The 458934-nt window shown below is 73.6% G+C and carries 410 protein-coding genes, 1 tRNA gene, 3 rRNA genes, 3 pseudogenes and 2 riboswitches (2 of these 419 running past the window's edge); of the genes and pseudogenes, 252 read left to right on the forward strand and 165 right to left on the reverse strand.

Features of this window, described 5'->3' with window-relative positions:
* A protein-coding gene (locus CP968_RS24010; protein WP_150519965.1) for a 2-hydroxyacid dehydrogenase crosses the window boundary here: on the forward strand, positions 1–128 show its final stretch. The gene continues 868 nt to the left of window position 1, outside the view; the window shows 128 of its 996 coding nt (coding positions 869–996); its start codon lies off the left edge, out of view; the stop codon is at positions 126–128.
* Between the two features lie 27 nt (positions 129–155).
* Here CP968_RS24010 and CP968_RS24015 read toward each other — a convergent pair whose 3' ends face one another.
* Positions 156–2030: an anthranilate synthase family protein gene (locus tag CP968_RS24015; protein ID WP_150519966.1), complete on the reverse strand. Its 1875-nt coding sequence runs from the start codon at positions 2028–2030 to the stop codon at positions 156–158.
* A gap of 276 nt (positions 2031–2306) precedes the next feature.
* On the opposite strand from CP968_RS24015, the gene CP968_RS24020 reads away from it, so the two are divergent.
* Complete coding sequence (locus CP968_RS24020; RefSeq protein ID WP_373304062.1) at positions 2307–3671, forward strand: class II 3-deoxy-7-phosphoheptulonate synthase; 1365 nt, start codon at positions 2307–2309, stop codon at positions 3669–3671.
* 163 nt (positions 3672–3834) lie between these two features.
* Positions 3835–4101, forward strand: a complete 267-nt coding sequence (locus tag CP968_RS24025; protein WP_167536841.1) for a (2Fe-2S)-binding protein — start codon at positions 3835–3837, stop codon at positions 4099–4101.
* Positions 4102–4128: 27 nt separating this feature from the next.
* On the opposite strand, the gene bfr is transcribed toward CP968_RS24025, so the two are convergent.
* Positions 4129–4605 carry a bacterioferritin gene (gene bfr, locus CP968_RS24030; protein ID WP_150519969.1) on the reverse strand — a complete coding sequence of 159 codons (477 nt, stop codon included), beginning with the start codon at positions 4603–4605 and terminating at the stop codon, positions 4129–4131.
* Between the two features lie 174 nt (positions 4606–4779).
* Between bfr and CP968_RS24035 the strand changes: the two genes are divergently transcribed.
* A complete protein-coding gene (locus tag CP968_RS24035) occupies positions 4780–5412 on the forward strand; it encodes a sulfite oxidase-like oxidoreductase (RefSeq protein WP_150519970.1) in 633 nt (210 codons plus the stop codon).
* Positions 5413–5453: 41 nt separating this feature from the next.
* On the opposite strand, the gene CP968_RS24040 is transcribed toward CP968_RS24035, so the two are convergent.
* The 5 genes from CP968_RS24040 to thiO all read right to left on the reverse strand — a co-directional run bounded on the left by CP968_RS24040 (position 5454) and on the right by thiO (position 10591).
* Entirely contained in the window at positions 5454–6341 is an 888-nt protein-coding gene (locus CP968_RS24040; protein ID WP_150519971.1) for a deoxyribonuclease IV, read from the reverse strand.
* 15 nt (positions 6342–6356) lie between these two features.
* Positions 6357–8273 carry a Stk1 family PASTA domain-containing Ser/Thr kinase gene (pknB, locus tag CP968_RS24045; protein ID WP_150519972.1) on the reverse strand — a complete coding sequence of 639 codons (1917 nt, stop codon included), beginning with the start codon at positions 8271–8273 and terminating at the stop codon, positions 6357–6359.
* A gap of 125 nt (positions 8274–8398) precedes the next feature.
* Positions 8399–9193 carry a thiazole synthase gene (locus tag CP968_RS24050; protein ID WP_150519973.1) on the reverse strand — a complete coding sequence of 265 codons (795 nt, stop codon included), beginning with the start codon at positions 9191–9193 and terminating at the stop codon, positions 8399–8401.
* 4 nt (positions 9194–9197) lie between these two features.
* A complete protein-coding gene (gene thiS / locus CP968_RS24055) occupies positions 9198–9398 on the reverse strand; it encodes a sulfur carrier protein ThiS (RefSeq protein WP_150519974.1) in 201 nt (66 codons plus the stop codon).
* Positions 9395–10591, reverse strand: coding sequence for a glycine oxidase ThiO (gene thiO, locus CP968_RS24060; protein WP_150519975.1), 1197 nt, complete (start codon positions 10589–10591; stop codon positions 9395–9397). The genes thiS and thiO overlap by 4 nt, the downstream gene beginning before the upstream one ends.
* Positions 10589–10701, reverse strand: a riboswitch (TPP riboswitch). (Overlaps the previous gene by 3 nt.)
* An 81-nt stretch (positions 10702–10782) precedes the next feature.
* Here thiO and CP968_RS24065 point away from each other — a divergent pair.
* The 5 genes from CP968_RS24065 (at position 10783) to CP968_RS24085 (ending at position 15217) form a co-directional block, all read left to right on the forward strand.
* Complete coding sequence (locus tag CP968_RS24065) at positions 10783–12030, forward strand: NAD(P)/FAD-dependent oxidoreductase (RefSeq protein WP_150519976.1); 1248 nt, start codon at positions 10783–10785, stop codon at positions 12028–12030.
* Positions 12031–12151: 121 nt separating this feature from the next.
* Positions 12152–12517 (forward strand): Rv2175c family DNA-binding protein, encoded by a 366-nt coding sequence (locus CP968_RS24070; protein ID WP_150519977.1) that lies wholly within the window; start codon positions 12152–12154, stop codon positions 12515–12517.
* A 78-nt stretch (positions 12518–12595) separates the two neighbouring features.
* Positions 12596–13231, forward strand: coding sequence for a thiamine phosphate synthase (gene thiE / locus CP968_RS24075; RefSeq protein ID WP_150519978.1), 636 nt, complete (start codon positions 12596–12598; stop codon positions 13229–13231).
* 91 nt (positions 13232–13322) lie between these two features.
* Positions 13323–14237, forward strand: a complete 915-nt coding sequence (gene metF / locus CP968_RS24080) for a methylenetetrahydrofolate reductase [NAD(P)H] (protein WP_150519979.1) — start codon at positions 13323–13325, stop codon at positions 14235–14237.
* A gap of 50 nt (positions 14238–14287) precedes the next feature.
* Entirely contained in the window at positions 14288–15217 is a 930-nt protein-coding gene (locus CP968_RS24085; protein ID WP_150519980.1) for a hypothetical protein, read from the forward strand.
* A 29-nt stretch (positions 15218–15246) separates the two neighbouring features.
* On the opposite strand, the gene CP968_RS24090 is transcribed toward CP968_RS24085, so the two are convergent.
* The 5 genes from CP968_RS24090 to CP968_RS24110 form a co-directional block, all read right to left on the reverse strand.
* The gene (locus CP968_RS24090) at positions 15247–16683 is read right to left on the reverse strand and encodes a phytoene desaturase family protein (protein WP_150519981.1); all 1437 of its coding nucleotides are present in this window, start codon (positions 16681–16683) and stop codon (positions 15247–15249) included.
* A gap of 31 nt (positions 16684–16714) precedes the next feature.
* A complete protein-coding gene (locus CP968_RS24095) occupies positions 16715–17341 on the reverse strand; it encodes a DUF4126 domain-containing protein (protein WP_150519982.1) in 627 nt (208 codons plus the stop codon).
* A gap of 115 nt (positions 17342–17456) precedes the next feature.
* Positions 17457–17858 (reverse strand): DUF3040 domain-containing protein, encoded by a 402-nt coding sequence (locus CP968_RS24100; RefSeq protein ID WP_150519983.1) that lies wholly within the window; start codon positions 17856–17858, stop codon positions 17457–17459.
* 275 nt (positions 17859–18133) lie between these two features.
* Entirely contained in the window at positions 18134–18892 is a 759-nt protein-coding gene (locus CP968_RS24105) for a methyltransferase (protein WP_150519984.1), read from the reverse strand.
* A gap of 75 nt (positions 18893–18967) precedes the next feature.
* Positions 18968–19450, reverse strand: coding sequence for an SAV_6107 family HEPN domain-containing protein (locus CP968_RS24110; RefSeq protein WP_150519985.1), 483 nt, complete (start codon positions 19448–19450; stop codon positions 18968–18970).
* Positions 19451–19621: 171 nt separating this feature from the next.
* On the opposite strand from CP968_RS24110, the gene CP968_RS24115 reads away from it, so the two are divergent.
* The 3 genes from CP968_RS24115 to CP968_RS24125 are packed head-to-tail and all read left to right on the forward strand — an operon-like array spanning position 19622 to position 23335.
* Positions 19622–20620 carry an ATP-binding cassette domain-containing protein gene (locus CP968_RS24115; protein ID WP_150519986.1) on the forward strand — a complete coding sequence of 333 codons (999 nt, stop codon included), beginning with the start codon at positions 19622–19624 and terminating at the stop codon, positions 20618–20620.
* Positions 20592–22679 (forward strand): YhgE/Pip family protein, encoded by a 2088-nt coding sequence (locus CP968_RS24120; protein ID WP_150519987.1) that lies wholly within the window; start codon positions 20592–20594, stop codon positions 22677–22679. The genes CP968_RS24115 and CP968_RS24120 overlap by 29 nt, the downstream gene beginning before the upstream one ends.
* A 29-nt stretch (positions 22680–22708) precedes the next feature.
* Positions 22709–23335: a TetR/AcrR family transcriptional regulator gene (locus tag CP968_RS24125; protein WP_150519988.1), complete on the forward strand. Its 627-nt coding sequence runs from the start codon at positions 22709–22711 to the stop codon at positions 23333–23335.
* A gap of 388 nt (positions 23336–23723) precedes the next feature.
* On the opposite strand, the gene CP968_RS35395 is transcribed toward CP968_RS24125, so the two are convergent.
* The 4 genes from CP968_RS35395 to CP968_RS24145 form a co-directional block, all read right to left on the reverse strand.
* A complete protein-coding gene (locus tag CP968_RS35395) occupies positions 23724–26156 on the reverse strand; it encodes a transglutaminase TgpA family protein (RefSeq protein ID WP_150519989.1) in 2433 nt (810 codons plus the stop codon).
* Entirely contained in the window at positions 26153–27529 is a 1377-nt protein-coding gene (locus CP968_RS24135) for a DUF58 domain-containing protein (protein ID WP_150519990.1), read from the reverse strand. The genes CP968_RS35395 and CP968_RS24135 overlap by 4 nt, the downstream gene beginning before the upstream one ends.
* A complete protein-coding gene (locus CP968_RS24140) occupies positions 27529–28539 on the reverse strand; it encodes an AAA family ATPase (protein ID WP_150519991.1) in 1011 nt (336 codons plus the stop codon). The genes CP968_RS24135 and CP968_RS24140 overlap by 1 nt, the downstream gene beginning before the upstream one ends.
* Before the next feature lie 135 nt (positions 28540–28674).
* On the reverse strand, positions 28675–29226 hold the full coding sequence (locus CP968_RS24145; RefSeq protein ID WP_150519992.1) for a beta-class carbonic anhydrase: 552 nt from the start codon (positions 29224–29226) through the stop codon (positions 28675–28677).
* 415 nt (positions 29227–29641) lie between these two features.
* Here CP968_RS24145 and rsmH point away from each other — a divergent pair, with 415 nt between their 5' ends.
* From rsmH to CP968_RS24230, 16 genes are all read left to right on the forward strand, one after another.
* Positions 29642–30601: a 16S rRNA (cytosine(1402)-N(4))-methyltransferase RsmH gene (gene rsmH, locus CP968_RS24150; protein ID WP_150519993.1), complete on the forward strand. Its 960-nt coding sequence runs from the start codon at positions 29642–29644 to the stop codon at positions 30599–30601.
* Positions 30602–30660: 59 nt separating this feature from the next.
* Positions 30661–31236: a cell division protein FtsL gene (gene ftsL, locus CP968_RS35015; protein WP_373304061.1), complete on the forward strand. Its 576-nt coding sequence runs from the start codon at positions 30661–30663 to the stop codon at positions 31234–31236.
* 117 nt (positions 31237–31353) lie between these two features.
* Positions 31354–33372 carry a peptidoglycan D,D-transpeptidase FtsI family protein gene (locus CP968_RS24160; protein WP_189828894.1) on the forward strand — a complete coding sequence of 673 codons (2019 nt, stop codon included), beginning with the start codon at positions 31354–31356 and terminating at the stop codon, positions 33370–33372.
* Positions 33373–33416: 44 nt separating this feature from the next.
* Positions 33417–35126 carry a UDP-N-acetylmuramoyl-L-alanyl-D-glutamate--2,6-diaminopimelate ligase gene (locus CP968_RS24165; RefSeq protein ID WP_150519994.1) on the forward strand — a complete coding sequence of 570 codons (1710 nt, stop codon included), beginning with the start codon at positions 33417–33419 and terminating at the stop codon, positions 35124–35126.
* Entirely contained in the window at positions 35123–36547 is a 1425-nt protein-coding gene (locus CP968_RS24170) for a UDP-N-acetylmuramoyl-tripeptide--D-alanyl-D-alanine ligase (RefSeq protein ID WP_150519995.1), read from the forward strand. The genes CP968_RS24165 and CP968_RS24170 overlap by 4 nt, the downstream gene beginning before the upstream one ends.
* Positions 36544–37614: a phospho-N-acetylmuramoyl-pentapeptide-transferase gene (mraY, locus tag CP968_RS24175; protein ID WP_150519996.1), complete on the forward strand. Its 1071-nt coding sequence runs from the start codon at positions 36544–36546 to the stop codon at positions 37612–37614. The genes CP968_RS24170 and mraY overlap by 4 nt, the downstream gene beginning before the upstream one ends.
* A complete protein-coding gene (gene murD, locus CP968_RS24180; protein WP_150519997.1) occupies positions 37596–39023 on the forward strand; it encodes a UDP-N-acetylmuramoyl-L-alanine--D-glutamate ligase in 1428 nt (475 codons plus the stop codon). Before mraY ends, murD begins: the two co-directional genes overlap by 19 nt.
* A gap of 70 nt (positions 39024–39093) precedes the next feature.
* The gene (gene ftsW / locus CP968_RS24185; protein WP_150519998.1) at positions 39094–40455 is read left to right on the forward strand and encodes a putative lipid II flippase FtsW; all 1362 of its coding nucleotides are present in this window, start codon (positions 39094–39096) and stop codon (positions 40453–40455) included.
* Between the two features lie 6 nt (positions 40456–40461).
* Positions 40462–41556 carry an undecaprenyldiphospho-muramoylpentapeptide beta-N-acetylglucosaminyltransferase gene (gene murG / locus CP968_RS24190; protein WP_150519999.1) on the forward strand — a complete coding sequence of 365 codons (1095 nt, stop codon included), beginning with the start codon at positions 40462–40464 and terminating at the stop codon, positions 41554–41556.
* Positions 41557–41572: 16 nt separating this feature from the next.
* Positions 41573–42418 (forward strand): cell division protein FtsQ/DivIB, encoded by an 846-nt coding sequence (locus CP968_RS24195; RefSeq protein ID WP_150520000.1) that lies wholly within the window; start codon positions 41573–41575, stop codon positions 42416–42418.
* Between the two features lie 279 nt (positions 42419–42697).
* Positions 42698–43903 (forward strand): cell division protein FtsZ, encoded by a 1206-nt coding sequence (gene ftsZ / locus CP968_RS24205; protein WP_150520001.1) that lies wholly within the window; start codon positions 42698–42700, stop codon positions 43901–43903.
* Positions 43900–44634 (forward strand): peptidoglycan editing factor PgeF, encoded by a 735-nt coding sequence (gene pgeF / locus CP968_RS24210; protein WP_150520002.1) that lies wholly within the window; start codon positions 43900–43902, stop codon positions 44632–44634. The genes ftsZ and pgeF overlap by 4 nt, the downstream gene beginning before the upstream one ends.
* Positions 44635–45354, forward strand: a complete 720-nt coding sequence (locus CP968_RS24215; RefSeq protein ID WP_150520003.1) for a YggS family pyridoxal phosphate-dependent enzyme — start codon at positions 44635–44637, stop codon at positions 45352–45354.
* Positions 45355–45503: 149 nt separating this feature from the next.
* Positions 45504–46121: a cell division protein SepF gene (locus CP968_RS24220; RefSeq protein WP_150520004.1), complete on the forward strand. Its 618-nt coding sequence runs from the start codon at positions 45504–45506 to the stop codon at positions 46119–46121.
* 60 nt (positions 46122–46181) lie between these two features.
* A complete protein-coding gene (locus tag CP968_RS24225) occupies positions 46182–46478 on the forward strand; it encodes a YggT family protein (protein WP_030155988.1) in 297 nt (98 codons plus the stop codon).
* An 82-nt stretch (positions 46479–46560) separates the two neighbouring features.
* Positions 46561–47787 carry a DivIVA domain-containing protein gene (locus CP968_RS24230; protein ID WP_150520005.1) on the forward strand — a complete coding sequence of 409 codons (1227 nt, stop codon included), beginning with the start codon at positions 46561–46563 and terminating at the stop codon, positions 47785–47787.
* Positions 47788–47995: 208 nt separating this feature from the next.
* Here the strand turns inward: CP968_RS24230 and ileS are convergent, their stop codons facing one another.
* Positions 47996–51142, reverse strand: coding sequence for an isoleucine--tRNA ligase (ileS, locus tag CP968_RS24235; protein WP_150520006.1), 3147 nt, complete (start codon positions 51140–51142; stop codon positions 47996–47998).
* Positions 51143–51706: 564 nt separating this feature from the next.
* Between ileS and CP968_RS24245 the strand changes: the two genes are divergently transcribed.
* From CP968_RS24245 to CP968_RS24265, 5 genes are all read left to right on the forward strand, one after another.
* Entirely contained in the window at positions 51707–52483 is a 777-nt protein-coding gene (locus tag CP968_RS24245; protein WP_150520007.1) for a TraR/DksA family transcriptional regulator, read from the forward strand.
* A 179-nt stretch (positions 52484–52662) separates the two neighbouring features.
* A complete protein-coding gene (lspA, locus tag CP968_RS24250) occupies positions 52663–53205 on the forward strand; it encodes a signal peptidase II (RefSeq protein ID WP_229886362.1) in 543 nt (180 codons plus the stop codon).
* Positions 53206–53315: 110 nt separating this feature from the next.
* A complete protein-coding gene (locus tag CP968_RS24255; protein ID WP_150520009.1) occupies positions 53316–54257 on the forward strand; it encodes an RluA family pseudouridine synthase in 942 nt (313 codons plus the stop codon).
* Positions 54254–54748: a GNAT family N-acetyltransferase gene (locus tag CP968_RS24260; protein WP_150520010.1), complete on the forward strand. Its 495-nt coding sequence runs from the start codon at positions 54254–54256 to the stop codon at positions 54746–54748. Before CP968_RS24255 ends, CP968_RS24260 begins: the two co-directional genes overlap by 4 nt.
* Positions 54749–54976: 228 nt before the next feature.
* Positions 54977–56566 carry a Na+/H+ antiporter gene (locus CP968_RS24265; protein ID WP_150520011.1) on the forward strand — a complete coding sequence of 530 codons (1590 nt, stop codon included), beginning with the start codon at positions 54977–54979 and terminating at the stop codon, positions 56564–56566.
* 54 nt (positions 56567–56620) lie between these two features.
* On the opposite strand, the gene CP968_RS24270 is transcribed toward CP968_RS24265, so the two are convergent.
* Together CP968_RS24270 and CP968_RS24275 are read right to left on the reverse strand one after the other, a co-directional pair.
* Positions 56621–57631, reverse strand: a complete 1011-nt coding sequence (locus CP968_RS24270) for an SDR family NAD(P)-dependent oxidoreductase (protein ID WP_150520012.1) — start codon at positions 57629–57631, stop codon at positions 56621–56623.
* Positions 57628–58809: a UDP-N-acetylglucosamine--N-acetylmuramyl-(pentapeptide) pyrophosphoryl-undecaprenol N-acetylglucosamine transferase gene (locus CP968_RS24275; protein WP_150520013.1), complete on the reverse strand. Its 1182-nt coding sequence runs from the start codon at positions 58807–58809 to the stop codon at positions 57628–57630. Before CP968_RS24275 ends, CP968_RS24270 begins: the two co-directional genes overlap by 4 nt.
* Before the next feature lie 73 nt (positions 58810–58882).
* Here CP968_RS24275 and CP968_RS24280 point away from each other — a divergent pair, with 73 nt between their 5' ends.
* The gene (locus tag CP968_RS24280) at positions 58883–59587 is read left to right on the forward strand and encodes a response regulator transcription factor (protein ID WP_373304060.1); all 705 of its coding nucleotides are present in this window, start codon (positions 58883–58885) and stop codon (positions 59585–59587) included.
* Entirely contained in the window at positions 59584–60990 is a 1407-nt protein-coding gene (locus CP968_RS24285; RefSeq protein WP_229886352.1) for a sensor histidine kinase, read from the forward strand. Before CP968_RS24280 ends, CP968_RS24285 begins: the two co-directional genes overlap by 4 nt.
* Before the next feature lie 12 nt (positions 60991–61002).
* On the opposite strand, the gene CP968_RS24290 is transcribed toward CP968_RS24285, so the two are convergent.
* Positions 61003–62091 carry a mechanosensitive ion channel family protein gene (locus CP968_RS24290; RefSeq protein ID WP_150522095.1) on the reverse strand — a complete coding sequence of 363 codons (1089 nt, stop codon included), beginning with the start codon at positions 62089–62091 and terminating at the stop codon, positions 61003–61005.
* Between the two features lie 56 nt (positions 62092–62147).
* On the opposite strand from CP968_RS24290, the gene CP968_RS24295 reads away from it, so the two are divergent.
* Positions 62148–62717 (forward strand): dienelactone hydrolase family protein, encoded by a 570-nt coding sequence (locus CP968_RS24295; protein ID WP_150520014.1) that lies wholly within the window; start codon positions 62148–62150, stop codon positions 62715–62717.
* A 67-nt stretch (positions 62718–62784) separates the two neighbouring features.
* Here CP968_RS24295 and CP968_RS24300 read toward each other — a convergent pair whose 3' ends face one another.
* The 5 genes from CP968_RS24300 to CP968_RS24320 form a co-directional block, all read right to left on the reverse strand.
* Positions 62785–63741, reverse strand: a complete 957-nt coding sequence (locus CP968_RS24300) for a zinc metalloprotease (RefSeq protein WP_150522096.1) — start codon at positions 63739–63741, stop codon at positions 62785–62787.
* 261 nt (positions 63742–64002) lie between these two features.
* Positions 64003–65721: an alkaline phosphatase D family protein gene (locus CP968_RS24305; RefSeq protein ID WP_150520015.1), complete on the reverse strand. Its 1719-nt coding sequence runs from the start codon at positions 65719–65721 to the stop codon at positions 64003–64005.
* Positions 65722–65780: 59 nt separating this feature from the next.
* Positions 65781–66575 (reverse strand): DsbA family protein, encoded by a 795-nt coding sequence (locus CP968_RS24310; RefSeq protein ID WP_150520016.1) that lies wholly within the window; start codon positions 66573–66575, stop codon positions 65781–65783.
* A gap of 45 nt (positions 66576–66620) precedes the next feature.
* Positions 66621–67313 (reverse strand): hypothetical protein, encoded by a 693-nt coding sequence (locus CP968_RS24315; protein ID WP_150520017.1) that lies wholly within the window; start codon positions 67311–67313, stop codon positions 66621–66623.
* Positions 67314–67435: 122 nt separating this feature from the next.
* Positions 67436–68761, reverse strand: coding sequence for a DUF2252 domain-containing protein (locus tag CP968_RS24320; RefSeq protein WP_150520018.1), 1326 nt, complete (start codon positions 68759–68761; stop codon positions 67436–67438).
* Between the two features lie 157 nt (positions 68762–68918).
* Here CP968_RS24320 and dnaE point away from each other — a divergent pair, with 157 nt between their 5' ends.
* Positions 68919–72461, forward strand: a complete 3543-nt coding sequence (dnaE, locus tag CP968_RS24325; RefSeq protein ID WP_150520019.1) for a DNA polymerase III subunit alpha — start codon at positions 68919–68921, stop codon at positions 72459–72461.
* A 73-nt stretch (positions 72462–72534) separates the two neighbouring features.
* On the opposite strand, the gene CP968_RS34185 is transcribed toward dnaE, so the two are convergent.
* Positions 72535–72708, reverse strand: coding sequence for a hypothetical protein (locus CP968_RS34185; RefSeq protein ID WP_167536842.1), 174 nt, complete (start codon positions 72706–72708; stop codon positions 72535–72537).
* Positions 72709–72918: 210 nt separating this feature from the next.
* On the opposite strand from CP968_RS34185, the gene CP968_RS24330 reads away from it, so the two are divergent.
* Genes CP968_RS24330 through CP968_RS24345 form a run of 4 tightly spaced genes read left to right on the forward strand, consistent with a single transcriptional unit; the run spans position 72919 to position 76897 of the window.
* Entirely contained in the window at positions 72919–74223 is a 1305-nt protein-coding gene (locus tag CP968_RS24330; protein ID WP_229886350.1) for an NYN domain-containing protein, read from the forward strand.
* A 28-nt stretch (positions 74224–74251) separates the two neighbouring features.
* On the forward strand, positions 74252–75301 hold the full coding sequence (locus CP968_RS24335) for an ABC transporter ATP-binding protein (protein ID WP_373304058.1): 1050 nt from the start codon (positions 74252–74254) through the stop codon (positions 75299–75301).
* Between the two features lie 20 nt (positions 75302–75321).
* The gene (locus tag CP968_RS24340; protein WP_229886361.1) at positions 75322–76125 is read left to right on the forward strand and encodes an ABC transporter permease; all 804 of its coding nucleotides are present in this window, start codon (positions 75322–75324) and stop codon (positions 76123–76125) included.
* Positions 76126–76159: 34 nt separating this feature from the next.
* Complete coding sequence (locus tag CP968_RS24345) at positions 76160–76897, forward strand: hypothetical protein (RefSeq protein ID WP_306419885.1); 738 nt, start codon at positions 76160–76162, stop codon at positions 76895–76897.
* A gap of 57 nt (positions 76898–76954) precedes the next feature.
* Here CP968_RS24345 and ybaK read toward each other — a convergent pair whose 3' ends face one another.
* Together ybaK and CP968_RS24355 are read right to left on the reverse strand one after the other, a co-directional pair.
* Positions 76955–77449, reverse strand: a complete 495-nt coding sequence (gene ybaK / locus CP968_RS24350; protein WP_150520022.1) for a Cys-tRNA(Pro) deacylase — start codon at positions 77447–77449, stop codon at positions 76955–76957.
* 25 nt (positions 77450–77474) lie between these two features.
* Positions 77475–78212, reverse strand: a complete 738-nt coding sequence (locus tag CP968_RS24355) for an LON peptidase substrate-binding domain-containing protein (RefSeq protein ID WP_150520023.1) — start codon at positions 78210–78212, stop codon at positions 77475–77477.
* Positions 78213–78435: 223 nt separating this feature from the next.
* On the opposite strand from CP968_RS24355, the gene hisD reads away from it, so the two are divergent.
* From hisD to hisF, 8 genes are read left to right on the forward strand one after another with little or no spacing between them, the layout of a single operon-like run.
* The gene (gene hisD / locus CP968_RS24360) at positions 78436–79767 is read left to right on the forward strand and encodes a histidinol dehydrogenase (protein ID WP_150520024.1); all 1332 of its coding nucleotides are present in this window, start codon (positions 78436–78438) and stop codon (positions 79765–79767) included.
* A complete protein-coding gene (locus tag CP968_RS24365) occupies positions 79764–80879 on the forward strand; it encodes a histidinol-phosphate transaminase (protein ID WP_150520025.1) in 1116 nt (371 codons plus the stop codon). Before hisD ends, CP968_RS24365 begins: the two co-directional genes overlap by 4 nt.
* A complete protein-coding gene (hisB, locus tag CP968_RS24370) occupies positions 80876–81469 on the forward strand; it encodes an imidazoleglycerol-phosphate dehydratase HisB (protein ID WP_150520026.1) in 594 nt (197 codons plus the stop codon). The genes CP968_RS24365 and hisB overlap by 4 nt, the downstream gene beginning before the upstream one ends.
* A gap of 2 nt (positions 81470–81471) precedes the next feature.
* A complete protein-coding gene (locus CP968_RS34190; protein WP_167536843.1) occupies positions 81472–81639 on the forward strand; it encodes a hypothetical protein in 168 nt (55 codons plus the stop codon).
* On the forward strand, positions 81636–82286 hold the full coding sequence (gene hisH / locus CP968_RS24375) for an imidazole glycerol phosphate synthase subunit HisH (protein ID WP_150520027.1): 651 nt from the start codon (positions 81636–81638) through the stop codon (positions 82284–82286). Before CP968_RS34190 ends, hisH begins: the two co-directional genes overlap by 4 nt.
* The gene (gene priA, locus CP968_RS24380; protein WP_150520028.1) at positions 82286–83014 is read left to right on the forward strand and encodes a bifunctional 1-(5-phosphoribosyl)-5-((5-phosphoribosylamino)methylideneamino)imidazole-4-carboxamide isomerase/phosphoribosylanthranilate isomerase PriA; all 729 of its coding nucleotides are present in this window, start codon (positions 82286–82288) and stop codon (positions 83012–83014) included. The genes hisH and priA overlap by 1 nt, the downstream gene beginning before the upstream one ends.
* Positions 83011–83406 (forward strand): RidA family protein, encoded by a 396-nt coding sequence (locus CP968_RS24385; RefSeq protein ID WP_150520029.1) that lies wholly within the window; start codon positions 83011–83013, stop codon positions 83404–83406. The genes priA and CP968_RS24385 overlap by 4 nt, the downstream gene beginning before the upstream one ends.
* Positions 83403–84158: an imidazole glycerol phosphate synthase subunit HisF gene (hisF, locus tag CP968_RS24390; protein ID WP_150520030.1), complete on the forward strand. Its 756-nt coding sequence runs from the start codon at positions 83403–83405 to the stop codon at positions 84156–84158. The genes CP968_RS24385 and hisF overlap by 4 nt, the downstream gene beginning before the upstream one ends.
* A 238-nt stretch (positions 84159–84396) precedes the next feature.
* On the opposite strand, the gene CP968_RS24395 is transcribed toward hisF, so the two are convergent.
* Complete coding sequence (locus CP968_RS24395) at positions 84397–85029, reverse strand: TIGR03085 family metal-binding protein (RefSeq protein WP_150520031.1); 633 nt, start codon at positions 85027–85029, stop codon at positions 84397–84399.
* Positions 85030–85121: 92 nt separating this feature from the next.
* Between CP968_RS24395 and hisI the strand changes: the two genes are divergently transcribed.
* From hisI to lgt, 11 genes are all read left to right on the forward strand, one after another.
* Positions 85122–85499 carry a phosphoribosyl-AMP cyclohydrolase gene (hisI, locus tag CP968_RS24400; RefSeq protein WP_150520032.1) on the forward strand — a complete coding sequence of 126 codons (378 nt, stop codon included), beginning with the start codon at positions 85122–85124 and terminating at the stop codon, positions 85497–85499.
* A 12-nt stretch (positions 85500–85511) separates the two neighbouring features.
* Positions 85512–87002: an anthranilate synthase component I gene (locus CP968_RS24405; RefSeq protein ID WP_150520033.1), complete on the forward strand. Its 1491-nt coding sequence runs from the start codon at positions 85512–85514 to the stop codon at positions 87000–87002.
* A gap of 14 nt (positions 87003–87016) precedes the next feature.
* Positions 87017–87736 carry a TIGR02234 family membrane protein gene (locus CP968_RS24410; protein WP_150520034.1) on the forward strand — a complete coding sequence of 240 codons (720 nt, stop codon included), beginning with the start codon at positions 87017–87019 and terminating at the stop codon, positions 87734–87736.
* 81 nt (positions 87737–87817) lie between these two features.
* The gene (locus CP968_RS24415) at positions 87818–88069 is read left to right on the forward strand and encodes an HGxxPAAW family protein (protein WP_150520035.1); all 252 of its coding nucleotides are present in this window, start codon (positions 87818–87820) and stop codon (positions 88067–88069) included.
* A 70-nt stretch (positions 88070–88139) separates the two neighbouring features.
* Positions 88140–88613, forward strand: coding sequence for a DUF2752 domain-containing protein (locus tag CP968_RS24420; protein WP_150520036.1), 474 nt, complete (start codon positions 88140–88142; stop codon positions 88611–88613).
* Positions 88614–88785: 172 nt separating this feature from the next.
* Positions 88786–89595: an indole-3-glycerol phosphate synthase TrpC gene (gene trpC, locus CP968_RS24425; RefSeq protein ID WP_150520037.1), complete on the forward strand. Its 810-nt coding sequence runs from the start codon at positions 88786–88788 to the stop codon at positions 89593–89595.
* A gap of 65 nt (positions 89596–89660) precedes the next feature.
* Positions 89661–89816, forward strand: a complete 156-nt coding sequence (trpM, locus tag CP968_RS35020; RefSeq protein WP_373304068.1) for a tryptophan biosynthesis modulator TrpM — start codon at positions 89661–89663, stop codon at positions 89814–89816.
* Between the two features lie 187 nt (positions 89817–90003).
* A complete protein-coding gene (gene trpB / locus CP968_RS24435; protein ID WP_150520039.1) occupies positions 90004–91245 on the forward strand; it encodes a tryptophan synthase subunit beta in 1242 nt (413 codons plus the stop codon).
* Entirely contained in the window at positions 91242–92057 is an 816-nt protein-coding gene (gene trpA, locus CP968_RS24440; protein ID WP_150520040.1) for a tryptophan synthase subunit alpha, read from the forward strand. The genes trpB and trpA overlap by 4 nt, the downstream gene beginning before the upstream one ends.
* A 94-nt stretch (positions 92058–92151) precedes the next feature.
* Complete coding sequence (locus tag CP968_RS24445) at positions 92152–93120, forward strand: DsbA family protein (RefSeq protein ID WP_150520041.1); 969 nt, start codon at positions 92152–92154, stop codon at positions 93118–93120.
* Between the two features lie 87 nt (positions 93121–93207).
* Positions 93208–94344, forward strand: a complete 1137-nt coding sequence (gene lgt, locus CP968_RS24450) for a prolipoprotein diacylglyceryl transferase (RefSeq protein ID WP_167536844.1) — start codon at positions 93208–93210, stop codon at positions 94342–94344.
* A 76-nt stretch (positions 94345–94420) separates the two neighbouring features.
* On the opposite strand, the gene CP968_RS24455 is transcribed toward lgt, so the two are convergent.
* From CP968_RS24455 to CP968_RS24485, 7 genes are all read right to left on the reverse strand, one after another.
* The gene (locus CP968_RS24455) at positions 94421–95242 is read right to left on the reverse strand and encodes an HpcH/HpaI aldolase/citrate lyase family protein (protein ID WP_150520042.1); all 822 of its coding nucleotides are present in this window, start codon (positions 95240–95242) and stop codon (positions 94421–94423) included.
* Positions 95239–96462 carry a CaiB/BaiF CoA transferase family protein gene (locus CP968_RS24460; protein ID WP_150520043.1) on the reverse strand — a complete coding sequence of 408 codons (1224 nt, stop codon included), beginning with the start codon at positions 96460–96462 and terminating at the stop codon, positions 95239–95241. Before CP968_RS24460 ends, CP968_RS24455 begins: the two co-directional genes overlap by 4 nt.
* Positions 96459–97364 carry a ribokinase gene (rbsK, locus tag CP968_RS24465; protein ID WP_150520044.1) on the reverse strand — a complete coding sequence of 302 codons (906 nt, stop codon included), beginning with the start codon at positions 97362–97364 and terminating at the stop codon, positions 96459–96461. The genes CP968_RS24460 and rbsK overlap by 4 nt, the downstream gene beginning before the upstream one ends.
* On the reverse strand, positions 97361–98743 hold the full coding sequence (locus CP968_RS24470; RefSeq protein ID WP_150522099.1) for an ADP-ribosylglycohydrolase family protein: 1383 nt from the start codon (positions 98741–98743) through the stop codon (positions 97361–97363). The genes rbsK and CP968_RS24470 overlap by 4 nt, the downstream gene beginning before the upstream one ends.
* Positions 98744–98808: 65 nt before the next feature.
* Entirely contained in the window at positions 98809–99954 is a 1146-nt protein-coding gene (locus CP968_RS24475) for an ADP-ribosylglycohydrolase family protein (protein WP_150520045.1), read from the reverse strand.
* A gap of 7 nt (positions 99955–99961) precedes the next feature.
* Positions 99962–101386, reverse strand: a complete 1425-nt coding sequence (locus CP968_RS24480) for an ADP-ribosylglycohydrolase family protein (RefSeq protein WP_229886347.1) — start codon at positions 101384–101386, stop codon at positions 99962–99964.
* Positions 101383–102369, reverse strand: coding sequence for an ADP-ribosylglycohydrolase family protein (locus CP968_RS24485; RefSeq protein ID WP_150520046.1), 987 nt, complete (start codon positions 102367–102369; stop codon positions 101383–101385). The genes CP968_RS24480 and CP968_RS24485 overlap by 4 nt, the downstream gene beginning before the upstream one ends.
* A gap of 267 nt (positions 102370–102636) precedes the next feature.
* Here CP968_RS24485 and CP968_RS24490 point away from each other — a divergent pair, with 267 nt between their 5' ends.
* The 3 genes from CP968_RS24490 to CP968_RS24500 all read left to right on the forward strand — a co-directional run bounded on the left by CP968_RS24490 (position 102637) and on the right by CP968_RS24500 (position 109764).
* Positions 102637–103368, forward strand: coding sequence for a VIT1/CCC1 transporter family protein (locus CP968_RS24490; RefSeq protein ID WP_150520047.1), 732 nt, complete (start codon positions 102637–102639; stop codon positions 103366–103368).
* A gap of 374 nt (positions 103369–103742) precedes the next feature.
* The gene (gltB, locus tag CP968_RS24495) at positions 103743–108311 is read left to right on the forward strand and encodes a glutamate synthase large subunit (RefSeq protein ID WP_189828893.1); all 4569 of its coding nucleotides are present in this window, start codon (positions 103743–103745) and stop codon (positions 108309–108311) included.
* The gene (locus CP968_RS24500; protein WP_150520049.1) at positions 108304–109764 is read left to right on the forward strand and encodes a glutamate synthase subunit beta; all 1461 of its coding nucleotides are present in this window, start codon (positions 108304–108306) and stop codon (positions 109762–109764) included. The genes gltB and CP968_RS24500 overlap by 8 nt, the downstream gene beginning before the upstream one ends.
* 180 nt (positions 109765–109944) lie before the next feature.
* Here CP968_RS24500 and CP968_RS24505 read toward each other — a convergent pair whose 3' ends face one another.
* Positions 109945–113016, reverse strand: a complete 3072-nt coding sequence (locus CP968_RS24505) for an AAA family ATPase (RefSeq protein ID WP_150520050.1) — start codon at positions 113014–113016, stop codon at positions 109945–109947.
* Positions 113017–113147: 131 nt separating this feature from the next.
* On the opposite strand from CP968_RS24505, the gene CP968_RS24510 reads away from it, so the two are divergent.
* The 3 genes from CP968_RS24510 to CP968_RS24520 all read left to right on the forward strand — a co-directional run bounded on the left by CP968_RS24510 (position 113148) and on the right by CP968_RS24520 (position 116027).
* Complete coding sequence (locus tag CP968_RS24510) at positions 113148–113867, forward strand: hypothetical protein (RefSeq protein WP_150520051.1); 720 nt, start codon at positions 113148–113150, stop codon at positions 113865–113867.
* 248 nt (positions 113868–114115) lie between these two features.
* Positions 114116–114481: a TetR family transcriptional regulator C-terminal domain-containing protein gene (locus tag CP968_RS24515; protein ID WP_150520052.1), complete on the forward strand. Its 366-nt coding sequence runs from the start codon at positions 114116–114118 to the stop codon at positions 114479–114481.
* A 157-nt stretch (positions 114482–114638) separates the two neighbouring features.
* The gene (locus CP968_RS24520; protein WP_150520053.1) at positions 114639–116027 is read left to right on the forward strand and encodes a DUF1906 domain-containing protein; all 1389 of its coding nucleotides are present in this window, start codon (positions 114639–114641) and stop codon (positions 116025–116027) included.
* Here the strand turns inward: CP968_RS24520 and CP968_RS24525 are convergent.
* Positions 116020–116538 (reverse strand): pyridoxamine 5'-phosphate oxidase family protein, encoded by a 519-nt coding sequence (locus CP968_RS24525; RefSeq protein WP_150520054.1) that lies wholly within the window; start codon positions 116536–116538, stop codon positions 116020–116022. The two genes, CP968_RS24520 and CP968_RS24525, sit on opposite strands and share 8 nt — an antisense overlap.
* Before the next feature lie 64 nt (positions 116539–116602).
* Positions 116603–117190: a PadR family transcriptional regulator gene (locus CP968_RS24530; protein WP_150520055.1), complete on the reverse strand. Its 588-nt coding sequence runs from the start codon at positions 117188–117190 to the stop codon at positions 116603–116605.
* A gap of 88 nt (positions 117191–117278) precedes the next feature.
* Here CP968_RS24530 and CP968_RS24535 point away from each other — a divergent pair, with 88 nt between their 5' ends.
* On the forward strand, positions 117279–118007 hold the full coding sequence (locus CP968_RS24535) for an SDR family NAD(P)-dependent oxidoreductase (protein WP_150520056.1): 729 nt from the start codon (positions 117279–117281) through the stop codon (positions 118005–118007).
* A gap of 64 nt (positions 118008–118071) precedes the next feature.
* The gene (locus tag CP968_RS24540) at positions 118072–118794 is read left to right on the forward strand and encodes a class I SAM-dependent methyltransferase (RefSeq protein WP_150520057.1); all 723 of its coding nucleotides are present in this window, start codon (positions 118072–118074) and stop codon (positions 118792–118794) included.
* Between the two features lie 65 nt (positions 118795–118859).
* On the opposite strand, the gene CP968_RS24545 is transcribed toward CP968_RS24540, so the two are convergent.
* Together CP968_RS24545 and CP968_RS24550 are read right to left on the reverse strand one after the other, a co-directional pair.
* A complete protein-coding gene (locus tag CP968_RS24545; protein WP_150520058.1) occupies positions 118860–119858 on the reverse strand; it encodes an acyl-CoA dehydrogenase family protein in 999 nt (332 codons plus the stop codon).
* On the reverse strand, positions 119858–121003 hold the full coding sequence (locus tag CP968_RS24550; RefSeq protein WP_150520059.1) for an acyl-CoA dehydrogenase family protein: 1146 nt from the start codon (positions 121001–121003) through the stop codon (positions 119858–119860). Before CP968_RS24550 ends, CP968_RS24545 begins: the two co-directional genes overlap by 1 nt.
* 83 nt (positions 121004–121086) lie before the next feature.
* Between CP968_RS24550 and CP968_RS24555 the strand changes: the two genes are divergently transcribed.
* From CP968_RS24555 to CP968_RS24575, 5 genes are all read left to right on the forward strand, one after another.
* A complete protein-coding gene (locus CP968_RS24555) occupies positions 121087–121872 on the forward strand; it encodes an SDR family oxidoreductase (RefSeq protein ID WP_150520060.1) in 786 nt (261 codons plus the stop codon).
* 15 nt (positions 121873–121887) lie between these two features.
* The gene (locus tag CP968_RS24560; RefSeq protein ID WP_150520061.1) at positions 121888–122499 is read left to right on the forward strand and encodes a TetR/AcrR family transcriptional regulator; all 612 of its coding nucleotides are present in this window, start codon (positions 121888–121890) and stop codon (positions 122497–122499) included.
* Between the two features lie 26 nt (positions 122500–122525).
* On the forward strand, positions 122526–123683 hold the full coding sequence (locus CP968_RS24565) for an acetyl-CoA C-acetyltransferase (protein ID WP_150520062.1): 1158 nt from the start codon (positions 122526–122528) through the stop codon (positions 123681–123683).
* 234 nt (positions 123684–123917) lie between these two features.
* Positions 123918–124121 (forward strand): cold-shock protein, encoded by a 204-nt coding sequence (locus CP968_RS24570; protein ID WP_150520063.1) that lies wholly within the window; start codon positions 123918–123920, stop codon positions 124119–124121.
* 103 nt (positions 124122–124224) lie between these two features.
* Positions 124225–125919, forward strand: coding sequence for a DEAD/DEAH box helicase (locus CP968_RS24575; RefSeq protein WP_150520064.1), 1695 nt, complete (start codon positions 124225–124227; stop codon positions 125917–125919).
* Between the two features lie 118 nt (positions 125920–126037).
* Here CP968_RS24575 and CP968_RS24580 read toward each other — a convergent pair whose 3' ends face one another.
* Genes CP968_RS24580 through CP968_RS24600 form a run of 5 tightly spaced genes read right to left on the reverse strand, consistent with a single transcriptional unit; the run spans position 126038 to position 130421 of the window.
* Entirely contained in the window at positions 126038–126967 is a 930-nt protein-coding gene (locus CP968_RS24580; protein ID WP_167536845.1) for a tyrosine-protein phosphatase, read from the reverse strand.
* Positions 126968–126999: 32 nt separating this feature from the next.
* Positions 127000–128082, reverse strand: a complete 1083-nt coding sequence (locus CP968_RS24585; protein WP_150520065.1) for an NAD(P)H-dependent flavin oxidoreductase — start codon at positions 128080–128082, stop codon at positions 127000–127002.
* 4 nt (positions 128083–128086) lie between these two features.
* Positions 128087–128827, reverse strand: coding sequence for a CoA-transferase subunit beta (locus CP968_RS24590; RefSeq protein WP_150520066.1), 741 nt, complete (start codon positions 128825–128827; stop codon positions 128087–128089).
* Positions 128824–129675: a CoA transferase subunit A gene (locus CP968_RS24595; RefSeq protein ID WP_150520067.1), complete on the reverse strand. Its 852-nt coding sequence runs from the start codon at positions 129673–129675 to the stop codon at positions 128824–128826. Before CP968_RS24595 ends, CP968_RS24590 begins: the two co-directional genes overlap by 4 nt.
* Entirely contained in the window at positions 129672–130421 is a 750-nt protein-coding gene (locus CP968_RS24600) for an enoyl-CoA hydratase family protein (protein ID WP_150520068.1), read from the reverse strand. Before CP968_RS24600 ends, CP968_RS24595 begins: the two co-directional genes overlap by 4 nt.
* Positions 130422–130477: 56 nt before the next feature.
* Between CP968_RS24600 and CP968_RS24605 the strand changes: the two genes are divergently transcribed.
* From CP968_RS24605 to CP968_RS24615, 4 genes are all read left to right on the forward strand, one after another.
* Positions 130478–131242: an SDR family oxidoreductase gene (locus tag CP968_RS24605; RefSeq protein ID WP_150520069.1), complete on the forward strand. Its 765-nt coding sequence runs from the start codon at positions 130478–130480 to the stop codon at positions 131240–131242.
* Position 131243: 1 nt separating this feature from the next.
* A complete protein-coding gene (locus tag CP968_RS24610) occupies positions 131244–132164 on the forward strand; it encodes an SDR family oxidoreductase (protein WP_150520070.1) in 921 nt (306 codons plus the stop codon).
* Between the two features lie 292 nt (positions 132165–132456).
* Positions 132457–132624: a hypothetical protein gene (locus CP968_RS34195; RefSeq protein WP_167536846.1), complete on the forward strand. Its 168-nt coding sequence runs from the start codon at positions 132457–132459 to the stop codon at positions 132622–132624.
* Between the two features lie 45 nt (positions 132625–132669).
* The gene (locus tag CP968_RS24615; RefSeq protein WP_150520071.1) at positions 132670–132972 is read left to right on the forward strand and encodes a hypothetical protein; all 303 of its coding nucleotides are present in this window, start codon (positions 132670–132672) and stop codon (positions 132970–132972) included.
* A 55-nt stretch (positions 132973–133027) separates the two neighbouring features.
* Here CP968_RS24615 and CP968_RS24620 read toward each other — a convergent pair whose 3' ends face one another.
* Positions 133028–133723, reverse strand: a complete 696-nt coding sequence (locus CP968_RS24620; protein WP_150520072.1) for an HAD family acid phosphatase — start codon at positions 133721–133723, stop codon at positions 133028–133030.
* A gap of 110 nt (positions 133724–133833) precedes the next feature.
* On the reverse strand, positions 133834–134724 hold the full coding sequence (locus CP968_RS24625) for a hypothetical protein (RefSeq protein WP_150520073.1): 891 nt from the start codon (positions 134722–134724) through the stop codon (positions 133834–133836).
* 152 nt (positions 134725–134876) lie between these two features.
* Between CP968_RS24625 and CP968_RS24630 the strand changes: the two genes are divergently transcribed.
* The 7 genes from CP968_RS24630 to CP968_RS24660 all read left to right on the forward strand — a co-directional run bounded on the left by CP968_RS24630 (position 134877) and on the right by CP968_RS24660 (position 144255).
* Positions 134877–135650, forward strand: a complete 774-nt coding sequence (locus tag CP968_RS24630; RefSeq protein ID WP_150520074.1) for a serine protease — start codon at positions 134877–134879, stop codon at positions 135648–135650.
* A gap of 235 nt (positions 135651–135885) precedes the next feature.
* Positions 135886–136542, forward strand: a complete 657-nt coding sequence (locus tag CP968_RS24635) for a response regulator (RefSeq protein ID WP_150520075.1) — start codon at positions 135886–135888, stop codon at positions 136540–136542.
* Between the two features lie 94 nt (positions 136543–136636).
* Entirely contained in the window at positions 136637–137803 is a 1167-nt protein-coding gene (locus CP968_RS24640; RefSeq protein WP_150520076.1) for a sensor histidine kinase, read from the forward strand.
* 101 nt (positions 137804–137904) lie between these two features.
* Positions 137905–138261 (forward strand): chorismate mutase, encoded by a 357-nt coding sequence (locus CP968_RS24645; protein WP_150520077.1) that lies wholly within the window; start codon positions 137905–137907, stop codon positions 138259–138261.
* A 40-nt stretch (positions 138262–138301) separates the two neighbouring features.
* On the forward strand, positions 138302–140830 hold the full coding sequence (gene pepN / locus CP968_RS24650; protein WP_150520078.1) for an aminopeptidase N: 2529 nt from the start codon (positions 138302–138304) through the stop codon (positions 140828–140830).
* Positions 140831–141454: 624 nt separating this feature from the next.
* Complete coding sequence (locus CP968_RS24655) at positions 141455–142849, forward strand: pyridoxal phosphate-dependent decarboxylase family protein (protein ID WP_150520079.1); 1395 nt, start codon at positions 141455–141457, stop codon at positions 142847–142849.
* Positions 142846–144255 (forward strand): lysine N(6)-hydroxylase/L-ornithine N(5)-oxygenase family protein, encoded by a 1410-nt coding sequence (locus CP968_RS24660; RefSeq protein WP_150520080.1) that lies wholly within the window; start codon positions 142846–142848, stop codon positions 144253–144255. The genes CP968_RS24655 and CP968_RS24660 overlap by 4 nt, the downstream gene beginning before the upstream one ends.
* Positions 144256–144331: 76 nt before the next feature.
* Here the strand turns inward: CP968_RS24660 and CP968_RS24665 are convergent, their stop codons facing one another.
* On the reverse strand, positions 144332–146140 hold the full coding sequence (locus CP968_RS24665; protein WP_150520081.1) for a bifunctional metallophosphatase/5'-nucleotidase: 1809 nt from the start codon (positions 146138–146140) through the stop codon (positions 144332–144334).
* 202 nt (positions 146141–146342) lie between these two features.
* Between CP968_RS24665 and CP968_RS24670 the strand changes: the two genes are divergently transcribed.
* Together CP968_RS24670 and pyk are read left to right on the forward strand one after the other, a co-directional pair.
* A complete protein-coding gene (locus CP968_RS24670; protein ID WP_150520082.1) occupies positions 146343–147044 on the forward strand; it encodes an SIMPL domain-containing protein in 702 nt (233 codons plus the stop codon).
* 145 nt (positions 147045–147189) lie between these two features.
* The gene (pyk, locus tag CP968_RS24675) at positions 147190–148617 is read left to right on the forward strand and encodes a pyruvate kinase (RefSeq protein WP_150520083.1); all 1428 of its coding nucleotides are present in this window, start codon (positions 147190–147192) and stop codon (positions 148615–148617) included.
* 63 nt (positions 148618–148680) lie between these two features.
* Here pyk and CP968_RS24680 read toward each other — a convergent pair whose 3' ends face one another.
* From CP968_RS24680 to CP968_RS24695, 4 genes are all read right to left on the reverse strand, one after another.
* Positions 148681–148932: an EF-hand domain-containing protein gene (locus CP968_RS24680; protein ID WP_150520084.1), complete on the reverse strand. Its 252-nt coding sequence runs from the start codon at positions 148930–148932 to the stop codon at positions 148681–148683.
* Between the two features lie 123 nt (positions 148933–149055).
* The gene (locus CP968_RS24685) at positions 149056–149559 is read right to left on the reverse strand and encodes an FBP domain-containing protein (protein ID WP_150520085.1); all 504 of its coding nucleotides are present in this window, start codon (positions 149557–149559) and stop codon (positions 149056–149058) included.
* Positions 149560–149615: 56 nt separating this feature from the next.
* Positions 149616–150362, reverse strand: coding sequence for a transcriptional regulator (locus CP968_RS24690; protein ID WP_150520086.1), 747 nt, complete (start codon positions 150360–150362; stop codon positions 149616–149618).
* A 110-nt stretch (positions 150363–150472) separates the two neighbouring features.
* Positions 150473–150547 (reverse strand) — tRNA-Leu (locus CP968_RS24695).
* Between the two features lie 98 nt (positions 150548–150645).
* Between CP968_RS24695 and CP968_RS24700 the strand changes: the two genes are divergently transcribed.
* Positions 150646–151299, forward strand: coding sequence for an ANTAR domain-containing response regulator (locus CP968_RS24700; RefSeq protein WP_150520087.1), 654 nt, complete (start codon positions 150646–150648; stop codon positions 151297–151299).
* A 112-nt stretch (positions 151300–151411) separates the two neighbouring features.
* Here the strand turns inward: CP968_RS24700 and CP968_RS24705 are convergent, their stop codons facing one another.
* The 8 genes from CP968_RS24705 to CP968_RS24740 all read right to left on the reverse strand — a co-directional run bounded on the left by CP968_RS24705 (position 151412) and on the right by CP968_RS24740 (position 161128).
* On the reverse strand, positions 151412–152128 hold the full coding sequence (locus CP968_RS24705) for an ABC transporter ATP-binding protein (protein WP_150520088.1): 717 nt from the start codon (positions 152126–152128) through the stop codon (positions 151412–151414).
* Entirely contained in the window at positions 152125–153177 is a 1053-nt protein-coding gene (locus CP968_RS24710) for an ABC transporter ATP-binding protein (RefSeq protein ID WP_150520089.1), read from the reverse strand. The genes CP968_RS24705 and CP968_RS24710 overlap by 4 nt, the downstream gene beginning before the upstream one ends.
* 5 nt (positions 153178–153182) lie before the next feature.
* Entirely contained in the window at positions 153183–154910 is a 1728-nt protein-coding gene (locus CP968_RS24715; protein ID WP_150522102.1) for a branched-chain amino acid ABC transporter permease, read from the reverse strand.
* A gap of 5 nt (positions 154911–154915) precedes the next feature.
* On the reverse strand, positions 154916–155848 hold the full coding sequence (locus CP968_RS24720) for a branched-chain amino acid ABC transporter permease (RefSeq protein ID WP_150520090.1): 933 nt from the start codon (positions 155846–155848) through the stop codon (positions 154916–154918).
* A 125-nt stretch (positions 155849–155973) separates the two neighbouring features.
* Complete coding sequence (locus CP968_RS24725; protein WP_150520091.1) at positions 155974–157206, reverse strand: branched-chain amino acid ABC transporter substrate-binding protein; 1233 nt, start codon at positions 157204–157206, stop codon at positions 155974–155976.
* Between the two features lie 572 nt (positions 157207–157778).
* Entirely contained in the window at positions 157779–158159 is a 381-nt protein-coding gene (locus CP968_RS24730) for a hypothetical protein (RefSeq protein ID WP_229886345.1), read from the reverse strand.
* Positions 158160–158305: 146 nt separating this feature from the next.
* Positions 158306–158788 carry a hotdog fold thioesterase gene (locus tag CP968_RS24735; RefSeq protein WP_150520093.1) on the reverse strand — a complete coding sequence of 161 codons (483 nt, stop codon included), beginning with the start codon at positions 158786–158788 and terminating at the stop codon, positions 158306–158308.
* Between the two features lie 54 nt (positions 158789–158842).
* A complete protein-coding gene (locus tag CP968_RS24740) occupies positions 158843–161128 on the reverse strand; it encodes an FdhF/YdeP family oxidoreductase (protein ID WP_150520094.1) in 2286 nt (761 codons plus the stop codon).
* A gap of 134 nt (positions 161129–161262) precedes the next feature.
* Between CP968_RS24740 and polA the strand changes: the two genes are divergently transcribed.
* Entirely contained in the window at positions 161263–163983 is a 2721-nt protein-coding gene (polA, locus tag CP968_RS24745; RefSeq protein ID WP_150520095.1) for a DNA polymerase I, read from the forward strand.
* A 6-nt stretch (positions 163984–163989) separates the two neighbouring features.
* On the opposite strand, the gene CP968_RS24750 is transcribed toward polA, so the two are convergent.
* Entirely contained in the window at positions 163990–164907 is a 918-nt protein-coding gene (locus CP968_RS24750) for a DUF4184 family protein (RefSeq protein WP_150520096.1), read from the reverse strand.
* Positions 164908–165179: 272 nt separating this feature from the next.
* Between CP968_RS24750 and CP968_RS24755 the strand changes: the two genes are divergently transcribed.
* A complete protein-coding gene (locus CP968_RS24755) occupies positions 165180–166463 on the forward strand; it encodes a lytic transglycosylase domain-containing protein (RefSeq protein WP_150520097.1) in 1284 nt (427 codons plus the stop codon).
* On the opposite strand, the gene CP968_RS24760 is transcribed toward CP968_RS24755, so the two are convergent.
* Entirely contained in the window at positions 166460–166945 is a 486-nt protein-coding gene (locus tag CP968_RS24760) for a CAP domain-containing protein (RefSeq protein WP_150520098.1), read from the reverse strand. The genes CP968_RS24755 and CP968_RS24760 overlap by 4 nt on opposite strands.
* Before the next feature lie 198 nt (positions 166946–167143).
* On the opposite strand from CP968_RS24760, the gene CP968_RS24765 reads away from it, so the two are divergent.
* From CP968_RS24765 to pgfA, 3 genes are all read left to right on the forward strand, one after another.
* On the forward strand, positions 167144–167341 hold the full coding sequence (locus CP968_RS24765) for a hypothetical protein (RefSeq protein ID WP_150520099.1): 198 nt from the start codon (positions 167144–167146) through the stop codon (positions 167339–167341).
* Between the two features lie 184 nt (positions 167342–167525).
* The gene (locus tag CP968_RS24770) at positions 167526–167666 is read left to right on the forward strand and encodes an SPW_0924 family protein (protein WP_150520100.1); all 141 of its coding nucleotides are present in this window, start codon (positions 167526–167528) and stop codon (positions 167664–167666) included.
* A 14-nt stretch (positions 167667–167680) separates the two neighbouring features.
* Positions 167681–168679: a cell envelope lipid trafficking protein PgfA gene (pgfA, locus tag CP968_RS24775; RefSeq protein ID WP_150520101.1), complete on the forward strand. Its 999-nt coding sequence runs from the start codon at positions 167681–167683 to the stop codon at positions 168677–168679.
* Here the strand turns inward: pgfA and hrpB are convergent.
* A complete protein-coding gene (gene hrpB, locus CP968_RS24780; protein ID WP_150520102.1) occupies positions 168669–171212 on the reverse strand; it encodes an ATP-dependent helicase HrpB in 2544 nt (847 codons plus the stop codon). The two genes, pgfA and hrpB, sit on opposite strands and share 11 nt — an antisense overlap.
* Before the next feature lie 2 nt (positions 171213–171214).
* On the reverse strand, positions 171215–172063 hold the full coding sequence (locus CP968_RS24785; protein WP_150520103.1) for a class I SAM-dependent methyltransferase: 849 nt from the start codon (positions 172061–172063) through the stop codon (positions 171215–171217).
* Positions 172064–172441: 378 nt separating this feature from the next.
* Between CP968_RS24785 and rpsA the strand changes: the two genes are divergently transcribed.
* The 4 genes from rpsA to CP968_RS24805 all read left to right on the forward strand — a co-directional run bounded on the left by rpsA (position 172442) and on the right by CP968_RS24805 (position 176314).
* The gene (gene rpsA, locus CP968_RS24790) at positions 172442–173950 is read left to right on the forward strand and encodes a 30S ribosomal protein S1 (protein ID WP_150520104.1); all 1509 of its coding nucleotides are present in this window, start codon (positions 172442–172444) and stop codon (positions 173948–173950) included.
* A gap of 207 nt (positions 173951–174157) precedes the next feature.
* Positions 174158–175096 (forward strand): PAC2 family protein, encoded by a 939-nt coding sequence (locus CP968_RS24795; RefSeq protein ID WP_150520105.1) that lies wholly within the window; start codon positions 174158–174160, stop codon positions 175094–175096.
* Between the two features lie 130 nt (positions 175097–175226).
* Complete coding sequence (gene coaE, locus CP968_RS24800; protein ID WP_150520106.1) at positions 175227–175838, forward strand: dephospho-CoA kinase; 612 nt, start codon at positions 175227–175229, stop codon at positions 175836–175838.
* 143 nt (positions 175839–175981) lie between these two features.
* Positions 175982–176314 (forward strand): tetratricopeptide repeat protein, encoded by a 333-nt coding sequence (locus CP968_RS24805; RefSeq protein WP_150522103.1) that lies wholly within the window; start codon positions 175982–175984, stop codon positions 176312–176314.
* A gap of 52 nt (positions 176315–176366) precedes the next feature.
* Here the strand turns inward: CP968_RS24805 and CP968_RS24810 are convergent, their stop codons facing one another.
* Both CP968_RS24810 and CP968_RS24815 read right to left on the reverse strand, forming a co-directional pair.
* Positions 176367–176636: a DUF6343 family protein gene (locus CP968_RS24810; RefSeq protein ID WP_150520107.1), complete on the reverse strand. Its 270-nt coding sequence runs from the start codon at positions 176634–176636 to the stop codon at positions 176367–176369.
* 100 nt (positions 176637–176736) lie between these two features.
* On the reverse strand, positions 176737–177354 hold the full coding sequence (locus CP968_RS24815) for a hypothetical protein (RefSeq protein ID WP_150520108.1): 618 nt from the start codon (positions 177352–177354) through the stop codon (positions 176737–176739).
* Positions 177355–177509: 155 nt separating this feature from the next.
* Here CP968_RS24815 and CP968_RS35400 point away from each other — a divergent pair, with 155 nt between their 5' ends.
* From CP968_RS35400 to CP968_RS24830, 3 genes are all read left to right on the forward strand, one after another.
* On the forward strand, positions 177510–178997 hold the full coding sequence (locus tag CP968_RS35400) for a helix-turn-helix domain-containing protein (RefSeq protein ID WP_150520109.1): 1488 nt from the start codon (positions 177510–177512) through the stop codon (positions 178995–178997).
* A gap of 148 nt (positions 178998–179145) precedes the next feature.
* On the forward strand, positions 179146–181998 hold the full coding sequence (locus tag CP968_RS24825) for a DEAD/DEAH box helicase (protein WP_425282250.1): 2853 nt from the start codon (positions 179146–179148) through the stop codon (positions 181996–181998).
* Positions 181995–183200: an SWIM zinc finger family protein gene (locus CP968_RS24830; RefSeq protein ID WP_150520110.1), complete on the forward strand. Its 1206-nt coding sequence runs from the start codon at positions 181995–181997 to the stop codon at positions 183198–183200. Before CP968_RS24825 ends, CP968_RS24830 begins: the two co-directional genes overlap by 4 nt.
* Here CP968_RS24830 and CP968_RS24835 read toward each other — a convergent pair.
* Positions 183181–183729, reverse strand: a complete 549-nt coding sequence (locus CP968_RS24835) for an HAD domain-containing protein (RefSeq protein ID WP_150520111.1) — start codon at positions 183727–183729, stop codon at positions 183181–183183. The two genes, CP968_RS24830 and CP968_RS24835, sit on opposite strands and share 20 nt — an antisense overlap.
* 163 nt (positions 183730–183892) lie before the next feature.
* Between CP968_RS24835 and CP968_RS24840 the strand changes: the two genes are divergently transcribed.
* A complete protein-coding gene (locus CP968_RS24840; protein WP_306419922.1) occupies positions 183893–184564 on the forward strand; it encodes a chaplin in 672 nt (223 codons plus the stop codon).
* Here CP968_RS24840 and CP968_RS24845 read toward each other — a convergent pair.
* Positions 184557–185216: a DUF2293 domain-containing protein gene (locus tag CP968_RS24845; RefSeq protein ID WP_150520113.1), complete on the reverse strand. Its 660-nt coding sequence runs from the start codon at positions 185214–185216 to the stop codon at positions 184557–184559. The genes CP968_RS24840 and CP968_RS24845 overlap by 8 nt on opposite strands.
* A 65-nt stretch (positions 185217–185281) precedes the next feature.
* Complete coding sequence (locus CP968_RS24850; RefSeq protein ID WP_150520114.1) at positions 185282–186727, reverse strand: WGR domain-containing protein; 1446 nt, start codon at positions 186725–186727, stop codon at positions 185282–185284.
* Positions 186728–186818: 91 nt separating this feature from the next.
* Here CP968_RS24850 and CP968_RS24855 point away from each other — a divergent pair, with 91 nt between their 5' ends.
* Positions 186819–187478 (forward strand): nucleoside/nucleotide kinase family protein, encoded by a 660-nt coding sequence (locus CP968_RS24855; RefSeq protein ID WP_150520115.1) that lies wholly within the window; start codon positions 186819–186821, stop codon positions 187476–187478.
* Positions 187479–187627: 149 nt separating this feature from the next.
* Here CP968_RS24855 and CP968_RS24860 read toward each other — a convergent pair whose 3' ends face one another.
* Both CP968_RS24860 and CP968_RS24865 read right to left on the reverse strand, forming a co-directional pair.
* Positions 187628–188542, reverse strand: a complete 915-nt coding sequence (locus CP968_RS24860) for a carbohydrate kinase family protein (RefSeq protein ID WP_150520116.1) — start codon at positions 188540–188542, stop codon at positions 187628–187630.
* Positions 188539–189552 (reverse strand): pseudouridine-5'-phosphate glycosidase, encoded by a 1014-nt coding sequence (locus CP968_RS24865; protein WP_150520117.1) that lies wholly within the window; start codon positions 189550–189552, stop codon positions 188539–188541. Before CP968_RS24865 ends, CP968_RS24860 begins: the two co-directional genes overlap by 4 nt.
* A gap of 211 nt (positions 189553–189763) precedes the next feature.
* On the opposite strand from CP968_RS24865, the gene CP968_RS24870 reads away from it, so the two are divergent.
* A complete protein-coding gene (locus CP968_RS24870; protein WP_150520118.1) occupies positions 189764–190159 on the forward strand; it encodes a cupin domain-containing protein in 396 nt (131 codons plus the stop codon).
* Here the strand turns inward: CP968_RS24870 and CP968_RS24875 are convergent.
* From CP968_RS24875 to CP968_RS24885, 3 genes are all read right to left on the reverse strand, one after another.
* Entirely contained in the window at positions 190153–191436 is a 1284-nt protein-coding gene (locus CP968_RS24875) for an MFS transporter (RefSeq protein ID WP_150522105.1), read from the reverse strand. The genes CP968_RS24870 and CP968_RS24875 overlap by 7 nt on opposite strands.
* 229 nt (positions 191437–191665) lie before the next feature.
* Positions 191666–192229, reverse strand: coding sequence for a methylated-DNA--[protein]-cysteine S-methyltransferase (locus CP968_RS24880; protein ID WP_150520119.1), 564 nt, complete (start codon positions 192227–192229; stop codon positions 191666–191668).
* A 46-nt stretch (positions 192230–192275) separates the two neighbouring features.
* Positions 192276–193199: a glycerophosphodiester phosphodiesterase gene (locus CP968_RS24885; protein WP_150520120.1), complete on the reverse strand. Its 924-nt coding sequence runs from the start codon at positions 193197–193199 to the stop codon at positions 192276–192278.
* Positions 193200–193445: 246 nt separating this feature from the next.
* Between CP968_RS24885 and uvrB the strand changes: the two genes are divergently transcribed.
* From uvrB to CP968_RS24905, 4 genes are all read left to right on the forward strand, one after another.
* Complete coding sequence (gene uvrB / locus CP968_RS24890; protein ID WP_150520121.1) at positions 193446–195590, forward strand: excinuclease ABC subunit UvrB; 2145 nt, start codon at positions 193446–193448, stop codon at positions 195588–195590.
* 88 nt (positions 195591–195678) lie between these two features.
* On the forward strand, positions 195679–196257 hold the full coding sequence (locus tag CP968_RS24895; protein ID WP_150520122.1) for a TerD family protein: 579 nt from the start codon (positions 195679–195681) through the stop codon (positions 196255–196257).
* 44 nt (positions 196258–196301) lie between these two features.
* Entirely contained in the window at positions 196302–198263 is a 1962-nt protein-coding gene (locus CP968_RS24900; RefSeq protein WP_150520123.1) for a TerD family protein, read from the forward strand.
* 264 nt (positions 198264–198527) lie between these two features.
* Entirely contained in the window at positions 198528–199517 is a 990-nt protein-coding gene (locus CP968_RS24905) for a TerC family protein (protein WP_150520124.1), read from the forward strand.
* Positions 199518–199538: 21 nt separating this feature from the next.
* Here the strand turns inward: CP968_RS24905 and CP968_RS24910 are convergent, their stop codons facing one another.
* The 3 genes from CP968_RS24910 to CP968_RS24920 form a co-directional block, all read right to left on the reverse strand.
* Positions 199539–200831 carry an MFS transporter gene (locus CP968_RS24910; RefSeq protein WP_150522106.1) on the reverse strand — a complete coding sequence of 431 codons (1293 nt, stop codon included), beginning with the start codon at positions 200829–200831 and terminating at the stop codon, positions 199539–199541.
* Positions 200832–201064: 233 nt separating this feature from the next.
* On the reverse strand, positions 201065–201721 hold the full coding sequence (locus tag CP968_RS24915; RefSeq protein ID WP_150520125.1) for an MBL fold metallo-hydrolase: 657 nt from the start codon (positions 201719–201721) through the stop codon (positions 201065–201067).
* 10 nt (positions 201722–201731) lie between these two features.
* Positions 201732–202421, reverse strand: coding sequence for a maleylpyruvate isomerase family mycothiol-dependent enzyme (locus tag CP968_RS24920; RefSeq protein ID WP_150520126.1), 690 nt, complete (start codon positions 202419–202421; stop codon positions 201732–201734).
* 229 nt (positions 202422–202650) lie between these two features.
* Here CP968_RS24920 and uvrA point away from each other — a divergent pair, with 229 nt between their 5' ends.
* Entirely contained in the window at positions 202651–205665 is a 3015-nt protein-coding gene (uvrA, locus tag CP968_RS24925) for an excinuclease ABC subunit UvrA (RefSeq protein ID WP_150520127.1), read from the forward strand.
* Positions 205666–205786: 121 nt separating this feature from the next.
* Here the strand turns inward: uvrA and CP968_RS24930 are convergent, their stop codons facing one another.
* Positions 205787–206665: a carbohydrate kinase family protein gene (locus CP968_RS24930; RefSeq protein ID WP_150520128.1), complete on the reverse strand. Its 879-nt coding sequence runs from the start codon at positions 206663–206665 to the stop codon at positions 205787–205789.
* 102 nt (positions 206666–206767) lie between these two features.
* Here CP968_RS24930 and CP968_RS24935 point away from each other — a divergent pair, with 102 nt between their 5' ends.
* Positions 206768–207199 (forward strand): Rieske (2Fe-2S) protein, encoded by a 432-nt coding sequence (locus CP968_RS24935; RefSeq protein ID WP_150520129.1) that lies wholly within the window; start codon positions 206768–206770, stop codon positions 207197–207199.
* A 31-nt stretch (positions 207200–207230) separates the two neighbouring features.
* Here the strand turns inward: CP968_RS24935 and CP968_RS24940 are convergent, their stop codons facing one another.
* Positions 207231–208145, reverse strand: a complete 915-nt coding sequence (locus CP968_RS24940; protein WP_150522107.1) for a hypothetical protein — start codon at positions 208143–208145, stop codon at positions 207231–207233.
* A 489-nt stretch (positions 208146–208634) separates the two neighbouring features.
* Between CP968_RS24940 and CP968_RS24945 the strand changes: the two genes are divergently transcribed.
* The 13 genes from CP968_RS24945 to pgi all read left to right on the forward strand — a co-directional run bounded on the left by CP968_RS24945 (position 208635) and on the right by pgi (position 224457).
* Entirely contained in the window at positions 208635–209267 is a 633-nt protein-coding gene (locus tag CP968_RS24945) for a papain-like cysteine protease family protein (protein ID WP_150520130.1), read from the forward strand.
* A gap of 5 nt (positions 209268–209272) precedes the next feature.
* On the forward strand, positions 209273–210070 hold the full coding sequence (locus CP968_RS24950) for a hypothetical protein (RefSeq protein ID WP_150522108.1): 798 nt from the start codon (positions 209273–209275) through the stop codon (positions 210068–210070).
* 134 nt (positions 210071–210204) lie between these two features.
* On the forward strand, positions 210205–212211 hold the full coding sequence (uvrC, locus tag CP968_RS24955) for an excinuclease ABC subunit UvrC (RefSeq protein ID WP_150520131.1): 2007 nt from the start codon (positions 210205–210207) through the stop codon (positions 212209–212211).
* Positions 212208–213155: an RNase adapter RapZ gene (gene rapZ / locus CP968_RS24960; protein WP_030720410.1), complete on the forward strand. Its 948-nt coding sequence runs from the start codon at positions 212208–212210 to the stop codon at positions 213153–213155. The genes uvrC and rapZ overlap by 4 nt, the downstream gene beginning before the upstream one ends.
* The gene (locus tag CP968_RS24965) at positions 213152–214210 is read left to right on the forward strand and encodes a gluconeogenesis factor YvcK family protein (protein ID WP_150520132.1); all 1059 of its coding nucleotides are present in this window, start codon (positions 213152–213154) and stop codon (positions 214208–214210) included. Before rapZ ends, CP968_RS24965 begins: the two co-directional genes overlap by 4 nt.
* Positions 214201–215196: a DNA-binding protein WhiA gene (gene whiA, locus CP968_RS24970; protein ID WP_030009075.1), complete on the forward strand. Its 996-nt coding sequence runs from the start codon at positions 214201–214203 to the stop codon at positions 215194–215196. Before CP968_RS24965 ends, whiA begins: the two co-directional genes overlap by 10 nt.
* Positions 215197–215343: 147 nt before the next feature.
* A complete protein-coding gene (locus tag CP968_RS24975) occupies positions 215344–218313 on the forward strand; it encodes a M14 family metallopeptidase (protein ID WP_150520133.1) in 2970 nt (989 codons plus the stop codon).
* A 210-nt stretch (positions 218314–218523) separates the two neighbouring features.
* Positions 218524–219528, forward strand: a complete 1005-nt coding sequence (gap, locus tag CP968_RS24980; protein ID WP_150520134.1) for a type I glyceraldehyde-3-phosphate dehydrogenase — start codon at positions 218524–218526, stop codon at positions 219526–219528.
* 149 nt (positions 219529–219677) lie between these two features.
* Positions 219678–220889 (forward strand): phosphoglycerate kinase, encoded by a 1212-nt coding sequence (locus tag CP968_RS24985; protein WP_150520135.1) that lies wholly within the window; start codon positions 219678–219680, stop codon positions 220887–220889.
* A 6-nt stretch (positions 220890–220895) separates the two neighbouring features.
* Positions 220896–221672 (forward strand): triose-phosphate isomerase, encoded by a 777-nt coding sequence (gene tpiA, locus CP968_RS24990; RefSeq protein WP_150520136.1) that lies wholly within the window; start codon positions 220896–220898, stop codon positions 221670–221672.
* Between the two features lie 165 nt (positions 221673–221837).
* Positions 221838–222068, forward strand: a complete 231-nt coding sequence (gene secG / locus CP968_RS24995; protein ID WP_150522109.1) for a preprotein translocase subunit SecG — start codon at positions 221838–221840, stop codon at positions 222066–222068.
* Positions 222069–222295: 227 nt separating this feature from the next.
* Entirely contained in the window at positions 222296–222583 is a 288-nt protein-coding gene (locus tag CP968_RS25000; protein ID WP_037792871.1) for an RNA polymerase-binding protein RbpA, read from the forward strand.
* A gap of 197 nt (positions 222584–222780) precedes the next feature.
* Positions 222781–224457 (forward strand): glucose-6-phosphate isomerase, encoded by a 1677-nt coding sequence (pgi, locus tag CP968_RS25005; protein WP_150522110.1) that lies wholly within the window; start codon positions 222781–222783, stop codon positions 224455–224457.
* 70 nt (positions 224458–224527) lie between these two features.
* On the opposite strand, the gene pgl is transcribed toward pgi, so the two are convergent.
* From pgl to tkt, 5 genes are all read right to left on the reverse strand, one after another.
* Positions 224528–225304 (reverse strand): 6-phosphogluconolactonase, encoded by a 777-nt coding sequence (pgl, locus tag CP968_RS25010; RefSeq protein ID WP_150520137.1) that lies wholly within the window; start codon positions 225302–225304, stop codon positions 224528–224530.
* Between the two features lie 120 nt (positions 225305–225424).
* On the reverse strand, positions 225425–226498 hold the full coding sequence (gene opcA / locus CP968_RS25015) for a glucose-6-phosphate dehydrogenase assembly protein OpcA (protein ID WP_150520138.1): 1074 nt from the start codon (positions 226496–226498) through the stop codon (positions 225425–225427).
* Positions 226495–228027, reverse strand: coding sequence for a glucose-6-phosphate dehydrogenase (gene zwf / locus CP968_RS25020; RefSeq protein WP_150522111.1), 1533 nt, complete (start codon positions 228025–228027; stop codon positions 226495–226497). Before zwf ends, opcA begins: the two co-directional genes overlap by 4 nt.
* A 2-nt stretch (positions 228028–228029) precedes the next feature.
* Positions 228030–229148, reverse strand: coding sequence for a transaldolase (tal, locus tag CP968_RS25025; RefSeq protein ID WP_150520139.1), 1119 nt, complete (start codon positions 229146–229148; stop codon positions 228030–228032).
* Positions 229149–229183: 35 nt separating this feature from the next.
* Complete coding sequence (gene tkt, locus CP968_RS25030) at positions 229184–231271, reverse strand: transketolase (protein ID WP_150520140.1); 2088 nt, start codon at positions 231269–231271, stop codon at positions 229184–229186.
* A gap of 331 nt (positions 231272–231602) precedes the next feature.
* Here tkt and CP968_RS25035 point away from each other — a divergent pair, with 331 nt between their 5' ends.
* From CP968_RS25035 to CP968_RS25045, 3 genes are all read left to right on the forward strand, one after another.
* On the forward strand, positions 231603–232544 hold the full coding sequence (locus CP968_RS25035) for a heme o synthase (protein ID WP_150520141.1): 942 nt from the start codon (positions 231603–231605) through the stop codon (positions 232542–232544).
* Positions 232545–232568: 24 nt separating this feature from the next.
* Entirely contained in the window at positions 232569–232910 is a 342-nt protein-coding gene (locus CP968_RS25040) for a hypothetical protein (RefSeq protein ID WP_150520142.1), read from the forward strand.
* Between the two features lie 105 nt (positions 232911–233015).
* The gene (locus CP968_RS25045; protein ID WP_150520143.1) at positions 233016–234158 is read left to right on the forward strand and encodes an amidohydrolase family protein; all 1143 of its coding nucleotides are present in this window, start codon (positions 233016–233018) and stop codon (positions 234156–234158) included.
* A 69-nt stretch (positions 234159–234227) separates the two neighbouring features.
* On the opposite strand, the gene CP968_RS25050 is transcribed toward CP968_RS25045, so the two are convergent.
* The 4 genes from CP968_RS25050 to CP968_RS25065 form a co-directional block, all read right to left on the reverse strand.
* Positions 234228–235217, reverse strand: coding sequence for a COX15/CtaA family protein (locus CP968_RS25050; RefSeq protein ID WP_189828967.1), 990 nt, complete (start codon positions 235215–235217; stop codon positions 234228–234230).
* Positions 235218–235221: 4 nt separating this feature from the next.
* The gene (locus CP968_RS25055; RefSeq protein WP_150520144.1) at positions 235222–236355 is read right to left on the reverse strand and encodes a hypothetical protein; all 1134 of its coding nucleotides are present in this window, start codon (positions 236353–236355) and stop codon (positions 235222–235224) included.
* Between the two features lie 85 nt (positions 236356–236440).
* Entirely contained in the window at positions 236441–237208 is a 768-nt protein-coding gene (locus CP968_RS25060; protein WP_150520145.1) for an ABC transporter permease, read from the reverse strand.
* On the reverse strand, positions 237205–238131 hold the full coding sequence (locus CP968_RS25065) for an ABC transporter ATP-binding protein (protein ID WP_150520146.1): 927 nt from the start codon (positions 238129–238131) through the stop codon (positions 237205–237207). The genes CP968_RS25060 and CP968_RS25065 overlap by 4 nt, the downstream gene beginning before the upstream one ends.
* A gap of 121 nt (positions 238132–238252) precedes the next feature.
* Between CP968_RS25065 and CP968_RS25070 the strand changes: the two genes are divergently transcribed.
* From CP968_RS25070 to CP968_RS25130, 13 genes are all read left to right on the forward strand, one after another.
* Entirely contained in the window at positions 238253–239062 is an 810-nt protein-coding gene (locus tag CP968_RS25070) for a formate/nitrite transporter family protein (protein WP_150520147.1), read from the forward strand.
* A gap of 82 nt (positions 239063–239144) precedes the next feature.
* Positions 239145–239906, forward strand: a complete 762-nt coding sequence (locus tag CP968_RS25075; protein WP_150520148.1) for a helix-turn-helix transcriptional regulator — start codon at positions 239145–239147, stop codon at positions 239904–239906.
* Entirely contained in the window at positions 239903–241318 is a 1416-nt protein-coding gene (gene sufB / locus CP968_RS25080; RefSeq protein ID WP_150520149.1) for a Fe-S cluster assembly protein SufB, read from the forward strand. Before CP968_RS25075 ends, sufB begins: the two co-directional genes overlap by 4 nt.
* A 79-nt stretch (positions 241319–241397) precedes the next feature.
* Complete coding sequence (gene sufD / locus CP968_RS25085; protein WP_150520150.1) at positions 241398–242576, forward strand: Fe-S cluster assembly protein SufD; 1179 nt, start codon at positions 241398–241400, stop codon at positions 242574–242576.
* On the forward strand, positions 242576–242893 hold the full coding sequence (locus tag CP968_RS25090) for a non-heme iron oxygenase ferredoxin subunit (protein ID WP_150520151.1): 318 nt from the start codon (positions 242576–242578) through the stop codon (positions 242891–242893). The genes sufD and CP968_RS25090 overlap by 1 nt, the downstream gene beginning before the upstream one ends.
* A 7-nt stretch (positions 242894–242900) precedes the next feature.
* Positions 242901–243665 carry a Fe-S cluster assembly ATPase SufC gene (sufC, locus tag CP968_RS25095; protein ID WP_150520152.1) on the forward strand — a complete coding sequence of 255 codons (765 nt, stop codon included), beginning with the start codon at positions 242901–242903 and terminating at the stop codon, positions 243663–243665.
* Positions 243662–244918 carry a cysteine desulfurase gene (locus CP968_RS25100; protein ID WP_150520153.1) on the forward strand — a complete coding sequence of 419 codons (1257 nt, stop codon included), beginning with the start codon at positions 243662–243664 and terminating at the stop codon, positions 244916–244918. Before sufC ends, CP968_RS25100 begins: the two co-directional genes overlap by 4 nt.
* A 31-nt stretch (positions 244919–244949) precedes the next feature.
* Positions 244950–245411 (forward strand): Fe-S cluster assembly sulfur transfer protein SufU, encoded by a 462-nt coding sequence (gene sufU, locus CP968_RS25105; RefSeq protein ID WP_150520154.1) that lies wholly within the window; start codon positions 244950–244952, stop codon positions 245409–245411.
* Positions 245408–245752 carry a metal-sulfur cluster assembly factor gene (locus CP968_RS25110; protein ID WP_008741046.1) on the forward strand — a complete coding sequence of 115 codons (345 nt, stop codon included), beginning with the start codon at positions 245408–245410 and terminating at the stop codon, positions 245750–245752. Before sufU ends, CP968_RS25110 begins: the two co-directional genes overlap by 4 nt.
* 195 nt (positions 245753–245947) lie before the next feature.
* Positions 245948–247363, forward strand: coding sequence for a hypothetical protein (locus CP968_RS25115; protein ID WP_373304093.1), 1416 nt, complete (start codon positions 245948–245950; stop codon positions 247361–247363).
* Positions 247360–248772: a hypothetical protein gene (locus tag CP968_RS25120; protein ID WP_229886666.1), complete on the forward strand. Its 1413-nt coding sequence runs from the start codon at positions 247360–247362 to the stop codon at positions 248770–248772. Before CP968_RS25115 ends, CP968_RS25120 begins: the two co-directional genes overlap by 4 nt.
* Before the next feature lie 121 nt (positions 248773–248893).
* A complete protein-coding gene (locus CP968_RS25125) occupies positions 248894–249217 on the forward strand; it encodes a DMT family transporter (protein ID WP_150520155.1) in 324 nt (107 codons plus the stop codon).
* Entirely contained in the window at positions 249217–249783 is a 567-nt protein-coding gene (locus CP968_RS25130) for a TetR/AcrR family transcriptional regulator (protein WP_150520156.1), read from the forward strand. Before CP968_RS25125 ends, CP968_RS25130 begins: the two co-directional genes overlap by 1 nt.
* A 45-nt stretch (positions 249784–249828) precedes the next feature.
* Here the strand turns inward: CP968_RS25130 and CP968_RS25135 are convergent, their stop codons facing one another.
* On the reverse strand, positions 249829–250713 hold the full coding sequence (locus CP968_RS25135; protein ID WP_150520157.1) for a winged helix-turn-helix transcriptional regulator: 885 nt from the start codon (positions 250711–250713) through the stop codon (positions 249829–249831).
* A gap of 163 nt (positions 250714–250876) precedes the next feature.
* Between CP968_RS25135 and dapD the strand changes: the two genes are divergently transcribed.
* Positions 250877–251857, forward strand: a complete 981-nt coding sequence (dapD, locus tag CP968_RS25140) for a 2,3,4,5-tetrahydropyridine-2,6-dicarboxylate N-succinyltransferase (RefSeq protein ID WP_150520158.1) — start codon at positions 250877–250879, stop codon at positions 251855–251857.
* A gap of 105 nt (positions 251858–251962) precedes the next feature.
* Here the strand turns inward: dapD and CP968_RS25145 are convergent, their stop codons facing one another.
* Both CP968_RS25145 and CP968_RS25150 read right to left on the reverse strand, forming a co-directional pair.
* Positions 251963–252217: a hypothetical protein gene (locus CP968_RS25145; RefSeq protein WP_150520159.1), complete on the reverse strand. Its 255-nt coding sequence runs from the start codon at positions 252215–252217 to the stop codon at positions 251963–251965.
* Between the two features lie 222 nt (positions 252218–252439).
* Positions 252440–254281: an endonuclease/exonuclease/phosphatase family protein gene (locus CP968_RS25150; RefSeq protein ID WP_150520160.1), complete on the reverse strand. Its 1842-nt coding sequence runs from the start codon at positions 254279–254281 to the stop codon at positions 252440–252442.
* 408 nt (positions 254282–254689) lie between these two features.
* Between CP968_RS25150 and CP968_RS25155 the strand changes: the two genes are divergently transcribed.
* On the forward strand, positions 254690–256222 hold the full coding sequence (locus tag CP968_RS25155; RefSeq protein ID WP_150520161.1) for a hypothetical protein: 1533 nt from the start codon (positions 254690–254692) through the stop codon (positions 256220–256222).
* A gap of 230 nt (positions 256223–256452) precedes the next feature.
* Entirely contained in the window at positions 256453–257892 is a 1440-nt protein-coding gene (locus CP968_RS25160) for an alkaline phosphatase PhoX (protein ID WP_150520162.1), read from the forward strand.
* Positions 257893–257916: 24 nt separating this feature from the next.
* On the opposite strand, the gene CP968_RS34200 is transcribed toward CP968_RS25160, so the two are convergent.
* The 4 genes from CP968_RS34200 to CP968_RS25175 form a co-directional block, all read right to left on the reverse strand.
* Entirely contained in the window at positions 257917–258093 is a 177-nt protein-coding gene (locus tag CP968_RS34200) for a hypothetical protein (RefSeq protein WP_167536847.1), read from the reverse strand.
* Between the two features lie 101 nt (positions 258094–258194).
* Entirely contained in the window at positions 258195–259445 is a 1251-nt protein-coding gene (locus CP968_RS25165; protein ID WP_189828966.1) for a TerD family protein, read from the reverse strand.
* A 35-nt stretch (positions 259446–259480) separates the two neighbouring features.
* A complete protein-coding gene (locus tag CP968_RS25170) occupies positions 259481–259720 on the reverse strand; it encodes a hypothetical protein (protein ID WP_150520163.1) in 240 nt (79 codons plus the stop codon).
* Positions 259721–259827: 107 nt separating this feature from the next.
* On the reverse strand, positions 259828–261351 hold the full coding sequence (locus CP968_RS25175) for an aldehyde dehydrogenase (NADP(+)) (protein WP_150520164.1): 1524 nt from the start codon (positions 261349–261351) through the stop codon (positions 259828–259830).
* A 126-nt stretch (positions 261352–261477) separates the two neighbouring features.
* Between CP968_RS25175 and CP968_RS25180 the strand changes: the two genes are divergently transcribed.
* From CP968_RS25180 to CP968_RS25205, 6 genes are all read left to right on the forward strand, one after another.
* Positions 261478–262260: an IclR family transcriptional regulator gene (locus CP968_RS25180; protein ID WP_150520165.1), complete on the forward strand. Its 783-nt coding sequence runs from the start codon at positions 261478–261480 to the stop codon at positions 262258–262260.
* A 132-nt stretch (positions 262261–262392) separates the two neighbouring features.
* Positions 262393–263841 carry a penicillin-binding transpeptidase domain-containing protein gene (locus tag CP968_RS25185; protein WP_150520166.1) on the forward strand — a complete coding sequence of 483 codons (1449 nt, stop codon included), beginning with the start codon at positions 262393–262395 and terminating at the stop codon, positions 263839–263841.
* A 64-nt stretch (positions 263842–263905) separates the two neighbouring features.
* Positions 263906–264397, forward strand: a complete 492-nt coding sequence (locus tag CP968_RS25190) for a GNAT family N-acetyltransferase (RefSeq protein ID WP_150520167.1) — start codon at positions 263906–263908, stop codon at positions 264395–264397.
* Positions 264398–264482: 85 nt separating this feature from the next.
* The gene (locus tag CP968_RS25195) at positions 264483–264686 is read left to right on the forward strand and encodes an antitoxin (RefSeq protein ID WP_150520168.1); all 204 of its coding nucleotides are present in this window, start codon (positions 264483–264485) and stop codon (positions 264684–264686) included.
* A 116-nt stretch (positions 264687–264802) separates the two neighbouring features.
* The gene (locus tag CP968_RS25200; protein ID WP_150520169.1) at positions 264803–265510 is read left to right on the forward strand and encodes a DsbA family oxidoreductase; all 708 of its coding nucleotides are present in this window, start codon (positions 264803–264805) and stop codon (positions 265508–265510) included.
* A gap of 115 nt (positions 265511–265625) precedes the next feature.
* The gene (locus CP968_RS25205) at positions 265626–266681 is read left to right on the forward strand and encodes an aminotransferase class V-fold PLP-dependent enzyme (protein WP_150520170.1); all 1056 of its coding nucleotides are present in this window, start codon (positions 265626–265628) and stop codon (positions 266679–266681) included.
* A 47-nt stretch (positions 266682–266728) separates the two neighbouring features.
* On the opposite strand, the gene CP968_RS25210 is transcribed toward CP968_RS25205, so the two are convergent.
* Positions 266729–267811 carry an aminotransferase class V-fold PLP-dependent enzyme gene (locus tag CP968_RS25210; RefSeq protein ID WP_150520171.1) on the reverse strand — a complete coding sequence of 361 codons (1083 nt, stop codon included), beginning with the start codon at positions 267809–267811 and terminating at the stop codon, positions 266729–266731.
* 84 nt (positions 267812–267895) lie between these two features.
* Here CP968_RS25210 and CP968_RS25215 point away from each other — a divergent pair, with 84 nt between their 5' ends.
* Both CP968_RS25215 and CP968_RS25220 read left to right on the forward strand, forming a co-directional pair.
* Positions 267896–269032: an amidohydrolase family protein gene (locus CP968_RS25215; RefSeq protein WP_150520172.1), complete on the forward strand. Its 1137-nt coding sequence runs from the start codon at positions 267896–267898 to the stop codon at positions 269030–269032.
* 344 nt (positions 269033–269376) lie between these two features.
* Positions 269377–270303, forward strand: coding sequence for an SCO1860 family LAETG-anchored protein (locus tag CP968_RS25220; protein ID WP_150520173.1), 927 nt, complete (start codon positions 269377–269379; stop codon positions 270301–270303).
* A gap of 121 nt (positions 270304–270424) precedes the next feature.
* Here CP968_RS25220 and cobC read toward each other — a convergent pair whose 3' ends face one another.
* Complete coding sequence (gene cobC, locus CP968_RS25225; protein ID WP_229886665.1) at positions 270425–271855, reverse strand: Rv2231c family histidinol phosphate aminotransferase CobC; 1431 nt, start codon at positions 271853–271855, stop codon at positions 270425–270427.
* A 124-nt stretch (positions 271856–271979) separates the two neighbouring features.
* Between cobC and CP968_RS25230 the strand changes: the two genes are divergently transcribed.
* The gene (locus tag CP968_RS25230) at positions 271980–272723 is read left to right on the forward strand and encodes a ZIP family metal transporter (RefSeq protein ID WP_150520174.1); all 744 of its coding nucleotides are present in this window, start codon (positions 271980–271982) and stop codon (positions 272721–272723) included.
* 2 nt (positions 272724–272725) lie between these two features.
* On the opposite strand, the gene CP968_RS25235 is transcribed toward CP968_RS25230, so the two are convergent.
* The 7 genes from CP968_RS25235 to CP968_RS25265 form a co-directional block, all read right to left on the reverse strand.
* Positions 272726–274135, reverse strand: coding sequence for a cobyrinic acid a,c-diamide synthase CobB (locus CP968_RS25235; protein WP_373304092.1), 1410 nt, complete (start codon positions 274133–274135; stop codon positions 272726–272728).
* Complete coding sequence (gene cobO / locus CP968_RS25240) at positions 274132–274731, reverse strand: cob(I)yrinic acid a,c-diamide adenosyltransferase (protein WP_150520176.1); 600 nt, start codon at positions 274729–274731, stop codon at positions 274132–274134. Before cobO ends, CP968_RS25235 begins: the two co-directional genes overlap by 4 nt.
* Entirely contained in the window at positions 274731–276878 is a 2148-nt protein-coding gene (locus tag CP968_RS25245) for a putative cobaltochelatase (RefSeq protein WP_150520177.1), read from the reverse strand. Before CP968_RS25245 ends, cobO begins: the two co-directional genes overlap by 1 nt.
* An 85-nt stretch (positions 276879–276963) precedes the next feature.
* Complete coding sequence (locus tag CP968_RS25250) at positions 276964–278550, reverse strand: cobyric acid synthase (protein ID WP_150520178.1); 1587 nt, start codon at positions 278548–278550, stop codon at positions 276964–276966.
* On the reverse strand, positions 278547–279509 hold the full coding sequence (locus tag CP968_RS25255; RefSeq protein ID WP_150520179.1) for a cobalamin biosynthesis protein: 963 nt from the start codon (positions 279507–279509) through the stop codon (positions 278547–278549). Before CP968_RS25255 ends, CP968_RS25250 begins: the two co-directional genes overlap by 4 nt.
* 58 nt (positions 279510–279567) lie before the next feature.
* Positions 279568–279650: riboswitch (cobalamin riboswitch) on the reverse strand.
* Positions 279651–279820: 170 nt separating this feature from the next.
* Entirely contained in the window at positions 279821–280042 is a 222-nt protein-coding gene (locus CP968_RS25260) for a hypothetical protein (protein ID WP_150520180.1), read from the reverse strand.
* 25 nt (positions 280043–280067) lie between these two features.
* The gene (locus CP968_RS25265; RefSeq protein ID WP_150520181.1) at positions 280068–281339 is read right to left on the reverse strand and encodes an inorganic phosphate transporter; all 1272 of its coding nucleotides are present in this window, start codon (positions 281337–281339) and stop codon (positions 280068–280070) included.
* A 354-nt stretch (positions 281340–281693) separates the two neighbouring features.
* Between CP968_RS25265 and CP968_RS25270 the strand changes: the two genes are divergently transcribed.
* Positions 281694–282824 carry an alpha/beta hydrolase family protein gene (locus tag CP968_RS25270; protein ID WP_150520182.1) on the forward strand — a complete coding sequence of 377 codons (1131 nt, stop codon included), beginning with the start codon at positions 281694–281696 and terminating at the stop codon, positions 282822–282824.
* Between the two features lie 129 nt (positions 282825–282953).
* A complete protein-coding gene (locus CP968_RS25275; protein WP_373304091.1) occupies positions 282954–284429 on the forward strand; it encodes a hypothetical protein in 1476 nt (491 codons plus the stop codon).
* Positions 284430–284456: 27 nt separating this feature from the next.
* On the opposite strand, the gene CP968_RS25280 is transcribed toward CP968_RS25275, so the two are convergent.
* On the reverse strand, positions 284457–284852 hold the full coding sequence (locus CP968_RS25280) for a VOC family protein (protein WP_150520183.1): 396 nt from the start codon (positions 284850–284852) through the stop codon (positions 284457–284459).
* A gap of 79 nt (positions 284853–284931) precedes the next feature.
* Entirely contained in the window at positions 284932–285822 is an 891-nt protein-coding gene (ypfJ, locus tag CP968_RS25285) for a KPN_02809 family neutral zinc metallopeptidase (RefSeq protein WP_150520184.1), read from the reverse strand.
* 260 nt (positions 285823–286082) lie between these two features.
* Between ypfJ and CP968_RS25290 the strand changes: the two genes are divergently transcribed.
* From CP968_RS25290 to amaP, 8 genes are all read left to right on the forward strand, one after another.
* Complete coding sequence (locus CP968_RS25290) at positions 286083–287681, forward strand: ABC-F family ATP-binding cassette domain-containing protein (RefSeq protein ID WP_150520185.1); 1599 nt, start codon at positions 286083–286085, stop codon at positions 287679–287681.
* Between the two features lie 364 nt (positions 287682–288045).
* The gene (locus CP968_RS25295; protein WP_189828965.1) at positions 288046–288267 is read left to right on the forward strand and encodes a helix-turn-helix domain-containing protein; all 222 of its coding nucleotides are present in this window, start codon (positions 288046–288048) and stop codon (positions 288265–288267) included.
* Positions 288268–288428: 161 nt separating this feature from the next.
* Complete coding sequence (locus CP968_RS25300) at positions 288429–289208, forward strand: enoyl-CoA hydratase/isomerase family protein (protein WP_150520187.1); 780 nt, start codon at positions 288429–288431, stop codon at positions 289206–289208.
* Positions 289209–289476: 268 nt separating this feature from the next.
* Complete coding sequence (locus CP968_RS25305; RefSeq protein WP_150520188.1) at positions 289477–289908, forward strand: Asp23/Gls24 family envelope stress response protein; 432 nt, start codon at positions 289477–289479, stop codon at positions 289906–289908.
* Between the two features lie 129 nt (positions 289909–290037).
* On the forward strand, positions 290038–290235 hold the full coding sequence (locus CP968_RS25310) for a hypothetical protein (RefSeq protein WP_150520189.1): 198 nt from the start codon (positions 290038–290040) through the stop codon (positions 290233–290235).
* A gap of 7 nt (positions 290236–290242) precedes the next feature.
* Positions 290243–290641, forward strand: coding sequence for an Asp23/Gls24 family envelope stress response protein (locus tag CP968_RS25315; protein ID WP_150520190.1), 399 nt, complete (start codon positions 290243–290245; stop codon positions 290639–290641).
* Positions 290638–291186: a DUF6286 domain-containing protein gene (locus CP968_RS25320; RefSeq protein WP_150520191.1), complete on the forward strand. Its 549-nt coding sequence runs from the start codon at positions 290638–290640 to the stop codon at positions 291184–291186. Before CP968_RS25315 ends, CP968_RS25320 begins: the two co-directional genes overlap by 4 nt.
* A gap of 7 nt (positions 291187–291193) precedes the next feature.
* Positions 291194–291751 carry an alkaline shock response membrane anchor protein AmaP gene (gene amaP / locus CP968_RS25325; protein WP_150520192.1) on the forward strand — a complete coding sequence of 186 codons (558 nt, stop codon included), beginning with the start codon at positions 291194–291196 and terminating at the stop codon, positions 291749–291751.
* A gap of 135 nt (positions 291752–291886) precedes the next feature.
* Here the strand turns inward: amaP and CP968_RS25330 are convergent, their stop codons facing one another.
* The 5 genes from CP968_RS25330 to CP968_RS25350 form a co-directional block, all read right to left on the reverse strand.
* The gene (locus tag CP968_RS25330) at positions 291887–292642 is read right to left on the reverse strand and encodes an SDR family oxidoreductase (RefSeq protein WP_150520193.1); all 756 of its coding nucleotides are present in this window, start codon (positions 292640–292642) and stop codon (positions 291887–291889) included.
* 9 nt (positions 292643–292651) lie between these two features.
* A complete protein-coding gene (locus tag CP968_RS25335; protein ID WP_150520194.1) occupies positions 292652–293437 on the reverse strand; it encodes an SURF1 family cytochrome oxidase biogenesis protein in 786 nt (261 codons plus the stop codon).
* Positions 293438–293538: 101 nt separating this feature from the next.
* A complete protein-coding gene (locus CP968_RS25340) occupies positions 293539–293772 on the reverse strand; it encodes a hypothetical protein (protein ID WP_150520195.1) in 234 nt (77 codons plus the stop codon).
* 182 nt (positions 293773–293954) lie between these two features.
* On the reverse strand, positions 293955–294932 hold the full coding sequence (locus CP968_RS25345; protein WP_150520196.1) for a DEDDh family exonuclease: 978 nt from the start codon (positions 294930–294932) through the stop codon (positions 293955–293957).
* Positions 294933–295036: 104 nt separating this feature from the next.
* Positions 295037–295660, reverse strand: coding sequence for a TetR/AcrR family transcriptional regulator (locus CP968_RS25350; RefSeq protein ID WP_150520197.1), 624 nt, complete (start codon positions 295658–295660; stop codon positions 295037–295039).
* A gap of 112 nt (positions 295661–295772) precedes the next feature.
* Here CP968_RS25350 and CP968_RS25355 point away from each other — a divergent pair, with 112 nt between their 5' ends.
* The 7 genes from CP968_RS25355 to CP968_RS25385 all read left to right on the forward strand — a co-directional run bounded on the left by CP968_RS25355 (position 295773) and on the right by CP968_RS25385 (position 303081).
* A complete protein-coding gene (locus tag CP968_RS25355; RefSeq protein ID WP_150520198.1) occupies positions 295773–296570 on the forward strand; it encodes an acetoacetate decarboxylase family protein in 798 nt (265 codons plus the stop codon).
* Position 296571: 1 nt separating this feature from the next.
* Positions 296572–297456: an SDR family NAD(P)-dependent oxidoreductase gene (locus tag CP968_RS25360; RefSeq protein WP_150520199.1), complete on the forward strand. Its 885-nt coding sequence runs from the start codon at positions 296572–296574 to the stop codon at positions 297454–297456.
* 94 nt (positions 297457–297550) lie between these two features.
* Positions 297551–298813, forward strand: coding sequence for an amidohydrolase family protein (locus CP968_RS25365; protein ID WP_150522118.1), 1263 nt, complete (start codon positions 297551–297553; stop codon positions 298811–298813).
* Positions 298810–300144 carry an amidohydrolase family protein gene (locus CP968_RS25370; RefSeq protein ID WP_229886663.1) on the forward strand — a complete coding sequence of 445 codons (1335 nt, stop codon included), beginning with the start codon at positions 298810–298812 and terminating at the stop codon, positions 300142–300144. The genes CP968_RS25365 and CP968_RS25370 overlap by 4 nt, the downstream gene beginning before the upstream one ends.
* 139 nt (positions 300145–300283) lie before the next feature.
* Positions 300284–301306, forward strand: a complete 1023-nt coding sequence (locus CP968_RS25375; RefSeq protein ID WP_150520200.1) for a sterol desaturase family protein — start codon at positions 300284–300286, stop codon at positions 301304–301306.
* Positions 301303–302019 (forward strand): lysoplasmalogenase, encoded by a 717-nt coding sequence (locus CP968_RS25380; RefSeq protein WP_150520201.1) that lies wholly within the window; start codon positions 301303–301305, stop codon positions 302017–302019. The genes CP968_RS25375 and CP968_RS25380 overlap by 4 nt, the downstream gene beginning before the upstream one ends.
* Positions 302020–302037: 18 nt before the next feature.
* Positions 302038–303081 (forward strand): zinc-dependent alcohol dehydrogenase family protein, encoded by a 1044-nt coding sequence (locus tag CP968_RS25385; protein WP_150520202.1) that lies wholly within the window; start codon positions 302038–302040, stop codon positions 303079–303081.
* A 55-nt stretch (positions 303082–303136) separates the two neighbouring features.
* On the opposite strand, the gene CP968_RS25390 is transcribed toward CP968_RS25385, so the two are convergent.
* Positions 303137–304690 (reverse strand): S8 family serine peptidase, encoded by a 1554-nt coding sequence (locus CP968_RS25390; RefSeq protein ID WP_150520203.1) that lies wholly within the window; start codon positions 304688–304690, stop codon positions 303137–303139.
* A 258-nt stretch (positions 304691–304948) separates the two neighbouring features.
* Between CP968_RS25390 and CP968_RS25395 the strand changes: the two genes are divergently transcribed.
* From CP968_RS25395 to moaA, 3 genes are all read left to right on the forward strand, one after another.
* Positions 304949–305320 (forward strand): DUF485 domain-containing protein, encoded by a 372-nt coding sequence (locus tag CP968_RS25395; RefSeq protein ID WP_150520204.1) that lies wholly within the window; start codon positions 304949–304951, stop codon positions 305318–305320.
* Positions 305317–306945, forward strand: coding sequence for a solute symporter family protein (locus CP968_RS25400; RefSeq protein ID WP_150520205.1), 1629 nt, complete (start codon positions 305317–305319; stop codon positions 306943–306945). The genes CP968_RS25395 and CP968_RS25400 overlap by 4 nt, the downstream gene beginning before the upstream one ends.
* 177 nt (positions 306946–307122) lie before the next feature.
* Entirely contained in the window at positions 307123–308112 is a 990-nt protein-coding gene (moaA, locus tag CP968_RS25405; RefSeq protein ID WP_150520206.1) for a GTP 3',8-cyclase MoaA, read from the forward strand.
* Positions 308113–308192: 80 nt separating this feature from the next.
* On the opposite strand, the gene CP968_RS25410 is transcribed toward moaA, so the two are convergent.
* Positions 308193–308438: a hypothetical protein gene (locus tag CP968_RS25410; protein WP_150520207.1), complete on the reverse strand. Its 246-nt coding sequence runs from the start codon at positions 308436–308438 to the stop codon at positions 308193–308195.
* Positions 308439–308574: 136 nt separating this feature from the next.
* On the reverse strand, positions 308575–308853 hold the full coding sequence (locus tag CP968_RS25415) for a DUF3099 domain-containing protein (RefSeq protein ID WP_150522120.1): 279 nt from the start codon (positions 308851–308853) through the stop codon (positions 308575–308577).
* A gap of 243 nt (positions 308854–309096) precedes the next feature.
* Here CP968_RS25415 and CP968_RS25420 point away from each other — a divergent pair, with 243 nt between their 5' ends.
* On the forward strand, positions 309097–309375 hold the full coding sequence (locus CP968_RS25420) for a GlsB/YeaQ/YmgE family stress response membrane protein (protein WP_150520208.1): 279 nt from the start codon (positions 309097–309099) through the stop codon (positions 309373–309375).
* A 90-nt stretch (positions 309376–309465) separates the two neighbouring features.
* On the opposite strand, the gene tyrS is transcribed toward CP968_RS25420, so the two are convergent.
* Genes tyrS through CP968_RS25435 form a run of 3 tightly spaced genes read right to left on the reverse strand, consistent with a single transcriptional unit; the run spans position 309466 to position 313693 of the window.
* Positions 309466–310734 carry a tyrosine--tRNA ligase gene (tyrS, locus tag CP968_RS25425; protein WP_150520209.1) on the reverse strand — a complete coding sequence of 423 codons (1269 nt, stop codon included), beginning with the start codon at positions 310732–310734 and terminating at the stop codon, positions 309466–309468.
* A 50-nt stretch (positions 310735–310784) separates the two neighbouring features.
* Complete coding sequence (locus CP968_RS25430; RefSeq protein WP_150520210.1) at positions 310785–312173, reverse strand: metallopeptidase TldD-related protein; 1389 nt, start codon at positions 312171–312173, stop codon at positions 310785–310787.
* The gene (locus CP968_RS25435; RefSeq protein WP_150520211.1) at positions 312170–313693 is read right to left on the reverse strand and encodes a TldD/PmbA family protein; all 1524 of its coding nucleotides are present in this window, start codon (positions 313691–313693) and stop codon (positions 312170–312172) included. Before CP968_RS25435 ends, CP968_RS25430 begins: the two co-directional genes overlap by 4 nt.
* Positions 313694–313877: 184 nt before the next feature.
* Here CP968_RS25435 and fabG point away from each other — a divergent pair, with 184 nt between their 5' ends.
* The 3 genes from fabG to CP968_RS25450 all read left to right on the forward strand — a co-directional run bounded on the left by fabG (position 313878) and on the right by CP968_RS25450 (position 316041).
* Positions 313878–314597, forward strand: coding sequence for a 3-oxoacyl-[acyl-carrier-protein] reductase (fabG, locus tag CP968_RS25440; RefSeq protein WP_150520212.1), 720 nt, complete (start codon positions 313878–313880; stop codon positions 314595–314597).
* A 5-nt stretch (positions 314598–314602) separates the two neighbouring features.
* Entirely contained in the window at positions 314603–315376 is a 774-nt protein-coding gene (gene fabI / locus CP968_RS25445) for an enoyl-ACP reductase FabI (RefSeq protein WP_150520213.1), read from the forward strand.
* Between the two features lie 212 nt (positions 315377–315588).
* Positions 315589–316041 carry a hypothetical protein gene (locus CP968_RS25450; protein WP_150520214.1) on the forward strand — a complete coding sequence of 151 codons (453 nt, stop codon included), beginning with the start codon at positions 315589–315591 and terminating at the stop codon, positions 316039–316041.
* A gap of 47 nt (positions 316042–316088) precedes the next feature.
* Here the strand turns inward: CP968_RS25450 and CP968_RS25455 are convergent, their stop codons facing one another.
* Complete coding sequence (locus tag CP968_RS25455) at positions 316089–316778, reverse strand: FadR/GntR family transcriptional regulator (RefSeq protein WP_150520215.1); 690 nt, start codon at positions 316776–316778, stop codon at positions 316089–316091.
* 66 nt (positions 316779–316844) lie between these two features.
* Between CP968_RS25455 and CP968_RS25460 the strand changes: the two genes are divergently transcribed.
* From CP968_RS25460 to CP968_RS25470, 4 genes are all read left to right on the forward strand, one after another.
* Complete coding sequence (locus tag CP968_RS25460; RefSeq protein WP_150520216.1) at positions 316845–318149, forward strand: CynX/NimT family MFS transporter; 1305 nt, start codon at positions 316845–316847, stop codon at positions 318147–318149.
* 5 nt (positions 318150–318154) lie between these two features.
* Complete coding sequence (locus CP968_RS35405) at positions 318155–318274, forward strand: SGM_5486 family transporter-associated protein (protein ID WP_268253292.1); 120 nt, start codon at positions 318155–318157, stop codon at positions 318272–318274.
* A gap of 149 nt (positions 318275–318423) precedes the next feature.
* Positions 318424–318690: a hypothetical protein gene (locus tag CP968_RS25465; protein WP_229886661.1), complete on the forward strand. Its 267-nt coding sequence runs from the start codon at positions 318424–318426 to the stop codon at positions 318688–318690.
* A gap of 98 nt (positions 318691–318788) precedes the next feature.
* Positions 318789–319310 carry a SixA phosphatase family protein gene (locus tag CP968_RS25470; RefSeq protein WP_150520217.1) on the forward strand — a complete coding sequence of 174 codons (522 nt, stop codon included), beginning with the start codon at positions 318789–318791 and terminating at the stop codon, positions 319308–319310.
* 131 nt (positions 319311–319441) lie between these two features.
* Here the strand turns inward: CP968_RS25470 and serB are convergent, their stop codons facing one another.
* Positions 319442–320641, reverse strand: coding sequence for a phosphoserine phosphatase SerB (serB, locus tag CP968_RS25475; RefSeq protein ID WP_150520218.1), 1200 nt, complete (start codon positions 320639–320641; stop codon positions 319442–319444).
* A 353-nt stretch (positions 320642–320994) separates the two neighbouring features.
* Here serB and CP968_RS25480 point away from each other — a divergent pair, with 353 nt between their 5' ends.
* On the forward strand, positions 320995–323577 hold the full coding sequence (locus tag CP968_RS25480; RefSeq protein WP_150520219.1) for an ABC transporter ATP-binding protein/permease: 2583 nt from the start codon (positions 320995–320997) through the stop codon (positions 323575–323577).
* A gap of 123 nt (positions 323578–323700) precedes the next feature.
* Here the strand turns inward: CP968_RS25480 and CP968_RS25485 are convergent, their stop codons facing one another.
* A complete protein-coding gene (locus tag CP968_RS25485) occupies positions 323701–324390 on the reverse strand; it encodes a transglycosylase SLT domain-containing protein (RefSeq protein WP_150520220.1) in 690 nt (229 codons plus the stop codon).
* Positions 324391–324870: 480 nt separating this feature from the next.
* Between CP968_RS25485 and CP968_RS25490 the strand changes: the two genes are divergently transcribed.
* The 3 genes from CP968_RS25490 (at position 324871) to CP968_RS25500 (ending at position 327107) form a co-directional block, all read left to right on the forward strand.
* The gene (locus tag CP968_RS25490; RefSeq protein WP_150520221.1) at positions 324871–326046 is read left to right on the forward strand and encodes a GAF domain-containing sensor histidine kinase; all 1176 of its coding nucleotides are present in this window, start codon (positions 324871–324873) and stop codon (positions 326044–326046) included.
* Positions 326039–326689, forward strand: a complete 651-nt coding sequence (locus CP968_RS25495; protein ID WP_150520222.1) for a response regulator — start codon at positions 326039–326041, stop codon at positions 326687–326689. Before CP968_RS25490 ends, CP968_RS25495 begins: the two co-directional genes overlap by 8 nt.
* Before the next feature lie 172 nt (positions 326690–326861).
* Positions 326862–327107, forward strand: coding sequence for a chaplin (locus tag CP968_RS25500; protein WP_150520223.1), 246 nt, complete (start codon positions 326862–326864; stop codon positions 327105–327107).
* Between the two features lie 174 nt (positions 327108–327281).
* Here CP968_RS25500 and CP968_RS25505 read toward each other — a convergent pair whose 3' ends face one another.
* Entirely contained in the window at positions 327282–328067 is a 786-nt protein-coding gene (locus tag CP968_RS25505) for a hypothetical protein (RefSeq protein WP_150520224.1), read from the reverse strand.
* A 133-nt stretch (positions 328068–328200) separates the two neighbouring features.
* Between CP968_RS25505 and CP968_RS25510 the strand changes: the two genes are divergently transcribed.
* From CP968_RS25510 to CP968_RS25525, 4 genes are all read left to right on the forward strand, one after another.
* Complete coding sequence (locus CP968_RS25510; protein WP_150520225.1) at positions 328201–328995, forward strand: ABC transporter ATP-binding protein; 795 nt, start codon at positions 328201–328203, stop codon at positions 328993–328995.
* An 80-nt stretch (positions 328996–329075) separates the two neighbouring features.
* Positions 329076–329504: an NfeD family protein gene (locus CP968_RS25515; RefSeq protein ID WP_150520226.1), complete on the forward strand. Its 429-nt coding sequence runs from the start codon at positions 329076–329078 to the stop codon at positions 329502–329504.
* 162 nt (positions 329505–329666) lie between these two features.
* The gene (locus CP968_RS25520; protein WP_150520227.1) at positions 329667–330662 is read left to right on the forward strand and encodes an SPFH domain-containing protein; all 996 of its coding nucleotides are present in this window, start codon (positions 329667–329669) and stop codon (positions 330660–330662) included.
* A gap of 90 nt (positions 330663–330752) precedes the next feature.
* Positions 330753–331523: a sulfite exporter TauE/SafE family protein gene (locus tag CP968_RS25525; RefSeq protein WP_150520228.1), complete on the forward strand. Its 771-nt coding sequence runs from the start codon at positions 330753–330755 to the stop codon at positions 331521–331523.
* Positions 331524–331619: 96 nt separating this feature from the next.
* Here CP968_RS25525 and CP968_RS25530 read toward each other — a convergent pair whose 3' ends face one another.
* From CP968_RS25530 to CP968_RS25540, 3 genes are all read right to left on the reverse strand, one after another.
* Complete coding sequence (locus CP968_RS25530) at positions 331620–332123, reverse strand: HNH endonuclease (RefSeq protein ID WP_150520229.1); 504 nt, start codon at positions 332121–332123, stop codon at positions 331620–331622.
* Positions 332124–332344: 221 nt separating this feature from the next.
* The gene (locus CP968_RS25535; RefSeq protein ID WP_150520230.1) at positions 332345–332878 is read right to left on the reverse strand and encodes a YbhB/YbcL family Raf kinase inhibitor-like protein; all 534 of its coding nucleotides are present in this window, start codon (positions 332876–332878) and stop codon (positions 332345–332347) included.
* A 60-nt stretch (positions 332879–332938) separates the two neighbouring features.
* A complete protein-coding gene (locus CP968_RS25540; protein WP_150520231.1) occupies positions 332939–333721 on the reverse strand; it encodes a sporulation protein in 783 nt (260 codons plus the stop codon).
* A 160-nt stretch (positions 333722–333881) separates the two neighbouring features.
* On the opposite strand from CP968_RS25540, the gene CP968_RS25545 reads away from it, so the two are divergent.
* The 6 genes and pseudogenes from CP968_RS25545 (at position 333882) to CP968_RS25575 (ending at position 342836) form a co-directional block, all read left to right on the forward strand.
* Positions 333882–334523 (forward strand): DNA-3-methyladenine glycosylase, encoded by a 642-nt coding sequence (locus CP968_RS25545; RefSeq protein WP_150520232.1) that lies wholly within the window; start codon positions 333882–333884, stop codon positions 334521–334523.
* A 631-nt stretch (positions 334524–335154) separates the two neighbouring features.
* Positions 335155–336679 (forward strand): 16S ribosomal RNA (locus CP968_RS25555).
* A 282-nt stretch (positions 336680–336961) separates the two neighbouring features.
* Positions 336962–340086, forward strand: a 23S ribosomal RNA gene (locus tag CP968_RS25560).
* A gap of 106 nt (positions 340087–340192) precedes the next feature.
* Positions 340193–340308 (forward strand): 5S ribosomal RNA (rrf, locus tag CP968_RS25565).
* Together the 16S, 23S and 5S rRNA genes form the textbook arrangement of a ribosomal RNA operon.
* Before the next feature lie 158 nt (positions 340309–340466).
* A pseudogene (locus CP968_RS25570) lies at positions 340467–341846 on the forward strand (hypothetical protein); the annotation flags it as partial.
* A 66-nt stretch (positions 341847–341912) separates the two neighbouring features.
* Positions 341913–342836 (forward strand): tetratricopeptide repeat protein, encoded by a 924-nt coding sequence (locus CP968_RS25575; RefSeq protein WP_189829243.1) that lies wholly within the window; start codon positions 341913–341915, stop codon positions 342834–342836.
* A gap of 74 nt (positions 342837–342910) precedes the next feature.
* Here CP968_RS25575 and CP968_RS25580 read toward each other — a convergent pair whose 3' ends face one another.
* On the reverse strand, positions 342911–344182 hold the full coding sequence (locus CP968_RS25580; RefSeq protein WP_150520235.1) for a DUF1015 domain-containing protein: 1272 nt from the start codon (positions 344180–344182) through the stop codon (positions 342911–342913).
* A gap of 89 nt (positions 344183–344271) precedes the next feature.
* On the opposite strand from CP968_RS25580, the gene CP968_RS25585 reads away from it, so the two are divergent.
* From CP968_RS25585 to CP968_RS25600, 4 genes are all read left to right on the forward strand, one after another.
* The gene (locus CP968_RS25585; RefSeq protein WP_150520236.1) at positions 344272–345321 is read left to right on the forward strand and encodes an HAD hydrolase-like protein; all 1050 of its coding nucleotides are present in this window, start codon (positions 344272–344274) and stop codon (positions 345319–345321) included.
* 73 nt (positions 345322–345394) lie between these two features.
* The gene (locus tag CP968_RS25590; protein WP_373304152.1) at positions 345395–346459 is read left to right on the forward strand and encodes a FecCD family ABC transporter permease; all 1065 of its coding nucleotides are present in this window, start codon (positions 345395–345397) and stop codon (positions 346457–346459) included.
* Complete coding sequence (locus tag CP968_RS25595) at positions 346456–347586, forward strand: FecCD family ABC transporter permease (RefSeq protein ID WP_373304151.1); 1131 nt, start codon at positions 346456–346458, stop codon at positions 347584–347586. The genes CP968_RS25590 and CP968_RS25595 overlap by 4 nt, the downstream gene beginning before the upstream one ends.
* On the forward strand, positions 347583–348413 hold the full coding sequence (locus CP968_RS25600; protein ID WP_189829241.1) for an ABC transporter ATP-binding protein: 831 nt from the start codon (positions 347583–347585) through the stop codon (positions 348411–348413). Before CP968_RS25595 ends, CP968_RS25600 begins: the two co-directional genes overlap by 4 nt.
* A 120-nt stretch (positions 348414–348533) precedes the next feature.
* Here the strand turns inward: CP968_RS25600 and CP968_RS25605 are convergent, their stop codons facing one another.
* Complete coding sequence (locus tag CP968_RS25605; RefSeq protein ID WP_150522124.1) at positions 348534–348881, reverse strand: SCP2 sterol-binding domain-containing protein; 348 nt, start codon at positions 348879–348881, stop codon at positions 348534–348536.
* A 64-nt stretch (positions 348882–348945) separates the two neighbouring features.
* Between CP968_RS25605 and CP968_RS25610 the strand changes: the two genes are divergently transcribed.
* From CP968_RS25610 to CP968_RS25635, 6 genes are all read left to right on the forward strand, one after another.
* Entirely contained in the window at positions 348946–349248 is a 303-nt protein-coding gene (locus tag CP968_RS25610; RefSeq protein WP_150520238.1) for a hypothetical protein, read from the forward strand.
* A 7-nt stretch (positions 349249–349255) separates the two neighbouring features.
* A complete protein-coding gene (locus CP968_RS25615; RefSeq protein ID WP_150520239.1) occupies positions 349256–350071 on the forward strand; it encodes a TlyA family RNA methyltransferase in 816 nt (271 codons plus the stop codon).
* Between the two features lie 29 nt (positions 350072–350100).
* Positions 350101–351003: an NAD kinase gene (locus CP968_RS25620; RefSeq protein ID WP_150520240.1), complete on the forward strand. Its 903-nt coding sequence runs from the start codon at positions 350101–350103 to the stop codon at positions 351001–351003.
* Between the two features lie 115 nt (positions 351004–351118).
* The gene (gene recN / locus CP968_RS25625; RefSeq protein WP_189829242.1) at positions 351119–352846 is read left to right on the forward strand and encodes a DNA repair protein RecN; all 1728 of its coding nucleotides are present in this window, start codon (positions 351119–351121) and stop codon (positions 352844–352846) included.
* A gap of 350 nt (positions 352847–353196) precedes the next feature.
* Positions 353197–354309: a glycosyltransferase family 4 protein gene (locus CP968_RS25630; RefSeq protein ID WP_229886965.1), complete on the forward strand. Its 1113-nt coding sequence runs from the start codon at positions 353197–353199 to the stop codon at positions 354307–354309.
* Positions 354310–354342: 33 nt separating this feature from the next.
* Positions 354343–355434, forward strand: coding sequence for an IS630 family transposase (locus CP968_RS25635; protein WP_150517909.1), 1092 nt, complete (start codon positions 354343–354345; stop codon positions 355432–355434).
* A 106-nt stretch (positions 355435–355540) separates the two neighbouring features.
* Here the strand turns inward: CP968_RS25635 and CP968_RS25640 are convergent, their stop codons facing one another.
* Both CP968_RS25640 and CP968_RS25645 read right to left on the reverse strand, forming a co-directional pair.
* A complete protein-coding gene (locus CP968_RS25640) occupies positions 355541–357160 on the reverse strand; it encodes a PucR family transcriptional regulator (protein WP_150520243.1) in 1620 nt (539 codons plus the stop codon).
* Between the two features lie 185 nt (positions 357161–357345).
* Complete coding sequence (locus CP968_RS25645; RefSeq protein ID WP_167536946.1) at positions 357346–359157, reverse strand: glycoside hydrolase family 15 protein; 1812 nt, start codon at positions 359155–359157, stop codon at positions 357346–357348.
* Between the two features lie 454 nt (positions 359158–359611).
* Here CP968_RS25645 and CP968_RS25650 point away from each other — a divergent pair, with 454 nt between their 5' ends.
* The 13 genes from CP968_RS25650 to CP968_RS25710 all read left to right on the forward strand — a co-directional run bounded on the left by CP968_RS25650 (position 359612) and on the right by CP968_RS25710 (position 374255).
* Positions 359612–361264 carry a CTP synthase gene (locus CP968_RS25650; protein WP_150520245.1) on the forward strand — a complete coding sequence of 551 codons (1653 nt, stop codon included), beginning with the start codon at positions 359612–359614 and terminating at the stop codon, positions 361262–361264.
* Positions 361265–361341: 77 nt separating this feature from the next.
* Entirely contained in the window at positions 361342–361980 is a 639-nt protein-coding gene (locus CP968_RS25655) for an NUDIX domain-containing protein (protein ID WP_373304108.1), read from the forward strand.
* 142 nt (positions 361981–362122) lie between these two features.
* The gene (locus CP968_RS25660; protein ID WP_306419934.1) at positions 362123–364096 is read left to right on the forward strand and encodes a tetratricopeptide repeat protein; all 1974 of its coding nucleotides are present in this window, start codon (positions 362123–362125) and stop codon (positions 364094–364096) included.
* A 152-nt stretch (positions 364097–364248) separates the two neighbouring features.
* Entirely contained in the window at positions 364249–365364 is a 1116-nt protein-coding gene (gene ald / locus CP968_RS25665) for an alanine dehydrogenase (RefSeq protein WP_150520247.1), read from the forward strand.
* A 326-nt stretch (positions 365365–365690) separates the two neighbouring features.
* Positions 365691–366851: a ParA family protein gene (locus tag CP968_RS25670; protein WP_150520248.1), complete on the forward strand. Its 1161-nt coding sequence runs from the start codon at positions 365691–365693 to the stop codon at positions 366849–366851.
* Positions 366836–367345: a hypothetical protein gene (locus CP968_RS25675; protein ID WP_150520249.1), complete on the forward strand. Its 510-nt coding sequence runs from the start codon at positions 366836–366838 to the stop codon at positions 367343–367345. Before CP968_RS25670 ends, CP968_RS25675 begins: the two co-directional genes overlap by 16 nt.
* A 128-nt stretch (positions 367346–367473) precedes the next feature.
* Complete coding sequence (locus CP968_RS25680) at positions 367474–368478, forward strand: segregation and condensation protein A (protein WP_150520250.1); 1005 nt, start codon at positions 367474–367476, stop codon at positions 368476–368478.
* 62 nt (positions 368479–368540) lie between these two features.
* Positions 368541–369155 (forward strand): SMC-Scp complex subunit ScpB, encoded by a 615-nt coding sequence (scpB, locus tag CP968_RS25685; RefSeq protein ID WP_150522126.1) that lies wholly within the window; start codon positions 368541–368543, stop codon positions 369153–369155.
* Positions 369155–370666 carry a pseudouridine synthase gene (locus CP968_RS25690; protein ID WP_150520251.1) on the forward strand — a complete coding sequence of 504 codons (1512 nt, stop codon included), beginning with the start codon at positions 369155–369157 and terminating at the stop codon, positions 370664–370666. The genes scpB and CP968_RS25690 overlap by 1 nt, the downstream gene beginning before the upstream one ends.
* A 142-nt stretch (positions 370667–370808) precedes the next feature.
* Complete coding sequence (pnuC, locus tag CP968_RS25695; protein WP_150520252.1) at positions 370809–371426, forward strand: nicotinamide riboside transporter PnuC; 618 nt, start codon at positions 370809–370811, stop codon at positions 371424–371426.
* The gene (locus CP968_RS25700) at positions 371423–372502 is read left to right on the forward strand and encodes an AAA family ATPase (protein ID WP_150520253.1); all 1080 of its coding nucleotides are present in this window, start codon (positions 371423–371425) and stop codon (positions 372500–372502) included. The genes pnuC and CP968_RS25700 overlap by 4 nt, the downstream gene beginning before the upstream one ends.
* On the forward strand, positions 372499–373239 hold the full coding sequence (locus tag CP968_RS25705) for an NUDIX hydrolase (protein WP_150520254.1): 741 nt from the start codon (positions 372499–372501) through the stop codon (positions 373237–373239). Before CP968_RS25700 ends, CP968_RS25705 begins: the two co-directional genes overlap by 4 nt.
* A complete protein-coding gene (locus CP968_RS25710) occupies positions 373236–374255 on the forward strand; it encodes an ADP-ribosylglycohydrolase family protein (RefSeq protein WP_150520255.1) in 1020 nt (339 codons plus the stop codon). The genes CP968_RS25705 and CP968_RS25710 overlap by 4 nt, the downstream gene beginning before the upstream one ends.
* Before the next feature lie 15 nt (positions 374256–374270).
* Here CP968_RS25710 and CP968_RS25715 read toward each other — a convergent pair whose 3' ends face one another.
* The 3 genes from CP968_RS25715 to CP968_RS25725 all read right to left on the reverse strand — a co-directional run bounded on the left by CP968_RS25715 (position 374271) and on the right by CP968_RS25725 (position 375909).
* Positions 374271–374987 (reverse strand): nucleotidyltransferase domain-containing protein, encoded by a 717-nt coding sequence (locus CP968_RS25715; protein WP_150520256.1) that lies wholly within the window; start codon positions 374985–374987, stop codon positions 374271–374273.
* Between the two features lie 28 nt (positions 374988–375015).
* Positions 375016–375486, reverse strand: coding sequence for a Rieske (2Fe-2S) protein (locus tag CP968_RS25720; protein ID WP_150520257.1), 471 nt, complete (start codon positions 375484–375486; stop codon positions 375016–375018).
* Positions 375487–375567: 81 nt separating this feature from the next.
* Positions 375568–375909 (reverse strand): DUF952 domain-containing protein, encoded by a 342-nt coding sequence (locus tag CP968_RS25725; RefSeq protein WP_150520258.1) that lies wholly within the window; start codon positions 375907–375909, stop codon positions 375568–375570.
* A 138-nt stretch (positions 375910–376047) separates the two neighbouring features.
* Here CP968_RS25725 and CP968_RS25730 point away from each other — a divergent pair, with 138 nt between their 5' ends.
* From CP968_RS25730 to der, 5 genes are all read left to right on the forward strand, one after another.
* Entirely contained in the window at positions 376048–376512 is a 465-nt protein-coding gene (locus tag CP968_RS25730; protein ID WP_150520259.1) for a YidB family protein, read from the forward strand.
* 149 nt (positions 376513–376661) lie between these two features.
* On the forward strand, positions 376662–377750 hold the full coding sequence (locus tag CP968_RS25735; RefSeq protein WP_150520260.1) for a prephenate dehydrogenase: 1089 nt from the start codon (positions 376662–376664) through the stop codon (positions 377748–377750).
* 118 nt (positions 377751–377868) lie between these two features.
* Positions 377869–378567: a (d)CMP kinase gene (cmk, locus tag CP968_RS25740; RefSeq protein ID WP_150520261.1), complete on the forward strand. Its 699-nt coding sequence runs from the start codon at positions 377869–377871 to the stop codon at positions 378565–378567.
* A 56-nt stretch (positions 378568–378623) separates the two neighbouring features.
* Complete coding sequence (locus CP968_RS25745; RefSeq protein ID WP_150522127.1) at positions 378624–379211, forward strand: lysophospholipid acyltransferase family protein; 588 nt, start codon at positions 378624–378626, stop codon at positions 379209–379211.
* A gap of 76 nt (positions 379212–379287) precedes the next feature.
* A complete protein-coding gene (gene der / locus CP968_RS25750) occupies positions 379288–380751 on the forward strand; it encodes a ribosome biogenesis GTPase Der (protein WP_150520262.1) in 1464 nt (487 codons plus the stop codon).
* Between the two features lie 46 nt (positions 380752–380797).
* On the opposite strand, the gene CP968_RS25755 is transcribed toward der, so the two are convergent.
* Positions 380798–381223 (reverse strand): hypothetical protein, encoded by a 426-nt coding sequence (locus tag CP968_RS25755; RefSeq protein WP_167536850.1) that lies wholly within the window; start codon positions 381221–381223, stop codon positions 380798–380800.
* Positions 381224–381375: 152 nt separating this feature from the next.
* Positions 381376–382188: a hypothetical protein gene (locus CP968_RS25760; protein WP_150520263.1), complete on the reverse strand. Its 813-nt coding sequence runs from the start codon at positions 382186–382188 to the stop codon at positions 381376–381378.
* A gap of 295 nt (positions 382189–382483) precedes the next feature.
* On the opposite strand from CP968_RS25760, the gene CP968_RS25765 reads away from it, so the two are divergent.
* Positions 382484–383182: a LysM peptidoglycan-binding domain-containing protein gene (locus tag CP968_RS25765; RefSeq protein ID WP_150520264.1), complete on the forward strand. Its 699-nt coding sequence runs from the start codon at positions 382484–382486 to the stop codon at positions 383180–383182.
* Positions 383183–383709: 527 nt separating this feature from the next.
* On the opposite strand, the gene CP968_RS25770 is transcribed toward CP968_RS25765, so the two are convergent.
* Positions 383710–384816, reverse strand: coding sequence for a phosphatase PAP2 family protein (locus CP968_RS25770; RefSeq protein WP_150520265.1), 1107 nt, complete (start codon positions 384814–384816; stop codon positions 383710–383712).
* 230 nt (positions 384817–385046) lie between these two features.
* The gene (locus CP968_RS25775) at positions 385047–386162 is read right to left on the reverse strand and encodes a glycosyltransferase family 39 protein (protein ID WP_150520266.1); all 1116 of its coding nucleotides are present in this window, start codon (positions 386160–386162) and stop codon (positions 385047–385049) included.
* Between the two features lie 279 nt (positions 386163–386441).
* Here CP968_RS25775 and CP968_RS25780 point away from each other — a divergent pair, with 279 nt between their 5' ends.
* Together CP968_RS25780 and CP968_RS25785 are read left to right on the forward strand one after the other, a co-directional pair.
* Positions 386442–388127 carry an MFS transporter gene (locus CP968_RS25780; protein WP_150520267.1) on the forward strand — a complete coding sequence of 562 codons (1686 nt, stop codon included), beginning with the start codon at positions 386442–386444 and terminating at the stop codon, positions 388125–388127.
* A gap of 242 nt (positions 388128–388369) precedes the next feature.
* Complete coding sequence (locus CP968_RS25785) at positions 388370–389542, forward strand: acyl-CoA dehydrogenase family protein (RefSeq protein ID WP_150520268.1); 1173 nt, start codon at positions 388370–388372, stop codon at positions 389540–389542.
* A gap of 9 nt (positions 389543–389551) precedes the next feature.
* Here CP968_RS25785 and CP968_RS25790 read toward each other — a convergent pair whose 3' ends face one another.
* Positions 389552–390004 carry a cell division protein SepF gene (locus tag CP968_RS25790; RefSeq protein ID WP_150520269.1) on the reverse strand — a complete coding sequence of 151 codons (453 nt, stop codon included), beginning with the start codon at positions 390002–390004 and terminating at the stop codon, positions 389552–389554.
* A gap of 283 nt (positions 390005–390287) precedes the next feature.
* Between CP968_RS25790 and CP968_RS25795 the strand changes: the two genes are divergently transcribed.
* The 4 genes from CP968_RS25795 to CP968_RS25810 all read left to right on the forward strand — a co-directional run bounded on the left by CP968_RS25795 (position 390288) and on the right by CP968_RS25810 (position 394075).
* Positions 390288–391592: a DUF5685 family protein gene (locus tag CP968_RS25795; RefSeq protein WP_150520270.1), complete on the forward strand. Its 1305-nt coding sequence runs from the start codon at positions 390288–390290 to the stop codon at positions 391590–391592.
* A 79-nt stretch (positions 391593–391671) separates the two neighbouring features.
* Positions 391672–392490, forward strand: a complete 819-nt coding sequence (locus CP968_RS25800; RefSeq protein ID WP_150520271.1) for a DUF1684 domain-containing protein — start codon at positions 391672–391674, stop codon at positions 392488–392490.
* Positions 392491–392623: 133 nt separating this feature from the next.
* Positions 392624–393508, forward strand: a complete 885-nt coding sequence (locus tag CP968_RS25805; protein ID WP_150520272.1) for a S1 family peptidase — start codon at positions 392624–392626, stop codon at positions 393506–393508.
* A gap of 87 nt (positions 393509–393595) precedes the next feature.
* Positions 393596–394075 (forward strand): hypothetical protein, encoded by a 480-nt coding sequence (locus tag CP968_RS25810; RefSeq protein ID WP_150520273.1) that lies wholly within the window; start codon positions 393596–393598, stop codon positions 394073–394075.
* Between the two features lie 45 nt (positions 394076–394120).
* Here CP968_RS25810 and CP968_RS25815 read toward each other — a convergent pair whose 3' ends face one another.
* The 7 genes from CP968_RS25815 to CP968_RS25845 form a co-directional block, all read right to left on the reverse strand.
* Positions 394121–395029: a DUF4231 domain-containing protein gene (locus tag CP968_RS25815; RefSeq protein ID WP_150520274.1), complete on the reverse strand. Its 909-nt coding sequence runs from the start codon at positions 395027–395029 to the stop codon at positions 394121–394123.
* A gap of 61 nt (positions 395030–395090) precedes the next feature.
* The gene (fxsT, locus tag CP968_RS25820; RefSeq protein ID WP_150520275.1) at positions 395091–399104 is read right to left on the reverse strand and encodes an FxSxx-COOH system tetratricopeptide repeat protein; all 4014 of its coding nucleotides are present in this window, start codon (positions 399102–399104) and stop codon (positions 395091–395093) included.
* The gene (locus CP968_RS25825; RefSeq protein WP_229886790.1) at positions 399091–400464 is read right to left on the reverse strand and encodes a TIR-like protein FxsC; all 1374 of its coding nucleotides are present in this window, start codon (positions 400462–400464) and stop codon (positions 399091–399093) included. Before CP968_RS25825 ends, fxsT begins: the two co-directional genes overlap by 14 nt.
* Before the next feature lie 43 nt (positions 400465–400507).
* Entirely contained in the window at positions 400508–401293 is a 786-nt protein-coding gene (locus tag CP968_RS25830) for an AAC(3) family N-acetyltransferase (RefSeq protein ID WP_150520276.1), read from the reverse strand.
* Entirely contained in the window at positions 401290–403557 is a 2268-nt protein-coding gene (gene fxsBH, locus CP968_RS25835) for a radical SAM/SPASM protein FxsBH, inactivated beta-hydroxylase extension form (protein ID WP_189828989.1), read from the reverse strand. Before fxsBH ends, CP968_RS25830 begins: the two co-directional genes overlap by 4 nt.
* 29 nt (positions 403558–403586) lie before the next feature.
* Positions 403587–403751: an FxSxx-COOH cyclophane-containing RiPP peptide gene (fxsA, locus tag CP968_RS25840; RefSeq protein WP_229886787.1), complete on the reverse strand. Its 165-nt coding sequence runs from the start codon at positions 403749–403751 to the stop codon at positions 403587–403589.
* Positions 403752–403992: 241 nt separating this feature from the next.
* A complete protein-coding gene (locus tag CP968_RS25845) occupies positions 403993–404895 on the reverse strand; it encodes an alpha/beta fold hydrolase (RefSeq protein WP_150520278.1) in 903 nt (300 codons plus the stop codon).
* A 306-nt stretch (positions 404896–405201) separates the two neighbouring features.
* Here CP968_RS25845 and adhE point away from each other — a divergent pair, with 306 nt between their 5' ends.
* Positions 405202–407874: a bifunctional acetaldehyde-CoA/alcohol dehydrogenase gene (gene adhE, locus CP968_RS25850; RefSeq protein ID WP_150520279.1), complete on the forward strand. Its 2673-nt coding sequence runs from the start codon at positions 405202–405204 to the stop codon at positions 407872–407874.
* A gap of 273 nt (positions 407875–408147) precedes the next feature.
* On the opposite strand, the gene CP968_RS25855 is transcribed toward adhE, so the two are convergent.
* On the reverse strand, positions 408148–408750 hold the full coding sequence (locus tag CP968_RS25855; protein WP_150520280.1) for a TetR/AcrR family transcriptional regulator: 603 nt from the start codon (positions 408748–408750) through the stop codon (positions 408148–408150).
* Between the two features lie 144 nt (positions 408751–408894).
* Here CP968_RS25855 and CP968_RS25860 point away from each other — a divergent pair, with 144 nt between their 5' ends.
* Together CP968_RS25860 and CP968_RS25865 are read left to right on the forward strand one after the other, a co-directional pair.
* Positions 408895–410289 (forward strand): purine-cytosine permease family protein, encoded by a 1395-nt coding sequence (locus tag CP968_RS25860; protein WP_150520281.1) that lies wholly within the window; start codon positions 408895–408897, stop codon positions 410287–410289.
* A 113-nt stretch (positions 410290–410402) separates the two neighbouring features.
* Positions 410403–412058 (forward strand): amidohydrolase, encoded by a 1656-nt coding sequence (locus tag CP968_RS25865; RefSeq protein ID WP_150520282.1) that lies wholly within the window; start codon positions 410403–410405, stop codon positions 412056–412058.
* A 118-nt stretch (positions 412059–412176) separates the two neighbouring features.
* Here CP968_RS25865 and CP968_RS25870 read toward each other — a convergent pair whose 3' ends face one another.
* Positions 412177–412836, reverse strand: a complete 660-nt coding sequence (locus tag CP968_RS25870) for an acetate uptake transporter (RefSeq protein ID WP_150520283.1) — start codon at positions 412834–412836, stop codon at positions 412177–412179.
* Complete coding sequence (locus CP968_RS25875; protein WP_150520284.1) at positions 412833–413951, reverse strand: YhgE/Pip domain-containing protein; 1119 nt, start codon at positions 413949–413951, stop codon at positions 412833–412835. The genes CP968_RS25870 and CP968_RS25875 overlap by 4 nt, the downstream gene beginning before the upstream one ends.
* Positions 413952–414094: 143 nt before the next feature.
* On the opposite strand from CP968_RS25875, the gene CP968_RS25880 reads away from it, so the two are divergent.
* From CP968_RS25880 to CP968_RS25890, 3 genes are all read left to right on the forward strand, one after another.
* Positions 414095–417802: a DNA polymerase III subunit alpha gene (locus CP968_RS25880; protein WP_229886786.1), complete on the forward strand. Its 3708-nt coding sequence runs from the start codon at positions 414095–414097 to the stop codon at positions 417800–417802.
* 104 nt (positions 417803–417906) lie between these two features.
* Complete coding sequence (locus tag CP968_RS25885; protein ID WP_167536947.1) at positions 417907–418896, forward strand: DNA polymerase Y family protein; 990 nt, start codon at positions 417907–417909, stop codon at positions 418894–418896.
* Between the two features lie 143 nt (positions 418897–419039).
* Positions 419040–419900, forward strand: a complete 861-nt coding sequence (locus CP968_RS25890; protein WP_150520286.1) for an esterase/lipase family protein — start codon at positions 419040–419042, stop codon at positions 419898–419900.
* A gap of 83 nt (positions 419901–419983) precedes the next feature.
* On the opposite strand, the gene CP968_RS25895 is transcribed toward CP968_RS25890, so the two are convergent.
* From CP968_RS25895 to CP968_RS25905, 3 genes are all read right to left on the reverse strand, one after another.
* A complete protein-coding gene (locus CP968_RS25895; protein ID WP_150520287.1) occupies positions 419984–421051 on the reverse strand; it encodes a lytic polysaccharide monooxygenase in 1068 nt (355 codons plus the stop codon).
* A 218-nt stretch (positions 421052–421269) separates the two neighbouring features.
* On the reverse strand, positions 421270–422055 hold the full coding sequence (locus CP968_RS25900; RefSeq protein WP_150520288.1) for a tRNA(His) guanylyltransferase Thg1 family protein: 786 nt from the start codon (positions 422053–422055) through the stop codon (positions 421270–421272).
* A 62-nt stretch (positions 422056–422117) separates the two neighbouring features.
* Positions 422118–422627, reverse strand: coding sequence for a ribonuclease FAU-1 family protein (locus CP968_RS25905; protein ID WP_150520289.1), 510 nt, complete (start codon positions 422625–422627; stop codon positions 422118–422120).
* Between the two features lie 146 nt (positions 422628–422773).
* Between CP968_RS25905 and CP968_RS25910 the strand changes: the two genes are divergently transcribed.
* Complete coding sequence (locus CP968_RS25910) at positions 422774–423160, forward strand: GntR family transcriptional regulator (protein WP_189828988.1); 387 nt, start codon at positions 422774–422776, stop codon at positions 423158–423160.
* Between the two features lie 24 nt (positions 423161–423184).
* On the opposite strand, the gene CP968_RS25915 is transcribed toward CP968_RS25910, so the two are convergent.
* Positions 423185–424282 carry a DUF5925 domain-containing protein gene (locus CP968_RS25915; RefSeq protein WP_150520291.1) on the reverse strand — a complete coding sequence of 366 codons (1098 nt, stop codon included), beginning with the start codon at positions 424280–424282 and terminating at the stop codon, positions 423185–423187.
* Positions 424283–424483: 201 nt separating this feature from the next.
* Between CP968_RS25915 and CP968_RS25920 the strand changes: the two genes are divergently transcribed.
* Entirely contained in the window at positions 424484–425290 is an 807-nt protein-coding gene (locus tag CP968_RS25920; protein WP_150520292.1) for an SGNH/GDSL hydrolase family protein, read from the forward strand.
* Positions 425291–425408: 118 nt separating this feature from the next.
* Here the strand turns inward: CP968_RS25920 and CP968_RS25925 are convergent, their stop codons facing one another.
* The gene (locus tag CP968_RS25925; RefSeq protein WP_373304106.1) at positions 425409–426563 is read right to left on the reverse strand and encodes a serine/threonine-protein kinase; all 1155 of its coding nucleotides are present in this window, start codon (positions 426561–426563) and stop codon (positions 425409–425411) included.
* 295 nt (positions 426564–426858) lie between these two features.
* On the opposite strand from CP968_RS25925, the gene CP968_RS25930 reads away from it, so the two are divergent.
* Entirely contained in the window at positions 426859–427128 is a 270-nt protein-coding gene (locus CP968_RS25930) for a hypothetical protein (RefSeq protein ID WP_150520293.1), read from the forward strand.
* Between the two features lie 50 nt (positions 427129–427178).
* Here the strand turns inward: CP968_RS25930 and CP968_RS25935 are convergent, their stop codons facing one another.
* From CP968_RS25935 to CP968_RS25945, 3 genes are read right to left on the reverse strand one after another with little or no spacing between them, the layout of a single operon-like run.
* A complete protein-coding gene (locus tag CP968_RS25935; protein ID WP_150520294.1) occupies positions 427179–428438 on the reverse strand; it encodes a CaiB/BaiF CoA transferase family protein in 1260 nt (419 codons plus the stop codon).
* A gap of 51 nt (positions 428439–428489) precedes the next feature.
* Positions 428490–429293: an ABC transporter permease gene (locus CP968_RS25940; protein WP_150520295.1), complete on the reverse strand. Its 804-nt coding sequence runs from the start codon at positions 429291–429293 to the stop codon at positions 428490–428492.
* Positions 429290–430282, reverse strand: a complete 993-nt coding sequence (locus tag CP968_RS25945; protein ID WP_150520296.1) for an ATP-binding cassette domain-containing protein — start codon at positions 430280–430282, stop codon at positions 429290–429292. The genes CP968_RS25940 and CP968_RS25945 overlap by 4 nt, the downstream gene beginning before the upstream one ends.
* A 73-nt stretch (positions 430283–430355) precedes the next feature.
* Here CP968_RS25945 and CP968_RS25950 point away from each other — a divergent pair, with 73 nt between their 5' ends.
* Complete coding sequence (locus CP968_RS25950; protein ID WP_150520297.1) at positions 430356–431105, forward strand: TetR/AcrR family transcriptional regulator; 750 nt, start codon at positions 430356–430358, stop codon at positions 431103–431105.
* Between the two features lie 10 nt (positions 431106–431115).
* Here CP968_RS25950 and CP968_RS25955 read toward each other — a convergent pair whose 3' ends face one another.
* On the reverse strand, positions 431116–432240 hold the full coding sequence (locus CP968_RS25955) for a type ISP restriction/modification enzyme (RefSeq protein ID WP_167536948.1): 1125 nt from the start codon (positions 432238–432240) through the stop codon (positions 431116–431118).
* A 136-nt stretch (positions 432241–432376) separates the two neighbouring features.
* Here CP968_RS25955 and CP968_RS34205 point away from each other — a divergent pair, with 136 nt between their 5' ends.
* Positions 432377–432538 carry a hypothetical protein gene (locus CP968_RS34205; RefSeq protein WP_167536851.1) on the forward strand — a complete coding sequence of 54 codons (162 nt, stop codon included), beginning with the start codon at positions 432377–432379 and terminating at the stop codon, positions 432536–432538.
* Positions 432539–432645: 107 nt separating this feature from the next.
* Here the strand turns inward: CP968_RS34205 and CP968_RS25960 are convergent, their stop codons facing one another.
* The gene (locus CP968_RS25960; protein WP_150520299.1) at positions 432646–433395 is read right to left on the reverse strand and encodes a GntR family transcriptional regulator; all 750 of its coding nucleotides are present in this window, start codon (positions 433393–433395) and stop codon (positions 432646–432648) included.
* A 64-nt stretch (positions 433396–433459) separates the two neighbouring features.
* The gene (gene hmgA, locus CP968_RS25965; protein WP_150520300.1) at positions 433460–434797 is read right to left on the reverse strand and encodes a homogentisate 1,2-dioxygenase; all 1338 of its coding nucleotides are present in this window, start codon (positions 434795–434797) and stop codon (positions 433460–433462) included.
* A 179-nt stretch (positions 434798–434976) separates the two neighbouring features.
* Between hmgA and CP968_RS25970 the strand changes: the two genes are divergently transcribed.
* The 8 genes and pseudogenes from CP968_RS25970 (at position 434977) to CP968_RS26005 (ending at position 447002) form a co-directional block, all read left to right on the forward strand.
* Positions 434977–437091, forward strand: coding sequence for a right-handed parallel beta-helix repeat-containing protein (locus CP968_RS25970; RefSeq protein WP_150520301.1), 2115 nt, complete (start codon positions 434977–434979; stop codon positions 437089–437091).
* Complete coding sequence (locus CP968_RS25975) at positions 437088–438026, forward strand: cupredoxin domain-containing protein (RefSeq protein ID WP_229886785.1); 939 nt, start codon at positions 437088–437090, stop codon at positions 438024–438026. The genes CP968_RS25970 and CP968_RS25975 overlap by 4 nt, the downstream gene beginning before the upstream one ends.
* A gap of 208 nt (positions 438027–438234) precedes the next feature.
* Positions 438235–439533, forward strand: a complete 1299-nt coding sequence (locus CP968_RS25980; protein WP_150520302.1) for a hypothetical protein — start codon at positions 438235–438237, stop codon at positions 439531–439533.
* A gap of 36 nt (positions 439534–439569) precedes the next feature.
* A pseudogene (locus CP968_RS25985) lies at positions 439570–440187 on the forward strand (TetR/AcrR family transcriptional regulator); the annotation flags it as partial.
* 429 nt (positions 440188–440616) lie between these two features.
* Positions 440617–442815: a molybdopterin oxidoreductase family protein gene (locus CP968_RS25990; protein ID WP_150520303.1), complete on the forward strand. Its 2199-nt coding sequence runs from the start codon at positions 440617–440619 to the stop codon at positions 442813–442815.
* Between the two features lie 72 nt (positions 442816–442887).
* The gene (locus CP968_RS25995; protein ID WP_150520304.1) at positions 442888–444393 is read left to right on the forward strand and encodes a CitMHS family transporter; all 1506 of its coding nucleotides are present in this window, start codon (positions 442888–442890) and stop codon (positions 444391–444393) included.
* Between the two features lie 99 nt (positions 444394–444492).
* Positions 444493–445905: an aldehyde dehydrogenase family protein gene (locus CP968_RS26000; RefSeq protein WP_150520305.1), complete on the forward strand. Its 1413-nt coding sequence runs from the start codon at positions 444493–444495 to the stop codon at positions 445903–445905.
* A gap of 17 nt (positions 445906–445922) precedes the next feature.
* On the forward strand, positions 445923–447002 hold the full coding sequence (locus CP968_RS26005; protein WP_150520306.1) for a Zn-dependent alcohol dehydrogenase: 1080 nt from the start codon (positions 445923–445925) through the stop codon (positions 447000–447002).
* Between the two features lie 148 nt (positions 447003–447150).
* On the opposite strand, the gene CP968_RS26010 is transcribed toward CP968_RS26005, so the two are convergent.
* Complete coding sequence (locus CP968_RS26010) at positions 447151–447861, reverse strand: TetR/AcrR family transcriptional regulator (RefSeq protein WP_150520307.1); 711 nt, start codon at positions 447859–447861, stop codon at positions 447151–447153.
* Between the two features lie 66 nt (positions 447862–447927).
* Here CP968_RS26010 and CP968_RS26015 point away from each other — a divergent pair, with 66 nt between their 5' ends.
* From CP968_RS26015 to CP968_RS26025, 3 genes are all read left to right on the forward strand, one after another.
* On the forward strand, positions 447928–449079 hold the full coding sequence (locus CP968_RS26015; protein WP_150520308.1) for an acyl-CoA dehydrogenase family protein: 1152 nt from the start codon (positions 447928–447930) through the stop codon (positions 449077–449079).
* A gap of 95 nt (positions 449080–449174) precedes the next feature.
* Entirely contained in the window at positions 449175–449462 is a 288-nt protein-coding gene (locus tag CP968_RS26020) for a YiaA/YiaB family inner membrane protein (RefSeq protein ID WP_150520309.1), read from the forward strand.
* A 138-nt stretch (positions 449463–449600) separates the two neighbouring features.
* Positions 449601–450254 carry a TetR/AcrR family transcriptional regulator gene (locus CP968_RS26025; protein WP_150520310.1) on the forward strand — a complete coding sequence of 218 codons (654 nt, stop codon included), beginning with the start codon at positions 449601–449603 and terminating at the stop codon, positions 450252–450254.
* 71 nt (positions 450255–450325) lie between these two features.
* Here the strand turns inward: CP968_RS26025 and CP968_RS26030 are convergent, their stop codons facing one another.
* The gene (locus CP968_RS26030; RefSeq protein WP_150520311.1) at positions 450326–450787 is read right to left on the reverse strand and encodes a MaoC family dehydratase; all 462 of its coding nucleotides are present in this window, start codon (positions 450785–450787) and stop codon (positions 450326–450328) included.
* A 129-nt stretch (positions 450788–450916) separates the two neighbouring features.
* Between CP968_RS26030 and soxR the strand changes: the two genes are divergently transcribed.
* The gene (gene soxR / locus CP968_RS26035) at positions 450917–451360 is read left to right on the forward strand and encodes a redox-sensitive transcriptional activator SoxR (RefSeq protein ID WP_150520312.1); all 444 of its coding nucleotides are present in this window, start codon (positions 450917–450919) and stop codon (positions 451358–451360) included.
* Here soxR and CP968_RS26040 read toward each other — a convergent pair.
* The 4 genes from CP968_RS26040 to CP968_RS26055 all read right to left on the reverse strand — a co-directional run bounded on the left by CP968_RS26040 (position 451341) and on the right by CP968_RS26055 (position 455711).
* The gene (locus tag CP968_RS26040; protein ID WP_268253299.1) at positions 451341–452123 is read right to left on the reverse strand and encodes a 3-keto-5-aminohexanoate cleavage protein; all 783 of its coding nucleotides are present in this window, start codon (positions 452121–452123) and stop codon (positions 451341–451343) included. The two genes, soxR and CP968_RS26040, sit on opposite strands and share 20 nt — an antisense overlap.
* A complete protein-coding gene (locus CP968_RS26045; RefSeq protein ID WP_150520313.1) occupies positions 452120–452758 on the reverse strand; it encodes a hypothetical protein in 639 nt (212 codons plus the stop codon). The genes CP968_RS26040 and CP968_RS26045 overlap by 4 nt, the downstream gene beginning before the upstream one ends.
* Before the next feature lie 95 nt (positions 452759–452853).
* A complete protein-coding gene (locus CP968_RS26050) occupies positions 452854–454269 on the reverse strand; it encodes a serine-threonine protein kinase (protein WP_229886784.1) in 1416 nt (471 codons plus the stop codon).
* A 104-nt stretch (positions 454270–454373) separates the two neighbouring features.
* Entirely contained in the window at positions 454374–455711 is a 1338-nt protein-coding gene (locus CP968_RS26055) for an exo-beta-N-acetylmuramidase NamZ family protein (protein WP_150520314.1), read from the reverse strand.
* 209 nt (positions 455712–455920) lie between these two features.
* On the opposite strand from CP968_RS26055, the gene CP968_RS26060 reads away from it, so the two are divergent.
* From CP968_RS26060 to CP968_RS26070, 3 genes and pseudogenes are all read left to right on the forward strand, one after another.
* Complete coding sequence (locus CP968_RS26060) at positions 455921–456685, forward strand: SDR family oxidoreductase (RefSeq protein ID WP_150520315.1); 765 nt, start codon at positions 455921–455923, stop codon at positions 456683–456685.
* Positions 456686–456809: 124 nt separating this feature from the next.
* Positions 456810–457758: pseudogene (locus CP968_RS26065) on the forward strand (class I adenylate-forming enzyme family protein); the annotation flags it as partial.
* An 84-nt stretch (positions 457759–457842) separates the two neighbouring features.
* A complete protein-coding gene (locus CP968_RS26070) occupies positions 457843–458502 on the forward strand; it encodes a TetR/AcrR family transcriptional regulator (protein WP_229886783.1) in 660 nt (219 codons plus the stop codon).
* Between the two features lie 57 nt (positions 458503–458559).
* Here CP968_RS26070 and CP968_RS26075 read toward each other — a convergent pair whose 3' ends face one another.
* Positions 458560–458934, reverse strand: the 3' portion of a protein-coding gene (locus tag CP968_RS26075; RefSeq protein WP_150520316.1) for an acetate uptake transporter. Its footprint extends 273 nt past the window's final position; 375 of the gene's 648 nt are visible here — the last part of the coding sequence; its start codon lies beyond the right edge, outside the window; it ends in the stop codon at positions 458560–458562.

Raw genomic sequence — 458934 nt, forward strand, 5'->3', positions numbered from 1 at the left:
TGGTGACCTCGCACCAGGCCTATTACACGACGGACGCGGTGGGCCAGATCATCGACACCACCGTCGCCAACGTCGCCGACTACCTGGCCGGCCGCCGCTCCGAGAACACCCTCGTCGCCCCCTCCTGACCCCGGCCGGGACCGCCGCCCGGCCCCTCACGCCGGGGCGGTCACCCCCGTCAGCAGCTCCCGCAGCAGGTCCGCGCCCCGCAGCGTCAGCACCGACTCCGGGTGGAACTGGACCCCGGCGAAACCGCCGGCCGCCGACCGCAGGGCGTGCACCTCGCCCGTGGACCGGTCCCGCGCGACCTCCACCCCGCGCTCCGCGAGCCGCGCGGCCAGCGGTTCGCCGCACCGCGCCGTGTACGTGTTGTAGAACCCCACCACCTCCTCGGCCCCGAACAGGTCGATCCGGCTCTGCGCGCCCTGCGCCGGCTCCTCCTTGCGGACCAGCGGCAGGCCCAGCTCGGCCGCCAGCAGCTCGTGCCCCAGGCACACCCCGAGCAGCCCGTGCCGGTGCCCGGCCAGCAGCCCGGCCGTCAGCGACCGCAGCATCCGCATCTTCGGGTCGGCCGGGTCGGCCGGGTTCCCCGGCCCGGGACCCAGGACGACCGGTCCCTCCCAGGCCAGGGCCGCCGCCCGCAGCCCCGGCGCGTCGTAGCGCCGTACGGTCACCTCCAGCCCGGCCACCCGCAGGACGTGCGCCAGCATCGCCGTGAACGTGTCCTCCGCGTCCACCACCAGCGCGTGGCCGGCCGGCGGGGCGGCCCGCTCCCGCATGCGGAGCCAGAACGGCGCCAGGTCCGCCCGCCGCGCCTCCAGCGCCGCACGCACCCGGGGATCGTCCGCCAGCCGGGCCCCCGCGAAGCCGGGCCGGGGGGCCGCGGGCCGCACGCCGAGCGCCGCCAGCACCCCCGCCGCCTTCGCATGGGTCTCCGCCACCTCGCCCGCCGGGTCCGAGTGGCGCACCAGCGTGGCCCCCACCGGCACCCGCAGGGTCCCGTCGGCCGCGATGTCGGCGGTGCGGATCAGGATGGGGGAGTCCAGGCGCTGCGCGCCGCCCTCGTCCAGGCCGAGCAGGGCCAGCGCGCCGGCGTAGTAGCCGCGGCCCCCGCTCTCGTGGCGCTCGATCACCCGGCAGGCGTTCTGCACCGGCGAGCCGGTCACCGTCGCGGCGAACATCGTCTCGCGCAGCACCTCGCGCACGTCCAGCGAGGAGCGCCCGCGCAGCTCGTACTCGGTGTGCGCCAGGTGGGACATCTCCTTGAGCCGCGGCCCGACCACCACGCCGCCCCGGTCGCCGACCGTGCACATCATCTTCAGCTCCTCGTCGACCACCATCGACAGCTCCTCGGTCTCCTTGCGGTCCCCGAGGAACGCGAGGAGGGAGTCGGTGGTCGGGCCGCCGGCCGGGTAGCGGTAGGTTCCGCTGATCGGGTTCATCACCACCGTCCCGCCGGACATCCGCACGTGCACCTCCGGGCTGGCGCCGACCAGGGTCCGGGCGCCGGTGTGCACGACGTACGTCCAGTAAGCGCCCCGCTCGCCCTCCAGCAGCCGCCGGAACAGCGCGAGCGCGTCGGCCCGGCCGAAGCCGTCGATCCGGCCGCCGTAGGTGCGCCGGATCACGAAGTTGGCGCCCTCGCCGCGGCCGATCTCGTCCTCGACGACCCGCGCCACGGTGGCCGCGTACTCCTCGTCGGGCACGTCGAAGCCGCCGTCCTCGACCCGCACCCGGTGCGCGGGCAGCTCCTCCAGCACCCGGGCGAGGGGGAGCTCGTACGCCTCCTCGGCGACCAGCACGCTCAGCGGCGTGCCGTCGTCGCGCACGTCGAAGCCGCGCTCGCGGATCTGCCGGAAGGGCACCAGCGCGAGCGAGGGCAGCTCGCGCACGGGCAGGTCGGCGAGGCGCTCGACCTCGCGGACGGGCCCGAGCAGCACCTCCACGGTGTCGTGGTCGCGGCCGGGGGTCCGTCGGCGCAGCAGGGCGAACGGCGGGCAGGAGTCGTCGAGCAGTCGGCTGAGGTCCATGGGTCGGGCGTCCTTCCGGGGGGAGGGACGGCCCGCGCGCCGCAGAACGCGGAAGGCCGCCCCTCGGGGCGGCCTTCGCGTCATCGCGTGTGGTGTGTCCTAGGTACGCGCGAGGAGTGGGCCGCCGGGAGCGGGCCACCACCAGTTCATCTGCGACATCTGCGCGTGCGCGTACATGGCGAGCACTCTAACCCAGGGCCCGCCCGGTCGAGAGGCGCTCGACATCCCGTCTCACGTTGTGGGCGCGGGGCTGGACGGCCCCGGTGACGCCGTAATGTGTACGGGGTGACCGTGAACGCTGAAACCCAAGCCCCCGCCGCCAAGGCGACCTGGCGAGACCTTCCCGCGGCGCAGCAGCCTTCGTACCCCGATGCCGAGGCTCTGCGCGCTGTCGTCGCGGACCTCGAGTCGTATCCTCCCCTCGTCTTCGCGGGTGAGTGCGACCAGCTGCGCGCCCGTCTGGGAGCCGTCGCCAAGGGCGAGGCGTTCCTGCTGCAGGGCGGCGACTGCGCCGAGGCCTTCGACGCCGTGTCCGCCGAACACATCCGCGCCAAGCTGAAGACGCTGCTCCAGATGAGCGCCGTCCTGACCTACGCGGCCTCCGTGCCCGTGGTCAAGGTCGGCCGCATCGCGGGCCAGTACTCCAAGCCGCGCTCCAAGGACACCGAGACCCGCGACGGCATCACCCTGCCGACCTACCGGGGCGACTCCGTCAACGGCTTCGCCTTCACCGAAGAGGCCCGGATCCCGGACCCCGAGCGGCTCAAGCGCATGTACCACGCCTCGGCCTCGACGCTGAACCTGGTGCGCGCCTTCACCACCGGCGGCTACGCGGACCTGCGGCAGGTGCACGCCTGGAACCAGGACTTCGTGAAGTCCTCCCCGTCCGGGCAGCGCTACGAGCAGCTCGCGCGGGAGATCGACAACGCGCTGAACTTCATGAAGGCGTGCGGCACCGACCCGGCCGAGTTCAAGGCCGTCGAGTTCTACGCCTCCCACGAGGCGCTGCTGCTCGACTACGAGGGCGCGCTGACCCGCACCGACTCGCGCACCGGCAGGCTGTACGACACCTCCGGCCACATGGTCTGGGTCGGCGAGCGGACCCGGCAGCTGGACCACGCGCACATCGAGTTCTGCGCGCAGATCGCCAACCCGCTCGGCATCAAGCTCGGCCCCACGACCACCGTGGACGAGGCGCTGACGTACATCGACCGCCTCGACCCCGAGCGCGAGCCGGGCCGGCTGACCTTCGTCGTCCGCATGGGCGCCGACAAGGTCCGCGACAAGCTCCCCGAGCTGGTCGAGAAGGTCACCGCGTCCGGTGCGACCGTCGCCTGGGTCACCGACCCGATGCACGGCAACACCTTCGAGGCGGCCTCGGGCCACAAGACGCGCCGTTTCGACGACGTGCTCGACGAGGTCAAGGGCTTCTTCGAGGTCCACAAGGCGCTGGGCACCCACCCGGGCGGCATCCACGTCGAGCTCACCGGTGACGACGTCACCGAGTGCGTGGGCGGCGGCGACGAGATCTTCGTCGACGACCTGCACCAGCGCTACGAGACGGCCTGCGACCCGCGGCTCAACCGCAGCCAGTCCCTGGACCTCGCGTTCCTGGTGGCGGAGATGTACCGGGACCAGTAGCCGCGACCTCCGCGCGGTGGCTTCCCACGACGACGGGGCACGGATCCATGTGATCCGTGCCCCATCGTCGATTCCAGGGCTTTTAGGGTTGCCTAACTTTGGGTACGGTTAGGTAAGCCTCACCGAATCGGGGATGGCTCGCCGAACCATTCCGCCCAGGGAGGTGAACCGCGTGTACGTCTGCTCTTGCTTCGGGATCACCGACAGGCAGGTGAAGGACCACGCGGCAGCCGGGGCCTGCACCCCGCGCCAGATCGCCTCCGCCACCAAGGCCGGCACCGACTGCGGCTCCTGCGTGCGCACCATCCAGGGCATCCTCGGACGGGGCGCCTGCCCGCGCCGCGAGCTGATGGAGACCGGAGCCGGCACGGGCGTGCCCGCCGCCGACACGGCCCTCGCGGCGCCGCCGGCGCTGGCGGAAGCGGCCTAGCCGACGGTCCGCCGCGGCATCCGCGTACTAGCTCGGCTGTTCGATGAGCTGGGCGATGTAGAGCGGCTCGCCGAGGGACTCGATCAGCTCCAGCTGGGTGTCGAGGTAGTCGATGTGGTGCTCCTCGTCCTCCAGGATCTCCTCGAAGAGGCGGGCGGAGGTGATGTCGCCCTTGCCGCGCATGACCTCGATGCCGCGCTTGAGCCGGTCGATCGCCTCGACCTCGACCTGCCGGTCCGCCTGGAACATCTCCGTGACGGTCTGGCCGACGCGCACGTGGAAGAGCCGCTGGTAGTTCGGCAGGCCGTCGAGCATCAGGATGCGCTCGGTGATCTTGTCCGCGTGCTTCATCTCGTCGATGGATTCTTCACGCGTGTACTTGGCGAGCTTCGTCCAGCCCTTGTTGTCCTGGATGCGGTAGTGCAGCCAGTACTGGTTGATGGCCGTCAGCTCACCGGTCAGCTGCTCGTTCAGAAACTCAAGGACCTCGGGGTCGCCCTGCATCGCAGAGGCTCCTTCCAGGCAATGTCAGCCATGTGACGGGGGTGGGTGCGCGCATCCTTGCACCGCCGCCGGAGGCCGTCCAGTAAGTGCCTCCTTAGTGGGAGTTACCGCGACTTGCCCGAATCGGCTCAGACCTGGTCATGACCACCCTGCCCAATCTGTCACCATGGACGCATGGGTCAGCCGGAAAGCCGGGAATCTCCGGGAGCAGCGCAGTCCGAGCTCCCCCCGGGGCAGCGGTTGCAGCGGGGCTGGCCGGTCACCCACTACGGTCCCGTGCCCAAGTTCAAGCCGGACCGCTGGGAGTTCCGCGTCTTCGGCGCGACGGCCGACGGCGACAAGCACTGCTGGAACCACGAGGAGTTCGCGGGCCTGCCCTTCGACTCGGTCGTGGCGGACCTGCACTGCGTGACGAAATTCAGCATGACGGGCGCCGAATGGGGCGGGGTGCTCACGCGCACCGTCCTCGACCTGGCGCCGCCGGCGCCGCAGGCCACGCACGTGATGGTGTGGGCCGAGTACGGCTTCAGCTCCAACATGCGGCTGGCCGACTTCGCCTCCGAGCGGGCCGTCTTGGCCACCCACGAGGGCGGCGAGCTGCTCACCGCCGAACACGGCTTCCCGCTGCGGCTGGTGGTTCCGCACCTGTACGCCTGGAAGGGCCCGAAGTGGGTCCGCGGCATCGAGTACATGACGGCCGACCGCCGGGGCTTCTGGGAGGAGCGGGGCTACCACAACGTGGGCGACCCCTGGCGCGAACAGCGCTACTCGTACCAGGAGGAGCCGGGGGACGGGCCCGAGCTGTAGCGGCCCGTCCGCCGGGTGCGCGTCCACGGCGCCCGGGGCGGTCAGCCCGCGCCGCGCAGCTCCTTCAGCAGGGCCACGTCCGCCGCGTGCCCCTCCTTGCCGCCGGGGGTCTCGATGACCAGCGGTACGCCCGCCATGGCCGGATGGGTGAGCAGCTCCGCGAAGGCGTCCCGGCCGATGTGGCCGCTGCCGATGTTGGCGTGCCGGTCCTTGTGTGCGCCGACGCCCTCCTTGGAGTCGTTCGCGTGGACCAGCTTCAGCCGGCCCTCGCCCACGGTGTCCACGAGCAGGTCCAGCATCAGCTTGGTGCCGCCCGGTTCCGCCAGGTCGTGGCCGGCCGCGAAGGCGTGGCAGGTGTCCAGGCAGACCCCGAGCATCGGGTGCCGGTCGAGCGCCTCGAAGTACGGGCCGAAGTCCTCGGCCAGCGAGCACAGCGAAGACCCCTGCCCGGCCGTGGACTCCAGCAGCAGCAAGGGGTCGTCCTCGTGCGTCAGCTCGTCCAGCAGCGGGAGCAGGTGCTGCCGGAGCTGCGCGTACGCCGCCGCGCGGGGGCGGCCGCCGGTGGCCGAGCCGGTGTGCACGACCACCCCGAGCGCGCCGATCTCCCGGCCCCGTCGCAGCGAGTGCCGCAGGGACTCCACGGAGCGCTCCACGGTCGCTTCGGTGTGCGAACCGAAGTTGATCAGGTACGGGGCGTGCACGTAGGCCGGGACCGCGCGCCGGGCGCACTCGGCGCGGAACAGCTCGTCCTGCGCCGGGTTGCCGACCGGGGTGGCCCAGCCGCGCGGATTGGCGACGAAGACCTGCACGACCTCGGCGTCCAGCTCACGGGCGTACGCCAGCCCCACCTTGGCGAGCCCGCCCGCGACCGGGACGTGCCCGCCCACCGGGTTGCGCGGGGCGCTGCCCGGTCCATCCGCCTGCTCCACGTGCTCCACGTACCCCTACAGTCCCTTGGTCTTGACGGTGATGGTGCCGCCCTCGGGCGCGTTCTGCCCGCCGGGGACGGACTGGCTCTCCACGGTGTTGCCGAACGACAGGAACGGCCGCTCCACCTTCACCTTGAAGCCGGCGCCCTCCAGCGCCCTGCGGGCCGCTTCCACGTCCTGGCCGGTGACGTCCGGCACCGGGAGCTGGCGGGGGCCCTTGGACAGGGTCAGGGTGACCGTGTCCCCGGCCGCGGCCTGGGTGCCGGCGCCGATCGACTGGTTGGCGACCGTACCGGCCGGAGTGGGCGCGTTGACCTGCTCGGGGGCGGTCGCGACCTTCAGCCCGAGCCCCTCCAGCGTCGCCGTCGCCTGCTCGGAGGGGAGCCCGGCCACGCTCGGCACCGGGACCGGGCGGCCCTTGCTGACCACGAGCGAGACCGCGGTGTCCGGCGCCCGCTTCTGGCCGCCGGCCGGGTCGGAGGAGATCACCGAGCCCTGGGCGACGTCCTGGCTGAAGGCCTGGGAGACCACGCCCGGGGCCAGCCCGGCCTTGGTCAGCTCGGACTCGGCCTCCTCCAGCGGGCGGCCCTTGAGGTCCGGCACCGACACGACCTCCGGGCCGCGCGAGACGGTGAGGGCCACCGCGCCGTTGCCCCGGATGCGCCGGCCGGCCGCGGGGTCGGTGTTCATGACCGTCCCGCGCTCGAAGGCGTCGCTGAACTTGCGCTCGACGCGCTTGACACCGAGGCCGGAGGCGGACAGCTGGGCCTTCGCCTGCTCCTCGCTCTTGCCCAGGACGTTGGGGACCTTGGTGAACTGGCCGGAGTTGATGTACCAGACACCGGTGCCGAGCCCCAGCGCCAGCAGCACCCCCGCGACCACCAGCAGCGTGCCGCGGCGCGGGCGCGGCCGCTGCCGGGCGGACCGGTGCGGGGACGGCGGGGGCGGCAGGGGCGGGCTCTCCAGGCGGGAGGTGTGGTGCACCGGCCGGTGCGCGGTGACCGGGCGGGGCAGCACCCCGGTGCGGTCCTCGGCGGCCGACCGCTCCCCGGCGCGGGCCTGCGGGGGCAGGGCGTCCAGCTCGGCGTCGCTCAGCCCCGCCCGGGCCTCGCGGGCCAGACCGAGCAGGGAGGCCGCGTCGGCGGGGCGCAGGGCGGCGTCGCGGGCGGTGGCGTGCGCGACGAGCTCGTCGAGGCCCACCGGCAGCCCGGGCACGGTCGCCGAGGGCGGCGGCACGTCCTCGTGGAGGTGCCGGTAGAGGATCCGGGCGGCGCTGCCGCCGGTGTGCGGCTTGCCGCCGGTGAGCATCTCGTACAGCACGACGCCGCAGGCGTAGACGTCCACCCGGGTGTCGGTGGCGCTGTTCTCGATCTGCTCGGGGGCCAGGTAGGAGACGGTGCCGAGGACGGAGCCGGTGGTGTGGGTCACCGAGTCGACCGACCGGACCAGGCCGAAGTCGGCCACCTTGACCCGGCCGTCGTCGCCGATCAGGACGTTCTCGGGCTTCATGTCGCGGTGCACGAAGCCGGCCCGGTGGGCGGCGCCGAGCGCGGCGAGGACCGGCTCCAGGATGTCCAGGGCCGCCCGCGGCTGGAGCGCGCCGCGCTCGCGCAGCACGTCGCGCAGGGTGCAGCCGGAGACGTACTCCATGGCCAGGTAGACGTACGGGCCGTCCGTGCCCTGGTCGAAGACGGCGACGACGTTCGGGTGCGACAGCCGAGCCACGGACTTCGCCTCCCGGATGAACCGGTCGACGAAGCCCGCGTCGGCGGCGAGCGCCGGGTGCATCACCTTCAGCGCGAGGACGCGGTCGAGGCGGGTGTCGAGGGCCCGGTAGACCGTGGCCATGCCGCCGGCCGCGATGCGGGCGTCGACGCGGTAGCGGCCGTCGAGCACGCGCCCGACGAGGGGGTCATCCAGGGTCGTATCCACCTGCCGATTCTACGAGGGGCCCCCGCGCCCCCGGTCCCGCTCCCCCGGCTTGCAGCGCAGCTGTGACGTGCCCGGACACGGACCGTCGCCGGTCGCGGACCCCCGGCGGGACGGCGGGGCCGGGGTCAGAACGCCGGGCGCTCCGGGTCCAGGGCTGCGCGGCCCGTCACCGGGGAGGAGGCCTCGGCGAAGCGGCGCTGCGGGATGCGGCCCGCGCGGAAGGCCAGCCGGCCCGCGGACACGGCGTCGCGCATGGCGCCGGCCATCAGCACCGGCTCCCGGGCCCGCGTCACGGCGGACGCCAGCATCACCGCCGCGCAGCCCAGCTCCATGGCCAGCGCCGCGTCGGAGGCCGTGCCGGCCCCGGCGTCCAGGATGACCGGCACCCCGGCCCGCCCGGTGATCAGCTCGAAGTTGTGCGGGTTGCGGATGCCCATCCCGGAGCCGATCGGGGAGCCCAGCGGCATGATCGCCGCGCAGCCCGCGTCCTCCAGCCTCCGGGCCAGCACCGGGTCGTCGTTGGTGTACGGCAGGACGGTGAAGCCCTCGTCGACCAGGATCTCGGCGGCGTCCAGCAGCTCGACGCCGTCGGGCAGCAGGGTCCGCTCGTCCGCGACCACCTCCAGCTTGATCCAGTCCGTGCCCAGCGCCTCGCGGGCCAGCCGGGCGGTGAGCACGGCCTCGCCCGCGGTGTAGCAGCCGGCGGTGTTCGGCAGGACCGCGATGCCCAGCCGCTCCAGCACGGACAGGACGGAGCCCTGGACGGTGGGGTCCAGGCGGCGCATGGCCACCGTGGTGAGCTCGGTGCCCGAGGCGACCAGGGCGCGTTCGAGCACGTCCAGGCTGGGGGCGCCGCCGGTGCCCATGATCAGGCGGGAGGAGAAGGTCCGGCCGCCCAGGGCGAACAGGTCGTCGGCCACGGCCTCAGCCCCCCTGGACGGCGGTGAGGACCTCGACCCGGTCGCCGTCGCCCACGGCCGTGGCGGGCCACTGCCGGCGCGGGACCACGGTCTCGTTGAGCGCGGCGGCCACCCCGGAGGGGGCGGCGGTCAGGGTGGCGACGACCGCGTCGAGGGTGGTGCCCGCCGCGACCTCGCGCGGCTCGCCGTTGACGGAGATGGTCATGCGTACGACTCCTGACGTGCGGCGGAGAACCGGCGGGGGGTGAAGGGGCGGGCGATCCGCGGCAGTTCGCCGGTGGACAGCAGCTCCGCCATCACCTCGCCGGTGAGCGGGGTCAGCAGCACCCCGTTGCGGTAGTGCCCGGTGGCCAGGTGCAGGCCCGGCAGGTCGGTGGGGCCGAGCAGCGGCGCGTTGTCGGGGGAGCCGGGGCGCAGGCCGGCCCGGGTCTCGGTGAGCGGCAGCTCCGTGATGCCGGGGACCAGCTCGTGGGCGTCGCGCAGGAGCTCGTACACCCCGCCCGCGGTGACCGTGGTGTCCCAGCCGAGCTCCTCGCTGGTGGCGCCGACGACGAGCTCGCCGTTCTCGCGCGGCACCAGGTAGACGTGGCTGCCGCGGACCACCGCCCGTACGGTCCGGGACAGGAACGGCGCGTACGCCGGGGGCACCGCCAGTCGCAGCACCTGCCCCTTGACGGGCCGCACCGGGGCCGTGACCCGCGGCGGCACCCCCGCCAGCCGGCCGCTCAGCGAGCCCGCCGCCAGGACCACCTGGTCGGCGCGCAGCTCCGTACCGTCGTCGAGCCGTACGCCCGTCGCCCGGTCGGCGGTGACCAGCAGCCGCTCCACCGACGCCCGGTGGAGCTCCACGCCGGCCCGCTCGCAGGCGGCCAGCAGGGCGGCCGCGAGGCGGCGCGGGTCGACCTGGTGGTCGCCGTCCACGCGCAGCCCGCCCCGCACCCCGGGCGCGAGCATCGGCTCCAGGCGGCGGCACTCGCGGCCGGTGAGCCACTCGGAGTCCAGGCCGCAGCGCCGCTGCAGGGCGTGCAGCTCGCGCAGGTGCAGCCGGTCGTCGGAGTCGAGGGCGACGGCGAGGGTGCCGCAGGCCCGGTAGCCGATGTCCAGGCCGCCGCTCGCGTCGGCGAGTTCGGCCGCGAACTGCGGGTAGCGGGCGGCGGAGGCGAGGCCGAGCTCCAGCAGCGCCTCCTCGCCGTAGTGCAGTTCGGTGACCGGGGCGAGCATGCCCGCCGCGACCTGCGCGGCGCCGCCGCCGGGTGCCGGGTCGACGAGCGCGGTGCGCAGGCCGCGCCGGGCCGCCTGCCAGGCGGTGACGAGCCCGATGATGCCGCCCCCGATGACGAGGGCGTCCGCTCCGCGCGGAGCGCCGCGGCCCCGTGGAGACGTCCGAGATGCGTGCATGGGCGTCCAGCCCCTCCCTTCGCCGGCATGACCCGGATCAGGTTCGTACGGTCGGAGGCCGTCCAGCCTCCCTCTCAGCCCGGTGCGCCCGGACTCCCGCGATAGGTACGGTGGCCAGCGTAACCCCGGTGCGGACGGCCGGTAAGGCGACACCTATTCCTGACGGAGCGTCAGCTGATTAGGGTGGTCGCGTGAGCGAGCAGACGGAACAGACTCAGAGCGGCGTCGTCATCGCCGGCGCCGGAATGGCCGGGGTGCAGACCGCGGTCGCCCTCCGGGAGCAGGGCTTCACCGGCCCCGTCACCCTGCTGGGCGCCGAACCGCACCAGCCCTACGACCGCCCCCCGCTGTCCAAGGCGATCCTCCTCGGCAAGGCCGAGGACTCCGCCTTCGACGTGGACTTCGACGGGCTCGGCATCGAGCTCAGGCTCGGCACCGAGGTCACCGGCCTGCGGGGCGCCGACCGCGAACTGGACACCGAGGCCGGCCCCGTCCCGTACGGGCGGCTCGTCCTGGCCACCGGCGCCGTGCCGCTGACCCTGCCCGCCACCGCCGGGGTCCGCGGCGTGCACCTGCTGCGCACCCTCGACGACGCGGCGCGGCTGCGCCCGGTGCTGGCGGCGGCCGACCGGGTGGTGGTCGTCGGGGCCGGCTGGATCGGAGCCGAGTTCGCGACCGCGGCCCGCACGGCGGGCTGCGCGGTCACCGTCGTCGAGGCGGCCGACCGGGTCCTGTCGGGCGCGCTGCCCGCGGAGGTCGCCGCGCCCATGGCCCGCTGGTACGAGGAGGCCGGCGCCGAACTGATCACCGGGGCCCGGGTGGCCGGCGTCGAGGACGGCCGGGTACGGCTCGCGGACGGCCGTACCCTGCCGGCCGGCGCGGTCGTGGTGGGCATCGGCGCCCGCCCCGCCACCGGGTGGCTGGCCGGCAGCGGCGTGGAGCTGGGCCCGGACGGCTCGGTCACCGCCGACGCCCACCTGCGCACCTCCCTGCCCGGGGTGTACGCGGTCGGCGACTGCTCCTCCTTCCCCTCCGCCCGCTACGGCGAGCGGCTGCTCGTGCACCACTGGGACAACGCCCTCCAGGGCCCGCGGGTCGTCGCCGCGAACATCCTGGCGGCCGAGGGCGCCGCGACGGCCCTGGCGGAGGCGGTCGACGAGGTCTACGACCCGGTCCCGTACTTCTGGTCGGAGCAGTTCGGCCGCTTCGTGCAGTACGCGGGCCACCACGGCGGGGCCGACACCCTGGTCTGGCGCGGCGACCCGGCCGAGCCCTCCTGGTCGGTGTGCTGGCTGCGGGACGGCGCCCTGGCCGCAGTGCTGGCCGTGGGCCGCCCGCGCGACCTCGCGCAGGGACGCCGGCTCATCGAGTCCGCGGCCGCCCTCGACCCCGACCGTCTCGCCGACCCGGCCGTCGCCCTCAAGGCGGCCACGACCTAAGGAGAACGCCCGCGCGGGGCGCCGGCCGGGCCCCGCGCGGGCACCCCTGCGGCGCCCGGGGGCCACCCGTCCGGGGCCGCTCGGGTACCGGCCGCCAGTCCGAGATGGCAGGCTTGTGCCCGTGACCGAGATTGACGCAAAGATCGATGCCCTTGTCCCCGCCTGGCTGTACCTCCCCGACATCGCGGAGATGCTCGACGTCGAGGTGACCCGGGTCCGCCAGATGGTGAAGGAAGGGCAGCTCATCGCCGTGCGCCGCGGCGAGAACCGCGCCCTGCAGGTGCCCGCCCCCTTCATCGACGGCGACAAGGTGGTCAAGGGCCTCGTCGGCCTGCTGACGGTGCTGCGCGACGACCGCTTCTCCGAGGAGGAGATCCTGGAGTGGCTCTTCACCGAGGACCCGACCCTGCCCGGCACCCCCGTGCAGGCGCTGAGCGAGAATCGCGGCACGGAGGTGAAGCGCCGCGCTCAGGCGCTCGCCCTCTGACCTGATCCGCATCCGCTCCACCGCGGCGTACGGGCCCCCACGGTCCCGTACGCCGCTTCCATCACGGGGGGAACACCCATGCAGCTGTCCGACGCCCGGCTCTACCTGTGCACGGACGCCCGCAAGCGGCAGGGGGACCTCCCCGAGTTCCTCGACGCCGTCCTGGCCGGCGGAGTGGACGTCGTCCAGCTGCGCGACAAGGGCATGGAGGCCGGGGAGGAGCTCGACCACCTGCGGGTCTTCGCCGAGGCCGCCCGCCGCCACGGCCGGCTCCTCGCCGTCAACGACCGCGCCGACGTCGCGCACGCCATCGGCTCCGACGTGCTGCACCTCGGCCAGGGCGACATCCCCGTCCCCGCCGCCCGCGCCGTCCTCGGCGACCGGGTGCTGATCGGCCGCTCCTGCCACGCCGAGTCCGAGGTGGACGCCGCCGCGGCCGAACCCGGCGTGGACTACTTCTGCACCGGCCCCTGCTGGCCCACGCCCACCAAGCCCGGCCGCTCCGCACCCGGACTCGGCCTCGTCCGCTACGCGGCCTCCCTCCCGCAGGACCGGCCCTGGTTCGCCATCGGCGGCATCGACGGTACGAATCTGGACGAGGTGCTGGACGCCGGCGCCACCCGGATCGTGGTCGTCCGCGCCCTCACCGAGGCCTCCGACCCCGGCGCGGCCGCCGCCGACCTCGCCCGGCGGGTCCGGGCCCGGCTCGGCTGACACCGGCCGCACACCGCGCCGCGTGTCCAAAAACGTGTCCAAAAGGCGGACGTGGCTTCGAACTGCGCCGGAGCCCGTCTAACCTGCCGCTATGGCCTCTGGTACCGCTTCCACCTGGTCGGATCGCGCACACACGGTCCGCGACCTCATCGCCTCCGGGCGCTCGTACTCCTTCGAGTTCTGGGCCCCGAAGACGGAGAAGGGCGAGCGCAACCTCTGGAACGCGCTGCGCCGGGTCGAGGCGGTGTCCCCGAGCTTCGTCTCCGTGACCTACGGAGCCGGCGGCTCCACCCGCGGCGGCACCGTCCGCGCCACCCAGCAGATCGCCGCGGACACCACCCTGACCCCCGTCGCGCACCTCACCGCCGTCGACCACTCCGTCGCCGAGCTGCGCCACGTCATCGGCCAGTTCGCCGACGCGGGCATCCGCAACATGCTCGTCGTGCGCGGAGACCCGCCGGGCGACCCGATGGGCGAGTGGATCGCGCACCCCGAGGGCGTGCGCTACGCCGCCGACCTCGTCCGGCTGGTCAAGGAGTCCGGCGACTTCTGCGTGGGTGTCGCCGCCTTCCCCGAGATGCACCCCCGGTCGACCGACTGGGACACGGACATCCGGCACTTCGTGGACAAGTGCCGCGCGGGCGCCGACTATGCGATCACCCAGATGTTCTTCGATCCGGAGAACTACCTCCGGCTCCGCGACAGCGTCGAGAAGGCGGGCTGCGACACCCCGATCATCCCTGAAGTCATGCCCGTTGTGGGCATCAAGCAGCTCGACCGGCTGCCCCGGCTCAGCACCGCGCTCTTCCCCGTGACCGTGAAAGAGCGCATGCTCGCGGTCAAGGACGACCCGGCCGCTGTACGCTCCATTGGCATCGAGTTCGCCACGGAGTTCTGCGCGCGGCTGCTGTCCGAGGGTGTCCCGGGGCTGCACTTCATCACGCTGAACAATTCCACGGCGACCCTCGAAATCTACGAGAACCTGGGCCTGCACCAGCGGGCCTGAGCGGCCGTCCTCCGTTCCCGCGCCGGCGGCCGCACCGAGAGGGGCCACGCATGGGAATGACGGTCCTCTACATCGCGTTCGGCATCGTCGCGCTGTGGCTGCTTGCCGAGGTCCTGATGCAGTACAAGGCCCGGCTGCGCTGGCGCCTGCTCGCGTTCACCGGGTTCCTGGGCGTGGTCGCCGGCGTGGTGCTGCCGTCGGTGCTGGTCATCGCCGTCGGCGCCGCCGCGTTCGCCACCGGCCAGATCCTGGTGACGCTCTCCTTCCGCAAGGGCTTCGTCGCCGGCTGGGCGCTGCGCCGCCGCGGGGGACCCGCCCGGCAGCCGGCCGGCCGGGCCACCGGCCGCCGCCGCTCCGGCGGCCCGCGCCCCGAACCCGCCCTCCAGGTCACCGCGCTGGAGTACGGCCCCGAGGACCGGTCCGCCGCCGACGACCCCGACGCCCACGGGGCAGGACGCGGGTTCCAGGCCGGCCCCGACGAGGTCCACGGTCCCGGACCGGCGCCCGAGGACACCGGGTCGTACGGGGTCCGCGGCCACGCGCCCGCCGCCGACGCGGGCGAAACGGCCGCCTTCGCCTCGCCGTTCACCACCGGCGAGCAGGACGCCCACCAGTACGCCGCCCACCAGGGTCCGTACGGGCAGGACGGCGGCCACGGCTTCCCCGCCGACTACTCCGGCGGCTACGACGGCGGCTACCCCGCGGGCGGCCAACAGGCCTACCCCGCCTACTCGGACCCGTACATCGGCCCCGGCGGGGGCGCCGCCCCGGCGCCGTCCTACGACTACGGCTACGACCCCTACGCCGACCCCGGCCAGCAGTACTCGACGGACACGCCTCCCGGCGGGGTCTGGGTCCCGCAGCAGCGCTCCACCGGCCAGGAGGGCCCGGCGCCCTACCCGCCGCAGGACCCGGCCGCGCCGCAGGAGTACCCGTACCCGCAGCAGGGCACGGGCGAGTACGAGCAGTACCGCTACTGAGCCCCCGGCGCGGGGCTCCGCGGCACCCGTCAGCGGGAGCCGCGGAACTCCGCCCCCTCCACGATCAGCCCCGCCACCAGGGCCCCGGTCATCCCCGCGTGCGGCAGCCCGCCGCCCGGGTGCGCCCAGCCGCCCGCCCGGTACAGCCCGGGCAGCTCCGTGGCGTTCGCCGGGTACAGCAGCCGCCCCCCGGCCCCCGCCAGGGCCGGGGCCGGGACCGCGCCGCCCGGTGCGCCGGTGGCCGCCTCCACGTCGGCCGGGGTGCGCACCTCCTGCCACAGCAGTCGCTCCCGCAGCCCCGGAACGGCCCTCTCGGCCAGTTCCAGCAACTCCCCGGGCCCCGGAGCCCCGGGCGCGCCCCCGGCCGCTCCCGGGCCGCACACGGCGCTCACGGTGACGGCTTCGTGCTCCGCGTCCGGCCGGGTGGCCGGATCGTCCGGCCGCAGTACGGTGACCCGCAGCCCGGGCGAGTGCACCAGGGTGCGGTGGACGGCGTCGGCGGGCCGGGCGCCGCGCAGCGCCAGCAGCAGCGTGAGCCGGCTGGGCGCACCGGCGCCGCCCGCGGGCTCCTGCGCGCGCGGGCGTACGGGCGAGTGCGCCGGCAGCAGCCTCGGGTCGACGGCGCAGACCACGGCGTCGGCGTCCGCCTCGGTGCCGTCGGCCAGCAGCAGCCCCGCCGCCCGGCCCGCGCGCACCGACACCTCGCGGACCTCCGCCCCGAAGACGAACTCCACCTTCCGCTCGCGGCACCGCTCGTACACGGCGGTCGCCAGGGCCCGCATCCCGCCGCGCACGTACCAGGTGCCGAAGGTCTGCTCCATGTACGGCAGCACCGCCGCCGACCCGGGAGCCCGCTCCGGGTCGATCCCGTACGCCGCCACCACCCCGGTCAGCAGCTCCCCGAGCGGGCCGCCGAGCTCACGGCCGGCGACCTCGGCGAGCGTCGGCGGCCGGCGGCGCAGCAGGCCGCTGCGGCGCGGCGCCGGATAGGGGTCGCCGGCCAGCGCCGTCCGGTCCGCGCGCAGCGGCTCCTCCAGCAGCGGGCGCCGGGTGGCGTCCCAGGCGTCCCGGGCCCGGCCCAGCACCCCGTTCCACCGCTCGCCCGCACCGGCCCCGAAGGCCCCGTCGAGGGCGGCGGCGACACCGCCGTGCGAGGCGCCCGGGAGGGTGACGCCGATCGTGTGGTGGGGGAGCAGGTGCCGTACGCCCGGGTCGACCTGGACCAGGTCCACGCAGCTCTCCAGCGGCCGCTTGCCGGTCTTCACGAACAGGTCGCGGTAGACGGCCGGCAGGTGCAGCAGGCCGGGTCCGGTGTCGAAGGAGAAACCGTCGCGCTCGTGGCGCCCCAGGGCTCCGCCGTACCCGGCGGTCCGTTCGTACACCGTCACCCGGTGCCCCGCCACGGCCAGCCGGGCCGCCGTCGCCATCGCGCCCATCCCGGCGCCGATCACCGCAATTCGTGCCATGCGGCCGAGCCTACCGAGGCGGCCGGCGAGGTCAGCCGGGTGGTCCGGTGGTCCGCGCGGAGGTCTCGGCGGCGAGCCGGCGCTCCTCGCGGCGCTGGGCACGGCGGCGCAGGAAGCGGCGGATGCGGGTCCAGAGGTAGACCACCACCGCCAGCCCGGCCAGCAGCAGGACGGCCGCGATCACCGCGGCGGCCTGCGGGTTGAACATGGCGAAGGTGACGATGCCGGCGACCCCGAGGTCCTCGGCGGTGCTCAGCACGATGTTGCTGACGGGCTCGGGCGAGGTGTTGACCGCCATCCGGGTCCCCGCCTTGACGAAATGGCTGGCCAGGGCGGTGGAACCGCCGACCGCGGCCGCGGCGAGGTCGGACAGCGAGCCGCTCTGCCCGGCCAGCAGCGCCCCGACCACGGCTCCGGCCACCGGCCGGATCACGGTGTGGACCGCGTCCCAGACCGAGTCCACGTACGGGATCTTGTCGGCGACGGCCTCGCACAGGAAGAGCACCGCCGCGACGACGAGCACGTCGGTGCGCTGGAGGGAGGCCGGGACCTCGTCGGTCAGGCCGGTCGCGCCGAAGACGCCGAGCAGCAGGACCACGGCATAGGCGTTGATCCCGCTGGCCCAGCCGCTGGTGAAGACCAGAGGGAGCACACTCACCGGATCATCATGCCGCAGAACGGGTGATCCGGCGGGCAGAGCGCCGCACCGCGCGCGGACCAAGGAGGGGACGGTCGCCCGGCGGCGGCCATCCCCTCACCCACGCGTCCGGGGGCTACTGCCCCTGTTCGTCACGGCGGCGCTGCCACCGTTCCTCGATGCGGGTCATCATCGACCGACGCTGCCGGTTCTGGCCCTGGGCCGAACCGCCGATACTTCCGGAGACGGGCTGCTCGCCAGGCTTGGGTGCCTTGCGCCAACCGGTGACCACGAGGACCGTACAGGCCAGCATGACGAGGAATCCCACCACGCTGATCCAGAGCACGTCCTGCCAGATCACACCGGTCATGAGGAGCGCGATACCCACCACAATGCCCACGACTGCCTGGTAGACCCGTCGCCGGGTGTACGTACGCAGTCCGCTTCCCTCAAGCGCTGTCGCGAACTTGGGATCTTCGGCGTACAGCGCTCGCTCCATCTGCTCGAGCATTCGCTGCTCGTGCTCCGAGAGCGGCACGGGAGTCCTCCTCATCCGTCGGTCGCGGGGGGTAGCGACCAGGGGTCCCCTTCAGGATAGGCGGGGAATCGCCCCCGTGATACCCGCCCTCTACGCCACGTTCTGAAATACCGCAGCCACCGAACCACTGCGCAAAGCCGGACCGCCTGTGTGCGGTCATCGAGGCGCTTATTCCCCGATGGAACGTCCACCATGCCGGTCACTGTCCCGATCATACGGGGCCGACCGCCGGATCGGAGGGTGTGTGGCCCACTCCGCCCCGGGAAGATCGCAGATCAGGTGCGCTTCTCGCCCAAGACGTGCAGTTGCGTGGCGACCGCGTGGAAGGCGGGCAGCTCGGCGGCGGCCTCCTCCAGACGCAGCAGCGCCTCCACGGCGCCGGGCTCGGTGTCCACCAGGACGCCCGGGACCAGGTCCGCGAAGATCCGTACGCCGTGCACCGCGCCGACCGCGAGGCCGGCCCCGGAGACGAGCTCCGAGAGCTGCTCGGCGGTGAAGCGGCGCGGCACCGGGTCACCGGCGCCCCACCGGCCGGCCGGGTCGGTGAGGGCGGTGCGGGCCTCGGTGAAGTGGCCGGCCAGGGCGCGGGCCAGGACGGCCCCGCCGAGGCCGGCGGCCAGCAGGCTGAGCGTGCCGCCGGGGCGCAGGGCCGCGACGGCGTTGGCCACGCCCTCGGCCGCGTCGTCCACGTACTCCAGCACGCCGTGGCAGAGCACCACGTCGTACGCGTCCCGGTCGACGACGTCCAGCAGGCCCTGGGCGTCGCCCTGGACCCCGCGCACCAGATCGGCGACCCCGGCCTCGCCCACCCGGCGCTCCAGCCCGAACAGCGCGTTCGGGCTGGGGTCGACCACGGTGACGCGGTGGCCCAGCCGGGCCACCGGGACGGCGAACTTGCCGGTGCCGCCGCCGGTGTCCAGCACGTCCAGCACGTCCCGGCCGGTCGCCTTGACCCGGCGGTCGAGCGCCTCCTTGAGGACCTCCCACACCACGGCGGTGCGGAGGGAGGCACGGGGGCGGGAAGTGTCCGACACGGCTGATGGCTCCTCGGCGCGGTAAGGGTGAGAGCGGTGCGTGTCCCACCCTATGGCCTTCCGCAACCGGGCAGCTCATCCCGCGTCCGGACGCTCCGGGCGCGGCTGCGGGAGGGTCTGCGGGGGTGGCTGGACGGCGAGTATCCGCTCCACCAGCCGAAGGAACATCGAGGCCGCGCGCACCAGGTCGTCCGCGTCCCGGTCGCTCGCCGCACCCGCGATCCCCGCCTCGGCCCGGGCCCGGCGGGCCGCGCCCGAGGCGAAGAGGGCGCTCCACTCGGCCAGTTCCGGTGCCATCTCGGGAAGCACCTCCCACGCGCTGCGGATCCGGGGCCGCCGCCGCGGGTGCGCGGGCTCGGGCCGCACGCGCACCGCCAGCACGGCCGCGGCCGTGCGCAGGGCGGCGAGGTGGGCGGTGGCGTACCGCTCGTTGGCCCGGGGCAGGCGGGCGGCCTCGGCCAGGCCGCTGTGGGCCTTGGCGAGCAGGTCCAGGGCGGCGGGCGGAGCCGACGACCTGCGCAGGACGGGGTGGACAGGGGACGGGGACGGTGTGGCCATGACGAACCTCCTGTCGATGCGTTGCCCCCATCGTGACGGGCCCCACTGACAATCGCGTTGACCTGCGGACATGCCGTGACCTGTCCGACAACTGCCCCCCGCCGCGCCCTTGGTGCACCGGAGGGTGCTACTTTTTGAACTGACCGGTCAGTTCAAAAGAAGGGGGACGGTGTGGACAGCCCGCACGGCGCGGCCGTCAGGGCCGAGGGTTTCGGACTCAAGGGGCCGCGCGGCTGGGCCTTCCGGGGCATCGGCGTGGACGCGGAGCCCGGCTCGCTCATCGCGGTCGAAGGCCCCTCCGGCAGCGGACGGACCTGCCTGCTCCTCGCGCTCACCGGACGCATGAAGGCGACCGAGGGCCGCGCCGACGTCGGCCGCCACCGGCTGCCCGGCGCGATGGCCGCGGTCCGCCGGATCGCCGCCCTCGGCCCGGTCCCCGGGGTCAACGACCTCGACCAGGCCCTCACCGTCGCCGAGCAGTTGCGCGAGGGCGCCCTGCTCCAGCGCCGCTACGGCGTCCCGCTGCGCGGCCTGCTGCGCCCGCCGTCCGAGCGCCGGGCCGCCGCCCGGGCCCGCACCGACGCGGCCCTGGCCGCCGCCGGTCTGGACCCGGCCGCGCTGCCGAAGGGCCCGCGCACCTCCGTACGGGACCTGGACCGGCTGGAGGCCGTACGGCTGTCCGTGGCCCTCGCCCTGCTGGGCTCGCCGCGGCTGCTGGCCCTCGACGACCTCGACCTCAAGCTCTCCGACGGCGAACGCGCCGAGGCCTGGGACCTGCTCCGCTCGATCGCCGCCCGCGGCACCACCGTCCTCGCCGTGTGCAGCGAGGCCCCGCAGGACGCGCTGGTCCTGCGTACCGGAGTCCGGGAGCCCGCCGGACCCGCGGCGGACGGGCCCGCGAGGACGGCCGCGCCCGCGGCCGCCGCCCCGCCGAAGGCCCGGACCGCCGACGCCGCCAAGGTCACGTGGGGGGTGCCCGCCGCGAGCGGGCCGGCCCCCGGCGAAGACAGCGGCGCCGGACCCGCGGCGGACACCGCCACCGGCACCGAGGACGCGCGGGACGACGCGCACGAGGACGCCCCGGGCGACGGTCAGGGCGACCCGCACGACGACACGAAGGACCACACGAAGGGGGCGGACGATGCGATCGCCGAAGCTGGCCGCGCTTGAGCTGAAGAGGTTCGGCCGGGGCAGGCTGCCCCGCGCCGCCCTCGCCGCGCTGCTCCTGCTGCCGCTGCTGTACGGAGCGCTGTACCTCTGGTCCTTCTGGGACCCGTACAGCCGCCTCGACAAGGTCCCGGTCGCCGTCGTCAACGCCGACCGGGGCGCCACCGTCGACGGCAAGCGCCTCGACGCCGGCGCCGAGATCACCCGGAAGCTGCACGACAGCAACACCTTCGACTGGCGCGAGGTCAGCGCCGAGCAGGCGGCCTCGGGGCTGGAGGACGGGACCTACTACCTGTCCCTCACCATGCCCGCCGACTTCAGCGCGAAGATCGCCTCCAGCTCCGGTGACGACCCCACCACCGGGGCCCTCCAGGTGCGCACCAACGACGCCAACAACTACATCGTCGGCTCGATCTCCCGCACCGTCTTCGCCGAGGTCCGCTCGGCGGCGTCCACCAACGCCTCCCGCGGCTTCCTCGACAAGATCTTCGTCAGCTTCTCCGACCTCCACGACAAGACCGCCGAGGCGGCCGACGGGGCCGACAGGCTCAAGGACGGCGCCGGCAAGGCCCAGGAGGGCGCCAAGGAGCTCGCCGACGGCCTCGCCACGGCCAAGGAGAAGACCGGGGAGCTGACCGGGGGCCTGCAGAAGCTCGACGAGGCCTCGGCCAAGCTGCAGAAGGGCAGCAAGGACGTCGCCGACGGCACCCAGTCCCTCGCCGACAAGGTCAACGGCGCCGCCGACAAGGCCAGGCCGTTCCTGAAGGACCCCCGGCAGCTCGCCGCCAGCGCCGAACTGGTCGCCGACACGGCCAAGGTGGTGGGCGGCCACCTCGACAAGATCGTCGAGAAGGCCCCGGCCGCCGCCGCCCGGACCAAGGCGGTCTCCGACGACGCGAACGCCTACTACGCCGAGCGCTGCCTCACCCCCGGCGCCGACCCGCTGCTCGCCTCCTGCGCCGACCTGAAGAAGATCAAGGACGGCGCGGCCGAGGCCGCCGAGCTCACCGGCGACGTCAACAGCCTGGTCAAGGGCGCGGGCGGGGATCTCGGTACGCTGCGCACCCAGGTGACGGACCTGGAGAAGCAGGCCCGCGACGTCGTCGCGAAGGCCCCCGCGCTCTCCTCCGACCTCGACGCCGCCGTCGCCAAGGTCAACGCCCTCAACAGCGGCGCCCGCCAGGTCTCCGACGGCATGGCCCGGCTGCACACCGGCCTCGGCACCGCCCGGAGCGGCTCCGGCGCCCTCGGCGACGGCGTCGGGAAGCTCGGCGACGGCGCCCGCTCCCTCGACGGCGGCATGTTCAAGCTGGTCGACGGCAGCGGCGAGCTCGCCGGCGGCCTGCACGACGGCGTCGGCAGGATCCCGGACTACGACCAGGGCCAGCGCGACGCCCGCACCCAGGTGATGGCCGACCCGGTCCAACTCGCCAACCAGTCCCTGCACAAGGCCCCCAACTACGGCACCGGCTTCGCGCCCTACTTCATCCCGCTGTCCCTGTGGGTCGGCGCGATGGTCGCCTACATGCTCATCGCCCCGCTCAACAAGCGGGCCCTGTCCACGGGCGCCTCGCCCTGGCGGGTCGCCCTCGCCGGATGGCTGCCGGTGGCGGGCCTGGGCGCCGCGCAGGTGGGCCTGCTGATGTCCGTACTGCACTGGGGCCTCGGCCTGGAGATGGCGCGGCCGGCGCTCACCATCGGCTTCCTGTTCCTGGTCACCGCCTGCTTCGCGGCGATCGTCCAGTGGCTGAACGCCAAGTTCGGCGCCGCCGGGCGCATCCTGGTCCTCGCGGTCCTGATGCTCCAGCTGACCTCGGCCGGCGGTACCTACCCCGTCCAGACCAGCCCCGGCTTCTTCAACGCGATCCACCCGTACCTGCCGATGTCCTACGTGGTCGAGAGCCTGCGCCGGCTCATCACGGGCGGGGACCTCACCCCCGTCTGGCAGGGCTGCGCGGTCCTGACGGCCTTCACCCTGGGCGCCCTCGCCCTCACCGCGCTCGCCGCCCGCGGCAAGCAGGTGTGGACCATGGACCGGCTGCACCCGGAACTGACCCTGTAGAGAGCGGTTGACCTGTGAGAATCAGCGCCATGGAAAGCAGCAGCACCGGTACCGGCGGCGCACGGCGCCAGGCGACCCGCCAGAAGCTGTACGAGGCCGCGGTCACCCTCATCGCCGAAAAGGGCTTCTCCGCGACCACGGTCGAGGAGATCGCCGAGCGGGCGGGGGTGGCCAAGGGCACCGTCTACTACAACTTCGCCAGCAAGAACGACCTCTTCGAGGAGCTGCTGCGGCACGGCGTCGGACTCCTGACGGCCTCGCTGCGGACGGCGGCGGAGGAGACCGAGGCGCGCGGCGGCAGCCGGGTCGAGGCGCTCGACGCCATGATCCGGGCGGGGCTCGTCTTCATCGACCGGTACCCGGCCTTCACCCAGCTGTACGTCGCCGAGCTGTGGCGCACCAACCGGACCTGGCAGTCCACCCTCATGGTGGTCCGTCGCGAGGCGGTCGCCGTCGTGGAGACCGTGCTGCGCGAGGGAGTCGAGCGCGGTGAGCTGAGCACCGAGATCGACGTTCCGCTGACCGCGGCCGCGATGGTCGGCATGGTGCTGGTGGCCGCCCTGGACTGGCAGTCCTTCCAGAGCGAGCGCTCGCTGGACGACGTCCACTCGGCGCTGTCGCTGCTCCTGCGGGGCCGGGTCAGCGGCAACCGCTGACCCGCCCGCCGCCGACCCCCCGGTCGGCGGTGCCGCACGGCCGCCGCAGCCCGTAGAACTGGTGGGGCCCGCCGCGCCGGGCACCGGCTGGGTATCCGTACCCAGACGCCGGATGAGTACGTGCGCGGATGGGCCCCCGCCTGCGCGGACGCCAGACTGGGGGCAGCGGACAGGAGACCCGGCCCGCACCGCGGACACGGGGCCGCGGAGCGGACCGGGTACCTCCTCCGCGACCGGGCCGGGGGAGCCCGGTGACGCAGGACGCCGACGCGGCGGGGCCCGGGGGGATCGGGCCCCGCCGCGTCGGCGCGTCCGCACCGGCCCGCAGGCCCCCGGCCCGCCCAGCCCGCGGCCCGTGGGCCGCGCCGCCCGTCCGCGGGCCCGGGGATCAGCCGCGGTCCCGCAGCGTCAGCCGCGGCCGCAGCGCCGTCAGCCGGGCCCGGACCGCCGCCGTGCGGGCGGAGGCCGCCGAGGCCAGCGCCGCCCGCCGGGCCGAGACCGCCCGCCCCACCCGGGCCGCCGACCGGGGCAGCAGCAGCGCCCGCAGCCGCGTCCCGCGTCCCGCCGCCGCCAGCAGTCCGGCCCGCGCCAGCAGCACGTCGGCCGCGAGCTCCGGGTACGGGGCCCCCGCACCCGGCGGCGCGTACAGCTCCCGCTCCACCGCGCCCGCGATCCGGTGGACCGCCGCGGCGGCCTCCGCGCCCGGGCGGCCCCGCTCCACGATCCGCTCCGCCGCCCGGCGCGGGGACAGCGCCCCGTCCGGGAGCACGCCCACGTCCCAGGCCGCGTCGCCCAGTTCCCGCCAGGCGGCCCGGACCCGCCCGGACCGCAGCCGGCGCGACCGCAGCCGGGTCCGCCACAGCAGCGGCAGCAGCGGCAGCCCCACCGCCGCCGCCCCGGCCGCCGCCCAGCCGAGCACCGCCGGCGCAGAGGGGCCGCCGCCGCCCGCGGAGCCCTGTCCGGCCACCGGGCCGCCGCACTCGCCGAGCTTCTTCATCTCCGGCGGGCAGGCCTCGCTCTGCGACGGGGCCGCCGAGGGCTGCGCGGCGCTCTGCGAGGGCAGCGGCGCCGGCGCCGACGGCTGCGCGGCCGGGGCCTGCGGCCGGGAGTAGTCCGGCACCGAGATGCCCGACCGGGGCGTCGGCTCGAAGCGGGTCCAGCCGACGCCCTCGAAGTACAGCTCCGGCCAGGCGTGGGCGTCGCGCATCGACACGTTGACGCTGCCGTCCGACTGCCGCTCGCCCGGGGTGAAGCCGACCGCGACCCGCGCCGGGATGCCCAGCGCGCGGGACATCGCGGCCATCGAGAACGCGAAGTGGACGCAGAAGCCCTCCTTGTCGGCGAGGAACCGGGCGACCGCCTGAGGACCCGTGCCCGAGGCGATCTTCGTGTTGTAGCGGAACCCGCCGCTGACGGCGAAGTAGTCCTGCAGCCGCACGGCCCGCGTGTAGTCGTCCGGCGCCCCCTGCGTGACCCGGCGGGCCGTGTCGACGACCACCGGCGGCAGGTTGTCCGGCAGCTTCGTGTACTCGGCCAGCACGTCCGGGCGGGGGGCGGGGGCCGACTGGAGCTGCTGGGCCGTCGGCCTCAGCAGCAGGCTCCGCACGGTGTACTGCGCCCCCTGGACGTTCTGGAACCGGTCCTTGCCCAGCTGGTCGCCGACCAGGGTCCGGCCGGCCGGCTCGAAGCGCCACTTCCCGCCGATGTCCACCCCGGTCGCCGGGTACGGCATGGGCAGGTAGCGCTGGCTGTAGCCCTCGGCCGCCGAGACGCTGGTGCGCACCTCCACGGCGCCCCGGCGCACCGGCTCGGCGAGGCCGGGGGGATCGGGCAGCGTCGCGGGCACGTCGGTGAGCGTGCGGCCCGAGGCCTCCCACTTGACGCCGTTGAACTCGTCCAGCGCCAGGATGCGCAGGTACTGCTCGGACTGCTGCGGACTGTCCGTCCGGTACTTCAGCACCACCCGGTTGTCCGGCGCGTTCAGGCTGTTCTGCAGCGAGACCAGCGGGTTGACCGCCGAGATCGTCCCGCCCGCCCCGCCGCCCTCGCCGCTCCCCGAGCCCTGCCCGCCCAGCAGCCCGCCGTCCAGGGAGGGCAGCACCGCGGGCACCAGCAGGGCCACGCCGAGCGCCACCGCGCCGATCCGCCGACCGGTGCGCACCGGGGCCGTCGCGCGGCCGCCCGGGCCCAGCCCCGACGCCGTACGGGCCTGGCCGCGCGGGGCGCCGCCGAAGACCCGGCCCCACTGGGCGAGCCGGTCGCGGCCCTCGGACAGCAGCATCATCAGGTAGCCGCAGCCGGCCAGCAGGAACGAGGGCCACGCGGCGCCGGCGCCGCCCGACAGCCCCGCGGCGACCGAGTACAGCGCCAGCAGCGGCAGCCCCGCGGCCGCGGCCGCCCGCACGGTCACCGCCAGCAGGTCCACGAGCAGCCCGATCAGCAGCACCCCGGAGACCAGCAGCAGCCGGATGCCGTCCGTCATCGGGGCCGGTATCGCGTACAGGCCGACGTCCCGCACGCCCTGCTCGAACAGGGCGCCGAAGTCCGTCACCAGGTACGCCACCGGGCCGGTCCCGCCCGACCCGGCCCTGCCGCCGAAGAGCAGGGCCAGCAGCACCAGCGACACCAGCAGCTGGCCGGCCGCGGTCAGCGACCGCGCCACCGGCACCCGCCGGGCCCCGGCCCCCACCGCGCTCTGCACCGCCAGCAGCGCCGCCGCCTGGAACAGCCAGCCGAACGAGTCCACCAGCGGGGTCAGCGACCAGGAGGTGAGCAGCGTCGCCAGTGCCGCGAACAGCGTCAGTCTCGCGCGCCCGCTCATCCCCGACCTCCGGTGGTGCCGATGCCGGACCGCGCGGTCCCGGCCTGTTTCCACAGCTCGCCGAAGGCCGTGCCGGGCGGGGCGGCCAGCGCGGTCCAGCCCGCGTCGCGCAGCCGTCCCAGCCGCTCCTCCACGGAGGGAAGGGCGTGCGGCCGGGCCGCCTGGCCGGCCCAGGCGGCGGAGTCCAGGACGAAGGCCACCGCGCCGCCGGAGCGCTGGCGCAGCTTGGCGGCCAGCTCCGTCTGGGCGTCGTCCAGGTCGCCGAGGAAGGCGATGAGCAGCCCGTCCCCGGGACCCCCGCCGAAGCCGCCGCCGCGCAGCGCGTCGTAGGCCCGGGAGAGCCCGGCGCCGTCGGAGTGCCCGACCACCGCGAGGGTGTCCATCATCAGTCCGGCGGCCTCGGCGGAGTCCTGCCCGCCGGAGGCGGAGAACCCGCTGCCGCCCTCGCCCGGCACCGCGTCCCCGGTGTCCGTGAGCAGCCGTACGGAGAAGCCCTGCTCCAACAGGTGCACCAGGGCGGACGCGGCCCCCGAGACGGCCCATTCGAACGCCGAATCGGGCCCGGCGCCCTCGTAGGCCAGGCGCCGGGTGTCCAGCAGGACGGTCGCCCGGCTGCGCTGCGGCTGCTCCTCGCGGCGCACCATCAGCTCCCCGTAGCGGGCGGTGGAGCGCCAGTGGACCCGGCGCAGGTCGTCGCCGCGCCGGTAGCCGCGCGGGATCACGTCGTCCTCGCCGGCCAGGGCCAGCGAGCGCCGGCTGCCGTCGCCGTAGCCCGAGGCCTCCCCGGCGATGCGGACGGGCGGCAGCGGTTCGGTGCGCGGGACGACGGTCAGCGTGTCGTGGGCGGAGAACGAGCGGGTCAGCTCGACCAGCCCGAACGGGTCGGTCAGCCGCAGCTGGAGCGGGCCCAGCGGATAGCGGCCGCGCAGGTCGGAGCGGACCCGGTAGGAGACCTCGCGGCGGCCGCCCGGTTCGACCCGGTCCAGCACGAAGCGGGGGCGCGGGCCCAGCACGTAGGGCACCCGGTCCTGGAGCATGAGCAGGCCCGTGGGCAGCCGGGAGACGTTGTCCATGCGCAGCTGCACGCGGGCCTCGGCGCCCGCGGAGACCCGGCCGGGGGTCAGCCGGCGGCTGCCGGAGACCCGGTAACGGGTGCGGTGCAGGGCCAGGACGCAGATCAGCGGGAGGGCGGCGAGCAGCAGCCCGACCCGCAGCAGCTCGCCCTGGCCCAGGACGTACGCGCAGGCGGCGGCGGCGATCCCGGCGGCCAGGAAGGAGCGGCCGCGCGTGGTCAGCCCGGACAGCGACGCGCGCAGCCCGCCGTGGCCGTGCTCGCCCGGGCCGCCGGCGCCGTCCGGGGCACCGGCGCTCATCAGAAGCCCCGGATGCCCGAGCCGGGCGGCATCTCGCCGCGGGCGTGCGCGGCCGGGACGGGCGTGCGCTGGAGGATGTCCTGGACGACCTGCTCGGCGGTGCGGCGGGCCAGCTGGGCCTGCGCGGTGGGCAGCAGCCGGTGCGCGAGGACCGGCGCGGCCAGCTCCTGGACGTCGTCGGGCAGCACGTAGTCGCGGCCGGAGAGCGCGGCGGAGGCCTTCACGGCGCGCAGCAGGTGCAGGGTGGCGCGGGGTGAGGCGCCGAGCCGCAGGTCGGGGTGGCCGCGGGTGGCGGAGACCAGGTCGACGACGTAGCGCCGCACGGCCTCGGCGACGTACACCTCGCGGACGGCCTCGACGAGCTTGACGATGTCGTGGGCGTGCGCCACGGCCGCCAGGTCGTCGAGCGGGGAGAGGCCGCCGTGCACGTCGAGCATCTGGAGCTCGGCCTCGGGGCTGGGGTAGCCGACGGAGACGCGGGCCATGAAGCGGTCGCGCTGCGCCTCGGGGAGCGGGTAGGTGCCCTCCATCTCCACCGGGTTCTGGGTGGCGACGACCATGAAGGGGCTGGGCAGCGTGTAGGTGGTGCCGTCGATGGTGACCTGGCGTTCCTCCATCGACTCCAGCAGCGCGGACTGGGTCTTGGGGGAGGCGCGGTTGATCTCGTCGCCGATGACGATCTGGGCGAAGATCGCGCCCGGCTTGAACTCGAACTCGCGGCGCTGCTGGTCGTAGATGCTGACGCCGGTGATGTCGGAGGGCAGCAGGTCCGGGGTGAACTGGATGCGCTGGACCGAGCAGTCGATGGACTTGGCCAGGGCCTTGGCGAGCATCGTCTTGCCGACGCCGGGGACGTCCTCGATCAGCAGGTGCCCCTCGGCGAGCAGGACCGTGAGCGCGAGGCGGACGACCTCGGGCTTGCCTTCGATCACGCTTTCGACGGAGTGGCGCACGCGCTCCGCCGTGCTGGTCAGATCCGCGAGGCTCGCTCTGTCGTCATACGTCGTCACCTGGTTCTCCTCGGCCCTTTCCCAGGGCCGACGCCCTTGGCGCATGACCGGCCCACCCCGAAACACGGACGCCGGCCCGGGGGTTCCCGGGAGGCGCCTCCCCGCATTCTTGACGGCGTCACGGCCTGGTGTCACTCAAGAGCTCGGATCGATCTCCCGCAGGAGCCCGGTGTGCACGTCGAAGACGAAGCCTCGCACATCGTCCTTGTGCGGCAGGAAGGGGTTGGTCCGGACCCGCTGCATGGACTGGCGCACGTCCTGGTCGACGTCCCGGAAGGCCTCGACGGCCCAGGCCGGGCGCTGGCCGACCTCGTCCTCCAGCTCGTGCCGGAAGTCCTCGGTCAGGCTTTCGAGGCCGCATCCGGTGTGGTGGATGAGTATCACCGTGCGCGTGCCCAGGGCCCGCTGGCTGATGGTGAGGGAGCGGATGGTGTCGTCGGTGACCACGCCGCCGGCGTTGCGGATCGTGTGGCAGTCGCCGAGCTCCAGGCCCAGGGCGGCGTGCAGGTCGAGGCGGGCGTCCATACAGGCCACGACGGCGACCCGGAGGACGGGCCGGGCGTCCATGCCCGGATCGGTGAACTGGGCGGCGTACTGACGGTTCGCGCCGACCAGACGGTCCGTGACGGAGGGGTCGCCGGAGGCCTCGGGCGCGGAGTCGGCGGGCAGGGATGCGGATGTCGTCATGAGTACGACGTTAAGGGGCGCCGCAGGTAAAGGCAGTGGGCGAGGGGGGACAAAGAAGGTCAACGAACCTTGTTGTGAGCTAACCCACAGGGGTGAGACGGAGGCGGCCGTTCGGGTGATTCACGGGCATCCGAGGGTGGTGCGCGCTCCCGGCCCACGGCGCGCGGGGCGGTTCGTTGACCGTGGCGACCGTTGCACTAAAGTGACGCGAACCGGCCGGAGCCCGGCCCTCACCGGCCGCCCGGCCCCCGTTGAACACTCCGCGTGCGCGGGCGCGTACGTACGGCCCGGCCCTCCTCCGCTCACCGGCCGGCCCGGCGCCGGCCTCCCCGGCGCCGCCGGCCGGGCCCCCTTCCCGAGCGGCTGGGGACCCGGTGGTGCGTGCGCGCCGCGCGCCGTTATCTGAGAGGGCGCTTTGACTAGCGAGTCCCGACACGTCCCGGTGATGCTCCAGCGGTGCCTGGACCTGTTGGCCCCGGCGCTGGAGAGGCCCGGGGCCGTCGTCGTCGACTGCACCCTCGGCCTCGGCGGCCACAGCGAGGCCCTGCTCACCCGGTTCCCCGAGGCGCACCTGATCGGCCTCGACCGCGACAAGGAGGCCCTGCGGCTGTCCGGCGAGCGCCTCGCGCCCTTCGGCGACCGGGCCATCCTCGTCCACGCGATCTACGCCGACCTCGCCGAGGTGCTGGACGGGCTGCGCATCCCCGCCGTCCAGGGCATCCTCTTCGACCTCGGCGTCTCCTCCATGCAGCTCGACGAGGCCGACCGCGGGTTCGCGTACGCCCAGGACGCGCCGCTGGACATGCGCATGGACCAGTCCACGGGCATCAGCGCGGCCGAGGTCCTCAACACGTACGCGCCCGGCGAGCTCGTGCGCATCCTGCGCCAGTACGGCGAGGAGAAGCAGGCCAAGCGGATCGTGTCCGCGATCGTCCGGGAGCGGGAGAAGGAGCCCTTCACCGACAGCGCCCGGCTGGTCGAGCTGATCCGCGACTCCCTGCCGCAGGCGGCCAAGCGCACCGGCGGCAACCCGGCCAAGCGGACCTTCCAGGCCCTGCGCATCGAGGTCAACGGCGAGCTGTCGGGCCTGGAGCGGGCCGTCCCGGCGGCGGTGGACCGGATCGCGGTCGGCGGCCGGATCGCGGTGCTCTCCTACCACTCGCTGGAGGACCGGCTGGTCAAGCAGGTCTTCGCGGCGGGCGCCACGTCCACCGCGCCGCCCGGCCTCCCCGTCGTCCCGGAGAAGTACCAGCCGAAGCTGAAGCTGCTGACCCGCGGCGCGGAACTGCCCACCGAGGAGGAGATCGCCGAGAACCGGCGGGCCGCCCCGGCGCGCTTCCGCGGCGTCGAACGGATCCGGGCGGCGCGGCTGTGACGGCCGGGGGCGGCAGGGCCGGGAGGTTCGCCACGCTGACGCGCGGGCAGGCGGCCCGCGTGGGCCGCGCACTCGGCGGCCGCCCCGGCCGTCCCACCGGCGGGGCGGGTTCCACCGGGCAGGCGGCGCGGATGCCGTTCGTGCTGCTGGTCGTGGCCCTGCTCGGCGGCGGCCTGATCAGCCTGCTGCTGCTGAACTCGGCGCTGAACGAGGGCTCCTTCCAGCTGAGCAGGCTCAAGAAGGAGACCACCGCCCTCACCGACGAGGAGCAGGCCCTCCAGCGCGACGTGGACGGCTACTCGGCCCCCGACGCCCTCCAGCGCCGGGCGCAGGAACTCGGCCTGGTGCCCGGCGGCAGCCCGGTCTTCATCGGCCCCGACGGCAAGGTCACCGGCACCGCCGCGGCGGCCGAGGCCCCGCCGCCCCCGTCCCCCGCACCCACCCCCTCCGGCCCCGCCGCGCCGCCCGCGACCGCGGCCGGCACCCCGGGAGCGCCCTCCGGCACCCCGGCCGCTCCGGCGCCCGGGCAGGCCCCGGCCCCGGCGGCCGGCGCGACGAACCCGCCGGGCCAGGCCCCGACCGGCCCGGCCGCCCCGGGCGCGAGCCCCCAGCCCAACCAGCCACCCGGAAGGTGACGTCGTGACGCGGATTCCCGCGGGGCCGTCCCCCGCCCCGCCCTCCCTCCGGTCCGCGGGCGCCGCCCGGACCCCCGCCCGGCCCGACACGGACCCGCGGTGCGGGGCGGTGGGCGCGTGAGTCCGCAGGAACCGCCGCGCAAGCGGGTGCCCGGACCGGCCGGACCGGGCGGCCCGCGGCCCGGCGCACGCGACCGGGCGCGGGCCGGAGCCCGCCCCGCCTCCCGGCCCGCGCCCCGCCCCGCGACCCGGCGCCCCGCCGGCCGCCGGCCGCACACCATCCGGCTGGGCAGCCCCCGGCCGCGGCTGCGGCTGGTCGGCGTCGGCCTGACCCTCGTGATGCTCGTCTTCGTCGTCCGCCTGCTCCAGGTGCAGGCCGTCGACGCGCGGGCGTTCTCCGCCGAGGCCTCCAAGAACCGGTACACCAGCGTCCGGCTCGCCGCCGAGCGCGGCGAGATCACCGACCGCAAGGGCGTGGCCCTGGCCACCAGCGTGGACGCGTACGACATCACCGCCGACCCGAAGATGTTCACCCCGCAGGAGAGCAAGGCCCCGGACGCACCCGAACAGGCCGCCGCCCTCCTCGCGCCCATCCTCGGCAAGGACGCCAAGGAGATCGCGGCCCGGCTCGCCACCAAGAACAGCCGCTACGTCGTCCTCGCGAACCGCCAGACCCCCCAGGTCTGGAACCAGATCAAGGACCTCAAGCGGGTCTTCGCGGACCGGGCCGCGGCCGACAAGCGGGGCAACGGCCCCGGCGCCAACGTCCTGGCGGGGGTCTTCAACGCGGACAGCAGCAAGCGGGTGTACCCGGGCGGCGACCTGGCCGCCGGGATACTGGGCTACGTCAACGCCGAGGGCAAGGGCGCCGGCGGCCTGGAGTCCTCCCTCGACAAGAAGCTGTCCGGCAAGGACGGCGAGGTCACCTACGCCCAGTCCGGCGGCCGCCGCGTCCCCACCGCCGGCTCCAGCGAGAAGCCCGCCGTGCCCGGCGAGGACATCGAGCTGACCATCGACCGCGACATCCAGTGGGCGGCCCAGAGCGCCATCGCCGAACAGGTCCAGAAGTCCGAGGCCGACCGCGGCTACGTCGTCGTCCAGGACACCCGCACCGGCGAGATCCTCGCCATGGCCAACGCCCCCGGCTTCGACCCCAACGACCTCACCCGGGCCCGCTCCGCCGCCATGGGCAACGCCGCCCTCCAGGACGTCTACGAGCCCGGCTCCACCGCCAAGGTCATGTCGATGGCCGCCGTACTGGAGGAGAAGAAGGCCACCCCCGCCACGCACGTGGAGGTCCCCAACCGGCTCCACCGGGGCGACCGGCTCTTCAAGGACGACGTCGACCACCCGACCTGGTACCTGACCCTCAACGGGGTCCTCGCCAAGTCCTCCAACATCGGCACCATCCTGGCCACCGGCCAGCTCGGCCCCACCCAGCCCGAGGCCAACAAGGTGCTGTACTCCTACCTCACCAAGTTCGGCATGGGCCGGCCCACCGGCCTGAACTACCCCGGCGAGTCCCGCGGCCTCCTCGCCAAGCCCGAGGACTGGTCGACCTCCCAGCAGTACACGATCCCCTTCGGCCAGGGCATGTCCCTCAACGCCGTGCAGGCCGCCTCCGTCTACTCGACCATCGCCAACGGCGGGGTCCGCACCACCCCCACCCTGGTCCGCGGCACCAAGGGCCCCGACGGCCGCTTCACCCCGGCCCCGGCCCCCGAACAGACCACCGTGGTCAGCCCGGAGACCGCCAGGACCCTCGCCGAGATGCTCGAATCCGTGGTCGACGACCAGGAGGGCACCGGCACCAAGGCCCGCATCCCCGGCTACCGGGTCGGCGGCAAGACCGGCACCTCCAACCGCGTGGATCCGGCCACCGGCCGCTACAAGGGCTACACCGCCTCCTTCGCCGGTTTCGCCCCCGCCGACAAGCCGCGCATCACCGTCTACTGCGCCATCCAGAACCCGACGAAGGGCAGTTACTTCGGCGGTCAGATCTGCGGACCCATCTACAAGAAGGTCATGGAGTTCGCCCTCAAGACCCTCCAGGTCGCCCCCACCGGAACCGCTCCCGCCGGACTTCCGGTCACCTTCGAGCCCGGCCCTCAGCCCAGCCCGCAGCCCGGTCAGTGACGCACCGACCGGCCGGCCCGCCAGAAAAGCGTGAGGCACCATCAGTGACAACGATCACCCCGAAACCAGGGAACCAGTCGACCGGCGGCGCCGAGCCCGCGCCCTCGCTTCGCGAGCGGCCCGCCGAGCCCGGTACGCTCACCGCCGTGTCCCACGCTGATCAGCCCAGAACCACCCGGAAGGACGCCCCGGCAGTGCCGCCGGGAGCGCCCCGGCCCCTGTCCGCCCGCCCGGTCCCGCTGGACGAGCTGGCCGCGCTGCTGGGCCTGCCCGCACCGGCGGCCACCCGGATCACCGGCATCACGCACGACTCCCGTGCGGTGCGCCCCGGAGACCTGTACGCGGCCCTGCCCGGAGCCCGCACCCACGGAGCCGACTTCGCGGCCCAGGCGGCCGGCCTCGGCGCCGCCGCCGTGCTGACCGACCCCGCCGGGTCGCAGCGCGCCGCCGCGACCGGACTGCCCGTCCTCGTGCTGGAGGACCCGCGCGGCCGGATGGGTGAGCTCGCCGCCGCGATCTACGGACGGCCCGGCGAGGGCCTGCTCCAGATCGGCATCACCGGAACCTCCGGCAAGACCACCACGGCGTACCTGGTGGAAGGCGGCCTGCGCGCCGCCTGCCGCAGCACCGGGCTCGTCGGCACGGTCGAGATGCGCATCGGCGACGAGCGCATCAAGTCCGAGCGGACCACCCCCGAGGCCACCGACCTCCAGGCCCTCTTCGCCGTCATGCGCGAACGCGGCGTCCAGGCCGTGGCCATGGAGGTCTCCAGCCACGCCCTGGTGCTCGGCCGGGTGGACGGCTGCGTCTTCGACGTCGCCGTCTTCAACAACCTGAGCCCGGAGCACATGGAGTTCCACTCCGACATGGAGGACTACTTCCAGGCCAAGGCCTCCCTCTTCACCGCGCGCCGCGCCCGCCTGGGGGTGGTCAACCTGGACGACGAGTACGGCCGCCGCCTGGCCAAGGAGGCGGAGATCCCGGTGGTCACCTTCTCCGCCGCCGGCGACCCGGCCGCCGACTGGCGCGCCGAGGACGTGGTGTCCGGACCGGCGAGCTCCACCCTGACCCTGACCGGCCCGGCCGGCCGGCGCGTCCGGGCCGTCGCCCCGCTGCCCGGCCCCTTCAACGTCGCCAACACCGTCGCCGCCGTCGTGACCCTCGCCGCCGCCGGGCTCGACCCGCAGACCGCCGCCGACGGCATCGCCGCGGTCCCCGGGGTGCCGGGCCGGCTGGAACGGGTCGACGCGGGACAGCCGTACCTCGCCGTCGTCGACTACGCGCACAAGACGGACGCCGTCGAATCGGTCCTGCGCGCCCTGCGCGAGGTCACCACCGGCAGGCTCCACATCGTGCTCGGCTGCGGCGGCGACCGCGACACCACCAAGCGCGCCCCGATGGGCGCCGCGGCCGCGCGCCACGCCGACGTGGCCGTCCTGACCTCCGACAACCCGCGCTCCGAGGACCCCCTCGCGATCCTCGCCGCGATGCTCGAAGGCGCCGTGTCCGTACCGCCCGCCGAGCGCGGCACCGTCCTCGTCGACGCCGACCGGGCCGCGGCCATCGCCGCCGCCGTCGCCCGCGCCGAGCCGGGGGACACCGTCCTGGTGGCCGGAAAGGGCCACGAGCAGGGCCAGGACACCGGGGGAGTCGTCCGGCCCTTCGACGACCGCACCGTGCTCCGCGCCGCGATCGAGAACCAGGCTGCGCACAGCAGAGAAACCGCCGTCCGACAGGCCGAGGTGAACCAGTGATCGCCCTCTCCCTCGCCGAGATCGCCGACATCACCGGCGGCCGGCCCCACGACATACCGGATCACTCGGTACGGATCGTCGGGCCCGTCGTCATCGACTCCCGCCAGGTGGAGGCCGGCAGCCTCTTCGCCGCCTTCGACGGCGAGCACGTCGACGGCCACGACTACGCCGGGCGCGCGGTGGCCGCCGGCGCCGCGGCCGTCCTCGCGGCCCGGCCCGTCGGCGTGCCCGCGATCGTCGTGCCCGACGTGGAGAGGGCGCTCGGCGCCCTCGCACGGGCCGTCGTCGAGCGGCTCGGCACCGACGTGGTGGCCCTCACCGGCTCCGCCGGGAAGACCTCCACCAAGGACCTCATCGCGCAGGTGCTCCAGGCCCACGCGCCCACGGTGTGGACGCCCGGATCCCTCAACAACGAGATCGGCCTGCCGCTCACCGCGCTCAAGGCCACCGAGGAGACCCGCCACCTCGTCCTGGAGATGGGCGCCCGCGGGATCGGCCACATCCGCTACCTCACCGGCCTGACCCCGCCGCGCATCGGACTCGTCCTGAACGTCGGCACCGCCCACATCGGGGAGTTCGGCGGCCGCGAGCAGATCGCCCAGGCCAAGGGGGAACTGGTCGAGGCCCTGCCGTCCGAGGCCGAGGGCGGGATCGCCGTCCTCAACGCCGACGACCCGCTCGTGCGCGCCATGTCCGCCCGTACGAAGGCCCGTACGGTCCTGTTCGGAGAGGCCGGGGACGCCGACGTCCGGGCCACCGGCGTACGGATGGGCCCCGGGGGGCAGCCCGCCTTCACACTCCACACCCCTACCGGGTGCGGCGAAGTGACCTTGCGGCTGTACGGTGAGCACCACGTGTCGAACGCGCTCGCCGCGGCCGCCGTCGCCCATGTACTGGGCATGTCCGTCGAGGAGATCGCCACCGCGCTCTCCGGGGCGGGCACCTTGTCCCGGTGGCGGATGGAGGTCACCGAGCGGGCGGACGGCGTGACGATCGTCAACGACGCCTACAACGCGAACCCGGAGTCCATGCGGGCCGCCCTGCGCGCGCTTGCCGCGATGGGCGGCGCCGCCAGGGCGAACGGGGGACGCACGTGGGCGGTGCTCGGCCCCATGGCCGAACTCGGTGACGCATCGCTGGCGGAGCACGACGCGGTGGGACGGCTTGCCGTCCGGCTCAACGTGAGCAAGCTCGTCGCAGTCGGGGGCAGGGAAGCGTCCTGGCTGCAACTGGGCGCATATAACGAGGGTTCGTGGGGTGAGGAGTCGGTGGTCGTGTCCGACGCGCAAGCGGCGGTCGACCTGTTGCGCAGTGAACTGCGCCCGGGTGACGTCGTGCTGGTGAAGGCTTCGAGGTCGATCGGTCTGGAGCGGGTCGCGCTGGCGTTGCTGGAGCGCGAGGGCGAGGTCGCCGAGCGATGAGGCAGATCCTGTTCGCCGGAGTCATCGGACTCTTCCTCACGCTGGTCGGCACCCCGCTGCTGATCAAGGGTCTGGCCCGCAAGGGCTACGGCCAGTTCATCCGCGACGACGGCCCCCGCGGCCACGCCGGGAAGAAGGGCACGCCCACCATGGGTGGCATCTCCTTCATCCTGGCCACGCTCGTCGCGTACGCCCTCACCAAGGTGATCACGTCCAGCCAGCCCACCTTCTCGGGCCTGCTCGTGCTCTTCCTGATGGCGGGCATGGGCCTGGTCGGCTTCCTCGACGACTACATCAAGATCGTCAAGCAGCGCTCGCTCGGTCTGCGCGCCAAGGCCAAGATGGCCGGCCAGCTGATCGTCGGCATCGCCTTCGCGGTCCTCGCGCTCCAGTTCTCCGACAAGCGCGGGCTGACCCCGGCCTCCACCCGGCTCTCGTTCGTCACCGACTTCGGCTGGTCCATCGGCCCGGTGCTGTTCGTCGTCTGGGCGCTGTTCATGATCCTGGCCATGTCCAACGGCGTGAACCTGACGGACGGTCTGGACGGCCTGGCCACCGGCGCGGCCGTGATGGTCTTCGGCGCCTACACCTTCATCGGCGTCTGGCAGTACCAGGAGTCGTGCGCCAACGCGCAGACCCTGACCAACCCCAACGCCTGTTTCGAGGTCCGAGATCCGCTGGACCTCGCGGTCGTCGCCTCCGCCCTGATGGGCGCCTGCTTCGGCTTCCTGTGGTGGAACACCTCGCCCGCCAAGATCTTCATGGGCGACACCGGCTCGCTCGCCCTGGGCGGCGCCCTCGCCGGCCTCGCGATCTGCTCCCGCACGGAGTTCCTGATCGCCCTGCTCGGCGGCCTCTTCGTCCTCATCACCATGTCGGTCGTCATCCAGGTCGGTTCCTTCAAGCTGACCGGGAAGCGCGTCTTCCGGATGGCCCCGCTCCAACACCACTTCGAACTCAAGGGGTGGTCCGAAGTCCTTGTGGTGGTCCGCTTCTGGATCATCCAGGGCATGTGCGTGATCGTGGGCCTCGGACTCTTCTACGCGGGATGGGCAGCCGACAAGTGACCTCCTGGCACGGCAGGAACATCACCGTCGCCGGCCTCGGCGTGAGCGGCGTCAGCGCCGCCCGCGCCCTGGCCGGCCTCGGCGCGTCGGTGACCGTCGTCGACGGCGGCGACGGCGAGGGCCACCGGGCCCGCGCGGCCGAGCTGCGGGACGCGGGCATCGACGTGCGCCTCGGCGACGCCGAGCACCTCCCGGAGGGGACCGACCTGGTCGTCACCTCGCCCGGCTGGAAGCCCGACAGCCCCCTCTTCGCGGCCGCCGCGAAGGCCGGCGTCGAGGTCGTCGGGGACGTGGAGATCGCCTGGCGGCTGCGCGGCGAGAACGCCGCCCCCTGGCTGGCCGTCACCGGCACCAACGGCAAGACCACCACCACCCAGATGCTGGCCTCGATCCTGCGGGCCGCGGGGCTGCGCACCGCCGCCGTGGGCAACATCGGCACCCCCATCGTCGACGTGGTGCTCGACGAGGGCGCGTACGACGTCCTCGCCGTCGAACTCTCCAGCTACCAGCTGCACTGGGCGCCCTCACTGCGCGTCCACTCCGCGGCCGTGCTCAACCTGGCCCCGGACCACCTCGACTGGCACGGCTCCATGGAGGCGTACGCCGCCGACAAGGGCCGCATCTACGAGGGCAACACGGTCGCCTGCGTCTACAACGCCGCCGACGCGGCCACCGAGGCCCTGGTGGTCGAGGCGGACGTGGAGGAGGGCTGCCGGGCGATCGGCTTCACCCTCGGCGCCCCCGGCCCCTCCATGCTCGGCGTGGTCGACGGCATCCTCGTCGACCGGGCCTTCGTGGAGAACCGGCAGAAGAACGCCCAGGAGCTGGCGCACGTCGAGGACGTCAACCCGCCCGCCCCGCACAACATCGCCAACGCGCTCGCCGCCGCGGCCCTGGCCCGCGCCTTCGGCGTGGAGCCCCGCGCGGTCCGCGACGGCCTGCGCGACTTCCGGCCGGACGCCCACCGGGTCGCCCACGTGGCCGAGGTGGCCGGGATCGCGTACGTCGACGACTCCAAGGCCACCAACACGCACGCCGCCGAGGCCTCCCTGGCAGCCTTCGAGCCGGTGGTCTGGATCGCCGGCGGCCTCGCCAAGGGCGCGACCTTCGACGAGCTCGTGCGGAAGTCGGCGAAGCGGCTGCGCGCCGTGGTGCTGATCGGCGCCGACCGGGCGCTGATCGCCGAGGCGCTGGCGCGACACGCCCCCGAGGTCCCGGTCACCGACCTCGACCGGACCGACACTGGGGCGATGTCCGCGGCGGTGCGGGAAGCGGCCCGGCTCGCCGAGCCCGGCGACACGGTCCTGCTGGCGCCGGCCTGCGCATCGATGGACATGTTCGCGAACTACAACAAGCGTGGGGACGCGTTCGCCGACGCGGTGCGCGAACTGGCCGAAGAGACGGCCTAGGTCGAAGGCTCCGGGACAGGTTCCCTCCGGCCGGCTGCTCGCCTCGTACGAGTGGAGGGGAAGATCACAGATGCCGGCCAAGCAGATGCTGCCGGGGCGGCGGCCGTCCGCCCTCAGGGCGCAGGGCCGCAAGCGTCCGGCGGCGGGCCCGAAGCGGCCCGCCGGACGCGGGCCGCTGGGCCGGTTCCGGGGCGCGCAGCAGCAGGTGCGCAGGGCCTGGGACCGTCCGCTCACGGCGTACTACCTGATTTTCGGCAGTTCGCTGCTGATCACCGTGCTGGGCCTGGTGATGGTCTACTCGGCCTCCATGATCAAGGCCCTGCAGCTCGGCCTCGGTGACGCCTACTTCTTCAAGAAGCAGTTCCTGGCCGCGCTGATCGGCACCGTGCTGATGCTCGTCGCCTCCCGGATGCCGGTCTCGCTGCACCGGGCGCTGTCCTACCCGGTGCTCGCGGGAACCCTCTTCCTGATGGCCCTGGTCCAGGTCCCCGGGATAGGGGTGTCGATCAACGGCAACCAGAATTGGATCTCCCTTGGCGGTCCGTTCATGCTCCAGCCCAGTGAGTTCGGCAAGCTGGCCCTGATCCTGTGGGGCGCCGACCTGCTGGCGCGCAAGGGCGACAAGGGGCTGCTCAGCCAGTGGAAGCACCTGCTGGTGCCGCTGGTCCCGGTGGCCTTCCTGCTGCTCGGACTGATCATGCTGGGCGGGGACATGGGCACCGCGATGATCCTCGGTGCCATCCTGTTCGGCCTGCTCTGGCTCGCGGGCGCGCCCACCCGGCTGTTCGTGGGCGTACTGGCCTTCGCGGGTGTGATCGTCGCACTATTGATCAAGACCAGTCCGCACCGCATGGACCGGCTGGAGTGCATCGGCGCGACGGATCCGGGCAGGAACGACCTGTGCTGGCAGGCCGTGCACGGGATCTACGCCCTGGCCTCCGGCGGATGGTTCGGTTCCGGCCTGGGCGCCAGTGTGGAAAAATGGGGACAACTACCCGAAGCCCACACCGACTTCATCTTCGCCATCACCGGGGAGGAACTGGGTCTGGCGGGGACGCTGTCGGTCCTCGCCCTGTTCGCGGCTCTAGGCTATGCGGGTATCCGCGTGGCCGGACGCACGGAGGACTCCTTCGTACGGTTTGCCGCGGGAGGCGTGACCACCTGGATCACGGCGCAGGCCGTGATCAACATCGGTGCGGTGCTCGGCCTGCTGCCGATCGCCGGAGTCCCGCTCCCGCTGTTCTCCTACGGGGGGTCGGCCCTGCTGCCGACGATGTTCGCGGTCGGACTGCTCATCGCGTTCGCGCGGGAGGAGCCGGCGGCACGCGCGGCCCTCGCGATGCGGCAGCCGAAGAGCGGCTGGCGGCGGAGCGGGGTGAGATGGAAATCGATGAGACGGCGCGTCAAGAAGCGTCCGTCCGGAGAGCGGTGAATTTCGGTGCATGTCGTACTCGCCGGTGGGGGGACCGCCGGCCACATCGAGCCGGCGCTCGCCCTCGCGGACGCCCTGCGCAGGCAGGACCCTTCAGTGGGCATCACCGCCCTCGGCACGGAGCGCGGACTGGAGACCCGCCTGGTGCCGGAACGCGGTTACGAGCTGGGCCTGATCCCCGCCGTACCGCTGCCCCGCAAGCCCACCCCGGAGCTGATCACCGTCCCCGGGCGGCTGCGAGGCACGATCAAGGCCGCCGAGCAGATCCTCGAACGCACCAAGGCCGACTGCGTCGTCGGCTTCGGCGGCTACGTGGCGCTGCCCGGCTACCTCGCGGCCAAGCGGCTCGGGGTGCCGATCATCGTCCACGAGGCCAACGCCCGGCCGGGACTGGCCAACAAGATCGGCTCGCGCTACGCCCACGCCGTCGCGGTCTCCACCCCCGACAGCAAGCTGCGCGGCGCCCGCTACGTGGGCATCCCGCTGCGCCGCACGATCTCCACCCTCGACCGGGCCGCCGTCCGACCCGAGGCGCGCGCCGCGTTCGGCCTGGATCCCAACCTGCCGACCCTGCTGGTCTCCGGCGGCTCGCAGGGCGCCCGCCGCCTCAACGAGGTCATCCAGCAGGTCGCTCCGACCCTCCAGCGCTCCGGGATCCAGATCCTGCACGCGGTCGGGCCGAAGAACGAACTGCCGCGTGTCGACAACATGCCCGGGATGCCGCCTTATGTGCCGGTACCGTACGTGGACCGGATGGACCTCGCGTACGCCGCCGCGGACATGATGCTGTGCCGCGCGGGGGCGATGACCGTCGCCGAACTGTCCGCCGTCGGGCTGCCCGCCGCCTACGTACCGTTGCCGATCGGCAACGGCGAACAGCGGCTCAACGCCCAGCCGGTGGTCAAGGCCGGCGGCGGCCTGCTCGTGGACGACGCGGAGCTGACCCCCGAGTGGGTGCTCAGCCAGGTCCTCCCGGTGCTGTCCGACCCGCACCGCCTGTACGAGATGTCCCGCGCCGCCGGAGAGTTCGGCCGCCGGGACGCCGACGAGCTGCTGGTCGGCATGGTGTACGAGGCGATCGCAGCGCACAGGAACCGCTAACGCAGGAGGCACAGGAGTGGCCGGAGCGACGACCGCACCACGCGGCACCCCGGGTTCCGGCGGCTCGCCCCGCAAGGGCCCGGACTCGCCCGGGCGCCCCGGCGCCCCCAAGCCGCCCGCGCCGTCACGGCGCTCCGGCCCGCGGGGCCCCGGCGGACGCGTCCGCCGGGGCCCCGTCCTGGCCGCACTCGTGGCCGCGGCACTGCTCGCCGGGGGCGGCACCTGGGTGCTCTACGGCTCCTCGTGGCTCCGCGTCGAGAAGGTCACGGCCGCCGGGACCGAGGTGCTCACTGCCGAACAGGTGCTCGCCGCGGCGGCCGTACCGGTCGGCGCGCCCCTGGTGAGCGTGGACACCGACGAGATCGAAAGCCGCGTCAGGGGCCGGCTGCCCCGCATCGATTCGGTCGATGTGGTGCGGGCCTGGCCGCACGGAATCGGGCTGAAAGTGACGGAACGCAAACCCGTCCTGCTCATCAAAAAGGGCAGCGACTTCGTGGAAGTGGACGCATCCGGTGTGCGATTCGACACGGTGGTGAAAGCACCCGCGGGCGTGCCCGTGCTCGAATTGAACGCGGGACGGTCCCCGAGCGCCCGCCGCTTCGACGAGGAGCGGCTGCTGCACGAGGCCGTGCTCGTCGCGGGCTCGCTCCAGCCGGCCGTCGCCAAGGAGACCGTGCAGGTCAAGGTGGGTTCCTACGACTCGGTCGTGCTGGAGCTGACGCGCGGCCGCACGGTGGCGTGGGGGAGCGGCGAACAGAGTGACGCGAAGGGGCGGGCACTGACCGCTTTGCTGAAAGCCGCGCCCAAGGCCGGTCACTTCGACGTGAGCGTCCCCACCGCCCCTGCGGTGTCCGGGAGTTGACGTCGGGTCGAACAGCGGCGCACCCTGGTTGGCCAGCGATACGGGTGATCACATAGGGTGAAAAGAAAAACGGGAGGTTCGGCGTGTTCGTTGAACACGCGCTACTTGTCGACTTAGTGTCCTGTTCGGAAGAGTCCAAGGAACAGACACACCCCTCACCCTAAACTTCAGGGTGAGGGTTCGGGTCGGCGCGTTGGAACCGTCCCTATTTCGGCATCAGTCGTCGCAACGCAGGCCCGCGAGGCGGCGACACGTAACTCGAGGCGAGAGGCCTTCGACGTGGCAGCACCGCAGAACTACCTCGCAGTCATCAAGGTCATCGGTGTCGGCGGCGGTGGTGTCAATGCCATCAACCGAATGATCGAGGTCGGTCTCAAGGGCGTCGAGTTCATCGCCATCAACACGGACGCCCAGGCGCTGTTGATGAGCGACGCCGACGTCAAGCTCGACGTCGGCCGCGAACTCACCCGGGGCCTCGGCGCCGGCGCGAACCCGGCCGTCGGCCGCAAGGCGGCAGAGGACCACCGCGAGGAGATCGAGGAGGTCCTCAAGGGGGCCGACATGGTCTTCGTGACCGCCGGTGAGGGCGGTGGCACCGGTACCGGCGGCGCACCCGTCGTCGCCAACATCGCACGCTCGCTGGGCGCCCTGACGATCGGTGTGGTCACCCGGCCGTTCACCTTCGAGGGCCGGCGCCGCGCGAACCAGGCGGAGGACGGCATCGCCGAGCTCCGCGAAGAGGTCGACACCCTCATCGTCATCCCCAACGACCGCCTGCTGTCCATCTCCGACCGCCAGGTCAGCGTGCTGGACGCCTTCAAGTCGGCCGACCAGGTCCTGCTGTCCGGCGTCCAGGGCATCACCGATCTGATCACCACACCGGGTCTGATCAACCTCGACTTCGCGGACGTCAAGTCCGTGATGTCCGAGGCGGGCTCGGCCCTCATGGGCATCGGCTCGGCCCGCGGCGACGACCGCGCGGTGGCCGCGGCCGAGATGGCGATCTCCTCGCCGCTGCTGGAGGCGTCCATCGACGGCGCCCGCGGCGTGCTGCTCTCCATCTCGGGCGGCTCGGACCTCGGTCTCTTCGAGATCAACGAGGCCGCGCAGCTCGTGAGCGAGGCGGCGCACCCCGAGGCGAACATCATCTTCGGCGCCGTCATCGACGACGCGCTCGGCGACGAGGTACGGGTCACCGTCATCGCGGCCGGGTTCGACGGCGGACAGCCCCCGGCCCGCCGGGACAACGTCATCGGCGCCGTGTCCACGAAGCGCGAGGAGCCGGCCCCCGCGCCGGTCCGCGCGGCCGAGCCGGTCCGGCCGGCCTTCGGCGGACTCGGTTCGGTCACCCCGCGCGAGGAGCCGCCGGCCCCGGTCGAGTCGGCGCCGGTCGAGACCCAGGCCCCCGCGCCGCAGGTCCCGACGGCCCGTCCGTACCAGGACAGCCCGGCCGAGGAACTGGATGTCCCGGACTTCTTGAAGTGACACCGGAGCAGCACCACGTGGGCGGCGCCCACTTCGCCTTCACCGACCGGTGGGGCGGAGTGAGCGCCGTTCCGTACTCGGAGCTCAACCTCGGCGGCGCGGTCGGAGACGACCCGGCCGCCGTTCTCGCGAACCGGGCCGGGGCGGCGCGGTCGCTGGGCCTCGGTCCGGACCGGGTGGTCTGGATGAACCAGGTGCACGGGCGGGACGTCGCGGTGGTCGACGGGCCGTGGGACTCCGAGGCCGAGATCCCCGCCGTGGACGCGGTGGTGACCGCGCGTCGGGGCCTCGCCCTCGCCGTGCTGACCGCCGACTGCACCCCGGTCCTGCTGGCCGACCCCGTCGCCGGGGTGGTGGGCGCCGCCCACGCCGGACGGCCCGGGCTGGTCGCGGGGGTGGTGCCCGCGGCCGTGGCGGCGATGGTCTCCCTCGGGGCGGAGCCCGGCCGGATCGTGGCCCACACCGGGCCCGCGGTCTGCGGACGCTGTTACGAGGTGCCGGCCGCGATGCGCGACGAGGTCGCCGAAGTGGTCCCGGCCGCACGGGCCGAGACGAGCTGGGGCACCCCGGCCGTCGACGTGGTCGCGGGAGTGCACGCGCAGCTCGCCGGGGCGGGGGTGGTGGACGGCGGCCGTTCCGCGGTCTGCACACTGGAGTCGCGGGACCACTTCTCGTACCGCCGCGACCGGGTGACCGGGCGGCTTGCCGGATATGTCTGGTTGGACCAATAGATGACGGACCGTAAGTCGGAGCTCGCGGAGAACCTCGCGCGAGTGGAGGGGCGCATAGCGTCGGCCTGCGCGGCGGCGGGGCGCGAGCGGGGGGAGGTGACCCTCATCGTGGTCACCAAGACCTACCCGGCGAGTGACGTACGACTGCTGGCGGACCTGGGGGTCCGTCATGTGGCGGAGAATCGGGACCAGGACGCCGCCCCCAAGGCCGCGGCCTGTGCGGACCTGCCGCTCACCTGGCACTTCGTCGGTCAGTTGCAGACGAACAAGGCCCGTTCCGTGGCGGGATACGCGCACCTGGTGCAATCGGTCGACCGGCCCCGGCTGGTGACCGCCCTCTCGGCGGCCGCGGTGGCCGGCGGCCGCGAGCTCGGCTGCCTCGTGCAGATCGCGCTCGACGCGGAGTCGGGGGAGCGCGGGGCCCGCGGTGGCGCGGCGCCCGAGCAGTTGGCCGGACTCGCGGACCTCGTGGCGGATTCGCCCGGACTGCGGATCGACGGCCTGATGACCGTCGCACCTCTGTCCGGTCCGTACGCGGGCCGCGAACAGGCCGCTTTCGAGCGGCTGGTGGAATTGTCATCCCGGCTGCGCGCGGACCATCCGGCTGCCACGATGGTCTCGGCCGGAATGAGCTCGGACCTCGAACAGGCCGTGGCGGCCGGTGCGACACATGTACGCGTCGGCACTGCGGTACTCGGCGCGAGACCCAGGCTCGGGTAACGTCGCGAAGAAAGTCGGACCACAGCAGAAAATATGGTCATTCCCGCTGATGGGCGGGCAGACCACGTGGATCGCGGGCAGTTGGTGACATTCGTGACACGGCGGCACCTGCGACAGGGCGATCCACCACAGAGCGGAGGACTCAGAGAATGGCCGGCGCGATGCGCAAGATGGCGGTCTACCTCGGCCTCGTGGAGGACGACCGGTACGACAACCCGGGGTACGACCCCGACGACGAGTTCGAGCCCGAGCCGGAACCCGAACGGGCCCGCGACCGGGACCGTCGGCAGCAGCCCGTCCACCAACCGCCCGTAACGGACGAACCGGTACGAGTCGTTCAGCCTCCGGCGCAGCGGGAGCCCATCCCAATTCCGGTTGAAAACGGACGTCCTGCACGAATCGCCCCCGTGGCATCCATCACACCTGACCGCTCGAACCTGGAGAAGAACGCCCCCGTGATCATGCCCAAGGTCGTCTCCGAGCGGGAGCCGTACCGCATCACGACGCTGCACCCCCGGACCTACAACGAGGCCCGTACCATCGGGGAACACTTCCGTGAGGGCACTCCGGTGATCATGAATCTCACGGAGATGGACGACACCGATGCGAAGCGCCTCGTGGACTTCGCGGCCGGTCTCGTCTTCGGCCTGCACGGCAGCATTGAACGGGTGACACAGAAGGTGTTCCTGCTGTCGCCTGCTAACGTCGATGTCACGGCGGAGGACAAGGCCCGCATCGCGGAGGGCGGGTTCTTCAACCAAAGCTAGACCGATCCGTCAGATACGGGACCGGGAACAGAGCGGGAGCAGGGGAGAGGGAAGCGCGGGATGGGTGTCGCACTACAGGTGGTCTACATCGCGCTGATGTGCTTCCTCATCGTGCTGATCTTCCGACTGGTCATGGACTACGTGTTCCAGTTCGCACGTTCATGGACGCCCGGCAAGGCGATGGTGGTCGTTCTGGAGGCCACCTACACTGTCACCGATCCACCGCTCAAGCTTCTTCGGCGTTTCATCCCGCCGTTGCGTCTCGGGGGCGTGGCACTCGACCTGTCCTTCTTCGTTCTGATGATCATCGTTTACATCCTCATCAGTTTCGTGAGCACCGCTGCGAGAAGCGTGTGAACGATGTGCTTCCCCGCGGGCGCGGGGACAGTCCCGATACGGTCTTGCCGACTGCCGACGACTACGTAGAGGTGAAGAAGACATGCCGCTGACCCCTGAGGACGTGCGGAACAAGCAGTTCACGACCGTCCGCCTCCGAGAAGGCTATGACGAGGACGAGGTCGATGCCTTCCTCGACGAGGTCGAGTCCGAACTGACGCGCCTGCTGCGCGAGAACGAGGACCTGCGCGCCAAGCTGGCGGCCGCGACGCGCGCCGCCGCGCAGAACCAGCAGCAGCAGGGGATGCGCAAGCCGGAACCCCAGGACCAGCGAGGCCCCGGCGCCCCCGTGCCCGCGGCCATATCCGGCCCGCCGCAGCAGCAGCAGCCCCAGATGGGCCCGCCCCAACTGCCGGGCGGACAGCCGCAGCTCCCGGCCGGCCCCGGCGGACACGGTCCCCAGGGTCCGGGTCCGATGGGCGGCCCCATGCAGCAGCACCCCATGGGCGGCCCCCAGGGCATGAACCCGCAACAGCAGCAGCAGATGCAGCAGCAGCAGCAGTCGATGGGCGGCCAGAACCCGCTCGGCCAGCCGATGGGCCAGCAGATGCAGCCGATGGGGCAGCAGATGCAGCCCATGGGCCAGCAGATGCACCAGCACCAGCAGCAGCAGCCGCAGCAGCTCCCGCAGCAGGGCCCCGGTGGCGACAGCGCCGCCCGCGTCCTGTCGCTGGCACAGCAGACAGCGGACCAGGCGATCGCCGAGGCCCGCTCCGAAGCCAACAAGATCGTCGGCGAGGCCCGTTCGCGCGCCGAGGGCCTGGAGCGGGACGCCCGCGCCAAGGCCGACGCGCTGGAGCGGGACGCGCAGGAGAAGCACCGCGTCGCGATGGGCTCCCTGGAGTCCGCCCGCGCCACGCTGGAGCGCAAGGTCGAGGACCTGCGGGGCTTCGAGCGCGAGTACCGCACGCGTCTGAAGTCCTACCTGGAGTCCCAGCTGCGTCAGCTGGAGACCCAGGCCGACGACTCCCTGGCCCCGCCGCGCAACCCGGGCGCCCCCTCGCTGCCGCCGTCGCCGTCGCCCTCGATGGCCCCGGCCGGTGCGATGGGCCACTCCATGGGCGGTCCCTCGATGGGTGGCCCGTCGATGGGCGGCCCGTCCCCCATGGGCGGTCCCTCCCCGATGGGAGCCCCGTCCTACGGCGGCGGCCAGCAGCAGATGTCCCCGGCGATGACCCAGCCGATGGCTCCGGTGCGGCCGGCCGCGCCGCAGCCGATGCAGGCGCCGTCGCCGATGCGGGGCTTCCTGATCGACGAGGACGACAACTAGGCGCCGCCGTCGCCTCTGTCGGCAGTCCGTGCGGGCCGGGCCCGGTTCCCCTTCGGGGGCACCGGGCCCGGCCCGTTTCCGTGGGCGGGTCCCGTTCGTGGGAGGGGGGCGGGTGCGGCGCCGGTCCCGTGGGCGGGGGCCGCGGTCGCCGGGGAACGGGAGCGGCCCGCGACCCCCGGTGGGGGCGCGGGCCGCGGGGCGGGGAGGGTCAGGCCTTGCGGAGGCGGAAGGTCAGGGACAGGGACTCGTCCGTGAACGGCTCGCCGTACCCGGCGTCGGCCTCGCCGGGGGCGAAGTCCGTCGCCAGGACCTCGTCGGCGATGAGGGCCGCGTGGTCGGTCAGCGCCGTCACGACCTCGGTGTCCGCCGAGGACCACCGCAGGGCGATCCGGTCCGCGACGTCCAGGCCGGAGTTCTTCCGGGCCTCCTGGATCAGCCGGATCGCGTCACGGGCCAGGCCCGCCAGCCGCAGCTCCGGGGTGATCTCCAGGTCCAGGGCGACCGTCGCGCCGGAGTCCGAGGCGACCGACCAGCCCTCGCGCGGGGTCTCGGTGATGATGACCTCCTCCGGGGAGAGGGTCACCTGCTCGCCGTCGACGACGACCGTGGCCCCGCCGGAGCGCAGGGCCAGGGAGAGCGCCGCCGCGTCGGCCGCGGCCACCGCCTTCGCCACGTCCTGCACGCCCTTGCCGAACCGCTTGCCCAGCGCCCGGAAGTTGGCCTTCGCGGTGGTGTCGACCAGGGAACCGCCGACCTCCGACAGGGAGGCCAGGGAGGCGACGTTCAGCTCCTCCGTGATCTGCGAGTGCAGCTCGGGGGAGAGGGACTCGAAGCCCGAGACCGCGACCAGCGCGCGCGACAGCGGCTGGCGGGTCTTGACGCCCGACTCCGCGCGGGTCGCACGGCCCAGCTCCACGAGCCGGCGCACCAGCAGCATCTGCCGGGACAGCTCAGGGTCGATCGCCGCCCGGTCCGCCTCCGGCCAGGACGACAGGTGCACCGACTCGGGGGCGTCCGGCGCCACCGGGACGACCATGTCCTGCCAGACCCGCTCCGTGATGAACGGGGTGAGCGGGGCCAGCAGCCGGGTCACCGTCTCCACGACCTCGTGCAGGGTGCGCAGCGCGGCCGCGTCGCCCTGCCAGAAGCGGCGGCGCGAGCGGCGGACGTACCAGTTGGAGAGGTCGTCGACGAACGCGGACAGGAGCTTGCCGGCGCGCTGGGTGTCGTAGGCCTCCATCGCGTCCGTGACCTCGGCGGTCAGGGCGTGCAGCTCGGAGAGCAGCCAGCGGTCCAGGACCGGGCGGTCGGCCGGCGCCGGGTCGGACGCCGAGGGGGCCCAGTTCGACGTACGGGCGTACAGGGCCTGGAAGGCCACCGTGTTCCAGTACGTGAGGAGGGTCTTGCGGACGACCTCCTGGATGGTGCCGTGGCCCACGCGCCGCGCCGCCCACGGGGAGCCGCCCGCCGCCATGAACCAGCGCACCGCGTCCGCGCCGTGCTGGTCCATCAGCGGGATCGGCTGGAGGATGTTGCCCAGGTGCTTGGACATCTTGCGGCCGTCCTCGGCGAGGATGTGGCCGAGGCAGACCACGTTCTCGTAGGCCGACTTGTCGAAGACCAGGGTGCCGACCGCCATCAGGGTGTAGAACCACCCGCGCGTCTGGTCGATGGCCTCCGAGATGAACTGCGCCGGGTAGCGCTTCTCGAAGAGGTCCTTGTTCTTGTACGGGTAGCCCCACTGCGCGAACGGCATCGAACCCGAGTCGTACCAGGCGTCGATGACCTCCGGCACGCGCACGGCGGTCAGCGGGCAGCCCTCGGCCGTGCAGGGGAAGGTGACCGCGTCGATGTACGGGCGGTGCGGGTCCAGGTCGGACTGGTCCGTGCCGGACAGCTCGCTCAGCTCGGCGCGCGAGCCGACGCAGGTGAGGTGGTCCTCCTCGCAGCGCCAGATCGGCAGCGGGGTGCCCCAGTAGCGGTTGCGCGAGAGCGCCCAGTCGATGTTGTTGTTCAGCCAGTCGCCGAAGCGGCCCTGCTTGACCGAGTCCGGGAACCAGTTGGTCTTCTCGTTCTCCCGCAGCATCGCGTCCTTGACGGCGGTGGTGCGGACGTACCAGGACGGCTGGGCGTAGTAGAGCAGCGCCGTGTGGCAGCGCCAGCAGTGCGGGTAGCTGTGCTCGTACGCGATGTGCTTGAAGAGCAGGCCGCGCGCGTCGAGGTCGGCGGTCAGCTTCTCGTCCGCCTTCTTGAAGAAGACGCCGCCCACCAGCGGGACCTCCTCCTCGAAGGTGCCGTCGGGGCGGACCGGGTTCACGACGGGCAGGCCGTACGCGCGGCAGACCGCGAGGTCGTCGGCGCCGAAGGCCGGGGACTGGTGGACCAGACCCGTACCGTCCTCGGTCGTGACGTACTCGGCGTTCACCACGTAGTGGGCGGGGGCCGGGAACTCGATCAGCGAGAAGGGGCGCTCGTACGCCCAGCGCTCCATCTCCTTGCCGGTGAAGGACTCGCCGGTGGCCTCCCAGCCCTCGCCGAGGGCCTTCTCCAGCAGCGGCGCGGCGACGACGAGCTTCTCCTCGCCGTTCGTCGCGACCACGTACGCCACCTCGGGGTGGACGGCGACGGCGGTGTTGGACACCAGGGTCCACGGGGTCGTCGTCCAGACCAGCAGCGCGGCCTCGCCCGCGAGGGGGCCGGAGGTCAGCGGGAAGCGGACGTAGACCGAGGGGTCGACGACCGTCTCGTAGCCCTGGGCCAGCTCGTGGTCGGAGAGGCCGGTGCCGCAGCGCGGACACCAGGGGGCGACGCGGTGGTCCTGGGTGAGCAGCCCCTTGTTGAAGATCTCCTTCAGCGACCACCACACGGACTCGACGTACTCGGGGTCCATGGTGCGGTAGGCGTCGTCCAGGTCGACCCAGTAGCCCATCCGGCTCGTGAGCTCGGCGAACGCGTCGGTGTGGCGCGTCACGGACTCGCGGCACCTGGCGTTGAACTCGGCGATGCCGTACGCCTCGATGTCCTGCTTGCCGTTGAAGCCCAGCTCCTTCTCGACGGCGAGCTCGACGGGCAGGCCGTGGCAGTCCCAGCCGGCCTTGCGGGCCACGTGGTAGCCGCGCATGGTGCGGAAGCGGGGGAAGACGTCCTTGAAGACGCGGGCCTCGATGTGGTGCGCGCCGGGCATGCCGTTCGCGGTGGGCGGGCCCTCGTAGAAGACCCACTCGGGGCGGCCCTCGGACTGCTCCAGGGTCTTGGCGAAGGTCTTGCTCTCGCGCCAGAAGTCGAGAACGGCGTGTTCGAGGGCGGGCAGGTCGACCTGGGCGGGTACCGGGCGGTACTGCGGCGGTGTGGTCATGAGGCTGAACTCTTCCTCCGGCGGGATGTCACGTCCGTCCGGAGGGACGAGAGCCGCACTGCTGCTCCCGCGGTACCACCCTCCTTGGCCTCCGGACGGGTCCGGCGGCCCCCTCATTGGGGTGCGAAGCCGGTTCTACTCGCCTCCGGGACCCCTGCGGGCCCCGTACGGCTTTCCTCCGGCGGCTCCGGGGTGATCCTTCACGTCGCGCTCGCCCCCGGGCTCTCACCGTCCCCGGGTCGCTCCTGGCTGCGTCCGACGCTACTCGTCCCCATCCATGCCTTTCGCTGGGCCCAGTGTACGGGGCCGGAGGGCACCCGGCCTACCGGTTTGCGGGGGGCCCGGCGGGGGCCGGGGAGGGGCGTCGGCGTGACCCGTACGGGCCGACGGGCCCCCACGGGATCCGGTGGGGGCCGCAGGGCGGATATTCGGGCTTCCGGATGGGCACAACGGATGCAGGTTGGCCGCGCGGGGCGCGTGCCCCGTTGCCGCGGGGCCGGAGCCGATTTATCGTTCCGGCACGATTCGCGAGCAATGATCACAGTATGTGAAGGGGCCGCGGCCATGGTGGCGAAGAAGACCGCCGGGAGTACTGCCAAGAAGGCCGTCGCGAAGCCCGCGGCCGCCGAGGACGAGGCTCCGGCCGAGCAGGTGACCGCGGCCCGCAAGACCGCGGCCCGCAAGACCGCGGCCCGCAAGACCGCCGCCGCGAAGAAGGCGGACGGCGGTACGGGCTCCGCCGGGAAGCGCAAGGCCGCGGCCGGGAAGACCGCGGCAGGGAAGGCACCGGCCGAGAAGGCCGCGGCCGAGGGGGCGGCGCACGCCGCGAAGACGACGGGAGCGCGCACAGTGGTTGCCAAGAAGAGCACCGGTACGGCGAGGAAGACGGCCACGGCCGCCACCAGCGGGCTGCCCAAGGCGAAGGCGGCCGCGGTCAGCGTCCCCGGCGAGCTCGCCGTACGGCCCGGGGAGGAGCCGTGGACGCGGGAGGAGGTCGAGGAGGCCCGCAGCGGGCTGATGGCCGAGGCGCTGCGGCTGCGCGCCGAGCTCGACGCGTCCGAGGCGGCCATCTCCGGCCTGATGCGCGACTCCGGGGACGGCGCGGGCGACGACCAGGCCGACACCGGCACCAAGAACATCACCCGGGAGTCCGAGCTGGCGCTCGCGGCGAACGCCAGCTCCATGCTGGAGCAGACCGAGCGGGCCCTGGAACGGCTGGAGGCGGGCACGTACGGCCTCTGCGAGAACTGCGGCAAGCCCATCGGCAAGGCCAGGATGCAGGCCTTCCCGCGGGCCACGCTGTGCGTGGACTGCAAGCAGAAGCAGGAGCGGCGGCACTAGCCGCCGGTACCGGCTTCCCGTGCGGGCGCGTCGGGTGCGGGCGGTTCGGGTGCGGGCGGGCGGTCCGGGGGCGCCCTGACGTACTCTCGTGTTCCGTCAGGGTCCAGGAACCTGGCGGGGCTGTGCCGGCAACCTGGTTCGAGCTAGTTCGAGGGACTCACGTGGCAGAGGCGGAGCGCATCATCGGTACGCCGGAGGTCGGGGACGACGCCCAGCCGGAGTCCGCCGAGCCCAAGGGGCGCCGGCGGATCACGGCCCTGCTCGTCGTGGCGCTGCTCGCCTACCTGCTGGACCTCGGCAGCAAGATGCTGGTCGTGGCGAAGCTGGAGCACCAGCCGCCGATCGACGTCATCGGGGACCTGCTGAAGTTCACGGCCATCCGCAACCCGGGCGCCGCCTTCGGCTTCGGCGAGGCCTTCACCGTGATCTTCACCTGCATCGCGGCCGGTGTGATCGTGGTGATCGTCCGGCTGGCCCGCAAGCTGTACAGCCTGCCCTGGGCCATCGCGCTGGGCCTGCTGCTCGGCGGTGCGCTGGGGAACCTGACCGACCGGCTCTTCCGCTCGCCGGGCGTCTTCCGGGGCGCGGTCGTCGACTTCATCGCCCCGGCCCACTTCGCGGTCTTCAACCTCGCGGACTCGGCGATCGTCTGCGGCGGCATCCTGATCGTGCTGCTGTCCTTCAAGGGCCTGGACCCGGACGGCACCGTCCACAAGGACTGACCGACCGGTGCCCGCCGGCCGCCCCGCGCGGGCCGGCCGGGGGCCCGCGCGGGGCGGCCGGCGGGTCTCCGGCGGGAATGCCCGTCTGCCGAGTCCTGCATACTCGACAGGTGAGTACGATTCCCGAGGTCCGCACCCTGCCCGTTCCCGATGGCCTGGAGGGCGAGCGCGTCGACGCCGCCATCGCCCGTATGTTCGGATTTTCCCGGACGAAGGCGGCCGAACTCGCGGCCGCGGGGAAGGTGTCGGTCGACGGCAGTGTCGTCGGGAAGTCCGAGCGCGTGCACGGTGGCGCCTGGCTCGAAGTCGAGATGCCCGCCCCGGCCCGCCCGGTCGAGCTCGTCGCCGAGCCCGTTCCGGGCATGGAGATCGTCCATGACGACGACGACATCGTCGTCATCATGAAGCCGGTGGGCGTCGCCGCCCACCCGAGCCCCGGCTGGACCGGCACCACCGTCATCGGCGGCCTCGCCGCGGCCGGGTACCGCATCTCCACCTCCGGCGCCGCCGAGCGCCAGGGCATCGTGCACCGCCTCGACGTCGGCACCTCCGGCCTGATGGCGGTCGCCAAGTCGGAGCGCGCCTACACCTCGCTGAAGAACCAGTTCCGCGAGCGGGTCGTGGACAAGCGCTACCACGCGCTGGTCCAGGGCCACCCGGACCCGATGAGCGGCACGATCGACGCGCCGATCGGCCGCCACCCCAACGCCGACTACAAGTGGGCGGTGACGCAGGAGGGCAAGCCCTCCGTCACCCACTACGACCTGATCGAGGCCTTCCGGGCCGCGTCGCTGCTGGACATCAAGCTGGAGACCGGCCGGACGCACCAGATCCGCGTGCACATGTCCGCCCACCGCCACCCCTGCGTCGGCGACCTCACCTACGGCGCCGACCCGACCGTCGCGAAGCGGCTCGGCCTGACCCGGCAGTGGCTGCACGCGGTGCGGCTGGGCTTCGAGCACCCGTCGGACGGCCAGTGGGTCGAGTTCGAGAGCACCTACCCGGCCGACCTCCAGCACGCGCTGGACGTGATCCGGGCCGAGAGCGAGTGACGGCCCCGGCGGGCTCCGCTCCCGCGGCCTTCGCCGTCCGGGTGGCGGTCTCCGAGGCGGACCTGAAGGCCTGCTTCGCGGTCCGGACCGAGGTGTTCGTGGTCGAGCAGTCGGTTCCGGAATCCATCGAGTACGACGCGTACGACGCCGTGGCGCTGCACGTCCTGGCCGAGAGCGCGGACGGGGCGCCGCTGGGCACCGGCCGGCTGCTCCACGGGCCCGCCGCGCTGGCCAAGACCGGCTCCCCCGAGGGCGGCTCCCTGGGCCGCCTCGCGGTGACCGCCGGGGCGCGGGGGCTGGGCGTGGGGGTGGCGCTGGTCCGGGCGATCGAGGCGCAGGCGGCGGCCCTGGGGCTGTCGTACGTCGACCTCGGTGCGCAGACGCATGCGCTGGGCTTCTACGAGCGGCTCGGGTACGTGGCGTACGGGGCGGAGTTCCTGGACGCGGGGATCGCGCACCGCTCCATGCGGCGTCCCCTCGCGGGGGGCTGAGCGGGGGTCCGGGGCTGCGCCCCGGGCCCGGGGCCGGTGGCCGGCCGGTGCCGGCGATCGGGGCTCCGCCCCGGGCCCCCGCGTCTCGCGCGTCGGACGGGGCCGGATGTGTGCGGCGCCCGCGTTTCGCGGGTCGGTGGTGCTGGGTTCGCGCGCTGCCGGTGGGGTGTGGTCGTCGACACGCTTCGGCGGGCGGCGTCGGGCGGGGTGGCCTGGCAGGGTGGGGGAGTGGATCAGCTTGCCCTGCTCTTCGTGCTGCTGCTCGGAGCCGTCGTCACCGTCCCGCTCGGGGACCGGCTCGGTCTGCCCGCGCCCGTCCTCATGACCATCGGCGGGGTGGTGCTCGCGCTGGTTCCGGCCGTGCCGAACGTCGACATCCCGCCCGACTACATCCTGCCGCTGGTGCTGCCGCCGCTGCTGTACGCCTCCGTGCAGCGCACCTCGTGGCGCCAGTTCGCCGCCAACGTACGGCCCATCCTGCTGCTCGCCGTGGCCCTGGTGTTCGTCACCACCGCGGCCGTGGCCGCGGTCGCGCACTCCGTGGTGCCCGGGCTGCCGATCGCCGCCGCCGTCGCCCTCGGCGCGCTCGTCGCCCCGCCCGACCCGGTGGCCGCGACCGCCGTGGCCGGTTCGCTCGGGCTGCCCCGCCGCATGGTGTCGATCCTGGAGGGCGAGGGGCTCTTCAACGACGTCACCGCCATCGTGCTCTATCACGTGGCGATCGCCGCCGCCGTCAGCGGGAGCTTCTCGTGGCCGGACGCGCTGGGCGAGTTCTTCCTGTCGGCCGTCGTCGCCGTCGCCGTCGGGCTCGCCCTCGGCTGGGCCGCCAACCGGCTGATGGGCCGCCTCGGGGACGCCACCCTGCAGATCGGGCTGACGCTGCTGGTGCCGTTCGTCGCGTACGTGCTGGCGGAGGAGTTCAAGGGGTCGGGGGTGCTGGCCGTGCTGACGACGGCCCTGTTCCTCGCCGAGTACGCCACCGACGCCGACGACGTGCTCGGGCGGCTCGCCGGGCACACCTTCTGGGAAGTCGTCGACATGCTGGTCACCGGTGTCGCGTTCGGGCTGATCGGGTTGGAGCTGCACAACGTCTTCGGCACGGCCAAGGGCCGCGAGTGGGAGATGGCCGGATGGGCGGCGGTCGTGATCGCGGTGGTCGTCGGGGTCCGGCTGATGTGGCTGCTGCCGGCCGGCTGGCTGGCCCAGAAACTGCACGACCGGCGCGACTACGACGAGGAGATCCCGGTCAGCTGGCGCGAGAGCGTGGTCATGTGGTGGGCCGGGATGCGCGGGGTGGCCTCGGTGGCGCTGGCCCTCGCCATCCCGCTGCACACGGACGCCGGTGAACCCTTCCCGGGCCGCGACGAGATCGTCTTCATCGCCTTCGCCGTGATCATGGCGACGCTGGTGCTCCAGGGGCTGACCCTGCCGTGGCTGGTGCGGCGGCTGGGCGTGGAGGCCGACACGGACGCCGACCGCGAGACCGAACGGCAGCTGGCGATCCGCGCGGCGAAGGCCGCGAAGCGGCGGCTGAAGGAGATCCAGGAGGTCGAGGACCTGCCGGAGGACCTGATCGAGACGCTGCACCGGCGGGCGTACGACGTGGGGGCCCGCATCAGCCCCGACATGGTCGACGAGGAGCGGCGCGAGGCCTACGCGCAGCGGGTGGAGCGCATCCGGGACGTCCAGCGCATCCAGCGGGAGATGATGTCGGCCGCCCGCCACGAGGTGCTGTCCGCGCGCAGCGAGCCCGGCTCCGACCCGGAGATCGTGGACCGGGTGCTGCGGCACCTGGACGTACGGAGCCTGCGCAGCTGAGGCCCCCGGTCCCCGGTCCCCGGTCCCCGGTCGGGGGTCGGGGACCGGGGTGCGTCAGACGGTGTAGCGGTCCGGGGCGAAGAGGCCCGGGTGCGCCTCGATCCAGGCCGAGGTGCGGCGCAGCCCCTCTTCCAGGGAGACCCGCGGGCGCCAGCCGGCCCACTCGCGGGCCCGGGAGTTGTCCGACAGCAGCCGCTGGACCTCGCTGCCCGACGGGCGCAGCCGGGACGGGTCCACGACCACCTTCGCGTCCCGCCCCGACGCCGCGATCAGGGCCCCGGCCAGGTCGCCGACGGAGATCTCCCGGCCGGTGCCCAGGTTCACCACCTGGCCCAGGGCCCGGTCGCACTCGGCCACCGCGAGGAATCCCTCGGCGGTGTCCGTCACGTACGTGAAGTCGCGGGTCGGGGTGAGCGAGCCCAGCCGGACCTCCCGGGAGCCCGCGTGCAGCTGCGCCAGGATCGTCGGGATGACGGCGCGCGCCGACTGGCGGGGGCCGTAGGTGTTGAACGGCCGCACCACGGCGACCGGCAGCTCGAAGGCGTGGTGGAAGGAGAGCGCCATCATGTCCGAGCCGATCTTCGACGCCGAGTACGGGGACTGCGGCTGGAGCGGGTGCTCCTCGGAGATCGGAGCGGTCAGGGCGGTCCCGTAGACCTCGCTGGTGGAGGTGTGCACGAGGCGGCGCACGCCGTGCCGGCGGCAGGCCTCGGCCACGTTCTGCGTCCCGGTCACGTTGGTCTGCACGTAGGCGCCCGGCGAGGCGTAGCTGTACGGGATGCCGATGAGCGCCGCCAGGTGGAAGACCGTGTCGCAGCCGGCCACCGCGTCGCTGACCCGGCCCGCGTCGCGGACGTCGCCCGCCCACATCTCCACCCGGCCGTCCGGGTCGGCGAGGTGGTGGGCCAGGTGGCCCTTCTCCGCGTACGGCTTGTAGTGCACGAAGGCCCGCACCCGGGCGCCGCGCGCCACCAGCAGGTCCACCAGCGTCGAGCCGATGAACCCTTCGGCGCCGGTGACCAGGACGGTGCGGTCGGCCCAGGGGGTGGACTGGTTCGGGGTCATGCGTACTCCAGGGTGGTGGTGGGGTGGCCGGCCGCGCGCAGGACCTCCGCGGCCAGCAGTTCGGCGGCCCGCGCGTGCGGGCCGGGGTCGGCGGCGCCGGCCATCGCGGCCAGCCGGGCCGGGTCGGCGAGCAGCGGGCCGAGCAGCGCGGCGAGCCGCTCGGCGGTGGTCTCGGCGTCCGGCAGCAGCAGTCCGGCGCCCGCGTCGGACAGCACCCGGGCGTTGTGGGTCTGGTGGTCGCCGGGGGCGTACGGGTAGGGCACGAGGACCGCGGGCACCCCGGTCGCGGCGAGTTCCGCCACCGTCGCCGAACCGGCCCGGCACACCACCAGGTCGGCGGCCGCGTACGCCAGGTCCATCCGGTCCAGGTACGGCAGCGCCCGCGCGACGCGCTGCCCGCCCGAGGCCGCGAGGTCGGCGACGGTGTCCGGCAGCGCCGCCGGGCCCGTCTTCACCAGCAGCTGCACGTCCTCGCGCCCCTGCCAGAGCCCGGCCAGCCCGGCCGCCGCCCGGGTGAGCCGGACGGCGCCCAGGCTGCCGCCGTTGAAGACCACGAGCCGGCGTCCGGCGGGGACCCGCAGCGCCCGCCGGGCCTCGGCGCGCAGGGCCGCCCGGTCCGGTCCGGGCAGCCGGGCGAGCCCGGAGAGGGCCGCGGAGATCGGCATCCCGGTGGTCACCGCCCGCGCCCCGCCCGACAGGTGCGGGCGGCTGCGGTCGAAGGCCACCGCGACGTGCGGGGTGAGCCGGGCGGCGAACTGGTTGGCGCGGCCGGGCACCGCGTTGGACTCGTGGATGACGGCGGGCACCCCCGCGAGGCGCGCCCCGAGCACGGCGGGCGCGCTCGGGTAGCCGCCCATGCCGACGACGGCGTGCGCGCCCTGCGCCCGGATCACCGCGCGGGCCTGGTGCGCGGAGCGCAGCAGCGCCGCCGGCAGCAGGTACCGCCTGGCGCCCAGCGCCGGGTCGAAGGGGATCATGTCGACGGTGTGCAGGCGGTGGCCGGCCGCCGGGATCAGCTCGGTCTCCAGGCCCCGCTCGGTCCCGATGAACGAGACCACGGCGTCGGGGACGGCCGCGCGCAGCGCCTCGGCGAGGGCGAGGCCGGGATAGATGTGCCCGCCGGTGCCGCCCGCACCGATCACGACGGAAAGGGCCGCGGAGGTGTGTGGTGTGGTCATGGCCGCACACTCCCGGTGCGCCCTAAGAGGGTTCTAAGAGGTTCTCTCAGACGGCTTTGGCAGGCTTTGCCCCATGAGCTCCATGGGCAGCGCGCGCAGGCAGCGGATTCTGGTGGTGGACGACGAGCCCGAGGTGCGGGCAGCCGTCCAGGACGGGCTGGCCGTCGAGGGGTACGAGGTGAGGGGCGCGGCGGACGGGCTGGGCGCCCTGTCCGAGGTGGCGCTCTGGGAGCCCGACGCCCTCGTCCTGGACGTGATGATGCCGGTGCTCGACGGGCTGGGCGTGTGCCGGCGGCTGCGCGCGATGGGCGACCGCACCCCCGTCCTGGTGCTGACGGCGCTGGACTCGGTGAGCGAGCGGGTGGACGGGCTGGACGCGGGGGCCGACGACTACCTCGGCAAGCCGTTCGCGCTGGACGAGCTGGTCGCGCGGGTACGGGCGCTGCTCCGGCGGGCGGCGCCCGTACCCGCCGACGGCGCTGCCCTGGCCTTCGCCGACCTGTCGCTGGACCTCGCCACGCGCACCGGGCGGCGCGGCGGACGGCCGCTGGAGTTCAGCCGCACCGAGGCCGCCCTGCTCGAACTGCTGCTGCGCCACCCCGGCCAGGTCCTCCCGCGCGAGCTGGTCCTGGAGCTGGTGTGGGGGCGGGACTTCGGGCCGGACTCCAACTCCCTCGCGGTGTACGTCGGCTACCTGCGCCGGAAGCTGGAGGCCGGGGGCGAGCCGCGGCTGGTCCACACCGTGCACGGGGTCGGCTACCGGCTGGACACCGCGTGAGCGCCGGGGGCCGGGGGCCGGGGCGGCGCCGGCCGGGGGCGCGCTGGCGCCGCCGGCGGCCGCTGCGGACCCGGCTGGCCCTGGCGGTCACGGCCGCCGTGGCCTTCGTGGCCGTGGTGGTGTGCGCGGCCGCGTTCCTCGTCGTACGGTCGGCCCTGTACGAGCAGCTCGACCTCACCCTGACCCAGTCGGCCCGGCTGGCGGCCCAGCGCGAACCGGGGGCGGGGCCGGGCACGCTGGCCGGCGAGTGCCGGTTCCTGGCGGCCCCCGCCTGCGCGCAGGTGGTGCCCGCGGACCGGGCCGAAGACCCCCGGACGCCGGGACTGCTGCCGGTGGACCCGGCGGCCCGGGAGGTCGCGGCCGGCCGGCGGGCCCCGTACTACACGGACATCACCCTGGCCGGGCACCCGGCCCGGATGCTCACCACCGACTACGCGAAGGGGCGCGCGCTCCAGGTCGCCCTGCGGGCGGACACCGTGCAGGACGGCATCGCGGAGGCCGCGGGGTGGCTGCTGCTGACGGCGGCGGCCGGGGTGCTGCTCGCGGCCGTGCTCGGCCACTGGGTCTCGCGGACCGGCCTGGCCCCGGTCACCCGGCTCACCGCGACCGCCGAGCGGATCGCCGCCACCCGCGACCCGCGGCACCGGATCGAACTGCCGCCGCCCGGACGGGAGGACGAGATCACCCGGCTGGCCGGGAGTTTCAACACCATGCTCGGGGAGCTTGAGCAGTCCGTCACGGCGCAGCGGCGGCTGGTCGCGGACGCCTCGCACGAGCTGCGGACCCCGCTGACGGCCCTGCGCACCAACGCGGAGCTGCTGGCCCGGGCCGACCGGCTGACCGTGCCGCAGCGGGAGCGGGCGTCGGCCGCGCTGGGGCGGCAGCTGCGCGAGGTCACGGGCCTGGTGAACGACCTGATCGAACTGGCCCGCGACGAGGAGCCGCAGCCGCTGGTGGAGCAGGTCCGGCTGGGGCCGCTGGTGGAGCACTGCGTTCAGGCGGCGCGGGAGCACTGGCCGCAGGTGCCGTTCCGGGTGCGCGTGCCGGACGCGGCCGGCGGCGCCGGGGCGGTGGTCCCGGGGGTGCCGGCGCGGCTGACCCGGCTGCTGGGGAACCTGCTGGACAACGCGGCGAAGTTCAGCCCGGCCGGGCTGCCGGTGGAGGTGGAGCTGGCCGTGCTCGCCGGGGGGCCGGAACTGACGGTGCGCGACCACGGGCCGGGGATCGCGGCGCAGGACCTGCGCTTTGTCTTCGACCGGTTCTACCGCGCGGACTCGGCCCGGGCGCTGCCGGGGTCGGGGCTGGGCCTGGCCATGGCGCGGCAGATCGCGCGCGCGCACGGCGCGGAGCTGGCGGCGCAGCAGGCGCCGGGCGGCGGCGCGCTGTTCCGCCTGACGTTCTGACGGGCGGGCGCGCTACCCCGCGGACCCGTGCCGGTCCCCCGCCCCGCAGGGGCCCCCGGGGGCCGTGGGCGGGGGGTCCGCCGGGGTGGTCGCGACGCGGGGCAGGGCGTACGGGTGGTGGGCCACCAGCCAGGTGATCATGCGCTCGCGCACGGCGCAGCGGACCGTCCACACGTCGTCCGCGTCCTTCGCCGTGACCACCGCGCGGACCTGGATCGTGGTCGGGGTGGTGTCCGTCACGGCCAGGCCGCCGCCGCGCCCGTCCCACTCGGGGATCTCTTCGAGGAGGTGCCGCAGCCGCTCCCGCATCAGGTCCACCGGCGCCGCGTGGTCCAGGTGCCAGAAGACGCTCCCGGTCATCTCCGCGCCGCCGCGCGACCAGTTCTCGTACGGCTTGCCCGTGAAGTAGGAGACCGGCATGGTGATGCGCCGCTCGTCCCAGGTGCGGACGGTCAGGAAGGTCAGGGTGATCTCCTCCACCGTGCCCCACTCCTTGTCGACGACCACGGTGTCGCCGATGCGGACGGTGTCGCCGAAGGCGATCTGCAGGCCGGCGAAGAGGTTGCCCAGCGCGGACTGGGCGGCGATGCCCGCCACGATGCCGAGCACGCCCGCCGAAGCCAGCACCGAGGCGCCGACCGCGCGCATCGGCGGGAACGTCAGCAGCATCGCGGCCACGGCCACCACGACCACCACGGCCGTGACCACCCGCTGGATCAGCGTGACCTGGGTGCGGACCCGGCGGACCCGGGCGTCGTCCCGCGCCACCGAGGCGTAGCGCGCGTACGTCGAGTCGACGACGGCCGTCGCCATCCGCACCGCCAGCCAGGCCGTGGAGGCGATCAGCACCAGGGTGAGGACCCGGCCGAGGGCGAAGGCGTGGTCGGGCAGCAGGCCCGCCTGCCGGTAGGACCCCCGGAGCAGCGCGGTGCACAGGGCCACCCGGAAGGGCGGGCGGCACCGGCGCAGCAGGTCCCACAGGGGGGTCTCGGGGTGCCGGGCGTCGGCGCGGCGCAGCAGCAGGTCCAGCAGCCACCCCGCGATCAGGGTGACGACCAGCGAGCCGCCGATGACGATCAGCGGGCGCAGCACGGGCTCCATCTCCATGACGTGCAACCTAACCGGAAGCGGAACGGGGAAACTGGCACGATGGAGCCATGAACATCATGCTCTTCCACTCGACGTACGGGCTGCGGCCCGCGGTGCACGCGGCGGCCGACCGGCTGCGCGCGGCCGGGCACCGGGTCCAGGTGCCGGACCTCTTCGAGGGCCGTACGTTCGACACCGTCGAGGCGGGCATGGCGCACCGGGACGAGATCGGCCGTGACGAGCTGCTCAGGCGCGCGGTGCTGGCCTCGGCCCCCCACTCCGACCAGGGCCTGGTCTACGCGGGCCTCTCCTTCGGCGGTTCCCTCGCACAGCACCTGGCGCTGGCCGACGACAAGGCGCGCGGGCTGCTGCTCCTGCACGGGACGGCGGATCTGGAGGACGACGCGGCGGTGGACGAGCTGCCCGTCCAGCTGCACATCGCCGACCCGGACCCCTTCGAGCCGCACGACTGGCTGACGGCCTGGTACCTGCGGATGCGGCGGGCCGGGGCCGACGTGGAGGTCCACACCTACCCGGGGGCCGGGCACCTGTTCACCGATCCGGACCTGGACGACTTCGACGCAGAGGCGGCCGAGCAGGCCTGGAAGGTCGCGGTCGGCTTCCTCGACGGCCTGTAGGACGGGGACGGCCCCCGGCGAGGGGCGCCGGGGGCCGCGGGGCCGGGGGGAGGCCCCGGGGTGGGGGTCAGCCCGCCCGGTAGGCGGTCCAGCTGCTCGACATGCGGGCGACCTGGCCGGCCGTGAACTGGTACATGCAGGAGTCGTACGTGTAGTCCATGAAGTTGTGGATCGGGTCGGCGCCGGCCTTCGCGGTGCAGCTGTCGCGGCCGGTCGGGCACTCGTACGCGGCGGTCTTCTCGGCCGGGGTGTCGGCGACGGAGTCGCCGGTTCCGTTGCAGCCGCCCTGGAAGGTGTGGTAGAGGCCCAGCCAGTGGCCGACCTCGTGCGTGGCGGTGTCGCCCTCGTTGTAGTCGGCCGAGGAGCCGCCGGGCAGGGAGCCGTTCAGGACGACCACGCCGTCCATCGTGGGGCTGGAGGCGTAGGAGGTCGGGAAGGTGGCCCAGCCGAGCAGCCCGCCGGAGAGGTTGGCGGTGTAGAGGTTGAGCGCGCCCGGGCCGCCCTTGCGCAGGGCCTTCTTCATGTTCTTCTCGGCCTGGGAGTCGGAGGCCAGGTTGTACCAGGCCGTGTTGTCCGTGTAGTCGGTCGAGGCGAGGGTGAACCGGAAGTTGGTGTTCACGTTGCCGGCGCCCTGGCCGCCGTAGGCCGCGTTGAGGACCGCCAGCTGCTTGGAGATGTCGGTGGCGGTCAGCTTCCCGGTGGCGCCGGAGTGCACGACGTGGACGTACACCGGGATGTTCACGGCCGCCTCGGCCGCCCGCAGGCTGCGCTGCGGCTGGTTCTTGAGGGCCTTGTCCAGCCTGCTCCGGAGGTCGGCGTCCATGGCCGCGGCCTGGGCGTCGCCGACCTCGTTGGGCTCGGCGGCCTGCTGGCCTTCCGGCCGTCCGACGCGGGCGTTGGCGGCCGCTGCGGCCGGTGCCTCCTGTGCGCACGCCCCGGTGGGGGTGGAGGCGGCGGCGAGCGTGGTGGCGGGGGCGGCGAGCGGAGTGAGGGCCAGGGTTCCGGCCAGGACCGCCGTGCCCATCAGGCGGCGGCGGAGAAGGGGGGATATGCGGGCGGACGCGCGCACGGGTGCTCCTCGCGGTGGGGGGATTTCGGCCGGATGATCATCCGGCTGGCGCGAAGCTTATGTGTGCATGACATATGCGGGTCAAGATCCGTACGTAAAAGATTTGTTGCTTCTGATGACCGAGGGGCACCTGGTCTGAACCAAGTGCCCCGTGTGGCCGCAAGATTGACGGTCTGTCCTTGCCTCCGCGACGCTGGGTCAGCGCGGCCGGCCGGGTCAGCGGGCGGGCTGGTGGGCCCGTTCCACCGTCTGCGTGCCGTTCGCGGTCCGGTACGAACGCGCCCAGGCGGCCGTGGCGTCCTGCCGCCGCTTGTCGGAGACCACGTAGTAGTCCATCTGCGCGCGCTCGGCCGTCACGTCCAGCACGCCGTAGCCGTGCGCGTCCATGTCGAGCCACTTCACGTGCCAGTTGGCGGCGCGGACGGCGGCCTCGGCGGCCAGGGAGGCGGTGTCGGCCGGGACGTGCAGGATGTCGTCGAGGTTGTCGGAGGTCACCGAGGTGACCACGAACTCGGTGGCCGCCGTCCCCGACCCCGGATAGGTCGCCATGTTCACCGGGACCTCGTTCGCCCAGGCCATGTGGATGTCGCCGGTGAGGAACACGGTGTTGCGGACGGACCGGTCGCGCAGGTGGCCCAGCAGCTCCTTGCGGTCGTCGGTGTAGCCGTCCCACTGGTCCACGTTGACCGCGATGCCGCCCTCGGGCAGGCCGAGCAGCTTGGCCAGCGGCCTGAGCAGGTGGGCCGGGAGCGAGCCGAAGGCCACCGGCGAGATCATCACCGAGGTGCCGACCAGCTTCCAGGTCGCGTCCGAGGCGGCGAGCCCCGATTTCAGCCAGTCCAGCTGGGCCCGCCCGGTGATGGTGCGCTCCGGGTCGTCCACCCGGCCGCTGCCGACCTCGGCCTGCTCGGAGCGGAACGAGCGCAGGTCGAGCAGGTGCAGGTCGGCCAGGGTGCCGAAGCGCAGCCGCCGGTAGACGGTGCCGGCGACGGAGGCGCGGACCGGCATCCACTCGAAGTAGGCCTGCTTGGCGGCGGCCGCGCGGGCCGACCACGCGCCCTCGGCGCCCGGGGTGTGGTTCTCCGCGCCGCCCGCCCAGGCGTCGTTGGCGAACTCGTGGTCGTCCCAGATGGCGACGACGGGGTGCGCGAGGTGCAGTGCCTGGAGGTCCGGGTCCGTCTTGTACCGGCCGTGCCGGGTGCGGTAGTCGGCCAGCGAGACGATCTCGTGCCGCGGCTCGTGCGGGCGGACCACGTACTTCGCCTCCGGGTAGCCGCCGGAGGCGTACTCGTAGACGTAGTCGCCCAGGTGCAGGACCGCGTCCAGGTCGCCGCGGGCGGCCAGGTGGCGGTAGGCGGAGAAGTAGCCCGACTCCCAGTTGGCGCAGGAGACCACGCCGAAGCGGACCCCGGCGGCGGCCTCGTCGTGGCCCGGGGTGGTCAGGGTGCGCCCGGTGGGGGAGGTGGCGGCGCCGGCGGTGAACCGGTACCAGTACGGGGTGCGCGGCCGCAGCCCGCGCACGTCCACCTTGACCGTGTGGTCGCGGGCCGCGTCCGCGGTGACCGTGCCCGAGGCGACGACCCGGGAGAAGGCCCGGTCCGAGGCCACCTGCCAGCCCACCGCGACGGCCGGGCCGAGTCCCGAGCCGGGCACCGCCTCGGCGGACGGGGTGACGCGGGTCCACAGCAGGACCCCGTCGGGCAGCGGGTCGCCGGAGGCGACGCCGTGCAGGAACGCGGGCTCGGCGGCCCGGTCCGCGGCGCGGGCGGCGGAGGCGCCGGGACCGGCGACGGGCGCGAGCGCGGCCGTGGCGGCCGCGGCCAGCACGACCGTGCGCCGGCGCGGCGCCGGGGGCCCCTCTAACGGGGGCGCGGAGGAAGGGAGATGACTGGTCACGACCGAGGATGTTACTGAGTGGTATCGCCGTGCGTACATCCCCGGGAAGACGAAGGGCGGGCGAACTCCCGGAGTCCGCCCGCCCCGTGCGGCCCGGATCAGCCGGCGATGGCCTTGTCGAGCGCCGCGGTGAACGCCTCGGGCGTCGCCGGGGTCTCGATCTTCTTGCCGTCCATCTTCAGCGTCGGGGTGCCCGTCACGCCCGACGTGCCGAACGCCTTGGACATCTCCATCGCCCACCGGTCGTAGGTGCCGTCCTCGACGGCCTTCTTGAACTCGGCGTTGCCCTTCAGGGCCGGCACCGTGTCCGCGACCTTCAGCAGGTAGTCGTCCTTGGCGAAGCTGTCGGCCGTCTCCTCGGGGTGCAGCTCCTTGGAGTACAGGGCGCCCTTGTACTCCAGGAAGGCCTCCGGGCTGACGTTGAGGGCCGCACCCAGCGCGCTCAGCGCGTTCTTCGAGCCCTCGCCCTTCATGGCGTTGTCGATGAAGGTGGCACCGAAGTACTGGAGCTTGTACTTGCCGTCCGCGACGTCCTTCTTCACCTGCTCGCCGACCGACTGCTCGAAGGAGGCGCAGGCCGGGCAGCGGGAGTCCTCGTAGAGCTCCAGCGTCTTCTTCGCGTCGGCCTTGCCGACGACGACCGTGGTGCCGTTCTCGCCCGAGGTGTTCTTGGGCTTGACCAGCTCGGCCTTGGCGGCCTTCTCCCAGTACCCGGGCTGGTTGGCCTGGACGACGCCGTAGCCGATGAGGCCGGCCACGGCGAGGATGCCGACGACCCCGGCGCCGACGAACACCTGGCGGCGTGCCCTGGCCTTCTTCGCCTGGGCCTCGCGCTCGGCGCGCAGCCGCTCGCGGGCCGCCGCCTTGTTGGCCTGGCTGTTGCGTGAACTCATCGTGATCTCCGTGGGGTGTGACGTGTCAGGGGTGCCGTACGTGCGTCAGGCGCGCGCGAACGCGCCGACCGCCACGGGAGGCCCCCGCCGACCCACGGAGTGCGCGGGGAAGCGCGTACGGGGCCGCGCGCCCCGCAGGACCGACCGCAGCACCCGCCGCGCCGGACCGGCGGCCACCGCCGCCGACGCCACCGCCAGCAGCAGCGGCCGGAACGCGCAGGCGGCCACCGCCCGCAGCAGCTGGGCCAGCGCCCGCTCGCCGCAGTGCAGCCACCCGGCGGCGACCAGACCGACCGCCACGTGCGCCCCGAGCAGCAGCCAGGGCGTCCACGGGCCGGGCGCGGCCAGCAGCGCGGCCGGATCGCCGGCCGGCCCGGCCACCTCGGTCAGCGGCCCCCCGACCGGGGCGCCGCCGCAGAGGGCGTCCAGGCCCATGGCGCGCAGCGGGCCGGCCACCGGGCCCCCCGCCGGGCCGTAGCAGAGGTGCTGTCCGGCGGTGAAGACGGTGTCGGCGGCCAGCTCCAGCGGTACGAGCAGCCCGGCGATCGGGCCGAAGGCCCGCTCCCGCCCGGCCAGCGCGTACGCGATCACGAAGACGGCGCCGAAGGCCCCGGCCGCGAGCGCGGGAGGCAGCGGCACCCGGGACATCAGGACGTGCGAGCCGGCCGAGAGCAGCACGACGAGCGCGCTGAACAGCGCCGCCCGCAGCCCTCTGAGTCCTGCCCCTGATATGTCCATCGCCGCGAGTGTGCCACGCGACCCTGTGAGAGCGGGCCGGGGGGTGCCGGGCCCGGACCGGAACCGGCCGCGGCGGCGCCCCCCGGGGCCGCGGGCGGCCGCGGCCCCGGGGAACGGGCCGTTCACGCCGTGAGGCGGCCGTTGCGGAAGAGGTCCACGAAGATCTGGTGGTCGGCGCGGGCCCGGGCGCCGTACGCGTGGGCGAACTCCACCAGCAGCTCCGCGAAGCCCTCCTCGTCCGCCGCGATGGCCGCGTCGATGGCCCGTTCCGTGGAGAACGGCACCAGGGAGTGGCCGCTCTGCGCCTCGTCGGCCGCGCCGTGCATGGTCGCGGTGGCCCGGCCCAGGTCCGCGACGACCGCGGCGATCTCCTCCGGGTCGTCCAGGTCCGACCAGTCCAGGTCCACCGCGTACGGCGAGACCTCCGCCACCAGCTGCCCGGAGCCGTCCAGCTCCGTCCAGCCCAGCCACGGGTCGGCATGGGCCTGGAGGGCCCGCTGCGAGATCACCGTGCGGTGGCCCTCGTGCCGGAAGTAGTCCCGCACGGCCCGGTCGGTCACGTGCCGGGAGACGGCCGGGGTCTGGGCCTGCTTGAGGTAGATCACGACGTCGTTCTCCAAGGCGTCGCTGTGCCCCTCCAGCAGGATGTTGTACGAGGGCAGCCCGGCCGAGCCGATGCCCACGCCGCGCCGCCCGACCACGTCCTTGACCCGGTAGGAGTCGGGCCGCACCAGCGATTCGTCGGGCAGGGTCTCCAGGTAGCCGTCGAAGGCGGCCAGCACCTTGTAGCGGGTGGCCGCGTCCAGCTCGATGGTGCCCGGGCCCGGAGCGAACCGGCGTTCGAACTCGCGGATCTCGGTCATCGAGTCCAGCAGCGAGAAGCGGGTGCGCGCGCGGGCCGAGCGCAGCGCGCCCAGCAGCGGGCCCTCGGCGGTGTCCAGGCTGAACGAGGGCACCTCCTCGTGCCCGGCCCCGGCGGCCAGCCGGTGGATGCGCTCCCGGTAGGCGGCCGCGTAGGTCCGCACCAGGCCGGTGATCTGCTCGTCGCTGAGGGCCTTGGTGTAGCCGATCAGGGCGACGGAGGCGGCGAACCGCTTCAGGTCCCAGGTGAACGGGCCCACGTAGGCCTCGTCGAAGTCGTTCACGTTGAAGATCAGCCGGCCGTTGGAGTCCATGTACGTGCCGAAGTTCTCCGCGTGCAGGTCGCCGTGGATCCACACCCGGCCCGTCCGCTCGTCCAGGTACGGGCCGCCGTGGCGCTCCCGCTCCAGGTCCGCGTAGAAGAGGCAGGCGGTGCCCCGGTAGAAGGCGAAGGCCGAGGCGGCCATCTTCCGGAATTTGACCTGGAAGGCGGCGGGATCGGCGGCGAGGAGCTCGCCGAACGCGGTGTCGAACACATCGAGTATCTGCTCGGCGCGCTGCTCGTCGGTCGTCTCGGGAACCGCCATGGCGGATGCCTCCTGGTGGTGCTGGGTCCATCACGTTTCGGACAGGTGTCCTTGGCTCTGCAACGGATGACCGTACCCGTCGGTGCCCGTGATCTGTCACCCGGCCGACGTAGACTTCGAGGCTGCCCCCCTCTCTCCACGCCGGAGGTCTGCCACCGTGACCAAGCAGCCGTTCACGCACCTGCACGTCCACACCCAGTACTCGCTGCTGGACGGTGCCGCGCGGCTGAAGGACATGTTCAACGCGTGCAACGAGATGGGCATGAGCCACATCGCCATGTCCGACCACGGCAACCTGCACGGGGCGTACGACTTCTTCCACACCGCGAAGAAGGCCGGGATCACGCCGATCATCGGCATCGAGGCGTACGTCGCCCCCGAGTCCCGGCGCAACAAGCGACGCATCCAGTGGGGCCAGCCCCACCAGAAGCGCGACGACGTCTCCGGCTCCGGCGGCTACACGCACAAGACGATCTGGGCGGCGAACGCCAAAGGCCTGAACAACCTCTTCCGGCTGTCCTCCGACGCCTACGCCGAGGGCTGGCTCACCAAGTGGCCCCGCATGGACAAGGAGACCATCAGCCAGTGGTCCGAGGGGCTCATCGCCTCCACCGGCTGCCCCTCCGGCGAGCTCCAGACCCGACTGCGCCTCGGCCAGTTCGACGAGGCCCTCAAGGCCGCCTCCGAGTACCAGGACATCTTCGGCAAGGAGCGGTACTTCCTGGAGCTGATGGACCACGGCATCGAGATCGAGCGCCGGGTCCGCGACGGACTCCTGGAGATCGGCAGGAAGCTCGGCATCCCGCCGCTGGTGACGAACGACTCGCACTACACGTACGCCAGCGAGGCCACCGCCCACGACGCCCTGCTCTGCATCCAGACGGGCAAGAACCTCTCCGACCCGGACCGCTTCCGCTTCGACGGCACCGGCTACTACCTGAAGTCCGCGGAGGAGATGTACGCCATCGACTCCTCGGACGCCTGGCAGGAGGGCTGCGCCAACACCCGGCTCGTCGCCGAGCAGGTCGACACCGAGGGCATGTTCCAGTTCCGGAACCTGATGCCCAAGTTCGACATCCCGGCCGGCTACACCGAGGTCACCTGGTTCCGCGAGGAGACCATGCGCGGCATGGACCGCCGCTACCCCGGGGGCATCCCCGAGGACCGGATGAAGCAGGCCGAGTACGAGATGGACACGATCATCTCGATGGGCTTCCCCGGCTACTTCCTCGTCGTCGCCGACTTCATCATGTGGGCCAAGAACCAGGGCATCGCGGTGGGCCCGGGCCGAGGCTCCGCGGCCGGCTCGATCGTCGCGTACGCCATGGGCATCACCGACCTCGACCCGCTCACCCACGGCCTGATCTTCGAGCGCTTCCTCAACCCCGAGCGCGTCTCCATGCCCGACGTCGACATCGACTTCGACGAGCGCAGGCGCGTCGAGGTGATCCGGTACGTGACCGAGAAGTACGGCGCCGACAAGGTCGCCATGATCGGCACCTACGGCACCATCAAGGCCAAGAACGCGATCAAGGACTCCGCGCGCGTCCTGGGCTACCCCTACGCCATGGGCGACCGGCTCACCAAGGCCATGCCCGCCGACGTCCTGGGCAAGGGCATCCCGCTCTCCGGCATCCTCGACCCCACCCACCCCCGCTACGGCGAGGCCGGCGAGATCCGCGGGATGTACGAGAACGAGCCGGACGTCAAGAAGGTCATCGACACCGCCCGCGGCGTCGAGGGGCTCGTCCGGCAGATGGGCGTGCACGCCGCCGGCGTCATCATGTCCAGCGAGACGATCACCGACCACGTGCCCGTCTGGGTCCGGCACACCGACGGCGTCACCATCACGCAGTGGGACTACCCGAGCTGCGAGTCGCTCGGCCTGCTGAAGATGGACTTCCTCGGCCTGCGCAACCTCACGATCATGGACGACGCCGTCAAGATGGTGAAGGCCAACAAGGGGATCGACATCGACCTCCTGGCCCTCCCGCTCGACGACCCCAAGACCTTCGAACTGCTCGGGCGCGGCGACACCCTCGGCGTCTTCCAGTTCGACGGCGGCCCCATGCGCTCCCTGCTGCGCCTGATGAAGCCCGACAACTTCGAGGACATCTCCGCCGTCTCGGCCCTGTACCGGCCGGGCCCGATGGGCATGAACTCGCACACGAACTACGCGCTGCGCAAGAACAAGCAGCAGGAGATCACCCCGATCCACCCGGAGCTGGAGGGGCCCCTCGAAGAGGTGCTCGCGGTCACCTACGGCCTGATCGTCTACCAGGAGCAGGTCCAGAAGGCCGCCCAGATCATCGCCGGGTACTCGCTCGGCGAAGCCGACATCCTGCGCCGCGTGATGGGCAAGAAGAAGCCCGAGGAGCTGGCGAAGAACTTCGTCATCTTCGAGGGCGGCGCCAAGAAGAAGGGGTTCAGCGACCAGGCGATCAAGGCGCTCTGGGACGTCCTGGTCCCCTTCGCCGGCTACGCCTTCAACAAGGCCCACTCGGCCGCGTACGGGCTGGTGTCCTACTGGACCGCCTACCTCAAGGCGAACTTCCCGGCCGAGTACATGGCCGGCCTGCTCACCTCGGTCAAGGACGACAAGGACAAGTCCGCGATCTACCTGAACGAGTGCCGGCGCATGGGCATCAAGGTGCTGCCCCCGAACGTGAACGAGTCGGAGCCGAACTTCGCCGCCCAGGGCGACGACGTGATCCTCTTCGGCCTCACCGCCGTCCGCAACGTCGGCCAGAACGTCGTGGAATCGATCATCAAGAGCCGGAAGGCGAAGGGCAAGTACGCCTCCTTCCCCGACTTCCTGGACAAGGTCGAGGCCGTCGTCTGCAACAAGCGGACCGTCGAATCGCTGATCAAGGCCGGGGCCTTCGACGAGATGGGCCACACCCGCAAGGGCCTGGTCGCCCACCACGAACCGATGATCGACAACGTGGTCGCGGTCAAGCGCAAGGAGGCCGAGGGACAGTTCGACCTCTTCGGCGCCATGGGCGACGAGAGCGCGAGCGACGAGCCGGGCTTCGGCCTCGACGTCGTCTTCTCCGACGTCGAGTGGGAGAAGTCCTACCTGCTCGCCCAGGAGCGCGAGATGCTCGGCCTCTACGTCTCCGACCACCCGCTCTTCGGGCTGGAACACGTCCTGTCCGACAAGACCGACGCCGGCATCTCCCAGCTGACCGGCGGCGAGCACTCCGACGGCGCCGTCGTCACCATCGGCGGCATCATCTCCGGCCTCCAGCGCAAGATGACCAAGCAGGGCAACGCCTGGGCCATCGCCACCGTCGAGGACCTCGCCGGCTCCATCGAGTGCATGTTCTTCCCCGCGACCTACCAGCTCGTCTCCACCCAGCTGGTCGAGGACACCGTCGTCTTCGTCAAGGGCCGCCTCGACAAGCGCGAGGACGTCCCGCGGCTGGTCGCCATGGAGATGATGGTCCCCGACCTCTCCTCGGCCGGCACCAACGCACCCGTCGTCCTGACCATCCCCACCGTCAAGGTCACCCCGCCCATGGTCACCCGGCTCGGCGAGATCCTCCGCCACCACCAGGGCAACAGCGAGGTCCGGATCAAGCTCCAGGGCCCGCGCACCACCACGGTCCTGCGGCTCGACAAGCACCGGGTCAAGCCCGACCCCGCCCTCTTCGGCGACCTGAAGGTGCTGCTCGGACCGTCCTGTCTGGCCGGATAACGCCGGTCCCGTCCCCTGCGCGAGGGCCCGCCCGGCTGTGCCGGGCGGGCCCTCGCGTCATCACACCGGAGCGTCAGTTGTGGCCGAAGCGCTTCTCCCGGCCCTTGCGGGCCATGTCGGAGGGCGAGGCCTGCGCCATCCGCTGCTCGGCCTGGTCCGTCGCGGACGAGCTCTTGGCCTGCTCGGCGCCGCGCTCGGGGGCCGAGGACTTCTGCTGGTCGCGGTTCTGCTTCTTGTTCTTGGCCATGGTGGAGCCTCCGTGAGGGTCTAGGGGCCAGGACCGCCTTCACACTCACACAACGCCGTAAACGACGCATTTTGGATCATTACTACGCGTAGCCGACCGTCCTCGCGGGCGCCCCGTGAGATCCGCCACGCCGATGATCGAGTTCCGGCCGTCAACACCCTTGCGGTCGGGCAGACTCGGGGAATATCCAGAGGACCCCCACGGAAGAGGGTGGAACGCGTGGACCGCTGCGTCGTCCTGGTGGACGCCGGCTACCTGCTGGGCGCCGCCGCGAGCCTTCTCGCAGGGGAGCCCTCGCGCTCCCGCATCACCGTCGACCATGCCGCCCTCATCCAGAACCTGCGCGAGCGGGCCGAGGCGGACACCCAGCAGCCCCTGCTGCGCATCTACTGGTTCGACGGCGCCCCCGACCGGGTGCCCCAGCCCGAACACCGGCGGCTGCGCGTGATGCCCCGCGTCACCGTCCGCCTGGGCGCCCTGACCCGCAGCGACGGCCGCTGGGCACAGAAGGGCGTGGACGCCGCCATGCACGCCGAGCTCACCGAACTCGCCCGCAACCGCGCCTGCTCCGACGTGGTGCTGGTGACCGGCGACGGCGACCTGCTGCCCGGCCTGATGTCCGCCAAGGAACACGGCGTCGCCGTCCACCTGTGGGCCGTGCAGGCCGCCGACGGCGACTACAACCAGTCCGAGGACCTCGTCGCCGAAGCCGACGAACGCCGCGTCCTCGACCGCGCCTGGATCACCCGAGCCGTCCGCGCCAAGGACCTCGCCGGACTCTGCGCCCCGCCGCCCGTCCCCCGCCCCGACATCGCCGCCATCCTCTCCGCCCCGCTGCCCGAGGCCGCCCTCGCCGAGGCCGCCCGCAACGGCTCCGCCCCCGCGGGCCCGCAGGCGCAGGACGGCCCGCCGCTGCCGGCGCCCGCCGCCTCCGCCGGCAAGGCCGTCCCCACCCCGAAGGACCTCGCCGGCTCCCTGCGCGCCCCCGGCCCGCAGAACGGGCCCGGCGGCCAGGGCGGTCAGCCCCCCGCCGGCAGCGCCCTGCGCTGGTCCTCCGACAAGGGCTGGATCGACCGCGCCGGACCCCTCGGCGAACCCGCCGAGACCGCCTCCCTGCCCACCCTCGCCCAGCTCACCTCCGCCGAGCAGCGCTGGGCGGACCGCGAGGAGGACATCACCACCGTCGGCGGCGACCCGTTCGAGGTGGGACAGGTGTTCGCCCGCCGCTGGATGGAACGGCTCCCCGAGACCGTCCACCTCCAGAAGCTGGCCACCATGTACCCGCGCGTGCCGCACCGGATCGACGGCGAGCTGCTGCGCTACGCCGCCCGCTTCGGACTGCTCGCGCACAAGGACGACCAGATCGACGAGCACGACCGGTACGCCATCCGGGCCGGCTTCTGGCGCGAGATCGACGTCCGCGCCGCCGCCGAACACGTCGTCGCCGTACCGGCCTCACCGCCCGGAGCCGGCCCCTCCGACGGCGGCGCCCCGGCGACCCCGGCGGCCGGGTAGGGCCGGGAACCCCGTAGGCTGCTCCCTCGTGAGTACGGGCACAGCACAGGCGGAACCCCGCGGGAAGCGCGGCGCGGCAGCGGCCGCGGAAGGCGCGTCCGACGTGGTCTGCGCGGTGCGTGACCTGGTCAAGACCTATCCCGCGGTCCGCGGCCGGCGCGGGGCCCCCGCCCTGCCCGAGACCCGCGCCACCGACGGGATCACCCTCGACGTGCGGCGCGGCGAGATCTTCGGGCTGCTCGGCCCCAACGGCGCCGGCAAGTCCACCCTCGTGCGCCAGCTCACCGGGCTGATGCGGCCCGACGCGGGCTCCGTCACCCTGCTGGGCCACGACCTGGTCCGCCACCCCGAACGGGCCGCCCGGCTCCTCGCCTACCTCGGCCAGGAGTCCACCGCCCTGGACGAGCTCACCGTCTCCCTCGCCGCCGAGACCACCGGACGGCTGCGCGGCCTCGACCTCCGCGCGGCCCGGACCGCGCGCGACGCCGTACTGGACGAACTCGGGCTGACCGAGATCGCCGGCCGGCCGCTGAAGAAGCTCTCCGGCGGACAGCGCCGCCTCGCCTGCTTCGCCGCCGCCCTGGTGGGGGAGCGGCCCGTACTGGTCCTCGACGAACCCACCACCGGCATGGACCCGATCGCCCGGCGGGCGGTCTGGTCGGCCGTGGACCGGCGGCGCGCCCGGCACGGCGCCACCGTCCTGCTCGTCACCCACAACGTCATCGAGGCCGAGACCGTCCTCGACCGGGTCGCCGTCATCGACCAGGGCCGGGTCATCGCCTGCGACACGCCGTCCGGGCTGAAGGCCAGGGTCTCCGGAGAGGTCCGCCTGGAACTGGTGTGGCGCTCCGCGCCCCCGCTGGACGTGCCCGAGGTCGCCGCCCTCGCCCCGCGGGCCGCCGAGTCCGGGCGCCGCTGGGTGCTGCGGCTGGCGCCCGACGAGGCACGGGCCGCGGTGGCCGCGGTCACCGGAGGGCCGGCCTTCGCCGCCCTCGACGATTTCACGTTGGCGACGCCGAGCCTGGAGGACGTCTACCTGGCGCTGGGCGGGCGGATGAAGGGTCTGGTCAAGTCGTGACTACCGCTGCCGAGGGCGCCGTGCGCGCCGTCGCCGCCACCCCCGCCGCGCCGCCCGCGGCCGGCGCCCCCGCCGAGCTGGCCCCCCGGGCCCGGTTCCTCCCCGCGCTGGCCGCCGTCTACCGGGCGCAGCTCTCCCGGGCCCGGGTGGCCCGCATCCCGCTGCTGTTCGTGGCCACCTTCCAGTCCGTCGGCATCATGGTCCTCATGCGGGGCGTCGTGGACGGGGGCTCGGAGGCCCGGGCCGTCGTCGCCGGCTCGTCGGTGCTCGTCGTCGCCTTCGTCGCGCTGAACCTCCTCGCCCAGTACTTCGGCCAGCTGCGGGCCGGCGGCGGCCTCGACCACTACGCCACCCTGCCGGTCCCGCCGGCCTCCGTCGTGCTGGGCGCGGCCGCCGCCTACGCCTCCTTCACCCTGCCCGGCACCCTGGTCACCGCCGTCTTCGGCTGCGTGCTCTTCGGGCTGCCGCTCAGCGGGCTGTGGATCCTGGCCGCCGTGGTCCCGCTGGCCGGGGCCGCGCTGGCCGGGCTCGGCGCCGCGCTCGGGCTGCTCGCACCGCGGCAGGAGCTGGCCACCCTCGCCGGACAGCTCGGCATGTCCGCCGCGCTGCTGCTCGGCGTGCTGCCGCCGGAGCGGATGCCCGGACCGATCGTGTGGGCGCGCGACCTGCTGCCGTCCACGTACGGGGTCGAGGCCTTCGCCCGCACCTTCGAGGCCGAGCCCGACTGGGCCGCGGTCCTCCTCGACCTCGGCGTCTGCGCCGCGGTGGGAGTCCTCTCGCTGGCCGTCGCCACCTGGGCGTACCGGCGCGCGGCGGTCCGCTGACGCCGGTGCCGGGTGCACCTGGCACGATGTGGGGGTGACCGAAGCCGTGACCCCGCCGTCTCCTTTCGACCCGCCGCCGCTCCCGCCCGCCGAGCCGGGTGACGGGCCCGGGGCCGTCACCCCGGCGGACGTCCGGGACGGGGCCGCCGTCGCCCTCGCGGTCGGCGTCGCCGGTGTCCTCCTGGGCCTGCTGTGGGCCTGGCTGGCCCCCAGGGTGCAGTACGTCTCCAACGGCCAGGCCGTCTTCCTGCGCGACTCGGAGAGCGAGGCGCGGATCGGCTCCGACGGCACGTTCTTCCTGCTGGCGGCCGGTTTCGGCGTGCTCAGCGCCGTCGCCGCGTTCCTGTGGCGCCGGGCCGGCGGGGTGGCGCTGGTGATCGGGCTCGCGGTCGGCTCGGTGTTCGCCTCGCTGGTCGGCTGGCGGCTCGGGCTGTGGCTCGGCCCGTCCTCGGACCTGCGGGCCGCCGCGCTCAGGGCGGGCAAGGGGGTCCCCTTCGACGCGCCGCTACAGCTGCTGGCGCACGGGGTGCTGCTCGCGTGGCCGATGGCTGCCGTCCTCGTCCACCTGGGGCTGACGGCCCTGTGGTCCCCGCGGGAGCCGGTCGCGCACGACGAGTGGCCGGGCGTCTACCCGCCGCCGCACGTCCACGCCGAGCAGGCCGGACCCGCGTCGGAGGGCCGCCCGGCGGACGGCGCTCCGGCGGCCGGCCCCGCCACGGCCGGCCCGGACGCGGACGGCGGCCCGGCCGCGCCGGAGCCCCCGCGCGGCTGACCCGCGGCCTCGCACCCGCCCGTGCCCCGCGCCCCCGCCGGACGGGGGCCGCGGGCGTCAGGCGCGGCCGATGGGGGCCAGGACCGCCCCGGTCAGGCCGGCCAGGTCGGCCGGGGACAGTTCGACCTCCAGGCCCCGGCGGCCCGCCGACACGCAGATCGTGGCGTGGCCGGACGCCGAGGCGTCGAGGACCGTGCGCAGCCGCTTGCGCTGCCCGAGGGGCGAGATGCCGCCCCGGACGTAGCCCGTCGCGCGCTCGGCCAGCGCCGGGTCGGCCAGCGCCGCCCGCTTGCCGCCGACCGCCGTCGCCAGCGCCTTCAGGTCCAGCGAGCCCGAGACCGGGACCACCGCCACCGTCAGGACCCCGTCGACGTCCGCCACGAGCGTCTTGAAGACCCGCTCGGGCGGGACGCCGAGGGCCTGCGCCGCCTCCTCGCCGTACGAGGGGTGCGCCGGGTCGTGCTCGTAGGCGCGGGTGGTGAACCCCACCCCCGCGGCCGTCAGCGCCACGACCGCCGGCGTGCCCGCCGTCTGCTGCCTCCGCTTCGCCATCCGCCCCTCCCTCCGTCCCGCGCCGTCAGTTCGGGCTGGTGGGGCTGCGGGTCAGCTCCACCGCCGGCAGCGACGGGAGGTGGCGGATCACCGCGGTCTCCGCGCGCAGCAGCTTCAGCTCCTCCGCCAGCCGCGTCGCGGTGTCCGGGGCCTGGAGCAGCCGCTGCTTGGCCGGGATGTCCAGCACCGCCGCCGCGGCCACCAGGTACGACACCACCGAGGGCTCGTCGGGCAGCTCCGCGCCGGTCAGGGACCGCTCGCGGGCGCCGGCCAACCGCTTCTGGTAGGCGCGGAAGGCCCGCAGCACCCCTTCGGCCAGCGTGCCCGCGCCGTCGCCCGCGTCCTCCGGGAGCTCCTCCAGCTCCGCCGTCAGGTACGGGCCCGAGGAGTCCACCGACACCAGCCGGACCCGCGAGGTGCCGGTCGCCAGGACCTCGAAGCTGCCGTCCTCCCGCTCCCGGATCGTCGCCGCGTCCGCGATGCAGCCCACCCGGTGGAAGGCCTGGATCGGGTCCGCGCCGAAGCCGGCGGCCGGGCCGCGCTCGGGCAGCGCCGTCAGGTCCGGGAGGCCGGGCGCGGTGGGCGCCACCTCCCGGCCGTCGCGGATCGCGACGACCGCGAAACGGCGCGGCTCGTCGTCGCCCGTCTTCAGCAGCTCGCGCATCATGGCGCGATAGCGCTCCTCGAAGATGTTCAGCGGGAGGACGAGTCCCGGGAACAGCACCGAGTTCAAGGGGAAGAGGGGCAGGCGAACGGTGGTCACGAGGCACAGGGTAATGGCCGCGGGGCCGGGAGGGGTCCCGGAGCCGGTGGCCGGCGACGGCCCGCCCCGGCCCGCCGCGGCCCGCGCGCGCCGTCCCGCACGCGCCACCCCGGCGCCCCGTCCGCCGGGCGGGCACGCCGTGCGACGCCCGTGACGCACGGGACATGTATCAGCCAGTGATACGGGCGAACGGTGGCGGGAAGCGGTCTGAGAGAATTGCGGTGTGATCTCTCGTATCGACCTGCGCGGTGACACCCTCCCCGAGGGTGGCGCCCTGCGCGACCTGCTGCCCCGTGCCGAGTTCGACGTGGAAGCCGCCCTGGAGAAGGTGCGGCCCATCTGCGAGGACGTCCACCATCGCGGTACGGCGGCGCTGATCGAGTACGCGCGCACGTTCGACGGCGTCGAACTCGCGCAGGTCCGGGTACCCGCACAGGCCCTCGCGGACGCCCTGGAACAGCTCGACCCCGCCGTCCGCGCCGCCCTGGAGGAGTCGATCCGGCGCGCCCGGATCGTGCACCGCGCGCAGCGCCGCACCGAGCACACCACCCAGGTGGTCCCCGGCGGCACCGTCACCGAGAAGTGGATCCCGGTCGAGCGCGTGGGCCTCTACGCCCCGGGCGGCCGCTCGGTCTACCCGTCCTCCGTCGTGATGAACGTCGTACCGGCCCAGGAGGCGGGCGTCGAGTCGATCGCGCTCGCGTCCCCGCCGCAGAAGGAGTTCGGCGGACTGCCGCACCCGACGATCCTCGCCGCCTGCGCGCTGCTCGGCGTGGACGAGGTGTACGCGGCCGGCGGCGCCGTCGCCGTCGCGATGTTCGCGTACGGGACCACCGGCCCCGACGGCTGCCCGCCCGTGAACATGGTGACCGGCCCCGGCAACATCTGGGTCGCCGCCGCCAAGCGCTACTTCACCGGCCGCATCGGCATCGACACCGAGGCCGGCCCCACCGAGATCGCCGTCCTCGCCGACGCCACGGCCGACCCCGTGCACGTCGCCGCCGACCTCATCAGCCAGGCCGAGCACGACCCGCTCGCCGCGGCCGTCCTCGTCACCGATTCCGCCGAGCTCGCCGCCGCCGTCGAGAAGGAACTGGAGCCGCAGGTCGCGGCCTCCAAGCACGTCGAGGACCGGATCAGGCCCGCGCTCGCCGGCCGCCAGTCCGCGATCGTCCTCGTCGACAGCCTGGAGGACGGCCTCAAGGTCGTCGACGCCTACGGCGCCGAGCACCTGGAGGTGCAGACCGCCGACGCCGCCGCCTGGGCCGCCCGCGTGCGCAACGCCGGCGCGATCTTCGTCGGCGCCTGGTCCCCGGTCTCCCTCGGCGACTACTGCGCCGGCTCCAACCACGTGCTGCCCACCGCCGGCTGCGCCTGCCACTCCTCCGGCCTGTCCGTGCAGTCCTTCCTGCGCGGCGTGCACATCGTCGACTACACCCGCGACGCCCTCGCCGAGGTCACCCACCACGTGGTGGCGCTCGCCGAGGCCGAGGACCTGCCCGCACACGGCGCCGCCCTGAAGGCGCGCTTCGGCTGGAAGGTGCCCGGCCAGTGACCCGCGACCTCGGCATCGACGACCTCCCCATCCGGGACGAACTGCGCGGCAAGAGCCCGTACGGCGCCCCGCAGCTCGACGTGCCCGTCCAGCTCAACACCAACGAGAACCCCTACGAGCTCCCCCCGGAGCTCGTCGCCCGCATCGCCGAACGCGTGGCCGCAGCCGCCCGCACCCTCAACCGCTACCCCGACCGGGACGCCGTCGAGCTGCGCACCGAGCTCGCCGCCTACCTCACCCGGACCGGCAGGCACCCCGTCGCCCGGGAGAACGTCTGGGCCGCCAACGGCTCAAACGAGGTCATCCAGCAGCTGCTGCAGACCTTCGGCGGACCCGGCCGCACCGCGATCGGCTTCGAGCCCTCCTACTCGATGCACGCGCTGATCGCCCGCGGCACCGGCACCGGCTGGATCTCCGGCCCCCGCCGCGCGGACTTCACCATCGACACCGCCGCCGCCGAACGGGCCGTCGCCGAGCACCGGCCGGACGTCGTCTTCATCACCTCGCCCAACAACCCCACGGGCACCGCGGTCGCGGCCGAGACGGTCCTCGCGCTGTACGAGGCCGCCCAGGCGGCCAAGCCGTCCCTCGTCGTCGTCGACGAGGCCTACGTGGAGTTCAGCCACCGCGACTCCCTGCTGCCCCTCATCGAGGGCCGGCCGAACCTCGTGGTCTCCCGGACCATGTCCAAGGCCTTCGGCGCCGCCGGACTGCGCCTGGGCTACCTCGCGGCGCACCCCGCCGTGGTCGACGCCGTCCAGCTGGTGCGCCTGCCGTACCACCTGTCCGCCGTCACCCAGGCCACCGCGCTGGCCGCCCTGGAGCACACCGACACCCTCCTGGGCTACGTGGAGCAGCTCAAGGCCGAGCGCGACCGCCTCGTCACCGAACTGCGGGCCGCCGGGTTCGACGTCACCGAATCCGACGCGAACTTCATCCAGTTCGGGACGTTCGACGACTCCCACACCGCATGGCAGAAGATCCTCGACCGGGGCGTCCTGGTCCGGGACAACGGCGTGCCGGGATGGCTGCGGGTCACCGCCGGCACCCCGGCCGAGAACGACGCGTTCCTGGAAGCGGTTCGCGCACTGAAGAAGGAGCAGCACGCATGAGCCGCATCGGACGGGTCGAACGGACCACGAAGGAGACCTCCGTCGTCGTCGAGATAAACCTCGACGGCACCGGCAAGGTCGACGTCTCGACGGGCGTGGGCTTCTACGACCACATGCTCGACCAGCTCGGCCGCCACGGCCTCTTCGACCTCACCGTCAAGACCGAGGGCGACCTGCACATCGACAGCCACCACACCATCGAGGACAGCGCCCTCGCGCTGGGCGCCGCCTTCAGGCAGGCCCTCGGCGACAAGGTCGGCATCTACCGCTTCGGCAACTGCACCGTGCCGCTCGACGAGTCCCTCGCCCAGGTGACCGTCGACCTCTCCGGCCGCCCCTACCTCGTGCACACCGAGCCCGAGAACATGGCGCCGATGATCGGCGCGTACGACACCACGATGACCCGGCACATCTTCGAGTCCTTCGTCGCCCAGGCCCAGATCGCCCTGCACATCCACGTCCCCTACGGCCGCAACGCGCACCACATCGTGGAGTGCCAGTTCAAGGCCCTGGCCCGGGCCCTGCGCTACGCCGCCGAGTTCGACCCGCGCGCCGCGGGCATCCTTCCCTCCACGAAGGGCGCCCTCTAACCGTGACCGGCCTCAACACCATCCTCATCGTCGTCGGCCTCTTCCTGGCCGGCGGCGTGTACTCCTTCCAGAAGCAGAAGATGCCCCTCTCGGTCGTCATCCTGCTCGCCTTCGGCTCCGTGATGTGCCTCGCCGCCGGAGTCCTGCGCATCCAAGGAATCTGGGAATGAGCACCACCCGACCCACCAAGAAGGTCGTCGTCTTCGACTACGGCTTCGGCAACGTCCGCTCCGCCGAACGCGCCCTCGCGCGCGTCGGCGCGGACGTCGAGATCACCCGCGACTACGACCGGGCCATGGACGCCGACGGACTCCTCGTCCCCGGCGTCGGCGCCTTCTCCGCCTGCATGCGGGGGCTCAAGGACGCCCGCGGCGACTGGATCATCGGCCGCAGGCTCTCCGGCGGCCGCCCCGTCATGGGCATCTGCGTCGGCATGCAGATCCTCTTCGAGCGGGGCATCGAGCACGGCGTCGAGACCGAGGGCCTCGACGAGTGGCCCGGCACCGTCGGCCCGCTGAAGGCCCCGATCGTCCCCCACATGGGCTGGAACACCGTCGAGGCCCCCGCCGACAGCCAGGCCTTCGCCGGCCTCGACGCCGACGCCCGGTTCTACTTCGTGCACTCGTACGCGGCCCGCGACTGGAGCCTGGAGGTCACCAACCCGGCCATCCGCGCCCCCCGCGTCACCTGGGCCACCCACGGCGAACCCTTTGTCGCGGCGGTGGAGAACGGCGCCCTGTGGGCCACCCAGTTCCACCCCGAGAAGTCCGGCGACGCCGGGGCCCAGCTCCTCACCAACTGGATCGAGACCCTCTGATGCCGAAGACCCTTGAGCTGCTGCCCGCGGTCGACGTCCGCGACGGACAGGCCGTCCGCCTCGTCCACGGGGTGTCCGGCAGCGAGACCTCCTACGGCTCCCCGCTCGACGCGGCCCTCGCCTGGCAGGCCTCCGGCGCCGAATGGCTCCACCTCGTCGACCTCGACGCCGCCTTCGGCACCGGCGACAACCGGGCCCTGGTCGCCGAGATCACCGGCGCCATGGACATCAAGGTCGAACTCTCCGGAGGCATCCGCGACGACGCCTCGCTCGCCGCGGCCCTCGCCACCGGCTGCACCCGCGTCAACCTCGGCACCGCCGCCCTGGAGACCCCCGAGTGGGCCGCCCGGGCCATCGCCGAGCACGGCGACCGCATCGCGGTCGGCCTCGACGTCCGCGGCACCACCCTCAAGGGCCGCGGCTGGACCAGCGAGGGCGGCGACCTCTACGAGACCCTCGCCCGCCTCGACGCCGAGGGCTGCGCCCGCTACGTCGTCACCGACATCGGCAAGGACGGCACACTCACCGGCCCCAACCTGGAGCTGCTGAAGAACGTCTGCGCCGCCACCGACCGCCCCGTCGTCGCCTCCGGCGGCATCTCCTCCCTCGACGACCTGCGCGCCCTGTCCGCGCTCGTCCCGCAGGGCGTGGAGGGCGCCATCGTCGGCAAGGCCCTGTACGCCAAGGCCTTCACCCTGGAAGAAGCCCTGAAGGTGGTCTCCGCATGAGTTCGGACGCCGTACGCCGCATCTCCTCCGGCGGCCCCTACGAGGACGCCATCGGCTACTCCCGGGCCGTCCGCCTCCCCAACGGCCTGGTCCTCGTCTCCGGCTGCACCGCGGCCGACGGAGGCGGCCCGTACGACCAGGCCGTCGCCGCCTTCGGCGTGGCCTTCGACGCGCTCGCCCAGGCCGGACTCGGCCCCGAGCACGTGGTGCGCACCCGGATGTACATCACCCACGCCCGCGACGTGGACGACGTCGGCCGCGCCCACAAGGAGCTCTTCGACGCCGTCCGCCCCGCCGCCTCCATGATCATCGTCTCCGGCTTCGTCGACCCGGGCATGGTCGTCGAGGTGGAGGTCGAGGCCTTCGGCCCGGTGGGGGAGGAGTCCGCATGACCCTCGCGGTACGCGTGATCCCCTGCCTGGACGTGGACAACGGCCGGGTCGTCAAGGGCGTCAACTTCCAGAACCTGCGCGATGCCGGAGACCCGGTGGAGATGGCCAAGCTGTACGACGCCGAGGGCGCCGACGAGCTGACCTTCCTCGACATCACCGCCTCCTCCGGCAACCGCGAGACCACCTACGACGTGGTGCGCCGCACCGCCGAGCAGGTCTTCATCCCGCTCACCGTGGGCGGCGGGGTCCGCACCGCGGACGACGTGGACAGGCTGCTGCGCGCCGGAGCGGACAAGGTCGGTGTGAACACCGCCGCCATCGCCCGCCCCGAACTCATCCAGGAGATCGCGGAACGCTTCGGCCGCCAGGTGCTCGTCCTGTCCGTGGACGCGCGGCGCACCGCCGCCGGCACCTTCGAGGTCACCACGCACGGCGGCCGCCGGGGCACGGGCCTCGACGCGGTCGAGTGGGCCCACCGGGCGGCCGAGCTGGGCGCCGGGGAGATCCTGCTGAACTCGATGGACGCGGACGGCACGAAGGACGGCTACGACACCGAGATGATCGCGGCCGTCCGCAAGCACGTCACCGTCCCGGTGATCGCCTCGGGCGGCGCCGGCGAGCTGGCCCACTTCCCGCCGGCCATCGCGGCGGGTGCCGACGCGGTGCTGGCGGCGTCCGTGTTCCACTTCGGCGACCTCCGCATCTCCCAGGTCAAGGCCGCCCTCCAGGAGGCCGGCCACCCGATCCGCTGACCGGGTGACTCCGTCGGGGGCGGGGCCGGCGGCCTACCCGTACCGTCCCCGTCAGAGCCCCGCCCCACGGCCCCCGGACGGACCCGGGCTGGTGGGGGTGCGGGGACGGTGGCGGGTGTCCCCGCAGGCGAAGCGGACGAAGCGCCGAGGCGCGTACCGGTACCGCCCGGGCCCGAGCCGAGGCCGCCCGGGCCCGGGCCCCGCCCAGGCCCGCGCCCGCGCACCCGGCGCCCCGGCGTCAGAGGCCCAGTTCCGCCGTCGCCAGTTTCGCCACCGCCTCCGGCTCGCCGTCCAGCGACACCGCCGCCGCGGCCTGCCGCCCGAAGCAGAACAGCGTCAGTTCACCGGGCTCGCCCGTGACCGTCACCACCGGCACCCCCTTGCGCGCCACCGCCGTCCGGCCGTCCGGCCGCCGCAGGACCAGGCCCACCGGCGAGCGCCGCCCCGTCAGCCGGGCCAGCTTCTCCAGCCGGGACCACAGGGAGTCCGCGAACACCGGGTCCACGTCCCGCGGCGACCAGTCCGGCTGCGCCCGCCGGACGTCCTCCGCGTGCACGTAGAACTCCACCGCGTTCGCCGCCTCGTCGACCTGCTTCAGCGCGTACACCGACAGCTTCGGCGGGCCCGTCCGGATCAGCTGGACGAGCTCCTCGTACGGCTTGGCCGTGTACTCCGCCATCGTCCGTTCCAGCCGCGCCTTCAGCGCGCCCAGCAACAGGCCGCCCGCGGCGTCCGGCCGCCGCTCGCGGATCACGACGTGTGCCGCGAGGTCCCGGCAGGTCCAGCCGGCGCACAGCGTCGGCGCCTCCGGTCCGGCCGACTCCAACAGGTCCGCCAGCAGCAGGCGTTCACGCTTCGCATGGGTAGACATGCGGGCCAGCCTACGGCCGGAACCGGCCCGGTGCCCGTTCATCAGGCGGACGGCGATCCTCGGCGGAGCCGCCCGCCCGGCACAATGGCCGCATGAGTACGTCCTCCCGCCCCGGCAACCTCGACCCCGCCATCGCCGCGCGCCTCAAGCGTTCCGCCGACGGCCTGGTACCGGCCATCGCCCAGCAGTACGACACCGGTGAGGTGCTCATGCTCGGGTGGATGGACGACGAGGCCCTGCACCGCACGCTGACCACCGGCCGCTGCACCTACTGGTCCCGCAGCCGGCGGGAGTACTGGGTGAAGGGGGATACTTCCGGCCACTTCCAGCACGTGAAGTCCGTCGCCCTCGACTGCGACGCGGACACCGTACTCGTCAAGGTCGACCAGGTCGGAGCCGCCTGCCACACCGGCACCCGGACCTGTTTCGACACCGACGTCCTCCCGATCGCCGCTGCCGAGAACAGGTAGGTTTCGCACGCCATGGATCTTGAGACGTTCCGCAAGCTCGCGGCCGACCGCCGCGTCATCCCCGTGAGCCGCAAGCTGCTGGCCGACGGGGACACGCCCGTCGGGCTCTACCGCAAGCTCGCCGCCGAACGCCCGGGGACCTTCCTGCTGGAGTCGGCCGAGAACGGCCGCTCCTGGTCCCGCTACTCCTTCGTCGGCGTGCGCAGCGACGCGACCCTCACGGTGCGCGACGGCCAGGCGCACTGGATCGGCACCCCGCCCGTGGGCGTCCCCACCGGCGGCGATCCGCTGGACGCGCTGCGGGCGACCGTGGAGGCCCTGCACACCCCCCGCGACGCCGCGGGCGGGGCGCCGCCGTTCACCGGCGGCATGGTGGGCTACCTCGGCTACGACATCGTCCGCCGCCTGGAGCGGATCGGCGAGCACACCACGGACGACCTCGAACTGCCCGAGCTGACCATGCTGCTCACCTCGGACCTGGCGGTCCTGGACCACTGGGACGGCACCGTCCGGCTCATCGCGAACGCGATCAACCACAACGACCTGGAATCAGGGGTCGACGAGGCGTACGCGGACGCCGTCGCGCGCCTCGACACCATGGAGGCCGACCTGGCGCGGCCCGCCCCCTACACCCCGACCCCGCTGCCCGTCTCCGAGCTGCCGGAGTTCTCCGCGCTGTGGGGCGGTGAGAAGTACCGGGCGGCGGTCGAGGACGTCAAGGAGCGGATCCGGGCCGGCGAGGCCTTCCAGGTGGTGCCCTCGCAGCGGTTCGAGACCCCGTGCCGGGCCTCGGCGCTGGACGTCTACCGGGTGCTGCGGGCCACCAACCCGTCCCCGTACATGTACCTGTTCCGCTTCGAGAACGGCTTCGACGTCGTCGGCTCCAGCCCCGAGGCGCTGGTGAAGGTCGAGGACGGCCGGGCCATGGTCCACCCCATCGCCGGCACCCGGCACCGCGGGGCGACCCCGCAGGAGGACCACGAGCTGGCCGAGGAACTGCTGGCCGACCCCAAGGAGCGCGCCGAGCACCTCATGCTCGTCGACCTCGGCCGCAACGACCTCGGCCGGGTCTGCGAGCCGGGCTCCGTCGAGGTCGTCGACTTCATGTCCGTGGAGCGGTACTCGCACGTCATGCACATCGTGTCCACGGTCACCGGCCGGGTCGCGCAGGGCCGCACCGCCTTCGACGTGCTCACCGCGTGCTTCCCGGCCGGCACCCTCTCCGGCGCGCCGAAGCCCCGGGCCATGCAGATCATCGAGGAGCTGGAGCCCTCCCGCCGCGGCCTGTACGGCGGCTGCGTCGGCTACCTGGACTTCGCCGGGGACTCCGACACGGCCATCGCCATCCGCACCGCGCTGCTGCGCGACGGAACGGCGTACGTCCAGGCGGGGGCCGGGGTGGTGGCCGACTCGGTGCCGGAGCTGGAGGACCAGGAGTGCCGCAACAAGGCGGCGGCCGTGCTCCGCGCGGTCGGAGCGGCCAACCGCCTCCACGGCGCCTGAGGGCGTAGGGGATAGTGGGGTACGTGAGTGCCGTACCCCCGCCCCGAACCGATGCCGCCGCCGACGCCGCGCACGACCCCGACGCCGCGCACACCGCAGGCGCCGCACCGAACGCCGACGCCGCGCCGGACGCCGCACCGGACGCGGGCCGCCGCGGCGGCCGCCGCAGCGTGGCCGCCGCCCTGCTGCTCGGCGCGCTCGGCGCCACCGTCGTCCTGCTGGCCTCCGGCCGGACCTGGGCCCGCGGCACCGCGGCCCTGGGCTCCGACGCGCTGCCGCTGACCGCCGACGGGCGGGCCGTCACCGGGCTGCCCGCCTCCCTGGCCATCGTGGGCCTCGCCGCGCTGGTCGCGGTGTTCGCGGTACGGGGCAGGAGCCGGCTCCTGGTGTCCGGGCTGCTGGCGCTCAGCGGGCTCGGCGCCGTGCTGGCCGCGCTCTTCGCCGCCGACGGCCGGCAGGCCCTGGACGCCGAGGCGGCCCGGACGACGGCGGACGCGGCCGCGCACGTGGCCGGGCTGACGCAGACCGCGTGGCCGCACGTCACGGCGGCCGGCGGCGCCCTGATCCTGCTCGCCGGGCTGCTGGCGCTGCGGTTCGGGAAGGCGTGGCCCTCGATGGGCGGACGCTACGAGCGCGACGGCAGTCCTCGTACCCGTACGGTCGCGCCGGTCGACCCCGACCGGCCGGAGGATCTGTGGAAGGCTCTGGACCGCGGCGAGGACCCGACCCGCTGACCGACCCCCCTGCCCGGTGCGGGACAATGACACCGAGCGTTCGACACAGCACGTGCGACAGATCAACGAGGAGAGCAACTCATGGCGGGCACTAGCCACGGACACACCCCGGCCGCCTGGACCGGTGTAATGATCGCCTTCATCGGTTTCTGCATCTCCGGCGCCTTCATGGTGCTGGCGAACCCGCTCGGTTTCTGGGCCGGCCTCGTCGTCGTCGTCCTCGGCGGTGTCGTCGGCATGGCGATGAAGGCGGCGGGCATGGGCGCGCCGAAGACCACGCACCGCGACCTGGCCGAGGTCATCGCCGCCTCCAAGACCACGGTCAAGGTCTGAGCGGGCGGTCCTGAGGAAGGCGCGGCCCCGCCGGGCTGCGCCTTTCGGCACGACCGGGGAGAATCGCCGGGTGGACGCCTCCCGCACTCCCGAAGCCGTACCGCCGCCCCCGCCTCCCGGGGCCCCGGGACCCCCCGTACGGCCCTCCCGGGCGCGCCGGCTGGCCGCTCCGGCGCTGACCCTGGCGGGGGCCGTCGCGGCCTTCGCGTACGTCGGCGCCGTGGACCCGAACGAACCGGGCCACTACCCGGTCTGCCCGCTCTTCCGGCTGACGGGCGTGCTCTGTCCCGGCTGCGGGGGCCTGCGCAGCGCGCACGCGTTCGCCCACGGCGATCTGGCCACCGCTGTGGGGGCGAACGCCCTCGCGGTCGCCGGTTATCTCGTCTTCGCCGCGTTCACCGCCCTGTGGCTGGTCCGCGCCGTCCGCGGCGGTCCGGTTCCGCGGCTCGCCGTGAAGCCGCCGTACTGGTGGGTCCTGGGCGCCGCGGCCCTGGTCTTCGCGGTCGTCCGGAACTTTCCCTTCGGCTCCGCGCTGGCGCCCTGAGGTCCGCGCGCAGCGGCTGTGAAGCCCCGATTCCGAATGTCCAATTGCTGGGACGCGGTCAACCGGGTGCGGAGGGCGGCGCGGGCTGCGGATACCATTTGAGTGCCGACCTTGCGGTGGAACGTGTCTGCAAGGCGGCCGACCGTCATCGACCCGGAAGGGGGCCGCTCGCGTGAGTGTGCTCGACGAGATCATCGAAGGGGTCCGCGAAGACCTTGCCGAACGGCAGTCCCGCGTCAGCCTCGACGAGCTCAAGGAGCGTGCCGCCAAGGCGCCCCAGGCCAAGGACGGCGTCGCCGCACTGCGCGGTGACAGCGTCAAGGTGATCTGCGAGGTCAAGCGCTCCAGCCCGTCCAAGGGCGCGCTGGCCGCCATCGCCGATCCGGCCGGGCTCGCCGCCGACTACGAGGCGGGCGGTGCGGCGGTCATCTCCGTCCTCACCGAGCAGCGCCGTTTCGGCGGCTCCCTGGCCGACCTGGAGGCCGTCCGCGCCCGCGTGGACATCCCGATCCTGCGCAAGGACTTCATCGTCACGGCGTACCAGCTGTGGGAGGCGCGCGCCTACGGCGCCGACCTCGCGCTGCTGATCGTCGCGGCCCTGGAGCAGGAGGCCCTCGTCTCCCTCATCGAGCGGGCCGAGTCCATCGGCCTGACCCCGCTCGTCGAGGTCCACGACGAGGAGGAAGTGGAGCGCGCGGTCGCCGCCGGAGCGAAGATCATCGGCGTCAACGCCCGCAACCTCAAGGACCTGAAGGTCGACCGCTCCACCTTCGAGCGCGTCGTCCAGGAGATCCCGGCCCACATCGTCAAGATCGCCGAATCCGGCATCCGCGGGCCGCACGACCTGATCGCCTACGCCAACGAGGGCGCCGACGCCGTCCTCGTCGGGGAGTCCCTGGTGACCGGACGCGACCCGAAGGCGGCCGTGGCCGACCTCGTCGCCGCCGGCGCCCACCCCGCCCTGCGCCACGGGCGGAGCTGACCCGTCCCGTGAACCACGACCGCCCCTCCGTCCGCACCCGACCCGGCCGCCGCGGCCCGGTCGGCGTGCCGACGGCGCACGCGCCGCTGGCGCGCGGCTGCCGCCCCCGCGGCTGCCGCGCCCCGGCCCGGCGGGTGCACGGGCGGCGGGTCCGGTACGTGATCGGCTCCGAGCCCGGTCAGGTCAACGGCATGCGATGGCGGCGCGGCAGCGCGCCGTAACGAGGAGCGCCGCGCGGTGGACGCCGCACGGCCCCCGTACGGCCCGTCGACCCCGAGCCGCCGGCTCCGGGCACGGGCCGCTCCGCACCGTATTCAGGCACGCCGAAAGGTGTGTGGGCCACGGGCGGGCGGCGCACTACGGTGAAGACCACTTCCGCCGCACCACGCACCCGTAGGAGCACTGGACATGTCCAGCGAGTTCTTCATCCCGGACCCGGAGGGTCACACTCCCGACACCGAGGGTTACTTCGGTGACTTCGGCGGCAAGTTCATCCCGGAGGCGCTCGTCGCCGCCGTGGACGAGGTCGCCGTCGAGTACGAGAAGGCCAAGGGCGACCCGACCTTCACGGCCGAGCTCAACGAGCTGATGGTCAACTACACCGGCCGCCCCAGCGCCCTCACCGAGGTGCCCCGGTTCGCCGAGCACGCGGGCAACGCGCGGATCTTCCTCAAGCGCGAGGACCTGAACCACACCGGCTCGCACAAGATCAACAACGTGCTGGGCCAGGCCCTGCTCACCCGGCGCATGGGCAAGACCCGGGTCATCGCCGAGACCGGCGCCGGCCAGCACGGCGTGGCCACCGCCACCGCCTGCGCGCTCTTCGGCCTCGACTGCACCATCTACATGGGCGAGATCGACACCGAGCGCCAGGCCCTGAACGTGGCCCGCATGCGCATGCTGGGCGCCGAGGTCATCGCGGTGAAGTCCGGCTCCCGGACCCTGAAGGACGCCATCAACGAGGCGTTCCGCGACTGGGTCGCCAACGTGGACCGGACCCACTACCTCTTCGGCACGGTCGCCGGACCCCACCCCTTCCCCGCCATGGTCCGCGACTTCCACCGGGTGATCGGCGTCGAGGCCCGCCGCCAGATCCTGGAGCGCGCCGGCCGGCTCCCCGACGCCGTCGCGGCCTGCGTCGGCGGCGGTTCCAACGCCATCGGCCTCTTCCACGCCTTCATCCCCGACGCGGACGTCCGCCTCGTCGGCTTCGAGCCCGCCGGGCACGGCGTCGAGACCGGCGAGCACGCGGCCACGCTGACCGCGGGCGAGCCCGGCATCCTGCACGGCTCCCGGTCGTACGTCCTCCAGGACGAGGAGGGCCAGATCACCGAGCCCTACTCCATCTCGGCCGGCCTGGACTACCCGGGCATCGGCCCGGAGCACTCCTACCTCAAGGACTCCGGCCGCGCCGAGTACCGCGCGGTCACCGACGACGCCGCGATGCAGGCCCTGCGCCTGCTCTCCCGCACGGAGGGCATCATCCCGGCCATCGAGTCGGCGCACGCCCTCGCCGGCGCGCTCGACCTGGGCAAGGAGCTGGGCAGGGACGGCCTCGTCGTCGTCAACCTGTCCGGCCGCGGCGACAAGGACATGGACACGGCCGCCCGCTACTTCGGGCTGTACGACGTCGACGGGGAGACGAAGTGAGCACCGGCACCATCCAGCTGCTGAGCGACACGCTCGCCCGCGCCAAGGCCGAGGACCGGGCCGCCCTCGTCGCCTACCTCCCGGCCGGCTTCCCGACCGTCGACGGCGCCGTCGAGGCGGCCAAGGCCGTCATCGCGGGCGGCGCGGACGTGGTCGAGATCGGCCTCCCGCACAGCGACCCGGTCCTGGACGGCGCGATCATCCAGACCGCCGACGACATCGCCCTGCGCGGCGGCGTCAAGATCGCCGACGTGCTGCGCACCGTGCGCGAGGTGCACGAGGCGACCGGCGCGCCGATCCTGGTCATGACGTACTGGAACCCCATCGACCGCTACGGCGTCGAGCGGTTCACCGCGGAGCTCGCCGAGGCGGGCGGCGCCGGCTGCATCCTGCCCGACCTGCCGGTCCAGGAGTCCGGGCTGTGGCGCGAGCACGCGGAGAAGCACGGTCTGGCGACCGTCTTCGTGGTGGCTCCCAGCAGCAAGGACGCCCGTCTGGCCACCATCACCGCGGCCGGCTCCGGCTTCGTCTACGCGGCCTCCCTGATGGGCGTCACCGGCACCCGCGCCTCGGTCGGCGACCAGGCCCAGGAGCTGGTCCGGCGCACCCGCGCCACGACCGACCTGCCCGTCTGCGTCGGCCTGGGCGTCTCCAACGCCGTCCAGGCGAAGGAGGTCGCCGGGTTCGCCGACGGGGTGATCGTCGGCTCGGCCTTCGTGAAGCTGCTGCTGGACGCGCCGGACCTGCCGGCCGGGCTGGCCGCGGTGCGGGCGCTTGCGGGCGAGCTTGCGGAAGGCGTACGCAGGAGCTGACGGGGAGCGGTTCCCGGGCGGGTTCCGTAGCCCGATCGGGTGGAAGTGGGAGCGGGGAGGCACGCGAGTGCCTCCCCGCTTCGTTTGGCGGAACGTGAGCGAGAAGAACGACGGTGCGAACCGCGATGCGACGAAACGATCGGCCCGGGAGCGGCTCCAAGCGGAGCGCGAGCGGGAGAAGACCCGGGACAAGCGGCGGCGGACCCTCGTCGTGTCGGCGGCGGTGGTCGGCGTACTGGGCCTGGCCGCCGTCGTCGGCCTGATCGCGGCCAACACGGGCAAGAGCGGCGGCGGCGAGAAGGCGGGCCCGGTGGTCGCCCCCTCCGGCGCGAGCGGCAAGGACGCGCTCGCCATCCGCACGGGCAAGGACGGCGCCCCGTCCACGCTCACCGTCTGGGAGGACTTCCGCTGCCCGGCCTGCAAGTCCTTCGAGGACAACTACCGCGCCACCGTCCACGACCTGGAGGCCCGGGGCCTGCTCAACGTGGACTACCACATCGTCACCCTCATCGACGGGAACATGACGGGCAGCGGCTCCCTCAAGGCGGCCAACGCGGCGGCCTGCGCCCAGGACGCCGGCAAGTTCCCCGCGTACCACGACGTGCTCTTCCAGAACCAGCCGGAAGAGGTGAACGACGCCTACGGCAAGAACGCCCGGCTGCTGGAGCTCGCGAAGAAGGTGGACGGGCTCGACACCCCGGCCTTCCGCAGCTGCGTGGAGGACGGCACCCACAACAGCTGGGTGGCCAAGTCGCACGAGGCGTTCCGGACCGGCAAATTCCGCGGCACCCCCACCGTGCTCCTCGACGGCAAGGACATCTTCTCCGACCAGGCCAACCCGCTGACCCCGCAGAAGCTCAAGGAGCAGGTGGAGGCCGCGGCCAAGGGCGCGGGCCAAGCCCCGCCGTCGGCGGGCACCCCGTCGGCGACGGCCTCCGCCCCGGGCTCCGGCTCCGGATCCCGGAACCGGGCCACCCCGTCGGCGACGGCCTCCGGCAGCGCCGCGCGGACGGCACCGAAGGGCTCCGCGACCGCGAGCCCGGCCGACGCGCCGCAGGACTGACCGGCCCGCGGGCCATGTGTGGATTTGGTTGCGGCTTGCCGGGCGGTTGCCGTACGCACCGCCCGGCAGGGTAGCGTCAGCTCTGCCATGGACATTGCTTACATCCCCAGCCCGTCGACCGGCGTGATCCATCTCGGACCGATCCCGCTGCGCGGCTACGCGTTCTGCATCATCATCGGCGTCTTCGTCGCCGTCTGGCTCGGCAACCGGCGGTGGGTCGCGCGAGGCGGCAGGCCGGGCACGGTGGCGGACATCGCCGTGTGGGCGGTGCCGTTCGGCCTGGTCGGCGGCCGCCTCTACCACGTGATCACCGACTACCAGCTCTACTTCGGCGAGGGCCGCAACTGGGTCGACGCCTTCAAGATCTGGGAGGGCGGCCTCGGCATCTGGGGTGCCATCGCGCTCGGCGCGGTGGGTGCCTGGATCGGCTGCCGGCTGCGCGGCATCCCGCTGCCGGCCTGGGCCGACGCCCTGGCCCCCGGCATCGCCCTGGCCCAGGCCTGCGGCCGCTGGGGCAACTGGTTCAACCAGGAGCTGTACGGCAGGGCCACCGACCTGCCGTGGGCGGTGGAGATCAGCGCTGGCCCGAACCGCGACGCCGGCACCTACCACCCGACGTTCCTGTACGAGTCGCTGTGGTGCATCGGCGTCGCCCTGCTGGTGATCTGGGCCGACCGCCGCTTCAGGCTCGGCCACGGGCGGGCCTTCGCCCTGTACGTCGCCGCCTACTGCGTGGGCCGCGGCTGGATCGAGTACATGCGCGTCGACGAGGCCCACCACATCCTGGGCCTGCGCCTGAACGTGTGGACCTCGATCGTGGTCTTCGTCCTGGCCGTGGTCTACCTGGTGCTGTCGGCCAGGCTGCGCCCGGGCCGCGAGGAGGTCGTGGAACCGAACGCCGAGCCGGACCCGTCCGCGAAGGACGCCGAGCCCGTCGCCGCCACGGAGGGTGCCGCGGCCGGGGACGGCGCCGCGAAGGACACGGGGTCCGGGAAGGCCGAGCCGAAGGACGCCGCGTCCGAGGACGCCGGCTCCCGGGGCGCCGAGCCGGAGGACGCGCCCGAGGGCGGCGCCGGGTCCGGGGACGCCGGTCCGCAGGACGCCCCCGCGAAGGCCGACGGCGCCGCCGCCGAGCCGAAGTCGACGGTCCTGACCAAGAACGGCTCCGCCGCCGACCCGGCCGCACCGGCCGGGGACCAGGCCCCGGGTACCGGGAAGCACTGACCGCAGGAGCCGCAGGGGGCGCCGCGCACACCGCGCGGCGCCCCCTGCGGCGTACGCGGCCGGGGCCGGCCCGCGGCTACGGCCTGCGGGCCGCGGCCCGGCGGGAGAGCGCCAGCGTGCGGTGGGCGGCGGCCACCACGGCCGGGTCCACGAAGCGGCCGTCCGGCAGGGCCAGCGCGCCCGGCGTGGCCCGGGCCGCGCTCAGCACCTGTGCGGCCGCGGCGACCTCCTCGGGCGCCGGGAGGTAGGCCCGTTCGATCACCGGGAGCTGGCGGGGGTGGATCGCGGCCCGGCCCAGGAAGCCGAGGGCCCGGCCTCGGGCGCAGGAGACGGCCAGGGCCTCCAGGTCCCGGATGTCGGGGAACACCGACTGGGCGGGCGGGGCCAGCCCGGCGGCCCGCGCCGCGACCACCACCCGCGAGCGGCACCAGTCCAGGCCCGTCTCCGCGCACACGGCGAGATCGGCGCACAGGTCCGCTTCACCGAGGGAGAGCCCGTGCAGGGCGGGGTGCGCGCGGGCGATGTCGTAGGCGCGCTCCACGGCCACCGCGGATTCCAGCAGGGCGTGCAGGGCGACCCCGCCGGTGCGGTGCGCGGCGGCGGCGACCTGCTCCGGGGCGCTGATCTTGGGCAGCCGGAGCCCCGCGAGGCCGTGCAGGCCGGCCAGGGCGGTGAGGTCGGCGCCGCCCCAGGGGGAGTCGAGGGCGTTGACCCGGACGTGGACGGGGAGCGGTGGCCGGTCGGCGAGCAGCTCGGCGGTGGCGGCGCGCGCGTACTCCTTGCGGGAGACGGGGACGGCGTCCTCCAGGTCGACGATGACGGCGTCCGCCCCGCAGGCCAGGGCCTTGGCGACCACCTCCGGGCGGTCGCCCGGGGCGTAGAGCCAGGTGAGGATCACAGCGCCCCCTCGGTGCGCAGGGCGGAGATCTCGGCCCCGGTCAGGCCGAGTTCGGTGAGGACGGCGTCGGTGTCCGCGCCGTGCGGGCGGCCCGCCCAGCGGATGCCGCCGGGGGTTTCGGACAGCCGGAAGAGGATGTTCTGCATGCGGATCGGGCCGAGTTCGGGGTCCTCGACCTCGGTGACCGTGTCGAGGGCCGCGTACTGCGGGTCCTCCATCACGTCCCGTACGTCGTGGACCGGCGCCACCGCCGCCTGGGCGTCCTCGAAGGCGGCCACGACCTCGTCCGCCTTGTGCCGTGCGATCCAGCCGCCGACCGCCTCGTCCAGCAGGTGGGCGTGGGCGGCCCGGCCGGAACCGGTCGCGAACCACGGCTCGGCGACCAGTTCGGGCCGTCCGACCAGGCGCACGACCCGTTCGGCGACGGACTGGGCGGAGGTGGAGACGGCGAGCCAGCGTCCGTCGAGGCTGCGGTAGGTGTTGCGCGGGGCGTTGTTCGTGGAGCGGTTGCCGGTGCGGGGCTGGACGTAGCCGAGCTGGTCGTACCAGAGGGGGTGCGGGCCCAGCACGGTGAGGATCGGCTCGATGATGGCCAGGTCCACCACCTGGCCGCGTCCGGTGCGGTCGCGTCCGGCGAGCGCGGTCATCACGGCGTACGCGGTGGTCAGCGCGGCGATCGAGTCCGCGAGGCCGAAGGGGGGCAGGGTCGGCGGCCCGTCCGGCTCCCCGGTGATCGCGGCGAAGCCGCTCATCGCCTCGGCGAGGGTGCCGAACCCGGGGCGGTGGGCGTACGGGCCCTGCTGGCCGAAGGCGGTGACCCGGGTCAGGACCAGCCGCGGGTTGGCGGCTGAGAGCTCGGGCCAGCCCAGGCCCCAGCGCTCCAGGGTGCCGGGACGGAAGTTCTCGATGATCACGTCGGCGGTGGCGGCGAGGCGCAGCAGGGTGTCGCGGCCACCGGGGGCGGACAGGTCGAGGGTCATCGTCCGCTTGTTCCGGCCCAGCAGCTTCCACCACAGGCCGACGCCGTCCTTGGCGGGGCCGTGGCCGCGGGAGGGGTCGGGCCGGGTCGGGTGCTCGACCTTGACGACCTCGGCGCCGAAGTCGCCGAGGAGGGTGGCGGCGAGGGGCCCGGCGAAGAGGGTGGCCAGGTCCAGGACGCGCAGCCCCCCGAGCGGGCCGCCGCCCGCGGGGTGCGGGGCGGGGGTGTCGGCGGAGGTCACGAGGCGGCTCCGGACGCGGCGAAGGCGTCGGTCTCGGCGCGGGTGGGCATCGAGTCCTGGGCGCCGGGCCGCTGCACGGACAGCGCGGCCGCGGCCGACGCCCAGCGCAGCGCGTCCGGCACGGGCCGTCCCTGCCCGAGCGCCACGGCCAGGGCGCCCACGAAGGTGTCGCCGGCGGCCGTGGTGTCCACGGCCCGCACCCGGGGCGCGGGCACGCTCAGCGGATCGCGGCCGCGGGCCGCGTACAGCACCCCGGCCGCGCCGAGGGTGATCACCACCTCGGGCACGTCCCGCAGCAGGGCCGAGGCCGCCCGGTGCGGTTCGGTGAGGCCGGTGAGGGCGGCGGCCTCGTGCTCGTTGGGGACCAGCAGGTCGGTGGCGGCGAGCAGTCCGGCGGGCAGCGGCTGGGCGGGGGCCGGGGTGAGGATCGTGCGCACGCGGTGCGCGCGGGCCGCGCGGGCCCCCGCGAGGACGGCCTCCAGGGGGAGTTCGAGCTGGAGGAGCAGGGCGCCCGCGGCGGCGATCCGGCGGTCGTCGCCCGGTTCCAGACCGGTGACGCGGGCATTGGCGCCGGGGACGACGATGATGCTGTTGCCGCCCTCGTCGTCCACCGTGATGTGGGCGGTGCCGCTGGGGCCCTCGACGGTGCGCAGGGCGGCCGTCTCCACCCCGGCCGCGGCGAGCGCGGAGCGCAGCCGTACGCCGAACCCGTCGGCCCCGACCGCCCCGATCATCACCACCTCCCCGCCGAGACGGGCCGCGGCGACCGCCTGGTTGGCGCCCTTGCCGCCGGGGACCGTGCGGAAGGCGCGGCCGGTGACGGTCTCCCCGAGCCGGGGGGCCTTGGGGACGTAGGCGACGAGGTCCATGTTCGTACTGCCGAGCACGGCGATGGCCGTCATGAGCGTGCTGCCTCCTGTGCGGTGAGGTGGGCGAGGGCGTCGAAGCCGGTGCCGTCGAAGCCGGGGACGGTGGTCGAGAGGCGGTTGCCCAGCGGGGCGGTCCAGCGGTCCGGGAGGGCCCGCGGCGAACCGGCGAGCAGGCCGGCGAGCGCGCCGGCGGTGGCCCCGTTGGAGTCGGTGTCCCAGCCGCCCGACACGGCGCGGCAGACGGAGCCGGTGAAGTCGCCGTCGGCGTGGGTGAGGGCGGCGGCCAGCAGGGCCGTGTTCGGGACCGCGTGGACCCAGTGGTAGTGCCCGTAGCGGGCGTGCAGGGCGTCGACGACGGGTTCGAAGCCGGCGGCGGTCGGGGCGGCGGCCCGGGCCGCGGCGACGGCGAACCGGACGGCCTCGGCGAGGCGGGAGCCGGGCGGTACGGCGGCCAGCCCGGCCCGCAGCGCCCCGTGCACGTCGGCCCGGCCGGTGGCGGCCTCGGCGGTGGCGGCGGCGACGAGGAGGGCGGCGTAGACCCCGTTGCCGGTGTGGGTGAGGGTGGCGTCCCGGTGGGCCTGGGCCGCGGCGGCGGCCGGGTCGCCGGGGTTGGTCCAGCCGTGCACGTCGGCACGGATGAGGGCGCCGATCCACTCCCGGAAGGGGTTGTGGTGGGTGGCCGTGGCGGGGGGCTCCAACCCGAGGAGGAGGTTGCGGTAGGCGATGCGCTCGGCGGTGAAGGTACGGCCGGCGGGCAGTTCGTCGAGCCAGAGCGAGGCCACGTCGGCGGTGGTGAAGGACCTGCCGTGGCGCTGGAGCAGGAGCAGGTTGAGCAGGGGGTAGTTGAGGTCGTCGTCCTCGGGCATGCCGTCGATGTTCTCGGCGAGGGAGGTGGGGGCGGAGCGGCGGTTCCAGGGGTGGGCTGCGAGCAGGTCGGGCGGGACCCCGCGGGCGGTGAACCAGTCGTCCAGCGGCCAGTTCCCGGCGGCGCGGGCCAGGGCCCGGACGGCGGCCAGCGGCAGCTTCTCCACCGGCTTCCCGAGCAGGCACCCGACGGCGCGCCCCAGCCAGGCGGCCTCCAGCCGGGTCCGCAGGCCGGGGTCGACCGCCGGCGGGGCGGCCTCGGGCGGTCCGGGTGGCGGGCGCAGGGAGGCGGTGACGGCCTCCCAGGCCGTGGGTTCGGCCCGGGCCGAGGGGTTCGGCAGGGCCGCCAGGTCGTCCAGGAGCCGGGCGGCCAGGGCGCGCAGCTCCGGGGGCGCCGGGGCGTCGGAGGCCCCGGCCCGTTCGGGGGCCGGCCGCCCGCCGGCCGCCAGCCAGGCCCGCCGGATCGCCGCGGCGTCCCGGCCGTCCTCGGCGGCCTGCCGCAGCTCGTGCCCGACGAGGTCCTCGGGCTGGGCCCAGGTGAGCCGCACGAGCCGCCGGCCGGCCGGTCCCGTGGCGGCGCCGGGGGGCCGGGTGGCCGTGGGCGGGGCGGGGGTCACCGGGACGGGGTGAGTGCGCCGAAGGCCGTCTCGTGGGCGCGGCGGCGGTCGCGGTCCCGTGCGAAGACCTCCCGGCTCACGGCCGCCAGCGCCGCCGCCGGGGCGTGCAGGTCGAGCCGACTGGCCTCGGCGACCTGCTTGGCCCACGCCTCCGGGACCACCGCCGCGCCGCCCAGGGCGCCCGCGACCGCGCCCGCCATGGTGGCGATGGAGTCGCAGTCGCGGCCGTAGTTGACCGCGCCGAGCACGGACGGCCCGTACGCCCCGTCCGCGACCAGCAGCATGCCCAGGGCGATGGGGAGTTCCTCGATGGAGTGCAGCCGGGACGGGCGCCGGGCGCCCAGGGACGGGTTGCGGTAGTCGGGGCCGACCGAGTCGTACGGGGCGACCGCCGCGCGCAGCGGCGCCAGCGCCGACTCGAAGTCCCGGTGCCCGAGGGCCGCTTCGCGGACCGCCGCGATGGCGTCGCGGGTGCCGTCCTTGGCGAGCGACAGGGCGGTGTCCACCACCGACGCGGCCGTCGCCCCCGGCAGGCAGGCGGCCGCGACCGCCGCCGCGAAGACGCCCGCCGCCTCCCGCCCGTACGAGGACTGGTGCGCGCCCGCGACGTCCAGGGCCTCCGCGTACGCGCCCGCCGGGTTGCCCGCGTTGACGATGCCGACCGGCGCCATGTACATCGCCGCACCGCAGTTGACGATGTTGCCGCTGCCGGCCTCGCGCGGGTCCACGTGCCCGTAGTGCAGCCGGGCCACGATCCACTTCTCCGCGAGGAAGATCCGTTGCAGGGGCAGGGCCTGCGCTTCGAGTTCGGGGATCCAGCGCGGGGTGCCCATCAGGTCGGGGACGAGGTGGTCGGCGACCGCGTACGCGTCGAGGTGGTCCCGTACGGTCTCGTAGACCCGGACCAGCGCGTGCGTCATCAGGGTGTCGTCCGTGACGTGGCCGTCGCCCTTGTGGTACGGGGCGATGGGGCGGGCCGTGCGCCACTGCTCGTGCCAGGGGCCGACGATGCCGTGCACGCGGCCGCCGTGCCGCTCCACGATCCGGTCCGGGGTCCAGCCCTCCACCGGGCCGCCGAGCGCGTCGCCCACGGCGGCTCCGACGAGGGCGCCGTGGGCCCGGTCCTCCAACGTGAGAGTCATGTCCGAATCATCCCTTGGGTGAGGTGAGTTCCGTGCCCGCGAGGAGCGCGGCGAGTTCGACGAGGTCGGTCCCGGCCAGCCGCGGGAGGGCGCAGCCGGACAGGGTCCGGCAGGCCCCGCGCCAGGCGGCGGGGATCGAACCGCCGCCGCCGAGCGCGCCGGTGAGGGCGCCGGCGAGGGCGGGTGCGGAGTCCGCGACGCGGGACAGGCAGGCGGCGGCGGGGACGGCCTCGGACACCGCGCCGCGCGACGCGGTGGCGAGGGCGAGGGCCACGGGGACGGTCTCGGCGGCGGCGATCCCGTAGCTGTAGACGTGGTCCACGATCTCGTGTTCGAGGGTGGGGACGATGGCGAAGGCGCCCCCGCCGCCGGTGTGGGTGCGGGCGAGGCGGACGGCGTGGCGGGCGTTGCGGCCGATCTCGGTGGACGCGGGGAGCTGGGCGAGGGCGGCCTCGACGGCCGCGTCGACGTCCGCGCCGGCCAGGGCGGTGGCGATGGCGGCGGCCATCGCGCGGGCGCCGTGGACGCCGTCGCCGTCCTGGGTGTAGCGGGCGTCGAACTCGGCGAGGTCCGCCGCCGGGCCGGGGTCGCCCGGGTGCACGACGGCGAGGACGCAGGCGCGGACGCAGGCGGCGTCGTCGAAGTAGTGCGGGTTGTCGTGCCCGGTGGCGGGCGGGCGCAGGCCGGCGGCGAGGTTGCCCAGGCCGGCCCGGACGGAGATCCGGGCCCGCAGCGGGAGGACGGCGGACTCGACCTCGGGGGCGCGTTCGGCGGCGGCGGCGACCTCGGAGGCGAGGGCGTTCCAGGCGAGGTCGATGGCGGCGCGCATGCGGCGGGACCGGGAGAGGTCGCTGAGCAGCACGCCGGCCGCGGTGAGCACGGACTCGGCGGCGAACGCGGCCCATTCGGCGTCGTCGCTCGGGCCCAGGCGCAGGGGCTCGGGGGGCTGGTTCAGGGCGATGGGGACGGGGAGGGTGGTGGTGGCGTTCCGCTCGGCGAAGGTGTCGAGCTCGCGGGTGAGGCGGCGGGTCCACTCGGGCATGCGGCTGGCGCGGTGGCGGGCCGCGGGCCAGCCGGCCGCGTCGCCCGCGGCGAGCCCGAGCAGCAGTCCCTCGATGCGGCGGGCGCCGCCGGCGGCCGGGTCCCCCGCGGGGAGCACGGCGGTACGGACCGCGCCGGCCCGGGCCCGGTCCCCCGCGCAGCGGGATGCTCCGCCCCCGCCGTCGGCCGCGGCGGGGGCGGGCGGCGCGGGCCGCTCCCGTACGTCGGGCGGCCGGCCCCCGGACGACGCCCCCGCGGGGCCCGGACCGGTGACCACCCCGGCGCGCGGAGCTGCCGGGAGGGCGGGGGCGGCGGGGGCGGGTGTCAGGGAGGCCGGGGCCGGGTCCCGTGGGGTGGGCGGGGGGTCGGGGGCGTAGGGGGGCGGGGTCATCGGGGGCCCTCGTATTCGGGGGTCAGGAGGTCCGCGATGTCCAGCACGTGGTAGCCCCGCATCGAGGGCAGGCAGCTGCCGCGGACCGGGCCGATGGCCGCGGCCCAGTCGGCCGGGATCGCCCCGGCGCCCGACAGCGCGCCGGCCAGGGCGCCGGCGACCGCCGCGGTGGTGTCCGCGTCGCGGCCCATGTTCACGGCGGTCAGGACGGACGGGGCGAAGTCGCCCCGGCAGGCCGCGAACGCGCCGAAGGCCAGTCCGACCGCCTCCGGGGCCAGGTCCGTCCACGGGTAGCCGCCGATCACCACCGCGGAGCGCACGGCCCGTTCGCCGCGCGGGGCCGCGGTCACCGCGCGGCGCAGGGAGCGGGCCGTCCAGGAGTCGGAGGGGATGACCGAGAGGGCCGCCGAGACCACCGAGGCCGGGGAGCCGCCCGCCATGGCGGCCGCGACGCCCGCCGCCACCGCCTGGCCGCCGTAGATGCCCTCGCCGTCGTGGCTCACGCAGCCGTCGATGGCGACGAGCCGGGCCGCCTCCGCCGGCCGCCCGGCCGCGAAGACCCCGAAGGGGGCCGCGCGCATGGCGAGCCCGTCCGACCAGGCGTGCCGGTGCTGGGCCGAGATCGGTGCGGCGAGACCGCGGCGGAGGTTCTCCAGGGTGCCGCGCTCGGAGAAGCCCGCCCCGCGGAACGGCCCCTCGTCCAGGTCCGCGATCCAGTGGTGCCAGGCCCGTTCCACGTGGGAGACGGCGAGCGCCGAGCCGTGGCGGGCCAGCAGCAGCCCGGAGAAGATCGCGTACTCGGTGTCGTCCGTGCCCGCCGGGTCGTCCGACACGAAGCCCTCGATGCGGCCCCACTTCGCCCGGATCTCCGACGGCTTCATGTTCTCCGCGGGGGCGCCCAGCGCGTCGCCGACCGCGAGCCCCAGAAGAGCGCCCCGCGCCCGTTCGAGGAGGACCTGCGGATCGCATGCAGTCAGCTCCATGGCGCGCCTCTCCACTTGGTGGGACCCATGATGAGCCCTTGGGGGATTTGTGCCATGGCATGTGGTTTGTCGCTCGTCGCGAAACGCCCCGCGTCTGCTCCCGTCACCCGGTCGCCGATCCGTAAAACCGCAGGTAAGTACGGCCTTCCTTGCTGGCGGGCGGCAAAAATCGTGCGTAGTTTCGAGGTGTTCAGGCGGAGTGGGTGCCCGCGCGTCGACCGCGTGACGGCTTCGCGTACCCACTCGTACAAAAGGGGAGATACCGCCGTGTCCATCATCGATGTCGAAGCACCGCTGCACACCGCCCACCGCGACAACCACACCCACCGCGACGTCAACGGCGGATGGCTGCGCCCGGCGGTCTTCGGCGCGATGGACGGGCTCGTCTCCAACCTCGCCCTGATGACGGGCGTGGCCGGCGGCGCCGTCGCCCCGCACGTCGTGGTCGTCACCGGCCTGGCGGGCCTGGCGGCCGGCGCCTTCTCGATGGCGGCCGGCGAGTACACCTCCGTCGCCTCGCAGCGCGAGCTGGTCCTCGCCGAGCTCGACGTGGAGCGCCAGCAGCTGCGCAAGCACCCCGTCGACGAGATGGAGGAGCTGGCCGAGCTGTACGTCTCGCGCGGCGTCGAGCCCCCGCTGGCCCGCGAGGTCGCCATGCAGCTGTCGCGCGACCCGGAGCAGGCGCTGGAGATACACGCCCGCGAGGAGCTCGGGATCGACCCCGACGACCTGCCCTCGCCGCTCGTCGCCGCGGTCTCCTCGTTCGGCTCCTTCGCGCTGGGCGCGCTGCTCCCGCTGCTGCCGTACCTGCTCGGCGCCGTCTCGCTGTGGCCGGCCGTGCTGCTCGCGCTGGCGGGGCTCTTCGCCTGCGGCGCCGTCGTCTCGCGGATCACCGCCCGGTCGTGGTGGTACGGCGGTCTGCGGCAGCTCGCGCTGGGTGGCGCGGCCGCGGGTGTGACGTACATCCTGGGCACCTGGATCGGTGGGGCCGTAGGCTGACCGCGCAGGGAGTGGGACACTATGCAGTACGCAACATAAGTAGTCAGTTACTCGGCGGTTTCGATTCTGTGTCCGCCGGGCATCACACCAGGGCGCCGGGCAACGATGCCCCCTCGCGTCGGGACCTTCGACCCGCCGTTGCGTCGTCCAAGATCTGCGAAGGTCCCCTCTTTTCCGCCTCGTGACATGTCCGCATGTTGGAACGGCGTATCCGCTTCTCGGGATCGCCGTCATCATGTAACCTGCACGAAATTTCGCAGAGGGCCAACGTCGTCCCTCGGCTATGCACATATGCCACGACGACGACGGGAGAGCCGATGCGTTCCGCATCCACGCACTCCGCGACCGGCCCCAGCACCACAGCCTGGTCGCCCATGGACGGTCGCCCCGCCCAGCAGGGCATGTACGACCCGCGCAACGAGCACGACGCCTGCGGCGTCGGCTTTGTGGCCAACCTCAGCGGCGAGGCCAGCCACACGCTGGTCGAACAGGCGCTGACCGTATTGCGGAACCTCGAACACCGCGGCGCGACCGGGTCCGAGCCGGACTCGGGCGACGGCGCCGGAATCCTGTCCCAGGTGCCGGACGCGTTCCTGCGCGAGGTGGCCGGATTCGAGCTCCCCGAGGCCGGCGCGTACGCCGTCGGCATCGCCTTCCTCCCCGCCGACGGCCCCGCACAGGCCGCCGCCGCGGAGCAGATCGAGGCCATCGCCGCCGAGGAGGACCTCACGGTCCTCGGCTGGCGCGAGGTGCCCGTCACCCCCGACCTGCTCGGCAACGGCGCCCGCGCCACCATGCCGGCCTTCTCGCAGCTCTTCGTGAGCGGCGCCTCCCCGACGCGGTCCGGCGCGGGCCCCCGCGGCATCGAGCTCGACCGCAGGGCCTTCGTGCTGCGCAAGCGCGCCGAGCGCGAGGCCGGGGTGTACTTCCCCTCGCTCTCCGCGCGCACCCTCGTCTACAAGGGCATGCTGACCACCGGCCAGCTGGAGCCGTTCTTCCCGGACCTCTCCGACCGCCGCTTCGCCTCCACGCTCGCCCTGGTCCACTCCCGGTTCTCGACGAACACCTTCCCGTCGTGGCCGCTGGCCCACCCGTACCGCTTCGTCGCGCACAACGGCGAGATCAACACGGTCAAGGGCAACCGCAACTGGATGAAGGCCCGCGAGTCCCAGCTCGCCTCCGAGGCCTTCGGCGAGGGCGCGCTCGACCGCATCTTCCCGATCTGCACCCCGGACGCCTCCGACTCGGCCTCCTTCGACGAGGTCCTGGAGCTGCTCCACCTCGGCGGGCGCTCCCTCCCGCACAGCGTGCTGATGATGATCCCGGAGGCGTGGGAGAACCACACCTCGATGGACCCGGCCCGCCGCGCGTTCTACAAGTACCACTCGACCCAGATGGAGCCGTGGGACGGCCCCGCCTGCGTCACCTTCACCGACGGCACCCAGGTCGGCGCGGTCCTCGACCGCAACGGCCTGCGCCCCGGCCGCTACTGGGTCACCGACGACGGCCTCGTCGTCCTCGGCTCCGAGGTCGGCGTGCTCGACATCGACCCGGCCAAGGTCGTCCGCAAGGGCCGCCTGCAGCCCGGCCGGATGTTCCTCGTCGACACCGCCCAGAAGCGGATCATCGAGGACGACGAGATCAAGGCCGAGCTCGCCGGCGCCGCCCCGTACGCCGAATGGCTGGAAACCGGCGAGATCGAGCTGACGGACCTGCCCGAGCGCGAGCACATCGTGCACACCCACGCCTCGGTCACCCGCCGCCAGCAGACCTTCGGCTACACCGAGGAAGAGCTGCGGATCATCCTCGCGCCGATGGCCCGCACCGCCGGCGAGCCGCTCGGCTCCATGGGCACGGACTCCCCGATCGCGGCCCTGTCCGAGCGCCCCCGGCTGCTCTTCGACTACTTCACCCAGCTCTTCGCGCAGGTCACCAACCCGCCGCTGGACGCCATCCGCGAGGAGCTCGTCACCTCGCTGCTGTCCTCGCTCGGCCCGCAGGGCAACCTGCTGGAGCCGACCGCCGCGTCCTGTCGCAGCGTCACCCTGCCCTTCCCGGTGATCGACAACGACGAGCTGGCCAAGCTGATACACGTCAACGCCGACGGCGACATGCCGGGGATGAAGGCCGCCACCCTGTCGGGCCTCTACCGGGTCTCCGGCGGCGGCGACGCCCTCGCCGCACGCCTGGAGGAGATCCGCGGCGAGGTCGACGCGGCCATCGCACACGGCGCCCACCTGATCGTCCTGTCGGACCGCCACTCGGACGCCGAGCACGCGCCGATCCCGTCGCTGCTGCTCACCTCGGCCGTGCACCACCACCTCATCGCCACCAAGCAGCGCACCCAGGTCGGGCTGCTGGTCGAGGCCGGTGACGTCCGCGAGGTCCACCACGTCGCGCTGCTCATCGGCTACGGCGCGGCCGCGGTCAACCCGTACCTCGCCATGGAGTCCGTCGAGGACCTGCTGCGCGCCGGCACCTTCCTGTCCGGCCTGGAGCCGGAGCAGGCCATCCGCAACCTGATCTACGCGCTCGGCAAGGGCGTCCTGAAGGTCATGTCCAAGATGGGCATCTCCACCGTCGCCTCCTACCGCGGCGCCCAGGTCTTCGAGGCCGTCGGCCTCGACCAGGCCTTCGTCGACACGTACTTCAACGGCACCGCCACCAAGATCGGCGGCGCCGGCCTGGAGGTCGTCGCCAAGGAGGTGGCCGCGCGCCACGCCAAGGCCTACCCGGCCTCCGGCATCGCGGCCACGCACCGCGCGCTGGAGATCGGCGGCGAGTACCAGTGGCGCCGCGAGGGCGAGCCGCACCTGTTCGACCCGGAGACGGTCTTCCGCCTCCAGCACGCCACCCGCAACCGCCGCTACGACATCTTCAAGCAGTACACGGACCGGGTGAACGAGCAGTCCGAGCGGCTGATGACGCTCCGCGGCCTCTTCGGCTTCAAGACCCAGGACCGGCCGTCGATCCCCCTCGACGAGGTCGAGTCGGTCGCCGACATCGTCACGCGCTTCTCCACCGGCGCCATGTCGTACGGCTCCATCTCGCGCGAGGCCCACGAGACCCTCGCCATCGCCATGAACCAGCTGGGCGGCAAGTCCAACACCGGCGAGGGCGGCGAGGACCCGGACCGCCTGTACGACCCGGCGCGCCGCTCCTCCATCAAGCAGGTCGCCTCCGGCCGCTTCGGCGTCACCTCCGAGTACCTGGTCAACGCGGACGACATCCAGATCAAGATGGCGCAGGGCGCCAAGCCCGGCGAGGGCGGCCAGCTGCCCGGCCACAAGGTCTACCCGTGGGTCGCCAAGACCCGGCACTCCACCCCGGGCGTCGGCCTGATCTCCCCGCCGCCGCACCACGACATCTACTCCATCGAAGACCTCGCCCAGCTGATCCACGACCTGAAGAACGCCAACCCCGCGGCCCGCATCCACGTGAAGCTGGTCTCCGAGGTCGGCGTCGGCACGGTCGCCGCGGGCGTCTCCAAGGCCCACGCGGACGTCGTCCTCATCTCCGGCCACGACGGCGGTACGGGCGCCTCCCCGCTCACCTCGCTGAAGCACGCGGGCGGCCCCTGGGAGCTCGGCCTCGCCGAGACCCAGCAGACCCTGCTGCTCAACGGGTTGCGCGACCGCATCGTGGTCCAGACGGACGGCCAGCTCAAGACCGGCCGCGACGTGGTCATCGCCGCGCTGCTCGGCGCCGAGGAGTTCGGTTTCGCGACCGCGCCGCTCGTCGTCTCCGGCTGCGTCATGATGCGCGTCTGCCACCTCGACACCTGCCCGGTCGGCATCGCCACGCAGAACCCGGTGCTCCGCGAGCGCTTCTCCGGCAAGCCCGAGTTCGTCGTCAACTTCTTCGAGTTCATCGCCGAGGAGGTCCGCGAGCTCCTCGCCGAGCTGGGCTTCCGCACGATCGAAGAGGCCGTCGGCCACGCCGAGCTGCTGGACACCACCCAGGCCGTCACGCACTGGAAGGCCCAGGGCCTCGACCTGGAGCCCCTCTTCTACGTGCCCGAGCTGCCCGAGGGCGCGGTCCGCCACGCCCTGATCGAGCAGGACCACGGCCTGGCGAAGGCCCTCGACAACGAGCTGATCAAGCTCGCGGCCGACGCGCTGAACGCGGCCACCGCCGAGCAGGCCCAGCCGGTCCGCGCGCAGGTCGCGATCCGCAACATCAACCGGACCGTCGGCACCATGCTCGGCCACGAGGTCACCAAGCGGTTCGGCGGCGCGGGCCTGCCCGACGACACCATCGACCTGACCTTCACCGGTTCGGCCGGCCAGTCCTTCGGCGCCTTCGTCCCCAAGGGCGTCACCCTGCGCCTGGAGGGCGACGCCAACGACTACGTCGGCAAGGGCCTCTCCGGCGGCCGGATCGTGGTCCGCCCGGACCGCGGCGCCGACCACCTCGCCGAGTACTCGACCATCGCCGGCAACACCATCGGCTACGGCGCGACCGGCGGCGAGATGTTCCTGCGCGGCCGCACCGGCGAGCGCTTCTGCGTCCGCAACTCCGGCGCCCTGGTGGTCTCGGAGGGCGTGGGCGACCACGGCTGCGAGTACATGACCGGCGGCCAGGCCGTCGTCCTGGGCGAGACCGGCCGCAACTTCGCGGCGGGCATGTCGGGCGGCGTCGCGTACGTCGTCGACCTCGACCCGGACAACGTCAACGCCGGCAACACGGGCGCCGTCGAGACGGTCCTGTCCGAGCAGGACAGGCAGTGGCTGCACGACGTGGTGCGCCGCCACGAGGAGGAGACCGGCTCGACCGTCGCCGCGAAGCTCCTCGCCGACTGGTCCGCCGCCGCGGACCGGTTCAGCAAGATCATCCCCACCACCTACAAGGCAGTGCTCGCCGCCAAGGACGCCGCCGAGCTGGCCGGACTCTCCGAGTCCGAGACCACGGAGAAGATGATGGAGGCGGCGACCCATGGCTGACCCGAAGGGCTTCCTCACCACCCCGCGCGAGACCGCCCGCACCCGCCCCGTGGCCGACCGGGTGAAGGACTGGAACGAGGTCTACGTCCCGGGCTCGCTCCTCCCGATCATCAGCAAGCAGGCCGGCCGCTGCATGGACTGCGGCATCCCGTTCTGCCACAACGGCTGTCCGCTCGGGAACCTGATCCCGGAGTGGAACGACTTCGCCTACCGCGAGGACTGGACCGCGGCCTCCGAGCGGCTGCACGCGACGAACAACTTCCCGGAGTTCACCGGCCGCCTGTGCCCGGCACCGTGCGAGTCGGCCTGCGTGCTCGGCATCAACCAGCCCGCCGTCACCATCAAGAACGTCGAAGTCTCGATCATCGACAAGGCCTGGGACAACGGCGGCGTCACCCCGCAGCCCCCGGAGCGCCTCTCCGGCAAGACCGTCGCCGTCATCGGCTCCGGCCCGGCCGGCCTGGCCGCCGCCCAGCAGCTGACCCGGGCCGGCCACACCGTGGCCGTGTACGAGCGCGCGGACCGCATCGGCGGCCTGCTGCGCTACGGCATCCCCGAGTTCAAGATGGAGAAGGTGCACATCAACCGCCGCATCGAGCAGATGCGCGCGGAGGGCACCAAGTTCCGCACGGGCGTGGAGATCGGCCGCGACCTGGACGCCGCGCAGCTGCGCAAGCGGTACGACGCGGTGGTCATCGCGGCCGGCGCCACGGTCTCCCGCGACCTGCCGGCCCCGGGCCGCGAGCTCAAGGGCATCCACTTCGCGATGGAGTACCTGCCGCTCGCCAACAAGGTGCAGGAGGGCGACTTCGTCGCCCCTCCGATCACCGCCGCGGGCAAGCACGTGGTCGTCATCGGCGGCGGCGACACGGGCGCGGACTGCGTGGGCACCGCCCACCGCCAGGGCGCGGCCTCGGTCACCCAGCTGGAGATCATGCCGCGGCCCTCGGAGGAGCGGGCGGCCGGCCAGCCGTGGCCGACCTTCCCCATGCTGTACAAGGTCACCTCGGCCCACGAGGAGGGCGGCGAGCGGATCTACTCCGTCTCCACCACCCACTTCGAGGGCGACGAGGACGGCAACGTCCGGTCCCTGCACCTGATCGAGGTCGCCTTCGAGGACGGCAAGCTGGTCCAGAAGCCCGGCAGCGAGCGCGTCCTCCCCGCGCAGCTGGTCACCCTGGCGATGGGCTTCACCGGCACCGACCAGGCGAACGGCCTGGTCCAGCAGTTCGGCCTGGCCCTGGACGCGCGCGGCAACATCGAGCGCGACGCCTCCTACGCGACCAACGTCGACGGCGTCTTCGTGGCCGGCGACGCGGGCCGCGGCCAGTCGCTCATCGTCTGGGCCATCGCGGAGGGCCGTTCGGCCGCCCGCGGCGTGGACCGCTTCCTGACCGGCGCGAGCGCGCTGCCGTACCCGGTCAAGCCGACGGACCGCTCCATCACCGTCTGACCCCGGCGCCGGGCCCGCACCCCTTCGGGTGCGGGCCCGCACCACCCGCAAGGCCCCCGCCCGCGAGGGCGGGACCCCTCATACGGCCCGTACAACGGAGTACGGAACCCCGACACCGCGCCCGCCATGTCCCCGACCAGGGATGGCGGGCGCGGTGGCGTCCGGGGCCGCCCGCGGGCGCTACCCGGAGCGCGGGGCGCGGTCCTCCCGGGCGGGGCCGACGCGGGCCGTCAGGGCCGCCAGGGCCGCCCGGGTCGTGACGCCCGTCTTGCGGTAGATGTGGGACAGGTGGGTGTCGACCGTGCGCGGGCTCAGGTACAGGCGGCCCGCGATGGCCGGGGTCGTCAGGCCCTCGGCGACCAGGGCCGCGATCTGCCGCTCGCGCGGGGTCAGGCCGGGCAGCGCGGACCGCGGGGGCGCGGGCGGCGGGCCGGCGGGCGGCGGGGCCGGGGGGAGGAGGTCGGCCAGGCCCGTCAGCAGGCCCGCCCCGCCCGCCCGGGCCAGGCGCCGGCCGCGGTGCCACATCCGCGGGCCCGTGCCGTCCGTCGCCAGCGCGGCGCCCAGCAGCAGCGACTGGGCCTCCCACAGGGTGGCTCCGCACAGCGCCGCCTCCTCGGCCGCCCGTGCGCAGAGCCGGGCGGCGGCTCCGGGGTCGCCGTCCGCTGCCAGCAGGTGGGCGGCGCTGCGCAGGGCCGAGGCCCGCTGGGTGGGCAGCCCGAGCCGGCCGGCCTCCTCCCGCGCCCGCCGGGCCCACTCACGGGCCGGGTCCAGGTCGCCGGTGGCGACGGCCGAGGCCACCAGGGCCTCCAGGAACAGCGGCCGCATCGACGGCTGCAGCCCGGCCAGGTCGTCGCGGCCCGCGTGCAGCATCGCCGCCCGGGCCCGGTCCGCGTCCCCGCCGTACAGGGCCGCGTACCCGAGCACGCACCAGGCGAGCGAGGCCCACCAGCTGCGCCGGCCGCCCGCCACCGCCACCGCCTCCTCGGCGACCGCGAGCGCGGTCCGGTCCCCGGGCGGCAGCGCCGCGAGGAGCACCTGGGCCCGGTTGGCGAGGACCACGGTGAGCAGTTCGCCGCTGCCGGTCGCGCGGGCGATCCCCTCGGCCTCGTCGGCCAGCTCCCGCGCCGAGTCCAGCCGGCAGGTGTTCATCCGCACCGCGGCCTTGCACAGCAGCAGGTGGGTCAGGATGTACAGCTCCCCGCCGCGCCGGGCGGCGGCCAGGCCCCGGTCGGCGTACCGCTCCGCCGCCTCGAAGCGCTCCAGGTGGAACTCCGCCCAGCCCAGCCGGGCCAGCGCCTCGCACCGGCCCGCGAGGTCCCGGTCGGTCAGCGTCTCCAGCCGGGCTCCGGCGCGGGCGGAGAACTCCCGGGCCGCGTCGAGGTTCCCCTCGTACGTCTCCCCGAGCGCGCACAGCGCGAGCGCCTCGGCGGCGGCCGGCCCGTCGCCGAGGCGCTCGGCCAGCTCGAAGGCGGCCAGGACGTCGGCGCGCACCCGCGGGAACGGGGTGGAGTGCGGGGCGGACGCGCCCAGTTCGAGGCCGAGGGCGAGGGCGTCGCAGGGGCGCGGGGCGGGCCGGCGGGCCAGTTCGCGACGGAGCAGGGAGAGGGCGGCGTCGTAGTCGCCGAGGTGGCGTTCCATCGAAGCGCACAGGGTGACGGCCGCGGCCCGCAGCCCGGTGGCGTCGTCCGGGGCGACCGCGTCGGCCACCGCGTACGACAGGTCCCGGCTCTCGCGCAGTTCGCCGCAGACGCTCAGGGCGCGGGCCCGCGCCAGCATCAGCTCCAGCCGGCGCCGTCCGTGCGCCGGGTCGTGGGGCAGGACGCGCAGGACGGCCCCCAGCCAGTGCGCGCAGCTCGCGGGGGCGGTCGCCGCGGCCTTGTCGGCGGCCTCCAGCAGTACGGCGACCCGCTCCGGCTCCCAGGAGGTCAGCGAGCGCTCGACGTGGTGCGCCCGGACGGTGGCTCCCGCCCCGGCGCGGGCCAGGGCGCGGGCCGCGGCCCGGTGCATGCGGATGCGGCGCTGCGGGTCGGTGTCCTCGTGGACGGCCGTGCGCAGCACCGGGTGGCGCAGCGCCCAGCTCCCGCCGGGGCCCGGCCGCACCAGGTCGCGGGCGGCCAGGGCGCGCAGATCGGCGTCGAGGCCGTCGGAATCGTGGCCGTCGGAGTCGAGGCCGTCGGCGCCGGGGCCGTCCCGTCCGGCTCCGGTGACGGCGGCCAGCAGGGCGGGGGTGGCGTGGTCGCCGAGCAGGGCGACGGCCTGGGCGGTACGGCGCTGCGCCCCGGTCAGCGGGGTCAGTTCGTCGAGCAGCAGCGCGGCCAGGCCGGGGCCGCCGGCCGGGCCCGGGGCGGCGCCCCGGCCCCGGCCCTGTCCCTGGAGGAGGGCGAGGAAGTAGAGGGGGTTGCCGCCGCTGGCGGCGTACAGGCGGGCGGCGCGGGCGGGCGGCAGTCCCGGTGCGAGGTGTTCGACGCAGGCCCGTTCGGCCAGCGGGCCGAGGTCCAGGCGCAGCACGGCGCCGGTGTCGATGCCCCGGGTCAGCGCGGCGCCCAACGGGGCCGCCGTCTGGCGCTCGCGCCGGGCCACGGCGAGGAGGACGGGGGCGTGCGGGGGGTGGCGCAGGAGGTGGTCGAGGAGCTCCAGCGAGGCCGGGTCGGCCCAGTGGAGGTCGTCGAGGGCGATGAGCAGGCCGGGCCCGGTGCGGCGGGCCAGCGCGGTGAACAGCCGGGCGGCGGCCCGGTGCACCGCGAACCGCCCCTCGGACCGGCGGGACGGATCAGGGGCCCCGGGCGGCAGGGGTTCGGCGGCTGCCGGGACTCCGGTTGGCGCGGTGCCGGGGGCGGTGCCGGGCGCGGTGCCGGGGGGTGCGCCGGTTCGGGCGGCCGCGGGCTCCGGCGGCGGGGGCGGGGGTGGTTCCACGCCGTACAGGACCGGGGCCGCCGCCGGCTCGGGGGCGCCCAGGGCGTGCAGCAGGTCCGGGTCCAGGTCGGCGAGGGCGTCGGTGAACAGGCCGAACGGGACGTGCCGTTCGTACTCGGTGGCCCGGCCGCGCAGCACCGTCAGCCCGCGCGCCGCGGCCCGGGCGCACAGCTCGGCCAGCAGCCGGCTCTTGCCGATGCCCGCGGCGCCGGTGAGGTCGACGACCCCCGGCCCGCCGCCCGGGCCGCCGCGCGCGCCGCGTCCGGCGAGCCCTTCGACCACCGCGTCCAGCCGGTCCAGCTCGGCCGCCCGGCCCACCGGCGGAGTCCTGCGTTCCATCACGCCTCCCCGGGGGTCCGGTATACCCGCGAACGGGGCCCGGGATACGTAGGCGGTTCTACGGATGCCGCCGCCGCGGCCGGACTGCGAGCATCGGGGGAGAGTTCGCGCCGTGCCCGAGGGAAGGCCGCATGCACCGATTACGTCTGTTCGCCGCACCCCTGCTCGTCCTCCCCGTGCTCGCGCTCCAGGGCTGTTCCGGCACGGGCCCGGCCGGCTCCGCGCGGCCGGGGGGCTCCGCGTCCGCCGCGTCCTCCTCCACCGGCGCGCCCGGCTCGTCGGCCACCCCGAGCGCCACGGCCACGTACGCCTGCGTCCCGATCGCCGGCATGGGCAACGGGGACCGGCTGGCCTACCTGCTGAACCTCAGGACCAGCAAGCCCGATTCGGGGAGCGGCTTCTTCCTGTCGGAGAGCGGGCCCTTCCTCGACGCGCACCCGTCGCGCCGCCCCTGCGAGGCCGTCCCCGTGCGGGTGACGCACTTCCGGGTCGACCTGGTCGGCGTCCCGCGGGGCGGGCCGGCCCCGACGGCCGCACCGACCCTGCCGACCCGGCGCGCCACGCCGCGGGGGCTCGACTTCAGCTACACGTACGTACCGCTCGCCGCCGTCACCGTGAACGTCGGGCCGGACAACGGCACGGCCGCGGGCGGGGCGTCGCCGAAGCCCACCGGGTGCTCGGGGACGCTGTCGGTCGCCTCCATCGGGGAGGAGATCACCGTGCAGGACCTGCCGGACGAGCTGGACTTCACCACCGGCGGGCGCCTCTCCGGCTACGCCAAGGTGCACCTCGCCGCCGCCCGCGCCCTGGACGCGATCTTCATACCGCCGCCCGACGTGGCCACCTGCTGACCCGGCGTACCGGGCGGCGGGGGAAGGGGAGAGCGGGGGACGGGGAGGGCGGGCCGGCGCACCGTGGGGGAGCGCGCCGTCCCGCCCGCGCGCCCGTTCACCCGGGACCGCCCGCGCGCCCACCGCCCGGCGCCCCCGGAGCAGCACCCCGGTGGCCGGTGCGGACACGGCGAAGAGCGCGACCGCCGCGTCGAACGCGACGGCGGGCCCTGGCCGAGGAGCCGACGGCCCGCGCCGCGGTCGAGGCGATGCTGCGCGACAACGCCACGGCGTACGCGGACCCCGCCACCCCCACCGGCTGCATGATCGTGCTCGCCGCGCCCGTCTGCGTACCGGAGGCCTCCCCGGTCGCCGAGGCCCTCGCCCGGATGCGGGCCGGGGTGCGCGAGACGATCCGCGCCCGCGTGGTGCGGGGCTTCGAGGAGGGCGGCGTACGGGCCGACGCCGACGCCGCGGCCATCGCCGCCTTCTACGGCACCGTCCTCAACGGCCTGTCCGTCCAGTCCCGGGACGGTGCTCCGGCCGCGGAGCTGCACAGCGCCGTCGACGGCGCACTGGCCTCCTGGGGCACACTCGCCACACCCCGCACACCCGTCCCGACCCCGCCCGCATGACGCGGCCGGGGCCGGATCGCTCGTGCGGGTGACGCCCGGAGCGCGGCGCCCGGCCCGGCGCGGGCGGGCCGCGGGGCGGGAGGGGAGGAGCCGTACGGGCCATCCGGACGGCCGTCGGGCGCGGGCACCGGACCGATCTCTGGTAACTATCCGCAGCATGGCCCCCACCCGAACGCTGCTGAGCGGCCTCCTCGGCGCCGCCCTGCTGCTGCCCCTGCCGCTCACGACCGCCGCCTCCGCCACACCCCCCGCCCCGCTCCCCGCCCCCGCTCCCGCCGTGGTCCCGGCCGCCGTCCCGGCCGCCGTCCCGGCCGGCACCGGGGAGCGGACCGTCGACTACCGCGGGCTGCGGCTCACCGTCCCCGCCGACTGGCGGGTCGTCGACCTCGACCGCAACCCCGCCGCCTGCCTGCGCCTCGACCTGGCCACCCTCTACCTCGGACCCGCCGGCACCCAGGAGGAGTGCGCCGGACGGGCCGCCGTGCAGCGCGCCGACACCCTGCACCTCGAACCGCTCGACGGGGCGCCGCCGCGCGCCGACGTGCCCACCGTCGCCGTGGACTCCGGCGCGGCCCTGCCCGCCACCCCGCCCCGCTCCGACAGCAACGAACTGCGCTACGCCCTGCGCGGCCCCGGCGTCATGGCCACCGTCTCCTACGGCGCCGCCCCCGACGCCGTCCGCGCGGTGCTCGCCCGCGCCCGCGCGCTCGGGGCCGGCGACCCCGCGCCCGTCCGCCGCCCCGCCCCCGTCCTCGTACCCGCCGCCCTGGCCGCGGCCCCCGCCGCGCTCCGCGGCGCCCAGGACGCCTTCAGCGGCCAGGGGTTCGACGCCTGCACCGCCCCGACCCCGCGGACCATGGAGGCCTGGCGGACCGGCTCGCCCTTCGGCGCGGTCGGCATCTACATCGGCGGCCGTGCCCGGGCCTGCGCCCAGCCGCAGCTCACCGCCGCCTGGGTGCGCGGGCAGGCCGGGGCGGGCTGGCACCTGATGCCGATCTGGGTGGGCCCGCAGCCCTGGCACAGCTCCAGCACCGGCCTGTCCACCGACCCCGCAACGGCCGACGGCCAGGGCCGCGCCGCCGCCGACGGCGCGGTGGACGCGGCCCGCTCCCTCGGCCTGCCCGAGGGCACCATCCTCTACAACGACCTGGAGAACTACACCGACCGCGCCACCTGGGACGCCCCCGTCGTCGCCTACCTGACCGCCTGGACGGACCGGCTGCACGCCCTGGGCTACCGCTCCGCCGCCTACGTGTCGGCCTCCTCCGGCGCCCAGGCGCTGAGCGCCCACTACCGCCAGGAGCCCCGCTCGATGCCCGACGTGCTCTGGGTCGCCCGCTGGAACGGCTCGGCCACCGTCACCGACGCCGACATGGGCCTGCCCGCCGGCACCTCGCAGTGGTCCGGCCGGCGCCGCGCGCACCAGTTCCAGGGCGACCACGACGCCGCGTACGGCGGGGTCACCCTCAACATCGACCGGAACCGGGTGGACGTCGACCCCGCCGCCCTCGCCACCGCCGGGCTCCTCCCGCTCCGGCTCAGCTAGCCGGCCCCGCGGGCTCCTCCCGGGCCGGCTCGTCGTCGTTGCCCCGGCGCAGGGTGCGCAGTCCCCGCTCCGGGGTCCACGACCGCACCACCAGCTCCTCGCCGTCCACGCCGACGTGCACGACCTCCGCCAGGTCGGCGTGGAAGAGGTGGAAGGGGTGCGGGGACAGCCTCTCCTCCGCGTACCGGTGCAGCTCCGGCGGGTCCACGACCTCCACCGCCCGGCCGGAGATCCACGCGTCCCCGTCCGGCATCGTCTCGTCCGGGCCGGGATTGGCGTGCAGGGCGAAGCGCGGGTCGCGCCGCAGGTCCCCGGCCTTCATCGAGCCGGCCATCATCCCCAGCCACAGCTCGCCGCCCCGCATGCCGACGTTCAGCCCGGCGACCCGCGGGGACCCGTCCTTGCGGAGGGTGGCGAGGACGTGGTGCGGGTACCGCGCGAAGCGCTCCGCGACCGTCCGCGCGAACTCCGGCTCCGCCGTCTCGAAAGCTGCCCAGTTGTTCGTCGTCATACGGACATGAAACCGCCCGGCCCCGGCCCGGCCCAGCCGCCGGGCCGTGGACCGGGGCGCCGGGCTACGCGCGGTCGGACGTCCGCCCGGCCGCCGCCTCGACGTCCGCCAGCATCGCGGCCGTCAGGTCGCGCTCGGAGGCGTAGTACCGCTCGGCCCACTTGAGGGTCAGCGCCGGGTACGCCCACGCGGGCTCGTCGCGCGCGAGTTCCGCGTCGGCGACGGCCCGGTCGTGCATGTCCTGGGCGAACTCCCGGTGCCGCAGCAGCACTTCGCGCATCTGCTCCGGCTCCAGCAGGTGCCCCAGCCACAGGCGCAGCATCGGCCCGTGCTTGAGGACGGGCGGGTCGACCGGTGCCTCGCGGGCCCAGGCCCGTACGGCCTCCAGGCCCTCGGCGGTGATCCGGTAGACCCGCTTGTCGCGGGTGCCGGTCTCCTGGGCGACGGTCCGCGAGGACGCGTAGCCCGCCCGCTCCAGCCGCTTCAGCTCGCTGTAGATCTGGCTGAAGGACGGGCTCCAGTAGAAGAAGCGCAGGGACCGGTCCGACCACTTCTTCAGGTCGTAGCCGGAGAGCTCCTCACCGAAGGAGAGCAGCCCGAGCACCGCCCAGCCGGTCGCGGGGAGCGGGCGCCTGTCCGTGTCGTCTGCCACGCCGGGCAGTCTACGACCGGGCGGCGCGCGGGCCCTTCCGAGGTGGCGGCGCGACTGCTAGAAGTGGTCCGGTCGGAAGGGGCGGGCCGTGATCACGCTGGACGGGAAGGTCGTCGTCGTCACCGGGGCCGGGCGCGGCCAGGGGGCGGCGGAGGCACGGCTGTGCGCGGAGGCGGGGGCGCGGGTCGTCGTCACCGACGTACGGGAGGACGAGGGCCGGGAGGTCGCCGCCGCACTGGGCGACCGGGCCCTGTTCGTCCGCCACGACGTGGCCGACGCCGCGTCCTGGGCCGAGGTGGTGCGGGCCGCGCTGGCCGCCTTCGGCACGGTGTCGGCGCTGGTCAACAACGCGGCCCTGTGGCGCACCGCCCACGTGGAACGGCAGACGGCCGAGGATTTCGAGGCGCTGCTGCGGGTCAACCTGCTGGGCCCGTTCCTCGGCATCCAGGCCGTGGCCCCGGTGCTGCGGGCGGCCGGCGGCGGCTCCGTCGTCAACATCTCCTCCACGGCCGGACTGGTCGGCATCCCGGGCCACGCGGCCTACGGATCGACCAAGTTCGCACTGCGCGGCCTGACCCGCTCGGCCGCCCTGGACCTGGCCGGGGACCACATCCGGGTCAACTCCGTGCACCCGGGCGCGATCGACACCCCGATGGTCGCCCACGCCGTCGAGGGCCGCGACTGGTCGCACGTCCCCCTGGGGCGGATGGGGCGGCCGGAGGAGGTCGCGGAACTCGTCGTCTTCCTCTGCTCCGACGCCTCCTCCTACGTGACCGGCACCGAGTTCGCCGTCGACGGCGGCACGACCACCCGCTGACCCCCGCGGGCCCGTCGGCGCGCCCGCCCTGGCCCTCGGACGGGAGATCGAAAACAATGGGCGGATGACGACACGCGCCCGGTCCTTCGACGCCGCAGCCGCCCTCTACAACGCCCACCGGCCCGGCTACCCGGCCGAGCTGTTCGACGCCGTCGAGGAACTCGCCGGCCGGCCCCTCGCCGGGGCGCTGGTGGCCGACGCCGGCGCCGGGACCGGGATCGCCAGCGCCCTGCTGCACGCCCGCGGGGCCCGGGTCGTCGCCGTCGAGCCCGGCGACGGAATGGCCGCCGAGCTGCGCCGGGCCAACCCCGGCATCCCGCTCGTGCGCGGCGACGGGGACCGGCTGCCCCTCGCGAGCGGCCGCTTCGACCTCCTCACCTACGCCCAGGCCTGGCACTGGACCGACCCGGCCCGTTCCGTGCCCGAGGCCCGCCGCGTGCTGCGCCCCGGCGGCGCGCTCGCGCTGTGGTGGAACGACATGGACGCCGCCGTGCCCTGGATCGCCGCCCAGGACGCCCGCGTCCGCGCCCTGTTCGGCGCCGACGGGGTCAGCTTCCGCGGGCTGCCTCCCGGCCCGTCCTTCACCACCCGCGAGATCCGCTGGTCGCGCCGGGTCCCGTTGGAGGCCCACCTGGCCAACCACGCCAGCCACTCCGCCTTCCTGCTCCTCGGCGAACCGGGCACCCGCGCCTTCCTGGACGCCGAGCGGGACCGCCTGCTGCGGCTGTTCCCCGACGGGACCGTCGAGGAGCGCTACGTGGTCACCCTCGGCGTCGCCGTCCTGTGACCCGCCCCCGGCGCGGCCCGCGCGCACGGCCCGCCCCCGGCGCGGCCCGCGCGCGCGGCCCGCCCTCAGCGCGACCGGGCGGCCCGCGCCCGCACCGCCGCCGCGACGACCTCCTCCCGGCAGGCCGACGGGGTCCCCCAGGCGTCCCGCAGCGGGCGGGCCTTGCGCAGCCACAGCGACAGGTCCAGCTCCTCCGTGTAGCCGACCGCGCCGTGCACCTGGAGCGCCGTCAGCGCCGCCGCGTACGCCGCCTCGCCGGCCGTGAGCTTCGCCGCCGCCACCTCGCCCGGTCCCGGCGACAGCGCCGCCGCCCACACCAGCGGCCGGGCGAACTCCAGGCCCAGCAGCGTGTCCGCCAGCCGGTGCTTGACCGCCTGGAAGGCGCCGATCGGCCCGCCGAACTGGGTGCGCTGCTTCGCGTACTGCACCGCCCGGGCCAGCAGCGCCTCGCCCACCCCCAGGCACTGCGCCGCCGTCAGCAGTCGCGCCCACCGCCCGGCCACCGCGGCCGCCCGCTCCACCCCCGGCCCCGCCGCCAGCAGCTCGCCCCCGGCCGCCGGGACCGACAGGCGCCGGGCCGGGTCCGTCGAGGCCAGCGGGCGGCCGGCCCCGGCCAGCCGCAGCTCGCCCGCCGGGGACACCGCGAAGCAGTGCGCGGCCGCCTCCGCGTCCAGCGCGTACGGACTCCCGCCGGGCAGCGTCAGCGTCGCCGCCGCGCCCGCCGCCAGCTCCGGCAGGAACCGCCCGGCCAGGGCCGCGTCGCCCAGCTCCGCCAGCAGCACGGCTGCCGCCGCCGTCTCCACCACCGGGCCGGGGACGCCAGCCCGGCCCAGCTCCACGAAGCCCAGCGCCAGCTCCACCGGCAGCGGGCCCAGGCCCTCGTACGCCTCCGGCACGGCCAGGGCGAACAGCCCGGTGTCCGAGAGCCGGGACCACAGCGCCCGCCCCGGCCCGTACCCGCCGCCCGCCCAGGCCCGTACCGCGGCCGGGACGTCGGACGCGGCCAGCAGGGCGCGCAGCGTACGGGCGAAGTCCGCCTGCTCGTCGGTCGGCAGGAAGCGCATCAGCGGCGGCCCTTCGGCAGGCCGAGCAGCCGCTCGGCGATGATGTCGCGCTGGATCTCGTTGGTCCCCGCGTAGATCGGTCCGGCCAGCGAGAAGAGCCACGGCTCGGCCCACTCGCCCGCGGCCAGCTCCCCGTCCGCACCCAGCAGGTCGAGCGCCGTCTCGTGCAGGGCGATGTCGTAGCGCGACCAGAACACCTTGTTCAGGCTGGACTCGGCGCCGGCCGCCGCGCCCGCCGCGAACCGGGCTGCGCCCGCCCAGGTGAACAGCTCGTACGCGCGCGCCCCGACCACCGCGTCCGCCACCCGGTCGCGCAGCGCGGTGCCGTCCGGAGCGCCGGCCGCCTCCCACAGCCCGACGAGCCGGTCCGCCGCGGCCAGGAAGCGGCCCGGGGCGCGCAGGGTCAGGCCCCGCTCGTTGCCCGTCGTCGACATCGCGATCCGCCAGCCCTGCCCCGGCTCCCCGATCACGTCCCGGTCCGGCACGAAGACGCCGTCCAGGAAGAGCTCCGCGAAGGCCGGCTTCCCGTCCAGGCGGCCGACGGGCCGGACGGTCACCCCCGGCGCCCGCAGGTCGAACATCAGGTACGTCAGCCCCTGGTGGCGCTTCGGCGCGTCCGGATCGGTACGGAAGATGCCGAAGGCCCGGTCGGCGAAGGCGGCCCGCGAGGACCAGGTCTTCTGCCCGTGCAGCAGCCAGCCGCCGTCGGTGCGCACCGCCCGCGAGGTCAGCGACGCCAGGTCCGAGCCCGCCTCCGGCTCCGACCAGGCCTGCGCCCAGATCTCGCGGCCGGCGGCCATGGCCGGCAGCACCCGCGCCCGCTGTTCCGCGGTCGCGTGTTCGAAGAGGGTGGGCGCGAGCAGGCTGACGCCGTTCTGCGCGACCCGGCCCGGCGCCCCCGCCGCCCAGTACTCCTCCTCGAACACCAGCCACCGCACGAGGTCCGCGCCCCGGCCCCCGTACTCCTCGGGCCAGGACACCACCGACCAGCGGTCCGCGTGCAGCTCCGCCTCCCACGCGCGGTGGGCGGCGAAGCCCCCGGCCGTCTCCAGGGAGGGGAGCGGGGTCCGGGGGACGTGGGCGGCGAGCCAGCTCCGGGCCTCCGCCCGGAAGGCCTCGACCTCCGCCGTCTGGGTCAGGTCCATCGGGTCTCCGCCCTCCTGAGCGCCTTCCCTAACAAGTGTTTGGTAGGTTAACGTACGGCCATGAGCAGCGTCGAGGAGTTCGCATGAACGAGCCCCGGTACATCCCCGGCCACCACCTGCTGGAGGACCGGACCGCCGTGGTGACCGCCGCCGCCGGCGCCGGCATCGGCGGGGCCACCGCCCGGCGCTTCCTGGAAGAGGGCGCCCGCGTCGTCCTCGGCGACGCCCACGCCCGGCGGCTGGAGGAGACCGAGCGGGCGCTCGCCGCCGAGTTCGGCGCGGACCGCGTCGCCGCCCTGCCCTGCGACGTCACCGACGAAGACCAGGTGCGGGCCCTCTTCGCGCTCGCCGAACGGCTCCACGGCGGCCTCGACGTCGTCGTCAACAACGCCGGCCTCGGCGGCACCGCCGCCCTCGTCGACATGACCGACGACCAGTGGTCCCGCGTCCTCGACGTCACCCTGAACGGCACCTTCCGCTGCACCCGCGCCGCCCTGCGCTCCATGAAGGCCGCCGGCACCGGGGGCGGGGTCGTCGTCAACAACGCCTCCGTCGTCGGCTGGCGCGCCCAGACCGGCCAGGCCCACTACGCCGCCGCCAAGGCCGGCGTGATGGCCCTGACCCGCTGCGCGGCGCTGGAGGCGGCCGAGTTCGGCGTGCGGGTCAACGCGGTCGCCCCGAGCCTGGCCATGCACCCCCACCTGGTGAAGGTCACCAGCGCGGAACTCCTCACGGAGCTGACCGCCCGCGAGGCCTTCGGCCGCCACGCCGAGCCCTGGGAGGTCGCGAACGTCATCGTCTTCCTGGCCAGCGGCTACTCCGCGTACATGACGGGCGAGACCGTCTCCGTCAGCAGCCGGCACCCCTAGCCCCACAATGGGCGCGTGCCAACGAACAAGAAGCAGCAGGTGACCGCGTCGGCCGAGCGGCGCCGCGAACTCCTCGACACCGCCGCCGAGGTCTTCGCCGCGCAGGGCTACAACGCCACCACCGTCCGGAAGATCGCCGACGCCGCCGGAATGCTCGCCGGCAGCCTCTACTACCACTTCGATTCCAAGGAATCGATGCTCGACGAGATCCTCTCGGACTTCCTGACCGAGCTGTGGCAGGGCTACGACGGCGTCCTCGCCGCGGGCCTCGGCCCCAGGGAGACCATCGAGGCCCTCGTCACCGAGTCCTTCCGGGAGATCGACCGGCACCGCGCCGCCGTCGCGATCTACCAGAAGGAGGCGCGCACCCTCTCCGCGCAACCCCGCTTCCACTACCTCTCCGACTCGCAGCAGAAGTTCGAGAAGGCCTGGCTGGGGACGCTGGAGCGGGGCGTCGCCGCCCGGGTCTTCCGGGCCGACCTCGACATCCGCCTCACCTACCGCTTCGTGCGCGACACGGTGTGGGTGGCGGCCTCCTGGTACCGGCCCGGCGGCCTGCACAGCCCCGAGGAGATCGCCCGGCAGTACCTGTCGATGGTGCTGGACGGGATCGCCCTGCGCACCTGACGGCGCAGCCGACCAGAGGAGTCCCGATGCCCGAGGCCTACATAGTCGACGCGGTCCGCACGCCCGTGGGGCGGCGCGGGGGCGGCCTGTCGGCGGTCCACCCGGCCGACCTGGGCGCGCACGTGCTGAAGGCGCTGGTCGCGCGCTCGGGCGTGGACCCGGCGGCGGTGGAGGACGTGGTGTTCGGCTGCCTCGACACGGTCGGACCGCAGGCGGGCGACATCGCGCGGACCGCGTGGCTGGCGGCCGGCCTGCCCGAGGAGGTCCCCGGCGTCACCGTGGACCGCCAGTGCGGCTCGTCCCAGCAGGCCGTGCACTTCGCGGCGCAGGGCGTCCTGTCCGGCACCCAGGACCTGGTGGTCGCGGGCGGCACCCAGAACATGTCCATGATCCCGATCGCCTTCGCCTCGCGGCAGGCGGCCGAACCGCTCGGCCTCACCGAGGGCCCGTACGCCGGATCGGAGGGCTGGCGGGCCCGGTACGGCGACGCCCCGGTGAACCAGTTCCACGGCGCCGAGCTCATCGCGCGCAAGTGGGGCATCACGCGCCGGGACATGGAGGAGTTCGCGCTCCGCTCCCACCAACGGGCGGTGCGCGCCGCCGACGAGGGCCGCTTCGCGCGCGAGACCGTCCCGTACGGCGAGGTCGCGGCCGACGAGGGCCCCCGCCGGGACACCACCCCGGAGAAGATGGCGGCCCTGAAGCCGGTGGTCCCGGGCGGCACCATCACCGCCGCCGTCTCCTCCCAGGTCTCGGACGGCGCGGCGGCGATGCTGATCGCCTCCGAACGGGCGGTACGGGAGCACGGCCTGCGGCCGCGGGCCCGCGTCCACCACCTGTCGGTCCGGGGCGAGGACCCCATCCGGATGCTGTCGGCGCCGATCCCGGCGACCGCGTACGCGCTGAAGAAGACCGGCCTGACACTGGCGGACATCGACCTGGTGGAGATCAACGAGGCCTTCGCGCCGGTGGTGCTGGCCTGGCTGAAGGAGACGGGCGCCGACCCGGAGCGGGTCAACGCCAACGGCGGCGCCATCGCGCTGGGCCACCCGCTGGGCGCCACCGGGGTCCGGCTGATGACCACGCTCCTGCACGAGCTGGAGCGGACGGGGGGCCGGTACGGCCTCCAGACGATGTGCGAGGGCGGCGGCCAGGCCAACGTGACGATCATCGAGCGGCTGTAGGGCCCCGCCCGGCCGGAGGGACGGCGGCCCCGCCGCCCCTCCGGATGCCGGAAAGGACGCAGGTCACACGCCTGCGGCGGCGGCACCCGGTGGAGGTGTGGTAGCTTAGAGCTCGTTGCAGTTGTGGTACCCATGAACTTTATGTGCGCCTGACGGGAATGATCCTCAGGCGCTTTTATTGTTTTGCCGGACTCTCCGGATGGGGCCCTTTGCCGCCTATTCAGGAGATTCAAAATGGCACTTGGCACCGTGAAGTGGTTCAACTCGGAAAAGGGCTTCGGCTTCATCGAGCAGGACGGTGGCGGCCCGGACGTCTTCGCCCACTACTCGAACATCGCCACCCAGGGCTTCCGTGAGCTCCAGGAGGGCCAGCGCGTGTCCTTCGACGTGACCCAGGGCCAGAAGGGCCCCCAGGCGGAGAACATCCTCCCCGCCTGATTTCACCAGCATGCCGGGGTCCGCACCGTGAGGTGCGGACCCCGGCTTGTCTGCTGTTTCGACTGTTTGTTGTACCTGCCGGTTTCAGGAGGGCGTTTTCCGCATGACCAGCTCCAGCTCCGCACGACCCAGCCGCCGCCCCACTCGGGGCCGAGGTGCGGCCCAGGGACGTCCGAAGGCTGGCGCGGGACGGCAGAAGTCCGCCCCCGTGGCCAGGCCCCAGGAATTCACCATGCCCGAACCGATCGCACCGGCCCTCCCGCCGGTCGAGGCGTTCGAGGACATGGACATGCCCGAGGCGCTGCTGAAGACCCTCGCAGCCCAGGGCGTCACCTCGCCGTTCCCGATCCAGGCCGCCACGCTGCCCAACTCGCTCGTCGGCCGCGACCTGCTCGGCCGCGGCCGCACCGGCTCCGGCAAGACGCTGGCCTTCGGCCTGGCGCTGCTGGCCCGTACCGCGGGCCGCCGGGCCGAGCCCAAGGCGCCGCTCGCCCTGGTCCTCGTCCCCACCCGCGAGCTCGCGCAGCAGGTGACCGACGCCCTGACCCCGTACGCCACGGCCGTCAACCTGCGCATCGCCACCGTCGTCGGCGGCATGTCGATCAACCGGCAGTCGGGCGCCCTGCGCCGCGGCTCCGAGGTGCTCGTCGCCACCCCCGGCCGGCTGAAGGACCTCATCGACCGCGGTGACGCCGACCTCTCGCAGGTCGCCATCACGGTCCTCGACGAGGCCGACCAGATGACCGACATGGGCTTCATGCCGCAGGTCACCGCGCTGCTCAAGCAGGTCCAGGCCGGCGGCCAGCGGATGCTGTTCTCGGCGACGCTGGACAAGAACATCGACAAGCTCGTCAAGATGTTCCTCACCGACCCGGTCGGCCACTCCGTCGACCCCTCGGCCGGCGCGGTCACCACCATGGAGCACCACGTCCTGTACGTCATGGACGAGACCGACAAGAAGGCCGTGGCGACGCGCATAGCCGCTCGCGAAGGCCGGGTGATCATGTTCGTGGACACCAAGCGCGGGGTCGACCGCATGGTCAAGAAGCTCCTCGCGGACGGCGTCCGCGCCTCCGGCCTGCACGGCGGCCGCTCGCAGCCGCAGCGCAACCGGACCCTGGACTGGTTCAAGACGGGCGAGGTCACCGCGCTGGTGGCCACCAACGTCGCCGCGCGCGGCATCCACATCGACGACCTCGACCTCGTCGTCAACGTGGACCCGCCCACCGACCACAAGGACTACCTGCACCGCGGCGGACGCACCGCCCGCGCCGGCGAGTCCGGCAGCGTCGTCACCCTGGTCCTGCCCGACCAGAAGCGGGACATGACGCGGCTCATGTCGGACGCCGGGATCTCCCCGCGCACCGCGCAGATCAAGTCCTCCGACGAGGAACTGGCCCGGCTGACCGGCGCCCGGGAGCCCTCGGGCATCCCGGTGGTGCTGGACGTGCCGCAGCCGACCCCGCCGCGCCAGCGCTCCGCGTCGAAGCCCGCCGCGGGCAACGGCGCCGGTGGCGGACGCCGCCGTTCGGGCGGGCCGCGCACCGGCTCCGCGACCGGCGCGGCTCCGGCCGCCGGCGGGCGCGGACGCCGTTCCGGCGGTGCCGCCGCCGGCCAGGCCCCGGCCTCCGCGTCGGGCCAGGCCCGACGCGGTCAGGGCGGCGGTCAGGGCGCCGCGGCCGGTGGCTCCGGCGAGCGCGGCCGGCGTACCGGGGGCGCGCCCTCCGGTGGCGCGGCGGCCGCTTCCGCCCGCAGCCGGGTGGGTGGCGCGGGCCAGGGCCGGCGCCGGTCCGCCTGACGGCACCGGGACACGACGGGGTACCACACGGGTTCGACACGGAACGCCGGGCAGCGCACGCGCCGCCCGGCGTTCCGTCGTCGCGGCGCGGTCGCCGCACCCGGCAGGCGAGGCGGGCTCAGCGGACCATCCTGGCCTGGAGCCTGGCCAGGGTCCGCAGGTCGAGGCCGAGGCCCTCGGTCAGATACCCGTAGAAGCCGCCGTAGTCGGCCTCCATCCGGTCGGTCGCGGCGGCCAGGTAGTCCGTGCGGACCTCCTGGAGGGGGATCAGCAGGTCCGGGTTCTGCATCCGGCCCGACTGCTTGAGGCCCGCCCGCAGCGCGGCGTCGTAGGCGGCCCGGTAGGTGTTCGACGCCAGGTAGTCGCGTGCGGCACGGTCCTCGGGGACGGCCAGCGCCCGCAGCAGCACGTAGGCCAGCCACCCCGTCCGGTCCTTGCCCGAGGTGCAGTGGACCAGCAGCGGACCCCGGCCGTCGGCCACCTCCCGCAGCGTCGCCGCGAACTGCGCCCGGTTCTCCGGGCTGGTGACGAAGGTGCGGTAGATGTCGCGCATGTAGGCCTCGGCACGGCCGCCGCCGAGCATCCGCTCCTGCGTGGCCGGATCTCCGCTGCCGATCGCGGTGACGAGGGTCGCGTACAGCCCGAGATCGCTGACCGGGCGCGCGGTGGGGGAGAGCCCGGCGGGCAGCCGGTCCGCGCCGTCGTACTGGACCTCCATCGGGATGCGGAAGTCGACGACGCCGGTGAGATGCAGGCCGGCGAGGGTGGCGACGTCGGCGTCGGTCAGCCGGCCCAGCGCGTCGGAGCGGTAGACCAGCCCCTGACGGACCAGGCCGCCGGTGTACGTGCGGTGGCCGCCCACGTCGCGGACGTTGACGGCGCCCTGCAGCGGGACCGGGCGGCCCGGGTCCGCCACCCGGTCGCGCGGGACGGCGGCGGGGGAAGGGGAGGGGGAGGCCGGCGCCGCGTACGCGGAGGCGGGCAGGGCGCCGAGGGCGAGGGCGGAGGCGAGCACGGCGGCCGCCAGGCGGGTTCGGTCACGGCTCATCTGATGCGACTCCTGCAACGGAGAAGGGAGGGTCACCCTGCGGGGGGCAGGGCGCGGAGCGAGTGCAGGCGTTCCAGTCCTTCCAGTACGGTCTGTGCCTCGGCCATGACCCGGGCGACGAGCTCCGCGCACGACGGAAGGTCGTCGATCACGCCCGCGACCTGGCCGGACGCCATGACGCCGAGGTCCGTACGGCCCTCGACCATGGACGCCCGAAGGAGCATGGGGGTGTTGGCGGCCATCAGGACCTGGCTCCAGGACAGGTCCTTGCCGTGGCGCATCGCCAGGCCGTCGCGCACCATCCGCGCCCACGACAGCCCCGAGAGCCGTCGGAAGCCCGCCGCGTGCCGGACCGCCCGCACCAGCGTCCGCGCGCGGCCCGCCCGCTCCAGCGAGTCGACCAGCTCGGTGCGGAGCATCCGGTGCGGCAGCCCGTCGACGGCGGTGGTCACGGTGACGTCCCGGACCGCGGCCCGCAGGTACTGCGCCTTCACGGCGTCCGGGACGGTCGAGTCGGAGGTCAGCAGGAACCGGGTGCCCATGGCGATGCCCGCGGCCCCGTACGCGAGCGCGGCGACCAGGCCGCGGCCGTCCGCGAAACCGCCCGCCGCGACCACCGGCACGTCCACGGCGTCGACCACCTGCGGCAGCAGCACGGAGGTGGCCACCTCCCCGGTGTGGCCGCCGCCCTCACCGCCCTGCACGATCACCGCGTCCGCACCCCAGGCGGCCACCTTCTCCGCGTGCCGCCGGGCCCCGACCGAGGGGACGACGACCACGCCCGCGTCCTTGAGCCGGGCGATCAGCTCCCGGGAGGGGGCCAGGGCGAAGGAGGCCACGCGGACGCCCTCGTCGATGATCAGCTGGGCGCGCTCGGCGGCGTCGGCCGCGTCCGCCCGCAGATTGACCCCGAACGGGGTCGCCTCGTCCGTACGGGAGCGGACCTCGTGGATCGCGGACCGCAGCTGCTCCACGGACATCGTCGCGGAGGCCAGGATGCCCAGCGCCCCCGCGTTCGCGGCCGCCGACACCAGCCGCGGGCCGGCCACCCAGCCCATGCCCGTCTGCACGATCGGGTGCGTGACCCCGACCAGTCGGGTGAATGCCGTCTCCATCGGATCAGCCCCGCACTTCCCGGTCGCGCAGCCCCTTCGGGTCGATCACCTCGCGGATCAGCCGCAGCTCCTCCCCGGTGGGCTCCCGCGTGTACGGCACCTCGCCGTCGGTGGCGAGGACGAAGCCGGTGGCCTCCCGGACCTGCTCCACGGTGACCCCCGGATGGACGGAGGCCAGCCGCATCGAGCGGCCGGGGCCGGCGAAGTCGAAGACGCCCAGATCGCTGACGACCCGGGGCAGCCGGTGGTAGCGGGTGGCGGCCGGGCCGGCCGCCGCGGCGCGGTCGTGGCCGACCCCGCTCACCATGTCCACGCGCTCGACGAACACCCGGCGGGAGTGCCGCGGCACCCAGTAGCTCACCGGATTGTTCAACGTGTTGACGGGCGCCCCGCGCACGCCCAGGAGCTGGCGGGACGGCTGCTCCCACGGGCCGATGCAGGAGATGTTCTGGTTGCCGAAGCGGTCGATCTGGCTGGCGCCCATCATCACGTGCCGCCGGCCGCCGGTGACCATGGCGAGGTGGCGGCGGTACGGGAGCCACCCCTCGACCGTGCCGTCCAGCCCCACGAGCAGGGCCTCGCCGTCCGTCAGCAGCAGGTCGGGGGAGAAGGTCCGCTTGGCGAGCCGGGCGCCGAGGGAGGGGACGAGGCCCATCGGGCTGGCGAGCACCTCGCCGTCGCCCCGCCAGGCCTCGGCGCAGGCGATCACGCAGTACTCGGCGCGGGTGGCGGTCGCGGTGGTCACTGCTGCTCCTCGTGCCAGGTGCGGACGGCGGACTGGTAGGCGTGCTCGCTGCCGCCGGAGAGGAAGCGGGCGCGGAACTCGGGCCAGGGCGTGGTCGCGTACAGCTTCTGGAAGGCCTCGTCGCGCTCGTAGTCGGGTGCGCAGGAGGTGAAGTGCGCGCCGTTCGGCGTCTCGACGACCCCGGTGACCGAGTGCCGGCTGACCAGGAGGGACTGCGGGGGGCCCGCCTTGGCGAACTCGGCGCTCTCCACCAGCTGCTCGCAGGAGACGTAGGCGGTGTCGGCGGCCTCGCAGAAGAGGTCGTCGAAGTACGGGTCGGGGCCCAGGTACTGGCCGTTGCCGAGGCGGTCGGCGCGGTTGAGGTGGACCAGGGCGGCGTCCATCCGCAGGGCCGGCACGGCCACGAACTCCTCGCCGTCGGCGTACGGGGAGGTGACGGTCCGCAGCTCCGGGTTGACCCGCATCACGTCGGAGCCGAGGCCGGCGCGGACGGGCAGGAACGGCAGCCGGTTCGCGGCGGCGTGCAGGCCCCACATGAACATGGCCTCGTCGAGCTCGGTCAGGGCGAAGGCGGCGCGTTCGCGGGCGGCGCGGAAGTGCGGCTCCAGCGGGATCGAGTCGAGGGTGGCGAAGGGGGCGACGAGCCGGCGGATGCGGCCGGCCGCGGCCAGCAGTCCGACGTCGGGGCCGCCGTACGCGACCACGGTGAGATCGGTGATCTCGGAGCGGAGCAGTGCGCGGACCAGGGCCATCGGCTTGCGCCTCGATCCCCAGCCGCCGATCCCCAGCGTCATCCCGCTGCGCAGCCGCCCGACCACCTCGTCGGGGGTCATCGTCTTGTCGGTCACGAGCTGCCGCCCTTTCCGAAGCCGTCGCGGACCCGGTCGGCCACGCCGCTGAGGTTGGCCTCGAAGGTGAAGCCCTGTTCGAAGCGGTAGCTGCGCCGTACGTCCACCGGGTCGATGCCGTTGATGGCGGCCTTGGCCAGCCGGATCAGGGAGCCGTCCTTCCGCGCGATCTCGGCGGCCAGCTCCAGCGCGGCGCCGCGCAGTCCCTCGCGCGGGACCACCCGCCAGACCGAGCCGTGCGCGTGCAGTTCGGCGGCGGTGGCGGTGCGCGAGGTGTAGTACAGCGTGCGCATCAGGTGCTGGGGGACCAGGCGGGCGAGGTGGGTGGCGGCGCCGAGCGCGCCACGGTCCAGCTCGGGCAGGCCGAAGACGGCGTCGTCGGAGGCGACGATCGCGTCGGCGTTGCCGACGAGGCCGATGCCGCCGCCCAGGCAGAAGCCGTGCACGGCCGCGACGACCGGCACCTCGCAGTCGTACACGGCGGCGAAGGCGTCGGCGCAGCCGTGGTTGGCGCCGATCAGGGCGCCGTGCCCGGGGTCGCGCTGCATCTCCTTGATGTCGACGCCGGCGTTGAAGCCGCGGCCCTCGGCGGCCAGCACCACGCAGCGGACCTCGGGGTCGCGGCCGGCGGCGCGCAGGGCGTCGGCGAGTGCGTACCAGCCCTGTACGGGCAGCGCGTTGACGGGTGGGAAGTCGACGGTGACCAGTGCGATGCCCTTGCCGGGGCTTGCGGTGGAGACACCCATGACAGGATCAGCTACCTTTCCACCAAACATTTGTTAGGTGAGGAAGGTAGCAGCCCATGGAGCTCGACGGGAGGGTCGCCGTCGTCACCGGCGGAACCCGGGGGGTGGGGGCCGGCATCGCCCGGTCGTTCCTCGCGGCCGGCGCCCGGGTCGTCGTCTGCGCGCGGCGCCCGCCGGACGCGCCGGTGTCGCGGGGCGGCCGCACGGCCGAATTCAGCCCGGTCGACCTGCGCGATCCGGTCGCCGTACAGGACTTCTTCGACGCGGTCGGCCGGCGGTACGGACGGCTCGACTGCCTGGTCAACAACGCGGGCGGGACCCCGTACCGGCCCCTGGACGAGGGCGGCGCCGAGCGGCACGCGCGGGTGCTGGAACTGAACCTGGTGGCGCCGCTGACGGCCTCGCTCGCGGCCCGCCCGTGGCTGCGCCAGAGCCGGGGCTCGGTGGTGATGATCGGCAGCGTCAGCGGGACCCGCCCCTCCCCGGGCACGGCCGCGTACGGGGCGGCGAAGGCCGGGCTGGAGCAGCTGGCCCGGTCCATGGCGGTGGAGTGGGCCCCCGAGGTCCGGGTCAACTCGCTGGTCCTGGGCATGGTGCGGACCGAGCTGGCCCACCTGCACTACGGGGACGGGGCGGGGATCGCGGCGGTGGGGGCGACCGTGCCGCTGGGCCGGCTGGCGGAGCCCTCGGACGTGGGGGAGGCGGCGGTGTTCCTGGCCTCCGAACGGGCCGGGTACGTGAGCGGGGCGAGCCTGCTGGTGCACGGGGGCGGCGAGCGCCCGGCGTTCTTGGATGCGGCGACTGTCAACAAGGAGAGCTGAGATGACCGGTGGCGCGGGACTGTGCACGGGGCGGGTCGTGATCGTGACGGGTGCGGGGCGGGGGCTGGGCCGGGCCCACGCCCTGGCCTTCGCGGCGGAGGGCGCGAAGGTCGTCGTGAACGACCTGGGGGTCGGGCTCGACGGGGCGCCGGGCCCGGACGGGCCGGCCGCCCGGGTGGTCGCCGAGATCGAGGCGCTGGGCGGCGAGGCGGTGGCGCACGGCGGCGACATCGCGACCGGCGGGGGAGCGGACTCGCTGGTGGAGTGCGCCCTCGCCCGCTTCGGGCGGATGGACACCCTGGTCAACAACGCCGGGTTCCTGCGCGACCGGATGCTCGTCAACCTGGACGAGGGCGACTGGGACGCGGTCGTCCGGGTCCATCTGAAGGGGCACTTCCTGCCGCTGCGGGCGGCCGCCGCGTGGTGGCGGGCCGAGGCGAAGGCGGGGCGGCGGGTGGCCGCCCGGGTGGTCAACACCTCGTCCGGAGCGGGGCTGCTGGGCTCGGTCGGCCAGGGCAACTACAGCGCGGCCAAGGCCGGCATCCTCGGCCTGACCCTGGTCGCGGCCGCCGAGCTGGAGCGGTACGGGGTCCAGGTCAACGCCATCGCCCCGGCGGCCCGGACCCGGATGACGGAGCAGGCCTTCGCGGGGACCATGGCCGCCCCGGAGGGGGGCGGCTTCGACGCGATGGCCCCGGAGAACGTGTCCCCGCTGGTGGTGTGGCTCGGGTCGGACGCCTCGGCGGGGGTCACCGGCCGGGTCTTCGAGGCGGAGGGCGGCCGGATCACCGTGATGGAGGGCTGGCGGCCGGGCCCCACCGCCGACCGAGGCGCCCGCTGGAGCCCGGCGGAGGCGGGAGAGGCGGCGGCGAAGCTGCTGTCGTCCGCGCGGCCGCCGCTCCCGGTGTACGGGACCCGGTAGGCCGCGGGCGGGCGGGCCGGCGGGCCCGGACGGGTCGCAGGGCGGGGCCGCACGGAGAAGGAGCCGGGTCCGGCCCCCTGGCGAGGGGTCGGGTCCGGCTCCTTGGCTCCTGCGATGGGGTATCCCTACCCGCTCGGGCCGCGCGCCGAACCGGGACCGGGCCACGGGTTGTCCCCGGTTCGCGCCCCTGGTTCGCGCCCCCGGTCTTCGCCGGCGCCCTACGCTCCCGGTGGGCGCGGGACGGGGGCGGAGGGTGGTGTTCCGGCTCGGGGGACGGGGCACACCCGTCCACATGAGCACAGGCTGGATCGTCGTCCTGGCCTTCTTCGGGGGCTTCGTCCTGCTGGTCCTGGTGGAGGTGGTGCGCAGCGGCCCGGGCGGCGGCGCGGACCGCGAGGACGGGACCGGTGACGGCGGCGGCTGCGGCGGGGCGGACGGCTGCGGTTGCGGAGAAGCCTGACGGAGCCGGGTGTTCCTCTGCCCGGGGTCGGGCACACCGCCCGGTATGGGCAGAAACGCGGTGGTGGTCTGGATCGCTGGTGGGGTGTGCCTCGGCACGTGGGGGGTGCTCGCCTGGATCGCGTTCGACCCCGGTCTGCGGGGAGTGCGGGACGGCCTCGGCGGCTGGATGGTGGCCCTCGCCGTCGCCCCGGCCGTCGTCACCGTCGGCCTGGCCGCCCTCCTGCTGGGGGGCGGAGGGGGCGGGGGCGGGGGGAGCAGGTGGTCCGGGGGCGACGGGGGCGTCGGCATCGGGGGCGGCTGCGGCAGCGGCTGTGGCGGGTGCGGGGGGTGCGGCGGCGGCGTGTGACCACCGCCGCCGCCACCCCCGCCCGCCGCGCCCTATCGCGCCGCATCGCGCCGCGTCAGGAGAGCTTGCCGCCGTAGTCCGGGAGCTTGACGGTGCGTTCGGCGTGGCCGCCGACGAGGTCGCTCTGGTTGTTGCCGATGTTGGCGATGATCGTGTAGCCGCGCGCCTCGATCTCGGCCCGCTTGCCCGTCTTGTACGCGCTGACCTCGTCGAACAGGTCGGGCAGGTCGCGGACGTAGAGGCCCGAGACGGGATAGCCGACGGCCTTGAGGTTGTGCTCGGTCAGCGAGTACACGATGCCCGGGCGGGCCGTGACGAAGAAGATCGCCACCCCGCGCTCGCTCGCGTACCGGGTCAGGTCGCGGACCTTGGCGATGGCGGGCGTCGGGAAGGTCCAGAACCAGTGGAAGTCCGTCTCCAGCGAGGAGTTGTCGATGTCGAGGACGATCGCCGGCTTCTCGCCGGCCGGTGAGGCGGCGATGCGCTGCTCGATGCCGGGCCGGGCCGCGTCGATGACCGAGGCGACGTCGCGCTGCCAGGTGCCGTAGTCGATGCCGAGGATCGCCGCGTTGCCGCCGGGGGCGGAACCGGACGCGACCGGGGCCGGGCCCGTGGCGGCGGGCGGGGTCGCGGCGACGGCGGCCGGGGCCGCCTGCGCGGCTCCGGCCGGCAGCAGCGTCAGGACGGCCGCCGCGGCGGAGAGGGCGGCGGCGGTCGTACGGGTCACTCGGGTACGGCGGGTGCTGCGCATGGGGGACGCTCCTCGGTCGTATTGGCATGTACGCGACCAGGTTCGGGGCTCCCCGCCGACATGTCTACCGGCTGGTAAGTAACTTTTCGCGGACGGGCGGTGAACGCCCGTCACGTGGCGCATTCCAGGACCGTGCCGCACAGCGCGCACCGCGCCCGCAGCGGCCCGCGCACCGGCAGCCGCAGCCGCTGGGCGCACACCGGACAGGGGAAGCTCACCCGCCGCTCCGCCCCGTGCCCCTCGAAGCGGTAGCCCGCCCCGCGCTCCGCGGCCGCCCCCGAGCGCCGGGCGCGGGCGTAGCGGAGCCGTTCGGCGGGGCCGGCGGCGGCGAGCGGGGCCCGGCGGTGGTCCCGGGCGTCGAGGGCGCCGCCGCGCACGTACGCCTCGTACGCCCGCGGGCTGGTGAACCGGGCGGAGAGGTCCTCGCCGATCAGCCGGCCGCGCTTGGCCAGGACGTAGCCGAACTCCTCCGGGGTGAGGTAGCCGAACTTCTGGTGGGTGAGCGCGTCCTGGCGGTAGGCGTCGAGCAGCAGCCAGCCCGCCCCGAGGTAGGCGGCGGCGGTGTCGGTGAGGATCTCGTTGTCGGCGGTGGTGGCGAAGCGCAGGTCCAGGCGGTGCAGCAGGACGTGGGCCACCTCGTGGGAGAGGGCCGCCGCCAGGTCGCCGCGGTGGGTGCGGAAGCGGTCGGCGACCTCGACGAAGTACTCGGGCCCGTCGGTCAGTTCCACGGTGGCCGCCTGCTCCATGGGCCGGAAGGAGACCAGCACGCGGGCGTCGGGCAGCCGTAGTGCGCGGACCATCGCCGAGGCCACCCGGTGCGCCCCCAGGTGCAGGTCCTCGTCCGGGCCGAACGCCGCGTCGCCGGGGGCGAAGGCGGTGTCGTAGGCGCGGATCCCGTCGGTCGTCAGGCGGCGGTGGAGCGCGGTGATCGCGGCGCGCACCGTGTCCAGATGTGGAAATCCGTGCTCGATCGGGCCGTTCGGCGTGCCGTTGCGCTTCATCGGGTCTCCTCCACCGCAATCCCTGCCGTGCTGGCCGGGGATTGGCCAAAAATGCGTCCTTGATGCCGCGCCTCCGCTTGTTGTGTCATGGACCCGTCATTCACCCGGTGACACGCACGGCCCAACCCCCCACGAAAGGCAGTGTGTTGACCATGAGCACTCTTGTGCGGTTCATGAAGCGCACCCTCGCCGTCGGCGCGGTCGCCCTCGCGGCCGTCAGCCTCCAGCCCGCCAACGCCGGCGCCTCCCCGGCCCCCGTCGTCGGCGGCACGCGCGCCGCCCAGGGCGAGTTCCCCTTCATGGTGCGCCTCTCCATGGGCTGCGGCGGCGCCCTCTACACCCAGCAGATCGTCCTCACCGCCGCGCACTGCGTGAACGGCTCCGGCAACAACACCTCCATCACCGCCACCGCCGGAAACGTCGACCTCAACAGCTCCAGCACCATCAAGGTCAAGTCCACCAAGGTCCTCCAGGCCCCCGGCTACAACGGCACCGGCAAGGACTGGGCCCTCATCAAGCTCGCCCAGCCCATCAACCTGCCCACCCTCAAGATCGCCGAGACCAAGGCCTACGACAGCGGCACCTTCACCGTCGCCGGCTGGGGCGCCACCCGCGAAGGCGGCGCACAGCAGCGCTACCTCATGAAGGCCACCGTCCCCTTCGTCTCCGACGCCAGCTGCCAGAGCTCCTACGGCGGCTCGCTGGTCCCGGGCGAGGAGATCTGTGCCGGATTCAGCCAGGGCGGCGTCGACACCTGCCAGGGCGACTCCGGCGGCCCGATGTTCCGCCGCGACAACGCCAACGCCTGGATCCAGGTCGGCATCGTCAGCTGGGGCGAGGGATGCGCCCGCCCCGGCTACCCCGGCGTCTACACCGAGGTCTCGACCTTCGCCGCCGCGATCAAGAGCGCCGCGGCCGGCCTGTAGCCCCACCGCCTCGTCCTTCCGGCCGGACGGGAACCGGCCGGAAGGACGAGGCGCCCCGCCCCGGACGCACGTACCGTCGACCGGGGCGACCACGCCCCGGCGCGGCCCGGACACGGCCGCCCCCCTCCCGCGACCCCCGCTCCGCGGCCCGCCGTGCGGTTGCGGGCCGCGGCACGCACCGGTCCCATGGGAGGAAACCGACGACGGCAGCGGGCGACAGTGGGGCAGGCGGCGCATGGCGATCAGAGTGGTCATCGCGGACGACCAGGACATGGTCAGGACGGGCTTCCGGATGATCCTCGAAAGCCAGCCGGACATCGAGGTCGTCGCCGACGTCGTCGACGGCGAGGCCGCCCTCGCGGCCGTGGCCCTGCACCGGCCCGACGTGCTGCTCCTCGACATCCGCATGCCCAGGCTGGACGGCCTGGAGGTCACCCGCCGCCTCGCCGGCCGGGACGGCCCGCGCATCGTCATCGTCACCACCTTCGACCTCGACGAATACGTCCACGCGGCGCTCCGCGGCGGAGCGTCCGGCTTCCTCCTGAAGGACGCCAGCCCGGCCATGCTGGTTGAAGCCGTACGGGCCGCGTCCGTCGGCGACTCGCTCGTCTCACCCGCCATCACGGTGCGGCTGCTGCGCGAGATGGCCGTACGCGCCCCGGCCGCCGCGGCCGCCCGCCGCCCCGCCGAACCGCTGACCGAACGGGAACGCGAGGTCGTGCGCTGCCTGGCCCGCGGCCTGACCAACGCGGAGATCGCGGCGGAGCTCTTCGTCTCCCTCTCCACCGTCAAGACCCACCTGGCCAACGTCCAGGCCAAGCTGGACGCCCGCAACCGGGTGGAGATCGCCGCCTGGGCCTGGGAGAGCGGCCTGGCCACCGGCCCCGCATGACCCGCACGCCGCCGGCGGCGGCCCGTACGGCGACGCGCCGGCCCCGCACGGCCACCGCCCCCGCGCCCGCCGGCCCCGTCCGCGGGGGGCGGGGATGAGTCCGCCGGCCGGGTGGGCGCGGCGGCACCCGCGCGCCGCCGACCGGACCCGGCTCGCTCTCTCCCTCCTCCTGCTCGCCCTCGTCACCTTCGAAGGCGTGCTCCTGGCCCGCCAGCCCAGCCTCCCGCACGCCACCGTGTGGATCTCCGGCATCCTCGTCTGCCTCAGCGCCGCGCCCTGGCCCGCCGTCCCGCTCCTGGCCCGGGCCTGGTTCGCCGCCGCCGTGACCTGGGCCGCCACCCTCCTGCTGATCTTCGGCAACCACCCCCTCGCCGTCTGGGGCGGCGGAGAGGCCATCGCCCTGCTCGTCCTGCTCTCCCAGGTCCTCCAGCGCGCCCCCGCCCGGACCGCCGCCGTCCTCGGCCCGCTCCTCGGCCTCGGCTGCATGGCCGTGCCCGTCCGCGACGCCGACCCGGGCCGCTTCACCCTGCTCTTCTCCGTGCTCGCCGTGGTCGTGGGCGCGTACTCCCTCGTCCTGCGCCTGCAGTCCGTCCAGCGCGTCCGCGACCTGAACGCCGTCCGCACCGCGGAACGCCTCGAACTCGCCCGCGAGCTCCACGACCTCGTCGCGCACCACGTCACCGGCATCGTCGTCGAGGCCCGGGCCGCCCGCTTCACCGGCGTCTCCGCCGAACGCGCCGCCGAGATCTTCGGCCGGATCGAGACCGCCGGTGACGAGGCCCTCGGCTCCATGCGCCGCCTCGTCAAGGTCCTCCGCGAGAACGCACCCCACGAAGCACCCCACGACGCCCCCGCCGGAACCAGCCCCGTCGCCGGCCTGGCCGACATCCGCAGCCTCACCGAACGGTTCTCCGTCACCGGACCGCCCGTCGCCCTCCACGTGGAGGAAGGACTCGAAGACCGGCTCCCCGACGACGTCGCCGCCACCGCCCACCGCATCGTCCTCGAAGCGCTCACCAACACCGGCAAGCACGCCGCCACCGCCACCGCCGTCCGCGTCGGCCTGCGCACCGTCCCCGCCGGCCTGGAGGTCCGCGTCGCCGACGACGGCGGCCGTCCCGCCCGGCTCTCCGAGAACGCCCGGGGCGGCGGCTACGGCCTCGCCGGCATGACCGAACGCGCCGAGGCCCTGGGCGGCTCCCTCACCGCGGGCCCCACCCCCGAGGGCGGCTGGCTCGTCACCGCCACCCTGCCGTTCTAGGGAGTGCCCTCGACGTCGCGTCGTCCGCCCGGCACGCCCCGACGTCTCACAGGCCGACCGGCCGAGGAGGAACCCGCCGCCGCCCCGTATTCTCGGGGACCATGAACAACAGCGCCACCGACAACGGCACCGGCACGGACGCGGGCACCGGACCCGGCGGGATCGACGAGAGCGTCGCCGCAGAACTGGGCCGCCTGCGCGACAGCATCGACAACATCGACGCGGCCGTGGTCCACATGCTCGCCGAACGCTTCAAGTGCACCCAGCAGGTCGGCCACCTCAAGGCCCGCCACCAGCTGCCCCCGGCCGACCCGGGCCGCGAGGCCAGCCAGATCGCCCGGCTGCGCCAGCTCGCCGAGAACGCCAAGCTCGACCCCGCCTTCGCCGAGAAGCTCCTCACCTTCATCATCGCCGAGGTCATCCGCCACCACGAGACGATCGCCGCGGGCGAAGAGTAGAAGACTGGGGTCCGGCCGCCCTCTGGGGCAGCATGGCCCCATGTCCGCACTGACGCGCACCGAAGCGCAGCTCCGAGCCCAGCTCCTCGACGTCCAGCACTACGACGTCGCCCTCGACCTCACCGACGGCGACGAGACCTTCCACTCGGCCGCGGTCATCCGCTTCACCGCGCGCACCGCGGGCGACACCTTCGTCGAACTCAAGCCCCACCGGCTGGACTCCGTCCTCCTCGACGGCGCCCCCCTCCCCCCGGACGCCCTCCACGACGGCCGCCTCCCCCTCACCGGCCTCACCGAAGGCCCCCACGAACTGCGCATCGACAGCCTCATGCGCTACTCCCGCACCGGCGAGGGCCTGCACCGCTTCACCGACCCCGCCGACGGCGAGACGTACGTCTACAGCCAGATGTTCCTCGACGACGTCCAGCGGGTCTTCCCCGCCTTCGACCAGCCCGACCTCAAGGCCGTCTTCGCGTTCACCGTCACCGCCCCCGCCCACTGGACCGTCCTCGCCAACGGCGTCACCACCCGCACCGGCACCCGCGACACCGACGGCGCCGGCATCTGGCGCTCCGCCCCCACCCCCCTCGTCTCCACCTACCTCGCCGCCGTCGCCGCCGGCCCCTGGCACAGCGTGACCACCGAGCACGCCGGACTGCCCTTCGGCATCCACTGCCGCCGCTCCCTCGCCCCCCACCTGGACGCCGACGCCGAGGAGATCCTCTCCGTCACGACGGCCTGCTTCGACCGCTACCAGGAGAAGTTCACCGAGCCCTACCCCTTCGACTCCTACGACCAGGCCTTCGTCCCCGAGTTCAACGCCGGCGCCATGGAGAACCCCGGCCTCGTCACCTTCCGCGACGAGTTCATCTACCGCTCCGCCGTCACCGACACCGAACGCCAGACCCGCGCCATGGTCATCGCCCACGAGATGGCCCACATGTGGTTCGGCGACCTCGTCACCCTCGCCTGGTTCGACGACATCTGGCTCAACGAGTCCTTCGCCGAGTACATGGGCTACCAGACCCTCACCGAAGCCACCCGCTTCACCGACACCTGGACCGACTTCGCCGTCACCCGCAAGCCCTGGGGCTACGACGCCGACCAGCGCCCCTCCACCCACCCCGTCGCCCCCGCCCCGGAGGACGTCCCCGACACCGCCTCCGCCCTCCTCAACTTCGACGGCATCTCCTACGCCAAGGGCGCCTCCGCCCTGCGCCAGCTCGTCGCCTGGCTCGGCGAGAAGGACTTCCTGGCCGGCATCAACACCCACTTCGCCCGCCACCGCTTCGCCAACGCCTCCCTCGCCGACTTCGTCGACTCCCTCGCCGCCCACACCGACCGCGACGTCCACGCCTGGGCCGACGCCTGGCTGCGCACCACCGGCGCCGACACCCTCGCCCCGCGCATCGAGGAGACCCCAGAAGGCCCCGCCGACCCCGGCGGCTGGACCCTCGCCGTCGACCGCCGCGGCAGCCGCCCGCACCACGTCGCCGTCGGCGTCTACCACCGCGCACCCGGCGACGCCGGCCGGGCCCTGGAGCGCACCGCGCTGCTCCACCTCGACGTGCCCTCCGGCGACGTGGTCTCCGCGAGCGGCCCGCGGCCCGCCCTCCTCGTCCTCAACGACGGCGACCTCACCTACGCCAAGGTCCGCCTCGACGAGACCTCCGTCGAAACCGCCCTGCGCGGCCTCTCCGGCATCCCCGACCCGCTCACCCGCGCCGTCGTCTGGAACGCCCTGCGCGACATGGTCCGCGACGGCGAACTCGACCCGCACGACTACCTGGCCACCGCCTCCGCCCACCTGCCCGGCGAGACCGACCTGGCCGTCGTCCAGGGCGTCCTCGCCTTCGCCCGCACCCAGATCGCCGACCGCTACGTCACCCCCGACCGCCGCCCCGAGGCCCTCGCCACCCTCACCGCCATCGCCCGCGACCTGCTCCGGCGCACCGAGGACGGCGCCGACCCCGGCCTGCGGCTGGCCGCCGTACGCGTCCTCGTCGACAGCGCCACCCAGCCCGACACCCTCGCCACCTGGCTCGACGAGGGCACCGTCCCCGGCGGCCCCGAACTCGACCCCGAACTCGGCTGGCGCGTCCTGGGCCGGCTCGCCGTCCTCGGCGCCGTCCAGGAGGCCGACATCGACGCCGCCCTCGCCGCCGACCCCAGCGCCACCGGCGAGGAAGGCGCGGCCCGCTGCCGCGCCGCACTGCCCACCCCCGAGGCCAAGGCCGCCGCCTGGGACCGGCTCTTCCACGACGACAGCCTCTCCAACTACCTGTTCAGCGCCACCGCCCAGGGCTTCTGGCAGCCCGAACAGACCGACCTCGTACGGGAGTACGTGACCCGCTTCTACCCCGAGGCCGTCGCCCTCGGCGCCCGCCGCGGCCCGGCCATCGCGGAAGCCGCCGGACGCTGGGCCTTCCCCGCCCACGCCGTCGACGAGGCCAACCTCCGCGCCGGACACGACTGCCTCGCCGACCCGGACGTCCTGCCGCTGCTGCGCCGCAAGCTCGTCGACCAGCTCGACGACCTCGCCCGCGCCCACAAGGTCCGCACCGGCTGACCCCCACCGGCCCCCGCGGCCCCGAGCCCCCGTCGGGCCGCCCGGGCTGACGGCGACCCGACGGGCCCTGAGCCGTTGGCCGCGGGCGGAGCCCCGGGCCCCGGCGCCGGGCCGCTCCCCGGGCCGGGCTCGGTTCGGGGAGCCCGGCTCGGCCCGGGGCCCTCGGCCGCGGCCCGGCGCCTCGGCCCCGGCCCGCGCCGCCCGGCCTCCCCGCCGACCCCGGCCCGCCCCTGAGCCCTGGGGGCCCGCCCCGGCCCGCTTTCTGCCCCCGACCCCGGGCCGCCCCTGAGCCCTGGGGCCCCGCCCCGGCCCGCCTTCTGCCCCCGGCCCGCGCCGCCCCTGAGCCCTGGGGCCCCGCCCCGGCCCGCGCCGCCCGGCCTCCCCGCCGATCCCGGCCCGCCCCTGAGCTCTGGGGCCCCGCCCCGGCCCGCCTTCTGCCCCCGGCCCGCGCCGCCGCCGCCGCCCGCCGCCGGCCCCGGCCCCGGTACGGGCGGCCGTGACACGCCGGGGTGGTTACCCCATTCGGGTCGGATCGTTGTACCGGCCGGGTACTCCGACCCGCCGAACCGGTCCCCACCCGGCGCGGCGCCGCGGAGGCCCGTCCGACCAGCCTCCGGAGGTCCGATGACAGCGCCGCCCGGCACACCGCCCCCGCTCGCCGGGGGCCGCGACGGCGCCGACGCCCTGCGCCCCCTGCTCGGCACCGTCCTCGAAGCCCTGCGCACCGGAGCCCGGCAACGCGGCGGCCCCCTCCCCGCCGGCGGCCCCGAAGCCGTCACCGCCCGGGTCCGGGCCGCGCTGGGCGACGTACTGCCCGACCGCGGAACCGGTGACCACGAGGCACTGCGGACCCTCGTGCACACCCTCGCCGCCGGCGCCGCCGACCCCGCCGACCCCCTCTGCGCGGCCCACCTGCACTGCCCGCCGCTCGCCGTCGCGGCCGCCGCCGACCTCGCCGCCGCCGCCCTCAACCCCTCCCTCGACTCCTGGGACCAGGCCCCCGCCGCCTCCGCCGTCGAAGCCCTCCTCACCCGCGCCCTCGCCGCCGAGTTCCACCCCGCCGCCGCCCGCCCCGACGCCCTCGTCACCACCGGCGGCACCGAAGCCAACCAGCTCGCCCTGCTCCTCGCCCGCGAACGCCACGGACCGGCCCTCACCGTCCTGCACGGCGCCAACGCCCACCACTCCGTGCCCCGCGCCGCCTGGCTCCTCGGCCTCCCCCCGGCCCGCAGCATCCCCACCCCCACCGGCACCCTCCACCCCGCCGACCTCGCCGACGCCCTCGCCACCACCACCGGGCCCGTCCTCGTCACCGCCACCGCCGGCACCACCGACGCCGGACTCGTCGACCCCCTCCCCGAGATCGCCCGCCTCTGCGACCGGCACGGCCGCGCCGAACTGCACGTCGACGCCGCCTACGGCGGCCTCCTCGCCCTCAGCCCCCGCCACCGTCACCGCGTCGCCGGACTCGACCGCGCCCGCTCCGTCACCGTCGACCTGCACAAACTCGGCTGGCAACCCGTCGCCGCCGGCCTCCTCACCGTCCCCGACACCGCCCTGCTGGCCCCCCTCGCCCACCAGGCCGACTACCTCAACGCCACCGACGACACCGACGCCGGCCTCCCCGACCTCCTCGGCCGCTCCCTGCGCACCACCCGACGCCCCGACGCCCTCAAGATCGCCGTCACCCTCCGCTCCCTCGGCCGCGACGGACTCGTCCGCCTCATCGACCACACCTGCGCCCTCGCCCACGCCCTCGCCCGGCGCCTCGACGCCCACCCCGGCTTCGAGGTCCACGCACCCCCCACCATCAGCACCGTCCTCTTCCGCCCCGCCCACGCCGACGACGAGCAGCTCGCCGCCCTGCGCCGCACCCTCCTGCACCAGGGCCGCGCCGTCCTCGGCCGCGCCCGCGCCGACGGCCGCCTCTGGCTCAAGGCCACCCTGCTCAACCCGCGCACCACGCCCGGAGACCTGGACACCCTCGTCGCCCTCCTGGAAGGCAGCACCCACCGATGACCGCCCAGCTCGATGCACCCCACGACCTCGTCGGAATCGGCATCGGCCCGTTCAACCTGTCCCTCGCGGCCCTCGCCCACGGCCTGCCGCAGCAAGGGGCCGGCGAACTCGCCACCGCCTTCTACGACCAGCGCCGCGACTTCCGCTGGCACCCCGGCCTCCTCATCGACGGCGCCGCCCTCCAGGTCCCCTTCCTCGCCGACCTGGTCACCCTCGCCGACCCCGCCAGCCCCTGGAGCTTCCTCAGCTACCTCAAGCACAAGGAACGGCTCTTCCCCTTCTACTTCGCCGAGCAGTTCCACATCCAGCGCGCCGAATACGACGCCTACTGCCGCTGGGTCGCCGACCGCCTCCCCGGACTCCACTTCGGCCACCAGGTCGACGCCGTCCGCTGGAACCCCGAACGCGACCTCTTCGAAGTCGACTTCACCCAGGTCGACGCCGACGGCGGAGCCGAAGCCCTCGGCCGCGCCTACACCCGCAACCTCGCCCTCGGCATCGGCACCGCCCCCCACGTCCCCGAACCCCTGCGCCCCCTCGTCGAAGCCCCCACCGTCCCCGTCATCCACTCCGCCGACTACCTCGACCACCGCGAACGCATCCTCGGAGCCGGGCACGTCACCGTCATCGGCTCAGGCCAGTCGGGAGCCGAGGTCTTCCTCGACCTGCTGCGCGCCCGCCCCGCCGGCCGCGAACGCCTCAGCTGGCTCGCCCGCACCCCCTCCTTCGCCCCCATGGAGTACTCCAAGCTCGGCCTCGAACACTTCACCCCCGACTACACCCGCTACTTCCACGCCCTCCCCGAACCGGTCCGCGACCGCCTCGTCCCCGCCCAGTGGCAGCTCCACAAGGGCATCGACGCCGCCACCATCGCCGCCATCCACGAGGAGCTCTACCGCCGCACCCTGCACGGCGGCTGGCCCGACGCCGTCCTCACCCCCGGCGTCGGCGTCCGCACCGCCGGCCGCGTCGCCACCACCAAGGTCGAGCTCCACCTCGAACACCTGGAACAGGGCACCCGCTCGCGCCTCACCACCGACGCCGTCGTCCTCGCCACCGGCTACCGCGAACGCCCCCTCGGCCGCCTCCTCGCCGGGCTCGACCCGTACGTCCGCAAGGACTCCTCCGGGCGGCCCCGCATCGACGACCGGCACCGCATGGTCCTCGACCCCGGCGTCACCGGCAGCGTCTTCGTCCAGAACGGCGAACGCCACACCCACGGCGTCGGCGCCCCCGACCTCGGCCTCGTCGCCTGGCGCAGCGCCGCCATCCTCAACACCCTCACCGGCAAGGACCCCTACCCGCAGCCGGTGCGCACCGCCTTCACCACCTTCGGCCTCGACCAGCGCGACCACGCCCGCCCCCGGCCCGTCGGCACCCTCCTCCCGCTCGTCGACCACCCGTAGCGGACCGGGACCCGCCGCCGCGGGTCCCGGGCCGCGGGTCCCGGCGCCGCCCACCGGCGGCGCGGCGCGGCGCGGGCTAGAAGACCGGGACGCCGGCCCGCGTCAGCCGCCAGTCCACCGACGCGAACGCCGCCGGGTCCACCGTCCCCTTCGCCTTCACCCACTGGATGATCGTGTTGCGGATCTCGTCCGAGTCCGCCCACACCTGCTTCGCCTGCGGCACGTGCGGGAAGTTGCCGCCGCCCGAGGCCCGGTAGTTGTTCACCGCGAGCACGAACCGGGCCGCCGGGTCCACCGGCCGCCCCTGGTACGACAGACCGGTGATCCGCGAACCGACCGGCTGCGCGATGTCGATCCCGTACGTGAACCCGTACACGGCGTCGTAGTTGTAGTCCGGGATGTTCTCGGCGTTCGTCAGCTTCGCCGGGTCCACCGCGTCACCGGGCGCGGTCCGCACGTAGTACCGCGCCGAGTACTCCAGGTAGTCCTTCAGCTGCGCGCCGGTCAGCAGCCGCGCCTCCAGGGTGTTCTCGAACGGGTACAGCCCGGCCGCGTCCCTGATCGTCACCTGCCCGGCCGGGATCGCCGCCGTCCGGGAGAAGCAGGAGGCCTGCGAGAGCACCGGCAGCGCCGCCCACTCCGTGCCCGCCAGCGCCGCCTTCACCGTCTCGGCCTGCACGTGGTTGATCAGGTCGATGATCGGCACGTCCTTGACCGGGCCCTCGGCCGAGGACATCGCCCGCGTGGAGGTGCCGATCACCTGGTTCACGTACGCGACCACCTTGCGGTGCTCGTCCGACAGCAGCCGGGTGATCTTCCTGTCCTCGGCGACGGTGTTGGAGTTCAGCACCTTCGCCGAGACCTTCGCCACCGACCAGCGGCCCCGCTCCCAGGTCAGCTCGAAGTCGAACAGGGTCAGCCGCTGGCCCCACTTGAGCGGCTCGGACAGCACCACGTCCTTGCCCGTGGCCCGGTTCTTCACCCGGTACTCGGGGATCTCGGCGTGCGCGTGACCCACCAGGATCGCGTCGATCCCCGGCACCTTCTCCGCCACCAGCCCCGCCGCGTTCTCGACGTACGGCAGCTGGTCGCCGTACGAGGAGGTGCCGCTCGACCCCGAGTGCGCGGAGACGATCACCACGTCGGCGCCCATCGAACGGAGCTTCGGCACGTACTTCGCCGCCTGCTCCTCCAGCCCGGGGAACGTCATCTTCCCCTGCACGTTGGCCTTGTCCCATATCGCGATGCCCGGGTTGGTCAGCCCCAGCACCGCCACCTTCACGTCCCGGCCGTGCGGGGTCCGCAGCCGGTGCATGCTGTACGGGGCGAACGCGGGCCGCAGCGTCTTCGCGTCCAGCGCGTTGGCCCCCAGCAGCGGGAAGTCGCACTGCTCCTCGAACCTGCGCAGCACCGGGATGCCGTAGTTGAACTCGTGGTTGCCCAGCGCGGCCGCGTCGTAGCCGATCGCGTTCATCGCCCGGGCCATCGGGTGCACCGGGCCCCGGCGGGCCGTGATCGGGTCCACCTTCGCGTAGTAGTACGACAGCTGGGTGCCCTGGATCGTGTCGCCGGCGTCGATCAGCAGCGTGTTGCGGCGGCCCTTCTCGGCCCGCACCCGGTCCACCAGCGTGGAGATCTTCGCCAGGCCGACGTCGTTGTGCGCCTTGTCGTCGAACTCGGCGTCGGTGAAGTAGTCCCAGTTGAACACGTTGCCGTGCAGATCGGTGGTGCCCATCACGGTGAACGCGTAGGTGCGCGGCCCGTGGTGGGCCGCGGCCGGGGCCGGGGTACTCGCGGCGGCCGGCGCGCTCGCGGCCCCCGTCAGCGCGACGGCCGCACCCGTCGCGGCCGTGGTTCCCAGAAATGTCCTGCGGTCGAACGCCATGCCGTCTCCCTCGTGAGGCGTGGACAACGCGCGTGCAAGCGTGCGCGGGTCGGTACGCGGTCTCGGTGCGCGGATCTCGGTGCGCGATCTTGGTGCGCACAACGCGCGTAGATTCTGACCCAGCGGTAACAAGCCGCAACACCCCTGCCAGGTTTCGATCCGGTGACCACACCCGTACGCACGACAGTGCGACAGTGAAACCATGACCCAGGACGCATCGCACCAGCCCTACGGAACCCCCGAGGTACCCCGCGTCGCGGTCCGCGGCGAGGCCAGCCTCGAAGTCGACCCCGAGATCGCCCGCATCGGCATCACCGTCAGCGCCCGCGGCACCGACCGCCGCGCCGCCCTCGACGACCTCACCCGGCGCAACAACGCCGTCCTCGACCTCGTCAAGAGCTACGGCGACCCCGTGGAGAAGCTCGAAACCGGCGCCTTCTCCATCACCCCCGAACTCACCCGCCACGGCCGCGGCGAACGCGTCCGGGCCTACCACGGCCGCGTCCACCTCACCGCGGAGCTCAACGACTTCACCACCTTGGGTGAACTCACCACCCGCCTCGCCGACCTCGAACTCACCACCGTCGACGGCCCCTGGTGGGCCCTGCGCCCCACCTCGCCCGCCCACGGCGAGGCCCGCCGCCAAGCCGTGCTCGACGCCGTCCAGCGCGCCCGCGAGTACGCCGACGCCCTCGGTGCCCGCCTCGCCGCCCTCGTCGAACTGGCCGACCTCGGCGCCGAGAACGCCCTCCCCTTCCAGGCCGCCCCCGGCGCCGGCATGCGCACCATGGCCTTCAGCGCGACGGAGGACGCCGGCGCCCCGCCGCTCGACCTCGAACCCCAGCGCCAGAGCGTCCACGCCCAGGTGAACGCGCGCTTCACGATGACCCCGCCGCAGCTCTGAGAACCCACCGGAAACAGCTGTGGGGGTGCTCATCAGAGCACCCCCACGCACATTCAACAGTTGTCAACAAGCTTTTCCCCAAAGGTTGTTGATTGGACACCCGGAAGCGATTACCTACTCCTTGGTAGGGGAATACGCTCGCCTCATGCGCCGAGCAAAAATCGTATGTACCCTGGGCCCCGCAACCGACTCATACGACCAGATCAAAGCACTGGTCGAAGCCGGAATGGACGTAGCCCGCCTCAACCTCAGCCACGGCACCTACGCCGAACACGAGGAGCGCTTCCAGCGCGTACGCAAGGCCTCCGACGAGACCGGCCGCAGCGTCGGCATCCTCGCCGACCTTCAAGGCCCGAAGATCCGCCTCGGCCGCTTCCGCGAAGGACCCGTACTCCTTGAACGCGGTGACGAGTTCACCATCACCGTCGAGGACCTCGAAGGCGACCGCCACACCTGCGGCACCACCTACAAGGGACTCGCCGCAGACGTCACCACCGGCGAGCGCATCCTCGTGGACGACGGCCGCGTCACCCTCGAAGTCACCGCCGTCGACGGCCCCCGCGTCCGCACCACCGTCATCGAAGGCGGCATGGTCTCCGACCACAAGGGCCTCAACCTCCCCGGCGTCTCCGTCTCCGTCCCCGCCCTCTCCGAGAAGGACATCGACGACCTCCGCTGGGCCCTGCGCACCGGCGCCGACGTCATCGCCCTGTCCTTCGTCCGCAGCGGCCGCGACATCGACGACGTCCACCGCATCATGGACGAGGAAGGCCACCGCCTCCCCGTCATCGCCAAGATCGAAAAGCCGCAGGCCGTCGAGAACATCGACGACATCGTCGCCGCCTTCGACGGCATCATGGTCGCCCGGGGCGACCTCGGCGTCGAAATGCCCCTGGAACAGGTCCCGATCGTCCAGAAGCGCGCCGTCAAACTCGCCAAGCGCAACGCCAAACCCGTCATCGTCGCGACCCAGATGCTCGACTCGATGATCGACAACTCCCGCCCCACCCGCGCCGAGGCCTCCGACGTCGCCAACGCCGTCATCGACGGCACCGACGCCGTGATGCTCTCCGGCGAGACCAGCGTCGGCAAGTACCCCGTCGAGACCGTCCGCACCATGTCCCGCATCGTGCAGGCCGCCGAAGAGGACATCCTCGCCAAGGGCCTGCCGCCCCTGACCGACCGCAACAAACCCCGCACCCAGGGCGGAGCCGTCGCCCGCGCCGCCGCCGAGATGGGCGACTTCCTCGACGCCAAGTTCCTCGTCGCCTTCACCCAGAGCGGCGACACCGTCCGCCGGCTCTCCCGCTACCGGTCCCCGATCCCGCTCCTCGCCTTCACCCCGGACCAGGCCACCCGCTCCCAGCTCAACCTCACCTGGGGCGTGCAGACCTTCCTCGGACCCCACGTCGACTCCACCGACGCCATGGTCGCCCAGGTCGAGGAAGAACTCCTGCGCATCGGGCGCTGCGTCCCCGGCGACGTGGTCGTGATCACCGCCGGCTCGCCCCCCGGCGTCACCGGCTCGACCAACCTCGTCCGCATCCACCACATCGGCGACGCCGTACGCTGACGGCCGCCCCGCCACCGCGTCGGGCACCCGCCCGACGCGGCACCGGAGACGACCGGTACGGCCCTACCAGCCGAACCGCCGGTCGACCACCGCGGCGAACTCCTCGAAGCTCAGCACCGCGTCCCCGTTCTGGTCCGCCGCGTCGAACAGCGCCGACGAGTCGTCCACGTCCCCCACGCCCCAGAACGGCAGGTCCCCGCGCGCGGCCAGCGTCGGCCCCTTCGAGCGCAGCGCCGAGATCACCTCCACGCGGGTCAGCTCCCCGTCCTGGTCCAGATCGAGCGCCTCGAACAGCTTCCGGGCCTTCTCACTCATCACGCCGTCCCCTCGTCACGCATGCCGTGACCCCAACGTACGCCGAGCCCCTACAGCCGCGGTATACGAAGCCGACGGACCGTCCGGGGCCGCCCGCCCGGCTCCCCACCGCCCCGCGACGCCCTAGCCGGCGGTGACCTTCGCGGCGAAGGCGTCCAGGTTGCCCGCCATCCGCTCCAGCCGCTCCTCCAGGGTCAGCGACTCCTCGTACCGCGCCGTCCGCAGCTTCGGTTGGCGCCTGCCGCGCACGTACAGCGGGCAGGCCAGGTCGGCGCAGATGTACGTGCCCACCGTGTTCCCCTCCCGCCCCCGCGCCCCCGCCAGCGGGGCCGCGAACAGGGTCACCCCGGAGGAGGCGTGCCCGGTCAGGCAGATCTGGCACAGGCTGGACTTCACGGCACTGGTCCGCCCCACGGACGGCACCCGCAGGGAGATCCCCACCGGCCCCTGCTCCCGGGGCAGCACCAGATGCGCCCGCAGGGGCGCCCCCGGATCCACCCACCCCAGGAAGTCCAGCTCCGGCCAGGGGAGTTCGGCGAAATCGAGCGGCAGTCGCAGCCGCGCCGCCTCGCCCTTGGTGCAGTTCACGAAGGACGAGCGGATCTGTTTCTCACTGAGCGGTTCCACGGGCGTCGACTCTACGTCGGCCCCGCCCGCCCCCGCACCCGGATATCCCGCCGCCCCTAGTGCTTCGGCCCGACGTGCGCGTCCATGAGGGCGACGGAGGCCCTGCGGGCGATGGAGACGTTGCAGGCGTTCGCCCGCTTCCACTCGACGCCGAGCCGGTCCAGCGTCGTGGTGAGGAGCCCGGTGATGTCGGAGGACCGGTTGGTGAAGAAGTAGCGCGGGTACACGTAGTCCCGGCGCACCCCGGCGACGATCCGGGTGGTGCGGTTGTCGCTCCGGCACCCGTCGGAGTGGATGAGCCCCCGTACGAACTCCCACGGATGGGCCTCGACGATCTCCTGCTGCCAACCTTCGAGGACGATGCGCCGCTCGTGCTTCCTGCCCGGCCCGTGCTGGGGGAACAGGCACGTCCAGTGCCGTCCGTAGGCGGTCACGGCGACGCACCCCGGGCGCTGCAGGACGTACACCTTGTCGGTCGGGCGGACCGCCAGCACCGCCACCCGGCACTGTTCGATCAGCCCGGGCCAGGCGTCCGCACAGGCGATGCGCAGGTGGTGTCCGCCGCGCGGGTGCCCGCTGATGCAGCCGTCGCCCAGGTAGAGGCCCAGGAGGTAGGCGTACGCGACGGGGTCGGCCGGGCCGGAACACGGCGCCGCCTGGTTGAGCCGGGGGAGCGGATCGATGCGGTCCTGCCAGGCGCGAAGGGCGGACCGGGATATTCCCGTTTGTCTGCTGACCGAGTTCAGGCTCAGGCCCTCGCCCAGGAGTCCGAGGGCGTGCCTGCGGATGTCGATGCCGTACATGCGGCCGACGCTGCCGGGGGTATTCCGTACGCGCTGCGCATTTCGGAGGGAGGCCGCTGAAATGAGTGAAGGCCACGCGTTCTCGCGTGACCTTGGAAAGTAAGGAAAAGTGCCCCGGGTCGGACTCGAACCGACACTGAATGGGTTTTGAATCCATCGCCTGCTGCCAATTGGGCTACCGGGGCCCAGAGAATCGAAGGTTAACCCCGACCCGCTGCGAGTCCACCTTACCGCAGCTAGGTAGGCTCGGGGGAGCAGTAATGCCCCGCATCAAGGAGCCCCCGTGACCGCCGAGCACGAGTCGACGCCCACGCCCGACGCCGACCAGTCGCACGTTCCGCCGCTGACGACCCGCGTCGTCATCGCCGAGGACGAGGCGCTCATCCGTCTCGACCTCAAGGAGATGCTGGAGGAGGAGGGGTACTCCGTCGTCGGCGAGGCCGGGGACGGCCGGCAGGCCGTCGAGCTCGCCCGGGAGCACCGGCCCGACCTGGTCATCCTGGACGTGAAGATGCCCGTCCTGGACGGGATCTCCGCCGCCGAGAAGATCGCGGAGGAGTCCATCGCCCCCGTGCTCATGCTCACCGCGTTCTCGCAGCGGGACCTCGTCGAGCGGGCCCGCGACGCCGGTGCCATGGCGTACCTCGTGAAGCCGTTCAGCAAGAGCGACGTCGTGCCGGCCATCGAGATGGCCGTCTCGCGCTTCGCGGAGCTCAAGGCCCTGGAGAAGGAGGTCGCCGACCTCTCCCTGCGGCTGGAGACCCGCAAGCTCGTGGACCGGGCCAAGAGCATCCTGCAGACCCAGTACGGCCTCACCGAGCCGGCCGCCTTCCGCTGGATCCAGAAGACCTCCATGGACCGCCGCATGTCGATGCAGCAGGTCGCCGAGGCGGTCATCGAGGACGCCGAGGAGAAGAAGAACGCCGCGAAGGGCTGACGCCGCCCTCGCCCCGCCCCCGCGGGCGGGGCGCCCGGCCGGTCCCGGACGTGCGTGGGGCCCGCCTCCCCCGAGGGAGGCGGGCCCCACGCGTCTGTCGGACCGCCGGCGCTCAGTCCTCGCCGAGGTACGCCTTGCGGACGTCCTCGTTGTGGAGGAGTTCCTGGCCGGTGCCGGAGAGCACGATCCTGCCGATCTCCATCACGTGGGCCTGGTCGGCCAGCGAGAGCGCGGCCTGGGCGTTCTGCTCGACCAGCAGGATGGTGGTCCCGGTGGCCTTGAGCTCGGTGATGGTCGCCATGATCTTCTGCATCATCAGCGGGGACAGGCCCATGGACGGCTCGTCCAGCATCAGCAGCTTGGGCTGGCACATCAGCGCCCTGCCCATGGCGAGCATCTGCTGCTCACCGCCCGAGAGGGTGCCCGCGGCCTGCTTGCGGCGCTCTCCCAGGATCGGGAAGAGGTCGTAGGCGCGCTGGATGTCCTTCTCGATGCCCTCTTTGTCGGTGCGCAGGAACGCGCCGAGCTGGAGGTTCTCGGTGATCGTCAGCCGGGGGAAGATGTGCCGGCCCTCGGGGGAGTGGGCCAGCTTCATGGCGACGATCTTGTGGGCGGGGACGTTGGCCAGGGGCTTCCCGTCGAAGGTGACGCTTCCCGCGCTGGGTTTCAGGAGCCCGGAGAGGGTGCGCAGGGTGGTCGTCTTGCCGGCGCCGTTGGTGCCGACGAGGCAGACGATCTCGCCTTCGTTGACCTCGAAGGAGATTCCCTTGACGGCCTCGATCTTGCCGTAGGCGACCTTGAGGTCCTCGACCTTGAGCAGTGCGGTCACTTGGCCTCTCCTTCCGTGCTGGTGGTGCTGCTCTCCGCCGCGGTGGAGCCCTCGGCCGGCGCGGGGTCCGGCGTCGTGTCCGGCGTCGTGTCCGGCGTCGTGCCGGCGGCCCCGGCCGCCGGTTCGGCGGTCGGGTTCGGCGTCGGCTTCGGCTCGGCCGTCGGGCCCGCGGCCGCGGCGGCTCCGGCCGAGGCTTCGGCGGCCTCGACCTCGGCGACCTCGTCGGCGCCCGGGTCGCCCTCGAAGGGTTCGCCGAGGTAGGCGGCGATGACGCGCTCGTCGCCCTGGACCTCGGACGCGGTGCCCTCGATGAGCTTCTCGCCCTGGACGAGGCAGGCGACGCGGTCGCAGAGGTTGAAGATGAAGCGCATGTCGTGCTCGATGACGAGGACGGCGATGCCCATGTCGCGGATGGCGAAGATGAGCTCTTCGGCGGCGCGGGTCTCCTGCGGGTTCATGCCGGCGGTGGGCTCGTCGAGGAGGAGCAGGCCGGGGTCGCTGGCGAGGGCGCGGGCGATTTCGAGCTTGCGCTGCTCGCCGTACGGGAGGTTCTTGGCCAGGTGCTGGGCCTTGTTCTCCAGTCCGATGAACGTGAGGAGTTCCATGGCGCGGGCTTCGGAGGCGGCTTCGGCGCGCTTGAAGCCGGGGCCGCGCAGGAGGGCGGACCAGAGGCCCTCCTTGGTCCGGGTGTGCCGTCCGACGAGGACGTTCTCCAGGACGGTCATGTTGGAGAAGAGCCGGATGTTCTGGAAGGTGCGGGCGATGCCGGCCTTGGTGACGAGGTGGGGCTTGGGCGGCAGGACGGTGCCCTTGTAGCTGACGGTTCCCTCGGTGGGGACGTACAGCCCGGTGAGGCAGTTGAAGAAGGTGGTCTTGCCGGCGCCGTTGGGGCCGATGAGGCCGACGATCTCGCCCGCGTTGACCTGGAGGTCGACGGAGCGGACGGCGGTGAGGCCGCCGAACCGCATGGTGACGCCGCGGGCTTCGAGGACGGTCTCGCCGGTCGGCGCGGGGGCCGCGGTGGTGTCCGTGTCGGTGGTGTTCGTCATGGTGGTTACGCCCCCGCCTTGGCGGTGGCCAGGTCCGTGGGGCCCTGGTCAGCGGTGTCGTCGTGGTACTCGAGCTTCGCGCGCTTGTTGGCGATGAGGCCTTCGGGGCGGAAGCGCATGAGCAGGATGAGGGCGATGCCGAAGCCGAGGAGCTGGTAGTCCTGGAGGAAGGACAGCTTGGCCGGGATCAGGAAGAGCAGCGCGGCGCCGAGGATGGGGCCGCGCACGGTGCCCATGCCGCCGAGGATGACGGCGGCGAGGAGGAACGCGGAGTTCGGGGGCACGGGGCCCGCGAAGACGTAGTTCTCGGGGACGACCGTGGTGTTGACGTGGGCCTGGATGGTGCCGGCGAGGCCGGCGAGGGTGGCGCCGAGGGCGAAGGCGATCAGCTTGACGCGGAAGCCGTTGATGCCCATGGCGGTGGCGGCGGTCTCGTCCTCGCGGATGGCGACCCAGGAGCGGCCGATGCGGCTGTTGGCTGCGCGGGTGAAGATGACGATGACGAAGGCCATCACCACCAGCATCAGCAGGTAGTAGTTGGCGTACGCGCCGAGGGTGACGCCGAACACCACGTGGGATTCGCCGAAGTTGTAGCCGAAGAATTCCAGGTGGGGGATGTTCGGGATGCCGTTCGGGCCGTTGGTGATCTTCGGTCCGGAGACGCCGTCGAGGTTGCCCATGGCGATGCGGAAGATCTCGCCGAAGCCGAGGGTGACGATGGCGAGGTAGTCGCCGCGCAGCCGCAGGGTGGGGGCTCCGATGACGACGCCGAAGACGAGGGAGGCCAGTGCGCCGGTGAGGACGGCCGCCCAGAAGGGGAACTGCACGCCGAAGGCGGAGGAGGCGGCTCCGGAGACCAGGGCCGCGGTGTAGGCGCCGACGCCGAGGAAGGCGACGTAGCCGAGGTCGAGGAGGCCGGCGAGGCCGACGACGACGTTGAGGCCGAGGGCGACGGTCGCGAAGATCAGGATGTTGACCGCGATCAGGGTGTACGTGTCGCCGCTCTGCTGGATGAACGGGAAGGCGACGGCGGCGGCCATGGTGCCGATGAGGGTGACCTGGCGGTTGTTCGCGGTGATCGTCTGGAGGCGCTCGACGAGCCCGGACCTCAGCAGGGCGACGGACGCGAAGAGGACGACGATCAGGTAGGCGACGAAGAGCTGCGGCTCCTTGTCGTCGGTGTCGATGCCGTAGGTGACCACGAACAGGCCGACCGCGAAGACGGCGGCGATGATCAGGATCTCCGCCCAGGAGGGCAGCTTCCGGGCCGGGGCGGCGGCCTTGTGCGCGTCGTCGGGGATCTTGTACGCGGCGAGGGCCGGGACGAGCGATCCGACGAGGGCGACGTAGGCGCCGGGTTCCAGGTTGACGACGCCGCCGAGCACCCAGCAGATGGAGACGACGGTGAACCAGGTGGCGGCGAAGGTGCCGAGGGACAGCAGCCAGACGGCCTTGCGGGAGCCGGCGGGGGTGAGCCAGCGGAAGCCCTTGACGCCGAGCGCGGCGAGCGCGTGGACGGCGGTGAGGGCGGCTCCGACGAGGCTGAGGAACTGGAGGCCGGCGGGGCTGCCGTAGTAGGTCAGGTCGCCGGGGAACTCGTCGGTCCAGGTCCAGGCGAGGAAGGCGCTGACGATGGTGAGGAGGCTGCCGCCGATGACCGCGTAGAGCAGGGCGGTGGGGGCGGGGCCGCGCTGCGCGGGGGCGGCGGTCTGCGGGGTGGTGTCGGTGGTCATGGTTCTCACGCCCGATCCGCGACGCGCTCACCGAGCAGGCCTTGTGGCCGCACGAGGAGGACGACGATGAGGAGTACGAAGGCCCAGACGTTGGACCAGGCTCCACCGCCGAGCTGCTGCATGCCGGGGATCTCTTCGATGTAGGCGATCGAGAGGGCTTCGGCGAGGCCGAGGACGACGCCGCCGACCATGGCGCCGTAGATGTTCCCGATGCCGCCGAGGACGGCCGCGGTGAAGGCCTTCAGGCCGAGGATGAAGCCCATCTCGAAGTTGATCTGGCCCTTGTCGAGGCCGTAGGCGACGGCGGCGACGGCGGCGAACGCGGCACCGATGGCGAAGGCCATGACGATGATGCGGTCGGTGTTGATGCCCATGAGCTTGGCGGTGTCGGGGTCCTGGGCGGTGGCCTGCATGGCGCGGCCGCTGCGGCTCTTGGAGACGAAGACGCCGAGGGCGAGCATGCACAGCGGGGCCAGGATGAGGACGAAGGCGTCCGCGCGCTGGATCGCGAGGCTGTCGGTGATCTTGAAGGCCTCGCCCTTGAACTCGGGGAAGCTGACTGCCTTCTTGGCGTCCGGGTAGAACTGCCAGACGAGCTGCTGGAGCGCGATCGAGAGGCCGATTGCGGTGATGAGCGGGGCGAGCCGTGGCGCGCTGCGCAGGGGGCGGTAGGCGAACCGCTCGGCTGCGGTGGCGACGGCGACGGAGGCGAGTGCGCCTCCGACGATCATGATGGGGATCGCGATCAGCAGGGAGGTGCCGGTCGGGAGGGCGGCGTAGGCGGTGAGCGCCCCGAATCCGCCGATCATGAAGATCTCGCCGTGGGCGAAGTTGATGAGCTGGACGATGCCGTAGACCATGGTGTACCCGATGGCTATGAGGCCATAAAGGGCACCGAGGGCAAGGCCGTTGGCCAGCTGTTGCGGCAGTTCGTGCACCGCAGGGCCTCCGATGAGCGTGTCGGATAAGACTCCGCGCGAGGGCGCTGTTTGCGCCCTCGCGCGGCTGGTTCTTCTGAGCGGGGTGGGAGGGGCGGCCGGACGGACCGCCCCGGACTACGGGCTTACTGGTTGAAGGTGTCGCTCTTGACGTCGACCCACTTGCCGCCCTCGACCTTGTAGACCGTGAGCTGCTTGTTGGTGGTGTCGCCGTACTCGTCGAAGGCGACCTTGCCGGTCACGCCCTCGAAGGAGACCTTGCCGAGCGCCTCGACGACCGCGGCGCGCGAGTCGGCGGGGAGCTTGCCGTTGTTGGCGGCGGCGACGGCCTTGACGGCCTGGATGACGGCCCAGCCGGCGTCGTAGGAGTAGCCACCGTAGGCGGCGTACGGGTCCTTGTAGCCGGCGGCCTTGTAGTCCTCGATGAACTTCTTGGCGGTGTCCAGCTTCTCGACCGGGTAGCCGATGGAGGTGGAGAGGTCGCCCTCGTTCTCCTCACCGGAGGCGCTGATGAAGGCGGGGTCCTGGATGCCGTCGCCACCCATGGTGGGGATCTTGGCGCCGGTCTTCTTGATCTGGTCGGCGAGCAGGCCGCCCTCGGGGTACTGGCCGCCGAAGTAGACGGAGTCGGCGCCGGAGGACTTGACCTTGTCGGCGGTGGAGGAGAAGTCGGTCTCCTTCACGGTGACGTGGTCGGTGCCGACGACCTCGCCGCCGAGCTTCTTGAACTCGTCGGAGAAGATCGCGGCCAGGCCGGCGCCGTAGGTCTGCTTGTCGTCGACGACGAAGACCTTCTTCTTGCCGGCGTCCTTGAAGAGGTACTGGGCGGCGAACTTGCCCTGGACCACGTCGGTGGCGGCGGTGCGGAAGTAGGTCTTGAAGGGGCGCTTGTACTCGCCCTTGCCCCAGTTGTCGCCCTGGCTGAGCGAGGGGTTGGTGTTCGCGGGGGAGACCTGCGCGAGGTTCGCGGAGGCGAAGACACCCTGCATCTGCTGGGACACACCGGAGTTCAGCGGGCCGACGACGCCCACGACGTCCTTGTTGCCGACCAGTTTGGTGGCGTTGGCCTGACCGGAGGCGGGGACCGCCTGGTCGTCGAGGGCTTCGACCTTGAACTCGATGCCCGGGACCTCGTTGTTCTTGTTGGCCGTCTTGGCCGCGAGGTCCACGGAGTTCTTGATGCCCTGACCGAGCGCGGAGAGCGATCCGGTGAGCGGGGCGTCGACGCCTATGACGACGACGGTCTTCTTGCCGTCGGCGTTGTCCTTCGAACCTCCGTCGCGCGATCCGCAAGCGGTGAGGGTCAGTGCTCCCGTGGTGATCACGGTGGTGAGGACGAGCAAAGAACGGTGTCGCACGATTCTTCCTTTCCCTGGCGCGGCCCTCTCTGAGGAGGTGCCGTTGGGTCGCCGGGCCGCACTGGGAGGTCCACGGCCGTGCTGGGTCGCGCCCTGCGGCGCGGTGACTGGCCGTGACTCTAGGCCCGAGGTGGCGAACACGGGGAGCGGGGAAAGGAGGATGTGACGCTCTTGTTATGCCAAGGCCAGGAATGTGTGGCGGGAGTGTGGACAGATCGGGCGTTTAGCGACGCCGAAGAATGTCCGCATCCTGAGAATTACCTGTTCCCCTAAGGGGCTTGAGGGCTTCATGCTCCTGTCCTGGATCAAATTCGGCCGAATGTGGCTGCGTGTGCGCGAAGGAATCCGCCGGGTTGCCATTCCCGCAGGAAAAGGGGGATTCGATGGGGTGTGGGTACTACGCAGAGTGAAGGTCGGCAGGGGGTGGTCCCGTCCGGAAGTGGGGTGTTTCGACGGCCGGAACGCCCTTCACCTGCGGTTCGGCCGCACGGCCCGAAGTGCCCGGAAGGCGGACAGCGCGCCCGGGAATGCGGTGACCCGCGTCACGTCGGCGGGTGGCGGCGGCCGGGACCTCAGAGGGCGCCGTCCTGCGCGGCGCAGCGCGCGGCGACGAACCGGTCGATCAGCTCAAGTGCCTTGTCGCGCCCGGCCGTTCGCTCCTCGGTCCGACCTGCGGCGACGGCGTCCTCGTGGATCGCGTACTGGGCGTTGGACAGGCCCTTCTGCTCCCAGTCCAGACCGGACCACTTGGTGCCCTTGAGGGTCTCCTTCGCCCAGTACGACACGAGCGTGGCGCAGATCCGAGCGGGTGAGGAGGGAGGGGCGGAGGAGGCGGGCGAGGCCGTTGCGGAGCCCGCCGCCGGGGGTGGGGCGGAGCGGGAGCATCCGGTCAGGACGAGCCCCGCGAGCAGGGCGGCGGCGTACCGGACCGTGGAGCGCTGCGGGGTCCCCATGAGGGGAAGGTAGGCGGTCACCATCGGTGACACAACAGGCGGCGGCCCCACCGCGCGCGGAGTGGCGGATTCCGGGCGGTTACCTGCCCGGTGGGCGCCCACCGGGGCCCGCGGCCGTCACGGCCGCGGGCCCGCCGTGGTACGGATCAGGCTCCGGCCGGGGCGGCCGCGGCCGGGCCCGCGTCGCGCAGCAGGCAGGTGAGGCGGGCGGTGCAGACCCGGCGGTCCTGCTCGTCGCTGATCACGATCTCGTACGTGGTGGTGGACCGGCCGCGGTGGACCGGGGTGGCCACGCCGGTGACCAGGCCGGAGCGGGCGCCGCGGTGGTGGGTGCAGTTCAGGTCCACGCCGACCGCGATCTTCGTGCTGCCGCCGTGCAGCATCGCGCCGACCGAGCCGAGGGTCTCGGCCAGCACCGCCGAGGCACCGCCGTGCAGCAGCCCGTACGGCTGGGTGTTGCCCTCGACCGGCATCGTGGCCACGACCCGCTCGGCCGAGGCCTCCAGGATGCGGATGTCCATGCGGGTGCCGAGGTCGCCCGCGGAGAACAGCTTGGGCAGGTCGATGCCCAGGGCCGCGTACTCGTCGAGGACGTCCTGCGGGAACTTCACGCTGTGCTGCTCGCCCATGGGCCGGCTCCGTTCGTCAACGTTCGTTAACCATCTTGTCCTGGGGTCGTTCTATCAGGCCGGTTCGAAGCGGACGACGACGGACTTGCTCGCCGGGGTATTGCTGGTGTCCGCGGTGGAGTCGAGCGGCACCAGCACGTTGGTCTCGGGGTAGTAGGCGGCCGCGCAGCCCCGGGCGGTCGGGTAGTGCACGACGCGGAAGCCCGGCGCGCGGCGCTCCACGCCGTCCCTCCACTCGCTCACCAGGTCCGTGTACGAGCCGTCGACGAGCCCGAGCTCGGCCGCGTCGGCGGGGTGGACCAGCACGACGCGGCGGCCGCCGGTGATCCCGCGGTAGCGGTCGTCGAGCCCGTAGATGGTGGTGTTGTACTGGTCGTGGCTGCGCAGGGTCTGCAGCAGCAGCCGCCCCGCCGGGACCCGCGGGTACTCCACGGGCGCCGCGGTGAAGTTGGCCTTCCCGGTCTTCGTGGGGAAGCGCCGCTCGTCGCGCGGTGCGTGCGGCAGCCGGAAGCCGCCCGGGCGGGCCACGCGGGCGTTGAAGTCCTCGAAGCCGGGGACGACGCGGGCGATCCGGTCGCGGATGGCCGCGTAGTCGGCCTCGAACTCCTCCCACGGCGTCTTCGAGGCCGGGCCGAGGACGGCGCGGGCCAGCCGGGCCACGATGGCCGGCTCGGAGAGCAGCAGCGGTCCGGCCGGGGCCAGGTTGCCGCGGGAGGTGTGGACCATGCCCATCGAGTCCTCGACGGTCACGACCTGGCGGCCGCTCGCCTGGACGTCCCGGTCGGTCCGGCCGAGGGTGGGCAGGATCAGGGCCCGCCGGCCGGTGACCGCGTGGGAGCGGTTGAGCTTGGTGGAGACGTGCACGGTCAGCGCGGCGCGGCGGATCGCGGCCTCGGTGACCTCGGTGTCGGGGGTCGCGCCGACGAAGTTGCCGCCCATGGCGAAGAGGACCTTGGCCTCGCCGTCGCGCAGGGCCTGGATCGAGCGGACCACGTCGAAGCCGTGCGCGCGGGGCGAGGTGATGCCGAACTCGCGGTCCAGGGCGTCGAGGAAGGCGGGCGCGGGGCGTTCGAAGATGCCCATGGTGCGGTCGCCCTGCACGTTGGAGTGGCCGCGGACCGGGCAGACGCCGGCGCCGGGACGGCCGATGTCGCCGCGCAGCAGCAGCAGGTTGACGACCTCGCGGATGGTCGCGACGGCGTGCTTGTGCTGGGTGAGGCCCATGGCCCAGCAGACGATGGTGCGCCGCGAGGCCAGCACCATGGCCAGGGCGCTCTCGATCTCCGGCCGGGTGAGGCCGGTCGCGGCGAGGGTCTCCTCCCAGTCGGCCTCCCGCGCGGCCGCCGCGAACTCCTCGTACCCGTGGGTGTGCTCGCGGATGAACGCCTCGTCGGTGGCGCCGCCGGCCTCGATGACCAGCTTGTTGAGCAGCCGGAAGAGGGCCTGGTCGCCGCCGATGCGGATCTGGAGGAACAGGTCGTTCAGGGCGGTGCCGCGGAGCATGCCGAGCGGGGTCTGCGGGTTCTTGAACCGCTCCATGCCGGCCTCGGGCAGCGGATTCACCGAAATGATCTTCGCGCCGCCGGACTTGGCCCGCTCCAGGGCGGAGAGCATGCGGGGGTGGTTGGTGCCCGGGTTCTGACCGGCGACGATGATCAGGTCGGCCTGGTGCAGGTCCTCCAGCGAGACGCTGCCCTTGCCGATGCCGATCGTCTCGTTCAGCGCGGAGCCCGAGGACTCGTGGCACATGTTGGAGCAGTCGGGCAGGTTGTTGGTGCCGAACTCGCGGGCGAAGAGCTGGAAGAGGAACGCGGCCTCGTTGCTGGTGCGCCCCGAGGTGTAGAAGAGGGCCTCGTCGGGGGAGTCCAGGGCCGTCAGCTCCTCGGCGATCACCTCGAAGGCGCGCTCCCAGCTCACCGGCTCGTAGCGGGCGCCGCCCTCCGGCCGGGCCCCGCGCTCCAGCAGCATCGGCTGCGTGATCCGCCCCTGCTGTCCCAGCCAGTAGCCGGAGCGGCCGGCCAGGTCGTCGAGCGGGTGCGCGGCGAAGAACTCCGGGGTCACCCGGCGCAGCGTGGCCTCCTCCGCGACCGCCTTGGCGCCGTTCTCGCAGAACTCGGCCGTGTGCCGCTCGTCGCCCTCCGGCCAGGCGCAGCCCGGGCAGTCGAAGCCGTCCTTCTGGTTGACCTTGAGCAGGGTGCGGGCGGTACGGGCCAGCCCCATCTGCTGCTGCGCGATCCTCAGCGTGTGCCCGATCGCGGGCAGCCCGGCCGCCGCGTGCTTCGGCGGCGCGACCTGCGGCGCGTCCTGTACCGGATCACCTGCGGGCGGCTTGGCGGCCATGTCGCTCTCCTTCGAGCTGTCTGCGCGTACACGTCCGGTCCGCGCGAGCACATCGCGTACCCGTCCGATCCTGTCACGTACCGCGGACATCGCCGACGCCGGATTTGTCAGCGGGGGCGCCTAGGATCGGGGGCGTGGCAGAGACAGTTTCGAAGAAGACCGACCAGCCGACCGCAGCGGACCGCCCCCGCCTGATGCTCATGGACGGGCACTCCCTGGCGTACCGGGCGTTCTTCGCGCTGCCCGCGGAGAACTTCACGACCGCGTCCGGCCAGCCGACCAACGCCATCTACGGCTTCGCGTCGATGCTGGCGAACACGCTGCGCGACGAGGCGCCCACGCACTTCGCGGTGGCGTTCGACGTCTCCCGCAAGACGTGGCGATCGACGGAGTTCCCCGAGTACAAGGCGAACCGCTCCAAGACCCCCGACGAGTTCAAGGGGCAGGTCGAGCTGATCGGCGAGCTGCTCGACGCGATGCACGTGCCGCGCTTCGCGGTCGACGGCTTCGAGGCCGACGACGTGATCGCGACCCTGGCCACCCAGGCCGAGGCCCTCGGCTTCGACGTGCTGATCGTCACCGGCGACCGCGACTCCTTCCAGCTCGTCTCCGAGCACACCACCGTGCTCTACCCGACCAAGGGCGTCTCCGAGCTGACCCGCTTCACCCCGGAGAAGGTCGAGGAGAAGTACGGACTCACGCCCCGGCAGTACCCGGACTTCGCGGCGCTGCGCGGCGACCCGTCCGACAACCTGCCCGGCATCCCCGGCGTCGGCGAGAAGACCGCCGCCAAGTGGATCACCCAGTTCGGGTCGTTCGCGGAGCTCGTCGAGCGCGCCGACGAGGTCAAGGGCAAGGCCGGCCAGAACTTCCGGGACCACCTGGAGGCCGTCAAGCTGAACCGGGTCCTGACCGAGATGGTCAAGGACGTGGAGCTGCCCCGGACCCCCGCCGACCTGACCCGCCTCCCCTACGACCGGACCGCCCTGCTCGGCGTCCTGGACGTGCTGGAGATCCGCAACGCCTCGCTGCGCGAGCGGCTGCTGGCCGTGGACCCGGGCACCGTCGAGGAAGAGGCCCCCGCCCCGGCGCCCGGCGTCGAGCTCGACGCCTCCGTGCTCGGCGCGGGCGAGCTCGCGCCCTGGCTGGAGGCCCACGCGGGCGGACCGCTGGGCGTGGCCACCGTCGACAGCTGGAGCCTGGGCACGGGCAAGGTCACCGAGGTCGCCCTGGCCGCGGCCGGCGGCGCCGCCGCCTGGTTCGAACCCCACGCGGTCGACGAGGCCGACGAGCGGGCCTTCGCGGCCTGGGCCGCCGACCCGGCCTGCCCGAAGGTCGTGCACAACGCCAAGGCCCTGATGCGGGTCTTCCCCGAGCACGGCTGGACCCTCGCCGGGACCGCCATGGACACCGCGCTCGCCGCCTACCTGGTCAAGCCCGGCCGCCGGTCCTTCGCCCTGGACGCCCTGTCCATGGAGTACCTGCACCGCGAGCTGGCCCCCGCCGCCGCCGACGGCCAGCTGGCCTTCGGCGCGGACGACACGGCCGAGGCGGAGGCGCTCATGGCGCAGGCCCGCGCCGTCCTCGACCTGGGCGAGGCCTTCACCGACAAGCTCGCCGAGGTCGGCGCCGTCGAGCTGCTCCACGACATGGAACTGCCGACCTCCGAGCTGCTCGCCCGGATGGAGCGGGCCGGCATCGCCGCCGACCGCGACCACCTCGAAGCCATGGAGCAGCAGTTCGCGGGCGCCGTGCAGCAGGCCGTGAAGGAGGCCCACGCGGCCGTCGGCCACGAGTTCAACCTCGGCTCGCCCAAGCAGCTCCAGGAGGTCTTCTTCGGCGAGCTCGACCTGCCGAAGACCAAGAAGACCAAGACCGGCTACACCACGGACGCGGACGCCCTGGCCTGGCTGGCCACCCAGACCGACCACGACCTGCCGGTGATCATGCTGCGCCACCGGGAACAGGCCAAGCTGCGCGTCACCGTCGAGGGCCTGGTCAAGACCATCGCCACCGACGGCCGGGTGCACACCAGCTTCAGCCAGACCGTCGCCGCGACCGGACGCCTCTCCTCCACCGACCCCAACCTGCAGAACGTGCCGGTGCGCACCGACGAGGGCCGCGCGATCCGCCGCGGGTTCGTCGTCGGCGAGGGCTACGAATCCCTCATGACCGCCGACTACAGCCAGATCGAGCTGCGCGTCATGGCCCACCTCTCCGAGGACGAGGGCCTGATCGAGGCCTTCGCGACCGGCGAGGACCTGCACACCACCGTCGCCTCGCAGGTCTTCGGGGTGGAGCGGTCCCAGGTCGACGCCGAGATGCGCCGCAAGATCAAGGCCATGTCCTACGGCCTCGCGTACGGCCTGTCCGCCTTCGGCCTCGCCCAGCAGCTGAACATCGAGCCCGCCGAGGCGCGCGGTCTGATGGAGACCTTCTTCGAGCGGTTCGGCGGGGTCCGCGACTACCTCCAGCGCGTGGTCGACGAGGCCCGCGCCACCGGCTACACGGCCACCGTCTTCGGCCGCCGCCGCTACCTGCCCGACCTCAACAGCGACAACCGCCAGCGCCGCGAGGCCGCCGAGCGGATGGCCCTCAACGCCCCCATCCAGGGCACGGCCGCCGACATCGTCAAGGTCGCCATGCTCCGCGTGGACAAGGCGCTCACCGAGGCCGGGCTGTCCTCGCGGATGCTGCTCCAGGTCCACGACGAAATCGTGCTGGAGATCGCCCCGGGCGAGCGGAAGCGGGTGGAGGAGCTGGTGCGCCGGGAGATGGGCGCCGCCGTGGAGCTGCGGGCCGCGCTGGACGTGTCCGTGGGCGTCGGCCCCGACTGGGAGTCCGCCGCGCACTGATCCCCGTCAGACCCCCGACGCCCGCCCCCGCCGCACGGCGGGGACGGGCGTCGGCGCGTGTCCGTCCACCCGATCGTCGCCGTCGTCGTCGCGGTCCCCGTCGCGGCGGTGGCGCAGCCGGACCAGGACCCCGTACAGCAGCAGGGCCACGGCGAGGCCGCCGCCCGCGCCGAAGCAGACCGTCGGGATGATGTCGAGCGGGGTGTCGACACGGTCGAAGAACGTGAAGAAACGGATCACGCGCAGCGTGACCCCGGCCGTCACGCAGAGCGCGAACAGGGCCGCAGCGCCGAGCAGTTCCCTACGGGACAGCACCGGGACGGACGCCGGAGCCGGGGCCGCCGGCGGCCGGCGCAGAGCGGTCACCGTGAACCAGAGCAGCGCGCAGGCCGCCACCGCCGAGGTGCCGTACTGGAGGTACGAGTAGAGCGGCAGGCCGAGGGCGAGCGGCTCGACGAGCCCCGGCAGCGCCCTCGTGCCCCAGCGGTCCAGGTGCGTGAAGCCGTCCCAGACAACGTGCGTGAACGAACCGGTCACCGCCGACAGGTAGAACCACAGTGCCAGCGACGGCAGTCGGCGCCCCCGTCGGCCGCCCGCCCGCGCGCCCCACCGCTCGCCGCGCACGAACGCGTACGCCCGGCCCCGCAGGCCCCGCGGCACCAGTGCGACCAGCGGTTCGCGCAGCAGCAGCCAGCACGCCACGAGAGCGGCGGTGAGCACGGCGTCCGCCGTGACCACGCCCCACGGGGTGTGCGTGAAGTCGCCGTACCCCCTCACCCCCTCGACGACCGCGTCCGCGAAGTAGAAGGTGTCCGGCGCGAACGACCCCAGGACCAGCGCCGAGGTCACCAGCGGCCCCCGCGCACGGCCGGTCCGGCGGATCACGGGCAGGACGGCGGCCGCATGGCTGAGAGTGAACGGCATGGCACCTCTCCTCGGTGTCGGACGTCCTCGGGGTCGGACGCGCGGTGTTCGGACGCGCGGTGCCGGCGGGTGCGGGCCCGGAACGGGCCGGAGCCGGCCGGGACGGCGGGACGGCGCTCCCTTACTTCGGGCCAATGCGCCCGAAGGGTCCGGACAGTATGCGTGACCTGCGCAGGGACGTGGGGATGTGGTGAAATCGGCCCGCCCGTACGTGCTCCCCGCGGCGAACTGACGTAGGGTCACGCGGACGTCGAGGGGGAGGGGCCCAGCTCATGGCGGTTCGAATACGCGGACCCAGGCTGCGCAGGGGCGGCGCCGCCGCCCTGGTGTCCGCTCTGGTGATCGCCGCGGTGACGGCCTCGCAGGGGCCGGGCGCGGCGCGTGCCGACCGGCTCGCGACGGCCGCAGAGGCCGGTGCGCGGCCCGCCCCCGAGCCCGAGGGCTCCGGTGGCGACTCCTCCTACTTCACCGAGCTGCCCCCGTTGGCCTCCCCCGAGCCGCTCCTCCCGCCAACGGCGGCGGACGCGGCGACCGGGCAGGGCGCGGTGAGCGGGCAGCCGGCGACCGGGAGCGGCGCGGAATCCGGGCAGATCGCCACGGGCGCGGGCGAGGGCGCGCGGGGTATACCGGCGAGCGTGCTCGCCGCGTACCGGGCCGCCGAGCGCCGGGTGGCGCAGAGCGACCCCGGGTGCGGGCTGCGCTGGCAACTGCTGGCGGCGATCGGCAAGGTGGAGTCGGGCCAGGCGCGCGGCGGCCGGGTCGACGCCTCCGGGACCACGCTGCGGCCGATCCTGGGACCGGTGCTGGACGGCAACGGCTTCGCGAACATCTCCGACACGGACGGCGGGGCGTACGACGGCGACGCCCGCTACGACCGGGCGGTCGGCCCCATGCAGTTCATCCCGTCCACGTGGGCGGCCTGGGGCCAGGACGCGGACGGCGACGGCAGGCGCAACCCGAACAACGTGCACGACGCGGCCCTCGCCGCCGGCCGCTACCTGTGTGCGGGCACCCGCGACCTGCGGGTGCCGGCGGACCTGGACCGGGCCGTGCTCTCGTACAACCAGTCCACCGCGTACCTGCGGACCGTACGGTCCTGGTTCGCGTACTACCTGAACGGCACGCGCGAGGTCCCCGACGCCACGGGCCCGGGCCCGACCCCCGCGACGCCGGCACCCCGCCCGATGCCGACCCCCGCACCGACCCCGGCACCGACCCCCGCACCGACCCCGGCTCCGACGAAGCCCCCGGCGCCCACACCCTCCCCGAAGCCCCCCACGACCCCGCCGCCGACCCCCACGCCTGACCCGACCCCCACGCCCACGCCGGACCCCACGCCCACGCCGACCCCCACGCCCACGCCGACCCCGACGCCTACGCCGACCCCGACGCCTACGCCGACCCCGACGCCCACCCCCACCCCCACCGCATCGCCCACCCCCACCGCATCGCCCGGTGCGACCACGCCGGCGAAGCCGACCGCGAAGCCGAAGCCGACGCCCGAACCGAAGCCCGAACCGACGGCTTCTCCGCGGCCCACCGGCGGCGCCCGCTAGCGGGGCGCCGCGAAGAGCTGGACCACGCGGTCGCCGGACACCGCGACGCCGGTTTCCGTGAAGCCGCAGTGCAGGAGGGTGTGCCGGCTCCGGGGGTCCGACATCCAGGCCGCGACGTGCTCCCGGGCGTTCTCGTACCCGGGGCCGGAGACGTTCTCGCCATAGGCGCGCCAGGCGTAGCCCACGCGCTCCAGCCGGAACCGCGGGGTCGAGTCGTCGGACCCGATGTGCCCGGTGAGGTTGTTCTGGAACATGTCGTCGGCCTGGGTCTGCGCGGCCCGGGTCAGCGCGGGAGCCACCACCAGCGCCGGACACCCCGCCCTCGCCCGCTCCGCGTCGACCAGCGCCAGGACCTCGCCCGCACCGACCTGCCGCACGGAAGCGGAAGCGGCCGTGGTGGCGGTGCCCGTGAACAGCAGCAGGGCGGCGGCCGCGCAGACGGCCGGTGACAGGCGGCGTACGGCGCGCGGCCGCGTCTTCATGGCGCCCCCTCGACGGGTGAGGCGGAGTGCTTCCTCTCCCTCCGAGTCTGTGCGCCCGGGGCGGCCGCCGCACGCGGACGCGGCTCGCGCGGGGACGACACGTTCACGGGCGCGTACGGACGGGCATGGACGGATACCCGCGCAGGGAAGGATCCAGACGAACACAGACGAACACAGACGAACACAGGGGTGGGGAAGATGACCGTTCTGATCGTGGCCGGCGTCCTGGCGCTCGTAGTCGGAGGCTGCGTGTGCGTGGTGTGGGCCGCACGCGGCGGCCCCCGCTGGGTCCGAGGCGTGTCCACCGCCACCCTCGCCGCGGGCGAACTGCTGCGCCGCTCCGAGAAGCGCCGCCGCCGCGGCACGAGGAACTCCGGCGACGCCGGCGACGCGTAGGGCGACCCGGGAGGCCGGTGCGGGCGCGCGACCCGGCCGGCCTCCCCGGGCGGCGCCCGACGGCCCCGGCCGCCGCGCCCGCCCTGGCCGTTGCACCGATCCGCCGGCCGGACGGTTCTCATCTCGGCCCCGCGTTGCTACGGTGCCTCCGCCCTGACGCCCAATCAGATTCCGGAGGCCCGGCATGCGCCCGTTCATCGCCGCCGCCAGCGGGCTCGCCCTCGCGGTGCTCCTCGTCCTCGCCGTCACGGCGTTCGGGGCGCCCGAGGGCAAGACCTCCCCCAGGCCCCTGCTCACCACCGCGCCCCCCGCGCCCGGAAAGTAGAGGAGGGCCCGGCGATGCGACGCAGAGCGAGCCTTGTCCTGGTGGCCCTGGCCGTCTTCTGCGCGGCCCTCGCGCCACTGCTGCGCTGGTACGCGTACCCCAGGCTGGCCAAGATCCCGCCCAACCAGTACCAGGAGGTGGTGCTGGAGGCCAAGGACGCCACCCTCATCGACTACCTCGACGGAATGAAGCCCAAGAAGGTCGACAAGGTCACCATCGTCCAGACCCTCAAGGGCAACGTGGAGGCGTCCCGGCAGATCGAGGCGAGCGCGGGCCGGGACGTCGTCGTCTGGGACACCCTGTCCTACATCATCGGCCCGGACGGCAGGATGGTCTCCCAGATACCCGAGCGCTACATCTTCGACGCCCACACCCAGGACCCGGTGCACGCCACCGGCGAGATGGTCGACGGGGACCCCGTCAAGCGCGAGGGCATCGAGTTCAAGTGGCCGTTCTTCACCGAACCGCGCGACTACCTGTACTTCGACGCGCAGACCCGCACCTCCTCGCCGATCCACTACGTCGGACCGCGCACCTTCAAGGGCATGGACGTCTACTACTTCGAGCAGACCGTCCCCTGGACCAAGGTCCCCATGCCCAAGAAGATGCCGATCGAGGGCATCGACCCGACGACCCTCGAAGCCACCACCGGCACCAGCCTCTGGTACACGACCAAGGCCATGTTCTGGGTCGACCCGGTGACCGGCGCGCCGGTCAACGCCGAGCAGGAGATCCAGCAGGAGATGCGCGGCGGGTTCGCCGCGAGCGCCCCCGACGGCAGGATCACCGCCTTCGCCGGGCACGTGAAGATGCGCGAGGACTACAGCGACCACACCGTCGCCCTGGTCAAGGCCAACCGGACGATGGTCCTCGCCCTCCACACCTACGCCCCCGCCGGGCTCGCGGCCGGCGGGCTCGTCCTGCTCGGGCTGGCCCTGTGGCTGGAGGCCCGCGGCCGCCGCCGCCCGCCCCACGACGGGCCCGCGCCCGCGGCCGGCCCGCTCAGCGCCTGAGCCGCGCGTTGGTGTGCCGGGTGGGCTCGGCCGCGGCCGGGTCCTCGGGCCACGGATGCCTCGGGTAGCGGCCGCGCAGCTCCGCCCGGACGGCGCGGTAGCCGTCCCGCCAGAAGGACGCCAGGTCCGCGGTGACGGCCGCGGGCCGCCCGGCGGGGGACAGCAGGTGGACCAGTACGGGCACCCCCGCCACCCGCGGCGTCTCGGCCAGCCCGAACAGCTCCTGGAGCTTCACGGCCAGCACCGGCTGCTCCCCCGAGTAGTCCACCCGGACCCGCGAGCCGCTCGGCACCTCGATCCGCTCCGGCGCCAGCCCGTCGAGCCGCGCCGCCTCCCCGGTCGCCCAGGGCAGCAGCCGCTTCAGCGCCTGCGCCGCGTCGATCCGCCCCAGGTCCGCGCGGCGCCGGGCCCGGGACAGCTCGGGCTCCAGCCAGTCGTCGGCCCGGTCCAGCAGGGCGTCGTCCCGCGCCACGTCCGGCCAGCCCCCGCCCAGCGTCCGGTGCAGGAAACCGAGCCGGTCCCGCAGCGCCGCCCCCTCCGGCGACCAGCGCAGCAGGCCCAGCCCCTCGGTGCGGAGCCCGTCGAGCAGCGCCGCCCGCACCAGCGCCGGATCGGGGTCGCGCAGCGGGCGCGCGTCGAGCTCGACCGCACCGAGCCGGCGCACCGTCCGGGCGGTGAGGCCGCCGTCCTCCCAGCGCACCTCCTCGACGTCCGTGCGCAGGTGCGCGGCGGCCGCCAGGGCGGTCTCCTCGTCGACCGCCGCGGCCAGCCGCACGCGCGCGGACGCGGAGTGCGGGGGCCGGTCCGCGACCGCCACCGCCAGCCACGGCGCACGGCGCAGCGCCGAGCCCTCGCCGAGCTCCGCCCCGGTCCCGGACGCCATCAGGAAGGCCCCCTCGCCCCGGGCCCTGGCCAGGCGCTCGGGGAACGCCAGCGCCGCGACGAGCCCGGCCGCCGCGTCGTCACCGGGCCCGGACACCCGCGCGGAGGCCCGACCCGTACCGTCGGCCGGGCGGCCCCCGGGGCCGCCGGCCGCGCGCTCCAGGCGGCGGGACTCCGCGCGCCAGCGGGCCGCGTAGCCGTCCGCGCCCCGGCGCGCCTGCCGCCAGGCCGCCGCCAGGTCGTCCCCGTACTCCCGCGGCGGCTCCTCGCTCAGCAGCGCCACCAGCTCCGCCGCCCGGCGCCCGCCCAGGGCCGCAGCCCCGTCCAGCAGGGCCCGGGCCAGCCGCGGGTGCAGTCCCAGCCGGGCCATCCGCTGCCCGCGCGCCGTCGGGCGCCCTTCGGGATCCACCGCGCCCACCGCCACCAGCACCTCGCGCGCCGCGGCCATCGCCCCGGCCGGCGGCGGATCGAGCAGCGCCAGCCCGGCCGCGTCCGGATCGCCCCAGCACGCGGCCTGCAGGGCGAACTGCGCCAGGTCCGCGACACGGATCTCCGGCGCCGGGAAGGACGGCAGCCGCACGTCCTCCGCCTCCGTCCAGCAGCGGTACACCGCGCCCGGCGCCTCGCGCCCGGCCCGCCCCGCCCGCTGGCGCCCCGCCGCGCGCGAGGCCCGCACGGTCGCCAGCGCGCCCAGCCCCCTCGCGTGGTCCACCCGGGGCTCGCGCGCCAGGCCCGAATCCACCACCACCCGGACGCCCGGCACCGTCAGGCTCGACTCCGCGACGGCCGTCGCGAGGATCACCCTGCGGCGCGCGGAGGCCGTCAGCGCCGCGTCCTGCACCGCCGCCGGCGCCCGGCCGTGCACCTGGAGCACCTCCGCGTCCACCCCGCCCAACTGCCCCGCGACCCGGGCGATCTCCCCGACGCCGGGCAGGAAGCACAGCACGTCCCCGTCCCGCTCGGCCAGCGCCCTGCGCACCACCGCGGCCACGTGCGCCAGCTGCGCGGGATCCACCCGCATCCCGTGCGGCGGCCGCACCGGGCGGGCCGGCGGCGCCCACACCGTCTCCACCGGGTACGACACCCCCGGGGCCTCCACCACCGGCGCACCGCCCAGCACCCGGGCCCAGCCCGCCGCGTCGGTCGTCGCCGAGGCCGCCACGAGCCGCAGCTCCGGCCGCAGGGTCTCCCGCACGTCCAGCAGGAAGGCGGCCACGGTGTCGGCGTCCAGGTGCCGTTCGTGGCACTCGTCCAGCACCACCACGTCCACGCCCGCCAGCTCCTGGTCCCGCTGGAGCCGCTGGAGCAGCACGCCCGTGGTGACCACCTCCACCACGGTCGACGGGCCCGCCACCCGCTCCCCGCGCACCGTGAAGCCCACCGCGCCGCCGGCCTCCTCGCCCAGCAGCCAGGCCATCCGCCGCGCCGCGGCCCGGGCGGCGATCCGCCGGGGCTCGGCGACGAGGACCCGGCGGCGCGGGCCGCCGCCCACCAGCCCGGCCAGGACCAGCGGCACCAGCGTGGTCTTGCCGGTGCCCGGCGGGGCGCACAGGACGGCGCACCCGTGGCCGTCCAGCGCGGCGACGAGCGCGGGCACGGCCTCCCGAACGGGAAGGGCGTCGAGGGCGGCGGTGCGCGGGGTGGGGGCCACGGTCAGTCCCGCTCGCAGACGAAGATCGCGGTGCCGGGGATCAGGTTGCCGCGCAGCGGGGACCAGCCGCCCCACTCCTGGCTGTTCCAGGCGGGCCACTCGGGCTCGACCAGGTCCACCAGCCGGAAGCCGCCGGCCACCACGTCGCGGACCCGGTCCCCGAGCGTGCGGTGGTGCTCGACGTACACGGCGCGGCCCCGCTCGTCCTGCTCCACGTACGGGGTCCGGTCGAAGTACGAGGCGCTGACCGACAGCCCCTCGGGCCCCGGCTCGTCCGGGAAGGCCCAGCGCAGGGGATGGGTGACGGAGAAGACCCAGCGGCCCCCCGGCCGCAGCACCCGGTGCACCTCGCGCATCACGTTCACCGGGTCGGCGACGAAGGGGACGGCCCCGTACGCCGAGCAGGCCAGGTCGAAGGAGGCGTCGCGGAACGGCAGCCGCCCGGCGTCGGCCTCGACCAGCGGCACGCCGCCGCCGATCCGCAGCGCGTGCTGGAGCTGGCGGTGCGAGAGGTCCAGGGCGACGGGACGGGCGCCCTGCGCGGCCAGCCAGCGGGAGCACTGGGCGGCGCCCGCGCCGATCTCCAGCACGTCCCTGCCGCGGAGCGAGGCGGCCGGGCCGAGGAGGGCGGCGTCGGCCTCGTCGAGCCCCTCGGGGCCCCACACGAAGCGGTCGTCGCCGAGGAACGCGCCGTGGTCGCTCTGGTACTCGTCGGCGTTGCGGTCCCACCAGCCGCGGCTGGCGCGGCTGCTCTCCGCTTCCCCGGCGTCACGCCGCGTGGCCTCGGCGTCGTCCTCCGGGCCCGGACCGGCTTCGTACGGTTCTTCGGGGGCGTAGTCCTCTTGGTTCATGGGGCCCGTCGTCGTAGTCTGCGAATGTCGGTGGACGTAGGCGTCCGCGGATGTCCGCGGAACACGGCGGGAAAACCCCATCGGGGCGCCCCTGCCTACGAATTGTGCCGGATATGAGGCGATCCGCCCGGGGTGTGCGCCTTCGCGCATTGACCCTGTCCGGCTGCCCCCGTATGCTACAAGTTGCGCTGCGAGCCTGTGCTCCTCAGACCTAGCAGGCTGCGCTTGTATTTGTTGAGGTCCCCTCGGTTTTCGAGGCCCCTACGCTCCGTGCGGACTGGGGGTCTCCTTGGCTGTCCGGCTTCGGCAGATGCCGATAAGGGCTCCCGGCGTAGCAGTACCTACGACTTTCTGTCCGTAACCGGAGCCCTTTCCCACATGACGAGCAGCACCGAGACCACCGCCACCACTCCGCAGGTTGCGGTCAACGACATCGGCGACGCGGACGCGTTCCTCGCGGCGATCGACGAGACGATCAAGTACTTCAACGATGGCGACATCGTCGACGGCGTCATCGTCAAGGTTGACCGGGACGAGGTTCTCCTCGACATCGGTTACAAGACCGAAGGTGTCATCCCGAGCCGCGAGCTCTCGATCAAGCACGACGTCGACCCGAACGAGGTCGTCAAGGTCGGCGACGAGATCGAGGCCCTGGTCCTCCAGAAGGAGGACAAGGAAGGCCGCCTGATCCTCTCGAAGAAGCGCGCTCAGTACGAGCGTGCCTGGGGCACCATCGAGAAGATCAAGGAAGAAGACGGCATCGTCACCGGTACCGTCATCGAGGTCGTCAAGGGTGGTCTCATCCTCGACATCGGCCTCCGCGGCTTCCTGCCGGCCTCTCTCGTCGAGATGCGTCGCGTCCGCGACCTCCAGCCCTACGTGGGCAAGGAGCTCGAGGCGAAGATCATCGAGCTGGACAAGAACCGCAACAACGTGGTCCTGTCCCGCCGCGCCTGGCTTGAGCAGACCCAGTCCGAGGTTCGCCAGACGTTCCTCACCACCCTGCAGAAGGGTCAGGTCCGCTCCGGCGTCGTCTCCTCGATCGTCAACTTCGGTGCCTTCGTGGACCTGGGCGGCGTCGACGGTCTCGTGCACGTCTCCGAGCTGTCCTGGAAGCACATCGACCACCCGTCCGAGGTTGTCGAGGTCGGCCAGGAAGTCACCGTCGAGGTCCTCGACGTCGACATGGACCGCGAGCGCGTCTCCCTGTCGCTGAAGGCGACGCAGGAAGACCCGTGGCAGCAGTTCGCCCGGACCCACCAGATCGGTCAGGTCGTCCCGGGCAAGGTCACCAAGCTCGTTCCGTTCGGTGCGTTCGTCCGCGTCGACGAGGGCATCGAGGGCCTGGTCCACATCTCCGAGCTGGCCGAGCGCCACGTGGAGATCCCGGAGCAGGTCGTCCAGGTCAACGACGAGATCTTCGTCAAGGTCATCGACATCGACCTTGAGCGTCGCCGGATCTCGCTGTCCCTGAAGCAGGCCAACGAGTCCTTCGGTGCCGACCCGGCGTCGGTCGAGTTCGACCCGACCCTGTACGGCATGGCCGCGTCCTACGACGACCAGGGCAACTACATCTACCCCGAGGGCTTCGACCCCGAGACCAACGACTGGCTCGAGGGCTTCGACAAGCAGCGCGAGGCCTGGGAGACCCAGTACGCCGAGGCGCAGCAGCGCTTCGAGCAGCACCAGGCCCAGGTCATCAAGAGCCGCGAGGCCGACGAGGCCGCCGCTGCCGAGGGCGCTGCCGCCCCGGCCGCCGGTGTCAGCGCCGGTGCGGGCATCTCGGGTGGTTCGTACTCCTCGGAGTCGGACGAGACCTCCGGCGCCCTGGCGTCGGACGAGGCCCTGGCCGCGCTCCGCGAGAAGCTGGCCGGCGGCCAGAGCTGATCGCAGTGCGCTCCGCACTCCGGTGCGGGCAGAGCTGAACAGCAGTGAACGGCAAGGCCCGTCCCCTCAGGGGGCGGGCCTTGCCGCTGTGTCCGGACCGCCGCGTCCGGCTGATCGCCCCCGTTCTCGTGAAAGCGGCCAACTGGGGAATGGCGGCGCTTCCTTGGACGTTCTTGCGAGGGAACGCGGCGAGGAGGAGTGGTGACGGTGCTTGATCCACAGGGTTTGTACGAATGGGACGCCAAGGGCCTGGCGGTGGCCGACCTGGCGTTGGCCCAGGACTCGGCCGGACTGGTCATGCTGTACCACTTCGAGGGGTACATCGACGCGGGTGAGGCCGGCGAGCAGATCGTCGAGCGGCTGCTGGACACCCTGCCCCACCAGGTCGTGGCCCGCTTCGACGCGGACCGGCTGGTGGACTACCGGGCCCGGCGCCCGCTGCTGACGTTCCAGCGCGACCACTGGACGGCGTTCGAGGAGCCCCGGCTGGAGGTCCGGCTGGTCCAGGACGCCACCGGCGCGCCCTTCCTGCTGCTCTCCGGCCCGGAGCCGGACGTGGAGTGGGAGCGGTTCACCGTCGCCGTCCGGCAGATCGTCGAGCGCCTCGGGGTCCGGCTCTCGGTCAACTTCCACGGCATCCCCATGGGCGTCCCGCACACCCGGCCCGTCGGCATCACCCCGCACGGCAACCGCACCGACCTCATGCCCGGCCACCGCAGCCCCTTCGAAGAGGCGCAGGTGCCCGGGAGCGCCGAGTCGCTGGTGGAGTTCCGGCTGGCCCAGGCCGGGCACGACGTGCTGGGCGTCGCCGCGCACGTACCGCACTACGTGGCCCGCTCCCCGTACCCGGACGCGGCGCTGACCGTGCTGGAGGCGATCACGGCCGCGACCGGTCTGGTCCTGCCCGCCGTGGCCCACGCCCTGCGCACCGAGGCCCACCGGACCCAGACCGAGATCGACCGGCAGATCCGCGAGGGCGACGAGGAACTGGTCGCGCTGGTCCAGGGCCTTGAGCACCAGTACGACGCGGCCGCGGGCGCCGAGACCCGCGGCAACATGATGGCCGAGCCGGCCGAGATCCCTTCGGCGGACGAGATCGGCCGAGAGTTCGAGAAGTTCCTGGCCGAGCGCGAGGGCGAGAACTGACGCACCGCTGACCGGAACCCCGCCGACCGGTACCCCGCCGGCCCGTGCCGCCGGGCCGAGCGGGCGGGCGACGGCGAAAGGGCCGGGAGGGGGCTGTGGGACGGTCGCCGTGCCGGTCTAGGCTGCGGGCATGCTGAAAGTAGGACTGACGGGCGGGATCGGCGCGGGCAAGAGCGAGGTCTCGCGGCTGCTGGCGGGGTACGGAGCGGTCGTCGTGGACGCCGACCGGATCGCACGCGAGGTCGTCGAGCCGGGCACGCCCGGGCTCGACGCCGTCGTGGCCGCGTTCGGGGCGTCGGTGCTGACCGCCGACGGGACGCTCGACCGGCCGAAGCTCGGTTCGCTCGTCTTCGCGGACCCGGAGAAGCTGCGCGTCCTGAACGCGATCGTGCACCCGCTGGTCGGGGCCCGCTCCGCAGAGCTGGAGGCCGCCGCCGGGCCCGACGCGATCGTGGTGCACGACGTACCGCTGCTGGCGGAGAACGGCCTCGCACCCCTCTACGACCTGGTCGTCGTCGTGGACGCCGCCCCCGGCACCCAGCTCGCCCGCCTCGTCGGGCGGCGCGGCATGACCGAGGGCGAGGCGCGGGCCCGGATGGCCGCCCAGGCCACCCGGGAACAGCGGCTGGCGGTGGCGACGCTCGTCATCGACAACGACGGACCGCTGGAGGCGCTGGAGCACCAGGTGCGCGCGGTGTGGAAGGACCTCGTCGCGCGGGCGGCGGACGCGTCCGTGGAATAGCCGATGCGGGCAGGGGCGTTGAAGGCGTCCTGAGAGGGAAGGAAGTGAACGTGTCCGACACCACGCCGCCGTCCTCGTCCCCGTCGTCGTCCTCCTCCTCGTCGTCCGGGTCGTCCGGTTCGGCGAGCCCGGAAACGCACGTCATCGACTACCGGGCCGCCGAGCAGCTGCTCGCCGCGCGGGATCCGCGCGGTGCGGTCAAGCTCCTCGACTCGGTGATAGCCGCCCATCCGGAGAACACGGCGGCCCGCCTGCTGCGCGCCCGGGCCTTCTTCGCGGCGGCCCAACTGCGCCCTGCCGAGCTGGAGTTCGAGCTGGTACTGGAGCGCGAGCCGGACAACGCCTTCGCGCACTTCGCGCTGGCCCGCACGCACGAGCGCTCCGGCCACCCCGAGCAGGCCCGCAAGCACTTCCGGCTCGCCGCGGCCCTCGACCCGCAGCCCGACTACCTGGCGGCGGCCCGCTTCGAGGACTGACCCGGCACCCGGTCGCGGCCCGCACCCCGTCGCGGCCCGTGCGCGGGTCGTGTCAGGGCGTGCGCGGGCCGTGCGGGGGTTCGTACGGGGGCACGTCCCGGCCGGGCTGGTAGTGCGGCCCCTGGCGGATGTGGCGCGCCACCACGACCAGGTCCACGGCCGCCAGCAGCGCGAGCGCCGCGCAGGCCGCGGCCCACCCGGGGCGGCCGACCAGCACGAACAGCGCCGTGCCCGCGGCGGCCCACAGCAGGCCCCACAGGCTCAGCCACAACCGCAGCCGCAGGGGGCTGCGGGCGGTCGTCGGCTCGTTTCCGGAACGCATCGGCATCGCCTCGGTTCCCCGGTGCCCCGCTTCCATGGTCCCACCGCGGCGGCCGCGACGGCGGCCGTCGCTGCCGCCGCGGCCGTCGCGGGCGGCCTGATCAGGGAACGAGCCGGTTCACGGCCTTCGTGGTCGTCTTCTTGAAGCCGGCGACCGGGGCATCGGTCAGGTGGCCCATGCGGCTCCAGTCGACGACGGTCACCGTGGAGCCGTCCCGCCCGATCCCGTAGAGGTGGACGCTCGGCTCGGAGTCGGGGACCGAGACGTGCGTGCCGTAGACGTGCGCCCCCTCCTCGACCGGGAGCGGGCCGTAGTCCTGCCAGGACGCGGTGCCGCCCGGGTTGGTGCGCAGCCAGTCGGCGGCGCAGGCCGCGGCCTTGCGCTCCAGGGCGGTGACGAGCCGGGCAGCGGCCGCGTCGGAGGCGGTCCGCACGGAGATCTGGCCGGCGCGGGTGTCGAGCTCGGTGACGAAGTCGCGGTGCCAGCTGCCGGCCGCGGGCAGGGCGCCCGTCAGACAGAACGGCACGGTCTCCGGCAGCCCCTTCACGACCTTGCCCGTGGACCAGGGGTTGCCGGACTGCTGCGGGAGGTCGGCCCCGGTGACGAAGCCGGGGGCGGTGGCGGCCGGGGCCGCGGTCGAGGCGGTCGGGACGAGCGCGGCGGCCACCGCGACGAGGGCGGTGGCGAGGATGGCGGAGGCGCCTGGGCGTCGGAACATGGTCGGTTCTCCCCGTTGGTCATCGGTGCGTTGCGGTACGGGCAGAACCCTGCCCCGGGGCGGGGTGTCGGGCGACGGATCGCGGCGGATTCGGGACACTGGAACGGCCGTACGTGCTGTCACCAGGGGGAACACCTCCCGCATGGAACGGCGCCGTGGGACGGGGGAACGCCGTGGGTGTGGACGAGGGCGCGGGGACGGGTGCGGGGACCGGGCCGGGGGCCGGGGCGCGGACGGGGGAGGCGGAGCGGTTCGCGGGGCTGATGCGGGAGCTGAAGGGGCGCGCGGGGCTGAGCTACGGGGCGCTCGCGCGCACCCTGCACACGAGCACCTCGACCCTGCACCGCTACTGCAACGCCGAGGCGGTACCGGCCGAGTTCGCGGTGGTCGACCGGTTCGCGCGGGCCTGCGGGGCCTCGCGGGACGAGGCGGTGGACCTGCACCGGGCCTGGCTGCTGGCGGACGCCCGCCGCCGCGACCCCGCGGGACCGCCGGCGGCCGGTGCGGGGACCCCCGGTACCGCGGCGGGGCCGGCGGCCGCTGGCGCCGGGGAGCCGGGCGGGGGCGGCCGCGAGGCCCGGTCCGAGGGCGGGGCCGGAGCCGCCGCGCGCGCGGGCGCCGCCGGTACGGCCGGTGGCGTGGGCGGCGGTGAGGACGGGGGCGGCGGCGCGGGCGAGGCCGCCGGTACGGTCGTGGCCGGCTCCGGGCGGGCCGGGGCCGCGGCGCGTCGGCCCTGGTCCCGGCGGCGGGCGGTGGTGGCCGCCGCGGCCGGGGTGACGGCGGGAGCGGTGGCCGTGGCCGTACTGGCGGCGGCCGGACCGGAGGGGACTCCGCCGCCGGGCGGGGCGGCGGGCGCCCCGGCGTCCGCGTCGGCCCCGGCCGTACCCGCGCCGCCCGGTCCCTCGGCACCCGCGCCGGCGTCCGGCGCGACCTCCGCGGAGCCCTCGGCACCCGCGCCCGGCTCCGCGACCGCCCCGCGGCCGCTCCCGGACCCGTCCGCGCCTCCGGCCGCGGGCCCGGGACGGCCTGCGGCCGTGCCGGTACGGGCGGCGGTGCGCACCCACGTGTGGCAGCTGGGGTGCGACCACTCCTACCTGTCCGAGCGGGCCCCCGACGCGGTGCCCGCGCCGCCGGTGGAGGCGGACGCGCCCGCCTGGGCCGCCGCACAGCGCGCCGTCCACGCCGGTACGCAGATCCTGGAGGTCACCGTGCACGGCGCGGACCCGGGGGCCGTGGTGCTGGAGGGTCTCGACGTACGGATGGGCGCCCGCCGCACCCCGCCCAAGTGGAACGTCTACCGGATGGCACAGGGCTGCGGCGGCGCGCTCACCCCGGCCGTCTACGCGGTGAACCTGGACGCGCCGCGGCCCGTGGCCCGGCCCGTCGCCGGGGGCGACGAGAACGGCGCCCTCCCGGCCCCGGCCTTTCCCATGCGGGTCTCGGCGTCCGAGCCCGTCGTCCTGCGGATCGAGGCCACCACCACCGGCTGCGACTGCGACTGGTCCCTCGACCTGCGGTGGAGCGGGCCGGCCGGCTCCGGCACCCTGCGCATCGACGACGGCGGCCGCCCGCTGCGCACCAGCGCGGCCCCGGGGCGGCCGGAGTACGGCTACGCGTCGGACCGGGGCCGCTGGACGCGCTGACCCGACCCGACCCTGCCGCGTCCGTCTCCCGCGTCCGTCTCCCGCGTCCGCGCAGGTCAGCGGTGTTGTCAGTGGGCGCGCCTAGACTCGGCGGCACAGGACATCCCGACCGGCCGGACGGGAGAGGAGGGGACGAGCCGTGACACCGCTGCCAGCACAGGCGCCCACCGCGCACGAGCCGCCCGCGCAGTTGCGCGCGCTGCTGCGCCACGCCGCCGTCTTCCTGCCCGCCGCCGTCCCCCGCGAGGGGCGGATCGCCTTCTGGTCCCCCGACGGGGACGCCCTGCCCGAGGCCGGCCGGCCTGCCCCGCTCAGCGTCGTGCGCCCGCACGGGCCGGGCGTGCGCAGCCGGGCGGTGCCCTCCGTCAGCCTCTCCGTCAGCGCCGCCCTGCCGTTGCTCGCGCACGCCCGGCGCAGCCCCGTCGCGCATCCCGCCACCCGTGCCTGGGGCGCCGCGGCCGGCCAGGCCCTCGCCCTGGTCGCCCGCGGCCGGCTGCTGCCCGGGCTGACCCCGGAGGGCGTCGACGCCTGGCGGGCCGGTCCGCTGGACGCCGCCGACATCGACCACCTGCGGGCCGTCAGCGCGGCCCTGCCGCACGAGGGGTACGCGACGCCGCTGGCGGGCCGCCGCCCCCTCCGGCTGCCGGAGCCGGAGGCGCTGGTCCGCGCCTTCCTCGACGCCGTCGCCGACAGCCTGCCCCGCACCCCCGCCGCGGCCGTCGCCGCCGGGCGGCCGTTCGCCGCCCGGGAGCCGCAGCGGGTCCCCGGGATGCAGGACTGGGCCGCCCAGGTCGCGGCCGGCGCCGACACGGGCGTCGGCATCTCGCTCCGGCTCGACCTGTCCTCCTTCCGCCTCTTCGACGAGGCGGAGGGGGAGGACACCCGGCGGGCGGGCGCCGCCGTGGTCCAGGTGCACAGCCTCGCCGACCCGACCCTGGTCGCCGACGCCTCCGCGCTGTGGGCCGGTACGGCCGCCGCCGGTTTCGGCCCCCGGGCCCGGATCGACGCCGTGCTCGCCCTGCGCCGCGCCGCGCGGGTCTGGCCGCCGCTGCTGCGCCTGCTGGACCAGCCGGTCCCCGACGTGCTGGCGCTGTCGGACCCGGAGCTGGAGGACCTGCTGGGGGTCGTCGCGACCAGGCTCGCAGGCGCCGGGGTCGTGGTCCACTGGCCGCGCGAGCTGGCCCGTACGCTGTCGGCGACCGCCGTCGTGCGGTCCACCGCGCCCGGGTCCGCGACCGACGGCACCGCCTTCTTCGACGCCGAGCACCTCTTCGCCTTCTCCTGGGAACTGGCGCTGGGCAGCGACCGGCTCACCCCGGGCGAGATGGACGCCCTCGCCCAGGCCCACCGGCCCGTGGTGCGGCTGCGGGACCAGTGGGTGCGCGTCGATCCGGAACTCGTGCGCAAGGCGCGCAAGCGGGAACTGGGCCTGTTGGACCCGGTGGACGCGCTGGCCGCGGCGCTCTCGGGGACCGTCGAGGTCGGCGGGGAGCCGGTCGAGGCGGTGCCGGTCGGGGCCCTGGCCGCGCTGCGCGAGCGGCTCACGGGCGAACTGGCGCCGCTGCCGCAGCCCGCCGCGCTCAAGGCCACCCTGCGCGACTACCAGGCGCGCGGCCTGGCCTGGCTGGACCTGATGACCTCGCTCGGTCTCGGCGGATGCCTGGCCGACGACATGGGCCTGGGCAAGACCGTCACCCTGATCGCCCTCCACCTGCACCGCGACCGTCCCGAGCCCACGCTCGTGGTCTGCCCGGCCTCCCTGCTGGGCAACTGGCAGCGGGAGATCGAGAAGTTCGCCCCCGGTACGCCCGTGCACCGCTTCCACGGCGGCAGCCGCAGCCTCGACGGCCCGGAGGCGGAGGCCGGCGGCTTCGTGCTCACCACGTACGGCACGATGCGCGCCAGCGCCCCGCTGCTGGCCGGGCGGCGCTGGGGCATGGTCGTCGCCGACGAGGCCCAGCACGTGAAGAACCCCCACTCGGCGACCGCGAAGGCACTGCGCACGATTCCGGCGCCCGCCCGGGTCGCGCTGACCGGCACCCCGGTGGAGAACAACCTCTCCGAGCTGTGGGCGCTGCTCGACTGGACCACGCCCGGACTGCTGGGCCCGCTCACCGCCTTCCGGGCCCGCCACGCCCGCCCGGTCGAGCACCAGCAGGAGGAGGACGGGGGCAACGAGGCGGCGGTCGCCCGGCTGGCCGCGCTCGTCCGGCCGTTTCTGCTGCGCCGCAAGAAGTCCGACCCGGGCATCGCGCCCGAACTGCCGCCGAAGACGGAGACCGACCACCCCGTCTCGCTCACCCGCGAGCAGGCCTCGCTGTACCAGGCCGCGGTGGACGAGGCGATGGCCGTGATCGAGTCGAGCGAGGGCATGGAACGGCGCGGCATGATCATGAAGTTGCTGGCCTCGCTCAAGCAGATCTGCAACCACCCCGCGCAGTACCTCAAGGAGGAGCGGCCCCGGATCGCGCACCGCTCGGGCAAGCTCGCCCTCCTCGACGAGCTGTTGGACACGATCCTGGCCGAGGACGGCTCGGTCCTGGTCTTCACCCAGTACGTGACCATGGCCCGCCTGATCGAACGCCACCTGACGGAGCGCGGCATCGCCCACCAGCTGCTGCACGGCGGGACGCCGGTGCCGCGGCGCGAGGAGCTCGTGGACCGCTTCCAGGCCGGCGAGGTCCCGGTGTTCCTGCTGTCGCTCAAGGCCGCCGGGACCGGCCTGAACCTCACCCGGGCCGGCCACGTCGTCCACTACGACCGCTGGTGGAACCCGGCCGTCGAGGAACAGGCCACCGACCGCGCCTACCGCATCGGCCAGACCCAGCCCGTACAGGTCCACCGGATCATCGCCGAAGGCACCGTCGAAGACCGCATCGCCGAGATGCTGGAGGCCAAGCGGGCCCTGGCCGACGCCGTCCTCGGCTCCGGCGAGGCCGCGCTGACCGAGCTCACCGACCGCGAGCTGGGCGACCTGGTCTCCCTGCGCAGGCCCGCGTGATCACCGCGCGGGACGACCGCCGCCGCACCTTCGAGACGCTGCCCGCCGGCGCCGAGACGGCCAGCTGGTGGGGCCGGGCCTGGGTGAGCGCGCTGGAGGACGCCTCCGCCGACGCGGCCCGGCTGGCCCGCGGCCGGGCCTATGCGGCCGAGGGCCACGTCGACGCGGTCACCGTGACCCCGGGCCGGATCGTCGCGTACGTCCGCGGCAGCCGGGCCCGCCCCTACCGCACCGAACTGGCCCTGCCCGCCTTCACCGACGCCGAGTGGCGCGGGCTCCTGGAGGACGTCGCGGCCGACCCGGCCGCGCTCGCCGCCCTGCTGGAGCGGGAGGTCCCGCAGAGCCTCGCGGACGAGATCCTGCCCGCGGCCGGCGAGCTCGCCCCGCGCTGTTCCTGCCCCGACGTCGCCCGGCCCCCGTGCAAGCACGCGGCGGCCCTCTGCCACCGCGCGGCCCGCCTCCTCGACGAGGACCCCTTCGTCCTGCTGCTCCTGCGCGGCCGGGGCGAGCGGGAGCTCCTCGACGAACTCGCCCGCCGCAACGCCGCGCACGCCGCCCGCGAACGGCCCGACACCGCCCCCGACTTCCCCGGCGTACCGGCCCGGCAGGCGCTGGCCCGAGCGGTCCTGCCGCCGCTGCCCGCCCCGCTGCCGGTACCGGCCGCCGCGGGCCTCCCGCCCGCCTACCCCGCCGACCCGGCGGCCCCCGACCCGCTCGCGCTGGACCAGCTCGCCTCCGACGCCGCCGCGCGCGCCCTCGCCCTCCTCACCAGCGGCGAGGACCCGATCGCCGGGCTCGGACTGTGGCAGGACGCCGTCCGGTTGGCCTCCGCGCACCCCACCGCGGGGCTGACCGGCGCGGCCCGCACCCTCTACCGTGACCTGGCCCGCGCCACCGGGCGCACCACCACCGACCTGGCCCGGGCGGCGGCGGCCTGGCGGCAGGGCGGCCCCGCGGCCCTCGCCGCGCTGGAAGAGCCCTGGGACCCGCCGGCCGGACCCTTCGACCGCGCCCGGCCGGCCCTGCTCGGCGCGGCCCAGGGGCCGTTCCGCCCCGATCGAAACCGCCTCACCGCGGGCACGAGGCAGCTCCGGCTGGGCCGGGACGGCCTCTGGTACGCCTACGAGTCCCGGCCGGGCACCGAGGACTGGTGGCCCACCGGCAGGCCCGCCACCGACCCGGTCAGCGCCCTGCGGGGCTGAGCCCGGCCGCCCACCGGCCCAGCGCGGTGAAGTCCCGGTCCCGCAGACCGTGCCGGGGGTGGACGCGCAGCAGGAGGGCCGGGGCCGGGTGGTGCGCGCCGACCCAGTCCCGGTCCCGGGGCGTGATCATGTCGTCGACCCAGGCGAACGGCCGGCCGGCGGCCCACTCCACCAGGGCGCGGGTCTTCCACGAGAGGCCGTCGGGGTCGCGGGCGAAGAGTTCCGGCCACTCGACGACGGGCAGGTCGCCGGGGAGCCCGATGTGCGGGGCGATCATCGTGTTGGCCTGGTGCATCCAGGTGGTGGCCCAGGCGAGTTCGTAGGGCAGGGCGCGCAACCGGGCGCCGTGGGACGGGTGCAGGCGGACCCGGAGCCCGCGCCGGGCACTGCGGGAGTCGGGAGCCCTGCGGGCCATCCAGATGTCCGGGCGCATCCGGTGGCCGGTGTATCCGCGCAGGCCGGCGAGGGGCGAACGGAACGGGTTGAGGGGGCCGTCGACGTCGAGCAGCAGGAGCGGGCGGGCAGTCATGGTGTACGAACTACCCCGAACCCGTTGGGGTGAAATGCGTACGGAGCTATAACCCGAATGGGCTCTCCGGCGTTGTTCACGGCACGGGTGCACTACCCGGGAACCTCTCCGGAAGGCAGGGAATCTGATGCGTCACAGTCGTCGGAACGGCTTGATCGCGGCGGTGGTTGCGGGAGGTGGACTGGCCGTCGCGGGGGTGGGCGGGCTGGCCCACGCCGATGCGGGCGCGGCCGGAGCGGCCGAGCGTTCGCCGGGCCTGCTCTCCGGGAACCTGGTGCAACTGCCGGTCAACCTTCCGGTGAACGCCTGCGGCAACACCGTGAACGTGGTCGGCGTCCTCAACCCGGCCGCCGGCAACCGGTGTGCGAACCAGGGGTCCGGCGGCCGCGCCGCCTCCGGCTCCGCGCACGGCTCGAAACCCGGCGCGGGCAGCGGCTCCGGCAACGGGGGCCACGGCGGCGGGGCGGTGGCGTCCGGAAGCGGAAAGGATTCCCCGGGCGTGCTCTCCGGCAACGGGATCCAGCTCCCGGTCCAGCTCCCGGTCAACGTCAGCGGCAACTCCGTGAGCGTCGTCGGCATCGGGAACAGCGTGAGCGGCAACACGTCCGTCAACGGCGAGGTGCCGACCGAGGGCAAGCCCCCGCAGCCGCCCGTGCAGCCGCCGGTCCGGCCGGTCGTCAAGCCGCCCGTCGCCCCGCCCGTCACGCCCGCCCCGACGCGCCCCGGCGAAGCGCTCGCGCACACCGGAGCCGACGGCATCGGCTACCTGCTGCCCGGCGGGGGCGCGCTGCTCCTCGGCGGCGTCCTGCTCTACCGCCGGTTCCGCCTCAACTGACCGCTGCCGTACGCCAGCCGTCGAGCACCGCGTCGATCCGGCCGGCCAGCCGGGCGCGCGCCGCGAACCGGGGGACGCCCGCCATCAGCAGGGCGTCGTAGTCGGTGTCCGCGTGCCGCACCGCCGCCCGTACCGCCATCGAGACGGCCGATTCGCCGAGGGCCCGGCCGGCGGCGCTGCGGCCCACCCGGCCGCTGCCGCGCACCGAGGCGTGCGCGGCGATGGCCAGGGCCCGGTCGGCCGGGCATCCCGGGAACAGCCGGAGGATCTCGGCGGCGAAGGCGGCGGTGAAGCGGGTGTCCTCGGCCGCGCGCCGCAGCCGGTCGCGCTCCCTGCGCCGGGCACGGGCCTCGGCGTCCGCGAGGCAGGCCCGCTCGGCGCCGGCCAGGGCCGTCTCCTCGACGAGCAGGCCCTGGCGCTCGTAGCGGCGGCGACGCCGGTTGAAGCGGACCACGACGGCGGAGAGCGAACTGGCCTCGCGGGAGCGGCGGGTGAGCGCGGCGTCCCCGCGCGGAACGTAGACGAGATGCCCCAGGTCGGCGCAGTCCAGGCAGCGCGGCACCCCGCACTCGCGGACGAGGCGCCGGAGCGGGCCCTGCCGGCACTCCGCGCAACGGATCTGCTTGACGGACTCGAACACCACCAGGCTCATACAGGGGTGATACCGCCGTCGCAGCCCCGACTCACCTGCCGGGCGGCCCCGGTTGGCGCCGCGCTCTACACGAGGCGGCGGATCTCCCCCCGCACCCGGTAGAAGCCGCTCGCGGCCGGGTGCAGCCCTTCCACCACGTACCGGGCGCCGACCTCGCGTATCCCGCGCGGGAACTGCACGTTCCAGGACGGTTCGAAGCCGCCCGACACCACCTGCACGCGCACCCGGCCGCCCTGCTGGACGCACTCCACGACCACGCCGCCGGCCGGAGCCGCGGCCACCGTGACCGTGGCCACCGCGGCGGGCGACGCGGCGGGGGTGTACACGGGCAGCGCCGCCGCCGACTTCACGTCCATCGCCGTGGGCACCGAGCCCTGCTGGGCGTCCGCGATGGCCGCCTCGCTCGCGTCCACGCAGACCAGCGACCCGTCGGTGGTCACCAGGTACAGCCGCCCGTCCAGGTACTGCATGGACAGCGCGGAGCCGCAGCCGGTGCTCAGCTTCCACAGCCGCGCGCCGTCCGCGTCGAAGCAGTACACCGAGGACGAGTAGTCGCCCGCGAAGACGTGGCGGCCGTCCGGGGAGGTGGCGCACGAGTACACCGCCGCGTCGCACCGGTAGGTGGCCTCGACCGCGCCGGTGGCCTTCGCGAGCCGCTGCACGGTGTGGTGGCCGGTGCCCGCGTACACCGCGTGCTCCTCCTGCCAGCCGAACAGCACCGAGCCGTTGGTCTTCGTGTGCCACAGCTCCCGGCCGCCGTCGGTGGCGTAGGCCGTCACGCCCTTGCTGTGCCCGTGGTAGACCGCCCGGTCGTCCGCCCGGACCATCCAGGCGTTGGAGCCCGCCGAACGCCGCGACCACTGGAACTCGTCCTCGTGGTCGATGACGGTCAGACCGCCGTTGCGGTCCGCCACGTTCAACACGCCCTCGCGGATGTCGAGCCAGAAGATGTCCACGTCCTCCGCGATGTCGTACGCCCCGAACGGCACCTTCGAGGAGAGGTCGTACACCGTGCCGTCGTCGCAGCCCGCGTAGATCCAGAACTCGTCCGCCACCAGGCACTTCACCCCGTCCGGCAGCGAGTAGCGGCCCAGCACCTCGCCGCCGTGGCTCAGCGTGTAGACGTCACCGGCCTGGTTGCCGACCCAGCAGCGGTCCTCGTCGACGTGGATGCCGAACGCCGAGGAACCGGTGCGGAAGCGCCACAGCACCGGGGCCACGGACCGGGCCGTCGACGGCGCCGACGTGACCTGGCGGCGGGTCACCGACCGGGCGGCGCGCTGCCCGCGCACGGCAGGGGCGTAGCCCTTGCGGACCTTCTCCCCGACCTTCTTCGCGGCCGCGGCCCGGGCCTTCTCGGAGGTCGGGAACGACGAGGTCTGCAACTGGCCGTCCGCGCCGATCCGTCCGTACCGGACGGAGACCGAGGTGCCGTCGACCGTCACCTCGTAGAACTTGTGCGCGGCGCCGTCCTCCTGCGACAGCTCCAGATACGTCGTCTCCCGAGCCATGACAGACCCCTCCCCGAAAGCCGGGCCGCCCGGCTCCTGTCCCGGCGGTCCCTCGTGGGAAAAGCTACGGTCCGGCACTGACAATGGGCCCGTGCAACTGGAAGCGATCACCTGGCAGCGGATGGCCGAGCGGCTCGCCGGCCACCTCGACGACCCCGGGCGCACGCCCGGACCGGGCGGCCGGCAGCGGGTGGGCATCGACGGCGCCCCCGCCGCCGACACCGGCCTCCTCGCCGGACACCTCGCCGACGCCCTGCGCCTGCACGGCCGTTCGGTCCTCGTCGTGCCGGCCGAGGGGTTCCTGCGGCCGGCCTCGCTGCGCTTCGAGTTCGGCCGCCGGGACGTGGACGCGTACCTCGGAGGCTGGTACGACACGGCCGCGCTCTGGCGGGAGGTGTTCGGGCCGTCGGACCCCGGCGGCAGCGGCCGGGTGCTGCCCGACCTCTGGGACCCGGTGACCGACCGGGCGACCCGCAGCCCCTACGTCGCCGTGCCGCCCGGGGGCGTGGTGGTCGTGCACGGCCCGCTGCTGCTGGGGCACTGGTTCCCCTTCGACCTGAGCGTCCACGTCCGGCTCTCCCCGGGGGCGCTGGCCCGCCGCACGGAGGAGTCCGCGCGGTGGACCCTGCCCGCCTTCGCCCGCTACGAGGCCGAGACCGACCCTGCGGCGGCCGCCGACGCCGTGGTCCGCGCGGACGACCCCCGCCACCCCGCCTGGACCGGCGTCCGCACCGCGGGCCCGGACCGCTGAACCCGGAGACCGCCGGGCCGGGAGACCGCCGGGCCGACCCTCGACCCCCGAGGCCCGGGTGCGGGCCCGGACGGACCGGCCTGCCATCCGTCCCGTCTCTTCCGCCCCTCCCGTCTCGCCGGGCCCGCCCGTCTCGCCGGGCCCGCCCGTCACGCCGGTCGGCCGCCCAGCCGGCCGACCGCCGCGGCGGCCTCGCGGCAGCCCGCGCGGGCGGAGTCCGCGGCCGTGGCGCCCGCCAGCCGCGCCGCGAGGAAGCCGCCGGTGAACGCGTCGCCCGCGCCCGTGGAGTCCAGGGCCCGCACGCTCTCCACCCCGACCTCGGCGGTGACCCGGCCGCCCTCCGCGACCAGGGCCCCCGCAGCGCCCCGGGTCACCACCACCAGGGGGACCCGCCGGCTCAGCTCGGCCGCCGCGCGGGCCGTACCGGCCGTCTCCGGGAGCCCGGCCAGCAGCCGGGCCTCGTCCTCGTTGGGCAGCAGTACGGTGACCCCCGCCACGGCGTCGAGGAACCGGCGCGGGCCCAGCTCGGCCAGGAAGCCTGCCGAGGCCGGGTCCACGCTCACCGGTACTCCGCGCCCGCGGGCCGCCCCCAGCGCGACCCGGGCCAGCTCCCGGCTGCTGTCGGCGAAGAACAGGTAGCCCGACAGGTGCAGATGGGCCGCGCCGTCCAACAGGCCCGGCGCCCAGTCGGCGGGGGAGAGCCGCAGCGAGGCCCCGCCGTCCGTCAGGAAGGTCCGCTCGGCGTCCCCGCCGACCAGCGCCACCACGGTCCCGGTCGGCTCGTCCGGGTCCACCACCAGCCGCGGCCGCACCCCCGCGTCCAGCAGCGCCCGCTCGTGCCACCGGGCCGACTCGGCGCCCACCCGCGCGAGCAGGCGCACCTCCGCGACCCCCGCCCGGGACGCCCAGCAGGCCGCGTTCGCCCCGGCCCCGCCCGGCAGGGTCCGGATGCGGGCCGGGGTGTCCGTGTCCGGGGCCAGCGGCCGCGGGTGCACCGCGACCACGTCCGTCACCACGTCCCCGACGACCAGCAGCGCGCCCTCCTCCACCCCGGGCCCGGTCACGCCCGGGCCGCCCAGGCCCCCGCGATCCGGGCGCCGAGCCGGACGTTGCCCCGGACCGCCGCCAGGTTGGCCTCCAGCGAGGCGCCGCCCGTGGCCCGTACGAGGAACCCCAGCAGGAACGGGGTCACGGCCTGGCCGGTGATCCCGCGCTCGGCGCACTCGGCCAGCGCCCGTGCCAGCACCCGGTCGTGCAGCTCCGGGTCCAGCTGGTCCGACTCGGCCACCGGACGGGCCACCAGCAGCGCCGACCGCGGTCCGCCGAGCGCGTCCTGAGCGGCCATCACCGCCGCGACCTCCTCGGGCCGGTGCACGGTCCAGTCCAACGGCTCGCCGGAATCGGCCAGGTAGAAGCCGGGGAAACGTTCCGTCCCGTAGCCCAGTACGCCCACGCCCAGCGTCTCCAGCCGCTGGAGGGTACCGGGCACGTCCAGGATCGACTTCACCCCCGCGCAGACCACCGTGATCCGCGTCCGGGCCAGCAGCGCGAGGTCCGCCGACTCGTCCTGGGTCGTCGCCCACTCCCGGTGCACGCCGCCCAGCCCGCCCGTGGCGAAGACCCGGATGCCCGCCCGCGCGGCCAGGAAGGCGGTCGCCGACACCGTCGTCGCCCCGGTCGCCCCCGTCGCCAGGGCGGGCGCCAGGTCACGGTGGCCGAGCTTGCGCACGCCCTCGCCGCCCGCGATCCGTTCCAGCCCGGCCTTGTCGAGCCCCGCGTACGCCACCCCGTCCACGACGGCGACCGTGGCCGGAACGGCCCCCTCGGCGCGGACCAGCGCCTCCAGTTCGACGCCCACCGCCAGATTGCGGGGGCGGGGCAGGCCGTGCGCGAGGATCGTCGACTCCAGGGCCACGACGGGCCGGCCGCGGTCGAGCGCCTCGCGCGCCTCCTCCGACAGGACCGGGACGCCGGCCCCGCCGGAGGAGCCGGAGCCGGAGCGGGAACCGGAGCCGGAGCCGGAACCGGGCACGGACGACGGGGACGAGGACGCGGATGCTGTGTGCTGTGACATGTCCCCATCCATGGCACCGGAGCCGCGCCCCCAAACGCCCACCCGCTCCACCCGTCCCGAGCTGTCCGAGTCCCGCGCCGTGCCGGAGCCCGAGCGGCCGACCGGGCAGGACGGTGCGCCGGTGGCTTGACAGGATGACGCGCCGGAGGGGAGGTTCCTGGACGCTGTGGCCGCCGCGGCGGGCCGGCGGGCCGGATTAGGCTGGCGCGCCATGAGCACCAGTGATCACGCCGAGGCCTCCCCGGCCCCCGCAGCACCCGCCTCCTTCGCCGTCCACGTCCCCGACGTCCCCGACGCCGAGCTGGAGGCGGAGGAGCTGGACCCGGCCCAGATCGTCTCCGGCGAGCCGGTCGTGACGGGCCGGGTGCTGTGGGAGTCCCCGGACGGCCGGCAGGTGCGCGGGATCTGGCAGATCACCCCGGGCGTGGTCACCGACGTCGAGGCGGACGAGCTGTTCGTGGTCGTCGCCGGCCGGGCCACCATCGAGGTCGAGGGCGGCGGGACCCTGGAGGTGGGGCCCGGCTCCGCGTGCGTGCTCCGGGAGGGCGACAGGACGACCTGGACCGTGCACGAGACGCTGCGCAAGGCCTACCACATCAGCTACTGAGGACCTCGGCCGCCGGGGCCCTTCGCGGGCGCGGTCCCGGGTCCGGACACCGGCCCGGGAACGGCCGCTCGCGGGACGGGGACCGCGGCCGGGGCGGCCGGGTGGCGGCGCGCGGTGAAGAGGGCCAGCGCCGCCATCGGCAGCAGCAGCCCGGCGCCGATGGCGTTCAGCCAGCCGTAGCTCGCCCGGGCCATGACGAGGCCGGCGGCAGCGCCGCCCAGGCCGGCGGCGGTGTTCATGGTGAGGTCGCTCAGGCCCTGGACGGCGGCCCGTACGGGCTGGGGCACCGAGTCGGTCAGCAGCGCGGAGCCGGACACCATGCCGGCGGACCAGCCGAGGCCCAGCAGGAACAGGCCCAGCGCGCTCTGCGCGTGGCGGGGGCCGGCCGTGCCGGCGAGCAGCGCGGCGACCGAGAGCAGCCCGGCGGCCAGGCCGATCACCGAGAGCCGGCCGAGCCGGTCGGCGAGCCAGCCCATCACGGGGGAGAAGGCGAACATGCCGGCGATGTGACCGCTGATCACGAGGCCGACGAGCTCCAGCCCGGCGCCGTGGTGGCCCAGGTCCATCGGGGTCATGATCATGATCGAGACCATGGTGGTGTGGGACACGGCGACGGTCACCAGGGCGAGCCGCGCCCGCGGGGCGGCCTTGACGGCGGCGAAACCGGCCCGCAGCGAGCGGCCCTCGCGGCTCCGCTCCTCGGGCGCGGCCAAGGCCCGGGCCGTCAGCAGCGGGTCCGGCCGCAGGAGCACGCCGATCAGCGTGCCGGTGAGCAGGAAGACGACGGCGGCCCACACGAAGGGGCCCGCCGTCTCGGGTATGGAGGTGCCGGCGAAGCTGCGGCTGGCCGGCGCCGACAGGTTGGGGCCGAGGACGGCGCCGAGGGTGGACGACCAGACGACCACGGAGATCGCCCGGGCCCGGCGGTCCGGGGCGGCGAGGTCGGCGGCGGCGAAGCGGGCCTGGAGGTTGGCCGAGGACGCGGCGCCGAAGGCGGCCATCCCGAGCAGCAGCAGCGGGAAGCTGCGGACGGTGGCGGCGAGCACGACGAGGGCCGCGCCGGCGGCGCCGATCGCGTACGCGAGGACCAGCCCGGGCCGCCGGCCGCGGGCGGTCATCAGCGCGGCGAGGGGCAGGGAGAGCAGGGCGGTGCCCACCACGGAGGCGGTGGAGGCGAGTCCGGACAGGGCCTCGGTGCCGCTGACCTCGGTGGCCAGGACCGGTGCCAGGGCGATGCTGATCGGCACGCCGAGCCCGCCGAGCATCTGGCTGGCCATCAGCACCCACGACGTACGGCGCTGCAACCGGGGCAGGTCCGCGGGTGCGGGGGCCGCGGCCGCCGTACGGTCCGTGGCGGGCCGGGGCGTCACGCCGTACACCCCGGTCGGGGCAGCGGCGCCGCGGGGGCGTGGGCGGTGGCGTAACGGGTCACCGCGGCAGTCTCGCACCCCGCCCGCCGCTGCGGAACAGGGCTCCCGCGCGGCGCCGGGGCCCCGCGCCGCGCCGTCAGAACAGGGGCTGCGGCAGGACGCCCTCCAGGGCGAGCAGCAGGCGCTTGGTCTCCACGCCGCCGCCGAAACCGCCGATGCCCCCGTCGTTCTCCACGACCCGGTGGCAGGCCACCACCACCGGCAGCGGGTTCGAGCCCATGGCGTGCCCGACCGCCTGGGCGGCGCCGGGCTGTCCGACCCGGGCGGCCAGTTCCCCGTAGCCGACGACCGCCCCGTACGGCACGGAACGGTCGAGCGCGTGGAGGACCTGCCGGTTGAAACCGGCGCTGAGCCGCCAGTCCAGCGGCAGGTCGAAGCGGCGCAGCGACCCGGCGAAGTACGCGGCGAGCTGGCGCACCGGCTCGGCGAGCAGCACCTCCCCGCCCGCCTCCGGCCGCCACGCGTCGGCGCCGAGGCGGGAGACGAGCGGGCCGATCATCGCGTCCACCCGCTCCGGGGCGGCATGGAACTCGACCCGGACCAGTCCCTCCGGGGTCGCGGCCAGGAGCAGGGGGCCGATGCCGCTGGGGACGACGGTCCATTCGAGGTGCGGCCCGCGGGGCCGCTCGGTGCTGTCCACGCCCTCACCGTACGGCGCGCCTCCGACAACGCCGCCGACCACGGGGTCAGAAGCCGTCCACCGCCTGCTGGACCACGTCCGGGGCGTTGGTGATGATGCCGTCCACCCCCATGTCGCGGACCTTGCGGGCGGTCGCCGGGTCGTCCACGATCCAGGTGTCCACCTCCATGGCCCGCCCGTGGGCGCCGCGCAGCCCGTGCACCGCCCGGACCCACTCGGCGGAGATGGTGGTGTGCCACGGGTTGATCCGGTCGGCGAACCGCGCGTACTCCGGCAGCTCCGCCGCCTTGGGGGTGCCCAGGAAGGCCGTCACCAGGTCCGGCCGCAGCTGGTGCACGAGGCGGACGCTGTCGGCGCTGAAGCTCTGCACCACCAGCCGCTGGGCCACGTGCCGCTCGTCGAGCCAGCCGGCCTCGCCCAGCACCTTCAGCGTCTGCGCCTCGATCCCCGGGTAGAGCTCGGGCTTCTTGATCTCCAGCAGCAGCCGCTGCTGGTTGCGCCGGACCCGGTCGAGGTAGGCGCGCAGGGTGGGCACCCGCGCGCCCGCGTACTCCTGGGCGAACCAGCTGCCCGCGTCCAGCCGGGCGATCTCGGCCGCCGTGAAGTCCTTGACCCGCCAGGGCTTGCGGTCGGGGAACTTCTGCTCGACATCGGTGGTGCGGGCCAGGGTGTCGTCGTGGATCACGACCAGCTCGCCGTCGCTCGTGCGCTGGACGTCGTTCTCCACCCAGGCGAAGCCCAGCTGCATGGCCAGGTCGATGGAGTCGAGGGTGTTCTCCGGCGCGTACGCCGAGGCCCCCCGGTGCGCGTACACCACCGGGCCCGACAGCACCCCCGAGCCGGCGCCGGGCGAGGCCGGGGAAGGGGGCCGGGCGGCGGAGGCCGCGGACGAGGGCGTCTGGCCGAGCACGGTGAGGGCGAAGCCCAGGAAGGCGGCGGCGGCCGCGACGGCGGGTCGGACGACGTACATGTGCGTTCTCCTCGGGTCGTGAACCCTGCTCCTGGCTCAAACGGGCGCGGAGCGGCAGACGTTGCGGCGATGCACTTCACGGCGATCTCTCGCACGGCGATCATGGCGTCGAAGATCACCGGGGCGCCACCGAACTACGACAAACGGACCAGAAGGCCGCGGACCCGCACGGGCCGGCCGCAGCCGGCGCGGCGCGCTGCCCCGCGCCTTTGCGCGAGTGTCGGTGGGGGGTCGTACGGTTGACCCATGCGGCCCGTATCGAAGATCGAACGCACGGTGGCGCCTTTCGAGGTCGTCAGCCCCTACCAGCCCAGCGGTGACCAGCCGACGGCCATCGCCGACCTGGAGAAGCGCATCCGTGCAGGTGAGAAGGATGTCGTCCTGCTGGGTGCGACCGGCACCGGCAAGTCGGCGACGACCGCCTGGATGATCGAGAAGCTTCAGCGCCCCACCCTGGTCATGGCGCCGAACAAGACCCTGGCCGCGCAGCTGGCGAACGAGTTCCGCGAGCTGCTGCCGAACAACGCCGTCGAGTACTTCGTGTCGTACTACGACTACTACCAGCCCGAGGCTTACGTACCGCAGTCCGACACCTACATCGAGAAGGACTCCTCGATCAACGAGGAGGTGGAGCGGCTGCGCCACTCCGCCACCAATTCGCTCCTCACCCGGCGCGACGTGATCGTCGTCGCCTCCGTGTCCTGCATCTACGGCCTCGGCACCCCGCAGGAGTACGTCGACCGGATGGTCTCCCTCAAGGTGGGCGAGGAGATCGACCGGGACCAGCTGCTGCGCCGCTTCGTCGACATCCAGTACACGCGCAACGACGTCGCCTTCACCCGCGGCACCTTCCGCGTCCGCGGCGACACCATCGAGATCTTCCCGGTCTACGAGGAACTGGCCGTCCGGATCGAGATGTTCGGCGACGAGATCGAGGCCCTCTCCACCCTGCACCCGCTGACCGGCGAGGTCATCAGCGAGGACCGCGACCTGTACGTCTTCCCCGCCAGCCACTACGTCGCCGGCCCCGAGCGGATGGAGAAGGCCGTCCGCGGCATCGAGGCCGAGCTGGCCGACCGCCTCGCCGAGCTGGAGAAGCAGGGCAAGATGCTGGAGGCCCAGCGGCTGCGCATGCGCACCACGTACGACCTGGAGATGATGCGGCAGATCGGGTCCTGCTCCGGCATCGAGAACTACTCGCTGCACATGGACGACCGCGAGCGCGGCTCCGCGCCCAACACCCTGATCGACTACTTCCCCGAGGACTTCCTCCTCGTCATCGACGAGTCCCACGTCACCGTGCCCCAGATCGGCGCGATGTACGAGGGCGACGCCTCGCGCAAGCGGACCCTGGTCGACCACGGGTTCCGGCTGCCGTCCGCGCTCGACAACCGTCCGCTGAAGTGGGAGGAGTTCCAGGAGCGCATCGGCCAGACCGTCTACCTGTCGGCCACCCCCGGCAAGTACGAGCTCTCCCGCGGCGACGGCTTCGTCGAGCAGGTCATCCGCCCCACCGGCCTCATCGACCCCGAGGTCGTGGTCAAGCCCACCGAGGGCCAGATCGACGACCTCGTGCACGAGATCCGCGAGCGCGTCGCCAAGGACGAGCGGGTCCTGGTCACCACCCTCACCAAGAAGATGGCCGAGGACCTCACCGAGTACTTCCTGGAGCTCGACATCCAGGTCCGCTACCTGCACAGCGACGTGGACACGCTGCGCCGCATCGAGCTGCTGCGCGAGCTGCGGGCCGGCGAGTACGACGTCCTGGTCGGCATCAACCTGCTGCGCGAGGGGCTCGACCTGCCCGAGGTCTCCCTGGTCGCCATCCTCGACGCCGACAAGCAGGGCTTCCTGCGCTCGGGCACCTCGCTGATCCAGACCATCGGCCGCGCGGCGCGCAACGTCTCCGGCCAGGTCCACATGTACGCGGACACCGTCACGCCCGCGATGGAGCAGGCCATCGAGGAGACCAACCGGCGCCGCGAGAAGCAGATCGCCTACAACACGGCCCACGGCATCGACCCCCAGCCGCTGCGCAAGAAGATCAACGACATCGTCGCGACCATCGCCCGCGAGGAGCTCGACACCGAGGAGCTGCTGGGCACCGGATACCGCCAGGCCAAGGACGGCAAGGCGGCCAAGGCCCCCGTCCCGGCACTCGGGGGCAAGGCCGACCGGACCAGGGGCGGCAAGGGGGCCAGGGGCGCCGGCTCCGGCGAGGTGCTCACCGACCGGCCCGCCGCCGAACTGGCCGCACTGATCGAGCAGATGACCGAGCGCATGCGGGGGGCCGCGGCCGAGCTGCAGTTCGAGGTGGCCGCCCGGATCCGCGACGAGGTGGGCGAGCTGAAGAAGGAGCTGCGACAGATGAAGGAAGCGGGCCTCGCCTGACCCCGGGGCGGTCAGTAGGGTTGGTGCACAGCCGCGGGAACACGCCGCACGCTCGTCAACGGGGCGGGCCACGGAGAGGGGACAGCGAGTGACGGTCAACATGACCAAGGGTCAGGCCATCAGTCTGCAGAAGGCGGACGGGGGCACGCTGACCTCGGTCCGCATGGGCCTCGGCTGGCAGGCCGCCAAGCGCCGCGGGCTGTTCGGCTCGCGCACGCGGGAGATCGACCTGGACGCCTCGGCGGTGCTCTTCGCCGACAAGCAGCCGGTGGACGTCGTCTTCTTCCGGCACCTGCAGAGCGACGACGGCTCGGTCCGGCACACCGGCGACAACCTGGTCGGCGGCGCCGGCCAGGGCGGCGACGACGAGTCCATCCTCGTCGACCTCCAGCGCGTCCCGGTCCACATCGACCAGATCGTCTTCACGGTGAACTCCTTCACCGGCCAGACCTTCCAGGAGGTGCAGAACGCCTTCTGCCGCATCGTCGACGAGACCAACGGGCAGGAACTGGCCCGCTACACCCTGGACGGCGGCGGCCAGTACACCGCGCAGATCATGGCGAAGGTGTCCCGGGCGGGCTCCGGCTGGCAGATGACGGCCCTGGGGAACCCGGCCAACGGCCGCACCTTCCAGGACCTGATGCCGTCGATCCTGCCGCACCTGTAGCCGTACCGGACACGAGGAGAAGGCACACGGGGGAGGGCTGCACGATGACGGCCGAACTGGTCCGGGGGCAGAACCACCCCGTGTCCCACAGCCGGGTGGAGATCAGGGTCTCGGCGGGCACGCCCGTGCTCGCCCTGGCCGCGCTCGCCGACGACGCGGGCCGCTTCTCCGGTCCCGAGGCGCTGGCGCACCCGGGCGCCCCGGCGCTGCCCGGGGTGCTCGCGCCCGGGGCCCCCGCCGAACGGCACACCCTGCCCGTGGACCTCGACGCCGTACCGGCCGCGGTCCACACCGTCCGGGTGGTGCTCGTGCTGCCGCCGGGCGGGCCGGTGCGCTTCGGCGCCGTACCGGCCTCCCACGTGGCCCTGGCCGACCCCCAGGGCGCCGAGACCGTCGGCTACACGCTGACCGGGCTGGACGCCGAGACCGCCGTCGTGGCCCTGGAGCTCTACCGGCGCCAGGGCGGCTGGAAGGTCCGCGCGGTCGGCCAGGGATACGCCGACGGACTGGGCGCGCTCCTGACCGACGGCGGCATGGCCGCCGCCGAGGCCGTCGCCCTGGCCTCCGCCGCGCTGCGGACCGCCCCGCGCACCGGCGGGGGCGACGTCACCCTCGCCGCCGTCCCCAGCCTGACCGGCGACCTGCGGGCCCCGCGGAGCCCCGACGGGGCGCCGGCCGGCGCCGCGGAGCCGCCGGAGCCGCTCCCGGTCCCCACGAGCCCGTACGCCGGTGCGCCCGGCGCCGTGCCCGGCGGCGGCGGTGACGGATCCCCGGCCACCATCAGCTACGCCCACCCGCGCCGGCGGCGCACCAGCACCGAGCCGCCCGAGCCGGACCCGCGGGCCGCCGCGCCCGCGGAGCCCGGGCAGCCGCCGCGGCCCGTCGCGGGCGACGCGAGCGGCTGGTCGATGGAGGAGCGGCTCTACAACCAGGTCTGGGGCATGTTCGAGGACCTGGCCCGCTCGGTCGCCGCCTACCGCAGCGCCGCCGACTTCGCCGACTCCCGGATGGACCGCGAGCTCGACGAGGCGCTCTCCGACCCGCGCAGCCGCCTCGGCGGCTCCGCCGACGCCGCCCGGGACGCCGCCCGGGCCCGCCACGACGAGCTCGTGGCCCGGGCCCGGGCCGTCCTGGACCGCGACCTCGTCCAGCTGGCCGCCGAGGCCGAGGTCGTGGAGCCGGCGCTGCCCGCCGCGTACGCCCGCTGGGACAACCCCGTCTGGCACGGCCACCGGATGCCCGAGGAGAGCCCGCTGGCCGTGCGCCTGGGGGACCTCCTGCTGCCCGAGCGGCCCGACCTGGCCATCCCCATGCTGGTCCGGGTGCCGCTGGAGCGCGGGCTGTGGATCGACAACGGCCGGACCGGCTCCGAGGCCGCGATGGCCATGGACACCGACCGGCTGCGCCGGGCCGCCATGGACATGGCCGTCGCCCTCGTGGTGCGGATGCTCGCCGTCCACCCGGCTCACCGCCTCAACGTGCACGTCATCGACGCGGCCGGGGCCGGGGCCGCGTCCCTGGCCCCGCTGCTGCGGGCCGGGGTGCTGGCCGCGCCGCCCGCCGCCGGAGCCGCCGGGGTCGGCGCGATGCTCGACGGGCTGACCCGGCGGGTGGACCTCGTCCAGATGGCGCTTCGCGCCGGCGCCCCCGAGGACCTGCCGCCGGACGTGGACACGGCCGCGCAACTGCTGCTCGTGCACGACTTCCCGCACGGCTTCGACGACCGGTCCGTCACCCGTCTGCGCTATCTGGCCGACGAGGGCCCCCCGGTCGGCGTGCACCTGCTGATGGTCGCCGACCGTGACGAGGCCTCGGCCTACGGGCCGCTGCTCGACCCGCTGTGGCGCTCGCTGATGCGGCTGTCGCCCGTCCCCGACCAGCACCTCGCCGATCCCTGGGTGCAGCACGCCTGGACCTTCGAGCCGGACCTCCCGCCGCCGGGCAGCCGCGTCCTCGACCAGGCACTGGACCTGATCGCGCGGGCCCGGCGCGGCAGCCGGCCCTGAGCGCGGGGCGGCGACCGCCCGCCGCCCCGAAACCACCCGATGACCGGCTCTTGGGACTCTCTTTACCTTTTCGGGGGTCCCCGGGTACCCTGGTGAGCGCGGAGGGGAGTATTCCTGCTTTCCTGCTACGGCGTGCCCGTCAATACGGACTGCAATCGGTCCCGGGGCGCCGGCCCACGGCCTCCTGGCCGCCCGGGTGGAAGAGACCTCCGGCAGCGATGACGCTGACGTAGTCCTGAGCCATCCGCCGGAGGCGCGTACATCATGGAAGTTTCCTGGGCCCTGTGGGCACTGACCATCCTCGGTCTGTCCCTGCTCATCGGCGCCGATTTCTTCATCGGCCGCAAACCGCACGACGTATCGATCAAGGAAGCGGGCATCTGGACGGTCGTCTGGATCGTCCTCGCCATCCTCTTCGGCCTCGGCCTGTGGGTCTTCGGCAACGGCCAGGCCTCGGGCGAGTTCTTCGCGGGCTTCATCACCGAGAAGTCACTGAGCGTCGACAACCTGTTCGTCTTCGTCCTGATCATGGCGAAGTTCGCCGTCCCCTCCCACCTCCAGCAGCGCGTCCTGCTGATCGGCGTACTGATCGCCCTGGTGCTGCGCGCGATCTTCATCGCGGCCGGCGCGGCGATCATCGCCAGCTTCTCGTGGGTCTTCTACATCTTCGGCGCGTTCCTCATCTACACCGCCTGGAAGCTGATCCAGGAGGCCCGCAAGGACGAGGACGACGAGGAGTTCGAGGAGAACCGCCTCCTGAAGTCCGTCGAGAAGAGGTTCGGCGTCGCCGACCGCTACCACGGCACCAAGCTCTTCATCCAGAGCAACGGCAAGCGCATCCTGACCCCGCTGATGGTCGTCATGCTCGCCATCGGCACCACCGACGTGCTGTTCGCCCTGGACTCGATCCCCGCGATCTTCGGCCTCACCCAGGACCCGTACATCGTCTTCACCGCCAACGCGTTCGCCCTGATGGGTCTGCGCCAGCTGTACTTCCTCATCGGCGGTCTGCTGAAGAAGCTGGTCCACCTCAGCTACGGCCTGTCGATCATCCTGGGCTTCATCGGGGTGAAGCTGGTGCTGCACGCGCTGCACGAATCCGGGGTGCACGTCCCGGTGATCTCGATCCCGGTCTCGCTGGGCGTCATCTGCGGTGTCCTGGTCATCACCACGATCACCAGCCTGATCGCCTCGAAGAAGCAGGCGGCGGCCGAGGCCGCCGCCACCGAGAACAGCAAGAGCATCGACGCGTGACGCGTCACGCGTGACGCGTGCCTAGGCGGGGGCGGCCGATTCGGCCGCCCCCGTCCGCGTGCGCAGGAGCGCCGGGGCGGTCTCCGGGAGCAGCGCGAAGCAGCCCAGGCTCAGCAGGCCGATCGCGCTCAGGTACACCGCGACCCCCCACGGCGGCCCCGCCCCGTCCGCCAGCGCCGTGGCCACTATCGGGGTGAGCGCCCCGCCCAGCACCCCGCCCAGGTTGTAGCCCACCGCCGCGCCGGTGCAGCGGATCCGTGGCGGGTACAGCTCGGGGAGGTACGCGCCCACCACCGAGAACATCGTCACCATGCCGATCAGCGCGACCGTGAAGCCCAGGACCATCAGCACCGGATCGGCCGTGCGCATCAGGGCCACCAGCGGGAACATCCACAGCGCGCTCGCCGCGCAGCCGATCAGGCACAGCGGGCGCCGCCCGTAGCGGTCGGCGAGCACGGCCATCAGCGGGGTCGCCACCCCCATCACCGCGACCGCGGCCATGATGCAGCCCAGCACCGTGGTGCGGCCCACCCCGAGCCGCTCGGTGGCGTAGGCGAGGGACCAGGTGGTGACGGCGTAGAACGAGGCGTACCCCACGGCGAGCGCCCCGCCGGTCAGCAGGACCAGCCGCCAGTGCCCGCGCACCACCTCCGCCAGCGGCGCCTGCGCCCGGCTGCCGGACGCGGCCAGCTCCCGGAACTGCGGGGTCTCCTCCACCGTGCGGCGCAGCCACAGCCCGGCCAGCGCCAGCAGTCCGGCCGCCCAGAACGGGACCCGCCAGCCCCAGCTCGTGAACTGGGCGTCGCTCAGCAGCGCGGACAGTGCCAGGATGATGCCGTTGGCCAGCAGGAACCCCACCGACGGGCCGATCTGCGGGAAGCTCGACCACAGGCCGCGGCGCCGCTCGGGCGCGTGCTCGGCGGTCAGCAGGACGGCGCCGCCCCACTCGCCGCCCAGGCCCAGGCCCTGGAGGAAGCGCAGCAGGAGCAGCAGGAAGGGCGCGGCGACCCCGATCGAGTCGTACGTGGGCACGCAGCCGACGGCGACCGTGGCCGCCCCGGTGAGCAGCAGGGAGCCGAGGAGCACCGGCCGGCGGCCGTAGCGGTCGCCGATGTGGCCGAAAACCACCGAGCCCAGTGGGCGGGCGAGGAAGCCCACGGCGAAGGTGGCGAAGGCGGCCAGGGTCCCGGCGAGCGGGGAGAACGACGGGAAGAACAGCGGGCCGAGCACGAGGGCGGCGGCGGTTCCGTAGACGAAGAAGTCGTAGAACTCGATGGCCGTGCCGGCGAGCGAGGCCGTGGCCAGCCGCAACATGCCGGGCCGCTCCGGGCCGGCGGCGCCGTCCGCCGCCGGCTCCGGGTGCTCAGGGGACGCGCGGGGCTCGGGGGACGGTGGAGGCAGGACGTCGGAGGGGGTCGGGGAGGGGTCTTGTCGCATGGTGCAGCAAATACCCCACCCCCGGCCCTCAGGTCAGGCGTTCGGTCACGAACGACCGGAACGAGTGTGACAGGTACCGGAGTTGACGGCGCGCGGGACGCCGCCGGTCCTCACCAGCCGCGTGCGCGCCACTCGGCCAGGTGCGGGCGCTCGGCGCCGAGGGTGGTGTCGGCGCCGTGTCCCGGGTAGACCCAGGTCTCGTCCGGCAGCCGGTCGAAGATCTTGTGCTGGACGTCGTCGATGAGGCGGGCGAAGGCCTCCGGGTCGTCGTGGGTGTTGCCGACGCCGCCCGGGAAGAGGCAGTCGCCGGTGAACACGTGCGGGTGGCCGTGCGGGTCGTCGTAGACGAGCGCGATCGAGCCGGGGGTGTGGCCGACCAGGTGCCGGGCGGTGAGCTCCACCCGGCCCACGCGCACGGTGTCCCCGTCCGAGACGGGCACGTCGGTCGCCACCGGGATGCCCTCGGCGTCGAGCGCGCCCGCGTACGCGGTCGCACCGGTCCGCTCCACCACGGCCCGCAGGGCGCCCCAGTGGTCGGCGTGCCGGTGGGTGGTGACGACCGAGGCGATGCCGTCGTCCCCGATCAGCTGCAGCAGCGTCTCCGCCTCGGCGGCCGCGTCGATCAACAGCTGCTCGCCGGTCGCCCGGCAGCGCAGCAGGTAGGAGTTGTTGTTCATCCCGCCCACCGCGACCTTGGAAATCATCAGGTCCGCGAGTTCGTGCACGTCGGCCGGACCGCCGACCTTCACCGCTCCGCTGTACGTCATGCCGGCAATCCTAGAGCGGGGGGAGGACGGGCAGGGGGCCGCCCGTCGAGGTCAGGGAGGCGCCCTTGTCGCCGCGGCCCGCGAGCCAGGCCAGGATGCCCGCGGGGGTGCCGGAGACGGTGACGCCCGGCTCGCCGGCGGAGCCGGTGCGCCAGGTCCGCCCGTCGGACGCGGCCAGGGCCACGGGGGGCACCTCCGGGCGGGTGGACCAGCGGTCGGCGAGGAACTCGATCTCGCGTCCGGTGAAGTCCCCGGGAAGATCGGCGAGCTCGTAGCCGATGCCCAGGTCGACGTGGTGCAGCTCGACCTCGACCAGCCGGCGGAAGGGCACGTGGGCGGCGAGGTCGGTGACGCCGTTGCGCAGCTCGACCGTGCGCGACCAGTCCTGGGCGGGCTCGGTGGTGGCGAGGAACCGGTCCCAGGAATCACGGAGGTCCGCCAGGTGTTCTTCCAAGGGTCGGGCGCAGTCGCGCTCGATGTCCGCGTCGCGGGCGGTGGCGCTCTCGTACATCGGGCGCCCTTCGAAAACGTTGACGAGTGCGTCCGCGTTGCGCGCGAGGTGGGCCAGGACGTGGCCGCGCGTCCAGCCGGGGAGGTGTGACTCCTCGGCGAGCGCGGCGTTGTCCAGTTTCGCCACTGCGGTCAGCAGTCGCCCGGTGGCTTCACGTACAGATCGCAGGTCGTGCACATGATCAGTCATGACGCCGAGCCTAATGGCTCGGGTGGCGCCTCCACACGATCGGGTTTAGCGGTCGGCGGAGTGCCGTAAATCGAATGTGCGTGCTATACGCTCGGAAGTCCACCGACCGGGTGCCCGGCCGCTCCGCCGACCGGGTCCCACCACTCCTACAGTCCATCGCAGCGGCGCCCCCCCTACCCTGGGACGGGGGCCCCGTGCCCCCGCTCTCTCAAGAAAGGTGCGGACCGGCGTGACCGACCGTCTCATCGTTCGTGGCGCTCGCGAGCACAACCTCAAGAACGTCTCGCTCGACCTGCCCCGCGACTCGCTCATCGTCTTCACCGGACTCTCCGGGTCGGGCAAGTCGTCCCTGGCCTTCGACACCATCTTCGCCGAGGGCCAGCGCCGCTACGTCGAGTCGCTCTCGTCGTACGCCCGACAGTTCCTCGGGCAGATGGACAAGCCCGACGTGGACTTCATCGAGGGCCTCTCCCCGGCCGTCTCGATCGACCAGAAGTCGACCTCGCGCAACCCGCGCTCCACCGTCGGCACCATCACCGAGGTCTACGACTACCTCCGCCTGCTCTTCGCGCGCATCGGCAAGCCGCACTGCCCCGAGTGCGGGCGCCCGATCTCGCGCCAGTCCCCGCAGGCCATCGTCGACAAGGTGCTCGCGCTGCCCGAGGGCAGCCGCTTCCAGGTGCTCTCGCCGCTGGTGCGCGAGCGCAAGGGCGAGTTCGTCGACCTCTTCGCCGACCTCCAGACCAAGGGCTACAGCCGGGCGCGGGTGGACGGCGAGACCGTCCAGCTCTCCGAGCCGCCCGTGCTGAAGAAGCAGGAGAAGCACACCATCGAGGTGGTCATCGACCGCCTCACCGTCAAGGACAGCGCCAAGCGCCGGCTCACCGACTCGGTGGAGACCGCCCTCGGACTCTCCGGCGGCATGGTCATCCTGGACTTCGTCGACCTCGCCGAGGACGACCCCGAGCGCGAGCGGATGTACTCGGAGCACCTGTACTGCCCGTACGACGACCTGTCCTTCGAGGAGCTGGAGCCGCGCTCCTTCTCCTTCAACTCGCCCTTCGGCGCCTGCCCCGAGTGCACCGGCATCGGCACGCGCATGGAGGTGGACCCGGAGCTGATCGTCCCGGACGAGGACAAGTCCCTCGACGAGGGCGCGGTCTCGCCCTGGTCGCTCGGCCACACCCGGGACTACTTCCAGCGCCTCGTCGGCGCGCTCGCCGGCGAGCTGGGCTTCCGCACCGACATCCCGTGGGCCGGGCTGCCGCAGCGCGCGAAGAAGGCCCTGCTCTACGGGCACAAGACGCAGATCGAGGTGCGCTACCGCAACCGCTACGGCCGCGAGCGGGCCTACACCACGGCCTTCGAGGGCGCCGTGCCCTTCGTCAAGCGGCGGCACTCGGAGTCGGAGAGCGACGCCAGCCGCGAGCGCTTCGAGGGCTACATGCGCGAGGTGCCCTGCCCCACCTGCGAGGGCACCCGGCTCAAGCCGATCGTGCTCGCGGTCACGGTCATGGAGAAGTCCATCGCCGACGTCGCCGCGATGTCGATCAGCGAGTGCGCGGACTTCCTCGGCCGGATGCGGCTGGACGCCCGTGACAAGAAGATCGCCGAGCGGGTGCTCAAGGAGGTCAACGAGCGGCTGCGCTTCCTCGTGGACGTCGGTCTGGACTACCTCTCGCTCAACCGCGCCGCCGGCACCCTGTCGGGCGGCGAGGCCCAGCGCATCCGGCTGGCCACCCAGATCGGCTCCGGCCTCGTCGGCGTGCTGTACGTCCTGGACGAGCCGTCGATCGGCCTGCACCAGCGGGACAACCACCGGCTGATCGAGACCCTGGTCCGGCTGCGCGACATGGGCAACACGCTCATCGTCGTCGAGCACGACGAGGACACCATCAAGGTGGCCGACTGGGTCGTGGACATCGGCCCGGGCGCCGGCGAGCACGGCGGCAAGGTGGTGCACAGCGGTTCGCTGAAGGAACTGCTGAAGAACACCGAGTCGATCACCGGCCAGTACCTGTCCGGCAAGCGGTCCATCCCGCTGCCCGACCTGCGCCGGCCGGTGGACCCCAAGCGCCGGCTGACCGTGCACGGGGCCAAGGAGAACAACCTGCGGGACATCGACGTGTCCTTCCCGCTGGGCGTGCTCACGGCCGTGACCGGCGTGTCCGGTTCCGGCAAGTCGACCCTGGTCAACGACATCCTCTACACCCACCTGGCGCGCGAGCTGAACGGCGCCCGCTCGGTGCCGGGCCGCCACACGCGGGTGGCGGGCGACGACCTCGTCGACAAGGTGGTCCACGTCGACCAGTCGCCGATCGGGCGGACCCCGCGGTCCAACCCGGCCACGTACACCGGTGTCTTCGACCACGTGCGCAGGCTGTTCGCGGAGACCATGGAGGCGAAGGTGCGCGGCTACCTGCCGGGTCGCTTCTCCTTCAACGTCAAGGGCGGCCGCTGCGAGAACTGCTCCGGCGACGGCACGATCAAGATCGAGATGAACTTCCTGCCGGACGTCTACGTCCCGTGCGAGGTCTGCCACGGCGACCGGTACAACCGGGAGACGCTGGAGGTCCACTACAAGGGCAAGTCCATCGCGGAAGTCCTCGACATGCCCATCGAGGAGGCCCTGGACTTCTTCGAGGCCGTGCCGACGATCTCGCGGCACCTGCGGACGCTGAACGAGGTGGGGCTGGGCTACGTCCGCCTCGGCCAGTCCGCGCCCACGCTGTCGGGCGGCGAGGCCCAGCGCGTGAAGCTGGCCTCGGAACTGCAGAAGCGGTCGACGGGCCGGACGGTCTACGTCCTGGACGAGCCGACGACGGGTCTGCACTTCGAGGACATCTCGAAGCTGATCAAGGTGCTGTCGGGGCTGGTCGACAAGGGCAACACGGTGATCGTCATCGAGCACAACCTCGACGTCGTCAAGACGGCGGACTGGGTGATCGACATGGGCCCGGAAGGCGGCTACGGCGGCGGGCTCGTCGTGGCCGAGGGCACCCCGGAGCAGGTCGCGTCGGTGGGGGCGAGCCACACCGGCAAGTTCCTGCGGGACATCCTCGGCGCGGACCGCGTCTCGGACGCGGCGTCGCCCGCGGCGAGCGCGCCGGCGAAGAAGGCGCCGGCGCGCAAGGCCCCGGCGAAGGCCGCGGCCAAGAAGGCGGCGCCGGCCAAGAAGGCGGCGGCGGCCGCGAAGAAGGCGGCGCCGGCCAAGAAGACCGCGACGCGGGCCCGCAAGGCCTAGGCCGACGGGTGCACGGGCCGCTCAGCGGCCCATAGCAGGGAGGGGGTCCGGCCGGGTGGCCGGGCCCCCTCCGGCCGTCCGGGGTGCCGGCAGCTCTGCCGGACGGGTGCGGGGCGCGGGGTCAGAGCTCCGTCGCGTACGGGGGTTCGGCGCCGATCCGGGTGCAGGTCAGGGCGGCCGCGCGGGCGGCGTACGCCAGCACGTCGGGCCAGTCGGCCGGGACGCCGCCGGGTGCGCCCGCGAGGCGGTGCAGCAGGGCCGCGCTGACGGTGTCGCCCGCCCCGATGGTGTCCGCCACGACCACCGAACCGGCTGGAACCGAGTGCTCCGCGCCTTCCCGGGTCCAGACCGTCAGCCCCGCCGCACCCCGGGTCAGCACCACGGCCGACGGCCCGGCCGCCAGCCAGTCGGACACGCGGCCGCCCAGCCAGTGCGCGTCCTCCTCCGACAGCTTGAGGATCGAGGCGCAGGGCAGCAGCCGCTCCAGGAAGCGGGCGCGATAGGCCACCGGGTCCGCGATCAGGGCCGGCCTGATGTTGGGGTCCAGCAGGGTCAGCAGGCCGCGCCCCGACTCCCGGCGCAGCAGGGCCTCGTAGGCGCTCGCACCCGGCTCCAGGACCAGGGAGCAGGTGCCGAGCGCGAGGGCCCGTGCGCCGTCCGGGAGGGCCGGGGGGAGGGTGAAGAGCCGGTCGGCCGTGCCCTCGACGTAGAAGCCGTACGAGGCGGAGCCGTCCGGGCCCAGCGAGGGCACCGCGAGGGTGGTCGGCTCGGGCCCGCGCTGGACCAGCGAGAGGTCCACGCCGGCCGCCCGCAGCCCGGCCAGCAGGCTCTCGCCGAAGCCGTCCGCCGAGACCCGGGAGCAGAACGCGGTCGCGGCGCCGAGCCGGCCCAGCGCGAGGGCGGTGTTGTACGGGCCGCCGCCCGGCCGGGGCAGCAGTGCGCCCGGGGGCCGGGCCGCGGGCACCAGGTCGATGAGGGCTTCTCCGCCGACGACGATCACGCGGGGGAAGGTACCGCATCGGACGGCGGTATCGTCGGTCGGGCCGGTGCCCTGGCCGGGCATCGGGCCGAGCCCGTACCGCACCCCCCCCAGGAGACCCGCATGTCCGCGTCGCAGCCCGCCGCCCGCCGTACCGTGCTCAGGGGCGCCGCCGCGCTCGCGGGGGCGGTCGGGGCCGGACCGGTGCTCGCGGCCTGCTCGACCGCGACCGGCACGGGCGGCAACTCCCCGGCCGTCCCGACGGCGCCGGTGGAGCTGGGGGCGGTGGCGGAGGTGCCGGTGGGCGGCGCGAAGCTCTTCCGGGAGAAGAAGCTGATCGTCAGCTGCCCGGCTGAGGGGCAGTACAAGGCGTTCAGCGCCCAGTGCACGCACGCCGGCTGCGTGCTCGACAAGATCGTCGAGGGCGAGGGCAACTGCCCCTGCCACGGCAGCCGTTTCGACACGGGCACCGGCGCCGTCCTGCGCGGCCCCGCCACCGACCCGCTGCCGGCCGTCCCGGTGCGGGCGGAGAACGGCCGCCTGATCGCGGGCTGACGCGCGGACGCGGCCGCGGGGCCTGCCGCCCTCAGGCCCACTCCCAGGCGATGCCGAGGATGCCGCGCCGTACGGTCTGCTCCACCAGGTGCACCGCCCGGTGCCGGCCGCTCGGTGTCAGGTCCGCGAGCCCGGTGTGCGGGGCCCGCGGACCGGAGCGGGCGAAGCGCCGGCAGCGCACCGGCAGGGCCGCCTCGTCGAAGCGGACCTGGAGCATGTACTGGCCGCCCGCGTAGCTGAAGCCGCGCACGTACTCGCCGCTGCGCGCGCCCGTGCCGTCCTCGACGCCGTAGCCGAAGACGTACGTGTCCCCGCGCCGCAGCCGCGCGTCGAACAGCAGCTCCGCCACCACCACTCCCGCCGCCGGGTGGCACCGCACGCGCCCGGTGCGGCAGTTCTCGTACGCCGTCACCCGCACCCGGGAGGCGTCGCAGCCCGGGTCGCCGTGGTGGACGACGAGGTAGCGGTCCACCCCGTCCCGGTGGGCCCGGACGATCTGCTGCGATTCGCGGGACCACAGCTCGCCCGCCGGGCCGATGCGCACCCGCTCGTGGTGGCCGACCGAGTGCAGGCCGCCGTCCGGCGGCAGGTCCAGGGCCTCCACGAGCCGCTCCACGGCGGCGCCGACGCTCACCAGGGCCCGGTACGAGCGCGAGGCGGGGCGGGCCGGGCCGGGCGCGGACTCGGGGCCGGTGAGCAGCCGCAGCAGGGCGCCGTCGGGGAGTTCGAGGATCTGCTCCAGCGCGGTGACCGCCCGCAGGGACTCGGCGTGGCGGGGGCGCCGGGCCCCCTGCTGCCAGTAACTGAGGCTGGTCACGCCGAGCTTGATGCCGCGCGCGGCGAGCCGGTGCTGCACCCGGTGCAGCGGGAGGCCGCGGGCGGCGAGGGCGGCGCGCAGGGCGAGGTGGAAGGGGCCGGCGTGCAACAGCCGCCCGAGCTCGGGCACCCCGGCCCTGCCCGTGAGGCCGTCCGCACCGGCCGTGCCCGTCGGGTCGGCGGCCCCGGCCCCGGCCCCGGCCGCGCCCGCGGCGCTCTGCGCGGCTCCGGCGCCGGCCGTCGCGTCCCTCGTGTCCGTGGCGCGCGGCGCGTCCGTGGCGTTCGCCGGATTCGCGGCGGCCGGCGCGTCCGGCGGGTCGGAGCCGCCGGCCGGGCGCCGCGGATGCGTCGTGCGCGTCGTCCTGCCCGCCGGGTCCCCGGTCGGCCCCATGGCGACTCCTCTGTGAACGTTCACACGGGCCGGCGCGGGGGAGGGCGCCGGCGGCTCCGGGGGACCAGGTGAAACGGCGGCAACCGTTCACACCCCAGCCCCACCGTTCACACTGCGATGTCACCGTGCATTGAACCGTGTTGACCTGATCGCGACAACACCCCGATGCTCCTCCACAGCGTCCGGACGCGCTCCTCCACCCCCACTCCCCACCTCGGGAGGAACGCGATGCGCCATCCCCACCGGCGGCATACCCTCGCCGCCTTCATCTCCGCCCTGCTCCTCGTCCTGCCCCTCGGCATCGGCACCGCCGCCGCTGCCGGGACCGGCACGGGCGCCGGCACGACGACCGTCGGCACCCCCGGCGAGCGTGCGGCGCTCGCCACCAAACGCCTCGACATCACCATGCAGGCGCAGCAGAAGACGAACTGGTGCTGGGCCGCGGCCGGCAACACCATCGCCACCTGGTTCGGCCGCACCTACAGCCAGAACCAGTTCTGCAACGCCGCCTTCAACCGCCAGCAGGGCTACGACTGCCCCAACAACCAGGCCAGCCTGGCCAACGTGCAGACCGGCCTGCGCTGGGCGGGCGTCAACTCGGGCTCGTACGTCACCGGCTGGCTCCAGTACGCCACCGTCCAGACCGAGATCAACGCCAACCGCCCCGTCGAGACCCGCATCCAGTGGTCCAACGGCGGCGGCCACATGCACGTCCTCTACGGCTACGACACCGCGAGCAACTGGGTCTACTGGGGCGATCCCTGGCCCTCCAGCGACCGCTACAACTGGGCCTCCCACTCCTGGTACGTGAACAACAGCACCTTCTCCTGGACCCACTCCCTCTACCGGATCGGGGCGTGACCGCCATGACCCTGCGCGCCTCCGCCGCCGCCGCGGTCCTCGCGGCCACCGCCCTCCTCGGCCTCGCCGGACCGGCGTCCGCGGCCCCCGTGCCGCAGCCCGCCGCCGCCACCGCCGAGGTGCTGGACGCCGCCGGCCGGGCCGCGGCCGCCCCCGACTCCCTCGCCACCGTCTCCCGCTTCTTCGCCCGGGAGGGCCGGGTATCGGTCGCCGCCGCCCGGCCCCGCATCGAGGGCGGCGCGGTCCCGGTCCACTACCTCTCCCCGGACTTCGTCGCGGGCAGGGCCGGAGCCCCGGTGGCCCGTCTGGAGTTCCTGGCCAGCAAGGCCGTCTCCGCGGACGGGCAGCAGGCCGCCCTGTGGACCGCCCGTACGGAGGCCGGCTGGCAGGTGGTGAACATCGCCACCGGCGACGACGAGTTCCGCTACGCGCAGCTGGGGGCCGCGAAGCTCCCGGGCGGGACCGTCTTCCGGGAGCCGCAGATCGACGCCTGGTACGTGTCCGGGGGCAACAGGGTGCTGCCGCTGGACGAGGACGCCGTACGGGCCGTCGGAGCCGGCGGCACCACGCTCACCGGCTACCGCGACCGGGTCGTCGCGGCGTACGCCGACAAGCTCCCGGGCTCCGCCTACGCCGAGGGGGGCATGGCCGGAGGCTTCGAGGAGGGGTCCCCGGCGGCCCCGGCCGCCGCGGAGCCCGGATCCGGGGCGGCGCTGGCGGCCGGCGGCGCCGGGGCGCTCGCCCTGGGCGGCATCGGGGTCCTGGCCCTGCGCCGCTCCCGGCGCGCCGCAGCCGCGGCGTGACCCGCTGACCGGGGGCCCGGGCCGGCTCCCACCCCGGGCCGGGCCCCCGACCGGCGACCCGCGCCGCCCGCGACCCCCGCCGCGGGCGGCGGGCGTACCGCGGGTTGTCGGTGCGCGCAAGTAGGGTGGACGGCATGGCCGACCCTTCCAGCTACCGCCCCAAGCCCGGACAGATCCCGGACTCCCCGGGGGTGTACAAGTTCCGCGACGAGCACCGCCGGGTGATCTACGTGGGGAAGGCCAAGAGCCTGCGCCAGCGGCTGGCCAGCTACTTCCAGGACCTCGCCGGACTGCACCCGCGCACGGCCACCATGGTCACCACGGCCGCCTCCGTCGAGTGGACCGTCGTCTCCACCGAGGTCGAGGCGCTCCAGCTGGAGTACTCCTGGATCAAGGAGTTCGACCCCCGCTTCAACGTCAAGTACCGCGACGACAAGAGCTACCCCTCCCTCGCGGTCACCCTGAACGAGGAGTACCCCCGCGTCCAGGTCATGCGCGGCCCCAAGAAGAAGGGCGTGCGCTACTTCGGCCCGTACGGGCACGCCTGGGCCATCCGCGAGACCGTCGACCTGATGCTGCGGGTCTTCCCCGTCCGCACCTGCTCCGCCGGGGTGTTCAAGCGCTCCGCGCAGATCGGCCGCCCCTGCCTCCTCGGCTACATCGGCAAGTGCTCCGCGCCCTGCGTCGGCCGGGTCACCCCGGAGGAGCACCGCGAACTCGCCGAGGACTTCTGCGACTTCATGGCCGGCCGCACCGGCACCTACCTCACCCGCCTCGAACAGCAGATGCACGAGGCCGCCGAGAACATGGAGTACGAGAAGGCCGCCCGGCTGCGCGACGACATGGGGGCGCTGCGCCGGGCCATGGAGAAGAACGCCGTCGTCCTCGCCGACGCCACCGACGCCGACCTCGTCGCGGTCGCCGAGGACGAGCTCGAAGCCGCGGTGCAGATCTTCCACGTCCGCGGCGGCCGGGTGCGCGGCCAGCGCGGCTGGGTCACCGACAAGGTCGAGGCCGTCGACACCGCCGGCCTGGTCGAGCACGCCCTCCAGCAGCTCTACGGGGAGGAGCAGGGCGAGGCCGTGCCCAAGGAGGTGCTGGTCCCGGCGCTCCCCGAGGACACCCCCGCCCTGGGCCAGTGGCTCGCCGAGCGGCGCGGGTCGCACGTCAGCCTGCGGATCCCGCAGCGCGGCGACAAGAAGGCCCTGATGGAGACCGTCCACCGCAACGCGGTGCAGTCCCTCGCCCTGCACAAGACCAAGCGCGCCAGCGACCTCACCACCCGCTCCCGCGCCCTGGAGGAGATCGCCGGGGCGCTGGAGCTGGACAGCGCACCGCTGCGCATCGAGTGCTTCGACATCTCGCACCTCCAGGGCGACGACGTGGTGGCGTCCATGGTCGTCTTCGAGGACGGGCTGGCCCGCAAGAGCGAGTACCGCCGCTTCCAGATCAAGACCTTCGAGGGGCAGGACGACGTCCGCTCCATGCACGAGGTCATCTCCCGCCGCTTCCGCCGCTACCTCCAGGAGAAGCTGAAGACGGGCGAATGGGAGCCGGAGGAGGCCGGAGAGGCCCCCGAGGACGACGGGCGCCCCAAGCGCTTCGCCTACCCGCCGCAGCTCATCGTGGTCGACGGCGGCCGGCCGCAGGTCGCCGCAGCCAAGCGGGCCCTGGAGGAGCTCGGGATCGACGACGTCGCCGTCTGCGGCCTGGCCAAGCGGCTGGAGGAGGTCTGGCTGCCCGGCGAGGACGACCCCGTCGTCCTGCCCCGCACCAGCGAGGGCCTCTACCTGCTCCAGCGGGTGCGCGACGAGGCCCACCGGTTCGCCATCCAGTACCAGCGCAGCAAGCGCGGCAAGCGCCTGAAGGCCGGACCGCTGGACGAGGTGCCCGGCCTCGGCGAGAGCCGCAGGCAGGCCCTGGTCAAACACTTCGGTTCGGTGAAAAAGCTGAGACAGGCGACAATCGACCAGATCTGCGAGGTCCCGGGCATAGGCCGCAAGACGGCCGAGACGGTGGCCGCGGCCCTCGCCGGGGCGGTTCCCGCCGGTCCCGCGGTCAACACGGCCACAGGAGAGATCATTGAGGACGAGACCCCCGCACCCGCGGGAGCATCGTCCGAACGGGGGACCGCGCCATGACCGAGCACGAGACCACGCACGACCGAGACGGAGCACAGGTGAGTACGGGCACGACAGTGGAGCCCGGTGAGACCGCCGAGGCGGCCATCCCCGAGCTGGTGATCATCTCCGGCATGTCCGGGGCCGGCCGCAGTACGGCCGCCAAGTGTCTGGAGGACCTCGGCTGGTTCGTCGTCGACAACCTCCCGCCGGCGCTGATCCCCACCATGGTGGAGCTCGGCGCCCGCTCCCAGGGCAACGTGGCGCGCATCGCCGTCGTCGTCGACGTGCGCGGCCGCCAGTTCTTCGACGCCCTGCGCGAATCCCTCGCCGACCTCGACAGCAAGGGCGTCACCCGGCGCATCGTCTTCCTGGAGTCCTCCGACGACGCCCTGGTCCGCCGCTTCGAGTCGGTCCGCCGCCCGCACCCCCTGCAGGGCGACGGGCGCATCACCGACGGCATCGCCGCCGAGCGCGACCTGCTGCGCGAGCTGCGCGGGGACGCCGACCTGGTGATCGACACCTCCAGCCTGAACGTGCACGAACTGCGCGCCAAGATGGACGCCCAGTTCGCCGGCGACGAGGAGCCCGAGCTGCGGGCCACCGTCATGTCCTTCGGCTACAAGTACGGCCTGCCCGTCGACGCCGACCTCGTCGTCGACTGCCGCTTCATCCCCAACCCGCACTGGGTCCCGGAGCTGCGCCCCTTCACCGGGCTCAACGAGGAGGTCTCGGGCTACGTCTTCAGCCAGCCCGGGGCCAAGGAGTTCCTGGACCGCTACACCGAGCTGCTCCAGCTCATCGCCACCGGCTACCGCCGCGAGGGCAAGCGCTACGTGACCATCGCGGTCGGCTGCACGGGCGGCAAGCACCGCAGCGTGGCCATGTCCGAGAAGCTCGCCGCCCGCCTCGCCTCCGAGGGAGTCGAGACCGTCGTCGTGCACCGGGACATGGGGCGCGAGTGACCCCACGGACCCCCCGGCTCAGCCGCCTGCGCCGCCTCACCCCGGGACGGGGCGAGGACGGCGCGGGCCGCCGCGCCGGCCGACGGCGCGGCGCCACCCCCAAGGTGGTCGCGCTCGGCGGCGGCCAGGGCCTCTCGGCCTCCCTCGCCGCACTGCGCCGGATCACCGGCGACCTCACCGCCGTGGTCACCGTCGCCGACGACGGCGGCTCCAGTGGCCGGCTCCGGGAGGAGCTCGGCGTCCTGCCCCCCGGCGACCTGCGCAAGGCCCTGGCCGCGCTCTGCGGCGACGACGACTGGGGCCAGACCTGGGCGCGGGTCATCCAGCACCGCTTCCAGTCCCAGGGCGACCTGCACGGGCACGCCGTCGGCAACCTGCTGATCGTCGCCCTGTGGGAGCAGCTCGGGGACCCGGTGCAGGCCCTGGACCTCGTGGGCCGGCTGCTCGGCGCCCACGGCCGGGTGCTGCCGATGTCGGCGGTCCCGCTGGAGCTCCAGGCGCTGGTCAAGGGCCACGACCCGGACCGCCCCGAGGACGTGGACACCGTCCGCGGACAGGCCACGGTGGCCCTGACCCCGGGCGAGGTGCTCTCCGTCCAGGTCGTGCCGAGCGACCCGCCGGCCGTCCCGGAGGCCGTCGCGGCCGTCCTGGACGCCGACTGGGTGGTGCTCGGCCCCGGGTCCTGGTTCTCCTCGGTGATCCCGCACCTGCTGGTGCCGGAACTGCTCGACGCGCTCGTCCAGACGAAGGCCCGGCGGGTGCTGTCGCTGAACCTCGCGCCGCAGCCCGGCGAAACCGAGGGCTTCTCTCCGCAGCGTCATTTGGAGGTTTTGGCCCGACACGCCCCTAAACTCGCCCTGGACGTGGTGCTGGCCGACGAGGCCGCCGTGCCCGACCGCGAGTCCCTCTCCGATGCCGCGAAGCGGTTCGGTGCCGCGGTCGAGCTGGCGCCGGTGGCCAGGCAGGACGGCTCTCCGAAGCACGATCCGGAGCTGCTGGCCGCCGCGTACGACCGTATTTTTCGGATGCATGGAAGGATCGGCCCATGGCGATGACGCCTGCGGTGAAGGACGAGATCTCTCGTCTGCCCGTCACCCGGACCTGCTGCAGGAAGGCCGAGGTCTCGGCGATCCTCCGGTTCGCCGGTGGCCTGCACCTGGTGAGCGGCCGCATCGTCATCGAGGCGGAGCTGGACACCGGCATCGCCGCCCGAAGACTGCGCAAGGACATCCTGGAGATCTTCGGGCACTCCTCCGACCTCGTGGTCATGGCCCCCGGCGGCCTGCGCCGCGGCAGCCGCTACGTGGTCCGGGTCGTCGCCGGGGGTGACCAGCTCGCCCGCCAGACGGGCCTCGTGGACGGCCGCGGCCGCCCGATCAGGGGCCTGCCGCCCCAGGTGGTCTCCGGGGCCACCTGCGACGCCGAGGCGGCCTGGCGCGGCGCCTTCCTGGCCCACGGCTCGCTCACCGAACCCGGCCGGTCCTCCTCGCTGGAGGTCACCTGCCCCGGCCCGGAGGCCGCCCTGGCCCTGGTCGGAGCCGCCCGCCGGCTCTCCATCGCCGCCAAGGCCCGCGAGGTGCGCGGGGTGGACCGCGTCGTGGTCCGCGACGGCGACGCGATCGGCGCGCTGCTGACCCGGCTCGGCGCCCACGAGTCGGTGCTCGCCTGGGAGGAGCGGCGGATGCGGCGCGAGGTGCGCGCCACCGCCAACCGCCTGGCCAACTTCGACGACGCCAACCTGCGCCGTTCGGCGCGGGCCGCGGTGGCCGCCGGCGCCCGCGTGCAGCGGGCGCTGGAGATCCTGGGCGAGGAGGTCCCCGAGCACCTCGCCGCGGCCGGCCGGCTGCGCATGGAGCACAAGCAGGCCTCGCTGGAGGAGCTGGGCGCGCTCGCCGACCCGCCGCTGACCAAGGACGCCGTCGCGGGCCGGATCCGGCGCCTGCTGGCCATGGCCGACAAGCGCGCCCAGGACCTCGGCATCCCGGGCACGGAGTCGAACCTGGACCTCAGCGAGGAGATGGCCGACAACATGGCCGGATAGCCCGCCGCCCCGCCGCACGTACGGCGGAGGGACCCGTGCGCCACCGCGCACGGGTCCCTTTGCCGTAGGCCCCATTGACATGAGCATGGGCCGGTCTTGAGTCTGTCGTCCGAACGCTTTGGTGGCAGACGACGCCCAGGGGGGCACATGAGGCACCGCGCGAGATCGATCCTCGCCGCAAGCGCACTCGTCTTCGCAAGCACGCTCGCCGCACTACCCGCGGCGGCCCAGGCCCAGCCCGCCGCCGGCGCCGGTTCCGGCTCCCCACCCGCCGCCGACGAGGTGCGGGTCTACGACGCCGACATCACCCGCGAGCAGGTCCCGCTGGTCCTCGCCGCGGGCCAGGACGCCCACGAGCTCTCCGAGCGCGCCCCGGAGACCGGCACCGCCTCCGTCGAGCTGTTCCTCACCGCCGGCCAGGCCGGGCAGCTCGCGGCCGCCGGCGTCAAGCTCGCCGAGCGCACGGTGTCCGCCGACCGGTCGGCCCGGGCGGCCGCCGGGGACGGCGTCTTCCGCCCGTACAGCGGCAAGGGCGGCCTCCAGGAGGAGATCCTGCGGACCGCGCGGGAGCACCCCGGCCTCACCAAGGTCGTCTCCATCGGCAAGACCGTCCGGGGCAAGGACATCCTCGCCCTCAAGGTCAGCAAGGACGCCAAGAAGACCAGGGACGGCGCCAAGCCCTCCGTGCTCTACATGTCCAACCAGCACGCCCGCGAGTGGATCACCCCGGAGATGACCCGGCGGCTGATGCACCGGACGCTCGACACCTACGGCAAGGACCCCCGCACCACCAGGCTGGTCGACTCCAGCGAGCTGTGGTTCCTGCTCTCCGCCAACCCCGACGGGTACGACTACACCTTCGCCCCCGACGGCGACCGGCTGTGGCGCAAGAACCTGCGCGACAACAACGGCGACGGCAGGATCACGGCGGGCGACGGGGTCGACCTCAACCGCAACTTCGCCTACAAGTGGGGCTACGACAACGAGGGCTCCTCGCCCAACCAGGCCGGCGAGACCTACCGCGGCCCCAAGGCCTCCTCCGAGCCGGAGACCGAGGCCCTCGACCGCTTCGAGAAGCGCATCGGCTTCGAGTACGCCGTCAACTACCACTCCGCCGCCGAACTGCTGCTCTACGGCGTCGGCTGGCAGGTGGCCACCCCCACCCCCGACGACGTCGCCTACAAGGCGCTCGCCGGCACCCCGGAGAACCCCGCGGTCCCCGGCTACTACCCGCAGGTCTCCTCCGAGCTCTACACCACCAACGGCGAGGCCGACGGGCACGCCTCCAACGTCAACGGCGTCATGATGTTCACGCCGGAGATGACCACCTGCCAGACGGCCTCCGCGAGCGACCCGAACGACCGCTGGAAGCCCGAGGACTGCGCCTCCGGCTTCAACTTCCCGGACGACGAGAAACTGATCCAGGCCGAGTTCGCCAAGAACGTCGCCTTCGCCCTCGCCGTCGGCGAGAGCGCCGCCCACCCCGACCGCCCGTCCTCCCCGGTCGGGCTCAGCGCCGCCGACTTCACCACGGACCCCTTCACCACCTCCTACGCGGCCCGCGGCGAGGACCAGAGCGTCTCCGTCACGGCCCGCAGGTCGCTGCGCGACAAGGAGCTGAACTTCCGGATCAACGGTGGTCGCACGCACGACGAGGACCTCAAGGCCTGGAAGGGCGGAGAGGTCTACGGCGGCGAGGACAACAACTGGTTCGACGAGTACCGGGCCGAGGTCGGCGGCGCCCGGCCCGGCGACAGGGTCGAGGTCTGGTTCACCGGCCGCGACGGCTCCGGCAAGCGGGTCTCCAGCGAGCACTTCACCTACACCGTGGCCGAGCGGCCGCGCGCCGACGTGCTCGTCATCGCCGAGGAGGGCGCCCCGGCCCAGCACGCCCGGACGTACGTGGACGCCCTGCGCGCCAACGGCAGGTCCGCCGCCGTCTGGGACGTCGCCACCCAGGGCGCCCCGCACCACCTCGGGGTGCTCTCCCACTTCCGCACGGCCGTCCACTACACGGGGGCCAAGACGCCCGGCGGCGACACCCAGCTCGCCGTCCGGGACTTCCTCAACGAGGGCGGCAAGCTGATCGAGGCCGGTGAGCTGGCCGGCGGCAACGCCCAGGTCGGCCGCGCCGTGACCAACGACTTCAGCCAGTACTGGCTCGGCGCCTACGGCCGCACCGCCACGCCCGGAGCCACCGGCTTCACCGGTGCGGGCGCCCTCGCCGGCGCCCGGGGCGGCCTCGGCGACGCCGCGGGCAACCCGCTGAACGCCCCCGGCTCCTACACCGTGACCTCCGAGACCCTCGCTCCGGCGCAGTTCCCGCAGTTCAAGAGCGTGCAGGCGGGCCGGTTCGACGGCGTGGCCAATCCGTACGCCCCGTACGCGGGCAGCGGCATGGCATCGGCCCTGCACACCGACGACGACTGGAAGCGGCTCACCCGCACCGTCGACCTCACCGGCGTCACCGCGGCCGACGCACCGCAGCTGAAGCTCGCGCTGAACTGGAACACCGAGGAGGGCTACGACCACGCCGTCCTGGAGGCCCACACGGCCGGCGCCGACGACTGGACCACCCTGCCCGACACGGGCGGCCTCAGCAGCGCCGCCGTTCCCGAGGAGTGCGCGGCCGGGTTCTTCGTGAACGACCACCCCTTCCTGCGCCGCTACCTCACGCTGGACTCCGGCGGCTGCACCGCACAGGGCACCAGCGGGTCGTGGAACAGCTTCACCGGGTCCTCCGGCGGCTGGAAGCAGGTCTCCTTCGACCTGAGCGCCTACGCGGGCAGGCAGGTCGAGCTCTCCCTCTCCTACGTCACCGACCCGGGCTCGGGCGGCCGCGGCGTCTTCGCGGACCAGGCCCGGCTGTCCGTCGGCGGCGCCGACCGGGACGTCGAGGGCTTCGAGACCTCCCTCGGGGCCTGGAGCGCGCAGGGCGCCCCTGCCGGAAGCCCCGATGTTCCGGGCGATTGGTCCCGGTCGGGAGAGCTCTTCCGGTCCTACGCGGCGGTGACTACGCGTGACACCGTCCTCCTCGGCTTCGGCCTGGAGCACCTGCCGGCGGCGGCGGACCGCTCCGTACTCGTCGGTAAGGCGCTACGCACACTGAACCGCTGACCAGCAACCCCGGCCCGCCTTCACCCTGAGTGACCGGGGCCAAGGTCCCGGGGCCCCCTTGCCAGCACTGCCGGTACCGGGCCCCGGGGCGTGTCAGGCCCCCTCCGATGTCACTCAAAAGCTCACAGAGAGGTAGGGTCGTAAGCGGTCGGGGACATCCCATACAGCTCGCCGGCGGACAGGCCGGCGCACCAACGAGGAGATCGGTTCGTGACGATCCGCGTAGGCATCAACGGTTTTGGCCGAATTGGCCGCAACTACTTCCGGGCGCTCCTGGAGCAGGGAGCGGACATCGAGATCGTCGGTGTCAACGACCTGACTGACAACGCGACCCTGGTGCACCTGCTCAAGTACGACACCATCCTGGGCCGCCTCAAGGCCGAGGTCTCCCACACCGCCGACACCATCACGGTCGGTGGCAACACCTTCAAGACCTTCGCCGAGCGCGACCCCGCGAACCTCCCCTGGGGCGAGCTGGGCGCGGACATCGTGATCGAGTCCACCGGCATCTTCACCAAGAAGGCCGACGCCGCCAAGCACATCGCGGCGGGCGCGAAGAAGGTCCTCATCTCGGCTCCGGCCAAGGACGAGGACATCACCATCGTGATGGGCGTCAACCAGGACAAGTACGACGCGGCCAACCACCACGTCATCTCCAACGCCTCCTGCACCACCAACTGCGTGGCGCCGATGGCCAAGGTCCTCCTGGAGAACTTCGGCATCGTCAAGGGCATGATGACGACGGTCCACGCGTACACGAACGACCAGCGCATCCTGGACTTCCCGCACTCGGACCTGCGCCGCGCCCGCGCCGCAGCGGAGAACATCATCCCGACCACCACCGGTGCCGCCAAGGCCACCGCGCTGGTCATCCCGGAGCTCGCCGGCAAGCTCGACGGCATCGCGATGCGCGTCCCGGTCCCGACCGGTTCCGTGACCGACCTCGTCATCGAGCTGGAGCGCGAGGTCACCCGGGACGAGGTGAACGCGGCGTTCCAGAAGGCGGCCGAGGGCCAGCTCAAGGGCATCCTCGACTACACCGAGGACGCGATCGTCTCCTCCGACATCGTGAACTGGCCGGCGTCCTGCACCTTCGACTCCTCCCTGACCATGGTCCAGGGCAAGAGCGTCAAGGTCATCGGCTGGTACGACAACGAGTGGGGCTACTCCAACCGCCTCGTCGACCTGACCGTCTTCGTCGGCGGCCAGCTCTAAGGTCCCCAAGGTTTCAGGGCAAGGCACCACGATGTAGGCACAGGGCTCGGGCAGCGCGATGAGGCGCTGGACGGGCCCTGTGGCTTGCCTCGTCCCTCTCGCCCCGCACGGCAAACGGGCCCTGCGTGGGGAAAAAGGAGCAGAAACACATGAAGACGATCGACGAACTTCTCGCCGAGGGCGTCGCCGGCAAGCGGGTCTTCGTCCGGGCGGACCTCAACGTCCCGCTCGCCGACGGCAAGATCACCGACGACGGCCGCATCCGCGCCGTGCAGCCGACCATCGCCAAGCTGGCCGAGGCCGGCGCCCGCGTGATCGTCGCCTCGCACCTGGGCCGCCCGAAGGGCGCCCCGGACCCGGCCTTCTCGCTCGCCCCGGCCGCCGCGCGCCTCGGCGAGCTCCTCGGCACGGACGTCGCGTTCGCCACCGACACCGTCGGCGCCTCCGCCAAGGAGACCGTCGCCGCCCTCGCCGACGGCCGGGTCGCCGTCATCGAGAACCTGCGCTTCAACGCCGGTGAGACCGCGAAGGACGACGCCGAGCGCGGCGCCTTCGCCGACCAGCTCGCGGAGCTCGCCGACGTCTACGTCGGCGACGGCTTCGGCGCTGTCCACCGCAAGCACGCCTCGGTCTTCGACCTGCCCGCGCGCCTCCCGCACGCGGCCGGGTACCTCATCGCCACCGAGATCGGCGTCCTGAAGAAGCTGACCGACGAGGTCAAGCGCCCCTACGTCGTCATCCTCGGCGGCGCGAAGGTCTCCGACAAGCTGGCCGTCATCGACCAGCTGCTCGGCAAGGCCGACCGCCTCCTCATCGGCGGCGGCATGGCCTACACCTTCCTCTACGCCAAGGGCCACGAGGTCGGCATCTCCCTGCTCCAGAAGGACCAGGTGGACGTCGTCAAGGAATACATGGAGCGCGCCGAGAAGAACGGCGTCGAGCTGGTCCTGCCGGTCGACATCCTCGCCTCCACGGAGTTCCCCGACCTCAAGGGCAAGACCCCGGCGGACTTCGTCACCGTCGACGCGGACAAGATCCCCGCCGACCAGGAGGGCCTGGACATCGGCCCCCGGACCCGCGAGCTCTACGCGTCGAAGATCGCCGACGCCGAGACCGTGTTCTGGAACGGTCCCCTGGGCGTCTTCGAGCACCCCGACTACGCCGGCGGCACCCGCGCCATCGCGCAGGCCCTCGTCGACAGCGACGCGTTCACCGTGGTCGGCGGCGGCGACTCCGCCGCGGCCGTGCGCACGCTCGGCTTCGACGAGAACGCTTTCGGCCACATTTCCACCGGCGGCGGCGCCTCCCTCGAATACCTCGAGGGCAAGACGCTCCCCGGTATCGCCGCACTGGAGGTCTGAACCCGTATGACCACGCGCACCCCGCTGATGGCGGGCAACTGGAAGATGAACCTCAACCACCTTGAGGCCATCGCGCACGTCCAGAAGCTCTCCTTCGCGCTCGCCGACAAGGACTACGACGCCGTCGAGGTCGCGGTCCTGCCGCCCTTCGTCGATCTCCGCTCGGTCCAGACCCTGGTCGACGGCGACAAGCTGAAGATCAAGTACGGCGCCCAGGACATCTCGGCGCACGACTCCGGCGCCTACACCGGCGAGATCTCCGGCTCGATGCTGGCGAAGCTGAAGTGCACGTACGTGGCCGTCGGCCACAGCGAGCGCCGCCAGTACCACGGCGAGGACGACGCGACCTGCAACGCCAAGGTCAAGGCCGCCTACCGCCACGGGCTCACCCCGATCCTGTGCGTCGGCGAGGGCCTCGACGTCCGCAAGGCCGGCGAGCAGGTCCCGTACACGCTGGCCCAGCTCGACGGCGGCCTCGCGGACGTCCCGGCCGAGCAGGTCGAGTCCATCGTGATCGCGTACGAGCCCGTCTGGGCGATCGGGACCGGCGAGGTCGCCACGCCCGAGGACGCGCAGGAGGTCTGCGGGGCCATCCGCGGCCGCCTCGCGGAGCTCTACTCCCAGGAGCTGGCCGACACGGTCCGCATCCAGTACGGCGGCTCGGTCAAGTCCGGCAACATCGCGGCGATCATGGCCCAGCCCGACGTCGACGGCGCCCTGATCGGCGGCGCGGCGCTGGACGCGGACGAGTTCGTGAAGATCGTCCGCTTCCGCGACCAGTAGCACCCGCTCCGCGGCCACCGCGTCGCGGACGGTGAGTATGCGGTAGGGCGGATCCGTCGTACCCTTGCGGGGGCCAGGAGGCTGAACCACCAGCCACTGGCCCCCGCGCACCTTTCGGCGGACCGGAAAGTCAGAAAAGCCAGAAAGTAGGAATCAGCCGTGATTATGGGGTTCTCGATCGCCCTGATCGTCTTCAGCGCCCTGCTGATGCTGCTCGTGCTGATGCACAAGGGCAAGGGCGGCGGCCTTTCCGACATGTTCGGCGGCGGCATGCAGTCGTCGGTCGGCGGTTCCTCCGTCGCCGAGCGCAACCTCGACCGCATCACCGTGGTCGTCGGTCTGCTCTGGTTCGCGTGCATCATGGCGCTCGGTCTCCTGATGAAGTCGAGCAGCTGACCGTTCTGGCCATTCGGGCAGTCCGGTCGGCTCCGCCCGGCCTATCATGAGGTCCGGCGTCCAGCCCGGAACGAGTAACTCCGTTCACTGGACGCGCGTTGGGCCTTACGTAGACCTGGGCGCTCGCGGCGGACATTCCCCTCTCGCTCCGCGGCACCATCACGCAGGGAGTTACGACCGTGGCAAGTGGCAACGCGATCCGTGGTAGCCGGGTCGGAGCGGGGCCGATGGGCGAGGCCGAGCGCGGCGAGTCCGCGCCCCGTCTGCGCATCTCCTTCTGGTGCTCGAACGGGCACGAGACGCAGCCCAGCTTCGCCAGTGACGCGCAGGTTCCGGACACCTGGGACTGCCCGCGCTGCGGGTTCCCGGCCGGGCAGGACCGGGACAGCCCTCCCGCCCCGCCCCGCACCGAGCCGTACAAGACGCACCTGGCGTACGTCCGGGAGCGGCGCACGGACGCCGACGGCGAGGCGATCCTCGCCGAGGCGCTCGCGAAGCTGCGCGGCGAGATCTAGGTCCGGCGCGGCCGCCGAGCACGGCCCGTCCCACGCGTTTTCGGGGCCCGGTGGCACAGGAGCACCCTCCTGTGCCACCGGGCCCCTCCGCGTCGCCGCCCACGCCGAAGGCGCCTGTCCGACGTACCGGCCGCCCATCCCTTAGGTTGGAGATCGGCGGGGTACGACAGGACGGAAGAAACGGGTTGATGGCCGAGATGAACGCACAGCAGGGCACCGCGTCGGACGAGGGGCGCACCAAGCTCACCCGGACGCCCGAGTGGCTGGCCCTGGCCAAGCACCGGGAGCAGTTCGGCCGGACGCACCTGCGGCGGCTGTTCGAGGAGGATCCGGGCCGCGGCACCGGCTACACCCTGCGCGCCGGCGACCTGCACGTCGACTACTCCAAGCACCTCGTCACCGACGAGACGCTGGCCCTGCTGCGCGAGCTGGCCTCGGCGACCGGCGTGGCCGCGCTGCGCGAGGCGATGTTCAACGGCGAGAAGATCAACACCACCGAGGGCCGCGCGGTCCTGCACACCGCCCTGCGCGCGCCCCGGGACGCCGTCGTCGAGGTGGACGGGGAGAACGTCGTCCCCGCCGTCCACGAGGTGCTCGACAAGATGGCCGCCTTCGCCGACCAGGTCAGGTCGGGGGAGTGGACCGGCTTCACCGGCGCACGCATCCGCAACGTCGTCAACATCGGCATCGGCGGCTCCGACCTCGGCCCGGCCATGGCCTACGAGGCCCTGCGAGCCTTCTCCGACCGCGATCTGACGCTGCGTTTCGTCTCCAACGTCGACGGCGCCGACCTGCACGAGGCCGTGCGGGACCTGGACCCGGCCGAGACGCTGTTCATCATCGCCTCCAAGACCTTCACCACCATCGAGACCATCACCAACGCGACCTCGGCGCGCGGCTGGCTGCTCGACGGCCTGGGCGGCGACCAGGCCGCCGTGGCACGGCACTTCGTGGCGCTGTCCACCAACGCCGAGAAGGTCACCGACTTCGGCATCGACCCGGCCAACATGTTCGAGTTCTGGGACTGGGTGGGCGGGCGCTACTCCTTCGACTCGGCCATCGGGCTCTCCCTGATGATCGCGATCGGCCCGGACGCCTTCCGCGAGCTCCTCGGCGGCTTCGAGGCCATGGACACGCACTTCCGCACGGCGCCCCCCGAGGAGAACGTGCCGCTGCTGCTGGGCCTGCTGGGCGTCTGGTACATCGGCTTCTTCGACGCGCAGTCGCACGCGGTGCTGCCGTACAGCCACTACCTCTCGCGCTTCACCGCCTACCTCCAGCAGCTGGACATGGAGTCAAACGGCAAGTCCGTGGACCGCGACGGGCAGCCGGTGGAGTGGCAGACCGGCCCGGTGGTGTGGGGCACCCCCGGCACCAACGGCCAGCACGCCTACTACCAGCTCATCCACCAGGGGACGCGGGTCATCCCCGCGGACTTCATCGGCTTCGCCAACCCGCTGCCCGAGCTGCCGCCGCGCCTCGCCGCCCAGCACGACCTGCTGATGGCCAACTTCTTCGCGCAGACGCAGGCCCTGGCCTTCGGCAAGACGGCCGACGAGGTACGCGCCGAGGGCACCCCGGAGGAGCTCGTCCCGCACAAGACCTTCCGCGGCAACCACCCCACGACCACCGTCCTGGCCGCCGACCTCACCCCGGCGGTGCTCGGACAGCTCATCGCGCTGTACGAGCACAAGGTGTTCGTCCAGGGCGCCGTGTGGAACATCGACTCCTTCGACCAGTGGGGCGTGGAGCTCGGCAAGGTCCTCGCCAAGCGCATCGAGCCCGCCCTGACCGAGGGCGCGGACGTACCGGGCCTGGACCCCTCCACCACGGCCCTGGTGGCCACCTACCGCAGGCTGCGCGGCCGCGGCTGACGCCGGCCCGTCGTACGACGGAGCGCCCCGCACCTCGAAGGTGCGGGGCGCTCCGTCGTCGCGGGTGCGGTCAGGACCGCGGGTACATCCCGGCGGGCAGGCCGGACGCGGCCGCGCGGTCCAGGAGCCACAGGGTGCGCGAGCGGCCGTACGCCTCCGCGGCCGGGGCCTGCACCCCGCCGGCGCCGCCGAGCGCGAGGGAGACCGCCCCGGCCTTGTCCTCGCCGGCGGCCAGCAGCCAGACCTCGCGCGCCGCGCGGATCGCGGGCAGGGTGAGGGAGATGCGGGTCGGCGGGGGCTTCGGGGCGCCGTGCACGCCGACCACCGTGCGCTCGCTCTCGCGGGTGGCCGGGTGCTCCGGGAACAGCGAGGCCACGTGGGTGTCCGGCCCCACGCCCAGCATCAGCACGTCGAAGCGGGGAACCGGTCCGTGGTCCTCCGGAGCGGCCGCCGCGGCCAGCTCCGCCGCGTACGCGGCCGCCGCCGCGTCCACGTCCGCCCCGTACGGTCCGTCCGAGGCGGGCATGACGTGCACGCGGGCGGGGTCCACCGGCACCGAGTCCAGCAGGGCCGCGCGGGCCTGGGTGTGGTTGCGCTCGGGGTCGTCGGCGGGGACGTAGCGCTCGTCGCCCCACCACAGGTCCAGCCGGCGCCAGTCGACCGCGTCCCGGGCCGGGGCGGTGGCCAGGGCCGCGAGCAGGCCGTTGCCGTTGCGGCCGCCGGTCAGGACCACCGAGGCACTGCCGCGGGCCGCCTGCGCGTCCACGATCCTGGTGATGAGCCGGGCCGCCGTGGCCTCGGCCATCAGCTCCTTGTCCCGGTGGACGACGACCTGGGGAGTCGTCATACCCATGGTGGTGCCGCCTTGTCGGTAGGTCGGTAGGTCGGGGTGGTGCGCCGGGGCGCGGACGCGGGTCCGCAGCGCGGGGCCGGACCCGGTGGGGTCCGGCCCCGCGCTGCGGATGCGCTACTTGGCCGCGGCCTTCTTGGCCGGCTTGGACGCCGGCTTCGCCGCGGGCTTGTCGTCCGCGGCCGGGGCGGCGGACTTCGCCGGAGCCGCCTTGGCCTGGGCGGCCTGCGCGGTCCGGGCGGGCGCCGGGGAGCCGGAGCCCTGGGAGGCCTCCAGCTTGGCCACGCCGAACTTCAGCGCGGACTCGAACGTGTTGTCCGGGTCCAGCCGGCGCAGCTCCTCCGCCAGCAGCTCGGCCGTGTCGCGGCGCTTGAGCGCCACCGCACGGTCGGGCTGCCCCGGCATCGACAGCGTGGCCAGCGCGCCGTCCGCCCGGTCCAGGACGATGTCGCCGTCCTGGGTGACCAGGTGCACGGCCGTCAGCCCCGGGCCGTCCGACAGGGTCCGCTTGACGGGGACCCCCAGCCGGTCCGCCAGCCACATGGCCAGCAGCTCGCAGCTCGGGTTGTCGTCCTCGCCCTCGACGACCGCGGAGTCCACCGACAGGGTCTGCTGGTCCAGCGCCGCCGCCAGCATGGAGCGCCACGGGGTGATCCGGGTCCACGACAGGTCCGTGTCCCCGAGCGCGTACGCCGTGCTCCGATCGGCCAGGGCGGCGATCGGGTTCTCGCAGGAGTACGTGTCCGTGATGCGGCGCTGCGCCAGCGCGCCCAGCGGGTCGCCCGCCAGGTCGTTCGGCGCGCCCTCGGGCCACCAGACCACCACGGGGGCGTCCGGCAGCAGCAGCGGGAGGACCACCGACTGGGCGTGGTCGACCAGTTCGCCGTGGAGCCGCAGCACGACCGTCTCGCCGGAGCCGGAGTCCGCGCCGACGCGGATCTCCGCGTCGAGACGGGCGTCGCGCCGGCTGCGCGGCGAGCGGCTGACCCGCTTGATGACGACGATGATCCGCGAGGGGTGCTCGTGGGAGGCGTCGCTCGCCGACTTGAGCGCGTCGTACGCGTTCTCCTCGTCGGTCACGATCACCAGGGTGAGGACCATGCCGATGGCAGGCGTGCCGATGTCCCGGCGTGCCTGCACCATCGCTGCATTGATCTTGCTGGAGTTGGTCTCCGTCAGGTCGATCTTCATGGCCGGCGCCAGCTCCGTCCGTCTCGTGCGAGCATCTCGTCCGCCTCGACCGGGCCCCAGGTGCCCGCCGGGTACTGCGCGGGCTTGCCGTGCTTGTCCCAGTACTGCTCGATCGGGTCGAGGATGTTCCAGGACAGCTCGACCTCCTGGTGGCGCGGGAAGAGGTTCGCGTCGCCGAGGAGCACGTCGAGGATGAGCCGCTCGTACGCCTCGGGGCTCGACTCCGTGAAGGACTCGCCGTAGGCGAAGTCCATCGTGACGTCCCGGACCTCCATGGAGGTGCCCGGAACCTTGGAGCCGAAGCGCACCGTCACGCCCTCGTCCGGCTGGACCCGGATGACCAGGGCGTTCTGCCCCAGCTCCTCGGTCGCGCCCGACTCGAAGGGCAGGTACGGGGCCCGCTTGAAGACCACGGCGATCTCGGTCACCCGGCGGCCCAGGCGCTTGCCCGTCCGCAGGTAGAACGGCACGCCCGCCCAGCGGCGGTTGTTGATCTCCAGGCGGATGGCCGCGTAGGTGTCGGTCTTCGACTTGGGGTCGATGCCGTCCTCTTCGAGGTACCCGACGACCTTCTCGCCGCCCTGCCACGCCGCCGAGTACTGGCCGCGCACGGTGTGCTTGCCCAGGTCCTCGGGGAGCTCCACGGCGGTGAGCACCTTGAGCTTCTCGGCCACCAGCGCCTTCGGGTGGAAGGTGCCGGGCTCCTCCATCGCGGTGAGCGCCAGCAGCTGGAGCAGGTGGTTCTGGATGACGTCACGGGCGGCGCCGATGCCGTCGTAGTACCCGGCCCGGCCGCCGATGCCGATGTCCTCGGCCATGGTGATCTGCACGTGGTCGACGTACGACCGGTTCCAGATCGGCTCGAACATGGTGTTGGCGAAGCGGAGCGCCAGGATGTTCTGGACGGTCTCCTTGCCGAGGTAGTGGTCGATCCGGAAGACCTCGTTCGGCGGGAAGACGTCGTGCACGAGCTGGTTCAGCTCCTGCGCGCTCTTCAGGTCGTGGCCGAACGGCTTCTCGATGACGGCGCGGCGCCAGGAGCCCTCCTTCTGGTCCGCCAGCCCGTGCTTCTTGAGCTGGGCGACGACCTTGGGGAAGAACTTCGGCGGGACCGACAGGTAGAAGGCGAAATTGCCCCCCGTGCCCTGCGCCTTGTCCAGCTCCTCGATCGTCGACTTCAGCGTCTCGAACGCCTGGTCGTCGTCGAAGTCGCCCTGGACGAAGCGGCAGCCCTGCACCAGCTGCTGCCAGACCTCTTCGCGGAAGGGGGTGCGCGCGTGCTGCTTGACCGCGTCGTGCACCTCCTGGGCGAAGTCCTCGTCCTGCCATTCGCGACGGGCGAACCCGATCAGCGAGAAACCCGGCGGGAGCAGACCCCGGTTGGCCAGGTCGTAGACGGCAGGCATCAGCTTCTTGCGCGACAGGTCACCCGTAACGCCGAAAATGACCAGGCCGGACGGCCCCGCGATGCGCGGGAGCCGCCGGTCCTGTGCGTCACGAAGCGGGTTCGCTCCGTTTACCGACAAAATACTCAGTCCTCCGCGGGGGCAAGGCGGACGAGTTCCGCCTCGGTCGACTTCAGAAGGTCGTTCCAGGACGCCGCGAACTTCTCGACGCCCTCGTCTTCGAGCAGCTGGACGACATCGTCGTACGAGATGCCCAGCTTCGCGACCGCGTCGAGGTCGGCACGGGCCTGGACGTAGGTCCCGCGCACCGTGTCGCCGGTGATCCGGCCGTGGTCCGCGGTGGCCTCCAGCGTGGCCTCCGGCATGGTGTTCACCGTGTTCGGGGCGACCAGGTCGTCCACGTACAGGGTGTCCTTGTACGCCGGGTCCTTGACGCCCGTCGACGCCCACAGCGGGCGCTGCTTGTTGGCGCCGACGCGCTCCAGTGCGGCCCAGCGGTCCGAGGAGAAGACCTCCTCGTACGCCTCGTAGGCCAGCCGGGCGTTGGCGAGCGCCGCCTTGCCCTTGAGGGCCTTCGCCTCGTCGGTGCCGACGGCGTCCAGGCGCTTGTCGATCTCGGAGTCCACGCGGGACACGAAGAAGGAGGCGACCGAGTGGACGAGGGACAGGTCCAGGCCGGCGGCCTTGGCCTTCTCCAGACCCGCCAGGTACGCGTCCATGACCTCGCGGTAGCGCTCCAGCGAGAAGATCAGCGTCACGTTGACGCTGATGCCCCGGCCGATGACCTCGGTGATCGCCGGCAGGCCGGCCTTGGTCGCCGGGATCTTGATGAGCGTGTTCGGGCGGTCCACCAGCCAGGCCAGCTGCTTGGCCTCGGCGACGGTCGCCGCGGTGTCGTGGGCCAGACGGGGGTCGACCTCGATCGACACCCGGCCGTCCTGGCCGTCGGTGCGGTCGTAGACCGGGCGCAGGATGTCGGCGGCGTCGCGGACGTCCGCCGTCGTGATCATGCGCAGGGCCTCCTCCACGGTGACCCTGCGGGTCGCGAGGTCGCCGAGCTGCTGCTCGTAGCCCTCACCGCTGCTGATGGCCTTCTGGAAGATCGCCGGGTTGGTGGTGACACCGACGACGTGCGACTGGTCGATGAGCTCGGCCAGGTTGCCGGACGTGATGCGCTTGCGGGACAGGTCGTCCAGCCAGATCGCCACGCCCTCGTCGGAGAGGCGCTTGAGTGCGTCTGTCATGGGGATTGCATCTCCTACTTGTTCGTGTACGGGCGTCAGCGCGCGGCGGCGGCCAGCGATTCCCGGGCGGCGGCGGTCACGGCCTCGGGCGTGAAGCCGAACTCGCGGAACAGCACCTTCGCGTCGGCCGAGGCACCGAAGTGCTCCAGCGAGACGATCCGGCCGGCGTCGCCGACGTAGCGGTGCCAGGTCAGGCCGATGCCGGCCTCGACCGCGACGCGCGCCCGGACGGAGGGCGGCAGGACGCCGTCCCGGTACGCCTGGTCCTGCTCCTCGAACCACTCGACGGACGGCATCGAGACCACGCGGGTCGGAACGCCCTCGGCCTGCAGCGCCTCGCGGGCGGCGACGGCGAGCTGGACCTCGGAACCGGTGCCGATCAGGATGACCTGCGGGGCGCCGCCCTCGGCCTCGGCGAGCACGTACCCGCCCTTGGCGGCGTCCTCGTTGCGCTCGTAGGTGGGCACGCCCTGGCGGGTGAGCGCCAGACCGTGCGGGGCGCCCTTGCCGTAGACCTTGGTGTGGCGGCGCATGATCTCGCGCCAGGCGACGACGGTCTCGTTCGCGTCGGCCGGGCGGACCAGGTTCAGGCCCGGGATGGCGCGCAGCGAGGCCAGGTGCTCGACCGGCTGGTGGGTCGGGCCGTCCTCGCCGAGGCCGACGGAGTCGTGCGTCCACACGTAGGTGACCGGCACGTGCATCAGCGCGGAGAGGCGGACGGCGTTGCGCATGTAGTCGGAGAACACCAGGAAGGTGCCGCCGTAGATGCGGGTGTGGCCGTGCAGCGCGATGCCGTTCATGGACGCGGCCATGGCGTGCTCGCGGATGCCGAAGTGCACGGTACGGCCGTACGGGTCGGCCTCCGGCAGCGGGTTGCCCACCGGAAGGAACGAGGAGTCCTTGTCGATGGTGGTGTTGTTCGAGCCGGCCAGGTCGGCCGAGCCGCCCCACAGCTCGGGGACGATCGCGCCGAGGGCCTGGAGCACCTTGCCGGAGGCGGCGCGGGTGGCGACGTCCTTGCCGGTCTCGAAGACGGGGAGGACGTCCTCCCAGCCCGCGGGCAGCTCGTTGGCGTTGATGCGGTCGAACTCGGCGGCGCGCTCCGGGTTGGCGGTGCGCCAGGCGGAGAAGTCCTTCTCCCAGGCGGCCTTGGCCTCGCGGCCGCGGTCCAGGGCCTTGCGGGTGTGGGCGAGCACCTCGTCGGAGACGACGAAGGACTTCTCCGGGTCGAAGCCGAGGACGCGCTTGGTCGCCGCGACCTCGTCCGCGCCGAGCGCCGAGCCGTGCGCGGCCTCGGTGCCCTGGGCGTCCGGGGCCGGCCAGGCGATGATCGAGCGGGCGGCGATGAAGGACGGCCGGCCGGTCTCGGCCTTGGCGGCCCGCAGCGCGGCGAACAGGGCCTTCGGGTCGAGGTCGCCGTCCTCCTGCTGCTCGACGCGCTGGACGTGCCAGCCGTACGCCTCGTAGCGCTTGAGGGTGTCCTCCGAGACGGCCGTCTCGGTGTCGCCCTCGATGGAGATGTGGTTGTCGTCCCACAGCAGCACCAGGTTGCCGAGCTTCTGGTGGCCGGCCAGTGCGGACGCCTCGTGGGAGATGCCCTCCTGGAGGCAGCCGTCGCCCGCGATGGCGTAGATCATGTGGTCGAACGGGGAGGTGCCCTCGGGGGCCTGCGGGTCGAACAGGCCGCGCTCGTAGCGGGCGGCCATGGCCATGCCCACCGCGTTGGCGATGCCCTGGCCCAGCGGGCCGGTGGTGGTCTCGACGCCCTTGGTGTGCCCGTACTCCGGGTGGCCGGGGGTCTTGGAGCCCCAGGTGCGGAAGGCTTCGAGGTCCGACAGCTCAAGACCGAAGCCGGCCAGGTAGAGCTGGGTGTACAGGGTGAGGGACGTGTGCCCCGCGGAGAGCACGAAGCGGTCGCGGCCGACCCAGTCGGGGTCCGCCGGGTCGTGCCGCATCACCTTCTGGAAAAGGGTGTACGCGGCGGGGGCCAGGCTCATCGCCGTACCGGGGTGGCCGTTTCCGACCTTCTGTACCGCGTCAGCGGCCAGGATGCGGGCGGTGTCGACGGCCCGCTGGTCCAGTTCGGTCCACTCGAGCTCTGTGGTGGTCGGCTTGGTGCTCACCGTTTGTCAGGGCTCCTCTCCACATGTCTGTTCCCGGTGACGAACGGTGCACCGGCGCGATTCCGAGCCTACCCCCGCCACGGCGTGCAGCTATTCGAGTGCCGCAGGTCGGTCACCACGTCGGCGGCCTCCGTTCACCTGCGCGCCCGGGGGACGGTCGGCTTCCACTCCGTCCCGTATGCCCGGTCCGATCGGCCCAACACGAACCGACCCCCGCGCAAGGCGACGTAAGTGCAACGTCTAGAGTGGCGTGGTACGCGCAAGCCTTTACCGGACCCTCATGTTCCCTGGTCCGCGTCGGAGCTTGCTGGATTCTCTGTCAGGGGTGTGCGTGACGGCCGTCGAATCCCGTCCAGCGGGGGTGCTCGGGACGAGCCCCGGTCATCGCCCGTTCGGGGCCCGGGCCATGGCTTTCGTGGCACTGACCAAGCCGCGGATCATCGAGCTTCTGCTCATCACGACCGTGCCGGTGATGTTCCTTGCCGAGCAGGGCGTGCCGTCGCTGTGGCTGGTCCTCGCGACCTGCTTCGGCGGCTATCTGTCCGCGGGCGGCGCGAACGCGCTGAACATGTACATCGACCGCGACATCGACGCGCTGATGGACCGCACCGCGCAGCGCCCGCTGGTGACCGGCATGGTCTCGCCGCGCGAGTGCCTGGTCTTCGGCATCGCGCTCGGAGTGGCCTCCACGCTCTTCTTCGGCCTGCTGATCAACTGGCTGTCGGCCGCGCTGGCGCTCGGCGCGCTCCTCTTCTACGTCGTCGTCTACACGATGCTGCTCAAGCGGCGCACCTCCCAGAACATCGTCTGGGGCGGCATCGCGGGCTGCATGCCGGTGCTCATCGGCTGGTCGGCGGTCAAGAACGAGGTCTCCTGGGCCGCGGTCATCCTCTTCCTCGTCATCTTCTTCTGGACGCCGCCGCACTACTGGCCGCTGTCGATGAAGGTCAAGGACGACTACGCGCGGGTCGGCGTGCCGATGCTGCCGGTGGTGGCCGGCAACCGGGTCGTGGCCCGTCAGATCGTCCTCTACAGCTGGGTGATGGTGGCGGTCTCGCTGCTCCTCACCCCCCTGGGGTACACCGGCTGGTTCTACACGGCCGTCGCGCTGGTCGCGGGCGGCTGGTGGCTGTGGGAGGCGCACGCGCTGCACGCACGGGCGAAGTCCGGGGTGACCGGGCCGAAGCTCAAGGAGATGCGGCTGTTCCACTGGTCCATCACCTACGTGTCGCTGCTGTTCGTCGCCGTGGCCGTGGATCCCTTCCTCCGTTGATTACTCACCGGTAGCATGCCGTCCATGGCAGACACCGCGCAGACCGCAGACAAGAAGCAGGACCGCACGGCGGCGAAGCTGGCCAAGCAGATCGGCGCGTTCGCCGGGCGGCACGGCGGCGCCGAGGGCCACCTCGCCCACATCGGGCAGGCCGGTACCCGCATCGTGCTCGTGGCCGCCGACGGCGAGTGGGGCGACCTGGTCGCCCCGACCTTCGAGGCGGCCCGGCTGGCGGCCGAGAAGGCCGGGCTGACCCTCCACGAGGAGTTCGACGGGGAGTTCGCGGCCAAGGTCCGGACCGGCCCGTACGAGTGGACGCGCATGGCCGGCATCCAGCTCGGCGGACCCGCGAACCCGGCGGTCTGACCCGCCGGTCCGCTCTCGGTCAACAGCGCGAGCAACACCTCACACCCCGCTCACCCGTTAGGACGTGTGGAAGCCGCTTCCTCACGTCCGCAACGGGATGCCCGGATGATCGAAACGCCGCCCCTGGTGGACCAGTACTGCCAGGGAGTACTCCGTACGGAGCTGGGCCTGGGCACCTTCGAGGCCCGGCTGGTCCCCTCCGCCGGCCCGCCCGCCGCGGGCACCACCTTCTTCGACACGCAGGCCGGCTTCGCCGTGCGCCGCTGGTGCCCGCCCCTGCTGGGGCTGGAGCCGCACTGCGCCCCCGCCCGCTACCTGGCCCGGCGGCGCGAGCTGGGGGCGGCGGAGGCGGCGCGGCGGCTGCTGCGGGGGTCGGGGGTCGCCGCCTACCTGCTGGACACCGGGGCCGCCGGGGACCTCACCGGGCCCGAGGAGCTGGCGGTCGCCGGGGAGGCCGAGGCGTTCGAGGCCGTGCGGCTGGAGCTGCTCGCCGAGCACGTCGCGGACACCTCCGGGACCGCGGCCGCCTTCCTCGGGCACCTCGCCGAGGCCGTCCACCAGTCCGCGGCCGGGGCCGCCGCCTTCACCTGCGGGACCGCCGCCCCGGCCGCGGCCCCCTCGCTCGGCGCCGTCCTGGCCTTCGCGCCGGGGCCGCCGGGCCGCGGCGAGGTGGCCGGGGCCGCGGGCCGCTGGCTGGCCCGGCGGGCCCGGGGGGAGGCCGTACGGGACCCGGTGCTGCTGCGGCACCTGCTGTGGAGCGCGGTGGACTCGGGGCTGCCGGTGCAGCTGCACGCGGCGGGGGGCCTCGACGGGCCGGGGCAGCGGCCGGACCGGGGCGACCCCGGGCTGTTCACGGAGTTCGTCCGGGCCACCGCCGGGCTGGGTACGCGGCTGGTGCTGCTCGGGGGGTACCCGTACCACCGGCAGGCCGCGCAGCTGGCGGCGGCCTTCCCGCACGCGTACGCCGACGTCGGCGCGGTGGTGGGGCGCAGCGGGGCCCGGGCGGCGGCGGTGCTGGCGGAACTGCTGGAGCTGGCGCCGTTCGGGAAGCTGTTGTTCTCCAGCGGCGGCGGGGGGCTGCCCGAGCTGCATGCGGTGGGCGCCCTGGCGTTCCGCGAGGCGCTGGGCCGGGTGCTGGGGGGCTGGGTGGCCGAGGGCGCCTGGTCCCGGCGGGACGCGGACCGGGTGGCCGCCATGATCGCCGGGGGCAACGCGCGGCGTGTGTACCGCCTGGACGGCCGCCCTTAGCGGCCGGTCCGGCGGCTGCGGGCGGGTCGCGGGGGCCGGGCGGGTCCGGCGCGCCCGGACCCGTTCCGGTCAGACGGCGGAGAGCTGCGGGTCGCCCTGGGCCGGGACGCCGGCCTGCGCGGCGGGCCGCTCGCGCAGGCTCAGCGCGACCCGGAGCACCGAGATCCAGACCAGGCAGGAGCCGAGCATGTGCACGCCGACGAGCACCTCGGGCAGGTCGGTGAAGAACTGCACGTAGCCGATGGCGCCCTGGGCGAGCAGCACGACCAGCAGGTCGCGGGCGCGGGCCCGGGTGTCGGCGGGGGCGTCGACCACGCGCAGCACCAGCCACATGGCGAGGGCGAGCGCGCACACCACCCAGGCGGCGACGGCGTGCACGTGGGCGGTGGTGGCCCAGTCGAACGGCATCCGGTGGATGTCGCTGCTGTCGCCGGCGTGCGGGCCGGAGCCGGTGACCACCGTGCCGGCCGCGATCAGGACCAGGGTGGTGGCGATCAGCGCCCAGGACAGCTTGCGGACCGGGGCGGGCACCCGCGGCCGGGGGGCGGTGTCGCCCTCGGCGGTGCGCTGCCAGGTCACCGTGGTGACCGTGATCAGCGAGGTGGCGAGCAGGAAGTGCCCCGCCACGCTGTACGGGTTGAGGCCGGTCATGACGGTGATGCCGCCGAGGACCGCGTTGCCCATCACGAGGGCGAACTGGAGCCAGCCGAGCCTCGTCAGCGAGCGCCGCCACGGCTTGGCCGAGCGGGCGGCGATGATGGCCCAGCCGACCGCCGCGCAGAGCACGTAGGTCAGCATGCGGTTGCCGAACTCGATGGCTCCGTGGAAGCCCTGGGCCGGTGTCGCGATCAGGCTGTCGTCGGTGCACTTGGGCCAGGTGTCGCAGCCGAGTCCCGATCCGGTCAGCCGCACCGCGCCGCCGGTGACGACGATGGCCACGCTCATGAGGAGGGCGGCGAACGCGGCCCGCCGGACGGTCCGGGGCGACGGGGTCCAGCGGCTGGCGATGTAAGCGAGGGGGGTCAACACGGCTCCTATCGTAGGCGGAGCCTTGTGCAAAGTTTCACGAGGGGGTGGGTGCGGGTGCGTCGGGGCCGACGACCAGGCGGAACCGGGCCCCGGCCGGATCGCCCTCCTCGTGCCACCACACCCGGACGCGCCAATGGACGCCCTCGCCCGGGTAGTCGGCCGAGCGCGCGAAGCCGCGCACCAATTCGGAGGCTATGTCCTCAGCCGTCCTGTTTCGTACTTCGGTGGCGCCGTGCCAGGGGGGCTCCTGTGCGGTCCACAGCCCGTCGGGCCCGCGCACCTCGATCCGCCACACCGCCAGCCAGGGCGTGACCTCCAGCATGGTGCGCACCTGCTCGGCTCCGAGGTGCAGCCGGGCGGCGATCTCGGGCTCGGCCACCCCCTGGATCCGGGCGGCCACCACGGCCTGGGGCAGCAGCCGTTCGGGGAGCAGGCCCCGCGACCGCAGGCCGACCAGGGAGCCGAACGCCAGGAAGCGCAGGCGCAGTTCGAGCTGGCGGCCGATGTGGTCGAGGGCCTCCTCGGCCTCCTCCGCCTCCTCCGGGCCCGGGTCCGCGAGCAGGAGCTGGCGGAAGTCGGCCTCCGCGTCCACCGCCCAGGCCACGGCGTCCTCGGCGGAGCCCAGCTCGGCGAGGCGGTCGCCGAGGAAGACCTTGGCCTGGGCCAGGCCCCGGCGGTTGACCGGGTCGCGCTGGTCCAGCCCCGCCCACACCCCCACCGCGGTCCGGGTCAGGTCGCGGGCGCGCTCGCCGGCCGCCCGCTCCACCGTGCTCGGCCCGTCGCCGGCGGCCGGGCCCAGCGGATGGCGCGGCAGCCGGGCGTCGTCGCTCAGCGGCCAGGACAGCCAGACCCCGTGGTTGATCAGGCCGCGGGCGTACCAGCGGGCGTAGTCCGGGGCGTACGCGGCCGCCCGCTCGGAGCTGCGCAGCCCCTCCTCGATGGTGGCCAGGGCGGCCGCCCGGTCGCCGCCGGCGAAGCGCAGGGCGGCCCGGTCGGCGAGCCGCAGCCCGAGCAGGGCCGTGCACCGGGGGTCCTCGGGGTGGGTCCGCAGGGCGGCGATCAGCTCGTCGAGCAGCCGCTCGCGCTCCGCGGGCGCGGCCTGCGCCCCGCCGGCCCGCAGCCGGGCCCACCGCTCGTCCAGCCGCAGCACGGCCTCTCGGTCCGCCATGTCCGCCCCCCCGGCGTCGTGGTCAGCGTCCCTCACGGGTGAAGGCCTCCATCGTCGCGGGAAGGCGGACCGGAGCGGAAGGGATTCACTCCCAGCGGAACCAGCGGGCCGCCGCGCCCAGGCCGAGGACGGCCCAGACCGCCAGCACGGCCGCGTCGCCCCAGGGCATCGCGGCCCCGTGCTGGAGCACCGCGCGCAGGCCGTCGGAGAGGGCCGAGACGGGCAGCAGTTCGAGCACGGAGCGGACCGCGTCCGGGAACTTCTCCAGCGGCACGATCACCCCACCCCCGACCAGCAGCAGCAGGAAGACGAGGTTGGCGGCGGCCAGGGTCAGCTCGGCCTTGAGGGTGCCGGCCATCAGCAGCCCGAGGCCGGAGAAGGCGGCGGTGCCCAGCAGGAGCAGGACGGCCACCGAGAACGGGTCGCCCTGCGGGGACCAGCCCAGCGCGAGGGCGATCGCGGTCAGCAGCGCGACCTGCAGCACCTCGGTGACCAGGACCGACAGGGTCTTGGCCGCCATCAGCGCCCACCGGGGCAGCGGGGAGGCGCCGAGCCGCTTGAGGACCCCGTAGCGGCGGTCGAAGCCGGTGGCGATGGCCTGGCCGGTGAAGGCGGTGGAGAGCACGGCGAGCGCCAGGACGCCGGGGGCCAGGAAGTCGACGGACGCGCCGGCGCCGGTCTCGATGATGTCGACCGAGGAGAACAGCACCAGCAGCAGCGCCGGGATGATCACGGTGAGCAGCAGCTGCTCCCCGTTGCGCAGCAGCATCCGGGTCTCCAGGGCCGTCTGCGCGAGGATCATGCGGGAGACGGGCGCGGCCCCGGGGCGGGGGGTGAACGTGCCGGCGCTCATGCGCGCAGCTCCTTACCGGTCAGTTCGAGGAAGACGTCCTCCAGGGTGTGCCGCTCCACGGAGAGGCTGTCGGGCAGCACGCCGTGCTGCGCGCACCAGGAGGCGACGGTGGCGAGCAGCTGGGGGTCGACGCCGCCGGTGACCCGGTAGACGCCCGCGGTGAGCTCGACGGCCTCGGTGCCGTCGGGCAGTGCCTTGAGCAGCGAGCCGAGGTCGAGTCCGGGGCGGCCGGTGAAGCGCAGGGTGTTCTCGGCGCCGCCGCGGCACAGCTGCTCGGGGCTGCCGTGGGCGATGACCCGGCCGGCGTCCACGATGGCGACCTCGTCGGCGAGCTGCTCCGCCTCGTCCATGTGGTGGGTGGTGAGGACGACGGTGACGCCGTCGGCGCGCAGTTCCCGTACGAGGTCCCAGGTGGCGCGGCGGGCCTGCGGGTCGAGTCCGGCGGTGGGCTCGTCCAGGAAGACCAGCTCGGGGCGGCCGACGACGGCCATGGCCAGGGCCAGGCGCTGCTGCTGGCCTCCGGAGAGCCGGCGGTAGGGGGTGCGGCCGCAGCCGCCGAGGCCGAGCCGCTCCACCAGGGGGTCCACGGCGAGCGGGTGGGCGTACAGCTTCGCCGTGTGGCGCAGCATCTCGACGGCGCGGGCCCCGGAGTAGACGCCGCCGGACTGGAGCATCACGCCGAGGCGGGGGCGCAGCTGCGCGGCCCGGGCGACGGGGTCGAGGCCCAGGACGCGGACGGTGCCGGCGTCGGGGCGGCGGTAGCCCTCGCAGGTCTCCACGGTGGTGGTCTTGCCCGCGCCGTTGGGGCCGAGGACCGCGGTGACGGAGGCGCTGCGGACGGTGAGGTCCAGGCCGTCCACCGCCGTCTTGGGACCGTACCGCTTCACCAGTCCGCGGATCTCCACGGCGGGGTCGTTGCTCATGGGGGGTGAGTCTACGGAGCCGGGGGAGGGGTCGTAGGTCCCGGGGTCGGGGGGTGACGGACCCGGGCATGGGTGACCTTTTCGTGCGCGCGGGAGGCGGGCGCGGGCCTAGCGTCGAAGGGTGAACACGATCGCCGAGAACGTCGCGGCCACCTCCGGGCAGGCCCAGCACAAGGCGCACGACCTCGCGCACCGGCCGCGCTACTTCGTGTCGGCGGTGCTGGCGGGCGCGTACATCGGGATCGGGGAGGTGCTGCTGCTCGTCGCGGTCTCGCCGTTCGTCGCGAAGGGCTCGGCGGCGGTCAGGCTGCTGGAGGGGGCGGTCTTCCCGGTCGCCCTGACCATCGTGATGTTCGCCGGCGCCCAGCTGTTCACGAGCAACGTGATGGTGATGCTGATCGGCGCCCTGTCGGGCCGGACCGGGGTGCGGGACCTGGCCTCCTCGTGGGTCCTGTCGCTGGCCGGGAACCTGGCCGGGGCCTTCGCCTTCGGCGCCATGGTGCACGCCTCGGGGGTGACCTCCTCGCCCTCGGCGCGGGCCATGCTCGCGGAGATGGTGCACGGGAAGACGGCGCTGTCGGGCGGGCAGCTCTTCTGGCGGGCGGTGCTGTGCAACATGCTCGTCTGCCTGGCCGTCTGGATGTTCACCCGGGCCCGGGGGGACGCGGCCAAGATTTTCGTGCTGTGGCTCCCGGTGGCCGTCTTCGTGGCGGTCGGATTCGAACACTGTGTCGCAAACATGGCCGTTTTCAGCCTCGCGATCCTGGATGGCTCAGCGTCGTTCGGTGACCTTTTCCGGAATCTGATGTTCACCGTCCCCGGCAACGTGGTGGGCGGGGGATTGCTGGTGGGGGCCGTGTACTGGTTCGCCGGAGGGGCCCGGCGCGGGGTGGAGCATTCCCCTCCGCATAACTCTGCGTCGACAAATTAGGTAACCCTTAGTGATGGAGGCCACCACGAGTGGCCTCCATCACCGCTTGTCGCTGCTCGGTTAATTACGCAACAATGGCGTTGTGAAATACGGCGAACGGCAGACGGAGACCCCCCAGGGGGAACTCGCGACCGGGGAGCGGTCCACCCGCAACCGGGTCGTGCGCTCCGTCCTGGACCACGGTCCGTCCACCGTCGCCGACCTCGCGCAGCGCCTCGGCCTCACCCAGGCCGCCGTCCGCCGCCACCTCGACACGCTCGTCACCGACGCGGTGGTCGAGGCCCGCGAACAGCGCGTGTACGGCGCCCGCACCCGGGGCCGGCCCGCGAAGGTGTTCGCGCTGACCGACTGCGGCCGCGACGCCTTCGACCAGTCCTACGACGCACTCGCCGCGGACGCCCTGCGCTGGATCGCGCAGTCCGTCGGCGGCGGGGAGCGGGGCGAGGCGGCCGTCGCCGCCTTCGCCCGGGCCCGGATGGAGACGCAGGCCCGGGGCTACCGGGAGGCCGTGGACGCGGCCGCTCCGGCAGACCGCGCCGAGGCCCTGGCCAAGGCGTTGACCGCCGACGGGTACGCTGCTACGGCGAAGAGCGCTCCCGGTCCGCACAGCGGTGAACAGCTCTGCCAGCACCACTGCCCGGTCGCGCACGTGGCCGAGCAGTTCCCGCAGCTCTGCGAGGCGGAGACCGAGGTCTTCTCCCGCCTGCTCGGGACACACGTGCAGCGCCTCGCGACCATCGCCCACGGCGACGGAGTGTGCACCACGTTCATTCCGCGCAGCGCGAGCGCCCCACAGACCGACACATCAGTATCTGCAAGTACGGCCGGGAGGAACCCCGCATGACCACGGAGACTGCTCACCCTGAGCTCGATGGCCTGGGCACCTACGAATACGGTTGGGCCGACTCCGACGCGGCCGGTGCCACCGCCAAGCGAGGTCTGTCCGAGGACGTCGTCCGCGACATCTCGTCGAAGAAGTCCGAGCCCGAGTGGATGCTGAACCTCCGCCTCAAGGGCCTCAAGCTGTTCGGCAAGAAGCCCATGCCGAACTGGGGCTCCGACCTGTCGGGCATCGACTTCGACAACATCAAGTACTTCGTGCGCTCCACCGAGAAGCAGGCCGCTTCGTGGGAGGACCTGCCGGAGGACATCAAGAACACGTACGACAAGCTCGGCATCCCGGAGGCGGAGAAGCAGCGCCTCGTCGCCGGTGTCGCCGCCCAGTACGAGTCCGAGGTCGTCTACCACCAGATCCGCGAGGACCTGGAGGAGCAGGGCGTCATCTTCCTCGACACCGACACCGCGCTGAAGGAGCACCCGGAGCTCTTCCAGGAGTACTTCGGCACGGTCATCCCGGTCGGCGACAACAAGTTCGCGTCGCTGAACACCGCGGTGTGGTCCGGCGGCTCGTTCATCTACGTGCCCAAGGGCGTCAAGGTCGACATCCCGCTCCAGGCCTACTTCCGCATCAACACGGAGAACATGGGCCAGTTCGAGCGGACGCTGATCATCGTCGACGAGGACGCCTACGTCCACTACGTCGAGGGCTGCACCGCCCCGATCTACTCCTCCGACTCGCTGCACAGCGCCGTCGTCGAGATCATCGTGAAGAAGGGCGGCCGCTGCCGCTACACGACCATCCAGAACTGGTCGAACAACGTCTACAACCTGGTCACCAAGCGCGCCGTGGCGTACGAGGGCGCGACCATGGAGTGGATCGACGGCAACATCGGTTCCAAGGTCACCATGAAGTACCCGGCCGTGTACCTGATGGGCGAGCACGCCAAGGGCGAGACCCTCTCCATCGCCTTCGCGGGCGAGGGCCAGCACCAGGACGCCGGCTCCAAGATGGTCCACATGGCGCCGAACACCTCCTCGAACATCGTCTCCAAGTCGGTGGCGCGCGGCGGCGGCCGGACCTCGTACCGCGGTCTGGTCGAGATCGGCGAGGGCGCCCACGGCTCCAAGTCCAACGTGCTGTGCGACGCGCTCCTGGTCGACACGATCTCGCGCTCGGACACCTACCCCTACGTGGACGTCCGCGAGGACGACGTGTCCATGGGCCACGAGGCCACCGTCTCCAAGGTCTCCGACGACCAGCTCTTCTACCTGATGAGCCGCGGTCTGACCGAGTTCGAGGCCATGGCCATGATCGTGCGCGGCTTCGTCGAGCCGATCGCGCGCGAGCTGCCCATGGAGTACGCGCTGGAGCTGAACCGGCTGATCGAGCTGCAGATGGAGGGCTCGGTCGGATAGTCCCGGCCGGCCCGACCCCGCACGCAGCGGATTCTTCACGTAGGCAGCGCTTCAAAAGAGAGTGAGCAACACGACAGCCATGGCTGAGGCTCAGAACATTCCGGCGGGTTCCACCACTGCCGGCGCGATCGCGGTGGCCGCCGAGTCCACCGTCGCCACCCGGATGAGCGCACCGCCGTCCTTCGACGTGGCGGACTTCCCGGTTCCCAACGGCCGCGAGGAGGAGTGGCGGTTCACCCCGCTCGCCCGCCTCCGCGGCCTGCACGACGGCACCGCGGTCGCCGACGGCAGCATGAAGGCCCAGATCGACGCGCCCGAGGGCGTCACCGTCGAGTCGGTGGAGCGCGGCGACGCGCGCATCGGCAAGGCGGGCGCCCCGGTGGACCGGGTCGCCGCCCAGGCGTTCTCCTCGTTCGCCAAGGCCACGGTCGTCACCGTGCCCAAGGAGGCCGTCCTGACCGAGCCGGTGCGCGTCACGCTGCACGGCGAGGGCGGCACGACCTTCGGCCACACGGTCTTCGACGTCCAGGCCTTCGCCGAGGCCGTCGTCGTCATCGACCACACCGGTGACGGCGTGCGCGCCGCCAACGTCGACTTCCTCGTCGGCGACGGCGCCAAGCTCACCGTCGTGTCCGTGCAGGACTGGGACGACACCGCCGTCCACGTCTCCCAGCACAACACGCTGGTCGGCCGCGACGCGACTTTCAAGTCGATCGTCGTCACCTTCGGCGGCGACCTCGTCCGCCTCCACCCGCGCGTCACCTACGCGGGCCCCGGCGGCGAGGCCGAGCTCTTCGGCCTGTACTTCACGGACGCCGGCCAGCACCAGGAGCACCGCCTCCTGGTCGACCACAGCGCCCCGCACTGCAAGTCCAACGTGGTCTACAAGGGCGCGCTCCAGGGCCAGGACGCCCACGCCGTCTGGATCGGTGACGTGCTCATCGAGAAGACCGCCGAGGGCACCGACACCTACGAGATGAACCGCAACCTCGTCCTCACGGACGGTGCGCGCGTCGACTCGGTGCCGAACCTGGAGATCGAGACCGGCGAGATCGTCGGCGCCGGCCACGCCTCCGCCACCGGCCGCTTCGACGACGAGCAGCTCTTCTACCTCCAGGCCCGTGGCATCCCGGCCGACGAGGCCCGTCGGCTGGTCGTGCGCGGCTTCTTCGCCGAGCTCGTCCAGCAGATCGGTGTCGACGACATCGAAGAGCGGCTGCTCTCCAAGATCGAGACCGAGCTCCAGGGTTCCGTCTGATGCCCTACGTCAAGGCCTGTGCGCTGAGCGAGCTGGAGGCGGACACCCCCAAGCGGGTGGAACTCGACGGCACGCCGGTGTCCATCGTCTCCACCGCGGGGGAGGTGTTCGCGATCAACGACATCTGCTCGCACGCGAACGTGTCCCTCTCGGAGGGCGAGGTCGAGGACTGCATGATCGAGTGCTGGCTGCACGGATCGGCCTTCGACCTGCGGACCGGCAAGCCCTCGGGCCTGCCCGCGACGCGCCCCGTACCCGTATACCCCGTAAAGATCGAAGGGGACGACGTGCTCGTCTCCCTCACCCAGGAGTCCTGAGGTATCCATGGCAACGCTTGAAATCCACGACCTGCACGTCTCCGTCGAGGCCGAGAACGGCGCCCGCGAGATCCTCAAGGGCGTCGACCTCACCGTCAAGCAGGGTGAGACGCACGCCATCATGGGTCCGAACGGCTCCGGCAAGTCCACGCTGGCCTACTCGCTGGCCGGTCACCCGAAGTACACGATCACCGGTGGCACCGTCACCCTCGACGGCGAAGACGTCCTGGAGATGTCCGTCGACGAGCGCGCCCGTGCCGGCCTGTTCCTCGCCATGCAGTACCCGGTCGAGGTCCCCGGCGTCTCGGTCTCCAACTTCCTGCGCACCTCGGCCACCGCGATCCGCGGCGAGGCGCCGAAGCTGCGCACCTGGGTGAAGGAGGTCAAGTCCGCGATGGAGCAGCTCCAGATGGACACCGCCTTCGCCGAGCGCAACGTGAACGAGGGCTTCTCCGGCGGCGAGAAGAAGCGCCACGAGATCCTCCAGCTGGAGCTCCTCAAGCCCAAGATCGCGATCCTCGACGAGACCGACTCCGGCCTGGACGTCGACGCCCTGCGCGTCGTGTCCGAGGGCGTCAACCGGGTCCGCGAGAGCGGCGAGGTCGGCACCCTGCTGATCACCCACTACACGCGCATCCTGCGCTACATCAAGCCCGACTTCGTGCACGTGTTCGCGAACGGCCGCATCGCCGAGTCCGGCGGCGCCGAGCTCGCCGACCAGCTGGAGGCCGAGGGCTACGACAAGTACGTGAAGGGTGGCGCGACCGCGTGACACAGCTGCCCGGCCTCCTCGACACCGAGGCGATCCGCAAGGACTTCCCCCTGCTGGATCGTGTGGTCCACGACGGGAAGAAGATCGTTTACCTGGACAACGCGGCGACCTCGCAGAAGCCGCGCCAGGTGCTCGACGCGCTGAACGAGTACTACGAGCAGCACAACGCCAACGTCCACCGCGGCGTGCACGTGCTCGCCGAGGAGGCCACGGCGCTGTACGAGGGCGCTCGCGACAAGGTCGCCGCCTTCATCAACGCACCGAGCCGCAACGAGGTGATCTTCACCAAGAACGCCTCGGAGTCGCTCAACCTGGTCGCGAACATGCTCGGCTGGGCGGACGAGCCCTACCGGGTCGACCGCGACACCGAGATCGCCATCACGGAGATGGAGCACCACTCCAACATCGTCCCGTGGCAGCTCCTCTCGCAGCGCACCGGCGCGAAGCTGAAGTGGTTCGGCCTCACCGACGACGGCCGGCTCGACCTGTCCAACATCGAAGAGGTCATCACGGAGAAGACGAAGATCGTCTCCTTCACGCTGGTCTCCAACATCATGGGCACGGTCAACCCGGTCGAGGCGATCGTCCGGCGCGCGCAGGAGGTCGGCGCCCTGGTGCTGATCGACGCCTCGCAGGCCGCTCCGCACATGCCGCTGGACGTGCAGGCGCTCGGCGCCGACTTCGTGGCCTTCACCGGCCACAAGATGTGCGGCCCGACCGGCATCGGCGTCCTGTGGGGCCGCCAGGAGCTGCTGGAGGACCTGCCTCCGTTCCTGGGCGGCGGCGAGATGATCGAGACCGTGTCGATGCACTCCTCGACCTACGCCCCGGCGCCCCACAAGTTCGAGGCCGGTACGCCCCCGATCGCCCAGGCCGTCGGCCTCGGCGCGGCCGTGGACTACCTGACCGCGATCGGCATGGACAAGATCGCCGCGCACGAGCACGCGATCACCGAGTACGCGGTCAAGCGCCTCCTGGAGGTGCCCGACCTGCGGATCATCGGCCCCACCACGGCCGAGGACCGCGGCGCCGCGATCTCCTTCACGCTCGGGGACATCCACCCGCACGACGTCGGCCAGGTCCTGGACGAGCAGGGCATCGCGGTCCGCGTGGGACACCACTGCGCGCGCCCGGTCTGCCTGCGGTACGGAATTCCCGCGACCACGCGGGCGTCTTTCTACCTGTACTCCTCTCCGGCCGAGGTCGACGCGCTGATCGACGGGCTGGAGCACGTACGGAACTTCTTCGGCTGATGGCAACGGCGACGAGGACGACGAGGACGCGGTGAAGCTCGATTCGATGTACCAGGAACTGATCCTGGACCACTACAAGCACCCGCACGGGCGTGGCCTGCGAGACGGCGACGCCGAGGTGCACCACGTCAACCCCACCTGCGGTGACGAGATCACGCTGCGCGTGAAGTACGACGGCGAGACGCTGACCGACGTCTCCTACGAGGGCCAGGGCTGCTCCATCAGCCAGGCCAGCGCGTCCGTGCTGAACGAGCTGCTCGTCGGCAAGGAGCTGGCCGAGGCGCAGAAGATCCAGGGCGTGTTCCTGGAGCTGATGCAGTCCAAGGGCAAGCTGGAGCCGACCGAGGAGATGGAGGAGGTGCTGGAGGACGCCGTCGCGTTCGCCGGCGTCTCCAAGTATCCGGCGCGCGTGAAGTGTGCTCTGCTGAGTTGGATGGCGTGGAAGGACGCGACCGCCCAGGCTCTGGGCGCCGCGGAGAGGGAGACGGCATGACCGACAACGCGACGCCCGAGGCGTCGATCAAGCCGGCCACCGAGGAGGAGGTCCGCGAGGCCCTCTACGACGTGGTCGACCCCGAGCTGGGCATCGACGTCGTCAACCTGGGCCTGATCTACGGCATCCACGTCGACGACGCGAACATCGCCACCCTCGACATGACGCTGACCTCGGCGGCCTGCCCGCTGACCGACGTCATCGAGGACCAGGCGAAGTCGGCGACGGACGGCATTGTCAACGAACTGCGCATCAACTGGGTCTGGATGCCCCCGTGGGGCCCGGACAAGATCACGGACGACGGTCGTGAGCAGCTCCGCGCGCTCGGCTTCAACGTCTGATCGACGTTCGCGGAAGAGGGCCCCCGGCACGGTCGTGCCGGGGGCCCTTCCCGTGTCCGGGGGCCGCCCGCCGCCGACTGCTGTTCTCCGGCCGGACGGACGCCGTGCACCGGACGTTGGCCACCGTGGCCGAGCCTTCTCGACGGCCGCCGTGTTCACACCACGGCGCAGCATCCGCACGCGAGAGGACCCCCTGTGACCGTTCGACTGTCCCCGGTACGCCGCGTGGGCGCCGTGGGCGCCGCCGGGGCCGCGGCCCTGCTCGTCGCGGGGCTGGGAGCGCCCGCGCACGCCGCCGCGTACGCAGACCCCACCCTCGCGCTCTCCGCCACGCACCTCAGCGGCGCCGTCGGCGCGTACGGGGACCCCGCCGTCACGGTGGGCGTCGCCCAGGCCGGGGTGCCGGCCGGCTTCCTGCGGCTGCGCGTGGTCTCCTCCAGCAATCCCGCCGTCGCGGACGTCGGCGACGTACGGCAGGAGCGGACGCGCGACGGCGGGCGCAGCCTGACGGTGCGCCCCCGGGCCCAGGGCTACGCCGACCTCGTCCTGGAGGTCACCGGGCGCGGCGGCCGGACCGCTCGCGCCACCCTCGCGTACGCGGCCTCGGCGCGGGTCGCCGGCTCCGCCGCCACCCGCTACCTCACCGGTTCCTCGGACGCGTCGGCGGCCGTGGACGTGGGCGGCGGGTACGCGGTCGTCGCGGACGACGAGTCCAACGTGCTGCGGCTCTACGACCGCTCCCGCAGCGGCGCCCCGGTGAAGACCTGGGACCTGGGCCCGGCCCTCGGGTGGAAGAAGGAGGCCGACATCGAGGCCGCCGCCCGCGTCGGCGACACGGTCTACTGGACGGGCTCGCTCGGCAACAACAAGGACGGCAAGTACAAGGCCGAGCGCAACACCGTCTTCACCACCCGGGTCACCGGCTCCGGCGCCGCCACCGAGCTCGTCTTCGGCAGCGCCTACAAGGGCCTGCGCGAGGACCTGGTCGCCTGGGACAGGGCGAACGGCGACCGCTACGGCTTCGCGGCCGGGACGGCGGCCGGCGAGGCGCCCAAGCGGATCGACGGGTTCAACCTGGAGGGCCTGGAGTTCGCTCCCGGCTCCACCACCACCGCCTACCTGGGCTTCCGCGCGCCGCTGGCGCCCGCGGTGCCCGGCGGCAAGGCCCTGGTCGTACCGGTCGTCAACCTGGACCGGGTCGTCGGGGCGGGCGAGAAGGCCGTCTTCGGCGAGCCGGTCGAGATGGACCTGGGCGGCCTCGCCGTCCGCGACATCCGCAAGAACGCCAAGGACCAGTACCTGATCCTGGCCGGGTCCTGGGCGGCGGACGACAACTCCGACCCGTACGCCCTCTACCAGTGGGACGGCAAGGCGGGGCACGCGCCGGTCAAGCGGGCCGACCTGCCGACCACCGACCCGGGCGGCTGGGAGGCCGTGGTGAACGTGCCCGACCTGCGGGTGCCCGGCGCCCGCGTCCAGCTGATCACCGACAGCGGGGCCGCCGACCTGTACGGCGACGGCACGGACGCCAAGGACCTCGACCACCCCGAGTGGAAGAAGTCCCGGTCCGCATGGTTCACGCTCGGCACGACTCGTGGGGGACACCGATGACCGGCACACGTACGCGCACGCCCGCCCGCACCCGCACCGGTGCGCTTCCGGGAGGCGCCGCCCTCGCGGCGCTGGTGCTCGCGGCCCTGGGCCTGCCGGCCCTGCCCGCGCAGGCCGCCGGCTACGGGACGCCGACCCTCGCGCTCTCCGCCTCCTACCTGTCCGGGGCGGTCGGCGCGAGCGGCGACCCGACGGTCGACGTGACCGTGGCGCAGAGCGGCGCCGACGTGTCCGCGCTGACCGTCAGCGCCTCCGCGTCGAGCAAGGCCTCGGTCGCCGGGACGGGCGACGTCACCGTCACCGGTGCCGGGGCGGTGCGCAGGCTCGCCGTGACCGCGCGCGGCAAGGGCTACACCAACCTCACCGTCAAGGTGACCGGACTGGGCGGCAAGAGCGCCACCAGGACGCTGTCCTACGCGGCCTCGGCCGCCGTGCAGAACGCGGCCGAGGCGCGGTACTTCACCGGTTCCGCCGACGCCTCGGCGGCCGTGGACGTGGGCGGCGGGTACGCGGTCGTCGCGGACGACGAGTCCAACGTGCTGCGGCTCTACGACCGCTCCCGCTCGGGCGCCCCCGTCAAGACCTGGGACTTCAGCTCGCAGCTCGGCGTCGGCAAGGAGGTGGACATCGAGGGGGCGACGCGGATCGGCGACACGATCTACTGGACGGGCTCGCTCGGCAACAACAAGGACGGCGAGTACAAGGCGCCCCGGAACACGGTGTTCACCACCACCGTCAGCGGCTCCGGCGCGGGCGCGCAGCTGACGTACGGGCGCGCGTACAAGAAGCTCCGCGAGGACCTGGTCGCCTGGGACAGGGCGAACGGCAACCGCTACGGCTTCGCGGCCGGGACGGCGGCCGGCGAGGCGCCCAAGCAGATCGACGGGTTCAACGTGGAGGGCCTGGAGTTCGCTCCCGGCTCCACCACCACCGCCTACCTGGGCTTCCGCGCGCCGCTGGCGCCCGCGGTGCCCGGCGGCAAGGCCCTGGTCGTACCGGTGACCAACTTCGACCAGGTGCTGGCGAGCGGCGCCAAGGCCGTCTTCGGGGCGGGCATCGAACTCGACCTGGGCGGGCTGGCCGTGCGCGACCTGCGCCGGAACGCGGCCGGGCAGTACCTGGTCCTGGCCGGGTCCTGGGCCGCGGACGACAACTCCGACCCGTACGCCCTCTACCAGTGGGACGGGATCGCCGGGCACGCGCCGGTCAAGCGGGCCGACCTGCCGACCACCGACCCGGGCGGCTGGGAGGCCATCGTGGACGTGCCCGACCTGGGCGCGCCGGGCGCGCGGGTGCAGCTCGTCACCGACAGCGGCTCGGCCGACCTGTACGGCGACGGGACCGAGGCGAAGGACCTGGCGCACGCGGAGTGGAAGAAGGCGCGGGCGGCCTGGTTCACGCTGGGCTGATCCGGTGCCGGTGCCGGTGCCGGTGCCGGGGGTCGCTGGGGGTGCGGGTACGGGTGACGCTGTCGGTGCGGCCGGTCCGATGATGTGTCCGGGCGTACGCATGATGTGTACGCTCGTCCGCATGCCCTACGCACTGCTCGCCGCGGCCATCGCCGCCGAGGTGGCCGGCACCACCGCCATGAAGTACAGCGACGGCTTCACCCGGCTGTGGCCCTCGCTGGGCACGCTGCTCGGGTACGCCATCGCGTTCACCCTGCTCGCGCAGACGCTCAAGACCATGCCGGTCGGTACCGCGTACGCCATCTGGGCGGGCGTGGGCACGGCGGCCATCGCCGCCATCGGCATGCTGTTCATGGGCGAGGCGGCCACCGCCGCGAAGATCGCCGGCATCGGGCTGGTGATCGCCGGCGTCATCCTGCTGAACCTCGGCGGGACGGCGCACTGATGGCGGCGGGCGTGCGCCGGTACGACCCGGGGCGGCGGCAGCGGATCGTCGACGCGGCGCTGCGCGTGGTCGGCTCCCGGGGCATCGCGGGGCTGAGCCACCGCACCGCGGCGGCCGAGGCCGACGTACCGCTCGGGTCGACGACGTACCACTTCGCGACCCTGGACGACCTGCTGGTCGCGGCCCTGCGCCAGGCGAACGAGGGGTTCGCGCGGGCGGTGGCCGACTCCCCGGCCCTCGCCGGTCCGGACGCGGACCTCGCGGCCGGCCTGGCCCGGCTGCTGGGCCGGTTCCTGACGGCCGACCGGGGACGGGCGGAGCTGGAGTACGAGCTCTACCTCGCGGCGCTGCGGCGCCCCGCGCTGCGGCCGGTGGCGGCGGAGTGGTGCGGCGCGGTGGCCGAGGCGCTGGAGCCCAGGACGGACCCGGGGACGGCGCGGGCGCTGGTGGCCGTGATGGACGGCATCGGCCTCCAGGTCCTGCTCACGGACGCGGAGTACGACGAGCCGTACGCGCGCGACATCCTGGGCCGGGTGCTGCGGGGCGGCCGAGGACGGACCGGCTGAGCGGGAACCGCGGCCGCGGGTGCGGGTGCGGGTGCGCGGAGCGGGTCAGGGCGCCGGAGCCGGGGACGTCACGGCCGCCAGCGCCTCCCGGACGCCCGCCTCGATGTCGGTGACCGGGTAGAACACCTCGCGCACGGTCCGCTCCCGGTCCAGCACCAGCGTCAGCCGCTTCAGCCGGCTCACCCCCGCGGCCCGGAACGTCGGCAGGCGCAGCGCCGCCGTCAGGGCCAGCTCGGCGTCGGACAGGAGCGGGAAACGCAGTCCCTCGTGCTCGGCGAACTCCTGCTGCTCGTCGGGCCGTTGGGTGGAGACCCCGTGCACCGTTGCTCCGGCGGCGGTGAACCGCGCGAGCTGGTCGCGGTAGGTGCACGACTCGAACGTACAGCCCCGGGCGCCGGGGATCCCGGCCCACCCGGGCGGATAGGAGCCGGCTCGGGCGTACGCGCCCGGGAAGCAGTACAGGACCGTGAACGGGGTGTCCGCGACCGGGTCGCGGGCCGCGCCGAAACGGTCCGTCAGCAGCAGTTCCGGCACGCGGGTACCGCGCAGCGCGTGCACCCGCGCCGCCTCCTTCGAGGACTCCCCGGCCGTCGCCGTCACCGCTCCCTCTCCCAGGACCCACGCGTCCCCCCAGTCCTGGAGCGCGACCAGGACCGGCAGCAGCGCCCGCCCGCGCGCGGTCAGCCGGTACTCGTGGCGCACCGGACGCTCCTGGTACGGCTCGCGCGCGAGCACCCCGGCCTCGACGAGCAGCCGGAGCCGCTCGGCCAGCACCTTGCGGGACAGGCCCAGCTCGCGCTGGAGCGCGTCGAAGCGGTGCACGCCGCGGGCGGCGTCGCGCACGATGAGCAGCGTCCACCAGTCGCCGACGACGTCGAGCGCCTGCGCGATGGAGCAGTCCTCGTCGTCGAGCCGGGTGCGCTGGGCCATGGGTGCTCCTTCCTCCGCCGACCGGAGCCGCCATGCTGCCACAGTCCGTTCCCACAGGGAACCGACAGGGTGCCCGCGAGGCCGGCGGGACCGGCGACACGCGGCGCGACCGGCACATGAGACCGGTTCGCCCGCGCGGGCCGTCGCCGGTTAGGTTTCGGGCATGACTGCTACGCGTACCACCGGCGCCGTCGCCGCCGGACTTGCCACCATCACCGCCGACGGCACCGTCCTCGACACCTGGTTCCCCGCCCCCGAGCTGGTCGCCGAGCCCGGCCCGGCCGGCACCGAGCGCCTCTCCGCCGAGCGGGCCTCGGAGCTGCTCGGCGCCACCGCGCCGAAGGCGATCCGCACGGACGCGGTCCGCGGGGTCGAGGTCGTAGCCGTCCGCACGGTCATCGCCTCCCTGGAGGACAAGCCGCTGGACGCGCACGACGCGTACCTGCGCCTGCACCTGCTCAGCCACCGCCTGGTCAAGCCGCACGGCCAGAACCTCGACGGCGTCTTCGGGCTGCTCGCGAACGTCGCCTGGACCTCGCTGGGCCCGGTCGCGGTCGACCAGGTCGAGACCGTCCGGCTGAACGCGCGCGCCGCGGGCCTGCACCTCCAGGTCACCTCGATCGACAAGTTCCCCCGCATGACGGACTACGTCGCCCCCAAGGGCGTGCGCATCGCCGACGCGGACCGGGTCCGCCTCGGCGCGCACCTCGCCGAGGGCACCACCGTGATGCACGAGGGCTTCGTCAACTTCAACGCGGGCACCCTGGGCACCTCCATGGTCGAGGGCCGCATCTCGGCCGGCGTCGTGGTCGGCAACGGCTCCGACATCGGCGGCGGCGCGTCCACCATGGGCACCCTCTCGGGCGGCGGCAAGCAGATCATCTCGATCGGCGAGCGCACCCTGATCGGGGCCGAGGCGGGCGTGGGCATCGCGCTGGGCGACGAGTGCGTCGTCGAGGCCGGCCTCTACGTCACCGCGGGCACCCGGGTCACCCTCCCGGACGGCCAGATCGTCAAGGCGCTCGAACTCTCCGGCGCGAACAACATCCTCTTCCGCCGCAACTCGGTGACCGGCGCCGTCGAGGCCCGTCCGTACAAGGCGGCCTGGGGCGGCCTGAACGAGGTCCTGCACAGCCACAACTGACCTCCCGGCAGCGCACGCGCGGACGCCCTCCCACCCCGGCCGGGGTGGGAGGGCGTCGCGGTGTCCGGGGGTCGGCCGGGCGGCGGCGGCCCGGGCGGCGGGCGCTCAGGCGCGCGGGAAGGTGCGGATCAGGCCGGCGAAGGCCTGCTGTTCCGCCTCGGTGAGCTCCACCGACTCCATAGGGTGGGCGCAGGCGCTCCGCTGCACCGGGATCGACGGCATGCCCTCGAAGGCGCCGGGCTCCGGGTGGTGGAAGCGGTTGTCCCACACCATGTGGCCGAGGCCCAGCACCCAGACCAGCGCGGCCACCAGAAGGACGGCGAGGCCGATTTCCTGGACGAGGGAGATGGAGGGGAACACGCGGTCCTCCCGGGAGTGCGGGCCGGTACAAGGCGGGACAAGATCGGGCGTGCAGACACTCAACACCACAATCGGCCGATTCGGGGGCGATGTGGCGAGGCTCACGCCAGGGCCGAACGTCCCGTCCCGCCCCACCTGAAGGCCTGACCCGCGAGGACGCCCCGGCCCGGGGGCCCGGAAAGGACGGCTTCCGGGCCCCCGCGGACGCGGGTGTGGCGGGTGTTACGGGCGGAAGCGCAGCACCTGCGGGTCGTGGTCGCTGTTCTGGGCCGCGAACTCCGCGTTGATGTGCACGCTGTCGTACGTGAAGTTCTTGATCGCCGGGCTGGTCAGGATCTGGTCCAGCACCTGCGCGTTGCCCTGGTAGACGTACGAGTACCGCTCGGCCTTCGGCAGGGACTTGACGGCCGGGTAGAGGGCCCCGCCGTCCGTCAGCGCGTGGGTCGTCGCCGAGAACTCGAAGTCGTTGATGTCGCCGAGCACCAGGACGTCGGCCTTCTTGTCCGCGGCCAGGACGTCCTTCACGAACGCGTTCACCGACTGGGCCTGCAGCAGGCGCTTGGCCTCCGAGGAGCGGACCGGCGGCTGGTGGTGCGAGGTCAGGCCCTCGTCACCGCCCTTCGAACCGAAGTGGTTGGCGACCACGAAGACCGTCTTGCCGCGGAAGGTGAACTCGCCGGCCAGCGGCTTGCGGCTGTCCGCCCACGCCGGGTTGGCGGGGTCGATGCGGCCGGGAGAGTGGGTCAGGGCGGCCTTGCCGTTCACCTTGGTCACGCCGGTGGCCGTCACCGCGTCGCCGGGGGCGCGCTCGGTGAAGGAGACGCGGGCCGGGTTGTAGAGGAAGACCTGGCGGATGTTGCCGCCGGGCTCGCCGCCGTCCTTCTTGTCCTCCGGGTCGACCGAACGCCACCGGTAGGCCGGGCCGCCCGCCGCCGCGATGGCCGCGGTGAACTGCGTCAGGGTCTGCTCCGCCGACACGGTGCCGTCGTTCTTGGCGCCGTTGTCGTCCTGGATCTCCTCCAGGGCCACGATGTCGGGGGAGGCCAGGTTCTCCACGACGGCCTTGGCGAGCGCGTCGAACTTCGCCTGCGGGTCCGTCGGGTCGAGGTTCTCGACGTTGTACGTGGCCACCGCGAGCTCGCCCGCGGCCTGCGGCTTGGTCTTCTCGGGGGCGAGGGTGCCCGCCTTGACGGTGCCCAGCGTGCGGGCCACCAGGGTGTAGCCGCCGAACTGGTTGAAGTCCAGCGGGCCCTCGGTGGTGCCGGTCAGCCTGTCGCCGACGTTGGCCACCGGGAAGGGCTGCTGCGCGACGGGCGCGAGCTGCTGGATCTGGAGGCGGCCGGTGTTCTGGGACTCGTAGGAGCCGTAGACCGTACCGCCGCGCTTCGCGGTGTTCTCCCAGCCCTTCACCGTGACCCACAGCTCCGAGTACGGGTCGGTGGCGCCGACCACGCGGGAGGTGCCGATGCGGACGTTCATGCCCTCCAGGGACTCGTAGTAGTCCAGGGCGTACCGCTCGGGCTTCAGGGCCAGGCCGTTGATGCTGCCGCCGGCGGCCGGGTCGCCGGCCGGGGCGTACCGGGCGGGAACGGTGTACTCGTTGACGGCGGTGGCCCGGGGCAGGGCGTTGCCCGAGGAGACCACGGTGACGACCGGCTTGGCGATCTGCGTCACCGACTGGTTGCCGGAGGCGGCGCCGCCGGGGACGTACTCGCCGACCGTGCCGGAGACCTTGACCGCGTCGCCGACGGCGACGGTCGGGACCGCGTTGGTGAAGACGAACACGCCCTCGCTGGTGGCGTCGTCGTCGTCGGCGTCCGGGTCCTGGAACCAGAAGCCGCGCGAGCCGTAGGTGCGCACGCCCGTCACGATGCCCTCGACGTCCGCGACCGGCTGACCGTTGAGCGGGGATATCCGGGTGGTGCCCTGGATGTCGTGGATGCGGACCGGATCGGCGGCGGCCGCGCCTTCGGCCGCGCCGGCGGAGCCCGCGAGCAGGCCGGTGGCCAGGGCGGTGGCGACGAGGGCGGCGACGGCGGCGGAACGGGGATGCGAGGAGCGCATGGGCGGGGACTCCGGTGTGGGAAGAGGAGAACGGAGGGGCGGTGCGGCAACGGGATCCGCGGGAATCCGCGGGATGCGCACGGCTCCCGATACATCTACGCGCGTCAATTTCCTGTGTGGTGCGCAAAGTTGTCAAGGCCTCCAGGGCATACGGCGGCCGACTGTGGGATGAACCAAGGGTGATGGCCCGCCGGGCACGCCCGAAATGCGTCTACGCTGGGGCGCCGTACGACGGCCGCATCCGCCTCGGAGGGCCCGGACGGCCCGTTCGAACCGGGTCGCCCGGCCCGTCCCGGGCCGGCCTGGCGGACGCGACGCATCCCGGGAGGGTCCGGGAGGGTGACGGCGTCCCACAGGCCCGGTCCGCCGGTCAGGCCCGCCCCACCGCGTCCCGCGAGGAGAAACCCCATGTCCGCAGAGCCGCACCCCACGCTGCCGCCGGTACGGCTGCACTCCGACGCGGAGCTGGCCCGCGACGCCCTGGTCGCGCCCCTGTTCGCCCGCGCCGTCCGGCTGGCCCGCTGGGCCGGGCCGCGGACCCGCGTCGACGTCGGCGGCGAACTCGTCGCCGAACAACTGCCGCAGGCCGCCCGGGCCCTCGGGCTCGACGCCGGTGACGAGGACTCCACCGCCCGCGCGAGCCAGGCCTGGCGGGTGGCCGTGGACACGGGCCTGGTCGACGTGACCGAGCCGGAGGAGGACGGCGCGGGGGCCGGTGCGGCCGACGCGGACGCCGACACCGCCGGCACGGGGGCGCACGGCACGGCCGCGCCCGGCGAGGACCTGGCGCTGGTGACGGGCGGCGCGCCCGGCGACGTGCTGGACCTGTGGCTGGCCGCGCTGGACACCGTGCTCGCCGACGCCGCCGTACCGGACCTGGACGGCCTCGTCGACGCCCTCGACGCCGGCGGCGAGATCGACTTCGACCGGCTGGACTGGAACCCGGGCCGCGAGGCCGACTTCCTCGACGGGGTCCTCGCCAACCTCTACCTGCTCACCGTCGCCGAGGGCGGCGCGGCGGACGCACCGGTTCCGCTGCCCGTGCTGGCGGCGTCCATGGTGGTGCCCGAGGACATGGGCGAGCCGACCGACGCCGTACTGGCCCAGGTCTCGGACGCGATGATGCGCCTGGACGACCAGTTCCGGCAGCTGGAGCCGATCGGGCTGGTCGAGTTCCGTCCGGTCGACGAGGAGCTGATGGCGGAGGCCGCGGACGAGGAGCTCGCGGGGCCGGGCGGACGCGAGGCGTCGGACGGGCCGGTCGAGCCCGACGACGAGGACGTCTCGCGCTACGGCATGGTCCGGTTGACGCCGCTCGGCCTGTACGGCGTCCGCGCCCGGATGCTGGAGGCCGGGGTCGACGCCCCCGCCGTCGGCGACCTGGCCGACAAGGGGGCCGACGTGCTGCTGGACGCGGTGTCGTACTACCCCGAGGACTCCGCCCAGGCCGAGATCGAGCACTGGCTGGCCGGCCGCGACCTGCCCGGCGCCGTCGCGGAGCTGCTCGCCGCGGCCCGCGGCGACGACGAGGGGGGCCCGCTGCGCCGCCTGCGCTGCCAGCAGGCCCTGGCGCCGGCCGGGCCGGAGGCCGAGCCCGCGGTCCGCGCGGTGCTGGACGACGCGGAGCTGGGCGGGCTGGCCCGGGTCTGGCTGGCCGAACGCGGGGCCGCCGACATCCCCGCGCCGGACGCCGGGATGGTGTTCTGGCTGACCGTCGACACGATCGCGGCGCAGCTCGCGGCGGACGGGGAGACGCCGGAGCTGCCGCAGCTGATGGAGACGCTGACCGCGCACCACGCGGGCTTCTTCGAGCGGGCGTGGCGGGTGGAGCACCCCTCGACCGCGCACGTGCTGGAGGCCATGGGCCGGCTGCACCCGGACCGCAAGGCGGCCAAGGAGGCCCGCAAGGCCGCGTTCAAGGCCCGCTCCCGCCGGCCGTAGGCCCCTCTCCCCGGCACCGCCCCCGCGGGGCCCGCTCCGGGCGGCCGGACGGCCCCGCGGCCGCCGCCGTCGACAACGCGCCGTTCCGGTGGGCGGAGTTGGCCATTCCGGGGAGGGGGAAGGGGCCGGTTCGCCTTCGTGGGCAGTTCAGTCGCCGTTCACGTGCGGGCGGGAGCGTGTGCGCCGACGACCGCACGACAGGCGCACCACCTCCCCACCCTGGAGACCCGATGCCGCTCAGCCGCAGAGACTTCACCGCCCGTACCGTCCTCGCCGGCGCGGGAGTCGCGCTCACCGGCACGGTCGGCGCCCTCGCCACCGCGCCCGGAGCGCTCGCGGCCGAGGACGGTGGCCGCCGCGACGAGCACGGGCGGCCCTGCGAACCCGGCTACGGCCCGCTCGTCCCCGACCCGGCCGGGCTGCTGGCGCTGCCCGCCGGATTCTCGTACCGCGTGATCACCCGCACCGGCGTGACCACGCTGGAGTCCGGTGAGAGCACCCCTTCCCACCACGACGGCACGGCCGCCTTCGCGGGCCACCGCGGCACCACCCTGCTCGTCAACAACCACGAGCTCAAGGGCGGCCGGGACGGCTGGGCCCACCCGGTGCCCCTCGCCGAGGGGCACGTCTACGACCCGGCCGCCGCGGGCGGTTGCACCGTCGTCGAGGTCCGCCGCGGCGGCGAGGTCGCCGAATGGGTGGGCATCGCCGGTACGTCCACCAACTGCGCGGGCGGGGCCACCCCGTGGGACACCTGGCTGACCTGCGAGGAGAACTCCGACCTCGCCGGGCGCAACGGCATGACCAAGGACCACGGCTACGTCTTCGAGGTGGACCCGCACGACCGGCGCGCCAACCGCGACCCCCGGCCCGTCAAGGCCTTCGGCCGGTACGACCACGAGGCCGTGGTCATCGACCCGCGGCAGGGGCACGCCTACCTGACCGAGGACGCCTCCGGCCCGAACGGCCTGTTCTACCGCTGGACCCCGCCCCGCGGCTTCCGCCACGGCCGCGGCAGGCTGCGCACCCTCGCCGCCGACGCGGGCGTGCTGCAGGCCGCCAAGTGCATCGACAGCTCGGGGCGGTTCGTCGACGACCTGTCCCGCGCGACGCGCACCGGCACCGTCTACGGGGTCGACTGGGTGGACGTGCCGGACCGCGACGCCCGGACCGTCCCGGTGCGTAAGCAGTTCGCGGACGGCGTCGTCACGCGCGGACGCAAGCTGGAGGGCATGTGGTGGGCCGACGGCGGCGCGTACTTCGTGTGCTCCTACGCCCGCGCGGAGAGCCCGGGCACCGCGCACGACGGCCAGGTGTGGTTCTACGACCCCAAGCGGCGCACCGTCCGGCTGACCGTCCTGCTCGGCGTCAACGCCGACCCGGACGCGGAGGGCGGCTACGACGGGCCGGACAACATCACGGTGTCCCCGTACGGCGGCCTGGTCGTCGCGGAGGACGGCTCGGGCCTCCAGCACCTGTTCGGCGCCACCGACTCCGGGCGCACGTACCCGCTGGCGCGCAACGAACTGAACATCGGTACGGCGCAGGAGCCGGAGTACTCGGAGTTCACGGGTGTCTGCTTCTCGCCGGACGGGCGCACCCTCTTCGCCAACATCCAGCAGCCGGGGATCATGCTGGCCGTCACCGGCCCGTGGCGGCGCGGCCACTGAGGCGGACGCCGCGGGCCGGCGGCCTCACTGGGCTGCGGAGACCTCCGCGCGGGAGGCGACGGCCCACTCGGCAAGGAGGAACTCGTACGCCTCCGCGGGCCACTCGCCGTCCACCCGGGTCTCGACGAGGTGCCGGATCGCCTCGTTCGCCTCGGCGGCGGACGGGCGGGCCGGACCCGCGGGAGTGAGTGACTGATGCATGGTTCAAGGCTACGGGCGGGCACTGACAGCCACACACGGATTACGCGTGGCATCCATCACCCGGGACGCGCCCGGGTGGCGCCATGTGCCCGCCCACCTGCTCAGAGTGCCTGGGAAGCGGGCTTCACCATGCCGCGCACTGTGCGCGACTTCACAAAGTCGCCCATGGCCGTCATCTCCCACTCGCCCGTGAACTGCTTGATGAGCTTGGCCATCAGCACGCCCGTCTGCGGTTCGGCGCCGGTCAGGTCGAAGCGCACCAGCTCCTCGCCGCTCGCGGCGTCGATGAGGCGGCAGTAGGCCTTGGCGACCTCGGAGAACTTCTGCCCGGAGAAGGAGTTGACGGTGAAGACCAGGCCGGTGGCGTCGGCGGGCAGCCGGCCCAGGTCCACGACGATCACCTCGTCGTCACCGGCGCCGTCGCCGGTGAGGTTGTCACCGGAGTGCTTGACGGCGCCGCCCAGGATGGACAGCTTGCCGAAGTAGCAGCTGTCGATGTGGTTGCGCTGCGGGCCGTACGCGATGACGGAGGCGTCGAGGTCGATGTCCTTGCCGCGGAACGCGGGCTCCCAGCCCAGGCCCATCTTCACCGTGGAGAGCAGCGGGCGGCCGCCCTTGACCAGGGAGACGGTCTGGTTCTTCTGGAGGTCGACCCGGCCCTTGTCCAGGTTGATCTTCCCGGCGCCGGGCGCGGCGGCCGGGGCCGGGGCGGCCGGAGCGGGAGCGGCCGGGGCCGGCGTGTTCGCACCGGCGGTGAGCCACGGGGACACCGGGTGGGCCGGGGGAGCGGCGGGGGCCGCCGGGGGAGCGGGCGGCGCGGCGGAGGCGGCCGCGGCGGCCGGCGCCGGCTCCTCCTCCACGGAGACCCCGAAGTCGGTGGCGATGCCGGCCAGGCCGTTCGCGTACCCCTGGCCCACCGCGCGCACCTTCCACACGCCGCCGCGCTGGTAGACCTCGACGACCACGAGGGCCGTCTCGGTGCCCAGCTGCGGCGGGGTGAAGGCGGCGATCACCGCTCCGCCGTCCGCGTCGCGCACGGTGGCGGTGGGCTCGACGCCCTGGAAGGACTGTCCGGCGGCGTCGGGGCTGGCGGTGACCACGATCCGCTCGATGCCCGGCGGCAGCGCGGCCGTGTCCACCGTGATCGAGTCCGGCGCCGCACCGCCCCCGGACCGGTAGGCGACACCGGGCCCGGAGGGCTGGTTGAAGAAGATGAAGTCGGCGTCGGAGCGCACCTTGCCGTCCGCGGTGAGCAGCAGGGCCGACACGTCGAGCCGTACCGGCGCGGCCACGTCCACCGTCACGCGGACGGCGTTGAGCGGCAGGTTGGAACCAGGGGTCATAGCGGTCATGCCGGGAGAACGACCGGGGGTGCTTTGCCGTTCCCTTACCCTCGCGACGGATTTCGGCGCCGGTTGCGCGGGTGGTCCTTGGCCGCGCGCTCGTTGCCGAGCTTGTACGCGCCGGTCCAGCGGGCCATCACCAGCTGGGCGTCGCCGGACTCCACCTCCACCAGGAACTTCTCGGCCCGTCCGCCGCGCAGGGTGGCCGCGGCGCGTCCCCGGTGGGTGATCGCGACCGCGTGGTCGCCCAGTCGTTCGTACGCGAATCCGTGCGGTCCCGTCATGGCCCGCAGCCTGCCGGGCCGCGGGCGGCGCGGCAACGGAAATACCGCACGACCCACGACCCACGACCCACGACCCACGGCCCCCGGGCGCGCGCCGGGGCCCGGCCTCAGCCGCCCGTGACGCGGCGCGGCACCCCGAGCGGGTTGGCCTCGCGCAGTTCCGGCGGCAGCAGGGGGTCCGGGACGGACTGGTACGCCACCGGCCGCAGCCAGCGCTCGATCGCGGTGCCGCCGACCGAGGTGGAGTGCGAGGTCGCCGCCGGGTACGGGCCGCCGTGGTGCTGGGCCGGGGCCACCGCGACCCCGGTCGGCCAACCGTTGACGACGACGCGGCCGGCGAGCCCGGTGACCTGGCCGATCAGCGCGGCCGCCGGTCCCGGCGCACCCAGCGCCTCGTCCCGCGACAGCTGGAGGGTGGCGCTGAGGTTGCCCGGGAGGCGCCCGAGCACGGCCGCGGCCTCGTCCTGCGAGGCGTAGCGGGCGACCACGGTCACCGGGCCGAAGCACTCCTCCAGCAGCAGTGCGTGCGCCCCGCCCTCGACGAGCCGGGCGGCCGGCACGGTGAGGAAGCCCGCGCCGACGGTGTGCTCACCGCCCGAGCCGGGCGTGACGGGCGCGCCCACCCCGGGCAGCGCCCCGCGCTCGCGCACGCCGGCGACGAAGTTCTCCCGCATCCGGTGGTCCAGCAGCACCCCGGGCTCGGTCTCGCCGAGGGCCTTGGCCAGCGCGCCGGCGAGCCGGTCGCCGTCCGGGCCCTCGGGCACCAGGACCAGGCCGGGCTTCACGCAGAACTGCCCGACGCCGAGGGTGACCGCCCCCGCGAGCCCGGAGCCGATCTCGTCGGCGCGTTCGGCGGCGGCGGCCGGGGTGACCACGACGGGGTTGAGGGAGCCGAGCTCCCCGTGGAAGGGGATCGGGACGGGCCGCGCCGCGGCCGCGTCGAACAGGGCCCGGCCGCCCCGGATGGACCCGGTGAAACCGGCGGCGGTCACCCGGGGGTGCCCGATCAGCTCCAGCCCCGCGTCGAACCCGTGCAGCACCGCCACCACCTCGGCCGGCAGCCCCGCGGAGAGCGCCGCCCGGCGCAGCAGCGAGGCGCACAGCTCGGAGGTGGCCGGATGGTCCGGGTGCGCCTTGACCACCACGGGGCAGCCGGCGGCGAGCGCGCTGGCGGTGTCCCCGCCCGGTACGGAGAAGGCGAGCGGGAAGTTGGAGGCGGCGTAGACCGCGACCACGCCCAGCGGCACCTTGTAGCGGCGCAGTTCGGGGCGGGGCGGGCTGAGGGAGGGGTCTGCGCGGTCGATCCGGACGTCGAGGTACGAGCCCTCCTCCACGGCGTCCGCGAAGGCCCGCAACTGGCCCGTCGTCCGGGCCAGTTCGCCGGTGAGGCGGCCCGGTCCGAGCGCGGTCTCGGCGTCGGCGGCCTCGATGACGTGGGCGGCGGCCTCGTCGAGCAGGTCGGCGGCCGCGCGCAGGAACGCGGCCCGGGCGACGGGGTCGGCCAGCGCCCCGCGGGCGGCGTCGGCGGCGCGCACCGCCTCGTCCACCTCCCGGGGTGTGGCTTCCACCGCAACCTGCTCGCGCTGCTTCCCGGTGCGGGGGTCCACACTCCAGACTGGTGTCGCTGTCACGGCCCACTGCCTCCTGGAACGTTCAGTATTCTGAACGCCGTTCCGGTGGATGAATGATCACATCTGCTGCGGACTCTATTTCCGCGTCCTCCGCGTGACAAGGGGCGCCCGAGGGGAAGCAGGCGTATGACGACGACCGAGTCGGGCGGCACGGCCCCGGCCTCGCCGGTCAAATCGGCGGTGCGCACGGTCCTGTTGCTGGAGCACTTCGCGGCGCGGCCCGGACTGCACAGCCTGGCCGACATCCAGCACGACCTGGCGCTGCCCAAGTCCAGCCTCTACATGCTGCTGCGCACGCTGGTGAACCTGGGCTGGGTGGAGACGGACGCCACCGGCACGCGCTACGGCATCGGCGTACGGGCCCTGCTGGTCGGCAGTTCGTACATCGACGGCGACGAGGTGGTGGCCGCGGCCCGGCCCACCCTGGACCGGCTCTCCGACGACACGACGGAGACCATCCACCTGGCCCGGATGGACGGCACGAGCGTGGTGTACCTCGCGACCCGGCAGTCCCAGCACTACCTGCGGCCCTTCACCCGCGTCGGGCGGCGGCTCCCGGTGCACTCGACGGCGCTGGGCAAGGCGCTGCTGGCCACGCACACGGACGACGAGGTGCGCAGGATGCTGCCGCGCCGCCTGGAGGCGGTGACCGAGCACACCCTCACCGACCGGGAGCGGCTGGTGGAGGAGCTGGCGCTGGTCCGGGAGCAGGGGTACGCGGTGGACCGGGAGGAGAACACGCTCGGGCTGCGCTGCTTCGGGGTGGCGGTGCCGTACCGGACCCCGGCGCGGGACGCGGTCAGCTGCTCGGTGCCGGTGGCGCGGCTGACCCCGGGGCACGAGCAGACCATCAAGGCGGCGCTGTTCGAGGCCCGGGACCGGCTGACGGTGGCGACCCGGCGCATGTGAGGTCCGGCGGGGGCGGCCGGCCTTTCCCCCGAAGGCCTTCACCGGGAAGGCCTTCATGAGGAAAGACTGAGAACTCCGCCACAATCGGGGCAGAGCGGAACGGTCGGAGCGGTCGGGACGTCCTTCTGGGGGATGAACAAGACGATCAGGCGTGCGTCGGTCTTCTGTCTGCTCCTGGTGCTGGCCCTGCTGGTCCGTGTCACCTGGGTGCAGGCATACCAAGGCCAGGCCCTCGCAGACGACAAGAACAACCGGCGGAACCTCATCGGGCAGTACGAGAACCCGCTGGGCAACATCATCGTGGGCGGGGAGGCGATCACGGGCTCGGCCAAGACGGGCGGCAAGGACTTCGCGTACAAGCGGACGTACACCGACGGGCCGCTCTACGCGCCGATCACCGGCTACAGCTCGCAGGCCTTCGGCACCAGCCTGCTGGAGGGCGTGTACAAGAACGTCCTCAACGGCTCCGACACCCGGCTGAAGACGATGATGGACCTGCTGACGAACAAGCGGGCCGATCCGGGCGACGTGCTGACGACCATCGACCGGGACGTCCAGAAGGCCGGTTTCGACGCGCTCCAGGGCAAGCAGGGGGCCGCGGTGGCCCTCGACCCCGCCACCGGCCAGATCCTCGGCGTGGTCAACAACCCCTCCTTCGACCCGGGCCGGATCACCGGCGCCAACGACGAGGAGGCCTGGAAGGAGCTCTCCGCCGACAAGGGCAAGGCGCTGGAGAACACGGCCCTGCGCAAGCCGCAGGCACCGGGCTCCACCTTCAAGCTGGTCACCCTGGCGGCCGCCATCGAGAACGGCCTGGTCACCGACATCGACACGCCGACCGGCGTCAAGGCCCCGTACACCATTCCCGGCACCCGCACCGACCTGCGCAGCGAGGCGCCCGCGGAGATGTGCAACAACGTCTCGGCGCGCGTGGCGCTGCGGCTGTCGTGCAACAACGTCTTCGCCGAGTTCGCGCACCGGCTCGGCCAGGACAAGATGCGGGCCATGGCCGAGAAGCTCGGCTTCAACACGCAGATCGACACCCCGGTCCGCACCAACCCGCCGAGCTCCTACCCGTCGAAGAAGATGTCCGTCGACCAGGTGGCGCAGACGGGCATCGGCCAGTTCGACGTGCAGGCGACGCCGCTCCAGATGGCGATGGTCACGGCCGCGATCGAGAACGGCGGCGAGCTCGCCTCCCCGCACATGGTCTCCGAGGTCACCGACGCCAACGGCAACGTGCTGGAGAGCTTCAAGGACACCAAGTCCCAGCGGGTCATGAAGGAGAAGACCGCGTCGATGCTGCGGGAGGCCATGAAGACCGTGGTCGCCGAGGGCGGCGGCAGGCCCGCGCAGGTCGGCGGCGCCGAAGTCGGCGGCAAGACGGGCACCGCGCAGCGCGGCGTCAACAACAGCCTCGCCCCGCTCGCCTGGTTCACCTCCTACGGCAAGCTCGGCGGCAAGCAGATCGCCGTCGCCGTGGTGATCGAGAACTCCGACACCGACCGCTCCGAGATCGGCGGCGGCAAGCTCGCGGCCCCGATCGCCCAGAAGATGATGGCGGCCTGGCTCAAGAAGTAGCCGCGCCCCGCGGCACGGCCGACGCGCCGGGAACCCCGGCGGCTCCCGGCGCGTCACCCCTTCCATGATCAGAACCGCGCTCCCCGCCGACCTCGACTCCATCGCCGCCCTGCACACCCGGGCCCGCGCCACCTACTACCGGGGCCGGATACCGGAGGAGGAGTACGGCGGCCCCGCCGAGCTCGCACGGACCCGCGAGGGATGGGCGCGGGCCGTCGCCCGCTCCGCCGCGGACGGCGGCGTGCTCTGCGCCGAGCGGGACGGCGAGCTCACCGGCGTCGCGGCCTACCGCACCGCCGACGGCGAGACCACCCTCACCCAGCTCCATGTGGAACCCGCCCACTGGCGCCGCGGCACCGGCGCCGCCCTGCACGCGGCCTGCCTCGACGCCTGGCGCCGGTCCGGGGTGTCCCGGGTCCGCCTGGAGGTCTACGAGCACAACCTGCGCGCCCAGGCCTTCTACGCCCGCCAGGGCTGGCTGCCCGGGCCGGTGCCCACCGCCTCCGGCTCCCACCTCGTGCTGTGGCTGGCGGTCGCGGCGCCGCCCGGAGCCTGAGACCCCGCCCGAAGGCCTCCGGGTGCGGCGGCCCTGCTTCGCGGAGAAGCTGGAGGGGACAGGCATTCCGTGGAGAGGACCGCTCATGTCCATGCTCGACAAGCTCAAAGGCATGATCAAGGGACACCCCGACCAGGCCCGCCAAGGCGTCGAGAAGGCCGGGGACGCCTTCGACGCGAAGACCGGCAACAAGTACCGGAGCCAGGTCGACACGGCGCAGCAGAAGCTCGACGAGCAGATCGGCAACCAGCCCCCCGCGCCGGGAGAGGGCCGCCCCCCGCAGACCTGACCCCGCCCGCTGCCGCCGCCCGCCGTCCGGGGAATGAGACGCGCCCCGTGGTCGTTCACGTGGGGACGGCCCTTCGGGGCCGTTTCCATTCGTTCGAACCGGAGAGAAGAAGGATCATGCGCGTCGAGATCTGGAGCGACATCGCCTGCCCGTGGTGCTACATCGGCAAGGCCCGCTTCACACAGGGGCTGGCCGGGTTCGCGCACCGCGACGAGGTGGAGGTCGTCTTCCGGTCCTTCGAGCTGGACCCCGGCAGTGCCAAGGGCGTCACCGCGCCCGTGGTGGAGATGCTGGCCAAGAAGTACGGCCGCACCCCCGACGAGGCCCGCGGCATGGAGGAGCAGGTCGCCGCCGCCGCCCGTGCGGAGGGCCTGGCGTACCGCGTGGAGGGGCGCGACCACGGCAACACCTTCGACATCCACCGCCTGCTGCACCTGGCCGCCGCCCGCGGCCGCCAGGAGGAGCTGCTCGACCTCGCCTACCGCGCCAACTTCGGCGAGGAGCGCTCCGTCTTCGACCCCGAGGTCCTCCTCGCGCTCGCCGTCGAGGCCGGGCTGGACGCGGCCGAGGCCCGCGCCGTCCTCGCCGACGACGGCGCCTATGCCGACGAGGTCCGCACCGACGAGCGCGAGGCCGCCGAACTGGGCGCCAACGCCGTGCCCTTCTTCGTCCTGGACCGCCGCTACGGGATCTCCGGCGGCCAGCCGGCCGAGGTGTTCACCCGCGCCCTGGAGCAGGCGTGGGCCGGCCGCGAGGCCGAGCAGCCGTCCCCGGCCGCCGACGCCTGCGGGCCGGACGGGTCCTGCGCCGTCCCCGGCGCGTGAGCGGCCCCCGGGCGTGAGCGCGCCGGGGGCCTGAGCGGCCCGGGGCGGGAACGGCCCCGCGGTCCGTGCCCGAGGCGGCATGGACTGCGGGCCCGCGCTGACGCAGGGTGGGGCCATGGACCTTCCCCTCGCCGAGGCGATCCGAGCCGAGTTCGGCCATTCCACCACCTACCTGAACACCGCCACCTGCGGTGTCCTGCCCCGTTCCGCCGTCGCGGCCGTACGGGAACTGGCCGAGGCCGCCGGGGCCGCGGAGCCCGCCGGGGCCGGCGACTTCGCGCGCGTGGACCGGGTGCGGGCCGCCTTCGCACGGCTCGTCGCAGTGCCCGCGGCGCGGGTGGCGGTCGGCTCCTCCGTGGCCACGCACGTCGGACTGGTCGCGGCCTCGCTGCCGTCCGGCGCCGAAGTCCTGTGCCCGGAGGGCGACTTCGCCTCCGTGATCAACCCCTTCGTGGTCCGCGCCGACCTCAAGGTGCGCTTCGCGCCCCTGGAGTCCCTGGCCGAGGCCGTCGGCCCGGACACCGCCCTGGTCTCGCTCAGCGCCGTACAGTCCGCGGACGGGCGGGCGGCCGACCTGGCCGCCGTCCGCGCCGCGACGGCCGCGCACGGGGCCCGGATGCTGGTGGACGCGACGCAGGCGGCCGGCTGGCTGCCCTTCGACGCCTCGCCGTACGACTACACGGTCACCGCCGGGTTCAAGTGGCTGCTCGGCACCCGCGGAGCCTCCTACCTGACCGTCTCGGAGGAGGCCCGGACCGCCCTGACCCCGCTGCACGCCGGCTGGGTGGCGGCCGAGTCCCCGGAGGGCGCCGTCTACGGCCCCATGCCGGAACTCGCCCGCAGCGCACGGCGGTTCGACGAGTCGCCGGCCTTCCTCGCCTACCACGCGGCCGAGGCCGGCCTGGCCCTGCTGGAGCGCGTGGGCATCGAGGCCGTCCACGCCCACGACACCGCGCTCGCCGCCCGCTACCGGGCCGGGCTCGCCCGCCTCGGCCGGGAACCGGTGCCCGGCGGGTCCGCCATCGTCTCCGTCCCCGGCCTGGCCGACCGCCTGCCCGCCCTCCAGACGGCCGGCATCGCCGTCGCCGCCCGGGCGGGCGCCCTGCGGGCCTCCTTCCACCTCTACACCACCGAGGCGGACGTCGACCGGCTGCTGGACGCCCTGTCCTGAGCGTCCGGGACCGGCCCGGAGAGGGCCCCGGGCCGGTCCCGCGCCCGTCAGCGCAGGGCAGCCTCCCAGGCCGCCTCCGCCGCGTCGAGGGCGGGGCCGGAGTCGGCCTCCAGCGCCGTCGCCAGGGCCGTCAGGGCGGCGCGCACCGCGGTCAGCGAGGCCGCGGTGCCGTAGTGGTTGACCCGGACCATCTCGCGCGCCAGCGCCCCGCCGCCCGCCGCGAGCGCGGCCGACGGGTCCGCGGCCAGGGCCTGGGCCACCACCAGCGAGGCGTCCGCGACGCGCAGGGTCGTGGCCACCGGCGCGGCCTCCGCCGCCCGGATCACGTACGGGTCGAGGCCCAGCGCCTGCGCCCCCGCGCGGGTCGCCGCGGCCGCCGCCGCGTGCCGGGCCATCACCGCGGGCAGGCCCTCGACCGCGATCCGGTCCAGGCAGGCCTCCAGCGCCAGCATCTCCAACTGCGCCGGCGCGTGCAGCAGCGTGGTGCGGCCGCCGTCGATCCAGCGCTCCTTCCAGTCCAGCAGCGAGAGGTAGGAGCGGCGCGGGGCCGCCGGGTTCTCCGCGAACCGGGCCCAGGCGCGCTCCGACACCGACACCGCGGACACGCCCGCCGGGCCGCCCATCGCCTTCTGCGCGCCGATCACGCACAGGTCGACGCCCCACGCGTCCGGCAGCAGCGGCTCCGCGCCCACCGACGCCACCGCGTCCAGCATGAACAGCGCCCCGTGGGCCCGTACGGCCTCGCCGATCTCCGCGACCGGGTTGGTGTTGCCGGTCGCCGCCTCGGCGTGGACCAGCGAGACGAAGTCGATGCCGGGGTGCGCGGCCAGCGCGCCCGCGACCCGGTCGGCCGTCACCGCGGTGTCGAAGGGCACCGCCAGGTCCACCACCGTCGCCCCGCAGTCGCGCAGCCAGTTGCCGAAGGTGGTCCCGTACGGGCCGGTGACGACGTTCAGCGCGGTCGAACCGGGGCGCGCGCCCGACCGGATGCACCCCTCCAGCGGCAGCAGCGCCTCGCCCTGGGTGATCACCATGTCCTGCCGGGTGGAGAGGAGGTCGGCGACCCCCCGTTCGATCGAGGCGAAGCGCTCCGCGGTGAGCGCGGGGAGGTCCAGGAGGGGGTGGGTCACGGTGGTGCTCTCTTCGTCCGGGGGCGTCCGGGGGCGTCCGGGTGTGCCCGAGGAGCCTACCGAGCACGCACGTACAGTGCCGACATGACCCATGCCGATGTGACCGCCGACGCGACGGACGCGGGAGCCCCGCACGAGGGTGCGGTGCTGCACGTGAAGGGGCGGGTGCTCGTCGGGCCCGACGAGGTCCGCGACGAACTGTGGGTGGTGGGCGGGCGCGTGTCGTACGAACGCCCGCGCACCGCCCGCGAGATCACCACCGTCACCGGCTGGGCCCTGCCCGGCCTGGTGGACGCGCACTGCCACGTGGGCCTGGACGCCCACGGCCCGGTCGACGCCGCCACCGCCGAGCGCCAGGCCCTCGCCGACCGCGACGCGGGCACCCTGCTCATCCGGGACGCGGGATCGCCCTCGGACACCCGCTGGATCGACGACCGCGACGACCTGCCCCGGATCATCCGGGCCGGCCGGCACATCGCGCGCACCCGCCGCTACATCCGCAACTACGCGCACGAGATCGAGCCGGCCGACCTCGTCGCGTACGTCGGGCGCGAGGCGCGGCGCGGCGACGGCTGGGTGAAGCTGGTGGGGGACTGGATCGACCGCGACGCGGGGGACCTGGCGGCCTGCTGGCCGCGGGCCGAGGTCGAGGCGGCCATCGCCGAGGCGCACCGGCTCGGTGCCCGGGTCACCGCGCACTGCTTCGCCGAGGACGCGCTGCGGGACCTGGTGGAGGCCGGCATCGACTGCGTGGAGCACGCCACCGGGCTCACCGAGGACACCGTCCCGCTGTTCGCGGAGCGCGGGGTGGCGATCGTCCCGACCCTCGTGAACATCGCGACCTTCCCGAAGATGGCGGCGGGCGGCGAGGCCAAGTTCCCGCGCTGGTCGGCCCACATGCGCCGGCTGCACGAGCGGCGCTACGACACCGTACGGGCCGCGTACGACGCCGGGGTCCCGGTGTTCGTCGGCACCGACGCGGGCGGCTCGCTGCCGCACGGGCTGGTCGCCGCCGAGGTGGCGGAGCTGGTCACGGCCGGGATCCCCGCGACGGACGCGCTGTCGGCGACGACGTGGGCGGCGCGGGAGTGGCTCGGCCGCCCGGGCCTGACCGAGGGGTCCCCCGCGGACCTGGTGGTGTACGCCGAGGACCCGCGGGCCGACGTACGGGCGCTCGCGCGGCCGGCACGCGTCGTCGTCGGCGGCCGGATCCGCGCCTGAGGGACGGCGCGGGCCGCACCGAGGGTCGCACCGGGGCCCGGGCGCCGACGGGCTCGTGCGCGGCCCGGGTTGACGTCGCGTGACGCCGGGGGCGCGGGCGTCGTTGTGCACGGCCGATGGGTCGGGCGGTGTCCGTGCCGCTGTGAAAGGAGGGAACTCGCGTTCCTCCTGAGGCGTAGAAAATCGAATATGTGCCGGGAAACAACACCTTGGGGTGAACTGACTCCAGGTTGCCACCCGTTCACCCACAGTGCGTAAAGATTCCCAGGGTCGAAGCCGTCGGCGCCCGCGATGTCCCCCATCGGCGGGGCGACGGCACCCATCTCCCCGGGGGTTCCACCACCTTGAACAGCAACACCTTCCGCATGCCCGCGGCCGCCCTGCTCGCCACGGGAGCGGCGGCCCTGCTCGCCGCGCCGCCGGCCTTCGCCACCGCAGGGGGCGGCGGCGCGGGCGGCGAGGGCCGGAGCGGAGCCGTGGTCCTGCGCGTCGGCCTGGACGTGGGCCTGCTCAACAAGACCGTCCACGTCCCGCTGAAGGCCACCCTCAACGAGATCACCGCGCCCGGGACGGCGGCCGAGAAGAAGGCCCTCGCCGTCACGCTGGACGGGGTCGAGGGCGGCGCCCCGGTCAGCGTGCTCCGCGCCGACGTCGCCACCTCCACGGCCACCGCCGACCGGCGCGGGGCCCAGGCCCAGGCGAACCTCGCGAAGGCCCGCGTGCACGTGCCGGGACTGCCGTCGCTCTCCCTCATCGAGGTGGAGCAGGTCAGCTCCAAGGCCGTCTGCGAGGCCGGCAGGAAGCCGGTGGCCACCTCGAACGTCCTCGGCTCGGTGACCGTCCTCGGCAAGAAGGTCACCCTCTCGGCGGGCGGCCCGACCCGCGTCGACGTCCCCGGCGTGGGCCTGGTCTCCCTGGAGCTCTCCGGCACCGAGACCACCTCCACCACGGCCGCCGCCGCGGCGCTGCGCCTCAAGGTGTCGGTCAACCCGCTGCACCTGAACGTGGCCGAGGTCGACGGCGAGGTCGTCCTCGCCGAGGCGCACTGCGAGTCCCCGGCCGCGCCCGCGTCCGTCCCGCCGGAGGCGCAGACCACGCCGGGCGTGAAGCCGCAGATCCAGACCCGGACCCGGACGGGCACCGGGACCGGCGCCAACCTGGCCGAGACCGGCGGCGGTTCGACGACCCCGTACGTCGCGGGCGCGGCGCTGGTCCTGCTCGGGATCGGCGGGGGCGCGCTGCTCCTGACCCGGCGGGGCCGGGCCTCGTAGCCGCCCGCGCGCCCGGTCGGCCGGCCCGGGGAGCACTCGGAGGGGAGTGCTCGACGGGCCGGCCGGCCCCCGGCGGGCGGCGCGCTCCGGGCCCGCGGGCCCCGGCGCCCCGCGGCGCCCGTCAGGGGTGCCGTCCGGCGCCCGCGGTCAGGGCCCGGTCCAGGGCCTGGAGCAGCCGCCCCGTCGTGGCCCGGTCGCGGACCGCCAGCCGCAGCCACGCGTCGTCCAGCCCCGGGAAGGTGTCCCCGCGGCGGACCGCGAAGCCCAGCGCGCGCAGCCGGGCCCGCACCCCCGCGCCGTCCGCCACCCGGATCAGCACGAACGGCCCCTCGGCCACCCCCGCGACGGTGACCTCCTCGAACTCCGCGAGCCCCGCCAGCAGGTGCTCCCGGTCCCGCGCCACCCGCTCCGCCGCCCGCTCGGCCTCCGCCAGCGCCGCCGGAGCCACGCAGGCCTCGGCCGCCACCAGGGCGGGCGTCGAGACCGGCCACAGCGGCTGCGCCGCCGCCAGCCGCGCGATCACCTCCGGTTCGGCGAGCACGTACCCGATGCGCAGCCCGGCCAGCCCCCAGGTCTTGGTCAGGCTGCGCAGCACCACCAGGCCCGGCAGGTCCCTCCGGCCGGCGAGCGCCTCGCGCTCGCCCGGGACCGCGTCCATGAACGCCTCGTCCACCACCAGGATCCGGCCGGGCCGCGCCAGTGCGGCCAGCGCGCCCGCCGGGTGCAGGACGGACGTCGGGTTGGTGGGGTTGCCGACCACCACCAGGTCGGCGTCGTCCGGCACCGCCGCCGGGTCCAGCCGGAAGCCGTCCCCGGGACGCAGCACGACCCGCTCCACCCGGTGCCCCGCGTCCCGCAGTGCCGCCTCCGGCTCGGTGAACTGCGGGTGCACCACCACCGGCCGCACGGCGCCCAGCGCCCGCGCGATCAGCACGAACGCCTCCGCCGCCCCCGCCGTCAACAGCACCCGGTCGACCGGCAGCCCGTGCCGCGCCGCGACGGCCGCACGGGCCGCCCGGCCGTCCGGGTACGCGGCGAGGTCCCCCAGGGAGGCCGCGATCCGCGCGGTGAGCCAGTCCGGGGGTGTGTGCGCCCGTACGTTGACCGCCAGGTCCACCAGCGCCGGGTCCGCGTCCCGCACCTCCGCGTCCCCGTGGTGGCGCAGGTCGTGCGCGGGCGCGGTGGCCACCGCGCAGGTCGCCGCCGCCGAACGGCGCTTGGGCACGAGCAGCTCGCCGCCCGTCGCGAGGGCCGCCGCCTCCGCCACCGAAGGCGTACCGGTGGCCGCGCGCGCCGCCGTGGAGGGGTGCGGCACCGCGAGGGCCGCCAGCTCGTCCGCGGCGTAGCCGAGGAGCGGTACGCCGAACCGCTCCGCCGCGCCCGCCAGTCCGGCCTCGGCCGCCTTCGACTCCACCGTGGCCAGCGCCGTCACCGCCCCCACGGCCAGCCCGGCCTCCCGCAGCGTCTCCTCGACCAGGGCGCAGACCTCCGCGACGGAGACCCCCGCGCGCCCGCCGACCCCGACCACCAGCCGTGTGGCGTGCTCGCCCACCGGGGGTCCTCCCTCCGTAGTCACCGTCACCGCCGGGTCACCGCCGGTCCGTCGTCAACAGCCCGCCGCCCGCCGGCCGCGGGCGGACGTGCGCGCGGGCCGCGGAGTAGGTATGCAGGGGCACATGGCCGTGATCGTGGCACTGGGCGCGTTCCTGATGACCCTGGCGGGCGGGTGGACGGCGCAACGCGTCACCGACCGCCGCCACCTCGTGCTGGGCCTGGCCGGCGGGCTCATGCTCGGCGTCGTGGGCCTGGACCTGCTGCCGGAGGCGATGCGCGCGGCGGGCGGCGGGGTCTTCGGCGTCCCGCTCGCGCTGCTGCTCTTCGTGGCCGGCTTCCTGGTCGCGCACGTCGCGGAGCGCCTGCTGGCCGTCCGCCAGAGCGCACACGGCGCCCCGGACGCGGCCGACACCGGGGCCGAGGGCCGGGCGCCGGAGACGGGGCTCGCCGCGGCCGCCGCGATGGTCGGCCACAGCCTCGCCGACGGGATCGCCCTCGGCGCGGCCTTCCAGGTCGGCGGGGGCATGGGCGTCGCCGTCGCCCTGGCCGTCGTCACCCACGACTTCGCCGACGGCTTCAACACGTACACGCTCACCCGGCTGTACGGGAACGCCCGCCGCAAGGCCCTGCTGATGCTCTTCGCGGACGCCGCCGCCCCGGTCGTGGGCGCCGCGTCCACCCTGCTGTTCACCCTTCCGGAGGAACCGCTCGGCGCGTACCTCGGCTTCTTCGGCGGGGTGCTGCTCTACCTGGCCGCCGCCGAGATCCTGCCCGAGGCGCACCACGACCACCCCGCCCTGTCCACGCTGATGTGCACGGTGGGCGGGGTGGCCGGGATCTGGCTGGTGGTCGGCCTCGCGGACTGAGCTCACGGCCGGGCTGCCGCCGCAGCCGCGAAGCGGGCCGCGACGGACGGCTCCGCCGCCCAGTGCGTGTGCAGGTAGCTCGCGTGCACGCCCTGCCGTACGAAGCCCTCCACCCGGCGTTCGGGGCGGGTGAAGCCCCACGCGGGCGCCGGACCGGCCCCCGGCTCGACCACGGTCCGGTGGAACTCGTGGCCGCGCAGCCGGGTCCCGGCCGCCGCCAGCGGGCTGTCGGACAGTGCGACCGCCTCGCGGTAGCCCAGCGTGAGCCGCTCCGACATCCGCGCGTCGGCGTCGAGCACCCCGCACATGGGCTTGCCGTCCAGCGACCGCGCCAGGTACAGCAGACCGGCGCACTCCGCGGCCACCGGGCCGCCCGCCGCGGCGAAGGCGGCGACCGCCCCGCGCAGCGGCGCGTTGGCGGACAGCTCGGGCGCGTACACCTCGGGGAAGCCGCCGCCGATCACCAGGCCGCGGGTGCCCTCGGGCAGCGCCTCGTCGCGCAGCGGGTCGAAGGCGACCACGTCGGCGCCGGCCGCGGTCAGCAGCTCGGCGTGCTCGGCGTAGGAGAACGTGAACGCCGGCCCGCCCGCGACGGCCACCACGGGCCGCCCGGCCGCGCCCCCGGTCCGCTCCGCCGGCTCGTCCGCGCTGCCCGGCCGGGCCCGCTCGGCGAGGGCCGCCGAAGGCGACCAGGGCGCGCAGTGCAGGGGCGGGGCCGTCCGGGCCAGCGCCATCAGCGCGTCCAGGTCGCAGCCGGCCCGGACCTGCTCGGCCAGGGCCGCCACCGACGCCAGCGCGTCCGCCCGGCGCTCGGCCACCGGCACCAGCCCCAGGTGCCGCGAGGGCGCGGCCACCTGCGGGGCCCGCCGCAGCACCCCGAGCACCGGCGTCCCGGCCTCCTCCAGGGCCTCCCGGAGCATCACCTCGTGCCGGTCGGAGCCGACCTTGTTGAGGATGACGCCGCCCAGGCGCACCTGCGGGTCGAAGGAGGCGAAGCCGTGCGCGAGCGCCGCGACCGACCGCGACTGCGAGGACGCGTCGACGACCAGCACCACCGGCGCCCGCAGCAGCTTCGCCACCTGCGCCGTGGAGGCGAGTTCGCCCCGTCCGGCCGCCCCGTCGTACAGCCCCATCACGCCCTCGACCACGGCGAGGTCGCAGCCCGCCGCGCCGTGCGCGAACAGCGGGGCGACCAGCTCCGGCCCGCACATGAAGGCGTCCAGGTTGCGTCCCGGGCGGCCGGTGGCCAGCGCGTGGTAGCCGGGGTCGATGTAGTCGGGCCCGGCCTTGTGCGGGGACACGGCGAGGCCGCGCTCCGAGAAGGCCGCCATCAGGCCCGTGGCCACGGTGGTCTTGCCGCTCCCGGAGGACGGGGCGGCGACGACCAGCCGGGGCAGGGAGACCTGTCTCACCACTCGATGCCCTTCTGGCCCTTCTGGCCGGCGTCCATCGGGTGCTTCACCTTGGTCATCTCGGTGACCAGGTCCGCGAACTCCACCAGCTCCCGCGGGGCGTTGCGCCCCGTGATGACCACGTGCTGGGTGCCGGGTCGCGCGCGCAGCACCTCGATGACCTCGGCGACGTCGATCCAGCCCCAGTGCATCGGGTACGCGAACTCGTCGAGCACGTACAGCCGGTGCGTCTCGGCGGCCAGGTCGCGCTTGACCTGCTCCCAGCCCTCCTTCGCGGCCTGCTCGTTGTCGAGCTGGGCGTCGCGCTGGACCCAGGACCAGCCCTCGCCCATCTTGTGCCAGACGACCGGCCCGCCCTCGCCGGAGGCGCCGAGCACCTTGAGCGCGTTCTCCTCGCCGACCTTCCACTTCGCCGACTTGACGAACTGGAACACCCCGATCGGCCAGCCCTGGTTCCAGGCGCGCAGCGCGAGCCCGAAGGCCGCCGTCGACTTGCCCTTTCCGGGACCGGTGTGGACGAAGACGAGCGGACGGTTGCGGCGCTGGCGCGTCGTGAGCCCGTCGTCCGGAACGACGGACGGCTGTCCCTGCGGCATTACGCGGCCCTCCTGTTGGCATCGGATGTCTGGTACGCGGCGGTGCCCCGTACGTCGTGCACGAGCCCGGCCAGCGAATCGGCCCGCAGCCCGTCCAGGGTCACGGACGGCGCGCCGAGGTCGGCGGCCAGCACCCCGGCCAGACCCAGCCGCACCGGCCCGGTCTCGCAGTCCACGACCACGGACGCGACCCCCTCGGCCGCCAGCAGCCGGGCCCCGCGGCCCGACAGCGCGCGCGGGTCCCCGCCCAGGCCGCCGGCCGACGTGGCGCGCCCGTCGGTGACCACGACCAGCAGCGGCCGGCGCGAGGGATCCCGCAGCCGCTCGATGCGCAGCACCTCACGGGCCTTCAGCAGCCCGGCCGCCAGCGGGGTGCGCCCGCCGGTCGGCAACTGCTCCAGCCGGGCCGCGGCCGCGTCCACCGAGGAGGTCGGCGGCAGCGCCAGCTCGGCGCCGGCGCCCCGGAAGGTGATCAGGCCGACCTTGTCGCGGCGCTGGTAGGCGTCGAGCAGCAGCGACAGCACGGCGCCCTTGACGGCGCCCATCCGCTGCCGGGCGGCCATGGAACCGGAGGCGTCGACGACGAAGAGCACCAGGTTCCCCTCGCGTCCCTCCCGCGTCGCCTGCCGCAGGTCGTCCTTGCGGACGACCAGGCCGCGCCCGCTGCGCCCGCGGGCCCGCTGGTGCGGGGCGGCGGCCGTCACGGTGGCGGCCAGGTGCAGCTTGGTCAGCTGGCCGCGGGGCCGCTGGGCCCCGGTGGTCCGGCCGTGGGCGGTACGGGCGCGCGAACGCCGCCCCGACGCGCCCTCGCCGAGCCCCGGCACGCTCAGCACCTTGGTGCGGAACGGCTCGGCGGCGGCCACGGCCGCCTGCGCGGGGCCGTCGGGCCCCTGCGCGGAGGGCTGCGGGGCCTCGGGGGCCGCCGAGGGGTCCGCCGGGTCCGCGGCGTCGGGTCCGGCCGCGTCGTCCGGGCCGGCCGGGTCGCCCGCTTCCGGCTGCCGGTCCGACGCCCCGGGGCCGGAGCCCTGCGGCGGGACCCCGCCGCCCCCGCCGTCCGGGCCGCCGCCGTCCGGGCCGCCGTCGCCGGGGCCGCCGTCCTGCGGACCACCGGGCTCCGGGTCGGGCTCGGGGGCGTCGTCGGGGAACCCGTCCAGGATCCGGTCCAGCTTCTCCTCGTCCAGTCCCGGCGCGTCGAAGGGGTTGCGCCGCCGCCGGTGGGGGAGGGCCAGCAGCGCGGCCTGCCGCACGTCCGCCTTGCGCACCGCCGTCCGCCCGGCCCACGCCGCCAGCGCGGACGCCGTACGGGCCATCACGATGTCGGCGCGCATCCCGTCGACCTCGAAGCCGGCGCAGGTCGCCGCGATCTGCAACAGCGAGCCGTCGTCGAGCACCACCTGCGGCAGCAGCGCCCGCGCCGCCACCACCCGGGCCCGCACCTCCCGCTCCTCCGCCGCCCAGCGGGCGGCGAAACCCGCGGGGTCGTCCTCGTACGCGAGCCTGCGGCGCACCACCTCGACGCGCTGGGCGGGCTCGCGGGAGGCCGCGACCTCGACGGTGAGACCGAACCGGTCGAGGAGCTGCGGCCGGAGCTCGCCCTCCTCGGGGTTCATCGTGCCGACCAGCAGGAAGCGGGCCGCGTGGCGCACGGAGACGCCCTCGCGCTCCACGTACGAGGCGCCCATCGCGGCGGCGTCGAGCAGCAGGTCGATCAGGTGGTCGTGGAGCAGGTTGACCTCGTCGACGTAGAGGATGCCGCGGTGCGCGTCCGCCAGCAGCCCGGGCTCGAAGGCCTTCACGCCCTCGGCGAGGGCCCGTTCGATGTCCAGGGCGCCCACCAGCCGGTCCTCGGACGCGCCGACCGGCAGCTCCACCATGCGGGCGGGCCGCGCGGTCCCCGGGCCCGTCTCGTGGGGGCCGTCCGGGCAGGCCGGGTCCGGTGCGCCGGGCGCGCACGAGAAGCGGCACCCGGGCACCACGTCCACCTGCGGCAGCAGCGCCGACAGCGCGCGGACGGCGGTGGACTTGGCGGTCCCCTTCTCGCCGCGCACGAGGACGCCGCCGACCGCCGGGCTCACGGCATTGAGCAGGAGCGCCAGCCGCAGGTCGGTCTGGCCGACCACTGCGGTGAACGGATAGGGCGTGCTCATGCGTCGATCACTCCTTCGATGGTGCGGACGGTCGGGTCCGTGGGGTTCGTGGGGTTCGTGGGGTTCGTCGGGGCCGCCGGGCCCCTCACGGAGCGCCCGGCGGCAGGAACGGCAGCCCGGCCGCGGGCCCGTCCTCGATCAGCCGCAGCAGGGCCGCGGTGTCGGCGTGCTCCTCGATCAGGTCGCCGAGCAGGTCGAGCTGCTCCTCGCGCAGGACGCCGAACGAGGTGTCGGCGGCGGGGACGAACCGCCGGCCCGCGGCCGCGGCCACCTCGCGCAGGAACGCCCGCCGGAAGCCGTCCGACTCCAGCGAGCCGTGCCAGTGGGTGCCCCACACCGACCCGACCCGGCAGCCGTCCAGGAACGGTTCGCCGCCCAGCACCTCGGCCACGCCGTGGTGGATCTCGTAGCCCTCGACCGGCTCGCCGAGCGCCGAACCCACCGGCCGGGCCAGGGTCTTCTCGCGCGCGAAGCGCACCCGTACGGGCAGCAGCCCCAGCCCGTCCACGGCGCCGGCCCGCGATTCGACCTCGTCCTCGATGTGCTCGCCGAGCGCCTGGAACCCGCCGCAGATGCCCAGCACCGGCCGCCCCTCGGCGGCCCGGCGCGCGAGCGCGTCGGCGAGCCCGCGCTCCCGCAGCCAGCCGAGGGCCTTCACCGTCCCGCGCGTGCCCGGCACGACGACCAGGTCGGCGTCGGCCAGCTCCTCGGCCCGGTCCACGAACCGCACCACGACCCCCGGCTCCGCCGCGAGCGCGTCCACGTCCGTGAAGTTCGACATCAGCGGGACCGCGCACACCGCGACCCGCAGCACGTCCTCGCCCACCGGCGGGGCCACCACCGACTCGCGCACCGCGCCGCGCAGCGAGACCCGCAGGCCGTCCTCCTCGTCGATGCCCAGGCCGTGCCGGAAGGGCAGCACTCCGTAGGTCGCGCGGCCGGTGAGGCCGCGCAGCATCTCCAGGCCCGGCTCCAGCAGCGACACGTCGCCGCGGAACTTGTTGACCAGGTATCCGGCGATCAGCGACTGGTCCTGCGGCGACAGCAGCGCCGTCGTCCCGAAGAAGGAGGCGAAGACCCCGCCCCGGTCGATGTCGCCGACCACCACCACCGGGAAGCGGGCCGCCCGCGCGATCCCCATGTTCACGATGTCCGTGCGGCGCAGGTTGATCTCGGCCGGGCTGCCGGCCCCCTCGCAGATCACCGCGTCGTAGCTGCCGCGCAGCTGCTCCAGGCAGTCCGTCACGACGCCGAGCAACCGCTCCCGGCCGCCGCCGTACAGCGCCCGCGCGGGGGACGGCGACCCGTCGGCGGCGACGGCGCCGGGCGGGCCCGGGGTGCCGAAGAAGCCGCGGGCGCTCATCTCGCCCACCGGCCTGCCCAGCAGCACCACCTGGCTGCTCTGGTCGCCGCCCGGCTTCAGCAGCACCGGGTTCATCAGGGCGGTCGGCTCCACGCGCGCGGCCTGCGCCTGCATCGCCTGGGCCCGCCCGATCTCGGCGCCCTCGCGGGTGACGAAGGAGTTCAGCGACATGTTCTGCGCCTTGAACGGCGCCACCTTCACCCCGCTGCGGGCCAGCCAGCGGCAGATGCCCGCCGTGACCACGCTCTTGCCCGCGTCCGACGTGGTCCCCGCGACCAGCAGTCCGCCCCCGCGCCTCGCGCCGCTCATCCGCGCCGCCCCCTCTTCGTCGTACGGGAGACGAGCGTCCGGGCCGCCGCGCAGGCCCCCAGCGCCAGCCAGGTGACCGTGCGCGACAGCCGGACCGCCCGCTCGATGTCGGATATCTCCACCGGCCGGCCGGTGGCCCCGTTGAGCACGGCCCGGTGCTCCACCCGGCCGCCGTAGGCCAGGGTGCCGCCGAGCCGCACGCCGAGCGCCCCCGCGAAGGAGGCCTCCACGGGGCCGGCGTTGGGGCTCGGGTGGCCGGCCGCGTCCGCGCGCCAGGCCCGTACGGCTCCCCGCCGGTCGGGGCCGGCCGCGACGGCCGCCAGCGCGGTCAGCCGGGCCCCCGGCCAGCCCGCCACGTCGTCGAGCCGGGCGCAGGCCCAGCCGTAGCGCAGGTGGCGGGGGGACTTGTGGCCGACCATCGCGTCCAGGGTGTTCACGGCGCGGAAGGCCAGCAGGCCCGGGACGCCGGCGACGGCGCCCCACACCAGCGCGCCGACCACCGCGTCGGAGGTGTTCTCGGCGACCGACTCCACGACGGCGCGGGCCAGCTGCTGCCCGTCCAGGGCCTGCGGGTCGCGCCCGCACAGGTGGGGGAGGCGCGCGCGGGCCGCCGCGATGTCCCCCGCGGCCAGCGAACCGCCGATGGCGCGGGCCTCGCGGCCGAGCGAGGTGCCGCCGACCACGGCCCAGGTGGCCGCGGCGGTCAGGGCGATCCGGGCCGCGGCGGGCCGGGAGCGCACGGCGCGGGAGGCCAGCACGCCGACGGCGGTCGCGCCCCCGGCGCACACCAGGGCGTGCAGGACCCCCCGGGCCCGGTCGTCGCGCCACAGGGCGCGTTCGACGGCGGCGGCGGCCCGTCCGAAGGCGGCCACGGGGTGCCCGCGGCGCGGATCACCGAGGATCCGGTCGCCGATCAGGCCGGCCGCGGCGCCGTACGCGAAGACGCGATCGGCACGCATGGTGGCAGGTAGGTCCTCACTCAGGGTCCGCGCCCTGGTTCGACGGGTCCGGCGGCGAGAGTTCCTGGCTCCCGGGGCGCACTCGGCCGAGTGCCCCGGTGACAGTGGCGGGACCGCGCCGGAATCGCACCGGACTTCCTCTCCATGCCGCCGTATTGGCTCGGGCAGTCCACCACGGGCCGAGAACGCCCGTCAACTCGCTGTTGACCTGCGGGGACGCCGCGACGGGGTGCCGCGGGCCCGGCCGGGCGTATGCGAAGGCTCCCCCCGGGTTTCCCGGGGGGAGCCTTCGCGCGGGTGGGTGCGGTGCCTCAGGCGACGATCAGGTAGATCCCGTAGCCCACGGCCGCGGTGACGAGCGCGAAGCAGGCGTACGCGCCGGTGCGGGCCAGGGCGGCGGAGCCGCCCTGCTCGGTGGCGGCCTCGTGCTTGGACAGGCCCACCAGGCCCAGGGTGAACAGGGCCACGAGGGCGACGGTGGCGGAGAGGCTGACCCCGAAGACGGAGCCGAGTGCTTCCCAGTCGATCTGCATGCTGCCGTTCCTCTGCGTGTCTCGGTCAGACCGCGGCGGCCGGGGCCGCCGGGGTCGTCGTCGCGGCCGGGATGGTGGCCCGGAGGTCCTCGTCCGTCACGGCGTCGGCCGTACCGGCCGCGGCGGACGCGGTCGGCGGGACGGCGACGGCGGCCATGGCCGTGGTGACCACGCCCGGGTCCTCGGCGCCGGCCGGCTCCACCTCGTTGACGTTGTGGTGGTCGACGACCTGGCGGCGGGAGATGAGCCAGATCGCCAGGCAGGAGCCGATCAGGAAGACCGTGACGGCGGCGATGCCGACGTCACCGGTGCGCATGACCAGCTCCGCGAGGGAGGCGACCAGCGCGGCGGCCGGCAGGGTCAGGCCCCAGGCGACGAACATGCGGGTGGCGGTGGACCAGCGGACCACGCCGCCCTTGCGCCCCAGACCGGCACCCATGACCGCGCCGGAGCACGCGTGGGTGGTGGAGAGGGAGAAGCCGAGGGTGGAGGAGGCCAGGATGACGCTGGCGGCCGAGGTCTGGGCGGCGAAGCCCTGCTGCGGCTGCAGGTCGGTCAGGCCCTTGCCCATGGTGCGGATGATGCGCCAGCCGCCCAGGTAGGTGCCCATCGCGATGGCCAGGCCGGCGGAGACGATGACCCAGACCGGCGGGTTGGCGCCGGCCGGCAGGGCGTTGCCGGCGACGAGCGCCAGGGTGATGATGCCCATCGTCTTCTGCGCGTCGTTGGTGCCGTGCGCGAGGGAGACGAGGCCGGCCGAGGCGATCTGGCCGGCGCGGTAGCCCTTCGCGGAGGTCTTCTCGCCGACCTTGTCACCGAGCTTGTAGGTGACCTTGGCGGCCAGCAGCGCGGCCGCACCGGCCACCAGCGGCGCGGCTATGGCGGGGATGAGCACCTTGGTGAGGACGACGCTGCCGTTGACCGCGCCCATGCCGGCCGAGGCGACCGCGGCGCCGATCAGGCCGCCCATCAGCGCGTGGGAGGAGCTCGACGGCAGTCCGACCAGCCAGGTGACCAGGTTCCAGAGGATCGCGCCCACCAGGGCGGCGAAGATCACTTCCGGCTGGATGCCCTCTTCGTTGACCAGTCCCTTGGAGATCGTCTTGGCGACCTCCACGGACATGAAGGCGCCGACGAGGTTGAGCACGGCGGACATGGCCACCGCCGTCTTGGGCTTGAGGGCGCCGGTCGAGATGGTGGTGGCCATCGCGTTGGCCGTGTCGTGAAAACCGTTCGTGAAGTCGAACACGAGAGCGGTGATGATCACGATCCCGAGGAGAAGCGTTATGTGCTCCATTTACCCAGGCTTCTGTTTGACGTCAGTGGCTCGGCGACCGTAGGCAACCTGAATGAACGGAAGGTGAACTGGCGCGGGCCGACCGGTGTACTGGTCCGCCACCCGATCGGGTCGTTCCTCCCGATACTGCCGTGGATGGGTCGATTGATGCACGTCAAAGCCGGGTGCACGACCCATCCGGCGGAACGCCTCCCTCCGTTCGGAGGGGGCGACCGGTGCCCGGACGAGACCCAGATCACGCCCCGCGCCGCCGTCGCCGGCCCCGGTCGGACCCCGCCGCGCGGCCCGCTGCCGCGGGCTGCGGAACGGTCGCCTCCGGTGGCCCGCCGGATGCCGCGCCCCGACACTGGAGCCGTGCGTACCGCCACAGCGACGGCAGCGGCCGTCACCACCAGCCTCTTGGGCGCCGGCGCGGCCGCGGTCGCGGTCGGCCGGTACGCCGCCGACGCCGCACTGCGCCCCCGACCGGGGCGCCCGCTGCCCGGCGCGCCCCGCTTCCACGTCCACTCGGCCGGCGACGGGCTGGTCACGCTGACCCGCTCGCTCGGCTCCCTGCGCCCCGGCACCTACGGCCTGGACGCCCCCGGGGTGCACGCCGTCGTCGGGGCCGTCCTGCCGGACGCCCCGCACCGCCCCGACACCGTCGTGCGCCGGCTCCTCGCCGTCACCCACGGCAGCCTCGACCCCGGGACCCGCGTCACCCTCACCCCGCAGGTGCACCTGGGCAACCCGCGCACCGCGCTCGGGCTCGACCACGCCGACGTGGACGTCCCCGGGGAGCTCGGTCCGCTGCCCGCCTGGTTCGTGCCCGGCCACCGCGACACCTGGGTGATCACCGCGCACGGGCTCGGCGGCAGCCGCGAGCACCCGATGGTGGTGCTGCCCTTCCTCCACCGCCACCGGTTCCCCGTCCTCGACCTGGCCTACCGCGGCGACCTGGGCGCCCCCGCCTCCCCCGACGGCCTCGGCCACCTCGGCGAGTCGGAGTGGCGCGACCTCGACGCCGCCCTCCGCTACGCCCTGCGCCACGGCGCCCGGCGCGTCGTCCTGTACGGCTGGTCCACCGGCGCAGCCATGGCCCTGCGCGCCGTCGAGCGCTCGGCGCTGGCCGACCGGGTCTCCGGCCTGGTGCTGGATTCCCCCGTGCTCGACTGGCACGCCACCCTGCGCGCCCTCGCCGCCGCCCGGCACGCCCCGGCCGCCGTGCTGCCGCTGGCGGTGCGCGCCGCGGAGGGCCGGGCCGGACTGCGCGCCGACCGGCCGCCCCCGGGCGCCGACCCCCGCGCGCTGCGCGTGCCGGTGCTGCTCTTCCACGGCCCCGACGACACGCTCGCCCCGTGGGGCCCCTCCCGGCGGCTGGCCGCGGCCCGCCCCGACCTGATCACGCTGCACCCCGTCCGCGGGGCCGGACACGGGGCGATGTGGAACGCGGACCCGGCCGGATACGAGGAGATCCTGCGGCGGTTCCTGGTCCCGCTGATGTGAAGACCGATGTGAAGGCCGTGTGGCGGTAGGGGCGCGAAGGGCGGCTTGTCCTGGTCTGTACCAAGCTTCGCGGGCAGTAACCGACCGTTCCGTTTGGGCTTTCGGCCAGTGACGGGCGAGACTGCTTCCGTGACGTCCCGAAAGCCTGATGAGCAGTTGGCTCGCGACTCCAGACTCCGACTCGTCTCCCCGCGCTCCGTGGCCACGGCCCGCAAGGCGGTGACCGACCGGCGGACCAGAACCACCCCGCGGCCGCCGGCGGGCACGCCCGCGACGGCGGACCTCGCGAACCGGGCCCGGGCCTCGCTCGTCGACGCCGTACGCCTGACCCGCTGGGCCGAGCTGAACCTCGGAGCCGGCGACGGCGGCCGGCCCGCGACCGCGGGCGCCCTGCCGGCCTCCGACGTCGAACGCGCCGCCGGAGAGCTGGGCCTGACCCACGGCCAGATCCGGGTCGGCTGGGACCGCGCCCGGCTCGCCGGCCTCGTCGAGGTGCACGGGGGCCACGCCCGGCCCGGCTGGCGGCTGCGCGCCTGGGACCGCGACGACACCGCCGTCCTGCGCGGCTGGGTCGCCCTCTTCGACGCCTGGTCGCTGGTCCACCCGGCCCCCGCCGACATCGCCCCCGCGGCCGTCGCCGAGGTCGTCGAGGCGATGCCCCAGCTGCTGTCCCTGCTCCAGCTGTCCGCCGGACCGGTGACCGTCCCCGACCTGCTCGACCTGCTCGGGCAGCGCGTCGCCGAACTGCGCGACGAGCGGTGCGAGGTCCCCTCCTACGACGGCGAGAGCGCCGCGGACCGCGCGGACGCGGCCGACCCGGACGCACCCGGCGCCCCGGCTCCGGCCGGACCGCCGGAGCCCGGCGCCGTAGCCGAGACGCGCCCCGCCCTCGCCCGGCTGCTGCGCTGGGCGCTCGGCGGACTCGCCGCCGTGGACGCCGTCACCCTCGGCCCCGCCCGGGCCGCCCTCACCCCGCTCGGGAGCTGGGCCGTCTGGGTCAAGCTGGAGCAGATCTGCGTGGCCGCGCAGAGCACCGCCGGCAACATCGAGCAGTCCGCCGCCGCCATGCTGCACGGCTGCGCCCGGCTCACCCCCGGCCCGGCCCGCGCCGAGTACCAGGCCTGGCTGGCAGCCCGGCCCGTCGGCCACGCCGTCGCCGAGCTCCTGCACGCCGCCCGGGGCGAGGACGCCCTGCTGCGCGGCCTCGCCTTCGAGGCGCTGCGCGTGGTCGGCGCACCCGCCGAGCCCGAGGTGCGCGCCGCCGTCCGCGAACCGGCCCTGCGCCCGTACGCCCTGCTCTGGCTGGCCGTGCACGACGGTGTGGACCCCGACGAGGCGCAGGACGTGCTGACCCGCGAGGAGTCGACCTGGCTCTGGGTCGACACCGCGGCGGCCATCGCCGACCACGGGGAGGCGGACCTGCTGGCCCGTCACCTCGACTCCGCCGTGCGCACCACCGTCCCCCGGCTGCTGGACGAGGTCCGCGCGGTCGGCCACCCGCGCACCGTGCAGGTCCTGGTGGCCCTGGCCGCGGCCCACCCCGACCCGGCCCTGGCCAAGGCGGTCCGCCGGGCCGCCTTCCAGGTCCACACCGGCGGGTCCTAGGCCCCGGGTCCGTACCCGCCCTGGGGTTCAGACCCGCGGTGCGTACGTGCCGAAGCTCCAGAGGTTGCCCTCGGCGTCCCGGGCCAGGTAGTCCCGGGAGCCGTAGTCCTGGTCCGTCGGGGGCACCAGGACCTCGACCCCGTGCTCGACGGCCCGCCGGTGGTGCGCGTCCACGTCCTCGACCACGACGTAGACCGCGGCCGGGCCGGCGCCGGCCATGGCCGTGGCGAAGGCCCCGCCCCGGCCCGCGCTGCCGAGCATCACCACGCCGTTCCCGTGGGACAGCTCCGCGTGCGCCACCGTGCCGTCGTCCCCCTCGTACACGGCGACCCGGGTGAATCCGAACGCCTCCGTCAGCTGCCGCACCGCCGCCTTCGCGTCGCGGTAGAGCAGGGCCGGGCAGATCGACGCAACGCCCGCCATGGCGATCACTCCCTCTCCTCGTGCGTGGGGCCGGCCGCGCACGTGGCCCGCGTCACAGCACGGCAGCGGCCGCCGCCCGTCAGCGGAAGGTGTTGCACTGGGCCATGTCGCCCGTCCGGTAGCCCTGGTAGAACCACTGCTGGCGCTGCTCGGCGCTGCCGTGCGTCCACGACTCCGGGCTCACCCGGCCCTGGAACTTCTCCTGGATGCGGTCGTCGCCGACCGCGGCCGCCGCGTCCAGGCCGTCCCTGATGTCCTGCTCGGTGAGGTTGGTGATGAGCGGCCGGCCGGTGGACTCGTCCGGGGTCCGCGTCGCGTTGTGCGCCCACACCCCGGCGTAGCAGTCCGCCTGGAGCTCCACCTTCACCGCGTTGCTGTTCGCCCCCTGCTGCCCGTCCTGGGCCCGCTGGAGCGTCCCGGTCAGGTTCTGGATGTGGTGCCCGTACTCGTGGGCGACCACGTACGCCTGGGCGAAGGGGCCGCCCGTCGCGCCGAACTTCGTCCGCAGCTCGTTGAAGAAGCCCAGGTCCAGGTAGACCTTCCGGTCGGCGGGGCAGTAGAAGGGGCCCACCGCCGAGGTCGCCGTCCCGCAGGCGGTGCCCACCCGGCCGGTGAAGAACACGGTCTGCGCCGGGCTGTACTGGCCCCCGCGCCGGGCGAACTCCTGCTTCCAGAAGTCCTGGGTGCTGTTGACGACCGCGACCAGCCGGCAGTCCTCGCGGGCGTTGGCGTCCCGCCCCGTCCGGCAGGCCTGCTGCACCTGGTTCACCGAGGACGCGGCCGGGTCCGGCTGCTGATCGCCGGAGGAGAGCCCCAGCTGCTCCGGGCCCACCCCGAACAACAGCCCCACGACCAGCGCGATGAGGCCGACGATGCCGCCGCCGATCGTGGCCCGCCCGCCGGGGATGCGGCTGCCGCGCACGTCGTCGACCTCGGAAGTGTCCAGATTGGCGTCGTCGTCGAACTGCATCCCGCACCGCCCTCGAATCCGCGTGGCCGCCCCTGCGGCGAGTATCAACCCGTTCATCCTCGTACGCGCAGCGCCCCACCGTGCGGTCCGTGGGCCGAACGGGGGACCGCGGAGCGCACGGTCCGCCCTCCACTGCCCCGGAAAGTGGTTGCGCACCCCCGGTAGAATGTCTGTCATGGCAAATCTCCTCGCGGATTAGCGGCGTCGAAGCATCGCGTCCTGCCCCCCTTCCGCCGTCCCCACCGCCCTGGAGTATTTCCGTGATCACCGCCACCGGCGTCGAGCTGCGCGCCGGCGCCCGCGTCCTCATCGAGTCCGCCTCCTTCCGCGTCGCCAAGGGCGACCGCATCGGCCTCGTCGGCCGCAACGGAGCCGGCAAGACCACCCTCACCAAGTGCCTCGCCGGCGAAGGACAGCCCGCCGCGGGCTCCATCGCCCGCTCCGGCGAGGTCGGCTACCTCCCGCAGGACCCGCGCACCGGCGACCTCGACGTCCTGGCCCGCGACCGCATCCTGTCGGCCCGCGGCCTCGACGTCCTGCTCAAGAAGATGCGGATGAACGAGGAGCGCATCTCCACCGGCTCCGGCGCCACCCGCGAGAAGGCGCTGCGCCAGTACGAGCGCCAGGAGACCGAGTTCCTCACCAAGGGCGGGTACGCCGCCGAGTCCGAGGCCGCGACCATCTCGGCCGCCCTCGGCCTGCCCGACCGGGTGCTCGGCCAGCCGCTGCACACCCTCTCGGGCGGCCAGCGCCGCCGGGTCGAGCTCGCCCGCATCCTCTTCTCCGACGCGGACACCCTGCTCCTCGACGAGCCCACCAACCACCTCGACGCCGACTCGATCGTGTGGCTGCGGGACTACCTGAAGAACTACCGCGGCGGCTTCATCGTGATCTCCCACGACGTCGACCTGGTCGAGACCGTCGTGAACAAGGTCTTCTACCTGGACGCCAACCGCGCCCAGATCGACGTCTACAACATGGGCTGGAAGCTCTACCAGCAGCAGCGCGAGGCCGACGAGAAGCGCCGCAAGCGCGAGCGCCAGAACGCCGAGAAGAAGGCCGCGGCCCTGAATTCGCAGGCCGACAAGATGCGCGCCAAGGCCACCAAGACCGTGGCCGCGCAGAACATGGCCAAGCGCGCCGACCGGCTGCTGGCCGGCCTGGAGGCCGTCCGCGTCTCCGACAAGGTCGCCAAGCTCCGCTTCCCCGACCCGGCGCCCTGCGGCAAGACCCCGCTGACCGCCGAGGGCCTCTCCAAGTCGTACGGCTCGCTGGAGATCTTCACCGACGTCGACCTGGCCATCGACAAGGGCTCCCGCGTGGTCATCCTCGGCCTCAACGGCGCCGGCAAGACCACCCTGCTGCGGCTGCTGTCGGGCACGGAGAAGCCGGACACCGGAGTGGTGACGGCCGGGCACGGCCTCAAGCTCGGCTACTACGCCCAGGAGCACGAGACCCTCGACCCGGAGCGCACGGTCCTGGAGAACATGCGGTCCTCCGCGCCCGACCTGGACCTGGTCGCCGTCCGCAAGACGCTGGGCTCCTTCCTGTTCTCCGGCGACGACGTGGACAAGCCGGCCGGAGTCCTCTCCGGCGGCGAGAAGACCCGGCTGGCCCTGGCCACGCTGGTCGTCTCCTCGGCGAACGTGCTGCTCCTCGACGAGCCCACGAACAACCTCGACCCGGCCAGCCGCGAGGAGATCCTGGGCGCGCTGCGCACGTACAAGGGCGCCGTCATCCTCGTCACCCACGACGAGGGCGCGGTCGAGGCCCTGGAGCCGGAGCGGATCATCCTGCTCCCGGACGGCGTCGAGGACCTGTGGGGACCGGACTACCGGGACCTGGTGGCGCTCGCCTGACCGGGCCCCGGTTCCGGTTCCGCTTCTGATCCAGTTCCTTATGGATCATTCGGCTCAGGGGTGATCCATCATCTGAGTGAGACGGTCTCGTACCGCCCCGCGTCGTCCGGCGGCCCCGGCGGCACCCTCTCCGGGGTGCGGCCGGGGCCTTCCGCTTTCCGGTATCCGGCCCCTGACCTGGCGATTCCCGGAAGAGCCGGGGGAGTGTGACGCAGGTCATGCCACGGATGAAAAGATTCCGTTCTGCTTGCGCGTCCACACCCGGGGTAATGGCGTCGTACCGACCTTGCGGAATGGGTGGCCAGGAAGCGTGGGAGGGGTGATCATGAGAAGTCCAGAGCGCACTTCCCACGAGGAGGCACGGGTGGCCGAGACTCTGAAGAAGGGCAGCCGGGTGACCGGCGCCGCGCGCGACAAGCTCGCGGCAGACCTGAAGAAGAAGTACGACTCCGGTGCGAGTATCCGGGCGCTGGCCGAAGAGACCGGCCGGTCCTACGGATTCGTCCACCGGATGCTCAGTGAGTCCGGGGTCTTGCTGCGGGGTCGCGGTGGCGCGACACGCGGCAAGAAGGCCGCCACGGCCTGATTCCCCCCGGTCCATCGGTTCCGACAGTCCAACGGTTTCACGCTCCCAGTGAGCCGGCGGTTCCTTCGGTGACCCCCCGGTCGGCCCTCCGGTCGGCTGGGTGGTTACTGTGCAGTCACTTAGGCCGGGATCGCGGCCGACCGCACACCGGAGGCACACAGATGGCTCTGCTCGACAAGGACGGCGTACGACTCACCGTCGACGATTCGGTCGCCACGGTGACACTGACCAATCCGGCCAAGCGAAACGCCCAGTCCCCTGCGCTCTGGCGGGCTCTGGCGGAGGCCGGACGGTCGTTGCCGGGCACCGTCCGCGTCGTCGTGCTGCGCGGCGAGGGCAAGTCCTTCTCCGCAGGGCTCGACCGGCAGGCGTTCACCCCCGAAGGCTTCGAGGGCGAGCCGTCCTTCCTCGATCTGGCACGCGGTTCGGACGAACTGCTCGACTCCACCATCGCCGAGTACCAGGAGGCGTTCACCTGGTGGCGGCGGAACGACCTCATCTCCGTCGCCGCCGTGCAGGGGCACGCGATCGGCGCCGGCTTCCAGCTCGCTCTGGCGTGTGACCTGCGCGTCGTCGCCGACGACGTGCAGTTCGCCATGCGCGAGACCAGCCTGGGCCTGGTCCCCGACCTGGCGGGCACCCAGCCCCTGACCGCGCTCGTCGGCTACGCCCGCGCGCTCGAAATCTGCGCGACCGGCCGCTCCGTGCACGCCGAAGAGGCCGAGCGCGTCGGCCTGGCCAACCTGGTCGTGCCCGTCGGTGAACTCGACGCGGCCGTCCAGGACCTCACCACCGCGCTGCTGGCCCCGCCGCGGGACGCCGTGATCGAGACCAAGTCCCTGCTGCGCGACGCCGCCTCCCGCCCCTACGACGACCAGCGCGCCGCCGAGCGGGCCGCCCAGGCCCGGCGGCTGCGCGATCTGGCGGGCCTCTCCGACTGACCGTCGGCCGACCGCCGCCGGAGCCCCGGCCCGGCCGCCCACCGCCCCGCCCCGTCCCCCGTCCGGGGGGCGGGGCGGTCACGTGTCCGGGGACGGCATGGCCGGGGCCGGACAGGGCAGGAGCCCGACGCCGGATCCACCGACCGGACGTCTCCGGCGCGCCGGGTGGCCGGTCCGCGCTTACCGTGGTCGAGGGGTCGCAGGGCGCACTCCGCGCCCGGTGCCCCCGGCCTGCCAACCGTAGGACTCCCACTCTGAAGGACGGGCGATGACCGAATCCGCAGCAGGGAAATTCGCCAAGGACCCCGGCGAACGGGGCCGCACCAGCATCGCGGACGGCGTGGTCGAGAAGATCGCCGGCCTCGCCGCGCGCGAGGTGGTCGGGGTGCACGCCATGGGCAGCGGCAGCGGCCTGTCGCGCACCTTCGGCGCCGTGCGCGACCGGGTGCCGGGCGGTACGAAGGCCTCCGTCAGCCGCGGGGTGAAGGCCGAGGTCGGGGAGGTCCAAACCGCCCTCGACCTGGAGATCGTCGTCGACTACGGCGTGTCCATCCGCGACGTGGCCCGGGCGGTCCGCGAGAACGTCATCTCGGCGGTCGAGCGGATGACCGGTCTGGAGGTCGTCGAGGTCAACATCGCGGTCAGCGACGTCAAGCTGCCCGACGAGGAGGACGACGAACCGGAGTCCCGGCTCCACTAGCCGGCCCGGTCCGCCGCCCCACCCGCCCGACCCGTTCCCTCCGCTCCACCCCACCCCGTTCCGCACGGCGCGCAGCAGCCCGTACGGCACGCGTCCCACGTCTCGCACGCCTCGACGAGAGGAGCCCGCATGAGCATGGCGGTCGTCGGTCTGCTGGCCGGCATGGCACTGGGATTCGCCGGGTACTTCGGCGGCTTCGGCGCCTTCCTGCTGGTGGCCGCACTCGGTGCCATCGGCTTCGTCCTGGGCCGGTTCCTCGACGGGGACCTGGATCCGGGCGACCTGTTCCGCCCCCGGGGCCGCGGCCGCGACGACCGGACCCGGTGAGGCCGCGATGACCACGCCGACGCCGCCCGGCCCGGCGGACGTGTCCGCCGCGGACCGGGGGGCCACCCGCATCGCCGACCGGGTGGTGGCCAAGATCGCCGCCCAGGCCGCGCGCGAGGCGCTGGCCGGCGGCCCCGGGAACTCCGGGGCCGCCGGCCGCTCCGGCGGCGACCCCGCCGCGCACGCCACCGTCACCGTGCACCACGACATCGCCCGGGTCCGGGTGAGCCTGGAGCTCGACTACCCCTCCGACCTCGCCGCCCAGTGCGCGGCCGTACGCCGCCAGGTCGCCCGCCGGGTCGAGGAGTACGCGTCGATGACCGTGCCCGAGGTGGCGGTCGAGATCGAGCGGCTGCACCCCGCGGACGGCCGGTTCACTACCGGTTCGGACCGGAGGCTGCGGTGAGGGCCTCCGCCGCGGGGGCCCGTTTCCGCTCCGCCCGGCGGATCCCGGCCGCCGTCACCGCCCTGGTCGTGCTGGGCGCGGCCGGCCTGCTGCTCTACGACCTGGTCGCCGTGAAGGCCCACCGCCCCGGCATGGGCTGGCGCCGCGACCTCGCGCGCCAACTGGAGCGCCACGCCCCCGCGGACACCGCCGTGATCGTCGGCGGCGCCGTCCTGGCCCTCCTCGGGGCCCTGCTCCTGCTGATCGCCCTCACCCCCGGGCTGCGCCGCGTGCTGACGATGCGCACGCCCGACCCGGAAGCGGGCGTACGGGCCGGGCTCGGCCGCAAGGACGCCGCGCAGGTGCTGCGCGACCGGGCCATGGAGGTGCCCGGGGTGCGGTCGGTGCGGGTCAAGGTGGGCCGCTCGCGCGTCGGGGTGCGCGCCACCTCGCACTTCCGCGAGCTGGACGACGTACGGGCCGACCTGGACGAGGTGCTCGCCGCCGGCATCGGAGAACTGGGCCTGGCGCATCCGCCGCGGCCCCGCGTACGGGTCGGGAGGTGAGCGGCAGGTGCTGGGGATCGTGAACCGGGTCGTCCTGGCGGTGCTCGGGCTGGCCCTGCTGGCCGCAGGGGCCGCCGTGCTGACGGGATGGTGGCCGTTCCACGGGCGGCACGCGCCGCTGCTGACCGCCGCCACCCGGCGGCGGTACTGGGACGCCGACGGCTGGCAGTGGTGGGCCGTGGCCGCCGCGCTCGCGGTGTGCGTGCTGCTGGCGCTGTGGTGGCTGCTGGCCCAACTGCGCAGCCCGCGCCTGCCGGCCCTGGCCGTGGAGACCGACGACGGGGCCTACGCCCTGCTGCGCGGCCGCGCGCTGGAGGAGGCGGTGGCCGCGGAGGCCGGCGCCCTGGACGGCGTCGCCCGCTGCCGGGTCGCCCTCCGCGGCAAGCGCGGGGCCCCCGCCCTGCGCGTCGCGCTCGAACTGGAGCCGCACGCCGTGCCCGGGGACGCGCTGGCCGCGCTCGCCGGCCCGGTCCTGCACCGCGCCCGCACCTCGGCCGGGCTCCCGGACCTGCCGGCGGAGGCCCGACTGAAGGTGACCTCGCACCGGGCGGAGCGCGTCCAGTAGGGCTGGCCGTCCGTGACGTCGTGGCCGCGGCCGGGGTCGAAGTGGTCCCGGCCCGGGCCGTCCCGTGGCCGTCGCTGCCCGCGAGCCGGGCCCGCCCACCGGCGGGCCCGGCTCGCGGGCGTTGCCGGCGGCGGGTCAGAAGCCGTGCCGGGCGCCGCCGTCGACCGGGAGCATGACGCCCGTCAGGTAGGACGCGGCCGGAGACAGCAGGAAGGCGGCCGTACGGCCGAACTCCTCGGCGGTGCCGTAGCGCCGCAGCGGGATCCGGGACTCGTTCGCGGCCCGCGCGGCCGCCGCGTCACCGGACAGCGCGTCGAGCTCGCGGACCCGGTCGGTGTCGATGCGCGCCGGGAGCAGGCCCACGACGCGGATGCCGCGCGGGCCGAGTTCCAGGGAGAGGGACTTGGCGAAGCCCGCCAGGCCCGGGCGCAGGCCGTTGGAGATGGTCAGGCCCGGGATCGGCTCGTGCACCGAGCCCGAGAGGACGAAGCCGATGACCCCGCCCTCGCCCAGTTCGGCGGCGGCCGCCCGGGCGAGGCGGACGGCGCCCAGGAACACCGACTCGAACGCGGCCGACCACTGTGCGTCGGTGTTGTCCGCGGCGGAGCCCGGGGCGGGTCCGCCGACGCTGATGAGGATGCCGTCGAAGCGGCCGAAGCGCTCGCGCGCGGTGGCGATGAGCCGTCCGGCCGCGGCCGGGTCGGCGTTGTCGGCGGCGACGCCCACGGCGTTCTGGCCGAGCGACGCGGCGGCCGCGGCCGCCCGCTCCTCCTCCCGGCCCGTCACGACCACCTTCGCGCCGTCGGCGGTCAGTTCACGGGCGGAGGCGAAGCCGAGGCCGCGCGTGGCCCCGGTGACGACGTAGACACGGTCCTTCAGTCCAAGATCCATGCGGACACGCTACGCGCTGACCGGCTCCCGTTCGACGGATCGGGCCGCCGCCTCGTCGCGGTCGCGCCGCTCGCGCCGGACGAGCACCACCCAGCCCACCGGGACCGCCGCGGCGAACAGCCACCACTGGACGGCGTACGCCATGTGGGGGCCGATGGAGTCGTGGTCCGGCTCGGCGATCATCTCGGGGCCGCCGTCCGAGGGGGCCGGGCCGGTGAGTTCGAGGTAGCCGCCGAGGACCGGCTTGCCGAGGTACGCGGCCTGCCGGGCGCTGTCGATCAGCATCACCTGGCGGTCCGGCAGCCCCTTGCGGTCCTTGATGCCGCTGGCGCCGCTCGTCTCGTCGGCCTTCAGCCGGCCGGTGACGGTCACCTCGCCCGACGGCGGGGCCGGTACGGGCGGGAAGTCGCGCGCGTTGCCGTCGCTCGGCACCCAGCCGCGGTTGACCAGGACCACCCGGCCGTCGGCGAGGACCAGCGGGGTCACCACGTGGTAGCCGACCTTGTCGTCGCGCGAGGTGCGCATGCGGACGACCACCTCGTGCGCGGTGTCGTACGTGCCGGTGGCGGTGACCGCGCGCCAGTAGTCAGAGCGCGGGACCCGGTGGCCGGGGGAGGTGAGGTCGGTGACGGGCAGCGGCTTCGCCCGCAGGCTCGTCTCGATGAGCTGGTTCTGCGCGACCCGGTGCTCATGGCGGTGGTACTGCCAGAACCCCAGCTTGATCATCGCGGGGATGAGGGCGAGGGCCACGAGGGTGAGGCACACCCACTGCCGGGTCAGTACAAAGCGGTACACGCCCACGACGGTACCCCCAGCCGACGGGGCCCCGGCGGCCGGGTGGCCGTCCGGGGCCGGAACGCTGGTGGGGAGGGTCGCAAGGGACGGGGCGCCGGAGGTCAGACGCGGTCGACGACGCCCACCTTCCCCTCCGCGCGGGCGCAGTGCGCCCCGCAGAACCACTGGCCCTCGACGTCGACGCCCTGGCCGATGATCTGGACCCGGCAGTGCTCGCAGATGGGCGCCATGCGGTGGATGGCGCAGGAGAAGCAGTCGAAGACGTGCACGGCGCCCTGCGCGTGCACCTCGAAGGACATGCCGTAATCGTTTCCGCAGACCTCACAACGTGCCATGCGCCGAATGCTGCGCACGGCCGGGGGCCGGAACAAGATCCACCGGGGTGAGTCGCCGCGCCTGCACCCGGCCGGAGCAACGCGACGCGGCCGGAGCGGGGCAGGCAGGTCCGCGGCGGTGGCGCCACGCGGTCCGGCCGACATGCGGTCCGGCCGACGTCGCGGCGCCGACGCGGCCGGGCTCAGTCCTCGACGGCGGCCACGTCCCGCAGCAGCTGGGTGAAGGCCGCCTCGTCCACGACCGGCGTGCCGAAGGACCTGGCCTTGAGGGTCTTCGAGGTCGCCGAGTCCGGGTCGTTCGTCACGAGCAGGCTGGTGAGCCGCGACACGCTCGTCGCGATGTGCAGGCCCGCCTCGACGGCGCGGTCCTCCAGCAGCTCGCGGTCCACCGAGGTGTCGCCGGAGAAGGCGATCCGCATGCCCTGCTTCAGCGGCTCGCCGTCCTGGAAGCGCCCCGGGTTGGGGTGCGGGCACGGCGGCCGCCTGCGCGAGGGGCGCCACCCGCCGCCGCGATACGCGGCCTGGTGGCCCACCCGCGGGGTCACCGGGGAGTCCGACCACTCCGTCAGCGGCCGGCACTCCAGCAGCGGCAGCCGCACCCCGTCGCGGGCCGCCGCGTGCAGCGACGGCCGGAAGGCCTCGGCCAACACCCTGGCGTCGTCGAGGGCGTGGTGGGCGCGCTGCTGGACCACGCCGAAGTGCGCGGCGAGCGACTCCAGCTTGTGGTTGGGCAGCGGCAGGTTCAGCTCCTTCGACAGGGCGATGGTGCACAGCCGCTGACGGACCGGCGCGGTCACCGCGGCCCGCGCGTACTCCCGGGCGATCATCTGCCAGTCGAAGATGGCGTTGTGCGCGACCAGCACCCGGTCCGCGAGCCGGCCCGCGAACTCCTCGGCGATGTCCGCGAAGAGGGGAGCGTCCCGCAGCACGTCGGTCGTCAGCCCGTGGATCCACACCGGCCCCGGGTCGCGCTGCGGGTTGACCAGGGTGTACCAGTGGTCCTCGACGTTGCCCAGCGCGTCGAGCCGGTAGACGGCGGCGGACACTATCCGGTCGTCGCGCGCGAGCCCGGTGGTCTCCACGTCGACGACCGCGTACCCCTGTGGGTACGCGGTCGGCCAGGTCGTCTCTGCGGTCGTACGGTCGTCGAGCATGGTCACAGAGGATATCGGCCCCGGCCGACAGCCGTGTCCCCGACGACCGCGGGGCGCCCTCGGCCCGGCCCGGCCGGCGGGCTCCCGGCCGGGCGCGCCCCGCCGACGCCCTACCCCCGGGGCTCCAGCAGCGACCGTACGAGGGCGCGCACGGACAGGGCGAACAGGCGCTCCGGGTCCGCCGGGCGGGCCATGGCGCGGGCCAGCGCCGGGTCGTGGGGGGCCGCGGCCGGGTCCCAGAGCTCGTTCTCGGCGGGGGACTGGGCGGGGGAGCGCTCGCGGTTGCGCTCGACGAGCAGGAAGCCGATCGTCTGGAACTGGATCGCGCGCACCGCGTCCGCCGCCCGTGCGCCGCGCAGTCCGGCGGCGTGCACCTCGTGGACGAGGGCCTGTTGGGCGGGGAGGAACATCCGCTCGGTGAGGCCGCGTTCGTGGACCATCGCGATCAGGTGGGGCCGCTCGCGCAGTTCGCGGCGCAGGATGCGGGCCACCGACAGGATGCGGTCGGCGGGGGTGCGGCCGGACGGGGCGAGGGCGCCCATCTCCTCGACGGTCCGCTCGACGAGGGCGTCGAGCAGCGATTCGCGGTTGCCGACGTGCCAGTAGATCGAGGTCACGGCGGTGCCCAGTTCGGCGGCCAGCTTGCGCATGGTGAGGGCCCCCGGGCCGTCCTGTCTGACCAGCAGCGCGGCGGCGTCCAGCACCTCCGCGCGGGTCAGCGTGCTTCTGGCCATGTCCGGCCACCCATCTGTCGTTCCGTCAGTTCTGTTGCGTGCACGGGTCTTTACCCTTCATCGGTAGCGGTGTAACTGTGTTACAGAACCGAACCGAAGGGTGGTGCGAGAGATGGCACGCGTACGGTACGGAGCACGGACCGAGGCCGAGATCGCGGCGTCGCGCGAGAAGAGCGCCCGGCTTCCCGACATCTGGTCCACGGGTGTGGTGGCCGTCTGGGAGACGGACCCGGAGGTGGTGGCGGCGGTCCTGCCACCGCCGCTCAAGCCGGGCGACCGGCCCCTGGTGCGGGCCAACATCAGCACGGTGGACCTGCCCGGCTACCCGCTCGGCGCCGGCTCGGTGGCCGTCGCCGCCCGGCACGACGGGGTCGAGGGCTGGTACCCGCTGGTCATGCCGATGACGCACGAGCGCGCCCTGACCGGCGGCCGCGAGGTCTTCGGCGAACCGAAGAAACTGGGCGAGGTCACCGTCGAGCGCGACGGGCTCGTCGTCCGGGCCGCCCTCGCCCGGCACGGCATCGCGTTCGTGGAGGTCCGCGGGGCGGTCGACCGCCCGCTGCCGCTGCCCGAACCGGCCACGAAGACCGACTTCTACTTCAAGTTCCTCCCCGCGGTCGACGGCTCCGGCCTGGAGTCGGACCCGGTCCTCGTCCACTGCACCCGCAACGAGAAGGTCCGCAGGCTGGAGCGCGTCACGGGCGACGTCGTGCTCCGCGAGTCGATGTTCGACCCGGTCGCCGACCTGCCCGTCCGCCGGCTCGTGGAGATCACCATCGGCGAGAAGACCACCGACCAGAAGGGCCGGGTCGTCGAGCGGGTCAGCGCCCGGGCCCTGCTCCCGTACGTCCACCAGCGGTACGACGACCCGATGCAGGTCCTCGACGGCCCTCCGGAAGGCAGTGTGTGAGATGCGACTGGAACCGGGACAGGTGGCCGTCGTCACCGGCGCCGCGAGCGGCATCGGCCTCGCGATGGCCCGCCGCTTCGCCGCCGAGGGCCTGAAGGTCGTCCTCGCCGACGTGGAGGAGGCCGCCCTGCGCAAGGCCGCCGGCGAACTGGCCGGGCAGGGCGCCGAAGTGCTCGCCCGGACCGTCGACGTGAGCGACCGCGACAGCGTCGTCTCCCTCGCCGACGCCGCCTACGAGGCCTTCGGGGCCGTCCACGTGCTCTGCAACAACGCGGGCGTCGGCTCCGGAGCCGAGGGCCGCATGTGGGAGCACGAACCCAACGACTGGAAGTGGGCCTTCTCCGTCAACGTGTGGGGCGTCTTCCACGGGATCCAGGCCTTCGTCCCCCGCATGATCGCGGGCGGCGCGCCGGGTCACGTCGTGAACACCTCCTCCGGCGACGGCGGCATCGCCCCGCTGCCCACCGCCTCCGTCTACGCCGTCACCAAGGCGGCCGTGGTCACCATGACGGAGTCCCTCTACGCCCACCTCAGGGCGGAGGACGCGGCCGTCGGCGCCTCCGTGCTCTTCCCCGGACCGCACATGCTGCGCACCGGCCTGTGGGAGTCCCACCGCAACCGGCCCGAGCGGTACGCGAAGGAGCGCCCGCGCAGGGCCCCGTACCGCAGCCTCGACCAGTACGAGTCCGCCATGCGCGAGGCGGGCCACGCGGTGCACTTCACCCCCGTGGAGGAGGTCGCCGGCCACGTCGTCGACGGCATCCGCGCCGACCGCTTCTGGATGCTGCCGCCGAGCGAGCACAGCGACCGCCAGATCCGCGCCCGCTCGCGGTCGATGCTCGACCGCGCCAACCCCGCCTACCTGGAACGCTTCATCCTCGACTGAGGGGCCCGCCGTGCCTGACACCCAAGCGCACCACCCGGACCGCACCCCGGACCGCGAACCGGGCCGCGACCCCGCGCCCGACCCGGACCCGTACCTGATCATCTCCTCGGACTGCCACGCGGGCCTCCCCACCGAGCTGTACCGCCCGTACCTCGACTCCCGCTTCCACCCGCGGTTCGACGCCTTCCTCGGCGAGCGCGACGCGCGCCGGGCCGAGGCCACCCGGCTCGGCGTCCGCAACGAGGCCTTCGCCGAGAAGTGGTTCCACGACCACGAGGAGGGCCTCAAGGGCGGCTGGGACACCGGGCAGCGGATCAAGGAACTCGACGGCGACGGTGTCGCGGCCGAGGTCGTCTTCCCCGACGCGGACGCCGTCGACAGCCAGACCGCGGCCCCCTTCGGCGTGGGCCTGGGCCTCTCCGGCGACCAGGACCCCGAGCTCGGCATGGCGGGCGCGCAGGCGCACAACCGGTGGCTGGCCGAGTTCGTCTCGCAGCACCCCGAACGCCACTGCGGCGTCGCCCTGCTCCCGATCACCGGCGACCCGGCGAAGGTCGTCGCGGAGGTCCACCGGGCCAAGGAGTCCGGGCTCGGCGCGCTGATGATCCCCGCCATGTGGGTGGACAAGGCCCCCTACCACGACCGGCGCTACGACCCCGTCTGGGCGGCGGCGGCCGAGACCGGGATGCCGGTCGTCACGCACTCCGGATCCTCGCCGCGCCACGAGTACGGCGACCACCTGGGCATCTTCGTCTCCGAGGTGACCTGGTGGCCGGCCCGCCCGCTGTGGTTCCTGCTCTGGTCGGGCGTCTTCGAGCGCCACCCCGGCCTGAAGTTCGGCATCGCCGAGTCGGGCTGCTGGTGGCTCCCCAACCAGCTCTGGTTCATGGACCGCCTCTACCTCGGCGCCCACGGCGGCAAGAAGCTCTCGCCGTTCGAGGAGCTCAAGCGGCCGCCCAGCGAGTACCTGGACCGGCAGGTCTTCGTCTGCGCCACGAACACCAAGCGCCGGGAGCTGGCCCAGCGCTACGAGATCGGGGTGGACAACATCCTGTGGGGCTCGGACTTCCCGCACCCCGAGGGGACCTGGCCGAACACCCGCACCTGGCTGAAGAACACCTTCCACGACATCCCGGTCGCCGAGACCCGCCGGATGCTCGGCCTGGCCGCGGCCGAGGTCTTCGGCTTCGACACCGGGCGGCTGGCCCCGCTGGCCCGCCGGATCGGCCCCACCCCGGCCGAGCTGGGCCAGAGCGCCGACCAGACGGCGGTGGAGGCCTCCTGGGCCCGGTCGCGCGCGGTGGGCCGCCACTGGCTGACCGGCGAGGACTTCCCGGTGCTGGGGGTGGACCGATGACCGCGCGCAACGCACCGGACGACCGGACGCCGCAGGACGAACGGAGGGCACCGGACGAGCGGAGGGCACCGGACGGCCGGACGGCGGTGCGCGGACCGGGCGGGCGGGCCCCGGGGGAGGACCGCTACACGGTCGTCTCCGCGGACTGCCACGCCGGCGCCGACCTGCTCGACTACAAGCCATACCTGGCCCGGCGCCACCACGAGGAGTTCGACGCCTGGGCCGCCTCCTACGTGAACCCGTACGAGGACCTGCTCGCGGACACCGCGGACCGCAACTGGAACTCGCAGCGCCGGCTGGCCGAACTGGAGGCCGACGGGATCGTCGCGGAGGTCCTCTTCCCCAACACCGTCCCGCCGTTCTTCCCGAACGCCTCGCTGATGGCCCAGCAGCCCACGGCGGCGGAGTTCGAGCTGCGCCTGGCCGGCCTGCAGGCCCACAACCGCTGGCTGGCGGACTTCTGCGCCGAGGCCCCCGGACGGCGGGCCGGCGTGGCCCAGATCCTGCTGGGCGACGTCGACGCGGCGGTCCGGGAGGTCCGCCGGACGAAGGAGGCCGGCCTGACCGGCGGCATCCTGCTGCCGGGCGCCCCGCCGGGCTCCGGGGTGCCCGAGCTCCACTCGGCCGCGTACGACCCCATCTGGGCGGTCTGCGAGGAGCTGGACGTGCCCGTCAACCACCACGGAGGCTCGGCCTCCCCGCCGCTCGGCGACGAACCGGCCGCCCGGGCCGTCTTCATGGTGGAGACCACCTGGTTCTCGCACCGCGCCCTGTGGCACCTGGTCTTCGGCGGCGCCTTCCACCGCCACCCCGGGCTGAAGCTGGTCCTGACGGAGCAGGGCTCGGGCTGGATACCGGGCGTGCTGGACATGCTCGACTACTACCACCGCCGCCTGGTCGCGGCCTCGGCCACGGCCGAGTCCAAGTTCGGCGCGGGCCTGGCCGGTTCGATGGGCCGGCGCCCGAGCGAGGTCTGGCGGGACAACTGCTTCGTGGGCGCGAGCTTCATGCGCCCCCACGAGGTGCCGCTGCGGGACCGGATCGGCCTCGACAAGATCATGTGGGGCAGCGACTACCCCCACGACGAGGGCACCACCCCCTTCTCCCGCGAGGGCCTGCGCATCGCCTACGCGGGCCTCCCGAGGGAGGAGGTCGCGGCGATGGTCGGCGGGAACGCCGCCCGCGTCTACGGCTTCGACCTCGCCCTCCTCGACGCGGTGGCCGCGAAGGCCGGCCCCCTCGTCTCGGAGATCGCCGAACCGCTGACCGAGGTCCCGGCCGGGGCCACCAGCCCGGCCTTCGCCCGCGGCGGCTCGGTCCGCGTCTGGTGACACCGCCCGGCGGGGCGGCCCGGCACCGCACCGGGCCGCCCCGCCGGGCGGCCGGCGGGAGAACCGCCGGTAACCCCGTCGGATACCGATCGGTAACAACCCCTAGCGGCACCCCCGGAGGCGCCTTTATGGTGCGGACATGCCGAACCTGCCCGATGTCGTGCTGTGGTCCATACCAGCCTTCGTGCTGCTCACCGTCGTGGAACTGGTGAGCTACCGGATCCATCCCGACGAGGACGCCGCCGGGTACGAGACCAAGGACGCCGTCACCAGCCTCGGCATGGGACTCGGCAGCCTCGTCTTCGACTTCCTCTGGAAGATCCCGATCGCCCTGGTCTACGCGGCGGTCTACGAACTGACCCCGCTGCGCGTCCCCGTGCTGTGGTGGACCGTCCTGCTGATGCTGCTCGCGCAGGACTTCCTCTACTACTGGCAGCACCGCGGCCACCACGTCATCCGCATCCTGTGGGCCTGCCACGTCGTCCACCACAGCAGCCGCAGGTTCAACCTCACCACCGCCCTGCGCCAGCCCTGGACGAGCGCCACCTCCTGGCCGTTCTACCTGCCGATGATCGCCCTCGGCGTGCACCCGGCCGCCGTGGCCTTCTGCTACTCGGTCAACCTCGTCTACCAGTTCTGGATCCACACCGAGCGCATCGGCAAGCTGCCGCGCCCGGTGGAGTACGTGTTCAACACCCCCTCGCACCACCGCGTCCACCACGCCTCCCAGGGCAGCTACCTGGACCGCAACTTCGGCGGCATCCTGATCGTCTGGGACCGGATGTTCGGCTCCTGGGTGGGCGAGACCGACCGGCCCGTCTTCGGGCTCACCAAGAACATCGGCACCTACAACCCGCTGCGCGTGGCCACCCACGAGTACGCCGCCATCGCCCGCGACGTCCGCGCCGCCGGTGACTGGCGCGAGCGCGCCGGCCGCGTCTTCGGCGGCCCCGGCTGGCAGCCGGCCCCGGCCCCGGCTCATGCCCCGGCCCCCGCAGCCGCCTCCGTGCCGGGGTCCGCAGCCGCCGCGGTGAGCGCTCCCGTACCGGCCCGGGCCTCCGTGCCCGCTTCCGTGCCCGCCGCAGCGGTCTCCGCCCCCGAGCACGGTCCCGGGTCCGCCCCCGCCGGAGTCGCCCAGCCCGTACGGGGGGCCGGCGCGTGAGCGCCGCGCGGTCCGCCGGGACCTCCGCGCCCTCACGGGCCGACGGGCCGGCCCCCGACCGCCGGGAGCGCGCCGGTCGGGCGGCCCTGGCCGGGTTCGCCCTCGCCGCGGCCGGCGACCTCGGGTCCCTCCTCGCCGGCTGGGACCCGGGCCACCTGGTCTTCAAGCCGCTGCTGATGCCGCTGCTCGTCGCGTACGTCCTCACCCGCGGCGCGCCCCGCCTCCTCGTCGCCGCCCTGCTCTTCGGGTGGGGCGGCGACCTGGCCCTGCTCTTCGACGCCGACCCCGCCTTCCTGGTCGGCATGGGCTCCTTCGCCGCCGGCCACGTCTGCTACCTCGTGCTCTTCGGCCGCGGCAGGACCAGCCCCGTGCTCGCGGGCGCGTACGCCGTCGCCCTGCTCGGGACCGTCGCCCTGCTGTGGGGGGACCTGCCGCCCGAACTGCGCGTGCCCGTCGCCGGCTACAGCCTGCTGCTCACCGCCATGGCCTACCGCTCCAGCGCGTTCGGCGCGTGGGCCGGGGCGGGCGGGGCGCTGTTCCTGCTCTCCGACACCCTCATCGCCACCGGGGTCGCCGCCTGGCCGCAGCCGCCCCGCCCCGACTTCTGGATCATGGCCACCTACCTGGCGGCCCAGTACCTGCTGGCCGGCGGAGTGCTCGCCCGGGCCCGGGCGTACGGTGGGGACGTCGCACCCGACGCCACCCACCCCTAGCCGGAGGACTGCACCACCATGCGCGCCACCGTCATCCACGCCCCGTACGACATCCGCGTGGAGGAGGTGCCCGACGCCGCGATCCGCAGTCCCGAGGACGCCGTCGTCCGCGTGCTGCGCGCCTGCATCTGCGGCAGCGACCTCTGGGCCTACCGCGGCGAGTCCGCGCGCCGGCCCGGCCAGCGCATCGGCCACGAGTTCCTCGGCGTCGTCGAGGAGACCGGCTCCGCCGTGTCGGGGCTGCGCACCGGCGACCTCGTCGTCGCCCCCTTCATGTGGTCGGACGGCACCTGCGACTACTGCACCGAGGGCCTGTACACCTCCTGCGAACACGGCGGGTTCTGGGGCTCGGTCGGCCACGACGGCGGCCAGGGCGAGGCCGTCCGCGTCCCGCACGCCGACGGCACCCTGGTGAAGCTGCCCGCCGAGGCCGCCTCCGACGACCACCTGCTGACCGGCCTGCTCGCGCTCTCCGACGTCATGGGCACCGGCCACCACGCCGCCCTGGGGGCCGGGGTGCGCGCGGGCTCCACGGTCGCGGTCGTCGGCGACGGCGCGGTCGGCCTGTGCGGAGTGCTCGCGGCGAAGCGGCTGGGCGCCGAGCGGATCATCGCGTTGGGCCGCCACACCGCGCGCACGGACATCGCCACCCTCTTCGGGGCCACCGACATCGTCGCCGAACGCGCCGAGGCCGCCGAGGCCGCCGTGCGCGAGCTCACCGGGGGCCGGGGCGCCCACGCCGTCATCGAGGCGGTCGGCACCGAGATGTCGATGCGCACCGCCGTGAACATCACCCGCGACGGCGGGGCCGTCGGCTACGTCGGCGTCCCGCACGGCAGCGGCACCGGACTCGACCTCGGCGTCATGTTCGACCGGAACATCACGCTGCGCGGCGGCGTGGCCCCGGTCCGCGCGTACCTCCCCGAGCTGCTGGAGGACGTGCTCGGCGGCGTCATCGACCCGGCCCCCGTGTTCGACCGCACGGTCGCCCTGGACGAGGTTCCGGACGGCTACCGGGCCATGGACGACCGCAGCGCCCTCAAGGTGATGATCAAGGCCTGAACGACGGAGAGGGCCGGGCGGGGAGACCCCGCCCGGCCCTCGCGCGTGCGGTCCGCTACTTGACGGCCTTCAGCGCGTCGACCACGCCGTAGCCGTAGTAGCCGGTCTGGCCCCACTTGCTCTCGCAGGTGGTGGCGTCGACGAGGGTGCCGGTGGCGTCGTAGACCTGCGCCGGGCAGGCCGTCTTGGTGGCCTGGCCCTTGAGCATCGCCTGGAGCTGCGCGGGCGTGGCCCGCGGGTGGGCGCTCTTGAGCAGCGCCGCGACGCCCGCGACGTGCGGGGTCGCCATCGAGGTGCCCTGCTTGTAGCCGTAGCCGCCGCCCGGGACGGTCGACAGCACCCGGCCGTTGGCGTCCGGGGTGGCCGGGACCTGCCACTTGTCGCCACCGGGGGCCGAGACGTCCGCGACGCCCAGGCCGTAGCTGGAGTAGTAGGACTTGAAGCCCTTGTCGCCGGTGGCGGTCACCGTCACCACGCCCGGGAGCTGCGTCGGGACGTCGAGGCAGACCCGCGGGTCGATGGTGCGCGGCACCGGGGTGGTGTCGTTCGGGCTGGTCTCGTCGGTGATCGAGTCGGCCGAGAGGTCGTAGTTCTCGTTGCCGGCCGCGGCGACGTTGAGCACGCCCTTGCGCTCGGCGTACTTGCTGGCCCGGCTGAGGGCCTCCACCAGCGCCTTCTGGTCGTCGTCCGTCTTGCAGTTGAAGTACCAGGGGTCGACGTAGTAGCTGTTGTTGGTCACCTCGATCCCCTTCTCGGCGGCGAACATGAAGCCGCAGACGACGGCCTCCGTGTAGAAGAGGCTGGTCGCGGGCTCGCTCACCTTGATGGCGGCTATCTGCACGCCGGGGGCGACGCCGCTGACGCCGACGCCGTTGCGCGGGGCCGCGATCGTGCCCGCCACGTGCGTGCCGTGGTCGCTGCCGTCCGCGTACGGGCGCCACGCGCCCTCGGAGGTGTCCGCGACACCGCCGACGCAGTTGGCCGACTGCGCCTTGGAGAAGTTCGCGGCGAGGTCCGGGTGGGTGTCGTCGACGCCCGTGTCGATGACGCCCACCGTGACGTTCCGGCTGCCGTCGTTGATCTTGTGCGCCTGGTCGGCCTTGATGGCCCGCAGGTCCCACTGGTTGGACTCCAGCGGCTCCTGGCCCGGCGCCGCCTGCGCCGCGGCCTTGGCGGCGTCCGCCGCGCTCAGCCGCTGCGTCGTGCCCTCCTCGGTGGTCTGCACCGTCGTCAAGGGGGCGGTACGGGTGGCGCCCACGGACACGAACAGGCTTCGCTGCGCGCGCAGTTGCCTGGCGAACTCGGGGTTCTGCGAATGGGCGACGACCACGCCGATCTTGTCGTGCGAGGTCACCACCGTGCCGCCGGCCCGCTCGATGGCCTTCTTCGCCTGCTTCACCGTGCCGTACGCGGTCAGGTTCGCCACGTAGGACATCTTGGGGCCGGAGGTGTCGGGCTTCGCCGCCGTGCTCGCGGCCGCCGTGTTCCCCAGCGGTGCGGCGGAGGCCGCGACCGTCGGAAGGAAGGCGAGCGAAGCGGTGAGCGCCAGGCCGACCGGGACGGCGAGACGGCCGTGCTTCCGAGCGGTACGTGACCCCAGATGCGCCATGGGTTCTCCACATCATCCGTGAAAAAGCCGCCCGGACGCGGTCGCGCCGGGCGGGGTGTATGACACGGAAACCTAGTACCGCTGTTCCCTTCTGCGCCATCCGTTCGAGAAATCAATCTTCAAAGAAACGGGGGGTGTTGAACCGTCCCGACACGCCGTCCGTGCCGTTGACAGGGGGGATCGGCAACACGGTCCCCCTACACGGAGGTTGTTTTGTCCGTCGTCCCCCTCGCACCCGCGCCACTAGGAGAGCCCCCCGTGACGACCAACGACGCAGCAGCGCCACCGCAGGACGACGCGGGAAGGCCCGCGGCTCCCCCCTCGGCCGAGGACTTCACCCGCGTCCAGGAGAGCCCCGACTTCGCCGAACTGCGCAGCTCCTTCCGCTCGTTCGCCTTCCCGCTGACCGTGGCCTTCATCGCCTGGTACCTGCTGTACGTACTGCTGTCGAGCTACGCCGGCGACTTCATGGGAACCAGGCTCTTCGGCAACATCAACGTCGCCCTCGTCCTCGGCCTCGGCCAGTTCGCGACCACCTTCCTGATCGCCTGGCTGTACTCGCGCTACGCCGCCGCCCGGCTCGACCCCAAGGCCGCGGCCATCAAGTCCCGCATGGAGGCCGGAGAATGAGCAGCGCCGCCCCCCTGGCGACCCTCGCGGTCGGAGCCACCGAGCACCGGCCGCTGATCATCACCCTGTTCGGGCTGTTCGTCGTCGCCACCCTCGTCATCACGATCTGGGCCGGCCGCCAGACCAAGGACGCCGCGGACTTCTACGCGGGCGGCCGTCAGTTCACCGGCTTCCAGAACGGCCTCGCCATCTCCGGCGACTACATGTCCGCCGCGTCCTTCCTCGGCATCGCCGGAGCCATCGCCCTCTTCGGCTACGACGGCTTCCTCTACTCCATCGGCTTCCTCGTCGCCTGGCTGGTCGCGCTGCTGCTCGTCGCCGAGCCGCTGCGCAACTCCGGCCGCTACACGATGGGCGACGTCCTCGCGTTCCGGATGCGCCAGCGGCCCGTGCGCACCGCCGCCGGAACCTCCACCATCGTGGTCTCGATCTTCTACCTGCTCGCCCAGATGGCCGGCGCCGGCGTGCTCGTCTCGCTGCTCCTGGGCATCACCAGCGACGGCGGCAAGGTGGCCGTGGTCGCCCTGGTCGGCATCCTGATGATCCTCTACGTGACCATCGGCGGCATGAAGGGCACCACCTGGGTCCAGATGATCAAGGCGGTGCTGCTGATCGCGGGCGCCCTGCTGATCACCTTCCTGGTGCTGCTGAAGTTCGACTTCAACATCTCCTCCCTGCTCGGCCAGGCGGCCGAGAACAGCGGCCAGGGCGCCACGTTCCTCGAACCCGGCCTGAAGTACGGCAAGGACGCCACCACCAAGCTCGACTTCATCTCGCTCGGACTCGCCCTGGTCCTCGGCACCGCCGGCCTGCCGCACATCCTGATCCGCTTCTACACCGTCCCCACGGCCAAGGCCGCCCGCACGTCCGTGAACTGGGCCATCGGCATCATCGGCGCCTTCTACCTGATGACCATCGCGCTGGGCTTCGGCGCCGCGGCCCTGCTCAACCGGGCCGACATCCTCGCCTCGAACAAGGCAGGCAACACCGCCGCGCCCCTCCTCGCCCAGGAGGTCGGCGGCGGCGCCGGCTCCACCGGCGGCGCCGTGCTGCTCGCCGTGATCTCCGCGGTCGCCTTCGCCACCATCCTCGCCGTGGTCGCGGGGCTCACCCTCGCCTCCTCCTCGTCCTTCGCGCACGACCTCTACGTCAACGTCATCCGCAAGGGCAAGGCCACCGAGAAGGAGGAGGTGCGCGCCGCCCGCTGGTCGACCGTGGTCATCGGCGCCGTCGCCATCGGCCTCGGCGCCCTCGCCCGCGACCTGAACGTCGCCGGCCTCGTCGCCCTGGCCTTCGCGGTCGCCGCCTCCGCCAACCTGCCGACCATCCTCTACAGCCTCTTCTGGAAGCGCTTCACCACCTCGGGCGCCCTCTGGTCGATCTACGGCGGCCTGCTGTCCTCCGTCGTCCTCGTGCTCTTCTCCCCGGTCGTCTCCGGCAAGCCCACCTCGATGTTCAAGGACTCCGACTTCTACTGGTTCCCCCTGGAGAACCCGGGCATCATCTCGATCCCGCTCGGCTTCCTGCTCGGATGGCTGGGAACCGTCTTGTCCAAGGACAAGGCCGACGCGCAGAAGTTCGCCGAGCTGGAGGTGCGATCCCTCACCGGAACAGGCGCTCACTGACATCGTCCGAACACCCAGCGTGGCCGCGTCGTACTTCTCTACGACGCGGCCGCGCCGCGTCTCGTTCATTCGGGCACCCCTGGAGGGCAGGACCGTCGCGTAGGCTCGAAGACGACGCCGCAGGACAACCCACACTGCGTCGCACCTCTACGAACCGGACAGGGGAGGGGGCCCAGAGTGCTTCTCGACACGTATGGCCGCGTGGCCACTGACCTGCGCGTCTCGCTCACCGACCGGTGCAACCTGCGCTGTACGTACTGCATGCCCGAGGAGGGATTGCAGTGGCTCGGGAAGTCGGACCTGCTCAGTGACGACGAGATCGTCCGGCTGATCCGCATCGCCGTCACCCGGCTCGGGATCACCGAGGTCCGCTTCACCGGCGGCGAGCCGCTGCTGCGCCCCGGCCTGGTCGGGATCGTCGAGCGCTGCGCCGCGCTGGAGCCCCGCCCCCGGATGTCGCTCACGACCAACGGCATCGGCCTCAAGCGCACCGCGCAGGCCCTCAAGGCCGCCGGCCTGGACCGGGTGAACGTCTCCCTGGACACCCTGCGGCCCGACGTCTTCAAGACCCTCACCCGGCGCGACCGCCACCGCGACGTCATCGACGGCATGGCGGCCGCCCGCGAGGCCGGCCTCACCCCGGTGAAGGTCAACGCCGTGCTGATGCCCGGGCTCAACGACGACGAGGCACCCGACCTGCTCGCCTGGGCCGTGGAGAACGCCTACGAGCTCCGCTTCATCGAGCAGATGCCCCTCGACGCCCAGCACGGCTGGAAGCGCGAGGGCATGATCACCGCCGGGGACATCCTCCGGTCCCTGCGCACCCGCTTCACCCTCACCGAGGAAGGCGCCGACGAGCGCGGCTCCGCGCCCGCCGAGCGCTGGCTCGTCGACGGAGGCCCGGCCACCGTCGGCGTCATCGCCTCGGTCACCCGGCCCTTCTGCGGGGCCTGCGACCGCACCCGGCTCACCGCCGACGGCCAGGTCCGCACGTGCCTGTTCGCCACCGAGGAGTCCGACCTGCGGGCCGCGCTGCGCTCGGGGCAGCCGGACGAGGAGATCGCCCGGCTGTGGAAGGTGGCGATGTGGGGCAAGAAGGCCGGATCCGGCCTCGACGACCCGTCCTTCCTCCAGCCCGACCGCCCGATGTCGGCGATCGGCGGCTGAGACCGGCCCGAGCCGGCCGTGCCGAGCGGGCCCGGCCGGCCGCTACCGGACGCGGCGGAGCGCCGGCCCCGCCGCTGCGTTCAGGTCCGCTCCGAGCCCTCCGGCTGCACCCACTCGTCGAACTTCACCACGTCCTTGAGGAATCCCCGCAGGTCGAGGAAGTGGGACAGGTGCGCGCGGTGCTCCTCGCACGCCAGCCACGTCTTGCGCCGCTCGGGCGCGTGCAGCGAGGGGTTGTTCCACGCCAGGACCCAGACGGCCGCGTCGCGGCAGCCCTTGGCGGAACAGACGGGGGCGGGAGCGCCGGAGGATTCGGGGGAGTTCACGCCTCAACCCTAGAACGGAAAGGCGACGCCGAGCAGCCACGGGGGGAGCTGCCCGGCGTCGGTCCGTCGCTCCGACGGGGGATGCGGAGCGCGTAGGCAGTATGTCACGCAGGACCCGGTGCGGTGCACAGGAACTTCACGATTGATCTGAGCTCTTCTTGAGGTTTCCCGCCTCCAGGGCGGGGTGCACAGGGGCGGGAACGAAGTGCGAGGGCAGCGACGGCGCCGACTCCCGCCCCGCGTTGGCGATGACCACGGCGACGTACGGCAGCAGCGCCCCCGCCACCAGCGTCACGATCGCCACGGGACGCTCCACGTTCCACAGCACGACGGTCGCGATGACCGACAGCGTCCGGATGACCATGGAGATCACGTACCGGCGCTGACGTCCGCGCACGTCCTCGGCGAGGCCCATCCTGGCCCCGGTGATCCGGAAGACCTCGGCCCCGTTCCGCTTCTGCCGCGCGTTCCGCTCCACCTGCTCCACCACCCGATCACCCGCCGGACACACCCCGGTCCGGACCCTCCCACGGTACGCCGCCCCGCCACGCACGGGGAGGGTGGGTGTCCCCCGAACGGCACTGTCCGAAATGCGCCGTACGCACCCATGATCGAGACTGGGCGGACATGCGCACAACGCGCCAGGAGGAGGCTCGACATGAGTTGGTTGTGGGCGATCATCGTCGGTTTCGTGCTGGGCCTGATTGCCCGCGCCATCCTGCCGGGCAAGCAGCACCAGCCGATCTGGCTCACCACGATCTTCGGCATCCTCGGCGCCGTCCTCGGCAACGCCGTCGCCACCTGGATCGGCGTCAACGACACCAAGGGCATCGACTGGATCCGGCACCTGCTGCAACTGGCCGGAGCCGTCGTCATCGTCGGCCTCGGCGACGTCGTCTACAACGCGCTCCGGGGCAACAGGCGCCAGACGATCTAGGGCGCGACCGCCCGACGCGCGAGGGGCCGGCCCGGACGACACGTCCGGACCGGCCCCCTCCCGCGCGCTCCCCCGGGGAGCGGCCGGGCGTCAGGCGCCCGTGACCTCCACCGCGGCCAGGTTCTTCTTGCCCCGGCGCAGCACCAGCCACCGCCCGTGCAGCAGGTCCTGAGCGCCGGGGACCGCGTCCTCGGCGGTCACCTTCACGTTGTTCACGTAGGCACCGCCCTCCTTCACGGTCCGACGCCCGGCCGACTTGCTCGCCACCAGCCCCGTCTCCGCGAACAGGTCCACGACCTGGCCCAGCTCCGCGACCCGCGCGTGCGGCAGCTCCGAGAGGGCCGCCGCCAGCGTGGCCTCGTCCAGCTCCGCCAGCTCGCCCTGCCCGAACAGCGCCTTCGACGCGGCGATCACGGCCGCGCACTGGCCCGCCCCGTGCACCAGCGTGGTCAGCTCCTCCGCCAGCGCCCGCTGCGCGGCCCGCGCCTGCGGCCGCTCGGCGGTCTGCGCCTCCAGCTCCTCCAGCTCCTCCCGGGTCCGGAAGGAGAGGATGCGCAGGTACGTGGAGATGTCCCGGTCGTCCACGTTCAGCCAGAACTGGTAGAACGCGTACGGCGTGGTCATCTCCGGGTCCAGCCAGACGGCCCCGCTCTCGGACTTGCCGAACTTGGTGCCGTCCGCCTTGACCATCAGCGGGGTCGCCAGCGCGTGCACGTGCGCCCCCGGCTCCAACCGGTGGATCAGGTCGAGCCCGGCCGTCAGGTTGCCCCACTGGTCCGAGCCGCCCTGCTGGAGCACGCAGCCGTAGCGCCGGTACAGCTCCAGGAAGTCCATGCCCTGGAGCAGCTGGTAGCTGAACTCGGTGTAGCTGATGCCCTGGTCGGACTCCAGCCGGCGCGCGACCGAGTCCTTCGTCAGCATCTTGTTGACGCGGAAGTGCTTGCCGATGTCCCGCAGGAACTCGATGGCGGACAGGCCCGCCGTCCAGTCCAGGTTGTTGACCATGAGCGCGGCGTTCTCGCCCTCGAAGGACAGGAACGGCTCGATCTGGGTGCGCAGCCGGGCCACCCAGTTCGCGATGGTCTCCGGGTCGTTCAGCGTCCGCTCGGCCGTCGGCCGCGGGTCGCCGATCTGCCCGGTGGCCCCGCCGACCAGCGCCAGCGGCCGGTGCCCGGCCTGCTGGAGCCGGCGCACGGTCAGGACCTGGACCAGGTGCCCGACGTGCAGCGAGGCCGCGGTCGGGTCGAAGCCGCAATAGAACGTGACAGGACCGTCCGCGAACGCCTTGCGCAGCGCTTCTTCGTCGGTGGACTGGGCGAACAGCCCGCGCCACTTCAGTTCGTCGACGATGTCCGTCACGGTCTCTCGACTCCTTCGAATGATGGATTGCGTCCTTCAGTCTAGGCGGGTCAGACTCCCTTGCTGACCGAGCTCATGTTGAAGTCCGGCACGCGCAGCGCGGGCATCGCGGCCCGGGTGAACCAGTCGCCCCACTCCCGCGGCAGGGTCCTCTCGGTCCGCCCCGCCTCGGTCGCCCGCGACAGCAGGTCCACCGGGGACTCGTTGAACCGGAAGTTGTTGACCTCCCCGACGACCTGCCCGTCCTCCACCAGGTAGACGCCGTCCCGGGTCAGCCCGGTGAGCAGCAGCGTGGCCGGGTCCACCTCGCGGATGTACCACAGGCAGGTCAGCAGCAGGCCGCGCTCCGTGCCCGCGACCATCTCCTCCAGCGACCGGTCGCCGCCCCCGTCCAGGATCAGGTTCCCGAAGGCCGGGGAGAGCGGCAGCCCGGTCAGCGCCGCGCTGTGCCGGGTCGTCGTCAGCCGGGCCAGCTCGCCGTTGGCGATCCACTCGGTGGCGGGGACCGGCAGGCCGTTGTCGAAGACCGAGGCGTCGTCGCCGGAGCTGTGCGCGATCACGAACGGCGCCGACTCCAGCCCCGGCGCGTCCGGGTCGCTGCGCAGCGTCAGCGGGAGCGGGGACAGCCGGTCGCCGACCCGGGTGCCGCCCCCGGGCCGGGAGAAGACCGTACGGCCCTCGGCCGCGTCCCGGGCCGCCGCCGACCACATCTGGTAGATCAGCAGGTCCGCGACGGCCGTGGGCGGCAGCAGCGTCTCGTACCGGCCGGCGGGGAGCTCGATCCGCCGCTCCGCCCAGCCGAGCCGCACGGCCAGCTCCGCGTCCAGCACGGTCGGGTCCACGTCCTTGAAGTCCCGGGTGGCGCGTCCGGCCCACGCCGAGCGCTGCCGGTCCGGGGACTTCGCGTTGAGCTCCAGCGTCCCGTTCGGCTGGTCGTGCCGCAGCCGCAGCCCCGTCGAGGTGCCCACGTACGTGGAGACCAGCTGGTGGTGGGCGAAGCCGTACAGCTCCCGGCCGCCCGCGCGGGCCCGGGCGAAGGCCTCGCCGAGGGCCGGCGCGAAGTCCGCGAACACCGCCGAGGAGGTCTCGGCCGGCCCGTCGGCGAAGTCCGGCGAGGCCGGGGTCCCGGTCACCAGCGGCTGCGCGTCCTCGGCCGGACCCGCGCCCCGCGCGGCCGCCTCGGCGGCCCGGACCAGCGGCTCAAGGTCCGCGGCGGTGACCGCGGAGCGGGTGACGACGCCCGACGCGGTGCCCTCCCCGCCGTCGACCGTGGCGATGACCGTCAGGGTCCGGCCTCGGGTGACGCCGTTGGTGGTGAGGGCGTTGCCGGCCCAGCGCAGGTTGGCGCTCGACTCCTCGTCCGCGATGACGACGCAGCCGTCCGCCGTGGACAGCTCCAGCGCGCGCTCGACGATCTCGTGCGGCTTGGTTCGGCTCATCGGCCGGCCTCCTGCGTGGTGTTCAGGATGTTCACGTCGCGGAACAGCGCGGACGGGCAGCCGTGCGAGACCGACGCGACCTGGCCCGGCTGGGCCTTGCCGCAGTTGAAGGCGCCGCCCAGGACGTAGGTCTGCGGGCCGCCGACCTTCTCCATCGAGCCCCAGAAATCGGTGGTCGTGGCCTGGTACGCCACGTCGCGCAGCTGCCCGGCCAGCCGGCCGTTCTCGATGCGGAAGAAGCGCTGTCCGGTGAACTGGAAGTTGTAGCGCTGCATGTCGATCGACCAGGACCGGTCGCCGACCACGTAGATCCCGCGCTCCACCCCGCCGATCAGGTCCTCCGTCGAGAGCCCGCCCGGATCCGGCCGGAGCGAGACGTTCGCCATGCGCTGCACGGGCACGTGCCCGGGGGAGTCGGCGTACGCGCAGCCGTTGGAGCGCCCGAGGCCGGTCAGCTTCGCGATCCGCCGGTCCAGCTGGTAGCCGACCAGGGTGCCGTCCTTGACCAGGTCCCAGCTCTGGGCCGCCACGCCCTCGTCGTCGTAGCCGATCGTCGCCAGGCCGTGCTCGGCCGTGCGGTCGCCCGTCACGTTCATGATCGAGGAGCCGTACTTGAGCGCGCCCAGCTGGTCGAAGGTGGCGAAGGAGGTCCCCGCGTACGCCGCCTCGTAGCCCAGCGCCCGGTCGAGCTCGGTGGCGTGGCCGATGGACTCGTGGATGGTCAGCCACAGGTTGGAGGGGTCCACGACCAGGTCGTAGCGCCCGGCCTCGACGCTCGGGGCCCGCATCTTCTCCGCCAGCAGGCCGGGGATGCGCTCCAGCTCCGCGCCCCAGTCCCAGCCGGTGCCGGTCAGGTACTCCCAGCCGCGCCCGGCGGGCGGGGCGATGGTGCGCATGGAGTCGAACTCGCCGGTGGTGGCGTCGACGGCGACGGCCGTCAGCTGCGGGTGCACGCGCACGCGCTGCTGCGTCGTCGAGGTGCCCGAGGTGTCGGCGTAGAACTTGTTCTCGTGGACGGCGAGGAGCGAGGCGTCCACGTGCGCGACCCCCTCGGCCGCCAGCAGCCGCGCGCTCCAGTCGGCGAGCAGGGCGGCCTTCTCGGAGTCCGGCACCCCGAAGGGGTCCACGTCGTAGGCGGAGATCCACGTCTTGTCGGCGTGCACCGGCTCGTCGGCGAGCTCCACCCGTTCGTCCGACCCGGCCGCCCTGATCACCTGGGCGGACAGCTTCGCCATGGCCACGGCCTGCGAGGCCACCTTGGCGGCGGCGTCCATGGTCAGGTCGACGCCGGAGGCGAACCCCCAACTGCCCCCGTGCACCACCCGGACCGCGAATCCGAGGTCGGTGCTGTCGGAGCCGCCGGAGGGCTTGGCGTCCCGCAACCGCCAGGAGGCGCTGCGGATCCGCTCCAGCCGGAAGTCGGCATGCTCGGCGCCCAGCGCGCGGGCCCGGGCGAGCGCCGCGTCGGCGAGCGCCCGCAGGGGCAGCGCGGTGAAGGCCGCGTCGATGGAATGGGGCACGGAAGTCCTCCCGGGGTCGGGGCCGGTCGCCCCGATCATGTCGCGCCCGGGGCCCTCGTGCCTACATCTTTCTGTAGGGACTCGACAGAGCGGGTCCCGTGGCCCTGTCGGAGCTCGATTCTCCGTACACCGGGTGCGACCTATAGGTTTTTGGTATTCAGACCGCTAGCGAAAGGGTGATCCGTTGAGCCGCTCGGTTCTCGTCACCGGAGGAAACCGGGGCATCGGCCTCGCCATCGCCCGTGCCTTCGCGGAGGCCGGAGACAAGGTCGCGATCACGTACCGCTCGGGAGAGCCGCCGGAGGCGCTCACCTCGCTCGGCGTCCTGGCGGTCCGTTGCGACATCACCGACTCCGACCAGGTGGAGCAGGCCTACAAGCAGATCGAGGACGCCCACGGCGCCGTCGAGGTGCTGGTGGCCAACGCCGGCATCACCAAGGACACCCTGCTGATGCGGATGTCCGAGGAGGACTTCGCCTCGGTCGTCGACACCAACCTCACGGGTACCTTCCGGGTGGTCAAGCGGGCGAACCGTGGCATGCTCCGTGCCAAGAAGGGCCGCGTCGTCCTGATCTCCTCGGTGGTCGGGCTGCTGGGCTCGGCGGGACAGGCCAACTACGCCGCCTCCAAGGCGGCGCTGGTCGGCTTCGCCCGCTCGCTCGCCCGTGAACTCGGCTCGCGCAACATCACCTTCAACGTGGTCGCCCCCGGCTTCGTGGACACCGACATGACGAAGGTGCTCACGGACGAGCAGCGCGCCGGCATCGTGGGCCAGGTGCCGCTCGGCCGGTACGCGCAGCCCGAGGAGATCGCGGCCGCCGTCAGCTTCCTGGCGTCCGACGACGCCGCGTACATCACCGGAGCCGTCATTCCCGTTGACGGCGGATTGGGCATGGGTCACTGATCACCATGAGCGGAATCCTCGAGGGCAAGCGCGTCCTCATCACCGGAGTGCTGATGGAGTCCTCCATCGCGTTCCACACCGCCCGCCTCGCCCAGGAGCAGGGCGCCGAGGTCATCCTCACCGCCTTCCCGCGGCCGACGCTGACGGAGCGCATCGCCCGCAAGCTGCCCAAGCCCGCCAAGGTCATCGAGCTCGACGTCACCAACGACGAGCACCTCGCGCGCCTGGAGGGCCTGGTCCGCGCCGAGCTCGGCGGCCTCGACGGCGTCGTCCACTCGATCGGCTTCGCACCGCAGGACGCCCTCGGCGGCAACTTCCTGAACACCCCGTTCGAGTCGGTCGCGACCGCCATGCACGTCTCGGCGTTCTCGCTGAAGTCGCTGACCATGGCCTGCAAGCCGCTCTTCCCGGAGAACGAGGGCGCCGCGGTCGTCGGCCTCACCTTCGACGCGCAGTTCGCGTGGCCGCAGTACGACTGGATGGGCCCGGCCAAGGCCGCGCTGGAGGCCACCAGCCGCTACCTCGCCCGCGACCTGGGCAAGGAGAAGATCCGCTGCAACCTGGTCTCGGCCGGTCCGATCGGCTCCATGGCCGCGAAGTCGATCCCCGGCTTCACGGAACTGGCGGACGTCTGGAACCACCGCTCCCCGATGGAGTGGGACATGAGCGACCCGGAGCCGGCGGGCAAGGGCGTCGTGGCCCTGCTCTCGGACTGGTTCCCCAAGACCACCGGTGAGATCGTCCACGTGGACGGCGGTCTGCACGCGATGGGTGCCTGACGGCCCCTCCCGCACGTACGGCGGCGGCCGCGCCCTCCTTCCCGGAGGGTGCGGCCGCCGCCGTTTTCGCGGTGCGGACAGCGGCCCGCGGTCCTCCGGTCGCTCGCATGTTCACCGTCGGAAGGGCGCTATCCGAGTCGAAAACCCAGACATATGCCTGCAAACTGGCCGAGTCGGGAACGTCCCGGCTCCTGCGGGGAGGAGGTACGGGCGTGCGCGCCAGGCCGAGCCGAGCCGTTTCGCTGCTGGTCACCTCGGTGATCCTGACCGGTTTCCTGGCCCCCGGAGCGGCCGCGCGACCCGCGGGAGCCGACCCCGCACCCGGCCCGGAGGCCGCGGTCCCCGTCCTGCCCCCCGCCGCCTCCGCGGTGGTGGACCTGGCAGCGATCCCCGACGAGCCCCCCGCCCAGCCCGCCCGGCCCGGCGGCGGCCGGCTCTTCGGCGCCGACTGCGACACCGAGATCGACGGCTCCACCGTGACGGCGTACTGCCAGAACGGCTATCCGGAGACCGACCTGCTGCGGCTGCACGTGGAGTGCGACCGCTGGTGGGACGTGGACGGGGACGGCGCCGCGGTCGCCGTGGACCCGGCCGGCCGGGTCGAGCTCACCGGCCGCTGCTGGAAGGAGGTCCGCGCGGCCTGGGTCACCCACCGGCGCCCCTGACGGCGCCGGCCGGCCCGCCGACCGCCCGGCCCGCGCCGCCCCCACCCTCAGCCGGAGGGGACGGCCCGCCCGCGGCTCAGGCAGACGAAGGGGTACCCGGCGGCCTCCGAGGCGGCCGCGTCGCCGTCCCCGCGCCGGATCGCGTCGATCAGGCGGGCGTGGTCCAGGTGGGCCGCGGGGTCGAGCACCGCGCCCACGTCGCCCCGCAACCAGTCCGCGACCAGGTCGCCGAGGTCCGCGTACAGCTCGATCAGCACGTCGTTGTGCGAGGCGGTCACCACCGCCATGTGCAGGCTCACGTCCGCCGCCACGAAGCGCTCGGTGTCCCCGCTCGCCCAGGCCTCCTCGCGCCGCGCCAGCAGCGCGTCGAGCTGGGCCAGGTCCCGCTCGGTCCGCCGCTCCGCCGCCAGCCGGGCCCCCGAGGACTCCAGGGTCGAGCGCAGTTCCGCGATGTGCCGCGGCTCGGCGCCCGCGAAGCGGCGGTGCATCACCCCGGCCAGCTCGCTCGTCGCGATGACGTAGGTGCCCGAGCCCTGGCGGATGTCGAGCAGCCCGTTGTGGGCCAGGGCCCGCACGGCCTCGCGGACGGTGTTGCGGGCGACGCCGAAGAGCTCGACGAGCTCCGGTTCCGTCGGGATGCGGAAGCCGACCGGCCACTCGCCGGAGGTGATCTGGTTCCGCAGCTGGGCGATCACCTGGTCGACGAGCGCGGAGCGGCGGGGCGAGGTCAGCGGCATGGGTTCCTCTCAAGAACGGCGCGCACGACTGGACAACCAATCATCCCATGATTCTATGATGGTTCAATGTCCGACGAAGATATCCAGACCCTGAACCGCCCGCAGGTCGTGCGCACCCCCGCCGACCAGCGCCTTCCCGTCCCCGCCCACGTCGCCCCGACGTGGCTCGGTCCGGTGCTCATCGTCGGAATCGTGTTGGCCGCCCTCAACCTGCGGCCCGCCATCACCAGCCTCGGCGCCCTCTTCGAGGAGACCCGCACGGGCCTCGGCATGAGCGGCACCGTCGCCGGCCTGGTCACCTCCGTCCCGGCCCTGTGCTTCGCCGTCTTCGGCGTCACCGCCCCCCGGCTCTCCCGCCGCTTCGGCCCCGCCGCCGTCGTCTGCGCCGGCATGGCCGCCGTCGCCGCGGGCCTGCTGATCCGGCCCTTCGCCGACAACGCCGTCGGCTTCCTCGCCGCCAGCGCGCTCTCCCTGGCCGGCATAGCCCTGACCAACGTGCTGCTGCCGGTCATCGTCAAGCGCTACTTCCCCGACCGCGTCGGCACCATGACCGGCCTCTACTCCATGGCCCTGGCCGCCGGCACCTCCCTCGCCGCCGCCGCGACCGTCCCGCTCACCGACGCCCTCGGCGGCAGCTGGCGCACCGGCCTGCTGGTCTGGGCCGTGCTCGCGCTGGCCGCCGTACTGCCCTGGCTGCCCGTCGCCCGCGCGTCCCGCCGGGCCGAGCGGGCGGCGGCCCAGGCGTCCGCCGACGGGCCCGCCGCACGGACCGACGCCGGCCCGCGCATCGTCCGCAGCCGCACCGCCTGGGCCCTGGCCTGCTACTTCGGCCTCCAGGCCACCGGCGCGTACGTCACCATGGGCTGGCTCCCGCAGATCTTCCGCGACGCCGGGGTCTCCGCCTCCACGGCCGGCGTGCTCCTCGCCGTCACCATGGTCATGGGCGTCCCGCTCGCCTTCGTCATCCCCGGCCTGGCCGCCCGGATGAGGAACCAGGGCGCCATCGCCGCCGTCCTCGGCGTCTTCGGCCTCGCCGGCTACCTCGGGCTCTACCTCGCCCCCGCCGCCGGCGCCTGGGCCTGGGCCCTGCTGCTCGGCATCTCGAACTGCGCCTTCCCCCTCGTCATCACGATGATCGGACTGCGCGCCAAGTCCCCGGCCGGCGTCGTCAAGCTCTCCGCCTTCGCCCAGAGCACCGGCTACCTCATCTCCATCCCCGGCCCGCTCCTCATCGGCACCCTCTACCAGCACAGCGGCGGCTGGGACCTCCCGCTCGCCCTGATGGCCGCCCTGCTCGTCCCGCAGATCGCCCTGGGCGTGCTGGCGGGCCGGGACCGGACGATCGAGGACGAATGCGGCGTGCGAGACTGATCGGCATGTCGCCCGTACTTGAACCGAACCCGCAGAACGGCCGCCGCAAGCTCGGCCTCGTCTTCGGCGCGATGATGCTGGTGACCGTGGTCATCGCGATCATCGCGACCATCGCCTCCCCCTGACACCGGGCGGGTGGTGGGGATAACCCCACCACCCCTAGGGGGCAGGGCTCAGGGTGAAGTGGGGTGTGCCCCGGATGGGAAGCGCGCCGTCGGATCCATAGATTCGAAGGCAGCGAGAACGTCCCGCCCGCGCACCCACGGAGGCGGCCATGTCGGCCCCCACGCACACCCGGCCCCTCCCGGCCGCCCCGCACTCCCGGCCGCTCCCGCCGCGCATCGCATCGGCGCGCCCGCGCGCGTCCCGTACCGGCGCCGACGCCCGGCTGCACTGGTGGGCCCTGGCCCTGCCCGCACTCGCCTTCGGCCTGCTCCTGCTGCTCCTCGCCGGGTCCGGCGAAGCCCGCGCCGCCTCCGGGGAGGGGGCCGGCCCGGGCCTGGTCCAGGTCGCGGAACAGCTCCTGCGCGCCGTCGGCTGACCCCCGCGCCCCCGTACGCGCCACACGCGCCCCGTAGCGGCCGGCCGGCCTCCCAACACCCTGCGCCCCGTGGCCCGTTTCGTGCGAAGCTGGGAGTCATGAGCGCCGACACACCCCGCAGGATCGCCCTCCTCCGGCACGCCAAGGCCGACTGGCCCGAGGTGTCCGACCACGACCGGCCGCTGGCGGAGCGAGGCCGCAAGGACGCCCCGGCCGCCGGTCTGAAGCTGGCCGAGACCGGCATCGCCTTCGACCTGGCCCTCTGTTCCACCGCCGCCCGCACGCGCGAGACGTGGAAACTGGCCGTCCAAGAGCTGCCGCACCGGCCGAAGACCTCGTACGAGGAGCGGATCTACGACGCCTCGCTCGGCGAGCTGATCGCCCTGCTGAACGAAACCCCCGACGAGGTCTCCGACCTGCTCCTCATCGGCCACAACCCGGGCGTGCACGCCCTCGCCGACGCCCTCTCCGGCAGCGCCGAGGGCGACACCCTGGCCCGGATGACCCGTACGGGCTTCCCCACCGCGGCGCTGGCCGTCGTCTCCTTCACCGGCCCGTGGAAGACGCTGGAGCACGGGGTGGGCACGCTGGTCGACTTCTGGACCCCCAAGGAACACTGACGTCGGAGGCCCGCGCGAACACGCATGGGGCCCCGGCGGGCGCGCTGCCCGCCGGGGCCCCATGCGTACGCGGTGCGCGCGCACCGCGTACGGCCGTCCCGGTCCGCGGGGCGGGGCAGGACGGGTGCGGATCAGGCCAGGTCGGCGGCCTCGATCTCCTCGCGGGTGATCCCGAGCAGGTACAGCACCGCATCGAGGAACGGCACGTTCACCGCGGTGTGCGCGGCCTCGCGGACCACCGGCTTGGCGTTGAAGGCCACGCCCAGCCCGGCCGCGTTCAGCATGTCCAGGTCGTTGGCGCCGTCCCCGATGGCCACGGTCTGCGACAGCGGCACGTCCGCCTCGGCCGCGAACCGGCGCAGCAGCCGGGCCTTGCCGGCCCGGTCCACGATCTCGCCCGTGACCCGCCCGGTCAGCTTCCCGTCGACGATCTCCAGCGTGTTGGCGGCGGCGAAGTCCAGCCCCAGCCGCTCCCGCAGGTCGTCCGTGACCTGGGTGAACCCGCCGGAGACCACGCCCACCTGGTAGCCGAGCCGCTTGAGCGTACGGATCAGGGTCCGGGCGCCGGGGGTCAGCTGCACCTCGGCGCGCACCTTGTCCACCACCGAGGCGTCCAGCCCGGCGAGCAGCGCCACCCGGGCGTGCAGCGACTGCTCGAAGTCGAGCTCGCCGCGCATGGCCCGCTCGGTGACCTCCGCGACCTCGGCCTCGCAGCCCGCGTGCGCCGCGAACAGCTCGATGACCTCGTCCTGGATCAGGGTGGAGTCCACGTCCATGACGACGAGGCGCTGGGCCCGCCGGTGCAGCCCGGCCGAGACCACGGCCACGTCCACCCCGATGTGCGCCGCGGAGGTGGCCAGCGCGGTGCGCAGCGGCTCGGTCTCGGTGCCCGACACGGCGAACTCCACCGCGGTCACCGGGTACTTGGCGAGGCGGAAGATGCGGTCGATGTTGCCGCCGGTCGCGGTGATCCGGGCGGCGATCTGGGCCGTGGACTCGGCGGTGAGCGGGTGCCCGAGCACCGTGACGTGGGAACGCCCGCTGCCGCGCGGCCGGTTGTCGCCCGTGCCGGAGAGGATCTCGGCCTGGAGCTTGAGGGAGTCGGCCCAGCTGTGCACGGTGGCCCGCAGGTCGCCCTCGCTGCCGGCGACGGGCCTGGTGACGAGGGCGCACAGGACGATGCGGCCGCGGGTGACGACCTGCTCGATGTCGACCACGTCGACGGAGTAGGCGGCGAGGGTGTCGAACAGCCCGGCGGTGATCCCGGGACGGTCCTTGCCGAAGATCTTGACGAGGAGGGTGGGGACGTCGGAGGTCTGCGATGCGCTCATGGTGAGCTCACCGTATCTTCCCGGCACCCCCGGCAGGACCCCCGTCCCACTCCCTGAACGCGGCGCCGCACCCGATCGACCCCGGTTCCGGGGCCGCGCGCGCCCGGCGTCCCGGCCGCGGTCCGGCCGCGGGCCGTGCCGGCCCGTCGCCGAACGTGACGGCCGCGGGCGGGACGTCCCCTATCGCACGCTCCGGGAGGCTTTCGGCCGCCCCGGCGGCCGGGCGCGCGGACCCCGGTCCGGCCCGGATTCCCCATGTGGGCGCGGGCCTGAAATAGTTCCCCCCGGATGTTCGCCATACCTAGGCTCCCTGACGTCATGGGGGGTTCTCGGGGGACTTAAGTGGGGCTGGAGTGCCGGAACTCGTACTGGAACTGAACGGAAGGACCTGGACGCTCGATCCGTCCAGGTCGTACTCGCTGGGGCGCGATCCCCAGGGGGACGTGGTGATCGACGACGCCAGGGTCTCGTGGCGGCACGCCACGATCAGCTGGAACGGCCGCGGTTGGGGGATCGAGGACCACGGCAGCACCAACGGCACCTACGTGCACGGCGCCCGGGTCCAGCTGGCCGAACTCGTGCCCGGCACCCCGGTCCACCTCGGAAACGCCACGGACGGGCCGCGACTGAACCCCGTCGCCCCCGTCGCCCCCGCGTACCAGGCGTCGGCCGCGCAGCAGGCGTACGCCCCGCAGCAGGCGGCCCCGGCCTACCAGGCCCCGGCCCCGCAGCAGCCGCAGCAGGCCCCGCAGCAGCCCTGGGATCAGCAGCACCAGCAGCACGCCCAGCCGCAGCACGCCCAGCCGCAGCACGGCCTTCCGCCGCAGGCGCCCGCCCAGCCGCAGGCCCACCTCCCGCACCAGCAGTCCGGCGGCCCCGGCGCGTCCGGCCCGGCGCAGGGGGCGGCTCCCGGCCACAGCGACCGCAGCCCGACGACGTTCCACCAGCTCTCGCTGGGCAACGTCATGCGGATCGGCCGCGCCCTGGACAACGAACTGGTCGTCTCCGACCTCCAGGTCTCCCGCCACCACGCCGAGTTCCGCTCGATGCCCGGCGGCCGCTTCGAGATCCGTGACCTCGGCAGCCACAACGGCACCTACGTCAACGGCCAGCCGCTGGCCAAGTCCGGTACGGCGCTGCTCGGCCCGAACGACATCGTCGGCGTCGGCCACTCGACCTTCCGGATCGTGGGCGACCGGCTGGAGGAGTTCGTCGACACCGGCGAGGTCTCCTTCTCGGCCCGCCACCTCACCGTCACCGTCGACGGCGGCAAGCAGATCCTCAAGGACGTCACCTTCGGCGTGCCGGAGAAGTCGCTCATCGGCGTCATCGGCCCGTCCGGATCCGGCAAGTCGACCCTGCTCAAGGCGCTGACCGGCTACCGGCCGGCCAACCAGGGCGACGTCCTCTACGACAACCGCAACCTCTACAAGCAGTTCGCGGAGCTGCGCCAGCGCATCGGCCTGGTCCCGCAGGACGACATCCTGCACAAGGAGCTGCGGGTCCGCACGGCCCTGAAGTACGCGGCCAAGCTCCGCTTCCCCGGCGACACCGCCGAGTCCGAGCGCGCCGCCCGCGTCGACGAGGTGCTGCGCGAGCTCAAGCTCGACATCCACAAGGACAAGAAGATCACCGCGCTCTCGGGCGGCCAGCGCAAGCGCGTGTCCGTGGCCCTGGAGCTGCTCACCAAGCCCTCGCTGATCTTCCTGGACGAGCCGACCTCCGGTCTCGACCCGGGCATGGACCGCGACGTCATGCAGCTGCTGCGCGGCCTCGCCGACGACGGCCGCACGGTCCTCGTCGTCACCCACTCGGTCGCCGAGCTGGCCATCTGCGACAAGCTGCTGGTCATGGCCCCGGGTGGCTCGGTCGCGTACTTCGGCCCGCCGGACGAGGCGCTGAACTTCTTCGGCTACGGCACGTGGGCGGACGTCTTCTCGGCCTTCGAGAACTACCGCGACTACGACTGGGCCGGCCGCTGGAAGGGCTCGCAGCACTACCAGCTCTACGCCGCCGACATCGACGCCGTCGCCCCGCAGTCGGTCGCGATGCCGCCGCACCAGCAGATGCGCCCGCCCAAGCCGCAGGGCTGGGGCTCCCAGCTGTGGACGCTGATCCGCCGCTACGTCTCGGTGATCGCCTCCGACAAGGGCTTCATCGGCCTGATGCTGATCCTGCCCGCCGTCCTGGGCGTGGTCTCCACGGTCATCCCCGCGAAGTTCGGCCTCGCGCCGCCCGTGGCCCCGTCCCGCTTCAACGGCGACGCCGGAACGATCATGCTGATCCTCGCGGTCGGGATGTGCTTCTCCGGAGCCGCCAACTCGGTCCGCGAGCTGATCAAGGAACGGGTGATCTACGAGCGCGAACGCGCGACCGGCCTGTCCCGCTCGGCGTACCTCATGTCCAAGGTGATCGTCCTGGGCGTCATCACGGCCATCCAGGGCGTGATCATCTGCGGGATCGGCTTCTACCCGCGCGACCTGCCCACCGAGGGCCTGCTGATGCCGCCGGCCGTGGAGATCTGCCTGTCGGTCATCGCGCTCGGCTTCACCTCGATGATGTTCGGCCTGGTCATCTCCTCGCTGGTGAAGACCGCCGAGAAGACGATGCCGCTGCTGGTCATGTTCGCGATCGTCCAGGTCGTCTTCACCGGCATCCTCTTCCAGGTCTACGACTCCCCGGGCCTGGAGCAGTTCGCCTGGCTGATGCCCTCCCGCTGGGCCATCGGCGCCGCCGGCACCACGCTGAACCTCGGCGTGCTCATGCCGCCGTGGGACGCCGACAACCCGACCAACACCGACCCGCTCTGGGACGCCACGGTCGGCCAGTGGACCCTGGACATCACCGTCCTGCTGCTCCTCGGCATCGCGTGCGGCTTCGCGGTGCAGCGCCTGCTGCGCCGTCACGAGCCGGAGGTCATGCGCGCCGGCAAGTAGCGCGGCGGGCCCACGGGCCCGGCTCCGCAGGCCCGCCCGCGGCCCCGCACGAACGCCTCAGGGCGGCACCCGCGTACGGGTGCCGCCCTGAGGCGCATGGGGGGCGGGAGGAACGCCGGGGGCCTAGTAGGCGCTGTTGACGTTGTCCATGGAGCCGTAGCGGTCGGCCGCGTAGTTGCACGCGGCGACGATGTTGGCGACCGGGTCGTACTGGTCGAACTTGGTGCCCTTGACGTGGTACGCCTTGAAGGTCGGCGCGATGACCTGGAGCAGACCCTTGCTGGGGATGCCGTTGCGGGCGTTGATGTCCCAGTTGTTGATCGCCATCGGGTTGCCGCTGGACTCGCGCATCACGTTGCGGTGGATGCCGGCGTAGCTGCCGGGAATGCCCTCGCGCTTCATGATGTGGAGGGCCTCCTTGATCCAGCCGTCCAGGTTGTTCGCGAAGACCGGGGCGCGGTTCGCGGAGCGGCTCGCGGCGGCCTTGGCCGCGCGGGCCTTCTTGGCGGCGGCCTCGGCCTTGGCCTTCGCCTTGGCCTTCACCGCGGCCGCGTCGTCGGCCTTCTTGCCCTGGAGGGCGGCGACGCTCTGCTGCACGGAGAGGTGCTGCTGTACGGCCTGCGCCTGGGCGCCGTCGACGACCTTCGTCCACGCCACGGGGGCGGCGGAGATGGTCTGGCTCTCGCTCTGGGCGGCCCCGGCGGGGACGAGCGAGAACGCGAGCGCGGCGGCACCGAGCGTGGCGACACCGGCGATGGACAGCTTGTGTGCCTTCGTCAGACGACTGTGACCGGGAGTGCTGGAAGCAGACATGGCGGGGCAACCTCTTCGTGTAGCGGGGTCCGCAGGAGAGCGCCGCGTCGATCCCGGGGGATCCGCGGCGCAGTGCGAGCGACGGGAGCAATTCTTAGCGGCGGCAAAATCCCCTGGCAACGGTGTGACGTACGATCCCGCTTAGTGGATCAGGGGGCTCAGGACAGGCCGGATTCCCGGCCCGGCGGCTAGGTGCGCCCGTGCTGACACCGTCTTTATCCGTCCACTAGGCACCTTCGTAAGTGATCTGGGTCCTATGCTCGGGCTCACATCGGGCAGGTGACGATCTGACCGAGAGTTGCTGCTGCAACGCTCCGCGTCACGAATGTCCGACCTGCGGGGGACCGCGCGCCGCCGCCCCTCCTCCCCGAGGCGGGGCCGGACCCCGCCCGCCCCCTCCTCACGTCGTAGGCCCAGCGGCCCCCCGACCCGGGACCACGGCCCGATTCCGCAGGTCAGCGCCGCGAGTACGGTGAACTCATGACAGCCACTCCCGTGCACGGCGGACACCGCGGCGGCCTGGCCGCGGTCAGCACCGCGCTGCTCGCCATGAGCCGCACGCTGGAGGTGCGCGACGTGCTGCGCACGATCGTCGCCTCGGCCCGCGAGCTGCTGGACGCCGAGTACGCGGCCCTGGGCGTCCCGGACGACCACGGCGGCTTCGCCCAGTTCGTCGTGGACGGCATCAGCGAGGAGCAGTGGCGCCGCATCGGTCCGCTGCCCCGCCAGCACGGCATCCTGGCCGCGATGCTCCACCAGGACGCCCCCGAGCGACTGGCCGACGTACGGCGCGACCCGCGCTTCGGGGGCTGGCCGTCCGCCCACCCCGACATGTCCGACTTCCTCGGCCTGCCCATCCGCGACGGCGAGGAGAACCTCGGCGCCCTCTTCCTCGCGAACAAGCGCGCGCACGGCAAGGGCGGGGGCGTCGGGGCCGGGGCCGGGTTCACCGACGCGGACGAGGAGCTCCTCTCCCTCCTCGCCCAGCACGCGGCCATCGCCCTCACCAATGCCCGGCTCTACGAGCGCAGCCGCGAGCTCACCATCGCCGAGGAGCGCTCCCGCCTCGCCCACGAGCTGCACGACGCCGTCAGCCAGAAGCTGTTCTCCCTGCGCCTGACCGCCCAGGCCGCCGCCGCCCTCGTCGACCGCGACCCGGCCCGGGCCAAGGGCGAGCTCCAGCAGGTCGCCGCCCTCGCCGCGGAGGCCGCCGACGAGCTGCGCGCCGCCGTGACCGAGCTCCGCCCGGCCGCCCTCGACGAGGACGGGCTCGTCGCCACCCTGCGCACCCACGTCCAGGTCCTCGACCGTGCCCACGCCGCACGCGTCACCTTCTCCTGCGACGGCGTACGGGCCCTGCCCGCGACGCAGGAGGAGGCGCTGCTGCGCGTGGCCCAGGAGGCCCTGCACAACGCCCTGCGCCACTCCGGCGCCGACCGGGTCGCGGTGACGCTGTCCCGTACGACATCCGGGGGAGCGGTCCTGGAGGTCAGCGACCCCGGTCGCGGCTTCGACCCCCGTACGGTCCGCAGCGCGGGTCGCCACCTCGGCCTGGTCTCCATGCGCGACCGCGCGAGCGGCGTCGGCGGCCGGCTCACCGTGCACGCGGAGCCCGGAAAGGGCACCACGATCGAGATGGAGGTTCCCGGTGGCTGACACCCCCGGCCCGATCCGCGTCCTGCTGGTCGACGACCACCAGGTGGTCCGGCGCGGCCTGCGCACCTTCCTGGAGGTGCAGGACGACATCGAGGTGGTCGGCGAGGCCGCCGACGGCGAGGAGGGCGTCGCACGGGCCGAGGAGCTGCGGCCGGACGTCATCCTCATGGACGTCAAGATGCCGGGCACCGACGGCATCGGGGCCCTGCGCGAACTGCGCGGCCGGGCGAACCCGGCGCGCGTGCTGATCGTCACGAGCTTCACGGAGCAGCGCACCGCGGTCCCCGCCCTGCGGGCGGGCGCGGCCGGATACGTCTACAAGGACATCGACCCCGACGCCCTGGCCGGAGCCATCCGCTCCGTCCACGCCGGCCACGTCCTCCTGCAGCCGGAGGTGGCGGCCACCCTCCTGGCCCAGGACGAGCAGGGCACCGCGCCCGGCCGGGCCGGCACGCTGACCGACCGGGAGCGGGAGGTCCTCGCCCTGATCGCCGACGGCCGCTCGAACCGGGAGATAGCGCGGGCGCTCGTCCTGTCGGAGAAGACGGTCAAGACGCACGTCTCGAACATCCTGATGAAACTGGACGTCTCGGACCGCACCCAGGCGGCGTTGTGGGCGGTCAGGCACGGGATCACCGACTGAGCGGGGCCGGCCGGGGCGCAGCCGGGCCCGCCCGGGAGCGTCGAGCTGTAGATCGGAGATTCATACCGTCGGGTGTATGTAGCCCACATGGCGTAACCCCGCGCCGGGGTGGCCGTTCTCCATGGCGTGTCGCGGCGGCTGGCCGCGGCCGACGTACTGGAGGACGAGAAACGTGAAGAACTTCAAGAAGGCCGCAGCCGTCACCATGATCGCGGGCGGCCTCATCGCCGCCGGCGCCGGTGTCTCCTCGGCGCACGGCGGTGCGTCGGCGGAGGGCGAGGCCCTGCACTCGCCCGGCGTGGCCTCCGGGAACCTGCTCCAGGTCCCCGTGAACGTCCCCGTGAACCTGGTGGGCAACACGGTCAACGTGATCGGCCTGCTGAACGGCGCCTTCGGCAACCACGGCGTCAACTTCTGACCCACCCGTGACGCGGGCCGCCGCCCGTCCGCCCGGCTCCACCGGACCCGGACCCGGCCGGCGCCCCGACGCGGTACCCGCGGCCCCGCTTCCCCCCTCTCCCCGGGAAGCGGGGCCGCCCCGTTCCCGCCCGACTCCGGGACGCAGGGCCGGCCCCCCCCCGGCGGCCCCGCCCTAGCGGCCCCGCTCGCGCTCCTCGACCGGCGCGTTGTACGCCGCCACCAGCGCCCGCCGGGCCACCCGCTCCACCGGCCGCAGGGCCTCCGCCCGCGCCGCCATCTCCGAGGCGGCCACCGCGCCGCCCGGACCGTGCTCGTACGCCAGGGACACCAGCAGGTCCACCCGCTGCGCCAGCGCCAGCACCCGCACCGCCCGCGGCGGATACCCCGGCGCGAGCACCTCGCGCCCGGCCTCCGCCCGCGCCCGGTACGCCGACAGGGCCGCGTCCGCCACCGGACCCGACCCCGCCACGTCCAGCCGGGTCAGCGCCGCCGTCGCCTCGCGCAGCGCCTCCGCCAGCTCCCGCTCCGCCTCGCCCAGCGACGGCACGTCCGCCGGCGGGGCCTCCCGTACCGGCAGGCAGTGCCAGATCACCGAGGTGTGCACATCACCCGACGGGCCCGCCTCCGCCACCTCCGGCACCAGCCCCACCGCCGCGCCCACGGCCACCACCGCCTCCTCGGCGTCCAGCGCCCGCGCGTTGAACTCCGGCGGCCCGCTCAGCCCCAGCGGATGCCCCGGCGCCGGCAGCGCCACCCGCAGCCCCGTCACCCCCAGCGCCCGCATCCGTCCCAGCGCCAACGTCAGCCCCACCGGACCCGGCTCCCCGGGCAACCCCTCCACCCGGTGCACGGCGTCCTCGCCCACGATCGACATCGAGGCCTCGTCGGGCGAGACCAGACCTGCCAGCAGTGCGTTCCCCCAGGCGGCCAGCCGCCCTGAACGTGGTTCGAAAAGCATCCCCCAACTCTACGGACCCCACCCCGGACCCGGCCCCGGCCCCGGACCCCTCTCCGAGTGGCGTAGGTTTTCCCCTGGGGCTGCGCCTGCCGGCGCACAGAGAACCGTGACTGCAAGGGGTGACAACACGCTCATGAGCGATGTTCTGGAGCTGGTGGACGTATCCGTGGTCCGCGAGGGCCGGGCTCTGGTGGACCAGGTCTCCTGGTCGGTGAAGGAGGGGGAGCGCTGGGTGATCCTCGGCCCCAACGGCGCCGGCAAGACCACGCTGCTGAACCTCGCCTCCAGCTACCTCTTCCCCACCAAGGGCAGCGCCGCCATTCTCGGCAGCACCCTCGGCAAGGTCGACGTGTTCGAGCTGCGCCCCCGCATCGGCGTCGCCGGCATCGCGATGGCCGACAAGCTGCCCAAGCGGCAGACCGTCCTGCAGACCGTCCTCACCGCCGCCTACGGCATGACGGCGTCCTGGCAGGAGGAGTACGAGGACATCGACGAGCAGCGCGCCCGTGCGTTCCTCGACCGGCTGGGGATGACCGACTACCTCGACCGGAAGTTCGGCACCCTCTCCGAGGGAGAGCGCAAGCGCACGCTGATCGCCCGCGCCCTGATGACCGACCCCGAGCTGCTGCTCCTCGACGAGCCCGCCGCCGGCCTGGACCTCGGCGGCCGCGAGGACCTCGTGCGCCGCCTCGGCCGCCTCGCCCGCGACCCGCTCGCGCCCTCCATGATCATGGTCACGCACCACGTCGAGGAGATCGCCCCCGGCTTCACCCACGTCCTGATGATCCGCCAGGGCAAGGTCGTCACCGCGGGCCCCATCGACCTCGAACTCACCTCGCGCAACCTCTCCCTCTGCTTCGGCCTCCCGCTGGTCGTCGAGCGCAACGGGAACGACCGCTGGACCGCCCAGGGCCTGCCGCTGCGCTGAGCCGCACCCGGGGACGGGCCGCCCGGTACGGGCCCCCTCGTCCCCTGTCCCGACCGCGCTCGCCGACCTACCATGACCATGTGGACATCGACGCATGGGTGTGGTGGCTGATCGGCGCGGTCGGACTGGGCATTCCCCTCGTCCTGACCGCGATGCCGGAGTTCGGCATGTTCGCCGTCGGCGCGGTGGCGGCCGCCGTCACGGCCGCCCTCGGCGCGGGGGTGACGGCCCAGGTCCTGGTCTTCGTGACCGTCTCGGTCGCGCTCATCGCCGTCGTCCGCCCCATCGCCAACCGCCACCGCGACCAGCGCCCCCAACACCGCAGCGGAATCGACGCGTTGAAGGGCAGATCCGCCGTCGTCCTCGAACGCGTCGACGGCGCCGGCGGCCGCATCAAGCTCGCCGGCGAGATCTGGTCCGCCCGCACCCTCGACGCGGACACCAGCTTCGAACCGGGGCAGTCCGTCGACGTCGTGGAGATCGACGGGGCGACCGCGGTCGTCATGTGAACCGCCGTAGGACGAACCGACGAACCGACCGACTATCGTCGTATGACCGCGAACCACCTTCGTATGACCGTCATGTGGGAAGCAGCCGACTCGCGGCCCCCGGGTCTGCGAGACTCCGCTCAACGGGGCAGCACAGACAGCCGGAAGGGCACGGGGAAACGCATGCAACCGATCATCATCGTCCTGATCATTCTGGTGGTTCTGGTCTTCATCGCACTGGTCAAGACGATCCAGGTGATCCCGCAGGCCAGCGCCGCCATCGTCGAGCGGTTCGGCCGCTACACCCGCACCCTCAACGCGGGCCTGAACATCGTCGTCCCGTTCATCGACTCGATCCGCAACCGGATCGACCTCCGCGAACAGGTCGTCCCGTTCCCGCCGCAGCCCGTCATCACCCAGGACAACCTGGTCGTCAACATCGACACCGTCATCTACTACCAGGTGACCGACGCCCGGGCCGCCACCTACGAAGTGGCCAGCTACATCCAGGCCATCGAGCAGCTCACCGTCACCACCCTGCGCAACATCATCGGCGGCATGGACCTGGAACGGACCCTCACCTCCCGCGAGGAGATCAACGCGGCCCTGCGCGGCGTCCTCGACGAGGCCACCGGCAAGTGGGGCATCCGCGTCAACCGCGTCGAGCTCAAGGCCATCGAGCCGCCGACCTCCATCCAGGACTCGATGGAGAAGCAGATGCGCGCCGACCGCGACAAGCGCGCCGCGATCCTCCAGGCCGAGGGCGTCCGGCAGTCCGAGATCCTGCGCGCCGAGGGCGAGAAGCAGTCCTCCATCCTCCGCGCCGAGGGCGACGCCAAGGCCGCCGCCCTGCGCGCCGAAGGTGAGGCACAGGCGATCCGCACGGTGTTCGAGTCCATCCACGCCGGCGACGCCGACCAGAAGCTCCTCGCCTACCAGTACCTCCAGATGCTCCCGAAGATCGCCGAAGGCGACGCGAACAAGCTCTGGATCGTGCCCAGCGAGATCGGCGACGCACTCAAGGGCCTCTCCGGCGCCATGGGCAACTTCGGCCCCATGGGCGGCGGCTCCGGCTTCAACCCGCAGAACTCCGGCAAGGGCGACGGAAGCGGCCACGCGAACGGGAACAGCGCCGGCCCCGCCCCCCAGGAGCGCCGCGAACAGCCCCCCATCGACTGACCGGACCGTCCCCTGTTGCATGATCGGTGAGGCCCCTCGACCTTCATGGCGGGGAGGCGACCCACTCATGCAAAGGGGATGGCCCCGCCCATGTCCATCTGGGAATCACTCGCAGTCTTCGCCGCCGGAATCGGCGCCGGCACCATCAACACCATCGTCGGCTCCGGCACCCTCATCACCTTCCCGGTGCTGCTGGCCACCGGCCTGCCCCCGGTCACCGCCAACGTCTCCAACACCCTCGGCCTCGTCCCCGGCTCCATCAGCGGAGCCATCGGCTACCGCAAGGAACTCCGGGGCCAGCGCGCCCGCATCCTGCGGCTCGGCTCGGTCTCCCTCGTCGGCGGACTCGCGGGCGCCGTCCTGCTGCTCACCCTGCCGTCCGACTCCTTCGACACGATCGTCCCCGTCCTCATCGGACTCGCCCTCGTGCTCGTCGTCTTCCAGCCCCGTCTCGCCAAGGCCCTGCGCCGCCGCCAGGACGCCGCCGGAGGCGACACCGGACACCCCGACGGCGGCCCCGCGCTGCTCTCCGGCATGCTCGTCGCCAGCGCGTACGGCGGCTACTTCGGCGCCGCCCAGGGCGTCCTGTACGTCGGCCTCATGGGCCTGCTGCTCCGCGACGACCTCCAGCGCATCAACGCCGTCAAGAACGTCGTCGCCGCCATGGTGAACGGCATCGCCGCCGTCCTCTTCCTCTTCGTCGCCGAATTCGACTGGACCGCCGTCCTGCTGATCGCGGTCGGCTCCACCATCGGCGGACAGATCGGCGCCAAGGTCGGCCGCCGCCTGTCGCCGACCGCCCTGCGCGCGGTCATCGTCACCGTCGGGATCATCGCGATCGTCCAGCTGCTGGTCCGCTGAGCGACGTAGCGGAGCTACGGCGCCCCGCCACACCCGGTCCGGACGCCCCCTCGGCGCGGGCGCCCGGCCGGCCCGGCACGATCCGGGCGAGACGGCCTAGGCGGAGCGCTCCAGCCACTCGGGCAGCGCGCCCTGCCCCGCCACCCCCAGGGCCAGCAGCATCGCGTCCGCCGGGGAGGGCACGAAGGGCCTCCGGAGCAGGGGCATCCCCGCCTCCTCCGGGGTCCGGGCCGCCTTGCGGTGGTTGTCCTCGGCGCACGAGGCCACCGTGTTCAGCCAGGTGTCCCCGCCCCCCTGGGCCCGCGGCAGTACATGGTCCACGGTCGTCGCGCGCCTCCCGCAGTACGCGCACCGGTGCTGGTCCCGGATCAGCACCCCCCTCCGCGACCAGGGGGCATGTCTTCGGAAGGGCACCCGGACGTACCGGCAGAGCCTGATCACCCGGGGCATCGGAAGCTCCACGGTGGCCGCACGCACACGCAGCTCGGGGTGCGACTGCTCGACGACGGCCTTGGCCTGGAGCACCAGGACGACGGCCCGGTTCAGCGTCACCGTCGACAGCGGCTCGAAGCTCGCATTCAGCACCAGCGTGTCCCGCATCTCGCCCACCTCCCGTGTGCAGGCCCGCGACCACACCGGCAGCAGGGCCCGCGACCACTCTGGCCGCGCGCGCCACGCGGGACAACGCAATAAAAATGCCCGGTCCAGGCCGTCTTTAGACCAGGACCGGGCAAACGCTCGGCGAAAGATCGAGCGGGAGGGCGTGCGCGCGGGCGCACGGAACGGCGCCCGCGGCGGCAGCCGCGACGCCGTACGGACGATCAGCCGGCCGCGGACCCGTACTCACCGACGAGCTGCGCCCGCCCGAGGGTGTGGAACCGGAGGTTGAACCCGACCACGGCCGGAGAGACGTCCGCGTCGGGCCCCAGCTTCTCCTGGTCCACCGCGTACACCGTGAACACGTACCGGTGCCGCTCCCCGGCCGGCGGAGCCGCCCCGCCGAAGTCCTTCGTCCCGTAGTCGTTCCGCACGTGCACGGCCCCCGCCGGCAGCCCCTCGAACTTCCCGCCGCCGGCCCCGGCCGGCAGCTCGGTGACCGACACCGGCAGGTCGAAGAGCACCCAGTGCCAGAACCCGCTGCCCGTCGGCGCGTCCGGGTCGAAGCACGTCACGGCGAAGCTCTTCGTCCCGGCGGGGAAGCCCTCCCACCGCAGCTGCGGCGAGGTGTTGCCACCGGACTGCACCTGGGCCCCGCCCAGCTCGGCCCCCGGCGCCAGATCCTCGCTCACCACCGTGAAGGCGGGCACCTCGGGATGGAAGTCGTGCGGAAGAGGAGCCCTGTTCTGCTCGGTCACTGCTGACCCTCCTGGATCGGATACCTGGTCGGATGCGCTGCCTGACAGGAGCCTAGGAGGCTAGAGCCAGTTCCGGGTGGAGCCCACCGAGGCGATCCACTGGTTCAGGTACGCCGCCCAGTCCGTGTCCTGGAACGAGTGCAGCCCGACCTGGAAGCAGCGGTAGGTGTCGCTGCCCTCGCTGAACAGCCCCGGCTTCTTGTCCATCTCCAGGACGACGTCCATCTCCCGCCCGTCGGAGACGAAGGTCAGCTCCACCTGGTTCAGCCCCCGGTACTGCGACGGCGGCAGGAACTCGATCTCCTGGTAGAACGGCAGCGTCTGCCGCGTCCCGCGGATGTGCCCGCGCTCCATGTCGGCGCTGCGGAAGGTGAAGCCCAGCTGGCGGAAGGCGTCGAGGATCGCCTGCTGCGCCGGCACCGGGTGCACGTTGATCGCGTCCAGGTCGCCCGCGTCGACCGCCCGCGCGATCTCCAGCTCCGTGCTGACCCCGATGCTCATCCCGTGCAGCGGCTGCCCCCCGAAGTGGGTGATCGGCGTCTCCGCCGGAATCTCCAGCCCGAACGGCACGACGTGCAGCGCACCGGCCTGCACCTGGAAGGCACCCCCGAGACGCTGCTTGGTGAAGACCACGTCCTGCTTGTACTCCTGGTCGCCGCCCTCCACCTCCACGCGCGCCTGGAGACCGACGGACAGCCCCTCGATCTGCTGCTCCACGGACCCGCCCTGGATCCGGACCTCGCCCTGGACGATCCCGCCCGGGACGACGTTCGGCTCGGTGATGACGGTGTCCACCGACGCCCCACCGGCACCCAGGCTCGCGAACAGCTTCCTGAACCCCATGCTCAAACTCCCCTGATACGCATCTAAGGACCTGACGGCGGGCCCACCGCACGCCTCACGGCCATGCGCGCCCCGCCCACCTCTTCTTACCAACTACCTCGTACCAACGCGGAACCACGGGCCCCGGTTGCAGGCGCGCCCGTCCACTACGCTCGACCGAATGAGCGCGCGCCCCGACCGTACGCCCCTGGCGCGGTCCTTCTTCGACCGCCCGGTCCTCGCGGTGGCCCCCGACCTCCTCGGCCGCACCCTGGTCCGCCGCACCGCCGACGGCCCCCTGGAACTCCGCATCACGGAGGTCGAGGCGTACGAGGGCGAGGCCGACCCGGGCTCGCACGCCTACCGCGGCCGCACCGCCCGCAACGCATCGATGTTCGGTCCGCCCGGACACGCGTACGTCTATTTCATCTACGGCATGTGGTTCAGCCTCAACCTGGTGTGCGGTCCGCCCGGACACGCGAGCGGGGTCCTGCTGCGCGCGGGGGAGGTGACGGTGGGTGCGGACCTGGCAGCCAAACGCCGAGTCTCGGCCAGGCACCCGAGGGAACTGGCCAAAGGCCCGGCCCGCCTGGCCACGGCCCTGGACATCGACCGCTCCCTCGACGGCACGGACCTGTGCGCGGACCCCGATTCCCCCTTGTCGGTCCTGCATGGCACCGCGACCCCGCCCGGCCTGGTGAGCAGCGGCCCCCGCACCGGGGTGGGCGGCGCCGGCGCCCACCACCCGTACCGCTTCTGGCTCACCGGTGACCCGACCGTCAGCCCCTACCGCGCGCACAGCCCTCGTAAACGCCCAACTTGACTCGCTCCCTCGTCCCGCCTAACGTAGCCCGAGCCACTTGAACGGGGCACTGCCCTCAGCAGACCCCCAGAGCGGTCAACCAACTCCCTACGACGTACCCCTGGCGGGGTCCTCTTCGGCGTGTCCGAATTCCCCGCCAACCGCTCGATTATGAGCGGCAGAGGGAAAGCGTTAATGTGGCGGAGCGCCGAAAGGCACAGACCCCCAACGGTCATCGAATTCAAATCCGAGCCGGTATCGGCGCGGAAATGATCTGGTAGAGTTGGAATCGCTGGAAAGGGAAACGCGAAAGCGAAAACCTGGAAAGCGCCGAGGAAGTCGGACACGAAAGAGTCTGATAGAGTCGGAAACGCAAGAACAGAACGAAGCGAAGCCCGGAGGAAAGCCCGAGAGGGTGAGTACGAAGGAAGCGTCCGTTCCTTGAGAACTCAACAGCGTGCCAAAAATCAACGCCAAAAGTTGATACCCCGTCCATTTCGGTGGATGAGGTTCCTTTGAAAAAGTCCTGTGGGGCGCCGGTTTCGGTGTGCTTGCAGGCGACAAAACACAGCGAGGACGTTGTGGATGACCGGTCTCATTCCGACCTGGTTGTCCCGCTCTTAGTGTGTGTTGACCCGATTACGGGTAAACATTCATGGAGAGTTTGATCCTGGCTCAGGACGAACGCTGGCGGCGTGCTTAACACATGCAAGTCGAACGATGAAGCCCTTCGGGGTGGATTAGTGGCGAACGGGTGAGTAACACGTGGGCAATCTGCCCTTCACTCTGGGACAAGCCCTGGAAACGGGGTCTAATACCGGATACCACTCCTGTCTGCATGGGCAGGGGTTGAAAGCTCCGGCGGTGAAGGATGAGCCCGCGGCCTATCAGCTTGTTGGTGGGGTAATGGCCCACCAAGGCGACGACGGGTAGCCGGCCTGAGAGGGCGACCGGCCACACTGGGACTGAGACACGGCCCAGACTCCTACGGGAGGCAGCAGTGGGGAATATTGCACAATGGGCGAAAGCCTGATGCAGCGACGCCGCGTGAGGGATGACGGCCTTCGGGTTGTAAACCTCTTTCAGCAGGGAAGAAGCGAAAGTGACGGTACCTGCAGAAGAAGCGCCGGCTAACTACGTGCCAGCAGCCGCGGTAATACGTAGGGCGCAAGCGTTGTCCGGAATTATTGGGCGTAAAGAGCTCGTAGGCGGCTTGTCACGTCGGATGTGAAAGCCCGAGGCTTAACCTCGGGTCTGCATTCGATACGGGCTAGCTAGAGTGTGGTAGGGGAGATCGGAATTCCTGGTGTAGCGGTGAAATGCGCAGATATCAGGAGGAACACCGGTGGCGAAGGCGGATCTCTGGGCCATTACTGACGCTGAGGAGCGAAAGCGTGGGGAGCGAACAGGATTAGATACCCTGGTAGTCCACGCCGTAAACGTTGGGAACTAGGTGTTGGCGACATTCCACGTCGTCGGTGCCGCAGCTAACGCATTAAGTTCCCCGCCTGGGGAGTACGGCCGCAAGGCTAAAACTCAAAGGAATTGACGGGGGCCCGCACAAGCAGCGGAGCATGTGGCTTAATTCGACGCAACGCGAAGAACCTTACCAAGGCTTGACATATACCGGAAAGCATTAGAGATAGTGCCCCCCTTGTGGTCGGTATACAGGTGGTGCATGGCTGTCGTCAGCTCGTGTCGTGAGATGTTGGGTTAAGTCCCGCAACGAGCGCAACCCTTGTCCTGTGTTGCCAGCATGCCCTTCGGGGTGATGGGGACTCACAGGAGACCGCCGGGGTCAACTCGGAGGAAGGTGGGGACGACGTCAAGTCATCATGCCCCTTATGTCTTGGGCTGCACACGTGCTACAATGGCCGGTACAATGAGCTGCGATACCGTGAGGTGGAGCGAATCTCAAAAAGCCGGTCTCAGTTCGGATTGGGGTCTGCAACTCGACCCCATGAAGTCGGAGTTGCTAGTAATCGCAGATCAGCATTGCTGCGGTGAATACGTTCCCGGGCCTTGTACACACCGCCCGTCACGTCACGAAAGTCGGTAACACCCGAAGCCGGTGGCCCAACCCGTAAGGGAGGGAGCTGTCGAAGGTGGGACTGGCGATTGGGACGAAGTCGTAACAAGGTAGCCGTACCGGAAGGTGCGGCTGGATCACCTCCTTTCTAAGGAGCACAGTACCGATTGCAGACAAATGTTCTGCACGGTCAGCTCATGGGTGGAACGTTGATTATTTGGCACGGTTTCCTGGATGGAATCACAAGTACTGCTTCGGCGTGGAAAGTGACTCTCTGACGGGGGATCGTGTCTGGCACGTTGTTGGGTCCTGAAGGTACGGCCGTGAGGTTGTGTCTTCTTGCCGGCCCCAGTGAACTTGACCTGTATGGGTCAGGGTGATGGGTGGCTGGTCGTTGTTTGAGAACTACACAGTGGACGCGAGCATCTGTGGCCAAGTTTTTAAGGGCGCACGGTGGATGCCTTGGCACCAGGAACCGATGAAGGACGTGAGAGGCCGCGATAGGCCCCGGGGAGCTGCCAACTGAGCTTTGATCCGGGGGTGTCCGAATGGGGAAACCCGGCAGTCGTCATGGGCTGTCACCCACTGCTGAACACATAGGCAGTGTGGAGGGAACGCGGGGAAGTGAAACATCTCAGTACCCGCAGGAAGAGAAAACAACCGTGATTCCGGGAGTAGTGGCGAGCGAAACCGGATGAGGCCAAACCGTATGCGTGTGATACCCGGCAGGGGTTGCGCATGCGGGGTTGTGGGAATTCTTTTGATCGGTCTGCCGGCCGGTCGGCGAGTCAGAAACCGTTGATGTAGTCGAAGGACATGCGAAAGGTCCGGCGTAGAGGGTAAGACCCCCGTAGACGAAACATCAGCGGCTTGCTTAAGAATCTCCCAAGTAGCACGGGGCCCGAGAAATCCCGTGTGAATCTGGCGGGACCACCCGCTAAGCCTAAATATTCCCTGGTGACCGATAGCGGATAGTACCGTGAGGGAATGGTGAAAAGTACCGCGGGAGCGGAGTGAAATAGTACCTGAAACCGTGTGCCTACAAGCCGTGGGAGCGTCGCTGTATGTGCTTGCACATACAGTCGTGACTGCGTGCCTTTTGAAGAATGAGCCTGCGAGTTAGCGGTGTGTAGCGAGGTTAACCCGTGTGGGGAAGCCGTAGCGAAAGCGAGTCCGAATAGGGCGATTGAGTTGCACGCTCTAGACCCGAAGCGGAGTGATCTAGCCATGGGCAGGTTGAAGCGGAGGTAAGACTTCGTGGAGGACCGAACCCACCAGGGTTGAAAACCTGGGGGATGACCTGTGGTTAGGGGTGAAAGGCCAATCAAACTCCGTGATAGCTGGTTCTCCCCGAAATGCATTTAGGTGCAGCGTCGTGTGTTTCTTGCCGGAGGTAGAGCACTGGATAGGCGATGGGCCCTACCGGGTTACTGACCTTAGCCAAACTCCGAATGCCGGTAAGTGAGAGCACGGCAGTGAGACTGTGGGGGATAAGCTCCATGGTCGAGAGGGAAACAGCCCAGAGCATCGACTAAGGCCCCTAAGCGTACGCTAAGTGGGAAAGGATGTGGAGTCGCAGAGACAACCAGGAGGTTGGCTTAGAAGCAGCCACCCTTGAAAGAGTGCGTAATAGCTCACTGGTCAAGTGATTCCGCGCCGACAATGTAGCGGGGCTCAAGCGTACCGCCGAAGTCGTGTCATTGCAGCGTATAGCCCCAACGGGTGTTGTGATGGGTAGGGGAGCGTCGTGTGCCGGGTGAAGCAGCAGCGGAAGCTAGTTGTGGACGGTTCACGAGTGAGAATGCAGGCATGAGTAGCGATACACACGTGAGAAACGTGTGCGCCGATTGACTAAGGGTTCCTGGGTCAAGCTGATCTGCCCAGGGTAAGTCGGGACCTAAGGCGAGGCCGACAGGCGTAGTCGATGGACAACCGGTTGATATTCCGGTACCCGCTTTGAAACGCCCAATATCGAATCCTCTGATGCTAAGGCCGTGAAGCCGTTCCGGACCCTTCGGGGAAAGGAAAGTGGTGGAGCCGCCGATCCAAGGTGGTAGTAGGTAAGCGATGGGGTGACGCAGGAAGGTAGTCCAGCCCGGGCGGTGGTAGTCCCGGGGTAAGGGTGTAGGCCGAGGGGTAGGCAAATCCGTCCCTCATATAAGGCTGAGACCTGATGCCGAGCCGATTGTGGTGAAGTGGATGATCCTATGCTGTCGAGAAAAGCCTCTAGCGAGTTTCATGGCGGCCCGTACCCTAAACCGACTCAGGTGGTCAGGTAGAGAATACCGAGGCGTTCGGGTGAACTATGGTTAAGGAACTCGGCAAAATGCCCCCGTAACTTCGGGAGAAGGGGGGCCATCACTGGTGAGAGGACTTGCTCCTTGAGCTGGGGGTGGCCGCAGAGACCAGCGAGAAGCGACTGTTTACTAAAAACACAGGTCCGTGCGAAGCCGTAAGGCGATGTATACGGACTGACGCCTGCCCGGTGCTGGAACGTTAAGGGGACCGGTTAGTACACTTTCGGGTGTGCGAAGCTGAGAACTTAAGCGCCAGTAAACGGCGGTGGTAACTATAACCATCCTAAGGTAGCGAAATTCCTTGTCGGGTAAGTTCCGACCTGCACGAATGGCGTAACGACTTCTCGACTGTCTCAACCATAGGCCCGGTGAAATTGCACTACGAGTAAAGATGCTCGTTTCGCGCAGCAGGACGGAAAGACCCCGGGACCTTTACTATAGTTTGATATTGGTGTTCGGTTCGGCTTGTGTAGGATAGGTGGGAGACTTTGAAGCAGCCACGCCAGTGGTTGTGGAGTCGCCGTTGAAATACCACTCTGGTCGTGCTGGATGTCTAACCTCGGTCCGTGATCCGGATCAGGGACAGTGTCTGATGGGTAGTTTAACTGGGGCGGTTGCCTCCTAAAGAGTAACGGAGGCGCCCAAAGGTTCCCTCAGCCTGGTTGGCAATCAGGTGTTGAGTGTAAGTGCACAAGGGAGCTTGACTGTGAGACCGACGGGTCGAGCAGGGACGAAAGTCGGGACTAGTGATCCGGCGGTGGCTTGTGGAAGCGCCGTCGCTCAACGGATAAAAGGTACCCCGGGGATAACAGGCTGATCTTCCCCAAGAGTCCATATCGACGGGATGGTTTGGCACCTCGATGTCGGCTCGTCGCATCCTGGGGCTGGAGTCGGTCCCAAGGGTTGGGCTGTTCGCCCATTAAAGCGGTACGCGAGCTGGGTTTAGAACGTCGTGAGACAGTTCGGTCCCTATCCGCTGTGCGCGTAGGAATATTGAGAAGGGCTGTCCCTAGTACGAGAGGACCGGGACGGACGAACCTCTGGTGTGCCAGTTGTCCTGCCAAGGGCATGGCTGGTTGGCTACGTTCGGGAGGGATAACCGCTGAAAGCATCTAAGCGGGAAGCCTGCTTCAAGATGAGTATTCCCACCTCCTTGAGAGGGTAAGGCTCCCAGTAGACGACTGGGTTGATAGGCCAGATGTGGAAGCCCGGTAACGGGTGAAGCTGACTGGTACTAATAGGCCGAGGGCTTGTCCTCAGTTGCTCGCGTCCACTGTGTTAGTTCTGAAGCAACGAACAGTTGCTGGTTTCTAGAGCTAGAACATAACTACAAAGTGTGCTTGTTCGCTCGAAACCGATAGGGTTTCGGTGGTCATAGCGTTAGGGAAACGCCCGGTTACATTCCGAACCCGGAAGCTAAGCCTTTCAGCGCCGATGGTACTGCAGGGGGACCCTGTGGGAGAGTAGGACGCCGCCGAACAATCTTTCAAAGGACCCTTGGTCCAGCGTTCAACGCTGGACCAAGGGTCTTTTTGTTTTTCAGCTTCTTTTGCCGAAGCGCGGCCATGGGTTGGTTGCGCGAGAATGACTAGCGGTACCCCGAAGACAGGAGTCACACCCATGTCCAACTCTCCCGACGATCGTCCGGAGCGCGAGCCTCGGCGCAACGACGGCGGTGACAGGGGCGGCTACCGCGGGGGCCGTGACGACCGTGGCGGCGACCGTCCCCCGTTCCGCCGTGACGACCGTGGTGGTCGGCCGGCCGGTTCCGGTGACCGTCCGCCGTTCCGTCGCGACGACCGAGGCGGTCGTCCCGCCGGCGGTGGTGGCGGCGGCTTCCGCCGTGACGACCGCGGTGGCGACCGTCCGTCCTACCCGCGTCGCGATGACGACCGGGGTGGCCGTCCCTCCGGTGGTGGCGGCGGTTTCCGTCGCGACGACCGCGGTGGCGACCGTCCGAGCTTCCCGCGCCGTGACGATGACCGTGGTGGCCGTCCCTCGGGTGACCGTCCCTCCTACCCGCGTCGCGACGACCGGGGTGGCGACCGTCCCTCGTACCCGCGCCGTGATGACGACCGTGGTGGGTTCCGCGGCGGTCGTGACGACCGTGGCGGTGACCGTCCGTCCTACCCGCGTCGCGATGACGACCGGGGTGGCCGTCCTTCGTTCCGTCGTGACGACGACCGTGGCGGCCGTCCTTCGGGCGACCGTCCCTCCTACCCGCGTCGTGACGACCGTGGCGGTGACCGTCCGTCCTACCCCCGTCGTGATGACGACCGTGGGGGCCGTCCCTCCGGTGGTGGCGGCGGTTTCCGTCGCGACGACCGCGGTGGCGACCGTCCGAGCTTCCCGCGCCGTGACGATGACCGTGGTGGCCGTCCCTCGGGCGACCGTCCCTCCTACCCGCGTCGTGACGACCGCGGCGGGGACCGTCCGTCCTACCCGCGTCGCGATGACGACCGGGGTGGCCGTCCTTCGTTCCGTCGTGACGACGACCGTGGCGGCCGTCCTTCGGGCGACCGTCCCTCCTACCCGCGTCGTGACGACCGCGGTGGCGACCGTCCCTCGTACCCGCGCCGTGATGACGACCGTGGTGGGTTCCGCGGCGGTCGTGACGACCGTGGCGGTGACCGTCCGTCCTACCCGCGTCGTGACGACCGGGGTGGCGACCGTCCCTCGTTCCGTCGTGACGATGACCGTGGCGGCCGTCCCTCGGGCGACCGTCCCTCCTACCCGCGTCGTGACGACCGCGGTGGCGACCGTCCGTCCTACCCGCGTCGCGATGACGACCGGGGTGGCCGTCCCTCCGGTGGTGGCGGCGGTTTCCGTCGCGACGACCGCGGTGGCGACCGCCCCTCGTACCCGCGCCGGGACGACCGGGGTGGCGACCGTCCCTCGTTCCGTCGTGACGACGACCGCGGTGGCCGTCCCTCGGGTGACCGTCCGTCCTACCCGCGTCGTGACGACCGCGGTGGCGACCGTCCCTCGTACCCGCGTCGCGATGACGACCGGGGCGGCTACCGTGGGCGTGACGACCGGGGTGGCGACCGCGACTTCCGTGCGGACCGCGACCCGGTCAAGCGGCTGCCGATCGACGACGACGTCACGGGCTTCGAGATCGACTCCGACGTCCGTCAGGAGCTCCTGAGCCTGCCCAAGGGCCTGGCCGAGGAAGTCTCCAAGAACCTGGTCATGGTCGCGCGGCTGATCGACGACGAGCCGGAGCAGGCCTACGCGTACGCGCGCATCGCCCTGCGCCTGGCCTCCCGCGTCGCCGCGGTCCGCGAGGCCGCCGGTTTCGCCGCGTACGCCACGCAGAAGTACAGCGAGGCGCTCGCCGAGTTCCGTGCCGCCAAGCGCATGACCGGCTCCGTCGAGCTGTGGCCCGTGATGGCCGACTGCGAGCGCGGTCTCGGCCGGCCGGAGCGGGCGTTGGCCATGGCCGGCGAGCCCGAGGTGCAGAAGCTGGACAAGGCCGGCCAGGTCGAGATGCGTCTGGTCGCCGCCGGTGCCCGTCGGGACCAGGGGCAGCTCGAAGCCGCCATCGTCACCCTGCAGAGCCCGGAGCTGGCCTCCAGTTCCGTCCAGCCCTGGACCGCGCGCCTGCGGTACGCCTACGCCGACGCCCTGCTGGCGGCCGGTCGTGAGGACGAGGCGCGCGAGTGGTTCGGCAAGACGCTGGAGGCGGACAAGGACGGGGCGACGGACGCCTCCGACCGTCTCGCCGAGATCGACGGGGTCGAGTTCGTCGACGCCGCCGTCGAGCACGGCGACGCCGATGGTGACGTCGACGTGGACACGGATGCCGAGGACGACGCCGACGTCGAGGACGACCTCGATGACGACGATGACGACGAGGACGACGAGCAGGACGCGGCCGAGGTGGCCGCCGCCGAGCGCGCCACCGACGTGGCCGAGTACTACGACGAGGACGACGACGAGTACGAGCCGCTGGAGCAGTCCGCGGCCGGCGACGACGAGCGGGAAACGGGCCGCGACAAGGCCTGACGCATGACGTGAGAAGGGCGGTACCCCGGTCGGGGTACCGCCCTTCCGCGTTTCCGGAGCCGGCTGCGGAGCGGTCAGACCATCCCGCGCAGGACCAGGCCCGTGGCCGGCTTCGGGCCGAACGAGGTGGACTTGCGGGGCATGGTGACGCCCTGGCGGGCCAGGTCGCGGACGACTTCCTCGCGTACCGGGTGCAGCAGGACGGCGGTGCCGTTGTGGCGCTCGGCCATGGCGACCGTGGACGGGGTGTCGTGTATGTAGGTGATGTGCTCCGGGGTGTCCGGGACATTCCAGAGTCCGTCGAGCAGGGTCTCGTGCAGCACCGTGGCGTCCAGTCGGCGCCACGCCTCCGGACGGTCGCGGCGCACCGTGCGGTCCAGGAGGGCCTGGTCGGGGTCGGTCACCAGGTGGAAGCGGCCGTCGCCGGTGAGGAGGAAGGCGTTGCCGCGTTCGGCGGCGTCCGCCAGGGCCTCCACGGCGAGGGGCAGCGGTCCGTCGACGGTGCGCACCCGGAAGTGGCCGTCGAGGGCTGCGAGGGCGTCGGCCACCGGCAGGCGGCGCAGCATCCGGTGGATGGCGCGGACCTGGAGGGGGTAGCGGGCGGTGTCCACGAGGAGGACCAGGCCGAAGTCCCACGGGGTGGGGGAGGCGTGCTCCTTCTGGAGGCGCAGGTAGGTGGCCCAGCGGTGGTGGCCGTCGGCGATGAGCGCCTGGCGGTGCCCCAGGTCGGCGGTGACGGTGGCCAGGTCGTCCGGGTCGGTGATCGCCCACAGCCGGTGCTGGAAGCCGTCCTCGGTGGTGGTCGACAGCAGCGGCGCGCGGCCGGCCGTCCGCTCGACGACCGCGGCCGCGCCCGTGCCGGGGTCGTCGCCGCGGTAGGTGAGGAGGAGCGGTTCGAGGTTGGCCGAGGTGGCCCGCATCAAGCCGGCCCGGTCCGCGACGACGTCGGGCATGACGTCCTCGTGCGGCAGGACGATGCCGGCGTCGGCGGGGGAGAGGGCGAGGGCGCCGATGAGGCCCCGCTGCAGCACGCCGGCCCGGCGTTGTTCGTACACGTACAGCGCCGGCTCGGGGTCGGTGCCGAGGACGCCTTCGGCGATCCATGTGCGCAGCGCGCGTGCGGCCTGGTCGTTGCGGGCGGCCGGGGTGCCGGCCTGGGGCAGGATCAGACGCACGATGTTGTGCGGGTCGGCGGATTCGAGGTGGTCGACTCCGTCCGGGCGTACGACCACGTCGTACGGGGGCGAGGTGACGGCGGCCAGGCTGCCGACCCGCTCCGGAACGTAGCGCAGGCCATGGAACGGGAGCAGGCGCAGCCCGTGGTCAGCGTTGCCAGGTGTGGTCATTGGTGCATGGTAAGACCCGTCTCGGGATGCGGGATGATCGGGGGACGAGCACATGTCACACAAGATCGATCGTATGAGGAGCGGACAGGATGACCCGGCAGAGCAGGACCAGTCCCGCGGCGAGCGAGCGGAGTCTGCACCAGGCGTACGACACGGCCCTGCTCGACCTCGACGGGGTGGTGTACGCGGGCGGTGAGGCCATCGCGCACGCCGTGGACTCCCTCGCGGCGGCCCGCGCGGACGGCATGCACCTCGCGTACGTCACCAACAACGCGCTGCGCACCCCGGACGCGGTGGCGGAGCACCTGGGCGAGCTGGGCATCCCGACCGAGGCGGGCGAGGTGATCACCTCGGCGCAGGCGGTGGCCCGGTTGATCTCGGAGCAGGTGGCGACGGGTTCGAAGGTGCTGGTGATCGGCGGGGAGGGGCTGCGGGTCGCGCTGCGCGAGCGCGGGCTGGAGCCGGTGGACTCGGCCGACGAGGAGGGGCTCGCGGCGGTCGTCCAGGGATACGGGGGGCCCGGGCTGGAGTGGGCGCGGTTCGCCGAGGCCGCGTACGCGATCAACCGCGGGGTGCCGTGGTTCGCGTCCAACACCGACCTGACGATCCCGGGCGCGCGGGGGATCGGTCCGGGCAACGGGGCGGCGGTGGAGGTCGTGCGGATCGCCACGGGCGCGGAGCCGCAGGTGGCGGGCAAGCCGCAGACGCCGATGCACCGGGAGACCGTGCTGCGGACCGGGGCGAAGCGGCCGTTGGTGGTCGGGGACCGGCTGGACACCGACATCGAGGGGGCGTTCAACGGCGAGGTCGACTCGCTGCTGGTGCTGACCGGGGTGACGGACGCCGCCCGGTTGCTGCGGGCCGAGCCCCGGCACCGGCCGACCTATGTGGACCGGGACCTGCGCGGCCTGCTGACCGGGCAGCCGGAGGTGCGCGAGGAGGACGGCGCGTGGGCGTGCGGCGGATGGAGCGCGCTGGTGGAGGACGGGGTGTTGGAGCTGCGGACGGAGCCGGCGCGGGCCGCGGACGCCGACCCGGTCGACGGGCTGCGGGCGCTGTGTGCGGCGGCCTGGAGCGAGGCGGGCGACGGGGCCGGCACGCTGGACGCGGAGAAGGCGCTGGCCCGGCTGGAGCTCTGAGGGGTGGGAGGGCCGGTGCGGGCGGTCGAACGGAGGGCTCGAACAAGTAGCAGGGTAGGCTAACCTAACCTGCGTGTTGGTCGAGAGTCCCCCAGAATCCGAACCGGGTACGGCACGCGGACGGTCCGCGGGCGCCGTCGCCCGTCCGCGCCACGGCGCCCGCGCCGCCGGTCTGTTCGCCGCCCTCGTGGTGCTCGCGCTGATCGCGCTGCTCAGCATCGCCGTGGGTGCCAAGCAGATGGCCCTCGAAGAGGTCTGGCACGGTCTCTTCCACTACGCGGGGACCCCCTCCGACGTGGTGGTGCGGGACCTGCGCGTGCCCCGCACCCTGCTCGGGCTGATGGTCGGCCTCGGCCTCGGCCTGTCCGGTGCGGTGATGCAGGCGCTGACCCGCAACCCGCTCGCCGAGCCCGGCATCCTCGGCGTCAACGCCGGCGCCGCGGCCGCCGTGGTCTCCGCGATCAGCTTCTTCGGCGCGAACTCCCTGAACGAGTTCGTGTGGTGGGCCTTCCTCGGCGCGGCCGTCGTCTCGGTCGTCGTGTACGTCCTCGGCGGCAGCCGCAGCGCCACCCCCGTTCGGCTCGCGCTCGCCGGTACCGCCGCCAGCGCGGCCCTGCTCGGCTACATCAACGCGGTGCAGCTGATGGACAGCAAGGCGCTGGACAAGCTGCGCTTCTGGACGGTCGGTTCGCTCTCCTCGGCCACCATGGACACCGTCCGGCAGGTGGCCCCCTTCCTGCTGGTCGGCGCGCTGCTCGCGCTGACCCTCGGCCGGCCGCTCAACGCCATGGCCATGGGCGACGACACGGCCCGGGCGCTCGGCGCCCACCTGACCCGGACCAGGATCGTCGCCGTGCTCGCCATCACCCTGCTGTGCGGGGCGGCGACCGCGGCCTGCGGGCCCATCGTCTTCGTCGGGCTGATGATCCCGCACCTCGTACGGGCCTTCACCGGGCCGGACATGCGCTGGGTGCTCGCGTACTCGGCCGTGCTGTCGCCCGTCCTGCTGCTCGGCGCCGACGTCGTCGGCCGCATCGTCACCCGGCCCGCCGAACTCCAGGTCGGCATCGTGACCGCGCTCGTCGGCGGCCCCGTCTTCATCTACCTGGTTCGGCGCAAGAGGATGGCCCAGCTGTGACCGCGAACGTGCATCAGGACCGGGCGGAGCGCCGGCAACCGGCGGGGGCCGCCGACCCGGCGGGCCGTCGGGATCCGGCGCGGCCCGGCCGCTCCGGCCCCCGGCCGCTGCGCCTGCCCGGCGGGACGTCGCTGCGCGTCGAACGGCGCGCGCTGGTCGTCGGGGCGGTGCTCGCCGCCGCGGCCCTGGCCCTGTCCGTCCTGCTCGTGGGCACCGGCGACTTCGAGATCGCGCCGTGGGACGTCGTGCGGACCGTCCTGGGCGACGGCACCCCCGCCACCGAGTTCATCGTCAACGACCTGCGGATGCCGCGCGCCGTGGTGGCCCTGCTCGTCGGCGCCGCGCTGGGCACGTCGGGGGCCGTCTTCCAGTCCGTCTCGCGCAATCCGCTCGGCTCGCCCGACCTCCTCGGCTTCGGGTACGGCTCGGCGGTCGGCGCGCTCGCCGTCATCATCCTGTTCCACGGCGACGCCGCCGAGGTCGCCGTCGGCGCACTGCTCGGCGGTCTGCTGGCCGGTGCGGCCGTCTACCTGCTCGCGTACAAGAAGGGCGTCCAGGGCTACCGGCTGGTGCTCGTCGGCATCGGCGCCTCCGCGATGCTCGTCGCGGCCGTCCAGTACCTGATCACCAAGGCCCAGCTGACCGAGGCCGGCCGCGCGATGGTCTGGCTGACCGGTTCGCTGGCGGGCCGGGACTGGGCGCAGGTGTGGCCGCTGCTCGGTCTCTGCGCCGTCCTGTTCCCGCTGATCCTCGGGCACGGCCGGGCCCTGCGGATGATGGAGATGGGCGACGACGCCGCGCACGCCCTGGGCGTACGGGTCGAGCGGACCCGGCTGCTGCTGATGGTGGCGGCGATCCTGCTCACCACCGCGGCGAGCGCGGCCGCCGGGCCCATCAGCTTCGTGGCGCTGGCCGCGCCGCAGCTGGCCCGGCGGCTGACGCGCTCGCCCGGGGGGAACCTGCTGACGGCCGGACTGATGGGCTCGGTCCTGCTGCTGGCGTCCGACTGGGGCTCCCAGCGGGCCTTCGGCTCCGACCAGATGCCGGTGGGTGTGGTCACCGGGCTCGTCGGCGGTGTCTACCTGCTCTGGCTGCTCGTCACCGAGCGCAAGGCGGGACGTATATGAACCTGAGGAGTGGGCAAGTGCAGCGGCTGACCGCGCAGAACGTGACCCTCGGCTACGACCAGCGGGTCATCGCCGAGAACCTGTCGGTGGAGATCCCCGACCATTCCTTCACCGTGATCGTGGGCCCCAACGCCTGCGGCAAGTCCACGCTGCTGCGGGCCCTGTCGCGGATGCTGAAGCCGGCGTCCGGGCGGGTGCTGCTGGACGGGCAGGCCATCGGGTCGATGCCGGCCAAGAAGGTCGCCAAGACCCTCGGGCTGCTCCCGCAGTCCTCGATCGCGCCGGACGGGATCACCGTCGCCGACCTGGTCTCGCGCGGCCGGTACCCGCACCAGGGCCTGCTGCGCCAGTGGTCCCCGGAGGACGAGCGGATCGTCGTGGAGTCGATGGCCTCCACCGGGGTCGCCGAACTGGCCGACCGCGCGGTGGACGAACTGTCGGGCGGGCAGCGCCAGCGCGTGTGGATCGCGATGGCGCTCGCCCAGCAGACCCCGCTGCTGCTGCTCGACGAACCGACGACGTACCTGGACATCCAGCACCAGCTCGACGTGCTGGACCTGTGCGCCGAACTGCACGAGAACCAGGGGCGGACGCTGGTGGCGGTGCTGCACGACCTGAACCACGCCGCCCGCTACGCCACGCACCTGATCGCGCTGCGCGACGGCGAGGTCGTCGCGGAGGGGCCGCCGTCCGAGGTGGTGACCGCCGCGCTGGTGGAGAAGGTGTTCGGGCTGCGCTGCCAGGTCATCGAGGACCCGGAGACGGGGACGCCGCTGGTGGTCCCGGCGGCGCGCAGGGCCCGTACGAAGGCCGCCGCGACCGCCTGAGCGTCGGGCCGGGCGGCCGGGCGACGGGCGCGGGGCCGGCGTGCGCGTCCGTACGCCGGCCCGACCGTGCCCGGGCGTCGGCGGCGGGGCCGCTCACGGGAGCGGGCGGATCAGAGCGGATCAGAGCAGGCTCTTGAGCCGCAGCAGGTCGCGGAAGCCGGCCTCCAGCCGGACCCGGCCGGAGGCCCACGCCTTGGCGAACTTCAACTCGCCCGCGACCAGGGCCACCAGGTCGTCGCCGGTCATCGCGAGCCGGATCTCGGCCTTGGCGGCGGGCGGCCCGGGGGCGAGCGCGTCCACCCTGATCCGGCCGCCGTCGAGGCGGCCGGTGAACGTCCGGTCCAGGTCGGTGATGTGGCAGCTCAGGGAGCGGTCGAGCGCGGCCGCGCCGCGCGCGTCGCCGTCGGCCTTCGCGAGGTTGCCGGAGAGGTGGTCGAGTGCTTCGCGGCACTCCTCGATCGTAGCCATCGTGATCACGACCGTACCGCAGAGCCGTGCGTGGTCACGGGGGGCTTCGGGGTAGCGTCTGGGCATGACCGACGAACCGGCCGGAGCCGCCCCACCCGCCACCGGGCCGGCGGAGGCCGCCGAGGCCCGCTCGGCCGCCGGGCCCGAAGCGGTGGGAGCGCCCGCCGGACCCGTGGCGCTCGGTGTCGTGCGCACCCCCAGCGGGCACCCCGGGGTGGACGCGCACCTGGCGGGGCTGGCGGCCGCGGACCACCTCACGGCGGACGGACACCTCGCGGTGTACGAGGATGTACACCAGGGGCTGCGCGAGGCGCTGAGCGCGCTGGACGCACCGCCCGCCCCGGGTCCGCACGACAACAGGAGCTGAACCGAACGTGGCAGGAGTGGCACGCCGCCGCCTGGACGCCGAACTGGTACGCCGCAGCATGGCCCGCTCGCGCGAGCACGCGGCTCAGCTGATCGCCGCGGGCCGGGTGACCGTCGGCGGCACCACCGCGACCAAGGCCGCGACCCAGGTGGAGACCAGCGCGGCCCTGGTGGTCCGCACGGACGACAGCGACCCCGACTACGTCTCCCGCGGCGGCCACAAGCTCGCCGGCGCGCTGGCCGCGTTCCGGCCGCTGGGGCTGCGGGTCGAGGGCCGCCGCGCGCTGGACGCGGGCGCCTCCACCGGAGGGTTCACCGACGTGCTGCTGCGGGCCGGCGTCGCCCACGTGATGGCCGTGGACGTCGGCTACGGCCAGCTCGCCTGGTCGCTGCAGAGCGACGACCGGGTCACCGTCAAGGACCGGACGAACGTGCGCGAGCTGACGGTCGAGCAGATCGACGGCATCCCCGCGGACCTCGTCGTCGGCGACCTGTCCTTCATCTCCATCGGCCTGGTGCTGCCGGCCCTCGTGCGGTGCACGGCGCCGGACGCGGACCTGGTGCTGATGGTCAAGCCGCAGTTCGAGGTCGGCAAGGACCGGCTCGGGAGCGGCGGTGTGGTGCGCAGCACGGAGCTGCGCGCCGAGGCGGTGCGGGGCGTGGCCGCGCAGGCCGCGAAGCTGGGGCTGGGCGTGCTCGGGGTCACCGCGAGTCCGCTGCCCGGGCCCTCCGGCAACGTCGAGTACTTTCTCTGGCTGCGGGCGGGGGCACCGGCCCTCGACCCGGCGGATGTCGACCGTGCAGTGGCGGAGGGGCCGCAGTGACAGATTCAGCAGCTTCAGGGGCTTCAGGGGTGTCGGGCGCGGGACGGACCGTCTTCCTGCTCGCGCACACCGGGCGGCCGGCGGCCATCCGCAGTGCCGAGCTGGTCGTACAGGGCCTGCTGCGGTGCGGGCTGGGCGTACGGGTCCTGCAGGACGAGGCGGTGGACCTGCCGCTGCCGCGCGAGGTGGAGCTGGTGGCCGAGTGCACCCCGGAGGTGCTGGAGGGCTGCGAGCTGCTGATCGTGCTCGGCGGGGACGGGACCCTGCTGCGGGGCGCGGAGTTCGCGCGCGGCTCGGGGGTGCCGATGCTGGGCGTCAACCTGGGGCGGGTCGGGTTCCTCGCGGAGGCCGAGCGGGACGACCTGGACCAGGTCGTGGACCGGGTGGTGACGCGGGACTACGAGGTCGAGGAGCGGATGACCCTCGACGTGACCGTGCACACCAACGGCGACGTGGTCCACCGGGACTGGGCGCTCAACGAGGCCGCGATCCAGAAGATGTCGCCGGAGCGGATCCTGGAGGTGGTCCTGGAGATCGACGGGCGTCCGGTCTCCGGCTTCGGCTGCGACGGGATCGTCTGCGCCACGCCGACGGGATCGACCGCGTACGCCTTCTCGGCCGGCGGGCCGGTGGTCTGGCCGGAGGTGGAGGCACTCCTGATGGTGCCGATCAGCGCGCACGCGCTGTTCGCGAAGCCGCTGGTGACCTCGCCGGACTCGGTCCTGGCGGTCGAGGTGCAGACCGGGACCCCGCACGGGGTGCTGTGGTGCGACGGGCGGCGGATGCTGGAGCTGCCGGCCGGGGCGCGCGTGGAGGTCCGGCGCGGAACGGTCCCGGTGCGGCTCGCGCGGCTGCACCACGCCTCGTTCACGGACCGGCTCGTGGCGAAGTTCGCGCTGCCGGTATCGGGCTGGCGCGGGGCGCCCCACTGACCCCGCGGGAGACCTCCGGCGCGCCCTCTTTTCGTACATCGGTTCGAAAGACTCCGGCGGGTGACGTCACATGGCACCGGTGAAACCTCGGTATCGTCGTCCCGTGCTTGAGGAGATGCGGATACGGTCGCTCGGAGTCATCGACGACGCGGTGGTCGAGCTGTCGCCCGGTTTCACCGCGGTGACCGGCGAGACCGGCGCGGGCAAGACCATGGTCGTCACCAGCCTCGGCCTGCTGCTCGGCGGGCGCGCCGACCCCGCCCTGGTGCGGATCGGGGCCAAGGCGGCGGTGGTCGAAGGCCGTCTCGTCATGCGCCCCGACGCCCCCGCCGCCCTGCGCGCCGAGGAGGCCGGGGCGGAGCTCGACGACGGCGCCCTGCTGATCAGCCGGACCGTCTCCGCCGAGGGACGCTCGCGCGCCCACGTCGGCGGCCGGTCCGTCCCCGTCGGCCTGCTCGGCGAACTCGCGGACGACCTCGTCGCCGTCCACGGCCAGACCGACCAGCAGGGCCTGCTGCGCCCCGCCCGGCAGCGCCAGGCCCTCGACCGGTACGCCGGCGGGGCCGTGGCCGTCCCGCTGGAGAAGTACGCGTCCGCCTACCGGCGGCTGCGCTCCGTCGCCGTGGAACTGGACACCCTCACCACCCGGGCCCGGGAGCGGGCCCAGGAGGCGGACCTGCTCCGCTTCGGCCTGGAGGAGATCGCGGCCGTGGAGCCGCTGCCCGGCGAGGACGTCGAGCTGGCCGCCGAGGCGGAACGGCTCGGCCACGCCGAATCGCTGGCCTCCGCGGCCCAGGTGGCGCACGCCGCCCTCGCGGGCAACCCCGAGGACCTGGAGGTCGTCGACGCCAACACGCTCGTCGCGGGCGCCCACCGCTCCCTGGAGTCCGTACGCGCCCACGACCCGGCGCTCGGCGCCCTCGCCGAACGGATCGGCGAGCTGGGCATCCTGCTGGCCGACGTCGCCGGCGAGCTCGCCGGGTACGCCGACGACCTCGACGCCGACCCGCTGCGGCTGGCCGCGGTGGAGGAGCGCCGGGCGGCGCTGACCCAGCTCACCCGCAAGTACGGAGCCGCCGACGCCACCGTGGAATCCGTACTGGCCTGGGCCGAAGAAGGCTCCGCACGGCTGCTGGAGCTCGACGGGGACGACGAGCGGATCGCCGAACTCACCGCCGAACGCGACGGGCTGCGCTCCGAACTGTCGCTGCTGGCACAGGCGCTGACCGACGCCCGGGTGGAGGCGGCCACCCTCTTCGCCTCCGCCGTCACGGAGGAACTCGCCTCGCTGGCCATGCCGCACGCCCGCGTCACCATCGACGTCCGGCAGACGGAGGACCCCGAAGGGGTCGAGGTCGGCGGCCGGGCCGTGGCCTACGGCGCGTCGGGCGCCGACGAGGTCGAGCTGCTGCTCGCCCCGCACCCCGGAGCGCCGCCGCGGCCGATCGCCAAGGGAGCCTCGGGCGGTGAACTCTCCCGGGTGATGCTCGCGGTGGAGGTCGTCTTCGCCGGCTCCGACCCCGTGCCCACCTACCTCTTCGACGAGGTCGACGCGGGCGTCGGCGGCAAGGCCGCCGTCGAGGTGGGCCGGCGGCTGGCCAAGCTCGCCCGGTCGGCGCAGGTCGTGGTCGTCACCCACCTCCCGCAGGTCGCCGCCTTCGCCGACCGGCAGCTGCTGGTCGAGAAGACGAACGACGGCTCGGTGACGCGCAGCGGCGTCACGGTCCTGGAGGGCGAGGCCCGCGTCCGCGAGCTGTCGCGGATGCTGGCGGGCCACGAGGACTCCGCCTCCGCGCGCGCCCACGCCGAGGAACTGCTGGCGGCGGCGCGCGCCGACGGCTGAACGGTGCCGTACGCGAGGGCCCGGCGCGGGGACGCGCCGGGCCCTCGCCACGTCCGGCGCAGCCGCGGCGACCGGGACGCGGAGCCCCGGCGACCGGTACCGCAGGGCAGCCCGGCGCGGGCCGCGGGGCCCCGCGCCCTGCCCCGCGGGCCCGCGGCGCGTTCCGCGGCAGCCTTCGCCGGGTGACCGCGGGGGCGCCGCGCCGACGCCCGCATAGCCCGTGTGGGTGAGCCTGAGGGGGGTCCGGCGAGATCTCGTACGGGATACGCACCCGTATGGTCCCGGAACGCGCGTACGGACTGGCATCCTGGGCGACGTCTCTGACTCCCCTCACCCTGGAGCTTCGGCCCGTGAGCAGCTCCCCGGTCACCTCCCCGGCCCCCGCACAGCCCTACGGGCGGCCCCCGCTGCGCACCGTCCACGTCCTCGGCGGGAGCGCGGGCGACGGCGGCTGCGCCCACGTCCGGTCGCTCGCCACCGGGCTCGCCGCGCGCGGGGTGCGGGTCACGGTCTGCGCGCCCGTGGCGGCCGAGGGCGAGTACGACTTCACCGGCGCGGGAGCCCGGTTCGAGCCCGACGCGGCCAGCGCGCTGCGGGCCGCCTGCGCCGGCGCGGACGTGGTCCACGCCCACGGCGTGCGGGCCGGGATGCGGGCCCTGCTGGCCCTGCGCGGGCGGCGGGTCCCGCTGGTGGTGAGCTGGCACGGCGACGGCCCGCCGGCCGCCGGCGCGCTCGGCCGGCTGGGCCGGCTGCTGGAGCGGCAGGTCGCCCGGGCCGCCGCGGTGGTCCTCGGGGCCTCCTCGGACCTGGTGGACCTCGCCCGGCTGCGCGGCGCCCGCGACGCGCGGCTCGCACCCGTGGCGATCCCGGCCGCCCCCGAGCCCGACGACCCCGGCAAGGCGCGCGCGGAACTCGGCGTCGTCGGCAGGCCCCTGCTGATCGCCGTCGGCGGCCTGGCACCGCACCGGGGCTACCCCGTCCTGCTCGACGCGGCCCGGGACTGGCGGGCGATGGACCCGCTGCCGCTGCTCGTGATCGCGGGGGAGGGGCCGCTGCGCGCGGAACTCTCCCGGCGGATCGAGGCCGAGGGCCTGCCCGTACGGCTGCTCGGCCACCGCCGGGACGCGGCGCAGCTGCTGGCCGCGGCGGACCTCGCCGTCCTGCCGGGCCGGGGCGAACCGCGCGCGCCCCTGGCCCAGGAGGCGCTGCGGGCCGGAGTGCCGCTGGTGGCCGCCGCCGTGGGCGGCGTACCGGAACTGGTGGGCGAGGGCGCGGCCCTGGTCCCGTACGGGGACGCGCCCGCCCTGTCCGGGACCGTGACGGCCCTGCTGGCGGACCCGGACCGGCGGGCGTCCCTCGCCGCCGCCGGACGCGCCCAGGCGGCGACCTGGCCGTCCGAGGACGACACCGTCGCCCAGGTCCTCTCGGTCTACGACGAACTGATGGAACGCCCGCGGCGCTAGTGACCTGAGTCTGAGGTTTGTCGTTGGTTCGGTATGAGTCGTCCGGGTCCGAAGATTCCGCCGTTGTCGGTCACTGATGCCCAGCGGGCTGTGTTGGAGGGTTGGTTGCGTCGTCGCTCGACGGCCCAGGCTTTGGCTCAGCGGTCGCGGATCGTGTTGGAGTGCGCGGGTGGGCACTCGGTCATGGAGGTGTCGCGGCGGCTGGGGATCGCTCCGGACACGGTCCGCACGTGGCGGCGGCGTTTCCTGGAGCACGGCCTGGACGGGCTGGGCGACGAGCCGCGTCCGGGTGTCCCGCGGAAGATCACCGACGCGGATGTCGAGCGGGTCATCGTCAAAACCCTGGAAGAGACGCCGAAGAACGCGACGCATTGGTCGACGAGGTCGATGGCCGCGGCAACCGGGATGTCCCAGTCGACGGTCTCGAGGATCTGGCGGGCGTTCGCGCTGGCCCCGCACCGGTCCCAAACGTTCAAACTGTCGACGGACCCGCTGTTCATCGACAAGGTCCGTGACGTGGTCGGTCTCTACCTCGACCCGCCGGAGAAGGCTTTGGTCCTCTGTGTGGACGAGAAGTCGCAGATCCAGGCCCTGGACCGGTCCCAGCCGGTCCTGCCCATGATGCCCGGCGTTCCCGAGCGCCGTAGTCACGACTACATCCGCGCCGGCACCACCACCCTCTTCGCGGCCCTGGAGGTCGCCACCGGCAAGGTCATCGGATCACTCCACCGCCGCCACCGGGCCGCCGAGTTCAAGAAGTTCCTGACCAAGGTCGACAAAGAGGTCCCGGCGGATCTTCAGGTCCATCTGATCCTCGACAACTACGCGACCCACAAGACGCCGGACATCAAGAAGTGGCTGCTGGCCCACCCGCGGTTCCACCTGCACTTCACACCCACCAGCGCGTCCTGGCTCAACCTGGTCGAGCGGTGGTTCGCCGAGCTCACACAAAAGAAGCTCAAGCGGGGAGTCCACCGCTCCGTCCAGGCCCTCGAACGCGACATCCGGGCCTGGCTGAGCGACTGGAACGACCAGCCCAGGCCCTTCGTCTGGACGAAGACAGCCGACGAAATCCTCGACAAAGTCGCCGCCTACTGCCACCGAATCTCTGACTCAGGTCACTAGGTCGTCTCTTTCGGATCGTGCCGGTTGAGCCCGCGTCGGTGCCGGGCGGCGCGGGTCAGGCAAGATCCGGAAGGGACGCCCCAGGCGTCCGCACGGCGGCGCCGGGTCAGGACGCGGTGTGGCGGCGGGCGCGCAGGGCCAGGCTCAGGGAGAGGACCGTCTCGGGGTCGTCCAGGTCGGTGCCCAGCAGGTCCGCGATGCGCGCCAGCCGGTTGTAGAGGGTCTGGCGGTTCAGGTGGAGCTCGCGGGCGGTCTCCGCCTTGCGGCCCGCGTGCGCCAGGTACGTCTCCAGGGTGGGCAGCAGCGGCGGCCGCGAGGCCACGTCGTGCGCACGCAGCGGGCCGATCGCGCGGTCCACGAAGGCGGCCAGGTCGGGGTGTTCGCGCAGCCGCCACAGCAGCAGGTCGATGTCCAGGCGGCGGGCGTCGTACCAGGGGCGGGCCGGCAGGCCGTGGGCGGCCGTGGCCGTCTCCGCCGCGTGGCGCAGGCCCGCCGAGGCGGCCGCCCAGCCGCCCGCGACGCCCACCACCACCGCCGGCGGCGAGGCCGCACGGTCCAGTCCCGCCCGCTCCACGCCCGCGCGCAGCGCGAGCGCGACCCGGTCCGCGACCGCCGTGCGCTCCGACTCCGCCCGCAGCGAGACCAGCAGCGGCACCCGGCCCTCGACCGGCCGCACCCCCAGCAGCACCGGGACGCCCACCGACGACAGCTCCTCCAGCACCGCGCGGGCCAGCACGGCCCAGTTGCCGGACGGGCCCAGCTCCGAGGAGAGCCGCATCACCACCGGCAGCAGCGGCCCGGCACCCGGCTTGAAGCCCAGGACGCGGGCCTGGGCGGGCGCGTCCTCCGCCGAGATGCGGCCCTCGGCCAGGTCCGTCAGGAAGTCGCCGCGCCCGCGCGCCGCCAGCTCGTCCTCCTGCCGCGCCTGCATGAGGACGACGGCCAGCACCCCGGCCGTGCGCTCCGCCGCCATCCGGTGCACCGGCAGCAGCGGGGCCGAGACCCCGGTCAGCACCACCCGGGCCCGGACCGAGCCCGTGCCGTGGCCGCCCCCCGGCACGTCGACCACCACCGTGTTCCCCGACGGCTCGGCCTCGCGCTGGCCCCGGAGCCCCTCCCAGACCTGGAGCGGGTCCGCGCCCGCGTCGTTGGCAGAGCCGCCCGCCGCGTACAGCAGCTGCCCGTCCGGGGTCTCCAGGAACACCGGGTTCCCGGTGAAGTCGGCCAGGATGCGCAGCACCTGGGGGATGCCGCCGCCGCCCAGCAGGGCCTCCGTACAGCGCCGGTGGACCTCCTCGGCCCGCTGGAGCAGCGCGTAGTGGCCGTTGACGATCTCGGTGTGGACCTCCTCCGTGACGGCGACGAAGGGCACCTCCCGGTGCAGCTGGACCAGCGGCAGGCCGGCCGTCCGCGCCGTCTCCACGATCGTCGCGGGCAGCCGGGTGAAGCGCGGGCCCAGTTCGACCACCAGCGCGGCGATGCCGCGGTCGGCGAGACGGCGTACGAAGGCCCGCTGCTCGGCGGGGCGGGTGCCGAGGCCGAGGCCGGTGGTCAGCAGCAGCTCGCCGCCCTTGAGCAGGGAGGCGATGTTGGGGACCTCGCCCGCGTGCACCCAGCGGACGGTCCGGCCCAGCCGGTCGGCGCAGGCCACCACCTCGGGAAGCCCGCTGCGCAGCCCCGGCAGCTCCAGTGCCCGCTGAACCGTGATTCCGCCCTGGTTGTCCATGCCGCCGGACGCTACCAGGGGGCCGGGCCGGGCCGGTGCCACAGCCGAAGCGGAGGGGATCGGCGGGAGCGGTCCTACGCCCCGGCCAGGCCCTGGTCCCGTCCGGGGGCGGCAAACGGAAGCGGGAGCGGAGCCCGTACGGCCCGCTCCCGCCCCGACGTCCCCGGAGGGGCGCTCCGGTCCGGCTACCCCCCGTACGCGCCGCTCGCGGTCAGCCGCAGGGCCGTGTCGATGAGCGGAACGTGGCTGAAGGCCTGCGGGAAGTTCCCGACCTGCCGCTGGAGCCGCGGGTCCCACTCCTCGGCGAGCAGTCCCAGGTCGTTGCGGAGCGCCAGCAGCCGCTCGAACAGCCGCCGGGCCTCGTCCACCCGTCCGATCATCGCCAGGTCGTCGGCCATCCAGAAGGAGCAGGCGAGGAAGGCGCCCTCGTCGCCCTCCAGACCGTCCACGCCGGCCTCGCCGCCCGTCGTGGGGTAGCGCAGGATGAAGCCGTCGGGCGTGGACAGCTCGCGCTGGATCGCCTCGATGGTGCCGATGACCCGCTTGTCGTCCGGCGGCAGGAAGCCCATCTGCGGGATGAGCAGCAGGGAGGCGTCGAGCTCCTTCGACCCGTAGGACTGGGTGAAGGTGTTGCGCTCCTTGTCGTAGCCCTTCTCGCAGACGTCCTGGTGGATCTCGTCGCGCAGCTCGCGCCACCGCTCCAGCGGTCCGTCCGCGTCGCCGCTCTCGATCAGCTTGATCGTGCGGTCCACGGCCACCCAGGCCATCACCTTCGAGTGCACGAAGTGGCGGCGCGGGCCGCGCACCTCCCAGATGCCCTCGTCGGGCTGGTCCCAGTGGGTCTCCAGGTAGCGGATCAGCTTGAGCTGGAGCAGGGAGGCGTAGTCGCTGCGGGCCAGCCCGGTCATGTGGCCCAGGTGCAGGGCCTCGGTGACCTCGCCGTACACGTCGAGCTGGAGCTGGCCGGCGGCGCCGTTGCCTACCCGGACCGGGGTGGAGCCCTCGTAGCCGGGCAGCCAGTCCAGTTCCGTCTCGCCGAGCTCGCGCTCGCCGGCGATCCCGTACATGATCTGCAGGTTCTCCGGGTCGCCGGCCACCGCGCGCAGCAGCCACTCGCGCCAGGCGCGGGCCTCCTCGCGGTAGCCGGTGCGCAGCAGCGAGGACAGGGTGATGGCGGCGTCGCGCAGCCAGGTGTAGCGGTAGTCCCAGTTCCGGACCCCGCCGATCTCCTCCGGGAGGGAGGTGGTCGGGGCGGCGACGATCCCGCCGGTGGGGCCGTAGGTGAGGGCCTTGAGGGTGATCAGGGAGCGGATCACCGCCTCCCGGTAGGGGCCGTGGTAGGTGCACTGCTCGACCCACTCGCGCCAGAACTCCGCGGTGGCCTCCAGGGCCTCCTCGGCGTCCGGGGTCTCCGGTGCGCCCTTGTGGGAGGGCTGCCAGCTGATGGCGAAGGCCACCCGGTCGCCCGGTCCGACGGTGAAGTCGGAGTAGGTCGTCAGGTCCTTGCCGTAGGTCTGGGCCTCGGTGTCCAGCCAGACCGAGTCGGGTCCGGCCACGGCCACCGTGCGCCCGTCGACCTTGTGGACCCAGGGCACGACCCGCCCGTAGCTGAAGCGCATGCGCAGGGCGGACCGCATCGGGACACGGCCGCTGACCCCCTCCACGATGCGGATCAGCTGAGGGGCGTGGTCCTCGCGGGGCGGCATGAAATCCACCACGCGGACGGTTCCCCGCGGGGTGTCCCACTCCGACTCCAGGACCAGCGAGTCACCGCGGTACCGGCGCCGGGTCGCCCGGGGGGCGTCCACGCCCGCCGGGAACGCCGGGCCGATCCGCCAGAAGCCGTGATCCTCGGTGCCGAGAATGCTCGCGAACACGGCATGGGAGTCGAAACGGGGCAGGCACAGCCAATCCACGGCCCCGTCCCGGCAGACCAACGCGGCGGTCTGCATGTCCCCGATCAGTGCGTAATCCTCGATGCGCCCGGACACGTGCATCTCCAGTCGAACGGCCACGTCCGCCCCGAAGGGCGCTTGCATTGCGCGGTTGCGCGGTCACCCGTGGGTGGGGGATCTCCGCGCTGAGCCCATGATTCCGCATACGGGCTCGGGTCGGCCGTCTGACGGACTGCCCGGCGGCGATGTTCGCAATATCCGAGCAGGATATGACGGCACCCTAGTGATCTCCCTAAGCCTGCGAAGAATGTGACTAGGCCAAACGGGTGAGCAGCCGATATGTCCGCCGACGCGGCTTCGGACACGGCCGCGGGACGTCGTCGGAGGCGGACCGGCCCGGGCGCTGATAGGCTGATACCCCGTGGACCGGTGGTCTGCCTGTGCGAACCAGGAGCCCCGAAACCGCAGCTTCGGCGCCCCCTGAGACCCTTCCGGATCGACGGAGGCCGGCGCCGGACGCACCTCACCTCGCGACCACGGGAGCCCCCTCTTGGCGATGCCGCCCAAATCCATGACGACCAAGCACATCTTCGTCACCGGGGGTGTCGCTTCGTCCCTCGGCAAGGGCCTGACGGCCTCCAGCCTGGGTGCGCTGCTGAAGGCTCGGGGCCTGCGGGTCACGATGCAGAAGCTCGACCCGTACCTGAACGTCGACCCGGGGACGATGAACCCGTTCCAGCACGGTGAGGTGTTCGTCACCAACGACGGCGCCGAGACCGACCTGGACATCGGCCACTACGAGCGGTTCCTGGACGTCGACCTCGACGGGTCGGCGAACGTGACGACCGGACAGGTGTATTCCACCGTCATCGCCAAGGAACGCCGCGGCGAGTACCTCGGCGACACCGTCCAGGTCATCCCGCACATCACCAACGAGATCAAGCACCGCATCCGCCGCATGGCGACCGCGGACGTCGACGTCGTCATCACCGAGGTCGGCGGGACCGTCGGCGACATCGAGTCCCTCCCGTTCCTGGAGACCGTCCGCCAGGTCCGCCACGAAGTCGGCCGCGACAACGTCTTCGTCGTCCACATCTCGCTGCTGCCCTACATCGGCCCCTCCGGCGAGCTGAAGACCAAGCCCACCCAGCACTCGGTCGCCGCCCTGCGCAACATCGGCATCCAGCCCGACGCGATCGTCCTGCGCGCCGACCGCGAGGTCCCCACCTCCATCAAACGCAAGATCTCCCTGATGTGCGACGTCGACGAAGCCGCCGTCGTCGCCGCGATCGACGCCAAGTCGATCTACGACATCCCCAAGGTCCTGCACACCGAAGGCCTCGACGCCTACGTCGTCCGCAAGCTCGACCTGCCCTTCCGCGACGTCAACTGGACCGTGTGGGAAGACCTCCTGGACCGCGTCCACAACCCCGACCACGAAGTCACCGTCGCCCTCGTCGGCAAGTACATCGACCTCCCCGACGCCTACCTGTCGGTCACCGAGGCCCTGCGCGCCGGCGGCTTCGCCAACCGCGCCCGCGTCCACGTCAAGTGGGTCACCTCCGACGACTGCAAGACCCCCGCCGGAGCCGCCACCGCCCTCGCCGACGCCGACGCGATCTGCGTCCCCGGCGGCTTCGGCGACCGCGGCGTCAACGGCAAGGTCGGCGCGATCACCTACGCCCGCGAGAACCGCGTCCCCCTCCTGGGACTCTGCCTCGGCCTGCAGTGCGTCGTCATCGAGGCCGCCCGCAACCTCGCCGGGATCACCGACGCCAACTCCACCGAGTTCGACGCCTCCACCCCCCACCCCGTCATCTCCACCATGGAAGAACAACTCGCCTTCGTCGAAGGCGCCGGCGACCTCGGCGGCACCATGCGCCTGGGCATGTACCCCGCCAAACTCGCCGAGGGCTCCCTGGTCCGCGAGGCCTACGGAGACCAGCCCTACGTCGACGAACGCCACCGCCACCGCTACGAGGTCAACAACGCCTACCGCAGCGAACTCGAACAGAAGGCCGGCCTCGTCTTCTCCGGCACCTCCCCCGACAACACACTCGTCGAATACGTCGAATACCCCCGCGACGTCCACCCCTACCTCGTCGCCACCCAGGCCCACCCCGAACTCCGCTCCCGCCCCACCCGCCCCCACCCCCTCTTCACCGGCCTCGTCAAGGCGGCGGTGGAGCGGCAGCAGTCCGCGAAGTGAGAGCCTGACCGCATAACGTAGACAGCCGGGGCACGGAATCGTGCCCCGGCTGTCGCGTTTCTCGGGAAGGTACGGCCATGGCCATGGGCAACGACATCGTGGACACACCGGAGTCGTGGGAGGTCGTCGCCTCGCGCACCCCGTTCCAGGGCGCCAAGACGGCCGTCAGGTCGGACCAGGTGCGGATGCCCGACCGGGCGGTGGTGCGCCGCGACTACCAGGCGCACCCCGGCTCGGTGTGCGTCCTGGCACTCGACGAGGAGCAGCGCGTCCTGGTGCTGAAGCAGTTCCGGCACCCGGTCCGCCACCGCCTGTGGGAGCTGCCCGCCGGGCTGCTGGACGTGGCGGGGGAGAACCCGCTGCACGCCGCCCAGCGCGAGCTGTACGAGGAGGCGCACGTCAAGGCCGAGGACTGGCGGGTGCTGGCCGACTTCTTCAGCTCGCCGGGCGGATCGGACGAGGCCGTACGGATCTTCCTCGCCCGCGACCTGGCCGAGGCCGAGGGGGAGCGGTACGAGGTGTCCGAGGAGGAGGCCGACATGGAGATCGCCCGGATTCCGCTGGCCGACCTGGTCGCCGGAGTGCTGGCGGGCCGCCTCGGCAACCCGGGGCTGGTCACGGGCGTGCTGGCCGCCTCGGCCGCGCTGGCCGGGGAGGGCCTGGACGCACTGCGGCCGGCCCTGGCGCCCTGGCCCGCCCGCCCGTACGAGGCCTGAGCGACCGGCGGTGGGGCCGAACGGCCCGCTGGTGTGACCATCCGCTGATCCGATTGGGGGATTTGCCCGCCGCGCTCCACCCGGCTCGTCGCTCTGCGTGAACTACGCTCGCAATCCGAACGCAGGGAGAGGAGCGGTTTCCGTGACGGATTTCGTCGGGCGGCGGCGTGAGCTCAAGGAGCTGCGCGAGGACATCGCACGGACCGGGCTCGACACCCTCTCGGGCCGCAAGGCCAAAGCACCCCGGGCGCGCGTCCTGCTCGTCGCCGGACGCCCCGGTTCGGGGCGCACCGCCCTGGCCGAGGCGTTCGTGCGCGAGGTCGCCGAGCAGTACCCCGACGGGGTGCTGCGGACCCGGCTCACCTCGCCGGGAGGGCAGGGCGTGCCGACCGAGCGCGCCGTCCGCGACCTCCTGGAGGGACTGGGGCGGCCCACCCCGCCCGGAGCCGGCGAGGACGACCTCAGCTCCGCGCTGCGCACCGCGCTCACGGGCCGGCGGGCGATCGTGCTGGTCGACGACGCCGCCGACCCGCAGCAGGTCGACGCCCTGCTGCCCGACACCCCCGAGTGCCTGGTCGTGGTGACCGCCGAGGGCCCGCTCACCGGCATCCCCGACGTGCGCCCCTGCACCCTCGGCGGGCTGGACACCCCCTCCGCCGTGCAGATGCTCGCGCACAACATCGGCGACATCCGCGTCACCGTCGACCCCCGGGCCGCCGAGGCCCTGGCCGAGGAGTGCGGGGGCCAGCCCGCCGCGCTGCGCCTGGTCGGCGGCTGGCTCGCCGCCCACCCCAAGGCCTCCGTCGCCGACGTGGCCAAGCAGCTGCACGACATGCCGGCCAGCACCGGCGGTCCGCTCGCCCGCGGCTTCCGGCTCGTCTACGAATCGCTGCCGCAGCCGGCCCAGCGCACCCTGCGGCTGCTGCCGCTCGCGCCCGCCGGCATCGTCGACGCGCACACCGCCTCCGCCCTCGCCGGCTGCTCGGTCGCCGCCGCCCAGTCCACGCTGGACGACTTCGCCGGACTGGGCCTCCTGCACCCGGCCCAGGACGGCCTGTTCCAGGTGCCCGGCTCGCTCGCGCCCCTGCTCCAGGCCCTGCTGGAGGCCAAGGAGCGCCCCGCCGAGGTGCAGCTCGCCCGGGCCCGGATGCTGGAGCGCACGGTACGGCTGCTGCTTTCGTGCCGGGCCATGGCCGAGGGCGAGGAGGACCCCGGCATCGGCGGCCCGGAGAAGCTGGGCGGCCTGCCGCGCGCCCTGCGCTTCCCGGACCGGCGGGCCGCCGCCACCTGGCTGGACACCCGGCTGCCCGCGTTGACCGCCGCCGCCTCGCTGGCCGTGGCCGACGGCGAGCTGGACACCCTGGCCCGCCGGCTGGTCGCCGCCCTCGTACGGGCCCTCGCGGCCCACCGCGGGACCGCCGAGGCCGCCCCCGAGCTGTACGGGTTGCACCGACTGGTGCTGGACGTGGCCGAGCGTCGGGACCTGTACCGCGAGCAGGCCGCGGCCCTGCTCAACCTGGCCGATCTGGACGCCGAGACCGGCCGCACCCAGGAGGCCCTGGAGCGCTACCGGGCCGCGCTGGACGCCGGACGGGCCGCGAACGACCCGTACGCGGCCGGCCGCGCGATGGAATCCGTAGGGGGTGCGTACCAGGAGCTGGCGGACTGGCACCGGGCCTCGGACTGGTTCGGCCGGGCCCTCTCCCACGCCCTGGCGCGGGGGGAGCGCGCGGACGAGGCCAGGCTGTACGGACGCCTCGGCAACGTGCACACCTACACGGGTCGCTACGGGGACGCGCTGCGCAACTGGCGGGCCGCCGCCAAGGGCTACCGCAAGCTGGCCGATGTACCGGGCCAGGCAAAGGCGTTGAGCGAAATGGCGCGGGTCCAGGAGTACGCCGGCCGGCCCGAGGAATCCCTGCACACCTGCCGGGAGGCGGTGGAGCTCGCGCGCCGGGCCGGGGACCAGCGGCTGCAGGCCGCGCTGCAGGTGCGGCTGGCCGACACGCTGGACCGGCTCGGCGACCCCGCGGCCGCGAGGTTGCACCGGTCCGCAGCCGACAGATTGCTGGGCGACGACCCCGCAGCCTGCGAAATCCGCAGTAGTTCCGACTAAGATTATTCGTTTGCAAGGCTAGACAGCGCCTCATCCTTCATTAGACTGGCTTCACCACGTCATCCTGTGGTGCATCCCGTTGCGCGTTCTTGTGGGCGGGTATGTGTGTCATTGCCCCGAAAAACCCCCTGAGCCAAGGACCGTGATCGACGATGAAGGTCGGCATCCCCCGCGAGGTCAAGAACAACGAGTTCCGTGTCGCCATCACGCCCGCCGGCGTGCATGAGCTGGTCCGGGGCGGCCACCAGGTCTTCGTCGAGCAGAACGCCGGTGTCGGTTCCTCGATCACCGACGCCGAGTACGTGTCCGCCGGCGCCGAGATCCTCGGCACCGCCGACGAGGTCTGGGCCGCCGCCGACCTGCTGCTCAAGGTCAAGGAGCCCATCGCGGAGGAGTACCACCGCCTCCGCAAGGACCAGACGCTCTTCACCTACCTGCACCTGGCGGCCTCCCGCGAGTGCACGGACGCCCTGCTGGCCTCCGGCACCACCGCCATCGCGTACGAGACGGTCGAGCTCGCGAACCGCGCGCTCCCGCTGCTCGCCCCGATGTCCGAGGTCGCGGGCCGCCTGGCCCCGCAGGTCGGCGCCTACCACCTGATGCGCTCGGCCGGCGGCCGCGGCGTCCTCCCCGGCGGCGTGCCCGGCACCTCGGCCGGCGAGGCCGTGGTCATCGGCGGCGGCGTCTCGGGCTGGAACGCCGCGCAGATCGCCATCGGCATGGGCTTCCACGTGACCCTGCTCGACCGCGACATCAACAAGCTCCGCGAGGCCGACAAGATCTTCGGCACGAAGATCCAGACGATCGTCTCCAACGCCTACGAGCTCGAGAAGGCCGTCCTGGCGGCCGACCTCGTCATCGGCGCGGTGCTGATCCCGGGTGCGAAGGCCCCGAAGCTGGTCACCAACGAGCTCGTCTCCCGGATGAAGCCCGGAAGTGTCCTTGTCGACATCGCGATCGACCAGGGCGGCTGCTTCGAGGACTCCCGTCCGACCACGCACGCCGACCCGACCTTCCAGGTCCACAACTCGGTCTTCTACTGCGTCGCCAACATGCCGGGCGCGGTCCCGAACACCTCCACCTACGCGCTCACCAACGCCACGCTGCCCTACATCGTGCAGCTGGCGAACCTCGGCTGGGCCGAGGCGCTGCGCCGCGACCCGGCGCTCGCGCTGGGCCTCAACACCCATGACGGGCAGGTCGTTTACGGCTCCGTCGCCGAGGCCCACGGCCTCCCGACCCTCCCGCTGAGCACCCTGCTCGGCTGAGGCGTCAACGACTGACGTCAATCTCACGTATCCGGCCGGACCTTGCTCGCGAGGTCCGGCCGGACGTGTTTGCGACCGCTTCCGAGACCCCGCTCAACTCGCCTCGAACGTAACCCTTTAACCCTTTCGCGCACCCGCGAAACTTCCCGGCGACAGCTCGGACGCCCTTGACAGAGTGGTGTTCGGTTGCCGACACAACGCGTCGGGTCCGGCGGATTGTGTTGCCGCTGAGTGGTGACACGCCATAGAGTCGCCAACCGTCGGCATGGTGCCACGCTGACCTATCGATAAGTGTCCTGGTCACGTCCGAGGAGGTAAGACGACTTGTGAATGAGTCGACATTTGCTCCTGGAGGTGGTCGAGCAGGGACGCCGGAGCGGGGCCAAGGCCCCGTCGGCCTTGAGGCTGTCGGCTCCGTCGCAGTCCGCACCTTCGCAAACCACCAGCACCTGACGACGCCCCGAAACAGCATGGACGGCCTAGACGTGAACTCCAGGGCCGGCGACCCGAGCGGCGACAAGCCCGTGGGATTCGCCGACTACGACAACGTGCCCGAAGGGCATTTCTACGACCCCGACGCGGAGTACGAACCGGACCCCGAGTACGCGGCCACCCTCGCCCCCGACGCTGCCCGGCAGCGCCGTGAGCGGATCGGCCCGACCGGACGCCCGCTGCCGTACTTCCCGATCCCCGGACCGCTGACCGACCACGGCCCGGCGAAGATCATCGCGATGTGCAACCAGAAGGGCGGCGTGGGCAAGACCACGTCGACCATCAACCTGGGCGCCGCGCTCGCCGAGTACGGCCGCCGCGTGCTGCTCGTCGACTTCGACCCGCAGGGCGCCCTGTCCGTGGGCCTCGGCGTGAACCCGATGGAACTCGACCTGACGGTCTACAACCTGCTCATGGAGCGGGGCATGTCGGCCGACGAGGTGCTGCTGAAGACGGCGGTCCCCAACATGGACCTGCTGCCGAGCAACATCGACCTGTCCGCCGCCGAGGTGCAGCTGGTCAGCGAGGTCGCGCGCGAGTCCACCCTGCAGCGGGCCCTGAAGCCGCTGATGGCCGACTACGACTACATCGTGATCGACTGTCAGCCCTCGCTCGGCCTGCTGACCGTGAACGCCCTGACGGCCGCTCACAAGGTCATCGTCCCGCTGGAGTGCGAGTTCTTCGCACTGCGCGGCGTGGCCCTGCTGACCGAGACCATCGAGAAGGTGCAGGAGCGGCTCAACCCGGAGCTGGAGCTCGACGGCATCCTCGCCACCATGTACGACTCCCGTACGGTGCACAGCCGCGAGGTCCTGGCCCGCGTGGTCGAGGCCTTCGACGACCACGTCTACCACACGGTCATCGGCCGCACGGTGCGCTTCCCGGAGACCACCGTCGCCGGTGAGCCCATCACCACGTACGCCTCCAACTCCGTCGGCGCCGCCGCCTACCGCCAGCTGGCCAGGGAGGTGCTCGCCCGGTGTCACGCCGAGTGAGTCTGCCCGGAGCCGACGAACTGTTCCGCACGACCGGGGGGATGGCCCTCCAGTCCTCCTCGCCGCGCCGGGGAGCCGACGAGGCGCCCGCCGCGGAGCACTCGACGGCCCCGGCGGACAACACGGCGGGGGAGGGCCGCAGCCGGGAGGCCGCGGCCGGCGCGTCCCCCGCGGTGGGGGCGCCCAGGCGGCCGCAGGAAGGTTCTGCCGGATCCGCGAACGGGCCCGCCCAGCCGGGCGGGCGCGGCAAGGGGCAGGGCCGGGGCGCCAACCGGCGCCCCAGCGGGCGCGAGCGGCACGACGAGAAGATCACGGTCTACGTCTCCGCCGAGGAACTCATGGACCTGGAACACGCGCGGCTGGTGCTGCGCGGCGAGCACGGCCTGGCGGTCGACCGCGGCCGCATCGTCCGCGAGGCGGTGGCGGTCGTCCTCGCCGACCTGGAGTCCCGGGGCGACGCCAGCATCCTCGTACGGAGACTGCGCGGCCGCTGACGGCCGCTCCCGGCTCCGCCGCTCCCGCCGCCGGGGCCGGGGCCCGCCTAGGCTGCCGGTGCGGCCCGGAGCCCCACCCGCCGGTCCGGACGCCGCTCCGCCGCCCCTGCGCACCACCCTGGACCCCCATGCCCCTGCCCGCCGAACCCGGCCGACCGCCCCGCCGACCCCTGGGGCGAGGCCCCGACTCCGGGCCGGGCGCGCCGGGAGACGGCGCCACGGCCCCTGGAGCGGCCGCTGCGCCGCCCGCACCGGCCGCGGGCGTGCCGGGTCCCCCGCAGGGCCCCGAGCCCGCCGCAGGCGCCCCCGAGGGCCGTCCGGCGCCTCCGGCGGCCGGAGACGGGCGCTTCACGTTGCGGCTGGCCAACTTCGAGGGACCGTTCGACCTGCTCCTCCAGCTGATCTCGCGGCACAAGCTCGACGTCACCGAGGTCGCCCTGTCGCAGGTCACCGACGAGTTCACGGCCCACATCCGCGCCATGGGCCCCGACTGGGACCTGGACCAGACCACCGAGTTCCTCGTCGTGGCCGCCACCCTCCTCGACCTGAAGGCCGCCCGGCTGCTGCCGGTCGCCGAGGTCGAGGACGAGGCCGACCTCGCGCTCCTGGAGGCGCGGGACCTGCTCTTCGCGCGCCTGCTCCAGTACCGGGCGTACAAGCGCGTCGCGGAGATCTTCGAGGACCGGGCGGCGGTCGAGGGCCGCCGCCACCCGCGCACCGTCGGCCTGGAGCCGCACCACGCCGACCTGCTGCCCGAGGTGGTCATCGGGATCGGAGCCGAGGGCTTCGCCCGCCTCGCGGCCCGGGCGATGCAGCCCCGGGCCAGACCGCAGGTGTACGTGGACCACATCCACGCCCCGCTGGTGAGCGTGCGCGAGCAGGCCGGGCTGGTGGTGCTGATGCTCAAGGCGCGCGGGGAGGCCACCTTCCAGGAGCTCGTCGAGGACGCGGGGGACACCCTCACCGTCGTCGCCCGCTTCCTGGCCCTCCTGGAGCTCTACCGGGAGAAGGCGGTCGTCCTCGACCAGGAGGACGCGCTGAAGACCCTCACCGTGCGCTGGAGCGGCGGCGACGGCGACGGGATGCCGACCGTGACCGACGAGTTCGACCAGATCGTGGAGGCGAAGGATTGAACAGCGACGCGAGCCCCGCGCGGTCGGACCGCGCCGCTCCCAGCCCGGCCCCGGCGGGCACCGTGGCCGGGCTGGAGCTGAAGCCGGCCCTGGAGGCCGTCCTCATGGTCGTGGACGAGCCGGCGACCGAGGCGCACCTGGCGAAGGTGCTGGAGCGGACCCCGCGCGAGGTCGCGGTGGCCTTGCGGGAGCTGGCCGAGGAGTACACCGCCGCGGGCCGCGGCTTCGAGCTGCGGCTGGTGGCCGGCGGGTGGCGGTTCTACAGCCGGGCCGCCTGCGCGCCGGCCGTGGAGGCGTTCGTCCTGGACGGCCAGCAGGCCCGGCTCACCCAGGCGGCCCTGGAGACCTTGGCGGTCGTCGCCTACCGCCAGCCGGTGAGCCGCTCGCGGGTCTCGGCGGTCCGCGGAGTCAACTGCGACGGGGTCATGCGGACCCTCCTGCAGCGGGGTCTGGTGGCCGAGGCGGGGACGGAACCCGAAACAGGTGCGATCCTGTACAGGACGACGAACCACTTTTTGGAGCGGATGGGCCTGCGCGGCCTGGACGAGCTCCCGGAGCTCGCGCCCTTCCTCCCCGAGGCGGACGCGATCGAAGCCGAGACGCAAGAAGGTGTGCCGTCGTTCGATCCGGACGCACCGGACACTGATGAAGACGACGACAAGACGACGGAACTTTGATGCGAAGCAGCGGCAACGGCAACGGCAACGGTGGCGGCAACAGGAACAGCGGCGGCGGTGGCGGGCGCGGTGACTCCCGCGGCGCCGGCTCCGGCGGTGGTGGCCACCGCGGCGGCAACAGCGGCGGCGCGGGCTCCCGCGGCGCCGGCTCCGGTGGCGGTGGCCCCCGGGGCGGTAGCAGCGGCAGCGGCTCCGGCGGCGGTTACCGGAGCGGCAGCAGCGGCGGCTCCGGTGGCGGCGGTTACCGGAGCGGCAGCAGCGGCGGCTCCGGTGGCGGCGGTTACCGGAGCGGCAGCAGCGGCGGCTCCGGTGGCGGTGGCTACCGGGGCGGCGGCAGCGGCGGCGGCTACGGCAACAGCGGTGGCGGCTACGGCGGGGGCTCCGGCGGATCCGGCGCGGGCGGTGCGCGTGACCGCGACCGCGACCAGGCCCCCCAGCGCCCGCGCAACCCCCGCCCCGAGGAGCGCCGCTACGACGTCGGCCCCGAGGGCGAGCGCAACGGCCGCGGCGGTGCCAAGGCCGGCGGCGGCGGTGCCCGCGGCGCGGCCGACGCAGGCCGGGGCGGATCCGGCGGCGCCCGCGGCGCGGCGGCGCGCGGCGGTGCCAAGGGCGGCCCCAAGACCTCCAGGACCCCCGGCATCGGCGGGGCCGGCGGCCCGCGCCGCGGCCCGGGCAGCCGCAGCGGCCAGTCCCGCCCGCGCGAGCTGGACGCGCGGATCGAGGAGCGCGTGCGCGACCGGTACGCCGACAAGCCCGTGATCAAGACCCCGAAGACCTTCCCGGGTGCGGAGGAGGAGGGCGAGCGCCTGCAGAAGGTCCTCGCCCGGGCCGGCATGGGCTCGCGCCGCGCGTGCGAGGAGCTCATCGAGCAGGCCCGCGTCGAGGTCAACGGCGAGATCGTGCTGGAGCAGGGCAAGCGCGTCCAGCCGAAGGACGAGATCAAGGTGGACGGCCTGACCGTCGCCACCCAGTCGTACCTGTTCTTCGCGCTGAACAAGCCGGCCGGCGTCGTCTCCACCATGGAGGACCCCGACGGCCGCCAGTGCCTGGGCGACTACGTCACCAACCGCGAGACGCGCCTCTTCCACGTCGGCCGGCTCGACACCGAGACCGAGGGCATCATCCTGCTCACCAACCACGGTGAGCTGGCCCACCGCCTCACGCACCCGAAGTACGGCGTGAAGAAGACGTACGTCGCGGCGATCACCGGCCCGCTGCCCCGCGAGATCGGCAAGCGCCTCAAGGACGGCATCGAGCTGGAGGACGGGTACGCCCGCGCCGACCACTTCCGCGTCGTCGACCAGGTCGGCAAGAACTACCTGGTCGAGGTCACCCTCCACGAGGGCCGCAAGCACATCGTCCGCCGCATGATGGCGGAGGCCGGCTTCCCGGTCGAGAAGCTCGTGCGCACCTCGTTCGGCCCGATCGAGCTGGGCGACCAGAAGTCCGGCTGGCTGCGCCGGCTGACCAACACCGAGGTCGGCATGCTGATGCGCGAGGTCGGCCTGTAGGACCGCGCCGGCCGGGCCCCCGCCCGGCCCCGTCATGCGAGCGGAAGAGCCCGCAGTGCCCACGGCACTGCGGGCTCTTCCCTTGCCCGGACCCCCTTCCGTGTTTATAGTCAGTCTGACTATTAAAAGGAGGGGGGCCGGGATGGACTGGACCCTGAGCGGGACCGAGGTGCTCGGCTTCGCCACCGGCGCCCTGTGCGTGTGGCTGGTGGCCCGACAGCACGTGGCCAACTGGCCGATCGGCATCGCCAACAACGTCTTCTTCATCGTGCTCTTCGCACAGGCCGGCCTCTACGCCGACGCCGGACTGCAGATCGTCTTCATCGCCCTCGCCGCGTACGGCTGGTGGTCCTGGACCCACGGGGGTGGACCGGGAACCGCGGGAGCCCTGCCGGTGCGCCGCACCACGCGCGCCGAATGGGCCGCGCTGGCCGCGGCGGGGGCGGTGGGGGTCCCCCTCCTGACCCTGCTGCTCGACGGCGCCACCGACTCCACCGTCCCCTTCTGGGACGCCCTGACCACCGGGCTCTCGCTCGCGGCCACCTACGGCCAGTGCCGCAAGCTCGTCGAGTCCTGGTGGCTGTGGATCGCCGCCGACCTCGTCTACGTCCCGCTCTACGTCCACAAGGGCCTGCACCTCACCGCCCTGCTCTACGTCGGCTTCCTCGCCCTGTGCGCGGCCGGCCTGCTCGGCTGGCGCCGGACCCTGACCGCCCCGGTGGCCGACGCCGCCCGTACGGCCCGGGGGGCGACGGCGTGAGGCGCTTCGGCCACGGGCTGGTGCTCGGCAAGTTCTACCCGCCGCACGCCGGCCACCACCACCTGGTGCGCACCGCCCAGGACCGCTGCGAGCGGCTGACCGTGCTGGTCTGCGCCGCCTCAGTGGAGTCCGTACCGCTCGCCGACCGGGTCGCCTGGATGCGCGAGGCGCACCCCGGGGCGGACGTCGTCGGCGCCGTCGACGACATCTCCGTGGACCTGCACGACCCGGCGGTCTGGGAGGCCCACATGGCCGTCTTCCGGGGTGCGGTGCCCGGGCCCGTCGACGCGGTCTTCACCTCGGAGGAGTACGGGGCCGAACTCGCCCGCCGGTTCGGCGCCGAGGAGGTCCTCGTGGACCCGGACCGGACGCTGTTCCCGGTCTCCGGCACGGCCGTACGGGCCGACCCGGTGGCCCACTGGGGATTCCTGGGGCCGGGCGTACGGGCCGCGCTGACCCGCCGCGTCGTCGTCCTCGGCGCCGAGTCCACCGGCACCACCACCCTGTCCCGGGCCCTGGCCGCGCACTACCGGGCCCGCGGCGGCGTCTGGGCGGCCACCGGCTGGGTCGCCGAGTACGGCCGCCGCCACAGCGAGGAGAAGCTCGCCGCGGCCCGCGCCGCCGACCCCGGCGCGACCTGGGCCGACATCACCTTCACCACGGACGAGTTCCCCCTCATCGCCCGCCGCCAGGACATCGCGGAGGAGCGGGCGGCCCGGCGGGGCTCCCCGGTGCTGATCTGCGACACCGACTCCTTCGCCACCGGGATCTGGCACGAGCGCTACCTGGGCCGCCGCAACGAGGAGGTCGAGCGGACCGCCGCCCTCACCCACCGCGACCTGTACCTGCTGACCGACCACGCCGACGTGCCCTTCGAGGACGACGGACTGCGCGACGGCCCGCACCTCAGACCCTGGATGACCGAGCGCTTTCGCACCGGACTGGAGGCGACCGGACGGCGCTTCCTGACCGTGCGCGGCGACCGGCGCGCGCGGCTGGCCGCCGCCGTGGCCGCCGTGGACGGGCTGCTCGCGGAGGGCCGGCGCTTCGCCGACCCGCTGCCGGAGAACCGGTGACCGGGGCGCCGGCGGGCTACGACCCCCGCGCCTTCGAGCCGTTCGCGGTGACCGCCGACCTCGCCGTGCTCACCGTGCGGGGCGGGCAGCTGCACGTCCTGCTGATCCGGCGCGGCCAGGACCCGTACGCGGGCGCCTGGGCGCTGCCCGGCGGCTTCGTGCTGCCCCGCGAGTCCGCCGAGGGCGCCGCCCGCCGCGAACTGGCCGAGGAGACCGGGCTGCCCGTGGCCGTGGTCGACGCCCTGCACCTGGAACAGCTGCGCACCTACAGCGAACCGGACCGGGACCCCCGGATGCGGGTGGTCTCGGTGGCCTTCACCGCGCTGGTCCCCGACATGCCGGAGCCGACCGCGGAGGGCGGCGGTGACGCGGACCGGGCCCGCTGGGTGCCGGCCGGGGAGGCCCGGCAGCTGGCCTTCGACCACGCGGTGATCCTGGCGGACGCCCGCGAACGGGTCGGCGCGAAGCTGGAGTACACCTGCCTGGCCCGCGCCTTCTGCCCGCCCGAGTTCACCCTGGGCGAGCTCCAGGCCGTCTACGAGACGGTCTGGGGCACCTCCCTGGACCGCCCCAACTTCCGCCGCAAGGTCCTGGCCACCCCCGGCTTCGTCGAAGCCGTACCGGGGGCCGCCCGGCTCACCGGCGGACGCGGCAAGCCCGCAGCGCTCTACCGGCCCGGGCCCGCCACCGCCCTGCACCCGCCCCTGCTCCGCCCCACGGAGGGACACCAGCGATGACGAGCACCACGAAGCGCGCGGCCACCGGCGCCCTGATAGGCCTGGCGCTGGGCGACGCCCTGGGCTTCCCCACCGAGTTCAACGACGTCCCCTCGATCCTCGCCAAGACCGGCCCGTGGCGGGAGACGGCCCTGCCCCGCCCGGCCATCGTCACCGACGACACCCAGATGACCCTCGCCCTGGCCCGAGGCATCCGGACCGCCGCCGAACGGGGCCGGGTCGGCCCGCTGCGGCTGGCCCGCCCGGTCCGCGAGGAGTTCGTCGACTGGTACCACTCCCCGGAGAACAACCGGGCCCCCGGCCGCACCTGCATGACCGCCTGCCGGCTGCTGGACCGTCCCGGACGCGACTGGCGCGAGGCCAGCCAGGTCGGCTCCAAGGGCTGCGGCGCGAACATGCGGGTGGTGCCCGTCGGGCTGGTACCCGGCTGGACGGACGAGGAGCGGGCCGGCGCCGCCCAGCTGCAGTCCGCCCTGACCCACGGCCACCCCACGGCCCTGGCCGCCTCGGACCTCACGGCCCGCGCGGTGCACCTGCTCGCCGGGGGCGCCGAGGTGACCGGCCTGGTCGGACGGCTGCGCTCGTACGCCCTGGAGAACCGCACCCGCTACCACGAGCGCTGGCTCGGCGACCTCTGGGCGCGGACCGCCTCGGACGCCTCGGCCGAGTCCTTCATCGCGCGGGGCTGGGACGACTGCCTGGGCGTGCTGGACCGGCTCGCGGCGGCCCTGCGCGCCCCCTCCCCGGAGACCGACCCCTGCCTGACCACCGGCGACGGCTGGATCGCCGAGGAGGCCCTCGCCACCGCCCTCCAGTGCTTCCTGCTCTTCCCGCAGGAGCCGCTGACCGCCCTGCGCCGCGCGGCCTGCACCGCGGGGGACTCGGACTCGATCGCCTGCCTGGCGGGCGCCTTCGCGGGGGCCCACCTCGGCGCGGACGTCTGGCCGCGCGAGTGGGAGGGCCGCATCGAGTACCGCGACGAACTGCTGGCCTTCGGTGCCCTCTGGGACGCCTGACGGCCGGGCGCGGCGCTACCGCGCGTCGGCCGGAGCGGCCCCGCCCGGCGCCGCTCCGGCCGACGCGCGGCGGGTGCGCAGGAGAAAGTCCGAGACCCGGGCGAGGTCCGGGGACTCCGGCAGCGGGGTGGAGGCCAGGGCGGCGTCGGCCTGCTCCGTCAGGCGGTCCATCCAGGCGCCGACCTCATCCCAGCCGAGCTCGCCGCGGCGGACCGCGAGGAGGCGCTCGCGGTACGGGCCCGCGTCGACGACCAGGCGGCCGGTGCGCAGCAGGTCCCGGCAGGACAGCAGCAGCCGCAGCAGGTGCATGGCGTGCTTCCAGCGCGGGGCGCCGTGCACGCGCAGGTCCGCGAGGAGCCTGCCGCGCTGCGAGACGGCGTAGCGGGTGAAGGTGGTGTGGGCCCGGCGGGAGAGGAAGGCGTCGCGCAGCGCGAGCAGTTCCCCGCCGACCGGGGTGACCCGCTCCACCAGCGGGGAGTGGAGGCACTCCAGGATGTTCGGGTTGGCGCGCAGCGCGAGTTCGCAGAAGCGCTCCAGCTCCCAGGAGAACTCCTCCTCCCGGGGGCCGTCCACGTGCGCCGGGGGCTTCTCGAACCGCCAGAACAGCGGCGTCGGGGCGAGGTAGACACCGCGCCGGTCGGTGTCGCTCGCCTCCGTCGCCAGTCCGAACGCCCGGGAGCCCATCACGCACCGGTAGACCGTGTGGTCCCGCACCAGCGTCAGATCGTCCATCCGGGGAGCCTAGGCACCACCGGCGCGGCTACGCGAGCGAGATACTGCCGTCGGCCGCGACGGTGATCTGCTTCTCCGGCAGCGGGCGGGTGGCCGGACCCCTGGCCACCGCACCGTCCGCGACCTTGAACTCGCTCCCGTGGCACGGGCAGTCGATGGTCCCGTCCGCCACCTTGTCCACCAGGCAGCCCGCATGGGTGCAGACCGCCGAGAAGCAGCGGTAGCTGCCGGCCGTGGGCTGGGTGACCACGAGCTTCTCGTCCTTGAGAACGGTGCCGCCGCCGACCGGTACGTCCGTCGCCTTGGCGATCACCTTGCCGCCGCCGGCGGGCTTCGAGGTCGGTGCGGCCGAGCCGGCGGGCGCCGTGGCCGAGCCGGCCGGCTCGCTCGGGGAGGCCGTCCCGCCGTCCCCGCCGCAGGCGGCCAGTGCCCCGCCCGCGACGGCGGCCGCGCCTGCCGCCAGTACGGTCCGCCGGGCGGTACGCGTGAGGTCGGTCATGACTGTCTCCTCGCTCTGTGGCCGGATGGCGTGCAGCATCCTGGCCTGCGGCGGCCTCCCGGAGAAGGACGCCGCGCCGATTCAGGCACCCGCTCGCCACGGGGCCAGTGAGGCCGGGGCGTCGGGTGTGCGTACGACTTCCCACACGCGGACCACGGCCTCCCGGTTCAGCGGGCCGTACACGTGCGGATAACGAGCACCCGGTTCACCCTCCCGGCGGACCTCCGCCGTCAGGGCCGCCTCGTCGAGCTCCACCGCCAGCAGGGGCCCCGGGACCGCGCGGTAGTGCGCGTCGGCGATGGCGAGCGCGGTCGGCACATCCGCCGAACAGTGCACGAAACCCTCCGCCGCGAGCGAGGGCGGGGCGTACGCAAGGCCGGGCGCGGCGGCCCAGTCGGCGAGCGGGACGATGTGGAAGACCATGCCGACCGTTCTACCGCAGCCCCCGCCCGGCCGGGCGTCGAGTGGCAGCGCCGTCCGGTTCGGGTGACATTGTCGGTGTCCCGAAGCGGGTACGCCGCCGTCCGCGCGCGGCCCGGTCCCTCATCGAAAGGCACGACCATGGCGGGTAACGACCTCGGCTCCCTCCTCGGCTCCCTCCTCGGCGGCGGCCAGGGCGGCGCCGGCGGAGGTGGCGGCGGCAACATCCTCGGTGCGCTGCTCGGCGCGCTGACGGGTGGCGCGGGCGCCGCCGGGGGCGCGGGCGGGGCGGCCGGCGCGCAGGCCGCGGGCGGCGGCGGCAACCCGCTGGGCGGCCTGATGGACCTGCTCGCCAAGTCGGGCCTCGCCGACCAGGCCAAGTCGTGGATCGGCACCGGCGAGAACCAGCCCGTCGACGCCGACCAGATCAAGGAGGCGCTGCCCGCCGGCACCCTTCAGAAGGTCGCCGACCAGGCGGGCGTCAGCCCCGAGCACGCCGCCGACCAGATCGCCCGGTCGCTGCCGCAGGCCGTGGACAAGCTCACCCCGGGCGGTCAGGTGCCCGCGGGCTCGCTGGAGGACATCATCCGGCAGCAGAACCTCTGACGGCCCGGGCGGGCCGGACCGCGCGACCACGGCGGGGCCCGGCGGTCCGTCCCACGGGACGGACCGCCGGGCCCCCGCGCCGTCCGGGCTGGCTACCCTGGCCGGACACCCCGTCCCGACCCGAGCCGTACGCACAACTGGAGCGCCCCGTGAGAACCGCCGTCGTCATCGGAACCGGACTGATCGGCACCTCGGCGGCGCTCGCCCTGTCCGCCCGCGGGATCGCCGTCCACCTCGTCGACCACGACCCGGCCCAGGCCCGTACGGCCGCCGCCCTCGGCGCCGGCACCGACGAGGCCCCCGAGGGCCGGGTGGACCTCGCGATCGTCGCCGTGCCGCCGGCCCACGTGGCCACCACCCTCGCCGACGCGATCCGGCGCGGAGCGGCGCGGGCGTACGTGGACGTCGCCAGCGTCAAGGGCGGGCCCCGCCGCGAACTGGCCGCGCTGGGCGTGGACGTCGGCGCGTACATCGGAACCCACCCGATGGCCGGCAAAGAGCGCTCGGGCCCGCTCGCCGCCACGGCCGACCTCTTCGAGGGACGCCCCTGGGTGCTCACCCCGACCCGGGACACCGGCCACGAGGTGCTCAACCTCGCGCTGGAACTGGTGGCCCTGTGCCGCGCCGTACCGGTGGTGATGGACGCCGACGCCCACGACCGGGCGGTGGCGCTCGTCTCGCACACCCCCCAGCTGGTGTCGAGCATGGTCGCCGCACGGCTGGAGGAGGCCGACGAGACGGCGGTGCGGCTGTGCGGGCAGGGCATCCGCGACGTGACCCGCATCGCCGCCTCCGACCCGCGGATGTGGCTGGAGATCCTCGCCGCGAACCCGGGACCCGTCGCCGACGTGCTGTCCGGGATCGCCGCCGACCTCGCCGAGACCGTGGAGGCCCTGCGCGGCCTGCAGTCCGCCGACGAGGAGAAGCGGCGGGGCGGCGCCGCCGGCATCGAGGACGTGCTGCGCCGCGGCAACGCCGGCCGGGTGCGCGTCCCGGGCAAGCACGGCGCGGCGCCGGCCGTCTACGAGACCGTCGCCGTCCTCATCAGCGACCAGCCCGGCGAGCTGGCCCGCATCTTCGCCGACGCCGGGCGGGCCGGGGTCAACATCGAGGACGTGCGCATCGAGCACGCCACGGGCCAGCAGGCCGGCCTCGTGCAGCTGATGGTGGAACCGCGGTCGGTGACCGGCCTCACGGCCGAGCTGCGCGAACGCGGCTGGGCCCTGCGCCAGCAGTAGGCCCCGCACCGGCCCCGGAGCAGGGCGGGGTCAGGGGGCGCCGGGGGCCGGTAACCTTGAGGAGGGGCGTCTTTTGCGCGCCCGGACACGCACGCGCAACCAGGAAGGTGCCCGCACCGTGGAAACCGTAGCTCCGTCCGCCGTGATCGTCGCCATCGACGGTCCCTCCGGCACGGGCAAGTCCAGCACCTCCAAGGCCGTGGCCGCCAAGCTCGGGCTGCGCTACCTGGACACCGGTGCCCAGTACCGGGCCATCACCTGGTGGATGATCACCAACGGCGTCGACACCGACGACCCGCAGGCCGTCGCCCTCGCGGCCGGCAAGCCGGCCATCGTCTCCGGCACCGACCCCCACGCCCCCACGATCACCGTGGACGGTGTGGACGCCGCCGCCCCCATCCGCACCCGGGAGGTCACCGCGAAGGTCAGCGCCGTCAGCGCCGTCCCCGAGGTGCGCACCCTGATCACCGCGCTCCAGCGCTCCATCGCCGCCGAGGAGACCGGCGGGATCGTCGTCGAGGGGCGGGACATCGGCACCACCGTCCTGCCCGACGCCGACCTCAAGGTCTTCCTGACGGCCTCCGCCGAGGCGCGCGCCGCGCGCCGCAGCGGAGAGCTCCGGGGCCAGGAGGCCGCCGGCCTCGCCGCCACCAGGGAAGCGCTGATCAAGCGGGACGCGGCCGACTCCGGCCGCAAGACCTCCCCGCTGGCCAAGGCCGCTGACGCGGTCGAGGTGGACACCACCGAGCTCACGCTCGACCAGGTGATCGAGTGCATCGTCACGCTGGTGGAGGAGAAGCGGGCGGTCCGCTCGTGAGCGAAGCGCCCTCCTCCAAGGGTGCGGCGGTCGGCAGGCGCATCGGGATCGGCCTCATGTACGGGCTGTGGAAGCCGCGCGTGATGGGAGCCTGGAAGGTACCCGCCTCCGGACCCGTGATCCTCGCCGTGAACCACTCGCACAACATCGACGGCCCCATGGTCATGGGCACCGCCCCGCGGCCGCTGCACTTCCTGATCAAGCAGGAGGCGTACGTCGGTCCGCTCGGCCCCTTCCTCGACGGGATCGGGCAGGTCAAGGTGGACCGCGCCGGCGCCGACCGCCGTGCCATAGGCCGCGCCCTCGGCGTGCTCGACCAGGGGGGAGCCCTGGGCATCTTTCCCGAGGGCACCCGGGGCGAGGGCGACTTCGCCTCGCTCCGCGCGGGGCTGGCGTACTTCGCCGTCCGCAGCGGAGCGCCCATCGTGCCCGTCGCCGTCCTGGGCAGCGGCGACACCCCGGGACGCCTGGTCAAAGGGCTCCCGGCCCTCAAGAGCAGGGTCGACGTCGTCTTCGGCTCGGCCTTCGACGCGGGGGACGGCAGTGGCCGCCGGACCCGTACCGCACTGGACGAGGCCACCGTACGCATCCAGGACCGGCTGACCGCCCACCTGGCCGACGCCAAGCGCCTCACCGGGCGCTGAGCGAGACTTGAAACCAGTAGTGGAACCGCGCTGCGCGGGAGCCACCGACCACCACGAACGACGAGGAACGGACTTCATGAACGACCAGCACGACCACGGAGCACTTGGCGACGCCGAGTACGCGGAGTTCATGGAGCTCGCCGCGGAAGAGGGCTTCGACATCGAGGACGTCGAAGGCGCGCTGGAGGAGGCCGCTGCCGGCCCCCTCCCCGTCCTCGCCGTCGTCGGCCGGCCCAACGTCGGCAAGTCGACCCTGGTGAACCGCATCATCGGCCGCCGCGAGGCGGTCGTCGAGGACAAGCCCGGCGTCACCCGCGACCGCGTCACGTACGAGGCCGAGTGGGCCGGACGCCGGTTCAAGGTCGTCGACACCGGCGGCTGGGAGCAGGACGTCCTCGGTATCGACGCGTCCGTCGCCGCCCAGGCCGAGTACGCCATCGAGGCCGCCGACGCGGTCGTCTTCGTCGTGGACGCCAAGGTCGGCGCCACCGACACCGACGAGGCCGTCGTCCGGCTGCTGCGCAAGGCGGGCAAGCCCGTCGTGCTCTGCGCCAACAAGGTCGACGGCCAGAGCGGCGAGTCCGACGCGGCCGCCCTGTGGTCGCTGGGCCTCGGCCTGCCCCACCCGGTCTCCTCGCTGCACGGCCGCGGCACCGGCGACATGCTCGACGCCGTCCTGGAGGCCCTGCCGGAGGCCCCCGAGCAGACCTTCGGCGCCGCCGCTCCCGGCGGCCCGCGCCGCATCGCGCTCATCGGCCGCCCGAACGTCGGCAAGTCCTCACTGCTCAACAAGGTCGCGAAGGAGGACCGCGTCGTCGTCAACGAGCTGGCCGGCACCACCCGTGACCCGGTCGACGAGCTCATCCAGCTCGGCGGCGTGACCTGGAAGTTCATCGACACGGCGGGCATCCGCAAGAAGGTCCACCTCCAGCAGGGCGCCGACTACTACGCCTCGCTGCGCACGGCCGCCGCCGTCGAGAAGGCGGAGGTCGCTGTCATCCTGATCGACACCACCGAGCAGATCAGCGTCCAGGACCAGCGCATCATCACCATGGCGGTCGAGGCCGGCCGTGCGATCGTGATCGCGTACAACAAGTGGGACGAGCTCGACGAGGAGCGCCGCTACTACCTCGAGCGCGAGATCGAGACCGAGATGCAGCAGGTCTCCTGGGCTCCCCGGGTGAACGTCTCGGCGCTCACCGGCCGCCACATGGAGAAGCTGGTCCCGGCGATCGAGACCGCCCTCGCGGGCTGGGAGACGCGCGTCCCGACCGGCCGCCTCAACGCCTTCCTCGGCGAGGTCGTCGCCGCCCACCCGCACCCGATCCGCGGCGGCAAGCAGCCCCGCATCCTGTTCGGCACGCAGGCGGGCAGCAAGCCCCCGCGCTTCGTCCTCTTCGCCTCCGGCTTCCTGGAGCACGGCTACCGCCGCTTCGTCGAGCGCCGCCTGCGCGAGGAGTTCGGCTTCGAGGGCACCCCGATCCACATCTCGGTGCGGGTGCGCGAGAAGCGCGGCGCCCAGTACAAGAAGAAGAAGTAGCCGGCGGAGCCGTGCGCGAAGGCGTGCGCGCGGTCGTCGGGCCGGGTCAGTAGCCCCGGCGCGGAGCGGGCGGCAGGGCCGCCGGGATGTGCGTCATCCCGGTCTGGTGCTGCCGCCCGCTCGCGTATGCGGCGCCCCCCGCGTACGAGTAGGCCGGCTCGGGCTGCTGCGGGGGCTGCGGGACGTACGCGGGCTGCCAGGCGTCCGCCGACTGCCAGGTGGGGCCGCTCCAGCCGCCGTAGGGGCCGGCGGTGTACCCGCTCCCGTACGAGAACGACGTGAAGCCGAGGTTCTCCTCGCCGCTGCGGTCGCCCGGCAGGGACCGGAAGGAGCGCAGGTACTCGGAGTACAGCGCGTCGTAGATCGGGGTGTGCGAGGCGGCGGCCGGAAGGCCGTCCAGATCCCGTACGGCGCGGACCGGGGCGATGGTGCCGGGAGAGGACGGGGCGCGGGAGGAGTCGTATGAATGCACGTACCAGCCAACGAAACGGGCGCCTTGCGGATGCGGGGTGACGGGGGAGAAAACGCAGATCGCCGGGGGTGCGCGGGACGGACCGCGCACCCCCGGCGCATGCCGCCCGGCCCCGGGGCGGGGGCTGGACGGCCGTCTCGGCGGCGGGGTGGTCAGGCGCCGGGGGTACCGGCCAGGGGCATCGAGGCGGCGACCAGGCGGCCCGCGGCGGCGGCCTTGTCGAGCGCGTCGCGCAGCAGGTCCTCGCGGGGCTGCTGGCCGATCGAGCCGACCGGGGCCGCGTAGACGAGCACGCGCTGGGTCTTGTTGACGGCCGCGCGCCAGCCGTCGGTGACCGACAGGGCCTGGTGGGCCTGCCACCAGGACACCGGACGGCCGCCGTCGGCGCCCGGCTGCAGGACGGCGTGCAGCTGTCCGGCGGCGAGCAGGACCGACCAGCCCGCCAGCCCGGCGGGGAGCGCGGAGGTGTCGGTGACCGGGACGAAGCCCTGCTCGATGAGGAGCGGCAGGAAGTCGTCGCCGGGACCGTCGCTGCCGGGGCGGGCGATCGGCGCGGTCGGCTCGACGACCAGGGCCGGGTGCAGTTCGCCGCCGATCAGGACCAGACCGCTCGTGATGCCGAGGACGGCCTGGCCGCCCGGCACGCCCTGCGGGCCGTCGCCGGCCGGCGCGGCGGCGGGGGCCGGGCTGTCGCCGGTGATGCTGGCGACGGCGCCCTGGAGCTGCTCCTCGGAGACCGTCACGACCTGCGAGGGGATGCAGGTGGCGTGGGCGAACGCGAGGACCGCGGTCTCCTCGCCGACGAACAGGACGGTGCTGGTGCGGTCGTTCTGCGGGTCTCCGGGGGTGCGGCACGAGGTGCAGTCGTAGCTGCGGGGTGCGTCGTCGCCGACGAGCAGCCTGTCGGCTTCTTCGTCACCGATCTCGGCACGTACCTCGTCACTGACGTCGAGCATGGGCGGCACGGGGTGGCTCCTCGGCATAGGTGCGGGGGCCGGGTGGTTCCCGGCTCGCCGGGCTCAACGGAGGAGCGGTGGCCGGGGTCACGCCATGGGAGGGAACGGATTCGAACCGGACCCCCGGAAGGGTGAACGGCCGGTGCGGGGGTTCGTGTTCGGACCAACTCTGTTCTGGTTGTGCCCAGTTGACGGCTGTTGCTGTCCGCTTCGGCGCGGGGTGCAAGGGGGCCGGCCGAGTGGCGCCCGGGGGCGCGCGGTGTGGCGCGCGGGGAGCGCGGGCGGGGCTGCGTAGCGTGGCCCGATGCCCGACTCCCGGATCCGGCCGGCCGCGACCGCGCTGGTGGCCGCACTGGTGCTCGTCCTCCCCTGGGACGCGGCGCGCGCCGCGGCCCCGCCGCCGCCCGCGCCCGGGCCCGCCGGCGCCGGCCGCCCCGGCTCGCCGGGCTCGATCGGGCGGGGGCCCGGGGACTGCGGGCCCGGCGGCCAGTGGCCCTGGGACTGCGTCGCCGACTGCGAGAGCGGCGGCCGCTGGGCGGTCAACACCGGCAACGGCTTCTACGGGGGGCTGCAGTTCTGGCAGCCGACCTGGGAGGAGTACGGGGGCCTGGCCTTCGCGGCGCGCGCGGACCTGGCGAGCCGGGCGCAGCAGATCCGTGTGGCGGAGGACGTGCTGGGACGGCAGGGCTGGGACGCGTGGCCGGTGTGCTCGAAGCGGTACGGGCTGGCGGGGCGGATGCACGTGGTGCGCGCCGGGGACACGCTCGTGTCGGTCGCGGCGCAGCGCGGGGTTCCGGGCGGGTGGCGGGCGCTGTACGAGGCGAACCGCGGGGTGCTGGGCGATGCGCCGGGACGGCTCGCGGTGGGCACCCTGCTGGCCCTGCCCGCTCCGGCCCCCGCGCCCGCGGTCCGGCCCCCGGTCCCCGGAGCCGCGACCCCGGCCCCCGCGGGCACGCCTGCGGCGACCGCTCCCCCGCCCCCGGTGCCCGCCCCGGCGCCCTGAGGGCGGGCCCGGCGGCCGGGGCGGCCGCGCCGACGGGGAGCGTCGAGCCGTGGACGCGTACGGCTTCCCGCGCGCACCGGGGCGCCGAACCTGACGTTCCGGTGATTCGCGTCATGTTGCTCGGCCGTGAGTTCGAAGTGGTCGGGCCGCCCGAGCCGACCGGCCGGATCAGGCCCGCGCAGGATCTCCCGGATCGGGCTGCCGAGACCGTTCAGGTGAAGGAAATGTGAGGGGTCCGAGGGGCGGTCACGTGATCCCGTCCGGGGCGCCCGCAACAATCCGCGACGGTAATCGGCGGCTTCTCGGAGAAAATGCCACCGGGTCTTTCCGGCCGGTGTCCCGCTGGTCGGAAAACAAAGGGAAACCGTCGATATTCTGTGACACAAGCGTGACCCGGGATGGACGAACGTACCGGCGTGGCGCTGACGCCGGACGGGTGGGCGGCCCGGGGAACGGCCGAGGCGGCCGGGTCGTGGACCCGGCCGCCTCGTCGTCGCGGGGAGGTGGTGCGTACCGCCCCGTGCGGATCAGCCGCCGGTCACCGGACGGGCCGTGGTGCCCCGGGCGGCGGTCCGCTCGGTGTGCGCCGGGCGGCGGTTGCCCAGGGGCGTGACCGGGGTCCGCTCGGAGCGGACCAGGTGGGGCCGGGCGGTCGGGTGCACGGCCGGGCGCGGGGCCGGGGAGTGCCCGCCGGCCGCCGGGGCCGCGGGTGCGGCCGGGGCGGGTGCGGCCGCGGGGGCCGCGGCCGGCTGCGCACCGGCGTCGGCGGTGGCGTCCGCGGGGGCCTCGGCGGGCAGCCGGAGCCGCCACTTGCCGCCCGCGGAGAGCAGCGGGGTGAGGGCGACGGCGACCGGGGCGGGGATCCGCCCGGTCTCGGCGCGGCGGCGCAGCAGCTCGCGCAGTTCGAAGACGTAGGCCTCGACCCGGGCGATCAGCGGCTCGAACCAGGGGAGGGCCAGCAGGATCAGCAGCCCCGCGGACCAGCCGAGCAGGACGTCGCTGACCCAGTGGGTCCCGAGGTAGACGGTGGTGGCGCCGACGCTCAGCGAGACGACGGCGGAGACCACGGACAGCACCCGCCGGGTGACCACGGTCGAGGCCAGGTAGGCCAGGATTCCCCAGGTCACGACGGCGTTGGCGGTGTGGCCGGAAGGGAATATATCGCCGCCCGCGAAGAGCTCGGCGGAGCCGATCTCGGTGGCGTAGTGCGGGCCGAGCCGGCCGAGGCCGATCTTGACGGCCCCGACGGTGACGTTCAGGAGGAGCAGGGCCACCCCGAGGGTGATCAGCGGTCGCAGGGTGTGCTGGCGCCAGGAGCGCCAGCCGAGCCACGCGGCGACCATCACGGCGGTGGGTCCGCGCTGGCCCAGGACGACGAGGTAGTCGAGGAAGGCGTGCAGCTGCGGCCACTGCTCGTAGGGGCGGAAGAACATCACCTGCCAGTCCAGGCGGACGAGCCAGGACGTGGTCAGGACCGCCACCACGATCGCCAGGTAGAAGGCGAGGGTGGAACCCAGGAGTACGACGCGGTGCCGGCTCATCTGCGGGGTCTGCAGATGAGCCGGTCGCTCTGGTTCCCGGTCCAGCCGGGCGAACACCCGCTCCAGACGGGTCAGGATTTGGTCGGTACGCACTCAATCGACGTTACCGCGCGCGGCTGGTCGGGCCGGGCGAATCGCGGGCTTTGTGATGACCATGTGATGTGGAGTTGGTCTCACGCGGGACTTAATCCCGGCTATTTCGAGTGCCGTTGGATGTAGTCCGATCGGACGTCCCGGAAATTGTTTCGCACACTTACCCGAGCTTTATGACCCCAGGTCAATTCCTTTGCTGAACCATGTATCGGAATGGGCCATTCCGTGATCTACGGAGGTCCCGACCCGTTCAGCCAGAACGCCCCGTAGGTCGCCGAGAGCAGCGCCGCCGCTCCCAGCACCAGCCCCGCCCGGCGCGTCCGCCACCGCCCCAGCGCCACCGCCACGGGCAGCAGCAGCGGGAAGGCGGGCAGCAGCAGCCGGGGCTTGGAGCCGAAGTACCCCGACGCGCACAGCGCCAGCGCCAGCACGATCCCGCAGTACACCAGCAGCGGCGCCGGCTGCCGCTGCCGTACGCAGCGCACGTACAGCCAGAGCACCAGCGCCACCCCCGCGACCAGCCCCAGCCCGGCGGCGAAGGCCGGGGAGGCGAGCCGGTCCCCGACGAACCGGGCGAAGGCCCAGCCGCCGTCGAAGCCGTTGCCCCAGCCCGCCTGCACGTCCAGGTACCCCAGCGGTCCGCCCCCGGTCCGCGCGCCGACCCACACCACGTACGCCCCGGCCCCCAGCGGAGCCAGCGCCGCGCCCGCGGCCATCCGCCGGGACCGCTCGCCGTCGCGCAGGGCCGCCGCGACCGCGACCCACACCGCCGCGACCACCGCGGCGCCGACCGGGCGGGTCAGCCCGGCCGCGGCCGCGAGCAGCCCGGCCGTCAGCCAGCCCCCGCGCAGGGCCGCGTACAGCGCCCAGGCGGCGAGCGCGGTGAACAGGGCCTCGCTGTAGGCCATCGACTGCACGATCCCGACCGGCAGCGCCGCCCAGAGCGCGACCGCCAGCACCCCGGCCCGGCGGCCGTACAGCAGGTCCGCCACCGCGAAGATCCCCCAGGCCGCGGCGAGCCCGGCCAGCGCCGACACCACCAGGCCCGAGGAGCCGTACGAGAACCCGGTCGCGGCGCCCACCAGCCGCTCCAACCACGGGAGCAGCGGGAAGAAGGCCAGGTTCGAGTGGACGTCCCCGTTCGGGAGGACCACCTCGTACCCGTACCCCCCGGCCGCGACGCGGGCGTACCACAGCGAGTCCCAGCGGGCCGACAGCAGCGTGTGCGGGCTGCTGCCGACGGCCGCGCCCCAGCCGGCGAGCACGGCCAGCCCGAGCAGCCGGACCGCGGCGAACACCGTCAGCGCGGGCGCGGCCCGGCGCAATCCAAGATCCTTCACGGGCATGATTATCGGGGCCCGGACCGGTGGGGCGGGCCGAGGACCACGGGCCGTGAGCGTGCGGGTACGCGGGGGAGGGAACGGGGCTCGGAGAGTGGCGCACACCACACGGCGGCCGCCGCGGGGATGAGAGCTTGACCACGTGTCCGACAGGGGAACTCGCGTACGCTGACCGTTCACTCGCGTGTCGACGCCGGACCCCGTGGGAACCCGCACCGCACGACTCCGCGGCTCCCGAACCACGCTGGTCCGCCGAGTGCGAGGGATCACCTGGGAGGTACACGCATGTCGGGGACGAACCCGGCCGACCGCAGCACCCCTTCCCCCTGGCAACGGCTCGCCGCGGCGTCCGGCGGGGGCAACCGCTGGGTCGTCCTGGCCGTCCTCTGCGTCAGCCTCGTCCTCGTCGCGCTCGACGCGACGATCCTGCACGTGGCCGTTCCCTCCGTGACCGAGGACCTGCGTCCCGGCCCGATCGAACTGCTGTGGATCGTCGACGCCTACCCGCTGGTCTGCGCCTCCCTGCTGATCCTCTTCGGCACCCTCGGCGACCGGGTCGGCCGCCGCCGCGTCCTCCTCCTCGGCTACGGGATCTTCGGCGCGGCCTCGGCCGTCGCGGCCCTCGCCGACAGCGCCCAGGTCCTCATCGCCGCCCGCGCCCTGCTCGGCATCGGCGGCGCGATGATCATGCCCGCCACCCTGTCGATCCTGCGCCAGGTCTTCCCCGACCGGCGCGAGCGCGCCCTCGCCATCGGCATCTGGACCGCCGTGGCCGCCGTCGGAGCAGCCGGCGGACCGGTCATCGGCGGCTTCCTCGTCCAGCACTTCTGGTGGGGCTCGGTCTTCCTCATCAACATCCCGCTGATGGCGCTCATCCTCCCGCTCGGGCGCTGGCTGCTCCCCGAATCCAAGGGCGCCGCCGACGGCCCCTGGGACGTGCTCGGCGCGCTGATGGCCGCCGCGGGCGTGCTCGGCTCGGTGCTCGGGGTCAAGCGGCTGGGCGCCGAGCGGCAGCTGCTCGACGCCGAGGCGATGGTGCCGCTGTTGCTGGGAGCGGCGCTGCTCGTGCTGTTCGTACGTCGGCAACGGCGGCGCGAGCACCCGCTGATCGACATGCGGCTGTTCTCCCGCCCCGCCTTCACCACCTCCGTGGGCTGCATCGTGCTCGCCATGCTGGCCCTGGTCGGCCTGGAGCTGATCGCCGTCCAGTACCTCCAGCTGGTGCTGCACCTGAGCCCGTTGGAGACCGGCCTGCGGCTGCTGCCGCTCACCTTCGCCGCCATGGCCGCCGGCGCCACCGGCTCCTACACGCTGGCCCGGATCGGTCCGCGCACCATGGTCTCGCTGGGCTTCCTGCTCACCGCGGCCGCCGTGCTGCTGCTGACCCTCATGGGCCAGCAGGACCGGCCCCTGCTGCTGACGTGCGGGTTCATCCTGCTCGGCTTCGGACTCCAGACCACCCTGTTCGCCGCGTACGAATCGATGCTCAGCGAGGCCCCGGCGGCCACCGCGGGCGGCGCGGCCTCCATCGGCGAGACCTCCTACCAGCTCGGCGCGGGCATGGGCATCGCCCTGCTGGGCAGCGTGATGAACGCCGCCTACGCCCCGGGACTGGCCCGGGTGCCCGGAGTCCCGGCGAGCGACTCGGCGGGCGCCGCCCACTCCCTGGGCGAGGCCTACCAGATCGCCGCGCACCTCGGGGGGCCCGCGGGGGCGTCGCTGTACGCCGCCGCCCGGCACTCCTTCGTGCACGGGCTGCACGTGACGCTCGTGGTGAGCGCCGGGCTGCTGCTGGCGGGGGCGGCGATGGCGCTGAAGCTGCCGCGGACGATGGAGTGCGGGGCGCCCGACGCCGGGCCGGAGGGCGACGGGGTGCGGCTGCCCGCGCAGTCGAAGGGGCGCCCGGCCGAGGGGTCCGCGGTGCGGGCCGCCGGCGAGCCGCGGCTGTCCGCGGCGGAGCGCGCCGGCTGACCCCGTCCGGGTCCGGCGGCCGGCGGTGTGCGCGTACGGACCCGCCGCTGACGGGCCCCCGCGCCCGCCCGGCCCGCGCGCCCCTCCCACCCCGGCCGGGGTGGGAGGGGGTGGACGGGCGGGGAAGGGGCCGTCTAGCGTCGGGGCCGCCGCGCAATACCTGCGCTGCCCGGTGGCGTCCTGCCGGCCGGGCCGGACCGGTACGGCGCCCCCGGGTTCGACTTCGGCCGCCGGGAGGCCCCGTGTCCGCGTTCCTGCCCCACGATCCGCTCGGGCTCGACGAGCTCCTCGACCCGGAGGACCTCGCCGTCCGCGACACGGTCCGCGCCTGGGCCGCCGACCGCGTGCTGCCGTACGTCGCCGAGTGGTACGAGAGCGGCGAGCTGCCCGCCATCCGCGAGCTCGCCCGCGAACTGGGTTCGCTCGGCGCCCTCGGCATGTCCCTCACCGGCTACGGCTGCGCCGGGGCCAGCGCCGTCCAGTACGGCCTCGCCTGCCTGGAGCTGGAGGCCGCCGACTCCGGCATCCGGTCGCTGGTCTCGGTACAGGGCTCCCTCGCGATGTACGCGATCCACCGCTACGGCTCCGAGGAGCAGAAGCTGCGCTGGCTGCCGGGCATGGCCGCCGGCGAGCTGATCGGCTGCTTCGGGCTGACCGAGCCGGACCACGGCTCCGACCCCGCGGGCATGCGCACGTACGCCAAGCGCGACGGCACCGACTGGGTGCTGAACGGCCGCAAGATGTGGATCACCAACGGCTCCGTCGCGGCGGTCGCCGTGGTGTGGGCGCAGACCGACGAGGGGATCCGCGGCTTCGCGGTGCCCACGGACAGCGCCGGCTTCTCCGCGCCGGAGATCAGGCACAAGTGGTCGCTGCGGGCGAGCGTGACCAGCGAGCTCGTCATGGACGAGGTGCGGCTGCCCGCGGACGCGGTCCTTCCGGGGGTCACCGGGCTCAAGGGGCCCCTCGGCTGCCTCAGCCACGCGCGGTACGGAATCGTCTGGGGGTCCATGGGCGCGGCGCGCGCCAGCTTCGAGTGCGCGCTCGACTACGCCGGGACGCGGGAGCAGTTCGGCAGGCCGATCGGCGGCTTCCAGCTCACCCAGGCCAAGCTCGCGGACATGGCCCTGGAGCTCCACAAGGGCATCCTGCTCGCCCACCACCTGGGCCGGCGCATGGACGCGGGCACCCTGCGGCCGGAGCAGATCAGCTTCGGCAAGCTCAACAACGTCCGCGAGGCCATCGAAATCTGTCGGACCGCGCGGACCATCCTGGGTGCCAACGGGATCTCCCTCGAATACCCCGTCATGCGGCACGCCACCAACCTCGAATCGGTCCTCACCTACGAGGGCACCGTCGAGATGCACCAACTGGTGCTGGGCAAGGCGCTCACCGGGCTCGACGCCTTCCGGTGAGGGCCCTGCCTAGCTCTGGTTGAAGAAGTCGCGCGAGCGGCCGCCGGGCTCGCCGCTCACGATCTGGGTGTCGGCCGGGGTCAGCAGGAAGACCCTGGTCGCCACCCGCTCGATGGACCCGCGCAGGCCGAAGGTCAGGCCGGCCGCGAAGTCGACGACGCGCTTCGCGTCGCCCGGGTCCATCGACGACAGGTTCACGATCACCGGGACGCCCTCGCGGAACAGCTCGCCGATGCCGCGCGCGTCCCGGAAGCCGTCGGGGGTGACCGTCGCGATCCGACGGCCCTGCTCGACGGCGGACTCCGACGCCACCCGGACCCGGGGGTCGGTGACCCACTGGTCGCCCGGGCCGGAAACCGAGCCACCCCGGGCCGCCTCCGCGTAATCGTCGTCGTAGTAACGCTCGTCGTCGCTGTCTTCCACGAGACCCAGCCAGGCACTCGCCTTGCGCACCGAACCCATGGACGCCTCCTTTCACCGCGGTCGTCTGTCTTCTCTCCGCTGCCCCTATGGTCGTCCATGATGCTGACAACGCGCCAAGTGGATAGTCGCCGCGCAGGGGTTTCGTGACGGTACTGGTGCAGAACATCCGTTGCACGGTCAAGGATTCCAGCGGCTACCGCTGCTGACTGAGTGAAAATACGACCGCTGCTGCCGAACGGGTGAGCGGTGCGGGCATTCGAGTGAGGCGCCGGGGTCGATACGATGCCCCGCAGGCACGCGCACGACACACGGGGGCAGTGGATTGTTCGGGATCGTCAGACCTTGCACGCACCGGCTGGGGGAGCGGTTCAAGGGCGAGTGGATGGCCCATCTCTGCGGGCTCTGCCTGGCACTTCGCGGGGACCACGGCCAGTTCGCCAGGATCGTCACCAACTACGACGGGCTGCTGGTCTCCGTTCTGACGGAGGCTCAGTCGGGCCCCGCGCCCGGTGCCCGGCGCACCGCGGGACCCTGTCCACTGCGCGGGATGCGCACGGCCGAGGTGGCCCGGGGGGAGGGGGCGCGGCTCGCCGCCGCCGTCTCGCTCGTGCTGGCCTCCGCCAAGGTGCGCGACCACGTCGCCGACCGGGACGGGCTGTTGGCCCGGGCCCCGATCGCCCTGGCCGCGCGCCGGGTGGCCCGCGGCTGGGACCGGGCCGGGGCCCGCACCGGGGCCTCCCTGGGCTTCGACACGGCGGTGCTCGTCGACGCCGTGGACCGGCAGGGCGGCATCGAGGCGCTGGCCGGGGCCGGCACCTCCGTGCTCGTGGTGACCGAGCCGACGGAGACCGCGACGGCCGCAGCGTTCGCGCATACCGCGCGGCTGGCCGGACGGCCAGGCAACGCCGCCGCGCTCACCGAGGCCGGCCGGTACTTCGGGCGGCTCGCGCACCTGCTGGACGCCGTGGAGGACCGGGACGCCGACGCCGCCGCGGGCGCCTGGAACCCGCTCACGGCCACCGGTACCCCGCTCGCCGAGGCCCGGCGGCTGTGCGACGACGCGCTGCGGGGCATCCGGCTGGCGCTGCGGGAGGTGGAGTTCGCGGACGCGGGGCTGGCCCACCGGCTGCTGGTGCACGAGCTGCGCACCTCGGTGGACCGGGCCTTCGGGACCGGCTCGTGCGGCCACGGACACGCCGCGACGGCCTCGGCCGGCCCGACGGCCCCCGGGCCCCGGGCGGGCGCCCCGGGCAACCCGTACGCGGCCCCCGGGGGCGATCCGTACGCGGGCGGTCCGAACGGCGGCGGGAACCCGTACGGCGGCGGGAACCCGTACGCCCCGGGCGCCCCGTACGCGCCCGGCGGGCCGGGGACGCCGCCGCCCTCGGGCCCCGGCGGAGGGGGAGGCGGCGGGCGGCAGCCGCGCAAGCCGCGCCGCGGGCTGCTCGCGGGCTGCGCGGTGGCCCTCGGGCTGTTCTGCACCTGCCGGCTGTGCTGCACCGAGCACGAGGGGCCGTGGTCGCGGGAGAAGAAGCAGCCGTGGTGCGACAACTGCGACTGCGGCTGCGACGGCTGCGACGGGTGCGACTGCGACGGGTGCTGCTGCTGTCCCTGCGACGGCTGCTGACACCCGCTCAGCTCCCGCGCAGGTCCGGACGGGGTACGGGGCGGTTCCCGTCCGGACGGGTGTGGAAGGGTTGACCGGCATGAGCGATGACGCAGACGAAGCGCGGGCCGAGTGGCGCGCCTGGCACGAGCGGCGGGTGGCCGCCGTCTCCGCCCCGTACGGCCCCCTGGCACTCACCGGCACCCACTGGCTCGCCGATTACCCGGAAGGTCGAATTCCGGCCGTTCCCGGGCACTGGCGCCCGACCGGTGACGGGGTGGAGCTGACCGCGGCTCCCGAGGACTCCCTGCGCCTCGACGGCGAGCCGTTCACGGGCGGGACCGTCCTGTCCGCCGACGGCGGCCCGCCCGAGCGCGCGCGGCTCTCGGCCGACGGCGGGGCGCGCCTGGTGGTGATCCGGCGCGAGGGGGAGTGGGCGGTGCGCGTCTTCGACCCCGGCTCCGAGGCCCGCCGCACCTTCGCGGGCATCGAGGCCACCGCGTACGACCCGGCCTTCGCCGTGCCGGGCCGCTTCCGCCCGTACGACCGGGACCGCACGGTCCAGGTGGAGAACGCGGACGGGCGCGCCCGGGGCCTGGGGCTCGGAGGCGAGCTCGCCTTCGCCCTCGGCGGCGCCGAGCACACCCTCCAGGTCGCCGTGGACGAGGGCGACGGCGGCCTGTGGGCCGTCTTCGGGGACGCCACCGGCGGCCGCTCCAGCTACCGCTTCCGCTTCCTGCGGCCCGGAACGCCGGCCGCGGACGGCACCCTCACCGTCGACCTCAACCGGGCCCTGCTGCCGCCCTGCGCCTTCGCGGACCACTTCATCTGTCCCTTCCCGCCGCCCGGGAACACGCTGCCGTTCGAGGTCGCCGCCGGGGAACGGCGGCTGAAAGCCGCCCTTGCGACCGGTATCTGACGCCACCACACTCCCGAGAGTGTTGTCAGGGGCACGGCATAAATCTCTGCGCTCCGCGTGCTCCTGCTGCGCCTCACGGGCTCCGGCCACCCCCACGATCGCCGGGCCCCCGAACCTTTCCGGAGGACGACAAGTGAGGATCCAGAGCATCACCCGTACCAGGCTGCTCGCGGCGGCCACCGGCCTGGCCGCCGTCGCAGCGCTCGCCGCCCCCACGGCGGCCAGCGCGGACGCCCAGGACGGCGGCTTCAGCCCCGCACGTCTCGCCTCGGCCGGCGCGTCCGTACTGCGCGCCGACGTGGCCGGCACCGCCTGGCACACCGACCCCGCCACCGGGACCCTCGTGGTCACCGCCGACTCCACCGTCTCCGCCGCCGCCCTCGCGAAGATCAAGCGCGAGGCCGGAAACGACGCCGGGGCCCTGCGCATCGAGCGCACCCCGGGCAAGCTGACCAAGCTGCTCTCCGGCGGAGACGCGATCTACGCGTCGAGCTGGCGCTGCTCGCTCGGCTTCAACGTGCGCAGCGGCAGCACGTACTACGTCCTGACCGCCGGCCACTGTACGGACGGCGCCGGCACCTGGTGGAGCAACTCCGCCAAGACCACCGTGCTGGGCTCGACGGCCGGCTCCAGCTTCCCCACCAACGACTACGGCCTGATCAAGTACGCCAGCAACTCCCCCGTCCCGCCGGGGACCGTCGGCAGCCAGGACATCACCAGCGCCGTCGACGCCACCACCGGCATGTCCGTCACCCGGCGCGGCTCCACCACCGGCATCCACAGCGGCTCCGTGACCGGCCTCAACGCCACCGTCAACTACGGCGGCGGCGACGTCGTCTACGGCATGATCAAGACCAACGTGTGCGCCGAACCCGGCGACAGCGGCGGCCCGCTCTACTCCGGCACCCGCGCCGTCGGACTCACCTCGGGCGGCAGCGGCAACTGCTCCTCGGGCGGCACCACGTACTTCCAGCCCGTCGTCGAGGCGCTGAACGCCTACGGGGTCAGCGTCTACTGACGCGCGCCCGCGCGCCCCGTCCAAGCCCTGGACGTCCTTCCGCCTTCTGGGAGGATGTCCAGGGTGTCCACGGGGGAGGCTTTCCGCATGAAACGCATCGGCGTGACCGGGCACCGGTCCATCCCCGGCGAGGCGCTCGGCCACGTGGAGAGCGGCCTGCGGGCCGTACTGGCCGGGCGCGACGGGCCGCTGGAGGCCCTGTCCAGCCTCGCCGACGGAGCGGACCAGCTCTTCGCCGTCATCGCGCTCGAATACGGCGCCGACCTCACCGCTGTGATCCCCAGCCACGACTACGAGGACGCCTTCGACGACGCCGGGGCCCTGGACCGCTACCGGGGGCTCAGGAGCCGCGCCGCCCAGGAGGTCCGGATGGACTTCGCGCACTCCACGGACGAGGCGTACTACGCCGCCGGCACCTACATCGCCGACAGCTGCGACCGGCTGGTCGCCGTCTGGGACGGACGGCCCGCGCGCGGGCACGGCGGCACCGCCGAGATCGTCGCCTACGCGCGCACCCTCGGCAAACCGGTCACCGTCATCTGGCGCGAGGGCGTGGTCCGGGACTGAGCGCACCGCACGCCGCCCGGACCGCACCCTCGGACCGGCGCCCCGTCAACTGCTGTGCCGGGCCAGCCAGTCGGTGTGCTGCGGGGAGACGTAGCGCTCGGTCTCGTACACCGAGGACGGCCACTGCGACTCCGTGATCGTCGTCTGCATCACCACCATCATCGCCGCCAGGTCCTGCTCGATCAGACTGTGCGCCTCGATCAGCGGATGGTGCCGGCGCACCTCGTTCCAGGCGATCCCGGCCGCCGCCGCCGCGCTCAGCAGCGCGGTCAGCTCCGGACCCGGACCCGAGCCGAACATCCCGACCACCGCGAACAGCAGGGCCAGGCAGGTCAGCAGCACGATCGTCCACGACCACAGGGCCGTGGCCCGCCGGGACACCTCCGTGCGCCGCCGGTACCAGTTGCGCTGCTCGATCAGCCGGTCGCGCACGTACGTCTCCCGGCGCACCGCGTAGCCCGCACCGCGCAGCCGCTCCATCGCACCGGTGATCTCCCCGCCCTCCGGCACCTCGCCGGTCGCGCGCGGATCCTCCCAGCCCATCTTGCGCAGCTCGTCGAGCCCCTTCTCCAGCCGGGTCCGGTACGTCTCCCGCGCCCCGGCCACCCCACTGCCGAACGGCGCCCCGTGCACGGCGTACCGCCAGGCCAGCGACTTGATGAACTCCGCCGCACTGCGGTTGAGCTGCCACTGCGGCCGGGCCCTTCGCCGCGTAGCCCGTACGCCCACGGCCAGCACCCCGGCGTACGCCACCACGCCGAGCAGCCCGAACAGGCGCACCGCGCCCAGCCGCGGCCCCGACGGCAGCGCCACCGCGGCCGCGGCCGCGACGAGCAGCAGCAGTTGCGCGCGGGTGGCCTGGACGGACTCCCGCTGCCGGGCCACGGCCGCCCGGTCGGTGTGGTGGAAGAGGGCCGGCAGGTCCTCGTTTCGAAAGGTCGTGCTGTCGCTCACGGCGCCCCCTGCGGTCGGGTGGCGGCCGGCCGGGCCCCGGGCCCGGCCGGCCGCGGTCGGGTCACACGGCGAGGGGCTCCAGGTCACGGTGGACCCGGCGCTCGTCGCGGGCGTAGCGGGTCAGGCCGTGGTCCTCGCCGAGCAGCCGGGTCAGCTCGGCCACCGCCTCGGCCCGCACCCGGGCCGCGTCCTCCTTGCGGCCCATCGAGTCCAGGCTCACGGCCATGTTGGAGGCGCTCGCCAGGGTCTCCGGGTGGTGCGCCCCGAGGGCCCCGCGCAGCCGCATCACCGACAGGCGCTCCAGCTCCAGCGCCCCCTCCGGATCGCCCAGGTCCGCCCGGGCGTTGGCCAGGTTCAGGTGCGCGAAGATCGTGTGCGGATGGTTGTCGCCCAGCACCTCGCGCATGTGCCGGATCGTCTGCCGGAGCATCGTGTCGGCCGTGTCCGCCGCCCCCGTGCCCCAGTGGAACACCGCCAGGTTGTTGGTGGCCGCCAGGGTGTACGGGTGGCGCTCGCCCGGCACCTTGACGTACTCGTCGAGCACCTCCTGCGCCAGGTCCCGCGCAGCCCCCGGGTCCCCGGTCGCGAACAGGTCCGCTGCCAGGTTCAGCTCGCAGGCCAGCAGGTCCGGGTTGACCGAGGTGTACTTGGCCCGGTAGCGGTTGCGGGTCGCGGTCGTCAGCCGCAGCGCGTCCTCCAGGTCGCCCGCCCGCCGCAGCGACACCGCCAGGTTCTTCGCCGCCGACAGCGTGCCCGGGAAGGCCCGGCCCAGCTGCCGCTTGTAGATCTCGTACGTCCGGGCCAGCAACTGCACCGAATCGTCGTAGCGCCCCACCTCGCGCAGGTCCCGGGCCAGGTTCTGCGCCGACGACAGCGTGTACGGGTGCTCCGGCCCCAGCACCTCCGTCCGCCGGTCGAAGACCTCCTGGTCGATCTCCCGCGCCCGCGCGTACTGCCCGACCATGCGCAGGTTCAGCGCCAGGTTGTTCGCGGCGGCCAGGGTGCGCGGGTGGGCCTCGTGGAAGATCTGCCCGAAGCCCTCGTGGGCGGACGTGGCCAGCTCCATCGCCTCGCCGTACCGGCCGAGCGCGCCCAGGTCCATCGCCAGGCCGCTGGTGGTCATGTAGGTGTGCGGGTGCGAGGGGCCGAGCGCGGTGCGCTGGCGCTCCAGCGTGCCCCCGTCCAGCTCCATCGCCTCCACGAACCGGCCCTGCGAGCGCAGGATGTTCGACAGGTGGAACCTCAGGTAGAGGTACTGCAGGTCGTGGTCGCCCAGGGTCTCCTTCCAGACCTCGCGCAGCTCCTCGCCCAGCTGGTGCGCCGCCTTGAAGTCACCGCGCTTCCACAGGTACCGCACCCGGTCGATCAGCAGCCGGCGCGTCTCCGGCTCACGGCAGTGCCGGGCGTCGGACGGGGTCAGGTGCGGCCAGATCGTGGCGAACCGGGGCCAGGTCTCCGGGTTGTCGATCGGCTCGTCGTCGTCCGGCCGGGCACCCGCCAGGATGCGGTGCACCGCGTGCCGGGCCTCGCGCTGCTCCTCCTCCGACAACTGCGCCCGGATCACCGCCTGGACCAGCCGGTGGACCTGGATGCTGTTGCCGACCTGGTCGACCTTGGCCAGCGCGAACCGGCCGATCTCCCGGATCACCCGGCCCAGCACCAGCTTCTCCTGGAGCGAGGCGTCGTACGGCTTCAGCGCGTCGATCATCTCCTTGCTGTACAGGAGGTTCGCGGAGATCGGCTCCGGCGCGAAGAAGGCGCACAGCTGCAGCAGCCGCACGGCGGCCGGGGAGCGGGACTGGAGCCGCTCGATGGACACGTTCCAGGTGGCGGCCACCGGCTCCGGGTAGCCGGGCGGCTGGTTCAGGGCCAGCACCCGCGCGGCCTGCTGCGCCAACTGCTCGATGTACGCGGACACCGGGGTGGCCGTCTCCGCGATCCACGCCCCTGCCTGCTCGACCGCGAGCGGCAGGTCGCCCACGGCCACGGCCACCTGCTCGGCATCGTCCTTGGACAGGCCGGGCGCCCGACGCTGGAGGTGCTCGACGGACTCCTCGCGCAGGAACACGTCCACCGGCAGCGCGTCACCGTACTGCGACCAGGACTGGTTGCGGGAGGTCACCAGCACGTGGCCCGGACCGCCCGGCGGGAAGAAGCGCTTGAGGGTCTCGGGATCGTCGGCGTTGTCGAAGACCAGCAGCCAGCGCGAGGAGGGCACCCCGCGCCGCAGCAGGTCGATGGCCTCCTGCGAGGCCGACGCCATGTCCTCGCCCGTCTGCGCGCCCAGCCGTACGGCCAGCTCGGCGAGGGCGGCCACCACGTCGTCGGTCTGCTCGGAGGAGATCCACCACACCAGGTCGTAGTCGGCCATGAACCGGTGCACGTACTCCAGCGCCACCTGCGTCTTGCCGACCCCGCCGAGCCCGTACAGCGTCTGCGGCTGCGGCAGCACCACGGCCATGCCGCCGCCGAGCCGGTCGCGCATCCGCTCCAGCACGATGCCGCGCCCGGTGAACCCGGAGTTGCGCGGCGGCGCGTTCCAGATCTTGGGCACGGTCCCGGGGAACCGGGGACCGGGCCGGGAGGCGCCGGTGACGCCGTCGGGCAGGGCCGTCGGCCGCTCGACCGCGCGCAGCAGGGCCGTGGCCGCGTGCACCTCGTCGAGCCGGAAGAGGTCCACCGGGTTGCGGTCGATGTACGGGGTGGCGAGGCGCACGTCGCCCACCCGCAGCGGCACCAGCCGGCGCCGGCCGCCGGTGGGGTCCTCGGCCGCGGCCCGGTTCCACACGTCCACGGCCCGGGCCGACTTCAGGTAGGCGGCGGAGAGCAGCACCACGGTCCGGGCGGCGGTGTCCACGCCGATGCCGGTCCCGCCCAGCGTGTCGCCCGAGCCCGAGCCCGAGTCCGCGCCCGCGGCCGGTCCGGGCGCCGGGCGTTCGGCGGAGACGTCCCGCGGGACGACCCGGAAGCCGGCCCGGGTCAGCACCGACTCGATCCAGTCGGCCCACATCCGGTTCTCGGCGACGTAGGAGAGGAACAGGTCGGCGGGGAGCGCCGGGCGGCGCCGGGTGAAGGCGTCGCGGATGCGCAGCCGCACCTCCTCCCCGACGGCCGGCATGGAGGTGACGGCGCCCTCGGTGACCACGGTGGTGAGGCGTTCGAAGGCGGAGAGGAGGGAGTTGGCGAGCCCCGCCTCGTCGCCGAAGGTGGCCAGGGTCTCCTCGTAGGCGTAGTACGGCCGGTACGGGATCTCCACCGCGCCCCAGTACGAGGTGAGCTCGTCCCCGACCAGGCCGTTGGGGAAGCGGTCGAACTTGATCCGGGCCAGTGCCCGGCCCGCGTCGGCCTTCTCCTTCTCGCCCTCGTCGATCCGCATGGGCACCGGGTAGATCGTGATGCCGCGGTCGTTGAACCGCTCGTCGATCTGCCGGGCGACGGCGGCGGCGCCGTCGATGGACTGGTCGGAGAGGGTGAAGCAGTCGACCAGGACGTCCGGGAGGTGCACGGTGCAGATGTCCGCGATGTCGGAGAGGCCGGTGCGGCTGTCGATGAGGACGTAGTCGTAGTTCCGCTTCATGTCCGCCCGCAAGGCGTCGAAGAAGAGCCCGCCGCCGAGCCGGTCGTAGAAGTTGTCCCAGTCGAAGGTGGACACGGTCGCCGAGTACTCGCGGTTCTGCCGGCCCGCCGACACGAAGTCGAGGGTGCCGCCGTCCGGGAACTCCCAGCCCAGGGTCTCCGGGGTCAGCGAGACGGCGTGCGGCTGGATGCGCGCGTAGTCCCGGTGCCAGTCCGGGGCGCGCTGCACCGGGCTCGTCGCGGCCCAGGCGTACTCGCTGATCAGGTCGATGACCCCGGTGGTGGCCCCCAGCGTGGAGGGGTCCAGGAACGGGTGGAAGAAGCGGTGCAGGCCCGGGGCCTCCAGGTCCCAGTCCACGGCGAGGACCCGCTTGCCGTTCGCCGCGAGGATCCAGGCGGTGTTGGCCAGTGCCATGGTCCGGCCCGTGCCGCCCTTGTACGAGTAGAAGGTGACGATGCGCCCGTCTCGGGTGTCCCTGCTGTCGCTACTCGGTGTCATCCGCGTCCCCCCGGTCGGTCTCGGTCGTGTCGTGGTGGCCTTCGTGCGCGTCGGGCACGTCGAGCGGGAACGGGACCGGCGGCGGTCCGCCCATCCCCATCGGCCCGAGCAGCCGAGGGCGTTCGATGCGCGCGTTGCCCGCGGGCAGGTACACCTGGGCGTGTCTGAGGAACTGCTGGGCCGCGGCCTCGACCACCTGCGGCAGGATCTGTCCGAGGGTCTCCATGTTGGCCACGCCGTTGGCGGCCGCGCGGCAGGCGATCCGGCCCTGGCCCATCTTGACCGGGAGGGTGTCCTCCAGCCGCCGCGTCAGCTCCGCCTCCTTCGCCCGGCTCTGGTGGTCGTAGCGGTTCCACGGCACGACCACGTTGATCCACGGGCGGGACTCCTGGTCGAAGGCGGCCAGCCGGCGGCGCCGCTGTTCGTCCTCCACCACCCAGCGGTCCACGATCAGGATCTCCGGCCGGGTGGGCGGCTGCTTGCCGTCGAAGTGCCCGGCCTCGTCGTCGAAGGAGGAGAGCGTGGTCTGGTAGTCGAGGTTCCTGACCAGGTCCTCGGCCACGTACGCGACGGGCCGCTGGGCGACCGGATGGTACGGGTTCCACTCCAGGGCGCTGTCCCCGTAGTACTCGGGGCTGCGGCCGTCGGGCAGGTCGTGCCGGGAGGCGGCGGCCACCGTCACGTGGAGGCTGCGGGCGGGGGCGCCGCTGGGGCCGAAGGCGCTCGGCACCACCCGGTAGTCCACCGGGCGGATCGGGTCGAGGCGGACGGTCTCGGCGACCCGGACGATGCGCTTGGCCAGTTCGTACACGGCCCGCTCGTACTGCTCGGCGTAGCCGCGCAGCTTGATCAGGCCGTACAGTCCGTCGGTGACGTAGCGCTCGCCGAAGGTGTTGTGGTTGAACTGCAACCGCTCGGCGGGGCCGGGCAGTTGGGCGGGCGGCACGGGCACCCACAGGGCGGGCACGATGGCCTCGGCCGGCTGGTTGCTCACCGCGCCGTGCCGGATGGCGCGCTGCGCGAAGGCGAACCACTCCTTCCCGCACATCTCGCTGGCGAAGTACCGCGGCGAGAACAGGGGGACGAAGACCCGGCAGGTGGCGAGCGCCGCCCCGAGCCGCTCCGACCAGCCCTCGCCGCTGCGTATCTCCCGGTCCATGAAGCCCGCGTCGGATCCCGCCGGCAGGTCCGTCAGCGCCATGACGTGGCTGCACAGGTCACGGAAGAGGCGCTCGACCCACATGTCCGGGTCCGGCCCCCCGGCCCCGAACCTCGGTGTATGCGCATAACTGAGAAAAAAATACGGCTGCACTGATGCGGGCACACGCCCCCCGTCCCGAAGATGCGAGCGAAGAAACATCATTCCGGAGCCGCATCGCCACATCCCCTCATCGTTCAGTCAATCAGCATCTGTTTTCGGTCATCCAGGCAAGGGCGTGATCGACGGCTTCCGCGAGCGAGAAGAGCATGGCCGAAGCCCCTCCCACCAGCCCCTCGCGCACCCGCGAATTCGGGAACGTGCCACCGATCTCCGCGAAATCCCCGTCGTCCAGTACGACGTCCTCGTACGCGATCCACTCCTTCCCCCGCATCCCCCCCGGAAGGTTCACCTTCACCACACACTCGTACATGCGCAAGGGGGGCTTCGGAATTCGATACTCCGCGAGATGGAAAGCGGTGCACGAGGAAAACCCCACATTGATCATGAGTACCTGTCCCCCCTCCCGGCACAATGCGCCCAGCGGGGACTCCTCGCCGAGATGGCACGCGGCGGGGTGGCCGCAGCACAGCCGCGCCGCGTCCGCGCCGAGCGCGGCGAACGAGGTCTGCGGGTGGGCGCTGCGCACCGCGCCCGGCGCCGTGCGCACGGCCTCGGCGAAGACCCCCGTGCCGTGGCCGGGGGTGACCTGCGGGTCGAAGGCGGGCATCCGGGCCCGGAAGGCCCGCACCTCCTCCCCGGACAGCCCGGCGACGCGCTCCAGGTGGGCGCTGGAGGTGGTGGAGTTCTGCGGGGTGAACGCCGGCACCACCAGGGTCCCGGCGGGCCCGAGGACCCCGGTCAGGGCCTCCCGCAGCTCCCCGGCCCGCAGCCCCGTCCCGCGCAGGGCGGTGTGCGCGAGCAGCCGCGCGCCGGGCCGCACCCCCAGGAGCACCAGCTGCTCCGCCAGGGCCGCGGCCCCCGCGCTCACGCGCCGACCGCCTTCAGCTCCCACCGCAGCTCCGCGACCAGCCGCTTGCCGGTGACCGTCAGCTCGGCCGCACCCGCCAGGCGGTCCAGGGCCCGGTGGATGCGGCCCGAACCGCCCGGCTCCGCGGCCGCGGTGGCCCGCCGGTACGCCTCCACCGCCACCCGCTCGTGCACGTCGGCCAGCAGCCTGGACACCGGGACCGGCTCCTCCCGCCACGGCGAGGGGTGCTGCCACGCCCCGTCCAGCGCGTACAGGTCGGCCACCTCGGTCAGCGCCCGCAGCCGGGCCCGCCGCCGCCCGGTCAGCAGCGCCAGCGCCGTCTCCCGGACCCCCGCCGCGTACGGCACGCCGAGCGCCCCCGGCCCGTGCCGGCCCGCCTCGCCCCAGTCGCCGGAGCGCGGACCGCCCGCCAGCGGGGTCACCGTGGTCAGCCCGGCCGCCGCCGCCCCGGCGAACTCCGGCACCGCCGACCGCAGCAGCGCCCACGCGCCGTCCAGCGTGCCCCGCCACTCCTCGGCCTCGCCGGCGCCGAGCCGGAGCCGGGGCGGCCGGGCGAAGCAGTTGCGGTACGGGTCCAGGTCCTCCAGCGCCACCGGGGCCGCGTCCGGCCCCGCCGACCAGGTCCGTACGGGCTGCCAGCGCGCGTCGCCCGCCGCCGGGCCGAAGCGGTGCTCGGCGCGGCCGTCCCGTACCGCGTAGCCCTCGTCGGTCACCCGCAGCACCGCCCGCCCCTCGGTCCCCGGCGCCCCGAGCCGCAGCAGGCCCAGCGTCGGCAGGTACACCTCGCCGTCCCGGTAGGCGACGTCGGCCGGCAGGTCCAGCCGGCCCCGCAGCACGGCCGCGGCGGCGAGCGCGGTCAGCCGGCGCGCCGGCTCCCCGGGGTCGGGCCGGCCGGCGCCGGGCCCGCCGGGCGCGGCGCGGTCCAGGGCCGCCAGGACCCAGGTCCGGGTGAAGGGGTGGTCCAGTACGGCGTCCAGCGCCCCCGCGCCGGCCTCCCCGGCCCCCTCCACGGCCGCCAGCAGCTCCCAGGCCCGCGCCCAGGCCGGGTCGGGGGCCAGGTCGGCGTGCAGCCGGGCCAGCAGCACCCGGGTCAGCTCCTCCTGGGACCGGGCCAGTTCGGCGGGGTCGGTGAGGGCGGGAGAGGTCTGCCGGGCGGCGGTGCGGCCCTCGACGCCGTCCACGAGTTCGCGCAGGTCGGTGCAGTAGACGGAGGGGTTGTCGAAGCCGTTGGCCTCCCGGTACCGGTGGGTGTACAGCCCGCCGCCGCACGAACGTACGACGGGGCACCGGCGGCACGCACCGCTGACGCCCGCCAGGCCGAGCTGCCGGGCCCGGACACCGGGGTGCGCGGCGACCTGGTCGAAGGTGTGGTCGAAGACGTTGAAGCCGGTGGCCGCGGCCCCCTCGAAGGCGCTCTTGAGGGAGTCCACCTGCTCCAGCGTCCCGTCGGTCTCCACGACGACGAGGTCGGTGGGGGCCAGGCCCAGGGACTCGGTCAGGCTGGGGCCGCCGCCCAGGGTGGACAGGAGGGAGTCGAAGAGCCGCACCGGCACCGGACGGCCGAGCCGCTCCCAGTGGTCGAAGACGCGCAGGAGCCAGCGCGCGTACGCGTCGGGGGCCCCGTCGGGACGCTCGGGGGGCGTCTGCCAGGTGGCGTGCGGGAGCAGGAAGTCCACCCGCGGGGGCTCCAGCGCGACGAGCGCGTCGAGGACGGCGACGGGGTCGTTGGCCACGTCCACGGTGCACAGCAGGCCCAGGTACAGGTGGCGGTAGGGCGGGGAGCGCAGCAGGTCGACGGCGGCCAGGACCAGGGGGTGGCTCGTCCGGCCGTCCGCGAAGCGGCGGTGGCGGTCGTTGGCGGCGCGGTCCCCGTCGAGGGAGACGCCGACGCGCACGCCGAACTCGGCGAAGAGGTCGAGGTGGCGGGTGTCGAGCCGGAGGCCGTTGGTGTGCACGCGCAGGTCGAGCGCGGCGGTCCCGGCGAGGGCCCGGGTGAACTCCTCGCACACGAGCCGGAGCCGGTCGGGGCCGGCCAGCAGGGGTTCCCCTCCGTGGAGGATCACCGTGACGGAGGGGAGTGCATGGTCACGGGCATGTGCGGCGAGCCGCGACGCGGTGTGCGAAACGACCTCGGGGGAGATCACTTTCGGCCGGGCTCGCCAGCTCTGGTCTGCGTGTTCGTAGACGTAGCAATGATCACAGGCAAGATCGCATCTGCTGTGAACTTTCAGGACGATCTCGCGAAATGCGATCAGGCCGGTCATTCCGCCAGTCTAGAGCGCTTACTTCGGGGTCAGAGAGCGGAGTTGAAGGTCGGCGCCTGAACCGAACGACCGGATTCCGCCGGCAGCACGCGGCCCAGTGCCGCCGCCGCGGACGCACTGCGGACGTCGATCTGGGCGAGCGGGGTCCGGCGGGCCTCTGCCGTGCCGGTCGAGGGGGAAGCGGAAGTGTTCACGACACCGTCCTTGGGGGCCATGGGGAATGGGCGGGGGAATGGCGGCAACGACACGCTGCCGTCAAGCCTGGACTTTACTCGGCCACACCCCATTGGCAACCGAGGCATGACGCCTGGTCAAGCGTTCCGGTGAATGCCGCGCGCCTTTCACGAGGGGCGTATGCGGCCGTTCGCCGTAAGGCAAGATCCTTTTTCATCGCGGGCGGCGGGGCGGGGGCGCGGACGGGGTGCGGGCCGTCGCTCAGGCCGGCTGCTGTTCGCTCGCCGGGGGCGCGGGCGCCTCGCGCAGCAGCCAGTTCAGTACGTCGGGCAGCGCGCGCAGCGCCGCGAAGTGGGCGGCGGCCGGGTCGATGGCGGCGGTGGCCCCCGGGATGCGCCGGGCCAGCCAACGGGAGTGGCCGACGGGGGAGAAGACGTCGAGCTCGCCGTGCCAGATCAGCACCGGACAGCGGATGTCGGCCGGGTCGAAGCCCCAGGGGCGGCTGAAGGCGAGGGCGTCGTCGATCCATCCGTACGCCGAAGTGCGCAGCCCCTCCTGGTAGTTGCGCAGCAGCATCGAGCGCAGGCCGGCGTCCGCGACGATCGCGCGGTCGCTCGCGGTCAGCTCCCGGCGCAGTTCGTCCAGGAGCCGGCCGGGGTCCCGGCGGATGCCGGCGGCGCGCGGGATGAGCCGGGCGGCCAGCCCCTCGGGGTCGTCGAAGGCGGTGGAGTACTCCCGCACGTTGGAGTCGGCCATGCCGGCGAACCAGTCCAGGTCCTCCGCGTCCCAGGGGGCCAGGCCGACCAGGGCGGCCGTCCGGGTGACCCGGTCCGGCAGCAGGGCGGCGCAGGCCAGGGCGCCGGGGGCGCCGCCGGAGCGGCCGGCGACGGCGAAGGTGTCCAGGCCCAGGGCGTCGGCCACGGCGGCCACGTCCCGGGCCGTGTCGGCGACCGTGCGGCCGGGGTGGCGGTCGGAGCCCCCGTAGCCGGGCCGGTCGTAGGCGATGAGCTGCATCCTGCGCTGGTAGAGGACCATGCCCCGGGGTGCGGGCCCCAGGCGGCTGCCGGGCGTGCCGTGGAGCAGGAAGACCGGTCTGCCGCCCGGGTCGCCCCAGCGCTCCACGGTCAGCGCGCGTCCGTCGGCGGTACGCACCTGATCGCGCACGCGCTCCCTCCCTCAGGTCGACGCGGGTCGTCCCGTGATTGTGCGCTCCCGGGGGAGGAGTGCGGTAGGGCGCACTCCGCCGATATTCTTGTGAAAGTTTTCACAAGCGTACGCGGGACGTTGGTCCTCCGGTATATGTCCTGGTCACATCGGTGATCGAGGGGGAGTGAACGAGCGTGAACGGACCTTCGGCACCCCGGCTCGGGCCCTTTTCGGCGCCTCGGCTTCCGCTTTCGGGTGTCGAATTGAGGCATCAGGAAAACGCGTCGCCGGGTTCGGGCCGGTCGAAATGAAGGAGTTCCTGCCATGCAGGCCAACGAGATGGTGGACGGACTGGTCCAGCGGGCGCTGGGCGCGCTCGGCCGGTTCGAGTCGTTCAACCAGGAGCAGGTCGACCACATCGTCAAGAAGGCCTCCCTCGCCGCGCTCGGCCGGCACGGAGAGCTCGCGCAGCTCGCCGTGGAGGAGACCGGCCGGGGCCTCTTCGAGGACAAGGCGGTCAAGAACCTCTTCGCCTGCGAGCACGTCGTGAACTCGATGCGCGGCCTCAAGACGGCGGGCGTCATCCGCCGCGACGAGCTGAACGGCATCACCGAGATCGCCGAGCCGGTCGGCGTCGTCTGCGCGATGACCCCGGTCACCAACCCGACCTCGACGACGATCTTCAAGGCGCTCATCGCACTGAAGACCCGCAACCCGATCATCTTCGCCTTCCACCCCTCCGCGCAGCACTGCTCCGCCGAGGCCGCCCGCACCGTGCGCGACGCCGCCGTCGCCGCGGGCGCCCCGGAGGACTGCGTGCAGTGGGTGACCGAGCCCTCGATGGAGGCCACCGGCGCCCTGATGAACCACCCGGGCGTCTCCACCATCCTGGCGACCGGCGGCAACGCCATGGTCAAGGCCGCGTACTCCTGCGGGAAGCCGGCCCTCGGCGTCGGCGCCGGCAACGTCCCCGCCTACGTCCACAAGAGCGCCAAGCTGGGCCGCGCGATCCACGACATCGTCCTCTCCAAGGCCTTCGACAACGGCATGATCTGCGCCTCCGAACAGGCCGTCATCCTCGACCGGGAGGTCTACGAGCAGGGCCTCGCCGAGTTCCGGCGCCTGGGGGCGCACGTGGTGACCGCCGCCGAGAAGACCAAGCTGGAGCAGTTCGTCTTCGGCACGACGGCCTACGCCGCCGACTGCGCGGACGCCCGGCTGAACCCGGCGGTCGTCGGCAAGTCCCCGCAGTGGATCGCCGAACAGGCCGGGTTCACGGTCCCGGACGGGACCTCGATCCTGCTGGCCGAGTGCCACGAGGTCGGCGACAGCGAGCCGCTGACCCGCGAGAAGCTCTCCCCGGTGCTGGCCGCCCTGAAGGCCTCGGACACCGAGCACGGCCTCGAACTGGCCGCGGCGATGGTCGAGTTCCACGGGCTGGGCCACAGCGCCGCCGTCCACGCCGAGGACGAGGCGCTGGTCGAGGAGTTCGGCCGCAGGGTCAAGGCGATCCGCGTCATCGCCAACTCGCCCTCCACCTTCGGCGGCATCGGCGACGTCTACAACGCCTTCCTGCCCTCCCTGACCCTCGGCTGCGGCTCCTACGGCCACAACTCGGTGTCGAACAACGTCACCGCGGTCAACCTGGTCAACGTCAAGCGGATCGGACGCCGCAACAACAACATGCAGTGGTTCAAGGTTCCGCCGAAGATCTACTTCGAGCGCAACTCCATCCGCTACCTCGGCGAGATGGACGGCATCGGCCGCGTCTCGATCGTCACCGACAGGACGATGGTCGCCCTCGGCTTCGTGCAGAAGGTCACCGACATCCTCCACGCCCGCGAAGGCGCCGTCGCCGTCCAGGTGATCGACAACGTCGAGCCCAACCCGGAGCTGTCCACCGTGCGGGCGGGCGCCGCCATGATGCGCGAGTTCCGGCCCGACACGATCATCGGCCTCGGCGGCGGCTCCCCGATGGACGCCGCGAAGATCATGTGGCTGATGTACGAGCGCCCCGAGGTGGAGTTCGGGGACGCGAAGGAGAAGTTCTTCGACATCCGCAAGCGCGCCTACACCTTCCCCTCGCTGGGCGGGAAGGCCCGGATGGTGGCCATCCCGACCACCTCGGGCACCGGCTCCGAGGTCACCCCGTTCGCCGTCATCTCCGACCCGGCCGCGGCCCAGAAGTACCCGCTCGCCGACTACGCGCTGACCCCGGACGTGGCCATCGTCGACCCGGTCCTGCCGATGGGGCTGCCGCCCACGGTCACCGCGGACTCGGGCTTCGACGCCCTGACACACGCCACCGAGGCCTACGTCTCCGCGTACTCCAACGACTACACCGACGGGCTCTGCCTCCAGGCGATCAAGCTGATCTTCGAGAACCTCCAGCGCTGCGTCGTCGACGGGCCGAACGACCCCGAGGCCCGCGAGAAGATGCACAACGCCTCGACCGTCGCGGGCATGGCCTTCGCCAACGCCTTCCTCGGCCTGGTCCACGCCATGGCGCACACCCTGGGCAACACCTTCAAGGTCGCCCACGGACGCACCAACGCGATCCTGCTGCCCCACGTGATCCGCCACAACGGCACCGTCTCCCACAAGGCCACCCCGTGGCCGAAGGCCGAGGTCTACCGGGCCCCGGAGCGGTTCCAGGAGATCGCGAAGATGCTGGACCTGCCGGCCGCCACCCCGGCCGAGGGCGTCGAGTCCTACGCCCGGGCCGTCGAGGAGCTGCGCACCCGGTGCGGGATCCCGTCCTCCTTCGCCGAGGAGGGAGTGGACGAGGCCGCCTTCGTCGAGGCCCTCCCGACGCAGGCCATGAACGCCTACGCGGACCAGTGCGCCCCCGCCAACCCGCGGATGCCGATGATCGACGACATGAAGCGGCTGATGCGGCAGGCGTACTACGGCACCGCGGAGGGCGCTCCGGCGGAGGTGACCGCCGCGCCGGCGAAGGCCGCGAAGGGGGCCGGGGCCGCCGCGAAGAAGAAGTAGCCGGCAGCCCGGGCCCGCCCCGGCCCGGCAGACCGGTCAGAGGACCCGTCCGGACAGCACGTCCGGGCGGGTCCTGGCGTTCCGGCGCGTGCGGGGGGCGTGCGGGTCCGCGGGTCCTGGCGTTCCGGCGCGTGCGGGGGGCGTGCGGGTCCGCGGGTCCTGGCGTTCCGGCGCGTGCGGAGGGCGTGCGGGTCTGGGGGGGCCTCGCGTTCCCACGCGTGCGGAGGGCGTGCGGGTCCGCGCGGGCCGTGTGTGCGGGGCGGCCCGGGCCGCTCAGAGGTGCGGGATCAGGGCCGCGGCCGCGGAGCGGGCCCGTTCCAGGGCGACGGCCCGGTCCGCGCCGCGCTGGCCCAGCACCACGCGGGTGCTCAGCCCGTCCAGCAGGGCCAGCAGCTCCGAGGCCCGGCCCGGCACGTCCATCGCCGCGAAGCGGCCCTGGGCGACCCCCTTGGCCAGCAGGGCCTCCAGGTCGCGCTGCCAGCCGTCGTCGATCTCCTGCTGGGCGGTGCGCAGCGGTTCGTTGGAGGCCGTACGTGCCCACAGCTCGATCCACAGGGTCCAGCGCGGGTCCCGGGGGCCGCGCGGCAGGTACAGCTCGGCGAAGAGGGCGAGCTTGCGGTGCGCGGTGACCCGGCGGCCCATCAACGCCGCCCGCTCCAGGCCGAGTTGGGTCTCGCTCCAGCGCAGCGCCTCCAGCAGCAGCCGGTCCTTGCTGCCGAAGTAGTACAGGATGTGGCCGCCGCTGGTGCCGAGGCGCTCGGCGAGCGCGGACATCGTGAGCGCCGCGAGCCCGTCCTCGGCGATCGCCGCCATGGCCTCCTCCAGCATCCGCTCCTGGGCGATCTGCCCGTCGCGCCGCCGCGCCGCTCCCGCCACCGGTCCCCCTCCTGATCTTCGTCGCCCGACCTTATCCCGGACAGGGTCTTGACGGGAGGCCGGTCCGCCCCGCATCTTGAATGCCATTCAAGAACCTAGAACGTCGTTCAAGGTTCGGTGGGTCGAAGATCAGGGGTACGGCGCATGGCACAGCAGGAGACGACGGCCGACGTCGACGAGGTGTTCCGGGTCGAGACGCACGGCATCGACCCCATCCCCGACGAGGAGCGCCACGGCAGTGCCAAGGACCTCTTCTGGCTCTGGTTCGGCTCCAACCTCACCTTCACCTACGTGATCAACGGGTCCCTCGCCGTCGCCTTCGGGCTCTCCTTCTGGCAGGCCACCGCCGTGGTCGTGCTCAGCGGACTGTCCTTCTTCGCGGTCAGCGCCGCCGGACTCAGCGGCATCCGCACCGGCACCGCCACCCTGGTCATCTCCCGGGCCGCCTTCGGCGTCCGCGGCAACTTCCCGGCCGGCGTCCTCAACTGGGTGGTGAGCATCGGCTACACCATCGTCAACACCGTGGTCGGGACCCTGGCCCTGGAGGTCTTCCTCGCCGAGATCGGCCTCGGCAGCGGCAGCGCGGTGCGCGCCCTCTCCCTCGCCGTCACCCTCGCGCTGACCTTCGCCGTCGCCATGTGGGGCCACGCCACCGTCCAGTTCGCCGAGCGCTGGATGGCCTACGTCCTCGCCGCCGGCTTCGGCGTCCTGCTGGTCTTCGTCCTGCCCGGCGCCGACACCTCCGTCCCGGCCGCGGCCCCCGGGCTGTCCGGCTGGAGCCTCGCCTTCGTGGTCATGCTGGCCGGGCCGTTCTCGTACCTGCCGATGCCCGCCGACTACACCCGCTACCTGCCCCGGACCACCTCGCTGAAGTCGATCACCTGGACGGGCGCCCTCGGCGGCTTCGTCTCCTCCGTCGCCCTCGGCGTGGCCGGGGTGGCCGCCGCCACCCAGACCGACATGACCGACGCCGTGGCCGGCGCCGAAGGACTGCTGCCCGGCTGGTTCCGGCCGCTGTTCCTGGCCCTCGTCCTCGGCGGCTCCGTCACCAACTCGATCATCACCCTCTACTCCTCCAGCCTGAACCTCCAGGTCCTCGGCATCCCCTGGAGCCGCTCCCGCGCCATCGTGATCAGCGCCGCCGTGACCGCCGCGGGCTCGCTGGCCGCGCTGTTCCTCACCGACTTCACCACCTCCCTGCTCTCCTTCCTCTCGCTGCTGATCATCGTGTTCGCGCCCTGGGGCGGGGTCTTCCTCGCCGACATGCTGCTGCGCCGCTGCCGCTACGACGCCGACGCACTGCACGCCGGGAGCGCGGGCGCCTACTGGTACCGCGCCGGCTACCACCCGGCCGGCCTCGCCGCCCTGCTCGCCGGCATGGCCTTCGCCGCCCTGACCTGCGACTCCGAGCTCTGGACCGGCCCGCTGGTCGCCCCGCTCGGCGGCGCCGACCTCACCCTCCTCGGCTCGGTCGTCTCCGGACTCACGTACTGGGCCCTCGTACGCCGCGGCGCACCGGCGCCGGTGCCGTCCGCCTGACCCGGCGCCCGCCCGCCGCCGAGCCCCCCGATCTCCGTCCGATCTCCGTCTCGACCGCGCACCCGATCCGTGTCCGACCCGCATCCGTCTCTGCCGCACAGGAGCACCACCCCATGGCCACCAGCCCCTTCCCCGCCGACCTGCTGCTCACCGGAGCCCGCATCCACACCGTCGACCCCGCCCTGCCGGAGGCCGAGGCCCTCGCCGTGCACGACGGGCGCGTGGTGTGGCTCGGCGCCGACGCCGACGCCGACCAGTGGCGCGGCCCGGACACCGAGCTGCTCGACGCGGGGGGCCGGCTGGTCCTGCCCGGCTTCATCGACGCGCACAACCACGTCCGGCTCGGCTCCGACGACGCCTGCGTCCAGCTGGCCGGGGTGCGCACCCTGGACGCCATCCTCGACCGGATCGGCGCCTGGAAGGAGGCCCACCCCGACGCCGGGTGGATCGAGGCGGAGGCCTTCGACTACTCGGCGGTCCCGGGCGGCCGGATGCCCTGCGCGGCCGACCTGGACCCGGTCACCGGCGACACCCCGGCGATCGTGCTCTCGTACGACGTGCACACGGCCTGGCTGAACACCGCGGCCATGCGGCGCCTGGGCGTGACCCGCGACCACACCGACCTGCCCTTCGGCACGGCGGCGGTGGACCCGCTGACCGGGGAGCCGACCGGCTTCGTCAAGGACTTCGCCGTCAAGGGGCTCTCCCGGGACGGCCACCGCGCCCTGCGCGACCTGGGCGTGCCGTGGGCCTCGCCGGACCGGCAGTACGGACGGCTCGTGAAGAGCCTCGACGACGCCATCGGCTTCGGCATCACCACGGTGGTGGAACCCCAGAACTCCCTCGACGACCTCGGGCTCTACGAGCGGGCCCGGGCGGAGGGACGGCTGCGCTCGCGGATCGTGGCCGCCCTGTTCCACCCGCGCGGCACCACGGAGGAGGAGCTCGACGACTTCGCGGCGGCCGCCCGGGCGTACGCCGGCGACCGGCTGCGGGTGGGCCCGCTCAAGCTGTACATCGACGACGTGGTGGAACCGCGCACGGCCGCCCTGCTGGAGCCGTACACCGGGTGCGGCGCGCACCGGGGCGAGACCTTCTACCCGGCGGAGGAGTTCGCCGGGCTGCTGGCGCGGCTGGACGCGCGGGGCTTCCAGTGCTTCGTGCACGCCACGGGCGACCGGGGCATCCGCACGGTGCTGGACGCGGTGGAGCACGCCCGTACGGTCAACGGCCCGCGCGACGCCCGGCACCAGGTGGTGCACGTGGAGTGCCTGGACCCGGCGGACGTGCCGCGCTTCGCCGAGCTGGGCGTGGTCGCCTGCATGCAGCCGCGGCACTGCGCGCCGGAGATCGCCGGGCCCGGCCAGGACTGGGCGGAGAACGTGGGCGAGGACCGCTGGCACAAGGCCTGGCCGATGCGGAGCCTGCACGAGGCGGGGGCGGTGCTGGCCTTCTCCAGCGACTGGAACGTGGCGGAGATGGACCCGATGGTCGGCATCTACACGGCCGTCACCCGCCGCCCCCTCGGTGGCGGCGACCCGTGGCAGCCGGCCGAGACCGTGGACGTGGCGACGGCGGTGTACGGCTACACGATGGGCTCGGCCCACGCCAACTTCCTGGAGGCGGAGCGGGGTTCGCTGACGGTGGGCAAGGCCGCCGACTTCGTGGTGCTGTCCCGGGACATCCTCACCGTCCCGCCGGAGCTGATCCCGGGCACGGTCGCGACGACCGTGGTGGTGGCGGGCGAGGTGGTCCACCGGGCGGCCTGACGCGTCCGTCCGGCCCGGTGTCCGTTCGGCCTGACGCGACCGGCCGGTCCGATGGTCCGGCCGGTGCGACGGCCTCGGCGCCCCACGGCGTCCGGGCCGCCGGGCCGGGCCGGGGAGGTCAGGCCTCGGGGGGTTCCTCGGGGGCGAGGAAGCGGCCCATCGGCAGCACCTGGCGGCCCCAGGTGCTCGCCATGATCTGGCCGGCGAGCAGATAGGTGGCGCCCAGGGCGGCCAGCAGGCCGCTCCAGCCGGTGACCCGGTTCCAGGTCTGCGACCCGGTGAAACCGCTGACCGTCATCGCGACGAAGACGACCAGCACGCAGGTGAAGGTGGACAGCAGCACGAGGTGGATGCGCCAGCTGCCGATCCACAGCACGAACACCACGAACACCCAGGGCAGGGTGAACAGCCCGTTGACGTCCCCGCGCAGCGCCGGATCGGTGGCCGGCAGCACCCACTGGATCAGACAGGCCTTGGCCATCCAGAAGAGCCCGAACCCGCCGAAGACGGTGGCGTGCCAGGTATCGCCGCGCTGTGCCTGGAAGAGCCCGGCCAGCAGCTGGGCGAGGCCGCCGACGAAGAAGCCCACCAGCGGGAGCACCGAGTGGCCGAGCTCCTCCGGGAAGACGCCCGCGTCGATGCCGGTGGCGATGACGGTGACCACGATGAAGCCGGTGAGGCCGAGCGCGCCCAGCTGGGCCTGGGCGCTGGGTTCCATCCGCTTGACGGAGACGGCCTGTTCGGCCGGTCCCTGGAGGTTGCGGAGGGGGTTGTTCACCGCGGGCCGCTCCCCTCGCCCGCGAGCCGGGGTGCGGACGGGGCGTCGTCGGGCAGTCCGCTGCCGACGGCGGGCCCCGGCCGGCCCCGGCGGAACACCGCGCAGGCGAGGGTGACCGCGGAACCGACCACCGCCCAGCCGGCCAGCACCAGCATCGGCCCGCCCGCGCCGTTGCCCCGGAAGTACGCGATCGAGCGCGCGGCGTACGTACCGGCGCCCGGCGGCAGGGCCGGGCCGATGGCCTTCCAGAACGGCGGCAGCAGCGGGTACGGGTAGGCGCCGCCGGCGCTCGGGTTGCCGAGGACCACGACCAGCAGGATCGCGAGGCCGATGCCGACCACGCCCGCCAGCCCCTGGAGGGCCAGCGTGATCGCGCCGACCGCGAAGACGACCAGGGCGCCCAGCCCCCACAGGCCCATCAGCGAGCCGGGCAGCGCGCCCAGCACCGGGCCCGCGATGACCGCGCCGAGCAGCCCGGCGACGATCGCGTACGCGAGCAGGGCGCCGAGCCGGATGACGGCGCGGGCCGAGTTCGCGGGCCGGGCGCCGGCGCTGATCGCCAGGATCGCGGCGCACAGGTAGCCGCCCACGCACCAGCCGACCACCAGGTAGAAGGCGCTCAGCCCGCGTCCGTCGCCGGCGGCGGACGGGGCCACGTCGACGACCCGGACGGTGCGCCCCTGGCTCTGCTCGACCAGCCCGACGATCTCCTCGACGGCCGTCGCGAGCGAGGCTCCGGAGCCGGTCGCGACCAGCAGCTTGTCGGTCCGCCCCGCCGGGTCGATGACCAGCGCGGCGTCGATGTCCCGGTTCATGATCCCGGCGGTCGCCGCGGCCTCGTCCGCGACGACGCGCGGGTCGAGGGGGTTGCCGGGCAGGGAGCCGAGCTGCTTCACGGTCTGCTGGGCCACCTGCGGGAGGGGAGCGGCGACCGCGATCGGGATCTCGCTCGGCTTCGGGTGGTGGAAGGCGCCGATGTACGAGGTGATGAAGGCCAGCTGGAGGGCCAGCACCCCCAGGACCAGCAGGGCTGCCCGGATGGTCACGGCGTCCTTGATCTCGGCGAGGAACCCGCCGGACGGGCCTGCGGCGGTGCTGTCTGTGGGCTGGGTCATGCCCCCACGCTCGGCGTGCCGGGGGCGGGACGCAGCAGGGGAGGACCAAATGGATGATCGAACACGTGTTTCGCACGGGTATTCGAATTGCTCTATGGTGGAGACGGGGGAGGTGTTCATTCGAGCGAAGCAGGAGGCCGCGGGTGCCTGGTTTTACGCATCTGCACACCGTTTCGGGGTTCTCCGTGCGCTACGGAGGCTCCCACCCGGAACGACTGGCGGAGCGCGCCGCCGAGCGCGGCATGGACGCCCTCGCCCTGACCGACCGCGACACCCTGGCGGGCGCGGTGCGCTTCGCCAAGGCGTGCGCGCGGGCCGGGGTCCGCCCGCTGTTCGGGGTGGACCTCGCCGTACCGCCCGCCGCGGCGGCGCCGGCGCGGCCGCGCACGGCGGCCGCGGCGGCCGGGCACGCCGGGTCGGGGGGCCCGGCGAACCCGGCCGGGCACCGGAGCCCGGCCGGCCCGGCGGGCTCCGGTGCGAACGGCCCCGGCGCGAGCGGCGGCCCCGGCCCGGCCGAGGTGTCCCACCGGCGGCGGAACCCGGTCAAGGGCGGGGCCTTCGTCGACGAGTCCGCCCCCCGCGCGGTCTTCCTGGCCCGGGACGGGGCCACCGGCTGGGCCGAACTGTGCCGTCTGGTCACCGCCGCCCACGCGGCGGCGGACGGCGACGGCCCGGCCGGGGGCGGGCAGCGGCCGGTGGCACCCTGGGGCGCCCTCGGCGGAGACGGCGTGTTCGTCCTGCTCGGACCCGGTTCGGAGGTGGGCCGGGCGCTCGCCGCCGGCCGTCCCGACCGGGCCGTCCGGCTCCTCGCGCCCTGGCGGGAGGCGTACGGGGAGTCGCTGCGGCTGGAGGCCGTCCACCACGGCCGCTCCGGCACCGGCCCCGGATCGCTCCGGCTGGCCGCCCGTACGGTCGGCTTCGCCGCCGAACAGGGCGTCCCGGCCGTGCTGACCAACGCCGTCCGCTACGCCGACCCCGGCCAGGGCCCGGTCGCCGACATCCTCGACGCGGCCCGCCGGCTGGTCCCCATCGACCCCCGCGGCCCCCTCGACACCGGCGAACGCTGGCTCAAGGACCCCTCCGCCATGGCGGAGACCGCCGACCGGATCGCCCGGGCCGCCGGACTGCGCCCCGCCGACGCGCGCGGGCTGCTGGCGGAGACCCGCCGTACGGCCGAGGCCTGCGCCGTGGATCCCGAGGACGACCTCGGCATGGGCACGGTGCACTTCCCCGAGGCGCGGCTGGTCGGCGCGGCCCACCGCAGCGCCCAGCGGGTCCTCGCCTCCCGGGCCGCGGCCGGCATGGTGCTGCGCGGCCACGCGGGCCGGCGCGCCTACTGGGACCGGATGGAGGAGGAGCTCGACGTCATCGCCCACCACGGCTACGCCTCCTACTTCCTGACCGTCGCCCAGGTCGTGCAGGACGTGCGGGACATGGGCATCCGGGTGGCCGCCCGCGGCTCCGGAGCCGGCTCGCTCGTCAACCACCTGCTCGGCATCGCGCACGCCGACCCCGTCGAGCACGGCCTGCTCATGGAACGCTTCCTGTCCACGCGCCGGCGCGTCCTGCCCGACATCGACATCGACGTCGAGTCGGCCCGCCGGCTGGAGGTCTACCGGCGGATCATGGACCGGTTCGGCACCGAGCGCGTCGCCACCGTCGCCATGCCCGAGACCTACCGGGTCCGCCACGCCATCCGCGACGTCGGCGCCGCCCTGTCCATGGACCCGGCCGCGGTCGACCGCCTCGCCAAGGCCTTCCCGCACATCCGCGCCCGCGACGCCCGCGCCGCCCTGCGCGAACTGCCCGAACTGCGCGACGTACGGGGCGAGTCCCACGGCCGGCTGTGGGAACTGGTCGAATCCCTCGACGCGCTGCCGCGCGGTACGGCCATGCACCCGTGCGGGGTGCTGCTCTCCGACGACTCGCTGCTCGCCCGTACGCCGGTCGTGCCCACCAGCGGCGAGGGCTTCCCGATGTCCCAGTTCGACAAGGACGACGTGGAGGACCTCGGGCTGCTCAAACTCGACGTGCTGGGCGTGCGGATGCAGTCCGCGATGGCCCACGCCGTCGCGGAGCTCAAGCGCGCCACGGGGGAGGAGCTCGACCTGGACGACCCGGCGCAGGTGCCGCCGGACGACGCGGACACCTACCGGCTGATCCGCTCGGCCGAGACGCTGGGCTGCTTCCAGATCGAATCCCCGGGCCAGCGCGACCTGGTGGGCCGGCTCCAGCCGTCGTCCTTCCACGACCTGGTGGTCGACATCTCCCTCTTCCGCCCGGGGCCGGTGGCCGCCGACATGGTGCGGCCCTTCATCGAGGCCCGGCACGGCCGGGCGCCGGTGCGCTTCCCGCACCCCGACCTGGCCGACGCGCTGGGCGAGACGTACGGGGTGGTCGTCTTCCACGAGCAGATCATCGAGATCGTGCACGTGATGACCGGCTGCGGACGCGCCGAGGCGGACCGGGTGCGGCGCGGGCTGTCCGACCCGCCGTCACAGGGACGGATCAAGGTCTGGTTCGCGGCGCGGGCGGCCGAGCGCGGCTACCCGCCGGAGGTGGTCGCCCGTACCTGGGAGATCGTCGAGGCCTTCGGCTCCTACGGCTTCTGCAAGGCGCACGCGGTGGCCTTCGCGGTGCCCACCTACCAGTCGGCGTGGCTGAAGGCGCACCACCCGGCGGCCTTCTACGCCGGGCTGCTCACCCACGATCCGGGGATGTACCCGAAGCGGCTGCTGCTGGCGGACGCGCGCCGCCGGGGCGTGCCGGTGCTGCCGCTGGACGTGAACCGGTCGGCGGTCGCCCCGCGCATCGAACTGGTGTCCGATGCGTCCGTCGGTACGTGGGGGCTGCGGCTCGGCCTGTCCGACGTCCACGGCATCAGCGAGGCCGAGGCGCGCCGCATCGAGGAGGGGCAGCCGTACGCTTCGCTGCGCGACTTCTGGGACCGGGCGCATCCGGGGCGCCCGGTCGCCGAACGGCTGGCCCAGGTGGGCGGATTGGACGCGTTCGGCGCCAACCGCCGCGACCTGCTGCTGCACCTGACGGAGCTGCACGGTGCGCAGCGGGCGGCCGGAGCGCGCGGCGGCGCCGCCCAGCTCCCGCTGGAGGGCGGCCGGTCCACGGCCTCCGTCGGGCTGCCCGACCTGTCCGACGCGGAACGGCTCAGCGCCGAGCTCGGGGTCCTCGGCATGGACGCCTCGCGGCACCTGATGGGGGACCACCACGCCTTCCTGACGGAGCTCGGAGTGGTCCCGGCACGCCGGCTGCGGGACACCGCGCACGGGCAGACGGTGCTGGTCGCGGGCGCCAAGGCGGCCACCCAGACCCCGCCGATCCGGTCCGGCAGGCGGGTCATCTTCACCACGCTGGACGACGGCACGGGCCTGGTCGACCTGGCCTTCTTCGACGACAGCCACGAGCGCTGCGCGCACACCGTCTTCCACTCCTTCCTGCTGCTGGTGCGGGGCGTCGTGCAGCGACGGGGCCCGCAGAGCCTGAGCGTGGTCGGGGCGGCGGCGTGGAACCTGGCGGAACTGGCGGAGCTGCGGTCCTCGGGCGGCCTGGACGCGGTGGCGGCCCGGCTGGCCGCGGGCGGCGAGGGCGCGCCGGGCGGCGACGGCACGGAGGACGGCGCGGACGGCGGGAGCGCGGGCCCCGACGCCGGGGCCGACGGCGGTGCCGGTGCCGGGACCGGGCCTGACGCCGGGCCCGGCGGCGCCGGTGGCGACCGCCGGATCCGCCTGTCGACGGGGTTCGAGCTGAACCCCTGGGCCGACCTCCAGCCGCCCGGTACCGGCGCCGCGACCGGACGCAAGCTGTGGCACTCCAGCCCGGGCAGCGCGGGATGACCCCCGCCGCCCGCGACGCCCGTCCCCCGGCTCCCGCCGCCGCGGCCGGTGACGGGTACGGCCCGCCGCCCCGGACCGTCGCCCCCACCGCCCCCGCGGCCGTGATGTGCCTGCGGCTCCGGTCCGCCGGCGGGGAGCCGCTCGGGGCCGAGGCGTACGCCGGGGTGCTGGCGCTGCTCGACTCCTTCACCCCGGCCGTGCAGGCGCTGCCGCCCGACGCGGCCCTCGCCGACGTCCGGGGCGCGCTGCGCCACTTCGGCTGCGACGCCGTCCGGCTCGCCGCCCTCGTCCGGGTCCGCGCCCTGGCCCTGTACGGGGTGGACGCCGCGGTGGGGGTCGCCGGCAACCCCATGCTGGCCCGGACCGCCGCCCGCCAGGCCCGCCCCGGCCAGACCCTGGTGGTCCCCGGCGACCCCGCCGCCGCCGGAGCGTTCCTGGCCGCCCGGCCCGTCACCGAACTCGACGGGGTCGGCCCCAAGGCCGCCCGTACGCTGTGCTCCTACGGGCTCGACTCCGTCGGGCGGGTCGCCGCCGCTCCGCCCGCCGCGCTGCGGCGCATCCTGGGCGCCCGGCTCGGGCGCGAGGTGCACGAGCGGGCCCGGGGGATCGACCGGACCGCCGTCCAGCCGGGGGCGGCCGCCCGCGCCATCGCGGCCGAGCGGCCCTTCGACCGGGACGAGCTGGACCCCGTACGGCACCGCCGGGCGCTGCTCTCGCTGACGCAGGAGCTCGGCGCGCGGCTGCGCGGCCGGGAACCGGGGCAGGGCCAGGTCTGCCGCACCCTCTCGCTCAGCGTCCGCTGCGCCGACCGCACCACGCTCACCCGCACCCGCACCCTGGCCGAACCCACCGCGCACTCCGACGCCCTGACCGCCACGGCCTACGCCCTGTACACGGGCCTCGGCCTGCAGCGGGCCCGGGTCCGCGCGCTGTCCCTGCGGGCCGAGGACCTGTCCCCGGCCGAACGGGCCGTACGGCAGCTCAGCTTCGACCCGCAGGACGAGAAGGCCCGCCGGCTGGAGGCCGTGACGGACCGGGTGCGCGCCCGCTTCGGCCCGCACGCCATCGCCCGCGGCTCGCTCGCCGCCGGGTGAGCGCACAGTTTTTACCGACGCGTAACTTCCCAGTTTTGCTACCCGCCCGTAATTTGACGGCAGCAGCACCCCTTGTGATCCGGATCACGGGATGAACCCCCACGCTCCATCCCCTTGAGTCGCAACCGCAAGGAGATCACACGATGCTGCCCTGGAGACGCCTGCTCCGCCCGCTGGCCGTCCTCACCCTCGCCGCGGCGGCGCTCGTCGCCCCCACCGGCGCCGCTCAGGCCGCGTCCGCGCCCAGCAGCGGCTGGAACAACTGGTCCTGCAAGCCCTCCGCCGCCCATCCCCGCCCCGTCGTGCTCGTCCACGGCACCTTCGGCAACTCCGTCGACAACTGGCTGGGCTTCGCGCCCTACCTCGTCAACCGCGGGTTCTGCGTCTACTCGCTCGACTACGGCCAACTGCCCGGCGTGCCCCTGTTCAACGGGCTCGGCCCCATCGACAAGTCGGCCGGCCAGCTCGACGCCTTCGTCGACCGGGTGCTCGCCGCCACCGGCTCCGCCAAGACCGACATCATCGGCCACTCGCAGGGCGGCATGATGCCGCGCTACTACCTGAAGTTCCTCGGCGGCGCCGCCAAGGTCAACGCCCTGGTCGGACTCGCCCCTGACAACCACGGCACCACCCTCCTCGGCCTCACCGAACTGCTCCCGTACTTCCCCGGCGCCGAGGACCTGCTCAGCGCCGCCACCCCCGGCCTCGCCGACCAGATCGCCGGCTCCGCCTTCCAGAACAAGCTGAACGCGGGCGGGGACACCGTCCCCGGGGTGAAGTACACGGTGATCGCGACCCGGTACGACGAAGTGGTCACGCCGTACCGGACCCAGTTCCTCGTCGGACCGAACGTGCGCAACGTCCTGCTCCAGGACCTGTGCGCCGTGGACCTCTCGGAACACGTCGCCATCGGGCTCACCGACCGGATCGCCTGGCACGAGGCGCTCAACGCCATCGACCCGGCCCACGCCGAACGGACCACCTGCGCGTCGGTCTTCGACTGACGCGCAGGTGGTCCGCAGGCCACCGGACCGGCCGGAGGGGGGGAGCGGGCCCGGTGGGCCGGGTGGACTGGTGGACTGGTGGACTAGCGGCCGTGGCGGCCCGCGGCGGTACGGCGGCGGGCCAGGCCGAAGAGCACGGCCGCGCCTACGGCCAGCACGCCGGCGCCGGTGGCCGCGATCACCGGGGTCGCGCTGCCGCCGCCGGTCTCGGCGAGGTTGCCGCCCGGCGCGGACCGCGCCGGGACCGGGGCGGCCGAGCCGTTGGTCTTCGGGTCGTTGTCTCCGTGGCCGTTGTGCTCCACCGAGGAGCCGGCCGCGCCGTCGGCGATCTGCCGGTCCGTCGGAACCTGGGCCACCGGCCCGGCGCCCTCGGCGCCGGGGGCCGGGGACCCGGTGGACGGCCCGGCAGAGGGGGCGGTGCCGGCCCCGGTGCCGGAACCGGGGCCGGTCCCCGTGCCGGCGCTCGGCTTGCCGCCGGGCCCGGCCGTCGGGCCCGTACCGGCCCCGCCGCCGCTGTCCTTGCCGAAGACGACGTCCGAGCAGGTGTAGAAGGCCTCCGGGCTGTCCGAGCGCTGCCACACGCTGTAGACCAGGTGGCGGCCGGACTTCTTCGGGACGGTGCCGGAGAACACGTAGTCGCCGTTCTGCATCCCCGGATCGGTGACCTTGAGGAACGGCGCGGGCTCCAGGTCCGACCACTTCAGCGGCTTCGCCGGGTCGTACCCGTCCTTCGTCACGTACAGCTCGAAGGACCCCTTGTGGGGGGCGGTGCCCTTGTAGCGGAAGGTGTGCGCGCCCGCCGTCATCGGGCTCGACGGCCAGTCGGCGCGGGCCAGGTCCAGCCCCTTGTACTTGGCGTTGCCCGCCGAGCACAGCTGCCCGTCCGGGATCAGCGACCGGCTCCGACCGGCCGCGTCGGCGATGTTCACCGCGTTCCAGTCGTAGAACGCCTGAGCCCCGCTCGCCGCCACCGCCGCCCTGCACGCGGCGGAGTCGGGCGACTCCGGCCCCTCCGCGTAGCAGGCCGCCACCCGGCTGACCGGGTCCGTCATCGAGCCGTGGGCGGCCGCGGGCCCGGCGCCGTACGCGGCCACCGCCAGCGGGGCCAGACCTGCGGCGGCGATGCGGGTGACGGTGCGACGTGCGGGCATGGGTGGATCTCCTTCGGGCGCGGACAGGGCCGCCAGCGGAACCGGGCGGATGCGGCGCCGTCCCCGACGGGGGACGCGGCGCCGCATCCGGCCCTCCCTGGCCCCGCCAAGCTAGCCCGCGGAACCCGGCGTTCCGAGGCTTCCGGGCGCCGGGGAGCGATCCTTAGGGTCTGCTTAAGGCGCCGGTAAGAGGCCGCTCAGGAACCGGCCCGAACCGGCTACGCGGGGATCGTGGACAGGGTGGGCAGGGCCGGGATCACGCCCGCCAGCCAGCCGGTCGGCTCCGTCGTGAAGCGCGGGGCGCCCGCCACCTCCCACCACGAGCGGACCGCCGTGGTCCGTACCGGCTCACCGGTCCGCCGGTCGACGTACTCGACCGGCCGCTCGCCGGTCAGCCGGGTGGCGACCTGGCCCCGCTTGCAGGCGGCCGGGAAGTCGTTCCAGTTGACGCCCGCCTCCGACCACAGCAGCTCCTGCATCGCCCCCGTCGAGACGCGGTGCAGCCGCTCGTGCGGGAAGTGCGCCTGGGCCGCCATGGAGATGCTGTTGCGGACGGCGTCCCGCTGCCGCCACCGGAAGTAGTGCGCCACCTCGACCGGATCCGACAGGGTGAACACCCTGGCGTCGAACAGCGCCCGCCGCCCGGGCCGCCGCTCGCCCAGCACCGCCGTGGCCAGGGAGGCGGACACGGACAGCTGCTTGGCGACGACCCCGCCGAACCAGGGCTCCGTGCCCGCGGTCGCGAAGTCGGTGAGCAGCAGGCTGATCTCGTCGGACTGGGCGTAGGCGAGCGCCGCGCCCGCCGCCTCCGCGCACAGGGCCTCGGCCACCGCGCCCATGTCCGCGATGAAACCGGTGTCGAACGGCTTCTCGGCGTCCCGGAGGTAGGTGTGGAAGGCGCGGCCGTCGAGCCGCAGGATCGTATAGGTGCGGCGGGGCAGGACCGTCCGGTACGCGGCCTCGTACCGCTTCATGCGGTCGCCGAGTGCGGTCGTGTCGCTCATCGTCCCCCCAGGTGTGGTCTCTGCCCGAGGCTAACGGCGCACGGGGCCCCGGGGCACGCCCGTCACGGCGCGCCCCCGGCCGCCGCTCGGCCGAGCAGCGCCGCCAGCCCCGCCGCGGAGCGGGCCTGGTCGTCCAGGGCGTCCAGTGCGCGGACGGCCTGCGCGGCCGCCTCCGGATCGGAGGTCCGCAGCCCGCTCGCGGCGAACTCGTCCTCGTCCAGCCGCAGGACGCGGCTCCCGTCCGCCGACACCCACAGGTCCAGGTCCAGGTCGTCCACCACGATCTCCGTGCCGCGCACCAGGGCCGGCCGGGTGACGTCGCAGTACCAGCCCTTGAGCACCCCGGCGCCGGTCCACACCTCCTTCACCGCGTACCAGCGGGTGCGCCAGAAGTGCTCGACGAAGACGTCTCCCGGCTCGAAGCGCACGAAGCCGAAGTCCCGTACGCCGTCGGCCGCCCAGGGCGCCCGTACGGAGATCCGGTCGCCGTCGTCGGCCACCCCGACCGCCGGATAGCGGATCTTGGTCCGGCCGGCCTTGGTCAGTACCACGGTCAGCTGCTGCCCGTTCATCGTGCCTCCGACTTCCTGGCGGACCGCGTCCCGGCGGCGCGGATCCCGTACCCGAACCGTCCCTCGACCGCGGTCACGAGGCCGACGCTACGGGCGGACGGGCCCACGGCGCCTCCCCTTTCCGTCCGGTGCGGGAGAATCGGCGCGTGACCCCGACGAACCTCAAGATCACCCTCGACGGCTCGGCCGGCTCGGCCGCCCCGTACGAGCAACTGCGCGCCCAGATCGCCGACCGGGCCCGGTCGGGAAAGCTGCCGGCGGGCTTCAAACTGCCGACCGTCCGCGGCCTGGCGGAGGAGCTGGGACTGGCGGCGAACACCGTGGCCAAGGCCTACCGGGCGCTGGAGGCCGACGGGGTGATCGAGACCCGCGGCCGCAACGGCACGTTCGTCGCCGCCGCGGGCGAGGGGCCCGCCCGAGAGGCCGCGTCCTGCGCGCAGAACTTCGCGGAACGGGCCCACCGGCTCGGCCTGACCCGCGCCGAGGCCCTCGCCGCGGCCACCGAGGCCGTGCGCGCGCGCTACGGCTCGTAGCCCGCGCGGCCCGGCCGAGGGCTCCTAGAGGTAGAGGCCCGCGTCCGCGGTGTGCGGCTGGGGCGGGAGGACCGAGGCCGGGCCCGCACCGCGGCGCAGGGCGAAGAGCTCCGCCAGGCTGGCGCCCTCGCGGGGCACTCCCTCGTCCGTCCCCAGCCAGTCCACCGACTCCCGGTGGGTGAGGCGGCCGACCTCGACGCGGGCCAGGCAGCGGCCCGGCCGGACCACGGCCGGGTGAAGCCGTTCGAGGTCCTCGTTGGTCGTCACGCCCACCAGCACGTTGCGGCCCTGCCCCAGCAGCCCGTCCGTCAGGTTGAGCAGGCGGGAGAGCGCCTGGCCCGCCGTGTGCCGGGCCTCGCCGCGGATGAGCTCGTCGCAGTCCTCCAGCAGCAGCAGCCGCCAGCGGCCCTTCGCCGTGCCCTCGTCCTCGCCGATCGCGATGTCCATCAGGTAGCCCACGTCGTTGAAGAGCCGCTCGGGGTCCAGGACGCAGTCCACCTGGCACCAGTCCCGCCAGGAGCGGGCCAGCGTGCGGAGCGCCGAGGTCTTGCCGGTGCCCGGCGGCCCGTGCAGCAGCAGCAGCCGTCCGGCGATGTCGTCCGGGGTCACCTTCATCAGCCGGTCCAGCGCCCCGGCCACCGGCGCCGTGTAGTTCGGCCGCACCTCGGCCCAGGTGCCGGCCGCGATCTGACGGGTCGTGCGGTACGGCCCGCGGCGCGGGGAGACGTACCAGAAGCCCATCGTCACGTTGTCCGGCTGCGGTTCGGGCTCGTCCTGGACCCCCTCCGTCGCCCCGTCGAGCACCCGCGCGGCGAGTTCCTCGCTGACCGCGGTCACGGTGACGTCCGCGCCCCGGTTCCACCGGGAGACGAGCATGGTCCAGCCCTCGCCCTCGGCGAGGGTGGCGCTGCGGTCGCTGTCGCGCGCCGAGCGCAGCACGGTGGCCCCGGGCGGCACCAGGCCGGCTTCCGGCTTCACCCGGTCGATCGACACGCTGTGCGAGAACGGCTGCTCGCCCGAGGCGAACCGGCCGAGGAACAGGGCGTCGACCACGTCCGACGGCGAATCGCTGTCGTCGACGTTGAGCCGGATCGGCAGCGCGTCATGCGGGTTGGCTGGCATGGCGCCCATGATCCGGCACGAACTGCCCCTGTGCACCCGCGTTTCCCCGGAACGAGTGGCCGCGTTATCCCTTCAAACCCGTCGCGGGTGAAGGTTCGGACCGCAAGCCCGCACCGAATGTTCTTGGCATGAACACTTCCGGTGAGCCGGTGTTGCTTGTACCACGGACTCAGGAGTAACCCCCCACTAGGAGCCGCATACATGAGCACGAGATCCTCTCGCTTCGCCGCGCTCGCCTCCGCCCTGCTGCTGGCCGCCGGCGCCGCACTCTTCGGCGCGGGCCAGGCGTCCGCCGCCGCCGACTTCGGCTACGTCGCCCTCGGCGACTCGTACTCCTCCGGAGTCGGCTCCGGCAACTACGACAGCGCCAGCGGCAACTGCAAGCGCACCACCCGCGCGTACCCGGCCCTGTGGGCCGCCGCCCACTCCCCGCAGAGCTTCGCCTTCGTGGCCTGCTCGGGCGCCCGCACCGGTGACCTGCTCGCCAACCAGCTCGGTCCGCTGAACTCCGGGACCGACCTCGTCTCCGTCACCATCGGCGGCAACGACGCCGGATTCTCGGACGTCATGACGACCTGCGTGCTCCAGTCCGAGTCCACCTGCGTCAGCCGCGTCAACCAGGCCAAGGCCTACGTCGACTCCACCCTCCCCGGCCAGCTCGACCAGGTGTACAACGCCATCGACAGCCGGGCGCCCAACGCCCGCGTCGTCGTCCTCGGCTACCCCCGCTTCTACAAGCTCAACGGCACCTGCGTCACCGGTCTGACCGAGGGCGAGCGCACCGCCATCAACAACGCGTCCGACTACCTCAACGCCGCCGTCGCCAAGCGGGCCGCCGACCACGGCTTCACCTTCGCCTCGGTCGCCGGCGCCTTCACCAACCACGAGATCTGCTCCAGCAACGCGTGGCTGCACAGCGTCAACTGGCTCAACATCGGCGAGTCCTACCACCCCACCGCCGCCGGACAGTCCGGCGGCTACCTGCCGGTCTTCACGAACGCGGCCTGACCGCCCGTACGCGGACGCGGACGCGGACGCGTAACCGTCCCGCCCGGACCTCCGGCGCCCGCCCCGGCGCCGGAGGTGCCGGCGGGGGACCGGCGGGTCCGGCGGCCCGCCGGTCCCGTCAGCCCGCCAGCAGCAGCCACCCCAGGGCGACCAGCGCCAGCAGCAGCACCGCGACCCCGGCGGCCAGCAGCAGTCCGGCCCGGCCCTCGCGCGGCGCGTCCGACGACGGCCGGTCCTCCCGCGCCGGGTCCCGCACCCCCTGCGCCCGCGCGCCCTCCGCGCCCCCGTCGTCGCCGTCCTCCCGCGCGGGCCCGTGCGCCGCGCCGCCCCCGCCGCCCGGCGGCTCCTGCCCGGGCCGCGCCGCCGGGGCCGGGCCGCCGGGCTCCGACACCGGCCCGCCCGAGGCCCGTACGGCCCCGCCCGCGCCCACCAGCCGCAGCATCCGGGCCGCCTCCGCGGGCCCCGTCCGCTCGGCCGGGTCCCGACGCAACAGCCCCTCCAGCACCGGCTCCAGCGGCCCCGCCCGGCGCGGTGCGGGCACCCGGGCGCCCGCGTCGGCCCGGGGCGCTTCCGACGGCGCCGCCCGCGGCGGGGCCCCCTCGACGGCCGCGTACAGCAGGGCCCCCAGCGACCACAGGTCCGAGGCGGGCCCCGGCTCCCCGCCCGCCACCTGCTCGGGGGCGAGGAAGGCGGAGCCCGGGGGGTCGGCGATGCCGAAGTCGCCCAGCAGCACCCGGCCGTCGTTGGCGATCAGTACGTTCGAGGGCCGCACGTCCCGGTGCAGCACGCCCGACTCGTGCGCCGAGCGCAGCGCCGCCAGCACCTGTTCCCCGAGGTGCGCGGCCCGCTGCGGCGGCATCGGCCCTTCGGCCTCCAGCACCTCGGCCAGCGACAGCCCCCGCACCAGCTCCATCACGATCCACGGCCGCCCGGCCTCCGAGGCCACGTCGTACACGGTGACCACCCCGCGGTGCGAGATCCGGGCCGCCGCCCACGCCTCGCGCTCCAGCCGCCGGTGCGTCCGCAGCAGTTCCGCCGGGTCCGCGCCGGCCGGAGCCCGCACCTCCCTGACGGCCACGTCGCGGGCCAGCACCTCGTCCCGCGCCCGCCACACGACACCCGTCCCGCCCCGGCCCACCGGCTCCAGCAGCCGGTAGCGGCCCGCCAGCACCCGGCCGGCGCGCCCGGGGCCGCCCGCGTCCCCGCCGCCCGCGCCCCGCGCGTTCCCGCCCGTGGTCCCGTCCGCGGTCCCGTCCGTGTTGTTCCCGTCCACGCGCCCCCCATGTGTACGTCGATGCGTCACAGCGTGATCACTCCAAGTTAGCGCAGTGTGCGCGAAGTGGCTCCCGTCGTGACGCGACCGACCGTCCGGCCTGCGGCGCAACGTGCGGAAAGGCCCGGGAATCCCGTCCGCCCTGTGCGGAGAGTGAGGGTCGACTCCGCTGAGTAATCGTCAACTCCCCGTCGCCACAGGGGTAATTCACACCACCGGGATACCCGAGCGCGACGCGGGGACGATAGGGTTAACCTGCCCGGGCCGGGTGCCCTCGTACGGGTGGGGAGAGATCATGGAACAGATAGCAATGCGCAGCAGGCCGCCTCGCGTGCCTGCCATCACCTGCGGCGGCAACGCGACCAGTTCGCGCCTCGACCGCCATCTCGCCGTGCTGGGCGGCCCCGCCGTCCCGCACCGGGAGACGGCCGAGGCGACCCTGCTGATGCGCGAGCTCACCTCCCGCGACCACACGCACCGCCTGCGGAGCCGGAGCGCGCGCGTCTCGCTCTTCGCGCCGCTGCGCCGCCTGCGTCGCACGCTCTTCGGCAGCCGCCGCTCGTAACCGTCCCCCGTACCGCAGCCGTTCGCCCCAGGGCTCCCGGCTTCCCGGCCCTACGCGACCACCCCGTCCCGACGCAGTTCGGCGATCTGCCCGTCCGTCATCCCCAGGGCGCGCAGCAGAGGACCGGTGTGCTCGCCGAGCGCGGGCACCGCACCCATGTGCGGTGCCGCGCCGCCCGGCAGCCCGATCGGCGGCAGCAGTGCCCGCAGCGGGCCGACCGGTGACCCCACCTCGCGCCACCGGTCCCGGGCCGCAAGTTGCGGATGCCCGGCCAGTTGCGCCACCGAGTTCAGCCGTGCGCAGGCGATGCCCGCCGCCTCCAGCCGCCCGACGGCCTCCTCCGCGTCCAGCCCGCCCAGCGCCCCGGCCACCACGGCGTCGGTCTCCGCGCGGTGCGCGGTCCGGGCCGCGTTGGTCGCGTACGCCGGATCGTCCGCCAACTCAGGCCTGAGCAGCACCTGTTCGGCGAGCCTGCGCCACTCGCGGTCGTTCTGCACCGACACCAGTACCCGGTCCCCGTCCGCCGTCGGGTAGGCGTCGTACGGCGCGATCACCGCGTGCGCCAGCCCGGTACGGCCGGGCGGCCGGCCGTCGTGCAGGGTGTGGTGCAGCGGATGGCCCATCCACTCGGCGAGCGCGTCCAGCATGGACACCTCCACCCGGCCCCCGCGCCCGGTCGTCCCGCGCCGCAGCAGCGCGGCCAGCACCCCCGAGAACGCGTACATGGCCGCCGCGATGTCGGCGGCCGGGATACCGGCCTTGACGGGCTGTCGCGCCGTCCCGGTGACCGAGACCAGGCCGGCCTCGCACTGCACGAGCATGTCGTAGGCCCGCTTGTGGGCGTACGGGCCGTCCGGGCCGTAGCCCGAGACGTCCACGGCGACCAGCCGCGGGTAGCGCGCGCACAGCGCGGCCGAGTCCAGCCCCAGCCGGGCCGCGGCCCCGTGCGCCAGGTTCTGCACGAAGACGTCCGCGCCGGCCAGCAGCCCGTGCAGCGCGGCCAGGCCGCGCGGGTCCTTCAGGTCGAGCGCGATGGACTCCTTGCCGCGGTTGGCCCACACGAAGTGCGAGGCGAGTCCGTGCGCGGCGGTGTCGTAGGCCCGCGCGAAGTCGCCGCCGTCGGGCCGCTCGACCTTGATGACCCGCGCACCGAGATCGGCCAGCTGACGGGTGGCGAAGGGGGCCGAGACGGCCTGTTCGACGGCGACGACGGTGATTCCGGCGAGGGGCGGCGGCTCGGGCAGCGGCGCGTCCGGCCGCTGCGGCGGGTGCTGCGACAGGGGCGCGGGCGCGGTGTTCTCGGTGTCCATGGCCCCGATCCCTATCCCGTCCGGACCCGCCCTGTCACCCCCCCCGGAAGGTCAGCCCCCCGTGCCGCGCGCGAACCGCCGGGTCGCCAGCGGCACGAAGACCAGCAGCAGCAGCGCCGACCACAGCAGCGCCCCGGCCACCGGATGCGCGGTCGGCCAGGCGGCCCCCGGCGCGGCCCCCGCCCCGGCCCCGCCGACCGGGTTCCCGCACAGCTCGCGCACGGCGGTGGCCACCGCGCTGATCGGGTTCCACTCGGCGACCGTGCGCAGCCATCCGGGCAGCCCCTCGGTCGGCAGGTACGCGCTGGAGAGCATCGGCAGCAGGAACGTGACCCCGCCGAGCCGTCCCGCCGCCTCCTCGCTCCCGCTCAGCAGCCCGAGGTACGTCCCCACCCACGCGGTGGCGAACCGGAAGAGCAGCAGCACGCCCAGGGCCCCGAGGGCGCCGGCCGGCCCCGTCTCGATCCGCCAGCCCATGGCCAGCCCCACCAGCATCAGCGGAACCAGCGCCGCGCCGGTGGTCACCAGGTCGGCCCCGGTCTGCCCGAGCGGTACGGCGGCGCGGCTCATCGGCAGTGTCCGGAAGCGGTCGGTCACCCCGCGGTGGGCGTCCTGCGCGGCCGTGAACAGGCTGGCCATCAGGCCGTTGGCGGCGGTCGCGGCCAGCAGCCCGGGCACCAGGAACGCCCGGTAGCCGGAGCCCGGCATGGCGAGGGCGCTGCCGAAGACGTAGCCGAAGAAGAGCAGCATGGTGACCGGCATGGTCTGGGTCAGGACGAGCAGTGCCGGGGCGTGCCGGGCCTTCTGGAGCTGCCGGGTCAGGACCGCTCCGCCCTCGTACAGCAGGGTGCTCATGCGGCACGCCCCGTCCGGCCGTCGCGGGCGCCGGATCCGACGGCCTGCGGGCCGGGCGCCCGGGTGAGGCGCAGGAACACCTCGTCGAGCGTCGGTGGGCGCAGGCTCGCGTCGGTGACCGGCACCCCGGCGGTGTCGAGCGCGCGGATGATCCGCGGCAGGGTCAGACCGGTGTCCAGGACCGTCGCCCCGACCGTCAGGCGCTCCGCGTCGAGCACGGGGTGGCCGCCGGTGAGCCGGTCGAGCACGGCGGCCGCCTCCACGACCGCCTCGCGGACGGCCACGTGCACCTCGGCGTAGGAGCCGATCCGGGCCTTGAGTTCGGCCGGGGTGCCGGTGGCGGCGGCCCGGCCTGCGTCGACGAGCACGATGTCGTCGGCCAGCCGGTCGGCCTCCTCCAGGTACTGGGTGGTGAGCAGGACCGTGGTGCCCTCGGCGGCCAGCTCGCGGACGGCCGTCCAGATCTGCTCGCGGGCCGAGGGGTCGAGTCCGGTGGTGGGCTCGTCGAGGAAGAGGACCCGGGGGCGCGCGAGCAGCCCCGCGGCCAGGTCGAGGCGTCGGCGCATGCCGCCCGACCAGGTGCCGGCCACCCGGTCGGCCGCCCCGGTGAGTCCGAAGCGCTCCAGCAGCCCGTCGGCCCTGGCCCGGCCGGTGGCGCCGCGCAGCCCGGCGAGGCGGGCGAAGAGCCGGAGGTTCTCGCGGCCGGTCAACTCGCCGTCCACCGAGGCGTACTGGCCGGTGACTCCGATGGCGCGGCGGACGAGGGCGGGTTCGCGGACGACGTCGTGGCCGGCCACGAGGGCGCGGCCGCCGGTGGGCGCGGTGAGCGTGGCGAAGATCCGTACGGCGGTGGTCTTGCCCGCGCCGTTGGGGCCCAGCAGCCCGCAGACCGCGCCCTCGCGGACCGCCAGGTCGAGCCCGCGCAGGGCCCGCACCTCGCCGTAGCCCTTCTCCAACCCCTCACTAAGTACAGCGTACGTAGTATTCATGTGCCGCACCCTACCCCACTGCGTACGCCGTACGTAACTAAGATGGCGGAGAGAAGACGAGGTGATCCGAGCCATGACGACCGGCGGGCGACCCGCTGAACCCGAAGTGATCTGGGCCCGCCCGCAGCGGGCCGGCCGCGGACCCAGGCCCGCGCACAGCCGCGACTCCATCGCCGCCGAGGCGGTGCGGATCGCCGACGAGGAGGGGATCGAGGCGGTCTCCATGCGGCGGGTGGCCGCGGGGATCGGCGCCGGGACGATGTCCCTGTACAACTACGTGCCGCGCAAGGACGACCTGTACGAGCTGATGGTCGACGCGGTCAGCGGCGAGTACGCGCTGACCCCGCCGACCGGCGACTGGCGCGCGGACCTGCTGGCCCTGGCCCGCCGGACACGGGAGCTGATGCACCGCCACCCGTGGCTGCCGCGGCTCCTGAGCCCCGTGTACGGCTTCGGCCCCAACGCCCTGCGCTACCTGGAGCACAGCCTGGACTGCCTGGGACCGCTGGAGGCGCCGGCCGGGGAGAAGCTGGAGCTCGTCGCCGCGATCAACGGCACGGTGGCGACCTTCGTGGCCAGCGAGCTGGCCCTGGCCGAGAGGGTCCGGTCGCTGCCCTGGAGCGAGGCCGCGGAACAGGGCGTGCGGGCGGCCTGGATCGGCTCCCGGCTGGCCACGGGGAAGTACCCGCGGCTGGCGGCGGCCCTCGCGGCCGGATCGGGGGACGGCGAACCGGGCGCGGAGTCCGGGATCCCGCACGGTCCCGACCTCACGGCGCACTTCGACCGCACGGTCGGCCGCCTGCTGACGGCCTGGGAGCCGTAGTTCGGCGCGGCTACAGCAGGGCGAACTGGCCGCCCGGGCCCTCCTCCCGGTGGTCCAGCACCGAAGCGGGGCGCCGGGCCCGGCGCGGCGGCGGCAGCACGCCGGCCGCGCGCAGCTCGGCCGCCGCCAGAGCGGGACCCGGCTCGAACGCGGCCCGCTCCGGAGCCAGGGCGGCCAGCAGCGCCAGCGTCGTGACGAGCCCGAGCAGCTCCGAGGTCCAGGCCTGCGGCCACTCGGCGGGCCCCAGCGCCTCCAGCCCGTCGGCCGCCGGGTCGCGGTGCGCGGTCCGGGCGGCGAACCACGACTCCAGCACCCGCACGCCGCGGGCCTCGTACGCCCAGGCCCCGGCCGGGACGGGGGAGAGCGTGCCGCTGCCCAGGCCCAGCACCTCGTCCCCGGCGTCGTACGCGAGCCCCTGCGGCCAGCCCGCGACCGCGGAGCGGACGTACGGGCGCCGGCCGCCGGGCAGCCGGGGCGGTTCGCCGCCGCGCGCCCCGCGCAACTGCACGGCCAGCAGCCGGTGGCCCAGCTCCAGCCCGGCCCGCCAGCGCTCCGGGTCGGCGGCGAGCGGCACCTCGTACCCGCGCGGGCCGGGCCGGCCGGCGGCGAGGATCCAGCACAGCACGTCCTCGGTGCTGGCCCAGCCGCCGTAGCGCGCGCCCAGCAGGGGCAGCAGCCCGGGGGCGAGGTTCGGCTCGGCGCCGCCGGGGCGCCGGTGCAGCGGGCGGACCCGGCCCAGCCGCCCGGCCGGCAGGTGGGCGGTGACCAGCAGCTCCGGGGTTTCGACCGCGAACAGCTGCTGTCCGTCGAGCACCCGCCAGAGCTCCGGGCGGGCCGAGTCGATCAGCCGCTGGTCGGGCAGCAGCCACTGCTCGTCGAAGGGGGCGCGCAGCACTCGTACGGGCTCGGGGCACGGGCCGGGTGCGTCGGCGAAGCGGGCCGTGGCCGCCGAGCGCTGGCCCGGCAGCGCCGCCGCCCCGGCGGACGGCGTACGGCTGCGGCTCGGCCGGAACAGCCGCTCGCGTTCGGCCCCTTCGGCGTCGGCCAGCGCGGCCCAGCGGCTGCGCAGGGTCCCCGGGTCGGGGGAGGCCACCCAGTCCCGGCCGAGGCGCAGGCCGCCCACGGCCCACGGCATCAGATCGTCCAGCAGCGGTGCGTCGTCGCTCACGCCGCCGATGGTAGCGACGGCGCCCGGCGGCCGGGCCGCGTCCAGGCCGAAGGGCTACGCTCCTTGTGTACGCATTCGTACCGTATGCAGCGAGGAGACGTCGATGAGTCAGTACGACGAATACTCCACTCCGTCGCAGGCCGAGGGGGAGCGCCTGGACGAGGACATGAGCGAGGCGCAGCGCAGGGAGCGGCACCCCCAGACCACGCGCACCACGCCGTCGCAGGCGGAGGGCGAGCGCACCCCGGAGGACGACGAGCGGTAGCCCGCGACGGCGGCGGTGGCCGGTGGCGCGCGCCGCCGTCCGTGCGCGGTCGACCGTCAGGGCGCGTCGGCCGTCCGGACGCGCCGACCGTCAGGGCGCGTGGGCCGTCAGTGTGCGTCGACCGTCACGGTGAACGAGAAGCGGTCGCCGCGGTAGCGGATCCGGGCCACGTCGACCACCCGGCCGTCCTCGTCGTAGGTCACGCCCGTGTAGTGCAGGATCGGGCTCAGCAGCGGCACCTTGAGCAGCTCGGCCGTCTCCGGATCGGCGAGCCGGGCCTCGACCGTGTCCGTGATCCGGCTGATGCGCACGCCCGCGACGTCCCGCAGCACCTTGGTCATCGGCCAGCGTTCGAGGTCGGCGGCCTCCACCGACGCCGCGAACCTCGGCAGCACCGCGTTCTCCGCCCAGTTGGTCGGCTCGCCGCTCTCGCGGTCGTGGCGCAGCCGCCGGAAGGTGACCACCTCGGGCGTGTCCGGGAAGTGGGCCAGCAGCTCCCCGGACACGGCCGTGCGGCCGTGCCCGAGGACCGTCGTGCGGTCGCCCGACTGCTGGGCCACGATCGCGTCGACCGAGCCCAGCAGGCGCACCGGGGCGCCGCGCCGCGCGCCCGGCTCGATGAAGGTGCCGCGCCGCCGGTGCCGGCTGATCAGGCCCTCCCCCTCCAGCTCCTTGAGGGCCTGCCGCATGGTCAGCACGCTCACCCCGTAGTGCCCGGCGAGCTGCTCCTCGGTGGGCAGGCGCAGCGAGGCGTCGGGGGTGCGCCCGAGTATCGAGGCGCGCAGCGACTGTGACACCTGGTACCAGAGCGGGAGCTTCCGGTTCAGTACCAGGGAGTCCGGGGCGAAGGCGGTCACGGGTGTTTCTCCGTACGGCTGGACAGGGGCGGTGCGGCGGTGCGGCGAGCGTACGCAGTGCGGGTCAGGCGCGGAAGTGGCGCTGCAGACCCTGCCACACGTCGTCGTAACCGCGCTGGAGGTGTGCGGCGCCGGCCGCCTGGGCGGTCGCGGTGATCGGCCAGCGCGTCTCGAACATGAAGGCCAGCCCGTCGTCGATCTTCTGCGGCTTCAGTTCGGCCGCGCTCGCCCGGTCGAAGGTCTCCCGGTCGGGGCCGTGCGCGGACATCATGTTGTGCAGCGAGCCGCCGCCGGGGACGAAGCCCTCGGCCTTGGCGTCGTAGGCCCCCTCGATCAGGCCCATGTACTCGCTCATCACGTTGCGGTGGAAGTAGGGCGGGCGGAAGGTGTCCTCCCCGACCAGCCAGCGCGGGGCGAAGACCACGAAGTCCACGCCGGCCAGGCCCGGGGTGTCGGAGGGCGAGGTCAGGACGGTGAAGATGGACGGGTCGGGGTGGTCGTGGCTGATCGAGCCGAGCACGTTGAACCGGCGCAGGTCGTACACGTACGGGACGTGGGTGCCGTGCCAGGCGACCACGTCGAGGGGGGAGTGCCCGTAGGCCGCCGACCAGAGGTTGCCGCAGAACTTGTTGACGACCTCGGTGGGCCGGTCGAGCAGGTCGGGGTCCTCGAAGGCGGCCACGGGGGCCCGGAAGTCGCGCGCGGCGGCCAGGCCGTTGGCACCGATCGGGCCGAGGTCCGGGAGCTCGAAGGGGCGGCCGTAGTTCTCGCAGACGTACCCGCGGGCGTCCGCGTCGAGGAGCTCGACGCGCAGGCGCACCCCGCGCGGGACGAGGGCCACCTCGCCGGGGCGCACGGCGAGCAGGCCGAACTCGGTGCGCAGCAGCAGTCCGCCGCGCTCGGGGACGATCAGCAGTTCGCCGTCCGAGTCGCTGAACACCCGGTCGGTCATGGGGGCGTTGGCGGCGTAGAGGTGGATGGCCATGCCGGTGCGCTGGGCGGCGTCCCCGTTGCCGCCGAGGGTCCACAGGCCGGCCAGGAAGTCGGTGCCGGGAGCCGGGTCGGGCAGGGGGTTCCAGCGCAGCCGGTTCGGGTCGGCGGGGGCCTCGGTGAAGGGGCCGGTGCGCAGGGCGCCGTTGTCGACGCGGGTGAAGCGGGGGTGCGCGGCCGAGGGGCGGACGCGGTAGAGCCAGGAACGGCGGTTGCCGCGGCGCGGCTCGGTGAAGGCGGACCCGCTGAGCTGCTCGGCGTAGAGGCCCAGCGGGGCGCGCTGGGGCGAGTTCCGGCCGAGCGGCAGGGCCCCGGGAACGGCTTCCGAGCTGTGCTCGTTGCCGAACCCGCCGAGGTACTCCAGGGCCTCCGCCGTCTTCCTGGCCCGCTCGCTGCCGGACTGCTCGGTCATGTGCCGCTCCCGCTCCTTCGAAGGAATCCTATGGGTGACCTTAGGATTCCGGACCCCGTGCGTCAACGGCGGCTCCCGGCCACGCGCCGGGCCGGGGAGGCGCGGATCGCGGCACGGGCGGACGCGGATTCCCGCACGGGGGGATCCGAAAAGGTGAACATTGCTCTACTCTCACGCGCATGTCGTGGACCCGCAGGTTCCCTGCCGTGCCGGCGGCGCTCCTCGCCGCCCTCCTCTCCCTCCTGACCGTCCTCGCCGCCGCGCCCGCCGCCCGGGCGCACGAGGAGCGGCCCGTCACCCTCCCCGACGGCACCGGCTCCGTGCCCGCCTACCGGGCGGCGGAGCCCGACGTACTCGTCTGCAAGACCGACCGAGCCGCCTTCGAACGCCGGATATCCGCCTTCCCGGACGACCTCAGACAGCGCAACCTCGCCCTCTACGAACGCTGCGAGAAGAGCGGCTACCGCCACCTCCAGGAAGCCGTCGACGCGGTGGACCGGCCCGGCATGAACATCGCGATCCTCCCCGGCCTCTACGAGGAGGAGCCCTCCCTCCCGCAGCCGGCGGGCGAGTGCGCCGCGCTGAAGGCACCCCAGTCGTCGCTCGGCTACCAGATCCTCAGCTACGAGCAGCAGGTGCAGTGCCGCCACAACCAGAACCTCGTCGCGATCCTCGGCAAGACCGACCTCCAGATCGAAGGCACCGGCGCCTCGCGCCTGGACGTGGTCGTCGACGCCAAGTACCAGAAGCTCAACGCCATCCGCGCAGACCGGTCCAACGGCGTCTACTTCCGCAACTTCACCGCGCAGCGCACCACCTTCAACTCGCTGTACGTCCTCGCGGGCGACGGCTTCGTCATCGACGACGTGCTGACCCGCTGGAACGACGAGTACGGCTTCCTGACCTTCGCCAGCGACCACGGCCTCTACAAGAACTGCGAGTCGTACGGCAACGGCGACTCCGGCATCTACCCCGGCAGCGCCTCCAACATCAACGACGGCCGCGGCTACGACGTCCCCCGCTACTCCATCGAGATCACCGGCTGCCGCAGCCACCACAACATGGTCGGCTACTCCGGCACCGCCGGCGACTCGGTGTGGGTGCACGACAACGAGTTCGATCAGAACATGGGAGGCGCCTCGATGGACAGCGCCTTCCCCGGCCACCCCGGACTCCCGCAGAACCACGCCAAGTTCGAGCGCAACCTGATCCACGACAACAACCAGGACTACTACGGCAACGTCGCCGACGGCACCTGCGCCAAGCCGCCCGTCGAGCGCGGCTACGAACGGGGCGTCGTCTGCCCGCAGATCTCCATGCCGCCGGGCACCGGCATCATCACCGCCGGAGGCAACTGGAACCTCTACGAGGACAACTGGGTGTACGGCCACGAGCGCGCCGGCTTCTTCCTCTCGGCCGTGCCCGCCTTCATCCGGGGCGAGGAGGCGTGGTCGAAGCAGACGGACACCTCCCACCACAACCGGTACGCCGGCAACGTCATGGGCCGCGACAAGTCCGGCGCCGCCCGCCCCAACGGCATGGACGTGTGGTGGGACGGCCAGGGCCGCGGCAACTGCTGGCAGGACGGCCCCGCCGGCTCGACCCCGGGCGCGGTGCCGCAGTGCGGCGAACGCCGCGGCGCCGTCTCCGGAGCATCGGCCCGACTTGTCGGCGAACCCGTCAAGCTCGTCCAACTCCTCGTCTGCGCCGACTACAACGTCCAGGCGCGCAAGCTCCCGGCCGGCTGCGACTGGTACGGCGCCCGCGGGCTGGAGCGGGTCGAGACCCAGCTCGCGCTGGCCGTGGCGGCCGTGCTCCTCCTCGTCGGCGGCGTCCTGTGGCGCCGCCGGCTGCGCGGCTCCCGGCTGGGCACGGCCGCCTCGCTGCTGGGCCTGGCCGGGCTGGCCCTGGACGTGGCCGGCTCCACGACGGCATGGGTGTCCACGCCCGTCCCGGCCGTCGCGCTCCTCCTGCTCGGGCTGTGGTGGGCGGGCGCGGGGCTGGCGCTGCGGCCCACCCGCCCGTGGCTGGCCCGCCTGACCCTGCTGCTGGCCGGCCTCACCCTGCTCGACGCCTTCGACAAGGCGGTCCTGATGATCCCGTGGACCCCCCTGAGCCCCGCCTGGGTACGCGCCCTCGTCGCCGTGGTCTGGGTCCTGTGGGCGGTCGTCGCCTCGGCCCGCCCCGGCACCCCGGACGGCACCCCGGCGAACGACCGCACCCCGGCCCCGGCCGCCCCCGCGCCGACCCCGGCCCACCACGCCGCCCGACCCACCTCCGGAGACGAACGATGAACGCGGACGACACGGACGGCACGGGCGGGTCGGGTGGCGCGGACGGGTCGGGCGGGGCGCCCCGGGGCCGACGTGTGCCCCGGCCCGCTCGCCGGGCCGCCCGCACCACCGCGCTGCTCGCCCTCGCCCTGCTCCTCGCGGGCGGCGCGGCAGCGGGCTGCGGCGGGCGGGCCACCACCCACCACAAGCCCGGCACCACGCACGAGCAGGCATCGGGCAGCGCGGGCACCCTGCTCACCGCCGACGACGGGGCCGGCCACCGGCTCCGCGAGGTCCCGGCCGACGACGCGCCGAAGGTCCGGCTCGCCGCCCGCCCGGACTCCGAGGACGGCTGGAACCTCCAGCTGACCGTGGAGAACTTCCGCTTCACCCCCGACAGCACCGGCGGCGCCGCCCTCCTAGGCGCCGGCCACGCCCACCTGGAGCTGGACGGCCGCAAGGTCGCCCGGCTGTACGGCCCCTGGTACCACCTGCCCGCCGCGCAGGTCCCCGAGGGCACGCACACCCTGACCGTCCGCCTCTACGCCGACGACCACACCGCCTGGGCGGTGGCCGGCAAGCCGGTCGAGGCCACGGCCCCGCTCACCGCCGCCGGGGGAGTGCCCGGCGGCGGCCACGCCCACGACGCCACCCCGTCGCCACAGCTCCCGCCGCAGCCCTCCGAACAGGCCGCCGACCGCACCGTCACCGTCACCGTCCGGGACGGCAAGGTGAGCCCCGCCCCGGCCCGGACCGAGGTCAAGCGCGGCGAACGCGTCGCCCTCCGCGTCACCAGCGACCGCGGCGACACCCTGCACGTCCACGGCTACGACAAGGAACTCGTTCTGCCGGCAGGCCAGGAGGCCACCCTGGTCCTGACGGCCGACCGCACCGGCCTGTTCGAGGTGGAGACCCACGAGTCCGGCCTCGTGCTGACCCAACTCCTCGTCCGATGACCCGCCCCGACCTCGGCCCCCACCGCGACCCGGTCACCGGCCCGGGCCACGGCCCCGCCCGGGGCGTCGGCGCGGCGCCGCTGTCGGTGGGCCCGTGCTGAGCGGCCCGGGTGCCGGTGCCGGTGCCGGTGCCCGTGTGGGTGCGGGTGCCGGGCCCGGCGCGTGGGGCGGTGGCGGTGGCGGTGCGGAGAGCGGTGGTGGCCAGGGCGTGGTCCTTCACCCGGCCGATCCGCTCACCGCGCTCGCGCACGGGATCGGCTCCCAGCACGATCTGCCGATCTCCCCCTTCTACGCCTTCGCGGGTGCCTTCGCCGCGCTCTTCGTCTCCTTCCTCGCGCTCGGTCTGCTCTGGTCCACCTCCCGCTTCCGCGGGGACCGCTCGGGCCTCGCCCTGCCCGCCGCGGTCCAGCGGGTGGCCGACGCGCCGGCCACCCGCACCGCCCTGCGGGGAATCGGTCTCGCCGCCGCGCTCGCCGTGCTGTCGTACCTCCTCCTCGGTCCCGACGACCCCGCCCGGAACCCCGCACCCGGCGCCGTCTACGTCCTCCTCTGGGTGGGCCTCGTGCCCGCGTCCCTCCTCTTCGGCCCCGTCTGGCGCCTCCTCAACCCGATCCGCACCCTGCACCGCCTGCTCTCCCGCGCCCTGCGCCGGAAACCCGACCGCCCCCTTCCCGCCCTGCTCGGCCAATGGCCCGCGGCCGCGGGCCTCTTCGCCTTCACCTGGCTCGAACTCGCTTCTCCCGATCCCGCGTCCACCACCACCCTCCTCATCGCCCTCGCCACCCACACCACCGTCCAACTCACCCTCGCCGCCCGGTTCGGCGAGCGCTGGTTCGACGACGGAGACCCCTTCGAGGCCTACTCCGCCCTCCTCGCCCGGCTCTCCCCCCTCGGCCGTCGGAACGACGGCCGCCTCGTCCTGCGCAGCCCCTTCCACGGACTCGACGCGACGCCCGAGCGGCCCGGACTCGTCGCCATCGTCTGCGTCCTGCTCGGCTCCACCGCCTATGACGGCTTCTCCGACAACCCCGCGTGGATCAACGTCCTGCAGACCTCCCCCCTCGGCCGCACCCCCACGGCCACCCTCGGACTCCTCGGCTCCGTCTCCCTCGTCGCCGCCCTCTACTGCCTGTGCGCGGCGGCCACCCGGCTCGTCAGCGGCCCGCACCCCGGCCCGCTCACCGCCTTCGCGCACTCACTCGTACCGATCTCGCTCGGCTATCTGATCGCCCACTACTTCTCCCTCCTGGTAGTCGAAGGACCACGCACGGTAAGCATGGCACTGGGCACTGACAACGCCCCCGAACCCGCTCCACCCCTGGGCCCCGGCGGCCTCGCCGCCCTCCAAGTGATCGCCGTCATCACCGGGCACGTACTCGGCGTGGTCGCCGCGCACGACCGCTCCGTGCGCCTCTTCCCTCCCGCGAAGGCGGTGGCCGGTCAACTGCCGCTGCTGGCACTGATGATCACGTACACCCTCGGGGGGCTGACCCTCCTGCTGAACTGAGGCCCGCGCCGGACGGGCGGGACCCGGAGCGGCATGATGGACCCCGTGCCCCCTGCCCACCCCCTGCGCCGCACCCCCGTCCAGCAGCGCAGCGCCGACCGGCTCGCCCGGATCCTCGACGCCTGCGCCGAACTGCTCGACGAGACCGGTTACGAGAACCTCAGCACCCGCGCCGTGGCCCAGCGCGCCGGCGTGCCGATCGGGTCCGTCTACCGCTTCTTCGGCAACAAGCGGGCCCTGGCCATCGCCCTCGCCCAGCGCAACCTGGACCGCTACGCCACCGGCATCGCCCACCGCCTCGCCGGCCTGCCCGCCACACCGTGGTGGCCCGTGGTGGACGCCGTGCTGGACGAGTACCTGGCGATGAAGCGCAGCGTCCCCGGGTTCGCCCTGGTCGACTTCGGCGTACCCGCACCGCCGGCCGAGGGGCCCGAGGCGGACCCCAACCACGCGGTGGCCGTCCGCCTCACCGAACTGCTCGGCGCGCACCTGGGCCGTACCCCCGACACCGTCCTGCACCGGGCCGTCCTGGTCGCCGTCGAGGCCACCGACGCACTGATCCACCTGGCCTTCCGCACCGACCCGGCGGGCGACCCGGACATCGTCTCCGAAACCCGCGCGATGATGCACGCCTACCTGGCCCGCGTCCTCGACCGACCCGCACCGGACCCCGAAGCCAAAGCCGAAGCCAAAGCCGAAGCCGAAGCCGAAGCCGAAGCCGACCCCGAAGTCGAAGCCGAAGCCGACCCCGCCCCTGAACCTGAACTCGGCCCTGACCCGCCCGGCCTGACCCGCCCGGCCTGACCCGCCGGGCCTGACCCGCCCCGGCCGCCGGGCCTGACCCGCCCGCCCCGGCCGCCGACTCCGCCCTGACCGTCGAGCCCGCCCCGCCGCCGCTCCCGTCCCCGTGGCCCCACGGCCCCGTCGGCCCGCCGGGCCCCACCGGACCCGTGTGGCCCCTCCGTACGCGGCCGGTCCCCGCCGCCCCCTCCCCACCGTGCCTACCGGTCGGTATGCTCGATCGCCCGTGTGCCCCGTGCCCGCCCCGGCCGCCACCGCGGCCGGCAGCCCCCTGGAGCGCCCATGTCCCGCACCGCCCTGCGCATCTGCCCCCTCTGCGAGGCCACCTGCGGCCTCACCCTGACCATCGAGGGCTCGGCCGTCACCGGAGCCCGCGGAGACCGCGAGGACGTGTTCAGCCGCGGCTTCGTCTGCCCCAAGGGGGCGGCGTTCGGGGAGCTCGACGCCGACCCCGACCGCCTGCGCACACCCCTCGTCCGTCGCGACGGCCGGCTGCGGGAGGTCGGTTGGGAAGAGGCGTACGACGCCGTCGCGGCCGCCGTGCCCGCCTTGGTCCGGGAGCACGGGCCGCAGTCGGTCGGCGTCGTCCTGGGGAACCCGAACGTCCACACCATGGCCGGGGCCCTCTATCCGCCGCTCCTGCTCAAGGCGCTCGGCACCCGCAACCTCTTCACCGCCAGCACCCTCGACCAGATGCCCAAACACGTCTCCAGCGGGCTCCTGTTCGGCGACCCCTTCGCCATCCCGGTCCCCGACCTGGACCGCACCGACTTCCTGCTGCTCCTGGGCGCCAACCCGGTCGAGTCCAACGGCTCCCTGTGCACCGCACCCGACTTCCCCGGCCGGCTCAAGGCCCTGCGCGCCCGGGGCGGGACGCTGGTCGTCGTGGACCCGCGCCGCACCCGCACGGCCCGGCTCGCGGACCGCCACCTCGCACCCCGGCCCGGGAGCGACGCCCTGCTCCTCGCGGCGCTCGCGCACACCCTCCTCGAAGAGAAGCTCACCGCGCCCGACGCGTCCGGAGAACGGACCGAGGGGATCGGGGAACTCGAGGTCGCCCTCGGGAGTTTCACTCCCGAGGCCGTGGCACCCGCCTGCGACCTCACGGCAGCCGAGATCCGCACCCTCGCCCGCGAGCTCGCCGCCGCGCCCACCGCCGCCGTCTACGGGCGCATCGGCAGCTGCACCGTCGAGTACGGGACGGTGGCCAGCTGGCTCGTCGACGTACTGAACATCCTCACGGGCAACCTCGACCGGCCCGGCGGAGCCCTCTTCCCGCTCTCCGCGACCGCCGCCGCACCCCGGCCGGCCGGGCCCGGCAAGGGGTTCGCCCTGGGCCGCTGGTCGAGCCGGGTCGGCGGCCACCCCGAGGCCAAGGGCGAACTGCCCCTGACCGCGCTCGCGGAGGAGATCGAGACTCCCGGCGAGGGGCGGATCAGGGTGCTGCTCGCCATCGCGGCCAACCCCGTCCTGTCCGCGCCCGACGGCAACCGGCTCGACCGCGCGCTGTCCGGCCTCGACTTCATGGTCTCCGTCGACCCCTACCTGAACGAGACGTCACGCCACGCGCACGTGGTGCTGCCCCCGCCGCCACCCGCGCAGAGCGCGCACTTCGACTTCGCCTTCAACGGATTCGCCGTGCGCAACCAGGTCCGCTACTCGCCCGCGGCCGTTCCCCTGGAGGAAGGGCGCATGGACGAGTGCGAGATCCACGCGCGGCTGGTCCTCGCCGTCTCGGGCCTGCACGGAGCCCCGCCGGAGGCCGTGGACGACCGCGTCATCGCCGACACCCTCGCCCGGGCCGTCGCCGACCCCCGTTCGCCCCTCTTCGGCAGCGACCCCGCCGAGCGGGCCCGCACGCTGGCGGGGCGCGGCGGCCCCGAGCGCCGGCTCGACCTGATGCTCCGGCTCGGCCCCTACGGCCTGGGCCTCGACGACCTCCGGCGAGCCCCGCACGGCATCGACCTGGGCCCGCTGCGCCCCCGGCTCGCGGACGTACTGCGGACCCGCAGCGGCAGGATCGAGCTGCTGCCGGAGCCGATCGCGGCCGAGCTCCCCCGGCTGCGCGCGACGCTCGCCGACCGCCCCGCCGCCCTGGTGCTCGTGGGCCGCCGCCACCTGCGGTCCAACAACAGCTGGTTGCACAACGTCCCGGCCCTCACCGGAGGTTCCAACCGCTGCACGCTCCAGGTGCACCCGCGGGACGCGGACCGGCTGGGCCTCGCCGACGGCGCCCTCGCCCGGATCACCGCCGACGGCGGCAGCCTCGACGTGCCCGTCGAGGTCACCGACGCCGTCCGCACCGGGGTCGTCAGCCTCCCGCACGGATGGGGACACGACCGGGCCGGCACCCGGCTCTCGGTCGCCGCCGCCGCCCCCGGGGTCAACGTCAACCAGCTGCTCGACGGCAGCCGACTGGACCGGCTGTCAGGTACCGCGGTGCTCAACGGATTCCCCGTCCACCTCGCACCCCTGCCCTGAGCTGGGGTTTTGCTCGTATTGCTCACGCGTAGACGTCTTGTTGGCCCGAGGGTGCGCGCCTACGTTCCCACCATGCTGACCTTCCTCGGCTTCGCCATGATCGCGACCTTCCTGGTCCTGATCATGATGAAGAAAATGTCGCCCATCGCGGCGCTCGTCCTCATTCCCGCGCTGTTCTGCGTATTCGCCGGAAAGGGCGCGCACCTCGGCGACTACGTGATCGACGGCGTCGGCAAGCTCGCGCCGACCGCCGCCATGCTGATGTTCGCCATCGTCTACTTCGGCGTGATGATCGACGTCGGCCTCTTCGACCCGATCGTGCGGGGCATCCTGCGCTTCTGCAAGGCCGACCCGGTGCGGGTCGTCGTCGGCACCGCGGTCCTCGCCGCGATCGTCTCGCTCGACGGCGACGGCTCCACCACCTTCATGATCACGGTCTCGGCCATGTACCCCCTGTACAAGCGGCTCGGGCTGAGCCTGGTGGTCATGACGGGCGTCGCGGCCACGGCCAACGGCGTCATGAACACCCTTCCCTGGGGCGGCCCCACGGCCCGCGCCGCCACCGCCCTCAAGCTCGACGCCGGCGATGTGTTCGTGCCGATGATCCCGGCCCTCGCCGTGGGCCTGCTGTTCGTCTTCGTCCTCGCGTACGTCCTCGGCCTCAAGGAGCGCCGCCGGATCGGCCTGCTGGCCCTCCCGGGCGAGGAGGACACCGCGGACCGCGCCGCGGAGCACCTCGTTCCGGCCGGTGCCGGCACCGGCATCCGTACGGGCGGCGGTCCCGGTACGGGCGGCGGTCCCGGTACGGGTACGGGTGCGGGCGCGGGCGGCGGTGACGCCGACGGCGCCGACGGTGCCGGGGAGTCCGCCGCGTCCTCCGGCGCCGCCGGGACCACCGCCCCGAAGGACGGCCCGGGCGAGTCCCCGGAAGAGGGGTTCCAGGGCCTCGACCCGCACCGCGCCACCCTGCGGCCGCACCTCTACTGGTTCAACGCCGGCCTCACCGTCGCCCTCCTCACCTCGATGATCATGGAGCTGCTGCCCATCCCGGTGCTGTTCCTGCTGGGCGCCGCCCTCGCCCTCACCGTCAACTACCCCCACATGCCAGACCAGAAGGCCCGGATCGCCGCCCACGCCGACAACGTCCTGAACGTCGCGGGCATGGTCTTCGCCGCCGCCGTCTTCACCGGCGTCCTCACCGGCACCGGCATGGTCAAGAACATGGCCGACTGGCTCGTCGGCGCCATCCCCGAGGGCATGGGCCCGCACATGGCCCTGGTCACCGGTCTGCTGAGCCTGCCCCTGACCTACTTCATGTCGAACGACGGCTTCTACTTCGGCGTCCTGCCCGTCCTCGCCGAGGCCGGCGCCGCCCACGGCGTCTCCCCGCTCGAAATCGCCCGCGCCTCGCTCGTCGGCCAGGCCCTGCACATGTCCAGCCCGCTGGTTCCGGCCGTGTACGTCCTCGTCGGAATGGCGAAGGTGGAGTTCGGCGACCACACCCGCTTCACCGTGAAATGGGCGGCCCTGACCTCCCTGGTCGTGCTCGCGGCGGGCATGCTTTTCGGCATCATCTGATCCCGGTCACCCCTGGCGCACCGAAAACTACCGGCGCTAGTTTGTAGGGTGTCCGCCAGGTCAGGTCTACGCGCCGGTGCGTGCTCGGGAGGAAATGCCATGAAGGCCCACGACGGGATGTACATCGGCGGGCAATGGCGGCCCGCCGCCGGCCGCGAGCGGATCGAGGTCCGCAACCCCGCCGACGAGCAGATACTCGCCGAGGTCCCGGCCGGTACCGCCGAGGACGTGGACGCGGCGGTGCGCGCGGCCCGGGCGGCCCTCCCGGGCTGGGCGGCCACCGCCCCGGCCGAGCGGGCCGCCCTGATCGGCGCCCTCCGCGACGTGCTGACCGCCCGCAAGAAGGAGATCGCCGAGACCGTCACCGCCGAACTCGGCTCCCCGCTGGGCTTCTCGGAGGCGGTCCACGTCGGCTCGCCCATCGCCGTGGCCTCCTCCTACGCCGAACTCGCCGCCTCGTACGCCTTCGAGGAGCGGATCGGCAACTCCACCGTCCTCCTGGAACCGGTCGGCGTGGTCGGGGCCATCACGCCCTGGAACTATCCGCTGCACCAGGTCGTTGCCAAGGTGGCACCCGCTCTCGCCGCCGGCTGCACCCTCGTACTCAAGCCGGCCGAGGACACCCCGCTCACCGCACAGCTCTTCGCCGAAGCCGTGCACGAGGCGGGCATCCCGGCCGGAGTCTTCAACCTGGTGACCGGGACCGGCCCGGTCGCCGGGCAGGCCCTCGCCGCGCACGACGGGGTCGACCTCGTCTCCTTCACCGGCTCCACCGCGGTCGGACGGCAGATCGGCGCCACGGCCGGCGCCGCCGTCAAGCGGGTCGCCCTCGAACTGGGCGGGAAATCGGCCAATGTCATCCTGCCCGGGGCCGATCTGCCCAAGGCCGTCGCGGCGGGCGTGGGCCACGTCATGAACAACAGCGGCCAGAGCTGCAACGCGCTCACCCGGATGCTCGTCCACCGGGACCAGTACGAGGAGGCGGTCTCGCTCGCGGCCGCCGCCGTCGCCAAGTACCCCACCGGCGACCCCCGCGAGCCGGGCACCCGCCTCGGCCCGGTCGTCAACGCCAAGCAGCACGAGCGCGTGCGCGGCTACATCGCCCAAGGCATCGAGGAGGGCGCCCGACTCGTCGCGGGCGGCCCCGACGCGCCCCACGCGCAGGGGTACTTCGTCGCTCCGACCGTGTTCGCCGACGTCACCCCCGAGATGACCATCGCCCAGGAGGAGATCTTCGGACCGGTCCTGTCGATCCTCTCCTACGAGGACGAGGAGGACGCCCTGCGCATCGCCAACGGGACGGTCTACGGCCTGGGCGGGGCGGTCTGGGCGGCGGACCAGGAGACGGCCGCGGCCTTCGCCCGCCGCATGGACACCGGCCAGGTGGACATCAACGGCGGCCGCTTCAACGTGCGCGCGCCCTTCGGCGGCTACAAGCAGTCGGGCGTCGGGCGCGAGCTCGGCCCGCACGGCCTGAGCGAGTACCTCCAGACCAAGTCCCTGCAGTTCTGAAGACGGAGACGACGACCATGGTCCGCGCCGCCATCCTGCCCGCCGTCGGAGCCCCGCTGGAGATCCGGGACATCGTGCTGCCCGAGCCCGGCCCCGGCCAGGTCCGGGTACGGCTCACCGCCGCCGGGGTCTGCCACTCCGACCTCTCCCTCACCGACGGCACCATGCGCGTCCCCGTCCCGGCCGTCCTCGGCCACGAAGGGGCGGGCACGGTCCTGGCCGTCGGGGACGGAGTCACGCACGTCGCCCCCGGCGACGGCGTGGTGCTCAACTGGGCCCCGTCCTGCGGTGCGTGCCACCACTGCGGCATCGGCGAGGTCTGGCTCTGCGTCGAAGCGCTCCGCGGAGTCGGCGCCGTCCACGCGCACGACGCCCGGGGCAACGAGCTCCACCCGGGGCTGAACGTGGCCGCCTTCGCCGAGGAGACCGTCGTCGCGGCCCGCTGCGTACTGCCCGCGCCCACCGGAATCCCGCTCGCGGAAGCCGCCCTCCTCGGCTGCGCCGTGCTCACCGGCTACGGCGCCGTCCACCACAGCGCCCAGGTCCGCCCGGGGGAGTCCGTCGCCGTCTTCGGGGTCGGCGGCGTCGGCCTGGCCACGCTCCAGGCCGCCCGGATCGCCCAGGCGGGCCCGATCGTGGCCGTCGACGTGTCACCGGCCAAGGAGGAACTGGCCCGGGCCGCCGGCGCCACCGACTTCGTCCTCGCCTCCGACACCACCGCCAAGCAGGTCCGCGCGCTCACCGGCGGCCGGGGTGCGGACGTCGCCATCGAGTGCGTGGGCCGCGCGGAGACCATCCGCGCCGCCTGGGACTCCACCCGGCGCGGCGGCCGCACCACGGTCGTCGGCATCGGCGGCAAGGAGCAGCAGGTCACCTTCCACGCCCTGGAGATCTTCCACTTCGCCCGCACCCTCACCGGCTGCGTCTACGGCAACAGCGACCCCGCCCGCGACCTCCCGGTGATCGCCGAACACGTCCGCGCAGGCCGCCTCGACCTCGGCGGACTCGTGACCGACCGCATCACCCTCGACGGCATCCCGGCCGCGTTCGACGCCATGCTGGCGGGCAAGGGCGGCCGCTCCCTGGTCGTCTTCTGAGCACCCGGATCCCGGGCCCCGCCCCGGCCGGGACGGGGCCCGGGATCTCGGACACGGCCACGGGGCACGGTGACCGGACACGGCCACGGGATTCGGCTACCGGACTCGGCCACGGGACTCGGCCACGGGATCGGGCGGCAGGGGCCCCTCACGCCCGCGCGTCCGCCGGCCCGGCGGGCGCGGCCGTCCCCGCTGTGGCCGCCCCCGTCCCCGCCGCCCCCGTCCCCGCCGCCAAGGCCTCGTACTGGAGGGCCAGTCCGTCCAGGAGGGCCGCGAGGCCGGTGTCGAAGGCGCCCTCGTCCACCTCCCGGCGGCGTTCGGCCAGCAGGTGCGCCTGTCCCAGGTGCGGGTAGTCCGCCGGGTCGTAGGCCGTCTCGTCGTCCACGAAGCCCCCGGCGAACGAGGCCACGGCCGAGCCCAGGATGAAGTACCGCATCAGGGCGCCGATCCGGGTCGCCTGCGCCGGAGGCCACCCGGCGTCCGTCATCGCCCCGAACACCGCGTCCGCCACCCGCAGCCCCGCCGGCCGGCGCCCCGGGCCCCGCGCCAGCACCGGGACGATGTTCGGATGGTCCGCCAGGGCGTCTCGGTACGAGTGCGCCCAGGCGCGCAGCGCCCCGCGCCAGTCCCGGCAGCCCTCGAACATCGACAGGTCCACCCGCGCGCTCACCGCGTCCGCCACCGCGTCCAGGATCTCGTCCTTGGTGCGGAAGTGGTTGTACAACGAGGGCCCGCTGACTCCCAGAGCCGCCGCCAGCCGCCGCGTGGACACCGCCTCCAGTCCCTCCGCGTCCACCAGCGCTCCCGCCGTCTCGACGATGAGCGCTCTGCTGAGGAGGGGCTTGCGCGGTCTGGCCATGCGCCACATAGTAGGCCCCGAGCGCTCTTAACTACCGCTGCTAGTTAACGACCCCGGAGGTGCCCGGTGAACCTGGAGCCGAGCGAGGAGCAGGCCGCCGCACGCCGGCTCGCCCGCGATTTCACCGCGCGCGAGGTCGTCCCGTACGCCGCGGCCTGGGACCGCGCCGAGAGCGTGGACCGGGCCATCGTGAAGAAGCTGGGCGCGGTCGGCTTCCTCGGCCTGACCGTCCCCGAGGAGTACGGCGGATCGGGCGGCGACCACCTCGCCTACGCCATGGTCACCGAAGAGCTCGGCCGCGGCGACTCCGCGGTGCGCGGCATCGTCTCCGTCTCCCTCGGCCTGGTCGCCAAGACCATCGCGGCCTGGGGCACCGAGGAGCAGAAGCACGCCTGGCTGCCCCGCCTGTGCTCCGGCGACGCACTCGGCTGCTTCGCCCTCACCGAGCCCGGCACCGGCTCCGACGCGGGCCACCTCACCACCCGTGCCGAGCGCGACGGGGACTCCTACGTCGTCACCGGCGGCAAGACCTTCATCACCAACGGCACCTGGGCGGACGTGGTGCTGCTCTTCGCGCGGACCAACGACCGGCCCGGACACCACGGGATCTCCGCCTTCCTGGTCCCCGCCGACAGCCCCGGCCTCACCCGCCGCGAGATCCACGGCAAGCTCGGCCTGCGCGGCCAGGCCACTGCCGAACTGGCCCTCGACGGCGTGCGCGTGCCCGCCGCCGCGATGCTCGGCCCCGAGGGCAAGGGCTTCTCCGTCGCCATGTCCGCGCTGGCCAAGGGGCGGATGTCGGTGGCCGCCGGCTGCGTCGGCATCGCGCAGGCGGCGCTGGACGCGGCCGTCTCGTACGCCACCCGGCGCGAGCAGTTCGGCAAGCCCATCGCCGGGCACCAGCTGGTGCAGGAGCTGATCGCCGACATCTCGGTCGACGTGGACGCGGCCCGGCTGCTGACCTGGCGGGTCGCGGACCTCGTCGACCGCGGGCGGCCGTTCGCCACCGAGGCCTCCACCGCCAAGCTCTTCGCCTCGGAGGCCGCCGTGCGCGCCGCGGGCAACGCCCTCCAGGTGCACGGGGGGTACGGCTACATCGACGAGTACCCGGCCGGCAAGCTGCTCCGCGACGCCCGCGTGATGACCCTGTACGAAGGCACCAGCCAGATCCAGAAGCTGCTCATCGGCCGCGCCCGCACGGGCGTGTCCGCCTTCTGACGCCGCGGCCCTCCGCGCCCGCCGGGTGCGGATGAGTACGCGCCTGAGTACGCGCGCGGATGCGGCCCCGGGCCCCGGGCCCGGATGCTGTGCCCATGAACGAGACACCGGTCAAGCAGCAGAGCACCGGGGCGTACTACGGCCAGGCCGTCGCCTCCTTCGGCATCGCCATGGCCTCCGTGGCCGTGGGGATCTACAACCTGGAGGTGGACGGCTGGGTCCGTGCCTTCCTGGGCATCGCGGCCCTCTACCTCATCACCTCCGCCTTCACCCTCGCCAAGGTGATCCGCGACCGGCAGGAGGTCACCCAGATCGTCAGCCGCGTCGACCAGGCGCGGATGGAGAAGATGATGGCGGAGTACGACCCCTTCGCCCCGAAGTAGCCGAGACGGCCGAAGTGGCCGAGACGGCCGAAGTGGCCGAGACGGCCGAGGTGCCCGGCCCCGCCCGCTCCGGGCTAAGCGCTTGCTCACCCTCGGGTAGGGTGTCCCTTCCCACGAGGCGGAGAGGGTGAGCGAGCGATGGACAGCGCGGAGGAGACGGCCGAGGGCTACCGGCCGTGGTCGGAGGTCACTCCCGACGCGGCCCGGCGGCTGCTCGTCGCCGCCGTGGAGGCCTTCGCCGAGCGCGGCTACCACGCCACCACCACGCGCGACATCGCCGGCCGGGCGGGCATGAGCCCGGCCGCCCTCTACATCCACTACAAGACCAAGGAAGAGCTGCTCCACCGCATCAGCCGGATCGGCCACGACAAGGCCCTGGAGATCCTGGCCACCGCGGCGGAGGCTCCCGGCAGCGCGGCCGGGCGGCTCGACGCCGCCGTACGGTCCTTCGTCCGCTGGCACGCGGCGCACCACACCACCGCGCGCGTGGTCCAGTACGAGCTCGACGCCCTCGCGCCGGAGCACCGCTCCGAGATCGTGGCCCTGCGCCGGCGGAGCGACGCCGCCGTGCGGCGCATGCTCGCCGAAGGGGTCGCGTCCGGGGAGTTCGACGTCCCGGACGTGCCCGGCACCACCCTCGCCGTCCTGTCGCTCTGCATCGACGTGGCCCGCTGGTTCAGCGCCGACGGGCGGCGCACGCCCGACGAGGTCGGCGCGCTCTACGCCGACCTCGTGCTGCGCATGGTGGGCGCCCGGACGCCCGGCCCCCGGACGCCCGGCTCGCCGACGTAGGGCTCCGGCCGCAGGGTTCCCGGCCGCAAGGCTCCCGGCCGCGGGGATCTTCCGGAGGCGGTGCCCGGTCCTCAGAAGTAGTAGCGGGACACCGACTCCGCGACGCACACGGGCTTCGTGCCGCCCTCGCGCTCGACCGTCACGGTCGCCGTGACCTGGACGCCCTCACCCGCCTCCGCCACCTCCGTGATCACGGCCGTGGCGCGCAGTCGCGATCCGACCGGCACCGGCGCCGGGAAGCGCACCTTGTTCGTGCCGTAGTTGATGCCCATCCGCATCCCCTCGACGCGCATGACCTGCGGCACCAGGCTGGGCAGCAGCGACAGCGTCAGGTAGCCGTGCGCGATGGTGGAACCGAAGGGTCCGGCCGCCGCACGCTCCGGGTCCACGTGGATCCACTGGTGGTCGCCCGTGGCGTCCGCGAAGAGGTCGATCCGCTTCTGGTCCACCTCCAGCCAGTCGCTCGCTCCGAGCGGCTCGCCCGTCCCGGCGTGCAGCTCCTCGGCGGACGTGAACACCCTCGGCTCGGCCATGCCCTGTTCCTGCCTCTCACAGACGACTGGCCACCGGGGCTGGCCACTGACCCGCGCACGAACAAGCGCTTGCTCAGGATGCTGGGACGCCCTGTGTATGTCAACGGACCTCCGACTACCCTCGGCCTGGTGCCGCAGATTCCCGAGAAAATCCACGAACTCACCGTCGGCCAGCTGTCCGCCCGCAGCGGCGCGGCCGTCTCCGCGCTCCACTTCTACGAGTCCAAGGGCCTGATCAGCAGCCGGCGCACGTCCGGCAACCAGCGCCGCTTCACGCGCGACGCGCTGCGCCGGGTGGCCTTCGTCCGGGCAGCCCAGCGCGTGGGCATTCCGCTCGCCAGCATCCGCGACGCCCTCGCCGAGCTGCCCGAGGAGCGGACCCCCACCCGCGAGGACTGGGCGCGCCTCTCCGAGGCCTGGCGGGCCGAGCTCGACCAGCGCATCGCCCAACTGGGCCGGCTGCGCGACCACCTGACCGACTGCATCGGCTGCGGCTGCCTGTCGCTGGAGAACTGCGCGCTGTCCAACCCGGACGACGTCTTCGGCGAGCGGCTCACCGGCTCGCGGCTGTAGTCCCCCGCCCGACTGCCGGCCGGCCTCCGACCCGGTGCCGCTCCGCCCCGTCCCCCTCCGCCCCGGCCGCCGCCACCAGCTCGGCGTTGGACCGGGCCGGCCGGCCGTCCGGCAGCCGCAGTACGTCGCCCGCCCCGGTCCGCGCCCCCGTGCCGCAGCGCGCCGCCAGCCGCAGCACCGGCCAGGCCGCCTCCCCCCGCCCGTACAGCAGCAGGGCCACCGGCGGCAGCCCGCCCAGCCCCGCCACCAGAGCCGGGTCGGCCGCCGCGAGCTCGGCCGCCAGCCGGACCCGCCCGCCCGGGTCGCGCACCGGCCAGGCAAGGAAGCGCGCCATCGGCTCCGGTCCGGCCGGGCCGCCGAGCGGGACCACCGCGTCCACCGCGATCCCGCGCGCGAGCAGGGCGTCCGCCAGTGCGGCCGCCCCCGGCTGCGCGAAGTGCACCTCGGCGCGGTCCGGCAGCACCGTCCACGACCGCACGCGCTCCAGCCGCCCCGCCGGGTCCGGCTCGGCCGCCGTGCCCAGCGACACCGACAGCGGTACGCGGACCCCCGCGCCGCGCAGCGCCTCCAGCGCCGGACCGACCACCCGCGGCGACAGGCTCTCGCGCCCGCACGGGGTCCGCGGGTGCACCAGCACCTCCGCCGCGCCCGCGGCCACCGCCTCCCGCGCCGACTCCGCCAGGGCCCCCGGCGACATCGGCACGGCCGGGCCGTCCGCCGCCCCCCGCGCCCCGTTCAGCGACACCAGCAGCGCGGGCCTCACGCAGCCCCCGCCGCCGGCGCCTCCGTCAGCGCGGGCCGGGGCACCACGATCCCGCAGCCCGCGCACACCGGCCCGTCCCACGCCCAGGCCCCCTCCCAGGGGCCCGGCCCCGCTCCGTGCACCGCACCGTGGCCCGGGTGCGCCCGCGGGCCCGCGCCCTGCAGCGGGATGGCCCCCGGCCACTTCAGTTCCTCGTCCCCGCAGATCGGGCAGCCGGTCCCCGGCTCCGACTCCAGCGCCCGCACCAGCCGCCGCAGCACCTCGCCCAGCGCCCCCTCGGGCCGCACCCCCGGATCGGCGCAGCGGACCACGGCGTCGCCGCTCCCGCCCCACGCCCACTCGGGCCGGCGCAGGCCGTGGTGCTTCTCGCGTCTGCGCCGCTCCGCGAACTGCCGCTCGTACTCCAACCAGACCGCCCGCGCCTCCTCCAGCTCCTCCAGCGCGGCGACCAGCCGCAGCGGATCGGCCCCCCGGTCCTCGGGAGCGATCCCGTGCCGGTCGCACAAGTGCCACCACGTGGCCCTGTGCCCGTACGGGGCGAACCTCTCCAGGCAGCGGCGCAGCGAATGGCGCCGCAGGGCCCGGTCGTTGCGTGCGTCACGCACCTGATAGGCCAGACTCCGGAATCCCGCCATCACACCTTCACCTCCGCTGATGTGCCCAACATGCCCGGCCTACCGCGGGCGCATGCGGGGGCGGTCGAGGCGTGCGGGTGGCACATGGCCGGAAGTCAGCGCCCCATGCGCCCCGCGCCGACCACGAGCCGGGCCAGTTCCTCGTGGCAGATGTCGCTGTGCGCCCCCGACGGCGGGCCGCCCCGCCGGACCACGGAGCCCGCGTCCACGCTGACGCAACCGGTCGTCGGCACCCCTTGGCGCAGGGCCGCGCCGAGGCTCAGCCGCGCCGCGCCGGGCACCGCCTGCACCCCGTCGTGACCGATCGCGCCCCATCGTGCGTCGAAGCCCAGCAAACCGGCCGAATCCCCTGCCATCCGGGAGGCCAGCGGATAGAACACCCCGAGCGAGGCGTCGTACGGGGAGTGGCAGGCCACCACCGGCCCGTCGACCCGGTGGTGCAGGCCGCGCAGGGCGCCCCCGCGCTCCGCGTCGTGCGGTAGGCGGTCGGCGAACGCGTAGTGGGAGAAGGCTCCCTGCAGCAGGGACAGCGACTTCACGAACCGGGCGTCGTCGGGCACCGCGCGCAGCGCGAAGGACACCAGCCGCGCCCCGAAGCTGTGCCCGATCAGGTGGACGCGCAACGCCGGCCGCCGCTGCGCCAGCTCCACCAGCGCCGGACCGAGACCGTGCTCGCCGATCAGGCCCGCCCGCCTCTTCATCTGGTAGTACGTCGCCTGCCGCAGCAGCTCCTTGGCCCCGGACCACAGCACGCGCAACCCCTCGCCGGCCACCGGCACGAGCCCCTCCCCGCCGCTCCCGCCCGCCACCGCGCCCCGCGCCGCGTCCTCCGGCACCGGCGGGCCGCCCGCCTCGGCCAGCGCGTCGGTCAGGGACCGGCACACCTCCAGGACGTCCTCCGCGAAGAGGGCGGGGACCGGCGGCGCGTCGGCCGTGGGCACCGCGTTCACCCCCGCCAGCTCCCGGACGAGCGCGCCGAACTCGATGAACGCCGCCGCCGACTCCTCCCGCTCCTCCAACAGCTCGGCCACCCGTTCCAGCTCCGCCGAGCGGCCCGGCCAGAACGCCTCCAGCGCGTGCCGGGTGGCCGGGTCCAGCGCGGTGCCGAAGCCCGGCCGGCCCAGGGCGTCGGGCCCGTCGAAGTCCGGTATCGGCTCGTCCGAGAACCGCATCGACGGCCAGACCACTCCCACGTACCCCAGCCGCACCCCCGACCCCACCAGCCCGGGGAAGGGGCCGAAGAACCGGTCGTAGAGCCGGGTCGCGGTCGACGGATCGCTGTTCCAGCCGTGCGCGAAGACCAGCAGGTCCGTCGCCTCCATCCGGGCCACCGAGCCCAGCGCGGCCCGGTCCGCGTCGCCCTCGGAGTCGAAGGCCAGCTCCGCGTACGGCCCGACCCCGATCCCGCCGCCCGCGGCCACCGCGCCCGCGATCCCGCCGTCCCCGGTCCCGCCGTCCCCGGTTCCGGCGATGCCCGCCGCTCCGGCGTCCGTCCCGACGTTGTCCGCCATGGCGTGTCCCCTCCACCCGTCACCGCGCCGTGCCTCCGGCGCGTCCAGCATCCTGCCGGCGCGCCCGCGCGACCAGCCCCCGGGACGGACCGGCCGGAGCCCCGTCACCGGTAGAGCAGGTACTCCTCGCGGACCGCCGCGAACCGGGCGAGCCCGGCCGCCCAGTCACCCGCGACCTCCTCTACCCCGGCCCCCGCGTCCACCAACGCCCGTACCCGGTCCGATCCGGTCAGCCGGTCGATCCAGTGGTCCGCGCGCCACGCGAACCCGCTCCAGGTCCGCCGCGCCGTCACCAGCAGCCCGATCCCGGCCCGGACCGGGTCGAAGGCCTCCCGGTCGTGGACGATCAGCCGCACCCCGCCGCACACCCGGCCCGCGTGCTTGGAGAACGAGGGCGTGAAGTACGCCTCCCGGAACCACACCCCCGGCAGGTCCAGCGCGTTCGCCGCCTCCGCCCACCGGCGGTCGACGCCCTCCGCCCCGAGCACCTCGAACGGCGTGGTCGTGCCGCGCCCCTCGGACAGGTTCGTCCCCTCGAACAGGCAGGTACCGGCGTAAGCGAGGGCCGTGCCCGGCGTGGGCACGTTCGGGCTCGGCGGCACCCAGGGCAGCCCCGTCGCGTCGAAGAACGCGTCCCGCCGCCAGCCGCTCATCGCCACCGTCCGCAGCCGGACGGGCCCCTCGGGCGCGCCGCTCAGGAACTCCCCGTTGAAGAGCAGCGCCAGCTCGGCCACCGTCATCCCGTGCGCGAGCGCGATCGGCTCGCGGCCCACGAAGCTCGCGTACGGCCGCTGCAGCACCGGCCCCGCCGCCCGCCGCCCACCGGACGGGTTGGGGCGGTCCAGCACCACCACCGCCTTGCCCGCGAGGGCGGCGGCGCGCATGCAGTCGTACAGGGTCCAGATGTAGGTGTAGAAGCGGGCCCCGACGTCCTGGACGTCGAAGACGACCGTGTCCACCCCGGCCGCCGTGAACACCTCCGCCAGCCGCCGGCCGCTCCTGTCGTACGTGTCGTACACCGGAAGGCCGGTCGCCGGATCGCGCGAGGCCCCCTCGGAGCCGCCCGCCTGCGCGGTCCCGCGGAAGCCGTGTTCGGGCCCGAACACCGCGACCAGGTCCACCCGGTCGTCCGCGTGCAGCACGTCGACCAGGTGGCGGGCGTCCGGCGTGATCCCGGTGGGGTTGGTGACGACCCCGACCCGCTGCCCGGCCAGCACGGCGTACCCGTCCTGCGCGAGCCGCTCGAACCCGGTCCGCACCCGCCCGGCCGGAGCCCGCCCGGGCCGCGGGCCGGCCGGCGCCGCCGCGGCGGCCGCGCTCCCGGCCCCGGCCGCGGTGCCTCCGCCCGCGCCGACCGCGCCGACCGCGCCGCCCGCGCCCACGGCCCCGGCCAGCCCCAGCACACCGCGTCGCGACAGCCCCGTCCGACCCGTCCGACTCATCCGACCTCACCCGACTCATCCGATGCGCATGGTCCAACCGGCCCGCCCGGTGCGCCCGACCCGTCCGGTGCGTGCGGTCCACCCGGCCACGCTAGGCAGCCCACCCCTTCCGCTCCGACATACCGACTGGTTAGTCTGCCCGCGACCCTCCCGCAGATTTCCGGCGGCCCCGCCCCGGCGCCCGGCCGTCGGCCACGAAAGGTGACCCCGTGAGCGCGTACCAGGACCAGCGAGTCGTCGTCACCGGTGCGGGCGGCGGCATCGGAGCCGCCCTCGCACAGCGCTTCGCCGACGAGGGCGCGACCGTGGTGGTCAACGACCTCGACCCCGCCAAGGCCGCCGCCGTCGCCGCGGCCATCGGACCGCGGGCGCTCCCGGTGCCGGGCGACGCCTCGCAGATCGTGGAGCGGGCCCGCGAGGCGCTCGGCGGGACGGTGGACGTCTACTGCGCCAACGCCGGACTCGCCTCGGGCGGCGACGCCTTCGCCGACGAGGCCGTGTGGGAGGCGGCCTGGGACACCAACGTGATGGCCCACGTGCGCGCCGCCCGGCTGCTGCTGCCCGCGTGGCTGGAGCGCGGAAGCGGCCGCTTCGTGTCCACCGTCTCCGCCGCCGGGCTGCTGACCATGATCGGAGCGGCCCCGTACAGTGTCACCAAGCACGGTGCGCTGGCCTTCGCCGAATGGCTCTCGCTGACCTACCGCCACCGCGGCCTCCACGTCCACGCCGTCTGTCCGCAGGGAGTGCGCACCGACATGCTGACGGCCGCGGGCTCGGCGGGCGAGCTGGTCCTCGCACCGACCGCGATCGAGCCGGAGTCCGTCGCGGACGCCCTGTTCGACGGCATGGAGAAGGACCGCTTCCTGATACTCCCGCACCCCGAGGTCGCGGAGTTCGCCACGGCGCGCGCCACCGACCCGGACCACTGGCTGGCCGCCATGAACCACCTCCAGCGGAAGTGGGAGGCCAGGTGACCCGCGGGCCCGTCGCCCCGGCGGCCGCCGGTTCGCGGCCGCCGTCGCCTTCGCCCTACGCCGCCAAGCCCTGGCTCCGGCTCCTCGCACCGGCCCAGCGGGCGCCCGTGAGCCCCGGCCCACGGTGCTGCACGCCTTCCGGGCCGCCGCGCACCGGGCCCCCGGACGCACGGCCCCGGCCTACTTCGACGCCGCGTCACCTACGCCGAGGCCGACGCGCTCTCCGATTCCGTGGCCGGCCACCTCGCGGCGCACGGCGTCCGGCGGGGGACCGGGTCGCCGTCATGCTCCAGAACACCCCGCACTTCGTGCTCGCCGTCCTCGCCGCGTGGAAGGCGGGGGCGGTGGTCGTCCCGCTCAACCCGACGTACAAGGCGGGGGAGATCGGCCACGTCCTGCGCGACTCCGGCGCCACCGCGCTCGTCTGCGACGGCCGGGCCTGGAGCGCGTACGTCCGCGAGGCCGCCGCCGGCAGCGCCGTACGGGCCGTGCCGACCGCCCGCGACCGGGACTTCCAGACGCGCGACGACCCCCGGGTCCTCCCCCCGGATCCGGACCCGGCCCCCGCCCCGACCGACGCCGCCCCGGCCACTCCCGCCACCCCCGCCACCCCGGACCCGGCCGAGATCGCGGTCCGCGGCCCGCAGGTCGTACCGGGGTACTGGGGCCTGCCCGACGAGAGCGCCGCCGCCTTCCCGGACGGTGAACTGCGCACCGGCGACGTCGGGTTCATGGACGCGGACGGCTGGCTCTACGTCGTCGACCGCACGAAGGACATGATCAGCGCCTCCGGCTTCAAGGTATGGCCGCGCGAGGTCGAGGACGTGCTCCACACCCACCCCGCCGTCCGCGAGGCGGCCGTGGTCGGCGTCCCGGACCCGTACCGCGGGGAGACCGTGAAGGCGTACGTCAGCCTGCTGCCCGGCACCTCGGTCGAACCGGCCGAGCTGTCCGCCTACTGCGCCGCGCGCATCGCCGCGTACAAGTACCCGCGTCAGGTGGAGATCCTGCCTGTCCTTCCGAAGACGACCAGTGGCAAGATCCTGCGACGGGAACTGCGCGACCGCGGCTGAAAACGGTCGGACGGTCGTACGGCCGGACGGTCGTGGGACCCGCGGGGACGACGAGGGACACGAACGGAAGGGAAGGTCAGCGCCATGGCGGCCAGGACCACGGAGCCCGAGGGCACGCAGGGCACGCAGGGCACGCAGGGCACCCGGGGTGCGCAGGCCCCTCAGGGCGCGCACGAAGCCCCGGTACCGCAGCGGCTCCTCGCGGTCGCCACCCGGCTGTTCGCCGAGCGAGGCTACGACCGCACCTCGGTCCAGGAGATCGTCGAGGCGGCCGGCGTCACCAAGGGCGCGCTCTACCACTACTTCGGGTCCAAGGACGACCTGCTGCACGAGGTGTACGCACGGATGCTGCGGCTCCAGCAGCAGCGGCTCGACGTGGTGGCCGGATCCGACGCCCCCGTCGAGGAGCGGCTGCGCGCGGCCGCCGCCGACGTCGTCGTCACCACCATCGAGAACCTCGACGACGCGATGATCTTCTTCCGGTCGATGCACCAGCTCGGCCCGGAGAAGTTCAAGCAGGTGCGCGCGGAGCGCCGCCGCTACCACGAGCGGTTCCGGGCCCTCGTCGAGGAGGGCCAGCGCAGCGGGGTGTTCTCCACGGCCACGCCGGCCGACCTGGTCGTGGACTACCACTTCGGGTCCGTCCACCACCTGTCCACCTGGTACCGCGCCGACGGCCCGCTCACGCCGCAGCAGGTCGCGGACCACCTCGCCGACCTGCTGCTGCGCGCGCTGCGCCCGTAGGACGGCCCGCAGGACCTCTCGCGGGACCGCCCGCCGGCACGGGGGCCGGCACGGGGATCAGCCCAGCGGCAGGACCCGGCGGCCCCACGTCTCCTCGGCCACCACGGCGAAGGAGACGTACCAGGCGATGCCCGCGCACAGCAGGCCCAGGAAGCCGCCGGCCCGGCCGAGGGCGGTGACCTGGGCCAGATCGCCCAGCGCCAGGAAGAGGAAGGTCAGGGCCAGTACCGTGAACAGCGCACGGTGCGCGAGGTCCAGCCGCAGCGCCGCGACCGCCATGTACGCGGTGAACACGAACCAGGCCAGGAGGAACCACCCGGTGGCCACGTGCGCCTGGTCGGCCGGCAGGGTGGGGACGACGAACTTCACGTAGCCCGCGAAGGACATCCAGAAGGCGCCGTACGAGACGAACGCCGTGGTCCCGAAGGTGTT

This window comes from Streptomyces subrutilus (assembly GCF_008704535.1).
Classification (GTDB): domain Bacteria; phylum Actinomycetota; class Actinomycetes; order Streptomycetales; family Streptomycetaceae; genus Streptomyces; species Streptomyces subrutilus.

Coding starts and splice junctions, on each gene's coding strand:
- CP968_RS24015 (WP_150519966.1), bottom strand. CDS start 2,030: ATGGACCTCAGCCGACTGCTCGACGACTCCTGCCCGCCGTTCGCCCTG.
- bfr (WP_150519969.1), bottom strand. CDS start 4,605: ATGCAGGGCGACCCCGAGGTCCTTGAGTTTCTGAACGAGCAGCTGACC.
- CP968_RS24035 (WP_150519970.1), top strand. CDS start 4,780: ATGGGTCAGCCGGAAAGCCGGGAATCTCCGGGAGCAGCGCAGTCCGAG.
- thiS (WP_150519974.1), bottom strand. CDS start 9,398: ATGACCATCTCCGTCAACGGCGAGCCGCGCGAGGTCGCGGCGGGCACC.
- thiO (WP_150519975.1), bottom strand. CDS start 10,591: ATGCACGCATCTCGGACGTCTCCACGGGGCCGCGGCGCTCCGCGCGGA.
- thiE (WP_150519978.1), top strand. CDS start 12,596: ATGCAGCTGTCCGACGCCCGGCTCTACCTGTGCACGGACGCCCGCAAG.
- metF (WP_150519979.1), top strand. CDS start 13,323: ATGGCCTCTGGTACCGCTTCCACCTGGTCGGATCGCGCACACACGGTC.
- CP968_RS24085 (WP_150519980.1), top strand. CDS start 14,288: ATGGGAATGACGGTCCTCTACATCGCGTTCGGCATCGTCGCGCTGTGG.
- CP968_RS24090 (WP_150519981.1), bottom strand. CDS start 16,683: ATGGCACGAATTGCGGTGATCGGCGCCGGGATGGGCGCGATGGCGACG.
- CP968_RS24110 (WP_150519985.1), bottom strand. CDS start 19,450: ATGGCCACACCGTCCCCGTCCCCTGTCCACCCCGTCCTGCGCAGGTCG.
- CP968_RS24120 (WP_150519987.1), top strand. CDS start 20,592: ATGCGATCGCCGAAGCTGGCCGCGCTTGAGCTGAAGAGGTTCGGCCGG.
- CP968_RS24125 (WP_150519988.1), top strand. CDS start 22,709: ATGGAAAGCAGCAGCACCGGTACCGGCGGCGCACGGCGCCAGGCGACC.
- CP968_RS35395 (WP_150519989.1), bottom strand. CDS start 26,156: ATGAGCGGGCGCGCGAGACTGACGCTGTTCGCGGCACTGGCGACGCTG.
- CP968_RS24135 (WP_150519990.1), bottom strand. CDS start 27,529: ATGAGCGCCGGTGCCCCGGACGGCGCCGGCGGCCCGGGCGAGCACGGC.
- CP968_RS24145 (WP_150519992.1), bottom strand. CDS start 29,226: ATGACGACATCCGCATCCCTGCCCGCCGACTCCGCGCCCGAGGCCTCC.
- mraY (WP_150519996.1), top strand. CDS start 36,544: ATGAGGCAGATCCTGTTCGCCGGAGTCATCGGACTCTTCCTCACGCTG.
- murD (WP_150519997.1), top strand. CDS start 37,596: ATGGGCAGCCGACAAGTGACCTCCTGGCACGGCAGGAACATCACCGTC.
- ftsW (WP_150519998.1), top strand. CDS start 39,094: ATGCCGGCCAAGCAGATGCTGCCGGGGCGGCGGCCGTCCGCCCTCAGG.
- CP968_RS24215 (WP_150520003.1), top strand. CDS start 44,635: ATGACGGACCGTAAGTCGGAGCTCGCGGAGAACCTCGCGCGAGTGGAG.
- CP968_RS24220 (WP_150520004.1), top strand. CDS start 45,504: ATGGCCGGCGCGATGCGCAAGATGGCGGTCTACCTCGGCCTCGTGGAG.
- CP968_RS24225 (WP_030155988.1), top strand. CDS start 46,182: ATGGGTGTCGCACTACAGGTGGTCTACATCGCGCTGATGTGCTTCCTC.
- CP968_RS24230 (WP_150520005.1), top strand. CDS start 46,561: ATGCCGCTGACCCCTGAGGACGTGCGGAACAAGCAGTTCACGACCGTC.
- ileS (WP_150520006.1), bottom strand. CDS start 51,142: ATGACCACACCGCCGCAGTACCGCCCGGTACCCGCCCAGGTCGACCTG.
- CP968_RS24245 (WP_150520007.1), top strand. CDS start 51,707: ATGGTGGCGAAGAAGACCGCCGGGAGTACTGCCAAGAAGGCCGTCGCG.
- CP968_RS24270 (WP_150520012.1), bottom strand. CDS start 57,631: ATGACCCCGAACCAGTCCACCCCCTGGGCCGACCGCACCGTCCTGGTC.
- CP968_RS24275 (WP_150520013.1), bottom strand. CDS start 58,809: ATGACCACACCACACACCTCCGCGGCCCTTTCCGTCGTGATCGGTGCG.
- CP968_RS24280 (WP_373304060.1), top strand. CDS start 58,883: ATGAGCTCCATGGGCAGCGCGCGCAGGCAGCGGATTCTGGTGGTGGAC.
- CP968_RS24290 (WP_150522095.1), bottom strand. CDS start 62,091: ATGGAGCCCGTGCTGCGCCCGCTGATCGTCATCGGCGGCTCGCTGGTC.
- CP968_RS24295 (WP_150520014.1), top strand. CDS start 62,148: ATGAACATCATGCTCTTCCACTCGACGTACGGGCTGCGGCCCGCGGTG.
- CP968_RS24300 (WP_150522096.1), bottom strand. CDS start 63,741: ATGGGCACGGCGGTCCTGGCCGGAACCCTGGCCCTCACTCCGCTCGCC.
- CP968_RS24305 (WP_150520015.1), bottom strand. CDS start 65,721: ATGTACGCACGGCGATACCACTCAGTAACATCCTCGGTCGTGACCAGT.
- CP968_RS24310 (WP_150520016.1), bottom strand. CDS start 66,575: ATGAGTTCACGCAACAGCCAGGCCAACAAGGCGGCGGCCCGCGAGCGG.
- CP968_RS24315 (WP_150520017.1), bottom strand. CDS start 67,313: ATGGACATATCAGGGGCAGGACTCAGAGGGCTGCGGGCGGCGCTGTTC.
- CP968_RS24320 (WP_150520018.1), bottom strand. CDS start 68,761: ATGGCGGTTCCCGAGACGACCGACGAGCAGCGCGCCGAGCAGATACTC.
- CP968_RS34185 (WP_167536842.1), bottom strand. CDS start 72,708: ATGGCCAAGAACAAGAAGCAGAACCGCGACCAGCAGAAGTCCTCGGCC.
- ybaK (WP_150520022.1), bottom strand. CDS start 77,449: ATGGCGAAGCGGAGGCAGCAGACGGCGGGCACGCCGGCGGTCGTGGCG.
- hisB (WP_150520026.1), top strand. CDS start 80,876: ATGAGCCGCATCGGACGGGTCGAACGGACCACGAAGGAGACCTCCGTC.
- hisH (WP_150520027.1), top strand. CDS start 81,636: ATGAGCACCACCCGACCCACCAAGAAGGTCGTCGTCTTCGACTACGGC.
- priA (WP_150520028.1), top strand. CDS start 82,286: ATGCCGAAGACCCTTGAGCTGCTGCCCGCGGTCGACGTCCGCGACGGA.
- CP968_RS24385 (WP_150520029.1), top strand. CDS start 83,011: ATGAGTTCGGACGCCGTACGCCGCATCTCCTCCGGCGGCCCCTACGAG.
- hisF (WP_150520030.1), top strand. CDS start 83,403: ATGACCCTCGCGGTACGCGTGATCCCCTGCCTGGACGTGGACAACGGC.
- CP968_RS24395 (WP_150520031.1), bottom strand. CDS start 85,029: ATGTCTACCCATGCGAAGCGTGAACGCCTGCTGCTGGCGGACCTGTTG.
- hisI (WP_150520032.1), top strand. CDS start 85,122: ATGAGTACGTCCTCCCGCCCCGGCAACCTCGACCCCGCCATCGCCGCG.
- CP968_RS24405 (WP_150520033.1), top strand. CDS start 85,512: ATGGATCTTGAGACGTTCCGCAAGCTCGCGGCCGACCGCCGCGTCATC.
- CP968_RS24415 (WP_150520035.1), top strand. CDS start 87,818: ATGGCGGGCACTAGCCACGGACACACCCCGGCCGCCTGGACCGGTGTA.
- trpB (WP_150520039.1), top strand. CDS start 90,004: ATGTCCAGCGAGTTCTTCATCCCGGACCCGGAGGGTCACACTCCCGAC.
- lgt (WP_167536844.1), top strand. CDS start 93,208: ATGGACATTGCTTACATCCCCAGCCCGTCGACCGGCGTGATCCATCTC.
- rbsK (WP_150520044.1), bottom strand. CDS start 97,364: ATGACGGCCATCGCCGTGCTCGGCAGTACGAACATGGACCTCGTCGCC.
- CP968_RS24475 (WP_150520045.1), bottom strand. CDS start 99,954: ATGACTCTCACGTTGGAGGACCGGGCCCACGGCGCCCTCGTCGGAGCC.
- CP968_RS24480 (WP_229886347.1), bottom strand. CDS start 101,386: ATGACCCCGCCCCCCTACGCCCCCGACCCCCCGCCCACCCCACGGGAC.
- CP968_RS24485 (WP_150520046.1), bottom strand. CDS start 102,369: ATGGAGCTGACTGCATGCGATCCGCAGGTCCTCCTCGAACGGGCGCGG.
- gltB (WP_189828893.1), top strand. CDS start 103,743: ATGGACGGTCGCCCCGCCCAGCAGGGCATGTACGACCCGCGCAACGAG.
- CP968_RS24500 (WP_150520049.1), top strand. CDS start 108,304: ATGGCTGACCCGAAGGGCTTCCTCACCACCCCGCGCGAGACCGCCCGC.
- CP968_RS24505 (WP_150520050.1), bottom strand. CDS start 113,016: ATGGAACGCAGGACTCCGCCGGTGGGCCGGGCGGCCGAGCTGGACCGG.
- CP968_RS24510 (WP_150520051.1), top strand. CDS start 113,148: ATGCACCGATTACGTCTGTTCGCCGCACCCCTGCTCGTCCTCCCCGTG.
- CP968_RS24515 (WP_150520052.1), top strand. CDS start 114,116: ATGCTGCGCGACAACGCCACGGCGTACGCGGACCCCGCCACCCCCACC.
- CP968_RS24520 (WP_150520053.1), top strand. CDS start 114,639: ATGGCCCCCACCCGAACGCTGCTGAGCGGCCTCCTCGGCGCCGCCCTG.
- CP968_RS24525 (WP_150520054.1), bottom strand. CDS start 116,538: ATGACGACGAACAACTGGGCAGCTTTCGAGACGGCGGAGCCGGAGTTC.
- CP968_RS24540 (WP_150520057.1), top strand. CDS start 118,072: ATGACGACACGCGCCCGGTCCTTCGACGCCGCAGCCGCCCTCTACAAC.
- CP968_RS24545 (WP_150520058.1), bottom strand. CDS start 119,858: ATGCGCTTCCTGCCGACCGACGAGCAGGCGGACTTCGCCCGTACGCTG.
- CP968_RS24550 (WP_150520059.1), bottom strand. CDS start 121,003: ATGGACCTGACCCAGACGGCGGAGGTCGAGGCCTTCCGGGCGGAGGCC.
- CP968_RS24555 (WP_150520060.1), top strand. CDS start 121,087: ATGAACGAGCCCCGGTACATCCCCGGCCACCACCTGCTGGAGGACCGG.
- CP968_RS24565 (WP_150520062.1), top strand. CDS start 122,526: ATGCCCGAGGCCTACATAGTCGACGCGGTCCGCACGCCCGTGGGGCGG.
- CP968_RS24570 (WP_150520063.1), top strand. CDS start 123,918: ATGGCACTTGGCACCGTGAAGTGGTTCAACTCGGAAAAGGGCTTCGGC.
- CP968_RS24575 (WP_150520064.1), top strand. CDS start 124,225: ATGACCAGCTCCAGCTCCGCACGACCCAGCCGCCGCCCCACTCGGGGC.
- CP968_RS24580 (WP_167536845.1), bottom strand. CDS start 126,967: ATGAGCCGTGACCGAACCCGCCTGGCGGCCGCCGTGCTCGCCTCCGCC.
- CP968_RS24585 (WP_150520065.1), bottom strand. CDS start 128,082: ATGGAGACGGCATTCACCCGACTGGTCGGGGTCACGCACCCGATCGTG.
- CP968_RS24600 (WP_150520068.1), bottom strand. CDS start 130,421: ATGGGTGTCTCCACCGCAAGCCCCGGCAAGGGCATCGCACTGGTCACC.
- CP968_RS24605 (WP_150520069.1), top strand. CDS start 130,478: ATGGAGCTCGACGGGAGGGTCGCCGTCGTCACCGGCGGAACCCGGGGG.
- CP968_RS24610 (WP_150520070.1), top strand. CDS start 131,244: ATGACCGGTGGCGCGGGACTGTGCACGGGGCGGGTCGTGATCGTGACG.
- CP968_RS34195 (WP_167536846.1), top strand. CDS start 132,457: ATGAGCACAGGCTGGATCGTCGTCCTGGCCTTCTTCGGGGGCTTCGTC.
- CP968_RS24615 (WP_150520071.1), top strand. CDS start 132,670: ATGGGCAGAAACGCGGTGGTGGTCTGGATCGCTGGTGGGGTGTGCCTC.
- CP968_RS24620 (WP_150520072.1), bottom strand. CDS start 133,723: ATGCGCAGCACCCGCCGTACCCGAGTGACCCGTACGACCGCCGCCGCC.
- CP968_RS24625 (WP_150520073.1), bottom strand. CDS start 134,724: ATGAAGCGCAACGGCACGCCGAACGGCCCGATCGAGCACGGATTTCCA.
- CP968_RS24630 (WP_150520074.1), top strand. CDS start 134,877: ATGAGCACTCTTGTGCGGTTCATGAAGCGCACCCTCGCCGTCGGCGCG.
- CP968_RS24635 (WP_150520075.1), top strand. CDS start 135,886: ATGGCGATCAGAGTGGTCATCGCGGACGACCAGGACATGGTCAGGACG.
- CP968_RS24640 (WP_150520076.1), top strand. CDS start 136,637: ATGAGTCCGCCGGCCGGGTGGGCGCGGCGGCACCCGCGCGCCGCCGAC.
- CP968_RS24645 (WP_150520077.1), top strand. CDS start 137,905: ATGAACAACAGCGCCACCGACAACGGCACCGGCACGGACGCGGGCACC.
- pepN (WP_150520078.1), top strand. CDS start 138,302: ATGTCCGCACTGACGCGCACCGAAGCGCAGCTCCGAGCCCAGCTCCTC.
- CP968_RS24655 (WP_150520079.1), top strand. CDS start 141,455: ATGACAGCGCCGCCCGGCACACCGCCCCCGCTCGCCGGGGGCCGCGAC.
- CP968_RS24660 (WP_150520080.1), top strand. CDS start 142,846: ATGACCGCCCAGCTCGATGCACCCCACGACCTCGTCGGAATCGGCATC.
- CP968_RS24665 (WP_150520081.1), bottom strand. CDS start 146,140: ATGGCGTTCGACCGCAGGACATTTCTGGGAACCACGGCCGCGACGGGT.
- CP968_RS24670 (WP_150520082.1), top strand. CDS start 146,343: ATGACCCAGGACGCATCGCACCAGCCCTACGGAACCCCCGAGGTACCC.
- pyk (WP_150520083.1), top strand. CDS start 147,190: ATGCGCCGAGCAAAAATCGTATGTACCCTGGGCCCCGCAACCGACTCA.
- CP968_RS24680 (WP_150520084.1), bottom strand. CDS start 148,932: ATGAGTGAGAAGGCCCGGAAGCTGTTCGAGGCGCTCGATCTGGACCAG.
- CP968_RS24690 (WP_150520086.1), bottom strand. CDS start 150,362: ATGTACGGCATCGACATCCGCAGGCACGCCCTCGGACTCCTGGGCGAG.
- CP968_RS24710 (WP_150520089.1), bottom strand. CDS start 153,177: ATGACGAACACCACCGACACGGACACCACCGCGGCCCCCGCGCCGACC.
- CP968_RS24715 (WP_150522102.1), bottom strand. CDS start 154,910: ATGACCACCGACACCACCCCGCAGACCGCCGCCCCCGCGCAGCGCGGC.
- CP968_RS24730 (WP_229886345.1), bottom strand. CDS start 158,159: ATGGGGACCCCGCAGCGCTCCACGGTCCGGTACGCCGCCGCCCTGCTC.
- CP968_RS24735 (WP_150520093.1), bottom strand. CDS start 158,788: ATGGGCGAGCAGCACAGCGTGAAGTTCCCGCAGGACGTCCTCGACGAG.
- CP968_RS24740 (WP_150520094.1), bottom strand. CDS start 161,128: ATGGCCGCCAAGCCGCCCGCAGGTGATCCGGTACAGGACGCGCCGCAG.
- CP968_RS24750 (WP_150520096.1), bottom strand. CDS start 164,907: ATGCCGTTCACTCTCAGCCATGCGGCCGCCGTCCTGCCCGTGATCCGC.
- CP968_RS24755 (WP_150520097.1), top strand. CDS start 165,180: ATGGCGGTTCGAATACGCGGACCCAGGCTGCGCAGGGGCGGCGCCGCC.
- CP968_RS24760 (WP_150520098.1), bottom strand. CDS start 166,945: ATGAAGACGCGGCCGCGCGCCGTACGCCGCCTGTCACCGGCCGTCTGC.
- CP968_RS24765 (WP_150520099.1), top strand. CDS start 167,144: ATGACCGTTCTGATCGTGGCCGGCGTCCTGGCGCTCGTAGTCGGAGGC.
- CP968_RS24770 (WP_150520100.1), top strand. CDS start 167,526: ATGCGCCCGTTCATCGCCGCCGCCAGCGGGCTCGCCCTCGCGGTGCTC.
- pgfA (WP_150520101.1), top strand. CDS start 167,681: ATGCGACGCAGAGCGAGCCTTGTCCTGGTGGCCCTGGCCGTCTTCTGC.
- CP968_RS24785 (WP_150520103.1), bottom strand. CDS start 172,063: ATGAACCAAGAGGACTACGCCCCCGAAGAACCGTACGAAGCCGGTCCG.
- rpsA (WP_150520104.1), top strand. CDS start 172,442: ATGACGAGCAGCACCGAGACCACCGCCACCACTCCGCAGGTTGCGGTC.
- coaE (WP_150520106.1), top strand. CDS start 175,227: ATGCTGAAAGTAGGACTGACGGGCGGGATCGGCGCGGGCAAGAGCGAG.
- CP968_RS24810 (WP_150520107.1), bottom strand. CDS start 176,636: ATGCGTTCCGGAAACGAGCCGACGACCGCCCGCAGCCCCCTGCGGCTG.
- CP968_RS24815 (WP_150520108.1), bottom strand. CDS start 177,354: ATGTTCCGACGCCCAGGCGCCTCCGCCATCCTCGCCACCGCCCTCGTC.
- CP968_RS24835 (WP_150520111.1), bottom strand. CDS start 183,729: ATGACTGCCCGCCCGCTCCTGCTGCTCGACGTCGACGGCCCCCTCAAC.
- CP968_RS24845 (WP_150520113.1), bottom strand. CDS start 185,216: ATGAGCCTGGTGGTGTTCGAGTCCGTCAAGCAGATCCGTTGCGCGGAG.
- CP968_RS24850 (WP_150520114.1), bottom strand. CDS start 186,727: ATGGCTCGGGAGACGACGTATCTGGAGCTGTCGCAGGAGGACGGCGCC.
- CP968_RS24865 (WP_150520117.1), bottom strand. CDS start 189,552: ATGTCACAGCACACAGCATCCGCGTCCTCGTCCCCGTCGTCCGTGCCC.
- CP968_RS24870 (WP_150520118.1), top strand. CDS start 189,764: ATGAGCACCAGTGATCACGCCGAGGCCTCCCCGGCCCCCGCAGCACCC.
- CP968_RS24875 (WP_150522105.1), bottom strand. CDS start 191,436: ATGGCCAGCCAGATGCTCGGCGGGCTCGGCGTGCCGATCAGCATCGCC.
- CP968_RS24885 (WP_150520120.1), bottom strand. CDS start 193,199: ATGTACGTCGTCCGACCCGCCGTCGCGGCCGCCGCCGCCTTCCTGGGC.
- uvrB (WP_150520121.1), top strand. CDS start 193,446: ATGCGGCCCGTATCGAAGATCGAACGCACGGTGGCGCCTTTCGAGGTC.
- CP968_RS24900 (WP_150520123.1), top strand. CDS start 196,302: ATGACGGCCGAACTGGTCCGGGGGCAGAACCACCCCGTGTCCCACAGC.
- CP968_RS24905 (WP_150520124.1), top strand. CDS start 198,528: ATGGAAGTTTCCTGGGCCCTGTGGGCACTGACCATCCTCGGTCTGTCC.
- CP968_RS24910 (WP_150522106.1), bottom strand. CDS start 200,831: ATGTTGCGGCTGGCCACGGCCTCGCTCGCCGGCACGGCCATCGAGTTC.
- CP968_RS24915 (WP_150520125.1), bottom strand. CDS start 201,721: ATGACGTACAGCGGAGCGGTGAAGGTCGGCGGTCCGGCCGACGTGCAC.
- CP968_RS24920 (WP_150520126.1), bottom strand. CDS start 202,421: ATGACTGATCATGTGCACGACCTGCGATCTGTACGTGAAGCCACCGGG.
- CP968_RS24935 (WP_150520129.1), top strand. CDS start 206,768: ATGTCCGCGTCGCAGCCCGCCGCCCGCCGTACCGTGCTCAGGGGCGCC.
- CP968_RS24945 (WP_150520130.1), top strand. CDS start 208,635: ATGCGCCATCCCCACCGGCGGCATACCCTCGCCGCCTTCATCTCCGCC.
- CP968_RS24950 (WP_150522108.1), top strand. CDS start 209,273: ATGACCCTGCGCGCCTCCGCCGCCGCCGCGGTCCTCGCGGCCACCGCC.
- uvrC (WP_150520131.1), top strand. CDS start 210,205: ATGGCCGACCCTTCCAGCTACCGCCCCAAGCCCGGACAGATCCCGGAC.
- rapZ (WP_030720410.1), top strand. CDS start 212,208: ATGACCGAGCACGAGACCACGCACGACCGAGACGGAGCACAGGTGAGT.
- whiA (WP_030009075.1), top strand. CDS start 214,201: ATGGCGATGACGCCTGCGGTGAAGGACGAGATCTCTCGTCTGCCCGTC.
- CP968_RS24975 (WP_150520133.1), top strand. CDS start 215,344: ATGAGGCACCGCGCGAGATCGATCCTCGCCGCAAGCGCACTCGTCTTC.
- CP968_RS24985 (WP_150520135.1), top strand. CDS start 219,678: ATGAAGACGATCGACGAACTTCTCGCCGAGGGCGTCGCCGGCAAGCGG.
- tpiA (WP_150520136.1), top strand. CDS start 220,896: ATGACCACGCGCACCCCGCTGATGGCGGGCAACTGGAAGATGAACCTC.
- secG (WP_150522109.1), top strand. CDS start 221,838: ATGGGGTTCTCGATCGCCCTGATCGTCTTCAGCGCCCTGCTGATGCTG.
- CP968_RS25000 (WP_037792871.1), top strand. CDS start 222,296: ATGGGCGAGGCCGAGCGCGGCGAGTCCGCGCCCCGTCTGCGCATCTCC.
- pgi (WP_150522110.1), top strand. CDS start 222,781: ATGAACGCACAGCAGGGCACCGCGTCGGACGAGGGGCGCACCAAGCTC.
- pgl (WP_150520137.1), bottom strand. CDS start 225,304: ATGACGACTCCCCAGGTCGTCGTCCACCGGGACAAGGAGCTGATGGCC.
- opcA (WP_150520138.1), bottom strand. CDS start 226,498: ATGAAGATCGACCTGACGGAGACCAACTCCAGCAAGATCAATGCAGCG.
- tal (WP_150520139.1), bottom strand. CDS start 229,148: ATGACAGACGCACTCAAGCGCCTCTCCGACGAGGGCGTGGCGATCTGG.
- CP968_RS25040 (WP_150520142.1), top strand. CDS start 232,569: ATGGCAGACACCGCGCAGACCGCAGACAAGAAGCAGGACCGCACGGCG.
- CP968_RS25045 (WP_150520143.1), top strand. CDS start 233,016: ATGATCGAAACGCCGCCCCTGGTGGACCAGTACTGCCAGGGAGTACTC.
- CP968_RS25055 (WP_150520144.1), bottom strand. CDS start 236,355: ATGGCGGACCGAGAGGCCGTGCTGCGGCTGGACGAGCGGTGGGCCCGG.
- CP968_RS25060 (WP_150520145.1), bottom strand. CDS start 237,208: ATGAGCGCCGGCACGTTCACCCCCCGCCCCGGGGCCGCGCCCGTCTCC.
- CP968_RS25065 (WP_150520146.1), bottom strand. CDS start 238,131: ATGAGCAACGACCCCGCCGTGGAGATCCGCGGACTGGTGAAGCGGTAC.
- sufB (WP_150520149.1), top strand. CDS start 239,903: ATGACCACGGAGACTGCTCACCCTGAGCTCGATGGCCTGGGCACCTAC.
- sufD (WP_150520150.1), top strand. CDS start 241,398: ATGGCTGAGGCTCAGAACATTCCGGCGGGTTCCACCACTGCCGGCGCG.
- CP968_RS25090 (WP_150520151.1), top strand. CDS start 242,576: ATGCCCTACGTCAAGGCCTGTGCGCTGAGCGAGCTGGAGGCGGACACC.
- sufC (WP_150520152.1), top strand. CDS start 242,901: ATGGCAACGCTTGAAATCCACGACCTGCACGTCTCCGTCGAGGCCGAG.
- CP968_RS25110 (WP_008741046.1), top strand. CDS start 245,408: ATGACCGACAACGCGACGCCCGAGGCGTCGATCAAGCCGGCCACCGAG.
- CP968_RS25120 (WP_229886666.1), top strand. CDS start 247,360: ATGACCGGCACACGTACGCGCACGCCCGCCCGCACCCGCACCGGTGCG.
- CP968_RS25125 (WP_150520155.1), top strand. CDS start 248,894: ATGCCCTACGCACTGCTCGCCGCGGCCATCGCCGCCGAGGTGGCCGGC.
- CP968_RS25130 (WP_150520156.1), top strand. CDS start 249,217: ATGGCGGCGGGCGTGCGCCGGTACGACCCGGGGCGGCGGCAGCGGATC.
- CP968_RS25135 (WP_150520157.1), bottom strand. CDS start 250,713: ATGGCCCAGCGCACCCGGCTCGACGACGAGGACTGCTCCATCGCGCAG.
- dapD (WP_150520158.1), top strand. CDS start 250,877: ATGACTGCTACGCGTACCACCGGCGCCGTCGCCGCCGGACTTGCCACC.
- CP968_RS25150 (WP_150520160.1), bottom strand. CDS start 254,281: ATGCGCTCCTCGCATCCCCGTTCCGCCGCCGTCGCCGCCCTCGTCGCC.
- CP968_RS25155 (WP_150520161.1), top strand. CDS start 254,690: ATGTCCGCAGAGCCGCACCCCACGCTGCCGCCGGTACGGCTGCACTCC.
- CP968_RS25160 (WP_150520162.1), top strand. CDS start 256,453: ATGCCGCTCAGCCGCAGAGACTTCACCGCCCGTACCGTCCTCGCCGGC.
- CP968_RS34200 (WP_167536847.1), bottom strand. CDS start 258,093: ATGCATCAGTCACTCACTCCCGCGGGTCCGGCCCGCCCGTCCGCCGCC.
- CP968_RS25165 (WP_189828966.1), bottom strand. CDS start 259,445: ATGACCGCTATGACCCCTGGTTCCAACCTGCCGCTCAACGCCGTCCGC.
- CP968_RS25170 (WP_150520163.1), bottom strand. CDS start 259,720: ATGACGGGACCGCACGGATTCGCGTACGAACGACTGGGCGACCACGCG.
- CP968_RS25180 (WP_150520165.1), top strand. CDS start 261,478: ATGACGACGACCGAGTCGGGCGGCACGGCCCCGGCCTCGCCGGTCAAA.
- CP968_RS25185 (WP_150520166.1), top strand. CDS start 262,393: ATGAACAAGACGATCAGGCGTGCGTCGGTCTTCTGTCTGCTCCTGGTG.
- CP968_RS25190 (WP_150520167.1), top strand. CDS start 263,906: ATGATCAGAACCGCGCTCCCCGCCGACCTCGACTCCATCGCCGCCCTG.
- CP968_RS25195 (WP_150520168.1), top strand. CDS start 264,483: ATGTCCATGCTCGACAAGCTCAAAGGCATGATCAAGGGACACCCCGAC.
- CP968_RS25200 (WP_150520169.1), top strand. CDS start 264,803: ATGCGCGTCGAGATCTGGAGCGACATCGCCTGCCCGTGGTGCTACATC.
- CP968_RS25205 (WP_150520170.1), top strand. CDS start 265,626: ATGGACCTTCCCCTCGCCGAGGCGATCCGAGCCGAGTTCGGCCATTCC.
- CP968_RS25215 (WP_150520172.1), top strand. CDS start 267,896: ATGACCCATGCCGATGTGACCGCCGACGCGACGGACGCGGGAGCCCCG.
- CP968_RS25230 (WP_150520174.1), top strand. CDS start 271,980: ATGGCCGTGATCGTGGCACTGGGCGCGTTCCTGATGACCCTGGCGGGC.
- cobO (WP_150520176.1), bottom strand. CDS start 274,731: ATGCCGCAGGGACAGCCGTCCGTCGTTCCGGACGACGGGCTCACGACG.
- CP968_RS25245 (WP_150520177.1), bottom strand. CDS start 276,878: ATGAGCACGCCCTATCCGTTCACCGCAGTGGTCGGCCAGACCGACCTG.
- CP968_RS25250 (WP_150520178.1), bottom strand. CDS start 278,550: ATGAGCGGCGCGAGGCGCGGGGGCGGACTGCTGGTCGCGGGGACCACG.
- CP968_RS25255 (WP_150520179.1), bottom strand. CDS start 279,509: ATGCGTGCCGATCGCGTCTTCGCGTACGGCGCCGCGGCCGGCCTGATC.
- CP968_RS25260 (WP_150520180.1), bottom strand. CDS start 280,042: ATGCAGATCGACTGGGAAGCACTCGGCTCCGTCTTCGGGGTCAGCCTC.
- CP968_RS25265 (WP_150520181.1), bottom strand. CDS start 281,339: ATGGAGCACATAACGCTTCTCCTCGGGATCGTGATCATCACCGCTCTC.
- CP968_RS25280 (WP_150520183.1), bottom strand. CDS start 284,852: ATGGCGGGCGTTGCGTCGATCTGCCCGGCCCTGCTCTACCGCGACGCG.
- ypfJ (WP_150520184.1), bottom strand. CDS start 285,822: ATGCAGTTCGACGACGACGCCAATCTGGACACTTCCGAGGTCGACGAC.
- CP968_RS25300 (WP_150520187.1), top strand. CDS start 288,429: ATGGCTCTGCTCGACAAGGACGGCGTACGACTCACCGTCGACGATTCG.
- CP968_RS25305 (WP_150520188.1), top strand. CDS start 289,477: ATGACCGAATCCGCAGCAGGGAAATTCGCCAAGGACCCCGGCGAACGG.
- CP968_RS25310 (WP_150520189.1), top strand. CDS start 290,038: ATGAGCATGGCGGTCGTCGGTCTGCTGGCCGGCATGGCACTGGGATTC.
- CP968_RS25315 (WP_150520190.1), top strand. CDS start 290,243: ATGACCACGCCGACGCCGCCCGGCCCGGCGGACGTGTCCGCCGCGGAC.
- CP968_RS25330 (WP_150520193.1), bottom strand. CDS start 292,642: ATGGATCTTGGACTGAAGGACCGTGTCTACGTCGTCACCGGGGCCACG.
- CP968_RS25340 (WP_150520195.1), bottom strand. CDS start 293,772: ATGGCACGTTGTGAGGTCTGCGGAAACGATTACGGCATGTCCTTCGAG.
- CP968_RS25350 (WP_150520197.1), bottom strand. CDS start 295,660: ATGGCCAGAAGCACGCTGACCCGCGCGGAGGTGCTGGACGCCGCCGCG.
- CP968_RS25355 (WP_150520198.1), top strand. CDS start 295,773: ATGGCACGCGTACGGTACGGAGCACGGACCGAGGCCGAGATCGCGGCG.
- CP968_RS25360 (WP_150520199.1), top strand. CDS start 296,572: ATGCGACTGGAACCGGGACAGGTGGCCGTCGTCACCGGCGCCGCGAGC.
- CP968_RS25370 (WP_229886663.1), top strand. CDS start 298,810: ATGACCGCGCGCAACGCACCGGACGACCGGACGCCGCAGGACGAACGG.
- CP968_RS25375 (WP_150520200.1), top strand. CDS start 300,284: ATGCCGAACCTGCCCGATGTCGTGCTGTGGTCCATACCAGCCTTCGTG.
- CP968_RS25385 (WP_150520202.1), top strand. CDS start 302,038: ATGCGCGCCACCGTCATCCACGCCCCGTACGACATCCGCGTGGAGGAG.
- CP968_RS25390 (WP_150520203.1), bottom strand. CDS start 304,690: ATGGCGCATCTGGGGTCACGTACCGCTCGGAAGCACGGCCGTCTCGCC.
- CP968_RS25400 (WP_150520205.1), top strand. CDS start 305,317: ATGAGCAGCGCCGCCCCCCTGGCGACCCTCGCGGTCGGAGCCACCGAG.
- CP968_RS25415 (WP_150522120.1), bottom strand. CDS start 308,853: ATGGGCCTCGCCGAGGACGTGCGCGGACGTCAGCGCCGGTACGTGATC.
- CP968_RS25420 (WP_150520208.1), top strand. CDS start 309,097: ATGAGTTGGTTGTGGGCGATCATCGTCGGTTTCGTGCTGGGCCTGATT.
- CP968_RS25430 (WP_150520210.1), bottom strand. CDS start 312,173: ATGAGCCGAACCAAGCCGCACGAGATCGTCGAGCGCGCGCTGGAGCTG.
- fabI (WP_150520213.1), top strand. CDS start 314,603: ATGAGCGGAATCCTCGAGGGCAAGCGCGTCCTCATCACCGGAGTGCTG.
- CP968_RS25455 (WP_150520215.1), bottom strand. CDS start 316,778: ATGCCGCTGACCTCGCCCCGCCGCTCCGCGCTCGTCGACCAGGTGATC.
- CP968_RS25460 (WP_150520216.1), top strand. CDS start 316,845: ATGTCCGACGAAGATATCCAGACCCTGAACCGCCCGCAGGTCGTGCGC.
- CP968_RS35405 (WP_268253292.1), top strand. CDS start 318,155: ATGTCGCCCGTACTTGAACCGAACCCGCAGAACGGCCGCCGCAAGCTC.
- CP968_RS25465 (WP_229886661.1), top strand. CDS start 318,424: ATGTCGGCCCCCACGCACACCCGGCCCCTCCCGGCCGCCCCGCACTCC.
- CP968_RS25470 (WP_150520217.1), top strand. CDS start 318,789: ATGAGCGCCGACACACCCCGCAGGATCGCCCTCCTCCGGCACGCCAAG.
- serB (WP_150520218.1), bottom strand. CDS start 320,641: ATGAGCGCATCGCAGACCTCCGACGTCCCCACCCTCCTCGTCAAGATC.
- CP968_RS25485 (WP_150520220.1), bottom strand. CDS start 324,390: ATGTCTGCTTCCAGCACTCCCGGTCACAGTCGTCTGACGAAGGCACAC.
- CP968_RS25490 (WP_150520221.1), top strand. CDS start 324,871: ATGACAGCCACTCCCGTGCACGGCGGACACCGCGGCGGCCTGGCCGCG.
- CP968_RS25505 (WP_150520224.1), bottom strand. CDS start 328,067: ATGCTTTTCGAACCACGTTCAGGGCGGCTGGCCGCCTGGGGGAACGCA.
- CP968_RS25510 (WP_150520225.1), top strand. CDS start 328,201: ATGAGCGATGTTCTGGAGCTGGTGGACGTATCCGTGGTCCGCGAGGGC.
- CP968_RS25520 (WP_150520227.1), top strand. CDS start 329,667: ATGCAACCGATCATCATCGTCCTGATCATTCTGGTGGTTCTGGTCTTC.
- CP968_RS25525 (WP_150520228.1), top strand. CDS start 330,753: ATGTCCATCTGGGAATCACTCGCAGTCTTCGCCGCCGGAATCGGCGCC.
- CP968_RS25530 (WP_150520229.1), bottom strand. CDS start 332,123: ATGCGGGACACGCTGGTGCTGAATGCGAGCTTCGAGCCGCTGTCGACG.
- CP968_RS25540 (WP_150520231.1), bottom strand. CDS start 333,721: ATGGGGTTCAGGAAGCTGTTCGCGAGCCTGGGTGCCGGTGGGGCGTCG.
- CP968_RS25545 (WP_150520232.1), top strand. CDS start 333,882: ATGAGCGCGCGCCCCGACCGTACGCCCCTGGCGCGGTCCTTCTTCGAC.
- CP968_RS25580 (WP_150520235.1), bottom strand. CDS start 344,182: ATGACCACACCTGGCAACGCTGACCACGGGCTGCGCCTGCTCCCGTTC.
- CP968_RS25585 (WP_150520236.1), top strand. CDS start 344,272: ATGACCCGGCAGAGCAGGACCAGTCCCGCGGCGAGCGAGCGGAGTCTG.
- CP968_RS25600 (WP_189829241.1), top strand. CDS start 347,583: ATGAACCTGAGGAGTGGGCAAGTGCAGCGGCTGACCGCGCAGAACGTG.
- CP968_RS25605 (WP_150522124.1), bottom strand. CDS start 348,881: ATGGCTACGATCGAGGAGTGCCGCGAAGCACTCGACCACCTCTCCGGC.
- CP968_RS25610 (WP_150520238.1), top strand. CDS start 348,946: ATGACCGACGAACCGGCCGGAGCCGCCCCACCCGCCACCGGGCCGGCG.
- recN (WP_189829242.1), top strand. CDS start 351,119: ATGCGGATACGGTCGCTCGGAGTCATCGACGACGCGGTGGTCGAGCTG.
- CP968_RS25635 (WP_150517909.1), top strand. CDS start 354,343: ATGAGTCGTCCGGGTCCGAAGATTCCGCCGTTGTCGGTCACTGATGCC.
- CP968_RS25640 (WP_150520243.1), bottom strand. CDS start 357,160: ATGGACAACCAGGGCGGAATCACGGTTCAGCGGGCACTGGAGCTGCCG.
- CP968_RS25645 (WP_167536946.1), bottom strand. CDS start 359,157: ATGCACGTGTCCGGGCGCATCGAGGATTACGCACTGATCGGGGACATG.
- CP968_RS25650 (WP_150520245.1), top strand. CDS start 359,612: ATGCCGCCCAAATCCATGACGACCAAGCACATCTTCGTCACCGGGGGT.
- CP968_RS25655 (WP_373304108.1), top strand. CDS start 361,342: ATGGCCATGGGCAACGACATCGTGGACACACCGGAGTCGTGGGAGGTC.
- ald (WP_150520247.1), top strand. CDS start 364,249: ATGAAGGTCGGCATCCCCCGCGAGGTCAAGAACAACGAGTTCCGTGTC.
- CP968_RS25680 (WP_150520250.1), top strand. CDS start 367,474: ATGCCCCTGCCCGCCGAACCCGGCCGACCGCCCCGCCGACCCCTGGGG.
- CP968_RS25690 (WP_150520251.1), top strand. CDS start 369,155: ATGCGAAGCAGCGGCAACGGCAACGGCAACGGTGGCGGCAACAGGAAC.
- pnuC (WP_150520252.1), top strand. CDS start 370,809: ATGGACTGGACCCTGAGCGGGACCGAGGTGCTCGGCTTCGCCACCGGC.
- CP968_RS25710 (WP_150520255.1), top strand. CDS start 373,236: ATGACGAGCACCACGAAGCGCGCGGCCACCGGCGCCCTGATAGGCCTG.
- CP968_RS25715 (WP_150520256.1), bottom strand. CDS start 374,987: ATGGACGATCTGACGCTGGTGCGGGACCACACGGTCTACCGGTGCGTG.
- CP968_RS25720 (WP_150520257.1), bottom strand. CDS start 375,486: ATGACCGACCTCACGCGTACCGCCCGGCGGACCGTACTGGCGGCAGGC.
- CP968_RS25725 (WP_150520258.1), bottom strand. CDS start 375,909: ATGGTCTTCCACATCGTCCCGCTCGCCGACTGGGCCGCCGCGCCCGGC.
- CP968_RS25730 (WP_150520259.1), top strand. CDS start 376,048: ATGGCGGGTAACGACCTCGGCTCCCTCCTCGGCTCCCTCCTCGGCGGC.
- CP968_RS25745 (WP_150522127.1), top strand. CDS start 378,624: ATGTACGGGCTGTGGAAGCCGCGCGTGATGGGAGCCTGGAAGGTACCC.
- der (WP_150520262.1), top strand. CDS start 379,288: ATGAACGACCAGCACGACCACGGAGCACTTGGCGACGCCGAGTACGCG.
- CP968_RS25765 (WP_150520264.1), top strand. CDS start 382,484: ATGCCCGACTCCCGGATCCGGCCGGCCGCGACCGCGCTGGTGGCCGCA.
- CP968_RS25775 (WP_150520266.1), bottom strand. CDS start 386,162: ATGCCCGTGAAGGATCTTGGATTGCGCCGGGCCGCGCCCGCGCTGACG.
- CP968_RS25780 (WP_150520267.1), top strand. CDS start 386,442: ATGTCGGGGACGAACCCGGCCGACCGCAGCACCCCTTCCCCCTGGCAA.
- CP968_RS25790 (WP_150520269.1), bottom strand. CDS start 390,004: ATGGGTTCGGTGCGCAAGGCGAGTGCCTGGCTGGGTCTCGTGGAAGAC.
- CP968_RS25800 (WP_150520271.1), top strand. CDS start 391,672: ATGAGCGATGACGCAGACGAAGCGCGGGCCGAGTGGCGCGCCTGGCAC.
- CP968_RS25810 (WP_150520273.1), top strand. CDS start 393,596: ATGAAACGCATCGGCGTGACCGGGCACCGGTCCATCCCCGGCGAGGCG.
- fxsT (WP_150520275.1), bottom strand. CDS start 399,104: ATGACACCGAGTAGCGACAGCAGGGACACCCGAGACGGGCGCATCGTC.
- CP968_RS25825 (WP_229886790.1), bottom strand. CDS start 400,464: ATGTTTCTTCGCTCGCATCTTCGGGACGGGGGGCGTGTGCCCGCATCA.
- fxsBH (WP_189828989.1), bottom strand. CDS start 403,557: ATGACCGGCCTGATCGCATTTCGCGAGATCGTCCTGAAAGTTCACAGC.
- adhE (WP_150520279.1), top strand. CDS start 405,202: ATGCAGGCCAACGAGATGGTGGACGGACTGGTCCAGCGGGCGCTGGGC.
- CP968_RS25860 (WP_150520281.1), top strand. CDS start 408,895: ATGGCACAGCAGGAGACGACGGCCGACGTCGACGAGGTGTTCCGGGTC.
- CP968_RS25865 (WP_150520282.1), top strand. CDS start 410,403: ATGGCCACCAGCCCCTTCCCCGCCGACCTGCTGCTCACCGGAGCCCGC.
- CP968_RS25875 (WP_150520284.1), bottom strand. CDS start 413,951: ATGACCCAGCCCACAGACAGCACCGCCGCAGGCCCGTCCGGCGGGTTC.
- CP968_RS25885 (WP_167536947.1), top strand. CDS start 417,907: ATGTGCCTGCGGCTCCGGTCCGCCGGCGGGGAGCCGCTCGGGGCCGAG.
- CP968_RS25890 (WP_150520286.1), top strand. CDS start 419,040: ATGCTGCCCTGGAGACGCCTGCTCCGCCCGCTGGCCGTCCTCACCCTC.
- CP968_RS25895 (WP_150520287.1), bottom strand. CDS start 421,051: ATGCCCGCACGTCGCACCGTCACCCGCATCGCCGCCGCAGGTCTGGCC.
- CP968_RS25900 (WP_150520288.1), bottom strand. CDS start 422,055: ATGAGCGACACGACCGCACTCGGCGACCGCATGAAGCGGTACGAGGCC.
- CP968_RS25905 (WP_150520289.1), bottom strand. CDS start 422,627: ATGAACGGGCAGCAGCTGACCGTGGTACTGACCAAGGCCGGCCGGACC.
- CP968_RS25915 (WP_150520291.1), bottom strand. CDS start 424,282: ATGCCAGCCAACCCGCATGACGCGCTGCCGATCCGGCTCAACGTCGAC.
- CP968_RS25920 (WP_150520292.1), top strand. CDS start 424,484: ATGAGCACGAGATCCTCTCGCTTCGCCGCGCTCGCCTCCGCCCTGCTG.
- CP968_RS25930 (WP_150520293.1), top strand. CDS start 426,859: ATGGAACAGATAGCAATGCGCAGCAGGCCGCCTCGCGTGCCTGCCATC.
- CP968_RS25935 (WP_150520294.1), bottom strand. CDS start 428,438: ATGGACACCGAGAACACCGCGCCCGCGCCCCTGTCGCAGCACCCGCCG.
- CP968_RS25940 (WP_150520295.1), bottom strand. CDS start 429,293: ATGAGCACCCTGCTGTACGAGGGCGGAGCGGTCCTGACCCGGCAGCTC.
- CP968_RS25945 (WP_150520296.1), bottom strand. CDS start 430,282: ATGAATACTACGTACGCTGTACTTAGTGAGGGGTTGGAGAAGGGCTAC.
- CP968_RS25950 (WP_150520297.1), top strand. CDS start 430,356: ATGACGACCGGCGGGCGACCCGCTGAACCCGAAGTGATCTGGGCCCGC.
- CP968_RS25955 (WP_167536948.1), bottom strand. CDS start 432,240: ATGCCGTGGGCCGTGGGCGGCCTGCGCCTCGGCCGGGACTGGGTGGCC.
- CP968_RS34205 (WP_167536851.1), top strand. CDS start 432,377: ATGAGTCAGTACGACGAATACTCCACTCCGTCGCAGGCCGAGGGGGAG.
- hmgA (WP_150520300.1), bottom strand. CDS start 434,797: ATGACCGAGCAGTCCGGCAGCGAGCGGGCCAGGAAGACGGCGGAGGCC.
- CP968_RS25970 (WP_150520301.1), top strand. CDS start 434,977: ATGTCGTGGACCCGCAGGTTCCCTGCCGTGCCGGCGGCGCTCCTCGCC.
- CP968_RS25975 (WP_229886785.1), top strand. CDS start 437,088: ATGAACGCGGACGACACGGACGGCACGGGCGGGTCGGGTGGCGCGGAC.
- CP968_RS25990 (WP_150520303.1), top strand. CDS start 440,617: ATGTCCCGCACCGCCCTGCGCATCTGCCCCCTCTGCGAGGCCACCTGC.
- CP968_RS25995 (WP_150520304.1), top strand. CDS start 442,888: ATGCTGACCTTCCTCGGCTTCGCCATGATCGCGACCTTCCTGGTCCTG.
- CP968_RS26000 (WP_150520305.1), top strand. CDS start 444,493: ATGAAGGCCCACGACGGGATGTACATCGGCGGGCAATGGCGGCCCGCC.
- CP968_RS26005 (WP_150520306.1), top strand. CDS start 445,923: ATGGTCCGCGCCGCCATCCTGCCCGCCGTCGGAGCCCCGCTGGAGATC.
- CP968_RS26010 (WP_150520307.1), bottom strand. CDS start 447,861: ATGGCCAGACCGCGCAAGCCCCTCCTCAGCAGAGCGCTCATCGTCGAG.
- CP968_RS26020 (WP_150520309.1), top strand. CDS start 449,175: ATGAACGAGACACCGGTCAAGCAGCAGAGCACCGGGGCGTACTACGGC.
- CP968_RS26025 (WP_150520310.1), top strand. CDS start 449,601: ATGGACAGCGCGGAGGAGACGGCCGAGGGCTACCGGCCGTGGTCGGAG.
- CP968_RS26030 (WP_150520311.1), bottom strand. CDS start 450,787: ATGGCCGAGCCGAGGGTGTTCACGTCCGCCGAGGAGCTGCACGCCGGG.
- CP968_RS26045 (WP_150520313.1), bottom strand. CDS start 452,758: ATGGCGGGATTCCGGAGTCTGGCCTATCAGGTGCGTGACGCACGCAAC.
- CP968_RS26050 (WP_229886784.1), bottom strand. CDS start 454,269: ATGGCGGACAACGTCGGGACGGACGCCGGAGCGGCGGGCATCGCCGGA.
- CP968_RS26055 (WP_150520314.1), bottom strand. CDS start 455,711: ATGAGTCGGACGGGTCGGACGGGGCTGTCGCGACGCGGTGTGCTGGGG.
- CP968_RS26070 (WP_229886783.1), top strand. CDS start 457,843: ATGGCGGCCAGGACCACGGAGCCCGAGGGCACGCAGGGCACGCAGGGC.